Origin of the sequence: Pseudomonas sp. B10 (assembly GCF_900156235.1) — a bacterium.
GTDB lineage: Bacteria > Pseudomonadota > Gammaproteobacteria > Pseudomonadales > Pseudomonadaceae > Aquipseudomonas > Aquipseudomonas siliginis.
Genome location: NZ_LT707063.1, coordinates 1,798,594 through 2,259,966, shown reverse-complemented (window position 1 = coordinate 2,259,966; position 461,373 = coordinate 1,798,594). Strand labels below are relative to the sequence as shown.

The window sequence follows — 461,373 nt, the reverse complement described above, 5'->3', positions numbered from 1 at the left end:
GTGCAGAGCGGCGTCGAGCAGTGAGACCGTACGGGTCGTCGAGCCGTCGACCACGTCGATTGCATACCAGGGACTGCTGGCGGGAATGTACAGGCGCAGCCAGGTCTTCCTGACGTCCGGCTCGATGCCATGGCATTGCTTGATCCTTGCTTTGAGCAGCGGCTCGGCGAAGGCGTACAGGTCGGTTCTGGCCAGCAGATGATCGACCTTGTTCTGCGAGTCCCAGGCCTTGAGATTGGCGGCGGCGAGTCGGCTGGCAAACGTACCGGGTGCGCTGTACCAGGGTTCGCGCTTCAGTGGCGTGGCGGCGAGTGCCAGGCTGCGGCTGAGCGTCGCGGCTTTGAACGGCGCGCTGACAGCCGATTCGATGAACGCGTAATGCCGGCCTTTGTCGGCGGCTGCGGCAGGCTGAGGGGAGTCAGACATGGCCAATCATCCTTGATTGTTTGAGGAATGATCAGCGTACCGGCGGCAGGGCAAAACAAAAGTTCAAAGATCGGGAGCCAAACGTGTGATCGCCTCAGCGATGCGACAAGAATTCGAATCGGAACAATGCACCAATACCACCTTTCGCGCCGATGGCCTTCGGCGCGACGTGCAGACCACGTTCGGTCAGTGCAGCGCCGATGCCACCACGGGCGCCTGTGGCGGTTGGCACTGTGAGTCGCTGCCCGGTTGCAGATACGGCGTGAGAATCGGCGCCATGCCTTTGAGTACCTGCGTTGGCAGGGCCGAGGTGAACTTGAAGTTCTCCGCCGAGCGCCCCGGGACGAACGCGGTGAGGGTGCCGAAATGGTGGTCGCCGATGTAGAACACAAAGGTCGCCGTGCGGTTGATCGACTTCGAACTGATGATCCGCCCGCCGGAGCCGATCGCCGCAATGCGGTTGTCGCCGGTGCCGGTCTTGCCGCCCATGGCCAGCGGTGTACCGTCGGGCAGTTTGAAACTGCCGGACAGCCGTTTGGCGGTACCGGCGTCGACCACTTGCGACAGCGCCTCGCGCATGGCCCGGGCCACTTCCACCGGCATCACGCGTTTGCCTACGTGCGGGTCGTTGACCAGTCTGGTTTCGTAGGGCGTATCGGCGGCAAAGTGCAGGCTGTCGATGCGCAGCGTCGGCATGCGTACGCCGTCATTGAGGATGGTGCCGATCAGCTCGGCGAGCGCGGCGGGACGGTCACCGGAACTGCCAATGGCCGTGGCCAGTGACGGCACCAGGTGATCGAACGGGTAGCCGACCTTCTGCCAGCGCTGATGAATGTCGAGGAACGCTTCGATCTCGAGCATGGTGCGAATGCGGCTGTCGCGCGCGCCTTTGTGCCGGCTCTTGAACAGCCAGCTGTAGACTTCCTGGCGCTCGAAATGGCTGGCCTTGACGATCTCGCTGAAGGTCGCTTCCGGGTGATGCAGCAGATAACCCATCATCCACAGGTCCAGCGGATGCACCTTGGCGATGAAACCCTGATCAGGCAAATCGTAACTGCCGGGGCCATAGGAATCGTAGAGGCGGATCAGACGATCGTCGGTGAGTTTTTCGTTGAGTTTGGTGCCCTTGAGGTGCGAGCGCACGAAACGGTTGAAGTCTTCCTGACCGGCCTCCGGCAGCAGATAGCGATGCACCGCCGCCATGCGGATCGGCGTCGGGCGGATGCTGTCGAGGAAGGTTTCCAGGCGCGCCTGGGTGTCCTTGTTCTTGTACTTTTTCCAGAATTTGAGCAGGAACGAGGTGCCTTCGCGGTCTGCGAAACTGGCCAGGTATTCCTGACGGCGCGGATCGCGATCATCCTTGAGCAATTCGCCGTTGGGACCTGAGTAGGTGGTGTAGCGGACGATGTCGCGCATCAGGCGAATGAATGGCAGGTTGATCGACTCGCGCAGCGAATCGCGCAGGGTCGGCAGGCGACCGTTGTCCTCTTTGCGGAAGTTGTTGAATCTGTGCAGCCCACCGCCGGTGAAAAACGCCTCGCCCGGGCTCGCTGAATATTTGCGATCCAGCGCGGCGCCGAGCAGCTTCGACAGGTCGTGATCCTTGTTCTGGATCAGGTAGTCGATGACCCAGCGGCTGAGGCGATCCTGATCTGGCACTTCGACTTTTTTCAATTCTGGCCCGCTCATCGCGCCGTATTTGTCGTGCAGCTCCGCGACGATTTGCAGGTACGTGGTCAGCACACGCATTTTCGCCGTCGAGCCGAGTTCGAGCTTGCTGCCTTCGTTGATGTCGAACGGCTGATCGGTGCTGTCGGTCTGCACGCGCACCCGCGAGCCGTCCGGGGTCAGTTCGAACAGGGTGAAGCTGTAACGCACTTGCGTGGTGCTGGTCGGCGTCAGCAAGCGTTCGCCGAGAAGACCGATCTCTGCTGCGTAGGCCGGGTCGGCAAGTTTTTTCAGATAAGCCGTGGCCTGCGTTTGCAGATCGCCCTGCAGGGTGCTGGTGGCCGACAGGTCGAGGCGATCGAGGTCGTACAGCGGACGGTTGAGCATGCTCGCCAGACGACTGCGGGCGACGCTGATGCCCTTGTTGGTTTCAATCGGCTGCATCGTTGGCTGGGTCTGCCAGTCACGGTAGGACACGGTGCTTGCCAGCGCGGCGTCGGCCAGAGCGCTGTCGATCACACCGTTCTGCTTGAGCAGGCGCAGGTGGCTGTCGGTGAGGCTGGCCAATTCGTCGCGACCCTTGGTCAGGTAATGCGAAGGGCGGCGCTGGGCGATCATCAGCGAGAGCATTTCACGCAAGGCCAGGCCTTTGGCGGCCATGGTCTGCGGGTCGGTCTTCGGGCTGTTCAGTTGCTCGTTGGCCTTGTTGAAATCACTGCCGTACCAGACCCGCAAACCTTCGGCCATGCCGTGCACTTCACCGTGGCCGGGCACCGCCGAGAGCGGCACGCTGTTGAGGTAGTCGCGCACGATGTTCTGCCGCGAACCGAGGGTCTGCGGGCCATCCTGATAGGCGCGCACGCTGGCGGAAATCATCTGGCGGATCTTCTCCGCGCCCGACACGGTGAGGCCGTCGGGCGAGTGGCGATACTTTTCCAGTTGTGTTGCCAGGGTACTGCCGCCGGCCGATTGCCCGGGCAGGCGCAGCAGTTTCGCCACTTGCGACCACGCGGCCATGCCGAAACGCGGCCAGTCCACCGCCGGGTTGGCCAGCGGCTGTTTCGGGTCGAGCAGAAAGCGGTTTTCGATGAACAGCAGGCTGCTGACTACCACCGGCGGAATCGCCGCGAAGTCGGCATACAGTTGCTGCGGATAGTTGTATCGATACAGCGGCGCGCCTCGGCAGTCGGTGATCGACAATCCGGCCTGGATCTTTTCCGAATACGGCACGAACAGGCCTTTGTCGGTGTAACCGAGCAGGGCGGGGGAGAAGCGCGTCTGCTCGGTGATCACGTAATTGCGCTTGAGCAGGCGTGGCAGGAATTCGTCCAGAGAGCTGTAACCCAGGCGCAGATCGAAAGGGCCGTTGCCCGGATAACGAATCGCTTCGCTGGGACCGGGTTCCAGCTTGTAGGTCAGCGAAGCGGCGTACTGGCTCAGCTCCCGCGCCTGGAAACGCGAAGTGCGCATTTCCTTGGACGCGGCGAGTCCCACCACCACCGCAATGATCAAAAACAGCAACCAGAAAGCCTTCCACCCGTGCCGTTGACGACGGGGTTTTTCAGGGACAGGCGCTTCATTCACACGTTCAGTCTGAACCACGGTTTTACTCGAATCGGTTTGCCACAAAGCGCCCATAGTCGACTGATCCATTCACGCAGATTGATCGGACTTGTCTGAAGCTTAGACGGTGGTTGGAGCCGGTGAAGAAAATGTGCAGAGCGGTGGAGACGGCTTGTCTGAATAAAACTGAAACGAACACTGTGGCGAGGGGATTCATCCCCGTTGGGCTGCAAAGCAGCCCCAAAACCTGCCAGCACGGTTTACGCAGGCGCACCGCATGTGAGCAAGTTGCGACTGCTGCGCAGCCGAGCGGGGATAAATCCCCTCGCCACAAGGATGCTGTTCACATCCCCATGATGTGTCTGTGCGAGCGATGGACTCCCTGTGGCTAGCCGATCTGTCAGTCATGCGGGTACTACTTGTGGCGAGGGGATTTATCCCCGCTGGGCTGCAAAGCAGCCCCAAAACCTGCCACCACGGTTTCTACAGGCACAGCGCATGTGAGCCAGTTGCGACTGCTACGCAGCCGAGCGGGGATAAATCCCCTCGCCACAAAAATGCTGCTCACATCCCCATGATGTGTCTGTGCGAGCGATGGACTCCCTGTGGCTAGCAGATTTGTCAGTCTTGCAGGGACTCCCCGTGGCGAGGGGATTCATCCCCGTTGGGCTGCAAAGCAGCCCCAAAACCTGCCGCCACGGTTTCTACAGGCACACCGCATGTGAGCAAGTTGCGCCTGCTGCGCAGCCGAGCGGGGATAAATCCCCTCGCCACAAAAAGGCTGTTCACATGCCGGGATGTTGTCAGTGTGAGGGATTCAGGCGGCTAGCCGATTTATCAGTCATGCGGGGACTCCCTGTGGCGAGGGGATTTATCCCCGCTGGGCTGCAAAGCAGCCCCAAAACCTCCACCACGGTTTCTACAGGCCCACCGCGTCTGAGCAAGTTGCGCCTGCTACGCAGCCGAGCGGGGATAAATCCCCTCGCCACGATAGATGCACTTATTCCATAGAACTGTTGCGCTCAGAGCCAGCAGGTATCCCAAAGCGGGTAATCAGCGAGGTTATCGACCAGCCCGGCTCGCAAGGGATTATTGATGATATAGCGGGCGATGGGCTCCAGGTCCTCGCCGTCACGGATCGCTCGGTCATGGTAGCCGGTTTGCCACAGCGGTCCGTGACGTCCGGTTTGTCTGTTAACCGCATGCGTACAGCGAGCCTTTACACCGCCAATGACTTCCCCAAGTGAGCCGCTTTGCAATTGCATCAGCCAATGAAAGTGGTCAGGCATGACAACCCAGGCGATGGATTGCGCGACTCCTTGCTCATGAGCCCGGCGCAGTTCGGCGACCAGTAATCGGCCGGCCTGCCAATCTGCAAATACGGGCTGGCGTTCGTGGATGACAGAGGTGATGAAATAGGCACGACCGTTTTCCGAGAAACGACCTTGGCGCAGACGGTGGGAGTTGGGGCGGACTGGCATGTGAGCTTCCTTGCATGTGCTCCTGGCTTTTTCAAAGGTTAGTGGTTGGCCGCCCCGGTCGGCGCTGCAACTGTTGAGCGAAATTTCTGAATTCGTCGGGCGATTTATCCGTGATCAAGCGCGAGGGGAGGCATCGCGCAGTGAATCAAATACCCCAGGGCTGAAACATGACGCTGCACCATCGCTGTGCAATACTTCGCGGCTTTTTCAGTGGCGACTTTTCCTACGTAATGCAGGTAATGCCTCTCCGCGGAACCCACTATTGCCGAGAGTTGTCGCTGAATGTTGTGACTTTTAGAGTGAAAAATCCTGCCCTGAGCTTTTTATACTGCACGCCCCGCTGATCTTTCAGGCCTGCCCTGCAAGACGCGTCTGCCCACGAAGCCGACGCGGTTTCCTGCCCAGCCAAGGCCTATCGGCCGACGCTTCGAAACCCGGTGGTCATATCCAATAACAAGACGAGGTTGTACCCCTATGCCAGTTGGCAATCCTCTGCCGCACGGCGACACCGCTTCGGGCGGTCCGCTCAAACGTGAACTCGGCGAACGGCATATCCGCCTGATGGCGCTCGGTGCCTGTATCGGCGTCGGTCTGTTTCTCGGTTCGGCCAAAGCCATCCAGATGGCCGGTCCGGCGATCATGCTCTCTTACATCCTTGGCGGTCTGGCGATCCTGGTGATCATGCGCGCCCTCGGTGAAATGGCCGTGCATAACCCGGTGGCCGGTTCGTTCAGCCGCTACGCGCAGGATTATCTCGGTCCGCTGGCCGGCTTTCTCACCGGCTGGAACTACTGGTTTCTGTGGCTGGTGACCTGCGTCGCGGAAATCACCGCCGTGGCCGTGTACATGGGCATCTGGTTCCCCGATGTGCCGCGCTGGATCTGGGCTCTGGCGGCGTTGATCAGCATGGGCTCGATCAACCTGATCGCAGTAAAAGCCTTCGGCGAATTCGAATTCTGGTTCGCCCTGATCAAGATCGTCACCATCATTGCCATGGTCATCGGCGGCGTCGGCATCATCGCTTTCGGTTTCGGCAATGATGGCGTGGCGCTGGGCATTTCCAACCTGTGGGCGCACGGCGGTTTCATGCCCAACGGCGTGACCGGTGTGCTGATGTCACTGCAAATGGTCATGTTCGCCTACCTCGGTGTCGAGATGATCGGCCTGACTGCCGGTGAGGCGAAGAACCCACAGAAGACCATTCCTGACGCAATCGGCTCGGTGTTCTGGCGGATCTTGCTGTTCTACGTCGGCGCGCTGTTCGTCATCCTGTCGATCTACCCGTGGAATGAAATCGGCACCCAGGGCAGCCCGTTCGTGATGACCTTCGAGCGTCTGGGCATCAAGACCGCCGCCGGCATCATCAATTTCGTGGTGATTACTGCGGCGCTGTCGTCGTGCAACGGCGGCATCTTCAGTACCGGGCGCATGCTCTACAGCCTGGCGCAGAACGGCCAGGCCCCGGCGGGCTTCGCCAAGACCTCGAACAACGGTGTGCCACGCCGGGCACTGCTGCTGTCGATCGCGGTGTTGCTGCTGGGCGTAATGCTCAACTATCTGGTACCGGAAAAAGTCTTCGTCTGGGTCACCTCGATCGCCACCTTCGGTGCGATCTGGACCTGGGTGATGATCCTCCTCGCCCAGCTGAAATTCCGCAAAGGCCTGAGCGCCAGCGAACGTGCCGGGCTCAAGTACAAGATGTGGCTGTACCCGGTCAGCTCGTACTTCGCACTGGCGTTTCTGGTACTGGTGGTCGGCCTGATGGCGTACTTCCCGGATACCCGCGTGGCGCTGTATGTCGGGCCGGCTTTTCTGGTGTTGCTGACGGTGTTGTTCTACGTGTTCAAGTTGCAGCCGAACCAAGTTTCGCAAGACGCGGTGCGTTCGATTTCGTAAGTTCCAGCCGCTGAAAAAAACAAAGCCCCGGTCGCAAGATCGGGGCTTTTTTGGTTCGCGCGAGCTGATCGCCAGTCTTACGCCGCTACCACTTCCTGCGGCTCAAAGCTGTCCGCCCGTGCCATCTGCCACATCCGCGAATAGAACTCGCCATTCACTTCACCAGTGAGCAACTCCCCCGGTTTCAAAAACACGTGCAACTGCGAGAACAGTTTGATCTCGGTCGCCGACATGCGTCGTACCAAATGCTTGGCCGACAGTTGCGACGGATGTTCGAGGCCGGCGGCAGCAAGCATTTCCGCCAGTGCTTTGAGCGTGCTGCGATGGAAGTTGTAGACGCGCTGGGCTTTGTCTGGGACCACCAGAGCGCGCTGGCGCAGGGCGTCCTGGGTGGCGACGCCGGTCGGGCATTTGTTGGTGTGGCACGACTGCGACTGGATGCAGCCGATGGCGAACATGAAGCCGCGCGCCGAGTTGGCCCAGTCGGCGCCGATGGCCAGCACACTGGCGATGTCGAAGGCGCTGACGATCTTGCCGCTCGCACCGAGTTTGATCTTGTCGCGCAGGTTGAGGCCGACCAGCGTGTTGTGCACGAACAGCAGGCCTTCGCGCATCGGCACGCCGATGTGGTCGGTGAACTCGACAGGGGCTGCGCCAGTGCCGCCTTCCTTGCCATCGACGACGATGAAATCGGGAAGAATGCCGGTTTCCAGCATGGCCTTGGCAATGCCCATGAATTCCCACGGATGGCCGAGGCAGAATTTGAAGCCGACTGGTTTGCCACCGGACAGTTCGCGCAGTTGCTGGATGAACTGCATCATCTCGATCGGCGTGGAAAACGCACTGTGGCGCGACGGCGAAACGCAGTCCTCGCCCATCAGGATGCCGCGTGTTTCTGCAATCTCCCTGGTGACCTTATGCTTGGGCAAGATCCCGCCATGGCCGGGTTTGGCGCCCTGGCTCATCTTGATTTCGATCATGCGCACTTGCGGATTCTGCGCCTGCACGGCGAAGCGCTCAGGGTCGAAACGGCCGTCGCTGGTGCGGCAGCCGAAGTAGCCGCTGCCCAGTTCCCAGGTCAGATCACCACCGTGTTCGCGGTGATACGGGCTGATGCTGCCTTCGCCAGTGTCGTGGGCGAAGTTGCCGAGTTTGGCGCCCTGGTTCAAGGCGCGGATAGCGTTGGCACTGAGCGAGCCGAAGCTCATCGCCGAAATATTGAAGATCGACGCCGAGTACGGCTGCGTGCACTGCGGCCCGCCGACAGTGACGCGGAAACCGTTCGGGTCACTCAACGGTGCCGGGCGCATCGAGTGGCCGATGAATTCGAAGCCGGACTGGTAAACGTCGATCAGCGTGCCGAACGGTTTGTCGGCGGTTTCGTTTTTCGCTCGCGAGTACACCAGCGAACGCTGCGCGCGGGAGAAGGGCAGGGCATCGCTGTCGGACTCGAGCAGGTACTGGCGAATCTCCGGGCGGATGCCTTCGACCAGATAACGGATGTTGCCCAGAATCGGATAATTGCGGCGCACTGCATGGCGCGTCTGCAACAGGTCGAACACGCCGAGCAGGCTCAGCACAGCGGTGACGGCGCTGATCGGCCACAGCCAGTCATGTTCGAGAAAGGGCAGGCTGGCGAGGGTGAAAATCACACAGACGGCAAAGAAGGCGTAGCGGCTCAGCAGCGACAGGCTCATACGGTTTCCTTGGTTCGGATTGTTTGTGGCTGGCAGGCATATTGCGCCAACGACGGAACCGTGAACAGGCAGACGTCCCTCTCCTCGCCTACATCGGAGCCGTCTCGCTTACGATGCCAGTTGACTTGGCTGTTGAACGCGAGAAGCAGCCATGCAGCAATACTGGTGAGCAAACTTGTGGCATTGATGAACGCCTTCGCGAGCACGCTCGCCCAAGGAATTGCAGTGAAAGTTGGAAGCGAACTTGCACGCGAAATCGACGATTGCCTTTTTGTTTATGCCGCGACCGATTCCTGAGGCGTTTGCCGTTTCTGGTCATGTTTGTGCTTGGCCCTGGCCATATCGTTGATGCAGTAATTGATGTGATAGAAGGCGAACAGGACTGAATACAAGCGGTTCATTCGCGGTTCGAAGTTGTGCTTGGTCAGCGTGTAGGCGCGCAAGGCTCTGCGAACTCGAAAGCACCAAGCAATGGCGATGAGCTGGGCAATGACCGTCATCGCATACCCCGTGGCTATGAACCGCGGATCAGATACGGTGAAAAAGATCCCTCCGATACCACAGAGCGCCAGATAAACGACCAGACCGGTCTGGCTCAGTGTCTTGATTTGAGTGACCTCCTCAACCACGGTTGTTGTTTTGTGCAGCCATACAACCGAGTAGAGACCCATGGTGACTACGGTCAGGAGAATGAAATGGAGCGTCTTGAGATTGTTCTTTTCCTTGAGCGTCGAAATGTCAGACATGCAGCGTTTTCCCTCTTAGGCGATGTAGCGAATGGCTGCCGGGCAGCGATGAATAACGCTACCAAATTCGCGAGTGGGAAATTTCCGAGCCTTTTGGCGGACTTGTCGTCAGAGTCAGGCTGATCACGGATGCTTCTTGTAGGGATCTTCTGATGACGCAGGCGCGTCGGGCGTGGGATCCTGCGATCTTTTCGCACAAGGCATTTTTCGACTCATGACGCCGACATCCGCCGTTTCGCCCTGCATCATCCATATCGCCGCCGCGCTGTTGCTCAACGCTAAGGGCCACACCCTGCTGGTGCGCAAGCGCGGCACCACGGCCTTCATGCAACCGGGTGGCAAGATTGAAGCCTACGAGTTGCCAGTACACGCATTGGCCCGTGAACTGGAAGAAGAACTCGGGCTGCAGATCGACCCGGCGCAGGCGATTTTCCTCAACAGTTTTTCCGCCCCCGCCGCCAACGAGCCGGGCTTCATCGTGCATGCGGAGATCTTTCAACTGACCATCGATAGCGACGTCTGCCCGGCGGCGGAAATCGAAGAGGTGATCTGGGTCGATCCGGCCACTGATCCGGCGCTCGAGCTGGCGCCATTGACACGCGAGCACATCCTGCCGTTCTATCGCCGTTCACTGACTGCATTCGCCTGATCATTCCCGCAAAGGACTTTGCCATGATCCCGTTGCAAGACCTGCTGATCTTCGCCGCCGCCGCATTGCTGATGGTGCTGACGCCGGGGCCGAACATGATCTACCTGATCTCGCGTTCGATCTGTCAGGGGCGCCGCGCCGGAGTGACTTCGTTGCTTGGCGTGGTCGGCGGGTTCTTCGTGCATATGTTCGCCGCGGCGGCGGGTTTGACGGCGGTGTTTCTCGCCGTGCCGATGGCTTATGAAGTGTTGAAATGGGCCGGCGCGTTGTACCTGCTGTGGCTGGCCTGGCAAGCGCTGAAACCCGGCGCGCGTTCGCCGTTCGAAGCGCAGCAATTGCCGCCGGACTCGTCGCGCAAATTGATCACCATGGGCTTTCTCACCAGCGCACTGAACCCGAAAATCGCCGTGTTCTATCTCTCGGTGTTCCCGCAATTCATCAGCCCTGAGCACGGCTCGGTGTTCACCCAAAGCATCGTCCTCGGCCTCACGCAGATCAGCGTCAGCTTCAGCGTCAATCTGTTGATCGCGCTGTTCGCCGCAGGCATCGCCTCATGGTTTGTGCGCAACCCGACGTGGCTGGTGATGCAGCGTTATTTCATGGGCATGGTCCTCGGTGGCCTCGCCGTACGGCTGATGCTCGAACAACGTCGGACCGCCTGACATGTGGATCGAGCGGCTGGACGCCAGCCATGCCCTGGCTTACCGCGAACTGATGCTGCAAGCCTACGACCGGCATCCGCAGGCGTTCACCTCCAGCGTGCGCGAACGCGCGGTGATGCCATTGAGTTGGTGGGAAGGGCGCCTGACCAGCAAGCTCGATGTGGTATTGGGTGCATTCGATGCCGGGACGTTGGCCGGGATTGTCGGCCTGGCCTTTGAACCGCGCGAGAAGGCACGACACAAGGCCACGCTGTTCGGCATGTATGTTTCGGCGGATTTTCGTCGCAAGGGTCTAGGGTTTGATCTGGTCCAAGCGGCTTTGCTCGAGGCGCAAAAGCATCCGGCGCTGAAACTGCTGCAGCTCACTGTCACCGCCGGCAATGAAGCGGCTTTTCAGTTGTACCAGCGTTGCGGCTTCATTCAGTACGGCCTCGAACCACTCGCCGTGCGGGTGGGCGAAGACTACTTCGACAAGATCCACATGTGGCGCCAGCTCTGACCCAGCGATAATTTCCGCCTACTGATCGTTCCCACGCTCTGCGTGGGAATGCAGCCCGGGACGCTCTGCGTCCCATCCAAAGCCGAACGCAGAGCGTCCGTTGAGGCATTCCCACGCAGAGCGTGGGAACGATCATCTCCTGCACAGCAGATCAGCGTACGGCGCTGACACCATCGAGGGTCGAGAACGAGGTGTCCTTGGCGGTCAGCAGGAAATCGCGCATGTACGGCGCGTCGAGCATGTCCGTGCGAATCGCCGCGTACAGCGTCGCGAACAAGCCCTTCTCACCCAACCGTTTGCCCTTCACATAGCCGCGCGAGCTGTATTCATGCAGCGCCCAGTGCGGCATGCCGCAGACGCCACGGCCGCTGGCGACCAGTTGCATCATCATCACCGTCAGTTCTGAAGTGCGCACCTGCGCAGGTTCGATGTCGGCCGGTTCGAGGAAGCGTGTGAAGATGTCCAGGCGATCACGCTCGACCGGGTAGGTGATCAGCGTTTCCGCCAACAAATCTTCGGGAACGATGTACGGCTTGCTCGCCAGCGCATGCTGATTGGCCACCGCGAGCATGGCTTCGTAGGTGAACAGCGGCACGTAAGTGATGCCGGCAATTTCCAGCGGATCGGAGGTCACCACCAGATCCAGATCGCCGCGCGCCAGCGCCGGCAGCGGGGCGAAAGCGAAACCCGAAGCCAGGTCCAGCTCGACTTCCGGCCAGGCATCGCGGAACTGGTCGATGGTCGGCATCAGCCACTGGAAGCAGCTGTGGCATTCGATCGCCATGTGCAGACGCCCGGCGGTGCCACCGGCCAGCCGACCAATGTCCCGTTCCGCAGCGCGCAACAGCGGCAGGGTGGCGTCGGCCAGTTGCAGCAGGCGCAAACCGGCGCTGGTGAAGCGCACCGGTTTGGTCTTGCGCACGAACAACTGCATGCCCATGCGCTCTTCCAGCTCTTTGAATTGGTGCGACAGTGCTGACTGTGTCAGATGCAAACGGTCGGCGGCGTCGACCAGGCTGTCGGCCTCGCGCAGGGCATGCAGGGTTTTCAGATGTCGGATTTCAAGCACCGGCGGGGCTCCATGAAGAAAACTTGTGACGAATGCGTGGAAGGTGAGTTTGTCTCATGAGGCACGCTTTGTCGATCTGCCGGCCAGGATCCGGCGGGCAATCGACAGCCGACCGCTCGGCACTCTTCATCAAACTGTCATGCAACTGTGGCAGCGCGCTTGAACGAACTTCATCAGACTCGCGCTCTACTGGGGTGCTGCGTTTTGGTGTTTTTCATGTTCAAGAGATTGTTTTCAGTCGCGGCCGCGTTGGCCGCGCTTTTGTTCGGGGCCGGCTCGTTTGCAGCCGGGCGCTGTGATGTCAACGTGCCGACCGAGCACGCCGAGCTGGCGCAGGTCAGTCTTGCCTATCAAAGTATCGGCCGCGCATCGGACCCGGCGCTGTTGCTGGTCATGGGCCTGGGAGGGCAGTTGATTCACTGGCCGGACGAAGTCGTGGTCGCGCTGTGTCAGCAAGGGTTTCGGGTGATTCGTTATGACAACCGCGACGTCGGCCTGTCGACCTGGCGGCAAGCGCCGATCGAGGCCAATCTGACCTTCGAAGTGCTGCGCTACAAACTCGGTTTGCCGGTTTCGGCGCCGTACAGCCTGACCGACATGGCCGACGATGCGCTGGGTTTGATGACGGCGCTGAAGGTTGAGCAATTCCACGTGCTGGGCGCGAGCATGGGCGGGATGATCGCTCAGCACATGGCGGCGATGGCGCCGCAGCGGGTGGAAAGCCTGACGCTGATCATGACCACTTCCGGCGCTGAAGGCCTGCCGGCGCCGAGTGCGGCGCTGGTGCAGTTGCTCTCGCGGCGGGGCGCGCCGAACCGCGAAGTGGCGCTGGAGCAACAGGCCGATCTGCTCGCGGCACTCGGTAGCCCGGCGGTGACGGATGATCGACAGGCCTTGCTGCAACAGGCGGCGGCGTCCTACGACCGCGCGTTCAACCCCGAAGGCGTCAAACGCCAGATCATGGCGATCCTTGCCGAACCGAGCCGGGTGGCATTGCTCAATCAGCTGCGCGTGCCGACCCTGGTGGTGCATGGCACTGCCGATCCGCTGCTGCCGGTGATGCACGGCGTGCATCTGGCGGCGCACATCCAGGGCAGTCAGTTGAAACTGATTCCGGGACTCGCGCATCGCTTTCAGGAGGCGTTCAAGGAACCGTTGCTGGCGGCGGTGCTGCCGTATCTGCAGGCGCATCGCGAGGATACTTCGCATTGGGCGCAGGTCGATCCGGCGGCGCCGAACAATCTGCTGTAACAGTGCCAGCATCCTGTCGCCAAAAAAATATCAATGTGCCACTATTGTTTGCCGCGTTGTTGCCGATAAGGCGCAGGAACGTTTTCAGACATAGGGACTTGATCCATGATTTTTCGCGCTACACGTAAATGGGCCGCACTGGCTCTGCTCGCCGTACTGACTCTCACCGGCTGCGCCCATGTGCAACCGCCCGTGGCCCTGGACAAACAGTTCTGGGACGCCAAAGAGCCGACCATCGGTGTGGCCATTACCGTCGTACCGTCGCCGGTGCTGGCGCTGACCGGCAATCAGGGCATCCTCGATTACGCCATCAACGCCGGCGTCAACAGCAAGCTCAGCGCCAATGTCGAGACCTGGCAGGTGCGCGATCTGGAAACCCTGCCCGACGCCATCGTCGCCAAGCTGCAAGCCAAGGGCTACAAGGCCAAGCGCATTGATGAAAAGGTCGATCTGAAGACCTTCAAGGAAGTCGATTTCCGCGAGGGCTACATGACCAAGGACCTGTCGCCGATGAAAGCTGCCCACGGCATCGACCGTCTGTTGCTGGTGTCGATTTATGCCACCGGTGCCACCCGTAGCTACTACAGCATCGTGCCTACCAGCGTGCCGATGGCCCAGGTCGGCGGCCAGGGCATGGTGATCGATCTGTCGGACAACAAACTCTTGTGGTACCAGCCATTCGCCGCTGTGCAAGCCGCGCAAGGCGAGTGGGACGAGCCGTCCTACACCAACCTGTCCAACGCGTTTTATCAGGCGATGGATAACAGCCGTCAGCAAATGATCGCCCCGTTCGCGCAATGAAACGTCTGGCGCTGACCATCGCGGTGATCTCGCTGCTGGCGTTGCCTGGCTGTGCGCAGAAACCGGCACCCGAGGCCGGTTTCAAGGATCAGGCCGCCATGAGCTATGTGCAGGCACACGGACTGAAGGTCGACGTGCAACTGCCGGCGGAGTTTGTCGGCGCCAGCACGGTGATCGACAGCAAAGCGGCGGTGAACGCGGCGAATTCCAGTTACACGCTGGTGTCGAGCTCCGGCGCGGGCGCCGGGCTGGCGGGGATTCTGGTGGCCAGTCTGATCAACACGCAAATGGGTTCCGGTACGTTACAGCGCGATGCCGAAAAAGCCGCGCTGAACGAATCGCGGCCGCTGGCCGACCTGCTCGCCGGCGTGCCGTTGCAGGAGCGCTTGCAACAGCGTTTTCAGGCGGCGTCGCAAGTCTCTGGATTCAAGCAGGGGGCAGGTGCGGTCACGGCACGGTTGCTGATCGAACCGAAGCTGATGCTGACGCCCGATCGCGGCAGTTTCGTGCTGGTCAATCAGGTGCAATTGCAGGATATCGCCGGCTCGCCGCTGTACCGCATGCGCATCGAAGTGGCCAGTCAGCCGATCCGTCGTTGCGGCAAGCAATGCATCGATGACGGCGCCCTTGACCTGGCCAAGGTCACCGCCGTGCTGGATGAATGTATTGATGAATCCATGCGCGTGTTGAGCGCCGACCTGATGCAACCGACGCCACCGCCCGCCGCGCAGGAAACCCTGCGTTACGTGCTCGACGGCCAGCGCGTGGTCGAGCGCGGTTATCAACTGGCGCAGAACGGCAGCTACTGGCGCTACCGCAATCTCTACGGTGCGGTGAAGTCAGTGCCGGTGCCGTTTGAGGATGCCTTGTCGTCCGCGCAACTGGCCCGAGTCTACGGTCGCTAAAGGCTGATGCGCGTGGGTTCAGGCATGCAGCCGGACCCACACGCTCACCAATACCGTCGCCGCTATTAACCAGGCTACCGCCGCCACCGCCAGTGACGCTTCCAGGCGCATGCGGTCGACCATCACATACAACGTCGCCAGGTACACGAAGTAGGGAATGATCGACCACATCCCAAACACGATCGTGGTCTTCAGGTCGTCGACCGAGCGGCCCTTGCCGACGATGTAATGCGCGATCAGGGCAAAGGTCGGAAACAGCGGCACCAGGCCGGCGATGTAATAGTTCCTGGTCTTGGACAGTGCCGCGAGGATCAGCACCACTGCGGCGCCGATGGCGGCTTTCAGAATCAGATCCATCAGTGGCTCAGCCCGTACTTTTTGACTTTGTCGAACAGCGTGGTCTTGGCCATGCCCAATTCCTGGCTGGCCTGGGTCAGGTTGCCGCCGCTGCGTTGCAAGGCGTCGACCAGCAGATTGCGCTCGAAGGCTTCCACCGCTTCGGAAAACGCCAGACCCTGGCCGGCGCTGGCCCCGGATTTCTTGAAGGCCGGCAGACCGAGGGCGAAGCGTTCGGCGACATTGCGCAGTTCGCGCACGTTGCCCGGCCAGTCGTGGCTCATCAGGTTCGACAGGGTCTGGTTGTCCAGCTCCGGCAGCGCGCGGTCGAAGCGCAGCGCCGACTGCTGGGTGAAGTGTTCGAACAGTTGCAGGATGTCTTCGCGACGCTCGCGCAACGGTGGCAATTCCAGGGTCACGACGTTGAGGCGGTAGTACAAGTCGCTGCGAAACTCGCCGGCCTTGCTCGACTCATCAAGGTCGGATTTGGTCGCCGCAATCACCCGGCAATCCACGGCCACGCTCTGGTTCGAGCCGAGACGTTCGAGGGTGCGTTCCTGCAATACGCGCAGCAACTTGATCTGCAACGGCAGCGGCATGCTTTCCACTTCATCGAGGAACAGCGTGCCGCCGTCGGCGTGTTCGATCTTGCCGATGCGGCGTTTGCCGGCGCCGGTGAAGGCGTTGGCTTCGTGGCCGAAGATCTCGCTTTCAAAGAGGTTTTCCGGCAGGCCGCCGCAGTTCAGCGCGACGAACTGTTTGCTGTGGCGCCGACTGAAATCGTGCAGGCAACGAGCGACCAGTTCCTTGCCGGTGCCGGTCTCGCCTTCGATCAAGACGTTGGCCGAAGTGTCGGCGACGTTGGCGATCAGTTCGCGCAGGTTCTGCATCGCTGGTGAACGGCCGATGATCCGCCCTTCAAGGGAGTCGCGTTCAGCCAGTTGCCGACGCAACGAGGAAACCTCGCGGGCGAGGCTGCGTTGCTCCAGCGCCCGCCGCGCGACATCGACCAAGCGTTCCGGCGAGAACGGTTTTTCCATGAAATCGTAGGCGCCTTTCTGCATCGCGCCGACGGCCATGGAAATGTCGCCGTGGCCGGTAATCAGCACCACCGGCAGGCTGCGGTCACGCTGCTTGAGGCGGGTGAGCAATTCCAGGCCATCGATGCCCGGCAGGCGGATGTCGCTGATGACGATGCCGGCAAAGTTGTCGCCGACCTGCGCCAGCGCCTCTTCGGCACTGCCGACGCCGATGCACGGAATGTCCTCGAGGGTCAGCGCCTGTTGGCAGCCGAGCAGCACATGGGGGTCATCTTCGACAATCAACACACTGAGTTCGTGGTTCATATTGGCTCGGCAGGAGTAGGGCTTACCAACGGTAAACTGAGGACGAAAGTGGTGCCACCGCCGGCCGGGTGTTCGACACCCAGGTGCCCACCGGTGGCGGCGGCGAGGCTGGCGGACAGGGTCAGGCCCAGTCCCAGGCCTTGCTCGCCGGGTTTGGTGGTGAAGAACGGTTCGAACAGATGCTTGCGCGCTTCGGCGTCGATGCCGTGGCCGTTGTCACGCACCCGCAAGCGATACTTGCCGTTGAATTCTTCACCCTCCAGCCACAGCTGCGGCTGCGGTTGCGCGTGCATGGCGTCGAGGGCGTTGCCGATCAGGTTGACGAGGATCTGTTCGAGACGGGTCTGATCGATCAGCAACTGCACATCGGCAAACTGCCGGTGAATCTGCAGTGCGGTGTTTTCCACACGCGCGCCGAGCACTTGCAAGGCGGCGTCGACGGCTTTGCCGAGACTGGCCTGACCCTTGTTGTCGCCGCGCCGGGCAAACGAACGCAGGCTGGCGGTGATCCGGCCCATGCGGTCGATCAGGTCGTTGATGGTCTTGAGGTTGGTGCTGGCGACGTCGAGCTGGCCGCGCTCGAGAAAGCGCACGGTGTTGCCCGACAGCGTGCGCATGGCCGCCAGCGGCTGGTTCAATTCATGGGCGATGCTGGTCGACATCTGGCCGATGGCGGCGAGTTTGCCGGCCTGCACCAGTTCATCCTGAGCGCGGCGCAACGTCTCCTCGGCCTGACGGCGCTCGCGGATCTGACTCTTCAGGCGTTCGTTGCTGGCGCGCAGATCGGCGGTGCGTTCGGTAATCCGACGCTCCAATTGGCTGTTGGCTTCCTGCAACGCTTCGCGGGCGGCGAGGCGGGTGGCGAGGACCTTGCGCCGCTCGTTCCAGGCAATCAGCAGGAAGGCGAACAGGGCAAACGCTACCGCCACCAGAATGCCTTGGTTGATGGCTTCGCGGCGCAGGTCCTGCAATGGCGTGAGCAGGGTGAAATTCCACGGCGTGTCGCTCAGCAGTCGGGTTTGCGCCAGATAGCTGATGTCGTCTTCATCGGGCTGTAATTCGCTGTTGGCCGGGAAGGTCAGTTTCTCCACGCCTTCGGCCAGCGTCTCGCGGGCCAGCGGTTGCAGTTCGTTGAGCGGGAACCAGTAGTACTGCAGGCTGCGGGCGAGTTTTTCCTTGACCTCATCGCTGAGCGGGATCACTGATTTCAGCCGCCTGGCAGGATCGCTGGACAGAATGATGATGCCGTTCTCGTCGCTGACGAACGCTTCCAGACGCGCGCGCTGCCAGCGTTCTTCCATGGCTTCCAGACGCACCTTGACCACCGCGACACCGATGATCTTGCCGTGCTCTTCGAGGCCGTGGGCGAGGTAGTAACCGGGTTCGCCGTTGGTGCTGCCGATGCCGTAGAAGCGTCCGGGCTGGCCGCGCACGGCGTCTTTGAAATAGGCGCGGAAGGACAGGTCCTCACCCAGGTAACTGTCGACATCGCGCCAGTTGCTGGTGGCCATGACCCGGCCGGTGGTGTCCATGACGTAGATGGCCCGGCTGCGGCTACGGCGGTTCAGGCCTTCGAGGTAATCGTTGACCGTCTGCCGGTGCTCCGGGGTCGGATCGGCCAGCAACTGCGGCACACTCGTTTCGAGTTCCAGCAGGCTGGGCAGGTAGGTGTATTTGCTGATCTCGCTTTCGACCGCTCGGGCGTGCAGCTCCAGCTGACGCTGGCCGTTCTCGCCGAGGCTGCGGATGCCGAAGTGTTCACTGGTCCAGAAGCCGATGAAACCCAGCCCGACCATCAGGGCGATGATCAGTGGCGGCAGGAACAGATGACGGATCAGACGGGGCTTCACGGCAAGTGATGGCTCTGCAGCGCGATAAAGAGTGGGGTCGCATTTCATCACAGATGCCTTGGGTCAACCACAACACTTGTTTGTGCCTGTGGCGAGGGGATTTATCCCCGTTGGGCCGCGAAGCGGCCCCAAAACCATCACTGCGATTTAACTGAAAGACCGCATGCACAGGTTTTACGACTGCTGCGCAGCCGGACGGGGATAAATCCCCTCGCCACAGGGGATGTCATTGTCAGGCTGCCCGCACCCCACAGACAGGGTGCGGGTGTGTTGCTTTTAGTGCTGCAGAATTTTCTCGAGGAAGTGCTGCGCGCGTTCGGAGCGGGCGCTGATGTCGCCGAAGAATTCCTCTTTCGGGCAGTCTTCGATGATCTTGCCTTGGTCCATGAAGATCACCCGGTCCGCCACTTTACGGGCGAAGCCCATTTCGTGGGTCACGCACATCATGGTCATGCCTTCGTGAGCCAGTTGCACCATCACGTCGAGCACTTCGTTGACCATTTCCGGGTCGAGCGCCGAGGTCGGTTCGTCGAACAGCATGACGATCGGGTCCATCGCCAGCGCACGGGCAATCGCCACACGCTGTTGCTGACCACCGGACAGTTGCCCCGGATGCTTGTGGGCGTGGGCCGACAAACCTACGCGCTCGAGCAGTTGCAGGCCTTTTTTGGTCGCCTCTTCCTTGCTGCGGCCGAGCACCTTGATCTGCGCGATGGTCAGGTTTTCGGTGATGGTCAGGTGCGGGAACAGCTCGAAATGCTGGAACACCATGCCCACGCGCGAGCGCAGTTTCGGCAGGTTGGTTTTCGGGTCGGCGATCGACGTACCGTCAACCACCACGTCACCTTTCTGGAACGGTTCCAGGGCGTTGACGCATTTGATCAGCGTCGACTTGCCGGAACCCGACGGGCCGCAGACCACGATCACTTCGCCTTTCTTGACCTCGGTGCTGCAATCAGTCAGCACCTGGAAGTCCCCATACCACTTGTTGATGTTTTTGATAGAGATCATACGGCGAACCTTTTTTGCAGACGCTTGACCAACCGCGAGGCGGCGAAGCTGATGATGAAGTACACGAGACCGGCGAAAATCAGGAACTCATTGGAGCGGCCGATGATGTCGCCGCTGGCACGCGAGGCGTTGAGGAAATCCACCAGGCCCACGGTGTAGACCAGCGAGGTGTCCTGGAACAGGATGATGCTCTGCTGCAGCAGCAGCGGGGTCATCTTGCGGAACGCCTGCGGCAGGATGATCAGGCGCATCATCTGCCCGTAGTTCATGCCCAGCGCTTGTGCGGCACCCATCTGGCCCTTGGAAATCGACTGCACACCGGCCCGGACGATTTCGCAGAAGTACGCCGCTTCGAACATCATGAACGCCACGACGCAGGAGGTGAACGCGCCGATCGGCGTGTCTTCGCCGGTGATCCAGCGCAGCACGAACGGCACCGCCAGGTAGAACCAGGTGATCACCAGCAGCAGCGGAATCGAGCGGAAATAGTTGACGTAGGCGCCGGCTATGCTCGACAGCAGCTTGTTGTGCGACAGACGGCACAGCGCGAGGATCGTGCCGAGAATCATCCCGCCGATCACGCCCATGGCCATCAGCTTGAGGGTCATCACCATGCCGTTCCACAAACCGGGAATGGCCGGGACGATGCCACTGAAATCGAATTCCATTATTTACCCCCCACGGAGATCAGGCCGGGCACCGCGACTTTCTTCTCGACCAGGCGCATCAGCAGCATCAGGCTCATGTTGAGGGTGAAATAGATCAGCGTTGCAAGGGTGAACGCTTCGAACAGGTTGGCCGAGAACTCGGCGGTCTGTTTGGTCTGCGCCAGCAATTCCATCAAACCGATCAGGGACGCCACGGAGGAGTTCTTGAATACGTTGAGGAATTCCGAGGTGAGCGGTGGAATGATGATCCGGTAGGCCTGGGGCAGCAGCACGTTCCAGTAGATCTGCGGCAGCTTGAAACCCATCGCGCGGGCGGCGGATTCCTGACCCCGAGGCAGTGCCTGGATACCGGTGCGCACCTGCTCGCAGACACGGGCGGCGGTGAACAGACCGAGGCAGACGACAACGCTCAGGTAGGCCGAGGTGGTCGGGTTGAGGTCCTGCTTGTACCACTCCTGCAGATCCGGCGGCAGCAGATCGGGCACCAGGAAGTACCAGATGAACAGCTGCACCAGCAGCGGCACGTTACGGAACAGCTCGACGTAGCAGGTCGCAATGCCCGATACGATGCGGTTCGGCACGGTGCGCATGATGCCCAGCAGCGAGCCGAGCAGCAGGGCGATGATCCACGCCACGATGGCGATGGCGATGGTCCAGCCCAGACCGGAGATGAACCAGTCGAGATAGGTCTCGCTGCCCACGCCGGTGGACTTGAAGAACACGCCCCAGTCCCAGTTGTAATTCATTAGGGTCTCCCCTCGATTCGATCGATGTACAAGTGCCCGCCTGGGGAACTCCGTTCCCTCCCCAGTCTTTTTTCAAAGACCGGGCACACGCGATCGGCTCGACAGCCACCGGTTCGAGTGTTTCCAGAAAAATGCCAGCAGGGAGTGACCATCCCCTGAAAAGGCAGGCGCCTCCTCAGGGGATAAGGTTAGTCAGAAAATCAGGACTTCTTGTCGTCAGCCGCTTTGTCGGTCGGATTGGCGATCAGCGCCTTGAGCTCGTCGCTCATCGGGAAGTTCAGGTTCAGGCCTTTTGGCGGAATCGGCTGCATGAACCACTTCTCGTAGATCTTGTTGATGTCGCCCGAAGCGTAAGTGGCCTTGATCGCGTCATCCACAGCCTTTTTGAACGGCTCGTCGCCTTTGCGCATCATGCAGCCGTAGATTTCGTACGACTGTGGCGTGCCGGTCACTTCCCAATCGGCGGCTTTCTTGGCCTTGGCGGCTTCGCCGGCCAGCAGTGCGTCATCCATCATGAAGGCAACGGCACGGCCCGATTCCAGCATCTGGAAGGACTCGCCGTGGTCTTTGGCGGAGATGACGTTCATGCCCATCTGCTTGTCGGCGTTCATCGCCTTGAGGATGCGCTCGGAAGTAGTACCGGCGGTGGTCACGACGTTCTTGCCTTTCAGATCGTCGAAATCCTTGTACTTGGAGTCTTTCTTGGACAGCAGACGAGTACCGATTTCGAAGATGCCGACGGAGAAGTCGACCTGCTGCTGACGCTCGACGTTGTTGGTGGTCGAACCGCACTCGACGTCCACGGTGCCGTTCTGCACCAGCGGGATACGGGTCTGCGAGGTGACGAGGTTGTATTTGACTTGCAGGTCCGGCAAATCGAGGTCTTTCTTGATCGCGTCGACGATCTTCATCTGGATATCGTGCGAGTAGCCGACCGGTTTGCCGGACGCATCAGCGATGTAGGAGAACGGAATGGAGGCGTCACGGTGGCCCAAGGTGATGACACCGGACTCTTTGATCTTCTTCAGGGTGCCGGTGAGTTCGGCGGCGAAAACTGGCGTGCTGATCAGAGCGGCAGCAATGGCTGCGCCCAGGATATGGGGAACGATGCGCATCAAATTTTCCTCGACATTGTTTTTTTTATGGAGCCAGTTTGTCGGCCCTTTTTGTGCTTCGAATGCCTGACGGCTCCTGAAGGTGTTGGCACAGCAGGCATTCGTCGAGAGAGTGTAGAGCATGACTCGTGCCAGAGCAGTCTAAGTCAGTTAAGTGATTGTTTTATAACGGTATTAAAGTTTTATGGCGGTAATTTTATGCAGGCATGATCCGGTTAACCGAATCGACTGCGGAGTCGCGTTCGGAAAACCGAATGAATTCCTTGCAGGCTCACCTCCACAAGGAACAGGCGAATGCCGCAGTTACGAAAAAGCCCCTGAATCTCTCGATTCAGGGGCTTTCGTTTGAACGGTGAGATCAAGCCGCCTCGATCTTCCGGTTCTGCTCAACCTTGCCCAGATACGTCGACAGCTTCTGCTGTTCCTCCGCAGTGGTGAACAAGCCTAGCTTGGTGCGGCGCCACAGGATGTCGTGCGCCGTAGTGGCCCACTCTTCGCTGCACAGGTAATCGACTTCGCGGGTGTAGAGCCCGCCGCCGATGTGCTCACCCATGTCGGCCAGGCTTTCCACGCCTTCAAGCATGCGCCAGGTGCGGCTGCCGTAGGTGACGGCCCAGCGCCGGGCGATTTCGGTCGGGACGAAGTCGAACTTGTCGCGAATCCGCGCGCTCAGGGCCTCTGGCGTGGTCATGTCTTCGCCGCCGGGCAGGGTGGCGGTCGCGGTCCAGCTCGGGCGCATCTGGGTGAAGAACGGCATCAACTGCGCCATCGCCGACTCGGCCAGCTTGCGGTAAGTGGTCAGCTTGCCGCCGAACACCGACAGCAGCGGTGCTTCTTCGGCGTTGCCCGACAGCGCCAGGGTGTAATCGCGGGTGACCGCAGACGGGTTGTCGGATTCGTCGTTGCACAGCGGCCGAACGCCCGAGTAGCTGTGCAGGATGTCTTCGCGGCTGAGCTGCTTCTTGAAGTGCGCGTTGACCACTTTCAGCACGTAATCGGTTTCGCCTTCGGTGATCGCTACTTTCGCCGGGTCGCCGGTGTACTCGCGGTCGGTAGTGCCGATCAGGGTGAAGTGGTTCAGGTACGGAATAGTGAAAACGATGCGCTGATCTTCGTTTTGCAGAATATGCGCATGTTCGCCTTCGTACAGTTTCGGCACGATGATGTGGCTGCCCTGGATCAAACGGATGCCGTAAGGCGATTCCATCTTCAGGTCGTCACGGATGAACTTGGCCACCCATGGGCCGGCGGCGTTGACCAGTGCCTTGGCGGTAATCGAAAACAAACTGCCGTCGGCGCGCTCCAGATGCAGATGCCACAGACCTTTAGTGCGGCGGGCACTGACACAGCGGGTCTGGGTATGCACATGCGCACCTTTTTCCCGGGCGGCCATGGCGTTCAGGACCACGAGGCGGGCATCGTCGACCCAGCAGTCGGAGTATTCGAAGCCTTTCTTGATTTCGCTTTTCAGCGCGCTGTCGGCGCCGAACTTCAGGCTTTTCGAACCTGGCAGCTTCTCGCGCTTGCCGAGGTTGTCATAAAGGAACAGGCCGGCACGAATCATCCACGCTGGACGCAGGTGCGGGCGGTGCGGCAGTACGAAACGCATCGGTTTGACGATGTGCGGCGCCTTGGCCAGCAACACTTCACGCTCGGCGAGCGCTTCACGCACCAGACGGAATTCGTAATGTTCCAGGTAGCGCAGGCCGCCGTGGATCAGCTTGCTGCTGGCCGACGAGGTATGGCTGGCCAAGTCGTCTTTTTCGCAAAGGAACACCGAAAGACCGCGACCGGCGGCATCCGCTGCGATCCCCACGCCGTTGATCCCGCCGCCAATCACGGCAACGTCATAGATCTCGGAGAGAGGGGGCGTACGCAAGGTAGAGGTGGACATCGGCTGGCCTCGGTTCTTTTGATTTTGTCTTGGAAATCGAACATAAATGTTCATTTGCGAAAATGGTAGCCCATAAACACGCGCGCAGCCAGTCGCGTTCGATTGAAAAAACTCATCGAAGGGCGATTAAAAGAAAATTTTCGAACATGAACGCGCGCAAGGGCGCAGAAGATGTGTTGTTTATGGATTGTTTTCGCGAGCAGGCTCGCTCCCACATTTTGCAATGCATTCCAAGAGTGGGAGCGAGCCTGCTCGCGAAAGCGTCGGTTCGGTCAGCGAGGGAGAGGAATCAGACGACTTCCAGACGAATCTTGTGCTGACTCAGCAACTGCGCCAGCGCCGGCACCGGCTGCTGATCGGTGACCAGACAATCGATCAGGCTGATCGGCCCCAGTCGAATCATCGCATTACGCCCGAACTTGCTTGAGTCCGCCGCGAGAATCACCTGTCGCGCGTTGGCGATGATCGCCTGGCTGACCCGGACTTCCTGATAGTCGAAATCGAGCAGGCTGCCGTCCTCATCGATCCCGCTGATGCCGACCAAGGCGAAATCGACCTTGAACTGATTGATGAAGTCCACGCTCGCCTGACCGACCACACCGCCGTCCCGCCGCACGTTGCCGCCGGTCAGCAGCACATCGAAATCATCCTTGGCGCTGAGCATCGAGGCGACGTGCAGGTTGTTGGTGATGATCTTCAGGTGACTGTGATTGAGCAGGGCGCGAGCAATCGATTCGGTGGTCGTACCGATATTGATGAACAGCGAGGCGTGATCGGGAATCTGCGCGGCAATGGCTTCACCGATGCGTTGCTTTTCGTCGCGCATCTGATCGGCACGCATGGCATACGCGGTGTTTTCAACACTGGAATCGTACGCGGCGCCACCGTGGTAGCGACGCAGCAGATTGGCTTCCGCGAGCTGATTGATGTCGCGGCGGATGGTTTGCGGGGTGACAACGAACAGCGTGGCCATTTCCTCGATGCTCACATAGCCGCGTTCGCGGACCAGTTCGAGGATTTGCTGCTGACGGGGAGGCAGATTCATGGGGCTTCCTTTGGGCTGCCAAGCAAAATTTGCCCATGATGCCGCAGGAATCCGCTCCCGACCAGTTAGATGCCTATGTGTAACTCAAGGCTGGCTTATTCAGCGTCCTCACGTGCCCAGTCGCGGGTGCGGCTGACGGCTTTTTTCCAGCCTTTGTAGAGTTTCTCTTTCTCGGTTTCGTCAAGGCTCGGTTCGAACTCGCGCTCGATCACTGCCTTGCCGCGCAGTTCTTCCAGGCTGCCCCAGAAACCGCAGGCCAGACCAGCCAGGTAAGCCGCGCCGAGTGCGGTGGTTTCGCGCATTTGCGGGCGTTCGACCTGGGTGCCGAGGATGTCGGCCTGGAACTGCATGAGGAAGTTGTTCGCCACCGCACCGCCGTCCACCCGCAGAGCTTTGAGGCGTTCGCCGGAATCCTGTTGCATGGCGTCGAGTACGTCGCGGGTCTGGTAGGCGATCGACTCCAGCGCGGCGCGGATGATGTGATCCACACGTACGCCACGCGTCAGGCCGAACAGTGCGCCACGGGCATACGGGTCCCAGTACGGCGCGCCGAGACCGGTAAACGCCGGCACCAGATACACGCCGTTGCTGTCCTTGACCTTGTTGGCAAAGTATTCGGTGTCGTGGGCGTCGTTGACGATTTTCAGTTCATCGCGCAGCCACTGCACGGTCGAGCCGCCGTTGAACACGGCACCTTCGAGTGCGTAGGCAACTTCGCCGCGAGGGCCGCAGGCGATGGTGGTGAGCATGCCGTGCTGGGATTTCACCGCTTTGTCGCCGGTGTTCATCAGCAGGAAGCAACCGGTGCCGTAGGTGTTTTTCGCCTGGCCCGGCTCGACGCACATCTGGCCGAACAGTGCTGCCTGCTGGTCGCCAGCGATACCGCCGATAGCGATGCCGCTCTTGGTGCGACCGTAGATTTCCGAGGAAGCTTTGACTTCCGGGAGCATCTCGCGCGGGATATCGAGGATCTCCAGCATCTTCGAATCCCACTCCAGCGAGTGAATGTTGAAGAGCATGGTGCGCGAGGCGTTGGTGTAGTCGGTGACGTGCACTTTGCCACCGGTGAATTTCCAGATCAGCCAGCTATCGACGGTGCCGAACAGCAGCTCGCCGTTGCGCGCACGCTCGCGGCTGCCTTCGACGTTGTCGAGGATCCACTTCAGTTTGGTGCCGGAGAAGTACGGGTCGGTGACCAGACCGGTGGTGTCGCGGATGTAGTCTTCGTGGCCGTCGCGCTTGAGTTGCTGGCAGATCTCGGTGCTGCGGCGGCACTGCCAGACGATCGCGTTGTATACCGGCCGGCCGGTGGTCTTGTCCCAGACCACGGTGGTTTCACGCTGGTTGGTGATACCGATGGCGGCGACCTGGTCGTGATGCAGGCCGGCTTGCGCCAGCGCTTCAACCATCACCGCGCTCTGGGTGGCGAAGATTTCCATCGGATCGTGCTCGACCCAACCGGCTTGCGGGTAATGCTGAACGAATTCGCGCTGCGCGGTGCAGACTACGTTCGCGTCGCGGTCGAAGATGATCGCGCGCGAACTGGTCGTACCCTGATCAAGGGCAATGATGTAGTTCTTGTTCTGAATGTCGGTCATGTCGATTGCCTTGGACGAAAAAAACGAGAGTGGGCCGTGGCGCCGGCTCGGATGGGCAGGAGCCGGCGCCGACTGTTTCAAGAAGTTCTTGGTTTGCCGTCAATGGCCGGTTCTGCATCCTTTGTAGCAGGTGTGGCACCGGTCAGGTGACGGGCGATGAGCCCGCGATACCCGGCAGCGCCGAGGCAGGCACCGACAATCGGTGCAAAAATCGGAATCAGGAAATACGGAATATCACGACCACCGGTGAAGGAAATTTCACCCCAACCGGTAAAGAAAGTCATCAGTTTCGGACCGAAGTCACGCGCAGGGTTCATCGCGAAACCGGTCAACGGACCCATCGCACTGCCGATCACGGCGATCAGCAGACCGATCAGCAGCGGCGCCATCGGGCCGCGTGGCAGGCCGTTGTTGTCATCGGTCAGGGCCATGATCACGCCCATCAGGATCGCGGTGATGATCATCTCGACCAGAAACGCCTGGGCCGTCGACAGCACCGGGTTCGGGTAGGTCGAGAACACCGACGCCAATTCCAGGCTGGCAGCCGAGCCACGAACCATCTGGTGGGTTTGTTCGTAATCGAAGAACAGATTGCTGTAGAGCGTGTAGACCAGCAACGCGCCGCAGAAGGCGCCGGCAATTTGCGAAAGGATGTAGAACGGCAGTTTGCGCTTTTCGAAGTCAGCGAAGATTGCCAGAGCGATGCTCACGGCCGGGTTCAGGTGCGCGCCGGAAACCCCGGCGGTGAGGTAGATCGCCATGCTCACGCCGACGCCCCAGATGATGCTGATCTCCCACAGGCCGAAGCTGGCGCCCGCGACTTTGAGCGCGGCGACACAACCAGTGCCGAAGAAGATCAGAAGGGCGGTGCCCAGGAATTCGGCCATGCATTGGCCGGAAAGCGATGGTTGCGGTAAAGCAGCTGTCATTGAAAACCTCGGTTCTTTTTCTTGTGTGGCGCCTTGCCAACGGAGCAGGGCGCGATCTTCACCGGGTCGGAATCCCCATTCGGTTCCCGGGTTACTGCTGGGTACTGCGCGAAGCACGATTCTTACATTATTCAGATTCGAAAAAATATAGACAAGAAACAAACCTGTCAAAGGTCGAAAGTGAACCGCCGGTCACAATAAAACTATTCGCCCCATGAATGATCAGCACGACGATCACGGTAAATAGAGCGCGAGGCCACGGGAATCGCGGCTTGGAATAGAGCCTTTTGCCCAACGATGACCTAGAATCCGCCGCAGGTTTTTTCAAAGATTGCCGAACCCGGAGCTGCCATGACCCCAGCGTTGGACTTGTTGAAAAAAGTTCGTGCCGAACATCGCGTGCACAGTTACGAACATGATCCGAAGGCCGCGTCCTATGGGCTGGAGGCGGCGGAGAAGCTCGGGCTCGAACCGGCGCAAGTGTTCAAAACCCTGCTGGCCGCCAGTGAAAAAGGCGAACTGCTGGTGGCTGTGGTGCCGGTCGTCGGAACGCTCGACCTCAAGGGCCTGGCCCATGCCGCTGGAGTGAAGAAAGCCGAAATGGCTGACCCGGCTGCCGCGCAACGTTCAACCGGCTACCTGTTGGGTGGCATCAGCCCGCTCGGGCAGAAGAAACGCCTGCGCACCTTCATCGACAATTCCGCTCAGGGGTTCGCGACTATCTATGTGAGTGCCGGGCGGCGAGGACTGGAAGTGGAACTGGCGCCGGCAGTATTGGCTGAGCACACCCAGGCGCAGTTTGCCGATATCGGCCGCGCGTAATAGTCGCGCCGGCTGTATGAAGAAAAAATCGCGTTTCTGTCACTGGCACTGATCCGGCTCGCCGTTGCATGCTCGGCCGACCAATTCAGGGAGAAAATCATGCAGCTTGCGTTTCATCAGGTCGACGCGTTCAGTGATCGGCCGTTCAGTGGTAACCCGGCGATGGTCTATCGGCTCGACAGCTGGCTGGCCGATGACTTGATGCAGAAGATCGCCGCCGAACACAACTTGGCGGAGACTGCGTTTCTGGTGCGCGAAGGTCAGGCCTGGCATATCCGCTGGTTCACCCCGACCACCGAAGTGCCGCTGTGCGGGCATGCGACGTTGGCCAGCGCGTTCGTACTGTTCGAAATCTATAAGGAAAGCGCCGAGAGCATCGACTTCACCTGCAAGTCCGGGCCGCTGAGTGTCAGCCGCGAAGGCGACCGGCTGTGGCTGGATTTCCCGACCATCGTGCCTTCGGAAATCGGCGTGACGCTGGATGTCGAGCGGGCGCTGGGTGTCGAGGCTGTTGATGTGCTCGGCTCCAACGAACTGTTCGTCGTGCTGGACTCGGAACAGGCGGTGCTCGACTGCCAACCGGACATGGCGGCGCTGGCGAAACTGCCATGGCTGGGCGCAATCGTCACCGCGCGTGGCAACCAGCACGACTTCGTCTCGCGCTATTTCGCCCCGGCGATCGGTATCAATGAAGACCCGGTGACCGGTTCGACGCATTGCAGCCTGATTCCGTACTGGTCCACGCGTCTGGGCAAAACGAATCTGACCGCGTGCCAGCGCTCGGCGCGGGGCGGCGAGTTGTTCTGTCGGCTGGAAGGTGAGCGGGTGAAGATTGGCGGCAATGCGACGCTGGTGGCCAGCGGTACCCTGTTTTTAGGCTGACGCAAAACCAACTGTGGAAGCGAGCCTGCTCGCGAAACCGGTCTTTCAGTCAACATCTTCGGCGACTGAAACACCGCATTCGCGAGCAGGTTCGCTCCCACAATTTTTATCCAGTGCGGATCAGAGGCTGGTGCTGAATCGACGGACGCCGTTTTCCACCGCCGGAATCTGTGCCGCAGTGCTCCCCGAAGCCTGGAACAGCACCAGGTGATCCGCCGCTACGCGAATCCCGACCTGCGCGCCAACCAGATGATCGGCATGGCTCGGAAAGATCGATTCCAGCTGCGCGCCGGTTGGCAGTTGCAGGCGATACAAGGTCGCTGCGCCGAGGAATGTCTTGCCGACAATCTGCGCCTGCAATGGGCTGTCCGGTGCATAAACAATATCATCCGGACGCAACAGCACATCCACCGCACCGCCAATCGGCCAAGTGTAAGCACGGTTGCCGCGCAGTTCACCGAGCTCGGTCTGCACTGATTCCGGGGTGACGAGCTGGCCGCGAATGAAGTAACCCTGACCGATGAAACTGGCGACATACGGCGTCGCCGGTTCGTGATAGAGGTTGTAGGGCGTATCCCACTGTTCCAGCCGACCTTCCTTGAACACGCCAACGTGATCGCTGACGGCGAAGGCTTCTTCCTGATCGTGGGTGACCAGAATCGCACTGGTACCACGGGCCTTGAGAATGTCGCGCACCTCATGGCTGAGCTTGCGACGCAGTTCGCCATCGAGGTTGGAGAACGGCTCGTCGAGCAGCAGCAACTGCGGCTCCGGCGCCAGGGCGCGGGCGAGGGCGACGCGCTGTTGCTGGCCGCCGGACAATTCGTGGGGGAAGCGCTTGCCGAGGTTTTTCAGGTTGACCAGTTCCAGCAGCTCTTCGACCACGCGCGCCTTGTTCGGGTGCTTGCGAATGCCGAAAGCGATGTTGTCGGCCACGCTCAGGTGCGGAAACAGCGCGTAGTCCTGAAACACCATGCCGATCCGGCGTTTCTCCGGCGCCAGGGTGAAACCGGCGCTGGAGAGGGTTTCGCCACCGAGGGTGATTTCGCCTTCATGCACCGGTTCGAAACCGGCGATGGCGCGCAGGGTCGTGGTCTTGCCGCAGCCGGACGAGCCGAGCAGGCAGCCGATGTCGCCGGCGTTGAGGTGCAGATTGAGGTTCTGCACCACGCGTTGATCTTGATAGCCGCAAGCGAGGTTGCGCAGGTTCAGCAGTAATTCATGGCTCATGCGTGGTGATATGCCGGTTCGACGAGGAACTCGAGCAGGGCCTTCTGTGCGTGGAGACGGTTTTCTGCCTGATCCCAGGCGACGGAGCGCGGGTCATCGAGCAGGTCGAGACTGATTTCTTCGCCACGGTGCGCCGGCAGGCAGTGCATGAACAGCACGTCCTCGGCAGCGAGGTCGAGCAAGGCACGGTTGACCTGAAACGGCGCGAACAGCTTGAGGCGCTTGGCAGTTTCCTCTTCCTGGCCCATCGAAGTCCAGACGTCGGTGCTGACCAGATGCGCGCCACGTACGGCGTCCTGCGGATCGCGGACAATCGTCACGCGATCGCCAGCCTGAGCGACGAATTCCGGGTTCGGCTCGTAACCTTCCGGGCAGGCAACGCGCAGCTGGAAGTCGAACTGGATCGCCGCTTCTATATAGCTGTTGCACATGTTGTTGCCGTCACCGATCCAGGCCACGGTCTTGCCCTGGATCGAGCCACGGTGCTCAAGGAAGGTCTGCATGTCAGCGAGCAACTGGCACGGGTGCAGATCATCGGACAGGCCGTTGATTACCGGCACGCGCGAGTTGGCGGCGAATTCGGTGAGGGTGCTGTGGGCGAAGGTGCGGATCATCACCGCATCGAGCATGCTCGACATGACGATGGCGCAATCGCTGATGGGCTCGCCACGGCCCAGTTGGGTGTCGCGCGGGGACAGGAAGATTGCCTGGCCGCCGAGCTGGATCATGCCGGCCTCGAAGGAGATCCGGGTACGGGTCGAGGATTTTTCGAAGATCATCCCCAACACGCGGTTTTTCAGAGGCTCGAACAGTACGCCGCGGTTACGCAGGTCCTTGAGCTCAACGCCTCGACGGATCACGCTGACCAGCTCTTCGGGCGTGCAATCCATCAGGGAGAGAAAGTGCCTTGCGCTCATCATTGACTACCTTTTTGCTACAGACCGCAGATGCTCAAAGCCTTGTTTAACGGAACAACGGGCGAGACCTGCGGCGTAAGCCGCACGGGGCGACGAAATAGGGGAAGGCGCGATATTGACACTAAATGTCGCGTTTTTCCAATAGGGTACTTTTTCAGCGGGATTCGGAGCGCGGACCGAGCATTTCGATCACGCATGTTGAAGCCGGATTCAGTACAGCGGTGAGCCTCTTTGTACACTGGCGCCGCCGCGCTTGGCAATGCGCCGCGACGGCAACGCAGCGGTCCTGGTCGGTTTGCGAACGCTGCGCCACCGATTCGCTTGGTCGGATGTTCAGACTGAAACATTTGCTAAAGCAAAGTGCTGGGTTATAAATAAGTTTCGAGCGACGCAGGGAGCCTCCGCATGGAATCGAAAGAACAACTGTTAATGGAGCTGCTGGGCCACACGGCTCGCTCTCTGACCCATCTCACCGCGTCAGTCACCTCGATGTCTTTCGAGTTGCTGCGCAGTGACGACGAAGTGGTCAAATCCGCCGGCCGACACATGATCGATCGCATGGCCACCATCAGCGCCGGGCTCGATGAGCACTGGCGTTTGATCGGCGAGCTCACCGGCGTGCACGTAGCCCATGAGCAGATCGAAACCATCCAGGAAATCCAGCTGGCTGCACCGCCGCAGTTGCCGCCGAACTGACGGCGGCGATTTATCGGCTGCCCTGATAACCGTCGATTCACAAGACGAACGTCGCTGGCGCCGTCTCTGCGCACGGGCCATAGTTTTGTTCCCGCGGGCGTGATTGCCTGCTCCCGAACAAGACAGAGACTGGCCATGACCAAGACTCTTCACCACCGTGCGTGCCACCTGTGCGAAGCCATTTGCGGGCTGACCATCGAAACTACGGAAACCGATGGCGATGTCGCGATCACCTCGATCAAGGGCGATGCCCTCGACACCTTCAGCCGCGGCCATATCTGCCCGAAAGCCGTGGCTCTGCAAGATATTCAGAACGATCCCGACCGGCTGCGTCAGCCAATGCGCCGCGTCGGCAGCGAATGGCTGCCGATCGAATGGGACGAGGCGTTTGCGCTGGTGGCCGAGAAACTCGCGGCGATTCAGGAACGTCACGGCCAGAACGCCGTTGCGGTGTATCAGGGCAATCCGAGCGTGCACAACTACGGCCTGATGACCCACAGTAACTACTTCCTGGGTTTGCTGAAAACGCGTAATCGCTACTCGGCCACTTCAGTCGATCAATTGCCGCATCACCTCAGCAGCTATCTGATGTACGGCCACGGTCTGCTGTTGCCGATCCCGGACATCGACCACACCGATTTCATGCTGATCCTCGGCGGCAATCCGCTGGCGTCCAACGGCAGCATCATGACCGTGCCGGATGTCGAGAAGCGCCTGAAGGCGATTCAGGCGCGCGGCGGCAAAGTGGTGGTGGTCGATCCGCGGCGCAGCGAAACCGCAGCGATGGCCGATCAGCACGTGTTCGTCCGCCCGGGCGGCGATGCGGCGCTGTTGTTCGGCATGCTCAATACGCTGTTTAGCGAAGGCCTGACCCGCGACAGCCATTTGCCGGTCGATGGCCTCGACGAGGTGCGCAGCGCCGTGGCTGCGTTTAGTGCCGAAGCGATGAGCCCGCTCTGCGCGGTGCCTGCCGAACAGATTCGGCAACTGGCGCGCGACTTCGCTGCCGCACCGAGTGCGGTCTGCTATGGGCGCATGGGCGTCTCGACCCAGGCCTTCGGCACCTTGTGTCATTGGGTGGTGCAGTTGATCAACCTGGTCACCGGCAATCTCGACCGCGTTGGCGGTGCTCTTTGCACCGAGCCGGCGGTGGATCTGGTGGCGTCGACCTCGGGTGGGCATTTCAACAAATGGCAGAGCCGCGTTTCCGGGCGTCCTGAATACGGCGGCGAGTTGCCGGTCTCGGCGCTGGCCGAAGAAATGCTCACCGAGGGCGAGGGGCAGATCCGCGCGCTGATCACCGTGGCCGGCAACCCGGTGTTGTCGACACCCAACGGCCGGCAACTGGAGCAGGCGCTGGACGGCCTCGACTTCATGCTCAGCATCGACCTGTACATCAACGAAACCACGCGCTATGCCGATCTGATCCTGCCGTCGACCTCGGCGCTGGAAAACGATCACTACGACACCACTTTCAACCTGTTTGCGGTGCGTAACGTGACCCGCTTCAATCGCGCGATCCTCGCCAAGCCCGAGGGTGCGCTGCACGACTGGGAGATCTTCGTCGGTTTGGCCAAGGCCTTCGCCGAGAAAACCGGCAAGGAGCTGAAACCAACGATGCCGCCGGCGAAGATGATCGATATGGGCCTGCGCATGGGCCGCTATGGCGATGCGTCCGAGCACAAGCTGTCGCTGGCGACGCTGTTCGATCATCCGCACGGCATTGATCTGGGGGCGCTGAAGCCGAATCTGGCGTCACGTCTGAAAACGCCGGATCAACGTATTCAGGCTGCACCCCCGGAGATCCTCGCCGACCTCGCTCGCTTTGCCGCGTTGCAGGCGCCGGCTGCCGATGAGTTGTTGATGATCGGCCGCCGCCATGTGCGCAGCAACAATTCGTGGATGCACAACTTCCATCGACTGGTGAAGGGCAAGCCGCGGCACCAGTTGCTGATGCACCCGGATGATCTGGCCAGCCGTGGCCTGGCTGATGGGCAACGGGTTCGGGTGAGTTCGCGGGTCGGGCAGATCGAGGTGGAAGTGCTCGCCAGTCTCGACATGATGAAAGGCGTGGTCAGCCTGCCCCACGGTTGGGGCCACGCGCGCCCGGGCGTGCAGATGGCGATCGCCAGCGGCCAGCCGGGGTCGAGCGCCAACGACCTGACCGACGAGTGCCAGCTCGACGAACTGTCGGGCAACGCGGCGTTGAACGGTGTGCCGGTGACCGTGGCGGCGGCCTGAGCGGGTCTGTCGGGGAGACCGAGCATGGCGCTCGGGATTCCGTTACAATGCGCCACCGTGCCGACCTCTGAGTCGGAAAGTTCAGCCGAGGTGCTCCATGGATATCATCGAAACGATTAAAGAGCAGATTGCCAACAACACCATTCTGCTTTACATGAAAGGCTCGCCGAATGCCCCGCAGTGCGGCTTCTCCGCAAAAGCTGCGCAAGCCGTGATGGCCTGTGGTGAAAAGTTCGCGTACGTGGACATCCTGCAGAACCCGGAAATCCGCGCCAACCTGCCAAAATACGCCAACTGGCCGACTTTCCCGCAACTGTGGGTCGGCGGTGAACTGGTCGGCGGCAGCGACATCATGACCGAGATGGCTGCAGACGGTTCGCTGCAAAGCACCATCAAGGCAGCTGTCGAAGCGGCAGCGGCGAACAAGTCCGAAGCCTGATTCGCTCCTGCAGGGATTTCGCAACCTCTGAAATCCCGGCGATAAAAAAGCCCCGCACCTCGAAAGAGGGCGGGGCTTTTTAGTATCTTGCGAGGGTCAGATCACTCTTCGCCCATCTGCGACTGCAGATAGTTTTCCAGACCGATCTTGTCGATCAGGCCGAGCTGGGTTTCCAGCCAGTCGATGTGTTCTTCTTCCGACTCGAGAATGTCTTCGAGCAGTTCACGGCTGCCGAAGTCGCCAACGGTTTCGCAATGGGCGATGGCGGCTTTCAGGTCAGCGTGGCCGGTCTTTTCGATGCGCAGGTCGCATTCGAGCATTTCGCGGGTGTGTTCGCCGATGTGCAGCTTGCCCAGGTCCTGGACGTTCGGCAGGCCTTCAAGGAACAGGATGCGCTTGATCAGCTTGTCCGCGTGTTTCATCTCGTCGATGGATTCGTGGTATTCGTGCTTGCCGAGCTTGTTCAGACCCCAATCTTCATACATGCGTGCATGCAGGAAGTACTGATTGATCGCGACCAGCTCATTGGCAAGGATCTTGTTGAGATGCTGGATGACTGTAATGTCGCCTTTCATGATCGGAGTCCTGCCCTGTATTAACCGTATATAAGGCGGAGTTTGAGCTTGGCAGTTATAAGTGTCAAACCTAAGTTATTGAATAATAAATGAAAATTAATCGGAATAAGAATGTTTGTGTTCCGCGTCTGGGCGCTAAGCAATTGATTTTCAGGCATAAAAAAACCGGACATCTAGTCCGGTTCTTTGAAATGGGGGCATTTACGCAGCAGTAAATTCTACCGGGTAAGGGATCGCGGCCTGGGCGGTTTGCAGCTTGGTCAGGGTTTCGCGGACCACTTCCTTGGCAAGGCAGGCGCATTTGCCGCACTGGCTGGCGACGCCGGTGGCCTGGCGAACTTCTTTGTAGCTGCAGCAACCTTCATAGATCGCTTCGCGGATCTGTCCGTCGGTGACGCCAGTGCAGAGGCAAACATACATAAGTAAGAACCGTCGCTGGTTGTGGCTCAATTGCGATGGATCTTAATGTTAACGAGAATGATTGTCAAAGTGCTTTCGGAACGCTTCGCAGCCAATTTCCCAGCGACTGACGAACGGTATTTTCCAAATGCTCGTCTGACCCCATGAATACGCAGTGGATAACCGAACAGGGAAAATCCGTTACGGACAGGCCAAACACGCAGTGTATGATGGTCGTCCCTTGCGAAGAGGGTTCGTGTCACAGGGCTGTCGCCTGAGGGTGACAGGCTGGCCCGGACCCTGAACTTCAAGTTTCTACACCAGGAGATATCAATGAGCGTACTCGTAGGCAAACAAGCCCCAGACTTCACCGTCCCGGCCGTACTCGGCAATGGCGAGATCGTTGACAGCTTCACCCTGTCCTCGGCCATCAAAGGCAAATACGGCCTGGTGTTCTTCTACCCGCTGGACTTCACCTTCGTCTGCCCGTCCGAGCTGATCGCTCTGGACAACCGCATGGCTGACTTCAAGGCACGCAACGTTGAAGTGATCGCTGTGTCGATCGACTCGCACTTCACCCACAACGCCTGGCGCAACACTCCAGTGAACAATGGCGGCATCGGCCAGGTGAAATACACCATGGCTGCCGACATGAAGCACGACATCGCCAAGGCATACGACGTTGAATCCGAAGGCGGCGTGGCTTTCCGCGGCGCGTTCCTGATCGACGACAAAGGCGTGGTTCGCTCGCAGATCATCAACGACCTGCCGCTGGGCCGTAACATGGAAGAGCTGATCCGTCTGGTCGACGCGCTGCAATTCCACGAAGAGCACGGCGAAGTCTGCCCGGCCAACTGGAAGAAAGGCGACAAAGGCATGAACGCTTCGCCGGAAGGCGTTGCGGCTTACCTGACCGAGAACGCTGCTGCCCTGTAAGGCGCAACGTCGAGGTACAAAAAAACCGGCCCATGTGGCCGGTTTTTTTATGCGCGGGATTTGTTCGTCGAGGATCAGTCGTCGAAGTCTTCCCAGCCGCCCATCTGCTTCCAGCGATTGACGATGCCGCAGAACAGCTCAGCGGTCTTTTCGGTGTCGTAGCGCGCCGAGTGCGCCTCACGACCGTCGAAATCGATGCCGGCGGCCTGACAGGCTTTCGCCAGCACGGTCTGACCGTACGCCAGACCCGCCAAGGTCGCGGTGTCGAAACTGGAGAACGGGTGGAACGGGTTGCGCTTCATGTCCAGGCGCGCAACTGCTGCGTTGAGGAAGCCCAGGTCGAAACTGCTGTTGTGCCCGACCAGAATCGCCCGTTTGCAGCCGTTGGCTTTCAGGGCCTTGCGGATGCCACGGAAAATGTCGGTCAGTGCGGTTTCTTCGCTGACGGCCATGCGCAGCGGATGATCAAGCTTGATCCCGGTGAACTCCAGCGCTGCCGCTTCAACGTTCGCACCTTCAAACGGCTCGACGCGGAAGAAGTAGGTGTGATCCGGGTAGACGAAACCCTTTTCATCCATGGCGATGGTGGTCGCGGCAATCTCCAGCAAGGCATCGGTGGCTGCGTTGAAGCCACCGGTTTCTACGTCGACGACAACCGGCAGGTAGCCGCGAAAACGCGCTGCCATCGGATGACGGGAACCGCCGCCGCCACCTTGACCGTCCAGCTCATCGTCGAAATTGTCTTCACTCACGCGTGTTCCTCCAGCAGGCGCCAGCGCAGTTTTTCACCGGCGCGCAGCGGGATAACGGTCAGCTCGCCAAATGGCAGACTGGTCGGGGCGGTCCATTCTTCGCGAACCAGGGTGATGCGATCGGTGTTTGCCGGCAGGCCGTAGAAACGCGGGCCGTTGAGGCTGGCGAAGGCTTCGAGCTTGTCCAGCGCATTACGCTGTTCAAACGCTTCGGCATACATCTCGATGGCGGCGTAGGCGGTGTAGCAACCGGCGCAACCGCAGGCGGCTTCCTTGGCGTGCTGGGCGTGGGGCGCCGAGTCGGTGCCGAGGAAGAACTTGGCGCTGCCACTGGTGGCGGCGTCGAGCAAGGCTTCCTGATGGGTGTTGCGCTTGAGAATCGGCAAGCAGTAGAAGTGCGGCCGAATCCCACCGACCAGCATGTGGTTGCGGTTGTACAGCAGGTGATGCGCGGTGATGGTCGCGCCGACGTTGGCCGAAGCCTCGTTGACGAACTGCACGGCGTCGCCAGTGGTGATGTGTTCGAACACCACTTTCAGTGTCGGGAAACGCTCGACCACGCGGCGCATGTGCTCGTCGATGAAAATCTTTTCGCGGTCGAACACATCGACGTCGCCACGGGTGACCTCACCGTGGATCAACAGCGGCATGCCGACTTCGGCCATGGCTTCCAGCGCCGGGAAGATCTTGTCGATGCTGGTCACGCCGGAATCGGAGTTGGTGGTCGCGCCGGCCGGATAGAGCTTGGCGGCGTAGACGAAACCGCTGGCCTTGGCCTGACGAATTTCTTCCGGTTGGGTGCGGTCGGTGAGGTACAGCACCATCAACGGCTCGAACTGACTGCCGGCCGGGCGGGCAGCGAGAATGCGCTGACGATAGCCGTCGGCTTCAGCGGCGTTGCGCACCGGCGGTACCAGGTTCGGCATGATGATCGCGCGCCCGAAGGTGCGGGCCACATCGGCAACGGTATTGGTCAACACGGCACCATCGCGAAGATGAATGTGCCAGTCGTCGGGACGCAGCAGGGTCAGGCGGTCGGTCATGAGGGGATTCCAGGCGGGTCAAACTGAGGCGAATGCTACCGGAAAAGACTCTTGCAGGCACCCGCTATCAAGTTTTGCCACAAGCGTCCGATATCCCGAAGGTATGCCGTAAACATTGTGTGAATCGGTGTTTGTGTTTCACAAGCCAATGGAGCCTCCCGTGCGCCAGCGTTATTTAGCCCTGCTCAGTGTGTTTGCCAGCCTTCCCGCGATGGCGCTGACTTACCAGACCCGTCTGGAGAACATTGAGTGGACGGTCGCCGGCGACCAGTTCGAATGCCGCCTGACGCAACCGATCACCGATTTCGGCTCGGGCGAGTTCGTGCGCAAGGCCGGTGAGCAGGCGATCTTTCGCCTGAATGCCTACAACGCCATGCTTGGCGGTGGTTCGGCGACGCTGCTCGCTGCCGCTGCACCGTGGCAGCCGGGGCGTGGCGACATCAATCTGGGCTCGGTACGGCTGGGCAGCGGCAATGTGTTGTTCAACAGCTCGCAATCCCAGGCCGGTGGGCTGATCAGCGGTCTGCTGGATGGCCGCAGCCCGGTAGTTCGCCGTGCGTCTGGCGATGGCCGGGTGTCGGAAGTGCGTTTGTTGCCGGTGAAATTCAGCAAGGCGTTCAACGACTATCAAGGCTGTGTGGCGAAATTGCTGCCGCAGAATTTCGACCAGATCAAGCAGTCGCAGATCGGCTTCCCCGGCGAAGGCGTTGAGCTGGACCCGGCTGCCAAGGCCAAGCTGCAAGTGATGCTCGAATACATGAAGGCCGACCCGACGGTGAACCACATCGACCTCGACGGTCATTCCGACAACAGCGGCAATCGTCTGACCAACCGCGAATTGTCGCGCCGCCGCGCGCTGGCGGTGGTGGATTTCTTCAAGGCCAACGGCATTCAGGAATCGCAGATCACCGTGCGTTTCCACGGCGAGCAGTATCCGATCGTGCCGAATACCAGCAAGGCCAATCGTGCGAAGAATCGTCGGGTCAACGTGAAATTGTCGCGTGTGGCGCCGACCACAGCCCCTGCGCCGGCACCGCAAGCGGGTACGCCAGCCACCGCCGCAGCGACTTCCTGACTCGCCGGTCATCGTCGCGCTCTCGACAGATTCTGTCGCTTTGTCGTCTTAAGCTGTCGCGCCTCTGTAAATTATCGCGTTTGAGCGGTAGACTCCCCGGCTTTCCGTAGAACCCCGTGGAGTGATGGCATGGCGGACGTAAACAAGGTCGTTCTGGCGTATTCCGGCGGCCTGGACACTTCGGTGATCCTTAAGTGGCTGCAGGATACTTATAACTGTGAAGTGGTGACTTTCACCGCCGATCTCGGTCAAGGCGAAGAGGTCGAGCCGGCCCGCGCCAAGGCTCAGGCCATGGGCGTCAAAGAAATCTACATCGACGATCTGCGCGAAGAGTTCGTGCGTGATTTCGTGTTCCCGATGTTCCGCGCCAACACCGTTTACGAAGGCGAGTACCTGCTGGGTACTTCCATCGCCCGTCCGCTGATCGCCAAGCGCCTGATCGAAATCGCCAATGAAACCGGCGCCGACGCCATTTCCCATGGCGCCACCGGCAAGGGCAACGACCAGGTGCGCTTCGAACTGGGCGCCTACGCGCTCAAGCCAGGCGTGAAAGTGATCGCCCCTTGGCGCGAGTGGGACCTGCTGTCCCGCGAGAAGCTGATGGACTACGCCGAGAAGCACGCGATCCCGATCGAACGCCACGGCAAGAAGAAATCCCCGTACTCGATGGACGCCAACCTGCTGCACATCTCCTATGAAGGCGGCGTGCTGGAAGACACCTGGACCGAGCACGAGGAAGACATGTGGCGCTGGACCGTCTCCCCGGAGAAGGCTCCCGACACCCCGCAGTACCTGGAACTGACTTACCGCAACGGCGACATCGTCGCACTGGACGGCGTCGAAATGACCCCGGCCACCGTACTGGCGACGCTGAACAAGATCGGCGGCGAGCACGGCATCGGTCGTCTCGACATCGTCGAAAACCGTTACGTCGGCATGAAGTCCCGTGGCTGCTACGAGACCCCGGGTGGCACCATCATGCTGCGCGCTCACCGGGCGATCGAATCGATCACCCTGGACCGCGAAGTCGCTCACCTCAAAGACGAGCTGATGCCCAAGTACGCCAGCCTGATCTACACCGGCTACTGGTGGAGCCCTGAGCGTCTGATGCTGCAACAGATGATCGATGCTTCGCAGGTCAACGTGAACGGCGTAGTGCGCCTGAAGCTGTACAAGGGCAACGTCATCGTGACCGGCCGCAAGTCCGACGATTCGCTGTTCGACGCCAACATCGCCACCTTCGAAGAAGACGGCGGTGCTTACAATCAGGCGGATGCGGCGGGCTTCATCAAGCTCAACGCGCTGCGCATGCGCATTGCTGCCAACAAGGGCCGCAAGTTGTTCTGAGTAGCTCAGACCGACGCGCAATAAAAAAGGCGGCCTGTGCAGGGCCGCCTTTTTTTTAACATTTTTTTCTGGTTCATCAGGCTCCCTCGTGTGTCTGCGCGCAGTCTTGACCCGGTTCAGCTGGTTCGTCCCAGTAATGTCACCGTCTGCGAACACAGGTTATATACGATGCACAGTGTGGCTCCTGAGCCTTTCTTGGCCTGCCTGATCTGTTGCAATGCGGAGTGGGCAATCGCGTCCGACGCATGATTACAAAGAAATACGAGAACCCGCGCGTGCTTTTTATCGACGCCTTTTAGCGTTTCGAAGATGGCATCGAATTCCTTCGCTGCATCAATGCCTCTTGCGTCAATGATGTTCAGTTCACTTACCCAGGGTGACAGCTTGATATTCTGCACAACCGGATGGGTTCGGTCGCGTGGACCGAGCGGTGGGTCCGGCGCGTTGTGAACCCTGCAGGGAATCGGGAATCGGCCTGGTCCGGTTTTACCCGACACGATGCAACTGGTCAGCTCAAAAGCGCAACGCTCGCCTGCTTCGCGAAAGGATTCGTCCCTCTGGTTATTTTGAGTGGTTTTCAAAAAGCTTTTGTCTTTGCCGAAGTCTGAAGGCGAGTAAAGCGAGCGATGATTGAAGTTGAGAGTGATAAAGAACAGGAATAACAAGTAAAAGGGAAAGCTGATCAAAAACCAGACATAAATTTCTCGGTCCTTATTGTCAAGAAACGGTAACGATACCGCCGCCGAAGTTTCCGAAAGAATTGCAAATATGGCGATGACTGTCATGGGGTTGGTGATTTTGTTTTTTATCTTTAGCATTGTTTTGCTTCTACGTAGTTTGTCGAATTTAAGTTGGTTATTTCAGCGATAGCAAAGGCGCTTGTGTAAGTGCGCGGCTGTTAACTAAAGTTTTATAGAATCAACGATGTTGTGTCGAACAGGTGGTTGTGTCGGTTCGTTACGTCATATGTCCCAGTGCTTGCCCAAGGCCAATTTGACAGGTAAATCATCGTGTATGAAGTTTCGTAATTGCACCTGTTGAAGTTTTCCAACGACCCACCACGGCGTAGGACTCGGCTGCATGAAGATCAAACTCCACCGTCGTATGAAAGATCGGAAGGCGGTTGCAATGGGGCAAGGGCAGCGAATTTGTGGGAATTATCCTCAATGCCTGTAGGGAATGTCTCTGGATGCAAATGCGTGTAAAAGTTGCCATGCCGTGAAGCAAGTGACTGGGATATCGTGCGTGTTCTAAAAATTCGAACAGCGAAAACTGGACTTGCCCATGAATAAAGTGCTGATCGTGGATGACCACCCCGTCATTCGACTTGCGGTACGTATGCTGATGGAACGGCATGGCTACGAAGTCATTGCAGAAACGGATAATGGCGTTGATGCACTACAAATTGCTCGTGAACAAATACCGGATCTTGTCATTCTGGATATTGGAATACCCAAACTCGACGGACTGGAAGTTATTGCGCGCCTGACCTCCACTGCCATGCCGGTGAAAGTGCTGGTGCTGACTTCCCAGGCTCCCGGGCATTTTTCAATGCGTTGCATGCAATCGGGCGCAGCGGGTTACGTGTGCAAACAGCAGGATCTGACCGAATTGCTCAGTGCGATCAAGGCAGTTCTGTCCGGCTACAGCTATTTCCCCAATCAGGCCCTGCACACCGTGCGTACCAGTCTGGGCAATGCGAGCGAAGCGGACATGGTGGATCGTCTGTCCGGCCGGGAAATGATGGTGTTGCAGCAGTTGGCGCGCGGCAAGACCAACAAGGAAATCGCCGACGGCATGTTCTTGAGCAACAAGACTGTGAGCACATACAAGACTCGTCTGTTGCTGAAACTCAATGCGCGTTCTCTGGTTGATCTGATCGAGCTGGCGCAGCGTAACGGCCTGGTTTGAACTATTCGACAGCTGAGAACGTCATGGGCCGATCAAGCTCGGTTGTCGCAGAAAATGAAAAGCCTCCGTCTCGGGAGGCCTTCAGATATCACAGATCATAATCGTAGTCGGCCAATTGCCTTTGCAGTCGGCGCTCCTCAAGCAGGTTGTCGATTGTGCGACGCTTGCTAAGGTTGGTCTTGGCCACTTCAACCACCGGTTCGACCTCATCGGCGTCGGTGGCAATAAGATCTTCTTCTACATCCAGTTGCTCTGTGTCGGTACTCATGAAGTCAACTCCCGGCTAAGACTGCCTTTGGCGCTCCTTATATCGACATTACTGCGGCGGGTAAAAAAGATTTTTTCAATCGATGGATACGAAAAACCGATGACGGCTCAATCGTCAGAAGTTTTATGTTTGTATTCGCACAGATCTTCGATGCGGCAGCTGCCACAGCGCGGTTTACGCGCCAGGCACACATAACGACCGTGCAAAATCAGCCAGTGATGGGAGTCGAGCAGGAATTCTTTCGGTACAAACTTCATCAACTTCATTTCAACTTCCACCACATTTTTTCCCGGCGCGATGCCGGTGCGATTGCTGACGCGGAAAATGTGCGTGTCGACCGCCATGGTCAATTGACGGAAAGCGGTGTTGAGCACCACGTTGGCGGTCTTGCGTCCGACGCCCGGCAGGGCTTCCAGTTCTTCCCGGGTTTGCGGGACTTCACCGCCATGACGCTCAACCAGCAGACGGCAGGTTTCGATGACGTTTTTCGCCTTGCTGTTGTAGAGGCCGATGGTCTTGATGTACTCGGACAGCCCCTCGACACCCAGCGCATGAATAGCGGCGGGTGTATTGGCGACGGGAAAGAGTTTGGCAGTCGCCTTGTTGACGCCGACATCGGTGGACTGCGCCGAAAGAATCACCGCAATCAGCAGCTCGAACGGCGAAGAGTAGGCCAGTTCGGTTTTCGGCTCGGGATTGTCTTCGTGCAGTCGGCGAAATATCTCAAGACGTTTTGCAGCATTCATGGGCGATGCGTTTCCTTGATGACAGAGTTGCGGCGTGTCCACGCCTGACGGGCGGCGAGAAGCAGGCCCAGTAAAACGAAAGCGCCGGGAACCAGCGTAATCAGACGCAGCCCTTCGGGGAACAAAACCAGACCTGGCCAATGCTCCGAAAGGCCTCGGCCAAGGCTGCCATAACCGATAATCTCGCGCAGCCCGCCGACTACCAGCATGAGCGCGCCGAACATGGCGCAGCGTTTGAAGCTGACAGCGACGGGGTCGCGGAAGGCACCGTGGTATTCAAGCACGACGCAGTGCAAGGCGATCAGCCCTATGTAGAGCTCAGACGTCTGCTGCCATGGCAAAAACCAGCGTTGCGCCACAATATCTGCGCAACTGGTCAACGTCGCAGCAAGTATCAGGCTCGCGAGCAAGGCACGGGTGCCCGTCAGGCGCTCGCGCAGCGGCGACATGCAGACGGCAAATACACCGAGTACCGCGCTGAGCATCAAGGTTATCCCCAGTGCAGCGCTGAATGTTGGTGTGGCGCCCAGTAGCGGCACCAGCATCAATAAATTCACCGTGCGCTTCATGGGCCAGTCCCCAACAGCAGCGCCCGATGCTCGTCGAAATAACGCAGTGCGTCATGAATTGCGTCAATGGCGGCACGGGAGGTAATGGTCGCGCCAGCGATCTGATCGAACTGCCCCTGATCCTTTTTCAGCGCCCAACCGGCGTCTGTCGGCTCAGTACGGGATTTGCCGACGAAGGCCTGAAGCCAGGCATTCGGCCATTCACCGATGTAACCACCCAATCCTGGCGTTTCGCGCTGCTCAAGGGTTTTCACGCCTAAAAGTTTGCCATTAGCATCAATGGCAATCAGCAGTTCCAGAGTACCTGCGTAACCTTCACTGCGACTGCGCAACAGCACTGCGACTGTCTGTCCGGAGCGGGTCGCTCGATAGCCGCCCGACAGCGTGCTATGGCGCAAAGCAGGCTCGGCGAGCGTCAGCGGTTGCTCCAGCGGCTGATTGTCGTAGAGCGCGGCAGGCATGACATCAAGCAATTTGCGGCTGTCGAGCAAGCGCTGCTCGCTGGCAATCTGCGGTGCACTGCTGCGCTGCAACACGTATGTCGCACTCACGCCAACGAGTGCCAGCAGCACCACCGTCGCGACACTCGCTGAGCGGTTCACGCGTTCACCTTCGATTGGCGGCTGAGGGCGAAGCGTTCGAGTGCCGGCACCAGAAGATTCATCAGCAACACCGCAAACGCGACGCCGTCCGGGTAACCACCCCACGTGCGAATCAGGTAAGTCAGCAGGCCGACGCCAACACCGAACAGCAGGCGGGCAAGGGCGCTTTTCGCGCCGGACACCGGCTCGGTCACAATAAAAAATGCACCGAGCATGGTCGCGCCGCTGAACAGGTGAAACAGCGGCGAACCATGGGAATCCGACCCCGAGCCGTTCCAGCACAACAGGCTGATGACGAACAGACTGGCGAGCATGCCCACCGGTGCGTGCCAGGAAAAGATCCGCCGCTGCAACAGCCACAGGCCGCCGAGCAGAAACGCCAGATTCACCCATTCCACACCGCGCCCGCCGAAGCGGCCGAAGGCCGGGTTGCTGGCGAACAGCTCCTGCATGGTCAGGCTTTTATTGATGCGCAGACTGTCCAGTGCCGTGGCTTGCACCCAAGCGTCCGGCGCCTGCGCTGGACTGAAAACCTGTTGCAGCGCCGCAAGAAAGTCCAGGCCATGAGCGGGCCAATGGGTCATCGCTTGCGGGAACAGCACCATGCTCAGGACAAAGCCAAGCATCGCCGGGTTGAACGGGTTTTTGCCGACGCCGCCATACAGATGTTTGCCGAACAACAGACCTGAAGCGGTCGCAATGACCGTCAGCCACCAAGGGCAATAAGCCGGCAGCGCGGCGGCCAGCAACATCGCACTGACCAGCGCGCTGCCATCACGCATTGCCGCTTGCACCGTTTGCCGACGCAGACAGGCGACGCCCGCTTCGACGAGCAAAGCACTGACAACCGCCAGGGAAAGGTTGATCAACACGCCCCAGCCATACAGCCAGAACAAAGCGAGCAGCCCCGGCAGCGCTGCGAGCAGCACGGTATTCATCGCCTGTTGCAGGCGATCGTCCGCTGCCTCAAGGGGTGGCATGGTCTTGCACCTGGCGCTCGGCGTCAGTCACGGCTTGCTCCAGGGCTGCGATCTGCTCCGGCGCAGACTCCGCTGCCTGAGCCTTTTTCAACTCGGCGCGGCGCATGGCCAGTTGAATTTTCGCCCGTTTCAACTCCGCGTCGTTGCTCGGAGCAGAAACGGCGGGAATCACCGGTTGGCTGCTTTCCAGCTTCGCCAGCGCTTGCTCGGCGGCTTCGAATTGTTGCTGCAGGACGATCAATTGCGACTGCTGCTCGAACGTCGGCGGGTGACCGAAGGCTTTCAGCGATTTGTGCAGTTGCGCTCGACTCATCGCCACATCGACCTTGGCCTTCTTCAGCGCCGCATCGGCGTTAGCGGCTTTTTGTGCGCGCACCCGCTCAAGTGCAGCCTGCACCGGATCGGCGGTCGAGACTTGCGATTGTGCCGCACGGGCGGCTCGCGCTTCACGTTCAGCCTGCTTTTGCTGTTCTTCATGCAGCAAGCGCTGGTTGCGTCGCTCGAAACGCTGGCGCGCATGGTCACGCTTTTCAGCGCGTGCGCGCTGTTCTTCGAGATCGAAGGCGAGACCGCCAACCACTGGGATCGTGTTCGCAGGCAAAGGATGCATTTCTATGCAGTCGACCGGGCATGGCGCAACGCACAGATCACAACCGGTGCACTCGTCGATCAGCACCGTGTGCATGAGTTTTGCCGCGCCGACGATGGCGTCGACCGGGCAGGCCTGAATGCATTTGGTGCAGCCGATGCATTCGGCCTCGCGGATGAAGGCGATTTGCGGCGGTGCCGGGCCACGGCTGATGTCCAGTTCCAGGACCGGTATTTTCAACAGATCGGCCAGGGCGGCGATAGTCTCCTCGCCGCCCGGCGGGCACTTGTTGATCGGCTCGCCATCAACAATGCCTTGCGCATAGGGTTTGCATCCGGGATGGCCGCACTTGCCACATTGGGTCTGCGGCAGCAGGGCATCGATGCGTTGAATCAGACTCATGTTTTGATCAATCCACTGAATCCGAGAAAAATCACTGCGACCAGTCCAGCGCTGATCAGATCGATCGGCAGGCCGCGAAAGGGCAGGGGAATATCGTTGTCGACCGTGCGCTCGCGCAGGTCGCAGAACACACTCAATACCAGCCAGAAACCCAGCCCTGCACCCAAACTCAAAGCTGTCGCGTGCAGCAGGCCATGATCGTTTTGCGCATTGATCAACGCCAGCCCGAGTACGCCGGCATTGCCGAGCAGCAGCGGCCACAATCCAGCGAACGGCCAAACCGGCAGACTGCGCGCCAGCAGCTTCAGCAGCGGCGCGATCAACAACACACTCAACGGCAGAAACACGAACAGGCGCAGCGCTTCAAGCTGCAACGGCAGCAGTATCCACTGCCAGATCGCCTGACCGATAACGCCGACCACCACCATCAGGCACAACGTCGCCAATCCCAGCGCATGGACCTGGCGTCGGCTGCCCGCCAACAGCGGAGCGACGCCCAGCGGCCAGTGCAACACCAAGTTGTTGAGCAGCGCAGCACTGATCAGCGTTAACACGAGTTCGGTCATGGTTCTGCCAGCGAAACGGGCGGGTGTCTCTTAAGGGTAGGCACTATCGGGCCAGATATGAAAAATCCCACCGGCATGCAGAGCACGTCGGTGGGATCGTTTTACGGCAACCTCTTACTTGATGCGCTGACCCGGCTTGGCGCCGCTGTCCGGGCTCAGCAGGTAGATCTCTTCACCACCAGGGCCCGCCGCCATCACCATGCCTTCGGAAATACCGAACTTCATTTTCCGTGGCTTGAGGTTGGCGATCATCATGGTCAGGCGACCGTCGAGCTTGGACGGGTCCGGGTAGGCGCTCTTGATCCCGGAGAACACGTTGCGTTGCTCGTCACCGATGTCCAGGGTCAGGCGCAGCAGCTTGTCCGCGCCTTCGACGTGTTCGGCCTTGACGATCAAAGCGACGCGCAAATCGATGGCGGCAAAGGCGTCGAAATCGATTTCCGGCGACAGCGGATCCTTGGCCAGTTCGCCGTTGCCCGCAGGCTTGGCTTCGCCGGTGTCGGTCTGGCTGGCGGTCAGGTCTTCTTTCGATGCGTCGGTCATGGCTTGCACTTTTACCGGGTCGATGCGGGTCATCAACGGTTTGAATTCGTTGAGCTGGTGATTAGCCAGCAGGGTGGTGTGGTCATTCCAGGTCAGCGGCGCGACGTTGAGGAACGCCTCGGCATCAGCGGCCAGCAGCGGCAGTACCGGTTTGAGGAAGATCACCAACTGGCGGAACAGGTTGATGCCGGTGGCGCAGATCGCCTGGACTTCATCCTGCTTGCCTTCCTGCTTGTTCAGCGACCACGGGGCCTTGTCGGCGATCCACGCGTTGGCGCGGTCAGCCAGGGCCATGATTTCACGCATCGCGCGGGCAAAATCGCGGGCTTCGTAAGCGTCGGCAATGCTCGGTGCGGCAGCGAGGAAGGCCTCGGTCAGCTCCGGCGCGGCATTGTTGTCGACCAGCAGGCCGCCGTTGCCTTTGTGGATAAACCCGGCGCAACGGCTGGCGATGTTGACCACTTTGCCGACCAGGTCGGAGTTGACCTTCTGCACGAAGTCTTCGAGGTTCAGGTCGAGGTCGTCGACGCCACGGCCAAGCTTGGCCGCGTAGTAATAGCGCAGGTATTCCGGCGACAGATGATCGAGATAAGTGCGGGCCTTGATGAAGGTGCCGCGCGACTTGGACATTTTCTGGCCGTTGACGGTCAGGTAGCCGTGCACGTTGATGCCGGTCGGCTTGCGGTAGCCGGCGCCTTCAAGCATCGCTGGCCAGAACAGCGCGTGGAAATTGACGATGTCCTTGCCGATGAAGTGATATAGCTCGGCAGTCGAGTCCTTGCCCCAGAACGCGTCGAAGTCCAGCTCCGGCGTACGGTTGCAGAGGTTCTTGAAGCTGGCCATGTAACCGATCGGCGCATCCAGCCACACATAGAAATACTTGCCCGGCTCGCCCGGAATCTCGAAGCCGAAGTACGGCGCATCGCGCGAGATGTCCCACTGCTGCAGGCCGGCATCCAGCCATTCGGCGATCTTGTTGGCCACGGCGTCCTGCAGGGTGCCGCTGCGGGTCCAGGCCTGAAGCATTTCCTGGAAGTCCGGCAGCTTGAAGAAGAAGTGCTGGGAATCCTTGAGCACCGGTGTGGCGCCGGAGATCGCCGACTTCGGATCCTTCAGGTCGGTCGGTGCGTAGGTCGCGCCGCATTTTTCGCAGTTGTCGCCGTACTGGTCTTCGGTGCCGCATTTCGGGCAGGTGCCCTTGATGAAGCGGTCGGCCAGGAACATTTTCTTTTCCGGGTCGAAATACTGCGTGATCGAGCGCTGGGCGATGTGCCCGGTGTCACGCAGCTTGAGGTAGATCTGGCTCGACAGCTCACGGTTTTCTTCGGCGTGAGTGGAGTGGAAATTGTCGAAATCGACAAGAAAGTCGGCAAAGTCGGCGCTGTGTTCAGCCTGTACGTTGGCGATCAGTTGTTCCGGGGTGATGCCTTCCTTTTCCGCGCGCAGCATGATCGCCGAACCGTGGGCGTCGTCGGCGCAGACATAAATGCATTGGTTGCCGCGATGCTTCTGGAAGCGCACCCACATATCGGTCTGGATGTATTCCAGCATGTGGCCAAGGTGGATCGAACCGTTGGCGTAGGGCAGGGCGCTGGTGACGAGGATCTTGCGTGGCTCGGACATGGGGCTTCGCTACTTGATGAAACGGAGGTCGGCCACTATAAAGCGCCGGCGCATATTTTTCACCCCTGCGCCACTGGGTACTTTGAGAGCTCGTGTGGTGAGGGGATTTATCCCCGCTGGGTGGCGAAGCCGCCCCAAAAACGCAAATTTCGATGCATCAGACAGTCGGAGTGCAATGGCTTTACGACTGCTGCGCAGCCGAACGGGATAAATCCCCTCACCACAGTGGCTTTTCAGCGCAAGTAATCTGTTCGCCTCAAATCGGTGTCCAGCGTACGATAGCCGCCATCTTTTCCAGTCTTGTTATCGGAGTTGCCCATGAGCGCCGTCACTCGCGCAGCGGTGGAAGCCGTCCTCAGCCAATACACCGACCCTTACCTGAACCAGGACCCGGTCAGCGCCGGGTGCGTGAAAAACATCGAGATCATCGGTGACCGCGTCAATGTGCAGCTGGAAATCGGCTACGCCGCCGGCCTGTTCAAGAGCGGCTGGGCGCAATTGCTGCAACTGGCCATCGAAAACCTCGACGGCGTGGTCATCGCTCGCGTCGAGGTCACCAGCGTGATCGCCGCGCACAAGGCCCAGGCACAGATTCCCGGGCTGGCCAACGTCAAGAACGTCGTCGCCGTCGCTTCCGGCAAGGGCGGAGTGGGCAAATCCACTACGGCTGCCAACCTCGCGCTGGCGCTGGCCCGGGAAGGTGCCAAGGTCGGCATCCTCGACGCCGATATCTACGGCCCGAGCCAGGGCATCATGTTCGGCATTCCCGAGCGCACCCGGCCCGAGGTCAAGGATCAGAAGTGGTTCGTGCCGCTCAAGGCTCACGGCGTGGAAGTCATGTCGATGGCCTTCCTGACCGACGACAACACGCCGATGGTCTGGCGCGGGCCGATGGTTTCCGGGGCGCTGCTGCAACTGGTCACGCAAACCGCGTGGGGCGATCTGGATTATCTGGTCATCGACATGCCGCCAGGCACCGGCGACATTCAACTCACTCTGGCGCAGAAAGTCCCTGTGGCGGGTGCGGTGATCGTCACCACGCCGCAGGATCTGGCACTGCTCGACGCACGCAAAGGCGTGGAAATGTTCCGCAAGGTCAACATTCCGGTGCTCGGCGTGGTGGAAAACATGGCGGTGCACATCTGCTCTAACTGCGGGCATGCCGAGCATCTGTTCGGTGAAGGTGGTGGCGAGAAACTGGCCACCCAGTACGGCGTCGAATTGCTGGCCTCGCTGCCGCTGTCGATGCTGATCCGCGAACAGGCCGATGGCGGCAAGCCAACCGTGATCGCCGAGCCGGACAGCCAGATCGCCATGGTCTATCAGGAACTGGCCCGCCACGTCGGCGCGCGCATTGTCTTGCAGGAAGCGGCCACGCCGGCGATGCCGAATATCACCATCAGCGACGATTGATCCATTAGCGGCGCTGAAAAACCTGTGGGAGCGAGCCTGCTCGCGAAAGCGGTAGATCAGACAACCAATGGGTTGAATGACACACCGCATTCGCGAGCAGGCTCGCTCCCACTTTGGGTTTTGTAATGCTACTTAGATTCGCAAGCCGCCATCCATCTCCAGAATCCGCCCGGTGTAGTAGTCGTTCTCGAAGATATACGCCGCCGAATGGGCGATCTCTTCGGGCTTGCCCATGCGCTTGAGCGGAATGCCCGACGTCATCTTCTCCAGCGCTTCCGGTTTCATGCCCAAAGTCATTTCGGTTTCGATGAAGCCCGGCGCAATGCCCGCGACGCGAATGCCGTAACGCGCCAGCTCCTTCGCCCAGGTCACGGTCGCCGCTGCGACGCCGGCCTTGGCTGCGGAATAGTTGGTCTGGCCGACGTTGCCCGCACGGGAGATCGAGGAAATGTTGATGATCGCACCGCTGTTTTTCAGCTCGACCATCTTCGCCGCCACCTCACGGGTGCAGAGGAACACGCCGGTCAGGTTGACATCGATCACCGCCTGCCACTGGGCCAGGCTCATCTTGGTCATCTCGCCGTCCTTGACCTTCAACAGCAGACCATCGCGCAGGATCCCGGCGTTGTTGATCAGGCCGTGGATGGCGCCGAAGTCTTCGGCCACTTGCGCGACCATGTGCTCGACCTGTTCTTCATTGGCGACGTTGCACAGGTAGCTGCGCGCTTCGACACCCTTGGCTTTGCAGGCGGCCACGGCGGCGTCGAGTTTTTCCTGATTCAGATCGACCAGGGCCAGTTTCGCGCCCTTGCCGGCGAAATACTCGGCCATGGAACGGCCCAAACCCTGGCAACCGCCGGTGATAATGATTACTTTGTCGTTGAGTTGCATTCGCATGTCCCGCTGGCAGGTCTGAGTTGTTTTTGTTGTCGGCAACGCTCGATCGGCACCGGTCCGGCCTGGTAGCACACGAACATTTGCCCGATGCGCGCCGGTTACTTTTCGCTGCGCGCCTGTCCGTTTTCTAGACGGAACCCATTTAAGGAGTCACAAATTGAGCGCTGAAGTGGCGAAGAATGCCCGAGAATTGCTTCTCAAGGAATACCGTGGAGTGCTGTCGACCCACTCCAAATCGATGCCGGGTTTTCCCTTTGGCTCGGTTGTGCCGTATTGCCTGGATGAGCAGGGCCGGCCGCTGATCCTGATCAGCCGCATCGCCCAGCACACGCATAACCTGCAGAAAGATCCGAAGTGCTCGATGCTGGTGGGCGAGCGCGAGGCCGACGATGTGCAGGCGGTCGGGCGTCTGACCTATCTGGCCGAAGCGCAGAAGCTCGCAGAACCGGCAGCCATCGAGGCTGCCGCCGAACGCTATTACCGCTATTTCCCCGACTCGCAGAATTATCACCAGGCCCACGATTTCGATTTCTGGGTGCTCAATCCGGTGCGCCATCGCTACATCGGCGGCTTTGGTGCGATCCACTGGATCGACGATCTGACCTTGGCCAACCCGTTCGCCGGCAAGGCTGAAATCAGCATGGTCGAGCACATGAACAGCGATCACGCCAAGGCCATCGCCCATTACGTCGAGCTGGCCGGGCTGCCCAACAGCACGCCGGCGCAACTGGCCGGCATCGACAGCGAAGGCATGCACCTGCGCATCGGTCAGGCCGTCTACTGGTTGCCCTTCGCGGCGCCATGTAATACGCCGACACAAGTGCGCGAGGCCTTGGTTTCTCTGGCTCACGCCCAGTCCTGGCCGAAAAAAGCGCAAAGTTAAGCTTGAATTCACGCAAGGGCGACGTCATCTAAGGCTTACTGCAAGGCATTTCTTGCGTTGAGGAAACTTTGATGCGCCCTTTTCTGTTGCTCTTTCTGCTGTTTCCAGTGCTGGAGCTGTTCGTATTCGTCAAAGTGGCAGGCTCTATCGGGTTCTTCCCGGCCCTGCTGCTGATCATTCTCGGCTCGATGTTCGGTGTGTTCGTGCTGCGCGTCGCCGGTCTGGCCACCGCATTGCGTGCCCGGGAAAGCCTGAATCGCGGCGAGTTGCCCGCGCAGACCATGCTCGAAGGCCTGATGCTGGCACTGGCCGGCGGCCTGTTGATCATTCCCGGCTTCATCAGTGACGTGGTCGGTCTGGTGATGCTGTTGCCGGTCACCCGTCGTCTGCTGGCGAACAAAATGCGCCAGCGTGCTGAAGACCAGGCCATGCGCCAGCGTGCCTTCGCCGACGACCTGCAACCCCGTGGCGGCCCGGCCCCGCGCGAGCCGCTCGGTCGGGAGCCGAATGTGATCGAAGGCGAGTTCGAACATCGCGACAACAAGTGACATCAGCATCGACACGGCACCTGCGGGTGCCGTGCTCGTTTATGGCTGTTATTTACCGTGTCTGGATGAAAAATTTTTTCCGCCAGCCCTTGTAATCGGCTTGTACGCCCCTATGTATCGGTCACCGAAAGGTTTCCGGTATTCAAACCGGACAGACTTGCGCGGTTCGCTCGACGGACCGCAACCGGCGCAGGCCGGATTCGTTAAACCCGCCGGGACTACACCGGCCGATGAAAACCACAATTAGGAGAGATCGACAATGAAGCTTCGTCCTCTGCATGACCGCGTCGTCATCCGTCGCAGCGAAGAAGAAAAGAAAACCGCTGGCGGTATCGTCCTGCCAGGTTCGGCTGCTGAAAAAGCCAACCACGGTGTGATTCTCGCTGTAGGCCCGGGCAAAGCTCTGGAAAACGGTGAAGTGCGTGCACTGTCCGTGAAGGAAGGCGACAAGGTTGTGTTCGGTCCTTACTCCGGCAGCAACACTGTGAAAGTCGATGGCGAAGACCTGCTGGTAATGAGCGAGAACGAAATCCTCGCGGTTATCGAAGGCTGATATCCCCGTTCATTTTCCCGCTACTACAAAGTATTTAAGGAATATCGATCATGGCTGCTAAAGAAGTTAAGTTCGGCGATGCCGCCCGCACCAAGATGCTCAAAGGCGTCAACGTTCTGGCTGACGCGGTAAAAGCGACCCTGGGCCCGAAAGGCCGTAACGTGGTTATCGAGAAGAGCTTCGGCGCTCCGACCATCACCAAGGACGGCGTTTCCGTCGCGAAAGAAATCGAACTGGATGACCGCTTCGAAAACATGGGCGCGCAGCTGGTCAAAGACGTTGCCTCCCGTGCCAACGATGACGCTGGTGACGGTACTACCACCGCTACCGTTCTGGCTCAGTCGATCGTCAACGAAGGCCTGAAAGCCGTCGCTGCCGGCATGAACCCGATGGACCTCAAGCGCGGCATCGACAAGGCGACCATCGCCATTGTCAAAGAACTCAAAGCCCTGTCCAAGCCATGCGCTGACTTCAAAGCCATCGCTCAGGTAGGCACCATCTCGGCCAACTCCGACAACTCCATCGGCGACATCATTGCCGAAGCCATGGAAAAAGTCGGTAAAGAAGGCGTGATCACCGTTGAAGAAGGCTCGGGCCTGGAAAACGAACTGTCGGTTGTAGAAGGCATGCAGTTCGACCGTGGCTACCTGTCGCCATACTTCGTCAACAAGCCGGACACCATGGTTGCCGAGCTCGACGGCCCGCTGATCCTGCTGGTCGACAAGAAGATCTCGAACATCCGCGAAATGCTGCCAGTGCTGGAAGCCGTTGCCAAAGCCGGCCGCCCACTGCTGATCGTGGCCGAAGACGTTGAAGGCGAAGCCCTAGCGACTCTGGTTGTGAACAACATGCGTGGCATCGTCAAAGTCGCTGCCGTCAAGGCACCGGGCTTCGGCGACCGTCGCAAGGCCATGCTGCAGGACATCGCCGTTCTGACCGGCGGTACCGTTATCTCCGAAGAGATCGGTCTGAGCCTGGAAAGCACCACCCTGGAACACCTGGGTAACGCCAAGCGCGTCACCCTGTCCAAGGAAAACACCATCATCGTTGACGGTGCTGGCGTGCAGGCAGACATCGAAGGCCGTATCGCTCAGATCCGTGCCCAGGTTGCCGAAACTTCCTCGGACTACGACCGTGAAAAACTGCAAGAGCGTCTGGCCAAGCTGTCCGGCGGCGTTGCAGTGATCAAGGTTGGCGCTGGTTCCGAAGTTGAAATGAAAGAGAAGAAAGCCCGCGTTGAAGACGCCCTGCACGCAACCCGCGCAGCCGTTGAAGAAGGCGTGGTACCTGGCGGTGGCGTGGCGCTGATCCGTGCTCTGGAAGCACTGACCGAGCTGACCGGCGACAACGCTGACCAGAACGTTGGTATCGCTGTGCTGCGTCGCGCTGTTGAAGCGCCGCTGCGTCAGATCGCTGCCAACTCCGGTGACGAGCCAAGCGTAGTCGTCAACGAAGTGAAGAACGGCAAAGGTAACTTCGGTTACAACGCAGCTTCCGGCGAATACGGCGACATGATCGAAATGGGCATCCTGGACCCAACCAAGGTAACCCGTTCGGCTCTGCAAGCTGCAGCCTCGATCGGCGGTCTGATCCTGACCACCGAAGCAGCGGTTGCCGACGCACCGAAGAAAGAAGGTGCAGCTGGCGGCGGTATGCCAGACATGGGCGGCATGGGTGGCATGGGCGGCATGATGTAAGCCAGCCCTGGCCCTGTAACGCAAAACCCCGCTGGCGAAAGTCAGCGGGGTTTTTTTATTGCCCCAATTCCGGGGTGGGCTACAGACGGAGGTGTGGCCATCGCTGGCAAGCCAGCTCCCACAGGAATCCAAGGTCAGGCACATAGTGTGTGAACACCCTCAGTCCCTGTGGGAGCTGGCTTGCCAGCGATGGCGTCCGATCAAGCGCTGACGGGGAGTGCTTTGACAACCGTCGAAGTCTTGCCAGGCGGGCGATACAGCACCCAGTAATAAGCCCCCAGGCAAATCAGCCAGCAGAAAATCGCCGTCCACACGTTGTGCGAAAAGAAGTGCGCGCCTTGCATCATGCGACTGATCGAGAACACCGAACCCAGCGCAAAGGCGAACACAAACGCCTGCCGCGCCAGTCGTGGACGGCGGTCGCGCAGCACGAAGAACAGTGCAAACAGGGTGAACCCGGTCGCCGCGTGGCCGCCGGGCCAGCAACGTCCCGGCTTGTCCGTGGCGGGGCGATGTTCCATGAGTTTGCTGTAGGTCTCGTGACCGCCGAATTGCTCCAGGCTCCATGGGCACTGCACAGCGGTGACGGCTTTGACCGGAGTGACAAATGAAGTCGCCAGCCCCAGCGACAGCACCAGGCAGCCGAGTTCGCGCTTGAACGGTTTCAGCCGTTCGATGAAAAACGCGCCGATAAAACCCAGAATGGCAAACACCGAGAAGCCGATCACCAGCTGTTTCGCCCGGTCATGCAGGATGTCTTCAAGAAAAAAGCTGTGCCGTCCGACGAAATCCCCGGCGACCGGGTCGTAGAACATTTGCGCCAGAACCATGTCCAGATCGGTCAGTTCGAGCAACAGCAGAATGATCGCCGCCGCTGCGGGAATGCCCAGACACAACCACCAGTTCAGCGGTCTTGAAGCGGGAAGGGCAGAGGTCGACACCATGGCAGGTTCCTTGGTCGATGAACGGAGGAGAGAGCGTAACCGCGCGGAGTCTGCGCGCGCTGGCGTCGGCGATTTGTTAACCGAAAGTGAAAAAAACGTCGCAGCGCGCGCAGTGCAGGTTTATCGAAAAACGCCCCTAGCCCTGAGCCATACTTGGCCGTAAGCTGCGCGGGCCAAGACGGCCGTTACCCCGTTCGGAGGAGATGTCCATGCGAATTCTGCTGGTCGAAGACAACCGCGACATCCTGGCCAATCTGGCCGATTACCTGGGCCTCAAGGGCTATACCGTCGATTGCGCCCAGGATGGTCTGTCCGGTCTGCATCTGGCGGCGACCGAGCATTACGACCTGATCGTGCTCGACATCATGCTGCCCGGCATCGACGGCTACACCTTGTGCAAGCGTCTGCGTGAAGACGCCCGGCGTGACACGCCGGTGATCATGCTGACCGCCCGCGACCAACTCGACGACCGTCTGCAGGGCTTCAAGTCCGGCGCCGACGATTATCTGATCAAACCGTTTGCGCTGTCCGAGCTGGCCGCCCGCGTCGAAGCGGTCATGCGCCGTGCTCAGGGCGGCGGTCGCCGCGCATTGCAGGTCGGTGACCTGAGCTACGACCTCGACACCCTGGAAGTGACCCGCGAAGGCAAGCTGCTCAAGCTCAACCCGGTGGGTCTCAAGCTGCTCGCGGTGTTGATGCAGAAGAGCCCGCACGTGCTGCGTCGGGAGATTCTCGAGGAAGCGCTGTGGGGCGATGACTGCCCGGACAGCGACAGCCTGCGCAGCCATGTTCACCAATTGCGCCAGGTGATCGACAAGCCATTCGCCAAGCCACTGCTGCACACCGTGCACGGTGTCGGTTATCGCTTGGCCGAGGGCCGAGATGGAGTTTAAGCAGAGTCTTTCCCAGCGGATCATCATCGCCTTTGCGTTGATGAGCGCACTGGTCGCCGGCGCTTTCGCCATGGGCATCGTTGCGACGGTGCACCTGGTGGAAGAGAAACTGATTTCCGCAGGGCTGGGCGGCGACCTGCAACGTTTGCTGCTGATGGACAATGTCTCCGACTGGAGCCATCGGCCCGAGCCGGATCAGTTGTTCTACTTCAGCGGCGGGCCGGGTGATTTCGACCTGCCCAAGGATCTGCGTCACCTCGATGCCGGTTTCCATGAGGTCTTTCGCGAGCAGCTGTCCTATCACGCCATGGTCGAAGTGGTGGATGGTCGGCGTTATGTCTTGCTGCAGGACCAAAGCGATTTCGAAGAGCGCGAGCGCGTGCTGTTTGCGGTGGTGCTGGTGGGCTTCGTGCTCAGTCTGGCGCTGGCGGTGTTTCTTGGCTGGGTGCTCGCGCGCAAGGTGATGGCGCCGGTGGTGCGCCTGGCGCGGCAGGTGCGGCATCGCGACCAGCTGCTGGGGCTGGCGCCGCCCCTGGCGCCGGATTATGCAGCGGATGAAGTCGGTGAACTGGCGGTGGCGTTCGATGCCACGCTGGGGCGCTTGCGTCAGGCGCTGAACCGCGAGCGTTTGTTCACCAGCGACGTCAGCCATGAATTGCGCACGCCGCTGATGGTCCTGGCCAGTTCCTGCGAACTGCTGCTGGAAAACCCCGGTATCGATCAGCGCGGTCGCGCTCAGGTCGAGCGTATTGCTCGGGCCAGCGAGGAGATGCGCGAGCTGGTGCAGACCTTCCTGATGCTGGCACGCGCACAGAACGAAGAGGCCGGCGCCGCGCCGCAGCAAAACCTCACTCAAGTAGCCGAAAGCCTGCTGTGCCTGTGGCGCGAGCCGATCGAGCGCAAGGGCCTGACGCTGATGTTCGAGCCGGGCGATCCACCGGACACACGTTACAACGCGACTTTGCTCAATGCGGTGATGGGCAACTTGCTGCGTAACGCACTGCATTACACTGAAGAGGGCTTCATTCGCCTTACCCTTACCGCCAGCGGCTTCATCGTCGAGGACTCAGGGGTAGGTATTCCTGAGGAAAAACGCGAGGCGATGTTCGAGCCGTTTGTGCGCGGTAGCGAGAAACGTGGAGAGGGTCTCGGCTTGGGCCTGTCGCTGGTCCAGCGCATCTGCGAAAACCAGGGCTGGACAGTCAGCCTGAGCACGATGGACCCCAATGGCTGCCGATTCGAGGTAGATCTTGGCGGGAATACCGGCAAATAGTGGCTCGAGGCTACTCCCGCCCACCTGTCTAAATCCTGTATAACGTTGTAATACTTCTCAGATTTACCTGACAGAATTTTCACAATTGGATGACCTGACGCTGACACGCCGCTGTTTAAGGTGGTTTCATCAGAACAGGAGTCCAGATGATGGCCGACCCGATCAAGCTCGATTTTTCCGAAAAGTACGACGACCAACACGCACAACGTTACCTGCGCAAGCACAAGGAAAGCGTTGGCCGCCGCCTGTCGCACTGGCGCGACGAGCAATTGGGTCGCAAGGCTCTGGCGCTGGCGGGGGATCCCGGCCTGGTGCTGGATCTGCCCTGCGGTGCCGGACGCTTCTGGCCAATGCTCGCGGAGAAACCCAACCGGGTAATCATCGGTGCGGACAATTCCGAGTCGATGATCAACACCGCGCTGCAAGGGCAACCAGCCGATGTGGTCAAGCGTGTACAACCGCTGCACACCTCGGCGTTCGATATTGCCCTGCCGGATAATGCGGTCGACAGCATCTTCTGCATGCGCCTTCTTCACCATATCGGTGAAGCCGAGCACCGCAAGGTGATCCTGCGTGAATTCGAGCGGGTAACCCGTGACAGCGTGATTGTTTCATTGTGGGTCGATGGCAACTTCAAGGCTTGGAAGCGCAAGCGCGCCGAGCTCGACCGGCCGAATCGTGATTACCAGAATCGCTTTCTGATTCCGGCGGCGACGATCGAAAAAGAATTTGAACAGGCGGGTTTCCGCATTCAGGAACAACTGGACTTTATACCGCTCTATGCGATGTGGCGGGTTTACGTATTACGCAAGAGGTAGAGGATGGCAGTGCAAGCAGCAGTTGAAGCGAATGTCGCTCCACAGGACGGTTTCGATTATTACTGGGCCCAGCGTGGCGAATGGGTGGAAGAGCCCAACGTGCGCCGTGGTGGCGAAAGTGGTGTGCAGCGCATCATCGGCCGTGACGGCCAGTTGCTTTACGCCAAGCGCCAGACCGGGCACATCTATCGCAGCTGGTTGCACCCCTTCGGTCGCCCGACCGTATTGCGTGAACTCGATGCGCTGACCGGCGTGAGCAAACTCGGCGTGCGCGTACCGCAAATCGTCTTTTGCGGCGCTCAGCCTGATCCGCAACACAAGTGGCGCGCGCTGCTTGTCACCAAATCCCTCGACGGTTTCCAGGAGTTGGAGCAGTGGCTGGCCGCTGCCGGTGGTCGCGATCAATGTGGCGACGTGGTCTACGAGAAAGTCCTCAAGGACCTCGCCGAGAACCTGGCGCGCATGCACAAGGGCCGCTGGCAGCACAGCTGCATTTACATCAAGCACGTTTTCGTTCGCGTCACCGGTGAAGGCGAAGCGGCGAAGGTTGAAGTGGCGCTGATCGATCTGGAAAAGTGCCGTCAGCGTCTGACCCCCTATCGCGCCGCGCAGCATGACATGAAGCAACTGCGTCGCCATTCGTCGTTCCGCGATGCCGACTGGAAAAAACTCGTCTACTTTTATGAGACGGCGTTTGGCAGCGCTATCAAAGGTTTATAGCGATGAAACTCGAAATTGCACGAGGTTTGTTCCTGGTCGGGGCCTTGGCAGTTGCTTCACTGGCGGTGGCTGCCTGGGAGCAGCCGCGCATGCAGGTCATAGGGGCGTCCGGGAACGACGCTCATTGTTCGGTTCCACGGGTGGCGAAGGCCTCCGTGGCGACCCAGCCCGATCATGATTTGCTGTTGTTCATGTTCGGACTGTCTCAAGGGATGAGGCCAGCCAGTTGACACGCTTCAAGCCCAAATAAAAGGCCTCGCAATTGCGAGGCCTTTTTTATTCCACAACTTTCAAGATACATATCGTCCTCTGTGGGAGCGAGCCTGCTCGCGAAGGTGTGTCAGTCGACATCAATGCAACTGAAATACCGCATTCGCGAGCAGGCTCGCTCCCACAGGGAAATGTGCTTATCTGGCATCTGGCTTAGCAAGGAAGGTATAAACACACGGCAGCACGAACAGCGTAAACAACGTGCCAATCGACATCCCCGTGGCAATCACCATGCCGATATCAAAACGGCTCACGGCTCCCGCCCCGGTGGCCAGAATCAGCGGCACCATGCCGAACACCATTGCCGCCGTTGTCATCAGCACCGGGCGCAAGCGAATTGCCGCTGCTTCCTCCACCGCTTCACGGGCGCTCAGGCCCTTGTCCTTGCGCAACTGGTTGGCGAATTCGACGATCAGGATGCCGTGCTTGCTGATCAGGCCGATCAGCGTCACCAACCCGACCTGGGTGTAGATGTTCATGCTCGACCAGCCAAGGAACAACGGGATCAGCGCGCCGCAGATCGACAGCGGTACGGTCACCAGAATCACCAACGGATCGCGGAAGCTTTCAAACTGTGCGGCCAGCACCAGAAAGATGATCGCCAGCGCCAGGGCGAACGTGACCCACAATGCGCTGCCTTCCTGCACGTACTGGCGCGAGGCACCACCGTAATCGAAGGCAAACCCGGCCGGTGCTTCTTCGCGGGCAATCTGTAGCACGGTGTCGATGGCTTCGCCCATGCTCACCAGCGGGAAACCGGAAATCTTCGCCGCGTTGAGCTGCTGGAACTGATTGAGCTGGCGCGGCCGTGCGCGGTCGCTGACCTTGATCAAGGTCGACAGCGGCAGCAATTCGCCCTGAGTGTTTTTCACGTAGTAATTGTTCAGCCAGTCCGGGTTGTCGCGGTAGGCCCGTTCAACCTGGGCGATGACCTTGTAGCTGCGCCCGTCGATGGTGAAGCGGTTGATCTCCGCCTCGCCGAGCAAGGTCGCCAGCGTGCTGCCGAGGTCAAGCATCGACACGCCCATCTGCGCGGCCTTGTCGCGGTCGATATCGACCACTACTTCCGGCTTGTCGAATGCCAGATCGAGGTCGACGAAGGCGAACTTGCCCGACTCCATGGCGCGTTTCTCGATGCGCTCGGCGACTTGCAGCAGCAGCTCGTAGTCATTGGCGGTGTTGATCACGAATTCGAAGGGCAGGCCTTCACCGGTGCCGGGCAGGGAGGGCAGGTTGAAACCGAAGATCTGCAGGCCGGGAATGCTCTCCAGTTTGCTCTGCACCTCGGGGAGGATTTCCATCTGCGTGCGGCTGCGCTCATTCCACGGCTTGAGCAGGAAACCGCCGATACCGGCCTGCACGCCGCTGTAGCCGTTAATCTGGAACGAGGAGTAGTACTCGGGAAACTCCTTGAAGATGGTGATGAACTCGTCGGTGTAGGTGCTCAGGTAGTCGAGGTTGGTCGGCTGCGGCGCGCTGGCCATCATGAAAATGATGCCCTGGTCCTCGTCCGGGGCCAGTTCCGACTTGGTGAACTTGAGAAACACCGGAATCAGGCACAGCACGATCACTGCAAACACCAGCACGACCGGCCGAGTATTCAGCGTGCCATGCAGCATGCTTTGATAACGGCGCTTGAGGCCTTCAAAGACTCGGTCGAGACGATGGGCCAGGCCGCTGGGATTCTCTTCGTGGCGCAGCAGAAACGCGCACATCATCGGCGACAGTGTCAGGGCGACGACACCGGAGATCACCACCGCGCCGGCCAGGGTCAGGGCGAACTCCTTGAACAACGCCCCGGTCAGCCCGGTGAGGAAACCGATCGGCGCATACACCGCCGCCAGGGTGATGGTCATCGACACCACCGGCATGGCGATTTCCCGGGCGCCTTCCAGGGCTGCGTCGAACGGCGTCTTGCCTTCCTCGATGTGCCGGTGGATGTTTTCCACCACGACAATCGCATCGTCCACCACCAGACCGATGGCCAGAACCATGGCCAGCAGCGTCAGCAGGTTCATCGAGTAACCCATCATCTGCATGAAGAACATCACGCCGATCATCGACAGCGGAATGGTCACCACCGGGATCACCACCGAGCGCAACGCGCCGAGGAACAGGAACACCACGACGATGACGATCAGTACCGCTTCGAACAAGGTCTTCACCACCTCATCGATCGAGGCCTGAATGAACAGCGTGGCGTCGTAGGCGATCTCGCTTTTCAGATTCGGCGGCAGCTGCGCTTCCAGCTCGGGCATCAGCTTGCGCACTTCCTTGATCACGTCCAGCGGGTTGGCGCCGGGGGTGGCCTTGATGCCGATGTACACCGACGGCGTGCCGCCGAACGAGCTGATCGAGTCGTAGTTTTCCGCGCCCATTTCCACCCGCGCGACATCACGCAGCAGCACGCGGCTGTCACCATCGACCTTGAGCGGAATCGCCGCGAAGGCCTCGGCGGATTTCAGTTCGGTGTTGGCGTTGATGCTGGTGACGGTGTACTCGCCTTTCACTTCGCCCGCCGCCGAGAGGAAGTTGTACTGGCGCACCGCCGCAGTCACGTCGGCGGCACTGAGGCCAAAGCCGGCGAGTTTCACCGGGTCGAGCCACAGGCGCATGGCAAACACCTGGTTGCCGAGAATCTCCGCTTCGGCCATGCCCGGCAGCGTCGCCAGTTTTGGCTGGATGACCCGCGACAGGTAGTCGGTGATCTGCGGGTTGCTCAGGTCCTTGCTGAAGAAACTGATGTACATCAGCGCCGAAGCGTCGGCGGACTCCTTGCTCAGCACCGGGTCTTCGGCGTCCTGCGGCAGCTTGTTCTTCACCTCGTTGGCCTTGGCCAGCAGTTCGGTGAACAAGCGGTCGGTGTTGGCACCGATGCGCGCGTAGATCGAAATCACCGAGAAGTTCTGCCGGCTGACCGAGGTCATGTAATCGATGCCTTCGGCGCTGGCCAGGCTCTGTTGCATCGGCTGGGTGATGTAGCCCTGAATGGTTTCGGCGTTGGCCCCGGGATAAGCCGTGGTCACCGTGATCAGGGCGTTTTCCATCTGCGGGTACTGGCGCAGGGGCAGCTTGCTCCAGGCCTGGAAGCCCAGCAGCACAATCAGCAGGCTGACCACGGTGGCGAGCACCGGGCGGCGGATGAACGGATCGGTAAAAGCCATGGGGATTCCTTGATCAGTCGGCGCGAGGCGGACTGTTCTGCTCGCCGAGGGTCTTGTCGTCGCTGATGGCGATGTGGGCACCGTTGTCCAGTTTGATCTGGCCCGCCGTTACCACTTGTTCGCCGCTCTGCACGCCCTTGTTGATCATCACCAGGCCATCGCGGCGTTCACCGGTCTCGACGAAGCGCCGCTCGGCAATCAGCAGCGGTTGGCCGTTGTCATCCTTGGCAACGCTGCCGTCCTCGGCCTTCTTCTGCCCGACCACGTACACCGAGTTGCCGTACAGGGTGTAGGTGATCGCGCTCTCCGGCACCACGATGTGCTTTTGCGGATCAGGCAGCAGCACTTCCAGGCTGGCGAACATGCCCGGCAACAGTTTGCCGTCGGGGTTGGCGAGGGTGGCGCGGACGAGGATGTTGCGCGTGGTGCTTTCGACGATCGGGTTGATCGCGCTGATCTTGCCGACAAAGTTCTGCCCCGGATACGCGGCGACGGTGAACTGCACGGGCTGGCCGATAGCGAGTTTCGGCACCGCTTGTTCCGGCACGTAGAAGTCAGCGTAGAGGCTGCTCAAATCCTGCAACGTGGCGATTTTGGTACCGCTGGCGAGGTAGTCGCCGACGTCGACCTGGCGGATGCCGATGGTGCCGCTGAATGGCGCGAGGATACGCTTTTTCGCCAGCGACGCGTTGAGCTGATTGACCGTCGCCTTGTTCTTTTGGAGAACGGCGGAGAGGCGGTCGTACTCGCCTTTGGAGATCGCGCGGCTGTCGACCAGTTGCGCGCCACGGCCGAAGTCCAGTTGTGCCAGGCCTAAATCGGCGCGGGCAGTTTCCAGCAGGGCAGTCTCCACGGCGCTGTCGAGTTGCAGCAGCGGTTGCCCGGCCTTGACCTTCTGCCCGGATTCGAATTTGAGTTCAGTGACGGTGCCGGCGACTTCCAGACTCAAGTCGACACCTTGCAGTGCCTTGAGCGTGCCGACGGTGGGCAGGCGCATCTGCCACGGCTGTTCGCCGGCAGTGGCCACGGCGACGCTGATCGGCGGCTTGGGCTTGGAAAAGCCCTGGATCATCGTGTAGATCGAAAAGGCTTTGTATCCGCCCAGTACCAGAACGATCAGCAAAACAACACCCAACATGATCAGCATGCGGCGACGCAGCATATGTCCAGTTCCTTGGATAAATCATGAGACAGGCGGGCACATTACTCCGAGTCAGGTGGGGATTCCAACTGGCAGTTATTACGTGAAGGCCGGATATGAATCCTGTGGCGAGGGGATTTATCCCCGTTGGGCTGCGAAGCGGCCCCCTGAATCCTTCAGTCATACCGCAATTGCAGTTTTAAGGGCGGCTGCGCCACCCAACGGGGATAAATCCCCTCGCCACAGGATGGGGGGCCATCTCAAAAATGGGGGGTATCAGGCCATCAAGTGCAGATGGTTGTCCCAGAGCCCCGCCGGCAATTCCAGCGGCTTGGCCAGCAGTTGTTCCTGGCGGCAATCGTAGTAACGGCAACGGCCCTGACCCGAGGTCACGACAAAGCCATCCTTTACCGCACCGACGCCGGCGCAATCCGGCAGCGGCGCATCGAGGCGCAGTTCGCCGCTGTCCAGATCCCAGATAAAGAAGCGATTGCCGCGCGGCGCCGTCAACGCGACCAGACGCAGATCGCTGTGCACGGCGACGCTGGCGGTGTAGTGACCCATCGCCTGCAACTGATCATCCGCTACCGGGAACGCCACGAACGCTTGTCCCGGTCGCTTGATCGCCAACAGCTCCGAGCGCTCGTGGGACGGCCCCATGAATTGCTGACCGGCAACGATGGTGCCGTCACTGGCGATGCCCAGGTGGCGCACGCTGTTCATCTGCTGGGCGAGGGTTTCCTTGCTCAGCAACGTGCCGTCGCGCTGCATCAACACCAGACTCGGTTCCATGGCGTTAAGGTTCATGTCGACGCGGCTTTCCGCCTCGGTGCGAATCCCGCCGTTGGCCACCACCAGCGTCTCGCCGTCGGGCATCCACGACACCTGATGCGGGCCGAGGCCATGGGTGGAAATCTCGCCCGTGTGCACCAGCCGCTCGCCTTCGAACTTATACACACCGAGCAAACCGCGACCAGGATCGGTCGTATCGTTTTCGGTGGCGTACAGGTATTCGCCGTCCTTGTGCACCACGGCGTGGCCGTAGAAGTGCCGGTTCGGCTGCGACGTCACGGTCTGCAGCAACGTGCCGTCGCGCAGGTCGATCAGGTAACTCTCGGTACCCGGACGCCGCGCGACGAACAGCGCCAGCGGCTGTGTTGGGTGGTTGATGATGTCGTGGCAACGCTGACCGACGTGGGTGGCGAACACCCGCGTACCGTCGAGCCGATAACCGACGGCGTAATGCTTGCCGTCGCTGTCATCGCGCGCCGACAGCAACAGCGGGCTCTGATCCTTGCGTTTGAACAGCGTCCAGCCGCCCAGCGTCACTGCTCCCAGCAGTGCACTACCTAAAGTCAGAACCTGACGTCGCAGCATGGCACTCGCCCTCATCAGTCACCGTCGTTGGCGTTGAAGCCCAGTTGGATGCCCAACGCCTTGGCCAGCTCGCCTTCATGCAGGCGATGGACGACGTTGAGGCTGTCGTAGATATCGTTGAGTTGCTGGCGCCCGGCGTCGTCTTCGAGCATTTCGCCCAGCGAGCGCTGGGTGCTGTCGAACAGCTTCAGCGAAGCGGCATAGGCGGCATCGATCTTGTCCGCCAACGGTTTCTGCTCCGCCGGCAGCAGACCGCGCAGGCCTTTGTTGTCGACGCCTTCCCAGACGGTTTTGGCGGCGGCAAGGCTGGCTTCCAGTGCGGTCAGCGACGACTGGCTGCGCCACGCATCCGCCTGGAATGGCTGCGGCACGCCTTTGCTCTGGCGGCCCATTGGCGTGCCGAGTTTTTTCTTCAGGGTATCCAGTGCCGTCACTTGGACGCGCAGCAGATCGGCGATCGCTTCGTGAGAGTCGGCGTAGCGCTGGTTGGGGAACTTGCTCATCTGCGCGAGCATGCCGTCGGTGTTGTTCCAGCCCTGCAGGATTTCTTCGGCCAGTTGCTTCTGGCGTTCGCCGATGGCGATCAGCAGCGGGCAGTATTTGGCCTTTTGCGCGTCGTTGGCGACGTCAGGCTTGGCGTCGAAGAGGATGTATTCGTAAGCCGACAGGCCTTGCACCACGACGCTGGATTTGGCCAGTGCGGCGGCATCGATCTGCGGCTGGGCGACGACCAGTTGCTCGACCTGACGGCCGACGAGGTTTTTCTTGTCCGGCCAGAACTGCACTTGCCACGAACGATTGCCCTCGGCCAGCGGACCGATCAGCAGCGGTTGCAACTCGGCCCAGGCTTTCTGCGCGTGAAGGAAGTCGGCACGGGCGGTTTCCAGGGTCTCTTTGCCCTGGCAGTAGGCGAGGGCGCTGACCGCCAGTTGCCGGTCGGCTTCGACCCAGCGAGTGTAGGTCGGCAGGATCACCGATTTGGCGATCGCCGCCGAAGTGACCGCTTGCGGGTCCTGCGGCGAGCAGGCGCCGAGGGCGAGCGCGGCAAGGCTGGTGAACAGTAACTTGGGACGGAACATGTCGGGCTCCCGATGCTTTTACAGTATTTAAAGTGAGTTCAGAAACGCCAGCAACGCAGCGCGCTGCTCGGCATTGAAAGACAAAACCTGTTGCTGCGCCGCCGACGCTTCGCCGCCATGCCAGAGCACCGCTTCGAGCAGGTTACGTGCGCGACCGTCATGCAAAAACTGGGTGTGACCGCTGACCGCTTGCGTCAGACCAATCCCCCACAACGGCGGCGTGCGCCAGTCGCGGCCGGAGGCCTGAAATTCGGTGCGGTTGTCCGCCAGGCCTTCGCCCATGTCATGCAGCAGCAAGTCGCTGTACGGACGAATCACCTGATTGGCCAATTCCGGTTCGGCGGCATCGGCGGCGGTGGTGTATTTAGGCGTGTGGCACGACTGGCAACCGGCCTGGAAAAACAGATTCTTGCCGGCCAGCACCTGTGGATCGTTGACGCCACGGCGCGCCGGCACTGCCAGGTTGCGGCTGTAGAACAGCACCAGCCGCAGAATGTTGTCGCTGACTTCCGGTTCGCCGTCGGGACCATTGCCGTTCGGCGCCTGTTTGCAGGCAGTCTGCGCCTCGGTGCAATCGTCGAACGGCCGCAGGCTGGTGGTCAGGCCCATGTCACCGGAGAACGCGTGAACGTTCTGCTGATTGAGATTCGGTTGCCCGGCTTTCCAGCCGAACCGGCCGATGACGGTTTTCTGCAACTGGTCATCCCAGACACGGTTGGGCCGGCCGTTGATGCCATTGTTCTCTTTCGCCTGGGCGGCGGCGTTGGCGAGGATCGCCTCCTCGGGGATGGCTTCGAGCAGGCCCAGACCAATCATCGGCGGCGCCACCCGCGCGGAAAAACGCGTGTCCGGGTGCATCGGGCCGTAACCGAGTTGGGTGATCTGCAGGGTCGGTTTGCGCAACTCGATCTCGGTGCCGTCCTTGAAGCGTACGGGCACCGGTGTGTAGTCGACCCGCACCTTCCCTTCCGGGGCAACGCCGGGCACGGCCATGTCCTGGAATTGCCCGCCATATACCGGCTCCGGCACCACGCCGAGCTGTTGGATGACTTTGGCGTAGGGCGGCGCGTCGGGAATCGACAGGCGCACCAGCATTGACACCGCATTGCTTGCATCAGGTGCCGGCGGATGACCGCGACCGTCCTTGATGTGGCAGTTCTGGCAGGCGTTGGTATTGAACAACGGGCCGAGGCCGTCGCGGGCCGTGGTGGTCGACGGCGCGATCACCCACGGGCTGCGAAAGAAGCTGTTGCCGACACTGAAGTCCACCCGCCGCGAGGGCGGCAGGTTGGCCGATGGCAGGGAGAAGGCGTTCTGATCGCTCTTGCGCACAGTCGCCGCACCGCCCGAACGCGCTTCACCCGGCTCGGCCTTGGTGAAACGCGGGGCGTCATCGCAGGCACTCAGGCCCAGGGCCAGCAACAGTGCGGACAAGCGAAGCGGCAACGACAGCATCAGACATCCTGCAAACGGGCGAAAACAAAGGCGCAAAGTCTAACAGGGCGGGGGAGTTTGAATAAGAGGAATTATCGTTTGCTTGATATCGCGCAAGCTTTGAAGCGCATGCCAACACTGTGGGAGCGAGCCTGCTCGCGAAAGCGATGCCCGACGCGCTGAAAATGCTGCGCCGGATAAAGCCTTCGCGAGCAGGCTCGCTCCCACAGGGATAGTGGTGTGCCAATAATGAAAAAGGCGACCCGAAGGTCGCCTCTTTTTGACGCGGACGCTGTGATCAGAATTCGTGATCGGCGCTGTCCGGGTTCAGGTCGCTGATGCCCAGTTTGCCGGCAGCGGCTTCGATCGAGCCGGTCTGCTTGACCAGCGCGGCGATGGCGTCGCGAACGACCTGGTTGCCAGCGGTGTTGCCGGCAGCGATCAACTGGTCGTAGTGCTCACCCTTGTTGGCGTGATCGACCATGACCTGGATCTTCGCTTCGGTCGCGGCCAGATCGGCTTTCAGCGCGGTGTCGGCAGCCGGATCGGCCTTGGCCACCAGCGACGACAGGCTGGCGCCGGTCATCTTGGTGCCGTCAACACGGGTGTACTCGCCCAGGTAAACATTACGAATGCCTTTGGCGTCGTAGAAGTGCGAGTAGTGGGTGTTGTCGCTGAAGCAATCCTGCTCGTCTTCAGGGGAGTTGGCTTCCAGGGAAACCTTCATGCGCTCGCCCGCCAGTTCACCCAGGGACAGGCTGCCCATGCCGAAGAGCATTTTGCGCAGGCCGGTTTCGCCTGGCTCGGCTTCCAGCGTGGCGCGGTAGTTGTCGGCCACGTTCGGCTTCCAGTTGGCGACCATTTCTTCCAGATCACTGACCAGCAGTTGGGTCACGGCTTTCAGATAGGCACGACGACGCTCGTTGTGACCACCGGTGGCGCCGGCGCCTTCCAGGTAGTCCGAGGCCGGACGGTTGCCAGCGCCAGGGCCGGTGCCGTTCAGATCCTGGCCCCAGAGCAGGAATTCGATCGCGTGGTACCCGGTGGCAACGTTCGCCTCGGAACCGCCCAGCTCGTTGAGGCTGGCGAGTTTTTCCGGGGTGATCTCTTTCACGTCGACTTTGTCTTCGCCGACCTGAACTTCGGTGTTGGCGATGATGTTGGCGCTGGCGCCCGGGTTACCCAGTGCGTGCTCGTAGGATTTGTCGACGTAGTCGATCAAGCCCTCGTCCAATGGCCAGGCGTTAACCTGACCTTCCCAGTCGTCGATGATGGTGTTGCCGAAGCGGAATACTTCGCTCTGCAGATACGGCACGCGGGCGGCGACCCAGGCAGCCTTGGCGGCTTTCAGGGTGTCGGCGTTCGGCTTGGCGAGGAACGCGTCGACCGCAGTTTGCAGGGTTTTCGCGGTGGATTCGGCATCGCTGTAAACGGCGAAGACCATATCGGCGTAGTGCGCGACCACAGCCTTGGCGGCGGCATCGTCAACTTTACCGGCGGCAGGAGCAGGCGCAGCGGCAGGGGCTGGAGCAGCGCTGCTGGAAGCCGGAGTCATTTCGGAGGCTTTTTCTTTGTCCTTGCCTTCGCCGCAACCGGCGAGGGAAATAGCGATGGCCAGCAGACTGGCGGTAGCCAGAGGCATACGAATCATGGCGAACATCCTGCTTCGGTAGTTGAGTGGACTGGCGCCGGTGGCGCGCAAAACTGCGACATAATGCAAATCTTTCGCATTATGTGTAAAGGCGTGCTTGGAAATATTTCTTATTTAGGCAGGTGTGATGGCGCGATCTGTCGCTTTCAGAGAATCGCCGCGTTGCTGCGTTGCGCCTGCTTGAGGTAAATGCCCAGCTCCCGCGCTGGCAGCGGTTTGCTGTAGTGGTAGCCCTGACCTTCGTGGCAACCCTCGGAAATGATGTAGGTTTCCTGCTCGGCGGTTTCCACGCCCTCGGCAATCACCTGCATGCCAAGGCTCTTGCCCAGTTGGATGATCGCGCGAACGATGGTCGCGTCATCGTCGTCATCGAGCAGGTCCTGGACGAAGCTCTTGTCGATCTTGATCTTGTCCAGCGGCAGGCTTTTCAGATAACTGAGGGACGAGTAGCCGGTGCCGAAGTCGTCGATCGCGATCAGTGCACCGGAGCGGCGCAGGCTGAGCAAGTGCTGGGCGGCGGTGGTGATGTCTTCCATCAGGCCGGTTTCGGTGACCTCCAGTTCCAGACTGCGCGGCGGCAGACGGTACATCTGCAACAGGTTATTGACCACCCGTGGCAGCTCGGCGTGGTGCAGTTGCACGGTGGACAGATTGACCGCCATGCGCAGATCGACAAAACCCTGATCGTGCCACTCGCGCAATTGCTTGCAGGCCTGATCGAGCACCCACTCGCCGATGGCGATGATCGTGCCGTTCTGTTCGGCCAGCGGAATGAACAGGTCCGGTGGCACCAGCCCGTGTTCCGGATGTTGCCAGCGAATCAGTGCTTCGACGCCAACCACGCGGTGATCGCGATAGCTGATCTGCGGTTGGTAGACGAGGTAGAACTGGTCGCGGATCAGCGCATCGCGCAAATCTTTTTCCAGCTCGCGACGACGGCGCATCTCGCTGTCGACGCTGGCGATGTAGAACTGATAGCGATTGCGCGAGCGGGTCTTGGCCAGGGTCATGGTCTGCTCGGCTTTCTGCAACAGCTTCTCGGTGCTGTCGCCGTCCTCGGGGAACAGGGTGATGCCGATGGTCGCGCGCAGGCGGATTTCCTGATCGTCGAGGGCGAACGGTGCCTCGAGGTCATCGAGAATGCTCTGGGCCAGTTCTGCTGCTTCGTAAGGCTGTTCAATGTCGGCCTGCACCAGCGCGAACTGATCGCCGCCGAGGCGGGCGAGGGCGCCGAGACGACCGCTGTGGGCACGTAAACGATCGGCCAGGGCCAGCAGCAATTGGTCGCCGGTCTGATAGCTGAATTGCTCGTTGATGCCTTTGAAGTCATCCAGGCCGACGCACAACACCGCGACCCGGCGCTGCAACTTGCCGGCATCGACGAGAATCTTGTCCAGTTGCTGCTGCAATTGCTGGCGATTCGGCAGACCGGTGAGGAAGTCGTACTGGGCCATGCGCAGCAGGCTGTTTTCCGCTTCGTGGCGCAGGTGGGTGTTGCGTTCGATGGACTCGAGCAACTGGTTGGCGGTGTTGATCCACAGGCCCAACTCGTTTTTTTCGTGGCCCTTGATCTGCGGAATCTTGTGCTCGCTGGGGCGATCCGGATTGATCTCGGTGAGGTGCTCGATGATTCGTGACAGCGGTTTGGTCAGCAGCCAGTGATAGACCAGATAGAGCACCAGGCCCAATGCGAGTGCGCGCAGCACGCCGGAAATGAAAATGATCACTGAGCTGACGATAAACCCTTCGCCATAGGTGGCGGTGTCGAGGGTGATGCTCAGGTCGCCGTAGTATTCGCTGTAGGGGCCACGGCCGACCAATTGCGTGGTGAAGGTGCGTTCCTGGCCGAGAATCAGGTCGGTCAGCCAACGACTGTTGGAATGCTGCAGCTCGCGGGATTTCTGCGCGAGCATGGCTTCGTTGGGGTGGCCGATGGAGGCCTGACGCACGGCGTCGTCCTGGAACAGCCCCTCGATCACCTGCATGCCCATTTCCCGGTCCAGGCTGTACACGGCCTGGGTCGATGGATCGCGGAACATGTCGAGGATGCGCTCGGCGTCGCCGGCGACCGCCTGACGGGTCTTGTAGGCATCGAAGACAATCTGCGCGCAGCTCAAGACTACGCCTACGATCAATGCCGACAGGAGCACGACCCGGAGCAACTTCACCGACAAGCTGTTCTTGAGTTCCAGCTTCAAAGGGTTATTCCTTGTTCCGTGCGGGTAGCGTCAAGTTGCCATGAGTATTGGCAATCCCGGGTTGGCAGTCAAAGGGACAATCGGGCACGGGAAAAGTCGCCGTGATCCTGGCCGCAATGTCGTCATTTGAGTAATAGCTCTGAATTAACTGTGTCGGTTGCAATTGCCTTCAACTTGAGCACCGGGCCAAAGATTTTTTCCTGCCTGTGATGGTAGACGGCTGGGGGCTGGCGGCAAACGGCGCGAAGCTGCTTTTAACGTGCGAGAAACGCCATGCGCCGGGCATAAAAAAACCCGGCCGAAGCCGGGTTTTTCATCTGGCGCGCAGCTTAAGCGGTGAAGGTTTTGCCTTCGAACTGCTCGGCCACGAACTTCCAGTTGACCAGGTTCCAGAACGCTTCAACGTACTTCGGACGCAGGTTGCGGTAGTCGATGTAGTAAGCGTGTTCCCAGACGTCGCAGGTCAGCAGCGGGGTGTCGCCGCTGGTCAGCGGGTTGCCGGCGCCGATGGTGCTGGCCAGGGCCAGGGAACCGTCAGCCTTTTTCACCAGCCAGCCCCAGCCGGAACCGAAGGTGCCGATCGAGGTTTTGCTGAATTCTTCCTTGAACTTGTCGAACGAACCGAACGCTGCGTTGATGGCATCTGCCAGGGCGCCGGTTGGTTGACCGCCGGCGTTTGGCGCCAGGCAGTTCCAGTAGAAAGTGTGGTTCCAGACCTGAGCGGCGTTGTTGAAGATGCCGCCCGAAGAAGTCTTGACGATTTCTTCCAGGGTCTTGCCTTCAAACTCGGTGCCTGGCACCAGGTTGTTCAGGTTCACGACGTAGGTGTTGTGGTGCTTGTCGTGGTGGAACTCCAGGGTTTCCTTGGAGATGTGCGGCTGCAGGGCATCGTGTGCGTAAGGCAGCGGCGGCAATTCGAAAGCCATGATGATTCTCCTAATCAGGTCTGTTGCGGTGAGCGCAAGGCCGATCACGGGCGGCCGGAAATGCACCGGCGAGTTTTTACTCTTTGCGGCGCAGGGTTCGGATCATAGCACCGGGGTCGCGCCTTAACCACGCAACAACTGTGTGGGATAGAGGTTCCAGAGCCTTTGCGAATAAATCATCCGGCGATGATCAACTGCGCGGCGACGGCGAACATCATCAACGCCACCACCAGATCGAGAATGCGCCAGGTGCTCGGGCGGGCCAGCCACGGTGCCAGCCACGCCGCGCCAAGGGCCAGGGTGAAAAACCACAGCAACGATGCACTCGCCGCGCCGACCACATAAGCGCCCGGCACCGATTGCTGCGCGCCCAGCGAGCCGATCAGCAGTACCGTATCGAGATAAACATGAGGGTTGAGCAAGGTCACCGCCAGCGCGCTGAGCATCACTGCGCGCAGCGAGCGCACGGTCTGGTTTTCGCCTTGCTCAAGGCTCTGCTTCGAGCAGGCCCGGCGCAGTGCCTGGCTGCCGTACCAGATCAGAAACGTCGCACCGCCCCAACGGGCGATCGCAAGCAGGGTCGGGTTCTGCGCCAAAATCGTCGCCAGGCCGAACACCCCGGCCGCGACCAGAATTGCGTCACACACCACGCACAATGCCGCCACCGGCAAATGGTGTTCACGGCGCAGGCTTTGCGCCAAGACAAAAGCGTTCTGCGTGCCGATCGCCATGATCAGGCCGAACGCCACCAACAGGCCGTTTACGTAGCTTTGCCACATGGGAGAGATCCTTGAAAGAGAGTGCTTGCTGGCTATTCTCCGGTGTGACGCTGTATAAGAAAAACCAATAGTGCTGATCGCCCATTAGGAAAACTGATGTTCGACTATAAATTGCTTTCCGCGCTCGCCGCTGTGGTCGAGCAGGCCGGATTCGATCGCGCCGCACAGGTGCTCGGCCTGTCGCAGTCGGCGATCTCCCAGCGCATCAAATTGCTTGAAGCGCGGGTCGGCCAGCCAGTGCTGGTGCGCGAAACACCGCCATCGCCGACCGAGATCGGCCGACGCTTGCTCAACCATGTGCAGCAGGTGCGTCTGCTCGAGCGCGACTTGCAATCAGTGGTGCCGGCGCTCGACGAAGAAGGCTTGCCCGATCGCCTGCGCATCGCCCTCAATGCCGACAGCCTCGCCACATGGTGGGCCGAGGCCGTCGGCGATTTCTGCGCCGAGCAGCATTTGTTGCTCGACCTGATCGTCGAAGACCAGACCGTTGGCCTCAAGCGCATGCGTGCCGGTGAAGTGGCCGCATGCCTGTGTGCCAGCGAGCGGCCGGTGGCGGGAGCCCGCAGCGTGTTGCTCGGCGCCATGCGCTATCGCGCCCTGGCCAGTCCGGCCTTCATCGCTCGGCATTTTCCCGATGGCGTGCGCGCCGAACAGCTGCCGCGCACCCCGGCGCTGGTGTTCGGCCCGGACGATTTTCTCCAGCATCGCTATCTGGCGTTGTTGGGCGTCGACGGCGCGTTCGAGCACCATTTATGCCCGTCCTCCGAAGGCTTCATTCGTCTGACCGAAGCCGGTCTGGGTTGGGGGCTGGTGCCGGAACTGCAAGTGCGCGAACAGTTGCAACGCGGGGTGCTGCGCGAATTGCTGCCAGATAAACCGATCGACGTGCCGCTGTACTGGCATCATTGGCGCAATGGCGGCCAGTTGCTGAACCTGCTTACCGAACAACTGCTGCGCTCCTCAAAGCAATGGCTAGTGGCTTGAACGCAGCTGCAAGCGTCAAGCTGCAAGAACACGCACCGTTTCAACTTGCAGCTGAAAGCTCGAAGCTTGCAGCTGCTTCCCTGGAGTTTTTGATGAAGATTTTGGTTACCGGCGCCAGCGGCTTTATTGGCGGGCGCTTTGCGCGTTTCGCCCTGGAGCAGGGCCTTGAAGTGCGGGTCAACGGTCGCCGGGCCGAGAGCGTCGAGCATCTGGTGCGCCGGGGCGCGGAGTTCGTGCCGGGCGATCTGACCGACGCCGATCTGGTGCACGACCTGTGCAACGATGTCGAAGCCGTGGTGCATTGCGCCGGTGCTGTCGGTGTGTGGGGGCGTTATCAGGACTTTCATCAGGGCAACGTCGAAGTCACCGAAAACGTCGTCGAAGCGTGCCTCAAGCAGAGGGTGCGGCGGCTGGTGCATCTGTCGTCGCCGTCGATCTATTTCGATGGCCGCGACCATCTCGGCCTGACGGAAGAGCAAGTGCCCAAACGCTTCAAGCATTCCTACGCCGCGACCAAATATCTGGCCGAGCAGAAGGTCTTCGGCGCGCAGGAATTCGGTCTGGAAACCATCGCCCTGCGCCCGCGTTTCGTCACCGGTGCCGGTGACATGAGCATCTTCCCGCGCCTGCTGAAGATGCAATGCAAGGGCCGGCTGGCGATCATCGGCAACGGCTTGAACAAGGTCGATTTCACCAGCGTGCAAAACCTCAACGAAGCCATGCTCAGCAGCCTGTTGGCGCAAGGTTCGGCGCTGGGCAAGGCCTACAACATCAGCAACGGCACGCCGGTGCCGCTGTGGGATGTGGTCAATTACGTGATGCGGCGGATGGACGTCGATCAGGTGCGCAAATATCGCTCCTACGGTCTCGCGTACAGCGTCGCGGCGCTCAACGAAGGCGCGTGCATGCTCTGGCCGGGACGCCCGGAGCCGACCCTGTCGCGTCTGGGCATGCAGGTCATGAAGAAAAATTTCACCCTCGACATCAGCCGCGCCCGGCATTATCTCGACTACGATCCGAAAGTCAGCCTGTGGGCGGCCCTCGATGAGTTCTGTGCGTGGTGGAAAGCCCAGGACATCCGTTGAAACGATTCGGCCGGGCGGCAATGAACCGCCTTGCGGGTTGAGGGTCAATGCCTGCGGCTGCGGCGGTTATACTTCGCAGCATTTAGCCATCACCGCGTTTGCCAAAGGTTGCCTCAATGTCCATGCGAAACGATGCCCACGACGACGATTTCGACAACGTGCCAAGCCTGCGCGCCGACCCGTTCGATGACGATGACATCGCGCCCGGCCCTCGTACTTCCGTGCATTCGCGCAGCGCGCCAGTGGTCAAGGTCAAGGCCGCCAGCACCGGGCCGCTGTGGGCGCTGGTCGGCGCGTTGTTTTTTGCCTTCATCGGTCTGGCCTGGTGGAGCTTCCAGCAGATCTCGCTGATGGAACAGCAACTGGTCGCCACCCAGGAAAGCTTCGCCCGCATCAGCGAAGAAGCGGCGGGGCGCCTGCAGGATATTTCCGGCAAGGTCGTCGCCAGCCAGAGCAACGTCAGCAGTGACAGCGAAGCGCTGAAGCTGCAGATCAAGCAACTCGAAGGCAAGCTGCTCGACCAGAGCAAGCAGCAGCAAGGCGTGGCCGGGCAGGCCAGTGAACTGGACAAGCGTCTGGCGCAGATGACCGCGCAGACCACCGAACAACAGAACGCCAATACGCAGTTGCAGGCTCAGGTCAAAGCCTTGAGCGCCGAGTTGGCGACCATCAAAAGCACCCCGGCCGATACCAGCAAGGTCGATGCGCAGTTGAAAGCCTTCGACGCCCAGTTCAAAAGTCTCGGTGCCGATATCGCCGCGCTGAAGAAACAGGGCAACCCGAGCGCGGCGATCGATCGTCTGGAGCAGGACATCGTGGTGCTGAAAAGTCAGCAGGACAACCGCCCGGCAGCGCCGCAGGGTGGCGGCAATACCGCCGAGTTCGATGCGTTCCGCGCGCAGATGACCCGCAACCTCAATACCTTGCAGGCGCAGATCCAAAACCTGCAACAGCAGATCAATTCCCGCCCGTAGCGACTGATCTGTTGCCTGGAGGGCTTTGTCCCTCACCACAGGGGCCTGTAATCCCCTGCATCATTCTGAATACTCGTACATCAGCCCAAGCCGTCTACGCTCTTGAAACACCAAAAAGAACGAGGGATGCGCTATGGGGTTTTTGCATAAAGTGGCCTGGCTCGGCCTGATGTTGTTGGCCGGCTTCGGCCAGGCCAGCGCCGCCACCGCCACCAAGGATGACAGTCAGGCCGCCATCGCCTTGCTGGAAAAAGCCTTGGCCTACTACCACGACAATGGCGACAAGGCGTTCGCCGCGTTCAGCCGCCAGGGTGAGTTCGTCGACAAGGATCGCTACGTGTTCGTCCTCGACACCAAAGGCGTCATGCTTGCCAGTGGCGGGCCGTCATCGGCGCTGATCGGCCGTGATGTCAGCGAAGTTCTCGGGCCGGATCTGCAGAAGGCGTTCAAGGATGCGCTGAAAGTGCCGGAAGGCAATGGCATCCAGCAGGCCGAATACCGCTGGCAGAACTGGGCCGACGGCAAGGTCGAGCGCAAGCATGTGTTCTATCAGCGCGTCGGGCAGCGGATTCTCGCGGTGGGTTACTACCTGCCACGGGCCTCGGCTGAGCAGGCCAAGGCCCTGCTGGACAAGGCCGCGACGGATCTGAGCAAGGACGAGAAGGGCACGCTGGTTGCGATCAACTCGCTCAAGGGCGGATATCTGCAGGATGACCTGTATGTCTTCGTGGTCGATCTGAACAACCAGCGGTATGTCGCCCACGGTACCAATCTGCGCTTGATCAACACTGATTTCGGCAAGGTCAAGGACCCGGAAGGCAAACCGGTGGGTGAGCCGATTCTGGCGCTGATCGGCAAGCAGGATGAAGGCGAATACGAATACCGCTGGAAAAACCCGGTAACCGGCAAGATCGAGGACAAGCATGCGTACCTGAAAAAGGTCGGGCATTTCCTCGTCGCGGTGGGTTACTACAGCCCTTGAGCGCGCGATGATCGTTCCCACGCTCCGCGTGGGAATGCAGCCCGGGACGCTCTGCGTCCCATTCAAGGCCGAACGCAGAGCGTCCGTTGAGGCATTCCCACGCAGAGCGTGGGAACGATCAGCGCAAAAGGCTCATTTCGCGCCGTGCTCCCGTCCGCGCAGCAGGTTGTTCGGCATGGCAATCGCCGCTGCCAGCCCCAGCAACGACACTGCCGTGCTGACCCAGAGCAAGTGGCGGAAGGTCACCAGCAGCTCCGCGCGCAAAGCGTTCTGCGCTTCGCCGGGTGCTGCGTTCAGGCCATCGAGCAGGACGTTGCCCGAATGCCCCTCGCTGATCAGCGAACTGTTCGCCAGATGGGCGAAACTGGAATCGTGCAGCAACGCCAGCAGCAGCGCCGACATCAACGCCACGCCCACCGCGCCGCCCAGTGAGCGGAACAGGTTGGTGGTGCTGGTGGCGACGCCGATGTCGCGTTGTTCCACCGAGTTTTGCGTGCCGACCAGCGAGGTCGGGAACTGCATGCCGCCGGCGATGCCGCTGAGCAGCATGAACAGACCGCTGAGCAGCGTTGCTTGTGGCGGACTGAACGCCATGCCGAGAATCGAGATCGGCATGAGGATCGCCCCGGTGAGAATCTGCGGTTTGTAGCGTCCGGTGATCGAGGTGCGGCGGCCGGCGAAATAGGCACCGATCGGCAAGCCCATCGCCATTGGCAGCAAGTGCAACGCCGCGCTGTCAGCGCCAGCGCCGGTGACGCTTTGAAAGCGCAGCGGCATCAGCACGATCAGCGAGATGGCCTGGAAACTGGTGAAGAAGATCGTGCACCAGCACAACAGGGCATTGCGGTTGGCGAACAGGTGCATCGGCAGCAACGGCTCGCGCGCCCGGCGTTCACGCCAGACGAACAGCGCCAATACCACCACGGCACAAGCGAACAGGCCGAGCACTTCGCTGCTGCGCCATGAATGGCCCTGGCCGACTTCAGTGATGCCGAGCAGCAACGCCGTGAGACCAATGATCATCAGCACCGTGCCGAGGTAATCGATCACCGGTTTGCGCTGCGGAATCGGCAAGCCGCGCAGGTTGCGCCGTGCCACCCACCACGCGCCAAGCCCCAGTGGCAGGTTGATCAGAAACACCCAGCGCCACGACAGGTATTCGGTCATGTAGCCGCCAAGCACCGGGCCGGCGACGCTGGCCACGGCGTACATGCTGCTGAAGTAACCCTGATAGCGCCCGCGTTCACGTGGCGGGACGATGTCGCCGATGATCGCCTGACTCACCGAGATCATGCCGCCGGCGCCGATGCCCTGAAGGATCCGCGCCAGCACCAGTTGTTCCATGCTCTGCGCCATGCCGCAGAACAGCGAGGCGAGGGTGAACAGGCCCATGCCGAACAGCATCAGTTTGCGCCGCCCGTACAGGTCGCCGAGCTTGCCGTAGATCGGCACCGCCACGGTCATCGCCACCATGTAGCCGGAAATCACCCAGGCCAGCAGGCTGACGTCCTTGAATTGCGCAGAGATCGCCGGCATCGACACGGCGACGATGGTCTGGTCCAGCGCTCCGAGGAAGATCGCCATCATCAAGGCGACCAGCACGCTGCGAATGGCCGGTTTGGGCGTTTCAGGCTGATTGAGAGTGGTCACGGAAAACCTGCGGGCAGTGATTGACCCGCATGGACAAGGCGAGCGGGTAAGTGCTCGCCAGTGTAAGTCGATAGCAGGCTATTCGATAGCCTCGTACGGAAGCCCGACGTAATTTTCTGCAATGGTTTTTTGCCCGGCTTGCGAGCTGACAAAATAGTCCAGTTCCGAAGCGCTGATGCGCTGGCTGAACTCATCGTGATCGTCGAAGCGATGCAGCATCGACGTCATCCACCAGGAAAACCGTTCGGCTTTCCATACTCGGCGCAGGCAGATCTCCGAGTATTTTTCCAGCAGATCAGTGCGATTTTCGCGATAGACCTTCAGCAGAATATTGAACAACGTGCTGACATCGCTGGCGGCCAGGTTCAAGCCCTTGGCGCCAGTGGGCGGGACGATATGGGCAGCGTCGCCAACGAGAAACATGCGCCCATACTGCATTGGCTCGACGACAAAACTGCGCAGCGGCGCGATGCTTTTTTCGATCGAAGGACCGGTCACCAGTTTTTCCGCGAGAGCATCCGGCAGGCGTTTTTTCAGTTCATCCCAGAAACGCTGATCGCTCCAGTCATCGACGTTTTCATCCGCCGGCACTTGCAGGTAATAGCGGGTGCGGGTGGCCGAACGCATGCTGCACAAAGCGAAGCCGCGCTCATGGCGGGCGTAGACCAATTCGTCGTGGACCGGCGGTGTGTCGGCGAGAATGCCCAGCCAGCCGAACGGGTAGACTCGCTCGAAAATCTTCAGGCAATCGGCCGGAATCGACTGCCGCGCGACGCCATGGAAACCATCGCAACCGGCGATGTAATCGCAATCGACGCGCCAGCTTTCACCGTCCTTTTCGAAGGTGACGAAAGCTTCGTCGCTTTTCATGCCGTGGGGAACGACATTGCTCGCCTGATAAATTGTCGGCGCCCCCGCGTCCCGACGAGCGGCCATCAGGTCGCGGGTGACCTCGGTCTGACCGTAGACCATTACTGTTTTACCGCCGGTCAGAGCGTGCAGATCGATGTGCACCTGACGCCCGTCCAGCGCCAGATCGAAGCCGCCATGAACCAGACCTTCGGCATCCATTCGCTGACCGACGCCGGCCTCACGCAGCAGCTCTACCATGCCTTGTTCAAGCACACCGGCACGGATGCGCCCAAGAATGTAATCAGGCGTCTGGCGTTCGAGGATCAGGGTTTCGATGCCAGCGTTGTGCAGCAACTGGCCAAGGAGCAGTCCGGAAGGACCGGCGCCGATAATGGCGACTTGGGTTTTCAGGGTTTTCATTGTTTTTATGACTCGCAAGCTTCACGCAGCAACAGCCGGTGAATGATTTTATGGATCGAGTGCTTGCATTTTTCCCTTGCGGGTCTGTCAATTGAAGGTGAAAACTGAGCCGATACCTGTACATTCTGCCAATCGGTGCGATTATCGCCCAAAAACCAGAGGCCTGGATTGAAGTATGAACAAGCCTGCCCTGCCTTCTATTCCGGTGTTCAAGCTCTACGGTGAAAGCCTGGACTGGCCGACCCCGGACTTGCTGCACTGTGAAACCATTTCCTCGCGCAGTCGCGAACATCAATGGGAAATCAAACCTCACCGCCACGCGGATCTGTGCCAGCTGCTGTTCGTTTTCAAAGGTCAGGCAGAGCTCGAAATCGAAGGCCAGCGCACGCAACTCGAGACGCCAGCGATTCAGGTGCTGCCACCGTTATCGGTGCACGGCTTTCGTTTTTCCGAGGATGTTGAAGGCTTCATCGTCACCTTGGCCACGCCGCTGATCAACCATTTGCAGGCGCAACTGGGCGATTCGGTACACGCGCTGGCCCGGGCGGAAAACTACCCGGCCGGCAAGGATGGCGATTATCTCAACAGCCTGTTTTCAGCGTTGCAGGCCGAGTACAACGGCCATCAACCGGCGCGGGAAATGCTCATGCATTCGCTGGTCAGCGTGATCATGGTCTGGGTCAGCCGCCAGGCGATCGTTCGGCACAAGGCCAGCCAACGGCCGCAACGCCAGCGCGAATACCTCAACGGTTTCATTCAGTTGGTGGAAGAGACTTACCGCCAGCACGTCAAGGTCGAAGACCTCGCCCATCGCCTGGGCATCTCCGTGTCGCACCTCAACGGCACCTGCCGTGAACTGGCCGGGCAACCGGCGTTGCAGATCATGCACGAGCGTCAGTTGCTGGAAGCCAAGCGCCTGCTGACCTACACCAGCATGACAATTTATGAGATGTCGGAGTTGTTGGGTTTTTCCGATCCGACCAACTTCACCCGGCTGTTCCGCCGCCGCGTGGGAATTTCGCCAAAGGCGTTCCGCGACCGCTTGAAGGCCGAGCAACAATCCTGATGCGCTGATGAGCCCTGTGGGAGCGAGCCTGCTCGCGAATACGCTCTTTCATTCAGCAACGATGCTGGCTGACACAGCGCATTCGCGAGCAGGCTTGCTCCCACAGCAGTTGCAGTCCAGCGCAGGTCTATCAGCGCAATGCGTTCAGCGTGGCATTGTGCGGAATACACCGCTCATAGTTGCAGCTCGCATACTCACGCGGCAGCTGGCGCAACTGCTCGACCCGCCAGGCAGCGGTGCCGTACAGCGCCAGCGTGGCGGCGCAGGTGATGAAGATGGCGGCGTATCTTTTTGTTTTGATGTTCATGGTGTTCTACCTCTGAACGTCTACCTTGCGGTATTACTTTGAGCATAGGTCAGGCAGGCGCAGCTGCAAGCTTTAAGCGGCAAGCGGCAAGCTGTCACGACGCGGTCAGCTTGGCGCTTGTGGCTTGAGGCTCGCAGCTTCATCCCACGCGGGATTTTCGGGAAAACGCTGAACCAGAAAGTCGAGCATGCTGCGCAGTGCCGCCGGCATGTGTTTGCGGGAGGCGTACACCGCGTAGATATTCATCTGGCGCGGTTCTGCGTGTGGCAGCAAACGCAGCAGTTCGCCGTTGTGAATATGCACCCCAGCCTGGTAGGTCGGCAGCATCGCCACGCCCGCGCCGGCGAGGGTTGCGCGCAGAAGGGTGCTGGCCTCGTTGGCGCTGATATTGCCCTGCACCGGTACCGAAACCGGTTCGCCATCCTCCTCGAAATGCCACAGGCTTTTGCCGAAATAGGAATGGGTCAGGCAGTTATGTCGGCTCAAATCCTCAACCGTCTGCGGCGCCGGATGCTCAAGCAGATAAGCCGGCGCTGCGCAGACCACCGAGCGGCACACGGTCAGGCGCCGGGCGATCAGGTTCGGATCGAGATCGTTGCTGGTGCGAATCGCCAGATCGATGCGCTCATCGACCAGATTCACCGTACGGTCGAGCATCTGCAGATCGATGCTCACGCCTGGGTAAAGCTTGACGTATGCCGCCATCGCATCGGCCAGTTGCGCCTGGCCAAACGAGGTGCTGACGCTGATCCGCAGCAATCCGCGCGGCTCGTCATGGGGTTCGCTGACGGCGGCCTGCATGTCGTGCGACAGGTCGATCATCTGCCGGCAGCGCGGGAGGATTTCGCTGCCGGCGGCGGTCAGGCTCAATTTGCGCGTGGTGCGGTGCATCAGCCGCGCGCCGACCCAGTCTTCCAGCTCCGCCAGATAGCGCGACACCACCGGCCGCGACAGGTCGAGGTGGTCAGCCGCCGCCGACTGACTGCCGAGGTCCACTACCGTGACGAATACCCGCATTGCTTGAAGCCGATCCATGATTTGCCCGCTTTCAGAAACAAACTATGTCCAAGCATCGCATTTTTTGTACTGAGTCTGGCAACTAAGCTCTGTTGCATCGCCAGACTGGCATTCGTAATCCGGAGCAACAAATGATCGGCTTCACCCCCTTCAAACGCGTTCTGCTCGCCGCAGCATTTTTCGGCTTTGCCGCCCATGCATCCGCTGCCGAGCTGAGCCTCGATGTCTACAACCCGGGCACCCAGGCGATTTTCCCGGTCAGCTCGGTGCTGGTCAGCGGTGAGAAAGAAGCGATTCTGGTCGACGCGCAGTTCGGCAAATCCCAGGCTGAGCAGGTCGTGGAAAAGATCCGCGCCAGCGGCAAGCAATTGACCACCATCTACATCAGCCACGGTGACCCGGATTACTACTTTGGCCTCGACACCCTGACCAAGGCATTCCCGCAGGCGAAAGTGCTGGCTTCGCAGCCGACTGTCGATCACATCAAGCACACCGTCGACGGCAAACTGGCGTATTGGGGGCCGAAAATGGGCGCCGATGTGCCGGCGAAAACCATCGTCCCGGACGTGCTCAAGGGCGACAGCCTGACCCTCGAAGGCAAGCAATTGCAGGTGATCGGCCTCGACGGCAAGCAACCGGATCGCAGCTTCGTATGGATCCCGTCGCTCAAAGCAGTGGTCGGTGGCGTAGTGGTCGCCGAGAACATTCATGTGTGGATGGCCGACACCCAGACCGCGCAATCCCACGCCGACTGGCTGCACACCCTGCACACCATCGAAAGCCTGAAACCGCAAACCGTGGTGCCCGGCCATTACCTGGGTGACAGCAGCCGCTCGCTGGCCAGCGTGAAATTCACCGCCGATTACATCAAGGCCTTCGATGCCGAAACCGCCAAGGCCAAAGACTCCGCTGCACTGATCGCAGCGATGAAAAAGCGCTACCCGCAACTCGGCGAGGAAAGCTCACTGGAACTCAGCGCAAAAGTCGCCAAGGGCGAGATGCAGTGGTAAGCCGAACCTGAACACGCAGCATTTTCAAGCCAACTGGAGAATGTCATGAGCAAGATCGCAATCATTGGCGCCACCGGCCGTGCCGGTAGCCAACTGCTGGAAGAAGCCCTGCGTCGCGGCCACAGCGTCACCGCCATTGCCCGCGATACCTCGAAGATCGGCAGCCGTGCCGGTGTCGTCAGCAAGAGCCTCGACGTACTGGATTCGGCGGCGCTGCAAGCGGCGGTGGCCTGTCACGACGCAGTGATCAGCGCAGCGCATTTCGCCACCGTCCCGGCCTCGGCGATTGTCGGACCGGTGAAGCAGGCGGGCGTGAAGCGCTTGCTGGTGGTCGGCGGCGCCGGTTCGCTGTTGCTGCCGGATGACACGCGGGTGATCGACAGTGCCGGTTTCCCGGCCGAATACAAAGCCGAGGCGAGCGCAGGTGCTGAGTTTCTTGATGCGCTGCGTCAGGAGCAGGAACTGGACTGGACCTTTTTGTCGCCGTCGGCGGAGTTTGTCGAGGGTGAACGCAGCGGCCAGTATCGCGTCGGCAAGGATCATCTGTTGGTCAGTGCCGAAGGACGCAGCTGGATCACCTTTGCCGATTACGCGATTGCACTGATCGACGAAGTGGAAACGCCGAAGCATTTGCGCCAGCGCTATACCGTCGGTTACTAAGGCCGGGCAAAGTTTCAATGTGGGAGCGAGCCTGCTCGCGAAGGCGGCATATCAGTCAATATTCATGCTCAAGAACGACCGCATTCGCGAGCAGGCTCGCTCCCACAGGTGAGTGCAGATTTTCAGCGAGACCAGGCCTGTTCGACTAACCAGTCCATCAATTGCTGAAGAGGCGCGCAAGGTTCCGCGCCCTGCGGCACCACCACGTAATACGCCAACCCCGTCTTCACCTTCAACGCAAACGGCATCACCAGCCGCCCGGCGTCCAGATCATCACCAATCAGCGACCAGTCCCCGATCGCCACCCCCGTGCCGTGCGAGGCCATCGACATAGCCTGATCCAGCGTTTCGAAATGCTGCCCGCTGCCAAGGTTGCCCAATCGCAATCCCGCTGCATCGAGCCATACCGACCAGTCCTGAATGTCGTGGGTCGGGTGCAATAACAGATGCTCTTGCAAATCCTGCGGTGAATTCAGCGCGGGCGAGCCCTTGAGCAGTTGCGGCGAGCAGACCGGTGTCAGTTGCTCGTCGAACAGATGCAGCGCGCCTGGCGAATTGTCCGGCGGCGGGCCGTAGATCACGGCGGCGTCGAATTGCTCGCGCTGGAAATCCACACCGTGTTGCAGCGACGCCGTCAATTTGACCGGCACGTCCGGGCGTTCCTTCTGCCATTGCAGCAGACGCGGCAGCAGCCAGCGCATCACGCAGCTCGGTGCCTTGAGTTGCAAGGTTTGCCGCGTCTGACCTATCTGCTCGGTCGCTTCACTGATCAGCCCGAAGATTTTTTCCACTTTCGGCAGCCATTCGCGGCCTTCGGCCGTCAGCGCCAGACCTCGGGCCAGACGAATGAACAACGGATAACCGAGCTGTTCTTCGAGCCCGGCGATCTGCCGGCTCACCGCGCCCTGAGTGATGTGCAACTGCTCGGCGGCGCGAGTGAAATTGCAGCATTGCGCGGTGATCCAGAACGTATGCAGAGCGGGCAGGGGTGGCAGGCGTTTCATGGCGATCCGAGGTATGACGTGGGGACATGGCTAGTATGACTTTTAATCGATTGTTGCTGCCAGTTGCGCACCGTTCCAATGGGCACTCCACGGACCCTGTGGGAGCGAGCCTGCTCGCGAAGATGGTTCAAGGTTCGACACGGATGTTGGCTGGACCGCTTATTCGCGAGCAGGCTCGCTCCCACAGGGAGTGTTCAGTGAATGAAAGGGCAATCAACATGGCAACGTGCGGCGAAGTACTGGTCAAGCTATTGGAGAATTACGGGGTCGAGCAGGTGTTCGGCATTCCCGGTGTGCATACCGTTGAGCTGTACCGAGGCCTTGCCCGCTCAAGCATCAACCACGTCACGCCTCGTCATGAACAGGGCGCCGGGTTCATGGCTGACGGCTATGCGCGTACCAGCGGCAAACCCGGTGTGTGTTTCATCATCACCGGCCCGGGCATGACCAATATCACCACGGCCATGGGCCAGGCTTACGCCGATTCGATTCCAATGCTGGTGATCTCCAGCGTGCAGTCGCGCAGTCAGTTGGGCGGTGGGCGCGGCAAGTTGCATGAACTGCCGAACCAGAGCGCACTGGTCGGCGGCGTCGCAGCGTTCTCGCACACGCTGATGTCCGCTGCCGAACTGCCGGTGGTGCTTGCTCGCGCTTTCGCGCTGTTCCAGGCCGGGCGACCGCGTCCGGTGCACATCGAAATTCCGTTGGACGTGCTGGTGGAAGGGGCCGATGAATTGCTCGCCAGCCTGCCGGTGAATATCGATCGCGCCGGCGCCGCACCGGCAGCCGTGGCCCGCATGAGCGAACTGCTCGCCACCGCGCAACGTCCACTGATTCTCGCCGGCGGCGGTGCTATCGACGCGGCGCCGGAGCTGACCCGACTCGCCGAACTGCTCGACGCTCCAGTGGCGCTGACCATCAACGCCAAAGGCATGCTGCCGACCAGCCATCCGTTGTTGATCGGTTCGACGCAAAGTCTGGTCGCCACCCGCGCACTGGTCGCTGAAGCTGACGTGGTGCTGGCGATCGGCACGGAGCTGGCCGAGACCGATTACGACGTCACTTTCGCCGGCGGCTTCGAGATTCCCGGCAAGCTGCTGCGCATCGACATCGATGCCGATCAGACCGTGCGCAACTACCCGCCGCACATCGCACTGGTCGCTGATTCGCGCAACGCCGCGCAAGCATTGCTCAGCGCCTTGTCGCACCAACCGCTGACCGAGCGCCGCAATGATTGGGGCCAGGTCCGCGCCGCGCGTCTGCGTGATGAATTGGCGGCGAGCTGGGATGCGCCGACGCTGGCGCAGACGCGTTTGCTCGAAACCGTGCTGCACGAATTGCCCGAAGCGGTGTTCGTCGGCGATTCCACGCAACCGGTATACACCGGCAACCTCACGTTCAACCCCGAGCGTCCACGCCGCTGGTTCAACGCATCCACCGGTTACGGCACGCTTGGCTATGCGTTGCCGGCGGCGATTGGTGCGTGGCTGGGCGGCCAACTCGATAACGGCGCGCGACCGCCAGTGGTGTGCCTGATCGGCGACGGCGGCTTGCAATTCACCCTGCCGGAACTGGCCAGCGCCGTCGAAGCACGGGTGCCGGTGATCGTGCTGCTGTGGAATAACCAGGGTTACGAGGAGATCAAAAAGTACATGGTCAACCGCGCCATCGAACCGGTTGGCGTGGACATCTACACCCCGGACTTCGTCGCCGTGGCCAAGGGCCTCGGTTGCGCCGCGCAAGCCATCAGCAATATCGACGAATTGCGCGCAGCGCTGCGCGAGGCGACGGACCGGCAAGGCCCGACGCTGATTGAAATCGACCAGAACCAGTGGATGCAGGCGGTGGCCCAATGATGAGTTTTCCAACCACACTCGACGGCCTCTACATCAATGGCCAATGGTCGTCAGGCCGCGAACATCTGCGGGTGATCAACCCCGCTACCGAAGCGCTGCTGACCACCGTCAATGGCGGTGACGAACACGCCGTGGATCAAGCAGTCAGCGCGGCGACCGAGGCGTTCAAACACTGGTCGACAACCACCGGTGCCGAACGCGCTGCGATCCTGCGCAACATTGCCAACGGCGTGCGCAACGGTCGCGATCACTTGATGAACCTGCAGTCGAGTAATAACGGTAAACCGCAGTTCGAAGCGGCCATCGATGTCGATGACGTGATCGCCACTTTTGACTATTACGCCGAACTCGCCGAAGGCCTCGACGCCGGTCAGGACAGCAACGTGCCGTTGCCCAGCGATGATTTCAGTGCGCGCCAGCGGCGCGAGCCGTGCGGAGTGGTCGGGCTGATCGTGCCGTGGAATTTTCCCATGGTCACCACCGCGTGGAAACTGGCGCCAGCGCTCGCCGCCGGTTGCTGCGTGGTGCTGAAACCTTCTGAAGTGACGCCGTTGCCGGAGCTGGAACTGGCCGCGATCATCGCTGCATCCGGGTTGCCCGACGGCGTGTTCAATCTGGTCTGCGGCACCGGGCTAGCGGTAGGCGCGCCGTTGTCGGCGGATCCTCGCATCGCCAAGATCTCCTTTACCGGCAGCAACGCTGTGGGTGTGCAGGTGATGCAACGCGCTGCTGAAACCGTGAAGGGTGTGAGCCTGGAGCTGGGTGGCAAATCTTCCTTGCTGGTGCTGGCGGATGCCGATTTGGATCTGGCGGTGGAACTGGCGTGTGGTGGGGCGTTCTTCAACGCTGGGCAAATGTGCTCGGCCACCAGTCGGGTGCTGGTTGCCGAGGAATTGATGGATGAATTTCTTCAGCGTCTGCAAAAGCGCGCAGAGGCGATTCGAGTGGCCGATCCGTTCGATCCGGACGTGGAGATGGGCGCGCTGGTCAATCAGGCGCAGTACCAGCGGGTGCTTGGGCATATTGATCGCGGTTTGAGCGCCGGGGCGAGGTTGGTGTGCGGCGGCAATCGTCCGGCGCATTTGCCGCGCGGTTATTTCCTGCAACCGACGGTGTTCACCGATGTGTCGCTGGACAGCGCCTTATGGCGTGAAGAGATTTTCGGGCCGGTGGTGTGTGTGCGCAGTTTCGGCAGCGAGGCTGAAGCAATTGCCTTGGCCAACGACAGCCAGTTCGGCCTGGTCGCGAGCGTAGTGACACGCGATGCCACCGCAGCAGATCGCGTGGCCAATGCCTTGCAGGCGGGGCTGGTGTGGATCAATGCACCGCAGGTGATCTTCCCGCAGGCGGCTTGGGGCGGTTACAAGCAGAGCAGCGTCGGTCGAGAGCTGGGGCCTTGGGGGTTGGCGGCGTTTCAGGAAATCAAGCATGTGATCCGCGCGCTCTGATCACAGAGATGTATCGCCTGGACTGACCCCTTCGCGAGCAGGCTCGCTCCCACATTGGAATGCATTTCCCCGTGGGAGCGAGCCTGCTCGCGAAAGCGCCATAAGCCCCGCTTCAGATTCCGGATCAGACAGAAAGCCGCAACCGCGCCAGGTCCCGCAACGGCGGCGCGCCAAACAGGCGGCTGTACTCGCGGCTGAACTGCGACGGACTTTCATAGCCCACCCGATACCCCGCCGCCGAGGCTTCCAGCCCTTCGGTCAACATCAGCCGCCGCGCCTCTTGCAGGCGCAGTTGCTTCTGATATTGCAACGGACTCATCGCGGTCATCGCCTTGAAACGGTGATGCAAGGTCGACACGCTGAGGTTCACTTCCCGCGCCAGATCATCGATGCGCAGTGGTTGCTCGAAATTGCCGTTGAGCCATTTGATGGCCTGGCTGATGCGATGGCTCTGGCTGTTGGCAATCGCAATCTCATACAAACGATGACCCTGTGGACTACGCAGCAGGCGATAGAGAATCTCCCGGCGAATCAGCGGCGCGAGCATGGCGATGTCTTTCGGCGCGTCGAGCAGCCGCGCCAGACGCAGCACCGCGTCGAGCATGGCGCTGTCGATTTTCTCCACGTACAGACCACGTCCGGTCGGCCGCGTCGGCACGCCCATCGGGCCGGCGTCGGCGATCAGCGCGGTGATTTCGGTCGGGTCAATGTCGAGGCGCACGGCGAGGATCGGTTCCTCTGGCGAGACGTTGACCACGCGGCCGCTGAGCGGCATCGAAACCGACACCACCAGATAATTCAGCGGGTCGTAGTTGAAGAACTCATCGGCCAGGCGGACCTCTTTGCGCCCCTGCGCCATGATGCACAGCGCCGGCTGCGCGAGTACCGGGGCAAAGTCATGGGACTGGGTGTGGCGCGACATCACCAGCGAACCGATCGCGGTCTGGTAGCTGCCATCGTCGCTGGTGTTGCGGCGGATGATCGCCGCCAGCTCCGCGCGCTGTTTTTCCATGTCGGCGCTGGGTTCGGCTTGAAAACGATCGAATGACGTCATGCACGGCATCCTCGGCAAGTGAGGGGGAATGCAGCAGAGCATATGTTTGTGCAAGCAGCAGCGGTAGACACATTCTGCCAAATGCTTGCCTGATTCTGCCCGCAGGTGCGCACATGCCTCCCGCCATACGATTCTGTAGAAGCTGCCGAAGGCTGCGATCCGTTGATCTTCAAGGCAAAAGCCAAAGATCGCAGCCTTCGGCAGCTCCTACACAAAACCCGTATGACAGACGTGTTGCGCGGGTTTACAGGTTGTTACAGGTCGTCTGCGCAGTCTCGCAGGATTGTGCAACGCGAAGGCAGGAATCGACTAACGGCGCGGCGGCCCCGGCCCTTAATCTTTGCTTCAGTCGCAGCCCGTCCCCCGGCTGCCACGCGATTTCATGGAGGGTTGATCATGTCCAAGCAAATGCCTGTCAGTCATATGGCCTTCGTTCGTGCCCAGGCCGGGCGTTCGGCGGAACTCGGTGTGCGCCTGAGCGCGTTGATCGAGGTCTCGCGCGCGGCGCCCGGCTGCCTGAGTTTTTCCCTGCAACAATCGCAGTGCGACGCCGACCTGTGGCTGGTCAACGGCTACTGGAGCAGTCAGCAAATGATGACGGCGTATTTCAACAGTCCGTCAATGGAAGTCTTCGCCGAGCTGGTGCAGGACCTGGTGGTCAACAGCCTCGACTTCCACACGTTCAGGGACGTTTCCGCCGCGCAGGCCCTCGGTCAATGCGCGGCGCCGATACACAAACTCGCCGGTTGAGGGTTTAATGTCCGGCTTATTTGATTGAGCCAGGATCCGCGACATGGCACGTAAAGAGTTTGAACGCTTCGAAGCAGTCTCCGCAGTCGTCCCCGTCGAGCTGGGCGGCAACAAGGGTTATTACGCGGCCATCGCGGTCAAGGCCCTGGTCGATGGCGGCGCCCCACGCTTTCACAAATTGCTCAATGAGCAGGTGTTTCCTGGCGCCATTGCTGCCGATGATGCAGCCATCAACGAACTGGACAAGCTCAAGGGCGTCACCGATGACGCCGAGCTGATCTGGTAATTACTTCTGTGCGCCCGGGCGCCACATCTTGAACAGCGCCTCCGGCCCCAGCTGGAAATAATCCGCCGGCCCGCCGCCACGCAGAATCGGTTGTGCGGCGGCAGTGTCGTAGATGCCGTCTTTCAGCAGCCATTTGGCGATGTGCACCGCGACCACCTCGCCGAGGATCAGCCAGCTCGGCACGGTTTCGCCATCGGCGCGTTGCAGCTGGATGATCTGCGTGACCTTGCACTCGAAGGACACTGGACTCTCGGCGACCCGTGGGACCGAAATGACCTTTGACGCCACGGTGGTCAGCCCCGCCAGTTCAAACTCGTTGACCTCGGGCGCAACCATCGCGCAGCTCTGGTTCATCTGCTCGGCCAACGGGCGCGTGGCGAGGTTCCAGACGAACTCCCCGGTCTGCTCGATGTTGTTCAGACTGTCTTTGCGCCCGACACTGGAAAAACCAATGATCGGCGGCACGTAGTTGAAGGCGTTAAAGAAACTGTACGGCGCGAGATTGAGCCGGCCTTCGGCATCCTGCGAGGAAATCCAGCCGATGGGGCGCGGGCCGACGATGGCGTTGAACGGATCGTGAGGCAGGCCGTGGCCGTTGGCGGGTTCGTAGAAGTGGATGTCATCGGGCATGGGGAGCGGATTCCTGAGCTGCATTCGGATGCAGCCATAGTGCAAGGACCCAGCGCATATTTCCAGCCGGACGCGAGACCCCGTAGGGTTCGTGGCAGGACACAGATTTTGTGGCCTGCCAGCGATGCGGTGCGATCAGTCAGTGACGATCCGCGAGTGCTTCTGGGTATCTTTCATGGTGATGTACACCAGCAGCGACACGGCAATGCACGCGGTGACGTACCAGTAGTAACCGGTTTCCATGCCGATGCTCTTGAACCACAGCGCGATGTATTCGGCGGTGCCGCCGAAGATCGACACGGTCAGCGCGTACGGCAGGCCAACGCCCAGGGCGCGGATTTCGGTCGGGAACAATTCGGCTTTCACCACCGCATTGATCGAGGTGTAGCCGCTGACGATGATCAACGCCGCCATGATCAGGAAGAACGCGCCCCACCAGGTCTGGATGGTGTGCAGGGTCATCAGGATCGGCACGGTGAAGATCGTACCGAGCACACCGAAGGCGATCAGGATCGGACGACGACCGATCTTGTCCGACAGGCCACCGATGATCGGTTGCAGGCACATGAACAGGAACAGCGTGGCGGCGGAAATGGTGGTCGAGTCGGAGATGCTCATGCCGACCGTGTTCACCAGGTATTTCTGCATGTAGGTGGTGTAGGTGTAGAACGCCAGGGTGCCGCCCATGGTCAGTCCGACCACGGTCAACAACTCTTTCGGGTGGCGCATCAAGGTGCGCATCGCGCTTTCCTTGGATTTTTCTTTCTTGGTGAACGACTCGGTTTCTTCCATGCCGCGACGCAGGTACAGCGCCACCACTGCACACAGCGCGCCGATGGCGAACGGAATGCGCCAGCCCCATGCGTACAGCTGTTCGGTGGTCAGCGTGTTCTGCAGCACGATCAACACACCGAGGGCGATGAGCTGCCCGGAGATCAGGGTCACGTACTGGAAGCTGGAGAAGAAGCCGCGACGTTCCTTGGTCGCCATCTCGGACAGATAAGTCGCCGAGGTGCCGTACTCGCCGCCGACCGACAGGCCTTGCAGCAGGCGGGCGAACACCAGCAGGATCGGCGCGCCGATGCCGATGGTTTCATAGTTCGGGCTCAGGGCGATCAGCAGCGAGCCGAAGCACATCAGGTACACCGAGGCCATCAGCGCTTTCTTGCGCCCGACCTTGTCGGCGTACATGCCCATCAGCCAGCCACCGATCGGACGCATCAGGAAGCCCACGGCGAAGATCGCAGCGGTGTTCATCAGTTGCGCAGTGGTGGAACCGGCGGGGAAAAAGGTTTTCGCGAAGTACAGGGAGAAGGCGGCGTACACGTACCAGTCGTACCACTCGACCATGTTGCCGACAGAGCCGCTGAAGATCGATTTGATCCGGCTGGCGGTGGTTCTCGGTTTGGCCGGCACGGCAGCCGACCCAAGGGGCAGGGCGTTGGAGTTATCCATTGAAGGATCCTTCGTTTAATTGTTTTTGTGGAGCGCGTCGGAACGCAGCCTGCCAGGGCTATAGCAGGAGGTGTGCCAAGGGAAGGAGGGCCGGTTTAGAGGGGGTGGCGGGAAAGGGTGAGCGGAAATCCGCTTATGCATGGGTTGTGGTGAGCGGAAAATTGCTCATCAGAGTGGGCATTTGCTGGGGCTCAACAGGCCTCTTCGCGAGCAGGCTCGCTCCCACAGAGTGGACTGACTCCATGTGGGAGCGAGCCTGCTCGCGAAGGGGCCATCAGAGACGCCGAATAAGTCAGCTGTGTGATCGTTCCCACGCTCTGCGTGGGAATGCCTCAACGGACGCTCCGCGTTCGGCTTCGAAGGGGACGCAGAGCGTCCCGGGCTGCATTCCTTTGCTGCGCGTGGGAACGATCATCAGCTGTCGGAAACAAACATCTCCCGACTCAATCCATGCCGCTGCATCTTTTCATTGAACGTGCGGCGCGGCAGTTGCAGTTCTTCGAGCACGGCTTTGACATCACCTTTGTGCCGGGTCAACGCCGCGCGCAGACATTGCGCTTCGAACGCTTCCTGCTGCGCCGCCAGCGATTGCCCCGGATCGATTCCGGCGACCGGTTCATCGAGCCCCAATACCTGACGTTCCGCGACGTTGGCCAGTTCGCGCACATTGCCCGGCCAGTCATGGCTGAGCAGGTGACTGAGCTGCGCACCGGTCAACGGCGGAAAGGTCCGGCCCAGACGCTGAGCGGCATTCTGCGCGAAGGTCTCGAACAGCAACGGAATGTCTTCACGGCGATCGCGCAGCGGCGGCAGGCGCAGTTCGGCGACGTTGAGGCGATACGCCAGGTCCTCACGAAAACGTCCGGCGCGGGCTTCGTCGAGCAGGTCCGGTTTGGTCGCCGCGACGATACGCAAATCGACGCGAATGCTCTGGTTCGACCCCAGCCGCTCAAGCTTTTGCTCCTGCAAGACCCGCAGCAATTTCACCTGCTGGGCCAGCGGCATGCTTTCGATCTCGTCGAGAAACAGCGTGCCGCCATCGGCATATTCCAGTTTGCCGATGCGCTTGCCCGAGGCGCCGGTAAACGCGCCGCTCTCATGGCCGAACAGTTCGGCCTCGAACAGTTGCTCCGGGATCGCCGCGCAGTTCAGCGCCACGAAAGGTTTGCCGGCGCGCGGGCCGAAATCATGCAGGCAACGTGCGACCAGTTCCTTGCCGCTGCCGGTTTCACCACGGATCAGCACGTTGACCGGCAACGTCGCCAGATCCAGCACCTGCCGACGCAATGTCTGCAAGCCGCGGGACACGCCGAGCAGCGTCGCATCGAGCTTTGCGCGGTTGTCGGCCAGTTCGTGCAGGGCACGGTTTTCCAGGACCAGGCGGCGTTTGTCCAGCGCCCGGCGCAGGCTGCCGAGCAGGGTTTCCGGGCTGAACGGTTTTTCCAGAAAGTCGTAGGCGCCATCGCGCATGGCTTCGACCGCCATCGGCACGTCGCCATGGCCGGTGAGCAGAATCACCGGTAGATCGGCGTCGCGCTTTTGCACTTCGGCGAGCAGTTGCAAACCGTCCATGCCGGGCATGCGCACGTCGCTGAGGATCACCCCGGAAAAATGTTCGGGGAGCGCGGCGAGGCATTCTTCGGCGCGGCTGAACAATTGCACCTGAAACCCGGACAGGCTCAGCCACTGTTCAACGGCGTTGCGAATGCTGCTTTCATCGTCGACCACCATCACCGAGTCGAGCATCAGATATGTGCCTCCAGATCGATTGGCAGGGTCAGGCTGAACACCGCGCCAGTGTCGCCGTTCTCGGCGCTCAGGCGCCCGCCGGATTCATGCACGATGGCGAAGGATACTGCCAGCCCCAGGCCCAGACCGTCACCCACCGGTTTGGTGGTAAAGAACGGATCGAACACCTGGCCGAGATGTTCCTCGGCAATGCCGCCGCCGTTGTCGCTGACGCTCAGCCGCCACAATTGTTCATCAGCCTCCAGACGGATTTCCAGACGCTTGCAGGCTTTACCCTGCATCGCATCCAGCGCGTTGCGCAGCAAATTGATCAACACCTGTTCCAGACGAATCGCATCACCGCGCACCCACGCCGGACGGGTCAGATGCAGCACCAGGCTGACTTGTTCGTCACGCAGCCGCGCATCGAGCAGTTGCAGCGACTGATCGACAACCGTCGCCAGATCCAGACGTTCGCGCAAACCGCTCGGACTCTTGCGGGCGAAGGTCTTGAGGTGGCCGGTGAGGGCGGCCATGCGCGTGAGCATGTCGTCCACCGGTTTCAGCGCCTTGTAGGCGTCATCGACGCGGCCATGTTCGAGCAGCAGGCGCAGGGTTGCCAGTTGCATGCGCTGGGCGGTCAGCGGTTGATTGATTTCGTGGGCCAGCGCGGCGGACATCTGCCCCAGCGCGGCGAGTTTGGCCGACTGCACCAGGCCTTCCTGAGCGGTGCGCAGATCGCGGGTGCGCTCCTCGACCAGGCGCTCGAGTTCTTCACGATTGCGCTGACGGACCTTGGCCAGCCGCCAGCGCTGATTGAGAAACAGCAACAGGAACACCAGCGCCAGCCACACACCGGCGGCGGCCAGCGCGGCGTTGCGCAAATCCTCGAAGGCCACTTGCGGACGGCGCAGCAGGTGCAGGGTCCAGCCCTCGGTCGTCAGCGGCAGCGATTCCCACAGATAATCCGCCGTGCCCTGCGGACCTTCGACCCGGCGCAGATCACTGTTGTCATCGAAGCGGCGCAACGGCAAATGGGTCAGCGGCAGCAGCGATTGCTTGTCGTACTGTCGCGTGGATTTGATCTCGGCCAGATCATCAGCGCTCAACGGCCGCAAGGCGCGATAACGCCAGCCCGGCTGATTGGCGATAAAGATGATCCCGCGTGCATCGCTGACCAGCAGCGTGTCGCTGCCCTGGCTCCATTCGCGCTCCAGTTCGGGAAACTCCAGCTTGACCACCATCGCGCCGAGAAACTCGTCGTTGTCGCCAAGTACGGCGCTGGAAAGGAAATACCCGGGAATGCCGCTGGTCACGCCTACCGCGTAAAACCGCCCGGTGCCTTGGGTGCGGGTCTGGCTGAAATAGGGGCGGAAGCCGTAATTGTGGCCAACGTAACTGCTGGGCAAGCGCCAGTTGCTGGCGGCCACGGCCAGGCCGGTGCGATCGAGCAGTTCAAGGGTCGAGGATTGCGCGGCGCCGTTGATCTTTTCCAGCTTCACATTCAATGCCGCTTGCTGCGCAGCACCGACCGGGCCGGCCAGGGCCGAACGCAATTGCGGATCCAGCGCCAGTACGGCGGGCAGGGCGCGATAGCGGTCGATCAGGGTGTGCAAGGAGTTGGCGTACAACCCCAGTTGCTGATTGGCGCGGGCGGCATCTTCTTCCAGCGCCTGACGTTCCGCGTGGCGCATCGCGAGCGTCGCGGCAATGACCGTGCCGGCGATGATCAGCAGGGAATACAACGACAGACGCAGGGTACGGGAAGTCGGCAGCATGCTGGATGAAAGGTCGGCAGGACGGGCGGGCACGATAGCATGGGCCGAGGTGGCCGGGCGCGCTGTTCGCGCCGGCCGTGTCTGCTAGACAGCTGTCTCCTGTACCTGACGTCGATGCACAAGATTCAACCTCGGCTTCGGCACCGGTCTGCCGCGAGGTTCGGCAGCGAGCGAGCGCTCCAGTTGCTGCAGGCGTTCAGTCACGCCTTGCGCCTCGCTCGGGGCTGCGATGATTGCCTGTGCGGTTTGCAGGACCTCGTCGATAGCTTCGAACGGGTCTACGCCAGTCCTCGCCAGCTTCATGAACTGACGCTGTTTTTCTGCATCCAGGGCTTCCAGTTGGGCGTAGAACATCTTCTGGATGGGTTCGGAGTAGCTGTCGACGTTATCAGTGAAGGTCTTGATGCTGTCGATAACCGCAGCACCTCTATCGAGAAGAACTCCCGCGCCGTCGACGGCTTTTGCGGCGCCGTCGCTCAGCGTCTTCAGCCCATCCTTGAGTTCTTGGGTGTGCAGCGTCTGCGCTGCTTTCAAACCCTTCTTGAAAAAGTGGTAACGCAATACCGGGAACACAATCGCCCCCGCGATTGCCCCTGCCCCGGAACCGATGGCGTTGCCGATTCCGGGTACCACGGTGCCGATGACACTGCCGATGGCGATGCCTTTGCCGATACCGTAAAAGACCGATTTGATGCCGGCGCGGGAGGTAATGAATTTGCCGAACGTCATGTTTTTACGCACTTCTTCGATGTTTTGGCCTTCAGCAATCAGGCCATCGAACTCGGTGGTCAGGTTGTGCAATTGCTCCGCCGCAGTTTGCGCTTGATCAAAGATACCCACCGCTTTTCTGATCAGGTCAAACACCACTTTGAAGGCACCGGTCTGGTCGACATGGACGATCGGGTTGTTACCGACAAAACCATACAGATTCAACCCATCCACATCCCCCGCCGGATCAGCACTGACCCAACGCTGCAACCACGGCGCGTAATAACGGGCGCCGTAGTAGTACAAACCGCTGACATCCATTTCCTTACCGGAATAACGGATAAAGCGGTATTCGATTTCCGATTCCGGCGCCATCCACGCGGTTTCGCCGAACGGGTAATAGCCTTCTGCGCTGGTGACCACAGCGTCTTCATTGAGCTCCATCACGCAAGAGCCGAGGTGGTCTTCGAGGGTGTAACGCATCTGGTCGTCTATCGGCGCTGAACGTTGCGCCCAATGCAGGCAGCGCGCGTTACCGAGGCTGATGATGTGCAGCTCTTCGCCGTTTTCTTTGCTGCGAATTTCCAGCCCTGGCAGGTAACGCACCTGGTGGAAGTGGCGGACCTTGTCGGTGAACCATTCATGACATTTGAGGACCCGCTGGCCTGCGCTGTACTGGTAATACTCGGCATCGTTATCACTGTCCTGACGGATAACCAGGTCCACGCGCTCCAGTTCGTCACGGCTGTTCCAGTGCAATGACGGACCGTGGTGCAGCTTGCGTTGATTGCCGTGCGGGTCGAACCAGATGTCGAAGTCCGGCGGCTCGTCACCTGTTTGCCAGCGCACCCCGCGATTGCTTTTGTCGTCGATGCGCATGGTGCGGGTACGACTGTTGCCGTCGCGCTGATGACGCAATTCGGTCAGATTGCCGCCATCGTCGTAGCTATACGTCTGGGTGTAGTTCAGGCGGTTTCGTTCGTCGGGCGGTCGCGGCAGGCCGGGAATGTCCGGAGGCAGGGCGTCGTCATGACCGGTCGCACGAATCAGACGGTACAGGGAGTCGTAGCTGAATTCACGGTGGCCGTCGACCCGTTGATTGGCGAACCAGGTGGGCTCGAAGGCGTGGTCTTCGATGCGGATGATATTGCCGACGCGATCGTAGGAATATTGCAGATCCTGCAATGCGGGTTGGCCGGGCTTATGGCTGATCCGGGTGCGCAAGCGTCCGTCGGCTGGGTCGTAGGTCCATTCGTTGAGCACTCCGTTGCCGTCCTGTTGCTCGATGAGCTGGCCATTGGCGTTGTAGTGCGCATCCTGCAGGGCTTGCGTGATGTTTGCCTTCACTTGCAAGTGCATCTGCCTGAGCTGCCCGGCAAGACCATAGCGCGAGGTTCTGCGATGGCCGCCGGCGTCGGTCTGTTCAAGCACGGCGCCAAGCGGACTGAACACCTGATGGCTGGTGAACGCTTGGTGATCATCAAATGTGCGCTTTTCCACCAGTGCCTGTCCGGTGAGGGCATAGCTGGTGATATCCAGCGAGCCTGACGGATCTGTCTGCCGGATCAACCGGCCGCGCAGGTTGGAGTCTGCTCCGGCAGAACCGTCGGCATAGGTGAAGGTATCGAGCTGATTTTCGCCGTTTCCCGAGACTTCGAGCTGCACCACGCGCAATTGCTCGTCAAAGGTCGATTGCCAGACATGGCCGCGCGCGTCCCAACGGTGTCCGGGCTCCCCGGCCCTGCCCGGCAGCTGCAGGCGCCAGCCGCTATCCCGGCTGTCGGTAAACACGGCGATATCGTTCAGCGAAAACACGGTGGTTGTGTTCGCGATCGGCAGGCGCGGATCCTGTTGCGCGACCAGGCGCCCGGCGACATCGTGGTGCTGGCGGGTCACGAGTGCGCTAGGCGTATCGCCCACCACGGTACGCAGATAAGCGACCTGACGGACTGGCAGGCCACGTCCGTCGCTGACGATCAGCGAAGGCGTGCGCCAATGTGTGGAGGCGCTCATGCGCCTGACCCACGCGTAGACATCACCTCTTCAGCGGTGTCGTTGAAGTCTTCGCTGGTGTGATACCAGGGATGATACGTCTCGCGGGAAAAATCGCCCTTGGCGTTGATCAGCTTGATCGGACGTCCCGTTGCGTCATAGAACAGCTGATCGAAGAGCCCGAGTTGGCGCAGCGATTGATCCTTGACGTAGCGGTGCGTGTTAGCGAAAAACGGCCGGTATTGGCGCTGCGCGAGACCTTTGTTGTTGTATTCGACGCGTTCGCTGATACGCCAGCGTGTCTGCGTCGGTTGCTCACCTTCTTCGATCAGCAATTGACCATCCTCACCCACCACATAAGCCAGCCCCGGATCGACCTTCTGTTGGGTTTGCAGGACCCGACCAAAGCCGTCGACGCAGGTTTTGACGATCTGGATCTGCGCCTTTATGGCGTCGTAGGGATAGCGGTCGGCACTGAGCACTACGGTGTGAACCGGTTCTCGGTAAGCCAGTTCGATGGCCATGAGCAACTGCTGGTCTTCAGTCGTCAGACCGGGATTTCGCGCAAGCCGGCGACGTGCGCTGGCGCGGATCTGCCCGCCGGGCAACAGGTCGCCTTGCTTGATCGCGCGGTTTCGAAGTGTGGAGGCGGGTATCAGGCCCATCCAGCTGAAAAGGTTTTTGTGCAGAGTGCTCGCTGCGTGTCCTACGGTATCTTCCGGAAACTGAATGGCGTATTCCGGACTGGGATCCGGCAAGGTCCAGTCATCGGTCAGCTTGTCGAATCCGGCAGGTTTGCCATTCTCGGTACCGTGAAAGCTGATGATCAGTGGCTGACCGGAAGGCTCGTAGATGACTTCTTCAGTGTTGTCATTGGCGTCGGTGATTCGCTTGGGTTTCAGGGCGTGATAGTCGAACTCCGCGACCTGGACGGCACAACCGTCGGGCAATTCCATGCGCATGACTGTCAGATAGTGTTGATCGTATTCGGCTTTGGTCACGCCATGGCTTGGCGTTTCATTGAAATCGAGCACGTTGTAGAACGCTTGCAAGCCGCCGTACCGGGCCAGATTGAACCGCGACGACCAAAGGTTTGGTTCCTCGCTGGGCGGTGCTTCGAACAGCAGCGCCATGGGTGAGTAACCAATTGCCGCGAGGGCCTCGCGGATATTCAGGTCCGGCACAATGCTGTAAGCGTCCAGCGCGGTTTTATCCAGCAGGGCAAGCTCCAGAGAATGTGACAGGGCTGCGAATCCGGCGACGCCGTCATCCAGTTCAGTACCTTCTACGTCCACATAGCGCTGTATGGATTGCGAAGTCAGTACCCTTTCCATGGCCCATTCTTGCGTATCCTGCAGCTCTCTCAGTGATTCGAAAGACACCCGTGCCGGGTTCAACTCGCCGGGGAGCGTACCTTTGGCCAATTTCAGCGCATCGCCACGTTCCAGATACGGCAAGCCCAATCGCCATTGCTGTGGCTCTGGCAGATTGATCAGACGCGCACGGGTTTCACTGATGTAAAAGTATTGCTGCGCCTCGTCGTGAGCGTCGGACCACCATTGATTCAGGTGGTCCTCGGTGAAGGGGGGCGGGCTCTGGGCGGTCAACCTGCGCGCATAGCTCACCGTCAGTGCATGGGTCGCGGCGCCATAAGCGTCCCAGCGCAGGGTGACATCGTGGCGGCACAGCGGGTCGTTGATAAAACCGTCGTACTGATAGCTGATTGCTTCGACCTGAAAGGGCAGCAGAATGGCTGCGGCATATGGCCCCTGCGGCCGCACCTCGCGCACCAGATAGCGCTTTTCCTCTACCGAGTACAGCGGGGCTGCACCAGGCGCCTGCATATCCGCCTGATAGGCAAGCGTCTCCGTTCGGGCGACCGAGCCGACCAGTGCCTGCGCAATCCGATAGCGACTGTCGGAATCTTCCGGCGTGACAGGCTCATCGATTTCACCCTTGGGGTGATAACGACTGAACAGGGTTTCGCCCAACGGGCAGGCGTCCACGTCCGCGTTGAGATAATCCTCGCGGGAACGATTCATTTCCTGCCCGTTGTGAAACCAGGTGCATGTTTGCACCGGCTCGTTGAAGCCAGGCTCTGAAGGATCGGCTCCAATCTCGCAGTCAAGTTGCTGCAAATAGCCGAACCCGCGAAACTCCCGTTCCCTGCCGTCGTAGAACCCTTCGCGCCAGGTGAATGACTGGGTCAGCCGGTTGTCGGTGATCTCGTCGTGTTGCTCCTGCTTCTTCACCACGGCCAGCGGAAACGGCAGATGACATATCGGTGCACGCGCAAGTGCCAGCAGCCGCTCCTTTTCATCCAGCCATTCCTGAGCCGAACTGCGATAAGTCACGCTGCTCGAGTAACCCATGTTGTTGTTGCTGTTGAGCAGCAGATAGGGCTTGGCTGCAACAAAATCGTAGCGCCAATGCCGAGGCTGGATATGCGGCACCGTCAGAATCAGGCTGGCGCAACCGAGGCCTTGCAGGTCGGCGAAACTGACCTGGCACAAACGGTCATAACGCACTTCTTCAGGCCACGGCACGCTGACGGGAATCTGCTCCAGGCCGTTGCCGCCCCGGTTCAGGTAGATGTCGAACCCTTCGGATCGCAGATAGATCAGCGCGGGCGCGCCGGAGCCATCGAGGTCGGCCAGACGCACTCGTGCGGCGTCGAATTCGTCGTAGGTGAAGGGCAGGGCACTGATCTTGCGACCTTGACCGAATTTGCCATGACCAAGATTCGGCCAACAGCGGACTTCGTCATGGCGGATGCGACACAGCTCGGGCATGTCGCTGCCGAGCAGATTGCCCAGAAGCACCAGTTCGGTTCGCGAGTTGCTGAATACCGGCAGACGGTCGTCTTCGTATGCATGGGGTATTTCCTGTGCAGCGGCGAAGCCTTTTTCGCGCAGGCTGGCATAGAGCCGCACACGGTCGTGGCTGATGCTCGCCGCTGACATCAGGCCGTCGCCGCTGAAATCCCCCATGGTCAAAGTCAGATCCTGGTGTTCCCGGGGAAACGTGTCGAACGCGCTGAACAGTTCGAATTGGCGCTGCGCATTCAGCGCATGGAAACCGCAGTAACCCAAGCGGGCGATTATCAGGTCCAGGCGCCCATCACCGGTCAGATCCAGCAGTTGCGCCACGGCGCGGTTACGATCTGCCACCGGGATCTTGTCCAGCAGAGCCCATGGGCCGTAACCGATCAATTCAGTGCCAGGCGCCGCGCGCAGCGGCTCGCGGTAGTACCAGGCGTTGTCATAGCGGCAGAGAAAACCCGGCACGCCCTCGCCATACAGATCGACGCATTGGTAGAACCCGCCGTCTTCGATGCCCGGTTGAGTCTCGTTTTCCAACAGGCGTGCAGGTGTCTTGTTGATCTCGAAGGGCGAGTATTCGAACTCTAGCGGCGGTGAATGCTCGACATTGCCTTGCGCATCGAAGGCCTGATAGTGCGCCGCCGTGATCTGGCTGTACGCCCACGGCGCAGTGTTCTGGATAGGTCGATATTCCAGCAGCAGGCGACGTACAAGCTTCGCATCTGTCGCCAGCCCTTCGGGGAAGTGATGAAACATCAACACTTGCTGGCAGAGCCTGCGGGTGCTCAGTTCAAAACCCTGGCCATAGGTGGAAAACGGATCCGGTCGCAGCCGCCAGCGGTTCACTTCTTCGTAGCTCGGGGTCTCCGTCAGCGAACTGCTGCGTTCGCCGTAATCGAACACCAGTTGAAAATGCCATGGCAGATCCGTCGGCCGGTCAGTGTCCCAGCTGTAAAGGCGATCGCTCGCCGTGGCATTGCCGTAACACACCCGTCGCAGATAGCGCTGGGCGCGGTAGTCGTGAATCGGGTCTGGCTCGTCAGGCTGATCGTCGGGCTTGTACTCGTAGCAGATGTGTTCGCCATGGGCGTTCATGCTTTCACACAGCAGCCAGCTACTGATGCGCGATTCGTCGTCGGGGTCGGCACGGCGTGAGGCGCTGGTTTTGCCGTAGACATGCAACGTACCGTCGGCGCCGTGGACCAGCCAGAACGGGGCTCCACCGTCAGCCGGATGCCAGCATTCGCGCAGGGAAAAATCACTTTCGATCCGCGCCCGGTAGATCACGACGTTGTGCTCAGGAATGGGGCGAGCTCTGTAGCTGTGTTCCGTGCGCGACTTCAGGTTTCCGGCATCATCGAGCTCCGGCATCCACACCTCGCCGTCATGCCCGATGATTTCATCGTGCTCGGTATAACGTGGAACACCTTTGTTGGTGCGGCGGCTGATCTGGCTCAGGCCCAGGTGGCAACCAAGGCCAAACGGGCCGTTACCGCTCTGGCTGTTGATTGACAGGGGTATTTGCGGATCGTAACCACGACCGCTTGAGAGCGGGATCGGCAATTCGCATCCAGCCGAGGCGGTCGGCCCGACGGCGCTCCAGCTTTTGCCGATGGTGGCGATCGATGAGCTCTTGGCGATGGAGGGAGCTGTGATGCTGAGGTCTTGATCGGCCATGGTCGAGTCCATTCGCGCTACATAGGGCGTATGGATAGACGCTAACAGGAGTGGGCCAGAGATGGACCTGTCAGATCTGACAGGTGCGCAAGATCGTTTTCTGTGCTTGGGCGATTCTTTTATCGCAATTGGTTTGAACAAGCAAAAACGGCCGGGGCATCTTTGCGGATGCACCGGCCGTCTTCATGACGCCAGAAGCTTACTGCACTTCTACCGCCAGGCTCTCGCTGATCTTCTGTTGCCAGATCGCCGGGCCAGTGATGTGTACCGACTCACCTTTGCTGTCCACCGCTACGGTGACCGGCATGTCCTTGACCTCGAACTCGTAGATCGCTTCCATGCCCAGCTCGGCAAACGCCAGCACCTTGGACTTCTTGATCGCTTGCGCAACCAGGTACGCAGCGCCGCCGACAGCCATCAGGTACACAGCCTTGTTGTCCTTGATCGCGTCGATCGCGGTCGGGCCGCGCTCGGACTTGCCGATCATGCCCAGCAGGCCGGTCTGCTCGAGGATCTGGCGGGTGAACTTGTCCATCCGCGTTGCGGTGGTCGGGCCGGCCGGGCCAACCACTTCGTCACCGACCGGATCAACCGGGCCGACGTAATAGATGAAACGACCCTTGAGGTCGACCGGCAGGGTTTCACCCTTGTTGAGCATTTCGACCATGCGCTTGTGCGCCGCGTCGCGACCGGTGAGCATCTTGCCGTTGAGCAGCACGGTTTCGCCCGGCTTCCAGCTCTGCACGTCTTCCGGGGTCAGGGTGTCGAGGTTGACACGACGCGCCGACGGGCCGGCTTCCCAGACGATTTCCGGGTAGGCGTCCAGCGGTGGCGCTTCCAGCGAGGCCGGGCCGGAACCGTCGAGCACGAAGTGTGCGTGACGGGTGGCGGCGCAGTTGGGGATCATGCACACCGGCAAGGATGCGGCGTGGGTCGGGTAGTCCATGATCTTCACGTCGAGCACGGTGGTCAGGCCACCGAGGCCTTGGGCACCGATACCCAACTGGTTGACCTTCTCGAACAGCTCCAGACGCATTTCTTCGATGCGATTCTGCGGGCCACGGGCCTTGAGCTCGTGAATGTCGATGGATTCCATCAACACTTCCTTGGCCATCACCGCGGCTTTCTCGGCGGTGCCGCCGATGCCGATGCCGAGCATGCCCGGCGGACACCAGCCGGCGCCCATGGTCGGCACGGTTTTCAAGACCCAGTCGACGATCGAGTCGGACGGGTTGAGCATGGCCATTTTCGACTTGTTCTCGGAACCGCCGCCCTTGGCCGCCACGTCCACTTCCACGGTGTTACCCGGGACGATGGAGTAGTGGATCACCGCCGGGGTGTTGTCCTTGGTGTTCTTGCGAGCGCCTGCCGGGTCGGCAAGGATCGAGGCGCGCAGGACGTTTTCCGGCAGGTTGTAGGCGCGACGCACGCCTTCGTTGATCATGTCGTCCAGGCCCATGGTGGCGCCATCCCAGCGCACGTCCATGCCGACACGGACGAACACGGTGACGATACCGGTGTCCTGGCAGATCGGGCGATGGCCGGTGGCGCACATGCGCGAGTTGATCAGGATCTGCGCCATCGAATCACGGGCCGCTGGCGATTCTTCGCGCAGGTAGGCTTCGTGCATCGCCTGGATGAAATCCACGGGGTGGTAATAGGAAATGAACTGCAGGGCGTCGGCAACGCTCTGAATCAGGTCATCTTGCTTGATCACGGTCATGAGTCGCGCTCCTCTAAAACACGATGGGGCAGCTACAAGCTTCTAGCTTCGAGCGGCAAGTTAAAGCATTACGCGGACAGCTTGAGCTTGCCGCTTCAGGCTTGCGGCTTGTAGCTGTCCCTTTGTGGCGCGACGCTAAAAAGGCGCGGCAGTATACCGCGCCTCGGTGGTGGGGGCACATTGGCTTTTGGTCGGATGACCCTGTGGCGAGGGGATTTATCCCCGCTCGGCTGCGCAGCAGTCGTAAAACCTGTGAGCTCAGTGTGATTGACAGGTTGCAAGGGGCCACTTCGCAGCCCATCGAAGATAAATCCCCTCACCACAGGGACCTGGTGCGGGCATCAATGCAGCTCAATCAGGTCATGCATTTGACGTCAATTTTCGAGCCCGAAAATCGGTGGTCATTTAGCGACCGGCCCTCTAAAGTGGCATCCGGTCTGTAGAGTAGGACACTCGGTCAGCCTCCTATCGCACGGTGAGTCAACGATTGACCCATAACGCCATTCAACGCCTTTTGCTCAAACGCTTCGCCCTCGCTGCGGCCACCTACGGATTGGCTTTGCTGCTGCTGTGGCTGGCGTTTTTCACCGGGCATTACCAGCAATCGCTCAGTGGCGTGGCCATCGGCAGCGCCCTGGTGGTGATCAGTCAGGCGAGCCTTTTCGCCATGTTCTGGAGCGGGCGCAACCAGCGCTTCGCCGACCCTAGCCTGACCGAAGCGCAAGTGCTGATGGGCCTCGGCTGGCAGACGTGGCTGATCGCCCATGTCGACGAAGCGCGCGGCGCGTTTCTGGTGTTTTATGTGCTGATCCTGCTGTTCGGCCTGTTCCATCTCACCCGACGGGTATTCATCCGCTGCGCGCTGTTGGTGTTCTTCAGTTTTTCCGCGATTACCCTGTGGGACGCCTACCACTTCCGCTTGGCCGAGCCTGCGCTCGCGGCGTTGCAGGTGTGCATTCTGGCGATGGTCTTGGCGTGGCTGGTGCTTTACGCACGCTTTGTCCAGGTCTCGCGGCAACGTCAGCGCCAGCGTCGGTTTGCCTTGCAGGCGCATCAGGACACCCTGCGCGGGATGATGCGCCAGCTTGAAGATCTGGTCGCCACCGACGAACTGACCGGGCTGTTCAATCGCCGGCATTTCCTGCGCATCGCTTCCCGCGAGCTGAACGCGCTGGACAGCGACGTGATGCACGGGCTGGCGCTGATCGATCTGGACCACTTCAAACGCATCAACGACCTGCATGGCCACGCCGCCGGCGATCAGGTATTGCAGGCGTTTGCCGGGGTGGCGCAAGCCTGTCTGCGCGACGGTGACGTGCTGGCGCGTTATGGTGGCGAGGAATTCGTCGTGCTGGTGCCCGACTGCGATGCCGAACGCCTGACCGCGTGTTGCGAGCGTTTGCGCATCGCCTTCAGTGAGGTGGAATTGATGGGCCTGCAAGTGCGCAACCTGAGCCTGTCGGCGGGCATGACCCTGCTGTCCGTTGGCGATGATCTGGATGAGGCGTTGCAGCGTGCCGATCAGGCGCTGTACCGGGCCAAGCGTGACGGGCGCAATCGTTGTGCCGCCGCGTGGGAGAACATTGATGCCTGAATTGCGCGTCGGTGATCGGCAGTGGACGGTTGAAGCGGGCAGCAACCTGCTCGACAGTCTCAATCAGAACGGTGTCGCCGTGCCATACAGCTGCCGCGCCGGCAGTTGCCATGCCTGTCTGGTGCAATGCATCCGAGGTGTGCCCAGCGACAACCGCCCGGATGCCTTGAGTGCCGAGCAACGTCAGGACGGTTGGCGCCTGGCCTGCCAATGCCAAGTGGTCGAAGACTTGCAGGTGCATACCTTCGACCCGATCAGCGACGGCCGCCCGGCCGTGGTCGAAGCGCTGGACTGGCTCAGTGACAGCGTTCTGCGCCTGCGCCTGACCCCGCAGCGGCCATTGCGCTACAGCGCCGGCCAGCATCTGGTGTTGTGGATCGGCCACATCGCCCGCCCGTACTCGCTGGCGAGCCTGCCGCAAGAAGACCGCTTTCTCGAGTTTCACCTCGATTGCCGCCAGCCCGGCGAATTCATCGATGCCGCACGCAAGCTGCAGATCGGCGACTCGATCCGCCTTGGCGAACTGCGCGGCGGTGCCTTGCATTACGATCCGGACTGGCACGCCCGGCCGCTGTGGCTGCTGGCCGCCGGTACCGGTTTAGGTCCGTTGTTCGGTGTGCTGCGCGAAGCCTTGCGTCAGGATCACCAAGGCGCCATCCGCGTCATTCACCTGGCCCATGACGAACGCGAGCACTATCTGGCCAAACCCCTTGCTGCACTGGCTGCGCAGCGGGAAAACCTCAGTGTTGAGCTGTGGACCGCGGCCGAGTCGACCGCCGCTTTGGCGCAACTGCGCCTTGTTTCCCGGCAGACCCTGGCCTTAGTCTGCGGCTCGACGACCAGTGTCGACGCATTCGCCAAGCGTCTGTACCTGGCCGGATTGCCGCGCAATCAACTGCTGGCCGACGTGTTTGTGAGCCGTGGTTGAGCGCTGATTTTCAGACGCGAGACACGCCATGACCGAAGCCATCCTGCTGGAACGCGAACGCGGTTTGCTGACCCTGCGCCTCAACCGCCCGGACAAGAAAAACGCCCTGACCCGCACCATGTACAGCCGCCTCGCCGAAGCACTGAAACAGGCCGACAGCGATCCCGAAATCAATGCCGTACTGATCAGCGGCAGCGCCGAGTGCTTCACGGCTGGCAACGACATCGCCGACTTCCTCGAACAACCGCCGAGCGACCTCGACAGCCCGGTGTTTCACTTCATGCTCAATCTGCTCGAATGCCGCAAACCGGTGATCGCCGCCGTGGCCGGTGCTGCGGTGGGTATCGGCACGACCCTGCTGCTGCATTGCGATCTGGTCTATGTCAGCCACGACGCCCGGCTGCGCATGCCGTTCGTCAACCTCGGGTTGTGCCCCGAATTCGGTTCAAGCCTGATCCTGCCGCGTTTGCTCGGGCAAGCGAAAGCGGCTGAGTTGTTATTGCTCGGTGAAGGCTTTAGCGGCGAGCAGGCTGCGCAATGGGGGATTGCCACACAAGCGCTGGACAGTGGCGCGGCTGCGTTGAGCAAAGCCCGGGAAATGGCGCTGCGGTTTAATGAATTGCCGGCCCAGGCCGTGCAAATCAGCAAGCAGCTGATGCGAGCGCCCGATCGCGAGCTGCTGCGCAAAGTGATCGAGGAGGAGGGCGCATTGTTTACCCAGCGGCTGCGTTCGCCGGAGGCGGTGGCAGCGTTGAGCGGGTTTTTTCGCTGAGTGTTAAGACGCCTTCGCGAGCAGGCTCGCTCCCACAGGAGATTGCATTTCAAATGTGGGAGCGAGCCTGCTCGCGAAAGGGCCTTACCAGACAAAATATCTGTTGAATCTTAAGCAAAAAAGCCCCGCCATTCACATGGCGGGGCTTTTGCGTTTCAGCGGCCGGTCAATCAGACCTGCGGATCACCGACATGCAGGATCTTCATGCCATTGGTGCCGCCAGTGGTGTGGTAGCTGTCGCCCTTGGTCAGGATGACCCAGTCGCCTTTTTCCACGACGCCGCGCTTGGTCAGTTCGTCGATGGCTTTCTGGCTGACTTCGTGCGGTTCCAGCGAGGCCGGGTCGAACGGGATGGTGTAGACGCCACGGAACATTGCTGCGCGGGCCTGGGCTTCGCGGTGCGGGGTGAACGCGTAGATCGGCACCGAGGAGCGGATACGCGACATGATCAGCGGGGTGAAGCCGCTTTCAGTCAGCGCGATGATCGCTTTGACGCCCGGGAAGTGATTGGCGGTGTACATGGTCGCCAGCGCGATGCTCTCGTCGCAGCGGCTGAATTCCTTGCCGATGCGGTGGCTGGAGGTCTTGCCGGTCGGGTGTTTCTCGGCGCCGACGCAGATGCGCGCCATCGCCTGCACGGCTTCCAGTGGGTAGAGACCAGCGGCGGATTCGGCCGAGAGCATCACGGCGTCGGTGTAGTCGAGCACGGCGTTGGCCACGTCGGACACCTCGGCGCGGGTCGGCATCGGGTTCTGGATCATCGACTCCATCATCTGCGTCGCGACGATCACGGCCTTGTTGTGGCGACGTGCGTGCAGAATGATTTTCTTCTGAATGCCCACCAGTTCGGCATCGCCGATTTCCACACCGAGGTCGCCACGGGCAACCATCACCGCGTCGGAGGCCTTGATCAGGCCGTCGAGGGTTTCGTCGTCGGCCACGGCTTCGGCGCGTTCGATCTTCGCCACCAGCCAGGCAGTGCCGCCGGCCTCGTCACGCAGTTGACGGGCGTATTCCATGTCGGCGGCGTCGCGCGGGAAGGATACGGCGAGGTAGTCGACTTCCATTTCGGCGGCGAGCTTGATGTCGGCCTTGTCTTTTTCAGTCAGGGCCGGAGCGGTCAGGCCGCCACCGCGACGGTTGATGCCTTTGTGGTCGGACAGCGGGCCGCCGATGGTCACCACGCAATGCAGTTCAGTGGCGGTGGCGGTTTCAACGCGCATCACCACGCGGCCGTCGTCGAGCAGCAGCTCGTCGCCCACGCCGCAGTCCTTGACCAGATCCGGGTAATCGATGCCGACCACCTGCTGGTTGCCTTCGGTCAACGGATGGCTGGTGGAGAAGGTGAACTTGTCACCGATCTTCAGCTCGATCTTCTTGTTGGCGAATTTGGCGATACGGATTTTCGGGCCTTGCAGGTCACCGAGCAGGGCGACAAAGCGGCCGTGCTTGGCAGCGAGGTCACGCACCAGCTTCGCGCGAGCCTTGTGCTCGTCGGGGGTGCCGTGGGAGAAGTTCAGACGGGCGACGTCCAGACCAGCCAGAATCAGCTGTTCGAGAACTTCCGGCGAGTTACTGGCCGGGCCAAGGGTAGCGACGATTTTGGTACGACGGACGGACATGCAAAGACTCCTGAGTTCAAGCGCAGGCAGAGGCTACTATGCTCGAAGGGTGTAGTCATTGTTCGAATGCACTACTTATCGTTTTCTTTATTGAACGCGGCAACTTTGCGACCAGCGCGTCTGAAGTTTTCCGACCTGGGGTCGATACAGAGCACAAGACAGGAGAACCCCCATGCGATTGTTGCCCATTGCCGCCCTTGCCCTCAGCGTCCTCGCCGCGACGGGCTGCACCCGTTGGTCGATGAACCACCATTTGAACAACGCCTATAGCGCCTATGAACGCGGCAACTGCGAGCAGGTCATGCTCGAACTGTCCAAGGTCGAACGCGCGAGCCGCGCTCGCCCGTACGTGTGGCCGGAAGTGTCGATGATGCGCGGTCAGTGCCTGGAACGGCAGAAGCTCTACATCGACGCGGTGCAGACCTACCAGTTCATCATCGCTTCGTACCCCAACAGCGAATACGCCTACCGCGCCCGCGCGCGTCTGGAAACCCTGCAGAGCCTGGGCCATTATCCGACACGCAGCGCCGCTGCGGTGGTACGGCCGACGCGCTTCTGACGCGCTTTTCGTACAAAATCTGGCCGTCTGTACAAGCTCCGCTATAGTCAAGGAAACCGTTTCGAGCCTTGTCTCGATAACGGCGCAACACCTGCGACTGGCAGTTACAAGGTGACGGCGATTGTCGCGACCGTCACACCGGAAGCGGGGAGAGCGGGCCTGTCGCACAGGTTCGTTCCGAAGCACAGGTGCGGCTCCGTGACGGAGCCCTGCATGGCGAACAGCACATCATGTCTACCGACCGCCGGATCGAACGGCATCAACTGCCGTATTACCTCAGAGTGTTCAACAGCGTCACCGACAAACCCGTCGGCTTTCTAGGCAATGTGTCTGCGGACGGGCTGATGCTGATCAGCCAGTTGCCGATGATGATCGGGGTGGATTTTCAGTTACGCCTCAAGGTCCCCGCCCGCGATGGCAGCCAGCAAGTCATCGATTTCAGCGCCTGTTGCGTGTGGTGCCATGAAGACGCCACGCCGCTGCATTACGACGCCGGTTTCATCCTGCGCCGCGCTCCGCCGGAGTTCGGCCAACTGGTGCTGGCGCTGAAGCAGTATTTCAGTTTTCAGCCGCTGCCCGCTTCTGCCTGATTCGTTAGCAGCAAGCTTCGCGAGCAGGCTCGCTCCCACTTTGAATGACGTTCCAACTGAAGGAATGAGGACAAAATGTGGGAGCGAGCCTGCTCGCGAAGGGGCCGGTCCATGCACCCTCTCTCTGCAGAATCAGCCCACCGCGATCGCCCGCTCCTGATCCAGCGCCTTCTCCGCCAGCAATAAGCCCATCTCGCTCAACTGATAGATCGCCATCGCCAGATGTCGCGGCTTGTCCTCGAGGCTGTCCGCCAGGTCGAGCAGCAGAATGCTGACCGAAGAAAAGGTCTCGTAGGTTTGAATGGCCATCGCTTCGGGGTTGATGTCGGGCGCAACCATGAACATCTGCATGCCGCGATCGACGGAATTGCACGACGGCGCAGATGCGGGTTTTTTCAGGTAGTGATCGAGGGCTTTTTCAGCGGCCTCGTGGAGTCTGGTGGAATCGGGGGAGGCGTAGGGGGAGGTCGAGTCTTCGGGTTCCGGGGGATTGGGTGTTGGTTTGATCATGGTGATAACCCTTGGTTGGGGCCTTCACCCCTCGCGACTAAACGAAAGGGTGGCGGCTGGACGCAGGTTAGTCGACCGGGGGTATCACCAAAAACCGGCGCGCCGAAGCGCCCTGCGTACAGCCACCATCGAGTGCGGGGATAGGGATTACCCGACTGGATGATGCTTATACACCTTGATGACAAACCCCCGGGCGACTAAACCCGACCACTGATTGGCAGCGGCACGGATCACGTTACGGGGCAGCTTCAAAGCGCACAAGCCGGCGGATTCTGAGTGATGTGTAGGCAACGGCGCAACCCGATGTAGCCGCGTGCTAATCGCTGAAGGACGTCTGCATGTTGCGGCGTGGGAATAGTTACCGCTGATCGGGACTGTCAGGTTTTACAGGTGCCTGCGCATTGGCGTGTTCTGTAAAACAAGACTGGCTGCCAAATTTAGCGAGAGGAAAACAATCATGTCAGAGGGTACTTTTATTCCTGAGGAAGGTGAGCGTGCTCCGAACGAAGATGACGGGAGTTCAGATGTTCACGCTTTGCTGCCTCTCCAGTTTCTCGATGCAAACAGTACGATTCTACTCGCCCCCGATACGCCGCTTACATTCAGTATTCCATCGTACGTCGGAGAATATAATCAGGCGTGGATGGACTTTCATTCTGGAAACACCAGCAGGACTATTCTTGATGGATCTTGGTTTCAGGCGGTTCATTGGAACACTATCCAGATCAATGGACTCGTGGAAGGGAGGGCCAAGTTTGATGGGGTGTGGAGGAGAAATACCACGTGGGCACCATGGACCTCTCAGTATGTTGAAGTGAGGGCGCCTGCCACGTTCCACCCCAAAGCGGTTGTTACAGTCGGCGGGACGGTGTCAGGTACTGCCCGCTCAGGCAGTGTGATAAAGCTTGTGCGTCCTGCCGACAAAGCCGTAATGAGTACGACGCACACTACTCCAAGTCATGGAACGTGGACTGTCACATTATCGACCGGCCTTCTTCAAGGCGCGCACGAGCTACTGATCCGTGAAGACGTTGACGGAACGCGGGGTCGATATACCGAAACGCGGAAGTTCACCGTTCTGAACAAAATCCAAATCACGTCCCCGAATATCAGTCTGCCCGTCGAGAGTGTTCAACCCGTAATCAGGGGGCGCGGGGCGTACAAAGACGCCACAATCAGGGTATACATAAAAGGTTCAACGTTGCCTGCCGTCTCTTTTACTGCGGTTTCCGACGGCGACTGGGCCGCAACCAGTACCTATACTTTTGCGCGAGGGGCTCGCTACACCCTCGTTGCCCAACAGAGTCTGGAAGGAATCTTTGCCGACCTTGGGGATCCTCAAGAGTTTTATGTTATCGGGCCTCCAGTATTTACAGCGCCAAAGCCCAACCCCGCTTCGCCGCCAATCGTGGAAGCCAAAACGATGTTCGAGGGGACCGGCGCCACTGGTTTCTATCAGAACAGGGTCGATGTGTATTCAGAGCAAATGGGGAGCAACGCCGTGACCGTGGGCTGGCCTGATCCCGTCACTGGAGAATGGCGCCGAGAAGGCACCCTTTCACCCGGCCCGCATTCGATTTTCGGCACGCACACAGTCAATGGGATTACTTCAATAACAAGTGAACCCTTCGGCATACGAGTACGCACGGGCAAGCCGACGGTCACATATACGCAAGCCAATGAAACGATCACATTTTCCGGCACCGGACATTTCGACGAGAAGCTCAGAACCGAAATCGAGTTCACTATCCTCGAAAGTCCAGCCGACCCAATGCCGGTCGCGCCTCCAAATGCACAAGTACAGCGCAACGGCACTTGGAGCACCACCGTAACGGGCTGGAAATTTGGCACCTATAAAATCAACGCCGTCCAGAAGATCAGAGACAACGCCAGCGGCTGGATCGACTCGCTGCCGCTGACCTTCGAAGTAAAAAATATCCTCCCCGATGTCAGTGATGTGCAATTCACTAACGACTACCAACCGACCTTCAGCGGCAAAGGCTTCAACGGCGCCACGGTGAATCCACGCAGGCCCAATAGCGGGGATCTCGAAGCGCCAGCAGTGGAGGTTGCTGGCGGGCGGTGGTCTACCAAGGCTTCAACGGTCTGGGGACCCTCGTTTGAGCGTCAGGTTCACATCAAGCAATATCTCGACGGTCACCAGTCGCCAAACTGGTTTGTCCTCAAAGTCACCATCCCGCCGCAGGCCCCTGGCTTGAACGAGCCTGAAGATGACGGACTTTCGCCCAGGTTCAGCGGCACGTGCTGGCCGGGTGCAACCGTGAACATTGAGTACAGCGACGAAACCGGCATTGTGCACAAGGGCATTGTCAGTGCAGACACGTGGCAGTTCAGGCGCGACAAAGAGTTTGCCCTGGATATCACACATACCGTCACAGTGACCCAAGTCGCCGCTCAGCAAACTTCGCAGCCGACGTCCACGACCTTCGTTGTCAGGAGAGCGATGGTCACGCCAGTGATTACCCAGCCGCCGGACGGCTCGGAAGTCGGTCGTGCTGTAACGGTCGAGGGCACGATGGGTATGGTGGGCGCCACTTTGCAACTGCGCGACAAACAGTTTGATCGTCCCTTGGGCGATCCGAAAATATTGAGCCAGGATGGCGACTGGTCGATTGACCTGAGCCTCGAGCAATTCAGGCTCTACACCTTTGACGCCCAGCAGACAATGGACGGTCGACCGTCGCTACACAGTGACGAGCATGAATTGACGGTGGTGCTGCTGCCGCCAGAATTTCTCCAGCCGATACAACACGGCAAGTTGCCACGAACCGCGTTGCTCAAGGGTACGGGCATGAGGGGCGGGGTTGTTGACGTCTGTCTGCAAGGGCTTGCCGAACCTCTGCTCAGTGATGTCATTGTGGATTGGGCGGGCAATTGGCAAGCCGAAGTGACGTTGCCGGTGGGCAGCAAAACGATCTGGGCCCGGCAAAGTTTCATGGATGAAAGCGGCAAACTGCAGGAGTCGAAAGACAGCGAGCCGCTGCACTTTGACGTTGTGCCGGCTGCACCCTTCCTTGAAACCCCGATCGAGGGCGATGCCATCGGGCAGCAGGTGGTGGTGTGCGGTTTTGGCGTGCCGGGCGATACGGTCACGGTGACGCTGGTCGGAGCCACGCGCTCAGAACCGGCAAGCGCCATCGTGCAGGAAAATCGCACCTGGTCAGTGATGCTTGATACAAGTCCACCCGACGGCGGGCTTTACCGGCTGGAGGCAATCGCATCACTGGACGGGTTCGAATCATTTGAAACCCTGCGCTCGGTCATTTTGGGTACTTTTGTGCCAGCCCTCGACGAGCCGGCGCCGGGACGCTGGGTCAGTCATCCAGTGCAGTTCAGCGGCAAGGGCCGTCCGGGCGTGGGCGCCGTCGTGAGTTGGTACAACCCGGATATTCAGTGGCTGGCTCAGGTACCCGTGGTCGATGAGCACTGGCGCGGGGCGGCGACAAGGGCACTGCCTCTGGCGGGCAACTGGTACCGATTCCGGCAGACGCTGACTGACGCGGCGGATGGCGCAACGATGTCCGATTGGGCCGACAGTGCGCGTTTTGAAGTCGAAGCCGCACGCTTGCGCAACGACAATTCCTGAAACGCGGTTTCCGACGAACGGCTATAAAACCTGTCATAAATGACAGTGGACTTGACGCCATTCGAAGCGCTCAATCGTACTCATTGAATGTGCAGCCTGACGAAGGACGTCAGGTTGCGCGGGCCAGTTGTCGCCTTAAGGAAATCTGATCATGGTTGATTCGCGCCGTCCCCCCCTGCAGCTGTTCGATCAGTTGTTCAGCAAGGAACAACGAGCACAGAACGTCGGACTGCAGAACCTCGAGACATACCTGCAAAACGGTGGATCAATTTATCCACTGGTTGAAAAGGGGGTTCAATGCATGGTCCAAGAGCATCAGCTCAGCGTTGAGCAAGCGCAACAATATTGGCGCGGCGCCAATAGCCTGGCCACGTCTCAGCGGCGCCAATTTATCGAGCAGACGCTGAGGGGCACCAGGCCCGCGCCAAAGCGCAGCTCCAGCGGTTTGTTATCGATCGTAGACGGTCCCAATTATCACGCTCTGATCGGTACCGATTTTTCCGCGTTGTGCCCGCCAGATGCACTGGAGTCCATCTGGTCGCCAGTGGCGTATCTGATCGACTTGTTGCGCTGGGTTCGTGACCGTCTGGAGGGTATTAGAAAGGAAGACGATTTCTCGCTGCATAACCGGCGCACAGATCTCTTGGCACTGAACGTCGACTTCAATGCGGTTTATCAATCGATCTCTTCTGTGGACATCATCGTTGAGGTGCTGGAGAAATTCATCGCGGCGCAAACGGATATCAAATCCATCGAAGACGCGCTGATCGCAGCCCGCTACCCCAATGGTCTGCCTTACTACCAGCATTGGGTCACGATTGATGGTATCGCGCAGTTTCATGACCTGTCGGTGGGCGACTTCGAGCACCGGGTCGACCTGGCTTATCCCTATTTTCTCCAAGCCAATGCTCGAGGTGCCAATACTGCAAAGGGTTTCGCCCATGCTTCGCGGCTTGGCCCTTATCAGCGCCTGTTGCTGACAGAACCGCGTGCGGATTTCGCCCTTCGCGAAGCTTTTTTTGCGCACAACTTTGGTACCTATACCGAGATGTATTCGAATCTCAATCAGGTGGAGTTTTTCGGTCAGCGCACCAAGCTCGACAGCCGACAGATCGAGGCGCTTCTGTCGATCGGCGACTTTGCTCCTGTGCGCTCGGCCAATGTGACCTACCCGGATGAAACGCCCGAGCATCCTGAAAGCGAGCGCTCGGGTTCGGTTTACATAAATAACGGTACTGCGCCAGCGGTGGGTTTCGATCCTGAAACCAAGCCTCGCATTCGAATGACGGCAATCCCCGACGAACTCATCGGGTTCAACCGCTATACCCGGATGAATCAGATGGTGCGTCTGGCCAACTGGACAGGATTGCCGTTCGAACAGCTGGACGCAGTGTTGACATCGGTCATCCGGGCAACAGGGCGCGGCAATTCAACGAAAGGTCACAGCAACGAGATGGACATCTCCAGTGGCGCGGTTCATGCGCTTGGGTTGTTCCAGACGTTGCGCGAGCGCTACGAATGCACCGCTGCAGACTTTGCGGTCTTTGTCGGTGAGCTGTCGGTTTATGGTCGCGGCGAAGCGCTCTCGCAGTTCGATCAGGTGTTCAATTTTCAAACCGGTTATCGCGAGCCTTTCAAGCTCGACGACGGTGAGTTTGCGGTGGCGCCGATACCGGGCGAGGTGGATCTGACGATCAGCCAGCTTTGCAGTGGTCTGGCGATTGATCCGCAGACTTATTACGTGCTGGCGAACGCAGTGGCCAAGGCTCATGGCTTTACCGACAAATTGAAGCGCAACGCAGCGATTATCTCGAGCTTCTACCGTTTGGTGAGGCTGGCCCGGCTGTTGAACATCACTCCGGTTGAAGGCGTGCTGATGCTATCGATCCTGGGCGGCGATGACTGGGTCAATGGCTTGGCCGACACGCCTGTCATTCACGATGTACCGGACGGTTCACCGGATGCGCTGGAACTGATCGAGGCTATGCAAAGTTGCGTGCAGTGGTGCGCGCAAAACAATCTGCCGGTGTTGTGGGTGTTGCAGCATGCGGTCGCTGCGCCAGCGGCTCAGGATCCATCCGAACAGGATGAGCAGTTTTTCGAGCAGCTTCGCAATTTGCTGCCGACTGCACAGCTGTCCAACAGTACGTTTCTCATGGCAGGCGTTCCGGCAGCCGGGGCCGCGGACTGGATCGAATTTCTCGCGACATCCGCCGACAACCTGGGGCCGATTACCGACGCGCATGGTTTGATCCTGCCTCCGGAGGGAAGCGCTGAGATGTATCTGGCCTCCGTCCATAAAAAAATCGCCTGGGCGGTCGACAGCGCCTTGGGTGAGATCGAGCCAGCGTTGCGGCAGAGCATCATCGACAGCATGGTCAGCGCGTTTTTACAGATGCGCGATGCGCAGACTTCGCTGGTCAAGGAGACGCTGGCGGCATACGCCGGCGTTGGCGTGGATCAGGCATTGCCGGTCCTGAACTGGGCAGACGTCACGGTGCATCAGTTACTGCTGCATGTGCTGGAGCAAGCGGATGCGGGAAGCGAAGGGGCCGGCCGAACTCGCCCCCGAGTTGCCGACACATCATTCGATCTACTGGCTGAAGTTCGCCGGCGCAGTGAGGTGGTGTCGACACTGGGGTTAAGCGCGGCGCTGTTGCAGGATTATCTGGATAGCGGCTACAAGGACTGGCTGGTTCAGGACGACAAGCATGCGTTGACGGTTCGCACGCTTTATTACCTGACCATGCTCACTCGCGCTTTTGCCCTCGCCTCAGCCTCGAGCGGCCAACCGCCACAGAAGCTGTTGGACTACCTGCGCCAGGTCAACGCATTGCCGGATGTCACCGGAGATGCGAGATGGCTGGCACAACAGGCGGCGGCGATCAAACTGGCCGATTTTTTTGGCTGGAGCGTTCAGGAAGTGCGCGAATGTGTGAGCCGCATCGATCCCGACCTGAAGGTGTTGAAAAACCTTCCCCAGCTCGATTTGTTGATGCGCGTGCTGGCGCTGTCCACCGAGACCGGCATGGATGCGTTAACGATTTTTCTCATTGGTAATCTGCCCGAAACCGTCGACAAAAAATCCTATGCCGATGCCGCCGAACATGCCCTGCTCGGCGAGTCCGATACTCGTGCCCCGATCGTGCATGTTCCAGGCGACGTCAAAGGGCTGGTCACAATCACGTGCGAAGTGGTGGATGACAGCACCGTCGTGGCTAACAAGCCAGACGAAAAAGTCACTTATAAAGTGACCCTCAAAGACGCCAATGGAAAGTCGCTGAGTGGCGTCAATGTTTATTGGCGCGCCACGTTGGGCACCATTGAATACAAGGCGACGGGAACGGACGGGACACTTTCGGCCGAGTTTATCCCCGGCAAGGTCATGGGCCGCGACACGCCAATGCTTTGGTTGGACTTGTTCGAGCCGCAATACGCCCCTCCCATAGAAATAACTGCCGACTTCACTACGTTGTCGTTCCCGATTGCGGAACTTTCACCTACGCCTTTGGAAACAGTGAAACACGGTCATGAAGTAGAACTGTATGCGGTGCTGGAGGACGACTACGGAAACCGCGGACAAAACTCGCTCGTGGAGTGGTTTGGCAAGAGCGTTCCGCCCGCGGAGATGGATGCCGTCACTATTCGGCCTGCGCAGGGGTTCACTGATCAGCAGGGGCTTACCCGGGTTTTTGTCTCAAGCAAGACGGGCGGCACATTCGTGTTCAGCGTTCGCTCTCAGTCTGGGGAACGCGAAAGAATATTCCCCAATGCCATTACCTTCGCCAGGGAGTAGCGGCAGGGCGTTGCGTACTGCCTGGCGAGCGTTTGTCTCCGGGCCATATTTCAAGGAGCAAGATCATGGCACTGAGTAATATTGGCGGGCTGCTGGAAAAACGTCGCTCGGCACTTCTTGAGTACTGCATCGGTCAAGTGGCCAATGATAAATACCCTTTTCTGAAAACACCTGAAGACTTGTTTGAATTGCTGCGCATGGATCCTCTGGATACTTATCAGGTCAAGAGTTCCAGAGTTGCCGAAGCGATAAGTTGTGTGCAGCAGTACATCCATGCGGTGTATCGAAAGCTGGAACCAGGGTTCCAGGATCACGAGTTCGACAAGCGTCATCTGCGCGAATGGGAGATTTTCAGCAATTATCCCGACTGGACCGTGCCCCAACGGGTTTCATGCTATGCGGAAAACTTCATCGTTCCATCGGTGCGACTGCGCAAAACCAGTCTGTTCAAGAATCTGGAAAACAACTTGAACCAGGCCCGTCTGGACAGAGATACCGTGCAGGCTGCGCTGCAGGATTATTTGCAGGCATTCGAACAAATCTGCGATCTCGATGTGACCAGCTGCTTCATGGACGGCGTGACACCGGCCAAAGCCGATTACTACTTTCTGGGGCGGCAGAGGGTGCAGCCGTTTCAGTATTTCTGGCGCAAGGCCGAGATCGAACTGGGCGCAACCAGCGTAGCGGTCAATCCGGCGGTCTGGAGTGAATGGCAAGCCGTGGAAATCCCGACCGCCGATCAGGTGGTGGATATCCGCCCGCTGTTCTGGAATGGCCGGTTGTGTGTGGTCTGGGCCGAATGGCGCGACGCGGTAGTCGCGAGCGCTGCGGAGTCGCTCAGCCCGAGCAAACTGGTGATCAATCTGGCATTCATGAAGCAGAACGGGCAGTGGTCTGCGCCGTTGTGTGTGCACAGTTCAGAACACAAGGACGAGGGTTTGGCGAGCTCCAGACTGATTGCGACGGTGCAGGTCGATTATCTGAATCCGAAGGGCAAGTTGGGGATTTTACTGACGGGCAACCTATCTTCGCCATCCGGCAGTCTGCGGGTGCATGGTGTCTACGACGTTCTGATGCGCCCCCTTCTGGACGGTGGCGCATGGCTGGATCTGGCCCTTGAGGAGCGATTCGTCAGCAACGATACGGTTCAGCACCCACTGAACAGTCAGGTGACTGTTGTCACTCGCATAAAGCCCCATGGTTCCCTGACGCCCTATCTCGACCTGCACGTTATGGCAACGCGCGCGGATGACAAAGATGTGCTGACGGTGCAGGGTTTTTGCAGCCCCACGGGCCTGGACAGCGCTCGGTTGAAAATGGAGCTGCAAATTGCAGGTCAGCCTTCTGATAGTGACCCGCCGCCGATCCTCGAAGAACAGGATGCAGGCGGGGGCTGGGTAACTCAGTCGTGGACTTCCTCGCGGACGAAAGGCACCTGGCCCACGCCAGTCACTTTTTCATTCGCCTCTCCCACTTCCCCGACAGGACAGAAAGAGTTCGACCTGACGATTGTCGATCTCATGGATTTCGTCCCGCCAGCTCTGCACAAGAACAGTACCGACGGGGCACAGTTTCTTTCATTCAATCAAACTGGACTGGCGTTGAAATTCATTCGGCTCAATTCCTTGTTTGGCTCGGAACTGGTGAGATGCTCGAATATTTCCGTGGACGCCGTGCTGGACTGGTCCAACCAGTTCATTCGCGAGCCGTCGCCGATCGGCGCAGAGTTCGTTGAACCACCCAATGGTGCCTTCGACGGTGCCAATGGTCTGAACTTCTGGGAGCTGTTTTTCCACCTGCCGCATTTGATCGCCACCCGGTTGCGCGACGAAGAACGCTTTCAGGAAGCGCAGAGCTGGCTGCATTACGTATTCGATCCACAGGCCACCGCAGATCCGGCCAATCCGCCGGTTCCGATCGCGAACCCGAAACCGGCGTATTGGCGTTGCCGGCCTCTGGATATCGCAACAGCGCCGGGCAATCCAGGGTGGGAAATTCAGAATCCCCTCGATCCGGATGCCATTGGCTATGCCGCACCCGCGCATTTTCAGATCCTGATGTTCACCGACTACGTAGAAAACCTGATGGCGTGGGGCGATTGGTATTACCGACAATTGACCCGTGACAGTCTGGTGGCCGCCAAGCTTTGCTATGTCCAGGCCGGGTTTCTGATGGGCAAGGCGCCCACCGCCGACACAGCGACTCGTTGGCAGACCGACACCGTGGAAAACCTCTTGGACAAGTGCGAATCGCGACCCCTGCTTGAAGCGCTTGAACAAACGCTGGATTTCAACCTGGCAGATTACCCGATCGCTTCCGACACCCCGCCGATCTTGGGTTTGTTGGCCTGCGAACCTTTTAGAATTCCGATCAATCAATCGCTGCTCGACCTGTTTGCAAAGCCGCAGCAACGCCTTGATAACCTGCGCAACAATCTCACGATCGATGGCAAACCGCTGGACGTGTTGCTATTCAGCCCGATGACGGATCCCAGGGAATTGCTCCGCGATCTGGCCGCTGGTAGCGCGGCCGGGCCCAGACCGATGGGCGGGCGCCTGGTGGTCAATGCGTATCGCTGGCGGGTCACGTTCGAAGTCGCGTTGCGCGGGGTACAGAGCCTGCGGGATTTCGGCAGTCTGGTGCTGCGTCTGCTCGAGCAACGCGACCGTGCCGAGCAGGAAGAATCGCAGCAGAACCATTTCCTCGAGCTGGGTCGCTATGCCGAAACGGTACAGGAACAATCCATCGCCCAACTGGAGGCGAATGTCACAGCGCTGAAGCAGAGTCGGGCAATGGCGCAGGACCGGGCCGACGCCTATGCAATGCGTTACAGCGAAAACGTTTCGCCGATCGAGTATCAGGTCATGGCCAGTCTGCAGCAGTCGAAGACATCAGCACTGCAGGCCAAAGTTGTCAGGGTGGCAGGGGGCGTCATCGCGGCGTTGCCAAAAATCTATGGTACTTCCAACGGTGGCTTCAAACCCGAACACACTTTCGATGCGGTGGCTTTCGGCCTGGAGGTTTCTTCGTCATTGCTGCAAATCGACGCCGACCGACAGGCCACCACTGAAGGTTATCGCCGTCGCCGCAGTGAGTGGGCGCTGCAACGCGATCAGGCGCTGGCGGAGGTGGGCGCAATCGATGCGCAGATCGAAGCGCAAAGCCATGCGATCAACGCGGCGAGATCCAGCCTTGAACAGACGCTCAGGGCCAACAGCCAAGCGTTGACCATGTACAACTTCCTTAAAAAACGCGCGAGCAATGCCGAGCTGTTCGGCTGGATGCTTGGCCAGCTCAAGGCACTGCACTATCAGGCCTACGACGCAGTCGTCAGCCTGTGCCTTAGTGCTCAGGCTTCACTGGCTGCCGAAACCGGGGATTATGATGCCCCCGTCCCTTTGCCTCAGGCCTGGCTCGATCACCGTTACGGTCTGGGCTCGGGTGAACAACTGCATATGTACCTGCTGGACCAGGAGCGCAGGCGCTTGCAAAGCTACGAGCGGCGGCCGGAACTGATCAAAACCATTTCCTTGCGGCAGTTGTTCGACGACAGAATCGAGCCTCAAGAGGGCATAACCAGCTGGGCAGATGCACACGCGCAATTGATGGCAACAGGTGTGTTGGAGTTCAGACTGACCCAGTTGTTGTTCGACCGTGATCATCCTGGCCATTTCTGCCGGCAGATCAGTTCGGTGGAAGTCGATCTGCCTGTGCTGGCCGGTCCCTACGAGGATGTGCGGGCAACGTTGCTGCAGATCAGTAGCGTGACCGCGACCCGGCCGACCACACAGTCTGTGCAGTATTTGCATAAGCCCACCGCAATCGCACCTGGCGATCTGCTGTTCAACCTGCGCAGCGGTCAGCAGATCGTTTTGTCGGTCGGGCTTGGCGATAATGGCCAGACCCACCAGAAACCCGACGAAGGATTGCTCAACCCGTTTGAATACACGGGTGCCGTTTCCCATTGGCGGCTGAGTTTTCCTCGCCCGCTTAATCAGCCGCAAGCTGCAATGCTCAAATCCTTGACCAATATCATTCTTCGCGTTCGGTACTCCATCAAGGCCGGCGAGCCGACGTACGTCCAAAAGGTCACAGACCTGGTGACCGAGGCTGAAAACACCTACCTGGCGCGCCAACGCAACGGAGCCAGCGATCATGAATGAGCCCGTCGTGCAAAAAAATGAAAGCCTGCTGCTCAATGGTGACTTCAATGATCGGCTCAAAGAGTGGCGTACCAGCGGTAGGGTTGGCCTGGCGAGCGAGTTTTATGATGGCGAGTTAGTCAATTTCATGGAGGTCGGTGTCGGGGCTTCGGCTACACAGGAAGTCAAAGCTCCCAAAACCCCCGGTGCACAAGCCGGTTACGAACTGACGTTTTTATGTGAACTGCGGCCCGGCGTTTCATGGTCGGGCGAATCGGGCTGGTTGCGCATCCGCAAGCGCGGTGAAGTGTTGATGAGCATCGAACTCACGGCGCAAGAAGGTCGGAATCCGGAGCTCGAAAACGCCCGACGGCTGGCGGGACAGCCGCTTGAATTCAAGCCGCGCGCGTATCAACGGTCGCTGGATCAATTGGAATTCGTCAGCGATGACGCATTGAGCTTTGAGGTCAGCGGTGTCCCTGACAACGCAGGCGACAATCGTTCGGCAATCTGCATCACTCGAATCGACCTGCAACTGAAGCTTGAACCGCTGCAACTGCAGACGGTGCGACTGGATAGCGAAGATCTGCCACCAGGCCAGACGTTATACCTTTGCCTGGGCGCTTCCCTTGGCGATGACCCGGACGACTCTCTGTTCATTCCCCACGGCCTGTCTTTTATTCCGGCAGACGGCAGCGCCTGGCTGGATACGAATATCGCATTGATCATTCACGGCAACCCGATGGAATCAGTCAAGGCGACCCCCGACTGGGGAGCCGATCAGCCGCTACCGTCGCAGTGGTTGCTCGATTGCCCGGATATGGGGGAGGAAAAGGCTCATGACTTCACGATAAGTCTGGTGAACCAATACAACGCCGAGCCATACACGATTGACGTGTCGTTGGGGCATCATCGATTAGCGCTTCGCGAAGTACAGAGCGCGGCTTATTACCCTGTCCTGGATTGTGCGCAAAGCGTCCGTTTGGGTGTGCAGGTTCTCTCGTACTACACCGGCCAGGCGATTGATGGCAGGGAAGTCAGGTGGACGACTGCCGGGCAAGGTGTGCTGGGCACCGGCACTACCGATGAACAAGGCTTGGTCTACTTCGATTTCGTTCCTGAGCAAGCAGGCGATTTCGTTCTCACAGCTTCGGTCGACAGTCCTTATTACCCAAGTGGCGAGGTGACTCTCGAGTTTTCGGTCACGGTGCTGGCGACCGATCCCTGGATGGACTTGCGTTGCGTTGTCGAAGGGCAGGTGACCCAGTGGAGCGCGACCGGTTATCCCAATCGCGGCACTGATTACCCCTTCATTGTGCGCTTGCCCGCCGACAGCCCTTTGCTGGCGACTGATCTATCGCTGCACTGGAGTGGCGTCGGGCATGAAGAGCTGAAGGTCACGGTCAACCCGCCACTCCAGCAACCGGTCGCTTTTGAGGGGGACGATACTCTCTGGACGCTGGCCTGCGAGGACTGGCTGGACGGTCGCTTCGAACTGTCATTGGTCTGCTCGAAGTTGTTACTGCCATCGCCGCGTAAACCCATGTCGCTGGCGCGCAACAAGGTCAGGATCGCTGACACGCGCGGCCCGAATATTTCACCGGTTGTCGAGAACTCCGAAAAGACGTTGATGCGGGTGCAGGTGGTGCATGTCACTGACAAAGGTGCCGGTGAGCCAGTGATTGATGCGATCGTCGACTGGCAAACCCCCGAGGGCATTGTCGAGTCTCGTACCGGCAGTGGGGGCTGGGCCAGCCTCTATTACCGACCTTTGACGGCGTTGAGCAACGAGACGATTACCGCCAGTGTGAGTGCCTACGAAGGCGGGCCGGCAGATGAACACTCATTTTCGGTCACGGCGTTTGCACGAGACGAATGGAAGGACAAGGTCAGCATCACGTTTGATTTCGTTCCGATTGCCAATGACGGAATCGCATGCAAGCGCGGCCAGAGGCACATCCTGACGGTCCGGGCATTAGCGGGCAGCCCGTTGATTGGCGAGGCAATTACGCTCGGATGGCGGAACGAAAATCCAGAGAACGGTCTGGCGGTGAGCGACCTTGACGTACCGAGAATATTGCGCGAAGGGGAAGATCTGAGTTGGTTGTTCAGCTCTGATCGTATCGAAAGTACCAGCAGTATTTTCGAGGTGAGTTTGCGCACCGACACTCTCACGAACAAGGATTTTTCTTGCCGACTGTTTTCTCCTGACCTCCATGAAGAAATGACCGTGGTCCTGGATCAGATGACCGATCTCAGGGGCCAGCCACTCTTTCCGTGTATCGGTGCTGTACATCGCTATATCTTCCGCACCAATGCGCTAAGCCCTTTAGTGGGTATTGCCATGGATCTGGTATGGAATGGAAGCCCGGCGGCAGAGCTCGGAATCGAATTGAGTCCACCCCGCGGAAGCGAAAATGTTGTGGATGACAGCGGGTTTATCTGGACGCTGGACTGTTCAAAAAGTACCAGACCCGGTGTCTTCGCACTTCGATTCGTTATCAATACCCATGGTTTGAGCGACATCAATACGATGACCCTGGGCCACAATAAAATCACTATCGAAGACGCCCGTGCATCTGCGGTGGATCCGGTCATTGGGCAGGATCCTGCATGGATGTGGCTGAAGGTACGCTCCCCTTATCGTCCCGACCTCGCTCTGGATCAAGTGCCTGTTCAATGGACAGGCGATGGCAGCACCGAAGAGCACAGGACGGCTGCCGATGGCTGGAGTGGTTTTCCCTTTGCGCCATCCACCGCAGGTGAACATGTGGTGACAGCGGCGGTTATCAGCCCTTATGACCGTTTTGAAGAGCGCCGCTCCATGAAGGTCCTATCGCTGGAAGGGGACCCCTGGGCCGGATTTGAATACAGTTTCGACTCCCAACCGTTTCAGCCACTGGGTCAAAGCGCTGAATTCCCTCGGCGCAAGGGGCAGCACCAATTGCGCGTGAGTGCCCCGGCGGGCAGTGCGTTGTTTGACCAGCACCTGACGCTGGGCATGACCGGCACCGGGCCGACGGAATTGGGCATGCGCTTCGAGGAGCCACGTCTGGGTGACCCCAGGCTTTTCTCGAGCGCTGGAATGACCTATCGGTTCAACGCGGGCGACCTCAAGGACGGGCGTTTCGGCCTGCGCTTTTCCTCGGCGCGGTTGGCTAGGCTTTCTCCGGTTATTGCAATGTCGCTGGGGCAAGGCGCGCAGGTGGTAAAAATTGCGGATCGTTCGCGCAGCAGTCAGACGCTGTTTTGGGGCGAGGCTGTATCTGAGCAGATCACCATTGTGTCGGGCATCAGTGGCAGACCGATGGTGGGGATGAAGGTTGTCTGGAGCAGTCCGGACCTGGGTGAGGTGACCACCACTACCAACTTCTACGGTGAAGCGCGGATACGGTTCGTGCCGACGACACCGGGTACGGCGCAGTTGACCGCCACGGTGGGCGATGCGCTGTATTCGGAGTCGATTTCTTTACCGTTTTTGCTGCACGAGCCCCGGGAGATCAAGGAACTGGTCAGCGATGACCCGAGCGGGTATCCGGGGCAACAGATGACCGCGCAAGTCCTGGTCGTTTCAGCCAGTACCGCGCAACCCTTGGCCAATGTCGAAGTGATGTGGGAGTACGACCGCACCTCGCTGCCGACAACCCTGACGGATGCCGAAGGCAAGGCAACGGCGCGCATTGTCCTGGGAGGAGCAGGCGAGGCTGCATTGCGGGCGTCGGTAAAGGGTGGTTTGGCTGGCTGGGTGGTAAAAACGCTCTGGTTGACCGTCACTGAGTGTCCAGCAGCGGTGGAATCCGTTGTTGCGTCGCCTAATCCGGTTCCCTTGCAGACCTACGTCTCCATGACCGCGCTGATTGTGGCCAAGGAGGGGCGAGAGCCCATGCCCAGACGGAAAATCCTTGTTTCCACTAATGGAGCACCGTTCACTGAGTCGTTTACCGATCACAGCGGGCGATACCAGGCTCACTGGCGGCCGATGAACCTTACGGATCAGATTTCGCTGGTCGTCAAAGTAGAAAACAGCGACGGCACTTCGGACAGCGGCGCTGTGTATGTTGCAGTCACCAACTGATCGAATCTGTCAGATCGCAGCGGTCTTTTTCCAGCTCATGTAACTTGTCACCAGTCCGGCCCCCAGCTCGGCGGGCCGAACATCCATCACTGCAACGCCATGAGCAGTCAGCCGCTCATGAAGTTGCGAGCGGGCATTGAGAAAATCGATGGTGCCGCAGTAGGCGAGTGCCTCGGGCAACGTTTGCACCGTGGTCTGGCGCAATGTATCCAACGCCTGTTCACGCAGGCTCGCCACCAGCACCCGATGTTGTGCGCTCAGGCGTTTGACTGCGGCCAGCAGTTGCTCGTCTTCATCGCGCAAATTGGTTACCAGCACTACCAGCGCCCGGCGCTTCTGGCGGGCCAATAGCTGGTTGGCGGCAGCCTGATAATCGGCGGGGCGCTGCGTGCTCTCGAGGTCATAAACAGCGTTGAGCAAAATGTTCAGTTGGCCGCCGCCTTTGACCGGCGCGACATGGCGCGGCTTATCACCGGCAAAGGTACTCATGCCCACCGCATCACCTTGACGCAAAGCCACATAACTGAGCAGCAGGCAGGCATTGAGCGCGTGATCGAAGTGCGATAGTTCATCGTCCTGACTGCGCATCTGCCGGCCGCAATCGAGCATGAAAATGATCTGCTGATCTCTTTCGTCTTCGTACTCGCGGGCAATCGGTGTGCGCTGGCGGGCGGTGGCTTTCCAGTCGATCTGGCGCAGGCTGTCGCCCTCGCGAAATTCGCGCAACTGATGGAATTCCTGACCCTGCCCGCGACGTTGTCGCTGACGTATGCCGAGCTGGCTGAGCCAGTTGTCGACGGCGCGCAACTCACCGCCGTAAAGCCGGGCGAAGTCCGGGTAGACACGGGTCTCGTCGCGGACGCTGAGCAGGCGTTTGCCGGACCATAATCCCAAAGGGCTGGGCAGGTTGACTTCGCACTGTTCGAAGCTGAAATGCCCGCGTTCGAGAGGGCGCAGACGGTAGCTGATCTGGCTGACATGGCCGTGTTGAAGCTCGACAAGTATCGGCAGATGTTCAAACGCCAGGCCGTCGGGAACGTGGTCGAAGAGTCCAATGGCCAGTGGCTCGGCAAATTCATGGGCCACCTCCAGCTTCACCTCCGCCCAGCGCCCCAATGCCAGGCTGCCGGGCATCTGTCGCTTGATGCGCGGCGAGGGCAGGCGTCTGAGGCGCACAGCGTCGATCACCGCCAAGGCCAGCAGCGCCAGGAGCAATCCCCAGTTGATCGAAATCAGGCTGGACGGGAGGTCGATCTGCAACGCCTGCAAGGCGCCGAGCACGATACTGATAACTACCAGCAGGGCCAGCCAGATCAGCAGCAGCCGAGACGGTTTCACAGGCGCGGCGCCGGCACTTGATCGAGCAATTGCGTGAGCACCTGATCGACCTGCAGGCCTTCGATATCCAGCTCCGGCGCGATGCGCACGCGATGGCGCAACACCGCCAGCGCGCAGCCTTTGATGTCATCCGGGATTACAAACTCGCCGCCGCGCAACAACGCCCGGGCACGGGCACAGCGAACCAATGCAATCGAGGCGCGTGGCCCGGCGCCGAGGGTCAGCCCCGGCCAGGTGCGCGTGCTGCGCGCCAGGCGCACGGCGTAATCGAGGACCTGATCGTCCAGCGGCAAGTCGCTGGCGATACGTTGCAGGGCCTGGACATCCTTGGCCTGCAACACCGTGCGCAGCGGTTGCACATCGAGCATGTCGGCGCGGGTCGAACGACAGACCTGACGGACCATGTTCAGCTCCTGATCGGCGTCGGGGTAATCCATGCGCACCTTGAGCATGAAGCGGTCAAGCTCGGCTTCCGGCAGTGGATAGGTGCCTTCCTGTTCGATCGGATTCTGCGTTGCCAACACCATGAACGGTTGCGCAATCGGCAGCGCGCGGCCTTCGAGCGTCACCTGACGTTCCTGCATGGCTTCGAGCAATGCCGCCTGGGTTTTTGCCGGGGCGCGGTTGATCTCGTCGGCCAGCAGCAGGTTGGTGAACAGCGGGCCTTTGCGCAGCTTGAACTGCTCGGTCTGCAAGTCATACACGGCGTGACCGGTAACGTCGCTGGGCATCAGATCCGGGGTGAACTGGATGCGCGCGAACTCGCCGCCGAAGCAACGTGCCAAGGCCCTCACCAGCAAGGTCTTGCCCAGGCCGGGCACGCCTTCGAGCAGCACATGGCCGCCGGCAATCAGCGCGGTCAGGACAGCGTCGACCACCGCATCCTGGCCGATCAGCGCCTTGTTCAATTCGTTGCGCACCGCCTGCGCCAACTGGCTGGCGCGCTGGCGCTGCTGGGCGGCGTGCGTCGCGGTGCCGGGCTCGATCTGTTCAGTCATAACGCGTTCCTCAAGGTTTGCAGATGAGCGACCTGACGGCTGAATTCGGCGCTGGACAAACGCTGCTTCGGACGTGGGCTCAGGGCCTGGCTGATGGCGCGGGTGGGTTGCCGGGTCAGGCGCGATAACGCCAGCCATTGTTCGGCCACATTCAATTGATCGAAACCGGGATGGCGGCGGCGCGCGCGGCGCAGTATGTCTTGTTGCAAGGCTTGCAGCAGCGCCTGCTGGCCGTTGTGGCGCAGCAGGAAATCGGCACTGGCACGCAGATGCTCCAGCAGTTGGCGGCGACCCGCTGGCGCCGGCATTTGCACCGGGCCGTGACGCACGCCGGCCTGCCACAAACACAGGCCGATCAAGGCGAGCAGGGCGACGATGGCCTGCGGGAAGTAGCGCCAGAGCAACGTCCACAGACCATCGTGTGCAGTGTTGTAAACCAGTGTGACGTCAGTGTCGGCGCTCAAATACCAGAGCAGCCAGGCGTTGTCATATTTGCCGATAACCGGGGTTTTCCACAGCTCGGCATCGGTGACAACGGTGATTGTGCCGAGGCCGTACACCCGTTGCATCATGTGCGTGGCTTTGGCGCTGTTGGCCCAGGCTTGCGCGACATTGTTCGGGTCGTCGAGGTGGAAGTCGGTGTCGAAACCGGCGTAGGCCGGCGCGTCTTCGTCTTCCAGGTACAGTTTGGTCAGTTTCGGGAAGCGGTCCTTTTCCACGTCCACTGGAGGATCTTTCAAGTCCTTGCTCAGCGATTGGTGCAGTTGCACCTTATCGAGCAGCAGATCATTGCTTTGCCCGGTTTGCGCATCCCACAGCGATTCAGCGACAAATACCAAGCGTCCGCCGGCGCGAGTCCAGTTCAACACTTGATCGACTTCACGCGGCGTCATCCGGGCGCGCTCGCCAAACAAAAGCAAAGTGTGGCTGTGCGGATCAATCTGCGGCAGCACCGTCAAGGTCTCGGCGTGACTGACCGCGAGGCCGCGCTCGCGCAGGAACATTTCTGCCGCCAGATAAGGATTGGCTTGCGCGGCAGGCGAGGGGCCGTGATCGACGGTTTCCTGATAGGGCCGGGCCTTGAGGTAGAGGAACAGGCTCAAGCCGCCAAGCAGCAGAAGCGCCAGCGCAGCCAAAGTCCAACCGATGCGCCGGTTCAATGCCCGGATCCTTTGCTGAACAATTCACGCCAGCCGTTACACAGCTCTGCTTGCAGGTGCGCGGCCGGAAGTCGGTGCCCGTAGGCCATGTTCTGCCAGTGAACAGTGAGGTTGCGGCTGTAGGCGAGCAGGTCCGGGCGTTGCAATTGCTCGATGCGGTTGAGGATCTGGCTCTCGGTGTCGGCGGCTTTCAGCGCCAGGTCGAAATCATGTAGCAGATGACTGAGCAGGCCGCGATAGAGCAGGCCCAGCGCGGCGCGAGGTTCGCTCAGCCACAATTGTTCGGCACTGGCGGCGATGTCATCGGGAAGGGTTTCACGGTTCAGATCCAGCCCGAAGACGTGTGGCGGCGCCGGTGGTTTGCTGCGCGAGGGCAGGTTCGGGCGACGACTGACGAAGGCCCGGAGAAATTCGCGATAACGCCAGACCAGCCAGCCCAGCGCGGCAATCAGCGCGCCCCACAACAGCACCTCAATCACGTTCGCCAAGGCATCAAGGTGTCGACCGTCGAGCCAACCGAGAAGGGTTTTCAGCCACTGCGGAGCCTCACCCGGTTGCGCGTCCTTGGCCGGGCTTGCCGGGTCGTCTGCGAAGCGATAGCGGGTGACGCTTTCCTTGTTCTTGAACGGCGGTTGTTCGAGCAGCGACTGGATGCTGTCGCGTGCGGCCTGACTGGTCAGCGGCTGATTGAGCAACCTAGGAGCATCCGGCGCATCGCTGGCCCATACCGGTTGCAGGTTCGGCAGCAGCAGACACGCCGCCAGCAACACACCTAGCACGCTGCTGTTCAAACGCTGGCGCAAACGGCGGAAAACCAGCTCGATGTCCCAGGCTTCCAGTTGCGTGCGACGGTTCAGGTACAGGCTGAAGCCGCAGGCGACATAAACCGGTCCCCAGGCCACCAGGATCAGCGCATAAAAAACGTTGGTCAGGTGTTCCAGCCAACGCCAGTCCTGATCGGCGGCAAGCAGCAGCGATTGCCAGTCCCAGTCGGTTTCGATCTGCTGCGGCAAGAGCATGTAGAACAGCAGCATCAAGCCGATCCACAGTGCGGTTTCCAGATGCACGCCAATAATCGTCAACCATTGCGCGGCGCCGCCGTTGCGTTGCAGCAGCACCCGCAGACGTTGTTGTCTGGCCTCGCCGTCGAGCCCTTCGAGTTGGGTCACTGGCAGCACAAAGCTGCGACTCAGGCTCAGCCGGCGCCAGGTCAGACTGGCCAGCAGTTGCGGCTTGAGCAGGCGCGGCCACTCGCGCAAGGCTTGTCTGAGGGGTGGCGTTTCACCGAACAGCGCTTTGGAGAGGATGTACAGCGGCAGGCGTTCGTAGGCCGGTTTCAGCCACCAGAAAATGAACACCGCCAGCGATGGCGAATCCCACAGCAACAGGCTGAGCAGGGCGAACAGCGGCAGGGTGACGATCGCCCAACTGGTCATCAACAACCGCCGATGCTGCTGGCTCATCAACACGCCCAGGTCCATGGCTTCCCAGGTCGTGCGCGGGCGGATCACTACGCTGGCGTCACTCAGGCGCATGATGAATCCTTCCGGCAAACGACAGATAAACCACGACGGCCAGCCACAGCGCGGCGCCGACGGCGTATTTGGTCAGCGGCGTGACACTGGTTTTCGACGACCAATAAGCCTCGATAAAGGCTGCGATCAACAGGAACAGCATGGCCCCACACACCAGCAACACGCTTTTGCGCGCGGCCAGACGCAGCGCCTCGCCCCATGTCAGACGTCCGGGGGCGATCAGCGCCCAGCCCAGCTTCAGGCCCGCCGCTCCGGCGAGGGCGATGGCGCTCAGTTCGAACGCGCCGTGACCGATCACGAACGACCAGAAGGTCTGGCCGAAACCGATCTCGCTGAGATGCCCGGCCACCGCGCCGATGATCATGCCGTTGTAAAGCAGGAAAAAACCGCTGCCCACACCCATCAGCAAACCGCTGGCGAATGTCTGAAAGGCGATGCCCGTGTTGTGCATCACGTAATAGCCGAACATTACCCAGTCTTCGCTGGCCGCCCGTTCCGCCGAGCGGCCGAGGTGGCCGGCAACGGGGTCGTACATGCCTTGCATCTCGCGCACCTGTTCGGCCGGGATCAGGTTGTAGATCAGTTCCGGGAACAGATAAACCAGCACGCCGAAACCGATCAGGCTGCCGAAAAACAACAGGCTGGCGGCCGCAACGAAGCGCCATTGTTCGCGCACCAGTCGCGGGAAGTCGGCGAGGATAAAGCTGATGATTTGCGCCCCGAGCCGACTGCGATGCCGATAGAGCTGTTGATGGCCGCGCAGTACTTGCTGTTGCAATGAATCGATCAGAAAACTGCTGTAGCCGCGCGCCTGGGCCAGAGCCAGATGTTGGCAGAGACGCCGATAGGCCTTGGGAAAATCGCTGACTTGCGCTGTCTCCTTGCCTTGTTCGAGGCGTTCGAGCGCCACGGCGAAGCGCTCCCATTCGGCCTTGTGGCGACTTTCGAACAGGCTCTGCTTCATGGGGTCGGCCCCAACAGGCCGCGCGCGATGCCGTTGAGTTCAGACACGGCTTTGGGCGCAGAGATGTGCAGCGGCTGCGCCAGCAATGCCGCCAGCTCGTTAACCCGTGCGGGAGAGAGCTCGGCCTGACGCTCGGCGAAACCGAGTACCGCGCGTTGTTCGCTCAAGGTCAGTGGAACGGGGCTGCGGCGAGGTTCAGCGTCAGGCAGTTGCGGGCGGCTCAGCGGGCGTTCGCTGTAAACCACCAACGTGCCGGCGGCAATGTCGCCGAGGCGTTTGAAGGTCGGGTGTTGCAGGCAACTGAGCGCACCGAGGAAATAGCCGAAGGGCAGTAGATCGACAAAGCGCAGCAGGTTGCGCAATAGCGAGGCCGACCAGCCGATCGGCGTGCCGTCATCGTGCACCACGCGCAAACCCAGCCATTGCTTACCCGGCGAGCGGCCCTGACGCAGCACCTCGAACAACACCATGTACCACCAACTGATGGCAAACAGCAGCAAGGAACCGAGGCCCATGCCGAGCTTGCCGAGAAACGCCAGTGCGATAAACAGCACACCGAGGATCAAGCCGCGAATGCCCAGATCGATGGCAAACGCCACGGCGCGCACCATCAACCCGGCGGGACGCAACGGCAGGTCGATGCCTTCCGGCGTTTCGACCTGATGGCGCGTATCCAGCGGTGCTTTCCTTCGCGGTGCTGTGGGCTCGAGCATGGGCTACCTGATGTTCGCCTGTTCGGGATGCAAGTGCGCCTGATGCTAGCAGCCTCTCGGGTGTGGGAGCGAGCCTGCTCGCGAATGTGGTGGATCAGTCAGCCTATGTGCAACTGACGGAAAGCCTTCGCGAGCAGGCTCGCTCCCACAAGGGCAATGCATTCCAGTTGTAGGAATCTGGAGAAATTGCTGTTCGAGGGCGACCAGGCTGGCCGTGGCAACCCTGAAACGCCTAGACTTCGCCGATCTTCTGTTCAGGATTCGCCCGTGACTTCAATCTTCTGGTACGACTACGAAACCACTGGCATCAATCCGCGCAACGACCGACCGCTGCAGGTGGCCGGGATTCGCACCGACCATGCGCTCAACGAGATCGACGAGCCGGTCAACCTCTATTGCCAACCCAGCGAGGACATCCTGCCGCACCCGGCGGCGTGCGCGATCACCGGCATCACCCCGGGCCAGCTCGCTGAAAAAGGCCTGAGCGAAGCCGATTTCATGACCCGCGTGCATGCGCAACTGGCCGCACCGGGCACCTGTGGCGCCGGTTACAACACCTTGCGTTTCGACGACGAAATGACCCGCTACAGCCTGTATCGCAATTTCTTCGACCCCTATGCCCGTGAATGGCAGGGCGGCAACAGTCGCTGGGATCTGATTGATGTGGTGCGCGCCGCTTACGCATTGCGCCCGGATGGTCTGGTCTGGCCGACCGATGATGAAGGCCGCGTGACCCTCAAGCTCGAACGCCTCACGGCGGCCAACAATATCGATCACGGGCACGCTCACGAGGCGCTATCGGATGTGCGCGCCACCATTGCACTGGCGCGGCTGATTCGCGAGAAACAACCCAAGCTCTACGAGTGGCTGTTCCAGTTGCGCAGCAAACAGAAGGTGATGGATCAGATCCGCCTGTTGCAGCCACTGGTGCATGTGTCCGGGCGATTCTCGGCGGCACGCAGTTATGTCGGCGTGGTGTTGCCGCTGGCCTGGCACCCGAAGAATCGCAACGCCCTGATCGTCTGTGATCTGCATCTTGATCCGCAGGGGTTGCTGGACCTCGATGCGCAAGCATTGCGTCAGCGTCTTTATACCCGTCGCGATGAGTTGGCCGAAGGTGAGTTGCCGGTGCCGCTCAAGCTGATTCATATCAATCGCTGCCCGGTTGTAGCGCCGCTGGCGGTATTGCGCGCGCAAGACCAGCAGCGCCTTGGGCTGGACATGGCGCTTTATCATGAGCGGACAGTGCGACTAACTGACGCACAACAAGTCTGGAAAGATAAAGTCGCGGCGATTTATGCCAGCGAAGACTTCGTCCCCAGCGAAGATCCCGAGCAGCAGTTGTACGATGGATTTATCGGTGATCGTGATCGTCGTTTATGCGAACAAGTTCGAACGGCCGACCCTGCGCAATTGGCGCAAGAGCAGTGGCCTTTCGATGATGAACGTTTGCCTGAATTACTTTTTCGATATCGAGCACGCAACTTTCCGGACACCCTGGATGTGGCCGAGCAAGAGCGCTGGAAATTATTTTGTCAGCAACGCCTGACGCAACCCGAGGCAGGTGCGCCGAATACCGTGCAGTCATTTATCGAGGCGGCAGAGCAATGGTCGCTTAGTGCGTCACCGATGCAGCGAGAGGTGCTCAATGACTGGCAGAATTATGTCCAGGCATTACGCAAACGTTTGAATCTGTGAAATCGAACATGCCCGGACAATAAATTACGGGCATAAAAAAACGCCAGCGCTAGCTGGCGTTCTTTTGTTCGCGGATCGCTCTGCGAAGGCGTTGCGGCTTAGCCCAGCAGGGTAGCCCAGCCTTCAACCACGTCGCCGCCCCACTTGGCTTTCCACTCTTTCAGAGTCTTGTGGTTGCCACCTTTGGTTTCGATGACTTCACCGTTGTGCGGGTTTTTGTATTGCTTAACTTTGCGTGCACGCTTGGTGCCGGTAGTTTTTACTGCGCCGCCACGTGGAGCCTTGGATTTTGCTTCTGGATCCAGCAGCGCGATGATGTCACGCAGGGACTTGGAGTATTCACCCATCAGCGTGCGCAGTTTGCCTTCGAATTCCAGTTCGGCTTGCAGTTTGTCGTCTTCGGACAGGTTCTTCAGACGGGCTTGCAGCTCTTTGATGGCTTCTTCGGTGGCGCGATATTCGTTGATCAAGGACATGAGTACTACCTTTCGTAGAATGCTGAATGACAGGGGACAGTGCCGCAATAATAGTCAGGCTGTTTCATCAAGTAAACATTTAGATCGGCTTTTTATTTAAATGAGTTACAGGAATTAGCCGCGCTTTGAATGTTCCGTTAAATAATGTGATGCAGTCAGCACAGATATTTACAGTTGTCTGACAAAAGCCCCGCTAAAGCGTCACGGTCTTGACGTAAGACCTGCGTCAGAAAGCCGTTTGACCATGCTTTGTCCCACCCGGCGCGTATGCGTACTGCAGTTTTCCTGCGCAGTCGCTAGAATGGCGGCCTTTGTGAAGTTCTGGAGTTTCCCCCTCATGCGCACTTTTCGGCTGGTGATCTCTTGCCCGGACCGCGTTGGCATCGTTGCCAAAGTCAGTAATTTTCTGGCCTCTCATAATGGCTGGATCACCGAAGCGAGCCACCACTCTGACAATCAAGTGGGCTGGTTCTTCATGCGTCACGAAATCCGTGCCGATTCCCTGCCGTTCGGTATTGAAGAATTGCGCGAGAAGTTCGCGCCGATCGCCGAAGAGTTCTCGATGGACTGGCGCATCACCGACACCGAGCAGAAAAAACGCGTGGTGCTGATGGCCAGCCGCGAATCCCACTGCCTGGCCGACCTGCTGCACCGCTGGCACAGCGATGAACTGGATTGCGAAATCGCCTGCGTGATTTCCAACCACGACGACCTGCGCAGTATGGTCGAGTGGCACGGCATCCCTTACTACCACGTGCCGGTCAACCCGCAGGAAAAGCAGCCGGCATTCGACGAAGTATCGCGGCTGGTCAAACAGCACGACGCCGAAGTGGTGGTGCTGGCGCGCTACATGCAGATCCTGCCGCCGGACATGTGCCGCGAATACGCGCACAAAGTCATCAACATTCACCACAGCTTCCTGCCATCGTTCGTCGGCGCCAAGCCGTATCACCAGGCGTCCCTGCGTGGTGTGAAACTGATCGGCGCGACCTGCCACTATGTTACTGAAGAGCTGGACGCCGGCCCGATCATCGAGCAGGACGTGGTGCGTGTCAGCCACAGCGACAGCATCGAAGACATGGTGCGCTTCGGTCGTGACGTCGAGAAGATGGTGCTGGCCCGTGGTCTGCGTTATCACCTGGAAGACCGCGTGCTGGTGCATGGCAACAAGACAGTCGTGTTCTGATCGAGCACGCCACGCTTGAAAAACCAGGGGCCTGGGCGTTGAATCGCTCAGGCCCTTGTCATTTGAGCCCGAGGAAAAGTCATGAGCGATCCGCTGGACAAAGCCACTTCCAAAGCCCCCGCCACTCTTGGTGAAGGTTGCCTCAGCCGCTACGATCCGGATGACATGAGCCCGGACGACGGCACCGAATTCCCCGGTGCCGCCGAGCTTTGGGAGCAGCTCCAACAAGAGCAGGACGAACCTAAGAAGCCTGCCTGACGTTCATCAACTTCTTCAGCAACGGCTTGCCCAGCATCAACACGAACACCGGGCCGCCAACCAGCAGATAGAAGTAATACGTCACCACGCGCCAGATCAGGATCGCCGCCGCTGCGGTGGATTTGCCCACCATCGGCGCGAGCAGCGCAGCCGAGGTCAGCTCTGCCGCCCCTGCGCCGCCAGGTAACAGGCTGAACTGGCCGGCGCCCAGCGAGAGCATCTGCACCAGAAAGCTCCACGCCCACTGCAAATCCGCGCCGAGCCCGCGCAGGGCCAGATACAGCACGCTGTAGCGCAGCAGCCAGTGCACGCAGGTCAGAGCAAAAACCTGAACCAGCGTTTGCCAGGGCAGTTTCAAGGTATCGGTAAATGCCGCGAGAAAGTGCAGTAACTTGCGCGCCCAGCGACGGCGAGTACTTGTCGTGATGTTCATCCCCGCCAACAGCCGCCCGCTCAGGCGAATCAACGCTCGGTGATAACGGGCGATCAACACGCAACTGAACAACCCCCCAAACAGCGAAACGGCGCTGACGGTCAGCAGCCACTCAAGGCGATCGCTCAGGTGCTGGAATAGCGCATAGATCAGAATCCCGCTGAGGGCGCAGAGAAAGAACAGCAGATCGCTGAGCTGATCCATGGCAAACACCGCGCTGCCCCGCGCCGGACGCACGCCGCACCGGGCGAGCAATGCCATGATCGTCAGCGGTCCGCCACTACCGCCGGGCGTGGCGCAGTACGCGAACTCGGCCGCCATCACCACGCCGAGGCTTTTCAAGGGCGCGACTTTTTCTCGCTGGTCGCCGAGCAACAAACGCAGGCGCAACGTATTGATGCCCCAGCAGAGCAGAATCATGCCGAACATGATCAACAGCCAGTTCAGCGGAAAACTGCGCAGGCGCGACCACGTCTCGCCGCCGCCGAGCAGTACCGGAATCAGTACCGCCGCGAGCAGGCCGATCAGCAACAACAGGCTGCGCTTCATGCTGCGCGTTCCAGCTGACCGCGCTGTCGGGTCAGCCAGTCGATTTTGGTCAGCGGCACGCGTCCCTCCGCTAGCAGGCGTTGCAGCGTGTGCAACCAATAATCGCGAGAAAACCGGTGACGCATGTCCACCGGATGCAGCCCCAGACGAATCACCGATGCCTCGCGCCAGCGCTGTTCACGCTGGTCGCTGACGATTTTCGACAAGCCACGACGCCAGGCACTGCGCGCACTCCACACCAGCCCCGGTGCATCGATGGCGCTGAAGTCGGGCAAGCGATAAAGGTGCTGCGGATCGCTGGTGTAGCTGAGCGGCAATTCACGCAAAGCGTGGCGGGTGCCGTCGCTCATCAGCCAGGCCGGGGCGACGAAACCGTGCACCGGCCAGTCGCAGCGCTGAAACATGTCCAGACCTGCGTGCAGGCGGTCAAGGGCTGCTTCGCGGGACAGGCGATAGAACTCGCCTTCGTGGGTGTAGACCCGGCGCATGAACCAGTCGCGCGGGTTGTTCGGCATGGGTTCCTGATCGTCGTGGTAGTAGCCGTGCAGCGCCAGTTCATCGCCTCGGGCGACCCTGGCATCGAGCACTCGGCGAAACGCCGGATTGGCGTCAAGCGCATCGTGGCGATGGAAATCCGGCACCACCAGCCACGTCATCGGCACATCACCCAAGGCATCGACGGCCTCGACGAAGGGCTGGTAATCCGCCCAGGTCGAGGGCGCGACATCATGCAATACCAGGCAAACAGCTTTCATTTCTTCAACCATTGGCCACCCGTGGCAGCGTATGGCCGAGCACCGCGTGATAGTGGCTGAGCAGACTGTCGACCACGGTGTCCCAGGCGTAATGCCGTTCGACGTGCTGGCGCGCCTGTTGACCGAGGCGGGCGCAGCCGCGACTGAACAGCTCGCGCACGGCATTGGCCATGGCCTGCGGATTATTCGGTGCACAGAGCAGGCCGCAGGAATCGTTGACGATTTCTTCAAACGCCCCGGCCGCCACCGCCACCACGGGAATGCCGCAGGCCATGGCCTCAAGGATGACCAGGCCGAAGGTTTCCTGGTCGCCGGCATGCAGCAGCGCATCGGCGCTGGCCATCAGCCGCGCGACTTTCGGCGCCGGGCAGAATTCGTCGATAACGCTGACGTTGTCCGGCACCGCCGCAGGCATCGACGAGCCGACCAGCAGCAAGTGGTAACGCGGACCAAGGCGTTGCATGCACTTGAGCAGCACCGGCAGGTTTTTCTCCTTGGAACCGCGCCCGGCAAAGATCAGCAGGCGCGTGTCTTCGGCAATGCCCAGCTCAGCCCGCAGGCCAGGATCGCGGGCGTCGGGATGGAAGGTGTGCAGATCCACGCCCAGCGGTTGCACATGGACATTGCGTACACCAAGCCCGATGAGCTTGTCGGCCATGACCTGGCTCGGGGCGAGGACACGATCGAAATTGCCGTACAGGCGAGTCACGTAAGCCTCGACATTCGGCGTGACCCAATGGCCCATGCGATTGCCCGCCAGCAGCGGCAGATCCGAGTGATAAAAGCCGATCACCGGAACGTCCAGCTGCCGCCGCGCATCCAGCGCCGCCCATGCGGTGAGGTAGGGATCGCCGACTTCGATCAGATCCGGCTGCAAATCCTGCAGGACGTTTCGCCAAGGCGCCAGGCGCAGGGGGAAGCGATAACCTTTGCCGAAGGGCAGGGCGGGCGCTGGAACCGTATAAATGCCGTCATGTTCACCCAGTCGCGCGCCGGGGATCAGCAAGCTGTGGCGAATGGCGTTGCGCTCGCCAAGGCGACGGTGTTTGGCATCTAGGTAAGTCCGCACGCCTCCGCTGGCCGGGGCGTAGAACATGGTGATGTCGGCGATATGCACGGTGAGCAACCCTCCGCTGTGTCGTTCTCCCTTGATTGACCTTTATCCAGAATAGATGTTCGGTCGGGATTGCGCGGTGGGGTGTCACTCGGGTTTTGTTGAAAGGTAGATATTCGCGAGCAGGCTCGCTCCCACAATGGAATGCATTTTCCCTGTGGGAGATTCTATGGTTATCCTCAAGCGATAACTGCCCCTTTCGATTGATATTCGCTCTGGTTTTTCATCAGGGCGAACGCTATGCGGGCGAGTTTACGGCTGAGCATCACCAGTACCTGTGTAGTCGCTTTTCCACAGCTGAGATGGTGGTTGTAGAACGCCTTCCAGGCATTTGATCGGCAGGCTGACATGGCGGCGTTATGCAATAACCGTCGCACCTCCGAGCATCCGCGCTTGGTTAAATATCTACGGCCATTTTTTTGGCCCGAGTCGCTCACTCTCAGATCCATGCCTAAAAACGCGACATAAGAGTCGCCGCTGGTAAAGTCGCCTCGGTTGTATGCCATGACCAAAGCAGTTGCAGTTAGAAAACCTATACCTTCGATGGCTTGGCATCTGGCAACTTCTTCCAGCAAACCAGCTTCACGCAAGATTTCCTTGAGCTTTTTCTGAACTAGCAAATCCAGCCTTTCCATGGACTTTACGAAAGTTGCGAACACGGCTTTCAAGCTGGCGTCATTTGCCCAGCTCTGGGTCAGGCTGGTTTTGGCCTGTATCAGCGAAGCTCTACGTCGTAGAAGGCTTTGCAGCTTGCCGTAGACCGCCGGAGGTGGGGTCCAGGGGCGTAAATCTTCGCCTTCATTTTTTAGAAAACGGGCGAGAAGACGGGCGTCAGATGCGTCCGTTTTACTACGACCACCGACACCTTTACGATAATTACTGAGTTGAAAACCGTCGATGATGAAAACGTCGTGGCCTGACTCATGAGCCAACTCAACCAAGTCGACGTGATAAACATTTGTCGCCTCAACAGCTATGGCGGTGGGCCCCGGCAACGTTTTAAGCCAGCGCTTTATGACGGGCTTTTCATTGGTTATCGAGGTGAGCAGATCTGGATCTGCTAAATAAATAACAAGTTCAGCTTTGGCGACGTCCACACCCACAATTGACTTCGACACGCGCATTGCCACTGACACTTCTCCACGCTAAGGTTTTACGACTTGTAGGGGTTTCACCCAGAGGCGCAGGCTTGTTTCTATCGTCGCTTGAACGAAGCATTCTCTATCGGCGCTTTTGGTGGAAGGGGTGGGGCGAGGTCTCCCACGGTCTGTACTGTTACAGCAGTCAGATGCGAACTGTTCGTCCCACCACCCCTTCAAGTCTAACCATACAAGCGAGCCTGCTCGCGAAGTGGCCAGTCGCCGCAGCTTAAATCCTGAAGCTGCCCACCAGTTGCTTGAGACGCGAAGCCTGCTGCTCCAGATCCGAGCACGCGCGCAAGGTCGCTTGCAGGTTTTCCACGCCTTCCTGGTTCAGCGTGTTGATCTCGGTGATATCGACGTTGATCGACTCAACCACCGCAGTCTGCTCCTCGGTCGCGGTTGCCACCGACTGGTTCATCCCATCAATCTCGCCAATGCGCAGGGTCACGCTGTTCAGGCGTTCGCCGGCGAGGTTGGCGATCTCGACGCTGTCCTGGCTGTGGCGCTGGCTGTCGCTCATGGTGCTAACCGATTCCCGGGCGCCGACTTGCAGCTCCTCGATCATGGTCTGCACCTGCTGTGCCGATTCCTGAGTGCGGTGCGCGAGGTTGCGCACTTCGTCGGCCACCACGGCGAAACCACGACCGGCCTCACCGGCGCGCGCCGCTTCGATCGCTGCGTTCAGCGCCAACAGGTTGGTCTGCTGGGAAATACTGGTGATCACCTCGAGAATCTGGCCGATGTTGACGGTCTTGCTGTTCAGCGACTCGATGTTGGTGCTGGACGCGCTGAGCATGCTCGACAACTGGTTCATCGCCTTGATGCTGCGCTCGACCACCTGCTGACCATCTTCGGCCAGACCCCTGGCATCGCTGGCCTGATTCGACGCTTGCGCGGCGTTGCGGGCAATTTCCTGGGCGGCGGCGCCGAGTTGATTGATCGCGGCGGCAACACTGCTGGTGCGCGAAGCTTGCTGGTCGGAGTTGTACATCGACGAATTCGACGCAGCGACCACGCGCAGCGCGACTTCGTTGACCTGACCGGTGGCGGAGGACACTTCGCGGATCGAGCCGTGAATGCGCTCGACGAAGCGGTTGAACGCGGTGCCGAGGATGCCGAATTCATCGTTATTGACGATGTTCAGGCGTTTGGTCAGGTCGCCTTCGCCGTCGGCGATGTCTTCCATGGCGCGGGTCATCACGTGCAGCGGCTGGATCAGCAGGCGGATCAGCATGCCGAGCAGGGCAATGATGATTACCACGGCAATGATGGTTGCGATTACCGCTGAGGTGCGGAATTCGCTGAGCATCGCGTAGGCCTGGTCTTTATCGATCGACAGACCGATGTACCAGTTCACCGACGGCAGGCCTTTGATCGGAGCGAAGGTGACGATGCGGGTTTTGCCATCAACTGTCACTTCGCTGAAATCGCTGCTGATGCGCGGCGTGTCCTGCGGGTAGGCTTCTTTGAGCGACTTCATCACCAGGGCCTTGTCCGGGTGGACGAGGATCTTGCCGTCGGCGCTGATCAGAAACGCATAGCCCATGCCGTCGAAATCCCGCGCGGCGAGGGTGTCGATCAGCGATTGCAGGCTGAGGTCGCCGCCGACCACGCCGACGCTCTGCCCGGCCTTTTTCGAAGCGGTGGCGATGGAGATGATCAACTGGCCGGTGGCCGCATCGATGTAGGGTTCGGTCAGGGTCGAGGTGCTGCTGCTTTCGGCACCTTTATACCAAGGGCGCACACGCGGATCGAAACCGTCCGGCATCTTCACGTCCGGGCGGATGGTGAAATGCCCGGTGGCATCGCCCAGGTAGGTGGCCATGAACGTCGAGGTCAGGCTTTTCTGTTCCAGCAGGCTGGCGACCGTGGCAGGTTCCGGGTTGATGGCGATGTTCTGCGCGGCGTTCTCGATCAGCAGAATGCGCCCGCTGAGCCAAGTCTGGATGTTGCCGGCGGTGACCTCGCCCATTTCATTGAGGTAGTTGTTCAGATCATCGCGGATCGCATTGCGCTGCTGCCAGTCGTTGTACAACGTGAACGAGGCAAAAGCGGCAATGACGATGAGAGCGGCGGCAAGCAAAATCTTATGGCTGAAGCGCAGGTTTTTGTTCATGGCTTGGGGTTCCGCTAAGGTCTTAATGTCCTGGGCGTGCTTTGATAGAGACGCGCACTATGGGCAAGGTTGAAAAATTGATATTTCCGGCTCTCCTTAGGGAAATGTCCGACCCGATTTTCTGATGGGTCTATCCAATTTATGTATCGGCCATGTGTCATCAAAGATTAACCATTGGGTGAGAAAATGCCTGACTCCTCGCAACTCGTTATCGGCGCTGATCCGGCCGCGCAACCCATCGCTCAGGCCATGCGCCTGGCCAACCGCCACGGCCTGATCGCCGGCGCCACCGGCACCGGTAAAACCGTGACGTTGCAGCGCCTGGCCGAAGCGTTCAGCGACGCCGGTGTGGCAGTGTTCGCTGCCGACATCAAGGGCGACCTGTGCGGCCTCGGTGCTGCCGGCAACCCGCAGGGCAAAGTGGCCGAGCGCATCGCCGGCATGCCCTGGCTCGGTCACACGCCGCAGGCTTATCCCGTCACGCTTTGGGACATCCACGGTGAATCCGGACATCCGCTGCGCACCACGTTGAGCGAAATGGGTCCGCTACTGATCGGCAGCCTGCTCGAGCTGACCGACAGTCAGCAGTCGGCGCTGTACGCGGCCTTCAAGGTGGCGGATCGCGAAGGGCTGTTGCTGCTGGATCTCAAGGATCTGAAAGCGCTGCTCAATCACCTCAAGGACAATCCACAGTTGCTCGGCGAAGATGCCGCGCTGATGACCACCGGTTCCAGCCAGGCGCTGCTGCGCCGCTTGGCGACGCTGGAACAGCAGGGCGCCGAAGCCCTGTTCGGCGAGCCGGCGCTGCAACTCGAAGACATTCTGCAACCGGGCGCCGATGGCCGTGGACGTATCCATCTGCTCGATGCCAGTCGGCTGGTGCACGAGGCGCCGAAGGTTTACGCAACGTTCCTGCTGTGGCTGCTGGCCGAGTTGTTCGAGCAACTGCCCGAGCGCGGCGACGCCGACAAGCCGCTGCTGGCGCTGTTTTTCGACGAGGCGCACTTGCTGTTCGGCGACACGCCCAAGGCCTTGCAGGAGCGGCTTGAGCAAGTGGTGCGCTTGATTCGTTCCAAAGGCGTTGGCGTGTATTTCGTCACCCAGTCGCCAGCGGATCTGCCGGATGACGTGCTGGCGCAGTTGGGCTTGCGTATTCAACACGGTCTGCGTGCGTTCACCGCCAAAGAGCAGAAATCTCTGCGCGCCGTGGCGGATGGCTTTCGGCCGAATCCGGCGTTCGACAGTCTGTCGGTACTGACTGAACTGGGAATCGGCGAGGCGCTGGTGGGAACGCTGACCGAGAAGGGCACGCCGGAAATGGTCCAGCGTGTGTTGGTGGCGCCGCCGCAATCGCGGATCGGCCCGCTGACTGAAACCGAGCGCACCGTGCTGATCGCCGGCTCACCGTTCAAGGGCCGTTATGACAAGCCGATCGACCGCGAGTCGGCCTATGAAATCCTGATGGGACGCAAAGGGCTGGCGCCCGAGGCTGAAACACCAGCGGGCAAAGCGGCGGCCGAAGAGCCGAGCCTGGCTGACCGCGCGGGAGAATTCCTCGGCACGGCGGCAGGCCAAGCGCTGAAATCGGCGATGCGCCAGGCGGCCAATAACCTTGGCAAGCAGTTGGTGCGGGGGTTGATGGGCTCTTTATTGGGCGGCAGCAAGCGCCGCTGAATTGAGGAGAGTCGGAGATCGAGACAGTGGGAGCGAGCCTGCTGGCGAAAGCGCTGTGTCATTCAACATCAATGTCGTCTGACATGGCCTCTTCGCGAGCAGGCTCGCTCCCACATGGCAATGGTGTGCACGGTCAGTTTTTGCTTTTGGCATGCGCCGCCAACCGCTCCAGCGCCGCGCGCAATCCCGGATCGCTGATCCCGTCGGCCGTCGACTGAATCGTCTCTGCCGCACTGCTGGACAGATCCATCGAGTGCCCAACTACCCGATGCTGCACGATCGGCGGGCGCACACTGAATTTGATCCGCGTCAGGTTGGCGAACTCTTCGAACAATTGCAGTTGTCGTTGCAGGCGTTTCTGCTGATAGCGCAGTCGCGTCGCCCAATGGCCGTCAGTGACCACCAGCGACAGCTCGCCTTCGCGCCATTTGGCCACGCGGCAATGCTCGCGGGCGGCAGGCTGCAGCTGGCTTTCGAGCAGGCGCTGCAAATGCTCCAGGCGCTGGGCATGGCCGAGGAGGGCTTTGAGCGGTTTGGCTTCACGTAACAGAGCGGCGGGTGCTCTGGCCGTGAGAGGGCGAAACGCCATGATCGAACACCTGAAAGTCACAGAGGCGCCATGGTAGCAGAAAGCTGCGGAACCTCTGGCCCATTGCTTTTGTCCCTGATTTGCTCATTAAATCAACGCCTGACTTCTTTCCCTCGACGGGTTGAAGTTGAGCAAAACGCCCCTATTTTAAGTGAGCCCCGTCAAAGCGCAGTGCCAGCATCGTGGAACATCGCCACTTTCCTCACCACCGTTTCCGGGTAGAATGCTCGTTCGCATGCGGCCATGAGGGCTGCACGGGCGACTCACGGGGCCGCCCTCCATCCCTTTAGTGTGGAAGATCCTGCCGATATGTTTGCGCCTTTGTTAAAGAAACTTTTTGGAAGCAAGAACGAGCGTGAAGTCAAACGCATGCTCAAGACGGTGCAGCTCGTCAATGCCTTCGAAGAGCAAATGGTGGCCCTTTCGGACGATCAATTGCGCGCCAAGACCGCCGAGTTCAAGGCCCGTATCGCCAAAGGGGAGACCCTCGACAAGCTGTTGCCGGAAGCCTTCGCCGTCGCCCGCGAGGCCGGCAAGCGTGTGATGGGCATGCGCCACTTCGACGTGCAACTCGTCGGCGGCATGACTCTGCACGAAGGCAAGATTGCCGAAATGCGCACCGGTGAGGGCAAGACCCTCGTGGCCACCCTGGGTGTTTACCTCAACGCACTGTCCGGCAAGGGCGTGCACGTGGTGACCGTGAACGACTACCTGGCCCGCCGTGACGCCAACTGGATGCGCCCGCTGTATGAATTCCTCGGCCTGACCGTCGGCGTCGTGACGCCGTTCCAGCCGCCGGAAGAAAAGCGTGCCGCCTACGCCGCCGACATCACCTACGGCACCAACAACGAATTCGGTTTCGACTACCTGCGCGACAACATGGCGTTCAGCATGGATGAAAAATTCCAGCGCGAACTCAACTTTGCCGTGATCGACGAAGTCGACTCCATCCTCATCGACGAAGCGCGTACCCCGCTGATCATTTCCGGTCAGGCCGAGGACAGCTCCAAGCTGTACATGGAGATCAACAAGCTGATCCCGCAGCTGGAACTGCACGTCGAGGAAGTCGAAGGCCAGGTCACCAAGGCCGGCCACTACACCGTTGACGAAAAGACCCGTCAGGTCGAACTCAACGAAGCCGGTCACCAGTTCATCGAAGAAATGCTCACCCGCGTCGGCCTGCTGGCCGAAGGCGAGAGCCTGTACTCGGCGCACAACCTTGGCCTGCTGACCCACGTCTATGCCGGTCTGCGTGCGCACAAACTGTTCAACCGCAATATCGAATACATCGTCCAGGACGGTCAGGTCGTACTGGTCGACGAACACACCGGTCGTACTATGCCGGGTCGTCGTCTGTCCGAAGGCCTGCACCAGGCTATCGAAGCCAAGGAAGGTCTGAACATCCAGGCCGAGAGCCAGACCCTGGCCTCGACCACTTTCCAGAACTACTTCCGTTTGTACACCAAGCTGTCCGGCATGACCGGTACCGCCGACACCGAAGCGTTCGAATTCCACCAGATCTACGGTCTGGAAGTCATGGTCATTCCGCCGAACAAACCGTTGGCGCGTAAGGACTACAACGACCTGGTGTTCCTCACCGCCGAAGAGAAATACGCTGCGATCGTCGCGGACATCAAGGAAAGCATGGCCGCCGGTCGTCCGGTGCTGGTGGGTACCGCGACCATCGAGACGTCCGAGCACATGTCCGAATTGCTCGTCAAAGAAGGCATCGAACACAAGGTTCTGAACGCCAAGTTCCACGAAAAAGAAGCTGAAATCATCGCTCAGGCCGGTCGTCCGGGTGCGCTGACCATCGCCACCAACATGGCCGGTCGTGGTACCGACATCCTGTTGGGCGGTAACTGGGAAGTGGAAGTCGCTTCGCTGGAGAACCCGACTCCTGAGCAGATCGCCCAGATCAAGGCCGACTGGCAGAAGCGTCACCAGCAAGTATTGGAATCCGGCGGCTTGCAGGTGATCGCTTCCGAGCGTCACGAATCGCGCCGTATCGACAACCAGCTGCGTGGCCGTGCCGGCCGTCAGGGCGATGCCGGTTCGAGCCGCTTCTACCTGTCGCTGGAAGACAGCCTGATGCGCATCTTCGCCTCCGACCGCGTGAAGAACTTCATGAAAGCCCTGGGCATGCAGCCGGGCGAAGCGATCGAGCACCGTATGGTGACCAACGCGATCGAGAAGGCGCAGCGCAAGGTTGAAGGCCGCAACTTCGACATCCGCAAGCAACTGCTCGAGTTCGACGACGTCAACAACGAACAGCGTAAAGTGATCTATCACATGCGTAACACGTTGCTGGCCGCCGACAACATCGGTGAAACCATCGCCGACTTCCGTCAGGACGTGCTCAACGCTACCGTCAGCGCCCACATTCCGCCGCAATCGCTGCCAGAGCAGTGGGACGTGGCCGGCCTGGAAGCGTCGATCGAAAGCGATTTCGGCGTGAAACTGCCGATCCAGCAATGGCTCGACGAAGACGATCACCTGTACGAAGAAACCCTGCGCGAGAAGCTCATGACCGAGCTGATGGCGGCGTACAACGAGAAGGAAGATCAGGCCGGTGCCGAGGCGCTGCGCTCGTTCGAGAAGCAGATCGTCCTGCGCGTACTCGACGACCTGTGGAAAGATCACCTGTCGACCATGGATCACCTGCGTCACGGCATTCACCTGCGCGGCTATGCGCAGAAGAACCCGAAGCAGGAATACAAGCGCGAATCTTTCACGCTGTTCTCCGAGCTGCTCGATTCGATCAAGCGCGACTCGATCCGCGTGCTTTCGCATGTTCAGGTTCGTCGCGAAGATCCGGAAGCCGAAGAGCAACGTCTGCGTCAGGAGGCCGAAGCACTGGCGGCGCGCATGCAGTTCGAACACGCCGAAGCGCCTGGGCTGGATCAGCCGGAAGCGTTGGGTGAAGAGGTCGATGTGGCACTGGCCACCGCCGCTGCCCCGGTTCGCAACGAGCAGAAGCTGGGCCGCAACGAACTGTGCTACTGCGGTTCGGGCAAGAAATACAAGCATTGCCACGGGCAGATCCAGTAAAACCCGTTTCAATCGCTGAACACCCCGCGCCGCGACCGGCTCCTGCCGTCGCGGCGTTTTGCCATTTATCCCACCGTCCTTTCCCGTGGCGGTGCTGACATCATTGAGTAAGGAGCGCATTCATGGCTGTTGGTCTTGGTCCTTTGCCAACGTTGCACCCGGTTGCCGGTTTTGAACTCGGTATCGCCTCGGCCGGCATCAAGCGCCCGGGGCGCAAGGATGTGGTAGTGATGCGCTGTGCTGAAGGTTCGACCGTGGCTGGCGTGTTCACCCTGAACGCGTTCTGCGCCGCGCCGGTGATCCTGGCGAAAAAGCGCGTGCACAATGACGTGCGTTACTTGCTGACCAACACCGGCAATGCCAACGCCGGCACCGGCGAACCGGGCCTGGCCGCCGCCGAGCGCACCACCGCTAAACTGGCTGAGCTGACCGGCGTCGATGCCAGCCAGATTCTGCCGTACTCCACCGGTGTGATCGGCGAGCCGCTGCCGGTCGAAAAAATCGAAGGCGCACTGCAAGCCGCGCTGGATGATCTGTCGGAGAACAACTGGGAAGCCGCCGCCACCGGGATCATGACCACCGATACCCTGCCGAAGGGCGCCAGCCGCCAGTTCGAGCATGACGGCGTGACCATCACCGTCACCGGCATCAGCAAAGGCGCCGGCATGATTCGCCCGAACATGGCGACCATGCTCGGTTACATTGCTACCGACGCCAAGGTCTCCCGCGAGGTGCTGCACAACCTGATGCTCGACGGCGCCAACAAGTCGTTCAACCGCATCACCATCGACGGCGACACTTCGACCAACGATTGCTGCATGCTGATCGCCACTGGCAAGGCCGCGCTGCCGGAAATCACCCGCGCTGAAGGCGAGCTGTTCGCCAAGCTGAAACAAGCCGTGTTCGAAGTGTGCATGGATGTCGCCCAGGCCATCGTGCGTGACGGCGAAGGCGCGACCAAATTCGTTACCGTTGAAGTGAATGGCGGCGGCAACCATCAGGAATGCCTGGACGTTGGTTACACCGTGGCCCACTCGCCGTTGATCAAGACCGCGCTGTTCGCCTCTGACCCGAACTGGGGCCGTATCCTCGCTGCCGTGGGCCGTGCCGGCGTGCCGGACCTGGACGTGAGCAAGATCGATGTGTTCCTCGGCGACGTGTGCATCGCTAGCCGTGGCGCCCGCGCCGCGACCTACACTGAAGCCCAGGGCTCGGCAGTGATGCAGCAGGAAGAAATCACCATCCGCATCGAACTGGGCCGTGGTGATTGCAGCGAAACCATCTGGACCACCGACCTGTCGCATGAGTACGTGAAGATCAACGCTGAATACCGTACTTGACCTGATCCGGGACCGAGCCGCTCCATTCGCGAGCAGGCTCGCTCCCACAGGGTATTCTCGCTGCAGTTCGGTTTTCTGTGGGAGCGAGCCTGCTCGCGAAAACGGCGATCCGGACACAACCCATTCAGAAGCATTCCTCTGACGAAAAGGCGCCACACCATGTCCCTGCACCTGATCATCGGCGACAAACTGCTTTCCTCCTGGTCCCTGCGTGCGGCACTGGCGCTGGACCTGACCGGCGCACCCTACAGCGAAGAGCTGATCAAGCTCGGCAAGCCCGACACCCGCGAGCGCCTGCTCAAGCATTCGCCGACCGGCAAGGTGCCGCTGCTGCAAACCACCCGTGGCACCATCGCCGATTCGCTGGCCATTGCTGAGTACCTCGCCGAACAGTTTCCGTCCGAGCAACTCTGGCCGAGCGATACCTTCGCCCGCGCCCAGGCACGCTCGGCCTGCGCACAAATGCACAGCGGCTTCTTCGCCATGCGTAACCACATGCCGTTCAACCTGAGCCAGGACGCACCGCTGAACCCGGTGCCGCCAGAAGTGAAGGTCGATATCGAACGCATGCTCGCGCTGTGGGCCGAATGCCGCGCGGCAGCGACGGAAGAGGGGCCGTACCTGTTCGGTCGTGTCAGCCTTGCCGATGCCTTTTTCGCGCCGATCGCCGTGCGCTTGCGCACCTATCAGGTGAAGCTGCCGGCGGTCGACGAAGCCTATGTTGAAACCGTCTACCAATGGCCCGCCTTCAAAGCGTGGCAAAAGGCTGGACTGGAGGAATTGAACCCGTGAAACGCGTCCACGTCGCCGCTGCCGTCATTCGTGACGGCGCCGGCAAAATCCTTATCGCCCGCCGTGCCGACACCCAGCATCAGGGCGGCTTGTGGGAGTTTCCCGGTGGCAAGGTCGAGGCTGACGAGTCTGTCGAATCGGCACTGGCTCGCGAGCTGCACGAAGAGCTGGGCATCGTCGTTGATGCTGCCCGGCCGCTGATCAAGGTTTGCCACGATTACCCGGACAAACAGGTCTTGCTGGATGTCTGGGAAGTATCAGCGTTCAGCGGCGAACCCCACGGTGCGGAAGGCCAGCCACTGGCTTGGGTCACTGCCAGGGAATTGATTGACTATGAGTTCCCGGCGGCCAATCAGCCGATCGTCGCGGCGGCGCGCTTGCCTGCCGAATACTTGATCACTCCCGAAGATCTGGAAGGCCCGGCCTTGTTGCGCGGCATCCAGAAAGCGATTGCCGGCGGAATCAAATTGATCCAGCTGCGCGCACCCAACGGCTACGACCCGAAATACCGTGATCTGGCGGTCGACGCGGTGGGCCTGTGCGCCGGCAAGGCGCAGTTGATGATCAAAGGGCCGTTCGAATGGCTCGGCGATTTCCCGTCTGCCGGCTGGCACATCACCGCAGCCCAACTGCGTAAATACGCGGCGGCAGGACGTCCGTTGCCGGCTGAGCGCTGGCTCGCGGCGTCGTGCCATAACGCTGAAGAGCTGGCGCTGGCCGAGCAGATGGGCGTCGACTTTGTCACCCTGTCGCCGGTACAGCCTACGCTGACGCACCCGGATGCACAGCCGTTGGGGTGGGAGCAGGCGGGGGCGTTGATTGACGGTTTCAGTAAACCGGTGTTTCTGCTCGGTGGAGTAGGGCCGGCGGAGCGCGAGAAAGCCTGGGGTGTTGGGGCTCAGGGAGTGGCGGGGATTCGGGCGTTCTGGCCTGATCCAGTGTAAGGACTGCTTGCCCCATCGCTGGCAAGCCAGCTCCCACAGGTTATGGGTGTACACAACGTTTGTGAACGATCTGGATCCCTGTGGGAGCTGGCTTGCCAGCGATGGCGGTATATCAGGCGCTACTTCCCTTCAGGTTTCACAGCCGGCTGCCACAAAATCTCCGCCACCCCTTGCCGCCGCGCAATCAACCGCGCCACAACAAACAGCAAATCCGACAACCGATTGATATACGCCAGGCCAACCCCGGCCAACGGCTCCAGCGCATTCAAATGCTGACAGCGGCGTTCGGCACTGCGCGCCAGACTGCGGCAGACATGTGCCTGCGCAATCAGCATCGAACCACCCGGCAAGATGAAATTCTCCAGCGGCCCCAGCTCTTCATTCCATACATCGATGGCCGCTTCCAGCCGCTCGATTTCGGCCTCGTTCAACGCCTGATATTCCGGCATCGCCAGTTCGCCACCGAGGTCGAACAGGCGATGCTGACAAGGCGCCAACACTTCGATGATTTCATTCAGCCCCGGATGCACTTCGCGCTCGGCGAGCAAACCGGCCAGCAGCACGCCGACCTGACTGTTCAGCGTATCGACCTCGCCGATCGCGTCGATGCGCGGGTGATCCTTGGGGACGCGACGGCCGTCACCGAGGCCTGTTTCGCCTTTGTCGCCGGTGCGGGTGTAGATCTTCGACAAGCGAAAGCCCATGGGTTACCTCGGTAGTGAATTGGTTTCGGTGGTCAATGGCGCAGGCTGCACCAGCGGCAGACGCAGGGTGAAGCAAGTGCCCTGGCCGGGCGCCGACTGCACTTCCATCTGGCCTTTGTGATTGTTGGTGATGATGAAGTACGACACCGACAGGCCAAGGCCGGTGCCCTGGCCGATTTCCTTGGTGGTAAAGAACGGCTCGAAAGTGCGCTTGCGCACGTTCTCGCTCATGCCGATGCCGTTGTCTTCGACTTGAATCTCGGCCCACGGCGGATTGAGCCTGGTGCGCAAAATGATCCGGCCCGGCTCGCTGTCGTCTTCGCGCTGATGAATCGCCTGCGCGGCGTTTTTCAGCAGGTTGAGCAACACCTGTTCCAACTCGTTGGCGGTGCCCGGCACTGGACCCAGTGCCGGGTCGAACTGGCGGATGATCGCCTGGCCCTTGAAGTCGAAACCGATGGCCAGATCGAAGTCGTTACCGGCGATTTCCACGGCTTGATCGATCAGCGCCGGCAGATCGCACGGCGCCATTTGCCGGGTGCTGCGGCGGCTGAAGCTGAGCATGTGCGTGACGATTTTCGCCGCGCGGGCGCCGGCCTGTTGAATGCCGTCGAGCAGTTGCGGGACTTCGCGGCCTTGCAGGTAGCGGTTCACAGTGTCCAGTTCGATGCCCAGTTGTTCGGCAGTCTCGATGTTCTTCGGCAGATCCGCCGACAGACGCCGGCGAATGTTCTGCACGTTGTGCAGGATCGCGCCGAGCGGGTTGTTGATTTCATGGGCCATGCCGGCCGCGAGGCCACCGACCGAGAGCATCTTCTCCGACTGCACCATCATTTCTTCCAGCGACAGACGCTGAGTGATGTCATCGATACGGATCACCACGCCACGCCCGGCACCGCCCATCAGTGGGTAAAACGTCAGCGCGTAATGCTTGGGTTCATCGTCCTTGAACCAGGTCACCCGATCGACTTTAGCCACGGTGTGCTGTTCGACGGTGGCCTTGAGCTGCGGCAAAAACGGCTTGAGCGGTTCGAAGGCGAGGAAGATCGGCTGATTCAGCGCCTCGTCCAGGCGCGTGCCGGAGAGCGCGCTGGCCTCTTGGTTCCACTGGGTGACGTAGAGCTGCTCGTCGAGGGCGATCAGCGCCGACGGCATCGAGTCGATGATGCTGTTGAGGTAATTCTGGAAGCCGGTGAGCTTCTTCTCGATCTTGCTGCGCACCTGGACTTCGAGTTCCAGTTTGCGGTTGGTGTGGCGGGTTTCCTCGGCCAGCCCCTGCGCCTGATCGTAGGCGGCCTGCGAGTCGTCGCGGGCGCGTTTCAATTGCTGCTCGCGGGCTTCGATGCGCGAAAGCATGGTGTTGAACGCCTCGGCCAGACTGCCGATTTCGTCGTGGTTGCCGCGCGCGGCGCGCAGGGCGTAGTTCTCTTCGCGGGTGACCTGCCGGGACAATTCCTCCAACTGGTGAATCGGCCGGGTAATCAGGCGCTTGATCTGCCGGGCGATGACCAGCCACAGCAAGACGCTGAAGATCAGGATGCCGAGGCTTGCGGTCAGAGTGCCGGTGTAGAACGCCATCGGCAGTTCGCTGCTGGCGACCAGCAACAGATGCCCCGGCGCGGCGCCGGGGCGGGGCAGGGTGATCAGTTGGTTGCTGCGGAACTCGGTGAGTTGCCAGGCTTCGACGTGGCGGTAGCGCTCGGGGAGGCTGAGTTTTTCGCCGCGCTGCACTTGCGCCAGGCGTTCACCCTTGCCGTCATACAGGGCGGCGGCGCGCAGCGGTGAATAACTGTCGAGCTCCTTGAGCAGGCGCTCGGCGCTGCGCGGCGACTCCAGCGCATCGCTGACCAGACTCGGATTGGCAATCAACCGGCCGATGGTCTGCAAGGCCTGTGGCGCCATGCTTTCCTGGGAAATGTAATAGGCGGCGCTGATAAAGGTCAGGTTGGCGACGAGCAGAACCGTGGTCAACAACACCAGCAGGGCCGCCAGCAGTTTCTGGCCGACCGGCAGGTTTTCAAGGCGCTGGCGCAATGGCATCAGGTTTATCGCAGCAGGGGAACAAGTCGTCAGCCTAGCGGCTGCTCAGTCGCTGGGCAATCCACGCTTGCGCAGATGCGCCACCAAACGTTGCTGCAACTGGTGCAGATGCGGCAGATGCAACTGATGGCGCTCGGCAACTTTGCAGGCGTGGCCCAACAGATAGCTGATCTCGGTGCGGCGCTGGTTGGCGACGTCCTGATACATCGAAGAGTAATTGGCGGCGGTGGCGTGGATCACTCGTTCGACTTCCGCTTGCACGTTTTCCGCCGCAGCCGGCTGGCCGCAGCTCTCCAGCAGTTCAGCCAGTTCGGCGCAGAGCGTGGCGACTTCGCAGTGATGCTCGCTCAGCCCGCCGTTACAGCAATCGTGGAGCACGGTCAGCGGGTTGATCGCGCAGTTCAGCGCCAGTTTGCGCCACAGTCGAGTGAGGATGTCAGCGCTCCATTCATGGGGAATGTTCGCCGCTTGCAGATCATCCAGCCAGACCGGCGCCAGCGGATTTGCCGCATCGCCCAGCCAGTTGAACCCGTGGCCGGCAAACACCACGCGCCAATCGCCATCACGAAACGCGCCCTCGGTGCTGGAGGCGCTGATGCAACGCGCCTGCGGCACCCGCGCGGCGACGGCGTCCTGACTGCCGAGGCCGTTCTGCAGCAGGATCAGTTCGGCGTCCGGAGCGAGGCGGGAAGCGAGGCGGGCGACGGCCTCTTCGGCGTCATAGGCCTTGCACGCAACCAGCAATCGGCGAATCGGTTCGGGGCTGTCCGGGGTTTCGCCGGGAACTGCGTAGGTATGAGCTTGTCCGTTTTCTACCAGGGTCAAGCCGCCCACTGTCTCGTAGCTGTGCAAGCGCGCCGCATCGCGCAGGATCAGCCGCACTGGCAAGCCGGCGCGAGCCAGACGGGTTGCCCAGAGTGTGCCGAGGCTGCCGGCGCCGAGTACGTGCCAGGTGGTCGACATCAGTTTTTTGCTCGATTGCTTGCTGGCATGTGCGGCTCGCCGTATCGGTAGGAAAAGACCCGTTATAATGAGCCCGATTTTAACCGCAAGCCAAGCGCGCTCCATCCACATCGAGCGCGCCTTTTTATTGGAGAGATTACATGCCGTCGTTCGACGTGGTATCCGAACTGGACAAACACGAACTCACCAACGCGGTCGAGAACGCCGTGAAGGAACTCGATCGTCGTTATGACCTGAAAGGCAAGGGCAGCTTCGAGTTCAAGGAAAAGGACCTGACCGTAAGCCTTACCGCCGAAGCCGCTTTCCAGCTCGAAGCGATGATCGAAATCCTCAAGCTGGCGCTGACCAAGCGCAAGATCGACGTGCAGTGCCTTGAGGTCAAGGATGCTTACGCTTCCGGCAAACTGATGAAGCAGGACGCCATCCTCAAGGAAGGCATCGACAAGGAGCTGGCAAAGAAAATCGTCGGCCACATCAAGGAAGCCAAGCTCAAGGTTCAGGCCGCCATTCAGGGCGAGCAGGTGCGTGTCACCGGCAAGAAGCGCGACGATTTGCAGGAAGCCATCGCGGCCCTGCGTGCCAAGGAATTCGGCATGCCGCTGCAGTTCAACAACTTCCGCGACTAAGCTTGGTCTGAAGGCTATGTGGGAGCGAGCCTGCTCGCGAATGCGGTGTTTCATTCAGCGAAAAGTTGACTGACACGCCGCATTCGCGAGCAGGCTCGCTCCCACAGTTGTTTTGAATACACCCGGGAAGCCGGAAATCAGGAGATAGAACATGGATTTGAATGCGGAAGTGGACCACCTGGTCAAGGCGTCCCAGGCGTGGATCCCGATGATCATGGAATACGGCAGCCGCGTACTGCTGGCAGTGATTACCTTGGCCATCGGCTGGTGGCTGATCAACAAGGTCACGCAAAAACTCGGCGGTCTGCTGGCTCTGCGCAATGCCGACCTCGCGCTGCAAGGCTTTATCAGCAGCCTGGCCAATATCATTCTCAAGGTGCTGCTGATTGTCAGCGTCGCGTCGATGATCGGCGTCGAAACCACCTCGTTCGTCGCGGCCATCGGTGCTGCCGGACTGGCGATTGGCTTGGCCTTGCAAGGCAGCCTGGCCAACTTCGCTGGCGGCGTGCTGATTCTGCTGTTCCGCCCGTTTCGCATCGGTGACTGGATCGAAGCCCAAGGTGTAGCGGGTACCGTCGACAGCATTCAGATTTTCCACACCGTGCTGCGTACCGGCGACAACAAGACCATCATCCTGCCCAACGGCAACCTGTCGAACGGCATCATCACTAACACTAACCGTCAGCCAACGCGCAAAGTCGTGTTTGATGTCGGCGTGGATTACGAAGCGGATCTGCAGAAGGCCCGTCAAGTACTGCTGGATCTGGCCAAGGATCCCCGCGTCATGCAGGACCCGGAGCCACAGGCGGTGATTTCGACATTGGGTGATAGCTCGATCACTGTTTCCCTGCGTGTCTGGGTAAAAACTGCGGATTATTGGGATGTGATGTTCATGTTCAATGAACAGGCGCGTGATCGTTTGAAGAGTGCTGGTATTGATATTCCATTTCCGCAGCGGGTTATACGCGTAGTGCAGGAATCGGCAACACAATGATAGGTTGCTAGCTAACTACTTGCTTTGCTAGTCAGTCTTTAAAACAAGTGAAGATAAAAAAAGGCCCATCGAAGATGGGCCTTTTTTTATGCTGTGAAACTAACCACTGATCATTACAAGATGTTCAGCGGGTACTCGGTGATCAGGCGGAACTCTTTGACATCGCCTTCACCTTCGTCAGCGTTGGCAACGTGCCATGCTTGACGAATGCGGAAGGACAAGTCTTTGGCCGGGCCGCTCTGAACAACGTACTTGGCTTCAAAGTTGGTTTCGTGGTGTTTGCCATCTTCGCCATACAGACCGGCGTAAGCGCTGCCTGCTGGAGTGTTGGTACCGTCGATATCCCAACCTTTGACGTAACGAACCATGAAGCTCAGGCCAGGAACGCCGTACTCGGCCATTTTCAGGTCGTAACGGGCTTGCACGGACTTCTCGCCAGCGCCGTTGAAGTCAGAGTACTGGATGGAGTTGGCAAGGAAGATCGAGTCGCCACCACGGTTGTTCTTGCCCACACCGATATAGTCGAACGGGGTATCACCGTTGACCTTCTGGAAGGCCAGGGTGAAGGTGTGTGCTTTGAGGAACGACAAAGCGGTTGCCAGCGAGAACGTGGTGTTGCTGATGTCGCCCGCTTCGGCGCTACCGGTGTCGGTGGTGCGGTAGATGTTGAAGTCGGTGTTCAGCGAAGTATCACCACCGAACGGGGTGGTGAGGTTCACGTTGGCGTAGTACTGGTTCCAGATGTCTTCCAGCTTGGCGCCGTACAGCGATGCAGTGAGGTTGTCAGTGATCGAGTACTTGCCGCCGAAGTAGTCGATGTTGTTCGCTTCAACACCGGCGTAGGTAGCGTAGAGGCCGCCATCGCGTGCGTTCTTGTCCTGGCTGGAGCCGGAGTAAAAGTGGCCGGCTTCCAGGTCCAGATCTTTCACTTCGCTGCTCTGCAACTGGAAGCCAGTGGCAGTTTGCGGAAGGATGCGGGAACCGCCGACAGCGAACACTGGAGAAGTGCTTGGCTGCATGTCGCCGAATTTCAGTTCGGTCTTGGAGACGCGGAACTTGATGGAAGCGCCTGCCTTGCCCTGACTGTCGTTGACGTCACGGGCATAGCCGTTGGCCTTGACGGTATCGCTGCGGCTCATGTTGCCAGTACCGGAAGTACCGTCACCGCCATCCAGTTTCAAGGCCAGATAGCCGTAGGCATCAATACCTACACCCACGGTGCCCTGGGTATAACCGGAGGTGAAGTTGCCGAGGAAACCCTGAGTCCAGTCTTTCTGGTCACGGCCACCGTTCTTGTTGTCGCGGTTGAAGTAGTAGTTCTTCAACGTCTCGGTGAGTGTCGCATCTTCAACGAAACCTTTGGCTTCTGCCTGGTCACTTACAAACGGGGCGGCCGTAGCCAACTGCGAACTGGCTGCTGCTGCAACTGCCAGTGCGATCATGCTCCACTTCATCACGCGCATCGTGATTTGCTCCTTTGGTTTTAGAAGAGTACTGCCGTCCCACCTGTTTTATTATCTGGGCGGCTCTTTCTTTTTGTGTCGGCGCAAACTTATATCACGCCGACAATGTTGGCGATACTTGCGAAACCAACCTTTCAGCTTCTTTACGGCGTTGTCGCAAAGGAAGCGCTGGATGTCGCAAATTCACAGTACCGATGCAGCCGGACTGACAACTTTATCGCTGTTTCCGGGCCTTTTGCATCGCTAAAAAAGAGTCCCTGGCAAAACACTTGAATCTCCATCGGGCAACCCTGCCACTGTTTTTATTGGCTTCAGGCGACCACTTCCAATGGTGCGCTTATAGTCCATACCGTTACGAATGCAACAAACGTGCACAAACCGCAAAAACGCTGCGGTTATTTTTCTGTGTGCAGCTCGCAGATGTGAAAACCTTGTGAAAACGGGGCCTCGGGGCTGTTTTGTTGCGGGCTTGACGACGATCCCCCAATGATGTTGCAACGCACTAAAGCCGCGCAGGACAACCAAAAATGTTACCGGTTCACCCCGCATTGAGTATTTGGCGGATGCCCGACCCACTGAGCGTAGACGTGTTGTGCAGTTTTGGTGCAAAAAAATCACAATCGGGCCCGACTAAAACTGGCGCCGCCCGATTCGAGGGTCGACAGATCAGCGGTTTTCATGCGCATCTTCACGTCAAGGCTCATGTCCGGGGCTGTATTGGTGCGTCGGCGAGATAAATGTCTTATGTCGGCGCGCTTACTGAATTGCTGTCGGAGGGAAGCGTGAAGCCCGCTGCATTCGCAGGTATGCTGCCGTTCTGTCGCTTGGCGCGCTGCTTTCACGGCGCCGCCGCTAAGCTGAGTCATAGATCAGCGGGAGTACTCACAGTGTTTGCTTTGGATTCACGACTTCAACAGGACGCCCTGGTCATCGGCGACTTTCCGTTGTGCCGGCTGTTGCTGTCCAACGACAGCAATTACCCGTGGTTCATCCTGGTGCCTCGTCGCGAGGATATAAGCGAGTTGTTTCAGTTGGATGTCGCCGACCAGCAGCAGCTCTGGCGGGAAACCACCACCCTTGCCGAGTTGCTCAAGGATTCGTTCGACGCCGACAAGCTGAACGTGGCAACCCTGGGCAACGTTGTCAGTCAGTTACACATGCATGTGATCGTGCGTAAGCGTGACGATGCCGCTTGGCCGGCGCCGGTCTGGGGCAGGCACCCGGCCAAGCCGTACAGCGCGGAACAGGTAGCAGCCATTCGCGAGCGCTTGCGTATGGTGCTGACCGAAGAATTCACCTTTGTGGAGGGCTGAGTCATGAGCCTTAAAGAGCGCGTAACCGATCTGGAAAGCCGTCTAGCCTTTCAGGATGACACCATTCAGGCTTTGAACGATGTGCTGGTGGCCCAGCAGAAAGTCATCGAGCGCTTGCAATTGCAGATGGAAGCGCTGATCAAGCGTCACGAAGAAATGGTCGGGCAGTTCGGTGCTTTTGAAGAAGATGCGCCACCGCCGCATTATTGAGTCATTCGGCAGGCATAAAAAAACCGCGAACAGCCAGGCTGTTCGCGGTTTTTTTTTGCTTTGGATCAGCGACGCGGCAGAGCGGCGATCACGTCCTCGGCTTGCAGGCCCTTGTCGCGGTTCATCACCGAGAACTCGACGCGCTGGCCTTCGACCAGAACACGGTGGCCTTCGCCACGAATGGCGCGAAAGTGCACGAAAATATCATCGCCGGAATCCCGGGAGATAAACCCGAAACCCTTGGAAGTGTTGAACCACTTCACGGTGCCGGTATCGCGATTGCTCATGTCATAGGTAGTCGGCGCAGCGGCCGGTGACGATTTGTAGAAGCTCACGGCCAGATGCAGCAACACGGCAACCAGGGCGATCACCAGGCTGAACAACACCGCCGGTTGGCCAGCGATGACCGGCATTGGTGCGATCAGGGTCAAAGTTTGCAGGACGACGGTCAGGACCAGAAGGGCGCTGACCAGATTTTGCAGATGCTGGCGCGGGCCTTTGTTCCAGTAGGGAATCACTGGAGCGATGACCAGGTTCAGCAGGCCGAAAAAGGCCAGGTAAAGTGCATCGGGCTGTTGCAGGTAAGGAACGGCTTCGGCTTTCAGGCTGGGTATGAACGACAGCAGCAAGGCTGCTGCGCCCATTAGCAGGTGGACGATTTTCAACATTTTGATTGGCTCACGTTATGACGGCTCACAAGGAAGAGCTGAAGGCGCACGGTTCGCTTCAGGACAAAATAAGAGGCGGTGGACACGTACACGGCATCAGCCTATGCGCAACACCCCGGAAAATAGGGCATGGCGACACACTGCCTATTTAACAGCAAAGCCTGCGGCTACTCAAATCAGCCCGGCCAGCGGCAGAGAAGCGGTCGATTTGTCGCAGTCAGATCACGGATTGATAGCTGCGAGCCGGCGCTTGCCTTGCTAAAGTGGAGCTGAACCTGCTGGATGAATTCAATCACTGTTAGGGGGTAAGCATGGCAATTGATATCGGTATCAGTGAAGAAGACCGCAAATCCATCGTCGAAGGGCTGTCGCGACTGCTGTCGGACACCTATGTGCTGTATCTGAAAACCCATAACTTTCACTGGAACGTCACCGGCCCGATGTTTCGCACGTTGCACCTGATGTTCGAAGAGCAATACAACGAGCTGGCGCTGGCCGTCGATTCGATCGCCGAGCGTATCCGTGCGTTGGGCTTCCCGGCGCCGGGTGCCTACGCGACCTACGCGCGTCTTTCTTCTATTAAAGAAGAAGTCGGTGTGCCGAGCGCCGAAGACATGATCAAGCAATTGGTCGAAGGCCAGGAAGCGGTGACCCGTACCGCGCGCGGTATCTTCCCGCTGCTGGACAAGGTCAGCGATGAGCCGACCGCTGACCTGCTGACCCAGCGCATGCAAGTGCACGAGAAAACTGCGTGGATGCTGCGCGCACTGCTCGAGGAATGATCCAGGCGCTGCGGACGGCGTGAGGTCGTCCGCATGCTCTCCAGACTCTTACCGTTGTCGTTGGCTTATCCTACGAGGCTGGTCAACAAGTCGTATGGCGCTAATTTTGTCACTGGGTTTTTATGAAGGCGCAGGATGTTGCCTTATAAATCAGCAGTCATGGCAAAGGAGTGTCAACGCTATGGTAGAAGGAGACAGGCGAAGCGACAGGATGTCGGCTTCGCGGCACGTAATTAAAGTCGACCCGTTTGTCAGCGAGTTCGACATGAATCTGATCCGGCCGCTGTCGCGGTCGATTCGCCTCAATGGTTTTGCGACCTGCCTGCGCCTGGAGCAGGTCTACTGGAATATTCTCGGCGGCATGGCCGAGGACAATCATTGTTCGGTCAGCACACTGTTATCCCACGTCGATCGTGAGGTGCATCTGCGTTACGGCGGGGTGAAGAATTTCAGTGCGCTGGTACGGGTCGTTTGTGTCATGAACGGGATCAAATATCTCGCACCCGCAGTTTCGCGCTGAAACGGAGGTTGCAACGAGGTTGCGGGCTGTGCAGCGTTACGGCTGCACAGCCCGCATTTAATCGATATAATCCCGCGCTTTCGCCGCAAAGCCCTGCGCGCGGCAGCAATCTGATCGCCGAGACACCTCCATGCCAATGTACGATTACCAATGTGCTTCCTGTGGTCATCAGTTGGAAGCCATTCAGAAGATCAGCGACGCACCGTTGGTCGATTGCCCTGCCTGCCAGGCGCCCGAACTGAAGAAGCAGCTGTCCATGCCGGGTTTTCGCCTCAGCGGCAACGGTTGGTACGAGACCGACTTCAAGACCGGAGCCAAGAAGAATCTGGCCGGTGGCGACAAAGCTGACTAGGGTTCAAACCCTGAACGAACGACACGCGTGAGTTTCCGCCCTGCATGATGGCGGCGGGATCTCCACCGAATTTCGAATTACGAGAAGCGAACCACACCATGATGCGCAGCCACTATTGCGGCCAACTGAACGAAAGCCTGGAAGGCCAGGAAATTACCCTTTGCGGATGGGTTCACCGTCGCCGCGACCACGGCGGGGTGATTTTCCTCGACATCCGTGATCGTGATGGTCTGGCTCAGGTGGTGTTCGATCCGGATCGCGCCGAGAGCTTCGCCGCCGCCGACCGCGTGCGCAGCGAATACGTCGTGAAGATCACCGGCAAGGTGCGTCTGCGTCCGGCCGGCGCGACCAACGCCAACATGGCTTCGGGCATGATCGAAGTGCTCGGTTATGAACTGGAAGTGCTGAACGAGTCGGAAACCCCGCCGTTCCCGCTCAACGAGTTCTCCGACGTTGGCGAAGAAACCCGCCTGCGCTATCGCTTCCTCGACTTGCGTCGTCCGGAAATGGCCGAGAAGCTGCGTCTGCGTTCGCGCATGACCACCAGCATCCGTCGCTTCCTCGACGAGAACGGCTTCCTCGACGTCGAAACGCCGATCCTGACCCGGGCCACTCCGGAAGGTGCGCGTGACTATCTGGTGCCGAGCCGTACCCACGCCGGTTCGTTCTTCGCCCTGCCGCAATCGCCGCAGCTGTTCAAGCAACTGCTGATGGTGGCCGGCTTCGACCGTTACTACCAGATCGCCAAGTGCTTCCGCGACGAAGACCTGCGTGCCGACCGTCAGCCGGAATTCACCCAGATCGACATCGAGACCAGCTTCCTCGATGAAAAAGAGATCATGGGCCTGACCGAGCAGATGATCCGTAACCTGTTCAAGGAAGTGCTGGATCTGGAATTCGGCGAATTCCCGCACATGACCTTCGAAGAAGCCATGCGCCGCTACGGTTCGGACAAGCCGGACCTGCGTATTCCACTGGAACTGGTCGACGTTGCCGACCAGCTCAAAGAAGTCGATTTCAAGGTGTTCAGCGGCCCGGCCAACGATCCGAAGTGCCGCATCGCCGCACTGCGCGTTCCAGGCGGGGCGAGCATGCCGCGCAAGCAGATCGACGACTACACCAAGTTCGTCGGCATCTACGGTGCCAAGGGCCTGGCGTATATCAAGGTCAACGAGCGTGCTGCCGGTGTTGAAGGTCTGCAATCGCCGATCGTGAAAAACATCCCGGAAGACAAGCTCAACGTGATCCTTGATCGCGTTGGCGCGGTCGATGGCGACATCGTGTTCTTCGGTGCCGACAAGGCCAAGATCGTCAGCGAAGCCCTGGGCGCGCTGCGGATCAAGCTCGGTCACGACCTGAAGCTGCTGACCTGCGAGTGGGCGCCAATGTGGGTCGTCGACTTCCCGATGTTCGAAGAGAACGACGACGGCAGCTTCTCGGCGCTGCACCACCCGTTCACTGCACCGAAGTGCACCCCGCAGGAACTCGAAGCCAACCCGGCCGGCGCACTGTCCCGTGCGTACGACATGGTGTTGAACGGCACCGAACTGGGCGGCGGTTCGATCCGTATCCACCGCAAGGAAATGCAGCAAGCGGTATTCCGTCTGTTGGGCATCAACGAAGCTGAACAGGAAGAGAAATTCGGCTTCCTGCTCGACGCGCTGAAGTACGGTGCACCGCCGCACGGTGGTCTGGCCTTCGGTCTGGACCGTCTGGTGATGCTGATGACCGGCGCCCAGTCGATCCGTGAAGTGATCGCCTTCCCGAAAACCCAGAGTGCTGCCGACGTGATGACGCAGGCTCCGGGCGTAGTGGATGCCAAGGCATTGCGCGAGCTGCACATTCGCCTGCGCGAAACGCCAAAGGCTGAGTAAGACGGGCCTGAAGGCGCATCTTCGGATGCGCCTTTTTTCTTTCTCAGGTCGAATTTTTTTATTGCCGGCCGCTGCACCAGCAGGGCGGGCAAGGTTTCAAAGAGCATTCGGAGCAAGTTATGGCAGGTCATTCCAAGTGGGCAAACATCAAGCACCGCAAAGAACGTCAGGATGCCAAGAGGGGCAAGATCTTCACCAAGTGGATCCGTGAACTGACTGTTGCGGCCCGTCAGGGTGGCGGTGATCCGGGTTCCAATCCACGTTTGCGCCTGGCCCTGGACAAGGCGTTGAGCGCCAACATGAGCCGCGACATCATCGACCGTGCCGTCGCGCGCGGTGCCGGCGCCACTGAAGCGGACAACGTTGAAGAACTGACCTACGAAGGTTACGGCCCGGGCGGCGTGGCGGTGATGGTCGAGTGCATGACCGACAACCGCAACCGTACCGCCGCAGCGGTGCGTCACGCGTTCAGCAAGTGTGGCGGCAACCTCGGCACCGACGGTTCGGTGGCCTATCTGTTCGAGCGCAAGGGCCAGATCAGTTTCGCCCCGGGTGTCGATGAAGACGCACTGACCGAAGCGGCGCTGGAAGCCGATGCCGATGACGTGGTCACCCACGACGACGGTTCGATCGATGTGTTCACCTCGTTCACCGGTTTCTATGCGGTGCGCAACGCGCTGGAAGCGGCCGGGTTCAAGGGCGACGACGCGGAAATCGTCATGCAGCCGACCACCAGCGCCGAGCTGGATCTGGAAGGTGCGGAGAAGGTGCTCAAGTTGATCGACATGCTTGAGGACCTGGATGACGTGCAGAACGTCTACTCCAACGCGGACATCCCGGAAGACGTCGCCGCTCAGCTTGGCTGATAAGCGACTAGTCTTCATTGTGGGAGCGAGCCTGCTCGCGAAAGCGGTGTGTCATTCAGCACCTGTATCTGCTGACATACCGCCTTCGCGAGCAGGCTCGCTCCCACATTTGCTATTGGCTGTCAGGTAAATCGTTTTATGAATCTGCAGGCGTTATGACTTTAATCCTTGGTATCGACCCCGGTTCGCGCATCACCGGTTACGGGATCGTTCGCGATACCGGGCGGGGTGGCTGTATCTATGTGGCCTCTGGCTGCATTCGCACCGGTTCCGGCGAGCTGCATGAGCGTCTGCAGATCGTCTATCGCGGCGTGCGCGAAATCATCAAGACCTACGGCCCGGTGACCATGGGCATCGAAAAAGTGTTCATGGCGAAAAACGCCGACTCGGCGCTGAAGCTCGGTCAGGCACGCGGTGCTGCGATTGTCGCCGGCGCCGAAGAGTGTCTGGAAATCGCCGAGTACACCGCCACGCAAGTCAAACAGGCGGTGGTCGGCACCGGTGCGGCCAATAAGGAGCAGGTGCAGATGATGGTCATGCACATGCTCAAATTGACCAGCAAACCGCAGATCGACGCGTCTGACGCCCTGGCCATCGCCATTTGCCATGCGCACACTCGCTCCAGCCTGCTGCCGCACGGTCTGGGAACCGCACGCAGTCGTGGCGGGCGCCTGCGTCTCTGATAGCATCAGCATCAATTTTCCTGAAAGTGGCTTTGCGGTGCCTGTGTTGCCGGCGCGCAAGCCACCTTCAATCGTCGCCAGCCCACGGCTGGCCAGCGCTCAAGGATTCAAAACGTGATTGGACGCTTGCGCGGCACCCTGGCTGAGAAACAGCCGCCGCACCTGATTCTCGATGTGAACGGCCTCGGCTATGAGGTGGAAGTGCCGATGACCACGCTTTATCGGTTGCCGTCGGTCGGTGAACCGCTGACCCTGCACACCCATTTGGTCGTACGCGAAGATGCGCAATTGCTCTATGGTTTTGCCGGCAAGCGTGAGCGAGACTTCTTTCGCGAGCTGATCCGTCTCAACGGGGTCGGACCGAAACTGGCGCTGGCGTTGATGTCGAGCCTGGAAGTCGATGAGTTGGTGCGCTGCGTGCAGTCTCAGGACACTTCGGCGCTGACCAAGGTCCCGGGGGTTGGCAAGAAAACCGCCGAGCGTTTGCTGGTGGAATTGAAAGATCGCTTCAAGGCCTGGGAAACTTCGCCGGCGATGTTCGCGCTGGTGCCGAATCAGCCGGACGGCCCGGCGCCGGTCAACAGCGCCGAGACCGATGCGGTCAGTGCGCTGATTTCCCTGGGCTACAAGCCGCAGGAAGCGAGCAAAGCGATTTCCGCGATCAAAGACAAGAACCTGAGCAGTGAAGACCTGATCCGCCGCGCTCTGAAGGGAATGATTTAAGTGATTGAAGCTGATCGTCTGATCGCCGCCGCGCACAGCCCGCGCGAGCGCGAAGAAGTCCAGGATCGGGCCATCCGCCCGGTCAGCCTGGCCGACTACATTGGCCAGCCGACCGTGCGCGAGCAGATGGAGCTGTTTATCCAGGCCGCCCGTGGCCGCAGCGAATCCCTCGATCACACCTTGATTTTCGGCCCGCCGGGGTTGGGCAAGACCACGCTGGCGAACATCATTGCCCAGGAAATGGGCGTGTCGATCAAAAGCACCTCGGGGCCAGTGCTGGAACGCCCGGGTGATCTGGCCGCGTTGCTGACCAATCTTGAGCCGCACGACGTGTTGTTCATCGACGAAATCCATCGTCTGTCGCCGATCGTTGAAGAAGTGCTGTACCCGGCGATGGAAGATTTCCAGCTCGACATCATGATTGGCGAGGGGCCGGCGGCGCGTTCGATCAAACTCGATCTGCCGCCTTTCACTCTGGTCGGCGCCACCACTCGCGCGGGCATGCTGACCAATCCGTTGCGTGATCGCTTCGGTATCGTCCAGCGGCTGGAGTTCTACAGCACGGCGGATCTGGCAACGATCGTCAGTCGTTCGGCGGCGATTCTCGGCCTGCCGCTGGACCCGGAAGGTTCGTTCGAGATCGCTCGTCGCGCCCGTGGCACACCGCGAATTGCCAACCGTCTGCTGCGGCGGGTGCGCGATTTCGCCGAAGTACGCGCCAAGGGTCACATCACCAAAGCGGTGGCGGATCTGGCGCTGAACCTGCTGGACGTCGACGAACACGGTTTCGATCATCAGGACCGACGTCTGCTGCTGACCATGATCGAGAAGTTCGACGGCGGCCCGGTCGGTATCGACAGTCTGGCGGCGGCGATCAGTGAAGAACGCCACACCATTGAAGACGTGCTTGAGCCGTATCTGATCCAGCAGGGCTACATCATGCGCACGCCACGGGGCAGGGTGGTGACGCGGCATGCCTATCTGCATTTCGGTTTGAATGTTCCGTCACGCATGGGCGAGATGCCCGTGGCAGACGAGTTTCTCGACGCCGTCGACGATTGATACACATTTGTTGGTGATTTATTCAGGGTTTGTACTGTCAGACGACGGTACTTTTGCGTTAAAGCTTTGAAACCACGAAAAACAGTTGTCTGGCCGGATTGGCAACCTGAGGAGTAAGCACTAGAGTATGCGCGCGCAAAACGGGCTTGAGCCGTTCGCACATCGTTGTCGCGTTTATTACGAGGACACCGATGCGGGCGGCATCGTGTATTACGTTAATTACCTCAAGTTTATGGAACGGGCTCGAACCGAGCGGCTACGGGAGCTGGGCTTTGCCCAATCTGTGCTTGCCGGAGAGGACCTGTTGTTCGTCGTGCATTCCAGCGAAGCGCGCTACCACGCGCCGGCGCGACTGGACGACGAATTGCTGGTAAGCGCTGATGTAATCGAATTGAACCGTGCCAGCCTGCGCTTCCGACAGCAGGTCAGGCGGGCCACGGATAATGTGCTGCTCTGCGAAGGGCAGTTTTTGGTGGCCTGCGTGCGCACCGACAGTTTGAAACCCCGGGCCCTTCCCGAAGACCTGCGTGCGGCCTTCGCCGACGCGGTCGGCCCGGGTACACACTCAAAGCAGGAGATAAAGCGTGGAAGCTAACGTCGTCGACCATTCCTCCATGTGGAGCCTGGTCAGCAATGCCAGCATCGTGGTGCAGTTGGTAATGTTGACCCTGGTGGCCGCATCGGTGACCTCATGGATCATGATCTTTCAGCGCAGCAATTTGCTGCGTGCCGGTCGACGCGCCCTGGAGAGCTTCGAAGAGCGCTTCTGGTCGGGTATCGACCTGTCGAAACTGTACCGTCAGGCCGGCAGCAACCCTGATCCGGATTCGGGCGTAGAGCAGATCTTCCGTGCCGGCTTCAAGGAATTCTCCCGTCTGCGTCAGCAGCCAGGTGTCGATCCTGAAGCCGTGATGGAAGGTGTCGCCCGTGCCATGCGCGTAGCAATCTCCCGTGAAGAAGAGAAACTCGAGCAGAGCCTGCCGTTCCTCGCCACCGTCGGTTCGGTCAGCCCGTACATCGGTCTGTTCGGTACCGTTTGGGGGATCATGAACTCCTTCCGCGGTCTGGCCAGCGCCCAGCAAGCGACCCTGGCCACCGTTGCCCCGGGCATCGCCGAAGCCCTGATCGCCACCGCGATCGGCCTGTTCGCTGCGATCCCGGCGGTCATCGCTTACAACCGTTTTGCTGCGCGCAGCGAAACCTTGCTGGGCCGCTACTACACCTTCGCCGATGAATTCCAGGCGATCCTGCACCGCAAAGTGCACACCAGCGAAGAATAAGCAGGTATTTCCCGATGGCTTTAATCGCTCGAGCTCGCAAAAAGCGCAAGCCGGTCGCCGAGATGAACGTGGTGCCCTACATCGACGTGATGTTGGTGCTGCTGGTCATCTTCATGGTGACCGCGCCGATGCTCAATCAGGGCGTGAAAGTTGATCTGCCCAAGGTTTCCAGCGAAGCCTTGCCGCAGGACAACAACACCCAGGTCCTGACCATTTCGATCAAGGCTGACAAGACCTACTACTGGAACCTTGGCAGCGAAGTCGACACCGAGAAGCAACAGGACAGGGCGATGACCCTGCCACAGATGACCGACGCGGTGACCAAGATCATCCGCGCCGGCACCGAGGGCGGCAAACGCACCCAGGTGTTCATTCGTGGCGACAAGACTGTCGACTACGGCGCCGTCATGGGTGCCATGGGCGGGTTGCAGAAAGCCGGGGTCGGTAACGTTGGTCTGATTACCGAGGCCCCCTGATGCAGCAACAGCGAGAGCCGTCCGCCTCGGAAAGCTACTTCTGGCCTAGTGTTCTGGCAATCGTCCTGCACGTGCTGGTGTTCGGCATGCTGTTCGTCAGTTTTGCCTTCACGCCCGAACTGCCGCCGGCCAAGCCGATCGTCCAGGCGACTCTGTACCAGCTGAAATCGAAAAGTCCGGCGACCACCCAGACCAATCAGAAGATTGCGGGTGAGGCGAAGAAAACTGCCGCGCGCCAGACTGAAGTAGAACAGCTCGAACAGAAAAAGATCGAGCAGGAAGCGGTGAAGGCGGCGGAACAAAAGAAAGAGGAAGCGGCTCAAAAGGCCGAGGAAGCCAAGAAGGCCGATGAGGCGAAAAAAGCGGACGAAGCGAAAAAGGCTGATGAAGCCAAGAAAGCCGACGACGCGAAGAAAGCCGAAGCGAAAAAGGCCGAAGAGAAACAATTGGCTGATATAGCCAAGAAGAAGGCTGAAGACGAGGCGAAAAAGGCTGCTGAAGAAGAGGCCAAGAAAGCCGCTGCTGAAGAAGCCAAGAAGAAGATCGTCGAAGACGCGAAGAAGAAAGCCGCCGAAGACGCCAAGAAGAAAGCTGAAGCTGAAGAGGCGAAGAAGAAAGTCGCCGAAGATGCGAAGAAAAAGGCTGCTGCCGACGCTGCCAAGAAAAAGGCCCAGGACGCAGCTCGTAAATCGGCTGAGGATAAAAAGGCCCAGGCATTGGCCGAGTTGCTTTCGGACAAGACGGATCGTGCAGCGACCAAGGCTGATGAACTCGGCGACAGCGTCGCGGGTGATTTCGATGATCTGATCAGGCTGCGTGTTTCGGAGGGTTGGAATCTTCCGCCTTCGGCACGTAAAGGCATGAAAGTAGAGCTGCGGATCAGTATGTTGCCGGATGGCACCGTAACCGGTGCGACGGTCACAAAGTCCAGCGGCGATGCTCCTTTTGACGCTTCGGCAGTAGCCGCAGTCAAGAACATCGGGCGATTGACGGAAATGCAGGGCTTGAGCCCTAGTGATTTTGCTCCGTATCGTTCATTCAAGATGACATTCAATCCTGAGGATTTAGGCTTGTGAGAAATATTCTTCGATCAATGCTGGTCGTTATCTGCTGCCTTGCAGGGATAGCGGTAGCAGACGAAAAAAACATCCTGATCAGCAGTGGCACTGACCGGGCTACTCCGATCGCCGTCGTACCGTTTGGTATGCAGGGCGGCGCCGTGCTGCCGGATGACATGGCGGAAATCATCGGTAACGATTTGCGCAACTCGGGCTACTACGCGCCGATCCCCAAGCAAAACATGATCAGCCAGCCAAGCCAGCCGAGCGAAATCATCTTCCGTGACTGGAAGGCATTGGGTGCTCAATACGTGATGGTCGGCAACATTGCTCCAGCGGGCGGTCGCCTGCAGGTGCAGTGGGCGCTGTTCAACGTCGCCACCGAGCAGAAAGTGGCGGACGGCAGTGTTTCCGGCACGACCGACCAGATCCGTGACATGGCGCACTTCATCTCCGATCAGTCGTTCCAGAAGCTGACCGGTATTGATGGTGCTTTCTCGACGCGTCTGCTGTACGTAACGGCCGAGCGTTTCTCCGAGAAGAACACCCGTTACACCCTGCAACGCTCCGACTATGACGGCGCCCGCGCAGTGACTCTGCTGCAATCGCGCGAGCCGATCCTGTCGCCGCGTTTCGCACCGGATGGCAAGCGTATTGCCTACGTGTCGTTCGAGCAGAAGCGTCCGCGCATCTTCATGCAGAACATCGACACCGGTCGCCGTGAGCAGATCACCAACTTCGAAGGCCTCAACGGCGCGCCAGCCTGGTCGCCGGATGGCAATCGCCTGGCGTTCGTGCTGTCGAAAGACGGTAACCCGGACATCTACGTAATGAACCTCGGTTCGCGTCAGATCAGCCGCGTAACCAACGGCCAGGGCATCAATACCGAACCGTTCTGGGGCAAGGATGGCTCGACCATCTATTTCACCTCGGACCGTGGCGGCAAGCCGCAAATCTATAAAACCAGCGTCGGTGGCGGTGGTGCCGAGCGTGTGACGTTCGTGGGCAACTACAACGCCAACCCGAAACTTTCGGCTGATGAAAAGACTTTGGTGATGATTCATCGTCAGGATGGCTTCACCAATTTCAAGGTGGCAGCTCAGGATCTGCAGCGGGGTAGTGTAAAGATCCTCACTGATAGCACTCTGGACGAGTCACCTACTGTTGCGCCCAACGGCACCATGGTAATCTACGCCACCCGCCAACAGGGCCGGGGAGTCTTGATGCTCGTGTCCATTAATGGACGCGTGAGGCTCCCGCTTCCTACCGCTCAAGGCGAAGTCAGAGAACCGTCCTGGTCCCCTTACCTGAAGTGAGCGGGCGCTACACGTTTTACTTAACACACTGGGGTTCATTAGGAGTTTCACGATGGAAATGCTGAAGTTTGGTAAATTTGCTGCGCTGGCTCTGGCCATGGCTGTAGCTGTAGGTTGCTCGTCCAAAGGCGGCGACAACGCCGGTGAAGGCGCTGTTGATCCAAACGCTGGTTACGGCGCAAACACTGGTGCCGTTGACGGTTCCCTGAGCGAAGAAGCTGCTCTGCGCGCAATCACCACCTTCTACTTCGAATACGACAGCTCGGACCTGAAGCCAGAAGCCATGCGCGCTCTGGACGTTCACGCCAAAGACCTGAAAGCAAACGGCGCTCGCGTTGTTCTGGAAGGCAACACCGACGAACGTGGTACTCGTGAGTACAACATGGCACTGGGCGAGCGTCGTGCGAAAGCCGTTCAGCGCTACCTGGTACTGCAAGGTGTTTCCCCAGCTCAGCTGGAACTGGTTTCCTACGGCGAAGAGCGTCCAGTCGCTACCGGCAACGACGAGCAGTCCTGGGCCCAGAACCGTCGCGTCGAACTGCGTAAGTAATTCGATATGCGAACGTGCCGTCGTGCTGTAACTGTTCTGGCTCTCAGCCTCGCGCCGCTTGCGGCGTGGGCTGCGGTTCCTGTGGTCGATGACAACTCCGGTTATAACAATAGCGGGAGCAGTTATCCGCCTGCGGGTTACGGTACGAACGGCGCCTATGCCGGGGGAGCGGCTTCGGCCCCTGCCTCGGCACAAGGCATGCTGTTCAACCAATTGCAACAGATGCAGGATCAGATCTCGCGCCAACAGGGCGTGATCGAAGAACTGCAGAATCAGGTTTCGCGCATGAAGCAGGAATCCCTGGAGCGATACCAGGATCTTGATCGGCGCATAGGATCCGGCGTTGCACCAGCCGCGACTCCCGAGAATTCTTCTGCCGGTGGCGATGCAAGTGCTGCTGCCGGTGCTGCCGCAGGCGCGGGTGCTGCTGCGGCAGCTCAGGCCCCTGCTGCGGGTAGCGAACCGGCTGATCCGGCCAAGGAAAAGCTGTATTACGATGCCGCTTTCGACCTGATCAAAGCCAAGGATTTCGACAAGGCCAGCCAGGCCTTCGCCGCTTTCCTGCGCAAATACCCCAACAGCCAGTACGCGGGCAACGCCCAGTACTGGTTGGGCGAGGTGAACCTGGCCAAGGGTGATCTGCAAGGTGCAGGTCAGGCCTTTGCCAAGGTTTCGCAGCTGTATCCCAAGCACAACAAAGTGCCGGACTCGCTATACAAGCTGGCTGACGTAGAGCGCCGCCTCGGTCACACCGACAAGGTCAAAGGCATTCTGCAGCAGGTGGTGTCCCAATATCCGGGCACGTCCGCCGCGCAGCTGGCTCAGCGTGATCTGCAGCGCATGTAAGCCTGTTCATCCGTGTTTTGAAGAAACCCGCGCTTGTCGCGGGTTTTTTCGTTAGAATTCACGCCCTTTTTCTGAAACACGCTTCTTGTAGTCTACGCGTTGGCGGGATTGCCTGAAGTGCCTGACGGAGGCGGACAGCCTGTTTAGCTGTTACGCCCGTGGCGACTATGCAAGACACATTGAGAATCACCGAAGTTTTCTACTCGTTGCAGGGGGAAACTCGGACTGCCGGGCTGCCCACGGTTTTCGTGCGCCTGACCGGTTGCCCGTTGCGTTGCCAATACTGCGACAGCGCTTATGCGTTCAGCGGCGGCACCGTCCGCACCCTCGACGACATCCTTGAGCAAGTGGCCGGTTATCGTCCGCGCTACGTTTGTGTCACCGGCGGTGAGCCGTTGGCTCAGCCGAACGCCATTCCTTTGCTTGAACGGTTGTGTGACGCCGGCTACGAGGTCTCGCTGGAAACCAGCGGCGCCCTTGACGTATCCGCTGTCGATCCGCGTGTCAGTCGCGTTGTCGATCTGAAAACGCCGGGCTCGAAAGAAGCCCACCGCAACCGTTACGAGAACATCGAACTGCTGACCCGCAACGATCAGGTGAAGTTTGTCATCTGCTCGCGGGAAGACTATGACTGGGCGGTATCGAAACTGATCCAGTACGGGCTTGATCGACGTGCGGGTGAAGTGCTTTTCTCCCCAAGTCATCATGACCTCAATGCCAGGGATCTGGCGGATTGGGTGGTGGCAGATAACCTGCCAGTGCGGCTGCAACTGCAGTTGCATAAATATCTATGGAATGATGAGCCGGGGCGCTGAGATGATTGAACAACCGAATACTACCGAAAAACGTGCCGTTATCCTGCTTTCGGGCGGCCTCGACTCGGCCACCGTGGTGGCGATGGCACGCGCCGAAGGCTACGCCTGCTATACCATGAGCTTCGATTACGGCCAGCGCTCCCATGCTGAATTGCATGCCGCCGCCCGCGTTGCTCGCGATCTGGGTGTAGTCGAGCACAAGGTCATCGGGCTGAACCTCAATGGCATGGGCGGCTCGGCGCTGACCGACACCAGCATCGACATTCCGGAAGAGCTGGGCGAAGGCATTCCGGTGACTTATGTGCCGGCGCGCAACACCGTGTTTCTGTCATTGGCGCTGGGTTGGGCCGAAGTGCTCGGCGCGCGCGACATCTTCATCGGCGTCAATGCAGTGGATTATTCCGGCTACCCGGACTGCCGTCCCGAGTTCATCGAGTCGTTCGAGCGCATGGCCAATCTGGCGACCAAGGCTGGCGTGGAAGGCAATGGCTTCCGCATTCAGGCGCCACTGCAAAACCTGAGCAAGGCGCAGATCGTCCAGGCTGGCGTGAAGCTGGGCGTGGATTATGGCCTGACGGTTTCCTGCTATCAGGCAGACGATGACGGCCGCGCCTGCGGCAAATGCGACAGCTGCCGCCTGCGTGCTGAAGGCTTCGCGGCGGCGGGTGTGAGCGATCCAACCCCTTATTTTTGATATTTTTCAAAAAAGGTGTTGAATAGTCCTTAGAAATCAGTATTATACGCGCCACCACACAGCGGGTCGTTAGCTCAGTTGGTAGAGCAGTTGGCTTTTAACCAATTGGTCGTAGGTTCGAATCCCACACGACCCACCATATTTGGCGGTTTAGAAAATCCGGAAGGCCCACGAAAGTGAGGATTTCCGGGTTTTTTTTTGCCTGCAATTCGGGCGTTCAATGTTCAAGTGCGGCCCGACCTGATACAGGTCAGAATCATCTTTTGTCTCAACGGGATATTCTGTAGCCTTGCGCAGCTTCAACGCTGTCCCGTGCCTGATGATACTCACTCTCCCGGCGGTACCCTCTAGTGGTCCGGAGCCGGGTGTATACTCGACTTTCGCGCGAATGCGCCTGCAGGTCTTGCGAACATGACGCAGATTTCCGAACGCCTTCTGGTTCAAGCTCACCTCGACGCCAAGCAGCCTAAACCGCTGACTGCAGAAGAGGAGGCTTATTACCGTTCCGCCATCGCCGCCGAGCTCAAGGCTCAGGACGCGGTGCTCGTGGCCCACTTCTATTGTGATCCGGTGATTCAGGCCCTGGCCGAAGAAACCGGCGGCTGTGTTTCCGACTCCCTGGAAATGGCTCGCTTCGGCAACGCCCATCCGGCCAAGACCGTGGTGGTCGCCGGGGTGAAGTTCATGGGCGAGACTGCAAAGATTCTCAACCCGGAAAAACGCGTGCTGATGCCGACCCTGGAGGCGACCTGCTCGCTGGACCTGGGATGCCCGGTCGATGAGTTCTCGGCGTTCTGCGACCAGCACCCGGAACGTACCGTGGTGGTGTATGCCAATACTTCCGCCGCCGTGAAGGCTCGGGCTGACTGGGTGGTGACTTCGAGCTGCGCACTGGAGATCGTCGAAAGCCTGATGGACAACGGCGAGACGATCATCTGGGGCCCGGACAAGCATCTTGGCACTTACATTCAGCGCAAGACCGGCGCCGACATGCTGCTGTGGGACGGTGCCTGCATCGTTCACGAAGAGTTCAAGTCCAAGCAGCTCGAAGACATGAAGGCGCTGTACCCGGACGCGGCGATTCTGGTGCATCCCGAGTCGCCGACTTCGGTGATCGAACTGGCGGACGCCGTCGGTTCTACCAGTCAGTTGATCGCCGCCGCGCAAAGCCTGCCAAACAAGACCCTGATCGTCGCCACCGACCGTGGCATCTTCTACAAGATGCAGCAGCTGTGCCCGGACAAGGTCTTTATCGAAGCGCCTACCGCCGGTAACGGCGCGGCTTGCCGCAGTTGCGCGCATTGCCCGTGGATGGCCATGAACACACTTGAGCGCACGCTCAAGAGCCTGAAAGAAGGCACCAACGAGATCTTTGTCGATCCGGCGCTGATTCCCCAGGCGATTCGCCCGTTGAAGCGCATGCTCGACTTCACCCAGGCAGCGCGGATGAAACTTGCCGGTAACGCCTGAGTACCCTTTGTAAAAGTGAGCCCTGTGGTGAGGGGATTTATCCCCGTTGGGTGGCGAAGCCGCCCTAAATCAAACACCGCGGCATATCAGGGATACCGCTTGTGCTTCTTTACGACTGCTACGCAGCCGGACGGGGATAAATCCCCTCACCACAGGCCGACTCTTGAGCATGGAAATTATTTGCTCTTCTTCGGGATTCGCACCACGCACGTATCCGAATAGATGTCGTGCCAGGTGCGTTTCTGCTTGTCGAACAGCGACCAGAAGAACCCCAGCCCGATACACAACCACGACGCGATCGACACCATAAAGCGCAGCAGCGACTGCCACAGGCTGATGGCCGTGCCGTCGTTGTTCTGCACGCGAATGCCCCACACCTGCATGCCGAGTGTCTGCCCGCCATGGGTCCAGAACTTGGCGAAGAAGCCGAACAACACCAACAGCAGCACCGTGGAGTAGAGCGGATCGCCATCGAGCTGGCCGGCATCGGTCATTGCCCGCAGACGTTCTTCGCCGACAATGGCGGCCTGGATCAGCTTGTAGATGAATCCGGTGACGATCAGCAGGGCGGTGCACAGCAGGAAGTCGTAGAACATCGCCGCCAGACGACGACCAAGAGCAACGGGAGGAAAGTCCCCTTGCGGCGTGAGCAGGTGTTTCGACATGGCAGCCTCAAGGCGTGAATGGAAGCGCCATTTTACGGATTAGCGCGCACAAAAAAGCCCCTGATATCAATATCAGGGGCTTTTTCGTATCAGAAGATCAGGCTTCTGCTTGTACTTCGTCAGCCTGCATGCCTTTCTGGCCTTGCACAGCAACGAAAGTCACTTTCTGGCCTTCTTTCAGGCTCTTGAAGCCGTTGCCCTGAATGGCGCGGAAATGTACGAACAGATCCGGACCGCTTTCTGGAGTGATAAAACCAAAACCTTTCTCGTCGTTAAACCACTTGACGGTACCGCTCTGACGTGTGGACATTTCTTATTTCCTTTGACGCATAAATTGATGACAGCCCCTTTCACATGAAAGAGTACTGGAGCTGGTTGCAAGGAGTAAGAAGACGTCGAGCGGGATGTAGCTAACTTGTAGGCTACTGCCCAGGTCACGATTCCAAGCTGACCCATGCAAACACAGTGGACAAACTCTACGCCAACTACGGGAGAAAAAACAAGCCCTGCGAAGGCCCCGGTTTTACTGCTCTTCGCGGAAATTAGACAGTTCACTAGTGCAGTCTTAGACGATTGTCTGGTTCAGTTTTTTGCAGTCGTTATAAGCAACGTTCATATTCGAAACAGATGTTAAAAAACGCACTGTTTTATGGCGATTGCGTTACACATTAGTGCACGCATAACGCAATCGCGTTACTTATAGAAACAGTCGATCAACCGCGATAGTAGCGTTGTGGAACAAATGGCATTTTGCTTACAAGCATTTGCACCTTTTTCCCACGGACGATGGCCCACACAGGTGTATCGAGCGCGACGTAAGCGGTGTCAAGGTAACCCATCGCCAATGGCCCGCCCAAAGTCGGACCAAAGCCGCCACTGCAGACGCTGCCGATGGTCTCGCCGGCCTCGTTGACGATTTCTGCGCCTTCACGCACCGGGGTGCGCTCCTGCGGCAGCAGGCCGACGCGTTTGCGTGCGACACCGTTCTGTTGCTGGGCAAAAACAGTCTCCGCCCCCGGGAAACCGCCGGCCCGCGCGCCATCCGCGCGGCGCGGCTTGGAAATCGCCCACAACAGGCTGGCCTCGATCGGCGTGGTCTCGGTGTTCATGTCATGGCCGTACAGGCACAGGCCGGCTTCCAGACGCAGCGAGTCGCGGGCGCCAAGACCGATGGCCTGGACCTCTGGCTCGGCTAGCAGGGCGCGGGCTAGTTTCTCCCCTTCAGCGGCCGGTACCGAGATTTCAAAACCGTCTTCACCGGTGTAGCCCGAACGGCTGACAAAGCAATCGACGCCGAGCAACGACACACGGTTGAACTGCATGAACGTCATCTTCGCCACGTCCGGCGCAAGACGCGCCAGCACCGTGACGGCTGCCGGACCTTGCAGGGCGAGCAGGGCGCGCTCTTCGAACAGCGCCGTAATGGTGCACTGATCGCCGATGTATTTTTGCAGATGCGCGAGATCCTGATCCTTGCACGCGGCGTTGACCACCAGGAACAACTCGTCATTGCCCAGATTGGCAACCATCAGGTCGTCGAGGATGCCGCCGCTTTCGTTGGTGAACATCGCATAACGCTGCATGCCCACCGGCAGGTCGACGATGTCCACCGGCACCAGGGTTTCCAGGGCTTTGGCCGCATTGGCACCGGTCAGACGAATCTGGCCCATGTGCGAGACGTCGAACAACCCGGTTTGCTCACGGGTGTGCTGGTGTTCTTTCATCACGCCGAGCGGGTATTGCACGGGCATGTCGTAGCCGGCGAACGGCACCATGCGCGCGCCGAGTTCGAGGTGCAATGCGTGCAGCGGGGTTTTCGACAGGTGTTCGGTGGTCATGCGGGACTCCTTGATTCATACCAATCCTCTCCCACAGGGAGAGGGGGCTAATTAGCATTCGATAATGTTGACCGCCAGGCCGCCGCGGGCGGTTTCCTTGTATTTGCTTTTCATGTCGGCGCCGGTCTGGCGCATGGTGCGGATGACTTTGTCGAGGGAGACGAAATGCTGGCCGTCGCCACGCATGGCCATGCGCACGGCGTTGATCGCTTTCACCGAGCCCATCGCGTTGCGCTCGATGCACGGGACTTGTACCAGGCCGCCGATCGGGTCGCAGGTCAGGCCGAGGTTGTGTTCCATGCCGATTTCCGCGGCGTTCTCGACTTGCTGCACGCTGCCGCCGAGCACTTCGCACAAGGCGCCGGCCGCCATTGAACAGGCCACACCGACTTCACCCTGACAACCGACTTCGGCGCCGGAGATCGAAGCGTTTTCCTTGTAGAGAATGCCGATTGCGGCAGCGGTCAGCAGAAAGCGCACGACGCCGTCGTCATTCGCCCCGGGAATAAAACGCATGTAGTAATGCAGCACCGCCGGAATGATCCCCGCCGCGCCATTGGTGGGCGCAGTGACCACGCGTCCGCCGTTGGCGTTTTCTTCGTTGACCGCCAGTGCATAAAGATTGACCCAGTCGAGCACCGACAGCGGATCGCGCAGGGCCGATTCCGGGTTCTTGCACAATTGCCGATGCAGCGCCGCCGCCCGGCGTTTGACCTTCAAACCACCGGGCAAAATGCCTTCGTTGCGACAGCCAGCAGCGACGCAGTCCTGCATCACTTGCCAGATTTTCAGCAGGCCGGCGCGGGTTTCGGCTTCCGGGCGCCAGGCGCTTTCGTTGGTCAGCATCACCTGACTGATCGACAGGCCATAGGTGGCGCAATGACCGAGCAAATCCTTGGCACTTTTGAACGGAAAGGTCAGCGGCGTGGCGTCTTCGACGATGCGATCGGCACCGGCCGCATCTTCATCGACAACGAAACCACCGCCGACCGAGTAGTACTCGCGACTGCGGATCTGAATCCCCGCCGCATCGAAGGCGCGAAAGATCATGCCGTTGGGGTGATAGGCCAGCGGCTTGCGGATCATCGCCAGATGTTCTTTCTCGTTGAACGCAATGCTGTGTTCGCCGAGCAGGTTCAGTCGTCCATTGCCGCGAATTTCTTGCAGGCGCGTGGCGACGGTTTCGGTGTCGACTGTGTCCGGGTGCTCGCCTTCAAGGCCGAGCAGCACGGCTTTATCGCTGCCGTGACCTTTGCCGGTAGCACCGAGCGAACCGTACAGCTCGACACGCACGCTGGCGGTGCTGGTCAGCAGGTTTTCACGGCGCAAGCCCTCGGCGAAGCGCGCAGCCGCGCGCATCGGGCCGACGGTGTGGGAACTGGAGGGACCGATGCCAATCTTGAACAGGTCGAACACGCTTAACGACATAGGGGCTCCTGCGGAGCAGTTGTGAGCTTCAAGCTGCAAGCTGCAAGTAAAAGCGGATCGGGTTTTCCTTGCGGCCTCTATAAGGCCTCAGTGCATGCAGCAAGACACAAGCCGCAAGTTAAAAGCAGATCAGCCCTTACTTGCAGCTTGCAGCTAGAAACTTGCAGCTGCCGCTCTTAAGCGTAGCTTTCGATCGACGGGCAGGCGCAGACCAGATTGCGATCGCCGAAGACGTTGTCGACGCGGCCGACCGGCGGCCAGTATTTGCCTTCGATCAGCGACGCGACTGGGTATACGGCTTGCTCGCGGCTGTACGGGTGGGTCCATTCGCCGACCAGTTCCGCTGCGGTGTGCGGGGCGTTTTTCAGTGGGTTGTCTTCCTTGTCCAGGGTGCCGTTTTCCACTGCGCGGATTTCTTCGCGGATGCGGATCATCGCGTCGCAGAAGCGGTCCAGTTCTTCCTTGGATTCGCTTTCGGTCGGCTCGATCATCAGCGTGCCAGCGACCGGGAACGACATGGTCGGCGCGTGGAAACCGAAGTCGATCAGGCGTTTGGCGACGTCATCGACGCTGATGCCGCTGCTGTCTTTCAATGGACGCAGATCGAGGATGCACTCGTGTGCGACCAGGCCGTTGCTGCCGGTGTACAGCACTGGGTAATGCTCTTCGAGGCGACGGGAAATGTAGTTGGCATTGAGGATCGCCAATTGCGAAGCGCGCTTCAGACCAGCGCCGCCCATCATGCGGATGTACATCCAGGTGATCGGCAGAATGCTTGCGCTGCCGAACGGTGCCGCGCAGACCGCGCCTTCCTTGCGTTCCATCTGGCCGTGGCCCGGCAGGAACGGGGTCAGGTGCGATTTGACGCCGATCGGGCCAACGCCCGGGCCGCCACCGCCGTGCGGGATGCAGAAGGTTTTGTGCAGGTTCAGGTGCGAGACGTCGCCGCCGAACTTGCCCGGTGCGCAGAGGCCGACCATGGCGTTCATGTTGGCGCCGTCGATATACACCTGGCCGCCGTTGTCGTGAATGATCGCGCAGATCTCGCGGATGCCTTCTTCGAACACGCCGTGGGTCGACGGGTAGGTGATCATCAGCGCAGCGAGGTGCTCGCGGTGCTCGATGGCTTTGGCGCGCAGGTCTTCGATGTCGACGTTGCCGCGGGCATCGCACGCGGTGACGACCACGCGCATACCGGCCATTTGCGCGGTGGCCGGGTTGGTGCCGTGGGCCGACGACGGGATCAGGCAGATGTCGCGGCGCTCGTCGCCACGGCTCTGGTGGTAGGCGCGGATCGCCAGGAGACCTGCGTATTCGCCTTGCGAACCAGCGTTCGGTTGCAGCGAGATCGAGTCGTAACCGGTGGCGGCGCAGAGCATCGCTTCCAGCTCATCGGTCAATTGCTGATAACCGGCGCTCTGTGCGGCCGGAGCGAACGGATGCAGCGCACCGAATTCAGCCCAGGTGACCGGGATCATTTCGCTGGCGGCGTTGAGTTTCATGGTGCACGAGCCCAGCGGGATCATGGTGCGATCGAGTGCCAGGTCCTTGTCGGCCAGTTTGCGCAGGTAGCGCATCAGCTCGGTTTCCGAGTGATAACGGTTGAACACCGGGTGGCTGAGGATCGGCGACTGACGAACCAGTGCAGCTGGGATGGTGCTTTGCACCGAGGCGGCGAGGGTGGCGAAGTCCGGCAGGGTCTTGCCGTCGGCGAACAGGCTCCACAGGGTTTCGATATCAGCCTGAGTGGTGGTTTCGTCGACCGACAGGCCCAGACGCTGAGCGTCGATCACACGCAGGTTGATCTGCTGAGCGTGCGCCTTGGCGTGCAGCGCGGCGGTGTGTGCGCCGGTAGCAACGGTCAGGGTGTCGAAGAAGTTTGCCTGCTCGACTTGAGCGCCCAGCGCGGTCAGGCCCTTGGCCAGAATCGCGGTCAGGTGATGCACGCGGTTGGCGATCTGGGTCAGGCCTTTTGGACCGTGGTAGACGGCGTACATGCTGGCGATGTTGGCCAGCAGCACTTGGGCGGTACAGATGTTCGAGGTGGCCTTCTCGCGGCGGATGTGTTGCTCGCGGGTCTGCATCGCCAGACGCAGGGCCGGCTTGCCGAAACGGTCAACCGAGACACCGACCAGACGGCCCGGCATGTCACGCTTGAACGCATCTTTGGTGGAGAAGTAAGCAGCGTGCGGGCCACCGAAGCCCAGCGGCACGCCGAAGCGTTGCGCCGAACCGATGGCAACGTCGGCACCGAATTCGCCCGGTGCGGTCAGCAGCGTCAGGGCCAGCAAATCAGCGGCCACCGCCACCAGAGCGTTGGCGGCGTGGAAGCGCTCGGTCAGCTCGCGGTAGTCAAACACATCACCGTTGCTCGCCGGGTATTGCAGCAGCGCGCCGAAGAACGGCGTGACGTCAGTCAGTTCGCGCTCATCGCCCACGACCACGTCAATACCGAGCGGCTCGGCACGGGTGCGCAGCACGTCGAGGGTCTGCGGATGGCTGTGGATCGAGGCGAAGAACTGGTGGCTGCCCTTGTTCTTGCTCAGGCGTTTGCAGAAGGTCATGGCTTCGGCAGCGGCGGTGGCTTCGTCGAGCAGGGAGGCGTTGGCGATCGGCAGGCCGGTAAGGTCGCTGATCATGGTCTGGAAGTTCAGCAGCGCTTCGAGACGGCCCTGGGAAATTTCTGGCTGGTATGGGGTGTAAGCGGTGTACCAGGCCGGGTTTTCCAGCAGGTTGCGCAGGATCGGCGACGGCGTGTGACAGTTGTAGTAGCCCTGGCCGATGTAGGTCTTGAACAGCTGATTCTTGCCGGCGATGGATTTGATCATCGCCAGGGCGTCGGCCTCGCTGAGGCCGTCGTCCATGCCGAGCACGCTGGTGCCCTTGATGCTTTCCGGGATGACGCTGGCGCTCAGCGCTTCGAGGGAATCGTAGCCCAGGCTGTTGAGCATGGCTTGCTCGTCACCGGCGCGCGGGCCGATGTGACGGGCGATGAATTCGTTGGCGGTGCCGAGATTGATGGCGGTCATGGGGTAATTCCTCAGGCTTCGGCTTGGGCTTTGATCAGGCGGTCATAGGCGTCCTGATCGAGCAGTTTGCCGACAGCGGCGGCATCGCTTGGCTGAAAGCGGAAGAACCAGCCTTCGCCCAGCGGATCTTCGTTGACCAGTTCCGGGGCATCTTGCAGCGCCGGGTTGACTTCCAGCACGTCGCCATCGAGCGGCATGTACACGCCGCTGGCGGCTTTCACCGATTCCACGGTGGCGGCTTCAGCGCCTTTTTCGTAAGCCTGCAGCTCAGGCAGTTGCACGAACACCACGTCGCCCAAGGCGTTCTGCGCGAAAGCGGTGATGCCGACAGTGACACTGCCGTCGGCTTCGGTGCGCAGCCATTCGTGATCTTCAGTAAAACGCAACTCGCTCATGGAAACTCCTCAGGGGCCAGACTCGTCTGGTGGACGCGGTGGAAAGCTTGGGGCGGGGAAGCCCTTTATAGATGGAGAGTCAGGTAGCAAGAATGCGGCCAAGGTTGATTTACCCATACAAATCAATGGGTTGCTTGGTTTTGGCGTTTATTGGGATGCTGGAGTTGTAGCGAAATCGCTACAGCGTGGGGCGAGGAGAAAAGCTGAACGGGATCAAAGCGTTGCGCAGCGCTGGTCATAGACGGGTGTAGCGATATCGTTCCGCTGTAGCGCTTTCGGTACAGGTGGAGGTCGTTTTTAACGCAGATCGAAGGACTTGTGGCAAAACCTGTGGGAGCTGGCTCGCCAGCGATAGCGGTGGGTCAGCCAACACTGATGTCGAATGTGCTGCCGTCATCGCTGGCAAGCCAGCTCCCACAGGGTATGAGGTGATCTCAGGGTTTGTTAGGAATGCCGTACTTGCGCAATCGGTGGGCGATGGCGGTGTGCGAGGTCTGCAAGCGGCTCGCCAGTTGCCGGGTCGAGGGATAGCTGACGTAGAGCTTTTCCAGCAGCTCTCTCTCGAATGCTTCGACCGCTTGCTCGAGGCTGTCGACATCGGTATCGGCCTGGCGCGCCACCGAAGTGCCGGCGATGTCGAGGTCACCGATATCGACCAGGCTGCTCTCGCAGATCGCCGCTGCGCGAAAAATCACGTTCTGCAATTGCCGCACGTTGCCCGGCCAGCGATTGCCGAGCAGCGCCGGATAAGTGCCGGGCGCCAGGCGGCAGACCGGGCGCTGGATCTGCGCACAGGCCTGCTGCATGAAGTAGCGCGCCAGCAGCAAAATGTCCTGACCGCGTTCACGCAGCGGCGGCACTTCGACGTTGAGCACATTGAGGCGATAGAACAGGTCTTCGCGGAACAGGCCTTCGCTGACCATTTTTTCCAGATCGCGGTGCGTCGCGCTGAGGATGCGCACGTTGACCTTCACTTCACGATCACCACCGACGCGGCGGAAGCTGCCGTCGTTGAGAAAACGCAGGAGTTTGGCCTGCAAGTACGGCGACATCTCGCCGATCTCATCGAGGAACACCGTGCCCTGGTTGGCCAGCTCCATCAGTCCCGGTTTACCGCCACGTGCAGCGCCAGTGAAGGCGCCGGGGGCGTAGCCGAACAGTTCGCTCTCGGCGAGGTTTTCCGGCAGCGCTGCGCAGTTCAACGCCAGAAAAGGAGCACTGTGCCGCGCACTGATCGCGTGACAGGCACGGGCCACCAATTCTTTACCGGTGCCGGTTTCGCCCTGAATCAACAGCGGTGCATCAAGGGCGGCGACCCGTTGCGCGCGGGCCTTGAGCGTGCGGATCGCCGGAGACTCGCCGAGCAGGGCGTCGAAGCCTTCGGCATGGTCGTGGTGCAGTGCCGAGAGTTGTTCGCCAATGCGGTTCGGTTGATACAGGGTCAGCAGGGCGCCGGCGTCGGTGATCGGCGTGGCGTCGAGCAGCAGGGTCTGGCCGTTGACGGTGATTTCGCGCAGCGGCAGGCGAAAGCCGTTTTCCAGCAGGGTGTCGAGCAGACCGGGATCGTTGAACAGCGCCGAGACGCTTTCGCCGGCCGGTTCGCGACCGTACAGGGCAATCAACGCCGGGTTGGCCAGCAGCACCTTGCCGGCGCTGTCGAGGGCCAGCACCGGGTCGGTCATCGCTGCGAGCAGGGCATCTAGCTGCAGATGCCGACGCTGACCGGGGAGGATATCGACCACCGTCACCGCTTCCACGCCGAGCACGCGAAACAGCGCATCTTTCAGTTCTTCGAGCACTTGCGGGCTGAGGGTCGGCGCGTCGATGTAGACGTTCGGCGGGATCATCTCCACCGCATCCAGATTGAGATTGCGCCCACCGAGGATAGCCAGGACTTCCTGGGTGATGCCGACGCGGTCGATGAAGCTGACGTGGATACGCATGGGGGCGGTTCAGTGATCTGCAGAGCGGAGGGGGGCAAGTATGCCTTGGGGCGGGCTAATGGTGAAATCTGTGTCCCTGCGCTGATCGTTCCCACGCTCTGCGTGGGAGTGCCGCCACGGACGCTCCGCGTCCGCTGTGACGCGGAGCGTCACGGGATGCATTCCCACGCGGAGCGTGGGAACGATCAGTGTGGTGGATTCGGATTATTCGAAATGCTCGAGGTTCACCGGATCCCCCGACTGCATATTCAACTTCTGCCGAATGTCTTCAAACATCAGATCGTAATGCTTGTGCACCGAGCCGATCTGGCTGTGGGTCTTGGGTATGCCGTACTTCTCGGCGATCCGCGTGACATCGCGGGCGAAGTTGTAGGCCTCTTCCTTGGGCAGGAAAAATGCCTCCTTCATGTCCTTGCCCTGCATGCTGCCGTGCAGGGTGAACTGAATCCCCTTGCCTTTCTGCGGGTCGGTGAACACTTCATAGTCCAGATGCACGTTGTAATTGACGTCATCGTCGGTCAACGCGTGCCGCTCGATATGCAGATGACCGGGTTCGAACTGGGCCATTGAGCTACTCCTTTCAAGGCATGGAAGCGGAGCAGGCCTTGAGCCTGCCCCGGCGTTTATTGTTATCGGTAGCTGATCCCCGGCTTCGCCGTGCTGACCCGCGTACCGGCGGTGCCCTGGACGATGGCTTCGATATCGGCCAGCGAACCGATCACCGCGACCTTGCCAGTATGGCGCGCGAATTCGCAGGCTGCCTCCACCTTCGGTCCCATGGAGCCGGCGGCGAAACCAAGGCGCTCAAGTTCGTCCGGGTGGGCTTCGGCGATGGCTTTCTGCGTCGGCTTGCCGTAGTCGATGAACGCTGCGTTGACGTCGGTGGCGATCACCAGCAGGTCGGCTTCCAATTGCTCGGCAAGCAACGACGAACACAGATCCTTGTCGATCACCGCCTCGATACCCTTGAGGTTACAGTTTTCGTCATACATGGTCGGAATGCCGCCGCCACCAGCGCAAATGACGATGCTGCCCTTGTCCAGCAGCCACTTGATCGGACGGATTTCGAAGATGCGCTTCGGCCGTGGACTGGCCACCACGCGGCGGAATTTGTCGCCATCCGGGGCAATCGCCCAGCCTTTTTCGGCGGCGAGTTTTTCCGCTTCGGCTTTCTCGTAGACCGGGCCGATCGGCTTGCTCGGCTTCTTGAAAGCCGGGTCGTTGGCATCGACTTCAACCTGGGTCAGCAGGGTGGCGAACGGCACTTCGAAGTCGAGCAGGTTGCCCAGTTCCTGTTCGATGATGTAGCCGATCATGCCTTCGGTTTCGGCACCGAGCACGTCCAGCGGGTAGGGGGTGACGGAGGTGTAGGCCGCCGCTTGCAGCGACAGCAGGCCGACTTGCGGGCCATTGCCGTGGGCGATGACCAGTTGGTTGCCGGGATGGATCTTGGCGATTTGCTCGGTGGCGATGCGGATGTTGGCGCGCTGGTTGTCAGCGGTCATCGGCTCACCACGGCGGAGCAGGGCGTTACCGCCCAGGGCTACGACGATACGCATGGTGCATGTCCTTCTAGAAAACAGTGAGTTCGTGCAGGACGAATGCGATCCCTGTGGGAGCCGGGCTTGCCCGCGATGACGGTGTATCAGTCAGTGTTTATGTCGGCTGACACACCGCCATCGCTGGCAAGCCAGCTCCCACAGGGACCGGGCCGATCAGTTAGAGATCAGCCAGTGTCGAGACCAAAATCGCCTTGATCGTGTGCATGCGGTTTTCCGCCTGCTCGAAGGCGATGCAGGCCGGCGACTCGAACACGTCGTCGGTCACTTCGATGCCGTTTTTCAGGTGCGGATACTGCTCGGCGATCTGTTTGCCGACCTTGGTGTCGCTGTTGTGGAACGCCGGCAGGCAGTGCATGAATTTGGTACGCGGGTTGCCGGTGGCCTTCATCAGGTCGGCGTTGACCTGATACGGCAGCAGTTGCTGGATACGCTCGGCCCAGGCTTCCACCGGTTCGCCCATCGATACCCAGACATCGGTGTGAATGAAGTCGACGCCTTTGACCGCTTCTTTCGGATCTTCGGTGAGGGTGATGCGTGCGCCGCTTTCCTCACCGTATTTTTTGCAGCGCGCCACCAGATCGTCCAGCGGCCACAGGGCTTTTGGCGCGCAGATGCGCACGTCCATGCCGAGCTTGGCGCCGATCAGCAGCAGCGAGTTGCCCATGTTGTTGCGCGCGTCACCCAAGTAGGCGTAGCTGATTTCGTGGATCGGCTTGTCGGCGTGCTCACGCATGGTCAGCACGTCGGCGATCATCTGGGTCGGGTGATATTCATCGGTCAGGCCGTTGAACACCGGCACGCCGGCGAACTTGGCCAACTCTTCGACGATTTCCTGTTTGAAGCCACGGTACTCGATGGCGTCGTACATGCGCCCGAGCACGCGGGCGGTGTCCTTCATGCTTTCCTTGTGGCCGATTTGCGAGGAGTTCGGGTCGATGTAAGTGACGTTGGCGCCTTGGTCATAGGCCGCCACTTCGAAGGCGCAACGGGTGCGGGTCGAAGTTTTTTCGAAGATCAGGGCGATGTTGTTGCCCTTCAGATGCTGTTGCTCGGTGCCGGTGTATTTCGCGCGTTTCAGATCGCGGGACAGGTCGAGCAGGTAACGCAGCTCACGTGGGGTGTGGTGTTCCAGGCTGAGCAGGTTACGGTTGTGGATGTTAAACGCCATGATGATTCTCCTTGGATTCGGTAATCGGCCCGGCCGCTACGGGATGGGTGCGGCCGGGGGACGGTCGTTTAGTAATCGATCGGGTCACGGATGATCGGGCAGGTCATGCAGTGGCCGCCGCCACGGCCGCGACCAAGTTCGCCAGCGCTGATGGTGATGACCTCCACGCCAGCCTTGCGCAGCAGGGTGTTGGTGTAGGTGTTGCGGTCGTAGCCGATGACCACGCCGGGCTCCATCGCCACCACGTTGTTGCCGTCGTCCCATTGCTCGCGTTCGGCGGCGAAGCTGTTGCCGCCGGTTTCCACCACGCGCAGTTTCGGCAGATTCAGCGCCGCAGCGACGGTGTCGAGGAAGCTGCCTTCTTCGCGGCGGATGTCGATGCCGCCCTGTTTGCTTTCGTCAGGGCGCAGGGTGAAGGCGACGATCTGGTTGACCACTTCCGGGAAGATCGTCACCAGGTCGCGGTCGCAGAAGCTGAACACGGTGTCCAGGTGCATTGCCGCTCGGGACTTCGGCAGGCCGGCGACGATGACTTTTTCCACCGCTTTGTTGTTGAACAGGTTCAGCGCCAGTTGGCCGATGGCCTGACGCGATGAGCGCTCGCCCATGCCGATCAGTACCACACCGTTGCCGATCGGCATGACGTCGCCGCCCTCAAGGGTGGAGTTGCCGTGATCCTTGTCCGGGTCGCCGTACCAGATCTCGAATTCGGCGTTGGTGAACTGCGGATGGAATTTGTAGATGGCGGTGGTCAGCAGGGTTTCCTGACGGCGCGCCGGCCAGTACATCGGGTTCAGCGTCACGCCACCGTAGATCCAGCAGGTAGTATCGCGGGTGAACTGGGTGTTGGGCAGCGGCGGCAGGATGAAGCTGGAGTGGCCGAGGAAATCGCGGAACATCTGGATGGTCTTGCCACCGAAGCTGTCCGGCAGATCATCGGCCGAGACGCCGCCAATCAGGAATTCGGCGATGTGGCGTGGCTCGAGGCTTTTCAGCCAGGATTTCACTTCGCTGATCAGGCCCAGGCCCACCGAGTCGGCGGTCACCTTGCGCTCAAGAATCCAGTCCAGCGCTTCGGGGATGGCGACGATGTCGGTCAGCAGGTTGTGCATTTCCACCACGTCGATGCCGCGTTCGCGCATTTTGGTGACGAAGTCGAAGTGATCGCGCTTGGCCTGCGCCACCCACAGCACGTCATCGAACAGCAGTTCATCGCAGTTGTTCGGGGTCAGCCGCTGATGGGCCAGACCTGGGGAGCAAACCATGACTTTACGCAGTTTCCCGGCTTCGGAGTGGACGCCGTACTTCACTTTTTCCGTGGTCATTTCTGTGTTCCTCCAGATGACAATTCAATCAGGGGTTACAGCGTCAGGAAGCCATCGTAGAGACCGTAGGCCGCCACCACGGCGCCCACGACCACTGCGGCGAAAATCAGCTTCTCGACGTTGGTGAAAACCGGTTGTTTGAGTTCCAGCTTGGCCTTGGCGAACAGGATCGCGCCGGGCGCGTAGAGCAGGGCCGACAGCAGCAGGTACTTGACCCCGCCGGCGTACAACAACCACACCGCATAGATCAGGGCGATACCGCCGATGATCAGATCCTTGCGCCGCTCGGCGGCAAAGCCTTCGTAGCTCTCGCCGCGCACCGCCAGCAGCAGGGCATAGGCCGCCGACCACAGGTACGGCACCAGAATCATCGAGGTGGCGAGGTAGATCAGCGACAGGTAAGTGCTGGCCGAGAACAGGGTGATGATCAGGAACACCTGCACCATCGCGTTGGTCAGCCACAGGGCGTTGACCGGCACATGGTTGGCGTTTTCCTTGCGCAGAAACTCCGGCATGGTGTGGTCTTTGGCGGCGGCGAACATGATCTCGGCACACAGCAGCACCCACGACAGCAGCGCGCCGAGCAGCGAGATGATCAGGCCGACGCTGATCAGCACCGCACCCCAGTGACCGACCACATGCTCAAGCACGGCGGCCATTGACGGGTTCTGCAGTTTCGCCAGTTCCGGCTGGGTCATGATGCCCAGCGACAGCACGTTCACCAGCACCAGAAACAGCAGCACGGTGATGAAGCCGATCACCGTAGCCTTGCCGACGTCCGAGCGTTTCTCGGCACGGGCGGAGAAGATGCTTGCGCCTTCGATGCCGATGAACACCCAGACGGTGACCAGCATCATGTTGCGCACCTGGTTCATCACACTGCCCAGGTCGGGGTTTTTCACGCCCCAGATGTCGGCGGTGAAGATGTCCAGTCTGAACGCGAAGACTGCGATCAACACGAACAGCAGCAGCGGCACGACCTTGGCGACCGTGGTCACCAGGTTGATGAACGCCGCTTCCTTGATCCCGCGCAACACCAGGAAATGCACGCCCCACAGCAGCAAGGACGCGCCGATCACCGCCGCCGGGGTATTGCCTTCGCCGAAGATCGGAAAGAAATAGCCGAGGGTGCTGAACAGCAGAACGAAGTAACCGACGTTGCCCAGCCAGGCGCTGATCCAGTAGCCCCAGGCGGATGAGAAACCCATGTAGTCGCCGAATCCGGCCTTGGCGTAGGCGTAGACACCGCCGTCCAGGTCAGGCTTGCGATTGGCGAGGGTCTGAAAGACGAAAGCGAGGGTGAGCATGCCGACTGCGGTGATGGCCCAGCCGATCAGCACTGCACCGACGTCGGCGCTGGCGGCCATGTTTTGTGGCAACGAAAATATCCCGCCACCGATCATTGAACCGACTACCAGTGCAACCAGTGCACCGAGTCTTAGTTTTCCGGGCGCTTCAGACATTTGCATGACTCCATTGCAGGAAAGGAGAGCTCACAGCCTAGTACTGTTGTCTGTTCGAACAGCTGACATGGATCAGTGCATGGTCACATTCCATTGTTAATGAATGACTTGTCCGCCCGTTGCGGGCATAACGCTGTGGACTGAAAGGCCCGTTCCAGAGGCATTTAGCTGATGCAATCGGGAATAACTGTTAATGCTTTCGAACTATGACGCTAGTTGCTTTTCAGCGTTTGGCAAATGGCGGTCATCTTTTCGCAGTACAGAATTGATTAATCAGGATCAGCGCACAAAACTGTCTTAAACGTGATAAGCGTTATCGTGGTCGGCTATATATAACGGGTGCGAGATTCGGCATTACCTGATAAACGTCATCTACCCTTAGGCTTTTAGTCAGGTGTTGTTACAAATAAACAACAACGGCTCTTTCAAGGAGATCTGCATGTCGCAACCGACGCAAAAGCTGCGCCTTGGTGCGTTGATCGCGCTGGTGGTCGGGTCGATGATCGGCGGGGGGATTTTCTCGTTGCCGCAAAACATGGCGGCGCGCGCCGATGCCGGGGCGATCCTGATCGGCTGGGGCATCACCGCAATCGGCATGCTGACGCTGGCCTTCGTCTTTCAGACCCTGGCCAATCGCAAACCAGAGCTGGACTCGGGCGTCTACGCCTACGCCAAGGCCGGGTTTGGCGATTACATGGGTTTTTCGTCGGCGTGGGGTTACTGGATCAGCGCCTGGCTGGGCAACGTCGGCTATTTCGTCTTGCTGTTCAGCACCCTTGGCTATTTCTTCCCGGTGTTCGGTCAGGGCAATACGCCGATCGCCATCGGCTGCGCTTCGGTGCTGTTGTGGGCGGTGCATTTTCTGGTGATGCGCGGGATCAAGGAGGCGGCGCTGATCAACCAGTTGACCACCGTGGCCAAGGTTGTGCCGCTGATCATGTTCATCGTCATCGCTGCCGTCGCGTTCAAGGCTGACATCTTCACCCGCGACATCTGGGGCCGCAGCAACCCGAACTTCGGCGGGGTGATGGACCAAGTGCGCAACATGATGCTGGTCACCGTTTTCGTCTTCATCGGCATCGAAGGCGCCAGCGTCTATTCGGCTCGCGCAGAAAAACGCAGCGACGTCGGCCGCGCCACGGTGATCGGGTTTCTCGGCGTGCTGGCGCTGCTAGTGCTGGTCAACGTGCTGTCGCTGGGGATCATGAGCCAGCCGGAACTGGCCAATCTGCAAAACCCATCACTGGCAGCGGTGCTCGAGCACATCGTCGGGCCGTGGGGTGCGTTGCTGATCAGCATCGGGCTGGCGATTTCGCTGCTCGGTGCATTGTTGTCCTGGGCCTTGCTCTGCGCGGAAATCCTTTTCGCAACGGCCAAGGACAAGACCATGCCGGCGTTCCTGAAGAAGGAAAACAAGAACCACGTGCCGGTCAACGCGCTGTGGCTGACCAATGTGATGATCCAGATTTTCCTGCTGATCACGCTTTTTTCGGCGGGCACTTACACCAGTCTGATTTACCTGGCCTCGTCGATGATTCTGGTGCCGTACCTCTGGTCGGCGGCCTACGCGGTGCTGCTCAGCGGGCGCGGCGAAACTTACGAACACGCCTCGGCGGAACGTACCAAGGATCTGCTGATCGGCGGCATCGCCCTGGTTTACGCGGTGTGGCTGTTGTATGCCGGGGGAGTGAAATATCTGCTGCTGTCGGCGCTGCTGTATGCGCCGGGGGTGATCCTGTTTGCCAAGGCCAAGCGTGAACAGGGCCAGCCGGTTTTCACCACGGTGGAGAAAGGGATTTTTGCCTGCGTGGTGATCGGTGCGGGGCTGGCGGCGTATGGGTTGTATAGCGGGGTGTTGAGTTTGTAGGCGGGTTTGCTTTGGCCGGGCAGGCCCCTTCGCGAGCAGGCTCGCTCCCACAGGACTACGCGAATCCATGTGGGAGCGAGCCTGCTCGCGAAGGCGGCCTCAAAATCACCACTGCGCCCGATGTGACCCCAATTCGGCGGCGGGCCAATCCCACCGCACCGCCGTCCCGCTGATCTGCAGCGGCACGCGCAACCTCCGCGCCGGCCCCCACGCGGTGTGTTCAATCGCCGGATCCTGATCCAGTGCATCTTCGGCCCGCAGCAGGTCATGCGTCCCCGGCCCATGCTCGAGCAACAGCTTCGCCGTACGCGCCAGCGACAACCGCGCCGAACCCCCGCGACCGCTGGCCAGTCGTTCAGTCAGCAGCCTTATTGCACTCGCCGCCAGCAGATACCCGGTCGCATGATCCAGTGCCTGCACCGGCAGTGGCGTCGGTTTATCGCTGTGCTTCCAATGCTGTCCGGCCTCTGCAATGCCGCTGCTCATCTGCACCAGGCTGTCGAAGCCCCGGCGGTTCTGCCAGGGGCCGCTCCAGCCGTAGGCGTTGAGGCAGACATCGATCAGCCCCGGTGCCAGTTGCCTTCGGCGTTCAATACCAAACCCCAGATGTTCCAGCGCATCGGCGCGATAGCCGTGGAGCAAGATGTCGGCGTCTTGCAATAAACCTTCGAACACTGCGCGATCCGCTGGCACTTGCAGATCCAGCCGCGCGCAGCGTTTGCCGAGGGTCATTTCCGGAACGACGCCGGGTTCGTTCCAGCTCGGTGGATCGATGCGCAGCACGTTTGCGCCCAGCCCAGCGAGGAAGCGGCTGGCGGTGGGACCGGCGAGGACGCGGGTCAGGTCGAGCACCTTGATCCCGGTCAGAGGTCGTGCGAGCGAACCTTGCCATGGGCTGCGGTTCTCGTCTGTCTGCTCGATGAATTGCACCAGCGCTTCGGCATTCACCGCCAGCCCCTGCGGGTGTTGCTGCCACTGCGCCCAACTGCGCATCTCGGCGGCGCAGCCGTTGGCGTCGACCACTGCTTGTTCCAGATCCGCACTGTCCCATTGCGCGACTTTTGCCGCCATTGCGGCACGATCGGCGCAGGCACCGAGCACGCGTTCAGCGGCGGCGCGGTGATGCGGGGCGTTGGTGTGCAGACGGATCCAGCCGTCCCGGGTCGCATAGTCGCCGGCGATCGCATCCCATAAGGGCGGCACCTGCCAGCCGATCGGGCGCAGCGAGGTGGAGAACCACAACGAGGCCAGACGGCGGTCGACTGCAACCGCTGGCAAGTGCCCGATTTGCGGGTGGAGCAATTCGCTGAGCGCTTGCCCGGCAGCGGCGATGCTGGCGCAGGCCAGTTCAGTGACTGCGAACGCCGAGGGCAACGCGCCGTCACCGTTGAAGGGGATCGGCGTGTGGGGCAGGCCGAGTGCGGTTTGGATGGACGTGAGCAGATCAGTCATCGAAGGCCCTCCGGAACGAGAGGGCGATGATAGTGCAAAAGAATCGCGGTTTAGATGAAACCGCAGGGTGAACACTTACCCCTGTGGGAGCTGGCTTGCCAGCGATAGCGGTGTGTCAGCCACAGAATGGTCAACTGACCTGCCGCCATCGCTGGCAAGCCAGCTCCCACAGGGATTTTTGTTGTTCCCGCTCTGGCGGCTAGACGCGGAACTGATCCATCAATTTCATCTGCTGGCTCGCCAGACTGTTGAGCTGGCTGCTGATCGCTGCCGATTCGGTAGCCTGCTCGGTCAGGGTTTCGGTGACGGTGCGGATCGCCGAGACGTTGCGGTTGACCTCTTCGGCCACTGCGCTTTGCTCTTCGGCGGCACTGGCGATCTGCAGGTTCATGTCGCTGATCACCGTCACCGCGTCGCTGATCTTGCCCAGCGCATCAACGGCCTGACGAATCTGCCCGGCGTTGTTGTGCGCCTGGGTCTGGCTCGAGTGCATGGTCGCGACCACGCCACGGGTGCCGGTCTGGATGCGCTCGATGACGATGCGGATTTCTTCCACCGAATCCTGCGTGCGCTTGGCCAGGTTGCGCACCTCGTCGGCGACCACGGCAAAACCGCGACCGCTTTCGCCGGCGCGGGCGGCTTCGATGGCAGCGTTGAGGGCCAGCAGGTTGGTCTGTTCGGCGATGCTGCGAATCACTTCCAGCACCGAGCCGATCTGCTCGCTGTTGACCGCCAGCGCTTCGACCTCGGTCACCGCTTTGCTGACTTCATCGGCGAGTTGATTGATGTCGCGGGTGCTGCGCTCGATGATCGCCATGCCGTCCTTCGCCGACTGATCGGCACCCTTGGCCGCGTTGGCTGCGTTCGAGGCACTGTTGGCGACGTCGTGGGCAGTGGCGCTCATTTCGTTGGAGGCGGTGGCGACCTGATCGATTTCGCGGAACTGCACCTGCATGCCTTCACTGGTCTGGCGGGCAATTTCCGACGACTGATCGGCCGTGCCGCGCGCTTCGGTGATGCTCTGTTTGATCTGCGCGATGGTCGGCTGAAGCTTGTCGAGGAAGCGGTTGAACCAGTTCACCAGTTCGCCCAGTTCATCTGTCTTGCTGTAGTTCAGGCGCTGGGTCAGATCGCCTTCGCCGCTGGCGATGTTCTTCAGCATCTCGGCGACGCTGTTGATCGGACGGGTGACGCCGGAGGCGGTGAGCCAGATCAGCAGCAGGCCGACCAGACCGGCCACGCCCGCTACCAGCAGGGCAGTGATCACGCCGGTTTGTTGTGCGTCATCGAGTACCGCTTGCAGCTTCACCGAGTCGGCCAGCAGCACGTGCTCGGGCAGGTCGATGACCACGCCCCAGGCGCGCGAATTGCCGATCGGGTCGACCGGGTAAACCGCGCGAATCAGCTCGCCCTGTTGGAGAATTTTTACCGTGCCGCTGCCGACCAGTTGCAATACATCCTTGCCATCGGCGCCGAGGGTGTCGCTGATTTTTTTGCCGACCCGCGTCGCGTCAGCACTGTCGGCCGCCAGCACACCGCTGCCGGAGACGATCAGCATGTGCCCGGCGTTGTTGAACAGGCTGCGCTGCGAGTCGACGGCGGCGGCTTGCAGGGCGTCGAGCGCGATGTCGACACCGACCACACCGATCGCTTTGCCGTCGACCATCACTGGCACGGAAATGGTCGTCATGAGCATTTCCTTGCCACCGACGGTGTCGGCATACGGGTCGAGCAGGCAGGTGCGTTTGTTGTCGCGAGGGCAGGTGTACCAACTGTTGTACGGCGTGCCGCTGACGCTGAGGGTGGTCTTGGTCAAGTCGTCCTCGACCATGATCGTATTCAGTGCGGCGCCGGCGGCACGACTCCAGTACGAGGCGAATCGCCCGGCTTCGTTGGACTGCCGCGCGGCATCGTTGGCGAATTCGCTGTCCTTGCCGTCGAGGCCGTTGGGTTCGAAGGCCAGCCAGATGCCAAGGACTTTATCGTTGCGCTCGAAAGCGGTTTTCAGACTTTGGTTCAGCTCTTCCCGAACGGCGCCGGCTTCGAGTGAACGCTTGGCGGCCATCGTCCGCAGATCCTTGATCTGGTCGGCGAGGGCGGTGACCACCAGCAGGCTTTCGCCAAAGGTTTTCTGCACCCGCACCGCTTGTTCGGCGGCCTTGGCCTGCAGCAGGTTCTGCACGCTGGCGGTGAGCAACTGGTTGCTGGATTGACTGACCAGCGCGTCGTTCTGGTTGGTCTGGTAGATGTTCATGCTGACAATCAGCACCACCACTCCGAGCAGGCACAGGCCGGAGAGCAGGACGATTTTCAGGCGAATGGAAAGAGAGTCGAACATGGGGCGATCTCGCGAATGGAATAAACAGGTGGCTGGGCCGGGAGCCCGGTTTGCCAAATCCATTCAGCGCCATTCAATCCTCATCGGCGTCGAGCGAAACGGCATGAGGCGCTTGCCGACGGACGGTCGCTGCTAAACGTTTGCGCAGGGGAAAGTGCTGAAAAGGCTTTAATTACAGGGATGTTTCACTACCGCGACGGGTGTTTCCGGGCGCGACCAGATCCACAGGTTGCCCATGGCCATGCCGGCAATCGCCAGATAGATCGGCCAGCCGTGGTCGAGCATCACCAGCATCAACGTCGCACACAGCAGCATGCTGACGGTGGCACTGAGCTTGGCCTTGCGCGCGATGATCCTGCCGTTGCGCCAGTTACTGAGGATCGGCCCGAACAGGCGATGATTTTCCAGCCAGGCGCTCAAGCGCGGCGAACTGCGGGTCGCGGCCCACGCGGCAAGGAGAATGAACTCGGTGGTCGGCAGACCGGGCACGACGATGGCGATCAGGCCAATGCCGAGGCTGACATAGGCCAGCAGGCCGAACAGCAGACGGGCGAGTTTCGAGGTGGCGGGTGTGGGCATGGGCTCGAAGTGGCAATGAAGCGAGTCGGGGATTCTACAGACTTACTGAGTCCTCTGTGGGAGCTGGCTTGCCAGCGATAGCGGTCGATCAGTGACTACAAAGTTGACTGACATAACGCCATCGCTGGCAAGCCAGCTCCCACAGGATTCTCTGCTGTGTCGAGGATCAGGCAGGTTCGGCTTCTGCCGCATAAGCCCGTTCCAGCAGCACGGTAAAGCGGTTGAACGCATCCAGCGCACCTTGCTCAACTTCCGCTTCTTCCTCTGCCGTGAGCGGCAACGCATCGAGGGTGCGCACAAAGCTTTTCCAGCCCTCGGCGCGGCCACCTTGCGGTTCTGCCAAATGCCGGGCGCCAAAGGTTTCGCTCAGATCGAGCGCCACCGCGCGCTTGATCAGGAACGCCGCGCCGAGCTTGGAACCCTCCGACACGAAGATCCAGCCCAGCGCCCGCGCCTTGCTCGGGTTTTTCAGCGCGCCGGCCACCGGCGCCGGGACTTCGGTGTCGAGGTCGGCGAGGTCAGCCCTGGCCGCTTCGGCGCGGCAACGGGCTGGCAGATCCGGGACGATCGCGGTCAGTTCGGCATCGTTGTACAGCTCGACCAGTTCCGCCTGGAACAGGTATTGCGCGACGACGAAACGGGCGAAGCTGGCGCGGGTTTCGAATGGTGCGTGGGCTTTGACCAGCGCATCGAGTTTGCTGTGCGGCTCATGGGTGATCTGGTTCAGGCGTTGCGAACGCAGGGCTTTTTCCGGGGCAGTCATGGAATGTCCTTGATAAATGAGGCGCTTGATAACAAGACGTACGGGCGGGCGGCGGACAGTAAAAAAACCTCATTGCGCAGCGATAACACGCGCAGTGAGGCCGGGCGGATCAGATGTCCCAGATCAGGTTGATCGCGAAGTTGCGTCCCGGTTGGGTCAGGCGATCGAGGTTGGCCGGTTGCGTCACCGAGGCTTCGCCAACGCTGTCGTAACCGCGCACGTCATCCCACAGCCAATACTTCTTGTCGGTCAGGTTGTAGACGCCGCCGCTGACGGTGACATCGTTGGTCACCTTGTAATAGCCGGCCAGATCGAGAATGCCGAAGCCCGGGGTCTTGAACTGACTGCTGACGCCGTCCGGCGATTTGAAATTGCTGTCGTCGACGCGGTCCTTTTTCTTCACCACGGTCCAGCTCAGCAGGCCGCCATAGTTGTCCTGGTCGTAACCGAGGCCGAACACGCCGGTGAGCGGGTTGACGCTGTTGATCGGCTCGCCGCTGTCGTTGTTGCGACCGTAGGCGTAGGCGATCGAGCCTTGGGTATACAGGCCTTGCGGCGCGCCGAACGCGTCCAGATTCAAGCGACCTTTGACTTCTGCGCCCTTGATGGTGGCGCGCTTGATGTTATTGCTCTGGAAGGTCAACTCATCGTCGCCCGGCTTGACCGCGTCCTCGTTGATGAAGTCGCGGTACTTGTTATAAAACACCGCGACGTCGAACGAGCCCTGCTCGAAATTCCCGCGCAGGCCGGTTTCGAAACCTTTGCTTTTTTCCGGCTCAAGGTCGGAGTTGGGCGCCACGGTGTAGCCGGTGGTGTTGTTCTCGAAACGCCCGTACAGCGATTTTGCCGTGGGCGTGCGGAAGCCTTCGGCGTACTGGCCGTACCAGGTGTAGTTGTCCGTCAGTGCATAGGTCAGGCCGAATTTTGGCGAGACTTTGTGCCAGGTCTTGTTCTTGTCGCTGACCGTGCCCTGGCCGTCGGCATTCACGGTGTTGAGGAATTCCTCGGTGATGTGCGGCTTGAGCTGGGTGTAGTCGTAGCGCAGGCCCGGCAGGAAGGTCCAGTCGTTCCAGCTGATCTGATCCTGAGCGAACAGGCTGTAGGTGTTGATGGTCGGATCGGGGAAATCAGAGGCCTTGGCCAGCACGTCCGCCGCACTGGTCGCGCCAATCGCCGTGCAGCCACGACCGACCGCCAGGCATGTGCCGTCGCCGCTGCGTGAACCGGTGACTTTCTGTTGCTTGATCGTGGTGCCGTAGGTCAGCAGGTGATCGGTGTCACCGATGGCGAAGGCCTTGTCCAGTTGCGCGTCGAACACCCACTGTTTTTCCTCGTAGATCGTGTCGCGGGTGCGCAGTACCCGACGCGTCATCGGGTAGTAATACTCTGCGGTACTCTGGTCGGTCTTGGCGATCTGGTGGTTGAGGCTCCACTTGGCGTTATCGGCGAGCAGGCTGTCGAGGGCGAACGAGTGCTCGATGCCGAAACGCTCGCGGGTGATGGTGTCGTTACCGGTACGCCACTGGTACATGCCGCCGGGCAGGATGCTGCTCGGGATGGTCGGCGCGCCGTTGAAGTACGGGCCGCCGTAGGCACTTTTCTGATCGGTGTCGCGATCGTCCTTGTACTTTTCGTAGGTCAGGCCCAGGCGCGAATCGTCGTTGTAGTTCCAGCCGAGCTTGGCCAGGACGTTGGTCGCGCGCACGTCTTCCGGGTTGGCGGCGGTGCGCTCAAGGCCGGTGCCATTGTTGCCGCCGAACGATTCGCTTTCGTGACCGTCGCGCTGGCTGTAATGCAGCAGACCGTCGAACTCACCGCTGCGCCCGGCGACGGTGGCCGATTTCAGCCAGCTGTCATCGGCGGAGCTGTAACCGCTTTTCAGACGCGCGCCGACGTCCTTGCCCGGTTTGATGATGTCGTCGGCGTCCAGCGTGTAGTAACTGACCGCGCCGCCGATGGCGTTGCTGCCGTACAGCACCGAGGCAGGGCCGCGCAGGATTTCCACACGCTTGACGATTTCCGGGTCGACGTAGTTGCGCTGGCTCTTGGCATACGGGCCGTTGAAGAAGCCGTTGGGGATTTCCACGCCATCGACTTGAGTCAGGATGCGGTCGCCGTCGATACCGCGAATGTTGTAGCCGCTGATGCCGCCACGCTGACCGGCACCGCCAACGGAAACGCCTGGCTCGTAGCGCACCAGATCCTTGATGGTGTTGACGTTGTTGCGGTCAAGCGCTTGGCGATCCTGCACGCTGACCGTCGAGGGCACGCTGTTGACCGACTGTTCCTGGCGAGTGGCGCTGATGGTCACCTGATCGAGATTGAGCGTGCCGCTGCTGTTGCGTTTTTCCAGCACGACATTGTTGTTGCTCAGCTTGCGAAAGCTCAGGTTGGTCCCCACCAACAGGCGCTCGAGGGCTTTCTCCGGCTGTAGCGAACCGCGCACGCCCGGCGACGAGACGTTCTGCCCCAACTCGGCCGGCAAGCCGACCTGCCAACCCGTCACGGCGGTAAAGGCATTCAATGCCGAAACCAGTGGTTGCTGGCCGATGGCGAAGGCGTAATCGCCCATGTTGCGTGTCGGTTGCTCGGCGGCCGCCAGCAGCGGTGCGGTGCCAGCCATAAGGATGGCCGCAGTCAGCAGCGACAGTACGCGGGAAGGGGAAGCAGTCTGGCGGGTAAGGCGTGAGGACATCGATAGCGCTCCGTGTCGCACGAATCTTTATAGGTGCTGATCGGCATGGTTAGATGCGAATCAATTGCATTGGCTATAACGAGACGTACTGCCATTGGCTATCGAGTAAAAATAATTCTCATTCAGTTCAGAATCACCAGCGCGGGGAATTCCTGCAGGCGTGCCGAGGTGATGTGGGCGAGGGAGCGGACCACGTCGAGCGGCTGGTCGAGACGGTAATTGCCGGTGACGGCGACGTCGGCCAGTTGCTCGTTGTTGTTGATGATCCAGCCCGGATAGTAGCGGCGCAGCTCGGCCAGCACCTGATTCAGCGGGCAGTTCTCGAACACCAGACGGCCTTCAACCCAGGCCAGATCGGCATTGGCGTCGAGCTTGGCCGGGCGATCAAATCCGTTGGGGCCGATGCGAATGCTTTCCCCGGCGCGCAGGCGCACCCGGGCATCGTTGTGGGTGGCGCGCAGATCGACATCGCCACGCTGCACGTTCACTTGTGCGACCCCGTCGAGGTAGCGCACGGCGAATGCGGTGTCGTGGACGCTGGCCGTAACCGGACCTGCGTCGATCTCCAGCGGCTGATTGCGCCCGCTGGCAATCTCGAAAAACGCCTCGCCCTGAAACAGCCGGGCCACGCGCTGTTGATCGTTGATGGTGCTGGAAAACGCCGAATTGGTATTGAGCAGAACCTTCGAGCCGTCCTCCAGTTGCAGCCGCTGACGCTCGCCGACCACGGTCAGATGATCGGCCTGCAGGCGCATCGGCAGGTTGCTGAAACTGAACAGCCCGAGGATCAACACCGCAGCGGTGGCCAGCGGTTTCCAGTGCGGGCGCAAGCGCTTGAGAAAAGTGATTTTTACCGGTTTTGCCGCCAGGGCTTCGGCGCACAGTGCGACTTGCGGGCCATCCCAGATGGCCTGAGCCTTGGCGAACGCCTCGGCATTCAACGGATCAGCCGCCAGCCAGGCATGAAATTGCCGGGTCTGTTCCTCATCCGGGCTGCCGAGCACGATGAGCCAGTCCAGCGCCTGGTCCATTGCAGCTGCAGCGTCCCGCGCCGAATCGGGCGAAGGCGGGCGGTGGGTATCCGTCACGGTGGTTCCTCAGGGCTTCTGGCGAAGCAGTTTCTAGCTTCGAGCTGCAAGCTGCAAGCCGGATGCGTTACTGCTTTTTGTTTTTACTTGTAGCTTGCAGCTCAAAGCTTGCCGCTGCCGTTATGTCGTTCGGCGACGCCGATGCAGATCGACATGATCAGTTTCAGTTCCTTCTGCACGGTGCTCAGCGAAACATCAAGTTCATCAGCGATTTCCTGATAGCTGTGCCCGTGCAGGCGGCTGAGGATGAAGATCTGCTGCTGGCGCGGGCTGAGTTGGCTGAGGCTCACGTTCAAACGCTCCAGCAATTGTTCGGCATGGGCGGCGTCTTCAGCGCTGCTGGCGGGCGCGGCGATGCTCTGCACCACGTCCTGTGGTACATCGTCGACCATGGTCCGCGCATGAATCTTGCGCGCACGCAAATGGTCCAGCGCCAGATTGCGCGCGGTCTGGAAGACAAAGGGTTCAAGGTGATCGATGGCCCGTTCGCTCAACGCCCGGGTCACGCGCAGGTAGGTCTCCTGCAACAGGTCTTCAGCGGTGCTGTGATTGTTGACCATCCGTTCCAGCGTGCGCAGCAGGGAAGTGCGCTGGGCGAGGAAGACGTGGTTGAAGCGCGATTGACTCACGGGAGGACCTGATCCATTTCGAGCGAATGATAATGCTTATCATCCAGCCGAATGGTCAAGTGCTGATTTCGAATTGAAATCGGATCTCCTGTGGGAGCGAGCCTGCTCGCGAAGGCGTCGTGTAAGTCAGCTCCATATTGACTGACAGAAAGCTTTCGCGAGCAGGCTCGCTCCCACAGGGATTGGGCTAGCCGCAATTATTCGGCGTTACACAACGCCAGGCAGTTATCCAGAATGCGGTTGGAGAAGCCCCATTCGTTGTCGTACCAGGCCAGCACTTTCAGCAACTTGCCACTGACTTTGGTGTGGTTGGCGTCGAAGATCGACGACAGCGGGTTGTGGTTGAAGTCGCTGGAAACCAGCGGCAAGGTGTTGTAACCGAGAATCTTCGAGTGCTGGCTGGCCGCTTTCAGCAGGGCGTTTACTTCGTCGGCACTGGCTTCTTTCTTCAGTTGCACGGTGAGGTCGACCAGCGACACATTGATCACCGGTACGCGCACAGCCATGCCGGTCAGCTTGCCCGCCAGTTCCGGCAGCACCAGGCCTACCGCTTCGGCTGCGCCGGTCTTGCTCGGGATCATGTTCTGCGTGGCCGAGCGGGCACGGTACGGGTCGCTGTGATAGACGTCGGTGAGGTTCTGGTCATTGGTGTAGGCGTGGATGGTGGTCATCAGGCCGCTCTCGATGCCCAACTCGCGATGCAGCACCTGCGCCACTGGCGCGAGGCAGTTGGTGGTGCACGAAGCGTTGGAAATGATCTGGTGCGACTGACGCAGAATGTCGTGGTTGACGCCATAAACCACAGTGGCGTCGGCGCCTTTGGCCGGGGCCGAGATGATCACCTTGCGGGCGCCGGCGCTGATGTGCGCGGCGGCTTTGGCACGGTCGGTGAACAGGCCGGTGCATTCGAACACCACGTCGATTTTTTCTGCGGCCCACGGCAGGTCGGCCGGGTTGCGAATGGCGCTGACGGCGATGCGGTCGCCATTGACCGTCAGGCTTTCGTTATCGTGCGCCACTTCGGCGTCGAAAGTGCCGTGGACGGTGTCGTATTTGAGCAGATGGGCATTGATCGAACTGTCACCCAGATCGTTGATCGCGACGATCTGCAGGTCTTGACGATAGCCTTGGGTATACAGTGCGCGCAGGACATTACGGCCGATGCGGCCAAAACCATTGATTGCGATTCGAAGAGTCATGGAACAGCGCCGCCGTCGTTTTGTTGTTGGAATTACAAGATTATTCGCATAAAAATAGAAAACAAGCCTTTTTAGTGGCAATATTTTGTTTTATCTACAACGAGTGACCTGAATCAACTGGTCCGAATGGTCAAAAAAGCCGTCTGTCATTCCAATAACAACGGCGTTTGATCAGCATAGACAATCAGGTCGCCACATCCGTTAGCCTGGAGTTCTACACATGCATCCCCGCGTTCTTGAGGTCACCGAACGGCTTATCGCCCGCAGCCGCGCCACGCGTCAGGCTTACCTTGCACTGATTCGCGGCGCCGCCACTGACGGCCCGATGCGCGGCAAGCTGCAATGCGCCAACTTCGCCCACGGCGTGGCCGGTTGCGGCAGCGAAGACAAGCACAGCCTGCGGATGATGAACTCGGCGAATATCGCCATTGTGTCTTCGTATAACGACATGCTCTCGGCGCATCAGCCGTACGAAGTTTTCCCCCAACAAATCAAGAACGCCCTGCGCGAAATCGGCTCGGTCGGCCAGTTCGCCGGCGGCACTCCGGCCATGTGCGATGGCGTGACCCAGGGTGAGCCGGGCATGGAACTGAGCCTGCCGAGCCGCGAAGTGATCGCCATGTCGACCGCCGTGGCGCTGTCGCACAACATGTTCGACGGCGCGCTGATGCTCGGCATCTGCGACAAGATCGTTCCGGGCCTGATGATGGGTTCGCTGCGCTTCGGCCATCTGCCAACGATCTTCGTCCCGGGCGGGCCGATGGTTTCGGGGATTTCCAACAAGGAAAAAGCCGACGTCCGCCAGAAGTACGCCGAAGGCAAGGCGACCCGCGAAGAGCTGCTGGAATCGGAGATGAAGTCTTACCACAGCCCGGGCACCTGCACCTTCTACGGCACCGCCAACACCAATCAGTTGCTGATGGAAGTCATGGGCCTGCACCTGCCGGGCGCCTCTTTCGTCAACCCGAACACACCACTGCGCGACGCGCTCACCCGCGAAGCCGCGCATCAGGTCACGCGCCTGACCAAGCAGAACGGCAACTTCATGCCGATCGGCGAAATCGTCGACGAGAAGGCGCTGGTCAACTCCATCGTTGCCTTGCACGCCACCGGCGGCTCGACCAACCACACCTTGCACATGCCGGCCATCGCCATGGCCGCTGGCATTCAGCTGACCTGGCAGGACATGGCCGACCTCTCCGAAGTCGTCCCGACCCTGAGCCACGTCTACCCGAACGGGAAAGCCGACATCAACCACTTCCAGGCAGCGGGCGGCATGTCGTTCCTGATTCGCGAACTGCTCGGCGCCGGCCTGCTGCATGAAGACGTCAACACGGTGCTCGGCCATGGCCTGAGCCAGTACACCAAGGAGCCGTTCCTCGATAACGGCGAGCTGGTCTGGCGCGAAGGCCCGACCGACAGTCTCGACGAAAACATCCTCCGTCCGGTGTCCCGTGCGTTCTCGCAGGAGGGCGGCTTGCGGGTGATGGAAGGCAACCTCGGTCGCGGGGTGATGAAGGTTTCTGCCGTTGCGCTGGAAAACCAGATCGTCGAAGCACCGGCAATGGTGTTCCAGGATCAGCAGGACCTGGCGGACGCATTCAAGGCCGGTCTGCTAGAGAAGGATTTTGTCGCCGTGATGCGCTTCCAGGGCCCGCGTTCCAACGGCATGCCCGAGCTGCACAAGATGACGCCGTTCCTCGGCGTATTGCAGGATCGCGGCTTCAAAGTGGCATTGGTGACTGACGGGCGCATGTCCGGCGCGTCGGGGAAAATCCCCGCAGCGATTCACGTCAGCCCGGAAGCTTATGTCGGTGGCGCTTTGGCACGCGTGCAAGAGGGCGATATCATCCGCGTCGATGGCGTCAAAGGCACCTTGGAACTGAAGGTCGACGCCGCCGAATTTGCAGCGCGCGAACCTGCCAAGGGCCTGTTGGGCAACAACATCGGCAGCGGACGCGAGCTGTTTGGCTTCATGCGCATGGCCTTCAGCTCGGCGGAGCAGGGCGCCAGCGCCTTCACTTCTGCCCTGGAGACGCTTAATTGAAACTGGCTTTGGTCGGTGACATCGGAGGCACCAACGCGCGGTTCGCGTTGTGGCAAAACCAGCAACTGCAATCGGTTCAGGTGCTGGCCACGGCCGACTTTGCCAGCCCGGAAGAGGCAATCGCTCTGTACCTGAGTGGGCTCGGCCTGGCGCCGGGTTCGATCGGCTCAGTGTGCCTGTCGGTGGCAGGTCCGGTGAGTGGCGATGAATTCAAGTTCACCAACAATCATTGGCGGCTCAGCCGCAGCGCGTTCTGCAAGACCTTGCAGGTCGAGCAGTTGTTGCTGACCAACGACTTCTCGGCGATGGCGCTGGGCATGACCCGCTTGCAGCCGGGCGAATTCCGCGTGGTTTGCGAAGGCACGCCGGAGCCTTTGCGCCCGGCGGTGGTGATCGGCCCGGGCACTGGTCTGGGTGTCGGCACCTTGCTCGATCTCGGCGAAGGGCGCTTTGCCGCGTTGCCGGGCGAGGGCGGCCACGTCGATCTGCCGCTGAGCAGCCCGCGTGAAACGCAACTGTGGCAGCACATCTACAACGAGATCGGCCATGTCAGCGCGGAAACCGCGTTGAGCGGCGGCGGCCTGCCTCGACTCTACCGGGCGATCTGCGCGGTGGATGGCCATGAGCCGATACTCGAAACGCCGGAAGCGATCACCGCCGCTGGCCTGGCCGGTGATCCGATTGCTTTGGAAGTGCTCGAGCAGTTCTGCTGCTGGCTCGGTCGCGTCGCCGGCAACAACGTGCTCACCACCGGCGCGCGCGGCGGGGTGTTTATCGTTGGCGGAGTGATTCCACGCTTCGCCGATTTCTTCCTCGCCAGCGGTTTTGCCCGCTGCTTCGCCGACAAAGGCTGCATGAGCGATTACTTCAAAGGCATCCCGGTCTGGCTGGTGACCGCGCCGTATTCCGGCCTCGTTGGTGCCGGTGTGGCGCTGGATCAAGCAACACCTGTATAGAGATCGTTCCCACGCTCCGCGTGGGAATGCCTCAAGGGACGCTCCGCGTCCAGTGACGCGGAGCGTCACGGGCTGCATTCCCACGCAGAGCATGGGAACGATCAACAGGCGACAAATTTTCCAGGTTCATCAGGCATAATCCGCCCCAACTCCAACAACAAGGATGCCTTCGAAGTGAGCTCAGTCAACAAGTCGATATTGTTGGTCGATGACGACCAGGAAATACGCGAGTTGCTGGAAACCTACCTGACCCGCGCAGGGTTCCAGGTGCGGGCCACCGCCGATGGTGCCGGTTTTCGTCAGGCGCTCAACGAGGCGCCGAGCGATCTGGTGATCCTCGATGTCATGCTGCCCGACGAAGACGGCTTCAGCCTGTGCCGTTGGGTACGCCAGCACCCGCGTCAGGCACAGGTGCCAATCATCATGCTGACTGCCAGTTCCGACGAAGCCGACCGCGTGATCGGTCTGGAGCTCGGCGCCGACGATTACCTCGGCAAACCGTTCAGCCCGCGCGAACTGCAAGCGCGGATCAAGGCCCTGCTGCGCCGCGCACAGTTCGCCCACGAACGCAGCGGCAGCGAAGTGCTGGTCTTCGACGACTGGCGCCTGGACACGGTCAGTCATCGGCTGTTCCACACCGACGGCGAGGAAGTGATCCTTTCCGGCGCCGATTTCGCTCTGCTGAAACTGTTCCTTGATCATCCGCAGCAAATCCTCGACCGCGACACCATCGGCAACGCCACCCGTGGCCGCGATCTGATGCCGCTCGATCGCATTGTCGACATGGCCGTCAGCCGTTTGCGCCAACGCTTGCGCGACACCGAAAAACCGCCACGGTTGATCCGCACCGTGCGCGGCAGCGGCTATCAGTTGGCAGCCAATGTGGTTGCCGGCAATGCTCACTGAGTCGCTGGGCAAATTCGTCGGTCGCATACCGGTGCCGCGCTCGCTGCTCGGGCGGATGCTGCTGCTGACTCTGCTGGCGGTGCTGTTCGCGCAGACGCTGTCGAGCGTGATCTGGGTGTCGCAACTGCGCGCCACCCAGCTCGAAGGCCTGGTCACCAGTGCCCGCAGTCTGGCCCATTCGATGACCGCCAGCGTCAGCTATTTCCGTTCGTTGCCAGTGGCCTATCGGCCGCTGGTGCTTGATCAATTGCGCAGCATGGGCGGCACCCGGTTTGTCGTGACGCTGAACGACAAACCGCTGGGCATGGACGTGCTGCCGGTGACGCCGCGCAAGGCTGCGGTGATGCAAGCGGTGGACGAAGTGCTGCGCCAGTCTCTGGGCCATGACACGGATATTTCGGTGACCTTCGTCAGCCCCGAAGACCTGCGGATTTTTAACGCCGGACTGAAACTTGATGAATTGCCGCGCTCCTGGGCGCACTACGCGTTGACGCTTGAACCGGTGAATCCGCCGGTGCTGGTCACGCAGATTCAAATGGCCCCGGGCGAATGGCTGTACATCGCCTCGTTGCTGCCCGAGCCATACACCAGTCTCGAAGAACAAGGCCTGCCGGCGCAGCAGGTGTGGTTTATAGTCCTCACCAGCGGCTTTCTGTTGTTGTTCATCGGCCTGCTGGTGCACTGGCAGAGCCGGCCGCTCAAGCGTCTGGCGCGGGCGGCGCGGGATCTGTCGCTGGGCGCCGACGTCGAGCCGGTGGCGGAGGGCGGTGGCAGTGAAGTGGTCGAAGTCGGCCGCGCGTTCAACACCATGCGCGAACGCATCAGCCGCTACCTGACCGAACGCAGCCAGTTGTTCAGCGCGATTTCCCACGACTTGCGCACGCCGATCACCCGCCTGCGCTTGCGCGTCGAACTACTCGAAGACGAACAGCTGCAAGCCAAGTTCGGCCGCGATCTGGATGAGCTGGAGCTGCTGGTCAAAGGCGCGCTGCAATGCGTGAAAGACACCGACATCCACGAGAACATCGAGCCCGTGGATCTCAATCATGTCCTCGATTGCCTGGTCGAGCCGTATCTGGCGCCGAACGGCAATGGCCGCGTCACCCAGCATGGCCGCGCGCTGTCGGCGTATCCGGGCAAACCGCTGGCGCTCAAGCGCTGCATCGGCAACCTGATCGACAACGCCTTGAAGTACGGGCAGAACGCGCATCTGCACATCGATGACGATGACAGCGCCTTTGTCTTGCACGTCGACGACGAAGGCCCGGGCGTACCACAGCAACGGCTGGAGCAGGTGTTCGAGCCGCACTTCCGCCTGGCGGGGCAGCAGCAGGGCTACGGACTTGGTCTGGGCATTGCGCGCAACATTGCCCATAGCCATGGCGGCGAGGTGACGTTGCAGAACCTGCGTGAGGGTGGATTGCGAGTGACGTTGCAGTTGCCGCGCAGTGTTGATTAGCCAGACCGCGTTATCGTTCTTCGCGAGCAGGTCGAATCGTCGCACCGTCGCTCCCACAGTGATTGCATTCCACCTCCAGAAACACAGTTGAATGTGGGAGCGAGCCTGCTCGCGAAGACGTCAGGCGCATCAATCCAAATGTCACAGGTCAGTGACAAACCCCGTCCCCTTCGTTACAAGCCCGCCCCGGCCCGTTGTTTAGACTGCCCGCAGTCCTAACAACAAAAAAGGGTCACGCCATGGACACCTTTCACCCAGACTTCAGCAGTTGGCTGAACGCCCCTGCCCACCAGCAATGGCTCGCCGCCGAAGGCCTGCGTCTGCTGGATTTCGCCAAGGCTGCGAAGCTGCCCGAAGGTTTCGGCAACCTCGATGAGCGCGGCCGTTTGCCGGCGCACGCGCAAGCCGAAACCATGAACACCGCACGCATGACCCACAGCTTCGCCATGGCCCACATTCAGGGCCTGCCGGGGTTTGCCGAGCTGGTCGACCACGGTATCGCCGCGTTGCGCGGGCCACTGCGTGATGCGTTGCACGGCGGCTGGTTTGCGGTTGCCGGACACCGCGACGACAACACTGGCAAGAACGCCTACCTGCACGCCTTTGTCGCGCTCGCCGCCAGCTCCGCCGTGGTCGCACAACGGCCCGGCGCTCAGGCCTTGCTCGATGACGCAATCGACATCATCGACACTTATTTCTGGAGCGAAGAAGAGGGCGCCATGCGCGAATTCTTCAATCGCGACTGGAGCGAAGAAGAAGCCTATCGCGGCGCCAACAGCAACATGCACGCGACCGAAGCATTCCTCGCGCTGGCCGATGTCACCGAAGATCCGCGCTGGCTGGTGCGCGCCCAGCGCATCGTCGAGCGGGTGATCCATGGCCACGCTGCGGCCAACGATTACATGGTCATCGAACACTTTGATCGCGACTGGCAACCGCTGCGCGAATACAACCACGACAATCCTGCTGACGGTTTCCGTCCTTACGGCACCACGCCGGGCCACGGTTTCGAATGGGCGCGCTTGCTCCTGCACCTTGAAGCCGCACGGGTACAGGCCGGCATGCTTACGCCGGGCTGGCTGGCGACTGATGCGCAAAAACTCTTCGAAAACAATTGCCGGCACGGCTGGAATATCGATGGCGCGGCGGGCATCGTCTACACCCTCGACTGGCACAACAAAGCCGTCGTTCGCCATCGCCTGCACTGGACGCATGCCGAAGCCAGCGCCGCCGCCAGCGCCTTGCTCAAACGCACCGGCGACGCGCAATACGAAGCCTGGTACAGACTGTTCTGGGAATTCTGCGAGACGAATTTCATCGACCGCTGCCACGGCAGCTGGCACCACGAACTCAATCCGCAGAATGTGCCAAGTGCCGATATATGGCCGGGCAAGCCCGATCTGTATCACGCCTGGCAGGCTGTGCTGATTCCACGATTGCCGCTGGCGCCAAGCATGGCCACGGCTTTGGCGCGGTTGTCCCGGCCTGTTCCTGTGTAACCATGTCGTGACATTTACGCGTCCCTTCGTTACCTGCGAAGCGAAACGCTCTGTTTAAACTCCGTGCAGCGCAAGCACCAGACTTGCAATGCATAACAACAAGAAAGGTACATCTCGAATGAATGCGATTTCTCGCCTCGCTACTGTCATTTCTGTCGCCTCCCTGTTCCCGCTCGCAATCCTGCCGCTCAGTGTCTCCGCCGCCGATTCCAAAGGTTCGGTCGAAGTCGTGCACTGGTGGACTTCCGGTGGCGAAAAAGCCGCTGTCGATGTGCTCAAGGCCCAAGTCGAAAAAGACGGTTTCACCTGGAAGGACGGCGCTGTTGCCGGTGGTGGCGGTGCGACTGCCATGACCGTGCTGAAAAGCCGTGCCGTTGCCGGCAACCCGCCAGGCGTTGCCCAGATCAAAGGCCCGGACATCCAGGAATGGGCGTCGACCGGCCTGCTCGACACCGACGTTCTGAAAGACGTCGCCAAGTCGGAAAAGTGGGACAGCCTGCTCGACAAGAAAGTCTCCGATACCGTGAAGTACGACGGTGATTACGTGGCCGTGCCGGTGAACATTCACCGCGTGAACTGGCTGTGGATCAACCCGGAAGTCTTCAAGAAAGCCGGCATCACCAAGAATCCAACCACCCTCGAAGAGTTCTACGCAGCCGGCGACAAGCTGAAAGCGGCGGGCTTCATTCCGCTCGCCCACGGCGGTCAGCCATGGCAGGACAGCACCGTGTTCGAAGCCGTGGTGCTCTCGGTCATGGGCGTGGATGGCTACAAGAAAGCCCTGGTTGATCTCGACAACAAAGCGCTGACCGGCCCGGAAATGGTCAAGGCGCTCACTGAGCTGAAGAAAGTCGCGACCTACATGGACGCGGACGGCAAAGGCCAGGACTGGAACCTCGAAGCGGCCAAGGTCATCAACGGCAAGGCCGGCATGCAGATCATGGGTGACTGGGCCAAGTCCGAATGGACCGCCGCCAAGAAAGTCGCCGGCAAGGACTACGAGTGCGTAGCGTTCCCGGGCACCGACAAGGCGTTCACCTACAACATCGACTCGCTGGCCGTGTTCAAGCAGAAGGACGCAGGCACTGCGGCCGGTCAGCAGGACATCGCCAAAGTCGTGCTGGGTGAGAACTTCCAGAAAGTCTTCAGCATCAACAAAGGTTCGATCCCGGTACGCAATGACATGTTGAACAACATGGACAAGCTCGGCTTCGATTCCTGCGCACAGACCGCAGCCAAGGACTTCCTCGCGGACGCCAAGTCCGGCGGCCTGCAACCAAGCATGGCGCACAACATGGCGACCACGCTGGCCGTGCAGGGCGCGTTCTTTGACGTAGTCACCAACTACATCAACGACCCGAAAGCCGACCCGGCCGATGCTGCGAAGAAACTCGGCGCGGCGGTTCAGTCGGCCAAATAGGCGCCTTGACGGCGAGCTGCAAGCTTCAAGCTGCAAGTTAAAGGCTTGCGCGCTGCTGGTCTTGTAGCTTGCAGCTTGCAGCTGTTCTTCTCTTTCTTTTCTGGATTTGCTCATGAGTTCTGTTGCTGTGTTCAGCAAGGCCTCGCCGTTCGATGCATTGCAGCGCTGGCTACCGAAACTGGTGCTGGCGCCGAGCATGTTCATCGTGCTGGTGGGCTTCTATGGCTACATCCTGTGGACGTTCATTCTGTCGTTCACCACCTCGACTTTCCTGCCCAACTACAAGTGGGCCGGTCTGGCGCAATACGCGCGGTTGTTCGACAACGATCGCTGGTGGGTGGCGAGCAAGAACCTCGCCGTGTTCGGCGGCATGTTCATCGGCATTACCCTGGTGATCGGCGTGTTGCTGGCGGTGTTCCTCGACCAGCGCATCCGTCGCGAAGGCTTTATCCGCACCATTTACCTGTACCCGATGGCGCTCTCGATGATCGTCACCGGTACCGCATGGAAATGGCTGCTCAACCCGGGCATGGGCCTGGACAAATTGTTGCGTGACTGGGGCTGGGTAGGCTTCCGTCTGGACTGGTTGATCGACCCCGATCGCGTGGTCTACTGCCTGGTGATCGCCGCTGTGTGGCAAGCCTCTGGCTTCATCATGGCGATGTTCCTCGCCGGCCTGCGTGGCGTCGATCAATCGATCATCCGTGCTGCGCAGATCGACGGCGCGAGCATGCCGCGCATTTACTGGAAAGTCGTGCTGCCAAGCCTGCGTCCGGTGTTCTTCAGTGCGGTGATGATCCTCGCGCACATCGCGATCAAGAGCTTCGACCTGGTTGCGGCAATGACCGCCGGCGGTCCGGGTTATTCCTCCGATCTGCCAGCGATGTTCATGTATTCCTTCACCTTCAGTCGCGGCCAGATGGGCATGGGCTCGGCCAGTGCGATTCTGATGCTCGGTGCGATCCTCGCGATCATCGTGCCTTACCTGTATTCCGAGCTGAGGACCAAGCGTCATGACTAGTCTCGCTGCCAAACCTGCGATCAGCTTCAGTCGCATCGCGATCTATGCGGTGCTGATCCTCGCGGTGTTCCTCTATCTGGTGCCGCTGGTAGTCATGTTGCTGACCAGCTTCAAGACCCCGGAAGACATCAGCACCGGCAACCTGCTGAGCTGGCCGACCGTGGTCAGCGGCATTGGCTGGGTCAAGGCCTGGGCCACGGTTGACGGCTACTTCTGGAACTCGATCAAGATCACCGTACCGGCCGTAATCATCTCCACCGCGATCGGTGCGTTGAACGGTTACGTGCTGTCGATGTGGCGCTTCCGTGGTTCGCAGTTGTTCTTCGGTCTGCTGCTGTTCGGCTGCTTCCTGCCGTTCCAGACCGTGCTGCTGCCGGCCTCGTTCACCCTCGGCAAGATGGGCCTGGCGAGCACCACCACCGGTCTGGTGTTCGTGCACGTGGTTTACGGTCTGGCGTTCACCACACTGTTCTTCCGCAACTACTACGTGAGCATTCCCGATGCGCTGGTCAAGGCTGCGCGTTTGGATGGCGCGGGTTTCTTCACGATTTTCCGCCGCATCATTCTGCCGATGTCGACGCCGATCATCATGGTCTGCCTGATCTGGCAGTTCACCCAGATCTGGAACGATTTCCTGTTCGGTGTGGTGTTCTCCAGCGGTGATTCGCAACCGATCACCGTGGCGCTCAATAACCTGGTCAACACCAGCACCGGCGCCAAGGAATACAACGTGGATATGGCAGCGGCGATGATCGCCGGCCTGCCGACCCTGCTGGTCTATGTGGTCGCAGGCAAGTATTTCGTGCGCGGGCTGACGGCCGGCGCGGTCAAGGGGTAATCATGGCTACGCTTGAACTTCGCAACGTAAACAAGACCTACGGGGCCGGCCTGCCGGACACCCTGAAGAACATCGAACTGTCGATCAAGGACGGTGAATTCCTGATCCTCGTCGGCCCGTCGGGCTGCGGCAAATCGACCTTGATGAACTGCATCGCCGGTCTGGAAACCATCACTGGCGGTGCGATCATGATCGGTGATCAGGACGTCAGCGGCATGAGCCCCAAGGATCGCGACATCGCCATGGTGTTCCAGTCCTACGCGCTGTACCCGACCATGAGCGTGCGCGAGAACATCGAGTTCGGCCTGAAGATCCGCAAGATGCCGCAGGCAGCGATCGACGAAGAAGTCGCCCGTGTGGCCAAGCTGTTGCAGATCGAACACCTGCTCAATCGCAAGCCGGGCCAGCTCTCCGGTGGTCAGCAACAGCGCGTGGCGATGGGCCGTGCTCTGGCGCGGCGGCCGAAGATCTACCTGTTCGACGAACCGCTGTCGAACCTCGATGCGAAGTTGCGCGTCGAGATGCGCACCGAAATGAAACTGATGCACCAGCGCCTGAAAACCACCACGGTCTACGTGACCCACGACCAGATCGAAGCGATGACTCTGGGCGACAAAGTCGCGGTGATGAAGGACGGCATCATTCAGCAATTCGGTACGCCGAAAGACATCTACAACAACCCGGCCAACCTGTTCGTGGCGAGTTTCATCGGTTCGCCGCCGATGAACTTCATTCCGCTGCGTTTGCAGCGCAAGGACGGTCGCCTGCTGGCGCTGCTCGACAGCGGCCAGGCGCGCTGCGAATTGCCGATGAGCATGCAGGACGCCGGCCTTGAAGACCGCGAAGTGATCCTTGGCCTGCGCCCGGAGCAGATTGTTCTGGCCAGCGGCGAGGGCAATGGTCTGCCGAGCATCCGTGCCGAAGTGCAGGTCACTGAACCGACCGGTCCGGACACCCTGGTGTTCGTCAACTTGAACGACACCAAGGTCTGCTGCCGACTGGCGCCGGACGTGGCACCGCAGGTGGGCGAAAGCCTGACGCTGCAGTTCGATCCATCGAAAGTGTTGTTGTTCGATGCCAATACCGGTGAGCGTCTGGGCGTTGCGGGCCAGGTGCAGACAGAAACCCGGTCGGCGAATGTGGCGCAGTTCAAAGGCCGCTGAAAAACAATGCTGGAATGCGGTCCTGTGGGAGCTGGCTTGCCAGCGATGGCATCAAACCGGTTTGGCGACAGACCGAGTCGCTCGCATCGCTGGCAAGCCAGCTCCCACAAGGGCCGGTTCCACAAAAAGGAGCACGCGGTGAATGGCCTGTCATTCGTCGCACTTTATGTAAACCGCGTTAGATAAAAACAGTTAATAACAATAAAGACGAGGATGTAGGGATGAAAAAGAAACACGTCAATGCCCGGTTGATCTGCCAGGTTTCAGCGGCAGCTGCACTGGTGCTGGCCGGTAATGCGATGGCGGCGGATGCGTTCAGCTCCGACTCCAAGTGGATGACCGGCGACTGGGGCGGTGAGCGCACCAAGCTGATCGAGCAGGGTATCGACATCAAGGCCGACTACGTTGGCGAGATGGGCGCCAACCTGAACGGCGGCTACAACGACGACAAGACCGCGCGTTACGCCGACCAGTTCGGTCTGGGCGTGGCCCTCGACCTGCAGAAACTGTGGGGCTGGGACAACACCCAAGCGAAGATCCAACTGACCAATCGTAACGGCTACAACATCTCCAACGACCGCGTTGGCGATCCGCGTGCCGGCACCCTCAGCTCCTCGCAGGAAGTCTACGGCCGTGGCCACATGGTGCGTCTGACCCAGTTGTGGATTCAGCACCAGTTCTTCGACAACAAACTCGACGTCAAGGCCGGTTACTTCGGTGAAGGCGAAGACTTCAACACCTTCCCGTGCGACTTCCAGAACCTGGCGTTCTGCGGTTCGCAAGTGGGTAACTGGGCGACCAACATCTGGTACAACTGGCCCGTCAGCCAGGCCGCGATCCGTGTGAAGTACAACATCAACGACGAGCTCTACGCGCAAATCGGTGCGTACAACCAGAACCCGTCGCAACTGGAACACGGCAACGGCTTCAAGCTCAGCGGCAGCGGCACCAAAGGTACCGTGCTGCCGGTTGAATTGGTCTGGTCGCCGAAGGTCAACAGCCTGCCGGGCGAATACCGCGTCGGTTACTACAAGAGCACGGCCGATGCCGACGACGTTCGCGAAGACGTCAACGGTTTCGACGCGGCGACCACCGGTGATGACTACAAGTCGCACAACAGCAAAAGCGGTTACTGGTTCGTTGCGCAACAGCAACTCACCAGCCACAACGGTGATGCCACTCGCGGTCTGAACATCGCCGCCAACGCGACCTTCCATGACAAGGACACCAACTTCATCGACAACTACCAGTCGGTGATGTTTGTCTACAAAGGCCCGTTCGATGCGCGTCCGAAGGATGACATCGGTATCGGCGCGGCGCGTATCCACGTCAACAAGGACGTCAAGCGCAATGCTGAACTGCTGAACGCTGCGAACGGTGTGTCCGACTACGACAACGCCGCGTTCTCGCCGATTCGTGAAACCGAATACAACTACGAACTCAACTACGGCATCCATGTCACCAACTGGCTGACCGTGCGTCCCAACCTGCAATACATCACCCATCCGGGCGGTGTGGATGAAGTCGATAACGCTTTGGTCGCTGGCCTGAAAATTCAGTCAACGTTCTGACGCGTCTGCGATAAGCTCCTCTCTATGTGCGCATTTTGCGGACAGCCCAGGCTGTCCGCTTTTTTTTGTGACACAGGTCAGATGTGTTGCTTGATGATTTTTTGTGGCTGGAGAGCTTTTTGTGGCGAGGGGATTCATCCCCGCTGGGCTGCGAAGCGGCCCCAAATCCGATAAGCACAATCTGGCTGATACACCTCGGTGAATGGTATTCAGGGCCGCTTCGCGACCCAGCGGGGATAAATCCCCTCGCCACAAAGTGCTATGCAAGGCTTTTGGATTGATAAGTACCCCATGATTTTCAGGACCGTAGCCAATGCATGAGCATCCGCTGCAACGTTTCTTCAAATCCCTGCGCGAGCGACCGGTGTTCGCCTGGGAGCGCTATCAGATGCGCGACGTGTTGGTGATCGATCATCCCCTGTGTCAGGCGGTGTTCAGTCGGCAGGGCGCGCAGTTGCTGCACTTTCAGCCGCGCGGGCAGAAGCCGTGGTTGTGGTGCGCGGCTAAGTGGCCGCATGTCGGCGCGATTCGTGGTGGCGTGCCGGTGTGCTGGCCGTGGTATGGCCGTCATCCGAGCGAAAACGCGTGGCCGTCCCATGGTTGGGCGCGACTGCTCGACTGGAAACTGCTCGACAGCAGCAGCGCCGAAGACGGCGTGCGCCTGCACTGGCAATTGCAGCTGTGCGATTGGCAGGTCGACCTGCACGCGCACCTGGGCGAGCGCATGGAATTACACCTGAGCACCGAGCATCAGGACGACATGCCGTGCCAGTTGAGCCAGGCTTTGCACGCTTACTGGCGTATAGGCGATGTTGGTGAGATAGCGCTGTCTGGGCTCGAAGGCGCGCAGGGTTATGACCAGTTGAATCGCCAGGTTTGCCAGCAGGAAGGTGAATTGCGGGTCGATGGCGGCTGTCAGCGGGTGTTTCAGCATGATGGCGAATTGCAGCTCAAGGATCACGCCTGGCAGCGCGAGTTGTGCATCGATACCGGTGACAGCGGCGACACCGTCGTCTGGCATCCCGGCGCGCGGCCGTTGCTGGGGGTGAGTTGGGACGAGATTTCCGAATTCGTCTGCGTGGAAGCAGCGGCGGGCGGCACGGACAGTCTGCACCTGGCGCCGGGGGAGAAGGCGCATTTGAGTTTGCAGGCGTGGGCAGCGGCCTGATTGAAAGCCCAGCGGCGAGTCGACTGGCCCTTTCGCGAGCAGGCTCGCTCCCACAGGGGAATGCATTCCAAAATGTGGGAGCGAGCCTGCTCGCGAAGAGGGCGGATCAGTCAGCCGAGATTCCGGATCAATTGAATTCGTCACCCACCGGATACCGGCTGGCATTCAAACTCTCTTTGATCTTGCGCAAATGCGGCTGGAAATCCACGCCACGGCGCAGGGTCATCCCCGTCGCCAGCACATCCAGCACCGTCAACTGAATGATCCGCGAGGTCATCGGCATATAGATGTCGGTGTCTTCCGGCAACGGAATGTTCAGGCTCAAAGTACTGGCCTTGGCCAGCGGCGAATTCTCCGCCGTCAAACCCAACACCGAAGCACCGTTCTCCCGGGCGATCCGCGCCACTTCCACCAGCTCACGGGTACGCCCGGTGTAGGAAATGATCACGAACAGCTCACCGGTGTGCGCCACCGAAGCAATCATCCGCTGCATCAGCACATCGGCGTGCGCGGTAACCGCTAGGTTGAAGCGGAAGAACTTGTGCTGCGCATCCAGCGCCACCGGGGCAGAGGCGCCGAGGCCGAAGAAATGGATCTGCCGGGCCTGGATCAACAGGTCGACGGCGCGGCTGATCAGGTTCGGGTCGAGCGCCTGGCAAGCACTGTCCAGGGAAGCGATGGCGCTGCCGAAAATCTTCTGCGTGTACGCCTCGGGATTGTCATCGGCCTCGACCGCGCGGCTGACATATGCCGCACCACTGGCCAGGCTCTGCGCCAATTGCAGCTTGAGTTCGGGGTAGCCGCTGACACCGAACGAACGGCAGAAACGGTTGACCGTCGGTTCGCTCACCGAGGCGGCTTGGGCGAGGGCGGCGATGCTGAAGCGGGTGGCCTGCTGCGGATTGAGCAGAATCACCTCGGCGACCTTACGTTCGGCCTTGTTCAGCTCTTCAAGGCGACTCTGGATCTGTTCCAGTAAATTTCGCACGCGGTCCATATGGAATTCCTGATTCACCGACGCAGAGTTGCGTCGGGCTATGCAAATTGGGCCTTTGATATGGCCCGTGACGGTGGCCTATCCTACTGATGCGTCCGGGCGACCACCACTCGGATTGAGTATTCTGCGAAAATGTTGTGGTTATTACTACATTTTCCCTTGAGTGATGCCTTGAAAAAAGGTATTTGTAGCTTAACTTGATAAAAGAACAAACATCATGCCTTCCATTACGGTTGAACCGTGCACCTTTGCCTTGTTCGGCGCGCTTGGCGATCTGGCCCTGCGCAAGCTGTTTCCTGCCCTGTATCACCTTGACGGTGCCGACCTGCTGCACGAGGACACGCGCATCATCGCGCTGGCCCGTGAGCCCGGCAGCGAGCAGCAGCACATGGCGTTCATCGCCGCCGAATTGCGCCGTTACGTCGGCAAAGAGCTGAACGAAACCGTAGCCGAGCGCTTTCTCGCGCGCCTGACCTACCTGCACGTCGACTTCCTCAAGGCTGAGGATTACGTGGCGCTGGCGGAACTGGCCGGCAGCAGCCAGCGCATGATTGCCTACTTCGCCACCCCGGCGGCGGTGTACGGCGCGATCTGCGAGAACCTCGAGAAAGTCGGTCTGGCCGAAAACACCCGTGTAGTGCTGGAAAAACCGATCGGCTCTGACCTGGAGTCCTCGCGCAAGGTCAACGACGCAGTAGCGCAGTTTTTCCCGGAAGACCGCACCTACCGCATCGACCACTACCTGGGCAAAGAAACCGTTCAGAACCTGATCGCCCTGCGTTTCGCCAACAGCCTGTTCGAAACCCAGTGGAACCAGAATTACATCTCCCACGTGGAAATCACCGTGGCCGAGAAGGTCGGCATCGAAGGCCGTTGGGGCTATTTCGACAAGGCCGGCCAACTGCGCGACATGATCCAGAATCACCTGTTGCAGCTGCTCTGCCTGATTGCCATGGACCCGCCGGCCGACCTGTCCGCCGACAGCATCCGTGACGAGAAAGTGAAAGTGCTCAAGGCGCTCGCGCCGATCAGTCCGGAAGGCCTGACCACACAAGTGGTGCGCGGCCAGTACATCGCCGGCCACAGCGAGGGGAAATCCGTTCCGGGTTACCTCGAAGAACCGAATTCCAACACCCAGAGCGACACCGAAACCTTCGTCGCCCTGCGTGCCGACATCCGCAACTGGCGCTGGGCCGGCGTGCCGTTCTACCTGCGTACCGGCAAGCGCATGCCGCAGAAGCTGTCGCAGATCGTCATCCACTTCAAGGAACCCTCGCACTACATCTTCGCCCCGGAGCAGCGCCTGCAGATCAGCAACAAACTGATCATCCGCCTGCAACCGGACGAAGGCATTTCCTTGCGCGTGATGACCAAAGAGCAGGGCCTGGACAAGGGCATGCAACTGCGCAGCGGCCCGCTGCAACTGAATTTCTCCGACACCTGGCGTAGCGCGCGGATCCCCGATGCCTACGAGCGGTTGTTGCTGGAAGTGATGAACGGCAATCAGAACCTGTTTGTCCGTAAAGATGAAATCGAAGCCGCGTGGAAGTGGTGTGACCAGCTGATCGCCGGGTGGAAGAAATCCGGTGACGCGCCCAAGCCGTATGCGGCCGGGTCGTGGGGGCCGATGAGCTCCATTGCTTTGATCACGCGGGACGGGAGGTCGTGGTATGGCGATATCTGATGTGCAACTGCCGACGGGCGTGACTGCCCGCGAATTCAACAGCCCGGTGCTGCTCGCCGAAGGCCTGGCGCTGAACGTTGCCAAGCAACTGAGCGACGCCATTGTCGCGCGCGGCAACGCGGTGCTGGTGGTGTCCGGCGGGCGCAGCCCGGTCGCGTTTTTCCAGCACCTGGCCAAGCAGGAGCTGGACTGGTCGAAGGTCGTTGTGACCCTGGCCGACGAGCGTTGGGTGCCGGTCGAACACGCCGACAGCAATGCCGGCCTGCTCAAGCAGTATCTGCTCAAAGGCCCGGCAGCCAAGGCGCAGTTCCTCAGCCTCTACAGCGCGGCGGCCAACGTCGAGCAGGCTGCTGAACAGGCTGATCGCTTGCTCGCGGAATTGCCGCCGATTGACGTGCTGGTGCTGGGCATGGGCGATGACGGTCACACCGCGTCGCTGTTCCCCGACAGCCCGAACCTCGCCGAAGCCCTGCAAGCCGATGGCACGCGCCGTTGCTGGCCGATGCTGGCGCCCAGCGTGCCGCGTCAGCGCCTGACCATGAGCCGCGCGCTGCTGGCCTCGGCCCGGCACAAGATTCTGTCGATTTCCGGTCAATCGAAACTGACCACCCTGAATGCCGCGCTGGCATCCGATGACGTCGCGGCCATGCCGGTGCGCGCGTTTCTGCAACCTACGTTAGAGATTTACTGGTGCCCATGAGCCAAGGAACAGCCGCTATGACAACCCCATCCCCGACCGTTTCCATGGCGGACAAAGTTGCCCTGATCGACAGTCTCTGCGCCAAGGCGCGGATCCTGCCAGTGATCACCATCGCCCGCGAACAGGACGTGCTGCCGCTGGCCGACGCCCTCGCCGCCGGTGGCCTGACTGCGCTGGAAGTGACCCTGCGTTCGCAGTTCGGCCTCAAGGCCATTCAGATCCTGCGCGAACAGCGCCCGGAACTGATGACCGGTGCCGGCACCGTGCTCGACCGCAACATGCTCGCAGCGGCGGAAGCGGCCGGCTCGCAGTTCATTGTTACCCCGGGCATCACCCGTGACCTGCTCGAAGCCAGCGTCGACAGCCCGATTCCGCTGTTGCCGGGCATCAGCAACGCCTCGGGGATCATGGAAGGCTACGGTCTGGGCTATCGCCGCTTCAAGCTGTTCCCGGCGGAAGTCAGCGGTGGCGTGGCGGCAATCAAGGCGCTCGGCGGCCCGTTCGGCGAAGTGAAATTCTGCCCGACTGGCGGCGTCGGCCCGGCCAATATCAAGAGCTACATGGCGCTGAAAAACGTCATGTGCGTGGGCGGTAGCTGGATGCTTGATCCGGAGTGGATCAAGAACGGCGACTGGGCCCGCATTCAGGAATGCACCGCCGAGGCCCTGGCGCTGCTGGACTGATTGTTACCCGACACTTCGTTGTGTGCTTTACGGCTTTATGGTGCGCTTGGTCGGCGCACCTTTTTTTTGCGCTGAAAAAACTGCCGATACATGCGGCGATACATAGTTACTGCACGCTGTCTTTTTCACGGGGTTAATCTGCGTCCATCTTATGGAAGAGAGAACGCCTCATGGACGACCGTCAGTCTCTGACCCTTACACCACAATCCCGTTATCAACCGAAGCAACTTCCCCTCGGCCGCCCCGCAGCCGATTCCCAAGTGCGCAATATCAGCCAGGGCGTCCAAGGCTTGCCGCTGATCCTGCGTCTGTCGCTGGTCGATGCGATGACCAGCGAGCCGGTCATCGGCGCGCTGGTGCGCATTCAACAGCGTGTCGATGGCGACACCAGCCTGGGCGGCAGTCAATCGACTGACAGCCATGGCATCGTCCGTTTCACCAGTGTCTACCCGGATCGACCTGCGCACGGCGCTGCTTGCCTGAGGCTGAACGTATTCATTCCCGGCGACGAAGCAGGAGCGCAAGCTCACCACGAGGCCTGGGCCGGCACTTTGCACCTCCCAGGCCGCTGCGGCTGTGAAGCTGCCGCCGAGGACGCCTTGCAGTTGGTATTGCAGCCGATCGCCGGCGCCGATCTTGAAGACGGCGCCTTCGCCAGCCAGACCCTCGGCATCGACACCTTCGCCGTGTCGTCGCAACTTGGCCTGGAAGGCTACGAAAAAAACTCCGGAGCGCCGTTCTAGCGCAGTCGATCCAGCGCCCGAACCAGCTGCTCCATCTCGCCAGCCGTGGTGGTCAGCCCCGGGGTAATGCGAATGCACGGCCCGCACGCGGCGCCGGTGCGCACCACGGTGAACAGGTTGAATTCGCTGAGCAGACGCTCGGCCATGGCCTGCTGATCGGCATGCCGGGTGAAGCGCAGCGCGGTGATCCCGCAATACAGTTGCGGGTCGTCCGGCGTCAGCACCTCGATGCCCGGCAGGTGCCGCACCCGGCTGACCCACAGGTTGCGCAGGTAACTCAGGCGTGGGCTTTTGGCAGCGGCGCCGCCGAGGGCGTCGTGCTCTTCGAACACCAGCGGCAAAGTCATCAGCGCCGGGATGTTCGGCGTGCTGTAAGAGGTGCGCGCGCGGATATCGGTAACCGGGTAATGCATCTCGCCCATGTCCGGATCGATATCAGCCAGACGCTGCGGGGCGATATAGATGAAGCCGAGGGTCAGCGGTGCGCCGATCCATTTGTGCAGGTTGTAACCGGCGAAAGCGATGCCCAAGGCTTGCAGGTCGAATTCAATCTGGCCGAGGGCGTGGGCACCGTCGAGGATGATGTCGACGCCATGCTCTTTGGCCAGCGCGGCGATGGCTTGCACCGGCATGACCAGGCCGGTGCGGTGGGTGACGTGGGTCAGGGCCATCAGTTTGAGTTTTGGATGGCGGACGAAAGCCTCGCGGTAGGTTTCGAGCAGGCTGTCGAAACTGGCCGGATGGTGGTGGGCAATTTCGATGACCTCAACGCCACGCTGCTTCGCCAGCCAGCGCATGGCGCCTTTGACCGTGTCGTACTCGAGGTCGCAGATCAGTACCTGATCACCCGGTTGCAGACGATTGTAATTGCGGATCAGCGATTGCAGGCCTTCGGTAGCATTGCGCGTCAGCGCCACGCTTTGCGCGCGCACGCCAATCAGTTCGGCCAGTTGCGCGCGGATTTCGAGGTTGTCGTGCTGTTCAAAGCGCTGGCGTGCATAAATCGAGTTGCTGGTGTTGATCAGCTCGATATTGCGCTGGTATTCCTCGATCACTGTGCGCGACATGCGCCCGAAGTAACCGTTTTCCAGATTGACCGGGCCGGGCTGCACATCGTATCGGTCGGCAAAGGTTTGCCAGAAGGCTTCGTCACGGGCGCGGCGGGTGTTGTCAGGCATGGTCGGCAAGGCTCAAGAGGGAAGGGCGCGTCAGTGGCGCGGTGCGGGTTTGCCGTGTTTGGCGCGCAGCGGTTCGAGCAGGTCGGACAGGCCGTTGTGGTCGATCTCCTGCATCAACGCCAACAGGCCACCGAGTTCACCGTGGGGAAAGCCTTCACGAGCGAACCAGTTCAGATAGGGGCCAGGCAAGTCGGCAATGATCCGCCCTTTGTACTTGCCGAAGGGCATCTCGCGGGTGATCAGCAGTTCGAGTTTTTCCGGATTCATCAGCACGCTTCATCGATTCACATGACAGCCTGGAAAATACAGGCATTCTGCATGCAGGCCAAATGACAGATCATGCAAAAAACCAGCATACAGATGGTTCAATCTTTCTTAACTCACTGAAAACAAAGGTATTTTTACCTGAAGCGAAGCTGGCACGCACACTGCAATATCCCTTGTATCTTCAACCCATCGCAAGGAATTGAAAAATGACCGACATGAATAAAGAAGCCATTTCTGTACTCAACGACCTGATTGAAACCTGCAAGGACGGTCAGGAAGGGTTCAAGACTTGCGCCGAAGACATCAAGCACCCAGAACTGAAAACCCTGTTCGTGCAGCGCTCCGCCGATTGCGCCACCGCAGCAGCCGAGCTGCAGGCTCAGGTACGTTCGCTGGGCGGTGATCCGGAAACTTCGACCAGCGTTGCCGGTGATCTGCACCGTCGCTGGGTCGACGTCAAATCCATGTTCACCGGCAAAGACGAAGAGGCTGTGCTGAACGAAGCCGAGCGCGGTGAAGACCATGCGCTGAAGGCTTATCGTGAAGCGATCGAGAAGATCAACAAGCACAATCTGGTGGGCATCAAGGATCTGGTTGAGCGTCAGTACCACGGCGTACAACGCAACCACGACCAGGTGAAAGCCCTGCGTAACCAGGCTCGTGCCAACTCTTAAGCTGCACTGAAACAACTGTGGGAGCGAGCCTGCTCGCGAATTCGGTGTGTCATGCAATGTTGCTTTTGCTGACACGACCATTTCGCGAGCAGGCTCGCTCCCACTTTTATTTTGTGCGACTGATCAACCGATACTGATCGCCGGCAAAGTCGGCAGCGTGACCGTCTGCTGTTTGCGCGGCGCGAGAATCTCCGCCTCGCCATCCACCACCAATTCATCACGCTGGTTGAATACGCGAGTGGCAATGCGCACGCGGAATTTCGGCAGCTTCTCCAGAATCTCCAGGCGCACCGTCAACGTGTCGCCGATCTTCACCGGCTTCTGAAAGCTCATCTGCTGACCGATATAAATGGTGCCTGGTCCAGGCAATTCACAGGCCACCGCTGCGCTGATCAGCGCACCGCTGAACATGCCGTGGGCGATGCGCTCCTTGAACATGCTGGCGGCGGCAAACTCGGCGTCCAGGTGCACCGGGTTGTGGTCGCCTGACATCGCGGCGAACAGCTGAATGTCGCGCTCTTCGACAGTCTTGCTGTAGCTGGCGGTCTGGCCGACTTCAAGGGCTTCGTAAGGGATGTTGGTTACCTGGGTCATCGGTTTCGATTCCTGTGACGGATTTCAGTCAATCCACAAAAAATTATTCGCTGCGCTGCGGGCGCCGGTGGCTCAGGGCCTGGTCGATCCAGGCGAGCACATCGGCGGTCACTTCGTCGCGATTGCTTTCATTGAACAATTCGTGCCGGGCCTGCGGGTAGATCTTCAGTTGCAGGTGCTGGCTGCCGGCCCTGCGCAAGGCATTGGCCAGATCTGTCAGACGCTTGCCCTCGCTCACCGGATCACATTCGCCGCCAATCACCAGCAGCGGCAGGCCCGGATCGATCTGCGCGAGATTGGACGCTTTGCTGATTTGCTGCAAGCCGCCGAGCAGGTCGACCCACAGCTGATTGGTGCAGCGAAAGCCGCACAACGGGTCGGCGGCGTACTTGTCGACCTCGGCCGGATCGCGGCTCAGCCAGTCGAAACGGGTGCGCACCGGTTTGAATTTATTGTTGAACGAGCCGAACGACAGCCACTCGATCAACGCACTGCGGCCCTTGCCGCCCTGACGCAGTTTTTCCAGCCGGGCAATCTGCCGGGCGGCGCGATACAGCGCCACTGGCTGGTAATTCGAGCCACTGAGAATCGCCCCGTGCAGACTGGCACTGTGGTGCAACAAATAGCCTTGGGCGATGTAGCTGCCCATGCTGTGGCCGAGCAGGATGATCGGCACGCCGGGATGTTGCTGGCCGATATGCTGGTTGAGGCTGGCCAGATCGCCAACCACCTTGCACCAGCCATCGTCATCGGCGAAATGGCCAAGGGTGCCGTTGTCAGCGGTGCGACCATGGCCGCGCAGATCCGGTGCGTAAACACCATAGTCTTTGTCGCAAAACGTGTCAGCGAGCCGCGCATAGCGAGCGCTGTGTTCGGCCATGCCATGGGCGACGAGAATCACCGCTTTCAATGGCGTCGCTGGTAGCCAGCGGTTGACGTACAGGCGGCTGCGGTCACTCGCGTCCAGCCAGAAGGTGTCGTGGGTCATGGCGATTCCTTTGCTCAGCATCGCCACAGTGTATAGCGCGTCTGATCAGCTCATGCCACGGCAGGAAGATTCACGGGATCAATGAGGGCTTGCGTCATATTTGCCTCAATGGCCATAGCTGCTAGTGTCCGTGAAGCTCCGCTTTGTGCTTTTCGCCTTCCATGGACGAAGCAGAAACGACAGAAAGCGGCTCCCGGATCGGCTCAGGTAAAGAGGACAAGAACAATGCAACCTGATTTCTGGAATGACAAACGCCCGGCCGGCGTACCGCTGGACATCGACATGGGCGAGTTCAAGTCGGTCATCGAAGTGTTTGAGCGTTCCTGCAAGAAGTTCGCTGACCGCCCGGCGTTCAGCAGCATGGGCATCACCCTGACCTACGCCGAACTCGAACGCCAGAGCGCGGCGTTCGCCGGTTACCTGCAGGCCCATACCGATCTGGTGCCGGGGGATCGCATTGCGGTGCAGATGCCCAACGTCCTGCATTATCCGATTGCCGTGTTCGGCGCGCTGCGCGCCGGGCTGATCGTGGTCAACACCAACCCGCTGTACACGCCACGGGAAATGCGCCACCAGTTCAAGGATTCCGGCGCACGTGCGCTGGTCTACCTGAATCTGTTCGGGCAAAAAGTCCAGGAAGTGCTGCCCGACACCGACATCCAATATTTGATCGAAGCGAAGATGGGCGACCTGATGCCCACCGCCAAAGGCTGGCTGGTCAATACAGTGGTCAGCAAAGTGAAGAAACTGGTGCCCGAGTATTCGCTGCCGCAAGCGACCTCGTTCAAAAGCGCGCTGCGCATGGGCCGCGGCCTGGGCATCAAACCGCTGAGCGTCGGCCTCGATGACATCGCCGTGCTGCAATACACCGGCGGCACCACCGGCCTGGCCAAGGGCGCGATGCTCACCCACGGCAATCTGGTGGCGAACATGCAGCAGGTGCGCGCCTGTCTGGCTCAGCTCGGCCCGGACGGTCAGCCGCTGTTGCGCGAGGGCCAGGAAGTGATGATCGCGCCGCTGCCGCTGTACCACATCTATGCCTTCACCGCGAATTGCATGTGCATGATGGTCTCGGGCAACCACAACGTGCTGATCTCCAATCCGCGCGACATCGCCGGCTTCATCAAGGAACTGAAAAACTGGCGCTTCTCGGCGCTGCTGGGTTTGAACACCTTGTTCGTTGCGCTGATGGACCATCCCGATTTCAAAACCCTGGATTTCTCCAGCCTCAAGCTGACCAACTCCGGCGGCACTGCGCTGGTCAAGGCCACCGCCGAGCGCTGGGAGCAGATGACCGGTTGCCGCATCACCGAAGGCTACGGCCTGACCGAAACCTCGCCAGTGGCGTGCACCAACCCGTACGGCGATCAGTCGCGGCTGGGCACTGTCGGCCTGCCGGTGCCGGGCACGCTGGTGAAAATCATCAACGATGACGGCGTCGAACAGCCGCTGGGCGAGCGCGGCGAGCTGTGCATCAAAGGCCCGCAGATCATGAAGGGCTACTGGAACAAACCCGAAGCCACCGCCGAAGTGCTCGATGCCGAAGGCTGGTTCAAGTCCGGCGACATCGCCGTGATCGACCCGGACGGTTTTGTGCGCATCGTCGATCGCAAGAAGGACATGATCATTGTCTCCGGCTTCAACGTGTACCCCAACGAAATCGAAGACGTAGTCATGGCCCACCCGAAAGTCGCCAACTGCGCGGTCATCGGCGTGCCGGACGAGCGTTCGGGAGAGGCGGTGAAGCTGTTTGTGGTGGCGCGGGAGAGCGGGGTCAGCCTGGAAGAGCTGAAGGCTTACTGCAAAGAGAATTTCACGGCCTACAAGGTGCCGAAGCACATCGTGTTGCGTGAGTCGTTGCCGATGACGCCTGTAGGGAAAATTCTGCGGCGCGAGTTGCGGGATATCGCCTAGGCCTGAACCGCAGCGCTTGTGACATTCGCGAGCAGGCTCGCTCCCACAGGTATCGATGCTTTCTGTGGGAGCGAGCCTGCTCGCGAATCTTTTGTGCCCGCTGAATTCGGGGGTTCTAGGTAGTTATAGGATTTTTGCTCTAAAATGACCGTTGGCAAGTCTTGAGTCATCAATATGACTGTAGGGGCCTCTTTTGGCTCTGGTCGACCCTTGGCAAAGCTGCTACTCTCGGCGCGCTTTGTGACTTCTCGGCCTGTAAAACGCCGGATTCACCAATACAAAACACACACCAATAATAATCGCATCAAATGCGGTGAAGAATTCGCGTTGCTGAGGAGTGGGCTTCCATGATCGAAGACTTTTGGAAGGATAAGTACCCGGCTGGAATCGCAGCCGAGATCAATCCAGACGAGTATCCGAACATTCAGGCAGTGTTGAAGCAATCCTGCCAACGCTTCGCCAACAAACCGGCTTTCAGCAACCTCGGCAAGACAATCACCTACGGTGAGCTGTACGAGCTGTCCGGTGCCTTTGCCGCGTATCTGCAACAGCATACCGACTTGCAGCCCGGCGATCGAATCGCCGTGCAACTGCCCAACGTCCTGCAGTACCCGGTCGCGGTCTTCGGTGCCATTCGCGCCGGGCTGATCGTGGTTAACACCAACCCGCTGTACACCGCGCGGGAAATGGAACACCAATTCAACGACTCCGGCGCCAAAGCCCTGGTGTGCCTGGCGAACATGGCGCACCTGGCCGAAGCCGTGGTGCCGAAAACCGGTGTCAAGCACGTCATCGTCACCGAAGTCGCCGACCTGCTGCCGCCGATCAAGCGCCTGCTGATCAACAGCGTCATCAAGTACGTGAAGAAAATGGTCCCGGCCTATCACTTGCCCAAAGCCATCAAATTCAACGACGTCCTGAGCAAGGGCCACGGCCAGCCAGTGGCCGAAGCCAACCCGGACAGCGGCGATGTCGCAGTGCTGCAATACACCGGCGGCACCACCGGCGTGGCCAAGGGCGCGATGCTCACGCACCGCAACCTGGTCGCCAACATGCTGCAATGCAAGGCGCTGATGGGCTCCAACCTCAACGAAGGCTGCGAGATCCTGATCACGCCGCTGCCGCTGTATCACATCTACGCATTCACCTTTCACTGCATGGCGATGATGCTGATCGGCAACCACAACATCCTGATCAGCAACCCGCGCGACCTGCCGGCGATGGTCAAGGAACTGTCGAAGTGGAAGTTCAGCGGTTTCGTCGGTCTGAACACGCTCTTCGTGGCGCTGTGCAACAACGAAGGTTTCCGCAAACTGGATTTCTCCGCGCTGAAAGTCACCCTGTCCGGCGGCATGGCCCTGCAACTGGCCGCAGCCGAGCGCTGGAAAGCCGTGACCGGTTGCGCCATCTGCGAAGGCTACGGCATGACCGAAACCAGCCCGGTGGCCACGGTCAACCCGATCCAGCACATCCAGATCGGCACCATCGGCATTCCGGTGCCGTCGACCCTGTGCAAAGTCATCGACGATGCCGGTGTCGAACAGCCGCTGGGCGAGATCGGTGAGCTGTGCGTCAAAGGCCCGCAAGTGATGAAGGGTTACTGGCAGCGTCAGGAAGCCACCGATGAAATGCTCGACAGCGACGGCTGGCTGAAAACCGGTGACATCGCGCTGATCCAGCCGGACGGCTACATGCGCATCGTCGATCGCAAGAAAGACATGATTCTGGTGTCTGGCTTCAACGTCTATCCGAACGAACTGGAAGACGTGCTGGCGACTTTGCCCGGCGTGTTGCAGTGCGCGGCGATCGGTGTGCCGGACGAGAAATCGGGTGAGGCGATCAAGATTTTCATCGTTGCCAAACCGGGCGTGACCCTGACCAAAGAGCAGGTCATGGACCACATGCGCGCCAACGTCACCGGCTACAAGGTGCCGCGTTCGGTGGAATTCCGCGACGCACTGCCGACCACCAACGTCGGCAAGATCCTGCGCCGCGAGTTGCGGGATGAAGAGCTGAAGAAGATCAAGGCCAAGTCTGCCGCGTAAATAAAAAGCCCCGCAGATGCGGGGCTTTTTGTTGGTGAACTGATCGTTCCCACGCTCTGCGTGGGAATGCCGCCCCGGACGCTCCGCGTCCAGCACTGCAGGGACGCAGAGCGTCCCGAGATGCATTCCCACGCAGAGCGTGGGAACGATCAAGTGCAAATCCTACTGACGAAACGGTGCAAAGTTAACGTTGGTCCCGGCCGGTCGCATGTCCTGCAGGTACGAATCCTTGTCCGCACTCAATTCCAGGCTCAGCGCCGCCTTGCGTTTGCCTTCGTTGCGAATCACCAGGCCTTCGAGCTTTTCGCGCAGGAACACCGTGGGCACTTTCAGGTGCAGCAACTCATCGGTGGCCGGGGTGTGCAGCAGCAAGTGAATCCACTCGTACTGACCGATGGCCAAGCGCGACACCGGCAGGTCGAACCACCAGATATTGCGGTTACGGTTCAGTTCGGCGAAGTGGCAGTTGTTGGTGCCGAGCACGGCGCCGCCCAGTTCCTGGTTGCGACGGGCGATGGCCTGGGTTTTATTGAGCTTCATGACATTCCTGCGAATCGGTGTGCCGGGCTCAGCGCCCGTAGGCTGAGCATTCTCGGGGCAACGCCGGCAAACATAAAGCGCAACCTGCATGCCACGACGAAATGCCGGCAAAATAAATGAAACTCGGCGCAAAGCGCACCGGTCAATCGTTACGTAATGACTTTTCTTCCCTTTATGCTTCACGGAGAAACACCATGAGTAGCACAGGCGATAAAGTAAAAGGCATGGCCAACGAAGCCGTCGGCAATATCAAGCAAGGCGTCGGCAAAGCTACTGACAACGACAAGATGCGCGCCGAAGGCAAGGTTCAAGAGAAAAAGGGCGAAGCCCAGCAAGCGGTCGGCAACGCCAAGGACGCGGTGAAAAAAGGCGTCGACAAGGCGTAAGCGAGCCTTGAACGAATCACACGAGCGGCCATCCAAGGATGGCCGTTTTTGTATCAGAACCCTGCGGTCATCCGCCAGAGGCTCGTCAACTAGGCTACCTTGAGGTAAAAAACGGCCCCTGAGTCGCCACGACTTCAACCTTTTGCGGCGCAAGGAGACGCGAATGATATTTCCGGACATGAAAGGTCTGCCCCTGCACCGGGTGATGGTGCGCACGGTCACTGAGTTCGTCGATGACGAAATGTCGACCTACGCCTCGGCACTGGCCTACCAGATGCTGTTCTCGCTGTTTCCGTTCATTCTTTTCCTGATTGCCTTGATTGGTTTCCTGCACCTGCCGGACTTCTTTTCCTGGCTGCGTCTGCAATCCGAACTGGTGCTGCCGCCGCAGGCACTGGAGCAGGTCAACCCGGTGATCGACCAGTTGCAGCAATCCAAAGGTGGCCTGCTGTCCATCGGTATCGTGATTGCCCTGTACACCGCATCGGCCGGCGTACGCCTGATGATGAGCGCGATGAACGCCGCTTACGACGTGGTCGAAGGCCGGCCGATCTGGAAGCGTTTCCCTTTGTCGATCGTCTACACCGTAGGCATCGCCGGGATGCTGCTGATCGCCGCCGCGCTGATGGTGCTCGGCCCGCAGGTGATGGGCTGGATTGCCGCACAAGTGGGCCTGGAATACTTCATCGTCACAGTGTGGACGATCGCCCGCTGGCCGGTGATCGTGATTCTGATGATGGTCGCGGTGGCGCTGATCTATTACGTGATGCCCGACGTCAAACAGGAATTCCGTTTCATCACCCCAGGCTCGGTGCTGGCCGTGGTGGTGTGGATCCTTGCCTCGTTGGGGTTTGCCTTCTACGTGAAAACCTTCGCCAACTACAACGCGATGTATGGCAGCATCGGGGCGATCATCGTGCTCTTGCTGTATTTCTACATTTCCTCCGCAGTCCTGTTGCTCGGCGCGGAGATGAACGCGGTGATTGAGCACATGTCCGCCGAAGGCAAGGAAAAGGGCGAAAAAGCCCCTGGCGAGCCTGACGAATCCCCCAAACAACACGTCTCGGGCCTGGGCCGCGATCATTCGCTCAAGCCGGACACTGATGAAGCGCGACCATGATTCGTGAAATTCTCAAAATGGGCGACGAACGCCTGCTGCGCATCGCCGCGCCGGTTCCGCCGGAAATGTTCAACAGCGCCGAGCTCTGGCAATTGATCGATGACATGTTCCAGACCATGGAAAGCGTCGGCGGCGTTGGCCTGGCGGCGCCGCAGATCGGCGTCGACCTGCAACTGGTGATCTTCGGCTTCGAACACAGCGAGCGTTATCCGGACGCTGAAGCAGTGCCGCAGACGATCCTGATCAATCCGCTGATCACACCGTTGAATCCGTTGATGGAAGAGGGCTTCGAAGGTTGTCTGTCGGTGCCAGGCCTGCGCGGCGCGGTGGAGCGTTATCAGCAGATTCGCTACGAAGGCTTTGATCCGAAGGGCGAGCCGATTGTGCGAGTGGCCTCGGGGTTTCATGCGCGAGTGGTGCAGCATGAATGCGATCACCTGATCGGTCGGCTGTATCCGTCGCGGATTACCGATTTCAGCAAATTCGGCTTTACCGAAGTGCTGTTCCCGGACCTTGATCCGAACGCTGACGACTGATTGTCAGAACACCATCAACCCCTGTGGGAGCGAGCCTGCTCACGGACGCGGAGTATCAGAACCCAATTCGGCGCTGACACCGCATTCGCGAGCAGGCTCGCTCCCACAGGGTTTCAGCGTAAATCTGCGGGATTGAGCCCCATCGCAATCATCGGCTTGCTCCGCGCGTACCGGCTCAACCGCTCGGCCATCGCCTGCGGCAGCGGCGGATCGAAGCTGAACCCACGCCGCTCATAAAACCCGCGCAGATCCGGATGGCAGAACAACCACACCGGCTCGTCCACCTGGGCAACCGCCGCTGCGATCAACTGCGCAGCGACACCTTGTTCCCGACACTGCGGATCGACAAACAACCCCGTCAGCCAGTGTCCGCCCGAGACTGGCCGCAGGCACAGCGCCGCAACGATCTCGCCGCGCCTTGCAACCCACAGTTGCGCCTCGCGCACGGCTTTCATCGACGACTGGTGGCTGCGGTAGAACTTGTTCATCAGCGGCCACAACGATTCGTCGAGCTGGCTGTAGTGGATGTCGGGCATGAGGTCGGCTGTTGTGCGAAAAGCGCCGATTATAAAAGAACGCGCGCTTCGGGATAGGTGTATACCTGAACTCACACCCCTGTGAGTGGAGTACCGATCATGTCCAAAGGTATGGATTCAAAGAAAGCCGCGAAGAAGAAGCCGGTCAAGACCGCGATTGAAAAACGCGCGGAGAAGAAAGCCAAGAAGGTCGATATTTTCGGCCACTGATCAAACCATGCGGAAGCCCGGTTCACGGGCTCCCGCCTCGCTGGCGAAAACGTCCGTTTTCACCACACTGTTTCCCCGCGCTGAACCGTTTCTTGTGCAAAAAATGCCAGATACTGGCCGACTAGTGGCCTTGCGCCCGGCGTCGGGATGGCTATGCTTTGCAGGTAACTAACCATGTCGACCGTCATGCCAACCGGCCGGCGGTACAGGGTTGGTCCGTGATTCATGCTGCCAGAGTGCGCAAATAGAGGCACCGACACTGAACCAACAAGGAGCGTCACCAACATGGAAGTTCTTCACGTTAGGGCTGGCCCGAGTGCGGGCTATCAAGAAAAGGATGTCTTGATCAGAGCGTCGCTGCAGGGACCCTCCGATTGATCATCATTTATTACCTGACAACTTCCTCCTGTGGAGGAAGGCGTGTGCCTGTTCTGTGGAACGTAGTGGTGGATCTTGAAAGACCTGAACTTTCATCAAATCAAAAGAACGCGCGGAAGGTGATACAACCATGTTCAACCTACATCACAAGGCTGACCTGCGGGAAATCGAGCGTTTCAGCTGTGCGCTGACCGAGGCCAATGCGAAAATCGAAGCGATCAGCCGCTCGATGGCGATGATCGAGTTCACTCCGGACGGCATCGTTCTCGACGCCAACGAGAACTTCTGCAAGACCATGGGCTACAGCGCCGAAGAAGTGCGCGGCAAACACCATCGGATTTTCTGTGAAGAAAGCTTTTATCGCAGCGAGGACTACGCGAAGTTGTGGCGCGACCTGGCTCGTGGTGAACCGCTCAGCGGCACTTTTCTGCGCCTGAACAAGAGCGGCCGCGAGATCTGGCTCGAAGCCAGTTACATGCCGGTGTTCGGGCCAGACAAACAGGTCAGAAGTGTGATCAAGGTTGCGGCGGACATCACCGCACGCATCAACAAAGAACATGAAGAAGAAGCCATGCTCGCGGCGATCGGCCGTTCCATGGCGGTGATCGAGTTCACCCCCGAAGGCAATGTCATCCGCGCCAACGACAACTTCCTGCAAACCATGCAGTACGCGCACCCTGAAATTGTCGGCCAGCACCACAGCCTGTTCTGTCACCGTGCCGAAGCCGAATCTGCGCAGTACAAGGCGTTCTGGGCTTCGCTCAATCGCGGCGAATATCACTCGCACCGTTTCGAACGCAAGAACAAGTCCGGGCAGATGGTTTATCTCGAGGCTTCGTATAACCCGCTGTTCGACGCCAAGGGCCGCTTGTACAAAGTGGTCAAGTTCGCCAGCGACATCACCCGGCAGATGACCACCCTGCAAAACGCTGCGGAATCGGCCCACAGTACCTCGGTGCAAAACGACGCCTGCGCGCAGAAAGGCTCACAGGTGGTGCAGCAGACCGTGCAGATCATTCAGGACATTTCCCGCGATCTGAACGAAGCGGCGGTGAGCATCGATGCGGTCAGCAAACAGTCGGACATCATCGGCACCATCGTCCAGACCATTCGCGGCATTGCCGATCAGACCAACCTGCTGGCACTCAATGCCGCGATCGAAGCGGCGCGCGCCGGTGAGCATGGACGCGGTTTCGCGGTTGTCGCCGATGAGGTACGCAGCCTCGCCGCGCGGACCAGTCAAGCCACTCTGGAAATTGTCGACGTGGTGCGCAAGAACCACGACCTGTCGCTGAGCGCAGTGTCGAGCATGCAGTCGAGCCTGAGCCGAACCGGGTTGGGCGTGGAGCTGGCGAACGAGGCGGGCGAGGTGATCCTCGAGATTCAGCAAGGCTCGCGGCATGTGGTGGATGCGATCAGTCAGTTCAATGAAACCCTGCAATTGAACTGAGCTGTTTCAACATCACCAATCACCAATGTGGGAGCGAGCCTGCTCGCGAAAGCGTTGTGTCAGTCAAGCCCATAGCCACTGACACGACGCCTTCGCGAGCAGACTCGCTCCCACAGGTGAGTCCTGTGTTGGCCGTCAACGATGGGCAATATTTTCCAGTGCCAGATTACGCGTACGCGGGCCGAACCAGCCGATGGTCAGCATCACGATCAGCATGCTGCTGACGATAAACGCCAGTACCCCCGGCGTGCCGAAATTATCCAGGAACATGCCGATCAGCAGACTGCTGAACACCGTCGACAAGCGACTGAACGAATAGCAGAACCCGACCGCGCGGGCGCGGATGTTGGTCGGGAACAGTTCGCTTTGATAGGAGTGATAACTGAAGCTCAGCCAGGCGTTGCAGAAGGTGATCATTACGCCGCAGAAAATCAGCCCGAACGCGCTGCTCTGCAGGGCGAACAGGGTGCCGAAGGTCATCGCGCCGAGGGCCGACCCGACGATCTGCCATTTGTTTTCGAAGCGGTTGGCGAACTTCACGAACAGCAACGGCCCGAGCGGGTAGGCGAGGGTGATGATGAAGGCGTACATCAGACTGTGGGTGACGCTCACGCCTTGCCCCGAAAGCAGCGCCGGCAACCAGTTGCCGAAACCGAAGAAACCGATCGCCTGAAAGATATGAAAAACGATCAACATCAATGCGCGGCGGCGGTAGGGCGGCTGCCATATATCGGCGAAACGGCCCTTGCCTTCGACATCGACTGACACCGGTTCCGGCGCATCCAGCGCTTTGCCGGAATCCTTGGCGCAGCGCGCTTCGAGATGGTCGAGGATCCGGTTGGCCTCATCGAACCGACCGTGTTGCGCCAGCCAGCGCGGCGATTCCGGCAGACGCTTGCGCAGCCACCAGATAAACAGCGCAAACACCGCGCTGGCCAGCACCACCCAACGCCAGCCGGACACCCCGAACGGCGCTTGCGGCACCAGCCACCACGACATCAAGGCCACCGCTGGCACCGAGAGGAACTGCACGAAAAACGCAAAGGCGAACGCCGAGCTGCGCATGCGTTTAGGGACCAGTTCCGAGAGGTAGGCATCGATCGTCACCAATTCGATACCCAAGCCGATGCCGACCAGAAAACGCATGCCGATGATGCCCAGCGCTGAGGTCTGAATCCCCATCAGCACTGTCGCCACCGTGTACCAGATCAGCGCGAAGGTGAAGATTGCCCGGCGACCGAAACGATCCGCCAACGGACTGAGCAGGCTGGCGCCGAGGAACAGGCCGAGGAACGTCGCCGAGGCAAACGCCGCCTGATCGGAGAAACCGAACACGCCTTGCTTGCCCGTGGCGAACAAGCCGTCGCGAATCAGCCCGGGACTGATGTAGGCGGTCTGGAACAGATCGTAGAGTTCGAAAAATCCACCGATCGACAGCAGCGCCACCAGACGCCAGATGGTGGCGACGGCGGGCAGACGGTCGATGCGGGCGGAAATCTCGGCGGCGCGTACCGGGTCGATGCCGTCACTGTGCGCGGTGGCGGAAGCGTGAGCAGTCATAAGCTGATCCATTTTTTATTGATGGAAAAGCTTAGCCTGCTATCGGTGTTGGCGGATTGTGATTATCAGCGGTTTACCCGGTCAAACCGCTGATTTCTTGCAATATCTGCTTACGATTTGACGATTTATGCCGCAGCGGCAGAATCCGGTAGCGCCGAGTTCGGCAAACCGAAGATCCGGTCAAACAGCCAGTTGAACACGAATGTGTAGCACGGGATGAAAATGATCAGTGCCAGATCCAGCAGGAACGCCTGCACCAGACTGATGTTCATCCACCACGCGATCAACGGAATCAGAAACACGATCAGCGTCAGTTGAAAGCCGACGGCGTGGGCGATGCGCCGTTTGACCGTACGGGTGCGCGAGACCTGGCGACTTTCCCAGCGCTCGAACAACGAGGTGTAAATGAAGTTCCAGGTCACGGCGATGCTGGTGATGATCACCGCCAGCGGCCCGGTGCTGCCCGGAGATGTGCCCGACAGCAATGCCAAACCAAGGGCCGAGAAGGTCATGCCGATCACTTCGTAGAGCGACACGTAGACCAGTTTGCGTTTCACGCCTTGCATGCAGATTTGCCTCTTTCTTGCCGAATGTTGGCCAGCGGGGCTGGCGAAGGCGAGCAAAGATAGCTTCAATAGACCTGACAGAAAAAGTCGGTAGCTTTCAGTTTTATTGATAGGTGAGGCGTTTGAATTTCAACAGCGACAGCATCGAATTATTTCTCGCGGTGATTGAGCGCGGCTCGTTTTCCGCTGCCGCACGGCAGTTGGGCAAGGTGCCGTCGGCTGTGAGCATGGGCATTGCCAATCTTGAAGCGGAACTCGGTTACCCGTTGTTCGACCGCAGCCACCGCGAGCCGCAACCCACGGCGATGGCGCAGTCGTTGGTGCCGCACGCGCGACTGATCGCCGAGCAGCTCAAGCAGTTGCAGGTGCACGCGGTGGAGCTGTCGCTGGGGCTGGAAAGCAGGTTGTCGATCGGCGTGGTCGCGGACATCGATCGGCGGCGCTTGCTGGCAGCGATCAAGGTGATTGCCGAGCGGCATCCGTTGCTCGATATCGAAGTGCTGACTGCGCCACAGGATGATGTGCTGGCGATGTTGCACAGTGGCCGGGTCAGCGTGTGTCTGGCGTTCGCCGGTTTGAGCGTGAATGCGCTGGAGCGGTTTCAGTTTGTCGGCAGCGAACGCATGATCGCCACGCTGGCGGCGGACAGTCCGTTGTTGCAGGGACGGGATGTGTATCTGGAAGATCTGGTGCAGGTGCGGCAGATCATCGTCGCCAGCCGTGACTTGCCGATCAGCGAAACGCGGCCGTTGGTGGCTGAGTCTTACTGGCGTACGGACAATCTTGAGACGGCAATGGAGATGGTCGAAGCGGGATTGGGCTGGGGTAATTTCCCGCTGTCGGTGGTACAGCCGTGGCTGGACGCGGGACGCTTGAAACGGCTGAATTTTCGCAACATCGAAAATGGCCTGGTGCTGCCGGTGCACGCGGTGTGGCTCAAGAGCCAGCCCTTGCAGAAGGGCGCGCAGGCTCTGGTTGACCTGCTCAGCCATTGAATTTGGTAGAGAACCCCTGTGGGAGCGAGCCTGCTCGCGAAGGCGTCGTGTCAGCTGCATCAATGCTGACTGACCCGCCGCTTTCGCGAGCAGGCTCGCTCCCACAAGGGTTGTGTTGCAACTCAGCATTTGTGAAGGGTCAGGTACTCTCGCGCACCTTCAGCTCAAACCCCATATCCTCCATCGGCCGCGCCACTTTGTTGCCCGCCATCAACGTCAGCATCTGCTCCGCCGCGCGCCGGCCGATCGCCTCGCGCGGGGTGTTGATGCTGCTCAGGCGCGGCACCATGTGTTCGGACATCGGCAAATCATTGAAACCGAGGATCGCCACCTGCTCGGGAATCTTGATGCCGTTACGCAACGCTTCCAGCAGCGCGCCTTGGGCCAGGTCATCGTTGCCAAAGAAGATCGCATCGACGTCCGGATGCGCCGCCAGCAATTGCAGGAACAGCTCGCCGCCCAAGCCCACCGACGAAGCACGCGGTGTCAGCACTTCCAGATCCGGGTCGTAACGGCCTGCCTTCTGCAATGCTTTGCGGAAACCCTCACCGCGCAGCAAGGTGCGCTGATCCAGCTGCGCACCAATGTAGGCCAAGCGCTTGCGTCCCCGAGACAGAAGGTGTTCGGCGGCAGTTTCTCCCGCGCTCAACTGCGAGAAACCCACGCAATTGACTCCGGCAGCACTGTCGAGCTCCATCATGTACACGCAGGGAATATTGCTGGCCTCGATCATCCGCCGCGAACTTTCCGTGCGATCGAAACCGGTCAGCAGAAACCCGCGCGGCTGATAGGCCATGTAATTGCGCAGCAGGTTTTCTTCTTCATCGCGCGAATAGTGGAAGTTGCCGATCAGCACTTCGAAGCCCTTGGGCGTCAGCACCCGATGAATGGCTTCCAGCGTGTCGATGAACAGCAGGTTGGACAGCGACGGCACCAGCACCACCACCGAATGGCTCTGCGCCGAGGCCAGTGCGCGGGCGGCGGGGTTGACCACATAGTTGAGTTCGAGCGCGGCTTTCTGCACTTTTTCCACCAGTTCGGTGGCCACCGTGCTAACCCCGCGCAAGGCGCGCGAGGCAGTGATCGGGCTGACGCCGGCCAGGCGGGCTACTTCGTTGAGGGTCGGACGGCCGGTGGTGCGGGTATTTTTATCGTTCTTGGGGGAGGTCATCGGGCGGCTTGCCAAACAAAAATCAAGGCACTAAGGTAGCGCTGTCCTGATGCAGCTGCAAATGCGTGAGCGCGGTCCTGCCTGATCAGTGCTCTTTGGCGTTAGGAACAAACCTGCTGCAACCCAAAAAAACGACAAGAAGGCGTCGGCAACTTCTGCCTGTGCACTAGAGTCATAGCTAGCAAAGGTAGCGCTGTCTGCGCGCTGAGGTGTTATATGAGTCATCCCATCACCGCCCTGGTCATCATGGGCGTTGCCGGTTGCGGCAAGACGTGCGTCAGCCAGGCCCTGTGCCAATTGAGCGGCGCCACTGCCATTGAAGGCGATACTTTTCATCCGGCCGCGAACATCGAAAAGATGAGCGCGGGGATCCCCCTGAACGACGAAGACCGCGCCGGCTGGCTCGACAGCCTGTGCGATGAACTGCGTCGCGTCGATGCCCAAGGCCAACGCCCGGTGTTGACCTGCTCGGCCCTTAAACACAGCTATCGCGAACGCCTGCGCAGCGCCTTGCCGGGCCTGGGTTTCGTGTTTCTTGAACTGACTCCGGAAGTCGCCGCCGAGCGTGTATCGCACCGCCCGGGCCACTTCATGCCGGCGACGTTGATCGAAAGCCAGTTCGCCACCCTCGAATCGCCCAAGGGCGAGCCGCTGACCCTGCCGCTCAATGCCTCGATTCACAGCGTTGAAGAGCTGGCCCTGCAGGCTCACGTCTGGTGGCAGGCCAACGGCCTGAAACAGGCGATATGAGCATGTTGAAAAAGACAGCGCTGTCCTCCCGACTTCTGTTCAACCCGCTTTAATAACAACAACAATCCAGGAGACACCCCCCATGTTTGGCATGTCCCACGAGACGTTCCTGCTGCTCGATGCAGTGGTCACGGTAATCGGCCTGATTATCCTGATCACCAAATTCAAGATTCACCCTTTTATCGCCCTGACCATCGCCGCCGCCTTCCTCGGCCTGACTTCCGGCATGCCGATCAACACCATCATCAAGGCGTTCCAGGACGGCTTCGGTGGCGTGCTCGGTTTCGTCGGCATCATCCTCGCCCTGGGCACCATGCTCGGCAAGATGATGGCCGAATCCGGCGGCGCCGATCAGATCGCCCAGACCCTGATCCGCGCCTTCGGCAAGGACAAGGTGCAGTGGGCGATGATGTTCGCTGCGTTCCTGGTGGGTATCCCGCTGTTCTTCGAAATCGGCTTCGTGCTGCTGATTCCGCTGGTGTTCATCGTCGCCCGTCGAACTGGCGTATCGATCATCAAGATCGGTATCCCGCTGCTCGCCGGCCTCTCTGCGGTGCACGGTCTGGTACCGCCGCACCCGGGCCCGCTGCTGGCCATCGGCGTGTTCGGCGCTGACATCGGCAAGACCATTCTTTACGGTCTGATCGTCGCGCTGCCGACCGCCATCATTGCCGGTCCGATCTTCGGTACCTTCATTGCCAAGCACATCCCGGGTCACCCGAATCAGGAACTGGTCGATCAACTGGCCCGCGAAAACGATTCGGCCAACCTGCCGAGCTTCAGCATCACTCTGGTCACCGTGCTGTTGCCGGTGTTCCTGATGCTGCTGAAAACCTTCGCTGACGTAGCGCTGCCGGACGGCAACTTCTTCCGCATCTGGATGGACATGATCGGCCACCCGATCTCCGCATTGCTGCTGGCGTTGCTGCTGTCGCTGTACACCTTTGGCTACAAGCAGGGCATCGGTTCCAACCAGATGCTCAAGTGGCTCGACGCGAGTCTGGCGCCAACCGCCGCGATCATTCTGATCATTGGTGCGGGCGGTGGCTTCAAGCAGATGCTGGTGACCAGCGGCGTGGGTGATGTGATCGGCCACATGGCGGTCAGCGCGCAGATCTCGCCGATCCTGCTGGCCTGGCTGGTAGCGGCGGTGATCCGTATCGCAACCGGTTCGGCCACTGTGGCGACCATCACTGGCGCAGGCATTGTGGTGCCGGTTGTCGGCATGATTCCGGGCGTCAACCGTGAGCTGCTGGTGCTGGCCACCGGCGCCGGTTCGCTGATTCTGTCCCACGTCAACGACGCCGGTTTCTGGCTGGTCAAGCAGTACTTCAACATGACCGTGGCCGAAACCTTCAAGACCTGGACCGCGATGGAAACCATTCTGTCGGTGGTGGGCCTGGGCTTTATCCTGCTGTTGTCGCTGTTCGTTTAAGCGGCAGTTTGCAGGCACAAAAAAACCGCAGTGATGCGGTTTTTTTGTGGGCGTGGACTTCCTGCTTGATCGTTCCCACGCTCCGCGTGGGAATGCCTCAATGGACGCTCTGCGTCCGCTTTGAGACGCAGAGCGTCTCGGGCTGCATTCCCACGCAGAGCGTGGGAACGATCAGAGATGTGCCACTTATTTCGAGGCCAGGCCATCCGCGCGGAACATCCCGCGAATCCCGCGTACAGCCTGACGAATGCGGTCCTGGTTTTCGATCAGCGCGAAGCGCACGTGATCATCGCCGTACTCACCAAAGCCAACCCCCGGCGAGACGCAGACCTTGGCCTCGGCCAGGAGTTTCTTGGCGAACTCCAGCGAACCCAGATGCGCATATGCCTCGGGAATCTTCGCCCACACATACATCGACGCCTTTGGATTCTCGACCATCCAGCCCAGCTCATGCAGGCCCTTGACCAGTACGTTGCGACGCTGGCGATACTGCTCGGCGATGTCGCGCACGCATTGCTGATCACCTTCCAGCGCGGCAATCGCCGCCACTTGCAGCGGGGTGAAGGTGCCGTAGTCGTGGTAGCTCTTGATCCGCGCCAGGGCGTTGACCAGTTCCGGGTTGCCGACCATGAACCCGATGCGCCAGCCGGCCATGTTGTAGCTCTTGGACAGGGTGAAAAACTCCACCGCAATGTCCTTGGCCCCCGGCACTTGCATGATCGACGGGGCTTTCCAGCCGTCGTAAACGATATCGGCATAAGCCAGGTCGTGGATGACCAAAACGTCGTACTGCTTGGCGAGGGCGATCACCCGTTCGAAGAAATCCAGCTCCACGCACTGCGCGGTCGGGTTCGACGGGAAACCGAGGATCATCATTTTCGGCTTGGGGATCGAGCCGCGAATGGCCCGTTCCAGTTCATCGAAGAAATCCACCCCCGGCACCAACGGCACCGAACGCACCTGGGCGCCGGCAATAACCGCACCGTAGATGTGAATCGGATAACTTGGGTTCGGCACCAGCACGGTGTCGCCCTGGTCCAGTGTCGCGAGCATCAAATGCGCCAGGCCTTCCTTGGAACCGATGGTGACGATGGCTTCGCTTTCCGGGTCGATATCGACTTCGTAGCGCTGCTTGTACCAGTTGGAAATCGCCCGGCGCAGGCGTGGAATGCCTTTGGACGTCGAGTAACCGTGGGTGTCCTCACGTTGGGCGACCTGCACCAGTTTTTCGACAATGTGCGGCGGCGTGGCGCCGTCGGGATTGCCCATGCTCAGGTCGATGATGTCTTCACCACGGCGGCGAGCGGCCATTTTCAGCTCGGCGGTGATGTTGAACACGTAAGGGGGGAGTCGATCTATGCGCGCAAAGCGGCGCGGCGAACCTTGTTCGGCCATTGTTGCCTCGGATAACGTAAGCGCCCGGAACCGTCCGAGCGACGCTGGTCACTGCGGTGACCTGTGGCGGAAGATAAGGGCAGTGATGGCATACTGTCCAGCGCGCTTGTAAACATTTTTTTCAAGGAAAATCGGTCAATGGAATTCACCAGCGGCTTCTTGCTGAGCCTTTCGCTGTGCCTGGATATCGGCGTAGCCAACATCGCGATGATCACCCTGGCCATGCAGCGCGGCTACTTTCAGGGCTTTGCCCTCGGCCTGGGCACCTGCGTCGGCGACCTGATTTATGCGGTGCTGGCCTTGGCCGGTATGACCGTTTTGCTGCAATACGAAACCGTGCGCTGGGTCCTGTGGATTGGCGGTTCGGCGCTGCTGATCTACTTCGCGGCGAAGATGATTTATTCGGCGATCCACCACGAAGCGCTGCTGGCGGAAACGGCGGAAGTGGGGCAGAACTCCCAACGCAAGGAATTCTTTCGCGGCATCTTTCTCGCTATGTCTTCGCCGAGTGCGATTCTCTGGTTTGCTGCGGTCGGCGGCACGTTGATTGCGCGATCCGGTGGCGGTGGTCCGTTGAGTTCGGCGCTGTTTTTGGGCGGCTTTCTCTGCGCCGGGCTGCTGTGGTCGGCCGGTCTGTGCTTCGCCGCAAGCCACGGCGGCAAGCTGCTGGGCGACAAGCTTCTGCGCTACTCCTATCTGGCATCGGCGGCGATCTTCTGCTATTTCGCGGTGTACGTGATCGTTTCCGGCTACAACGAGTTTGTCGGCTCGGGCGCCGTCGAGCAGTTGCACTCGCTGTAAACGTGCGAAACGGGTCGGGCTTTCTATACTCCCAGCCGAATCCACTATTCCGTTCTGAGGAGTCGCGTCATGGATGAACAACAACGCGTCGAGATAGCCGAGCCTCGCTTCGAACACGGGCAATTTCTGCTGATTGCCGGTTTCGGCGGGCGATTCACTCAGGAGACCACCGAAGACATTCCCGCGTTGTGGGAAAAACTGATCCCGCACTTGGGAAAAATCCCCGCGCAAGTCAATGAAGTAACCTATGGCGTTTGCTGCAATGCGGACGGCGAGGGCGGTTTCGAATACATCGCCGGGGTGCAGATCGACAAGCTCGACGACCTGCCGGAAAAGTACCGCTGGGTTGAAATCCAGCCGCAGAAATATGCGGTGTTCGAGCACAAGGGGTCACTGGCGCAACTCCCTGCCACTTTCCAGTACATCTGGAACACCTGGCTGCCGCAGTCCGGCCACGAAGCGGCGGATGCCCCGGAATTCGAGCGCTATAGCGAGGATTTCAACCCGAAGCTCAATACCGGCACGCTGGAAATCTGGCTGCCGATCGAGGCCTGAGCGGCGTACTAATCGAGGCGGAGCATGTCCGCCCCGGTGGTTCTGCTTTATGCTGGCGGGCCTTGTTTCCACAGATTCTCGAGTTGCCATGAACACCGTGATCCGCAACGTCAGCGCCGCCGACCTCGACCGCTGCTACGCCATCGAAACCATCGCCTACGAAGGCGACGAAGCCGCCACCCGCGAGAAGATCGCCACGCGCATTGCTACTTGGCCGGACGGCTTCATCGTCGCCGAGGTGGACGGCGTGGTCGCCGGTTTCATCAATTCCGGCGCGGCGTTCGACGTGCAGATGTCCGACGAGGCTTTCAAGGAGCTGATCGGCCACGACCCGAAAGGGCCGAACGTGGTGATCATGTCGGTGGTGGTGCACCCGAATTACCAAGGGCAGGGCCTGGCCAAGCACCTGCTCGGCGAATTCATCGAGCGCATGCGTGGGATGGACAAAGCGACAATTCATCTGATGTGCAAAGAGCAACACATTGCGTTGTACGCCGGATTTGGCTTTGCCTACATCAAGCCGTCCGAGTCCGACCACGGCGGCATGGCGTGGCACGAGATGATCCTGACCCTCTGAAGCCAACACCTATCGAAACTGCCTGATCGTTCCCACGCTCCGCGTGGTAATGCAGCCGGGGACGCTCCGCGTCCGAAAACCGTGACGCAGAGCGTCACAAAGAGGCGTTTCCACGCGGAGCGTGGGAACGATCAGGGGATACTCAGAAGAACAGCCCCATCCGCCGCTCGTACCCAATCCGGCCCTTGTACGCTTCACCGCTGTCGACGTAGCCATGCCTGGCATACAGCGCAATCGCCGCCTCGTTATCAGCGTCCACCGACAATTCCAGCCCCTTGATCTCCGGCCAGGCCTGGCGGGCGACAGCGGGCAGCGCTTGCAGGCAAGCCTTGCCGTAGCCCTTGCCTTGCGCGCGCCGATCCACCTGCAGCGCATGCAACGTGGCGCTGTGTTCGTCGGCCCAGTCGGGCAATACCGGCGGGCGCTTGAGCAGCAGAAACGCCACCGGTACGTCGTCCGCCAGCAGGGCAAAACCCTTTACGCCGGGGCCGGGCTTCGACAGCAGGGTGTGCAAGGCACCGTGGATGTCGCCGGAGAATCTGATCTGCTCGGGGTGGATTTCAATGGCCTCGACTTGCTGACGCTGTAAAGGGCTGAGGCTGTCGTAAGGCACGAGTTGGGCTGACACGGGAATTTCCTTTTTCCTACAAAGAGTGAGCCTCGGATTCTAGCGAGATTGTCGTCGGCGAAATTTTTTTGTTTGCCCTGTCGATCCGCGCATTGGGCAAACGACTAGGGGTGTCTTCACAACAAAAACCACGGAGAACACCATGAGCGCACAGACTGATATCCAGACTCTGATCAACACCTATCGCGAAGCGGTAATGGCCAAGGACGTCGAGAAAGTCATGGCCCTGTACGCCGACGACATCGTCTCGTTCGATGCGATCAAGGCGCTGCAATTCAAAGGCAAAGCGGCCTACCGCGCGCACTGGGTCGAGTGCATGGAAATGTGCCCCGGCCCGCACATCTTCGAGTTTCACGAAATCGCCATCGAAAGCGCCGACAACATCGCTTTCGCCCACTGGGTGGCCAATTGCGGCGGCACCAACGACAAGGGCGAAACCCAGAGCTGCTGGATGCGTGTCACCGCCTGTTACCGGCAAATCGGCGGGGCGTGGAAGATTGTCCACGAGCACTGGTCGGCACCGTTCGATCCGATGAGCGGCGCGACGCTGTTCGATGTGCAGCCCTGATCTTCAGCCATAGTTGATCCGTTCGATTCAGGAGATCGCCATGAAATACCTATGCCTGGTCTACAGCGATGAACGCCTGCTGCACACCTCGCCTGACAGCCCGGAGGACGCCGAATGCTGGGCCTACGCCGAGTCGATTCAGGGCAGCGGGCGGATGATCGCCGCCGAAGCGCTGGAGTCGGTAGAGACCGCCACCACGGTACGCATGCGTAACGGCAAGGTGTCGATCACCGATGGGCCTTTCGCTGAAACCAAGGAGCAACTGGCCGGTTTCTACCTGATCGATGCCAAGGATCTCAACGAAGCGATCCAGGTCGCCGGCAATATTCCGGCAGCGCGGGTCGGCAGCGTTGAGGTACGTCCGGTGCGGCAGTTGAATGTCTGACGTCAGGGCGCGGGTCGAGCAGGTCTACCGCGAGGATTCGCGGCGGATTCTGGCGACGCTGATCCGCCTGCTTGGTGATTTCGACCTCGCCGAAGAAGCCTTGCACGAGGCGTTCTTCGTCGCGGTCGAGCGCTGGCAGCGCGACGGCGTGCCGGACAACCCGCGCACCTGGCTGGTCTCGACCGGACGCTTCAAAGCCATCGATGTGCTGCGCCGACGCGCGCGGTTCAAGGCGTCGCAACCGTTGCTGCTGGCACAGCTCGATGAGCTGGAACAGGCTGACTGGAGTGGCGAAGACGTGGAAGACGATCGCTTGCGGCTGATCTTCACCTGCTGCCACCCGGCCCTGGCGGCAGATGCGCAAGTGCCGCTGACCTTGCGTGAAGTCTGCGACCTCACCACCGAGGAAATCGCCCGTGCTTTTCTCTCGGCGCCGGCGGCGATTGCCCAGCGCATCGTCCGCGCGAAAGCCAAGATCCGCGACGCGAAGATCCCTTATCAAGTACCCACGCTGAGCGAATTGCCCGAGCGCCTCGACAGCGTGTTGCGGGTGATTTATCTGGTGTTCAACGAAGGCTATTCGGCCTCGGTCGGCACTGAGCTGACCCGCGAGGATCTGACTCGCGAAGCGATTCGGCTGGGGCGCTTGTTGATGGAGTTGCTGCCGGAGCCGGAAGTCATGGGTCTGCTGGCGCTGATGCTGCTGCACGAATCACGTCGACCGGCGCGCACTTCGCCGAGCGGTGAACTGGTGTTGCTCGACGATCAGGATCGCTCGTTGTGGGATGCCCGGTTGATGGCTGAAGGCTGCGCGCTGGTCGAGCGCGCGCTGAGTACGCGACGCTTCGGGCCATATTGCCTGCAAGCGGCGATTGCAGCGGTGCATGCGGAAGCGCCGTCAGCGGCGGAAACGGACTGGCAGCAGATTGTCGGTCTGTATGACGTGTTGCTGCGCGCGGTGCCGTCGCCGGTGATCGAGCTGAACCGGGCGGTGGCGGTGGCCAAGCGGGATGGAGCGTTGGCCGGGTTGTTGTTGGTTGAAGGGATTCTGGCGCGGGGCGAGTTGCAGGATTACCACTTGGCGCATTCGGCGCGGGCGGAGTTTTGCCGGCAGTTGGGCCGGGTGGAGCAGGCGCGGGCAGCGTATCAGCGGGCGCTGGAGTTGACGCGGCAGGAGCCGGAGCGGCGGTTTATCGAGGGGCGACTGAGGGACCTGGGTTGATCTGGAAGCTGCGTCGGTGCGGCTGGCCCTTTCGCGAGCAGGCTCGCTCCCACAGGTGATTGCATTTCACTTTTGGAAGGCTCGCTCCCACAGGTGAGCGCATTTCAAGTGTGGGAGCGAGCCTGCTCGCGAATGGCAGCACCGCTTATTCGAGCATCTTGCTGAGCAACCAGCTCCCCGCCGGCCCCGGCGGATACAAGCGCGACCACAACGCATCGACAAACACCGGTTTCGGCCAGCCGCGCACGTCGAGCTCTATCAGCAAATCATTGGCATAACGCTGCACCAGCCACCTCGGCAACGGTGCCCAGCCAAAGCCTTTTTCCGCCATTTCCAGCAGCATCAGGTAACTCGGCGCCGACCACACCCGGCCTTTGCCGCGACTGTCGTAGGGATTGACGATGGTCGCCAGCCGCAATTCGCGATGTTGCTCGAGGATCTGCTGATCGACATGCTCCAGTTTCGCCAATGGATGCTCGCGGCTGACGAACAGGGCTATCTCCGTGCGCTCGGCCACAGTGGAGGTCACAAGATCCGGCGGGTAGTTGTCCTGCATTTCCGCGAAGGCCAGATGCGCCCGGCCGCGCTGGACCAGTTCGATCAGGTCTTCGCATTCGGCAATCAGGCATTCCAGCTCAAGCTCCGGATAACGCTGCTCGAAATCCACCAGCGCCGCCTCGAAACGATACGACTGATAAGTGTCGGAAATCGCCACGGTCAGTTTCGGTTCCACACCTTGGGCCAATTGCCGCGCGCTCATCTCCAAGCGACTGGTGGCGGCCAGAATCGCCTCGGCTTTCTGCAGCATGACGTGGCCGGCGGGGGTGAGCGTGGGCTTGCGGCTGCTGCGGTCGAACAGCTGCAAATCCAGATCAATCTCCAGACTGGCGACCGCCGCGCTGATGGTCGACTGACTGCGCCCCAGTTTGCGCGCTGCTGCGGAAAATGAGCCCTGCGTCGCTGCCTGGACAAATGCCAACAGCACTTCCTGCGAAGCCATGAGCTATCGCCCTGATCGATGGTTATTGATTATGAAGTATCGGTATTCAGTTGGATCATGGCAACCATCGTCAAACAAGGAGTCAGGCCATGACTGCCCACAAGTCCATCACCGAACGTGTTTTCCAGGCGGTTGGTTTCGAGTTTCTTGCCATCCTCATCTGCACACCGCTGCTCGCCTGGATCATGCAAAAGCCGTTGCTCGACATGGGTGCGGTGACCGTGTTGATCGCGCTGTTGGCGCTGGCGTGGAACGTGGTGTTCAACCGTTTCTTCGACCGTGCATTGGCGCGGATGAATCTGGCGCACAACGCCTGGGTGCGGCTGGTGCATGCGTTGCTGTTCGAAGGTGGACTGATCGTGATGGGCGTGCCGCTGATAGCCTGGTGGCTGTCGGTCAGCCTGTGGCAGGCGTTGTTGCTCGACATTGGCGTGCTGCTGTTCTTCCTGCCGTACACCTATGTCTATCACTGGGGTTACGACGTCCTGCGCGAGCGCTTCATGGCTCGCCGCACATGTGAAAGCTGAGGTAAACCTGTGGTGAGGGGATAAATTCCCTCACCACAAAGGTGAGTCATCGTGCACAAAGTCAGAGAAACATGCCGCCGGATGCCTCGACCCGCTGACCGTTGATCCACTGTCCACCCTCTGACAGCAGCAGCGCCAGTGCACCGCCAATATCATCCGGCAGCCCCACACGACCCAGCGCGGTGTTGCTGGCAACCATCGCGTTGACCGCGCTGTTATCGCGCACCGTGCCACCGCCAAAATCGGTTTCAATCGCACCGGGCGCCAGAACGTTCACGCCAATCTGACGCGCACCCAGCTCTTTCGCCTGATAACGCGTCAGCACTTCCATCGCACCTTTCATTGCCGCATAAGCGCCATAACCGGGCAGGCTGAAGCGGGTCAGGCCGCTGGAGATATTGACGATGCGCCCACCGTCATTGATCAGCGGCAACAGTTGCTGAGTCAGGAAGAACGGTCCTTTCAACTGCACGTTCATCAGCAGATCGAACTGCTCCGGGGTGGTTTCGCTGAACAGCGCATGCACGCCGACCCCGGCATTGTTGATCAGGAAATCAAAGCGCTGACGCTCAAAGGTTTGCCCCAATACCTGTTCAACCTGCGCGGCAAACGCGGCGAAGTTTTCGCTGTGGCCGACGTCCAGCTGCAGCATCGCCGCTTTCGCGCCGAGTGCCTGCAATTCAGTGACCAGCGCCTGGGCCTCGTCGGCGCGGCTGTTGTAGGTGCCGATGATGTCGATGCCTTGCGCGGCGAGGTGCAGGGCGGCACTGCGGCCCAGGCCGCGACTTGCGCCAGTGATCAGTGCGATTTTGCGATTCATGCGGACTTCCTCGATTGCGTTGAGTGGGGATGGAAGAAGTTTATTTATCCGCCCTGAGGTGATAAACACGGCAAAAGCGGAATCACTGATCGGCTCAGCCGAACAATCACCGGGGCTCGCCATGAACAAACTGGAACTGCTGCGCACCTTCGTCCGGGTCAGCGAACTGTCGAGTTTCACTCTCGCCGGTGAAAGCCTCGGCCTGCCGCGCTCCACGGTGTCCGAACAGGTGCAGGCGCTCGAAGCCTTGCTCGGCACGCGGCTGTTGCAGCGCACCACGCGCAAGGTGCAGGCCACTCAGGATGGACTGGTGCTGTATGAGCGCAGCAAGGACTTGCTTTCGCACATGGATGAGATCGAAGGGTTGTTCCGTCAGGACGAGGCTTCGCTGACCGGGCGCATCCGCGTCGATATGCCGAACATCCTCGCGCGACGCTTGATCATGCCGCGCCTGCCGGAATTCATGGATCGCCACCCGAATCTGCAGATGGAAATCAGCAGCACTGATCGCCGTGTCGATCTGCTCAGCGAGGGTTTCGACTGCGTGTTGCGCATCGGCGCGCAGCCGGATCAGTCAGTGGTCGCCCGGCATCTTGGCGACTTCCCGATGGTCAACTGCGCCAGCCCGGCTTACCTTCAACGTTACGGCGTGCCGCAGACCATCGAGGATCTGGCGCAGCATCGACTGGTGCATTACGTCGGCGTACTGGGCTCGCGTTCGGAGGGGTTCGTCTATGAGGAAAACGGCGAGGTGCGGCGTGTGGCGATGGCCGGCAGTGTCACGGTCAACAGCACCGACGCCTATGAAGCGGCGTGCCTGGGCGGCTTCGGCCTGACGCAGGTACCGCGCACCGGCATGCAGCCGCATTTGGAAAATGGCGAACTGGTGACCGTACTGCCGCAACACACCGCACCGCCGATGGCGATTTCGTTGTTGTATGCGCGGCAACGGCATTTGCCGCTGCGGGTGCGGGTGTTTATGGATTGGCTCGGCGAGGTCGTTCGTTCAACGCTCTGACATTGAGCACATTGCCCCTGTGGGAGCGAGCCTGCTCGCGATAGCGCCATGTCATTCAACATTGATTTATCTGACACACCGACTTCGCGAGCAGGCTCGCTCCCACAGAGACGATTGTCTTGTGTGTGGGATTTGCGCTCAATAATCCCCACGCTTGCGAAACGCCCAGCGCCCGGCAATCACTGTGAACGTCGCCACCAACGCGACCAGCACCCAAAATCCGTGCGGGTCCTGGGACAGCGGCACGCCGCCGACATTCATGCCGAAAAAACCGGCAATGATGTTGATCGGCAAGGCCAGCACCGTCACCACCGTCAGGGTGAACAGCGTACGGTTGCTCTGTTCGTTGAGGTTGGCGGCGATTTCTTCCTGCAACAGTTTGATCCGTTCGCCGAGGGCGGTGAGGTCGTTGATGATCAGCGCAAACTCCTCGGTGGATTTGCGTAACTCCTTGACGTCCTCCTTCTGCAACCACGGCGGCGGACGATTGAGCAGGCGCAGCAGCGAACCCGGCTCCAGCGCCAACAGCCGTTGCAGGCGCACCAGCACGCGACGGTTGGCGCCAAGTTCGGCGCGGTTGGTCGACAGGCGCGAGGAGAGCAGTTCGTCTTCGACCTGATCGACACTCAGGCTAGTCTTGCGCACGATCTGCGTCAGCACTTCGCCCTGATCGCGCAGCAAATGCACGAGCAGTTCCGAGGGCGAGCGAAAGCACTCGCCGGCCTTCACCGACGAGCGCAACTTGTCCACCGAGTGCAGCGGTTGCAGGCGCGCGCTGACGATCAGTTTGCTGCGCACGCAGACCCACAGCGTCGACACGTCGGAGGAGACCATGCTGCTGAGGTTGAACACCACATCGTTGACCACCGCCAGCAGCGCCGAATCGACATGCTCGATGCGCGTCGAACGCGAACCTTCGTGCAGCGCTTCGAAAAACTCCTCGGGCAATTGCAGATGACTTTTCATCCAGCGCTCGCACGCGGCGTGGGCCAGGTTCAGGTGCAGCCAGAGAAACTCTTCGCTGTCGCCGTCGTCCTGCAAGCAGCGCAAAGCCGTTGCCGAATCGATCTCGCGCCCGCGCTCACCGGGCATAAAACGAAAGCCGTAGAGCAAGCCAAACAGGTCCGGGGCACGATGGCTGATATCGAGGCTGTGGTTCATGGCGGCTCACTGCGAGGAGGGTGTCTGGTGGGGGATTTTCAGGTTCACCTGAGCGGCATCATCGCAAGCCAACATGACCGTTTTGTGACAGTAAAGTGACTGCAAATCAACGCGTTACCGACTGTCGGAAGATTCTCAAGAAGCCCTCTGGCGCGCCGATCTCAGGTGAGTTAGGTTGCGCGCCATCGGCCCTTGGCCATGGTACGTCGACAGGGAAGTCCGGCCATTTTTCACGTCCGCTCGGGCGTGCCTCATCCCTGCTTCGAGTACCTTGCAATGCTGCAAAAATCCCTGAGAACGCAAATTCTCGCCCTGCTGAGCGGCAGTCTGCTGGCGATATTGTTGATCGCGCTGGCCTGCTTTCATTTCCTCTCCAACGGCGTGCAAAGCTATAGCCAGTTGATCGCCGGCCCGTTGCACACGTCGCAACTGATCGATGAAGCCAACCTGCAATTCAAAGTGCAGGTGCAGGAATGGAAAAACGTTCTGCTGCGCGGCAAGCAACCGGCGGATCTGGCGAAATACTGGAGCCAGTTCGAAGAGCGTCAGCGCGACGTGCAGAACATTCTCGGCGAACTGGCCGGCCAGAAAGGCATTGAGGCCAATCTCAAGTCACGCATCGAACGTTTGCGCGAGGAGCATCGCCAGTTGGGCGCGGCCTACCAGAAAGGCCGCGATGCCTACGTGGCTGCCGGTGGTGATCCGAGCGCCGGCGACGCAGCGGTCAAAGGCGTTGATCGCGCCACCAGCGAGCAGATGAGTGCATTGGTTGCCGAGCTGCGCGAGCAGGGCTCCGCGCAATCGGCGTTGATCAGTGCCAGCGCTGAGCGCACCGTGTGGCTGGGCCTGTTGGTGATGCTCGCGTCAGGCTTGTTGATCGGTCTGCTGAGCCTGTGGCTGGTCAGCCGCAACCTGATCGAGCCGATCCGCAACCTCATCGATTACGTCACCCGCTTGAGCCGTGGCCAGTTGGCTGAACGTGTTGTCAGCGAGCGTCGCGATGAACTGGGCAACCTCGCTGCCGCAGCAAACACCCTGCGCGATTTTCTGGCGGACACCTTCACTCGCTTGCAACGCAGCGCTGGTGATCTGGACAGCGCCAGCGGCGAGTTGAACGCCATTGCCACGACCATGGCCGGCGGCACCAGCGAGCAATTCAACCGCACGGATCAAGTGGCCACGGCGATGAATGAAATGTCCGCCACCGCCCAGGAAGTCGCCCGTCACGCCGCCGATGCCGCGCGTGCTGCGGATGATGCCGATCAGTCGGCGCAGCAGGGTGAAAAGGTCATGCAGACCACCATTCACTCGATCACGCAGATGCGCGGCGAAATCGCCAACACCGCCACGGTGATTCGTCGCCTGGAAACCGACAGCGGTCGTATTGGCAAGGTGCTGGAAGTGATTCGTGGCATCGCCGAACAGACTAATCTGCTGGCGCTCAACGCAGCCATCGAAGCTGCGCGGGCGGGTGAGGCCGGGCGCGGGTTTGCCGTCGTTGCCGATGAAGTGCGCAACCTCGCTCAGCGCACGGCGGAGTCGATCATCGAGATCAACCAGATTATTCAGAACGTGCAGACCGGCGCTGTCGATGCCGCGCAGGCTATCGAGAGCGGCCAGGCGCGCAGTGATGAAAGTGTCGAGCAAGTTACCCAGGCCGGCGCGATGCTGGAGCGCATCACCTTGGCGGTGGAGGCGATTCGCGACATGAACCGGCAGATCGCCACGGCGGCAGAAGAGCAGACGTCGGTGGCGGAGGATATCTCGCGCAACCTGACTGAAATCACTGCGATTGCCAGCACCAACCTCGACAACGTGCAGCGCACCGAAAGTGCCAGTCAGAACCTGCATGGGTTGTCGGGGCAGTTGAATGAGGTGACGGCGCGGTTGAGTGCTTGATTGCGAGTTCAAGCGTCCGGCAACTTTCGTAGGTCCTCGCCTGCTCGCGATAACGGTGGAACAGTCAACATTGATGTCGCTGACACTCCGCTTTCGCGAGCAGGCTCGCTCCCACATGATTTACGGCAGGCATGAAAAAGCCGCACGATTTTTCAATCGTGCGGCTCTTTAACAGCGGTCTATCAAGTGTCTTGCTTGTTGCTCAGCACTTTACCGGTGGTGGCATCAAAGTCCACGTCGAACTCTTTGCCGTCAGCGGTTTTAAGTTCAACTTCGTATTCATAACCATTGAAGTGGTTATCCAGGTCGGTGTCGGTAATCGTTGCGCCCGGGTGCAGTTTCAGTGCTTCGGCGTTCATCGATTCCAGCGACTTGATCTTGCCGTCCTTGACCAGTTGCGGGATCTGGTCGATGCGAACATCAGCCTGAGCCAGACCAGCGGTGAGGGTCAGGGCAGCGGCGGTAAACAGGGCAGTCAAAGTTTTCATCGGTTCATTCCTTGGCAGTGCGTTGAAGTGGTTGATCTGTGTAAGTGGGTTCAGATTAACCAGCGCAACTTAACTCACCCTTAAATCTCTGCTTCGCGATAAAACTGCTCTTTGTGGGAGCGAGCCTGCTCGCGAAGCAGGCGACTCGATAACAACTTAGAAACCGTTCTTCTTCAGAACCTCATCAACACTGCCAACAGCCGGACGCTTATAAAACTTCAACAGTTCACTGGCGCGGTTGGTAAAGATGCCGTCGACACCCGCTGCCATGACTTTCTCGTAGTCCACCGCCTCGTCGACCGTATAAACATGCACCAGCATGCCCTGATCGTGGGTGTACTGATTCATCCACGGTTGCACCAGGTCGGAATAGCTCTGATCACCACCCTGAGTCAGCTTCGCCGAAGGGCCGGTGCCGATCGCGCCCTGGGCCTTGGCGTAATCGACCCATTGCTTGAATTCCGCTTCCGACTTCGGTTCCTGTTTGCCGTAGAACACGTTTTTGTCTTTCTCGCCGGACGCGGCAAACGTCACCGCAGATTTAGGCTCGATGCTGCCTTCGCCGACCCACAACAGCAGAATCTTCGGCACTTGCGGCATTTCCTTTTCCAGCAATTGCAGGCTGTTTTTATCGAAGGTCTGCAGGATCACCTTGCCTTTGCCCTGACCGACGCCGAGCGCACTTTTCGCCAGTTTCGAACCGGCCGGACTGAGCCAGCCGCGATCCTGCAGTTTTTCCTTGAGGTCATGTTCGATGCCGGGAAACAGCTGCGGCTCTTTGGTTTCGATGTACAGGCCCGGCTTGTGCTGCGGGTTGGCGCGGGCGATGTCGATGATTTCATCGAGGGTAAGAATCTTCAGCCCGGCGTAGGAGGGGCGTGCGCGGTCAGGATATTTGCTGTTGAACCAGCTGCCGGCATCGAGGGTTTTCAGTTCGGCCATGGTGAACGCGGTGGCCGGGCTGTCCTTGCGCTCGGGGAATTTGCTGGCGACGTCGGTGGTGCGTTGCAGGTTGTCGTCGTGCAGGGCGAAGAGCACGCCGTCCTTGCTGCGCTGCAAATCCATTTCCAGGTAATCGGCGCCCAGGTCACGGGCCAGTTTGTAGGCCGCAGCGGTGGATTCCGGGGCATCGAACGACGCGCCACGGTGGGCAATCACCGCTGGATGCGGAATGCCATGGGCGGCAGCGATTGCCTTGGGCTCCGGGTGGCTGGCGGCATGCGCCTGACCGAGGCCGAACAACAGACTCAGCACCAGAGCGCTTCGGGTAAAAGTGGCAGGCATGGTCGAGTTCCTTTCGCAGGTTTTTTTCGAGACGTACCTTTTAACAATTGAAGCGCCGCAGGGCTATCGCCAGACCGACATAAAGCGAGCAAAACGGAAATTTCCTGCACTTTTGTGGCGCTGTTTGCAGTACGCTTGCCCACGGCATATGCCCCGGCAGAGGGCGCGCCGCTGCGTTGCCCTGCGTGTAAACCATCGATCATCTTTCGTGAGGTTTACCATGCGCATCACCTCCCAACTCATCTGCCAGGCCGCCGACGATCTCAAAGGCTTCGTCGGCCTCAACCGCAAGACCGGCCAGTACATCGTGCGCTTCAGCGAAGATTCGTTCGGCATGGACGTCGCCGACGACGGCATCATCCCGGCCAGTGAATTCGTCTGGGCGACGGCGTCGGAAACCACCATGACGCTCAAGCGCGAGTTGATTCAGTTGCTGCTCGATCAACACATCGACGACCGGATTAACATCACCGAGCCGTTGCGGGTTTACATGAGCAAAGTTGAAGTGCCGGAGATTGTTGCGGTGCGGAGTCTGGTGCGCGGTTGAGGTATTGCAGTGTGGTTGCGGGCCTCTTCGCGAGCAGGCTCGCTCCCACAGGGATTTTGTGAACGCCACAGATCCAATGTGGGAGCGAGCCTGCTCGCGAAGGCGGCGTTGTGGACGCCGCCAACCTCAATGGCCGGATACATACTCGCGCTCAACACGGCATACTCGGGTGTGAAACGCCGAATACCATTCAGAGCGCCCGCGTGCCTGAATCAACCGGTGCTCGGGATTATCTCTCCATGCGAGAATCGCCGCCTCGCTCTGCCAATACGACACGGTAATCCCGACACCGTCCGCGCCCCGAACTGATTCCACGTCAAGAAAGCCAGGCTGCTGACTTGCCAGCTCGGCCATGCGCTGCGCCGCGGCGGCGTAACCGTTGTCACCCTCGGTGCGGGTCGATGTGAAAATCACTGCGTAGCAAGTTGTCATCAGCTTGGCTCCACGCAGGCTTCGATAAACGCGTGAACCAGCGGTGGCATTTTTCCTTTTAGTGCGGCGCGTTCCGGCTGGAACAGCGTGGCGACGAAAAACGGATGTTTTTTCAGTTCGATAGCGCGCAGATCCCCCGCTGAATCACGGCCTACCGCTTGTAGCTGATCGCTCATCAAATGCTGTTCGAACTGCGGATTCACGCCGTAGCGGCAGCGATAGCCTTCTTCAATTTCATACTTTTCGTACGCCTTGGCGATCAACGAGCCGGGCTGGAGGTGAATGACGTCGATGGCTTCAACCAGCGAGCAGCTCAGCGGCGTGAGCACAGCGCGTTCGGATTCTGGCGAGGTTTCCCCATGCTCGGCGTCGGCCCAGCCCAGCACATTGCGCGAATATTCCAGAACCGCGTGCTGAAAACCGCCACAGGTGCCGAGGAAAGGTCGCCCTTGCTCGCGGGCAAAGCGGATGGCGCGTAGCGCACCGTCTTCACTTTTATAAGGGCTGGCGGGTACACACCAGAATCCATCGAATTGAGTCAGCGCAGTGTCGGTGCCGATCTCTTCAGTGGCCAACCACTCGAACTGCACGGTGCGTTGCAGGTGTTCGGCGACCAGGCCGAGTGCAACCGGGATTGCTTGGTGGGCGGTGACTTGAGGGTCGTAGTCGCCAATCAGGGCGATGCGAATGGCGCGATTTTCCATGGGATTTCCCTACGCTTGCTGATGGATGGCAGCCACTATAGATTGGCGCTCACGCATTCAATATTGGCGTTTCCCCAAGTGATCAATGCAGCGGCGCACTATCGACTCGACTATCCCGATCTGACGCTGATCCTGGCCTTGGTGCGCAGCGGCTCGCTGGCACGGGCGGCGCAGTTGCTTCAGGTCGACGTTTCGACGGTGTTTCGCGCTGTTCGCCGACTGGAGTCAGCGCTCGGTCAGCAGTTGTTTGAAAAAAGCCGCGCCGGTTACCTGCCAACCTCGTTAGCGCAGACCCTGGCTGAGCAAGCCGAACGCGCCGAACAGGCGCTGGAAGCCGCCCGGATCGGTGTGGAGCAGGGTAGGGAAGTGATCAGCGGCACGGTGCGGCTGACCTGTACCGACTCTGTTCTGCAAGGCTTGTTGTTGCCGGCGCTGGCGCAGTTCATGCCCAACTATCCGGCATTGACGATCGAACTGAGCACCTCCAACGATTTCGCCAACCTCAGCCGCCGCGATGCCGACATTGCCTTGCGCATGACACTTACACCACCGGAGCACTTGGTGGGACGGCGACTGGCGAAGGTTTCCTATCGCGTTTGCGCCAGTGAGCGATATCTAGAAAATAGGAATGCGTCGAATCTGGCTGCGCTGACCTGGATTGCCCCGGACGAATTCCTCCCGGATCACCCTACCGTGGCCTGGCGCCGCCAACAGTTACCCGGTGTAATCCCTGCTTATCGTTGCAACAGCATGCTTTCAGTCACGGAACTGGTGCGTGCCGGCCTCGGCGTGGCGGCTTTACCCGACTTTCTGATCAGCGATGGTTTGCAGATGTTGAGCGATGCGTTGCCGGGCTACGACACGGCGCTGTGGCTGCTGACCCGGCCCGATTGCCGGGCCTTGCGCTCGGTGGTGACGTTGTTCGATGAGCTCGGGCGAGCGTTGCGCCTCCCCACACCTTGAATCTGCGCCGTTCACAAACTCCTCGTGGGAGCGAGCCTGCTCGCGAAGGCCGCACCTCGGTACACCGCCAGAGTAAGTGTTAAGCCCGCCGACTCATTCAAACCAACCCCATCACCCCGACACCCGCTCATTGGCAAACATGCTCACCGCATCCACCGCCTCACTGGCGCCATCGCGAATCTGCAGAATCACCGTGCCGGCCTGATTGGCCAGTTCCACGCCTTCTGCGGCGCGGTCGCGGGTGCCTTGCATGCTTTTGATCGCCTGCCGTGTTTCGCTCTGGATCAGACTGATCATGGTGGAGATCTCGGCGGTGGAGCCGCTGGTGCGCGCCGCCAGCTGCCGGACTTCATCGGCCACCACGGCAAACCCGCGACCCTGTTCACCGGCGCGTGCCGCCTCGATGGCCGCGTTGAGGGCGAGCAGGTTGGTCTGATCGGCGATCGCGCGGATGGTGTTGACGATGGCGGTGATCTGCTCGGAGCGGTCGCCCAGTTGTGCGATCAGCGTTGAGGACTGGCTGATGTCCTCGGCGATTTCGCGCATTTCGCTGGCAGCCTGTTGAATCACCTGCGTACCTTGCTCGGCGACTTTTCGCGTCGCTACCGAGATGTGATAAGCGGTGCTGGCACTGCGTGCGTCCTGCTCGTGTTGCTCGACACGGGCGGTAACGTCAGACGCGAACTTCACGACTTTGTACAAACGCCCCGAAGCGTCGTAGACCGGGTTGTAGTTGGCCTCCAGCCAGACGATCTGACCGCGTTTATCCACGCGCTCGAACTGCCCGTGGAAGAACTCGCCCTGATTCAGGCGGCGCCAGAAATCCTGATAGGCGCCGCTGTTGACCAGCGCCGGGGTGCAGAACAAGCGGTGATGCTGGCCCTTGAGCTCTGCGAGGCTGTAACCCATGCGCGTGAGAAAATTCTGGTTGGCGGTAAGAATGTTGCCGTCGAGATCGAATTCGATCACCGCCATCGCGCGATCAATCGCCTGCAGTTTGGCGTTGGCCTCGTTCTCCTGCTGCACCTTGGCGGTGACATCCATCGCGTACTTGACCACTTTGATCACCCGTCCCGACGCATCCTTGATCGGGTTGTAACTGGCCTCCAGCCAGATCGGCTGGCCTTTGCTGTCGACCCGTTCAAAAGTGCCGGACTGGAACTGACCGTTTTTCAGGCGCGACCACAGCTCGGTGTATTGGGCACTGCGACCGAACTCCGGTGTGCAGAAATGCCGGTGCGGCTGGCCGATCGCCTGGGCAGCCGTGTAACCCATGGTCTTGAGGAAATTGTCATTGGCACGCAACACCACGCCATCAAGATCGAACTCGATCACCGCCATCGAACGGTTGATCGCTTCGAGCATCGCAGCTTGGTCAAAAACGGTGTGTTGCAGTTCAGCGAGGGCGGCTTTCTGGCGATTGAAAAACATGCTTGCGATACTCGGGAAGTGGGGAAAATCAAAAGGATTCAGTCCCTATTCCTGCGCCGGCAGACCGAAATGCACGGACGGCATTCGGTGGTGACTGCTCAATGCCAGCGTTCCGTTACTGGCAGATGGCTACTTATACAAAACTTAATAAAGTTGTACAAGAAAGGAATTTTTCACAAGTTTGTATAACTTTTTACGAGATTAGTTGTACACGGCTCGACGAGCCGGTGATTCACCGCTGATACAGTGCCAGGAACATCTCCAGCGCCGACTCGGCAACTGCATTCTGCGCGTCTGGATCAAGGGCCGCGCGACCCAGCGAGATCTGCGGCCAGAACGCGAATGCCTTGAGCAAACCTTGTACTTGATGCGCGGCAAATTCTGGATCGACCGGTTTGAGCCGTCCGTCGGCTTGCGCCGCGCGTATCCAGACGGTCAGGCCTTCCTCGCGCTCGCCCATGCGCTCGATCATGTTCTGCGCACGTTCGGGGGAATGAATGGTCGCGGCAATCGCCACCCGGGCGAGGGTGAGAAAATTCTCGTCAGCCATCATCTGCACTTTTTCTCGCAGCATCAGGCGCAGCTGCTCATGCAGCGGTTGCTCGCGGTCGTAGCTCACCGATGGCTCGGCAATGATCCGCGCCCACAACTGATTAAGGATCTCGGCGAACAGTTCTTCCTTGCTCGGGAAGTGGTTGTACACCGTTCGCTTCGACACGCCGGCCGTGGCGGCGATCTTGTCCATGCTGGTGATTTCGAACCCGTGGGCACGGAATTCGGCGATCGCCGCTTGGATGATGGCTTCGCGTTTGCGGTCGGTGAGGCGTTGTGGAGCGGTCATGAGCGGACTTCGGCAGAGAAGGGAGGAAATTACACTCGGCAGTTTACTTGGCGCCGGCTTTGATGCAACCTAGAAACTACACCGCTCAGTGTAATGTTGCGTTAATCCTCGCACCTTACAAACCAGAGCGTTTGGCCTTTGCGTGCAGCTTGGCCATTTTCATTTCCCGTGGAACACCGTGCAGCACACGGTTTTTCGGAGTCGTTCAGTCATGGCCAATCCAGTCTCTCTCCCGGACAACACACCCACGCCTGAAGCCTCGCGCCAGGATCAAGGGCTGTTTCGCAATCATGCGCCGGTGCAGCGCGAAGGGGTACGCAAAATGCTGCGGATCATGTGGAACATGATTTTCCACAAACCGCGCAACACCCGTCCGAGCGCCGCCATTCCTGTGCAGCCGCTGACCCGTGAAGATCTGCTCGCAGCGCCCAATCACAGCGTTTACCGCTTGGGGCACTCGACGCTGTTGTTGAAGATGCGCGACAAATTCTGGATCACCGACCCGGTCTTCGCCGAGCGCGCCTCGCCGGTGCAATGGGCGGGTCCGAAACGTTTTCATCAGCCACCGATCAGCATCGACGAACTGCCGCCGATCGAAGCGGTGATCCTCTCCCACAACCATTACGACCATCTCGACTACGAAGCGGTACTCAAACTCGCCGCCAAAACCACTTACTTCCTGACTCCGCTGGGCGTGGGCGACACCCTGATCAAATGGGGCATCGACGCCAGCAAGGTGCGCCAGTACGACTGGTGGCAGGGCACCGAAATCGCCGGTATCCGCTTCATCGCCACCCCATCGCAGCACTTCTCCGGCCGTGGCCTGTTCGACGGCAACAGCACACTGTGGGCGTCATGGGTGATGATCGACGCCGACACACGAATCTTTTTCAGCGGCGACAGCGGTTACTTCGACGGCTTCAAACGCATCGGCGAACAATACGGCCCGTTCGACCTGACCCTGATGGAAACCGGCGCCTACAACGTCGAATGGCCCCACGTGCACATGCAACCGGAAGAAACCCTGCAAGCCCACATCGACCTCAAGGGCCGCTGGCTCTTCCCGATCCACAACGGCACCTTCGACCTGGCCATGCACGCCTGGCATGAACCTTTTGACCGCATCCTTGCGCTTGCATGGGAACGCAGTATTGCGATTACCACACCGCGGATGGGGGAGGCGTTCAGCCTTGCGCATCCACAACGGGGGAGTGCGTGGTGGATGGCGGTTGAAGAGGAGGGGGAGGCGCTAGTGCAGAACGCCTGACGATTTCATCCGGTTCGCCTTGGTGCGAACCGGATGAATCAGATTCCTATTTCCTTCATTCGCCGGTGGTAATCCTCCATCGTAGCGACTGACAAATCCCTGAATTTTCCACGAAGTATCTGACTTAGTGTTTCCAAGGTGATGCCAGTAATTTGCGCCGCTTCAGATTCGTTCAGGTTGGCAGTCTTGATCAACGCGGCCATTTTTGTCGCATATCCCGATTTGATCAGCATTTCATCTGCACCCTGCAGTCCCAAATCTGCGTAGACGTTGCCCGTGCTTCTTTCGATGTCCATCCTTAGCGCTCCTTATTCGGCCATCGCAAAATCCCCACGCCCCACCGATTCCCCCGACATCCCCTGTGCCCTGACACTGCGCCCCGGTGCAAACCCCGGGAAGAACACCAACCCCTGCGCTTCAAACCGATAAGCCAGTGCCAGTCTCGCGGCGTCCGCCACGTCCTGCTGCGCTTCGAACCGCTGGATATCTGCCACCGCAACCTCGGCCTCGCGCGACAGTTGTTCAATGCTCCAGCCCAGCATGGCGCGGGCCTGGACGCAGTGGGTCGGGGTGAACTGGAAAAGGGCAATGCGTTCGAGGACGTGGTTCATCGCAAGAGAGGCCATGGTGTGCTCCGGGCTCAAAAGTGCTGATTGAAAATGTACTGTGTTTTTGTACAGTTGTTTTCGACCGGGATCAAATGCATTTTTCGAATTTGCCTAGTTCGTCGGCTCCAACCAGACGGACGGTGCCTGTCCCAGCACACGCCGAAACATCGTCGAAAACGCCGCCGGGCTCTCGTACCCGAAGTCCAGGGCAATCCGCGTCACCGCTTCCCCCGCCGCCAACCGTGCCAACGCCTGCACGACGCACGCCTGCTGGCGCCACTGACGAAAGCTGAGCCCGGTCTGCTGCCGAAACAATCTGTTAAAGGTACGCAAGCTTATGTGTAACTGATCGGCCCAATCCTGCGGGGATTGATGGGTGTTGGGCATGTTCAGAAAGGTCTGACACAGACTGAGGAGCTTTCCTTCGGCGGGCATGGGAATGTGTAGGGCAAGGGGCGCGCTGCGTGCCAGTTCATGCAACAGCAAGTTGATCAGCACACCGTCGCGTCCGGCCTGGTCGTACATCAGTGGCACGTCCACCGCTTCCATCAGTAGATGCCGCAGCAGCGGCGACACGTTGAGCACTTGGCAGTCCGGCCCCAATTCCACGTTTCCCGGCTCGATATACACGCTGCGCGTGCTCACCCCGAGCATCAATACCTCGTGGGCCACGCCCGGCGGAATCCACACCGCGCGTTGCGGCGGCACCACCCAATTACCGTTCTGAGTGCTGACTTGCATCACGCCTGTTGCGCCGTAGAGCAATTGCCCACGGCGATGCGTATGAAACGGGAGTAGGTGGCCGTGGGAGTAATCGGTACCGATGGCCACGACCGGGCGAGGCGTGTCATCAAGCTGATTGATCGAAATATTGCGCATCAGGCGTGTTCCAGCGATTGGCGTAAACGCGAACATTATTGGCCCAACTACTGAAGCCGGCCAGTGCATCACGCTCTAATGTCCTGGGCTCCCCCGATCCTGGACGCCCACCATGTTCTACCTCCTGCTTACACTCTTCGGTTGCCTCACCGGCATCAGCGCCGTGTTCTTCGGTTTCGGCGGCGGCTTCGTCATTGTGCCGCTGCTCTATCGCATGCTCACCGCCAGCCACGCAGCCGACGACCCCATCGCCCAGTCGGCCATGCACATCGCCGTGGCCACCTCGACCTGCGTGATGATCGTCAACGCCTTGATCGCCACACGCAAACACCAACGCGCCGGCAATCTGCTCCGGGACTACCTCTGGCCATTGGGCGGGTTTATCGGCGGGGGCGCGGTCGTCGGCGCCATCGCTGCGATGTGGGTCAGCGGTCAAGTGATCCGCTACGCCTTCATCGCCTACCTGGGCGTGACCATCGTCGATTGCCTGCTGCGCCGCGGATTTCTCGCCCAGTCCCAAACGACAATCCCACGGCGACTGACCACGACGGAAACATCGGCCGGCGGCGTAGGCATCGGCGCCATCGCGACCTTCCTAGGTGTAGGAGGAAGCGTCATGACCGTTCCGCTGCTGCGCCGCTGCGGGCTGAGCATGTCGCAAGCGACGTCCATGGCCAATCCGCTCAGCGTCCCGGTAGCGCTGGCCGGGACGTTGACGTACATGGCGCTGGCCGGTTTCACTGAGTCTGATTTGGGCGTTTGGTATATCGGGTATGTCGATGTGCTGGCGTTTGCGCTGCTGACGGTTGGTTCGTTGCTGGGGATCAGATTGGCTGCGCGGTGGATAGGGCGGATACCGGATCGGCTGCATGCGCGCGTGTACATCGGTTTACTTATGGTGGTGATGATCAGCATGTGCTTGAGCTGAGCGCGACGGCGCTCGATTCCAGCGCGCAAGCTCGCCATAATCCGCAGCTACTTTCGCGGGCAGTTGCTCGCTTATTCAAGGATGAAGTGATGTACCGAGGACTGTTACGTCTTTTTGCTGTTTTTCTTCTAACGGGTTCTTTTGTCTCGACGGCAACTTGGGCCGAGACCGGCGCGCAGTTGTTCACCGGCATGTTGGGTAAATCGTCTATCGTCCTCGAAATAAATCCTCGTACCGGAGAGGGACGTTACTTTTACAAGAAGTACCGCAAGGATCTACCACTCGACGGTGCTCTGGACGGGGAAACGCTTGTGCTGGAAGAAGGCTCGCGGATGGACGACTCACGCCCGAGCTTGCGTCTGCAGCCGACAACTGATGGTTGGTATGGCGAGTGGACGAGCACCGCTGGGAAAAGCCTGAAGATCAAGTTACAGCCAGCCGTCATCCCCGATGTAGCGGATGATGCCTTGCCCTTTTTCACCACACTTCACGACAAGTACCCTTATGAATACCTGCGGCTGCAGGGCGTCACACTCAAAAAAGGCAACATCGACACCTTCATGGGCTACACGCTGCAGTGGTGGAGCGAGCCGAAGACAGGCACTTCTCTGTTTGAAGTGGTCTCGGGTTATTCCCTTGAAGAGCGTCGACGCATCAACCAACAATTGATGGCGCGTTTGTGGAGCGAGGTATTGTCGTCTTATGGATGTTCAGGCAGTTACGCGCAGTCGAGCCAACCACTGTGGATGTCGTCAACAGTGATGAGTGTTCTGATTTCATCAGATTATTTCTGCGGCGGTGCCTATCCGGATCAAAGCCAGGATGCGCTCAACTTCGACACTAAAACAGGCAGACTCCTGACCCTTGATGATGTTTTGTGGGTGGGGCAGGGCAAGCCATTGCATTTCCAACGAGAGGGCGACTTCGGCGGGGAGGCGTCCGGCTCGTCTGATTCCTGGTCTAACTACCGCAGTGAGGAACTGGCACCCTGGCTGGTCGCGCAGTTGCTGAAACTCTACTCCAGTGAAATGACCGTTACCCCCGAAGGTGAAAACGACTGCAACTACGACGAGAGTTATCCTTGGCAATTTCCCGGTTGGCACTTCACGGAACTGGGCATCAAGCTCGAGCCATCATTTCCCCACGTCGCGGCGGTCTGCGGATTCGTCGACTGGAGCGTTCTGCCGTACACAATCGTCAAACAACATCCGGGCGGGGTTGCACTGCAACTGCCTTGATGTCGCGTTTACTTTCATGCGCAGCCCCTCGATTCCCGACCACAACCCCGCCATAATCGCCGCGAATTTATCCGCGCCGGCCCTCAAATGCCGGCGCGACCTCTGACTCTTTCAAGGAACGATCAATGCTCAAGGAACTGATGCGCCTGGCGCCATGCGCTGCTGTGCTGTTCTCGCTGATTCCAAGTGTCCACGCCGATGATGGCCGACGCGTGTTCACCGGCACGTTGGGCAAAATGCCGATCGTCGTAGAGCTCGATATCACGCAGCAGGACGAAGTAACCGGTCGGTACTTCTACGAAAAATACCATCGTGATTTGCCGCTCAGTGGCGCGTTGCAGAACAGCACGCTGACCTTGACCGAGGGCAATAATCGCTATGGTGACGACAAGCCGCTGTCAACGTTGGAACTGGAAGAAACCGGCAGCGGCTGGCAGGGCGAATGGAAAAGTCCGCAGGGCAAGAAGCTGCCAGTGAAACTCATCGAGGCCAGACTTACCGCCCCCACCTCATCAACCTTGCCGTTCATTGCCGCTTTGCCCTACAGCGAGCCTTACGAGTATTTGCGCCTGCAGGGACTCAAACTGAAACCGGCGAAGAAAGAAAACTTCATGGGCTACGACCTGCAATGGTGGACAGAGCCTGAGACAAAGATTTCCCTGTTCAGCGTGGAGTCCGGATTGTCGAAAGATGATCAGCAACGGGTTAACCAGCAGTTGCTTGGACGCCTCTGGAATGAAGTCATCAGTTACCACGGCTGCCAGCTGCAGGGCGGCGAAAACGTCGAATTTATGCAACAGGTGCAACCGAAAATGATCTCGCCAGCCGTGGTCAGCCTGAACATCTCGACCAGCTATTACTGCGGCGGCGCGCATCCAGACTTCGGCGATTCACCGCTCAACATTGACGTCAAAACCGGCCACCCGCTGTCCCTCGAAGATGTGCTGTGGGTCGGTGAGGGCAAACCACTTTTACATGCCGAACGCGACAGCTTGGGCGACGAACCTCTGAGCAAGGACGAAAGTAACGCGCGCTATCAGTACGTAAGCAAAGAGTTGGTGCCGTGGGTGATCAAACAATTCACGGCCCTGTACCCCACAGAAATGAAGACACCGACGGGAGATGACGACTGCAACTTCCAGGACGAAAGCATCTGGGGGACTTCACCTTGGTACTTCACCGAGAAGGGCTTGTACCTCGGCGCGTACTTCGCTCGCGTGCAACGCTCTTGCGATAGACCTGACTGGTCGATCCTGCCGTACTCCCTAGTCAAACAACACCCTGGCGCCGTAAAACTGCAACTGCCCCAAGGCTAGCCATCACTCCAACCCCGGCGCTTCACGAATAATGAAGTGATCCAGGTTCTCGATATTGGCATTGAAGACCTCGAAAGGCTTTTCGGGGTTCTTCTTGCCGGGCACCTGCTTCAACTCCGGCGTCACCCCATAGAAGAAACAGAACAACGCCTTGTCGCTATCCACCGCGTGCTTGATCTCCTCCAGAAAGGCCTTGCGCTTGCGGTAGTTGTCGATCAGCTTCTTGTTCAGATAAACGCTGACCGGATACGGCTTCTTCTTACTGTCCTCGGGCTTCTTGAACCAGACCTTGTCCTCGAAGTCGATCCGAAAACTGGCACTGTGGAAGTCCTCGATCTTCTTGATCCGCCCCCAGTAAATCAGCCCTTTGTTGTCCGTCAGATATTCGATCTTCTTGAAGAACGAACTGTACGGCGCCGTATGCTCGCCAATCTTCAACGGCATCCGCTTGAGCAAATCCTTGTCGGCGAAGTTGGAAACAAAACACTCCACCGGATGCGCAAACACACTGGTCTTGTCCGGCGCCGACTCACGACTCGCCGACTCTTCATCATTGCCCGCCGCCACCCGCACCGGATCATCCCGCAACATATCCGCCGCCCCCGCTGGCGTGACAGGCTTGCGCACATACTCACGCCGGGTCAGCAACAACTCTGACGGGAAGTGTTCCTCACGCCCGTCATCCACCTCGCCATCCGCCGTCTCAACGCCAGACGCCGACGCCTTCAAACTCACATACGGACAACCCGCCACATGCTGCGTCGTGGGCAGATTCTTGAAGTGCGGCGTGCGCACGTAATTCACGTTCTTGGCGTTGAACGTACCCAACTCGTTGGACGCCTCGAACGCCGAACGACAAGCATCGCTGGGGCACTGGAAGTGTTCCTTCGCCGAGTCAAACGCCACCGTCTCATCGAAATTGAGATCGCGAACGTCATAGATCGACAACTTGTCGTCGAGGCTGAGGCAGTAGGCGAGATCGAATTTCATGGTGGGGCTCGGATCCTTGAGTGGGGGATGGGTATTAATAGCGGGAGGCGGCGCGGGTTGCACTGATTGTTTTCAGGGTGATGCGGGATTTGTGGGAGCCAGCCTGCTGGCGATTGGTGGCATCAACCTAATCTCGAATCCAGACACCTACCCAGCAGCAACACATTGAATTGTGGTGAGGGGATTTATCCCCGTTGGGCAGCGAAGCTGCCCCAAGGACTTTTAGCCATAAAAAATCCGCTGCTTGAAAATCAAACAGCGGACTCTGAAATCATCAGCCTCCGCGCAACAATCGCGAAGCCTTACGCCACCAAGACTCATGGCGATTGGACGAATTATCTGCCAACAAACAAGGCATATCCCGCAACCGAATCCACGGCTCGTCCTGCCAGTGCAACGTACTCAGCGACATCTGCGGCCAACTCAAAATACTCATCGTCGGGCGCTCAACTGAGCGAGCCGGACGAGCATCACGCAGAGCAGGCACGACTTGATGCGTTAGCCACTCACGAAGCTGCCGATACTCAGGACAGTAGTGATAGATCAGCAGCGCATACACACCCGACTCACTGACCATCATGTGATCCTCAGCTTCGCCATAGGTCTCCAGGCGCATCGTCTGCCGCTGATCAGCGTCGAGTTTGCGCAACTGACGTTCATCAAGATGTTTGCCCATCAACCGGCCCAGTTCATGGACGCAGAACCATGCTTGGTTCTCGACTAGAAGGGCGTGCAGATGGGTTTTGTTGCGACTAAAGCGAGTCGGTAAAAGTGGCTCAGACATGGCGGGCCTCCGAAGTCGGAAGCGATGAGGGTGTTCTACAGGTACAGCGATTCACCTTCATCATGAAGGCTGAATGGTCAGGCATTTCCATTTACCTCTGGCTGCTTTCTTAGGGCATTCGTTAGGGTGTCGGGAGCTAAGAAACCCACCAGAGACGGGCCGGACATATTCCCCTTTCGGGTCTTGTATTCGCCCACTCCCGACATAACGGGATTTTTCGCAGACGTAGAGAAACCGCAGGCGAAAAAAAGCCGCATGACTGTCGGGTGCGGAGAACCGCTCTGGTTTGTAGAGTTTCTTAGGCTCGGAGCTGAGGGTAGGGGCATCAGGGATGGTCGTCAACCAGCGACTTTTCCTACTGGTAATGAGGCGGAAGGAAACCTGGACAAAGATGCAGAGTAAATTATGCTGTGTTTATATCCAGTGCTTGGTTGCCATTGAATCCCGCAGCTGCCATATCCGTGTCGCCACCACTCACCTCACGGAATCCAGGAAATTTCATTTACTTTGGAGTTTTGCGGGATAGAATGGTGACCATTCGTCACAGCTTTGACCCAGAGGATCTTCGGGCTCATGAATCTTTTTGAAACACCGTCTTTTGAATCCTTGAGCGAAACAACCTCGGGTTCGTACGAGCCTGATACACATCCCGTTACTGATCTGGCGCTGCTGCACAAGCTGCTGGAGATCTACGATCAAGGGCAGTTGGCTGAAATTCTCAACGACGTTAGCCCTAGCCACTGGTGCCGTGAAACCATCAATCGCTGGATCAAGGGAAAGGCCTCGCCGAAGCTCTCTCACATTGAGTTCACTCGTCTGAAGGATCTGCTGCCCAAGCGCTTGAACCACAAACCTTCATTCACTTTTATCGATCTCTTTGCCGGCATTGGCGGTATCAGGAAAGGGTTTGAAGCCATCGGTGGCGAGTGCTTGTTCACATCCGAATGGAACAAATACGCCGTTAAAACGTACAAGGCGAACCACTACTGCGATCCTGCTCGTCATCGCTTCAATCTCGATATCCGCTCGGTCACGCTTTCAGACAGGCCCGAAATCAGTGACGAGGAAGCCTACAAGAATATTGATCGTGAAATTCCTGATCACGATGTTCTGTTGGCTGGCTTTCCATGCCAGCCGTTTTCGCTTGCAGGTGTTTCCAAGAAGAATTCTTTGGGGCGCAAGCACGGTTTCGAGTGCGAGACCCAAGGCACTCTATTTTTCGACGTTGCGCGGATTATTGCCGCGAAACGCCCGGCTGCATTCTTGCTTGAGAACGTGAAAAACCTGAAAAGCCACGACAAGGGCAATACCTTCCGGATCATCTGCGAAGCGTTGGATGAACTGGGCTACGAGGTTGCAGATGTCAACGCGCCAAAAGGCTCAGACCCCAAGGTCATCGATGCCAGACACTTCGTTCCGCAGCATCGTGAGCGAATAGTGCTGGTCGGCTTCCGGCGCGACTTGAATGTTCACCAAGGATTTACACTGAGCGACATCAGTAAGCTCATGCCGAAGCAGCGACCTAGCTTTGGTGATCTGCTTGATAAGGAAGTGGACGAGAAATACATCCTTACTCCGAAGCTTTGGGATTACCTATACCGCTACGCCGCTAAGCATCGTGAGAAGGGCAATGGCTTTGGCTTTGGCTTGACTCGTCCAAACGATGTGGCTCGTACGCTTTCCGCGAGATATCACAAAGACGGTTCGGAAATCCTAGTCGACCGTGGGTTTGTGGAAACCTTGGACTTCAATGGCGAGCTAAATCAGCTTCATCGTCCGCGCAGACTGACTCCCCATGAGTGCTCGCGCCTCATGGGATTCGACAAGCCAGGCGAAAGCAAATTTGTGATTCCTGTCTCTGATACCCAAGCGTATCGTCAGTTCGGAAATTCGGTTGCGGTGCCAGTTTTTGAAGCTGTGGCTCGTTTGATGAAAGATCGGATTTTGGCCGCGAAAGAAAAAACTGCCGACACGGAACAGCCTCAACTGGAGTTTGCTCTTCCTGAGTGAGTTTTTGCGCCAAGCGTTGAAGCGCGCATGCTCTAGAGGTTGAATTGAATCCCTCTTTTAATGCATCCGATAGCTCATCCGAACCTTGAATATGTTGAGGCCAAGGGTATACAAGACGGTTGAGCTATCGATTGCGCCGGAGGTGAGCCTTGGTGGATATCGTGGATGCCGCAACACGCTCCCGAATGATGTCTGGGATTAAAGGCAAAAATACCAAGCCAGAAGTTTCGATCCGCAAAGCATTGCATGCGCGTGGCTTTCGTTACCGTATTCACGTCAATGATCTCCCCGGTAAGCCAGATCTGGTGTTACCAAAATACAGCGCGGTGGTTTTTGTGCACGGCTGTTTCTGGCATGGACATTCCTGCCGATATTTCAAAATACCCCAGACACGGCCGGATTTTTGGCGCGAGAAAATCCGGAAAAATCAGCTGAGAGATAAAATTCAAGAATCTTCCCTGTTGGCAGGGGGGTGGAGGGTTTTGATCGTTTGGGAGTGCGCGGTCAGGTCAAGGAATAAAGAAAAATTTGCGCTAGTGATTGACCTCATAGCGGAGTGGCTGATAAACGGTAATAAAAATTCACAAATAGATGAAAACAAATGTTCAATGATCGTATCAGCGACTATTTTGAAGGAGTCGCAGCCAAATATCTGAAGCCTGTTGATGCCGATCCCGATAGCTCCAATCAGCATGAGATTGGAGGGCTAGTTAAGGCCGGCTTTAAGAAATACTTGGGGGCTCCTGATAAAAATCAAGAATTTAGATATAAGGCTAAGCAAGTGTATTTTACAGATGAGGCTTTGGCGCCAGACATCTGTGAAAGTACGGTTACTTGGTACGACTGTCGTCGTAAGAAGCCTTTGCGTAAACCTGAATTTCGACTTTACTATAATTCTAACTCCGTAACGGATTTGTTTACTGCCGGTGATTTTTTTCTAGTTGCAAAGATGCGAGACGATACGCTTTTAATGGTGTGTGCTCCGGCGGGAAGCACTATAGAGAGCCAGCTAAAAATTTTATTTGGTTTGCATAACATAAAAAACACATTCATTCGTGGGGAAATGGATGCAGTGGAGTTGCTTCTGCCATTACGCTTGATGTTAGAAAGCTTGGGTGTTGAGGTAACAAAAGTAGAAGTAGGTGATGATGTCTGGTTGCAACGCTTGATAACTTCATTTGGCGGCGAAAGCTTTCCAAAGACGTCAGATTTCTCCCTATATGCTAGGAACTCCTTAGAGTCACCTGTTGATCATATAGTTTTTCCAGACCAGGCAATTGTTGAGTGGATGGACCATGAGGAAAAGCTATTTCGAATATACGAGCGTCATCTGGTGCGGCAAAAGCTTCGCGTAGGATTTGGGGAGGATGGAGAAGATGTTGACGATTTTGTAAATTACTCCTTGAGTGTTCAGAATCGTCGTAAGTCAAGAGTCGGTCATGCATTTGAAAGGCACCTGTCTTATATATTTGAGAGTCATGGAATTAGATTTGAACGGGGAGGAGCGAAGGGCTTTTCCACGGAAAATAGTAAGAAGCCAGATTTCTTGTTTCCAGGATTTTCGGAGTATCGAGACTCAAAGTATCCCGAGAATAAACTTTTTATGTTAGGAGCTAAAACGACGTGTAAGGATCGTTGGCGTCAGGTCCTTAGTGAAGCCAAGAGAATAAGTGAAAAACACTTGGTGACTCTCGAGGCAGCCATTAGTGAAGGCCAGACAAGTGAAATGGCCTCAAGTGGATTGCGACTGGTCGTTCCCAAGTCTATGCATTCTACGTATTCGAAGTCCCAAGCAAAGTGGTTGATTGCATTATCAGAGTTTATAGAACTCATAAAGCAGGCAGAGGGCACAGAAACTGCCTAGTTTTCAAGCGGCTGGTGTTGCAAAAAAAAACGTTGTTGTATAAAAGAGTTGTTGAGCCTGATAACAGGGAGTAGACGCAATGAGTAATGAGGCATTCGTTCTTGAGTTCGCAGGTAATGATAGTAAAGAAGATGAAGGGCTGGGGCATGCTGGTATTGAGACCTATCGTCAGCAACCGTATGCGAGTGCGGCTAGAGAACTGGGTCAAAATAGTCGAGATGCATATTCTTCACTTCCAGTGAAAATAAAGTTCGATCTGATTGAAATACCTAAAAAGAATGTTCCAGCTATAGCGAAGTTGGATAAGGTTGTGGCGTTATGCTTGGATGCTTCTCTGGCGGAGAAAAAGGAGAAAGAGAAAGCTTTTTTCTCTGAAGCAAAAAAAATACTTGCTCTTGAGTATGTAAAAGTGTTGCGTGTTTCTGACGAGAATACGACTGGTGCTAAGGGGGCTCAGCGGGGGAGTCCATTTTATTCTTTGCTTAGAGCTGCAGGTGTTAGCGTAAAGCCAGAGGAAAATTCGGGAGGCTCTTATGGTATTGGAAAAAATGCGGCATTCGCTATTTCCGATCTGCGGACAGTGTTTTACTCAACAGTTTTTTTGGATGATGCAACGGGATCCAAGAGGTTCCTGACGCAAGGGAAATCTATCCTTATTTCCCATGTTGACGAGGGCCTTCCTAAGCGTCAAATAGGTTATTGGGGAGGTGCGGATTTTGAGCCGGTCAGTGATCCTATCTTAGCTCCGGAATGGCTCAGAAGAGAAAGTATCGGCACATCGGTATTTGTAGTTGGGTTTCGAGATCCAGCGGAATGGCAAAGTCATTTTACTCGTTCTCTCATTCAAAATTTTTTCCCAGCTGTTCACGATGATGAAATGGAGTTTTCTATCGATGGCGGCAATAGCGAAATAAATAAAGATACTCTTGGGCCGTTATTTGATGCTGAGGTGGTGCGGAAAGGATTGAGCAATGAAAGGGATCAAGGCTTTTCTGTCTCTTTTGATTTTTATCGTTGCTATAGCTCAGCTAAAACCAAGTCCAACGTCTTTTCCATACCTGAGTTAGGTCGTGTTCAAGTTAAAGTTCTCGTTGAAGATAAGCTGCCAAAAAAAATATGTATTATTCGAAATGGTATGGTTATTACGGATAATCTCAGTTCATTCAATGAGCCATTTTTACGCTTTCCGATGTATAAGGACTTCGTTGCGGTAGTCACATTTCTCGATGTCAGGGGGAGCTCTTTTATAAAAAGGCTTGAGGATCCAAAGCATAAAGAGTTGTCTGCTGATGGTTTGCTGAATCAAGATGATCGTGACGTAGCAAAGCGAGTGATGAAGAAGTTAGCGGGTAAGATTCGGGCGGCAATTAAGGAGCACACATTTACCGAGTATGAGAATGAGGTGCTTGCTGACGAAATGCGTGATTATTTTCCTGCTGGCTCGGCGCCCGAGTTAGAACAGCGGAATTCTGATAATGATGATCCTGAATCTATCAAGTATAAGATTGAACCTCGGAAAAAAAGACCTTCCACTGAAGCATATACTGATGTTGAGGGCGACGGTGAAGCAGAGGGCGGCTTTGGTGATGGTAGAGGCGGTAAAGTAGGGGAGGGGCGTAGAAAATATCCAGGGGATGTTGAACGTGCTCGATCGAAGCAATCTATTCCTCTATTGGATGTCCGGAATATAATTACCACTGGGGGCGCCTCGAATAGCAGAACTGTTTTTTTCACACCAACCATCTCCGCTCATGCACTTCTCTCAATTGACGCTGTAGGAATCAATAAGAATGAGCGACTAACTGTTTCGTCGGCTTTTGGCGCTAATGTTAAAAACGGGGTGGTTTTAGTAGAATTTCTAGCGGGGAAGCGAATTAAAATCGATCTCGAGTTTTCCGAGATGTATAGAGGGCCGATTGAGATTCGCGCAGCAGTGGATGTTTTAGAGGTGTCCTCTAATGAAAATTAATGAAAGAACACGATTTCCACATCCTGTTCTAAGCTCGGAAAGTAACGATTACTTGACAGGTGAGTTTGATATTCAAGTTTTGACAGTGGAAGAAAAGCTGACCACAGATCAGGTGACCGTAGATGTGGTAGTGTCGCTTGCGGAGCAGTCGTTGCGAGAGCTGATTGTTGATGGTCATGCTGGCGTCGGCTTTTTTGTTACATGCTTGGATACTTACTATAGTCGGCTCGTACCTATTGGTATTGAGGATCGACGGTTTTCGTTTGAACCAGGGGCTCTTGTTGGAAGCGTAAGTTTTTTGCCGATGGTTTGGGCCAAGAAAAATGTAGGAGAATTTGATCTGGCTAATTGTCATGCCGAGTTTGGTGGTGGGGCAATGTCTTTAGAGATCGGTTCGGTTCTTGCAGTTGGTGAGGCGCAACGATTAACAATTGGACGGGAAAAATTAGCAGAAATTGAAAGTATTTTTTCTGTCGTTCAAGCTCCCGACCTAAAAGATGATGAACTACTGGTAAATCCAGACTCTGATAAAATTCAATTGCTTGTGGCATCTAACATTTATCAAGATTTTAATAGGTTTAGGGGGCTGCCACATGGGAGGCCCATAGTTCTGAATAGTGCTTTTGTTCCTGCCGTCATGGAGGTTCTAGATCTTCTTCGGCAAGCTAGGTCCGAATATGAGGGGCGGCGTTGGTTCAGAATATTTAAGGCTAAGTGTGATTATTTAGGAGTTGATCTCGAGTCTCCCAGCTTGTGGCGAGACGCACAGCGGCTGTTAAACTCTCCTTTTGGTAATATCAGAATGAACTCGCAGCTATGGGAGGGAGAGTGATGAGATTAAGTTATTTTTCTGCAAAGGCTATTGAGACTCTGAGAGCTAGTATTCAAGCTAACTTGAAAAATTATACGTCTGAAGGATTTGACGAGTTTGTTGATGAGCCGGACTGGACTGTTTCTTTAAGTTTGGAAGTTGATCTAGGGCCTCTATGTGACCTTGATCCATCAGGTACTCCCCAAGCAGAAATAGAAAACTCTATATTAGTATGGCGCGCTCTTTCGGCCGTAAAGCCGAGCCTTGCATATGAAGAAGGAATATGGACTAGATTAACCCACGTAGAATGTCTGGGTTATTCAAGGCAGCGCTGGTTGGAAGGGCTTGGAAGTCAAGAAAAAATAGAAAGTGCGATAGGGAAACATTTTTTTGCACCAAATTTAGGAGGGCGTCGAGACGATAATGCCCTCGCCAGATTGTGGTTTAACGGTTATATCGCTAATCAAATAGGCCGTGATGACTTTGATTCACTTAAAACGATATTAAGGCGGGCTGACAGTCGGCTGAGTTTTCTAGAGCGTTCACTTACTGTTAGTCGCCCCGCGATCGCGGCAGGTGTTATAAGGGCTTCTGAAAAATATGATTGGATCAATTCGACGCAGTCTACTTTTCGGGACTTTATGAAAGTTTTAAATAAGCTTGGAGGGGGCAGGGTCTTTGAGGTTATGACCGAAGCAGAGGTAGATGAATTTATGACTGATTGTGCGTTGCGTGCTGGGATGCCATCTAGTTAGGTTGTATTCAATTTTTTGGTAGTTTTGATGGCTCAGCTGTAAAAAAGGTTCTTCACGGATTACCGGGAAAGACGCTCTTGATTTTCATGAAAAAGAACTCGCTATCCCGGTAACCGTACGCCATCCGCTTGATCACCTTTATTCGATTGTTTATTCCTTCCAGTTGGCCGGTATGCATCGGCCAGCGAACTCGGCTCACAATGCCCCGCCAGTAAAGCTTTAGCCGTTTGGCGAACTGGATCAGAGCAGGTATTTCGCTTTCATGTGCGTGGCGCAGCCATTGTTTCCAGGCTGATCTCCAGTCCCAAGCGGTGCTCGGCGTCCAGAGCGTTTTGAGTTCAGCCTTCATCAAATAGACCGTCATCAGCGATTGGTTGGCCGCCAACAGGTCTTGTAAATGGAGCTGTTGCTCCGGCGTTTTCAGGTTCTGCGGATTGCGCAGTAACAGCCATCGCGCTTGCTTGATAACCTTGCGAGCCGGCCTGTCATGACGTAGCCGATTGGCTTCGTCAACGCGAACCCGATCGATCACTTCTCGGCCATATTTGGCCACGACATGGAAGAGGTCATAGACCACTCGAGCTTTTGGGCAGTGCTGGCGAACCTCCAGGTCAAAAGCAGTATTCATGTCCATCGCGACCGCTTCGATTCGGGCGCAACCCTCTGCCCCCAGCTCTTCGAAGAATGGCCTGACCGCCGCACGGCTGCGGCCTTCACCAATCCACAGCACGCGCCGGGTATCGGCATCCAGCACCACGCTGGCATAACGATGCCCTTTGAACAACGCAAACTCATCCATCACCAAACGTCGCGGTTGCGCCTTTGGCAGCGCGCTCAACGTCGCTTGCAAGGCTCGACGCTCCAGCAACCTAACAGTATCCCAATGTAGGCCGAACATCTGAGCCACGTGCAGGGTTGGAAGGCGTTCGCAGGCCTGAATGACCGCCTCGGCCAAGCGGCGCGTCATGCGAGCGTAGCGGTCTAGCCAACTGACAGCCTCCATGCGTTTGCCACAGTCACGACAGCCAACCCGCCTGAGCAAAACGTTGAGACGTACAGCGCGGCCAAGGATGGGCAAATCACGAACGACGCGCTCGCAATACTCATGCGTAGTTGAACAGGGCCTTAGGCAGCCGCCACAGGAAGGAAATCGGGTGGCATGGGGGATCAGATCGATCTGTAGTGCGTCGCCATCAGGCTTGATCGTGACGACAGAAAAGCCCTCCCAAAAAGGAAGGAAAGTATTAATATCACGCATAAGAACGCCGGTTTGTTAGATGTGTTTGCTCGCACGAACATCATCAACCAAATCGGCGTTCTTGTTTCTGTGTTTCCCGGAATTCCGTGAAGAACCGTAAAAAAGCCCCAGTAAATTGGGGCTTCTCTGGCTGGGCTAGAATAGGACTGATAACAGTCTTTTTAGAGCCGGAGCTTAATCCCAGCTCAGAGCCCCACCAGTCTGATACTCAATAACCCGCGTCTCAAAGAAATTCTTCTCTTTCTTCAAGTCCATAATCTCGCTCATCCAAGGGAACGGATTAGTAGTCCCTGGATACTCTTCCTTCAAACCAATCTGCGACAAACGACGGTTAGCGATGAACTTCAGGTAGTCCTCCATCATCGCTGCGTTCATGCCCAGTACGCCGCGAGGCATGGTGTCACGGGCGTATTCGATCTCCAGCTGCGTACCCTGCAGGATCATCTGGGTCGCTTCTTCTTTCATCTCAGCATCCCACAAATGTGGGTTTTCGATTTTGATCTGGTTGATCACGTCGATGCCGAAGTTCAGGTGCATGGATTCGTCGCGCAGGATGTATTGGAACTGCTCGGCGACGCCGGTCATTTTGTTGCGGCGGCCCATGGAGAGGATCTGGGTGAAGCCGCAGTAGAAGAAGATGCCTTCCAGAACGCAGTAGTAGGCGATCAGGTTGCGCAGCAACTCTTTGTCGGTTTCCGGGGTGCCGGTTTCGAACTTTGGATCGGAGATCGAGCGGGTGTACTTCAGGCCCCAGGCTGCTTTTTTCGCGACCGATGGGATCTCGTGGTACATGTTGAAGATTTCGCCTTCATCCATGGCCAGCGATTCGATGCAGTACTGGTAGGCGTGGGTGTGGATCGCTTCTTCGAAAGCCTGGCGCAGGATGTACTGGCGGCATTCCGGGTTGGTGATCAGGCGGTACACGGCCAGGACGAGGTTGTTGGCAACCAGGGAGTCGGCGGTGGAGAAGAAGCCGAGGTTGCGCATGACGATGCGGCGCTCGTCGTCGGTCAGGCCTTCCGGGTTTTTCCAGAGGGCGATGTCGGCGGTCATGTTGACTTCTTGCGGCATCCAGTGGTTTGCGCAACCGTCCAGGTACTTCTGCCAGGCCCAGTCGTACTTGAATGGCACGAGTTGGTTGAGGTCGGCGCGGCAGTTGATCATGCGCTTTTCGTCAACGGCGACACGGGCGGAGGCGCCTTCGAGTTCGGCGAGGCCTTCGGCGACGTCGAGGGAGTTCAGTGCAGCCTTGGCACGGGCCACGGCGGCCGAGTCGTCGGCGGTGACGGCGCGGGCTTCCAGCGCTGCGGCGCCGCCGGCGTTGTCCAGGCGGTCCATGTTGGCTTCGCTTGCGTGGCCGGCGTTGGCGCCTTTCACGGTTGCGACTTCACTGTCTTCTTTATCGAATTCGTCCCAGCTCAGCATGACGTGTCGTCTCCTGCGTGAGGGCTTGTGCCCGTGTGAAACCTGAAGGGTTGGTTTTTCACACGGCCAAACAAGCCGCGTTGGATGTCGTTTTTTGCAGCGATGCACGCAGGCAAATAAACAGAAATTTTGACGGGTTCCGAGAGCCTCTGATGGGCGCAATCAGCGTCTGGCACTGTTGCGGGGCTTCAGAATGGCTTTTGCTCCCTGTAAGGGAATATTGCTGACCCGTATGGGGCGGCATTATAGGGAAATTTTTACCGGCGTGGTGCGGCGAATCGGCTCATGGCGAGGCCGAGGAGGGGGTGGATTTCGGTCCGACCGAGGGATTACAGGGCTTTGCGCGGAATCGGCCCCGGCAGATTTTTTTTCGTTAATTTTTTGGCAGGTGGTTTTTTGTTTAAAAAATAGCCAGAAAAGCGGGTTTTTCACTATATCTAGTGTTTTGCAAGCGATTTTCACGACTCCAGACACAACTGAGCCCGACCGAAGTCGGGCTGGAATCGACCCTCAATGTAGCGTTGAGCGATCCGATTCGGTGCAGTCTGATTCAGTTCGTGCAGCCGTTGCCCATGATGCTGTAGCGCAGGATGTGGCGTTGGCCTTTGGAGTCGTCGTATTCCATTTTTGCCGGTACTACTTCGCAGACATTCGGAACATCGCTCATCGATACAACTTTGGCGATGTCCAGATGCGTGGAGTAAGTGTATTCCTCGATGACCGGTTGTTGCTGTGCGACATCAGTCGGGACCTCATCTGCCATGGCGGTTGCGCACAGACTGCTGAGGGCCAGAACCAATAAAGCTTTCATTTCTAATTCACCTTTTTGAGGTCGAGTGGGGTCACGCAACCTTTTTAGGGTTGCGTGTGGAGCTTGAGTATTTGATGCGTTACTTGGAGAGCTGGATTAACGGCCTTCGTGGGGGCTGTAACGTTGTTAATCGCGGTTGCCTTGTTGGCGAGGTGAATTTTAGGGCGGTGGGATGCAGGTAAACAGGGGCGGTTTTGATAAACACTTTTGATAGATTTGGTAACAATCGATTGAGGTCTTGGTGTCTGGCCGGATGGGGTTTGCCTGAAGGACTGCGTTGACTGCATCGCTGGCAAGCCAGCTCCCACATGGAATGCGGACATTTTGTAGGGGCTTGTTACTACCATCGTCGAATGGTTCTATGGCCCCCACCCGGCTACAACGGGGTCATACAAAAACAACTATTACACCGAGGTAGGAAAGATGAGTGCGGCTTCTCTGTATCCCGTTCGTCCCGAGGTTCTGGCAAACACGCTGACTGACGAGGCGACCTACAAAGCCATGTACCAGCAGTCGGTCGTCAACCCTGACGGCTTCTGGCGCGAGCAAGCCAAGCGTCTGGACTGGATCAAGCCCTTCACCACGGTGAAACAGACCTCGTTCGACGATCACCATGTCGACATCAAGTGGTTTGCTGACGGCACCCTGAACGTTTCCTACAACTGCCTCGACCGCCATCTGGCCGAGCGCGGCGACCAAGTCGCGATCATCTGGGAAGGCGACGATCCTTCCGAAAGCCGCAACATCACCTACCGCGAACTGCACGAGCAAGTGTGCAAACTGGCCAACGCCCTGCGTGGTCAGGACGTGCACCGTGGCGACGTGGTGACCATTTACATGCCGATGATCCCCGAAGCCGTGGTCGCCATGTTGGCCTGCACCCGGATCGGCGCGATTCACTCGGTGGTGTTCGGCGGTTTCTCGCCGGAAGCCCTGGCCGGTCGCATCATCGATTGCCGTTCGAAAGTGGTGATCACCGCTGACGAAGGCATCCGTGCCGGCAAGAAGATTTCCCTCAAGGCCAACGTCGACGACGCGCTGACCAACCCGGAAACCAGCAGCATCCAGAAAGTCATCGTGTGCAAGCGCACCGGTGGCGACATCAAGTGGAACCAGCATCGCGACATCTGGTACGAAGACCTGATGAAGGTCGCAGGCACCGTTTGCGCACCGAAAGAGATGGGCGCCGAAGAAGCGTTGTTCATCCTTTATACCTCCGGCTCCACCGGCAAGCCGAAGGGCGTGCAGCACACCACTGGCGGTTATCTGCTGTATGCGGCGATGACCCACGAGCGTGTGTTTGACTACCGTCCGGGCGAAATCTACTGGTGCACCGCCGACGTCGGCTGGGTTACCGGCCACAGTTACATCGTCTACGGCCCGCTGGCCAACGGCGCGACCACCGTGCTGTTCGAAGGTGTGCCGAACTACCCGGACATCACCCGGGTGGCGAAGATCATCGACAAGCACAAGGTCAACATCCTCTACACCGCGCCGACCGCGATCCGCGCGATGATGGCCTCGGGTCAGGCCGCCGTGGAAGGCGCCGATGGCAGCAGCCTGCGTCTGCTCGGTTCGGTGGGCGAGCCGATCAACCCGGAAGCTTGGGACTGGTACTACAAGAATGTCGGCAAGTCGCGTTGCCCGATCGTCGATACCTGGTGGCAGACCGAAACCGGCGGCAACATGATGAGCCCGCTGCCGGGTGCCCATGCGCTGAAGCCGGGTTCGGCGGCGCGTCCGTTCTTCGGTGTGGTGCCGGCGCTGGTCGACAACCTCGGCAACATCATTGAGGGCGAGGCTGAAGGCAATCTGGTGATTCTCGATTCGTGGCCAGGCCAGGCGCGTACGCTGTACGGCGATCATGATCGTTTCGTCGATACCTACTTCAAGACCTTCCGTGGCATGTACTTCACCGGTGACGGCGCGCGTCGCGATGCCGACGGTTACTACTGGATCACCGGGCGCGTGGACGATGTGCTCAACGTCTCCGGCCACCGCATGGGCACCGCCGAGATCGAGAGCGCGATGGTCGCGCATCCGAAGGTGGCCGAAGCTGCGGTGGTGGGCGTGCCGCATGACATCAAGGGGCAGGGCATCTATGTCTATGTGACCTTGAAGAATGGCGAGGAGCCGACCGAGCAACTGCGTCTGGAGCTGAAGAACTGGGTGCGCAAAGAGATCGGCCCGATCGCTTCGCCGGACGTGATCCAGTGGGCGCCGGGGCTGCCGAAGACCCGTTCGGGCAAGATCATGCGCCGCATCCTGCGCAAGATCGCCACGGCGGAATACGACGGGCTGGGCGATATCTCGACCCTGGCGGATCCGGGTGTGGTGCAGCATTTGATTGATACGCACAAGACCATGAATGTTGCTTAAGTAGCAGGTTGATGTGCTGAAAAGCCCTGTTCGGTGTTCGCCGGACAGGGCTTTTTTGTGTCTGCAGATTTTGTGCTGGTAGGGCTGGCCTTATCGCTGGCAAGCCAGCTCCCACAGGTTTTTGATCGTTCCCACGCTCTGCGTGGGAATGCAGCAAGGGACGCTCTGCGTCCCATAAGCCGACGCAGAGCGTCGAGGGAGGCGTTCCCACGCGGAGCGTGGGAACGATCAGCGACTCAACCAATAATTATCGATCTGCACCGTCAGACCTTTCCCGCTGTTACCCGCCACAACCCAATGTGTAACCGCCCGCGCCAAACCGGGGCAAAGGGAAACGCATCGCCCCGTTTTAGAGCCTCGAAACCCCCGGTGAAAAATAAGACATAACGCTGCGCTTGCCGGATTAGAAGGGTTTACGAATAATAGGCCCGCAACTTGCAATATGTATCGGTTCACTGTCTTTCGCTCTTGCATGAATTTGCAGGGCTGTCAATGAGCTCAAACCGCTTTCTCGGTGCATCTGTAATTAGTTGTCGCATTGAAGAAATATCGGCTTCGGGCCTGTCGTTAGAATGCCGATCACTCGCTCATCGTGGCTGACGTTGAAATCGCCTGCGGTTTCAACGGGAAATTTCCGCCGATGCGCAACCGATTTCCGATTCACCCATTCGCATATTGGGCTGTCGCTCACTCTGCCGTTTTTGCCCTTTACCGATGGAGTCCCAAGATGAAGAAACTTGTGCTGCTTGGCGCCCTGGCACTGTCCGTGCTGTCGCTGAATGCCGTCGCTGACGAAAAACCTGTGAAGATCGGCATCGAAGCGGCTTACCCTCCATTCGCTTCGAAAGCACCGGACGGCAGCATCGTCGGTTTCGACTACGACATCGGCAACGCGCTGTGCGAAGAGATGAAGGTCAAGTGCGTGTGGGTCGAGCAAGAGTTCGACGGTCTGATCCCGGCTCTCAAAGTGCGCAAGATCGACGCCATCCTGTCGTCGATGTCGATCACCGAAGATCGCAAGAAGTCGGTCGACTTCACCAACAAGTACTACAACACCCCGGCGCGTCTGGTCATGAAGGCCGGTACTCAGGTCAGCGAAGGTCTGGCTGAGCTGAAAGGCAAGAACATCGGCGTACAGCGTGGTTCGATCCACGAGCGTTTCGCCCGCGAAGTTCTCGCTCCATTGGGCGCCGAGATCAAGCCGTACGGCTCGCAGAACGAAATCTACCTCGACGTGGCTGCCGGTCGTCTCGACGGTACCGTGGCTGACGCCACCCTGCTCGACGACGGTTTCCTGAAAACCGACGCCGGCAAAGGCTTCGCATTCGTTGGCCCGGCCTTCACCGACGTCAAATACTTCGGCGACGGCGTAGGTATCGCAGTGCGCAAGGGCGACGCCCTGAAAGACAAGATCAACACTGCCATCGCGGCCATCCGCGAAAACGGCAAATACAAAGCAATCCAGGACAAGTACTTCGCCTTCGACATCTACGGCAAGTAAGACGTCTCTGCGACAAGTCCGAAATGGCGCAAGCAACAGAATCTCTGCGGTTTGCGCCATTTTTTCATCCCAACTTTCGAGGACCTGAATCATGTTGAAAGGCTACGGGGCTGTCATCCTCGATGGCGCATGGCTGACTCTTCAGCTCGCCTTGTCGTCCATGGCTCTGGCCATCGTTCTCGGGCTGATCGGTGTCGCGTTGCGCCTGTCGCCGGTGCGCTGGCTGGCGTGGCTGGGCGACCTGTATTCGACGGTGATCCGCGGCATTCCCGATCTGGTGCTGATCCTGCTGATCTTCTACGGCGGTCAGGACTTGCTCAACCGCGTCGCGCCTATGCTCGGCTATGACGACTACATCGACCTGAACCCGCTGGCCGCCGGTATCGGCACCCTCGGTTTCATCTTCGGTGCGTACCTCTCGGAAACCTTCCGTGGTGCGTTCATGGCGATCCCCAAGGGCCAGGCCGAAGCGGGCATGGCGTACGGCATGAGCAGTTTTCAGGTGTTCTTCCGGGTGATGGTGCCGCAGATGATTCGCTTGGCGATTCCCGGCTTCACCAACAACTGGCTGGTACTGACCAAGGCCACCGCGCTGATTTCCGTGGTCGGTCTGCAAGACATGATGTTCAAGGCCAAGCAGGCGGCGGATGCCACGCGCGAGCCTTTCACCTTCTTCCTCGCAGTGGCGGCGATGTACCTGGTGATCACCAGTGTTTCGTTGCTGGCATTGCGTCACCTTGAGAAGCGCTACTCGGTAGGCGTAAGGGCGGCTGATCTATGATCTTCGACTACAACGTCATCTGGGAGGCACTGCCGCTGTACTTCAGCGGCCTGCTGACCACCCTCAAACTGCTCGCGCTGTCGCTGTTCTTCGGCTTGCTCGCGGCGTTGCCGCTGGGGCTGATGCGCGTCTCGAAAAATCCGTTCGTCAACGGCGCCGCATGGCTGTACACCTACGTGATTCGCGGCACGCCGATGCTGGTGCAGCTGTTCCTGATCTACTACGGTCTGGCCCAGTTCGAAGCGGTACGCGAAAGCTTCCTGTGGCCGTGGCTGTCCAGTGCAACGTTCTGCGCCTGCCTGGCTTTTGCCGTGAACACCAGCGCCTACACCGCGGAAATCATTGCCGGCAGCCTCAAGGCCACGCCGAACGGTGAGATCGAAGCGGCCAAGGCCATGGGCATGTCGCGCTTCAAGCTGTACAAGCGCATCCTGCTGCCGTCGGCCCTGCGCCGCGCGCTGCCGCAGTACAGCAACGAAGTGATCATGATGCTGCAGACCACCAGTCTGGCGTCGATCGTGACCCTGATCGACATCACTGGCGCGGCACGTACCGTCAATGCGCAGTTCTACCTGCCGTTCGAGGCGTACATCACCGCTGGCGTGTTCTACCTGTGCCTGACCTTCATTCTGGTCAAGCTGTTCAAACTGGCCGAGCGTCGCTGGTTGAGCTACCTCGCGCCACGGAAGCACTGATATGCAACGCATTGATCACGTATTGCCGTGGAGCCACCTGGGCAGCGAGCGCAAGGTTTCGGTTTTCCGTTTCGGTGAGGGCGAGCGCAAGGCCTACATTCAGGCCAGCCTGCACGCCGATGAACTGCCGGGCATGCGCACCGCCTGGGAGCTGAAAAAGCGCCTCGGCGAACTCGAAGCGCAAGGCTTGCTCAACGGCGTGATCGAGCTGGTGCCGGTGGCCAATCCGATCGGTCTCGGGCAATTGCTGCAAGGCAATTTCCAGGGCCGTTTCGAGGCGGGCAGCGGCAAGAATTTCAATCGTGATTTCGTCGAGCTCAGCGCGCCGGTGGCGGCGGCACTGGGCGAAAAACTCGGTGATGATCCCCATGCCAACGTGCGCCTGATCCGTCAGGCAATGGCCGACCACTTGGCTGGCTTGCCTGAAGCGAGCAGCCAGTTGCAGGGCATGCAGCGTGTGCTGCTCAGCCACGCCTGCACCGCCGATGTGGTGCTGGATCTGCACTGCGATGCCGAAGCCGCGCTGCACATGTACGCGCTGCCGCAGCACTGGCCGCAGTGGCGTTCGCTGTCGGCGCACCTGAACGTCAAGGTTGGTTTGCTCGCGGAAGATTCCGGCGGCAGCTCGTTTGACGAAGCCTGCTCGCTGCCGTGGCTGCGCCTGTCGCGGCACTTCCCCGATGCGCAGATTCCGCTGGCGTGTCTGGCGACGACGATCGAGCTGGGCGGGCAGGCCGACACCGGCCGCGTCGAAGCCGAGGCTTATGCTGAAGGCATTCTGGCGTTCCTTGCCGAGCAAGGTCTAATCACCGGCGAGTGGCCGGACCCGGCCTTCGAACCGTGCGAAGGCATGCCGTTCGAAGGCACCGAATTGTTGTTCGCGCCGCACCCCGGTGTGGTGAGTTTTTCCCGCAAGCCCGGCGAATGGGTCGAGGCGGGCGACGAGATTTTTCAAGTGATCGACCCTGTGTCCGATCGGGTCAGCACGGTATGTGCTGGTACGTCCGGGGTGCTGTTTGCCATTGAACGGCTGCGCTATGCCCAACCCGGTTTCTGGCTGGCCAAGGTGGCGGGGCGCGAAGCGCTGCGTCACGGGCGCTTGCTCAACGACTGACTGACTGTTTTTGTGAGAACCGACCGCATGTACAAACTTGAAGTCCAAGACCTGCATAAACGCTATGGCAGTCACGAAGTGCTCAAGGGCGTGTCCCTGAAAGCCGCCGCCGGCGATGTGATCAGCATCATCGGCTCCAGTGGCTCCGGCAAAAGTACTTTCCTGCGCTGCATCAACCTGCTCGAGCAGCCGCACGCCGGCAAGATCCTGCTCAACAACGAAGAGCTGAAACTGGTGGCGAACAAGGACGGCGCGCTGAAAGCCGCTGATCCGAAACAGCTGCAACGCATGCGTTCGCGCCTGTCGATGGTGTTCCAGCATTTCAACCTGTGGTCGCACATGACCGCGATTGAAAACATCATGGAAGCGCCGGTGCACGTGCTCGGCGTACCCAAGTACGAAGCCCGGGAAAAAGCCGAGTACTACCTGAACAAGGTTGGCGTGGCCCATCGCAAAGACGCGTTCCCGGGGCACATGTCCGGTGGCGAGCAGCAGCGTGTGGCGATTGCCCGGGCGCTGGCGATGGAGCCGGAAGTGATGCTGTTCGACGAACCGACCTCGGCCCTCGACCCGGAACTGGTTGGCGACGTGCTGAAAGTCATGCAGGCGCTGGCGCAGGAAGGCCGCACCATGGTCGTGGTGACCCACGAAATGGGCTTCGCCCGTGAAGTGTCGAACCAGTTGGTGTTCCTGCACAAAGGCGTCGTCGAAGAAAGCGGCAACCCGCGCGAAGTGCTGGTCAACCCGCAGTCGGAGCGCTTGCAGCAGTTCCTGTCGGGCAGCCTGAAATAAATCAGGGCTGCCGTTGTGCACCAGATTAGGTCATGCTTCGCGATCTTCTGGCTGGCTCAGATCCCCTGTGGGAGCGAGCCTGCTCGCGAAAGCGGTAGAACAGCCAGCAATTATGTTGACTGGTACACCGCCTTCGCGAGCAGGCTCGCTCCCACATTCTGATCTTCACCGGTTTCAGGATTTGTGTTCATTTCCGGGCTAGCATTGGCCCATGCCTTCATCACCGTTGTTCGTTTCGGATTGCCCGCCCATGACTGCCCATCGAATTGGTTTCCTGATTTGGCCCAGCACTAAAGCGTTGACGCTGGCGCTGGCGGAGGAGGCCTTGCGTGTTGCGCAGCGGGTGCACCCGGACGTGGTTTACGAACTGTCGTTCTTGCAGGCCGAGCCGCAGAGCGAAGGTGCGTGGCAATTGCCCGGCGAACCCTGGGCCGGCAAGCTCGAGAATTTCCAGAAACTGTTCCTGCTCGCTGACGAGCCACCGACCACGCTCGCGCCGGCGCTGAGCAGTGCGCTCAAGCAACTGGTGCGTGCCGGTTGCGTGATCGGTGGTCTGTCGGCCGGTGTCTATCCACTGGCCCAGCTCGGTTTGCTCGACGGTTATCGCGCCGCCGTGCACTGGCGCTGGCAGGACGATTTCGCTGAGCGCTTCCCGAAAGTCATCGCCACCAGTCATCTGTTCGACTGGGATCGCGATCGTCTGACCGCTTGTGGTGGCATGTCGGTGCTCGACCTGTTGCTGGCGGTGCTGGCCCGCGATCACGGTGCGGAACTGGCCGGTGCGGTGTCGGAAGAACTGGTCGTTGAGCGCATCCGCGAGGGCGGTGAGCGTCAGCGCATCCCGTTGCAGAATCGCCTCGGCTCCAGCCATCCGAAGCTCACCCAAGCGGTGTTGCTGATGGAAGCCAACATCGAAGAGCCGCTGACCACCGACGAAATCGCCCAGCACGTGTGCGTATCCCGTCGGCAGTTGGAGCGGATCTTCAAGCAATACCTCAACCGCGTGCCGAGCCAGTACTACCTGGAATTGCGCCTGAACAAGGCCCGGCAGATGTTGATGCAGACCAGCAAGTCGATCATCCAGATCGGCCTCTCGTGCGGCTTTTCCTCGGGGCCGCACTTCTCCAGCGCCTATCGCAATTTCTTCGGTGCCACGCCGCGCGAAGATCGCAACCAGCGGCGCAGCAGCAGCCCGTTCGAATTGTCGTCAGTGCCGCCGGAGCGTGGCTGAGCGCGGATCGACCCTCAATCGGTTTCCATGCCGCCGGAGAAGTCATGGAAGTCCTCAATCGTCTGATACGCGGTGTCGTTGCTCGACTGCTGCGCCAGCAGGCGCAATTGATACGCCGCCTCATACCGCTGCAGGCCCTGCAAACTTTCGGCAGTCAGCGGGTTGTCGCTGAAGTCGTATTCGGTCAGCACGTCGCCGGGCTGTGAAGGAAACTCGCCCGGCAACTCGGTGATCGCGTTCCCGGACAAGTCCGCGTACATCAATCGAGGCAGTTCGAGCAGGCCGTCAGGCACCTTGCTCAAGGCACAGTTGCCCAGGCGCACATCGGTCATCTGCGGGAAATGACTCAGATCCGGAGCGATGTTGAGCGGATTGTCGCTCAGGTCCACCGATCTCAGGTTTCTCAGCGTTGCGAATGCTTCTGCGGTCTGCGCAGTCAACGTGATCTCACAGCCCGGCAGATACAGGCTGCGCAGCCTTTCCATAGCGAAAATCGGGGCGGGAATCTCGCCCAGCGGATAATTGCGGATGTCGATGCCTTTGAGCTTCGGGAACAGCTCCAGCAGACGATCGATCCGAGGCGCAGCGGACGCTGTGGTGGTCAGTTTCAATTGTTCGATGTGGTCGAAACGCGCGGTCAGCGGCGGCAGCTCACCGGTAAACGACAACTCGCAGCTGACCCTTGGCCCTGTCAGGAACGAGGGCGCACGGCGCAGGTCGTCTTCGAGGTTTTGCCTGAAGTGCTGGCGGTTGAGTCTTTCCCTGGCTGCCGCGTCGTTCGTGAGCGGCATCTGCGTGCCAGAATCGTCGGGAAACTCGTTGGCCCAGCTATCCAGGCGTTCGAGCAGGCTGGTGAGCTCCGTTTTGCGGCGCATCAGCTCAACACGTCCTTCGGCCAGCGTGCCCGCAAGCTTGTAGACCAGATCGTTGGCATCGAAGCCGAACAGCGATGGATAAAGGCTTTGCGCCAGATCGATGTCTTGCTGTTGGACCCAGACACCGAAGTTGTCAGCCTTGGCCTGGAATGCGGCCTTGATCCGTTCTCTGGAAGCAACCGACAACGGGTTGCCGCCCAGTTCAATGCCGCGATCGGCATATTGCGTCAGTTGCGCCGGCAATTCGCTGATGTTGTTGTCGCTCAGCAACGCGACTTCCAGGTGCGGCAGCTGTTCCAGTCCGGCGGGAAGACTATCGATGCCGGTGTTGATCAGGTCGATGAACGTCAGGTTCTGCAGTGTCGATAGGTCGGGCGTGACCTGCAGTGGGTTGCTATACAGGTCCAGAGATTTCAATCGGGTCATCGTGGACAGGATCGCTTGTCCGGCAGGATCCAGAGTGATCTGGCACTTGCTCAGCATCAACCTCTCAAGCAACGGCAGGCTTGGCAGCGATTGGGGTATCCGGCCCAGGGCGAAATCCTGCAGTTCCAGTCCGCGCAGGCCGCTGAAGCTTCGGAAAAAACCATCCGGAATGTTCAAACCCGGATTGCCTTGAAGGTTGAGATGAGTGATGTGGCTGAAGTCAGCGGTCAGTTCCGGCAATTCGCCGGTGAATGTCGCATCGGCTTCGAAAGTATTGAACCGCAGGGCTGAGTTTTCGTTTTGCCGGCCGCGCCAGAGTTTCTCAAGGTCGCTGCTGAATCTTTGTCTGGCGGCGAGTTCTGCAAATCTTTCCGGCGCAGTCCAGGGCAGCTCTGTCGAAGGGTTGTTGACCGGCAAGCGCGCGCTCCATGTGTTGAGATCACTGATCAGGCGGGCGATTTCCGCCTCCCATCTGATCAGTTGCGCCGTGCCGGTCTGTAATGTCCCGGGCAGGCGATAAATCATGTTGATCGCAGCGTTTTCGCCCAGTCGCGGGAACAGTCTCTGCGCCATGGCAATGTCAGCCGATGGCGGCTTGATCCGGAAGTTGCGCCCTTGTGCGGCGTAGTAGCGCTTGACGCGCTCGCGGGCATTCATGGACAGAGGATTGTCGTTCAGATAGACGCTGTCGGCCCGCTCGGGATGCAAACTGAAGACAGCGTCGGGCAGCACGGTTATCTGGTTGTTATTGAGATGGAGCTCTCGCAGTAGCGGATGCTCGGCGATGCCCTTCGGCACGCTCGTCAGTTCGCTATGGCCGAGTGAGAAGTTCGTCACCTTGGGCAGGATTGTCAGGTCTGGCGCGTTTGTCAGTGGGTTATGGCTCAGATCGAGCAACCGCAACTCGGGCAGCGCGCCGAGTACCTGCTGCCCGGCAGGGGTAAGCGTCAGCGCGCAGTCATTGAGTTTGAGCTCTTTGAGATAGTGCAGACGGCTGACGAATGAAGGGATGTCATAGAGTGTGAAAGCTTTCAGTTCCAGTATCTGAAGATTCGGGAACAAGGCAGCGAACGGCTCCAGTCCCGCGATCGTCACGTTGCCCGCCAGCTTGAGGCTGGTAACGTGATCGAAGTTGACCGTCAGGCGCGGCATTTCGCCGAGGAACTGAAGGTCTGCCGCAAAAGAACGAGCGCGCTTGCCGGTGCCCATCGATCTTTCGCCCCAGAAGTCCTCTATCAATTGCTTGAAGTCCGAGCGAGCGGATCGTTGCGCCAGATGCTCGCTTGCGCTTAAGGCCTGACCGGTAACCGGGTGCGCAGACGGCGTTGCCAAGGCCCAGCGGGTCAGGTCATCGCGCATTTGTTGCTGTTCTGCTTGCCAGCGAAGGAGCTGTTGGCGACCGTCGGTCAGGTCGCCGGGCAAGTCGTAAATCATCTCGCTGGCCTCTTGCTTGTTCAGACCTGGAAACAACTGCCGGGCGAGGCTCACGTCCGGCTCGGCCGCCAATACGTCGAAGTCGTTGCGATGGAGGCGGTAGTAGTTTTTGATCTGGTCGCGGGTGGCGGCCGATAGCGGGTTGTCGGCAAGGTCAATGCCGTCACTGCGCTCGGCGGGGAGGTCGAACAGCGCCTCGGGCAGTTGCGTGATGCGGTTGCCTGCGAGCACTGCGGTTCGCAACCCCGGATGGCTGTCCAGTCCTTCGGGAACGACGGTCAGCCCGCAGTTGGACAGATCGAGATAGATCAATTCGGGCAACGAATTCAGGTCGGGGAACGTACCCAACGGATTGTCGCTCAGGTCCAGTGAGTCGAGGCTGCCAAGTGACAGCAGCGCAGCCTGGTTTTCCGGGGTCATGACCACGCCACAATTTTTCAGCTCCAGATCGCTCAGTTGAGGCAGTTTTGCTTCGCCCAGCGCAAGCGGTCCCAGTTCGAAGCCGTTCATTTTCAGCTTGGCAAGGTTGGGGAAGCACTCCACGAAGCGCAGGGCGTCGGTGATACTGGCGTTGCCGGTGAGGTTCAGCCGCGTCACGCGCTCGAGACCGGCGCTGAGTATCGGCATATCCCCACTGAACGTCGCCGTTGCCCTGAGTTCTTCAAGGCGCGGGTACAGGGGCGGGCTGCGCCAGAATTGCTCGATCTGTTGCGCAAAGGATCGCCGGGCCTCCAGTTCGCGGGCCTGTGCCTCGAGAGGCAGACGCTCCCCCGCCTCAGAGGCGGTCACGGTGGCCTGGTTGATCCATTGACTGAGTTCGAGATTCAGCACGCCGAGTTCATTTTCCCAGCGGGACAACTGTGCGCCGCACTCCGCCAATGGCCCGGGCAATCGGTACAGCACCTGTGTTGCGCCTTCCGTGTCGAGGGATGGAAACAAGGCGATGGTGCGTTGCAGATCCTCCTGCACGGGCCGGACGCCGAAGTGCCTTCCGGTGTGCTCGTAGAACACTTTTACCCGCTCGCGGGAGGCCGCCGTCAACGGGTTATCGGCGAAGGTATAACCATCGCTGAGGGAGCTGGCCAGGTTGAAAAAACTGTCCGGTATCCGCGTGATGCGGTTGCGATCGAATTGCGCCGAAATCAGGCGCGGATGATCCAGCAGATCGTCGGGCACCGTGTGAATGCCGGTATCCGACAGGTTCACGTAGCGCAACGAAGGCAGTGTATGCAGGTCCGGAGGCAGGCCCAGCGCGTTACCTTGCAGATCGAGCAGGGTGAGCTGCGGCATGGCCGCGAGCACTGACTCTGTGACCGTCGTCAGACTGATCCGGCAATTGCGTAAGCGCAATTCGCGCAGCGAGCGCATCGAAGTCAGTGCTTGCGGCAGGCTCGACAGATTGAGGTTGCGCGCATCGATATTCTGCAACTGGCTGAAGGACTGCAGAAAGCTGTCGACAGATGTGGTCATCGGGCTGCCATCAATGGCAAGCGAGGTGATATGGCTGAAGTCTGCTGACAACACGGGCAAGTCGCCCATCACCGCAGGTGTAAGGCGCAAGGCGTATCCGGCGGCAAAGCCCCGGTGATTGATACCCGTGACGTGCTCCCGTCTCCAGGCTTTGAGCAATTGCTCCCTGAGCAGCCTGCGATTCTGGATTTCGGCGCGCTTCTCCAGCGAGGTGAGCGCCGTGCCGGTTTCCGGGTGCACGGTGGGCGGATTGTTGGCCCAGACATGCAGTTCGTTCTGCAATTGCAGGTAGTCATTTTGCAAGCGAAGCATTTCGGCGCGCGGGCCTGCGGGACTTCTGCGCATGCTTTCGGCGAGGAAGCGCATTTCATGGTTCGACATGCGCGGATAGAGCACCCGGATGTCTTCTTCGAAGGTGTGCGGCTGGTAAGCGGGGCGTGGCGGACGCGGAGCATGGGCGTAACCATCGGTACCCAGCAGGCGCAGGGTGTCGACAGTCGGCGCTCGGGACGGCGTATCGGCAATCACCTGACGCCACTCGTTGCGCTCGAGCGTGCGTTCGCGAATGGCCGCCTTCAGCGCCTGACCCTGGCCGATCCGCATGTCGAGGCTCTGGCGCTCGCTGTCGGGCAATGCGTACAACAGGCTGGAATAGAAATCAGCGAACGAATGCAGCTGCTGCCCACGATCGTCATAAGGTTGGTATTGGCCATCGTCGCGGCGAACCAGCACCTTGTATTCGGGCGCATCGTCACGGCCGATCGTGTCCAGTAACCGGCCTTCGTAGCGGCCGTCACGGATTTCGATGCGCACATCGCCGCTCCAGCCCGGCAGCAGTTTGAGGCTGTGCAGCGCCAGAGAGTCAGAGTCGGAATTGCTCACCGAGGCCAGCTCAAGGCCTTCATACGCGCGGGTAAGGCGCACCTCGTCACTGGCCATCTGCATGAGCGCCTGCTGGCGCGGGGGCAATTGTCCTTCGCTGATCTGCAGCAGTTCGCTGCCGGTCGCGGTATCGAGCAGTTCGCGGGTAATGCTGGCCGGCAATTGCGGAGGGTGGGTCTTGAGTCGAGCGGCCAACGGGTCGTCGAGGTGCTGAAGGGCTTGATAGCGCGACTCGAACAGCGCGCTGGTGTTGCGTCTGGCGAGGTCGGCCACTTGCTTGCGCAGGTTCTGGCTGCGGACCTCGATGGACGGCGTCGGTCCGGCGAAGGGCTCGTCCAGCAAGTTTTTGATCTGCGTCTCGTCGAGGACGTGGAGCAGCGCTTTGAGCACGTCGCCACCGACCAGTTCGCCCTGGCGCAGTTCGGTCACGGGCAGGCTTGCGTCTGTGGACGATTGCCACAATGGCTCGCCTTGGCGATCGAGCAGGCGCAGGCACTGGTCGTCTGGCCAGCGGCCGTATTCGCTGAGCACCTGCAGCTGCGTGACCGGGTCGGCGCGCAAAAAAACTTCAGCGTCAGCGCTGTCGAGCTGGTCGATGAAGCGTTGCAACTGCTGATCAATCTTGAAGCGCTGGATGCTGTCGGCCAGCAGCGGCGGGACCTTTTCCTGCTCGACATGCATTTTGCGCAACGCGTCTTCGCTGGTTCCGCTGATCTGCAGGACGGTTTCGCGCTCGCTCGCGGACAAGCTCTCGACCGCAGGGCCGATACGGCGCAGCGCGGTTGCGCCATCCCATTCCAGCGGTTGCTCCAGTTCAGTGTGCCAGGCACCTTCGCCATTGTGGCGCAGCGCCGGTTGGTATGCGTCGGGGCGACTCGGATGTTCGATGCGGTACTGCCCCGGCACCTGGCTTTCGGTGACTGCAAAGTGCGCATCCTCCAGTGGCAACAGGCGCTTGTCTTCATGGGTATGCAGACCCAGTGCATCGGGTTGCGAATCGGCACTCGGGCGCTGCGGATGTTTGTAGCGTTCGAGATCCGGTTGCCAGTAGCGGGTGTCGCCATTGGCCAGTTGTACCGGTTTGAAGCGGTCGATGAACGCCACGATTTCCTTGGGCAATACCTTGCGAAACTCGGCCGCGCCAATCGCACCGCCGACGGCGAACATGCCCAACTGGATCATCGATTCCACGGTGCCCATCAGGTGTTCGACCGCTTCGGTCGTGCGCCCCTGCGCCCACTCGACAATGCCTTCGAATACTTCATCGAGCATCTGATAGGCCATGTACGCCATCATCGCTTCACCGAGCACCGGCACGAACGGCGCGACGATCATCGCCGCGGTCTGGGCGATGGAAGAGAGGATGTTGACCAGCGAATCCCAGAACGCCCAGCGCGCCCTTTGATCAACCAGCGCAGTCGGTACGGCAATGGTTCGGGCGTCATTGAAGATCTTGTTCAGTTTTGCCTGGTACAGGTGTTGCCAGACATCGTCGTAAAACGGCGTCAGCGCGGTCTGCAGATCGGGCCGCTCCACCGGGGCTTCTCGCCACGCCGGCAGCGGGTCGCCGGGTTCGTGCGGATGCCAGCGGATTTCACTGAGCCGGCTGTTGAGGGTGCTGAAGAAAAAGCCGCGCTGGTCGTGATTGACGAAGCGGCTGAAGAACTGCTGATAGTCCCTGGAGCGCAACTGGCGCGTCAGTTCCACAACCATTTCCAGTGGCGAGGCGTACTCCTTGAACGGATGTTCGGGGTCATCCGGGACGTAGGCGACGACGCGCGCTGCATTGCGTGTCATGTACAGGTCCTGGGCGAATACCACGATGCCGGTCAGCGGTGCGCAAAGCATCGTCATGTCATGACACAGCAGCGGGGCGCCGTGCACATGCAGGCCTTTCACACCGTCGAGCATGGCCTCGATCAGGCGTACCGCGTTTTCCGACACGTCGCGGTTCATCCGCGCCCATTGCAGGGCCGATTTCATCGCGGCCTTCTGGCTGGCGTCGAGCTTGCCGCGCAATACCGACGCGACCATTGGATCGGAGTAGCCCAGATTGTCTTCCAGACTGGCTTTGTATTTCGCACCGATATCCAGTCGACGGCACAGTTTTGTGAATGCGGGAATGCTCAGTCTGGCCTTGATGTCGGGCAGGGTTTCAAACTGTCCTGTAGCCGAAGGTGCGCTAGTGAATGTCGACTCGGCTTCGAAGGCGTCGTCTTCGGTTTCCCTGTCTTCGAAGTTATGCAGTGCCGCCTCGAGCAGTGACACGGACCAGGCGCGGGCGCCGGTGCGGATCGGAAACCACGGGGTGGTGGCGGGAATGTACAGGCGCACGTAGGTGTTTCTGACATCCAGTTCCAGATCGAAGCAGCTTTTCAGCTCGGCCTTGAGCAGGGGCTCGGCGAAGGCCGCAGCGTCCTGCAAGTGCTCCAGGCTTTTATCGACCCGGCTCTGGGCGCTGATATGCGCCGCCCCAAGGCTTTTCATCAGCGCGTGCTGTTCGGCTGGCGCGTTCTTGAGCGCGGCCGGTTGTTGCGGGACGCTGTTCTTCAGCGCTTCGCGCCGCGTGGCTGAGGTGTCGCCCAGCCAGGCCGGAATCGCGTTTTTCAGTAGTTGGTAATGTTCGTCCGCATGTTGCGCGTCATGTACGGCGTCCGGGGTTGCCGATGGGGGTGCTTCAGACAAATGCATGGCCATTCCTTGGCGTTGGGAAGAACCCTCAGCAAATCAGCAGCAAGCGACCACCGTGCGGTAGATATTTATGTCTCTGCCGTGGGGGCTGACTTGGTATCCTGCGCGGCCTGCCGCAAATCGGCCGCGCCCGGTAAACTGCGCCTTTGCGACGCTATATGTCGCATTGCCGTAAACCCGGGAAAATCCGGGGTTTGCGCTATAAGAAGTTGTCGCTTGGCGACAAGGCCGGGCACCCAACTGTCCTTACAATCCCCTCATCGCTCGCCAGTTCCAGGCGGGTGTTCCTCTTCAGGAGACTCCGATGTCCGTTGAGCACGCTGCGGTACAACGCGCCGATTTCGACCAGGTAATGGTTCCCAACTACGCGCCTGCCGCTTTCATTCCGGTGCGTGGCGCCGGTTCCCGGGTCTGGGATCAGGCCGGCCGCGAGCTGATCGACTTCGCCGGCGGGATTGCCGTCAACGTTTTGGGCCATGCGCATCCGGCGCTGGTCGGCGCGTTGACCGAACAGGCGAACAAGCTGTGGCACGTGTCCAACGTGTTCACCAACGAACCGGCCCTGCGTCTGGCGCACAAGCTGATCGACGCCACGTTTGCCGAGCGCGTGTTCTTCTGCAACTCCGGCGCCGAAGCCAACGAGGCCGCGTTCAAGCTGGCCCGTCGCGTCGCATTCGACCGTTTCGGCACCGAGAAATACGAAATCATCGCCGCGCTGAACAGCTTCCACGGCCGTACCCTGTTCACGGTCAACGTCGGTGGTCAGTCGAAATACTCCGACGGCTTCGGCCCGAAAATCACTGGCATCACCCACGTTCCCTACAACGATCTGGCCGCACTGAAAGCCGCAGTGTCCGAGAAGACCTGCGCGGTGGTGCTTGAGCCGATCCAGGGCGAGGGCGGCGTGCTGCCGGCCGAGCTGGCTTACCTGCAAGGTGCCCGCGAACTCTGCGACGCGAACAACGCGCTGCTGGTGTTCGACGAAGTGCAGACCGGCATGGGCCGCAGCGGCAAGCTGTTTGCCTACCAGCATTACGGCGTGACCCCGGACATCCTCACCAGCGCCAAGAGCCTGGGCGGCGGTTTCCCGATCGCGGCAATGATGACCACCGAAGCGCTGGCCAAACATCTGGTCGTCGGCACCCACGGCACCACTTACGGCGGCAACCCGCTGGCCTGCGCCGTCGCCGAAGCGGTGATCGACGTGGTCAACACCCCTGAAGTGCTGAACGGCGTGAACGCCAAGCACGACAAGTTCAAGACCCGCCTGCAACAGATCGGCGAGAAATACGGCTTGTTCACCCAAGTGCGTGGTCTCGGTCTGCTGATCGGTTGCGTGCTGAGCGAAGCGTGGAAAGGCAAGGCCAAGGACATCTTCAACGCCGCCGAACAGGAAGGCCTGATGATTCTTCAGGCTGGCCCGGACGTGATCCGTTTCGCCCCGAGCCTGGTGGTGGAAGACGCCGATATCGATGCCGGTCTCGACCGCTTCGAACGTGCTGCCGCGAAGTTGACGCAAGCCTGATGGACCTTTCGGCGCCTGGAGTTTTTCCGGCGCCGAACCAATTTTTGATACCGGGCACATTCACCTGTTGGATTGAACCTGTGGTGAGGGGATTTATCCCCGATGGGCTGCGCAGCGGCCCGAGATTTTTGGGGGTGCTTCGCCCCCCAGTGGGGATAAATCCCCTCGCCACAAGTCCCATTCCTGCATCGATCTTTATGTGGGCCCGGTTTTTTCTGTGAATATTGAAGAGAAAGGAGTGACACCATGCTGGTGATGCGCCCCGCGCAAATGGCTGATCTGGGCGAGGTACAGCGTCTGGCTGCGGACAGCCCGATTGGTGTCACTTCCTTGCCGGATGACGTGGAACGTCTGAGCGACAAGATTGCCGCGAGCGAAGCTTCGTTCGCCGCCGAAGTGAGCTTCAACGGTGAAGAGAGTTACTTCTTTGTCCTTGAAGACTCGAGCACCGGCAAACTGGTCGGTTGCTCGGCCATTGTCGCTTCGGCCGGTTACTCCGAGCCGTTCTACAGCTTCCGCAACGAGACTTTCGTCCACGCCTCCCGCGAGCTGAAGATCCACAACAAGATCCACGTGCTCTCGCAGTGCCACGACCTGACTGGCAACAGCCTGCTGACCAGTTTCTATGTGCAGCGCGAGCTGGTCGGATCGCCGTGGGCCGAGCTCAATTCCCGAGGTCGTCTGCTGTTCGTCGCCAGCCACCCGGAGCGTTTTGCCGATTCGGTGGTGACCGAGATCGTCGGTTACAGCGACGAAAATGGCGACTCGCCGTTCTGGGATGCGATCGGGCGTAATTTCTTCGACCTCAACTACGCCGAGGCCGAGCGCCTGTGCGGGCTGAAAAGCCGCACCTTCCTCGCCGAGCTGATGCCGCATTACCCGATCTATGTGCCGCTGCTGCCGGACTCCGCCCAAGAGGCGATGGGCCAGGTGCACCCGCGTGCGCAGATCACCTTCGACATCCTGATGCGCGAAGGCTTCGAAACCGATCACTACATCGACATCTTCGACGGCGGCCCGACCCTGCATGCGCGGGTTTCCGGGATCCGTTCGATCGCCCAGAGCCGCGTGGTGCCGGTGAAGATCGGCGAGCCAGTGAAAGGTGCCGGGCGTCAGTATCTGGTGGCCAATGCGCAGTTGCAGGATTACCGCGCGGTGTTGCTGGAGCTGGATTACGCGCCGGGCAAACCGGTGACGCTGGATATGGAAGCAGCCGAAGCCCTGGGCGTCGGTGAAGGTGCCAGCGTGCGCCTGGTGGCGGTTTAACGCCTTAGCGAGTTTCACGGGTGGCGCGAGCGGCCCGTTTGAGGAGATAGCATGATTGTTCGTCCCGTACGCAGCAGCGATTTATCCGCGCTGATCGACCTGGCCCGCAGCACCGGCACCGGCCTGACTACCTTGCCGGCCAACGAAGAGCGCCTGACCCACCGGGTCGGCTGGGCCGAGAAGACCTTTCGCGGCGAAGCCGGGCGTGGCGATGCCGACTATCTGTTCGTGCTCGAAGACGATGACGGCCGCGTGGTGGGGATTTCCGCCATCGCCGGTGCGGTCGGCCTGCGTGAGCCCTGGTACAACTTCCGCGTCGGTCTGACGGTCAGCGCTTCGCAAGAGCTGAACATTTACCGCGAAATCCCGACGCTGTTTCTGGCCAACGACCTGACCGGCAATTCCGAGCTGTGCTCGCTGTTCCTGCACGCCGATTACCGCAACGGTCTCAACGGCCGGATGCTGTCCAAGGCGCGCATGCTGTTCATCGCTGAGTTCCCGGAGCTGTTCGGCAACAAGATCATCGCCGAAATGCGTGGCGTGTCCGATGACGCCGGGCGCTCGCCGTTCTGGGAAAGCCTCGGCCGCCATTTCTTCAAGATGGAATTCAGCCAGGCCGATTACCTGACCGGCGTCGGCAACAAGGCGTTCATCGCCGAACTGATGCCGAAATTCCCGCTGTACACCTGCTTCCTTTCGCCGGACGCGCGCAACGTCATCGGCCAGGTGCACCCGGACACCGAGCCGGCACTGGCCATGCTCAAGAGCGAAGGCTTCAGCTATCAGGGTTACGTCGACATCTTCGACGCCGGGCCGGCCATCGAATGCGAAACCAGCAAGATCCGCGCGGTGCGTGACAGCGAAGCGCTGGTGCTGGCCGTCGGCACGCCGGGCGATGACGCCACGCCGTTCATCATCCACAACCGCAAGCGCGAGGATTGCCGCATCACGGCTGCACCAGCGCGACTGGCTGCGGGCACCCTGGTGGTCGATCCGCAGACCGCGAAACGTCTTCAACTCAGCGCCGGCGATCAGGTTCGCGCCGTGGCGTTGTCCGCTGCACGGGAGTCGAAATAATGAATTCGCTATACATCGCAGGTGAGTGGCTGGCCGGTCAGGGCGAAGCCTTTCAATCTTTGAACCCGGTGACCCAGCAAGTGCTGTGGGCGGGCGAGGGCGCCACTGCCGCGCAGGTCGAATCGGCGGTTCAGGCTGCTCGCCAGGCATTTCCTCAGTGGGCACGTCGCACCCTCGAGGAGCGCATCAGCGTCCTCGAAGCTTTCGCCGCTGCGTTGAAAAACCACGCTGACGAACTGGCTCGCACCATCGGCGAGGAAACCGGCAAACCGCTGTGGGAAGCTGCGACCGAAGTCACCAGCATGGTCAACAAGATCGCGATTTCAGTGCAGAGCTACCGCGAGCGCACCGGCGAGAAGAGCGGCCCATTGGGCGACGCCACCGCCGTGTTGCGCCACAAGCCCCACGGCGTGGTCGCGGTGTTTGGTCCTTACAACTTCCCCGGTCACCTGCCTAACGGTCATATCGTCCCGGCGCTGCTGGCCGGTAACAGCGTGCTGTTCAAGCCCAGCGAACTGACGCCGAAAGTCGCCGAGCTGACGGTCAAGTGCTGGATCGAAGCCGGTCTGCCGGCAGGCGTGTTGAACCTGCTGCAAGGCGCGCGGGAAACCGGTATCGCTCTGGCGGCGAACCCGGGTATCGACGGTCTGTTCTTCACCGGTTCAAGCCGCACCGGCAATCACCTGCACCAGCAATTCGCCGGGCGTCCGGACAAGATCCTCGCCCTGGAAATGGGCGGCAACAACCCACTGGTGGTCGATCAGGTCGCTGATCTGGACGCGGCGGTGTACACCATCATTCAGTCGGCGTTCATTTCCGCCGGCCAGCGCTGCACCTGCGCCCGGCGTCTGCTGGTGCCGCAAGGCGCGTGGGGCGACAGCCTGCTCAAGCGTCTGGTGGAAGTCAGTTCGACCATTGAAGTCGGTGCGTTCGATCAGCAACCGGCACCGTTCATGGGCTCGGTGATTTCCCTCGGCGCGGCGAAAGCGCTGATGGATGCGCAGGAACAACTGCTGGCCAACGGCGCGGTGGCGCTGTTGGAAATGACTCAGCCGCAAGCGCAATCGGCCTTGCTGACTCCGGGCATTGTCGATGTGACGGCCGTGGCCGAGCGTCCGGACGAAGAACTGTTCGGGCCGCTGCTGCAAGTGATCCGCTATGCCGATTTCGGCGCCGCGATCACTGAAGCCAACAACACCGCTTATGGACTGGCCGCCGGTTTGCTCTCCGATTCCGAAGCGCGTTACCAGCAGTTCTGGCTGGAAAGCCGCGCCGGCATCGTCAACTGGAACAAACAGCTGACTGGTGCCGCGAGCAGCGCGCCATTCGGCGGCGTCGGCGCCTCGGGCAACCACCGCGCCAGCGCCTATTACGCAGCGGACTACTGCGCATACCCGGTGGCGTCGCTGGAAACCCCGAGCCTGGTGTTGCCTGCCTCGCTGACACCCGGCGTGAAAATGGCGTAGCGCCACTTCGCTGGCAAGCCAGCTCCCACAGGGTCAGAGACGTCCACACATTTTGTGTACGACGCGGTCAATGTGGGAGCTGGCTTGCCAGCGATGGCCGCACTGCGGTCTTAAAGAATAGTTACTGAAGCCTATAACAACAGATTCTCGTGGAGCCTCGCTGATGAAATCCTATGAAGTCAATTTTGACGGTCTAGTGGGGCCGACCCATAACTACGGTGGTCTGTCCTACGGCAACGTCGCCTCGCAGAGCAACAGTCAGCAATCCTCGAATCCGAAGGAAGCAGCGCTGCAAGGTCTGGCAAAAATGAAAGCGCTGATGGACATGGGCTTTCAGCAAGGCGTGCTGGCTCCGCAGGAGCGTCCTGATGTGGCGGCGCTGCGTCGGCTGGGCTTCAGCGGCACTGACGCGCAGGTGATCGAGCGCGCCGCCAAGGAAGCGATGCCGCTGCTGGTCGCCAGTTGCTCGGCGTCGAGCATGTGGGTGGCCAACGCCGCCACGGTCAGCCCGAGTGCCGACACCGCTGACGGCCGCGTGCACTTCACCGCCGCCAACCTCAATTGCAAATATCACCGCAGCATCGAACACCCGACCACCAGCCGCGTGCTCGGCGCGATGTTCGCCAATCAACAGCACTTCGCCCATCACGCCGCATTGCCGGCGGTTGTGCAGTTCGGCGACGAAGGCGCGGCCAACCACACGCGTTTCTGCCGTGAGTACGGCGAGGCGGGCGTCGAGTTTTTCGTGTTCGGCCGCAGTGCGTTCGACAACCGCTTCCCGGCGCCGCAGAAATACCCTGCACGCCAGACCCTCGAAGCCTCGCAAGCCGTCGCGCGTCTGCACGGTCTGCGTGACGAAGGCGTGGTCTACGCGCAGCAGAATCCCAACGTCATCGATCAGGGTGTGTTCCACAACGACGTGATCGCCGTGGGCAACGGTGAAGTGCTGTTTTATCACGAGGACGCGTTCCTCGAGACCGACAAGATGCTCGCCGAACTGCAAGGCAAACTGGCCAAGGTCGGCGGTAACTTCCAGTCCGTTTGCGTGCCGCGTTCGGCAGTCACCGTGGATGACGCGGTGCGTTCCTACCTGTTCAACAGCCAATTGCTCTCGCGTCCTGATGGTTCGATGCTGTTGATCGTGCCGCAGGAATGCCAGGCCAACGAACGCGTCTGGGCTTATCTGCAAAGCCTGACCAGCTCCGGCGGGCTGATCCGCGAAGTGAAGGTCTTCGATCTCAAGCAAAGCATGCAGAACGGCGGTGGCCCAGCGTGCCTGCGTCTGCGCGTGGCACTGAATGAAACCGAACTGGCGGCGGTCAACCCAGGCGTTATCATGACGGCCCCGTTGTACGGTTCGTTGACCGCATGGGTTGAAAAGCACTACCGCGACCGCCTGAGCGAAACCGATCTGGCGGACCCGCAGTTGCTGCTTGAATGCCGGACGGCACTGGATGAACTGACGCAAATCCTTAAACTGGGCGCGGTTTATCCCTTCCAGATCAATTGATCGCCAGCGCGCTGCCTGAACGCGGCGCGCGGCGTGTCACCCCAAGAGAGTAAAAACATGAGCGATTCCCTGCAGCTGATCCTTGAAGACACCGACGGCACGCAATTGCAAACCTCGTGCACCCGCGTGGCGGTCATGTGGCAAGGCAAAGAGCTGTGGATCCAGCAGGACGGCCGTGGCCAGCTGCTGATCGGCGTGGACGTCGAGGAAGGTGACGAAGAGTACGCCAACCTGCTGCTGCGCCCATTGGCGACTAATCTGGTAAGTCTGCAACTGGAAATGGAACCGGCTGACCTCGGCGCTGACGAGGATCACGTACACGGCCCGGATTGCAACCACGACCACTAAGGAAACCGCTCTATGCTCGCCCTCGGCAAACTGCTTGAACTGACCCTCGCCGGCCGCGAACCGGCGGAGAAGACTCAACTGACTGTCGAAGGCGTGCGCATGCGCTGGTTGAGCGAAGGGGCGCTGGAAGTGCGGCCCCCGGAAGCGCGCGACAATGGCCTGGACCTGCTGCTGTCGGCAGGCATCCATGGCAACGAAACGGCACCGATCGAGTTGCTTGATCGGCTGCTGCACGACATCGCACGCGGCGATCTCAAGCCGCGCGCACGCATTCTGTTCCTGTTCGGCAACCCGGAAGCGATTCGCAAGGGCGAGCGTTTCGTCGAGCAGGATGTCAATCGGCTGTTCAACGGTCGCCACGAACAAAGCAGCGGCTCGGAAGCGTTGCGCGCCTGTGAGCTGGAACGGCTGGCGGCGAGTTTCTTCAGCAAACCCGAGCGCGAGCGTCTGCACTACGACCTGCACACCGCGATTCGCGGGTCGAAGATCGAACAGTTCGCCTTGTACCCGTGGAAGGAAGGGCGCCAGCATTCCCGTCGCGAACTGGCGCGCCTGCGCTCGGCCGGCATGGAGGCGGTGCTGCTGCAGAACAAACCATCCATCGTGTTCAGTTCGTACACCTACGACAAACTCGACGCCGAAGCTTTCACTCTGGAACTGGGCAAGGCGCGGCCGTTCGGGCAGAACGATGGCGTCAACGTCTCACTGCTGGAAACCCGCCTGAAGCAGATCATCGAAGGCGCTGAGCCGGAGACAGAAGAAGGGCTGGATGGCTTGCAGCTGTTCAGCGTGGCGCGGGAAATCATCAAGCACAGCGATGCGTTCCGCCTGAACCTGCCGGCGGACATCGAAAACTTTTCCGAGCTGGAGCCGGGTTATGTGCTGGCCGAGGATCTGGCCAGTACCCGCTGGGTGATCGAAGAGCAGGGCGCGCGGATCATCTTCCCCAACCCCAAGGTCAAGAACGGCCTGCGCGCCGGCATCCTGATCGTCCCGACCACCGACGAAAACCTCGCCTGACCCAGGTTGTGATCGTTCCCACGCTCCGCGTGGGAATGCAGCCCGGGACGCTCCGCGTCCCAACAGCGGACGCAGAGCGTCCATTGAGGCATTCCCACGCAGAGCGTGGGAACGATCATGTAAGAATCAGACCGCTACAGCGCGCGGCTCGGTTCGACGCAGCGCACGAACTTTCTGCAGCGTATCCGCGCAAGTCCGCGCTGCTTCCTGACCCTTGTGCACAAAGTGCTCGAAGAAGAACTTCTGATGCTCTTCGCCGGAATGGAAGTGATGCGGGGTCAGTGATACCGAGAACACCGGCACTTCGGTTTCCAGCTGCACCTGCATCAGGCCGCTGACCACCGATTGCGCAACGAACTCGTGACGGTAAATGCCGCCGTCCACCACCAGGGCGGCGGCGACGATGCCGGCGTAACGGCCGGACTTGGCCAGCAGCTTGGCGTGCAGCGGCATCTCAAAAGCGCCGCCGACTTCGAAGAAATCGATGTCCGATTCCTGATAACCCTGCACCAGCATTTCAGCGACGAAGCCTTTACGGCTCTGGTCGACGATTTCCTTGTGCCAGCAGGCCTGGATGAACGCGACGCGCTCGCCCTGTGGGTGTTTGCTTTTGCTGTCGATAGCGGTGGGTTGCATGTTCTGACTCCTGTTTGTGTGAAAAACAGGGCGTTATGAATCGAAAGGGATGCAAGGGTGCGAGCGCAGGCACGAGTGCACGCGGACGGCCCTTTGGCGTCGATCCCGTTCTCTCTTCATCCGGACTATGACCGTCGGCCCCGGGATCACACCGGGTCTGCTGACCTTGCCGACGCACCCGACTCAAGTCGTGTGCAACGCCAAGCGCTCGCGGGCTATGCGCGTTGCGCGCAATTACCGCCGGTGGGGAATTGCACCCCGCCCTGAGAACGTTTGTGCCGCCCATAGGCGGGCGGCGGCAAGTTTGTAACACATATTTCCCGGCCATGCACATGACACTGTGGGAGCGAGCCTGCTCGCGAAAGCGGCTTCACATTCAACGAATATGCTGCCTGTTACTTTGCTTTCGCGAGCAGGCTCGCTCCCACATGGGCTTTGTCTGCTCGAGGAAGAATGGGATTTTTCCTCGTTCAAGGGTTGATTAATCTGTGCGATGACCGCAGTAATCCCACTTCACAAAGGGATTTCCCCATCTGACCAGAGGCCAGGTTCATGAGCGTTATCGATCTTCGCAGCGACACCGTCACCCAACCGACTCCCGCCATGCTCGACGCGATGACCGCAGCGGACACCGGCGACGATGTGTACGGCGAAGATCCGACGGTCAATCGCCTCGAGGCCGAACTGGCCAAGCGCCTGGGCTTTGCCGCCGCGTTGTTCGTGCCGACCGGGACCATGAGCAACCTGCTCGGCCTGATGGCGCACTGCGAGCGTGGCGACGAATACATCGTCGGTCAGCAGGCGCACACCTATAAGTACGAAGGTGGCGGGGCGGCGGTGCTCGGCTCGATTCAGCCGCAGCCGCTGGAGGTGCAGGCCGACGGTTCACTGGATCTGGATCAGGTCGCCGCCGCGATCAAACCGGACGATTTCCATTTCGCCCGCACGCGTTTGCTGGCGCTGGAAAACACCATGCAGGGCAAAGTGCTGCCGCTGGAATATCTGGCGCGCGCGCGACGCTTTACTCAGGAACACGGCCTGCAATTGCACCTGGACGGCGCGCGGCTGTACAACGCGGCGGTCAAGCTTGGCGTCGACGCCCGCGAGATCACCCAGCATTTCGATTCGGTGTCGGTGTGCCTGTCCAAAGGCCTCGGCGCACCGGTCGGTTCGGTGCTGTGCGGTTCCGATCAACTGATCGGCAAAGCGCGGCGTTTGCGCAAAATGGTCGGTGGCGGCATGCGTCAGGCCGGGTTGCTCGCGGCGGCTGGCTTGTACGCGCTGGATCATCACGTCGAGCGGCTGGCGGATGACCACGCCAATGCACAGTTACTTGCCGATGGTCTGCGTGAGGCCGGTTTTGTCGTCGAACCTGTGCAAACCAACATGGTTTATGTGCAAATGGGTGACAAGGCCGCAGCACTCAAGGACTTTGCCGGCGAACGCGGGATCAGGCTCAGCGCCGCTGCGCGCTTGCGCATGGTCACGCACATGGACGTCAGCCGCGCGCAAATCGAGCAAGTGATCGCGACATTCGTCGAGTTTTCACGCAAGTGACAGCGTTAGCCGTCCAATTGACCGTTTCTATCGTATAAACACGCTGTACCCCGCGCGCAGGGCCGATATAATGCGGCCCTTTGCCGTCGCTTCGTCTCATGACGTTTCGAACAGGCCTTTGGCCGCAGCCTCCGTGGAAGAACCTAATGAAAAGCGCAGAAATCCGTGAAGCCTTCCTTCGCTTCTTCGAAGAGCAAGGCCACACCCGTGTAGCCTCCAGCTCTTTGATTCCGGGCAACGACCCAACCCTGCTGTTCACCAACGCGGGGATGAACCAGTTCAAGGACTGCTTCCTGGGCCAGGAAAAACGTGCGTATACCCGTGCCACCAGCAGCCAGAAATGCGTGCGCGCCGGCGGCAAGAACAGTGACTTGGAAAACGTCGGTTATACCGCGCGTCACCACACGTTCTTCGAAATGCTCGGCAACTTCAGCTTCGGCGACTACTTCAAGCACGACGCGATCACCTTTGCCTGGACCTTCCTCACTGGCGTGCTCAAGCTGCCGAAGGAAAAGCTCTGGGTCACCGTCTACGCCACCGACGACGAAGCGTATGACATCTGGACACAGAAAATCGGTGTGCCCGCCGAGCGCATGATCCGCATCGGCGACAACAAGGGCGCGCCGTACGCTTCCGACAACTTCTGGACCATGGGCGATACCGGCCCGTGCGGCCCGTGCACCGAAATTTTCTACGATCACGGCGAGCACATCTGGGGCGGCCCGCCGGGCTCGCCGGAAGAAGATGGCGACCGCTACATCGAAATCTGGAACAACGTGTTCATGCAGTTCAACCGCACCGCCGATGGCGTGTTGCATCCGTTGCCTGCGCCGTCGGTGGACACCGGCATGGGCCTGGAGCGGATCAGTGCGGTGATGCAGCACGTCAACTCCAACTACGACATCGACCTGTTCAAGAACCTGCTCAAGGCTTCGGCTGAAGCGATCGGCTGCGAAAACGGCGATCAGTCGTCGCTCAAAGTCGTCTCCGACCACATCCGTTCCTGCGGTTTCCTGATCGCCGACGGCGTGCTGCCGTCCAACGAAGGTCGCGGTTACGTGCTGCGCCGGATCATCCGTCGCGCCTGCCGTCACGGCAACAAGCTTGGCGCCAGCGGCAGCTTCTTCTACAAGATCGTCGCGGCGCTGGTCGCCGAGATGGGCGAAGCCTTCCCGGAACTGAAGAAGCAGCAAAGCAACATCGAGCGCGTGCTCAAGGCTGAAGAAGAGCAGTTCTCCAAGACCCTGGAGCACGGCTTGAAAATCCTCGAGCAGGATCTGGCCGAACTCAAAGGCACCGTGGTGCCAGGCGACGTGGTGTTCAAACTCTACGACACCTACGGTTTCCCGATGGACCTGACCGCCGACATCGCCCGCGAACGCGGCCTGACCGTCGACGAAGCCGGCTTCGAGCGCGAGATGGAAGCGCAGCGTGTTCGCGCGCGTTCGGCCAGCTCGTTCGGTCTGGACTACAACACCCTGGTCAAGGTCGACGTGGCCACCGAGTTCACCGGTTACGCCGCCACCAGCGGCTCGGCGAAAATCGTTGCCATCTATAAGGATGGCCAGTCGGTCGACGTGCTGAGCGAAGGTCAGGAAGGCGTGATCGTGCTCAACCAGACGCCGTTCTACGCCGAATCCGGTGGCCAGATCGGCGACTGCGGTTTCATTCAGGCCGGCAGCAGCCGCTTCGACGTGCGCGACACCACCAAGACCGGCGGCGCATTCCTGCACCACGGCGTGCTGGCCTCGGGCAGTCTGACCATTGGCGCACCGGTGGAAACCCACGTCGACGCCGAAGTGCGTCACGCCACCGCGCTGAACCACTCGGCTACGCACTTGCTGCACGCCGCGCTGCGTCAGGTGCTCGGTGAGCATGTGCAGCAGAAAGGTTCGTTGGTCGACAGTCAGCGTCTGCGTTTCGACTTCAGCCACTTCGAAGCGATCAAGCCAGAACAGATCAAGCAGCTGGAAGACATCGTCAACGCCGAGATTCGCAAGAACTCCGCCGTTGAAACCGAAGAAACCGACATCGAAACCGCGAAGAACAAAGGCGCCATGGCGCTGTTCGGCGAGAAGTACGGCGACAGCGTGCGCGTGCTGAGCATGGGCGACTTCTCGGTTGAACTGTGCGGCGGTATCCACGCCAACCGTACCGGCGACATCGGCCTGCTGAAAATCATCAGCGAAGGCGGTGTGGCATCGGGCGTGCGTCGTATCGAGGCAGTCACCGGTGCTGCGGCACTGGCCTACTTGAACGCGGCGGAAGAACAACTCAAGGAAGCGGCCAGCCTGGTCAAGGGCAGCCGCGACAACCTGATCGACAAGCTCTCGGCGGTACTGGAGCGCAACCGTCTGCTGGAGAAACAACTCGAGCAGTTGCAGGCCAAGGCAGCCAGCGCGGCGGGCGACGATCTGTCGGCCTCGGCGGTGGACGTCAAGGATGTGAAGGTTTTGGCCGCCCGTCTGGACGGTCAGGATGGCAAGGCGCTGCTGGCGCTGGTCGATCAGCTGAAAAACAAACTCGGCCGCGCAGTGATCCTGCTCGGCGGTGTCCATGAGGAAAAGGTCGTACTGGTTGCAGGCGTAACCAAGGACCTGACTGGCCAACTCAAAGCCGGTGATTTGATGAAACAGGCTGCTGCGGCAGTGGGCGGGAAGGGCGGTGGTCGTCCGGACATGGCGCAGGGCGGTGGTGTCGATGCCGCTGCGCTGGATGGCGCACTGGCGCTGACCGTTCCATTCGTCGAGCAGGCTTTATAAGACGGCTCGCCGGGCCCGCAGTCTAGTGGCGGGCCTGGCGACTGTTCGAAAGATTATTGGGCGCCCTTCATGGGCAGAGGCGGCTTTGAAATGGCTTTGATCGTACAGAAATTTGGAGGCACCTCGGTCGGCACTGTCGAGAGAATCGAGCAGGTCGCCGACAAGGTTAAGAAATTCCGCGATGCCGGCGATGACCTGGTGGTTGTGCTGTCTGCAATGAGCGGCGAAACCAACCGTCTGATCGATCTGGCCAAGCAAATCAGTGGCGAGGCGCAACCGGTTCCGCGCGAGCTGGACGTGATCGTGTCCACCGGTGAGCAGGTGACGATTGCCCTGTTGGCCATGGCGCTGATCAAGCGCGGTGTGCCGGCGGTGTCGTACACCGGCAATCAGGTGCGGATCCTGACTGACAGTGCGCACAATAAAGCGCGTATCTTGCAGATTGATGACCAGAAGATTCGCGGTGATCTGAAGGCTGGTCGCGTGGTGGTTGTCGCCGGTTTCCAAGGCGTCGACGAGCACGGCAACATCACCACCCTCGGTCGCGGCGGTTCCGATACCACGGGCGTGGCGCTGGCGGCGGCCTTGAAGGCGGATGAATGCCAGATCTACACCGACGTCGACGGTGTCTACACCACCGACCCGCGTGTGGTGCCGGTCGCTCAGCGTCTGGACAAGATCACCTTCGAAGAGATGCTGGAAATGGCCAGCCTCGGCTCCAAGGTGCTGCAGATCCGTGCGGTGGAATTCGCCGGCAAGTACAACGTTCCGCTGCGCGTACTGCACAGCTTCAAGGAGGGTCCGGGCACCCTCATTACTATTGATGAAGAGGAAACCATGGAACAGCCGATCATTTCCGGCATCGCTTTCAACCGCGATGAAGCCAAGCTGACCATCCGTGGCGTGCCAGACACCCCGGGCGTGGCGTTCAAGATTCTCGGCCCGATCAGTGCCGCGAACATCGAAGTCGACATGATCGTGCAGAACGTCGCGCACGATAACACCACCGACTTCACCTTCACCGTGCACCGCAACGATTACCAGGCTGCACAGACCGTGCTGGAAAACACCGCTCGCGAAATCGGTGCCCGTGAAGTAGTCGGCGACACCAAGATCGCCAAGGTCTCGATCGTCGGCGTCGGCATGCGTTCCCACGCAGGCGTGGCCAGCCGCATGTTCGAATCCCTGGCGAAAGAAAGCATCAACATCCAGATGATCTCGACTTCGGAAATCAAGGTTTCCGTGGTGATCGAAGAGAAGTACCTGGAACTGGCCGTGCGCGCGCTGCACACGGCTTTCGAACTGGATGCTCCGGCCCGTCAGGGCGAGTAATCCACTTCCGTGAAGGGCGCGGTCTGACCGCGCCCTTTATTTTTGAATGGCGCGAGCCCCGGAACTGTTCTTTTGCTCGCGCTGGTCAATACTCAGGCATGTAGGGCTACGATCGCTGCGGTTGTAGGTCGGGTGCCTTTTTTTTGCAGACTGTTGTCCCTGAAATGAATGGCGTAAGGAGAAAGGTATGCTGATTCTGACTCGTCGGTGCGCGGAAAGCCTGATTATCGGTGACGGCGAAATCACCGTGACCGTGCTCGGCGTCAAAGGAAACCAGGTGCGTATCGGCGTCAACGCTCCGAAAGAGGTTGCGGTGCACCGTGAGGAAATTTACCTGCGTATAAAGAAAGAGAAGGACGAAGAACCAAGCCATTAATTTTTATCGATTTTTATGTTTGCAAACGGGGAAGAAGCTGGTTAATATACGCCCCGTGTTGCGGAGAGCTGGCCGAGTGGCCGAAGGCGCTCCCCTGCTAAGGGAGTACACCTCAAAAGGGTGTCGGGGGTTCGAATCCCCCGTTCTCCGCCATTATTTGCTTAGTACGTCGTAATCTGGCTTCTTCTGTAAGTTGTTGAAATTACTAGAAAAAGTGTTTGACATAGAGATTAGACGGCCTATAATGCGCGGCAACAAATGCACTCGTAGCTCAGCTGGATAGAGTACTCGGCTACGAACCGAGCGGTCACAGGTTCGAATCCTGTCGAGTGCACCATATACCAAGAAGCCCGCGTTTAACGCGGGCTTTTTGCTGTCCGGGATTTGGCTTTTCCCTTCACACAGCCTCTTTCATCAAAATCAATTTGAGCACTGCGGCCTCGCTTGAGGTCGTAACGATAGCTCGTTGTCGATGTGCGCGTGTTGATCTTGTCCGGTTTGCCCAGCGCGCTTTCGACGTCTCGCTGACTCATGCCGGCAATCACTCGGCGGTTGATGATCGCTTCGCGCCGCTGTCTGTTGTCGATCAGGTTTCCACATTTATGTTCAGTGCCTCCGACGATGCCCGGTTCGCGTCCGCTGTCTTTCATGCCGGTCGCGGCTTCGTGATTGAACTCCGGCATGATTGCGACCCAGCCAGGGGAATACGGGTGGACCTCTTGAATTGAGAGTTGCTCGCCAGTTGCGCAGCTCATCGACGTAAACGTGACGGCGCCGTCAGCGGCCTGGCAACGATGAAGTGTGGTGGCGTTGGCAGGCGTGAAGTGGAGCAGGGCGGTCAGTAGAAAAAGCGCTGGTTTTACTGGCATTCGATGTCCTCCATGACGATCTAAGCTCAAGGGTAGTCGCTGCTTTTTGCATTGCCGGTGTGTTTTCTTTTCAAGATGAGTCGTCGCATTTGCACGGGTCAGGCAGGCGCTCAGGTTTGTTTCGCAAGCGCTTGTTTCAGCCGTGATTTTTTCAACGTTTTAAACCGTCAGGCGTGTATCATTGCGCCCGTCAGCCCCGCCGGGGCTTATGGAAAACCTCCATGGACTTACCCAGTAGTTGTTCAGTAAACCGTTTCACCAATCATGAATTGACTGATTGATCCTTCCGGCGTGCCCCGCTGCTGGGAGTGGAGTTCGCCTATGTCCGAAATCGAAGTAAAGAAAACACAGGAAAGCCTGCAGGACCGCCTGGCTCAGGTCGTCGAGTTGCTGCAGCGCCAACGTGTCGTTGAAGACCTGACTCATCGCCAGGAAGGTCCGCACCACGACCGCGTGGAAAACCTGGTTCACCGGCAAAACCTTGTCGAGCTGCAACGCAAGCTCGATGATCTGCACTCCGCCGACGTCGCCTACATTCTTGAAGCCTTGCCGCTGGACGATCGTCTGACGCTCTGGCAACTGGTCAAGGCCGACCGCGACGGCGACATTCTTCTCGAAGTATCCGATTCCGTCCGTGAAACGCTGATCGCCGACATGGATGATCACGAGCTCCTGGCTGCGGCCAAGGACATGGACGCCGACGAACTCGCTGACCTGGCCTCCGAGCTGCCGCGCGACGTTGTCCATGAGCTGATGGAGAGTCTGGATAACCAGCAGCGCGAACGCGTGCGCTCGGCCCTGTCCTATGACGAGGATCAGGTCGGTGCGCTGATGGACTTCGAGATGGTGACGATCCGTGAGGACGTCAGCCTTGAAGTGGTTCTGCGTTACCTGCGTCGCCTCAAAGAGCTGCCCGGTCACACCGACAAACTGTTCGTGGTCGATTACGACGGCGTGCTCAAGGGCGTGCTGCCGATCAAGCGCCTGCTGGTCAACGATCCGGAGAAGCAGGTCGCGGAAGTGATGGCCAGCGATCCGGTGAGCTTCCACCCGGACGAAGATGCCTACGACGCCGCTCAGGCGTTCGAGCGTTACGACTTGATCTCGGCGCCGGTGGTCGACAAGAACGGCAAGCTGATCGGCCGTCTGACCATCGATGAAATGGTCGACCTGATCCGTGAGGAAAGCGAAAGCGAAGTCCTCAACATGGCCGGTCTGCGCGAAGAGGAAGATATCTTCGCTTCGGTGTGGAAATCCCTGCGTAACCGTTGGGCGTGGCTGGCGGTGAACCTGATCACTGCATTTGTCGCATCGCGGGTGATCGGTCTGTTCGAAGGTTCGATCGAGAAGCTCGTGGCACTGGCGGCGCTGATGCCGATCGTGGCGGGTATCGGTGGCAACTCCGGTAACCAGACCATCACCATGATCGTGCGCGCCATGGCGCTGGATCAGGTCAGCACCGGCAACACTTCGCGCTTGATGCGCAAAGAGCTGGCGGTCGGTTTGATCAACGGTCTGGTCTGGGGCGGGGTGATCGGTGTGGTCGCGTACATGCTCTACGGCAGTTGGTCACTCGGCGTGGTCATGACGGCGGCGATGACACTCAACCTGTTGCTGGCGGCGTTGATGGGCGTGTTGATCCCGATGACGCTGGCCAAGATGGGCCGCGATCCGGCGATGGGTGCCAGTGTGATGATCACCGCTATGACCGACAGCGGTGGCTTCTTCATCTTCCTCGGCCTGGCGACAATCTTCCTGCTCTGATCTTGTGCAATGAAAAGCCCGTCAAATTGACGGGCTTTTTTGTGCCTGCCAAACAAATACGGGCGCAAGTACAAGAACGGTGGCGAGGGGATTTATCCCCGCTGGACTGCGCAGCAGTCCCATTTTTTTGGGGCTGCCATGCAGCCCAGCGGGGATAAATCCCCTCGCCACACTCAATTGCCAAGCGGCCATCTGTCATATTGCGGGCAAAAAAAAGCCAGCAATCATGCTGGCTTCAATATGTTCGGTATAACTCAGGACGCGTCTGCGGCCATTTCTGCGTCGTGTGCGATCAGCGACACCAGGGCGTTCTGCTGACGGTGCGACAGCTGACGGAAGCGTTGCAACAGCTCGCGCTCGTGCAGCGACAGCTCCGGGCTGTCCAGGCGCATGCTCAGCTCTTCGCCCAGTGCGCCTTCCTGAATAAGACTCTGCTCAAGGCGCGCAATGATCTCGGAGTTCATGCTGCGATGATGATTGCGAGCCACCTCGGCAATGCGTTCACGCATTCCGTCTGGCAGACGTACGACAAACTTGTCAGCCGTACGGCTGGAATAAATTGCCTGTTTCAATGGGCGCATATATTTAACCGGTTAGTTCAGGGGAGCGGTTCTCGGGATTGGCCGCAGGATGTGTGGTAGGACAAGCATCCGGACCAATTGGTTCAACCTGAATTGTTAAGAGGCCGGCATCATGCCTCAAAATTGCCAGATCATTGGCGTCAATTCTGTGACAAATATTGAGCCGGGTAAAGGCGTAATGCCAGCACCAGTTGTCAGAAATGCGGACTGGTTGGAAAACTTTCCATCCTCCCGTATCGCTGCCCGCTTTCGCATGCACATCTGTTGATGTCCGAAGACCTCAGAACGTGCATGCTATGCGGCTCGCTATTCTTGATCCCTATGTGTACAGGATAGTGGCAATTTGCCGATTTACTAGAGGCAGGACCCGTCGGAGGGCGTTTTCGGGATGGATGGCAAGCTTTTTTACCTGATGGGGCCGTCCGGTTCGGGCAAGGACAGCCTGATCGAAGCAGCGCGTGAGCCATTGCGTGAGTTGAACTGTGAAGTGATGCGCCGGGTGATTACCCGATCAGCGGAGTCAGTCGGCGAAGATGCAATCGGCGTGACGCCTGAAGAATTCGACCGGCGACAGCACGCTGGCGCTTTTTCCTTGGCCTGGCAAGCCAACGGTCTCTCTTACGGCATTCCAAGGGAAATGGATGAATGGTTGCAAGCGGGCCGGCACGTACTGGTTAACGGGTCGAGAGCGAACCTGCGTCAAGCAATGGAGAAATATCCAACGCTGGTGCCGGTTCTGCTGACGGTCAACGATGAGGTCCTGCGTAAGCGCTTGCTCAAGCGTGGCCGGGAAACCCCTGAGCAAATCGACGCCAGACTCGCGCGTAACGCACTGTTCAAAGACCGAAGATCCAGCGACAACCCCGTTCATCAGATCGACAATTCTGCTGACCTTGCTGTAGCTGTCTCTTCGTTATTGGAATTGATTCGGCTCAACGCAGAACCGGATCGAACTTGATCTTGCGCCCTGCAATCAGCGCCAGCACAAACAGCACCGCAAACACGCCACAGCCAACCAGAGGCAAGGTGACTTCCGTCTCCTCGAACAGCGCCAGATGGGTAACGCCACTCAGTAAAGCGAGGATCAGAAATCCTGTCGCTGATTTGGACATGTTGTACTCCTGAAGATATTTCAAAAAACCAGACGTTCGGTGGTTGGCGCCGAGGCTAGCTCAGGCTCGCTGACCATTTGCGTAGAGGCATCGCTGCGATCACTCAACACCGCCCACTGCGGCGCTTTCTGCACCTGCAGGTAATGCGGCATGCGCTGCGCCACTGGCTGCTCGATGTCCGCCTTGGGAAAAAAATGCGATCCGAGCAAGAAAGCCAATGCCGCTGCGTTTGCAAGCAAGAGGGTGCTGTTCATGGCACGACGCTCCAAGTTGTTCTTTTTGATAGAACAGGCATAGCAGCCGCCGTGCCAACAGTGTAACGGCTGATAAGTCCTTTAAAAACAAGGGTTTGGTATGTTTTTTCCGGCGACGCTGATTGCAATCTGCAATGACCGCATTTCCGCGCAGTGCAATTTGCCCGGTAAAAGTTCCCGCAATCTTCCAGGGCGCTTGCCTACACTTAAAAAGCCCTACGGACGACATGACAAAACAGAGGCTGGCCGTTAACATGCACGCCGTCTGTCGCACCGTGTACAGGCCGCGTCGATCAGTGTCTCAGTAGCTCAATTGGATAGAGCATCCCCCTCCTAAGGGGAAGGTTGCAGGTTCGAACCCCGCCTGGGACACCACCTCTTCAAAAAACAAAAAGCCCCGTCGCACTTACTCGTGCGGCGGGGCTTTTTGCGTTGGAGCGCTGGCGAGCTTTACAGCAACTCCGAGCGGCGCAACGCCTCGATGGTTTCAATCAGGTCGTCGTACGCCACCGGTTTACCCAGATGCTGATCGAACCCGGCTTCACGGGACTTCTGCATGTCGCTCTGAGTGCCATAACCGGTGAGGGCGATCGCCGGTACGTCTTTCGCCAGCGGCAGCTTGCGCAGGGCAGCCATCAGTTCATAGCCGGTCATGACCGGCATGCCGAGGTCGGAGATGATCAGATCGTAGCGCGTGGTCTCAGCGTCTTTCAGCGCTGCCACGGGATGGTCGAAGGCCGTCACTTCGGCATCTTCCATTTCCAGGAGCATTTTCAAGGTCTCCAGCACTTCCGGCGAGTCGTCGACCAGCAGGATGCTCAAGCCCGCCAGCTTGCCCGACTCCGGTTCTGCCGAGGGCTGCTCCGCGGTTTCTACGGTTTCGGTCGCCAGCGGCAGGCATACGGTGAACGTGCACCCGGCGCCCAGGCCCGGTGAGGCGACCCGTACTGTGCCGTGTTGCGCCTCGGTCAGTTGCCGTACCAGCGACAAGCCAATGCCCAGTCCTTCGCGTTGATGATTGGTGTGCTGCTTTTCCGCCTGGCCGAACAGGTCGAACACGTGTTCGAGATTTTCCGCTGCGATACCGACGCCATTGTCCCTGACGTTGAGTTGAGCCATTTGCCCGCTTCTGCTGGCAATCAATTCGATGCGTCCGGTCGGCGGGGTGAATTTCAGCGCGTTGTTCACCAGATTCCAGATGATCTGTTCGACGCGGGTCGGATCGGCATGGATGAACAGCGACTCTTCGGGCAGTTGCAGGTCGATGTGCGTTGCATGCTGTTCATTCAGCACGACCGTGTGGATGTCACGCAGCACAGCGCTCAGGTCGACGCGGGCCAGTTGCAGCTTGAGCTTGCCGGTGCGTACGCGAGCCACGTCGAGCAAGTCGTCGATGATCCGCGCCTGGCTGTTGACGGCATCGCAGATGGTATTGACCGCTTTGGTCGCCGGTCCGGCGGTGCGGATCATTGGCAAACGGCGCAACAGTTCGGCGTTGAGCTGGATCAGGTTGAGCGGGTGCTTGAGTTCGTGGGACATGACCGCGAAGAACTCATCACGCAGGGACACCGTATTGCGCGTCTGCGCCAGTTCCTTGCTCTGTTCATCCTGCTGGCGCTTGTGCCCGGTCAGGTCGCGGGCGATTTTCACATAGCCTTGCAAGCGATCGCCGCTGAGCAAGGTGACCTCGCCGCTGCAGAAGAAACGGCTGCCATCCTTGCGCACATGCCAGCGCTCATCCTCAGAGCGGCCGTGCTGGCGGGCGGTGGATAATTCACTTTCAGCCATGCCGGCAGCACGGTCTTCGGCTGTGAAGATGAAATCGTAGTACTGACCTTCGGCCTCGTTTTTGCTGTGGCCAAAGATCAGTTCAGCGCCTTTGTTCCAACTGGTGATCGCACCCATTTCATCGAGGATGATAATCGCGTAATCACGCGTACTCTCAGCGACCAGACGCATGCGTTCTTCGCCCAGGCGCAGCTCTTCCTCGGCTTCGCGGCGTTTGCTGATGTCGATGAAGGTCAACACGGTGCCGTCGATGTGGTCTTCGCTGGAGCGATAAGGCAGCAAGCGGGCGATGTACCAGCGGTTATCGGTACTGTTGACCTCGCGTTCGATCATGTTCAGCGATTCGAACACTTGCGCCGCGTCCTCGGTCATCGCCGGGTAATTCAGGCGATGGGTGATATCCAGCAGTGAACGGCCGGTGTCTACCGGCAACATGCTGAAGATGTCGGTGGCGCGCGGCGTGAACCATTTGATGCGCATGCTGCGATCGACGAACACCGTAGCAATGTCGGTAGACGCGATCAGATTGGTCAGATAATCGTTGATCTTGTCGGTTTCTTCGACTTTGGTCTTCAGCTCGTAGTTGACCGTCAACAGCTCTTCATTGATTGACTGCAACTCTTCCTTGCTGGTCTCGAGCTCTTCGGTGGCCGAGCGCAGTTCTTCGTTGATCGCCTGCATCTCCTCGTTGGAAGCCTTGAGCTCTTCGCTGGAGATTTCCGACTGTTCGATGGTGTCCTGCAAATGCAATTTGGTGCGTTGCAGCTCACGTTCGAGGTTGGAGAGCACTTGGCTTTCAGTCTGCAGCACCGTGGTCAACTCCTGCTCGTGCGCGTCGATCTCCGTTTCATCGAAGGTCACCAGCACGCACTCGCTGTCGAAGTCGTCGTCCTTGTACGGCTGCGCAATCAGCGTGATGCGGTATTGGCGCTCCTCGCGCTTGAGCAGCACTTCACGCGAGCGCACGGTGAGGTTGCTTTGCTGCACCTGGAATAGCGTCGTGCGAATTTCCAGGCGCAGTTCCGGCAGGATCAGCGTCAGCAGGTTGCGTGACAGCTCGCCGCCGACATGCCGCAGGAAGCGCCCGGCGGCTTCGCTCATGTGAAGGATATCGGCGTTGGTGTCGACGATAATGCTCGGCGGGGCGAAGCGTTCTATGGCGCGGCGGTGGATATCGGCAAACGACAGCTTGACGGGCTCGATGGCTTTCGATGGCGGTCGGGAAACGCTGGTGCGCATGTAACCGCCACGCGGCATGGTCGGGGTGCGGCGGCTGTTCGCGGTACCGGTCTTGGCGCGGAAGATGCGGTTGCGCTTGTCCACTGGCGCGAACAGTTCATGGCAGGCATCGGCGCTTTCCGAGGTGCCGAGAAACAGGAAACCGCCCGGTCGCAGGGCGAAGTGGAACATCTGCAGGATTTCCCGCTGCACCTCGCGATCCAGGTAAATCAGCAGATTGCGGCAAACGATCAGGTCGATCTGCGAGAACGGCGGATCGGACAACAGGCTGTGCTTGGCGAACAGCACTTTCTCGCGGATTTCCTTGCGGATCCGGTAGTGGTCATCGTCTTTGACGAAATAATGCCGAAGGCGTGTTGGCGGTACGTCGGTGACGATGGCTTGCGGATAGGTGCCGGCGCGGCCAGTGGTGATCGCGCGTTCGTCGATATCGGTGGCGAACACTTGCAGGTTGGCCTTGCTGCTTTGTACCTGCATCTGATCATCGAGCAGGATCGCCAGGCTGTAGGCTTCTTCGCCGGTCGAGCAGCCGGCAGACCAGACGCGCAATTCTTCTTTTTCCGACGAGTCGGCAACCGATTGCACCAGTTGCGGCAGCACATCGCGCTCAAGGGCTTCGAAGGCTTCGCGGTCACGGAAGAAGTTGGTCACGCCGATCAGCATGTCGCCGAGCAGGGCCTTGGATTCTTCCGGGGTATTTTGCAGGTAGTCGTAATAGGCGCCGAGGTCAGACTGGCTGGTGACCTGCATGCGGCGCTCGATGCGGCGCAGCACGGTGGCGCGCTTGTAGTGTTTGAAGTCATGGCCGGTGCTGCTGCGCAGGTACAACAGGATTTCATGCAGGCGTTGTTCGGCGATCGACGCTTCGTGTTCGTTTGCAGGCTTCAAGGCTTTCAGGTCGGGATCATTGGCGCTGGGTAATTTGATGTTCTGAGAGTTGCGCCACAGCTCCATCAGTTTCTGCGGCATCTCGACCACTGGCAGTATCAGATCGACCATGCGCGTCTCGATCGCGGCGCGCGGCATGCCGTCGAACTCGGCGTCTTCCGGCACTTGTACCAGCGTCACGCCACCCTGTTCCTTGATTCGCGACAAGCCCACCGCACCATCGGAACCGGTGCCTGAAAGCACCAGGCAAAAAGCCCGCTCGCGATGCACATCGGCCAGATCGCGGAAGAACAGGTCGATGGCAGTGTGGCGCGCTTGCGGTGAGCCAGCGGGGCTGACGCGCAGGTAGCCGTCATTCATCGTCAGCGAGTGCGCCGGAGAAATCACGTACACGCAGTTCTTTTCGATCGGCACCGGCTGCGTCACTTGCAGCACCGGCATGCGCGTCGATTCCTGAATGATCTGGTCGGCGATGCTCTGGTGATCGGGCGACAGGTGCAGAATGATCACGAACGCCATGCCACTGTCCTTCGGCATATGCTCGAAAAACAGCTTGATCGCTTGCAGGCCGCCCGCCGAGGCGCCGATGCCCACCACGGGGAAATTCAGGTGGCTGGGTGTCAGGTCCTTGCGTTCGGGCGCAGAGGGCGAGGCAGGGGTTTTCGAGGTCATCACTTCGGCCTTTTTTGTGGCGGTACAAGCGTATCGCGGACGTCCGGGGGCGCAGGTAATTGAGCAGAATAAACCTCATTTGCGGATCTGCCTGCACTTTTGAAGGACAAATGTGCTGCCTGTGTTTTTGACATCCGGTGATTGGCAACCGTGCCGATTAATATTCCGGCGTGATGATCGGTGGTCAGTCGTCGTTGATTTCGACTTTGCCAAGGCTCCCACTGACCTCGGTTACATGCCGACGGCCGAAGACTTCGTAAGTAGTCCCGCTCGCCTCGACGCCCGGCTTGCGCACGGCCAGTTGGGCGAATAACCCCGTCTTTTCGCTGTAACTGCCGAACCAGTCAATCAGCGCCCCGATGTAGCATTCGCCGCCGATCATTACCGGCAAATCGGCAATCTTTTCGATGGTGTAGTGCCCTGGACCGTAGCTGTAGTAATCGTCGCCTCCGGCACCCGTGGGAGGAATAGGGCAAAGGGGCGCGTTAGCGGTTGATTCCGATGCGACTTTCATTACCTGAGTGATGGCGTGTTCGAGTGCCCCTTGCAGATCCGCGTCAAGCTCATAGGTGCTGGTGCCATCCTCTTTATGTTGAGTCGTGGGCACCTGCAGGGCGTAAGCGTAACGCACGGACACCGTCGGTACCTGACGGTTGATCTTCAGCGGATTGAGCAGGTACAGATTGTCGACACCGTAGGCGCCGTTTCGGTAGGCGGCATAGATTCTGTCGTGAAGCTTGATCCAGCTGATTGCCTGATTAGCGCCACGGTCGTTGGTGTAGAACAGCGAGCTTTCCGGCTCGACCGATCTCTTGACGAACCGCTCGCCCTTGCGGCGCCAGGTTTCCACGTAGGTGAACAAGCCGGTGCCGCCTGCGTATGTGTCGACGATAAGGTCGCGCTGGCCATCATTGTCCAGATCCAGCAGTGCGTAGGAAGACCGTCCGGTCTCGGCGGCGCCGTCGATGCTTGACGCGTTCAATGCTTTCCATTCGTCCTCGCTCACGCCTTTGGGACGCGACTTGGGGAAGTTGGTTTGCTCGCCGTAGCTGTCGACTGGATCGCCCGCGAACGATGTCTGCGAAGACTCGAAAGCCCGTGCGGCCAAGGCATGTTCCAGCGCAAATTCCGGGTGGCTTTTGCTCTCGGCACGAATGCTTTGTTGCAGATCGTTCATCGCTTGAACATCCACGGTGTCCGGCTGCCACGCCACGGCTTGTGTCCACTGTGCCTTTAATATCTGCAGTCGCTGGCGGTAGCTGCCATCCAGGCAAGCGACATCGTCCGCGCAGGCGTTGCGGGTTTTCAGCCAGGCGCGCTGGGTGCGCTTGAGTTCAGGTTGCCCCGCTGTGGCAGTTGTCATCAGTTGGCGATACAGCGTGCCCATCTGCGCGTCGAGCTCATAAAGCGGTTTATTCGCGCAAATCATGTTTTCCACGTCGTTCGCCGCTTTTTTGCAATCCATCGCCGCCGCTGTCGCTTGCTGGATAAAGACAAGCAAACACGCTGACAGGATGTAGCGTCCCTTGATGTACACGATTCAGTCCTTATGCAAATCCTTGAGCAGGCGCGCAGAGTAATACTCCAGGCAACATTCTTGAAGCACCACCCTCAGGCCCGGGCATTTTTGGCCGATAACCCGAACGGTGAGTTCAGACTCCAGCGAAATCGCTTGATGGCGCATGGCCTCCGGCTATCATCTGCGCGCCTGAAATCGCCTCGGTTCGTTTTCTTCAATTGCCTGGAAATCTTCGATGTCGTCGTATCACCAAAAAAGCTTTCTGATCGTCGATGATTTTTCCGATTTCCGCAGTTCCGTGCGTTCGATGTTGCGTGAGCTCGGCGTCAAGGATGTCGATACTGCCGACACTGGCGAGCAGGCGCTGAAGATGTGCTCGCAGAAGTCCTACGATTTCATTCTTCAGGACTTCCATCTCGGCGACGGCAAGAAGAACGGCCAGCAGGTGCTCGAAGACCTGATGTCGGAAAAGCTCATCAGCCACGAAGCCGTTTTCGTCATGGTCACCGCCGAGACCAGTCAGGCGATGGTGCTCAGTGCGCTGGAGCATGAGCCGGATGCGTACCTGACCAAGCCGTTCAACCGTTCCGGGCTGGCCCAGCGCCTTGAGCGTCTGGAGCAACGCAAGACGTTGCTCAAACCGATTCTGCAGGCCCTTGATCGCGGTAAGCCGGTCGAGGTGCTCAATGCCTGTATTGCCCTGTGCAAACAGGACATCCGCTATTCGCCGCTGTGCCTGCGTTACCGCGCCGATGCGCTGCGCGACATGAATCAGAACGAAGCGCTGGAGCGACTCTACGACGGCATCATTGCCGACCGGCCGTTGCCGTGGGCCTTCGCCGGATTGGGCAAATTATTGTTCAAGCGCGGGCAGGTCTCGCAGGCCAAAGAAGTTTATGAAAAGGCCTTGAAAGTGTTCCCGATGATGCCGGCGCTGTATGACGGCATGGCCGATGTGCTGGTGGCCGAAGGCGACAGCAAAGGCGCGCAGCGGGTGCTCGAAGAAGCGATTCGACTGTCGCCATTGGCGGTGCGCCGTCAGGCTTTGCTCGGCAAACTGGCGATGGCCAACGAAGATTTCGAAACCGCCTCGCGGGCTTATCGTCAGGCCGTGGCGCAGGGCGCGCAGTCGCGTTTCAAGGACCCGGAAAGCAATCTCGGCCTGGCTCATGCGCTGATCAGCAAGGGCAGCGATCGCGGCCTCGACACGCGCACGCGGCTGGAGATCAATACCACCCTCAGCGCCGTGGCCAAAGAAAACCCGAGCGACCCCGGCCTGCAAATCCGTGCGCGACTGATGAAGGCCACCAGCCTGCTGCTCAACGACGCTGAAACCGCCGACAAGCTCACCGAACAAGCACTGATGCGCCTCGATGGCATGGAACAGTTCATGAGCCCCGAGGCGGCGTTGCTGGTGGCCAAGCAGTTGCAGATGCTCGGTCAGGCCGAGGCGGGCACTTCGATGCTCAAGAGCTGCGCGGAGATCTACGGTGACGACCCAGCGGTGATGAAAGACATCGCCAAGCTCACCGACGATCCGACCATTCTCAGTTCGAGCAACGCTGCGGCCGATCTCAACCGCCAGGGCGTGCGCGTGTACAAGACCGGCAATCTGGTCGAGGCCCGCGAGGTGTTCCGCAAGGCGCTCAAGTTGCAACCGAAAAACATCAGTATTGCGCTGAACCTGGCCCAGTCGCTGCTGCACGGAACCGACACCAGTGTGCCGTCGGCGGAGCTGGAAGAATGTCGGGCCTGCCTGAAACTGGTTGGCCTGATGCCCGACACCGACGCGCGTTTTGCGCGTTATCAGAAGCTGAAAAGCAAGGCGTTTGGCGAATGAACTCAATAGATCCGGCGCTGGATTTTTCCACGGTGATTGCCTCCACCGTTCACGACATGAAGAACTCCCTGGCCATGCTGATGCAGGCGCACAGCCAATGGCTGGCGCGTCTGCCGAAAGAGCTGCGCGACGGCTCGGAGCAGGGCGTGATCGACTTCGAGTTCGCCCACCTCAACGGCATGCTGGTGCAGTTGCTCGGGCTGTACAAACTCGGCGTCAACCAGTTGCCGCTACAGCCGGCCTATCACGAACTCGACGATTTCATCGAGGCGCAACTGGCCGCGCATCAGGAAGTGTTTGCCAGTCGCGGCATCATCGCCACCTATGAAGTCGATCCGTTGAGCCCGCTGGGTTTCTTCGATCGCGAGCTGATCGCCTCGGTGCTCGGCAACTGCATCAACAATGCGATCCGTTACGCCCGCGAGTCGCTGCTGATTACTGTCAGCGACGAAGCCGGGCAACTGGTGTTGAGCATCAACGACGACGGCGACGGCTATCCAGCAGAGATGCTCGAGCGTCAGGCCGATTATGTGCAGGGCATCAATCACAGCAGCGGCAGCACTGGCCTCGGTCTGTATTTCGCCAATCGCATCGCGGCGCTGCATCAGCGCAACGGCGTGGAAGGGCGCACCGAAATCAGCAATGGCGGGCCGTTGGGCGGTGGGGTGTTCAGCCTTTACCTGCCGTGACAGGCTTTTTGTTTGACGCTGCTTGATATTCCGAACAGCCGCAGCCTATTTTGTCCGGGTCGCCGTTCGCGGCTCGCACAACAACAAGGATTGCGTCATGACAACCGATGGCCAGGGTTCACTCGCGCAGCGATTGACCGGCATTGATGAGATTGAATGTGTCACCCCGGATCTGAACGGTGTGCCACGGGGCAAGGTGATGACCGCCGAGGGTTTCCTCGAGGGGCGGCGTTTGCAGTTGGCGCGGGGTGTGCTGCTGCAATGCATCATGGGCGGCTATCCGCCGGCGCGGTTCTACGGCAGCGATGACGGCGATCTGGCGCTGGTCGCCGATCCTGCGCAGATTCACCGTTTGCCCTGGAGCGACGAGCCGCGCGCCATGGCGATTTGCGACGCCGACGAACTGAGCGGGGGGAGCTCAAGTCTCTCGACCCGTGGTCAGCTCAAAGCGGTCATCGCCCGTTACGCCGCGCACGGTCTGGCGCCGGTGGTGGCGACCGAGCTGGAATTTTTTGTCTTCGCACCGAACACCGATCCGACTCAGCCGTTCCGTCCGCCGGTGGGCCTCGACGGCCGTCGCGAGGATGGTCAGTCGGCGTTCAGCGTCAGTTCCAACAACGGTCTGCGGCCGTTCTTCAGCGAAGTATATAAATGCATGGCCGCCCTGGGCCTGCCGCGCGACACCTTCATGCATGAAATGGGCGTCAGCCAGTTCGAGATCAATCTGCTGCACGGCGATCCGCTGCTGCTGGCCGATCAGACGTTCCTGTTCAAGCACCTGCTCAAGGAGGTCGCGCTCAAGCATGGCCTGAGCGTGGTGTGCATGGCCAAACCGCTGGCGCACACTCCGGGCAGTTCGATGCATATTCACCAGAGCATCGTTGAGATCGGCAGCGGCAAGAATGTCTTCACTGACTCGAACGGCGAGCCGACGTCGATGTTCCGCCACTTCATCGGCGGGCAACAGGCAGGCCTCGCCGATTTCACCGCACTGTTTGCGCCCAACGTGAATTCCTATCAGCGCCTGTGTCATCCGTACGCGTCGCCGAACAATGCCTGCTGGTCCCATGACAATCGCGCCGCCGGCTTGCGTATTCCCGCCAGCTCGCCGGTCGCACGTCGGGTCGAAAACCGCTTGCCGGGCGCCGACGCCAACCCTTATCTGGCCATCGCCGCCAGTCTGGCTGCGGGTTTGCATGGCATCGAACAGGAACTGGAGCCGAGCGCGGCAATCCAGGGTGAGTTCGCCGTGCCGGATAATCTGGCCTTGCCGTGTACCTTGCACGCCGCGCTGGAGCGTCTGAAACGTAGCCAGTTGGCGAGGGAACTGTTCGGGTCGGAGTTCATCGAAGGCTACATCGCTTCGAAGACCATGGAGTTGACCAGCTTCTTTGATGAAATCACTCCCTGGGAGCGCCGTGTGCTGGCCGCCCAGGCCTGACGTATCGCTGCTACCGGGGTGTCTTCTGACAGCCCGGTATTTACTGCAAGGAGCCGCTCGGAACGCCGATGCGCCAAATCTGGAAATCCTTTCGAGCGCTGTATTTTGCCTCGCTGATGATGTTGATCGGCTCAGGCCTTCTTTCTACTTATCTGGCTTTGCGTCTGGCCGCCGACAATGTCGACGGGCTGTGGGTCGGTGCGCTGATGGCGGCCAACTATTTCGGTCTGGTGCTGGGCGGCAAGATCGGCCATCGCCTGATCGCCCGGGTCGGGCATATCCGAGCCTACTCGGCGTGTGCGGGGATCGTCGGCGCGGCGGTGCTCGGCCATGGTCTGGTGGACTGGCTGCCGGCGTGGCTGGTGCTGCGGACGATCGTCGGTCTGGGCATGATGTGTCAGTACATGGTCATCGAGAGCTGGCTCAACGAGCAGGCCGATGCCAATCAACGCGGCCTGGTGTTCAGCGGTTACATGATCGCCTCGTACCTGGGCCTGGTGCTGGGCCAGCTGATTCTGGTCATGCACCCCGGCCTCGGTCTGGAACTGCTGATGCTGGTGGCGCTGTGCTTTGCCCTGTGCCTGGTGCCGGTGACGCTGACCCGACGGATTCACCCGGCGCCTCTGCACCCCGCGCCGATGGAGCCGCGCTTCTTTATCAAACGTGTGCCGCAATCGCTGAGCACGGTGCTCGGCGCCGGTCTGATCATCGGTTCGTTCTACGGTCTGGCGCCGCTGTACGCCTCGCAACAAGGGCTGACGACCGAGCAGGTCGGTCTGTTCATGGGTAGCTGCATTTTTGCCGGTCTGCTGGTGCAGTGGCCGTTGGGCTGGTTGTCCGACCGTTATGACCGCGCGCTGCTGATCCGCTGCTTTGCCGGGTTTCTGGCGGTGGCGGCGTTGCCGTTGGCGATCATGCCGCAGGTGCCGCTGGAGGTGCTGTTCGTTGTCGGTTTCTTCTGTTCGCTGGTGCAGTTCTGCCTGTATCCGCTGGCGGTGGCGTTCTCCAATGACCACGTCGAAGGCGATCGGCGGGTGTCGCTGACCGCGATGTTGCTGGTGACCTACGGCGTCGGCGCGAGCATCGGGCCGCTGCTGGCGGGTGTGCTGATGAAGTTTCTCGGCAGTCAGAGCCTGTATGCGTTCTTCAGTTTCTTCGCGTTGGTGCTGGTCTGGCGGATTCGTCCGAAAGCGGTCACCAACCTGCATCAGGTCGACGACGCACCGCTGCATCACGTGGCGATGCCGGACAGCATGTCGAGTTCGCCGCTGGTGGCGGCGCTTGACCCGCGTGTTGATGAGCAGGTGGTGCAGGAGCAGATGGTGCAGGATCCGGCGCCGGTCAATCCTGAGCCCGAACCGGAGCCCGTTGCGCAGCCGGAAGCAGTCGTTGCAGCCGAACAGGACAGCGGCGATGACGACAAGCCTGCGCCGGATATCAGCGGTGGCCGGCCTTGAGCCGAAGATAAACAACGGCGCATAAAAAAGGGCAGTCCTGTGCGGGACTGCCCTTTTTATTGGTCGCTGCGACTCAGAGATCGTCTTTGTCGAAACGCCGTGCTTCACGCTGCAACTGGTAAACAAACCGCTCGACGTTGCGCGCAGCCTGGCCACTGATGTTGTGGAAGCGCAGACCGGCGAAGGTGATGTTGAGTTTTTCTTCGAAATGCAGATAGCGCAGTTCGACCGATGTTGGCTGGTTGCCGAACAGCGGCGGGGCGATCAGGCGATCGTAGACCTGGCCCAGTTGCAGGCGATCAGTGATGTCGCCTTCGAAGCGGAATTTGCAACCGGTCGCAGAAATATCCAGCAGCTTGCCCTGAAGAGGAACCTTGAGCTTTTCGCCGCCCAGTTCAACGCTGACCAGATCGGTGAGCTTCAACGCAGCGCGGAAGGCGTTACGGCGCTGGTGATAGACCACTTCGCTCGGCAGGTCGCCGGTGTAGAAACGGTCACCGTCGGATTCTTCGATGTTCAGTGTGCCGTTGCATTCCCAGGCGATGCGTACGCCGTCATGAAAGCCTTCGACCTTGAACGGCTCGCCAGCCTGGAGGAAGCGCTCGCCGTCGCGTGGAATCATTTCATCCAGCGCGATCGTTGCGGTTTCGCGGTCGACCTTGATCAGGTAACTCTGAAAGCGCTGGCTGCGTTCATGGAAGGTGATGATCAGCGGATCGTGGCTGTCTTGCAGCTGGCGCAGGTTGCTGGAGATTTCCAGTGGCGTGGTGAGCACCTTCGGAGGCTGCGGAGCATCATCCGCGCTTAGGGTGTTGGACACGGTTCTTCAATCTCCAGACAAAATAAGACGACTGGCCAGTATTTTGCCAGCATGTTGCGCAGGTGGATAGTGCAGGGTCAGCGAATGGCTCATGCCTGGCTGAGCGTTCGCGGCTTGACCGGTTTGGCAAAGGTCCCGCTGGCGTCGTACAGCGCTGGCGGCTCACCGCCGGTGAGGATCTTCAGCTGGTTGGCCGTAGTCGCCTGCTGGATCTGGATCGACTGGCCGTTCTTGATGTTGGCTGCCTGGCATCGGGCGATCAGCGCGGTCAGGGCATCGCCCTGGGTCAGCAACTGGTCGCCAATGCTCGACTGGCTGGCCAGTTGCTCAAGACCTGTGCGATCGGTCGGCAGGTTGAGGCTGGCGAGGATTTCGCTGCGCTTGCGGCCATGCTGCTCGAGCAGAATGATCAACGCTTGCTTGGTCGCCAGAATTTCTTCCAGCAACGGCATGTCGCGACCATGCAAAGCGAGGGATTCGGTTTGCAATAACTCCAGCAATTGTTGCGCTGGAGCAAAGTCGTCGTTGATCAGTTGCAATAAGTTAGTGTCGTGCATGGCTGGCCTTGGGGTTTAAGCGTCCAAAAGCCTGGCGCCGGCAAAAGCCTAGCGCTGGGCTTCGAAGTTGAGCAGTTTGCTGGCTACACGGTTGCTGTCGACTTTATAGCTGCCATCGGCAATCGCGGCTTTCAACTCGGCCACACGGGCTTTGTCGACAGCAGGCTGATCGCGCAGCTTGTCAGTGACCTTCTGCAACTGTTGAGCCTCATTGCTGAGGTGTACCGACTCCCCGCTTTTGGCGACATTGGCCTGTTCGGCCTGGGTATTCAGCGGCGCGGAGGGGCTGTTTTCAGCGCTTTCCTTGGCGTTGCTGGTACGTGTGCTGCCGGTTAGTGACGAGGAACTGTTCAATCGGTTGAAATCGATAACCATGATAAAAAACCTCTGGGAATTTGGACGCTTGCCATGTTTTCGGCTATCCCCTGAAAAACTTTAGGCCCAATCAACCATAAGCTTGCATGCGCCGTTGCGAGACCTGCTGCGGCACAGTTTAGGGAAGCGACGGGATCGGCGCCAGTTTTCTCCACGAGGCTTTTACATGGCCACTTCGACCTGTCCCGGCGCAATCACCTGCGCCTTGATAACTCTTTGAGAATTAAGGTTTTTTACTCGAATCTGTTCTTTCATGCCGCCATTGGAGAGCGCTTCCCCCGGCATGCGTACGGCAAGGGTGCCGCTGCGCGCAGTGATCACCACCTGGTCACCCTTACGGACCACTTCGGCCTGTTCCAGATGCACCAGAGTTATGACCTGATCGGCGACCGTTGGTCGGGTAAGTTTCTGCCCGATCGCTTCGTCGACGGAGGTCAGGAAACCCTGGTTGATCGTGCTGACGTCGCGCTCGCGCAAGGTCACATCCTGCGGCTCGATAATGCCGGCGCGTTTCAGCGGACGAGTGGTCGTCACGATCTCGCGAAACAGGCGGACTTGAGCGGGTACGAACACCGTCCAGGGCGAACTGCCTTCGCAGCGAACCTTCACCGTGACGCGGCCCAGCGGGCGTGCCGGGCTCTCCAGCGTCGCTGTCAATTCCTTGTCGCACATGGGCATGCGCATGCGCGGGTCGAGCTGATTGACTTCGATTTCGTAGCGGCCTTCGGTTTGACTGGAAGCCAAATAGTCTTCTACGGTGAATTCAAGAAAGCCCTGAGTCACGCCGATAAGCATATCAGGCAAGGTAACCGCATCTGCATTGGCAGGACTGCCAGCAAGCGAGCAGCAAACGGCGACCACCGCGCAAAGCCCTTTGCGAAGGGTAGATGTCAGGCGTCGGGAAAATGTCGTTTGAGCGTTCATACGAGTTAAAAAGCAAGCGCCGTGCCGTTTAGCAATGAATGTGCGTCGCAACAACACTTGGCGTTGGTGTAGGAGTCTGGGCATGGCTGGTGTAATGGATTCGGTGAACCAGCGCACGCAACTGGTAGGGCAGAATCGCCTCGAGCTGCTGTTGTTCCGTCTCGACGGGCCGCAGCTCTACGGGATCAACGTGTTCAAGGTACGGGAAGTGTTGCAATGCCCGTCCCTGACGTTGATGCCCAAATCCAGTCCTGTCGTGTGCGGGGTAGCGAATATACGGGGAGCGACCATTCCGATCCTGGATCTGGCAATGGCAACGGGCTCCGGTGCGTTGAAAGACAAGAACAGTCCGTTCGTGATCATCACGGAGTACAACACCAAGACCCAGGGTTTCCTGGTCCGCTCGGTGGAGCGCATCGTCAACATGAATTGGGAAGAGATCCATCCGCCACCCAAGGGTACCGGTCGCGATCACTACCTGACCGCTGTGACTCGGGTCGACAACCAGTTGGTCGAAATCATCGACGTCGAGAAGGTGCTGGCCGAAGTGGCGCCGACGCCGGAAGCGATTTCGGTGGGCGTGGTCGATGTCGAGACGCAGACCAAGGCGTTGTCGCTGCGGGTGCTGACGGTCGATGACTCGTCGGTGGCGCGCAAGCAAGTCACCCGTTGTCTGCAGACCATCGGTGTCGAAGTGGTGGCGCTGAACGACGGCAAGCAGGCGCTGGATTACCTGCGCAAGCTGGTCGACGAGGGCAAGAAGCCGGAAGAAGAGTTCCTGATGATGATTTCCGACATCGAGATGCCGGAGATGGACGGGTACACCCTGACGGCGGAAATCCGTGGCGACGCGCGCATGCAAAAGCTCCATATCATCCTGCATACTTCGTTGTCGGGGGTATTCAATCAGGCGATGGTGAAGAAAGTCGGTGCTGATGACTTCCTGGCCAAATTCCGTCCTGATGACCTCGCATCCCGGGTAGTCGACCGGATCAAAGCAGCAGATATCAGCTAGGGGCCTTCTGCCCCTGGCGGTCAACACGATTTAAGAGGCGGCATCATTGTCTACGGGTAATTTGGATTTCGAACAGTTCCGGGTCTTCCTGGAAAAAGCCTGTGGCATTCTGCTCGGTGAAAACAAGCAGTATCTGGTCTCGAGCCGTCTCAACAAACTGATGGAGCAGCAAGGCATCAAGTCCCTGGGTGAGCTGGTACAGCGCATCCAGACCCAGCCGCGCAGCGGTTTGCGCGAGCAGGTGGTCGATGCCATGACGACCAACGAAACCCTGTGGTTTCGCGACACCTATCCGTTTGAAGTCTTGAAGAACAAGGTACTGCCGGAAGCGATCAAGGCCAGCCCCAACCAGCGTCTGCGGATCTGGTCGGCGGCCTGCTCGTCGGGACAGGAACCGTACTCGCTGTCGATGTCGATCGACGAGTTCGAGCGCAGCAACCTGGGTCAGTTGAAGATGGGCGTGCAGATCGTTGCCACCGATCTGTCGGGCCTGATGCTCAACAACTGCAAGACCGGCGAGTACGACAGCCTGGCGATCGGTCGCGGTCTGTCGCCGGAACGCCTGCAACGCTACTTCGACCCGAAAGGGCCGGGGCGCTGGGTGGTCAAGGCGCCGATCAAGAGCCGGGTGGAATTCCGCTCTTTCAACCTGCTCGACAGTTACGCAGCGCTGGGCAAGTTCGACATCGTGTTCTGCCGCAACGTGTTGATCTACTTCTCTGCCGAAGTGAAGAAGGACATTCTGTTGCGCATTCACAGCACGTTGAAGCCGGGTGGGTACCTGTTCCTTGGCGCTTCGGAAGCGCTGAACGGTTTGCCGGATCATTACCAGATGGTTCAGTGCAGCCCGGGGATTATTTACAAGGCGAAATAAGCGGTTTGCGCTGATACAAAAAACGGGAGGCCCGCAAAGGCCTGCCGTTTTTTTATGCCCGAATTATTTTCCACAAACCCCCTGTGGGAGCGAGCCTGCTCGCGATAGCGGTCTGTCCGTAAGACAGTTGGCGCCTCACACGCCCCCTTCGCGAGCAGGCTCGCTCCCACAGGGATCTGCGCTGACCTGGCAAGGACGGCAAGCGGCAGAAAAGCGGCATCCGGCGGTAACCGGTTGCCGCTTTTCTGGCATTGCCACTTTGCAAGTCCGGCGCAAAGCCCCGGAATACGGGGGTTGTTCCATTTGGCACGGCGCTTGCTAATGCTCAGATACGAAAAACCGGTCACCTGAAGGTTCCCGACATGAGCATCAGCTTCGACAAAGCGCTGGGCATTCACGAAAAGGCATTGGGCTTCCGCGCCCAGCGTGCCGAAGTGCTGGCCAACAACATCGCCAACGCCGACACCCCGAACTACAAGGCGCGGGATCTGGATTTCTCCAAAGTGCTCGAAGCACAGACCGAGAAGACCAAGACCGGCGGCCACTTTGCCATGAACATGACCAACAGCCGGCACATCGAGGCTGAAGGGCTGGGCAACGGCGACGAGTCGCTGATGTATCGCACGCCGATGCAGCCTTCGATCGATCAGAACACCGTCGACGCTCAACTGGAACAGTCGAACTACGCGGAAAACGCTGTCGGCTTCCAGGCCAGCTTCACCTTGCTCAACAGCAAATTCAAAGGGCTGGTGTCAGCCCTGCGCGGAGAATAATCCATGTCCCTGTCCAGCGTTTTCAACATTGCCGGCAGCGGCATGAGCGCGCAGACCACGCGTCTGAACACCGTGGCGTCGAACATCGCCAACGCCGAAACCGTTTCGTCGAGCATCGACCAGACCTACCGCGCCCGTCATCCGGTGTTCGCCACCATGTTCCAGGGCGGCCAGGCCGGCGGCAGCAATTCGCTGTTCCAGAACCAGGACGCTGCCGGGCAGGGCGTGCAGGTACTCGGCGTTGTCGAAGACCAGAGCAACCTCGAAGCGCGCTACGAGCCGAACCATCCGGCTGCCGACGCCAAGGGCTACGTCTACTACCCGAACGTCAACGTGGTGGAAGAAATGGCTGACATGATTTCCGCGAGCCGCTCGTTCCAGACCAACGCGGAAATGATGAACACCGCCAAAACCATGATGCAGAAGGTACTGACCCTCGGTCAGTAATAAGGGGCGACTGCCATGAGCGTTACGGATACCACCAGCAGCCTGAGCATGAACGACATCCTGGCCAACTCGTCGAAGAAGGCCAGCAGCACGACGTCGGGCGGCATCGCTTCGGCGACCAACAGTGCCACCGGCGGCCAGGCGCTGGGCAAGGATGCTTTCCTGCAATTGCTGGTCACCCAGCTGAAAAACCAGAACCCGCTCGACCCGCAGGACAACAGCGCTTTCGTCGCGCAGTTGGCGCAGTTCAGCAGCCTTGAAGGCATCACCACGCTGAACTCCACCGTCAGCGGACTTGCCGGCAACTACAACTCGTCGCAGGCGCTGCAAGCGTCGTCGCTGGTCGGTCGCAACGTGATCGTGCAGACCAACACCGCCCAGCTCGATGACCCGAGCAAAGGCCTGACCGGTTCGGTCACCGTGCCTTCGTCGATTGCCGGCGGCACCGTGACCATCACCGACAAGGACGGCAAAACCGTGCGCACCATCGACCTGGGCAGCCGCGCTGCCGGCGATGCCAGCTTCACTTGGGACGGCAAGGACACTGCCGGCACCGTGGTTCCGGTCGGCACTTACACGTTCAAGGCCAACGCACCGATCAACGGCACCGCGACCGACCTGGCGACCTACCTGCCAGCGACCGTCAACAGCGTGACGATCAGCCAGACCGGTGGCGAGCTGATGCTCAACCTGGCCGGCAAGGGCACCGTTGCCCTGTCCAAAGTACAAACCATTGGTATATAGAGCCGACTAACCCGGCACGAAGGAGTGGAACATGTCTTTTAACATCGGCCTTAGCGGTCTCTATGCCGCCAACAAACAACTCGACGTCACCGGCAACAACATCGCCAACGTCGCCACCGCCGGTTTCAAATCCTCGCGCGCAGAATTCGAAGACGTCTATTCTTCGACTCGTCTGGGCAGCGGCAGCAAAGTGATCGGCAACGGCGTGCGCCTGGCCAACGTTTCCCAGCAGTTCACCCAGGGTGACATCAACAACACTGGCAACGTGCTGGACATGGGCATCAACGGTTCCGGCTTCTTCACCATGAGCAACAACGGCTCGATCTCGTACACCCGTGCCGGTACGTTCAAGGTCGACAACGCCGGTTACATCACCAACACCGACTACACCTCGCGTCTGCAGGGTTACGGTGTGGATGCCAACGGCAAGATCATCAACGGTGTGTTGACCGATCTGAAGATCGACACCTCGAACCTGGCGCCGAAGTCGACTTCGGCGGTGACTTCGAGCATCAACCTGAACTCTTCGGCACCCGTGATTGTTGATACCGGCGCTACTGCCGTGAAGTTCGACCCGTCGAAGCCTGAGACTTACACCAAGTCGTTCAGCACGCCGATCTATGACACTCAGGGTAACTCCCACGTCATGGATCAGTACGTGGTCAAGACTGGCGAGAATACCTGGAAGGTTTACACCCTGGTTGATGGACGCAACCCGGATGCCACCGGTAGCGATCCAACCAACGCCGCCACGCCTCCGGTTGCTTCGACATTGACGTTCGACAGTTCCGGCAAATTACTTCAGGTAAGTACACCGAGTACTTTGCCGCCGCCGGCGCCAAACCCGCTCATCAGCAGCGACTTGACGTTGAGTAACTGGAAACCAGGCACCGTGACCAACGGTGTTTTTACGCCTAACGGCGCGGCAGCAAATCCGGCTGGCGTGACCATTTCGATGGCCAAGACCACCCAGTACAACGCTGATACTTCGCGCACGATCCCGACTCAGGATGGTTACGCCACTGGCCAGATCACCAACCTGACCATCGACGGCACCGGTACGCTGTTCGCCAACTTCAGCAACAACCAGAGCAAGGCGATCGGCCAGGTTGCGCTGGCCAGCTTCACCAACGAACAGGGCTTGCAGGCTGTCGGCGGCACCAGCTGGAAAGAGACGTTCGCTTCGGGTATCCCGGGCTACGACGCGCCGAAGACCGGTACGTTGGGTGAGGTGGTGTCCAACTCGCTGGAAGAGTCGAACGTTAACCTGACCAACGAGCTGGTTGATCTGATCAAGGGCCAGAGCAACTATCAGGCGAACGCCAAGACCATCTCCACTCAGAGCACCATCATGCAGACCATCATTCAGATGACTTGATGTGATCTGATTGCTGCACTGAAAACCGACGTCCTAGGGCGTCGGTTTTTTTTTGTGCGCTGTCAGGCTTTTCTCAAATACCTACCGTTCGTCGGCAGCTGTGGTGCAGTAATTGCAGTTGCCCCCAGCAGAAGAAGGGGCGCGTCAAACTTTCGCAAGTCATGGAGACCTCTGGTTGCAAGGCGGTTAAGCGTCTCATCAATGACCACGCTCAAAAGTACTCGGCCTTATCGAGGCGATTCTGAAGTATTGCGTTGACTATCGATTCATCAAAAAGGCAAGGAAGAGACAATGGCAGTTATAAACGGAACCTCGGGTACGGACACACTGGTAGGCACGTCAAGTGCGGATGAGTTGTATGGGGTTGCAGGAAATGACTCGCTGAGTGGCGGCGATGGCAATGACTTGCTGGATGGCGGAGCAGGTGCTGATGTCTTGAATGGCGGGAACGGTATCGATACCGCGTCTTATGCCAGCTCGACGGCAGGAGTAACCGTCAATCTGACCGCTGGAACAGGTGTTGGCGGAGATGCTCAGGGCGATACCTTAACGTCTATAGAGGCCGTGATTGGTTCTGCATTTAATGACATTCTCACCGCCCAAGCATCCGGCAACACTTTAAGCGGTGGCGCTGGTAACGACATCTACTACGTCAACGGCACTTCGGTAAACGTCGTTGAAGCGGTGGGCGGCGGTGATGACGAAGTACGGACCATCCTGCTCAATCACACCCTGGCAACCAACGTCGAACGCCTGACCTACGTCGGTACCGGCAACTTTGTCGGTTACGGCAACGCGTCGGACAACGTCATCACCGGCGGGATCGGTAACGACATTCTGATGGGCGGCGCAGGTGCTGACCAGTTCATCGGCGGTGCAGGCACTGATACCGTGAGTTATACCGACAGCCCTGCGGGTGTAACGATCAACACCAAAACCGGAGTGAACTCCGGGATTGCTGCCGGTGATACCTACGTCGGCATCGAGATGCTGGCGGGCTCCGGCAGCAACGACACCTTTATCAGTGGTGCAACTGCCGATCAGTTTGATGGTTCGGGCGGTACTGACACCATTGACTATTCTGGGTCTTCCAGCGGTGTGACAGTAAGTCTGGTCGGAGGTGTTCTGGGTGTCGGTGGTGATGCCCAGGGTGACAAGCTGTGGAACTTCGAAACCGTCATCGGCTCGTCTTTCAATGACGTGTTGACCGGGCAAACCACGGGCAATGTCCTGAACGGCGGCGCTGGCGATGACATCTACTACGTCAACGGCACTTCGGTGAACGTGGTTGAAGCGGTCGGCGGCGGTGATGATGAAGTGCGTACTGTTTTGCTGAATCACACCCTGGCAGCCAACGTTGAACGTCTTACTTACGTCGGCACCGGTAACTTCGTCGGTTACGGCAATGCCTCAGACAACATCATCACGGGCGGGGCCGGTGCCGATACGCTGTCGGGCGGAGCAGGTGCTGACCAATTCTTCGGTGGCGCCGGTAACGATATCGTGAGTTATGGCGACAGCCCTTCGGGTGTGACGATCAACACCAAAACCGGGGTGAACTCCGGGATCGCTTTCGGTGATACATACGTCGGTATCGAGTTCCTGCAAGGTTCTGGCAGCAATGACACCTTTATCAGCGGCGAAGCTGCGGATCAGTTTTTCGGTTCGGGCGGCACGGACACCATTGACTACTCCGGTTCGTCCAGCGGTGTGACGGTGAGTCTGGTCGGCGGTGTTGCAGGCGTGGGTGGCGATGCCCAGGGCGACAAGCTGTGGGAATTTGAAACGGTCATCGGCTCGTCTTTCAATGACGTCCTGACCGGGCAAACCACGGGCAATGTCCTGAACGGCGGCGCCGGCGATGACATCTACTACGTCAACGGCACTTCGGTGAACGTGGTTGAAGCAGTGAGCGGCGGTGATGATGAAGTACGCACTGTTTTGCTCAATCACACCCTGGCAGCCAACGTTGAACGTCTTACTTACGTCGGCACCGGTAATTTTACCGGTTACGGCAATGCCTCAGACAACATCATCACGGGCGGGGCCGGTGCCGATACGCTGTCGGGCGGAGCAGGTGCTGACCAATTCTTCGGTGGCGCCGGTAACGATATCGTGAGTTATGGCGACAGCCCTTCGGGTGTGACGATCAACACCAAAACCGGGGTGAACTCCGGGATCGCTTTCGGTGATACATACGTCGGTATCGAGTTCCTGCAAGGTTCTGGCAGCAATGACACCTTTATCAGCGGCGAAGCTGCGGATCAGTTTTTCGGTTCGGGCGGCACGGACACCATTGACTACTCCGGTTCGTCCAGCGGTGTGACGGTGAGTCTGGTCGGCGGTGTTGCAGGCGTGGGTGGCGATGCCCAAGGCGACAAGCTGTGGGAATTTGAAACGGTCATCGGCTCGTCTTTCAATGACGTCCTGACCGGGCAAACCACGGGCAATGTCCTGAACGGCGGCGCTGGCGATGACATCTACTACGTCAACGGCACTTCGGTGAACGTGGTTGAAGCGGTCGGCGGCGGTGATGATGAAGTGCGTACTGTTTTGCTGAATCACACCCTGGCAGCCAACGTTGAACGTCTTACTTACGTCGGCACCGGTAACTTCGTCGGTTACGGCAATGCCTCAGACAACATCATCACGGGCGGGGCCGGTGCCGATACGCTGTCGGGCGGAGCAGGTGCTGACCAGTTCATCGGTGGCGCCGGTAACGATATCGTGAGTTATGGCGACAGCCCTTCGGGTGTGACGATCAACACCAAAACCGGGGTGAACTCCGGGATCGCTTTCGGTGATACATACGTCGGTATCGAGTTCCTGCAAGGTTCTGGCAGCAATGACACCTTTATCAGCGGCGAAGCTGCGGATCAGTTTTTCGGTTCGGGCGGCACGGACACCATTGACTACTCCGGTTCGTCCAGCGGTGTGACGGTGAGTCTGGTCGGCGGTGTTGCAGGCGTGGGTGGCGATGCCCAGGGCGACAAGCTGTGGGAATTTGAAACGGTCATCGGCTCGTCTTTCAATGACGTCCTGACCGGGCAAACCACGGGCAATGTCCTGAACGGCGGCGCCGGCGATGACATCTACTACGTCAACGGCACTTCGGTGAACGTGGTTGAAGCAGTGAGCGGCGGTGATGATGAAGTACGCACTGTTTTGCTCAATCACACCCTGGCAGCCAACGTTGAACGTCTTACTTACGTCGGCACCGGTAATTTTACCGGTTACGGCAATGCCTCAGACAACATCATCACGGGCGGGGCCGGTGCCGATACGCTGTCGGGCGGAGCAGGTGCTGACCAATTCTTCGGTGGCGATGGTTTTGACACGGTCAGCTACGTTGACAGCCTCACGGGCGTGACAATCAACTCCAAAACCGGAGTCAGCACGGGTATCGCTGCCGGCGATTCCTACAACAGTATTGAACAGATCCGGGGCTCCAATTACGGCGATATCTTTGTCGGTAGCGCCGGCTTGGATCGTTTTGATGGTGGCAATGGCAACGACATTCTCAGCTTTGCGGGTGAGGATTCGGGCGTTACGCTGGATCTGAGTGCTGCGGTGCTTACGGGTATTGCGGCGGGGGATATCTATGCGTCGATCGAGGCATTCCAAGGTTCCGCCTATGCCGATACCTTCACGGGCTCCGCCGCCGTGAGAGAGACCTTTATTGGCGGCGCTGGTGCGGATAGTTTGATTGGTGTCGGGCGTGGAGACTCTGCCTGGTACGTCAATAGCTCCGATGCGGTACAGGTCAATTTGCTGACAGGTTTCGGCACTGGCGGTGATGCCCAAGGGGACGCACTCATAAATATCGATAACCTTGTGGGCTCAGCCTTCAGTGACACCTTGACCGGTAATGCCTACGCCAACATGTTAGAGGGCGGTGACGGTAACGACGTCCTGTATGGCGGTGATGGCAATGACACTCTTTATGGTCATAGCTTCACGGATACTGGCGCCCTGACTGTACCTTTCTCGACGGATAATCAGGCTGATACCATCTATGGTGGTAACGGCGATGATTACATCATTGGGTATGTGCGTGATGTCGGTTCAGTTTTCTATGGCGAAGCCGGCAATGACAACATTACGGTCATTTCGGGTATCGCCGACGGGGGCGATGGCAATGACACGTTAATGGGCTTGGGTCATGGCTATGAGCTGCGCGGTGGTGCCGGTGCCGACAAGCTGTATCTGAGCGCTTCCGGTGACGGTTATGGTGGAGAGGGCAGCGATGCGTATTTTGTATCTTCCAAAACCATGGTCGCGATTTTCGATGACGGCACCACAGGGATCGATCTGGTCACTCTCAGAAACATCCAGAGTGTCAGCGATGTCCGGATCATGCAAAACGATCAGGGCGCCTACATCTTCAACGCCGCCGACCTGCAAAGCGGCAATCTGGACTCTGGCGTGTTCCTGAAAGACTGGTACAAGGGAGCCAACACCATTGAAACCTTCTACACCAACAACGGCGATTCCTTCACTATTCCGGTAGTGGGGCAGGCAATGACCGAGTTCGTGATGGGCTGACGAAGGTTGCAATGTTGAAACGGCGAGTCCCGTAATAGGGCCTCGCCGTTTTTTATGCCTGTGGTTTTTTCCATGCAAAAGAAACCCCCGACACACCAGAGGTCTGTCGGGGGTTTCTTTTGCCCGGAGCGTATCAGGCGTCTCGCAACGCCTGAAAGTCAGCTCAGCTTATTGGCAAGCTTCGCAATCCGGCTCGTCAATCGCGCAGGCCTTTGGCACTGGCGCCGGACCTGCCGGAGCGGCCAGGACCGAATCGTCGCCGTGGTTGCCGCCGCTGGAAACAGCGTTCAGCTTACCGGTGTTGATGGTCGACTTCTCGGTGCTGGTCGCGGCCAGGGCACGGAGGTAGTAAGTGGTTTTCAGACCACGGTACCAGGCCATGCGGTAGGTCACGTCGAGCTTCTTGCCCGATGCGCCGGCGATGTACAGGTTCAGCGACTGGGCCTGGTCGATCCACTTCTGACGACGGCTGGCGGCGTCAACGATCCACTTGGTGTCCACTTCGAACGCGGTCGCGTAGAGCTCTTTGAGTTCTTGCGGGATGCGCTCGATCTGCTGCACCGAACCATCGTAGTACTTCAGGTCGTTGATCATCACCGAGTCCCACAGACCGCGAGCCTTCAGGTCGCGAACCAAGTACGGGTTGATCACGGTGAATTCGCCCGACAGGTTCGATTTCACGTACAGGTTCTGGTAGGTCGGTTCGATCGACTGCGAGACGCCAGTGATGTTGGCGATGGTCGCGGTCGGTGCGATGGCCATGATGTTCGAGTTACGGATGCCTTTCTGTACACGGGCGCGAACCGGTGCCCAGTCAAGGGTTTCCTTCAGGTCGACATCGATGTACTTCTCGCCACGCTGTTCGATCAGGATCTGTTGCGAATCCAGCGGCAGGATGCCCTTGGACCACAGCGAACCGTTGAACGTCTCGTAGGCGCCGCGCTCGTCGGCCAGGTCGCAGGAAGCCTGGATCGCGTAGTAGCTGACCGCTTCCATCGACTTGTCGGCGAACTCGACAGCAGCGTCGGAGCCGTAGGCGATGTGCTGCAGGTACAGAGCGTCCTGGAAGCCCATGATGCCCAGACCGACCGGACGGTGGCGGAAGTTGGAGTTCTTCGCTTGCGGCACCGAGTAGTAGTTGATGTCGATCACGTTATCGAGCATGCGCACGGCGGTGTTCACGGTGCGTTGCAGCTTGGCGGTATCGAGCTTGCCGTCGACGATGTGGTTCGGCAGGTTGATCGAGCCCAGGTTGCAAACGGCGATTTCGTCCTTGTTGGTGTTCAAGGTGATCTCGGTGCACAGGTTCGAGCTGTGGACCACGCCGACGTGCTGCTGCGGGCTGCGCAGGTTGCACGGGTCTTTGAAAGTCAGCCATGGGTGGCCGGTTTCGAACAGCATGGACAGCATCTTGCGCCACAGGTCTTTGGCCTGGATGGTCTTGAACAGCTTGACCTTGCCCGGGTACTCGGTCAGCGCTTCGTAGTACTCGTAGCGCTCTTCGAAGGCTTTACCGGTCAGGTCGTGCAGGTCCGGTACTTCGGATGGCGAGAACAGGGTCCACTTGCCGTCATCGAAGACGCGCTTCATGAACAGGTCAGGGATCCAGTTGGCAGTGTTCATGTCGTGGGTACGACGACGATCGTCACCGGTGTTCTTGCGCAGCTCGATGAACTCTTCGATGTCCATGTGCCAGGTTTCCAGGTAGGCACACACAGCGCCTTTGCGCTTGCCACCCTGGTTCACGGCCACAGCGGTGTCGTTCACTACTTTGAGGAACGGCACAACGCCTTGCGACTTGCCGTTGGTGCCCTTGATGTAAGAACCCAGCGCACGAACAGGCGTCCAGTCGTTGCCCAGGCCGCCAGCAAATTTCGACAGCATGGCGTTGTCGTGGATCGCGTGATAGATGCCCGACAGGTCATCCGGCACGGTGGTCAGGTAGCAGCTCGACAGCTGTGGACGCAGGGTACCGGCGTTGAACAGGGTCGGGGTCGAAGCCATGTAGTCGAACGAGGACAGCAGGTTGTAGAACTCGATCGCACGGTCTTCTTTCTGCTTCTCTTCGATCGCCAGGCCCATGGCCACGCGCATGAAGAAGATCTGCGGCAGTTCGAAACGCACGCCATCCTTGTGGATGAAGTAGCGGTCGTACAGCGTCTGCAGGCCCAGGTAGGTGAATTGCTGATCGCGCTCGTGGTTGATCGCCTTGCCCAGTTTTTCCAGGTCGAAGGTGGCCAGCACAGGGTTCAGCAGTTCGAACTCGATACCTTTGGCGATGTAGGCCGGCAGTGCCTTGGCGTACAGGTCGGCCATTTCGTGATGGGTGGCGCTTTCGGCGACTTCGAGGAAGTTCAGGCCTTCGGCACGCAGGGTGTCCATCAGCAGGCGGGCGGTAACGAACGAGTAGTTCGGCTCGCGCTCGACCAGGGTACGGGCGGTCATCACCAGTGCGGTGTTGACGTCGGTCAGGGCCACGCCGTCGTACAGGTTCTTCAGGGTTTCGCGCTGGATCAGGTCGCCGTCGACTTCTTCCAGACCTTCGCACGCTTCGGTGACGATGGTATTCAGGCGGCCCATGTCCAGCGGCGCGAGGCTGCCGTCGGCGCGGGTGATGCGGATCGACGGGTGCGCGTTGACTGCTGCTTCGGCAGGAGCGTGAGCTGCGCGCTCTTTCGAACGACCGTCACGGTAGATCACGTAGTCGCGTGCGACTTTCTGCTCGCCGGCACGCATCAGGGCCAGTTCGACCTGATCCTGGATTTCTTCGATGTGGATGGTGCCGCCCGATGGCATGCGACGCTTGAAGGTCGCGGTGACCTGTTCGGTCAGGCGCGCAACGGTGTCGTGGATTCGCGACGAGGCGGCAGCGGTGCCGCCTTCAACTGCGAGGAACGCTTTGGTGATAGCGACGGTGATCTTGTCATCGGTGTAAGGAACGACAGTGCCATTACGCTTGATCACGCGCAGCTGGCCAGGCGCGGTGGCTGCCAGATCCGAAGTCGAATCGGCGGCCTGCGGCAAGGTGCCCTGCGGGTTCTCGCGAGTTGTGTCGGTTTGCATGGGGGGTGGTCTCCACATTCTCTATGTTTGTTTGGCACCGTCATGGTGCTCACCGTTCTGTACCGAAGCACTGCAACCGACGGGCGTCGGCATTACAAACTTCGGAACAGTAGGAAAAAGGCTGCAACGCCGCATCCTTGCCGAAGTTTTGGTTACGAGCCGAAGCTCGCCACCGGATTCCTTCGCGGGTGGCAGTCATGACTGCAACACCCATACCGTTTTGTCCGTTTCGGACCAAATAAAACGGTGCCATCCGCCAGTGCGGTTTGGGCTTGAAAAAACTCGCTTGTTCTACCGGAAACTGGCCATAAAGCACTTGAGTTTCAGGTCTGAAATGTGGTTGGGCGTTTTAGGTGAAAACCCTATATGTAGGGTCTCTGTTTTCGCCGTGCTACAAGATAATGCGTTTTAGGGGGGGATTGCAACGTACTACCTGTGGATAAGCCTGTGCGTAATTTGTGTAAGAAACAGGGAAAACGCGTGTAGGCCGCGAACCTGCTGAGCCAGACCGTTTGTCACTGTTTTTTTGCCTGGAAAAACGCTTCAGCGGTTTTTTAAGGGCGCGAACCCTATCACAGAATTCGGCCTTGTCCGAACGCATTTACCGACTTGTTTTCCGGGTGGCCGGCGTTTATACAATCGCTGGGCGCATGGGCATTTTTATCCTCCTGAAACATGACAGATGATCGGGAGGTACACGCAGGATTGTGGGAGCGAGCCTGCTCGCGAATCGGTTGACCACTGAGCATTCAGGTTGGAGCAACAGACGCTTTCGCGAACAGGCTCGCTCCCACAGGTTTTGTCCGTGTCAGGCGATTGTCTTTCTTCTTTTAATAAAAACAGCAAGCAGAGGTCACCGGTGGAGCAACAAACCTGGCAGGTATTGATCGTCGAGGATGACCAGCGGCTGGCCGAGCTCACCCGCGATTACCTGCAAGCCAATGGCCTGCGCGTGGAGATCGAAGGCAACGGTGCGCTGGCGGCGGCGCGGATCATCAAGGAGCAGCCGGATCTGGTGATCCTCGACCTGATGCTGCCCGGCGAGGATGGCCTGAGCATTTGCCGCAAGGTGCGCAGCCAGTACGACGGGCCGATCCTGATGCTCACCGCGCGCACCGACGACGCTGATCAGATCCACGGCCTTGATCTCGGTGCCGACGACTACGTATGCAAACCGGTGCGTCCGCGCTTGTTGCTGGCGCGGATCCAGGCGTTGCTGCGCCGCAGTGACACACCGGAGCCGGTCGCGGAAAAATCCCGGCGGTTGCAATTCGGTCCACTGGTGGTCGACAACGCATTGCGCGAAGCCTGGCTGAGCGACAACGGCATCGAGCTGACCAGCGCCGAGTTCGACCTGCTGTGGCTGCTGGTGTCCAATGCCGGGCGGATTCTTTCCCGGGAAGAAATCTTCACTGCCCTGCGCGGCATCGGCTACGACGGCCAGGACCGCTCGATCGACGTGCGCATCTCGCGCATCCGCCCGAAAATCGGCGACGACCCCGATCATCCGCGCCTGATCAAGACCATTCGAAGCAAAGGCTATCTGTTCGTCCCTGAGGCCTGCGCAGACCTGGCGCTGTGAATTCGATCTTCCTGCGCATCTATGGCGGCATGTGCGCCGCGCTGATTCTGGTGGCGGTGCTCGGCGTACTGGCGCTGAACCTGCTCAATCAGGTGCGCAGCGAGCAATATCGCGAACGCCTGGCCCACGGCACCTTCTCGCTGATGGCCGACAACCTGCAACCGATGAACCAGACCGAACGCCATCGCGCGCTGCTGGTGTGGGAGCGGCTGCTCGGTATACCGCTGACGCTGAAGAAATTCTCTGAAACCGACCTTGATCTGGCCCAGCGCACCCGTGTGTTGCGCGGTCAGGCGCTGGTCGAGCAGACGGGGCCACATGCGGCCAAGGTCTATCGGCTGATCAGCGAAAAAGAGCAGCTTGTACTGGTAGGAGAGGTGCAGCAGATCAGCGAGCAACTGGCCCGGGCGACCATTTATCTGCTGGCCGATGAGCTGGTGCGGGTGCCGGTGGGTGAGCAGCCCAAACGTCTGGCGCAGATAAAACAGGAAAAGGGCTTTGGCTTCGATCTGCGTCTGGTCACGGTAAATGACGCCGACATGGACGAAGACCAGAGCCGCCGCGTGGCCGAGGGCGATACGGTGATGGCGCTGGGCAAGGGCGGCGATTCGATCCGCGTCTTCGCCGGTATGGTCGGCACGCCGTGGGTGCTGGAAATCGGCCCGCTGTACCAGATGAATCCGTACCCGCCGGAATGGCTGGTATTGATTGCCGCGCTGGGCCTGACGCTGATCGGTCTCATCGTTTATCTGTTGGTGCGTCAGCTTGAGCGGCGTTTGCGCGGTCTCGAAGCAGCGGCCACGCGCATCGCCAAGGGCAGCCTGGAAACCCGCGTGCCGGCGCGCGGTGCCGACTCGGTTGGACGGCTGGCGTCTGCGTTCAACGGCATGGCCGAGCACTTGCAACAGTTGCTGGCGATCCAGCGTGAACTGGTGCGCGCGGTTTCTCACGAACTGCGTACCCCAGTGGCGCGGCTGCGTTTCGGGCTGGAAATGATCGGCACGGCAACCACTCCGCAAGCGCTGGAAAAATACCGCGAAGGCATGGATCACGACATTGAAGACCTGGATAAGCTGGTCGACGAAATGCTCACCTACGCACGACTGGAGCAAGGCTCGCCGGCGCTGACCTTCCAGCGCATCGACCTGGATGCGCTGGTCAATCAGGTGATCGAAGAATTGGCGCCGCTGCGCGCCGAGGTCACGGTACAGCGCGGATTGTGTCTGTCATCGGCCGACAACGACGGCGCCTGGGTCGAGGCCGAGCCGCGTTATTTGCATCGGGCGCTGCAGAATCTGGTGGGCAACGCGATGCGCCATGCGCATTCGCAGGTGACGGTGAGTTATCAGGTCGGCCAGTTGCGCTGCCGGATCGACGTCGAGGACGACGGGCCGGGCGTGCCGGAAGTGGCTTGGGAGCGGATCTTCACGCCGTTTCTGCGCTTGGACGATAGCCGCACGCGGGCCTCGGGCGGGCATGGTCTGGGACTGTCGATTGTGCGGCGGATCATTCACTGGCACGACGGCCGCGCGATCATTGGCAAGAGCAAGAGCCTGGGTGGGGCGTGTTTCAGTCTGAGTTGGCCGAGGAATCAGGAGCGCCGGTAGGGTGTGTAGTGGCAGGGCTGGCCCCATCGCTGGCAAGCCAGCTCCCACAGGTTTTGCGGGTGTACATTGTCTCTGTGTACACCGCGAATACTGTGGGAGCTGGCTTGCCAGCGATGAGGACCATGCAGGCAATGCAAAACTTCAGGCAGGAATGCTGACCAGACTCAACAACTGCCCATCCTGCACTCCGAACTGCGCCTCCAGCTCCGATCCATTGCGCCATTCGCTGGACAAATCAGTCAGCAACCGCAGCCTGACCTGGCCCGCCTCAGTCCATTCCAGCACTTCGGCATGCTCGAAATAAAAGCGCTGCTGCACAATCGGGTAGAGCGCCTTGAACAAACTTTCTTTGACCGAAAACGTCAGGGTCACCCGCAGCGCCAGTTGCTCCTGAGAACCCGCCGCCATGCGCTGCATTTCCGCCGGCGTGAGAATTTCCCCGGCCAGGCGTTCAGCGCGCTCATGGCTCAACAGGTTTTCCAGATCCATGCCCAAGCCGCGCCAGTGCTGCTTGTTGGCAACAATCGCTGCTGCGCGGCCGGTGCTGTGGGTGATCGAACCGCAGATATGCGCCGGCCACACCGGGGCGCGATCGTCGCCGATCGGCGGGACGACGTTCAGGCCTTCGAGTTGTTGCAGCGCGGCACGGGCGCAGACGCGCCCGGCGAGGAATTCGGCCTGGCGTTTGGCTACCGAGCGCTGAATGCTCGGTGGCGCCGGCACAGCGCTGCGCTGGAAGTCATCGCCAAGCAGGCGTGCCGGGTCGAAGTGGGTACTGAGCAGTACGGTATCGGCCAGGACCGTCGGCAACGGCCAGTGGCTGTCGAGCGCAGTGCAGCAGGCGGGCAGGGCGGGGGTGAAGTTCATGGCGGGCATTTTGCCGGTTAGTCGGGGCGAGGTCGAGATCGGCGGTGAAGCCTTCGCGAGCAGGCTCTCTCCCACAAGGGATCTTCTGGGCGACAGATATCCGGTGTGGGAGCGAGCCTGCTCGCGAAAGCCGTGCCTCGGTCGTTACTGACTCAACCGAAAATCTTCTTGAAGAACGCCTGCATATCCGCCCACGACTTCTCGTCCGCCGCCTTGTTGTAACCAATGTCCGGCCCGCCATGCTCGCCATGGCTCAGGCGATCGGCATCCGGGTTGCTGAAACCATGCTTGGCGCCATCCAGGCTGACAAACTGGTAGTCAGCCCCGGCCTTGTCCATCTCCGACTTGAACGCGGTGACGTGGTCCTGAGTGACCATGCTGTCCAGCGCACCGTGCTCGACGAGGATTTTCGCCTTCACACTGCCCGGAGTCGCCGGGGTCTTGGTCGCCAGCGCGCCATGGAAACTCACCACACCGGCCAGCGGCACACCCTGACGCGCCGCATTCAGCACCACGGCGCCACCGAAGCAATAACCGATGGCGGCAATCCGGTTCGGGTCGGTCTGCTGTTGCTTCTTCAACAGATCGAGCCCGGCGGCGAAGCGCTTGCTCGCCGCATCGGCGTCCTTGGTCGCTGCCTGCATGAAGGCCATGGCGTCTTTCGGGTGCTCGGTGTTTTTGCCTTCGCCGTACATATCGATGGCCAGAGCGCTGTAGCCAAGTTCGGCAAGATCCCGCGCGCGGCGCTTGGCGTAATCGTTCAGCCCCCACCATTCGTGGACCACGACAACGCCGGGGCGTGGGCCTTTGATCGCGTCGTCATAGGCGTAGTAGCCGATCAGTTGGCTGCCGTCGGCGCTTTGATAAGGGATTTCTTCAGTCTTGATCGCAGCCTGGGTGAGGCTGCTGACCGCCAGCAAAGTGAGGGCGAGGAACAGGCGCATGGTCGGGTGTCCTTATTGAAAGTGGTCAGAACAGCCTAGTCGATCCGGTTCAGGTCAGGTTCAGAGACGGTTCAGGGGCCGTACAGGGGCGGCTCAGTAACCTTGCGCCATACCCAAACAGCACTGTGAAAGAGGAAATACCCATGACTCGTTTAAACAAATTGCTGCTGGCTTTTACCCTGTTAGGCTCCAGCATCGCGGCGAATGCCGACGACACCAGCAAATTCGCCGGCCTGACATTCGGCCAGACCAGCGACAAGATCGACAAGTCCCACGCGCTCAACAACAATCTCGGCAACCCCAACGTCACCGGGGCCATCGACGGCAACAACACCTACGGCATGCGCCTCGGTCAGCAAAACAGCCAGGGCCGCTACTACGCCACTTACGACAACGTTTCCGGCTCGCACAATGGCGTTAAACTGCGCCAGGAAAATCTGCTTGGCAGCTATGACCTGTTCTACCCGGTGGGCGGCAGCACCAAATTGTTCGGTGGCGCCACGGCCGGTCTGACCAAGCTGACGCAGGATTCGCCAGGTTTCAGCCGTGACAGCGACATCGGTTACGCCATCGGTGGCCAGGTCGGTGTGTTGCAGCAAGTTTCGCAGAACACCTCGGTGGAACTCGGTTACCGTTACCTGCGCAGCAACGCCAGCACCGAAATGAAAGAGAGCGGCGGCAGCAAACAGGGCTCACTGGACTTGACCAGCAGCGCGCAGACCTACCTGTCGGCCAACTACTATTTCTAAGCGGTTGTCGCAGTTTGAAGTGTGGGAGCGAGCCTGCTCGCGAAAGGTGTATCAGCCGCCAATTGCCTGGCTGATCCACCGTATTCGCGAGCAGGCTCGCTCCCACAGGTAGTTGCCTGGAGAGTTCAAGTGATAGGGAGAAAGGCATGAAACTGTTGGTCGTCGAAGACGAGGCGCTGTTGCGTCATCACCTGCAAACCCGCCTGACGGAAAGCGGTCATGTGGTCGAGTCCGTGGCCAATGCCGAGGAGGCGTTGTACCAGACCGGCCAGTACAACTTCGATCTGGCGGTGATCGATCTCGGCCTGCCGGGCATGGGCGGGCTCGACCTGATCCGCCAGTTGCGCTCGGGCGGCAAGACCTTCCCGATCCTGATCCTCACCGCGCGCGGCAACTGGCAGGACAAGGTCGAAGGCCTCGCCGCCGGTGCCGACGATTACGTGGTCAAGCCGTTTCAGTTCGAAGAACTCGACGCACGCCTGAACGCATTGCTGCGCCGCTCCAGCGGATTCACCCAGTCGACCATCGTTGCCGGGCCGTTGCTGCTCGACCTCAATCGCAAACAGGCCAGTCTCGACGAGCAACCGTTGGCGCTGACCGCTTACGAATACCGCATCCTCGAATACCTCATGCGCCATCATCAGCAGGTGGTGCCCAAGGATCGCTTGATGGAGCAGCTGTATCCGGATGACGACGAGCGCGATCCGAATGTCATCGAAGTGCTGGTCGGCCGTCTGCGCCGCAAGCTCGAAGGCCCGGCCGGGTTCAAACCGATCGACACCGTGCGCGGCCTCGGTTACCTGTTCAATGAGCGCTGCACTTGATCCGTTCCCTTCGCGTTCGCTTGATGCTCGCCGCCACCACCTTGGCGGTTTTGTTCATGCTCGCTTTGTTGCCGGCGATGCAAGGCGCCTTCAGCCTTGCCTTGCAGGACTCGATCGAGCAACGTCTGGCCTCCGACGTCACCACATTGATCTCCGCCGCCCGGGTGGAAAACGGTCGGCTGGTGATGCCGTCGCAATTGCCGGACGAGCGCTTTAACCTCACCGATTTCCGCTTGCTCGGCTATATCTACGACCGCGACGGCAAACTGGTGTGGCGCTCGAAAGCCACCCAGGAAGAACAGATCAACTACAAACCGCGCTACGACGGCCTCGGCAACGAGTTCGCGCGGATTCGTGAAGCCAGCGGTCAGGAGTTCTTCGTCTACGACGTCGAAGTCAAATTGCTCGGCGGCAAAAGCGCAGCGTTCAGCATCGTCGCTCTGCAACCGGTGCGTGAATACGAAACCACCCTCGAAGGCCTGCGGGAAAATCTCTATCTGGGCTTCGGCGCGGCATTGCTGGTTTTGCTCGCGCTGCTCTGGATCGGCCTGACCTGGGGCCTCAAGGCCTTGCGCCGCTTGAGCCAGGAACTCGACGAAATCGAAGGCGGTACCCGCGAAAGCCTGACGGAAAAACACCCGCGTGAACTGCTGCGCCTGACCGGCTCGCTCAACCGCTTGCTGCTCAGCGAACGTCAGCAACGCAGCCGCTACCGCGACTCCCTCGACGACCTCGCCCACAGCCTGAAAACCCCGTTGGCGGTGCTGCAAGGCGTCAGCGAAGACATGGCCCAGCGCCCCGCAGACCGCGATCAGGCCTGGGTGCTGCAAAGTCAGATCGAACGCATGAGCCAGCAGATCAGCTACCAACTGCAACGGGCCAGCCTGCGCAAAAGCGGTCTGGTGCGCCATCAGGTGCGCCTGCAACCGGTGCTCAAAAGCCTGTGCGATACGCTGGACAAGGTCTACCGCGACAAACACGTGCGCGTGACCTTTGATCTGCCCGAGCACTGCTACGTGCCGATTGAGCAGGGCGCCTTGCTGGAAATGCTCGGCAACCTGCTGGAAAACGCCTATCGCCTGTGCCTCGGCGAAGTGCGGGTCAGCGTGCGCGAGTCCTTGGCCGGGATCGAGTTGTGTGTCGAGGACGATGGCCCGGGTGTGCCACTCGATCAGCGTGCGCGAATTCTCGAACGCGGCGAACGCCTGGATGCCCAGCATCCCGGGCAGGGCATCGGGCTGGCGGTGGTCAAGGACATCATCGAAAGCTACAACGCGCGTTTGGCTTTGGGCGATTCACCGATGGGCGGGGCGGCGTTCAGGATTCATTTTCCTGCGGTGTGAAGGTTGGCAGTGCCAGCCTCTTCGCGAGCAGGCTCGCTCCCACCTTGAAACGCAATCCCCTGGGGGAGCGAGCCTGCTCGCGAAGGCGTCTGACTTCACAACTCCTGCGCCCGATAAGCCCCCGGTGTCAGCCCCGTCCATTTCTTGAATGCCCGGTGAAACGCCGAAGGCTCAGAGAACCCGAGCTGCTCGGCAATCTGCTGCAACGACAGCTCCGCCCGGCCCAGATGATAGATGGCGATATCCCGCCGCAGCTGATCCTTGAGCTCCTGAAAACTGCTGCCTTCCTCGCGCAAGTGCCGGCGCAAGGTTTGCGGGCTGATATGCAGATGCGCGGCGACGGCTTCCAGATCAGGCCAGTGCGCGGCATCGCGGCTGAGCAAGCGGCGCAGGCGGCTGCTCAGGCTGTCGCCGTCGTCCGGGCGCGAGAGCAGGTCGGCGGGGGAGCGTTCGAGAAAATGCTTGAGCGTGCGTTCGTCCTGCAACAGCGGCATGGCCAGATAGCGACTGTGAAACAGCAGGCTGCTCTGCTCGGCATCAAAGGTCAGCGGGCAGGGGAACAGCAGGTCGTATTCGCCGCCGTGCTCGGGGCGCGGATAGCTGAAGGTTGCCTGCTCAAGGCGAATGCGCTGGCCGATCAGCCAACTACCGAGGCGGTGCCAGATCACCAACAGGCTCTCGCTGAGAAAATGATCCGGGTCCCACAACTGCGCGTCGTCCAGGCTCAAACGCACCCATTCGTCTTCGCGACGCAGGGTCAGGCGTGGGGCGTCGGGGAACAGGCTGTAAAACAACAAACCGCGTTGCAGAGCCTTCTCCAGGTTACGGCAGTGAATCGAGGCGTGGCACATCATGGCGAAGCTGCCGGGCTTGCTCGGCGCATTGCCGAAACCCAGGTATTCGTCGTCCAGCGCCAGCCACAAGCCCTGAATCAGCCGGGTGAACTGCTCCGGGGCAATTCGCGCGCGGGGCTCGTCGAGCAACTCCGGGCTGATCCCCAGTTGCTGCAACAGCCCAGAATAATCCAAGCCGCGACGGCGGGCACCGCCAAGGGCGGCACGGGCGAAATGGCTGGCGATGGTGCGTTCGCGCATAAGCGGCAATCCTTGTTCAGGCAACGATCGTAACGGCGGGCCGGCAACGCAACAAGGCGGATTTCCGCCAAATTGCAGGACGCTGAACGCTGAGTTGGCGGAAATCCGCCATGCCTCAAGTCACTGATTGGTGACAGGAAAATCCCGCAGGCCCTGATATCAAAAGGCTTGCTGCCATTCGCACCAATCTGGCACGACGTTTGCGATACAAGCGACAGAAGCGTGCATTTCTCCGCCGAGTAAAATGCCGTTCCAACAACAAATCCCTCCAGTGCAGGAGGGTTCGCAATTAAGGTTCGGCGCTCGACAGATGGATGTTGCCGCTGGACGCTTGAGGAAACCTGCAATGACGACTCGTCAGCCACTGTACAAATCCCTGTATTTCCAGGTGATCGTTGCCATCGCCATCGGCATCCTGCTTGGTCACTTCTATCCGCAGACCGGTGTGGCCCTCAAGCCCCTGGGTGACGGCTTCATCAAGCTGATCAAAATGGTCATCGCCCCGATCATCTTCTGTACTGTTGTCAGCGGCATCGCCGGCATGCAGAACATGAAATCGGTAGGCAAGACCGGCGGCTACGCGCTGCTGTACTTCGAAATCGTTTCCACCATTGCCCTGCTGATCGGTCTGATCGTGGTCAACGTTGTGCAACCGGGCGCCGGCATGCACATCGACGTCACCACCCTCGACGCCTCGAAAATCGCCACCTACGTGACGGCCAGTAAAGACCAGAGCATTGTCGGTTTCCTCCTCAATGTGATCCCGAACACCATCGTCGGCGCGTTCGCCACCGGTGACATCCTGCAAGTGCTGATGTTCTCGGTGATCTTCGGCTACGCCCTGCATCGCCTCGGCTCGTACGGTCGTCCGCTGCTGGACATGATCGATCGCTTCGCCCACGTGATGTTCAACATCATCAACATGATCATGAAACTGGCGCCACTGGGTGCGTTCGGTGCCATGGCGTTCACCATCGGTGCCTACGGTGTCGGCTCGCTGGTGCAACTGGGCCAGTTGATGATCTGCTTCTACATCACCTGCGTTCTGTTCGTCGTGCTGGTGCTGGGTGCGATCTGCCGGGCTCACGGTTTCAGCGTGTTCAAGCTGGTGCGCTACATCCGTGAAGAACTGTTGATCGTACTGGGTACGTCCTCGTCGGAATCGGCACTGCCACGCATGCTGATCAAGATGGAGCGTCTGGGCGCGAAGAAATCCGTCGTGGGTCTGGTGATCCCGACCGGTTATTCGTTCAACCTCGACGGTACTTCGATCTACCTGACCATGGCGGCCGTGTTCATCGCTCAGGCGACCGACACGCACATGGATATCACCCACCAGATCACCCTGCTGCTGGTACTGCTGCTGTCCTCCAAAGGCGCGGCGGGTGTGACCGGTTCGGGCTTCATCGTCCTGGCCGCGACACTGTCGGCGGTAGGTCACCTGCCGGTTGCCGGTCTGGCGCTGATCCTTGGTATCGACCGTTTCATGTCCGAAGCCCGCGCACTGACCAACCTGGTCGGTAACGCTGTAGCGACCATCGTCGTCGCCAAGTGGGTCAAGGAACTGGACAACGATCAACTGCAGGCCGAGCTGGCTTCCGGCGGTCGCGGTATCTCCGACGAGCGTGAAGAAGACGACCTGGGTGTGGCTGAAGGCCCAACCCCGAGCAATGTGAAGTAAGCATCGCTTGCACAGAAAAACCCGCTTCGGCGGGTTTTTTCTTGCCCGGAATTTGAGCGCAACGGTCACACCTGCTGACATTTGCGGTGATTGCCGCATCGGCGATGGCTGCCTAGGCTGAGTACATCGCCCAAGGAGTTCGCTCATGTCTGCACCGCTGGCCTCACTGAAGATTCTCGATTTCTCCACCTTGCTGCCGGGGCCGTTCGCCTCGTTGCTGCTGGCGGACATGGGCGCCGAGGTGCTGCGCATCGAATCGCCGACGCGTATGGATCTGCTGCGGGTGCTGCCGCCGCATGATGGCGGGGTCTCGGCCAGCCACGCTTATCTGAACCGCAACAAGCGCAGTCTGGCGCTGGACCTGAAACAGCCCGAGGCGCTGCAGATCATCAAGCAACTGCTGGACGAGTACGACATCGTGCTCGAGCAGTTTCGCCCCGGGGTGATGGAGCGCCTGGGCCTGGGTTATGAAGCGTTGAAAGCGATCAATCCAAAGCTGATTTATGTGTCGATCAGCGGTTACGGCCAGACCGGGCCGTACAAGGAGCGCGCCGGGCATGACATCAACTATCTGGCGCTGGCGGGACTCGCCAGTTACACCGGACGCGCCGACAGCGGGCCGTTGCCGCTGGGCATGCAGGTGGCGGACGTGGCGGGCGGCTCGCTACACGGCGTGATCGGCTTGCTGGCAGCGGTGATTGCCCGTCAGCAAACCGGGCAGGGCACCCATCTGGATGTGAGCATGACCGACTGCGCGTTCAGCCTGAACGCCATGGCCGGCGCTGGCTATCTGGCCTGCGGCGCGGAACCCGGTCGGGAAGACCAGATGCTCAATGGCGGCAGCTTTTACGATTATTACCGCACCCGGGATGGGCGCTGGATGTCGGTGGGCAGTCTGGAGCCAGCGTTCATGCAGCAATTGTGCACGGCACTGGGCCGGCCGGAACTGGCCGCGCAGGGGTTGTCGCCCAGGCCTGAGCAACAACAAGCCTTGAAAGAGGCGTTGCGCATCGAATTCGAACGGCATGATTTTGCAGAACTGTGTGAGTTGTTCGCCGGGATCGATGCCTGTGTCGAGCCGGTACTGAGTCTGGGCGAGGCGCTGCGCCATCCGCAGTTGCAGGCGCGGGATCTGGTAACGCAGGTGCCACGCGGCGATGGCACGACGCAGGCGCAGATGGCGTGTCCGTTGAAATTCTCTGAGGCATTGCCGGCGCCAAGGCATGTTGGCGCGGGGTTGGGGCAGCATACGGAGGAGGTGTTGGGGGAGTTGGGACTTAGCCCTTCGAAAATTGAAGACCTGCGTCGCGCCAAAGTCATTCTTTAGCGCCTGTAACGGCCTCATCGCTGGCAAGCCAGCTCCCACAGGTTCCCAGGTGTTCACAAAACCTGTGGGAGCTGGCTTGCCAGCGAAAGGGCCAGTCAGGGCACCGCAGGAACCAACTATTCCACCCGCAGCTCACCACTGAACACCAGCGTACTGCGGCAGCGCCGGCACAGATACCGCCGCCCTTGCCGCACCAGACCATGGCGCTGGGCAGTAAACGGGAAGTCACTGTCGGGGCACGGGCATTTGTAGATGTAGCGGGTCACGCTGCGCCGCTTGATCTCATAGGTATGGCAACGGTCCGGCGGCAATTCGTAGACGCCGCGCATGATCAGTTGCCACTCCTCGCCATGGGGCTGGATGCGGTCGCCGAACAGTTGATGAGCGATCAGGTGGGCGACTTCGTGCGCCACGGTCTGCTTGAGGAAGTGTTCGGTGTTTTCCCGGTACAGCTGCGGGTTGAAGCGCAGCAGGTTCTCGTGCAGATGCGCGACACCGGCTTTCTGCCCGCGCAGCTTGAGACTGACGACGGGGCGTTTGAAGGAGCGTTTGAAAAAGGATTCAGCGAGTTGGTAACAATCTTCGACGCGGGTATTGAGTTGCTCGGGCATGCTTGATGGATCTCCAGAGACGCCGAGTATGCCGCAACCCCGGCGACTTGCGAATCGCCGACCTGCCGAATGGTCGTCGCCCCAACGAGAAGGCCGCCTTGCGGCGGCCTGTATTGGCAGATGTTGTTTTTCTCAGGGAGGAAACAGGTCAGTTGGTATAGACCGGCCCGACACCCAGGCCCCAGACAATCACGGTGAACGCCATGATCGCCACCAGCACCACCAGCCCAACCGCGAGCACCGAGCTGGAAAACAGAAAACCTTCATCCGAAGGGATGTTCATGAAGGTCGGCAAGCCGACATACAACAGATACACCGTGTAGCAGATGGCCGCCGTACCGACGATCATCCCCAGCCACATATGCGGATACAGCGCCGCCAGGCCGCCGACAAACAACGGTGTCGCCGTGTAAGTGGCAAACGCCACGCAACGGGCCAGGCTTGGATTGGCGTCATAGGTGCGCGCCATCCAGTGCACGAAAGCGCCCATCACCGCGACCCCGCCGAGCATCGCCAGGTAGGACATGATGGTCATCCACAAGGCGCTTTCAAACGTGAGCATTACCGGCGCGCGATTGCCGATCACCCAACCGACCTGGGTCGTGCCGATGAACGCCGATACAGCGGGGATCGCCGCCAGAATCAGCGTATGCGTCAGGTACATGTGGCTGATGCTTTCCTCTTGGTCGCCACGAATCTCCTTCCATTCCTGATCGGGGTGGGTAAACAGTCCCACTACGTGATGGATCATGCCATTCACTCCTCTTGTCATTGCCATCGCCCCCCAACGGAGCGCCTACGGGCCAAGATGGCCGAGCAAATACAGGTCTTCAGATGTGTGCGACCTTATGTCGCAGTATAGAAAGGACTCCAACGCACCGGTATGCCGGGCTTAGAGCAAATCGCGCTGTAAACATTGCAGGTAATCGCCTCGGGGTCTTGCGGGGAAGGCATTTTTGGGGTTGAAACACTTTTGTGGCGAGGGGATTTATCCCCGTTCGGCTGCGCAGCAGTCGCCAGGCCATTCACCGCGCAGTGTCAGGCAATACGAGTTCTCAGGTTTTGGGGGGCTGCTTCGCAACCCAGCGGGGATAACTCCCCTCGCCACAGATGCTTCGCGCTACTGGGGTTTTTGCGTAAAATGCCGGCCTTTCGTCACACCTCACGGATTTCGCGTCATGGGCACTCTTACGGTCAACCAGAACAAACTGCAAAAGCGCCTGCGCCGCCTGGCCGGCGAAGCGGTCGCCGATTTCAACATGATCGAAGACGGCGACAAGGTCATGGTCTGCCTGTCCGGGGGCAAGGACAGCTACACCATGCTCGACGTGCTGATGCACCTGCAAAAGGTTGCACCGATCAAGTTCGACATCGTCGCGGTGAACATGGACCAGAAACAGCCGGGCTTTCCCGAGCACGTGCTGCCGGCCTACCTGAAAGAACTGGGCATCGAGTATCACATCGTCGAGAAGGATACTTACTCGGTGGTCAAGGAACTGGTGCCGGAAGGCAAGACCACCTGTTCGCTGTGCTCGCGCCTGCGTCGCGGCACCCTGTACACCTTCGCTGACGAAATCGGCGCGACGAAAATGGCCCTCGGTCATCACCGCGACGACATCGTCGAAACGTTCTTCCTCAACATGTTCTTCAACGGCACCCTGAAAGCGATGCCGCCGAAGCTGCGCGCCGACGATGGCCGCAACGTGGTGATTCGCCCGCTGGCGTACTGCAACGAGAAGGACATTCAGGCCTACTCGGACCTCAAGCAATTCCCGATCATCCCGTGCAACCTCTGCGGCTCACAGGAAAACCTGCAGCGCCAGGTGGTCAAGGAAATGCTCCAAGACTGGGATCGCAAGACCCCGGGCCGCACCGAATCGATTTTCCGCAGCCTGCAGAACGTGGTGCCGTCGCAACTGGCCGACCGCAACCTGTTCGACTTCACCAGCCTGAAGATCGACGAGACCGCGGCTTCGCGTTTCGTCAATGTCGTCAATCTGTAAACACAACCTGTAGAAGCGAGCCCTGTGGCGAGGGGATTCATCCCCGCTGGGGCGCGAAGCGGCCCCAAAATCTCGGGGTCTGCTGCGCAGCCCAGCGGGGATGAATCCCCTCGCCACAGGGGCGTGCTTCTGCAGGTGTTATTCATTTCCAAACCTCAGGAGAGGGCATGCGCGATTACAAGTGGCTGCACGAATACTGTCTGAACCGCTTCGGTTCGGCGGCTGAACTGGAAGCCCATCTGCCCGTTCCCAAGACCCCCGCACAACTGCGCAAGATCCGCGACGACCGCTACCTCTCGACCATGGCCCTGCGGGTTTTTCGCGCCGGGCTCAAGCACAGCCTGGTCGACGCCAAGTGGCCGGCGTTCGAAGAAGTGTTCTTCAAGTTCGATCCGGAAAAAGTCGTGCTGATGAGCGCCGAACACCTTGAGCGCCTGATGCAGGACGCGCGGATCATCCGCCATCTGGGCAAGCTGAAAAGTGTGCCGCGCAATGCGCAGTTCATTCTCGATGTGGAAAAGGACAAGGGCAGCTTCGGCGCGTTGATCGCCGACTGGCCGGTGACCGATATCGTCGGCCTGTGGACGTACCTGAAAAAGCACGGCCACCAACTCGGCGGGCTGTCGGCGCCGCGCTTTTTGCGCATGGTCGGCAAGGACACGTTCGTGCCGAGCTACGACGTGGTCGCGGCGCTGAATGCGCAGAAGATCGTCGACAAAGTGCCGACCAGCCAGCGTGATCTGGCGACGGTGCAGAACGCGTTCAACCAGTGGCACGAACAGAGCGGCGGACGGCCGATGAGCCAGATTTCGATGATGCTCGCCTATACCGTCAACCATTGAGTCAATCCGATCGTTCCCATGCTCCGCGTGGGAATGCCGCCCGGGACGCTCCGCGTCCCTGAGACGCAGAGCGTCTCTGGATGCATTCCCACGCAGAGCGTGGGAACGATCGGTGTAGCAACTGATGGCGGTTGTTTAGGCGACGCTGATCTCGCCTTCGCCAGCCAATTTGCGATTCAACTGATAGCGCCAGCGCACATACAACAGCGCCGAGCAGAACACCGCCAGGCTCGCGGCCATTTCCAGCAGGCCGAACAACTGCCGGTTGGGGTCGTACGCCGCCAGGGCGCCTTTGATGAAATACAGGTTCACCACAAAACACATCCACGAATGGCCACGGGCGCTGCCCATGATCATCGCCGGGGCGAGCACCAGCCACGGGATCAACTCGACCAGCAGAATCACCCAAGGCCGCGCGCCATGCAGATCGGCGAACACCAGGTAATAAACAGCGAGCAAGCCGGCGAGGGCGAAAAAGCTCAGCAGGCTGAGCACGCGCATCGCCTTCACCCGTGGCTCAAGCCACTCTATCGAGGGCAGGACTTTCGGCTTCTTCGCCATCAGCCCACCAGTTTCTGCGCGGTTTTCGCCAGGCGCAGACCGAGTGCGCGACACAGCGCCACTTCGTGCTGGTCGAGACCGTTCTTGCCGTCGGCACCGGCGTGATGGCTGGCGCCATAAGGCGTGCCGCCACCTTCGGTTTCGAGCAGGGCCGATTCGCTGTAGGGCAGGCCGGTGATCAACATGCCGTGATGCAACAGCGGCAACATCATCGACAACAGCGTGGTTTCCTGACCGCCGTGCAGGCTGGCGGTGGAGGTGAACACACCGGCCGGTTTGCCGACCAGCGCGCCAGTCAGCCAGAGGTTGCTGGTGCCGTCGAGGAAGTACTTGAGCGGCGCGGCCATGTTGCCGAAACGCGTCGGACTGCCCAAGGCGAGGCCGGCGCAGTTCTTCAGATCATCGAGGCTGGCGTAGAGCGCGCCTTCAGCGGGAATGTCCGCCGCCACCGCTTCGCACTCGGTGGAAATCGCCGGCACCGTACGCAGACGCGCTTCCATTCCGGCCTGCTCGACGCCACGGGCGATTTGCCGGGCCATCTCGTTGGTCGAACCGTTGCGGCTGTAATAGAGAACCAGAATGTACGGCGTGCTCATGGCAACAACTCCAGCACGTTTTCCGGTGGGCGACCGATGACGGCTTTGTCGCCGACTTCCAGAATCGGCCGCTCCATGAGTTTCGGGTGCGCGGCGATGGCGTCGATCAGCTGCTGCTCGCTGAGACTGGCGTCGGCCAGGTTCAGGGTTTTGTATTCCTCTTCACCGCTGCGCAGCAGCTGCCGCGCGCTGATCCCGAGCTTGCCGAGCAGGGCCTTGATCTGCGTGGCGCTGAGCGGCGTTTCCAGGTAGCGCACGACAGTCGGAGTCAAGCCGCGGGCTTCGAGCAGTTCCAGCGCGCCGCGGGATTTCGAGCAGCGCGGATTGTGATAAAGCGTCAGATCGGTCATGGCGGGTCGCTTCTGGCGTAAAGTGGCGGCTATTCTAACTGTGCGGCGCGCAATCCAGAACCGTCAGAGGCGATGGGTCGCAGGCGCTTTCGAATTTTCACAAGGAACACGACATGACACGGCGATTGGCAGCGGCATTGACGATAATCGGGGCGTTGATGCTGGGGGGCTGCGGCAATGATTACGGCATCGACCAGAACGGCCAGAAGGTAGCGTCCGAACGTCTGGACAAGCAGTGGGTGGTGCTCAATTACTGGGCCGAATGGTGTGGCCCGTGCCGCACGGAAATTCCCGAGTTGAATCATTTGGCTGATGAGCTCAAGAGCAAGAATGTCGGGGTGTTCGGGGTCAATTTCGACAACGTGCAGGGCGCGGAGTTGAAAGAGGCGAGCGAAAAACTCGGCATCAAGTTCACCGTGCTGGCGCAGGATCCGGCCGAGCTGTTCGACCTGCCGCGCAGTGAGGCGCTGCCGGTGACGTTCATCATCGATGACAAGGGCAAGGTGCGCGAGCAGTTGCTGGGTGAGCAGACGGCGGCGGGCGTGATGGCGAAGCTGGAGGCGTTGCGGAACAAGTAACCTGTGGCGAGGGGATTCATCCCCGTTGGGCTGCGTAGCAGCCCTGAATTTGCAGTTCGCCTGGAACTGCGCACGCGACCGCTTCGCGACCCAACGGGGATGAATCCCCTCGCCACAGTCCCCTGTGGGCGTAGAAGGGGCTCAGCCCTCTTCCAGCCACCAGCGCAACGGTTTGCCTTGAGCCGGCCAGAAGCGCACCTGCTCAATGGGCGAAATGTCCCAGCGCTCGACTTTTTCCAGCGCCTGCAAAAAGCGTTGTTCCTGCTCCATCAACGCCGGGGCGCAGAGCTTGCGGGTCTTGCCGATCTTGCCGAAGCTCAGCTTGTCGCCGTCCTGCGTGTAAGGCGCGAACCAATGGTTGCAGCCGCCGTTGCCGTAGGCGCGGCCGTCATCGCCAAGGGTCACGGTCAGATGGCTGTAATCCATCAGTGGCCGCTCGCCGATCCATTCCAGAATGTAGCTGCGGTTGTGCTGCAGCTGCACCGGCTCTGCGGCGCAACCGACCAGGCCGACACCGAACAGTACGGTCAGGGCGAGCCGTTTCATCACGCAGGCTCCTGGCATTTCGGGCACAGGTGCTTGTCGCCGACGGCTTTCCAGCCCAGCTCGGCGATGCGCGCGGTGGCGGCGGGTTTCTCGGCGGACTTGCCGAGTTTGGCATCCACGGCGAATTCGAAGCTCAGCTCTTTCGCGCAGCTGTCGCAGTTGACCTGCCAGGTGTGAATGGCCAGTTCGCCGAACACCGGGCCTGTGGTCATCGCGGTCCATTGGCCTGGCGGATTGATCAGGTGGCGGACCGTGTCGACGGTCAGGCGCATGGACAAATCCTTGCTGCCTTTGAGCGTGACCAACAGGGCATCGCCGATGCGGATCGAGCCACCGTTGCCGGTCACCTGATAGCGGCCCGGAACCAGGGCGCGGCATTCGGTGAGGGTGTGTTGCGGGTTCATCAGGGTGTAGCGGAAATCGTGTTCGACCATGGGTCCTCCAAATATGCGCGACATGCTAGCACGGGCTCGATTGCAGAATGATGCACGCGTGCGACCTTCGATCCGGTTCAAATGCAGCGACAGTCATGGCAAACTGCCGGCCCCCGAATCTGAAGGAACGGAACATGGCGCTGATCGAATGTTATGAATGCAAGCGGAGCATCAGTTCCGAAGCGCTGGTGTGCATTCACTGCGGCGCGCCGATGGCCGAGCACGCCACCACGCAGGCGCAATCGACGGCGGCACCGGTGCAAGCCTCGACGATTTCCTTCGGCAGCCTGCCACGCAACAACGCAGTGCCCGAGGCGGTTGCGCCGCCAGTGTCCGAGCCTTTACCCAAAGTGATGCCGGCAGCAGCAGGGCGTCGCCGTCGTCAGCAGGCCGCAGAACAGGCCCGCGAGGAGCAGCAACCGCTCAATCCCGATGGCAGTCGCCCGGTGGAAGGCTGGCTGAAAATCATGGTGTTTCTGCTACCGGCGTTTTTCGTCTGGTTCCTGCTGCGCAACGGCCACTCCAGCAAGCAGCGCCTGCTCGGGTTCGGCTGGCTGGGCTTGCTGATCCTGGCGTCTTCGCTGTCCAAGTAAAACCGTTCAACCCTCGACCTGGTTCTGCGGCGCACCTGCCGCCCAGGTCGCGATGTTGTGCAGGGTGGTCGCGGCAATCGCGCCCAATGCTTCGCGGGTCAGAAACGCCTGATGCGCGGTGATGATCACGTTGGGAAACGTCAGCAGACGCGCCAGCACATCGTCCTGCAACGGCAGGTCGGAGCGATCCTCGAAAAACAGCTGCGCCTCTTCCTCGTACACATCCAGCCCCAGATAACCGAGTTGGCCGTCCTTCAGCGCGTCGATCAGTGCCGGCGTGTCCACCAGCCCGCCACGCCCGGTGTTGATCAGCATCGCCCCCGCCTGCATGTGCGCCAGTGAATCGCGATTGATCAGGTGCTTGCTCTGCTCGTTGAGCGGGCAATGCAGGCTGATGATCCGCGACTGCGCGAGCAACTCCGGCAGGCTCAGATAACGTGCGCCCAACGCCTGCACCTCGGGATTGGGATACGGATCGTAGGCCAGCAATTCACAGCCGAAGCCGTGCATGATTTTCGCGAAGGTCGCACCAATCTGCCCGGTGCCGACGATGCCGACGGTTTTGCCGACCAGATCGAAACCGGTCAGGCCATGCAGGCTGAAATCGCCTTCGCGGGTGCGGTTGTAGGCGCGATGCAAACGACGATTAAGGGCGAGGATCAGCGCCACCGCATGTTCGGCCACGGCGTGCGGCGAGTAGGCCGGGACACGCACGACGGCCAGGCCAAGGCGTTTCGCCGCTGGCAGGTCGACATGGTTGTAACCCGCCGAACGCAGGGCAATCAGCCGCGTGCCGCCAGCCGCGAGGCGTTCCAGCACCGGGGCGCTGAGATCGTCATTGATGAACGCGCAGACCACTTCGTGCTGCTCGGCCAGCGCCGCCGTATCGAGGCTCAGTCGCGCCGCTTGAAAATGCAATTCAAGCCCGGCCGGGCAGTCGGCGCCGAGGAAGCTGTCGTGGTCGTAGGTCTGGCTGCTGAAAATGATCGTGCGCATGAATCCTCCTGGAACATCGACGCGGGCCGCAATGGCCCGCGACAACTGTAGCGCTTTGCGCGTGCAGCGCCTTGCCGTGGATCAGGCGCTGATGCGCGCCTGCGCCGCGAGTCGATTGATCGAGCGCTCCAGCTCATCCAGCGCGGCAGCGGCTTTCGGATCGTCCTGCTTGAGCAGGGTTTCGCTGCGCTGGCAGGCGGCGCGCAGTTGTGGCACGCCGCAATAACGGGTCGCGCCATGCAAACGGTGCACGCGTTCGAGCAGAGCATTCTGGTCATGGCTGTCACGGGCGGCGCGAATCGCTTCGCGGTCGGCTTCCAGCGACGCCAGCAGCATGGCGAGCATGTCTGCCGCCAGATCCGCCTTGCCCGCCGCCAGACGCAAGCCTTCTTCGTGATCGAGCACTGGCAGTTCCTGCTGACTCGCCGCGCTGTCGCCGCTGCGCTCCGGCGCCTGATTGCGCAGGGCCAGCCCGGTCCATTTCAACACCACCTGAGCCAGTTGCCGCTCACTGATCGGTTTGGTCAGGTAGTCGTCCATGCCGCTTTGCAGCAGCGCGCGTTTTTCATTGGCCATGGCGTGGGCGGTGAGGGCGACGATCGGCAGCGGTGTGCAATGCCGCTCGCTTTCCCACTGGCGAATGGTTTCGGTGGTCTGGCGACCGTCCATGCCCGGCATCTGCACGTCCATCAACACCAGATCGAAAGATTCGCTCTGCACGGCTTTGACGGCCGCGTAACCGCTTTCGACCGCGAGCACGCGGGCGCCCATGTCTTCGAGCAGGGTCTGCACCAGCAACAGATTCGCCGGGTTGTCGTCGACACACAGCACGCGCGGCGCACGGCTGGACAGCGGCTCGCCCGGTTCGCTGCGGGGCTGGCGCGGATTGACCAGATCGGACAACGCCCGGCGCAGCTTGCGCGTACACGCCGGTTTGGCTTGCAGCTGGCTGTGCGGGTTGGGTACCGACAGGTGAAACAGCGTCTGTTCGGTGGTCGGGCACAGCACCAGCACTTTGCAGCCCAGATGTTCAAGGTCCCAGATGTGCTGGTTCAAGCGTTCCGGGAGCATATCGTTGCTGGTGATGCCGATCACCGCCAGATCGATCGCCTGATCGGTCTGATGCGCGCCGGTGACGCCATTGCTCAGGCTCTCCAGAGTATTGAACGGCGTAACTTGCAGTCCGCAGTCTTCCAGCTGATGTTGCAAGGCCTGACGCGCCAGTTCGTGATTTTCCAGCACCGCCACACGGCGCCCGAGCAATGGCGCGGCGGGCAGGTCTTCGGCGTCGTCGCGGGTCTTGGGCAGGCTCAGGCTGATCCAGAATTCCGAGCCCTCGCCCGGCGTGCTGTCGACGCCGATCTCGCCGCCCATCTGCTCGATCAGGCGCTTGGAAATCACCAGCCCCAGACCGGTGCCGCCGGGTTGGCGCGACAGCGAATTGTCGGCCTGACTGAAAGCCTGGAACAGCGCGCGCACATCCTGACTCGACAGACCGATGCCGGTGTCCTGAATGCTGATGCGCAGTTGCACGCTGTCTTCGTGTTCGTCTTCGAGCATCGCCCGGGCGACGATGGTGCCTTCGCGGGTGAACTTGATCGCGTTGCTGACCAGGTTGGTGAGGATCTGCTTCAGGCGCAGCGGATCGCCGACCAGCGACAGCGGTGTATCGCGATAGACCAGGCTGACCAGCTCAAGCTGCTTGGCGTGCGCCGCCGGGGCGAGGATGGTCAGGGTGTCCTGCAACAGATCACGCAGGTTGAACGGAATGTGGTCGAGAACCAGTTTGCCGGCCTCGATCTTCGAGAAGTCGAGAATCTCGTTGATGATCCCCAACAGGCTGTCGGCGGACTTTTCGATAGTGCCCAGATAGTCGAGCTGGCGCGGGGTCAGTTCGCTTTTCTGCAACAGGTGAGTGAAGCCGAGAATGCCGTTCAGCGGCGTGCGGATCTCGTGGCTCATGTTGGCGAGGAATTCGGATTTGATCCGGCTGGCTTCCAGCGCTTCTTTGCGCGCCAGGTCCAGTTCGATGTTCTGGATCTCGATGGTTTCCAGATTCTGCCGCACGTCTTCGGTGGCCTGATCGACGCTGTGCTGCAATTCTTCGCGAGCATTCTGCAAGGTGCCGGCCATGCGGTTGATACCCGAGGCCAGTTCGTCCAGCTCTTGGCTGCCAAGGGGCGGCAAACGGGTTTCCAGATGACCGTCCTTGAGTTGCGCGACCGCTTGTTTGATCTGGCTCAGCGGACGGTTGATGGTGCGGCCCATGCGCAACGCGAGAAGGGCGGCGCCGGCAAGTCCGGCGGCGATCAGCAGCAGGCTGGCGAACAGGCTGCGATAGCCGCGCAGCAACATGCCGTTGTGCGACAGCTCCAGCTCGACCCAGCCGAGCAGGCGTTCGGATTCTTCGGGAATGATTTCACCGGCGAGGTTGCGGTGCTTGCCGAACACCGGCATCAGGTAGCGCGTCGCGTCATTGCCGCTGCGTCGTTGCAGCAGCGCGCTGTCGCCGCTCGGGGCCTGATTGAGCATGGTCGGGCCGGCGTGGGCCAGTGGCGAGCGGTCCGCCGCGAGGAAGGTCACCGCGCGCACGTCGGGTTGTTCAAGGGACTGGGTGGCGATGCGTTCAAGCAGATCGGCGTCGCCGTGGCCCATCGCCGGCGCCACCAACGGCGCCAGTTGCTCGGCGATCATTTCGCCGCGCTGCATCAATTGGCTGTGCAGGTCGGTCTGCTGCGTCCAGGTGAAATAGCCACCCAGCACCAGCGCCATCAGGCTGGTCGGCAACAAGGTCAGCAACAGCACGCGACCTTTGATTCCCAGTTTCTTGAGCACGCCTATCTCCCGCATCCCGCTGATCTGTTGACACATGCGTGCATCCGGCACGCGACATGGGCGCAGTGTAGCGATTTGCAGGCGGGCAATCTTGCGGAAAATGCAGCGCCGCCGACGCACGCGCTCGTCCGACAGGCCAAGCTTGTGTTGCCCGCTGTCGGACAATCTTGAATAATCCGCCAACTGAGAATTAGTTGCAGATACTTATGACTCCCGTTTCCGTTGGCCAGCCACGCATCCTTTCCATTGAAGACGACCCGGTCCTCGGCGCGTATGTGCACGAGCATCTGGGCCGCAGCGGTTTTCAGGTGACCTGGTGCCAGAACGGCCAGGAAGGTCTGAACATCGCCCAGCGTCAGCCTTTCGACGTGGTGCTGATGGATATCCTGCTGCCGGGGCTCGATGGTCTGCAGTTGTTGACGCAATTGCGGCAGAGCCATTCGACGCCGGTGCTGCTGATGTCGGCGCTGGGTGCCGAGGCCGACCGCATCAGCGGTTTCCGCCTCGGCGCTGATGACTATCTGCCCAAGCCGTTCAGCATGGCCGAGTTGCATGTGCGCATCGAAGCGATCCTGCGTCGGGTGGCGCTGGATCGGCGCCCGCCTGCGGTTACCGCTGCGGTGGTCAGCGGCGCGCTGCGTTTCGATGACGAACAGTGCGACGTGTTTTTCCGCGAGCAAGCGGCCGGGTTGACCCGCAGCGAATTCCGTCTGCTGGAAACCCTGCATCGCAACAACGAGGAAGTACTGAGCAAGGCCTTCCTTTATCAGCACGTCCTGCAACGCGGCTTTGCGGCGCACGATCGCAGCCTCGACATGCACATCAGCCAGATCCGTCGCAAACTCAAAGCCATCGGTTACACCGAGCGTGAAGTGCGCACGGTGTGGGGCAAGGGCTATGTCTTGAGTGGCGCCGATGAAACTGTCTGAACTGCCGGGGCGGCATTCGCTGTTCTGGAAACTGGCGTGCCTGCTGGTGGCGTTCTGTCTGCTGATGATCTGGCTGAGCTGGTCGTGGGGCCGCTACATGGAGGAGCGCAATCAGTTCCTCTCCAGTGACGCCCGCAGCACCCTCAGCCGTTACGCCGCGCAAGCCGAAAAGGCGTGGCAGCGCGGCGGGCGCAATGGCGTCGATGACTGGTTGCAAAGCATGGAATTGCGCGAGGCCAGTTGGGTCGGGGTGATCGGCGCTGATTTGCAGTCGCTGAGCAGCCAGCCGTTGAACGCGGCAGAGGTGCAGCACCTGACCTTTTTGCGCGGCCTCGACTGGCCGATCCACAAGAAGGGCCGACCTTGGCTGCGGGTGCCGTTCCCGCAGGATCCGGCCGCCGGCATTCTGGTCATCGAGTTGCCTGAACGTTTTGTGCCAGGCAAGTACCGGGTGTTCTGGCGGGTAATCACCAACGGCGTGATTCCCGGGCTGTTCACTTTGTTGTTATGTGTCGGCCTGTATCGCCTACTGGTGGTGCCGCTGAACAACCTGCGCGAACAGGCCAACGCCTGGCGCGCCGACCAGTTGAATGTGCGCCTGTCGAGCGGCATCACCCAGCGCCCGGATGAACTCGGTGAACTGGCGCGGGCCTTCGATTCCATGTCCGAGCGTCTGCAAACCACGGTCGCCTTGCAGCAACAGTTATTGCGTGACTTGTCCCACGAACTGCGCACGCCGCTGAGCCGCCTGCGCGTGGCCAGTGAAAGCGAACAGGGCCTGGCGCAATTGCGCGAGCGCATCGGCCGCGAAGTCGACGGCATGCAGCGGCTGGTCGAAGACACCCTGCAACTGGCCTGGCTCGACACCGACCGCTCGCCGTTACCAAATGAAGCGATCCAGATTCAGGCACTGTGGGAAATGATCACCGACAACGCCTGTTATGAAAGCGGCTGGCCGAGCCTGCAATTGCAATGCTCGGTCGAAGCTTCGTGTTGGGTGCGCGGCAATCTCAATACCCTCGCGCAAGCGCTGGAAAACATCCTGCGCAATGCCATTCGTCACTCGCCCGAGGGCGGGATTGTGCGTCTCGATGCACGGCGTGATGGCGAGTATTGGCATTTGTGGCTGGAGGATCAGGGCGGCGGCGTGGCTGACGAAGATCTGCAGCGAATCTTTTCGCCGTTCATTCGATTGGACGGATCGAGACCCGGGGATGGTGGCTTTGGCTTGGGTTTGAGCATTGCGCGTAATGCGGTGCAGCGCCAGGGCGGGTTGCTCTGGGCGGAAAATACCGGGGCGGGGCTGCGGTTGAATTTGCGCTTGTTGGCAGATGATGGTGGCGCACCGACTGGCGCTATCGCTGGCAAGCCAGCTCCCACAGGGAGTTTCTGCCAAACACAAATCGTGTGAAGACTCGGTCTCTGTGGGAGCTGGCTTGCCAGCGATGAGGCCATCCGCATCGCTGCAGATGAAGTCTGGCGAACTTAAATGTCTCACCACTGGTTGGACTGTTGTCCCTTATTCCCATAAACCATAAGCACCGCACTTTGCGTGATATGGCCTGCGCGGGTTTGCCGGTATGATAGGCGCCCCCGCACGTCTGGATTGCGAATACGCCATGACCCTGCAGTACCCAACCATCGCCGATTGCGTCGGCAACACGCCGCTGGTGCGTTTGCAGCGCCTGCCCGGTGCTACCAGCAACACCCTTTTGCTCAAGCTCGAAGGGAACAACCCGGCGGGTTCGGTCAAGGACCGTCCGGCGTTGTCGATGATCACTCGCGCCGAGTTGCGCGGGCAGATCAATCCCGGCGATACGCTGATCGAGGCGACCTCCGGCAATACCGGCATCGCGCTGGCGATGGCCGCTGCGATCAAGGGTTACAAGATGATCCTGATCATGCCGGACAACTCCAGCGCCGAGCGTAAAGCGGCGATGACCGCTTATGGCGCCGAGCTGATCCTGGTGACTCAGGAAGAGGGCATGGAAGGCGCCCGCGATCTGGCCCAGCGTATGGAAGCCGAAGGCCGTGGCAAGGTGCTCGACCAGTTCGCCAATGGCGACAACCCGGAAGCGCACTACACCACCACCGGCCCGGAAATCTGGCGTCAGACCCAGGGCAGCATCACCCATTTCGTCAGTTCGATGGGCACCACCGGCACCATCATGGGCGTGTCGCGCTACCTCAAAGAACAGAGCGACAGCGTACAGATCGTCGGCCTGCAACCGATGGAAGGCTCGGCCATTCCCGGCATCCGCCGCTGGCCGCAGGAATACCTGCCGAAGATTTATCAGGCTGACCGCGTCGATCGCATCGTCGACATGGCGCAAAGCGAAGCCGAAGACGTTACCCGGCGTCTGGCCCGCGAAGAAGGCATCTTCTGCGGCGTGTCCTCGGGCGGCGCGGTTGCAGCGATGCTGCGCTTGTCCAAAGAAGTTGAAAACGCGGTGATCGTCGCGATCATCTGCGACCGTGGCGACCGTTACCTGTCGACCGGCATTTTCGACGCGCCGAACTGATGGCCAAACACGAGAGAGGCCTGCGCTTCCAGCCCACCGGCGGCAGCAAGGCGCCACAGATCCCGACCGGCAAAAAGCAGCGCTTGAACATCGAGCGCCTGGCCAATGACGGTCGCGGTATCGCGTTTTTCGAAGGCAAAACCTGGTTCGTCCTCGGCGCCCTTGCCGGTGAAGAGGTCGAAGCACGGGTGCTCGGCGCCCACGGCAAAGTGGTCGAGGCGCGCACCGAACGCGTGTTCAAGGCCAGCGAGTTGCGGCGCCCGGCAGCATGCCCACACTTCGGCCGCTGTGGCGGTTGCAGCGTTCAGCACTTGCCCCACGACGAACAGCTCGCCCTGAAACAGCGCATGCTCGCCGAGCAATTGTCGCGGGTGGCCGGTGTCGAACCTGAAGAGTGGGCGGCGCCGCTGACCGGCCCGGAATTCGGCTACCGTCGGCGCGCGCGCATCGCCGTGCGCTGGGACATGAAGGCAAAAAAACTCGAAGTGGGTTTCCGCGCTGCCGGCAGTCAGGACATCGTCGCGATCAGCGAATGCCCGGTGCTGGTACAGCCCTTGCAGCCGATCATGACTCGCTTGCCGGAGATGCTGCGGCGCTTGAGCAAACCGCAGGCGCTGGGCCATGTCGAGTTGTTCAGCGGCTCATCTCTGGCGCTATTGCTGCGGCACATGGCGCCGTTGTCCGAAGCGGATCTGAGCATTCTCAAGGATTTCTGCCAGTTCCATGAAGCGCAGTTGTGGCTGCATGGCGAAGGTGAACCGCAACCGGTCGAAGCCGGTCAGAGCCTCGGCTATCGCCTGGAACAGTGGGATCTCGAGCTGGCTTATCGGCCGGGTGACTTCGTTCAGGTCAACGCCGGGGTCAACGAAGCGATGATCGCTCAGGCGCTGGACTGGCTTAAACCGACGGCTGAAGAACGCGTGCTCGACCTGTTTTGCGGGTTGGGAAATTTTGCGCTACCGCTGGCCAAAAGCGTCCGTGAAGTGGTGGCGGTGGAGGGTGTGCAGACCATGGTCGAGCGAGCCGCTGCCAACGCTGTCAGTAACAATTTGCATAACACAAAGTTTTTTCAAGCCGATTTATCCCAGCCTTTGAGCGATGCCCAGTGGATCGGAAACGGCTTTTCTGCGGTACTCTTGGACCCACCGCGTGACGGTGCTTTCGAGGTGGTGCGCAAGCTCGCGACCCTGGGTGCCAAGCGGTTGGTATATGTGTCGTGCAATCCGGCCACGCTGGCGCGCGACACGCAGGAATTGATCAAGCAGGGCTACCGGTTAAAACGTGCCGGGATTCTCGATATGTTTCCTCAGACGGCACATGTCGAGGCCATGGCGTTATTTGAAGCGAGCCAGGACGGCTCGTCTGAATCCGTCTGATCTGTCCGCGCAGCGCTCGCCGGAGCCCCGCGAGCGCGAACGGACACTGAGGATCAGCGATTTGACGCATTGAATCTGCGTCGTAGGGAAGGTAAAGCAGCATGGTACAGGTGAGAGCACACCAGCCGATCAACACCGACGGCAGTATCAATCTCGAGGCCTGGCTCGATCACGCGGTCAGTGTCGATCTGGCACTGGATCGCGAGGCCTTGAAAGAGGCCTGCGAGTTCGCTCGCGAGGCCGAACAGCAGTCCAACGCGAAGAAGAATCTGTGGGCCGAAGGCTCCGGCAGTTTCAGCACTGGCCTCGAGATCGCCGAGATCCTCGCCGACCTCAAGCTCGATCAGGATTCACTGGTCGCCGCCGTGTTGTATCGCGGCGTGCGCGAAGGCCAGATCGAGCTGGCGGCCATCGGCCAGCGCTTCGGTCCGGTGGTGGCCAAGCTGATCGACGGCGTGCAGCGCATGGCGGCCATCAGCGCCAGTCTCAGCCCACGGCAATCGATGGTCATGGGCACCCAAGGGCAGGTCGAAAACCTGCGCAAGATGCTCGTGGCGATGGTCGATGACGTGCGCGTTGCGCTGATCAAACTGGCCGAACGCACCTGCGCCATCCGTGCGGTGAAAACCGCCGACGATGAAAAGCGCAACCGCGTCGCTCGCGAAGTCTTCGACATCTATGCGCCGCTGGCCCATCGCCTCGGCATCGGTCACATCAAATGGGAACTGGAGGACTTGTCCTTCCGCTATCTCGAACCCGATCAATACAAGCAGATCGCCAAGTTGCTCCACGAGCGGCGGCTGGACCGCGAGCGCTTCATCAGCGACGTGATGACCCAGCTCAAGGACGAACTGCAGGCCACCGGCGTCGACGCCGACATCAGCGGCCGGGCCAAACACATCTACTCGATCTGGCGCAAAATGCAGCGCAAGGGGCTGGAATTCAGCCAGATCTACGACGTTCGCGCCGTGCGCGTGCTGGTGCCGGAAATGCGCGACTGCTACACCGCGCTCGGTATCGTCCACACCCTGTGGCGGCACATCCCGAAAGAATTCGACGACTACATCGCCAACCCGAAAGAGAACGGCTACCGCTCGCTGCATACGGCGGTGATCGGCCCGGAAGGCAAGGTCCTCGAGGTGCAGATCCGCACCCACTCCATGCACGAAGAAGCCGAACTCGGCGTCTGCGCGCACTGGCGCTACAAGGGCACCGACGTCAAATCCGGCTCGAACCATTACGAAGAGAAGATTTCCTGGCTGCGTCAGGTGCTCGAATGGCATGAAGAGCTGGGTGACATCGGCGGTCTGGCCGAGCAGCTGCGCGTCGATATCGAGCCCGATCGGGTCTACATCTTCACTCCCGACGGTCACGCCATCGACTTGCCGAAAGGCGCAACGCCGCTGGATTTCGCCTATCGGGTACACACCGAAATCGGCCACAACTGCCGGGGCGCGAAGATCAACGGCCGTATCGTGCCGCTGAACTACAGCCTGCAGACCGGCGAGCAGGTCGAGATCATCACCAGCAAGCACGGCACGCCGAGCCGCGACTGGCTGAACCCGAACCTCGGTTACGTCACCACCTCGCGCGCGCGGGCGAAGATTGTTCACTGGTTCAAGCTGCAGGCTCGCGATCAGAACGTTGCGGCCGGTAAAACCCTGATCGAGCGCGAACTCAATCGCCTCGGCCTGCCGGCGGTGGATTTCGACAAGCTGGCCGAAAAAGCCAACATGAAAACCGCCGAAGACATGTTCGCCGCCCTCGGTGCCGGCGACCTGCGTCAGGCGCATCTGGTCAACCTTGCGCAGCAACTGGTCGAGCCGGAGCGCGGCAACGAACAGTTGGAATTGATCCCGCGCAAGGCTACCGGTTACAAACCGGGCAAGCGCGGCGATATCCAGATCCAGGGCGTCGGCAACCTGATGACGCAGATGGCCGGCTGCTGCCAGCCACTGCCGGGCGATGCAATTGTCGGTTACATCACCCAGGGCCGGGGCGTGAGCATTCACCGCCAGGACTGCGCCTCGGTGCTGCAACTGGGCGGGCGCGAGCCGGAGCGGATCATCCAGGTCAGCTGGGGGCCGGTGCCGGTGCTCACCTATCCGGTGGACATCATCATCCGCGCCTACGACCGTTCCGGACTGCTGCGTGACGTCTCGCAGGTGCTGCTCAACGAGCGCATCAACGTGCTGGCGGTCAACACCCGCTCGAACAAGGAAGACAACACTGCGCTGATGTCGCTGACCATCGAGATCCCCGGTCTGGATGCGCTCGGGCGGCTGCTGGGGCGGATTTCGCAATTGCCGAACATCATCGAAACCCGGCGTAACCGTACCCCGTGAAGATGACTCTGATCCCATGTGGGAGCTGGCTTGCCAGCGATGCAGACAACTCGGTCTCTCAGGAGAGTCGAGGTGATGCAATCGCTGGCAAGCCAGCTCCCACAGGATTTTGTGGTGAGCCTGATAAATGATGTATTCACTCGAAGACCTGCTCCACCTGATGTCCCGCCTGCGAGATCCGCAGTTCGGTTGTCCGTGGGACATCAAGCAAACCTACGCGACGATCGTCCCGCACACCCTCGAAGAAGCCTATGAAGTGGCCGATGCCATCGAGCGTGGCGATCTCGATCACTTGCAGGGCGAGTTGGGCGATCTGTTGTTTCAGGTGGTGTATTACAGCCAGTTGGCCAAGGAAGAAGGGCGGTTCGAATTCGCCGGGGTGATCGACAGCATCACGCGCAAACTGATCCGCCGTCATCCGCATGTGTTCCCGACGGGCGATCTCTACGCGCCGCTCGACGTGCCGCGCTTGAGCGAAGAACAGGTCAAGCAGCGCTGGGAAGAGATCAAGGCCGAAGAGCGCGCCGAGAAAGCCTCGGCGCCCGAGCAGTTGTCCTTGCTTGATGATGTGCCGGCCACGTTGCCGGCACTGTCGCGCTCAGCCAAGTTGCAAAAACGCGCCGGGCAGGTCGGTTTCGACTGGCCGGACGCTTTGCCGGTCCTCGACAAGGTTCGCGAAGAGCTCGATGAAGTGCTCGAAGCCATGTCCGAAAACGATCCGGAGGCGGTGGCCGACGAGATCGGCGACCTGCTGTTTTCCGTGGTCAATCTGGCCCGGCATCTGAAGGTCGATCCGGAAACCGCCTTGCGCGGCGCCAACGGCAAGTTTGAAAGACGTTTCCGTTTTATCGAACAGGCATTGCGCGACACCCACCGTCCCATGGAAGATTGCACCCTCGAAGAGTTGGACGCCCTGTGGGGCGAAGCCAAACGCCAGGAAAAGAATGAGCCCAGCTGCGGCTGAGCCGTTGCCCAAGTGAGTAAGCATTGATGAGCCTTTCCCTTCGCGACCAGTTGCTCAAAGCAGGCCTGGTCAACCAAAAGCAGGCCAAGCAGGTCAGCAAAGACAAGCAGAAGCAACAGCGCCTGGCCCACAAAGGCCAGGCCGAGCTGGACGATTCGCAGCAGCGCGCCGCCCAGGAAGCCATGGCCGAGAAGGTCAAGCGCGACCAGGAACTGAACCGTCAGCAGCAGGAGAAGGCCGAGGCCAAGGCCCGCGCCGCGCAGGTCAAGCAGTTGATCGAAGTCTCGCGTCTGCCCAAGCTGACCACCGAGGACTACTACAACTTCGTCGACGACAAGAAGGTCAAGCGCATCTCGGTCAACACGCTGATGCGCAACAAGCTCAGCAGCGGTTCGCTGGCGATCGTGCACCACAATGGCGGCTATGAAGTGATTCCCCGTGAAGCGGCGCTGAAGATCCAGGAGCGCGACCCGCAGCGCATCGTCCAGCTGAACGTGCAGACCGAAGAGGTCAACGCCGAGGACGATCCGTACGCGGCGTACCAGATCCCTGACGATCTGATGTGGTAAATCCACGGCTGTAACATCGACGAACCCCGCTCATGGCGGGGTTTGTCGTTTTCAAATGCTGTGTTGTTTCAGGCGGACTTCAGTTCTCGTTGCTGTTCCTGCACTTCCAGTTCGGCCTTGTAGTTATGCGCATCTATTTCGTTGTGGAACATGCCGACCAGCAAGTCTTGTTGATGCACATCCCAGATACGGATGCCGGCGGCCAGGCCTTCGTGGGACATGTGTGAATCGTCGCGTTCAGTTACTTTTACAGTCATCTGCTAGCTCCAGATCTCAAGTTACTGCACCAAGGCGTGTGCAGGACTCTGTTATAGGATTTGTTAGTCAGCTAAGTAAACTGCCAATTGGCGCAAGGTGTTGTTGCGGATTTCGCAACAAAGCTGCAGGCCGCGTAAACCGCGACATTCGGTCGCAGGGCATTAAGTTTCATGACAGAAGTTTCATCTCCAGAACACCCTGAAACCCTGTGGGAGCTGGCTTGCCAGCGATGACGTCGGCACAGCAAACATCTCCGTTGCCTGACACTACGCTATCGCTGGCAAGCCAGCTCCCACAGAGATCAGCGGTGTCCTAGCTAATTTTCAGGCAAAAAAACGCCCCGAACCAGTCGGGGCGTTTTCAGGTGCGGCTCAGCAGCGGGGAATTACTTGCCTTCCCAGCGCTTCAGTACCAGCGTGGCGTTGGTGCCGCCAAAGCCGAAGCTGTTGCTCATCACGGTGTTGATGGTGGCGTTCTCGCGGGTCTTGGTCAGCACCGGCAGATCGGCCACTTCCGGGTCGAGCTCGTCGATGTTGGCGGAGCCGGCGATGAAGTTGCCTTCCATCATCAGCATGCAGTAGATCGCTTCGTGCACGCCGGCGGCGCCCAGGGAGTGACCGGACAGGCTCTTGGTCGAGCTGATCGCTGGAGCCTTGTCGCCGAACACTTCACGCACACCTTTCATTTCCGCAACGTCGCCGACCGGAGTCGAAGTGCCGTGGGTGTTCAGGTAGTCGATCGGGGTGTCGACGGTGGACAGCGCCTGCTGCATGCAGCGGATCGCGCCTTCGCCGCTCGGGGCAACCATGTCGTAGCCATCGGACGTTGCGCCGTAGCCAACGATCTCGGCGTAGATCTTCGCGCCACGGGCCAGAGCGTGTTCCAGCTCTTCGACGACAACCATGCCGCCGCCGCCAGCGATGACGAAACCGTCGCGGTCCTTGTCGTAGGCGCGGGAAGCTTGTTCCGGGGTGTCGTTGCGCTTGCTGGACAGGGCGCCCATCGCGTCGAACAGGAACGACTGGCTCCAGTGCTCTTCTTCACCGCCACCGGCGAAGACGATGTCCTGCTTGCCCATCTGGATTTGTTCCATGGCGGTACCGATGCAGTGAGCACTGGTGGCGCAGGCAGAAGCGATGGAGTAGTTCAGGCCCTTGATCTTGAATGGCGTGGCCAGGCAAGCGGAAACGGTGCTGCTCATGGTCCGCGTTACACGGTACGGGCCAACGCGTTTCACGCCTTTCTCGCGCAGGATGTCCAGCGCTTCCATCTGGTTCAGCGTGGAAGCACCACCGGAACCAGCGATCAGGCCGGTACGCGGGTTGGACACTTGCTCTTCGGTCAGGCCGGAGTCAGTGATGGCGTCTTTCATGGCCAGGTAGGCGTAAGCCGCTGCATGACCGACGAAGCGATAGATCTTGCGATCGATCAGCTCTTCAAGGTTGAGGTCGATGGAGCCGGAAACCTGGCTACGCAGACCCATTTCAGCATATTCCGGGTTGAACCGGATGCCAGGGCGGCTTGCACGCAGGTTAGCGGAGACGGTCTCTTTGTCATTGCCCAGGCACGAAACGATGCCCAGACCAGTGATAACGACGCGGCGCATGCGAATAACCCTTAGAAGTTGTCAGTGGAGGTGAACACGCCGACGCGCAGGCCTTCGGCGGTGTAGATTTCGCGTCCGTCGACACTGACCGAACCATCGGCGATGGCCATGTTCAGCTTGCCCTTGAGGACGCGTTTGATATGAATGTTGTAAGTGACTTTCTTGGCGGTCGGCAGCACCTGACCGAAGAATTTCACCTCGCCCGAACCCAGCGCACGGCCGCGGCCCGGCAGGCCTTGCCAGCCCAGGAAGAAACCGACCAGTTGCCACATGGCATCCAGACCCAGGCAGCCCGGCATCACCGGATCGCCTTCGAAATGGCAGGCGAAGAACCACAGGTCAGGGTTGATATCCAGCTCGGCGACCAATTCACCTTTGCCGTACTTGCCGCCTTCTTCGCTGATATGGGTGATGCGATCCACCATCAGCATGTTCGGGGCGGGCAGTTGCGCGTTACCTGGGCCGAACAGCTCACCGCGACTGCAGCGCAGCAGGTCTTCCCGAGTAAAGGCGTTTTGTTTGGTCATGCGAGCTCCTCAATAATCCCATGCGGCAGGTGGGGCAGATCTTCCCGACCGTTCAAGGCATTCATGCCTCGAACCGGCAGCCTACTCATAGACTATTGCGTTGTGGTGAAAGTCACAGCACCAAGGACATGAATGTACACTTGTGCACTGAAATTTTTAATCAAGCCCCTTTTGGGGCTCGTTCGGGTGCCTAAGACTGCCGCACTTTCGCTTTTCACGCCAGTCGCAGATGGTCGAAAGGCCCACACTACGACACCCAGCGTTGCAAAATCTGCTGCAGGTCATTGCGTTTGAACGGCTTGGCCAGGTAATCGTTCATCCCCGCTGCCAGACAGGTTTCGCGATCGCCCTGCAAGGCGTTGGCGGTCAGCGCGATGATCGGCACATCGCGGCGTCCGGGGAGGTCGCGGATCTGTCGCGTGGCCTCGTAGCCGTCGATGATCGGCAGCCGGCAATCCATCAGAATCACTTCGAATTCGCCACCCTCGGCACTGCGCACCGCTTGCGCGCCATCGGTCGCCACGCTGACCGCAAACCCGAGGCTGCGCAGCATCGCTTCGATCACAGTCTGGTTGACCGGATTGTCTTCGACCAGCAACACATGGCGTCCTTCGCCCTGACCACTACCGTTCGGCGCTCGCGGCGCGGCCAGCGCTGGCATTGCCTGTTTATACAGTGCCAGCGGGATTTCCAGGGTGAACACCGAGCCACGACCTTCTTCGCTCTGCGCGCGCAACGTACCGCCCATGCGTTCAGCCAGGGTCCGCGCGATCGGCAGACCAAGCCCGGTGCCACCGTAACGACGGGAGATCGAACTGTCGGCCTGCTGGAAGGCATTGAACATCAGCTCCAGACTTTCCGAAGAAATGCCGATGCCGCTGTCACGCACCGAGCAGGTGAACCACAGCAGTTCATGGTCCAGCGACTGCCATTGCGCCTCGATGCTGACCCGGCCCTGCTCGGTGAACTTCAAGGCATTGCCGACCAGATTGACCAGAATCTGCCGGATCCGCGTCGGATCGCCCTGCACCTGCAAGCCGCGCATGTCGTCGGGAATGCGCAGATTCAGTGCCAAGCCTCGCTGCACCGCGCTGTGCTGGAACGACTGCGCGCAGGCGCCGATCAGCTCGGCGAGATTGAACGGGATGTGCTCCAGCTCCAGCTCCGAACGCTCGATTCGCGAGAAGTCGAGAATGTCATTGATGACCTTGAGCAAGTGCTCGGTCGACTCCGAAGCGAGTGCGGCGTATTCGACCTGCTCTTCGGTCATCTCGGTGGTTTCAAGCAACTGCAACATGCCCAGCACGCCGTTCATGGGCGTGCGCAGTTCGTGGCTCATCATCGCCAGAAAATCCGATTTGGCGTTGTTGGCCTTTTCCGCCTCTTCGCGGGTCTGGATCAACTGCGCCATCGCCTGCTGCTGCTCGCGGCTGGCCTGTTCCAGCGCCTGGGCGAGGTTATTGATGTGTTGCGACAGCGCGCCCAGTTCGGTGTCGTCGACAATCGGCAGCGGGGTTTTGTAATCGCCTTCCTGAATCGCCTTGACCGCATCGCCAATGTCACGGATCGGCTGCGACAGACTGCCGGCCAGACGACGGGCGACGACAAAGGTGAAGAGCAGGGCGAACAGCGCGAGAACCCCGGCTTTGAACAGGATCTCCTGCTGGCGCTGACTGAAAGCGTCATTGGACAGCCCGACGATCACTCGCCCGAGATAATCCTCGCCGGCGGTGCTGTTGCTGACCTTGCCGTCCTGGAAGAAGTCGTTGTGTAAGGCGATCCGCTGCAAACGCACCGGGGCCTGGAACACTTCGACCTGATGCGGGCGACTGTGGCTGTCGGCCGGTTGTTCGACATACACCAGAATCCGGTTGGCGCTGTCCTGCACTTCGAGAAAACGCACGTTGGGCGTGGCGAGCGTCGCCTTGAGCAGGCTTTCCAGCACTTCGTTGTTGCCGGAGATCACTCCGTATTCCGTGGCCGGGGCGAGTTGGTTGGCGATCAGCTGGCCGGTGTGATTCAGCTCCTGACGCAAATCCTGAATGCGGACGAAGGTAAAGAAGCTGATCAACAGCAACGTCAGCAGCAGCGCCGGGCCGAGGCTGATCAGCTGCGTGCGGGTGTTGATGTCCCAACGGCGACGAAAACTCATGGGCGGCGCTCTCCTTCGGCCAAGGCACTGGCGACAGATGCTTTATTCAGCGGTTCGATGCCTAAGGAACGAGCCACCTGCGCATTACTTGAGACTTTGAAACGAGCGGGGTAAAGCGTTCGAGGCCATGCGCTGGTGGGCTGATCGAGCAAATGGTCGAGGACCGCCAGCCAGTCGCTCTGGTCGCTGTAGGTACTGGCGAGGCTGCCAGCGCGAACGAATGCAATGTTGGGGCCGATCAGCGCAACCTGACGCGAGTAGCTGCTGAGCAGGAGGTTTTTCGCCGTTTGCGAGTTGTACAGATCGGGGTCATCCAGGCCGAGCAAGACGTCGCTGCTTTTCAGCACCGCTTGCAGCGGACGGCTGTCGTGGATGTTGTCCCAGCGCTGGCTGACAATCTCCAGGTTCAATGGCCGTGCAGCCGCGCGCAATTCGTCAATGAGGAATTCGCCGTGCTCATCGAACAGCACGCCGACCCGCCGCGCCTGCGGCAAGATCCGCCGGATCAGTTGCAATTGCCGGCTCAGCGGTGGGTCGCTCCAGAGCAGGCTCAGGCGCGCCGGTTGGGCATCGGCGAAACGCTGGCGCGCCTGCAAGCGGCTGATGCGCAACACCAGCGTCGACGGGCCTTGTGAGCCTTGCAGACGCCAGTCGAGGCTGGGCAGGTCGAGCAGAATCAAGCGCAGACTGGCCGGTAATTTGCCCGGTGCCGGCAAACTGGCCAGCGGCTGGAACCGCACATTGTCGGTCGGGCGCAGTTCACTCAGCGCTTGTACAAAAGCCTGCACGCCGGGGCTTTCCTCGGCGCCGGTCAACAGAATATCCGCCGCCTGCACCGCGACGCCGTGCAGCCACGCGGTCATGAACAGGCAGAGCCCCGCCAGCCAGTGGCCAAGGGTTGGCGTCTTCCGTGACGGGCCGTTGCGCATCCTAGAACTCCAGCTCGGCACTGAAATACATCACCCGGCGTTCATCGTAATTATTGTCGACGAAGGTGTTCGGCTGATGGTCGAGGCGCTGTTGCAGCACGCCGGCCAATTGCAGCTGAGCTTTGCCAATGGCGATGCGTTTGGCGATGCGCGTGTCAACGCGTTCGAAGCGATAGCCGTTGAGCGCGTTGTCACCGTAATAAAAGAGGGCGCTGTTCCAGCCATGCCCCCAGTTGCGCAGCCAACCGGCGGAACCACTGTTGCGCGAGGTCAACTGCTGATCCAGCGGATTGCTCGCCTCGGCGTCGACGAAGGCGTAGGTCAAACGCAAGCGGTCGGCGCTGCTGAGGCGCCAGTCGAGTTGCGTTTCGGTGCCGCGAAAGCGCGAGCTGTTGGCGTTGCTGGCGATGTACTGATTATTGCGCAGCGGCTCGCTGATCATCCCGGTGATTTCGTCGTAGAACAGCTTCACGTCCACGGCCAGCCCGAGCTCGGCGAAGTAACCGTTGTAGCCCAACTCGCGCGAGCGCATGTGTTCCTGATCGAGATCGCCGGGGCCACGGGTCTTGACGAAATACCGCGCCGACGACTGGCCGTAGGCCGAGGGGCGCAGGTTGCTGACCTGATAGCTCCAGTTGACGTTGTTCTCGAACATGTCCGGCGAACGGATCGCCTCCGAGTACACCGCGCGCAGGCCGTGACGCGGGTTGATCAGGTAGTTGACCGCGAAGCGCGGGGTCAGCGAACTGCCGATCAGTTGCGTGTCTTCGAACATCGCCCCGCCCTGCAGCAGCCAGTGCTCGGTAGCGCGCCATTCCAGTTGGCCGAAGGCGCGCCAGGTGGTGTCGTCGAGGGTGCCGTTGAAATAGGTCTCGGAATCGGCGCGGTCGTAGCGGTAGTTGAGGCCGCTGACCAGTCGCAGGCTGTCGGCCAGGCTGAGGGTGTCCTGCAGTTCGAGGTCGTAGCGCGATTCGCGGGCGCTCTGGTCGATATCGCCGCACAAGGTCTGGCTGGCGCCGTTGCGCCATTGCTCGAGCACTTGATTGGCCAGCGCCATTTCCTGCGGCGTGCCGGGTGCCGCGCCGGGGCCGGTGAACTGGTTGATGTTGCGCGCCAGCCGTTCGGTGTAATTCGGGTTGAGCTGCCACAGCTGCGTCAGTTCAGGGCTGAACGACACTTCGGCATCGCAGGCGCGCCAGACCTGCTGGCGATCCCAGTGCTGCGCCGAACCTTGCACATAGAGGCTGTGTTCAGGATTGATGTCGAGGTTCCAGCGCACCGAACCGGCGTAATCCTTGGCCACCACGTCGGAATTGTTCCCTGCGTCGGTAATCCCCGAGAACACCGGGCGGTAGGTATAAGGCCGCTGATTGCTGCCGTCTTTGGCGTTGAGCTGCCAGTCGAGACTTTGATCTTCATTGAGATCATGGCTGACCGCCAAGCTGAGACGATTCAAGCGCCGACTGTCGCGATAATCGGCGCCGATACGATCGCTGTCGAAACCGTCGTCTTCCTGGCCGGACAGCGACAGGCGCAGATCGCCGCCATCCCAACCGGTGCCCTGACTGGCATAAAAGTCGTCGATGCCACGCTGGCCACGGGTGATTTTCAGGCGCGTGCCATGGCTGTCGGCCGGGTGACGAGTGATGATGTTGATCACCGCCATCAACGCGTTGGCGCCATAGCTGACAGTGTTCGGACCGCGAAACACCTCGATCCGCTCGATATCTTCCATCGCGACCGGAATATCGCTCCAGTCCACCGTCGCCAGCCCGGCGCGATACACCGAGCGGCCATCGATCAACACCTGCATGCGCCGTGCTTCGCTGGCGTTGGTGCCGTGGTAATTCACCGCCGGCTGATTGCCGTTGATGCTGCCAACCATCATCCCCGGCACCAGTCGCAGTAGCTCGCTGATGTCGCGGGCACCGCTGGCGCTGATCAATTCGCTGTCGAGAACGGTCATGCTCCCCGGTACTTCGGCCGGGGTCTGCTTCAGCCGCGTGGCGGTAAGTACCGGCGGCAGCGTCTGGCTGTCGACGAACAGATCGTCCGCCAGCACCAGCGGGCTGAACATCAGCGCGAGTAACAGGGGCGAGCTCGGGGAAGGAGGGCCAGAAAACACGACACAGCCTGCAGAGAGAAGAATTGGCGCGCATGTTAACCGAGGGCGGCGACTTTTCCAGTGACGTTGCAGGCATTTTCCTAGGTTTTATTGGTCTTCTTCCTACAAATGTCGGTAATTGTTGCTGGGGCTGGCCGCCACCGGGTCGCCCCGTATAATGCCCGGCATCGCCACTGGTATGGATTAACGGATTGCATATGACTGAACAGCGCCCGATTGCGGTCCTGGGAGGCGGAAGTTTTGGTACCGCCGTGGCCAATCTGCTGGCCGAGAACGGCCATCAAGTCCTTCAGTGGATGCGTGACCCCGAGCAGGCCGAGGCCATCCGGGTCAATCGCGAAAACCCGCGTTACCTCAAAGGCATCAAGATTCTCCCGGGCGTGACTGCTGTCACCGACCTGCAGGCCACTCTCGATGCTTGTGATCTGTGCTTTGTCGCGCTGCCGTCCAGCGCCTTGCGCAGCGTACTCGCCGCCCACGCCGAGCGTTTGAGCGGCAAGATGCTGGTGAGCCTGACCAAAGGCATCGAAGCGCAGACCTTCAAGCTGATGAGCCAGATTCTCGAAGAGATCGCCCCGCAGGCGCGCATCGGCGTGTTGTCCGGGCCGAACCTGGCACGGGAAATCGCTGAGCACGCGTTGACCGCCACGGTGGTTGCCAGCGAAGACGAAGAACTGTGCAAGGCAGTACAAGCTGCGCTGCACGGTCGTACCTTCCGCGTTTACGCCAGCGCCGACCGTTTCGGTGTCGAGCTGGGCGGGGCGTTGAAAAACGTTTACGCGATCATCGCCGGCATGGCGGTGGCATTGGAAATGGGCGAGAACACCAAGAGCATGCTGATCACTCGCGCCTTGGCCGAGATGACCCGCTTTGCGGTGAATCAGGGCGCCAACCCGATGACCTTCCTCGGTCTGGCCGGGGTTGGCGATCTGATCGTCACCTGTTCGTCACCCAAGAGCCGCAACTACCAGGTCGGCTTCGCCCTCGGTCAGGGTTTGAGCCTCGACGAAGCGGTGTCGCGTCTCGGCGAGGTCGCCGAAGGGGTCAACACCCTCAAAGTGCTCAAGGCCAAGTCCCAGGAAGTCGGCGTGTACATGCCGCTGGTCGCCGGGCTGCACGCGATCCTGTTCGAAGGACGCACGCTGGAGCAGGTGATCGGTCTACTGATGCGTGCCGAGCCGAAAACCGACGTCGACTTTATTTCCACCAGCGGTTTCAACTGATTCAGCTGTTACACGGACAGGAAGCAAGCCATGAACGAACCGAAAAGCGAAACCCAGTACGAATCCATCCTCCTGCGGGTGTTGTGGATGATCGTTTATCTGCTGGTCTGGCAAGTCGCGCAGTTCATCCTCGGCGCGGTGGTATTGGTGCAACTGATCTACCGCCTGATCTACGGCGCACCGAGCGCCAGCCTGATGAATTTCGGCGACAGCCTCAGCCAGTTCCTCGCGCAGATCGGCCGCTTCGGCACGTTTCACAGTGACCAGAAGCCTTGGCCGTTCGCCGACTGGCCAGCGCCGCGCACCCCGGAAGGGGAAGCGCCGCACACCGTCGCCCCGACCGCGCACCCGGTGCGCGATGAGGAGCCCAAACTATGAAACTGTGGGTATTGCGTCATGGTGAGGCAGTGCCTCACGGCTCGAAAATCGATTCCGAGCGCGAGCTGACCGAGCACGGCCGTAACGAAGTCCTCAGCAGCGCTGCGCATCTGATGGGCCAGCCGCTGACGGCGATCTACGCCAGCCCTTATCTGCGCGCGCAGCAAACCGCGCAGATCGTGCGCGAGGCGCTGGGGTTCGAGCCGGAGATCCGTACGGTCGAGTGGCTGACGCCGGAGAGCGATCCGGACAAGGTCGCCGAGCAATTGGTCGCGGTGAGCAATGTGCTGCTGGTCAGCCACAACCCGTTGGTGGGCAATCTGCTCAGCTATCTACAGCACGGCGCCGGGCATCCGCCGGAGCGGGTGAGTACGGCGGGGCTGGCGGAGCTTGAGCACAGCGAGCTGCTGATTGGCTCGATGAAGCTCAACAGCCTCAAGCACCCTTAACGCTATATCCCTGTGGGAGCGAGCCTGCTCGCGAAGGCGGCGTGTCATTCACCCTTTTTGGGCTGACATACTGCATTCGCCAGCAGGCTCGCTCCCACATTGGTTTCTGTCACCCCAAGAAATTATTTGTTTGAAAATTCCAACCAAGCACTTGCTTGGTTGACTACGCTTGCTCCAGACCAAAAAAACAGGAGCGAGTCGCATGTCTGCCGCCTTCCGTTTGCCGCTGGACGTGTTCTACGAACGGGAAGCCCGGCACCCGCGCCAGCGCTTTCTTGTGCAGCCCATCGGCGGCGGTCAGGTCGAGACGCTGACGTGGGCCGATGTCGGCCATCAGGCCCGCTGCGCCGCGCACTGGCTACGCGCGCGGGAGTTGCCGCCCGGCAGCCATATCGCCCTGATCTCGAAAAACTGCGCGCACTGGATCATCGCCGACCTGGCGATCTGGATGGCCGGGCATGTGTCCGTGCCGCTGTACCCCAATCTCACCGCCGAGTCCGTGGCACAAGTGCTGACTCATTCGGAAAGTGCGCTGGCGTTCATCGGCAAACTGGATGACTGGGCGGGCATGGCGCAGGGCGTGCCGGCGGGCCTGCCGACCATCAGCCTGCCGCTGCATCCGTCGGGGGAGTTCGATTACAGCTGGGCGGATCTGCAGAGCTGTTCGCCAATCCAGGACGATCCACGTCCCGCCGCCGAGCAATTGGCGACGATCATTTACACCTCCGGCACCACCGGCCTGCCCAAAGGCGTGATGCACAGTTTCGCCAATCTCGGTTTCGCTACCAGTCGCGGCACGCAGTTGTTCGGGCTCAACGAGAACGATCGGCTGCTGTCGTATCTACCGCTGTGCCACGTTGCCGAGCGCATGTTTGTCGAATTGGCCTCGATCTATACCGGGCAGACCGTGTTCTTCGCCGAAAGCCTCGAGACTTTCATCACCGATCTGCAGCGCGCGCGGCCTACGGCAATGTTCGGCGTGCCGCGTATCTGGACCAAATTCCAGATGGGGGTGTACAGCAAGATCCCGGCGCAGCGTCTGGACTTCCTCCTCGGGTTGCCCTTCATCGGCAAGCGGGTCGGGCACAAAGTGCTGGCCGGGCTCGGCCTGGATGCCTTGCGCGTAGCGTTGTCCGGTGCCGCGCCGGTGCCGCAGACCTTGCTCGCCTGGTATCAGAAACTTGGCCTCGATGTGCTGGAGGTGTACGGCATGACCGAGGGCTGCGGCTATTCGCATATCTGCCTGCCGGGGCGATACAAACAGGGCTGGATCGGCCAGCCGTGCCCGGAAGTCGAGGTGCGCATCGATGAGTCCGGCGAAGTGCAGGTGCGCAGCCAGGCCAACATGCTCGGCTATTTCAAGGAACCGCAGAAAACCGCCGAGACGCTGACCGCAGACGGCTTTCTGCGCACCGGCGACAAGGGTGAGCAGGACAGCGAAGGGCGCCTGCGCCTGACCGGGCGACTCAAGGAAATCTTCAAGACCAGCAAGGGCAAATACGTCGCGCCGGCGCCGATCGAAAACCGTCTGGCCGTGCATTCACGCATCGAACAAGTGTGCGTGGTCGGCGATGGCCTGAGTGCACCGCTGGGGTTGTGCGTGCTGTCGACGGTCAATCAGCAAGAGCCTCGTGCCAGCCTGCACGCCAGCCTGGAAAAATTGCTGGAGGAGGTCAACGCCGCCCTCGACAAGCACGAACGCCTGCACCGACTGGTAGTGGTCAAGGACAGTTGGGCGGTGGACAACGGCTTCCTCACGCCGACTCTGAAAATCAAACGCAACGTCATCGAAGACCGCTACGGCGCACGCTTCGAAGAATGGAGCGCGCGCAGCGAGGCGGTGCTGTGGCAGGATTGAGCATCGATTACAACAACAAAGGAAGTCTGCGATGAGCTTGTGGCGTACTACTCCCGACATCGAACAGTTGAACGCAATCCAGAAGAACACCATCGGCGAAGTGCTGGATATTCGCTTCGAAGCCTTCGACGAACAGTCGCTGACCGCGAGCATGGTCATCGACCATCGCACCCACCAGCCTTACGGTCTGCTGCATGGCGGCGCATCGGTGGTACTGGCGGAAACCGTGGGTTCGATGGCCAGTTATCTGTGCATCGATGCCAGCAAGTTCTATTGCGTCGGCCTGGAGATCAACGCCAACCACTTGCGCGGCTTGCGTAGCGGAAGGGTGACGGCGGTGGCCACGCCAATTCATATCGGCCGCACCACGCACGTCTGGGACATCCGTTTGACCAGCGACGAGGGCAAGGCCAGTTGCGTATCGCGCCTGACCATGGCGGTGGTGCCGCTGGGGGAGCAGCCGCCGCTGCGTTGACAGGTTGTAGATCAAAAGATCGCAGCCTTCGGTGTTGTGGTCTTTTGCTTGCGAAGCGTCTCCACCACCATTTCTGGCAGTTATGGTCATTGCTGCGGCGCCGGCTCTTGCGGACAATCAACGCCACGATTCCCGCTCATGGATTTGCCCGCATGTCGCAACCGATCTTTTTCGCCCACGCCAACGGTTTCCCCTCGGGGACCTATGGCAAGTTGTTCGCGGCGCTGGCGCCGGAGTATCGGGTCGTGCATCTGGAGCAGCACGCCCATGACCCGCGTTTTCCGGCGGACGACAACTGGTACAACCTGGTCGATGAACTGATCCATCACCTGGAGCAGCAAGAGCAGCCGGTGTGGGGCGTCGGCCATTCCTTTGGCGGTCTGCTGCACCTGCATGCGGCGTTGCGTTGTCCCGAGCTGTATCGCGGCGTGGTCATGCTCGACTCGCCAGTACTGACCCGCACTGATCAGTGGGTGATTCGCGCGGCCAAGCGCTTTGGTTTCATCGACCGGCTGACACCCGCCGGGCGCACCCTCGGGCGGCGTGAAGAATTCGCCGATCTCGACAGTGCACGCATTTACTTTTCCGGCAAAACCCTGTTTCGCGGCTTCGATCCGGAATGCTTCGATGCCTACCTGCAACACGGTTTGCATCAGGTCGACGACAAGCTGCGTCTGCGTTTTGACCCGGCCACCGAAATCAGCATTTATCGCGGCGTGCCGCACACCAGTCCCGGGCGCACCCGCCAGTTGCAGGTGCCGCTGGCCATCGTGCGCGGGCACAAGAGCCGCGTGGTCATGCGCCATCACACACGTTTCGTCTCGCGTCTGCCCCAGGGCGAGGCGCTGAGCATGCCTGGCGGGCACATGTTCCCGCTGGAGCGTCCGCAGGACACAGCTCGGCTGCTCAAGAATCTGTTCATGCGCTGGGAACAGCGACAGAACAAGGATTGCGCATGAGCCCGACCTGCGAAGAAGTGCGCCTGAACCTGCCGCACATCGAGTTGGCCGCGCATATGTTCGGCCCCGAGGACGGCCTGCCGGTGATCGCGTTGCACGGCTGGCTCGACAACGCCAACAGCTTCGCGCGACTGGCGCCCAAGCTTGATGGCTTGCGCATCGTCGCGCTGGACATGGCCGGCCACGGTCATTCCGCTCATCGACCAAGCGGCGCCGGTTATGCCCTGTGGGACTACGCCCATGATGTGCTGCAAGTCGCTGAACAACTGGGCTGGAAGCGTTTCGGCCTGCTCGGGCATTCGATGGGCGCGATTGTCTCGATGGTGCTGGCCGGTTCGCTGCCCGAGCGCATCAGCCATCTGGCGCTGATCGACGGCGTGATTCCTCCGACAGACAAGGGCGAAAACGCTGCCGAGCGCATGGGCATGGCCCTGCAGGCGCAACTCGCTCTGCGGGACAAGCGCAAACCGGTCTATACCACCCTCGAGCGTGCCATCGAGGCGCGGATGAAAGGCCTGGTGGCGGTCAGTCGCGAGGCCGCCGAACTGTTGGCCCAGCGCGGTTTGATGCCGGTGCCCGGCGGTTACACCTGGCGCACCGACAATCGCCTGACCCTGCCATCACCGCTGCGCCTGACGGAAGAACAGGCAATGGCGTTTGCCTTGCGCGTCGGTTGCCCGGCGCATCTGGTGGTCGCGTCGGATGGCATGCTGGCCAGGCATCCTGAGTTGCTGCAGCGTCTACCCTTCAGTCACGAACAGTTGCCGGGCGGGCATCATCTGCACCTGAATGACGAGGCTGGCGCAGGTCTTGTAGCAGACTGTTTCAATCGCTTCTTCGCCATGCCTTGACTTGCTACCGGCAACTGCCGAGGCTGGGCGGGTTGAAACAGGAGACAAACTTGATGGATTTCTATACCGCTGCGACCCCGACCCGCCCAGCCATGACCGTCCGGTGAGCCTGACTATGCGGCCACTCAGTCTTTTCGCGCTGTGCTGCTTCAGCTCCTTGTCCTTCGCTGCCGATGTGCCGGGCAGCCAGGATCTGCAAATCGTGCCGCGTCTGGCCGATGCTCAGATTGTCGACTATCGCCCGGCGGCCGAGCTGGAGCGCATCTACCCGCTGGGCTCGATCCGCAAGATCAGCGGCCAGTTGCGCTTCGACGGCCAGGTCACCGCCCGCGGCCAGACCACCTCGGTAACCTACGAGTTGCCGCCGGAACATTCCGCCACCGAAGCCTTTACCGCCGCCCGCGAAGCCCTGCAACAGCAGGATGCCGAGTTGCTGTTCTGGTGCCAGGCCCGCGATTGCGGCGAAAGCAGCCTGTGGGCCAACGAAGTGTTCGGCAACGCCAAGCTGTATGGCTCTGACGAACAACAGGCCTATCTGTTGCTCAGGCTGGCGGCGCCAAAGGACAACACGCTGGTGGCGCTCTACAGCATCACTCGCGGCAATCGCAAAGCCTATCTGCATGTCGAGCAATTCGAGGCGGCTGCGCCGTTGGGCGAGTTGCTGCCGACCTCGGCGACTCTGCTGCGCCAGTTGAAAAGCACCGGCGAGCTGGATTTCCCGAAACTGGTCGATGAGCCGGATGCCACCTGGCTGCGCCTGATTTCCCGTGGCCTGAATCTCGACACGACCTTGCGGGTCACGGTTTCCGGGCCCAAGGCCGAAGCCTGGCGCCAGGCGTTGATCACTCAGGGGGTGCGGGCGGCCCGGATGGAAACCGGCAATCTCGAAGGCTCTGGCCTGCGCATCGACCTGTTGCGATAAGCTGTGCCGGGCGAGCATGCACACAGTGTTCGCCTACTCTTTCGCTGACTGACTTTGCCGGGACTTCCCATGCTCAATAACGATCGCCTGCTGGTGCAGATTCTGCTGCTGGTGTTGTTTGGTGCCAGCCTTTGGGTGATGGCGCCGTTCTGGTCGGCGCTGTTCTGGGGCGCGGTGCTGGCGTTCGCCAGTTGGCCGCTGATGCGTTTGCTGACCCGCGCGCTCAATGGCCGTGAATCGCTGGCCGCGTTGATCCTGACACTGGGCTGGATGTTGCTGGTGGCGGCGCCACTGGTGTGGCTGGGTTTCAACCTCGCCGATCATGTGCGCGATGCCACGGCATTCATCAAGGATGTGCAGGTCGACGGTTTGCCGGAAGCACCGACCTGGCTTGGCAGCGTGCCTTTGGTTGGTGAGCGGCTGGTGTCGATGTGGGACAGCATCGATCAACAGGGCGCGGCGTTGATGGTCTCGATCAAGCCGTATCTGGGGCAGGTCGGCAACTGGTTGCTGGCACGCAGCGCGCAGATCGGCGGGGGGATTCTCGAGCTGACGCTGAGCCTGGTGTTCGTGTTCTTTTTCTACCGTGACGGGCCACGACTGGCGGCGTTTGTGCACAGTCTGCTGCAGCGCTTGATTGGTGATCGTGCCGGCTATTACATCGAACTTGTCGCAGGAACGGTGCAGCGGGTGGTCAACGGTGTGATCGGTACGGCGGCGGCGCAGGCGGTGCTGGCGTTGATCGGCTTTTTGATTGCCGGGGTCCCTGGGGCGCTGGTGCTGGGGATCGTCACGTTTATGCTGAGTCTGATTCCGATGGGGCCACCGCTGGTGTGGGTGCCGGCCACGGCTTGGCTGGTGTGGAAGGGTGAGTACGGGATGGCGATCTTTCTCGGGATCTGGGGGACGTTCATCATCAGTGGTGTGGACAACGTGCTCAAGCCGTATCTGATCAGCCGTGGCGGCAATCTGCCGTTGGTGATTGTGTTGCTCGGGGTGTTTGGCGGGTTGATTGCGTTTGGCTTTATCGGGTTGTTTATTGGGCCTACGTTGTTGGCTGTGGCTTATAGTCTTTTGACGGATTGGAGTAAGAGTCAGGCTCGGGTCTAGGGGGGGGCTTGGCGGCCTTTGGGCCGACCAGGCTCTTGGGGTTTTGGGTGAATATCCATTTCTGCGGTAACGGCGACTTAGGGTTCCGCCCTTACGGCGGGTCACCTTTTTCAAACGCCAAAAAGGTAACCGAAAAGGCTTGCTCCTGCGTTCGGCCCTCGCAGGCTCGGGTTCCTTCGCTGCGGGACTGATCCGGGCGCAGCGGCTCCGGTTTGCTTCGCTGCACCTCCTTCCGCTGTGTCTGGCTGCGCCAGACGGTCGCTGCGCTCCCACGCCCGGATCAATCCCTCCGCTCAGCCTTCCGACGTCGCCGGTGGATCAAGATCAAGAGCACTCGAGCTTGCGCTCATTGTTGAGTGGTGCGGCTTCGCCGCGGGCAGCTGCGCTGCTTTGCTTTTATGTGGGAGCGAGCCTGCTCGCGAAGGCGGCCTGGCAGCCACCCATATCTCTCTGAAACCACTCGATCCCTGTGGGAGCTGGCTTGCCAGCGATAGCGCCCTCACATCCAACCAATATCTACCGAATACACTCAGTTTCATTGTGGGAGCGAGCCTGCTCGCGAAGAGGCCGGTACATTCAACAGATGTATTGAATCATCAGACGCTTTCGCGAGCAGCCTCGCTCCCTCTTCACGTCGGCTGAGCCTCAGCCCCGTGGCAACCGGACAACGGCGGTCAGGCCACCACCCGGTGTTTCTTCCAGATCCAACCGCCCACCCAGCCGCTGCGCGGCTTCGCGGGCGATGGTCATGCCCAGCCCTACGCCGCCGGAATTGCGGTTGCGCGAGCCTTCCAGTCGGTAAAACGGCTCGAACACCGCTTCCCGCTGGTCTTCAGCAATACCCGGTCCGTGATCAATCACCCGAATCAGCAGTTCTTCGCGCTGTTCCAGCAGTTCAATCCGTGCCTGTCCGGCGTAACGCAGGGCGTTGTCCAGCAGGTTGTTGATGCACGAGCGCAGCGCCATCGGTTGTACTGGCAAAGGCGCGCAGTGGCCGCTGACCTGTACATCGGCGCCCTGGTCCTGGGCGTTTTCGCTCAGCGATTCGACCAGCGCCTGCACGTCCAGCAACTGCAAGGCTTCGCTGGTGCGTTGTTCGTGCAGATAGGTGAGGGTGGCGTCGAGCATGCCGATCATGTCGTCCAGATCCTGGCGCATCTGGCTTTGCAGTTTGTCGTCGCTGATGTTTTCCAGGCGCAGTTTCAGGCGTGACAGTGGCGTGCGCAGGTCGTGGGAGACGGCGCCGAGCATGCGCGCGCGTTGCTGGACCTGTTCGCGGATGCGCCGTTGCATGAGGTTGAAAGTGTGCGCCGCTTGCCGGGCTTCGCGCGGGCCGGATTCGTCGAGGGGGTCGCTGTCGAGGTCTTCGCTCAGGCGCTCGGCGGCGTCGCTCAGGCGCTGGATCGGCCGGGTGAGCAGTTTGGCGCCGTACCAGGCGGCGATCATCAGCGTGATGAATTGAAAGGTCAGCGGCACCACCGGGCCACCGAACCAGGGGCGCGGTTGCCTCGGTGGATAAGCGGCGTCGCGCATGGGCGGTTGGCCGTCGATGTTCGCCGAGAACTCGGGCGGTGGTGGGGGCGGAGGAGGGCCGTAGAGCCTGAACCAGGCGAAGGCCAGCAGGTGCGCCAGGACAATCGCCGCGAACAGCACCCCGAACAGGCGACCGAACAGGGTGTCCAAGCGCGCCTTCATCAGCCGATGTCCCGCGCGTCGAACAGGTAACCCTCGCCGCGCACGGTCTTGATCAACTGCGGGGCTTTCGGGTCGTCACCGAGTTTTTGCCGCAGGCGCGAGACCAGCAGGTCGATGCTGCGGTCGAAGGCTTCGATCGAGCGACCGCGAGCGGCGTCGAGCAGTTGTTCGCGGCTGAGCACGCGGCGCGGGCGTTCGATGAAGACCCAGAGCAGGCGGAATTCGGCGTTGGACAAGGGCACTACCAGGCCGTTGTCGGCGACCACTTGGCGCAGGACGCTGTTGAGGCGCCAGTTGTCGAAGCGAATGTTGGCGCGCTGGTCAGTGCGGTCGTCGCGCACGCGGCGCAGGATGGTCTGGATGCGGGCGACCAGTTCGCGTGGTTCGAACGGCTTGGCCATGTAATCGTCTGCGCCCAGTTCCAGGCCGATGATGCGGTCGGTGGGTTCGCAGCGGGCGGTGAGCATCAGGATCGGGATGTCCGATTCGGCGCGCAGCCAGCGGCACAGCGACAGGCCGTCTTCGCCGGGCAGCATCAGGTCGAGGACGATGACGTCGAAATGTTCGCCCTGCAGCGCCTGGCGCATCGCCGCGCCGTCGGTGACGCCGCTGGCGTGAATGTTGAAACGGGCGAGGTAATCGATCATCAGCTCGCGGATCGGCACGTCATCATCAACGATCAGCGCGCGGATGCTCCAGCGCTTGTCGTCTTTGCTTTCATCCGTCACGGTTGTCGGGGCGTTGTGCATTGGGCTGTTCACTGCCAGTGGTGGTTTCAGCATAGGCGTCCGGCCGGGAGGCGGGAAGTGCTGTTGTAAGGACGTGTTGCGCCGGGCGAGGCTAACCCGAATGCGTGTTGCCGGCGTGTCGGTTGTGTATCGGAGTCGACACAATAGCCGCGCCGGCTAAGCTGATAACCGCCAGCGCGACGATTTACCGATCATCGGGTGCCGCGCCGCCGCCGGTTCCGCTACAATGCGCGCCGTTTTCGACCAGCCTGAGAGCCCATCCATGTCCGCCTGCCAGACTCCTATCATCGTCGCCCTGGATTTCCCCACCCGTGACGCCGCACTGAAGCTGGCCGACCAGTTGGACCCGAAGCTGTGCCGGGTCAAAGTGGGCAAGGAACTGTTCACCAGTTGCGCGGCGGAAATCGTCGGCACCCTGCGTGACAAGGGTTTTGAAGTGTTTCTGGATCTCAAATTCCACGACATCCCCAATACCACTGCGATGGCTGTGAAAGCCGCTGCCGAGATGGGTGTGTGGATGGTCAACGTGCACTGCTCGGGCGGTCTGCGCATGATGGCCGCCTGCCGTGAAGAGCTGGACAAGCGCAGTGGTCCGCAACCGTTGTTGATTGGTGTGACCGTGCTGACCAGCATGGAGCGCGAGGATCTGGCCGGTATTGGTCTGGATATCGAGCCGCAGGAACAAGTGCTGCGTCTGGCGGCACTGGCCGAGAAGGCCGGGATGGACGGTCTGGTGTGTTCGGCGCTGGAAGCGTCGGCGCTGAAAACCGCGCACCCGTCGCTGCAACTGGTGACCCCGGGGATTCGCCCGGCGGGCAGCGCGCAGGATGATCAACGGCGCATTCTGACCCCGCGTCAGGCGCTGGATGCCGGTTCCGATTATCTGGTGATCGGCCGTCCGATCAGCCAAGCGGCGAACCCGGCGCAGGCGCTGGCGGCGGTTGTAGCGGAAATCGCCTAAAGCTTATTGAAGATCCAACTGTGGGAGCGAGCCTGCTCGCGAAGAGGGAGTGTCAGTCGACATCATTACCGACTGATCCACCGCTTTCGCGAGCAGGCTCGCTCCCACATTGGTTTCAGGCTGGCCTTAAACCTTCAGAACCAACTTGCCAAAGTTCTCGCCGTTGAACAGTTTCATCAGCGTCTCGGGGAACGTCTCCAGCCCATCAACCACATCTTCCTTGCTCTTGAGCTGCCCGTTGGCCATCCAGCCGGCCATCTCCTGGGCGGCGCTGGCGAACTGCGCGGCGTAGTCCATCACCACAAAACCTTCCATGCGCGCGCGATTGACCAGCAGTGACAGGTAATTGGCCGGGCCTTTGACCGCTTCTTTATTGTTGTACTGGCTGATGGCGCCGCAGATCACCACCCGCGCTTTCATGCTCAAGCGGCTCAGCACCGCATCGAGAATGTCGCCACCGACGTTATCGAAGTACACGTCCACGCCTTTCGGACATTCGCGCTTCAGTCCGGCCACGACGTCTTCGGCCTTGTAATCGATGGCGCCGTCGAAGCCCAATTCGTCGATGAGGAATTTGCACTTGTCGGCCCCGCCGGCAATGCCAACGACGCGGCAGCCTTTGATTTTGGCGATCTGCCCGGCCACGCTGCCCACCGCACCGGCCGCGCCGGACAGCACCACGGTGTCACCGGCTTTCGGGGCGCCGACGTCGAGCAGGGCGAAGTAGGCGGTCATGCCGGTCATGCCCAGCGCCGACAGATAGCGGGGCAATGGCGCGAGTTTCGGGTCGACCTTATAGAAGCCGCGCGGCTCGCCAAGGAAATAATCCTGCACACCGAGGGCACCATTGACGTAATCGCCGACGGCGAAGCCGGGATTGTTCGAAGCGATGACTTTTCCCACGCCCAGTGCGCGCATGACCTCACCGAGACCGACCGGCGGGATGTAGGACTTGCCTTCGTTCATCCAGCCGCGCATGGCCGGGTCGAGGGACAGGTATTCGTTTTTCACCAGAATCTGTCCCGCCTGTGGCTCGCCGACCGGTACTTCCTGATAAGTGAAAGTCTCGCGGGTCGCGGCGCCCACCGGGCGTTTGGCGAGCAGGAACTGGCGATTGGTCTGGTTGGTCATGACAGGCACTCGAATGGAATGAAGCCTTGTTGATAGCTCTTCAACGCCGATGTCGCAAGGTTGGCTGATGCGGCGAATGCAGGTCGATCCAGTGCAGTGATGGTTACGGGGTGGGGTTTATCACTGCGGCGCATGCGCCGGTAAACAGCGATTGCATAGTGCTGACGCGCTTCCGCCGCCCTTGGCTATGCTGCGACGCAACATCTCCAAGTTTTTGCATTCGAGGACATCTCCATGAGCATGACGTTTTCCGGTCAGGTGGTTGTAATCACGGGGGCCGCCTATGGCATCGGCCGCGCGACAGCCCTGGCGTTTGCCGCCGAAGGCCTGAAAGTGGTGGTGGCTGACCTCGACGCGGCTGGAGGCGAAGGCACGGTGGCGCTGATTCGTACAGCCGGTGGCGAAGCGTCCTTCGTGCGCTGCGACGTGACGGTGGAAAGCGATGTAAAAAATCTGATGGATGAGGTGATCAATACCTACGGTCGTCTCGACTATGCCTTCAACAACGCCGGGATCGAAATCGAGAAAGGCAAACTCGCCGACGGTTCGCTGGACGAATTCGACGCGATCATGGGCGTCAACGTCAAAGGCGTCTGGCTGTGCATGAAGTATCAGTTGCCGTTGCTGTTGGCGCAGGGCGGTGGCGCGATCGTCAACACGGCGTCGGTAGCCGGGCTGGGCGCAGCGCCGAAAATGAGCATCTACGCGGCGTCGAAACATGCGGTGATCGGCCTGACCAAGTCGGCGGCGATCGAATACGCGAAAAAGAAAATCCGCGTCAACGCAGTGTGCCCGGCAGTGATTGATACGGACATGTTCCGCCGCGCCTACGAAGCCGACCCGAAGAAGGGCGAATTCGCCAATGCCATGCATCCGGTCGGACGCATCGGCAAGGTCGAGGAAATCGCCAGCGCGGTGCTGTATCTGTGCAGCGATGGCGCAGCGTTCACCACTGGGCATTCGCTGGCAGTGGATGGCGGCGTGACAGCGTTCTGAAGGTTGCCGTAATTTTAAGAACCCGCCTGCGTGCGGGTTTTTTGTACCTCGCGGTCGGTCCTTGTGAATACCGCTAAACAATGTGTATCAAACCGTTAGAACTGCCGCATTTGGCGGTGTTGTCGCACAGCCTCGGCGGCGCGGCTGTGATTTACTGCTGCCAGCAAAACTGACAGGAGTTTGCGAGCTCATGGAACTGAGAATTGACCGACAGGCAATGGTGCCGGTCGTGCAGCAGATCGTCGATGGAATGACTGACTGGATTGTGCAAAGCGGCATCCCGCCGGCCACCCGGTTACCCTCCGTACGGCAAATCGCCCGGGGGAATCTGCTCAGCCAGTCGTGCGTTGTCGAAGCCTGCGAGCGCCTGGTTTCGCAAGGCGTATTGACCACGCGTCAGGGCGCGGGATTCATCGTCGCGGCCTCGCCGGCATTGCGCGAAGCGGACTCGGAATGGGCAGCCTGCGAGGGCCGCCCCGCATGGCGTGATGAGGTGGACGCCGCAACGAGTCGCTTGATTTTGGGGCAAGGAGGCTTGCCACCGAGCTGGCGTGAGCCCGACGACCTCAGCTACGCGCTGCGCGAGGTGGCACGCACCGACATGGCCAGCCTGTTCAACTACAGCTCGCCACTGGGCCTGCCAGCGTTGCGCGAGCAAATTGCCAAGCGTCTGAAACTGCTGAATATCGACGCCTGCAATACCCGGCTGATGAGCACCAGCGGTGCCAGTCATGCGCTTGACCTGATCGTGCGCACCCTGTTCAAGGCTGGCGATTGCGTGGTGGTGGAAACGCCCGGTTATGCACCGTTGTTTGACCTGTTGCGTCTGCACGGCGTACAGATGCTCGAAGTTCGTCGTACGCCGAGCGGGCCGGACATCGACATGCTCGAGTCGGTGCTGCGTCAGTTTCGTCCCGGCGCTCTGTTCATCGGCAGTCATCACCACAATCCCACCGGCAGTTGCCTGACTCCCGCCGTTGCCCAGCGCATCGTGCAGTTGAGCAAGACCTACGACCTGCGCGTGATCGAAGATGACGTCTACGCTGATCTGCACACCGGCAACGGTACGCGGTTGGCGGCGCTGGACCATGGCGGCCGGGTCATTTATGTCGGCAGCTTCTCCAAGACACTGAGCAGTTCGTTGCGGGTCGGCTTTGTCCTGGCGGACAGCGAACTGCTCAAGCGCCTGGCGGAGGTCAAGATGATCAGCGGCCTGGGCTGTTCGAGGCTGGCCGAGGCGGTTCTGGCCAGGCTGATGGCGACCGGCGCCTATCGCAAACTGGTGCAGCGCCAGCGTCAGCGCTTGAATGCCGATCGCGCGGCGGCCTTGCAGGCCCTGGAAGATGCCGAGTGGGAAGTGTTCGGCAAGCCGGTTGGCGGGCTGTTTATCTGGGCGCGGGCACGCTTGCGCGACCAGGCGTCGGTGCGCAGGCAGGCCCAGCACTGCGGGCTGGAGTTGTCAGCAGCGGACGCTTTCAGTCCCAGCGGTGAGTGCGGTGACTGGCAGCGCATCAATGTGGCCTGTGCCTGCGACCCACGGGCGCGGCAGTTTTTTCGCAATACTTGCGCGGATCGACCTCCAGCATTCTGAAAACGACGCGGGCGTAGCTTTTTGCCATTATTCCGACGCCAGAGTCTTGTGCTGGTTCGAGCCCGTTGCGAATCTTCGGCAACAGACTTTGGCAGGGGACTACGCGCAATGATTTCGGCCGTGCAAGGACGTTTCGCCAACCTAGGTATGGCGAAAAAACTGGGTATCGGATTTGTGCTCGTCTTGCTGCTGACTGCGTTGGTGGCGGCGATCGGCGTCTGGTCCCTGCAAACCATCAGTCTGCGTTTCGACGGCTTGAAGCAGATGTCCGCGCTCAACAGCGGCCTGCTCAAAGTGCGCCTGCTCGAGCAGGAATACGCCCTGCGCGGCAATCCGAAGACCGCCGATGCCTTGCGCGAGGGCGTCGATGGGCTGATCGTCCTTGCCGGTGAGCTCAAGGCGCATTCCCCGGCCAACGTCCCGGTGATGAGCGATGTCGAGCAAGCGCTGGGCGCGTATCGCAAGGCCTTCGATGAATTTGTCTCGCTGAGCCAGGCCAAGGACCTTGCGCTGGAGATGGCCAGTTGGTCGGTGTCCAGCGTGGCCAATAACCTCGACGTGTTGCAGAGCGGGCTGGCCGATGATGGCGCTTATACGTTGAAAGACACCGAGGGCAAGGACGGCGCGCAGTTCATCGAACAGGCGAATCAGGTCAGTCAGGTCTCGCGACTGATGCTGCAAGCGATGAACGAAGCGCGCGTGCGGCTGGATCAAAGCCGCAAGGGCGATGCCGAGAATGCCGGGCAAGGCAATATCGAACAGGCCGCGCAAGCGCAGGAGCAGGCCGAGGCGTTGAAAAGCACGGTCAAGGACGAGGGCTATCTGACGGTGCTCAACGAAGTGTCGGGGCATATCGCCGGATTCAACGAGAAGCTGGCTGAATACACCGGTTTGCTGGCGCAAGAAAAAACTGTTTATGACCAGTTGCATCAGCGCGCGGCGCAAGTGGTGGATCGGGTCAATCAGGCCTATGTCGCCGAAGATGCTTCGATGCAGGCGGAGCTGAAAAAGAACACGGTATTGATCATTGGCTCTTCGGCGCTGGCCTTGTTGGTCGGATTACTCGCCGCGTGGGTAATAACGCGCCTGATCGTGGCGCCGCTGCGCAGTGTGATTCGTGTGGCGCAGCAGATTGCTGCGGGTGATCTGACGGCGAAGGTCGAGGTGACGCGCCGCGATGAAATGGGGCAATTGATGTTGGCGATGCAGCAGATGGCTGCCGGCCTCGGCACGATTGTCAGTGGCTTGCAGGCCGGCATCGAGCGCTTGGCCGGTTCCGCGCAATCGCTGTCGGCGGTGACGGAACAGACCAATCTGGAGGTCAACAGCCAGAAGGAGGAAACCGAGCAGGTCGCCACCGCCATGAACCAGATGACCGCCACGGTACATGACGTCGCGCGCAATGCCGAAGAGGCGGCGCTGGCGGCGCAGACGGCGGATGACAAGGTCGAGAGCGGCCAGCAGGTGGTGCGCCAAAGCATGGCGCGGATCGAGCAGTTGGCGGATTCAGCGACCTCGGCCAGTTCCAGCATCGAGAGCCTCAGCGCCGAGATCCAGAATATCGGCACGGTGCTGGAGGTGATCAAGAGCGTGGCCGAGCAGACCAATCTGTTGGCGCTGAACGCGGCGATCGAAGCGGCGCGGGCCGGGGAGCAGGGCAGGGGGTTTGCCGTGGTCGCCGATGAGGTGCGTGCGCTGGCACGGCGTACGCAGCAATCGACAGAGGAGATCGAGCGCTTGGTCAGTGCCCTGCGGGCAGCGGCGCAGTCGTCGGTGCAGCAGATTCGCAGCAGTGGCGAGTTGGTGAAGCTGGCGGTCAGTGATGCGTTGCAGACCGAGAGTGCGCTGGGGAGTATTGCCGCGGCGGTGTCGTTGATTCAGCAGATGAATCAGCAGATCGCGGCGGCGGCGGAGGAGCAGAGTTCGGTGGCGGAGGAGATCAATCGCAGTGTTACGCAGATTCGTGCGAGCGCGGATCACTCTTCCGTGGCGATGCGCGGGAATGCGGCTTCGAGTGTTGAGCTGGCGCAGTTGGGCGGCGAGTTGCGCTCGATGGTTGGGCATTTTCGGCTTTGAGCCTTGGCGGCCTTTGGGCCGACCAGGCTCTCGGCTTCGCCGCGTGGGGATGGCCCGGGTTTGCTTTTGCTGTTCTCTGGGAGCTGGCTTGCCAGCGAAGGCGGCCTGACAGCCGACCGATTTTTACCTGAGAACACTGCTTCCCAATGTGGGAGCGAGCCTGCTCGCGAATGCGGTCTTCAATTCACACCTCTTTCAAGTCGCCCACAAAAAAGCCACCCATGAAGGTGGCTTCTTTACCGGCATTCCCGACTCAGTCGTAAATCACTTTCTTCTTCCAGTCCGCATCGGCTTCGACATCCTTCAAACCGGCAGTCAGTTGGTTTTCTTCACCTTCCACCGGGGCAATCTTGTCCATGACCTGGGCATTCGCTCGGGCGAGGAGTTTTTCCAGGTATTGCAGTTGCTCCGCGTACATCTGCGGGTCCTGCTGTTTGCGCAGATATTGCACGCCGCGTTCGAAGGCGAGGCGGGCCTGGCCGGGTTGGTTTTGTTGCAGGGACTGTTGGCCGAGGTTGTTGAAGAATTCGATGTGCAGCAGCACGAGGATGTGGCGCACCTCGCGGATCCATTGTTTGGCTTCGTTCGGTGGCAGGAAGCCGTCGTGGGCCGCGCGGGTGATCTGGCCGTGCAGGGCTTCGAGGAGGAAGCGCACGTCTTTGGCTTTGGCTTCGGTCAGGATCGGCGCGGGCGGGTTGTTCACCGGGATCGATTCGCCTTGGGCAACGAGGGCGCTGAGTTCGGTGATGCGGGCCTTGGTGGTTGCGCTGGTCTTTTCCAGATTGAGCAGGCGCTGGCAGACGTTGAGTTCCAGGCGGGTCAGCAGCAGTTTCAGCGCCGGGGTCATGAACTGGCCGGGGAAGGTTTCGGTCAGTTCGCCGCAGCGGCGCAGGCGGTCGTTGAGTTCGACTTTGGTGCGGGCCTTCTCCAGTTTGTTGTTTTCCACCACATGGTTCATGTAGCCAATGGCGATCAGAATTGCGATCCCGGCTACGACTAGCAGGGTGATCATGAGTGGTGTCACCGGTAAGACCTCTTTATAGGGTTCGCATGCGAGTGTAGTGGCTGGGCATTTAGGCGCCTAGCGCCGCTCGACGGGTTTGATCGGCTGCTGCAATCTGTATCGGCCGCCAGCTGTATAGATGAATGCTGGCGCTTGATGTGCAGATTGCCATCACTGTGCGGTGACTATAACGTCTTGGCGAGTGGCGGAATATAGGCGTCAGGTTTCGGACGACGGAAAAGCCTTACGCGGCCCGTAATCCGGGTCGAAGTCATTGATTTAAATAAATTTATATCAGGGGGTTGACGACCCCTCAATCCATCCATAGAATGCGCGCCACTTGCAGCGTAAAGCACACAGCGAAACGCGGCAGGGAGTGAATGTTGTAGTGTGTCCCCTTCGTCTAGTGGCCTAGGACACCGCCCTTTCACGGCGGTAACAGGGGTTCGAGTCCCCTAGGGGACGCCAATGCGGGAATAGCTCAGTTGGTAGAGCACGACCTTGCCAAGGTCGGGGTCGCGAGTTCGAGTCTCGTTTCCCGCTCCAATTTTAAACAGCAGTGCTTTCGGGCGGTGCTGAGTGAAACCAGAACCAAGTCTTCGGATGCGGATCTGGACACCGAAACACACACCATGTGTTCCGGGTAGCGTGTCCCCTTCGTCTAGTGGCCTAGGACACCGCCCTTTCACGGCGGTAACAGGGGTTCGAGTCCCCTAGGGGACGCCATTTGCGGGAATAGCTCAGTTGGTAGAGCACGACCTTGCCAAGGTCGGGGTCGCGAGTTCGAGTCTCGTTTCCCGCTCCAATTTCACAAAAACGCCGATCAGTGATGATCGGCGTTTTTGTTTGTGCGCGTTTTGTGGCAGCAATAAAAAAGGACCTTTTCACAGGTCCTTTTTTATTTTGAGCCCGGTCATCGGTGACTGGGCTCAGGCAGGGCTTTACAGCTTCGGCAATTGCCCGACACGCCCCATCATTTCCGTGACGATCTGCAGATCCAGCAGGAACTGATCGACGGTCTTGAACTCGCCATCGGTGTGGCCGGTGTATTTGGCTTCAGGTCGCGCCAGGCCGAATTGCACGCCGTTCGGCAACTCGTGAACCGACGTCGCGCCAGCGGAAGTACCGAATTCCGATTTCATGCCGAGGTTTTCGCTGGCTACGGCAAGCAGCGCCTTGACCCATTCACCTTCGGGGTTGCGATACATCGGTTCGGCTACGGAATAGTCGAACGCTACAGCGACATGAGTCTTCTTGCTCCAGGCATCCAGTTTCTCAGCGATCTCAGCCTTGAGCTTTTCTGGAGACTTGCCCTTCGGTACGCGCAGATTCACCGCCAGCTTGAAGGCTTTGTCATCTTCGCCGACGTAGGTCAGCGAGGTGGTCAGTGGCCCCATGAACGAGTCGGAGAAACCGACGCCGAGTTTTTTGCCCAAGTAGTCCAGGCCCCAGTTGTCATCGGCATAACGCGCGGCATCGGTGAACTGGTTGTGCTTGAGCGCGACTTTGCCGTCTAGGCTGTTGATGAAACTCAGCATTCGCGCGACCGGGTTGACGCCGGACTCTGGTTCGGAGGAGTGCGCAGAAACTCCCGTCACGGTCAGTTTGACGTCTTTGCCATCAACCTTTGCCGCGACTTCGAAATTGCCGCCGTTGGCCTTGGCATAAGCATCGCCGGCCTTTTGCAGACTGGCGGCGAGCTCGGCAGGCTTGTCGGTTACCAGCGTGACCACCGAAGCGGACGGAATCTGGTTGGTCGCCTTGCCGCCGGTCATCGAAATGATTTCCGCGCCGTTGCCTTCGCCTTTGCGTTTGGCAAAGTTGGCCATGACGGTGCCGTAACCTTTTTCGGCGATCACTACCGGATAACCGCCGTCCAGCGCCATGTTGTAGTTCGGCGTCGGGTTGCGCTCGAAGTAATAGGGAATGGCGTCGCCGCTGGTTTCTTCGGTGGTGTCGACCAGCAGCTTGAAGTTACGCGCCAGTGGCAGTTTCTCGTCCTTGATCACTTTCATGGCGTACAGCGCCACGACAATGGCGTTCTTGTCATCCTCGGTACCACGACCGTACATGCGATCGCCAATCAGCGTGACTTTGAATGGGTCGAGTTTGGTGCCATCTTTCAGCACCCAGTTTTCCGGCGTCACCGGCACCACATCGGCGTGCGCGTGAATACCGACGACTTCGTCGCCTTTGCCGTCCAGAGAGATTTCGTAGACGCGGTTATCGATATTGCGGAATTTCAAACCGAAGGATTCGGCGAGTTTCTGGATCTCGCCGGCAATCTTGATGAATTCCGGGTTGTCGTGTTGCTCCACGCCGTCCTTGCGGAAGGTCGGGATCTCGACGAGTTGGCGCAGGGTTTCCAGCGCGGCCTTGCCATATTTCACGCGGGTATAAATGCCCAGCAGACGGTGAATTTCATTCTGCTGTTCGGCGTTCAGGGTCTTGTTGTCGAGGAAGGCGCTGATGGACGGGGTGAGATTATCCGTCTTGGCCGGATCGCTTTTCGCCAGGCTGCCAAGGAAGCTGCGGAAATCCGTCAAGCTCTTGCCGTCAAAGGATTTCAGGATCGCTGCACTTTGCTCGGCAGTGATGTTGGCTTGTGCGGCACTGGTAAATGCGGTGAGGCTGGCCATGACGAGCGTAGCGGCGGCCAGTTTTTTCAGGGAAAAGACCATTGAACAGGCATTCCTTTGCTAGAGATTGGGAAAATATGTCTGACGCTTGCGGCAGAAACATTTTGCAACCTACCACCATGAGCAGGTGGAGAGGGAGTCACAAACTTGATCTGTCGCACAGAAATGCAAAAGAGGCGCACAAATGAAAAAGTCCCGGCAGCTAATGCCGGGACTTTTTTCTGTGGGTTACATCGATAGCATCAGGCGTCCGGCAAACAGAATGAGGATGACGCCCATGCTGCGCTCGAACCAGTGTCCAAGGCGCATGAACAGCAGGCGCACTTTGTTGCTGGAGAAAAACAGCGCGACGATCACGAACCACAGCGCGTTGACGAAGCACATCCACAAGCCATAGAACGCCTGGATCTGCAGCGGTGTGCTGGCGCTGATGATCGTGGTGAAGATGGCCAGGAAAAACAGCGTGGCCTTGGGGTTGGTCGCGTTGGTCAGAAAACCGGTGCTGAATGCCTTGAACAGTGACTGTTCAACCAGCGGCTCATCGGCAGTTTTTTCGCCTTCGACGCTGCTCTTCGGTTTGCTGCGAATCAGGCTGACGCCCAGATAAAGGATGTACGCACCGCCGACCACTTTGGCGACGGTCAGCAGCCACGGCGTGGTGTGCATCAGGGCGCCGACGCCGAGCAGGGTATACAGCACATGCACGGAAATCCCCGCGCCGATGCCCAGCGCAGTGCAGATGCCGACAAGGCGGCCGAAGCGCACGCTCTGGCGGATGGTCACGGCGAAGTCCGGACCGGGCGCAACCACGGCGAGAAAGTGGATGGTGGCCAATGCGAGAAACTCGCCCAGGTAATTGGAAAGCATGTCAGCTCCAGAAAGTCAGAGGGGAAGCATTGCCGCGATAGCCGACAAAGAACGACAGGCTCAAACGCGGATCCGCGACGCCCGGAGTTACCGAGTGCATGCGCCGTGAATTGAACATGATGAAATCGCCGGGCTGCGGTCGCACTTCCAGCGCGGGCGGCCCCAGCAGCGACGGCTCGATGCCATAACTGTCGCCGCGCATTTCGTCGAATTGATCGGGGGTGATGTGGTCATTCCACATCTGCAAGGCGCCACCCTCGGTGGGCATGTTCAGGTAGACGTTGCAGGCAAATTGCGCCTCGAGGCTGCGCGCCTGAAAACTGTCCGGGGCGTCCTTGGCGAAGATGTCGTGATGAGCAAGAAAGCACACGCCGGGTTTGACCACGCGCGACAAGCCGACATACATCTTGCGCCCGTAGAGGTTTTCCAGATGTGCGCCGGCGGGCCAGGATTCGTCGAGCATGCAGCGCAGGGTGTCGATCGGCGAGGAGTAGGGCGCGCAGCGCTGGCGCAGTTCGGCGATGTTGCGGGTGGCGCGTTCGAAGTAATCCTCGATCAGCAGCGGCTGGTTTTCCGCCTCGTAGAAGGCCATGCCGATGCGGCCGATACTCGGCGCGTTGATGTAGCCTTCAAAGCCTGGGGCGAGGATCTTGTCACCGATCTCGATCGCCAGCGGCTCGGGCAGAAAGCGTTTGACGCGGATGGCGAGGACTTCTTCGTTGGCCAGTTTTTTTATGCACGTCTCATCGAGACGCTCGACGTCTAGCATCATTTGTTTTAGGTCCATCTATCGATAGTCAACGGAACCGGCGAGCGCGGTTCCCCGGCGTCGGACGCTGCGCTATGGCAACGTCCGAAATGCTCAATCCACGCTGTAGTGGACGGACAGCGTGCCTTTCTTCTGCGAAAGGGACGCGATCGTGACTGTGCCCAGATCCTTCAGGCTGCGTACGTGGGTGCCACCGCAGCCATAGGCTGGCAGTTCACCGAAACTGATTTCCCGCGCGCCCTCGCGCAGCGAGGTCAGGCGCGGCAGATCGTGTTCGATCCACTGCTCGATACCGGTTTGCACGGTTGGCGCATCGACTTCTTCAGCGCCATCGCCCGGCTTGAATTGCACCCGGCCCTCGTCCGGCCAGTGGTGCGCCTTGATCGGCATCCAGCCCATGGCCTGAATGAAATGACCGATCAGGTGCCCGGCCGAATGCATGCGTGTGTTGAAGCGGCGACGTTCTTCATCGATACGGATGACGGTCATGCCCAGGGGCACCGGGCGGTCGACAAAATGAACAATGCGCTCCGCTTCCTGCACCACTCGCGACACCTGACTCTCACCGATCCAGCCGGTGTCGCAAGGCTGACCGCCGCCCTGCGGGTGAAACAGGGTAGCGCGCAGCACTACGGCGAATTCGTTCTCGTGGGGTGTGCAGTCGAGGACTTCGACATTCGCCTTGAGGTCATCGCTGTGAAAAAACAGGCGAAGCGTCATATTCCATGCCCTGATCGAAGTTCTGTTTTTATTATATGAATCGTGCAATAACGTGATAATCCATTCGAACATCAAAGGACTTGTGCGTTGTGAGCATCAATCTTCCGCTGCCGCTGCTGGGTGAAATGGCGATTTTCGTCAAGGTTGTCGAGACCGGCAGCTTCTCTGAAGCGGCGCGGCAGATGGGTTCCTCTCCCTCGGCGGTCAGTCGCAGTATTTCCCGCTTGGAAAAGGCGTTGGCCACGCGCTTGCTGCAACGCACCACGCGCAAACTGCGCTTGAGCGATGGCGGTGAGGAGGTGTTCAAGCGTTGCCAGGAAATGGTCAGCGCGGCCAGGTCGGTGATGGAAATCAGCGGCCAGTTCACCCACGAAGCCGAAGGTCTGGTGCGGGTCAGCGTGCCAAAAGCGGTGGGGCGCTTTGTGGTTCATCCGCACATGCCGGAGTTTCTGCGCCGCTATCCCAAGGTTGATGTGGAGTTGTTGCTGGAAGATCGTCAGGTCGATCTGATCGATGATCATGTCGATCTGGCAATTCGCATCACTGATCGTCCACCGGCCGGTCTGGTCGGGCGGCAGTTGCTGACCATCGATCATTTGCTTTGCGCCACGCCGCAATACCTGGCCGAACACGGCACGCCGACGCATCCTCACGATTTGCTCAACCACAGTTGTATTTATCTGGGCGAAACGCCGAGCGATGCGCGCTGGAAATTCAAGAAGGGCAGCAAGGCGGTGACGGTCGGAGTGCGTGGGCGCTATGCCGCCAATCACACGGGTGTGCGGTTGGGGGCGGTGTTGCAGCACATCGGCATTGGCAGTCTTCCGTATTTCACGGCGCGTTACGCCTTGGAGCAGAAGTTGATTGTGCAGGTGTTGCCGGACTGGACGTTTCTTGCCTCTTATCATGGTGGGTTGTGGTTGCTGCATTCGCCGACGCGGTATCTGCCGCCGAAGTTGCGGGTGTTTATTGATTATCTGGTGGAGTGTTTGCAGAAGGAGCCGACGTTGGGTAGGCCCGGGAAGTCGGTGGGCGGGGGCAATTTGGCTGTGGCGTATGAGCTGCCGGAGAGTGAGGGGTTGCTTTGAGGTTTTTTTGGGGGGACTTGGCGGCCTTTGGGCCGACCATGCTCTTGGGGTTTTGGGTGAATATCCGTTTCTGCGGGTGTTGCGGATTACGGTTCCGCCCTTACGGCGGGTCACCTTTTTCAAACGCCAAAAAGGTAACCGAAAAGGCTTGCTCCTGCGTTCGGCCCTCGCAGGCTCGGGTTCCTTCGCTGCGGGATCGATCCGGGCGCAGCGGCTACGGTTTGCTTCGCTGCACCTCCTTCCGCTGTGTACGACTGCGTCGTACGGTCGCTGCGCTCCCACGCCCGGATCAATCCCTCCGCTCAGCCTTCCGACGTCGCCTGTGAATCAAGATCAAAAGCGGTACTCGAGCTTGCGCTCATTGTTTTGAGTGGTGAAAAGCGTGCAATTGGCTTGGGTTTTGTATTGGATTCGCCCCTCATCGGAACGCCGCCCGCCCAGCCCTATCCCGAGGGAGAGGGGGCCGGTTTGTAGGTTGTTCGTAATCTGCATTCGACTCGGTAATTCAGGTCGACGTACCTCATCCAAACAGCGCGGTCAGTCCGCTCTCCCTCCGGGAGAGGGCTAGGGTGAGGGGCTTTTGATCTTGAAAAAAAGGCCCGCACTGAATCACCAGTGCGGGCCTTTTGATTACCTGTCGAATATCAGTGCTTGCTGTCCTGCGCGGACATGGCCAGCAGTTGTTTTTCCTGGTTCCAGTCAAACGGTTCGTCGTTCTGTTCGGCTTCGTAGCGGCGTTCTTCGAGGGCCTGGTAGAGGTCGATTTCTTCGTCGGAGAGGTAGTGCAGGCAGTCGCCGGCGAAGAACCACAGCAGGTCGCGTGGGATCAGGTGGGCGATTTGCGGGTAGCGGCTGATGACTTGGGTGAGGATGTCCTGGCCCAGGTATTGGCTTTCGATAGGGTCGATCGGCAGGGAGGCCAGCAGTTCGTCGAAGCGCTCGAGGAACAGGGCATGGCTTTCTTCGGGCACTTGTTCGGCCTCACCTACGGCGACCAGGATACTGCGCAGGTGGTCGAGCAACACGAGATGATCGGCAACGACGTTGGACACGAGATAAGTCCTCAAGAGCAAAACGGGCGCGGGAGTATAAAGCCCTCGCGCCGTTTTTTCACATAAACCGGGATCAGCGGACTTTGCCCTCTGCCTGGGTCAGTTCTTCTTTGGCGAAATCGTCGACGTCGATCACCTTGCGGCGGGCCGCTTCGGCGTCGCGCAGGCTTTGTGCTTCGACGGCTTGCAGCACGCCGGCTTCCAGCGCGGCATCGATGGCGTGTTCGCCGGCTGCCGGTTTGACCTGGCCGCTCTTCAGTGCGGTGTGGAGTTTTTTGTGCAGCGGTTGCGCGGCGTTGAGCAGGTCGCTGGCGTGTTGCAGCGCGCCCACGGCATCGTCCGCCGATTGCGGGCGGTAGCAGCCGGCGAGCAGTTCTTCGAGGGCCGGATCGCCTTTGGCGCGACCGATGACCGCCGCGACTTCGGCGCCGAGTTTGTCCGATGGGCCTTTGTGACGGCGACCAAACGGGAAGACAATGACCCGCAGCAGGCAGCCGATGACTTTGTTCGGGAAGTTGCTCAGCAGTTCATCCAGCGCACGCTCCGACTGGCCGAGACTTTCTTCCATGGCCCAGCGGAACAGCGGCTCCATGTACGCCGGCGAATCCAGGTCGTGATAGCGCTTGAGCGCGGCGGAGGCCAGATACAGGTTGCTCAGTACATCGCCGAGGCGTGCCGACAGACGTTCGCGGCGTTTCAGTTCGCCGCCCAGGAGCATCATACTGAAGTCGGCGAGCATGGCGAATGCGGCGGCCTGACGGTTCAGCGCGCGGAAGTAGCCTTGGCTGATCCTGTCACCCGGCGCATGTTCGAAATGGCCAAGGCCGAGGTTCAGCACCAGTGTGCTGGCCGCATTGCTGACGGCGAAACCGATGTGCTTGAGCAGCAGGCCATCGAACTCCTTGAGCGCCTGGTCTTTATCCTGGCGACCGGCGAGGGCCATTTCCTTGAGTACGAATGGATGGCAGCGGATCGCGCCCTGACCGAAGATCATCAGGTTGCGCGACAGGATGTTCGCGCCTTCGACGGTGATGAAGATCGGCGCGCCGTTCCAGCTGCGGCCCAGGTAGTTGTTCGGCCCCATGATGATCGCTTTACCACCATGCACATCCATGGCGTGGCTGATGCATTCGCGGCCGCGTTCGGTGAGGTGGTATTTGAGGATCGCCGACAGCACCGATGGTTTTTCACCCAGGTCCACCGCGTTGGCGGTGAGCATGCGGGCGGCGTCCATCATCCAGGCGTTGCCGCCGATGCGCGCCATGGCTTCCTGAATGCCTTCGAACGCGGACAGCGGTACATTGAATTGCTCGCGAATCTGCGCGTACTGGCCGGTGACCAGACTGGTGAACTTGGCCGCACCGGTACCGACGGCTGGCAGCGAGATCGAACGCCCGACTGACAGGCAGTTCATCAGCATCATCCAGCCCTTGCCGAGCATTTCCTGACCACCGATGAGGTAGTCAAGCGGAATGAACACGTCCTTGCCGGAGTTCGGGCCGTTCATGAACGCGGCGCCCAGCGGCAGGTGCCGACGACCGATTTCCACTCCTGCGGTATCGGTCGGGATCAGCGCCAGACTGATGCCGAGGTCCTCTTCCTCACCGAGCAGGTGATCCGGGTCATAAGCCTTGAATGCCAGGCCAAGCAGGGTAGCGACCGGGCCGAGGGTGATGTAGCGCTTTTCCCAGTTCAGGCGCAGGCCGATAACTTCCTGTCCTTCCCACTGGCCTTTGCAGATGATCCCGGTGTCGGGCATCGCGCCGGCATCGGAACCGGCCAGCGGACCAGTAAGGGCGAAGCACGGAATATCGTCGCCACGGGCCAGTCGCGGCAGGTAGTGATTACGTTGTTCGTCGGTGCCGTAATGCAGCAGCAGCTCGGCCGGGCCGAGGGAGTTCGGGACCATCACGGTGGAGGCGAGGTCGCCACTGCGCGTCGCCAGTTTCATTGCCACTTGTGAGTGAGCGTAGGCCGAGAAGCCTTTGCCGCCGTATTCCTTGGGAATGATCAGGGCGAAAAAGCCATGTTCCTTGATGTGCGTCCAGGCCTCGGGCGGCAGGTCCATGGACTGGCCGATCTGCCAGTCGCTGACCATCGCGCAGAGTTCTTCGGTCGGGCCATCGATGAAAGCCTGTTCTTCTTCAGTCAGTTGCACCTTGGGATAGGACAGCAGTTTGTCCCAGTCCGGACGGCCGCTGAACAGCTCGCCGTCCCACCATACGGTGCCGGCATCGATTGCGTCGCGTTCGGTCTGCGACATGGGCGGCAGGGTTTTCTGGAACCAGTTGAACAGCGGCGCGGTGAAGTGCTTGCGGCGCAGGTCAGGCAGCAACAATGGCGCGGCGACTACCGCCAACAGGACCCAGAAGACAAACAGCAGCCAGCCCGGCGCGTGACTGAAAATCCCCATGGCGACCAGATAGGCCGCAACGATGCCCAACGCGGGCAGCGGGGCGATGCGTCGATGGGCGAGATACGCCACGCCGACGATCAAAACCAGTATCCACAACAACAGCATATTCAGTCCTCCGTGAACCAAAGCAAATCGACCCTCCAGAGCTTAGACGGCATCTGCAAACAAGGGTGGTCAGAGCATGGTGATTGAAATCGTGGGAAACCCCGGATGGTTTTCGTAGGTTCGGTGGGCAACACGTGTGGGAAATCGTTCGTTGCTGCGCAGCTTTGCTTTCAGGTTTGGCCGAAACGTCGTTATCTCTGTGCTCAGGCTGTCGCTAGACTCGTGGCTTACCCAGGAGATTGCCGTCATGCACGAGTATCTGAGCCCCGGCCGCTTCATCGATAGTGACCACCCGGCAGTGGCGGAGTTCGCCGAGCAGCATCGCGGCGCCAGCAACCATCCGCGTGAGCAGGCGATCAGTCTGTATTACGCCGTGCGTGAGGCGGTGCGCTACAACCCCTACACCTTCAGCCGTGATCCGCAAACCTTGCGTGGCAGTTACGCACTCGCAGCAGGAGAAAGTTACTGCGTGCCGAAAGCTACGCTGCTCGCCGGTTGTGCCCGGCATTGCGGGATCCCGGCGCGCATCGGTCTGGCCGATGTGCGCAATCATTTGTCGACGCCGCGTTTGCTCGAGCTGCTGAAAAGCGATGTATTCGCCATGCATGGCTACACCGAGCTGTTTCTCGACGGCCGCTGGGTCAAGGCGACGCCGGCGTTCAACCAGCAACTGTGCGAGCTGTTCAACGTCGCAGCGCTGGAGTTCGACGGCATCAATGACAGCGTTTTCCACCCGTTCAACCGTGACGGCGCGCAGTTGATGGAGTATCTGCTCGATCACGGCCAGTTCACCGATGTGCCGGAAACGTTCTTCTTCGAGCACCTGCAAAAGTGCTATCCGCATCTGTTCAGTGAGCAACTGCCGGTGCTGCTGGGCGATATGCAGAGCGATTTGAGTCGCACCTGATCCGGCGTATGCTGGCCGTCCACTCACTTGCAAAGAGGCGGTCATGCTGAAGATCTGGGGACGAAAAAATTCATCGAACGTCAGAAAGCCATTGTGGGCTGCCGAAGAGTTGGGCCTGGCTTACGAGGCCATCGATGCCGGCGGCGCGTTCGGTGTGGTCGATACGCCCGAGTACCGCGCGATGAACCCCAATGGCCGGGTGCCGGTGATCGAGGATGACGGTTTCGTGCTGTGGGAATCCAACGCCATCGTTCGCTATCTGCTGGCCAAACACGCCCCAGACAGCGCCTGGTATCCGGCGGATGCGCAAGCCCGCGCCACGGCGGACAAATGGATGGACTGGACCACGTCGAGTTTCGCCGGGCCGTTTCGCACGGTGTTCTGGGGTGTGCTGCGCACGCCTGCCGAGAAGCAGGACTGGAAGGCGATCAACGCCGCGATCAAGGAATGCGATGAACTGCTGAACATGGCCGACCACGCCTTGATCAGCCAGCCCTATCTTTCCGGCAATGACATCGGCATGGGCGACATTCCGCTGGGCAGCTTCATTTATGCCTGGTTCGAAATGCCCATCGAGCGCGCCCCGCAACCGCATCTGCAGGCGTGGTATGAACGCTTGAAACAGCGTCCGGCCTACCAGAAAGCGGTCATGACCGCGTTGACTTGATAATTACTATCGACACACTTGACTGTACTTGTGCGGCGGCGGCAAGCACCATTGCGAACTTGCGCCGCGGTTGTTTCCCTCGCCGTCCGCCCTTATTTACTTCTTTCCTTCCTTCTTGGTGCGTAAATCCGATATGAGTTCCGCTCTGTCCATCCGGCAGCTAACCAAAACCTACGGCAACGGGTTCCAGGCCTTGAGTGGTATCGATCTGGACGTCGCCGAAGGTGACTTTTTCGCCTTGCTCGGCCCCAACGGCGCCGGCAAATCCACAACCATCGGCATTCTCTCGACCCTGGTCAACAAGACCAGCGGCACCGTGAATATTTTTGGCCATGACCTGGACAAGAACCCGGCGGCGCTCAAGCGCTCGATCGGCGTGGTGCCGCAGGAATTCAACTTCAACCAGTTCGAAAAGACCTTCGACATCGTCGTGACCCAGGCCGGTTACTACGGCATTCCGGCGAAAGTCGCCAAGGAACGCGCCGAGCAGTACCTGACCCAGCTCGGCCTGTGGGACAAGCGCGATGTGCCGTCGCGTTCGCTGTCCGGCGGCATGAAACGTCGTTTGATGATCGCTCGTGCACTTGTGCACGAACCGCGTCTGCTTATTCTTGATGAACCGACTGCGGGCGTCGACATCGAGCTGCGCCGTTCGATGTGGACCTTCCTCACCGAGCTGAATCAGAAGGGCATCACCATCATCCTGACCACGCATTATCTGGAAGAGGCCGAGCAGCTGTGCCGCAACATCGGCATCATCGACCACGGCACCATCGTCGAAAACACCAGCATGAAACAGTTGCTGGGCCAGTTGCACGTGGAAACCTTTTTGCTCGACCTGAAACACGACTTGCACGTTGCGCCGCAATTGCTCGGCTACCCGGCCCGATTGCTCGACGGCCACACCCTGGAAGTGCAGGTCGACAAATCCATGGGCATCACGGCGCTGTTCACCCAGTTGGCGCAGCAGAACATCGAAGTGCTGAGCCTGCGCAACAAAACCAATCGCCTTGAGGAGTTGTTCGTGTCCCTGGTGGAGAAAAATCTGTCGAAGGTGGCGGTATGAGTTCCGAGTTCGGTCCCAACCTCGTCGCCCTGCAAACCATCGTCTACCGCGAGGTCAAACGCTTCATGCGGATCTGGCCGCAGACGTTGCTGCCGCCGGCGATCACCATGGTTCTGTACTTCGTGATTTTCGGCAACCTGATCGGCCGGCAGATCGGCGACATGGGTGGCTTCACCTACATGGAGTACATCGTGCCGGGGCTGATCATGATGTCGGTGATCACCAACTCCTACGGCAACGTGGTCTCGAGCTTCTTCGGCAGCAAGTTCCAGCGCTCGATCGAAGAGCTGATGGTTTCGCCGGTGTCACCGCACACGATCCTGATCGGCTTCACCATTGGTGGCGTATTGCGCGGTCTGGCGGTGGGGCTGATCGTGACGATTCTGTCGCTGTTCTTCACAGATTTGCAGGTGCATCACCTCGGCGTGACCATCCTGGTAGTGGTGCTGACCGCGACGATCTTCTCGCTGCTGGGCTTTATCAACGCGGTGTTTGCGCGCAACTTCGATGATATTTCGATCATTCCGACCTTTGTGCTGACCCCGCTGACTTACCTTGGCGGCGTGTTCTACTCGATCACTTTGCTGCCACCGTTCTGGCAGACCGTGTCGCTGGCCAACCCGGTGCTGCACATGGTCAACGCCTTCCGCTACGGCATCCTTGGTGTCTCGGATATCCGCATCGGCATCGCCATTACCTTCATGCTGGTGGCGACCGTGGTGCTGTATCTCGGCTGTGCGCGGTTGCTGGTGAGCGGGCGCGGAATGCGTACCTGATCCCGACCGCGTCGCTTTCTTCGCGAGCAGGCTCGCTCCCACATTGGAATGATGTTCTCTGTGGGAGCGAGCCTGCTCGCGAAGGGGCCAGCCCAGACACAACAAAAAACGGCCTCCCATCGCGGAGGCCGTTTTGCATTCATTTCTGCCGACTTTGCTTGCGCCGCCGCCATTGCCGCGCCACCCACCAGCGCCAGTACAGCATCACCAGAAAATAGGCGAGGACGCCCAGCACCAGGCCGACAACCACCGAGCCCAATAAAAACGGCTGCCACAATGTCGACAGCTCTCCGCTGATCCATTCCCAGGTCAGCTCGTCCGGCAGATGCCGCGCCGGCACATCCATCAGGAACGCCCCGGCTTGGTAGGTGCAGAAAAACACCGCCGGCATGGTGATCGGATTGGTCAGCCAGACCAGGCTCACCGCAATTGGCATATTGCCGCGCACCATCACCGCCAATGCCGCCGCCACCAGCATCTGTGCCGGGATCGGCAGGAACGCCGCAAACAGGCCGACCGCCATCGCCCGGGCGACCGAGTGGCGGTTGAGATGCCAGAGGTTAGGGTCATGCAGCAACGTGCCGAGAAAGCGTAAGGATTTGTGTTCCCTGATGCTCGTCGGGTCGGGCATGTAACGTTTGAATAAGCGCCGGGGCATAGGGCTTCTCGGTCGGTTAAGGCGGCAAGTATGTCTGGATTCTACGAACCGCCCATTCAGACTTTGTGACAATTGTTGACGACGGTGGTGCCGCAGACCGGCTATGCCTAGTGGGGGGACTCTCAAGGACGGGCATATGCGCACAGGGATGATGGCGCTGGCAGTCGGTCTGCTGGCCCCGGTTTTTTTACGGGCCTTGCCGCCGGTCGGTTTATTGGTGCTGCTGCCGGTGGTGGCGCTGATGTTGCTGCCGTTTCGCAGCTATCCATTGGCATTTTTGCTGTTTGGCTTTACCTGGGCCTGCGTTGGCGCGCAGTGGGCGCTAAATGACCGCTTGCCACCGAGCCTGGACGGCGAAACCCGTTGGCTTGAAGGGCGCGTGGTCGGCTTACCGCAACACAGCGATGGCGTGGTGCGTTTCGAACTGGCTGATGCGCGTTCGCGCCACGAAAAGCTGCCATCGCTGCTACGCCTGGCCTGGTACGCCGGGCCGCCGGTCAATGGTGGGGAGCGTTGGCGTCTGGCGGTGAAGTTGAAGCGCCCGGGTGGCCTGCTCAACCCGGATGCCTTCGATTACGAGGCCTGGCTGCTGGCGCAACGGATCGGTGCGACCGGCACGATCAAGGATGGCCAGCGCTTGGCTGAGGCCCGGCATGCATGGCGCGACGGCGTTCGCCAACGCCTGCTGGCGGTGGATGCGCAAGGACGCGAGGGCGCGCTGGCAGCGCTGGTGCTCGGCGACGGTTCAGGGCTCAGTCGCGAGGATTGGCAGGTACTTCAAGACACCGGCACCGTGCATTTGCTGGTGATCTCCGGCCAGCACATCGGTTTGCTGGCGGCGGTGATGTATCTGCTGGGCGCCGGGCTGGCGCGTTTCGCAATCTGGCCTGTGCGTTGGCCATGGTTGCCGTGGGCGTGTGGCCTGGCATTCGCGGCGGCGCTGGGTTACGGCTTGCTCGCCGGGTTCGATGTGCCGGTGCAGCGCGCCTGCGTGATGGTGGCGCTGGTGCTGCTGTGGCGCCTGCGTTTTCGTCATCTCGGCGCGTGGTGGCCGTTGCTGCTGGCATTCAATGGCGTGCTGCTGCTTGATCCGCTGGCCAGTTTGCGTCCGGGTTTCTGGCTGTCCTTCGCGGCGGTGGCAGTGTTGATCTTCACCTTCGGCGGTCGGCTGGGGGCCTGGCGGTGGTGGCAGACCTGGACCCGCGCGCAGTGGCTGATCGCGATAGGCTTGTGCCCGGTGTTGCTGGCGCTGAGCTTGCCCATCAGCGTCAGCGGGCCTGTAGCCAATCTGCTGGCGGTACCGTGGGTCAGCCTCGTGGTGCTGCCGCCGGCATTGCTCGGCACGCTATTGCTGCCCGTGCCTTATGTTGGCGAAGGACTGTTGTGGCTGGCCGGTGGTTTGATCGACTGGCTGTTTATCGGGCTGGCGCTGATTGCCGGGCAATGGCCGGCGTGGATACCGGCCGCCATTCCATTTTGGGCGTTGGTCCTGGGCAGCCTTGGCGCGATTTTATTGCTGTTGCCCCGTGGCGTGCCGCTGCGTCCGTTGGGCTGGCCGCTGCTGTTGCTTCTGGCATTGCCGCCTCGAGAGCAAACAGAAGAAGGGCGGGCCGATGTCTGGCAACTCGATGTTGGCCAGGGCCTGGCCATTCTCATCCGCACCCGCCATCACGCGCTTCTCTATGACGCCGGCCCGCGTTTCGGCGAGTTCGATCTCGGCGAGCGGGTGGTGTTGCCAGCGTTAAGCAAACTCAACGTGCAAGCGCTCGACTTGATGCTGCTCAGCCACGCTGACGCCGATCACGCTGGCGGCGCCCGGGCGGTCATGCGTGGATTGAAGGTGCACCGCGTGGTCAGCGGCGATCCGGCAAACCTGCCGCCGGAGCTGAACGCCGAAGCCTGCGCAAGTGGCGAACAATGGCAGTGGGACGGCGTGCGGTTCCAGCTCTGGCAATGGTCGGCGGCAGATGACAGCAACCAGCGTTCCTGTGTGTTGCAGATCGAGGCCAACGGTGAGCGCCTGCTGCTCACCGGCGACATCGATACTCATGCCGAGCGCGTCCTGCTCGACAGCCCGCTGGCCGTGCCGACGCAGTGGCTGCAATCGCCCCATCACGGCAGTCGCAGTTCATCGTCGATGGCGCTGCTCAAAACCTTGCAGCCCGAAGCGGTGCTGATCTCCCGCGGCCACGGCAACTCCTTCGGTCACCCGCATCCAACCGTGCTGGCGCGCTACCGCAAGCAAGGTCTGCGCATCTACGACAGCGCCGAGCACGGTGCCATTCATCTGCAACTGGGCAGCTTCAAGCCGCCGTGGACAATGCGGCAACAGCGGCGTTTCTGGCGCGATCCACCGGTGGCTGGCCGTTGATCGGTGCCAGCATGGGTGCCACCTCACGGTCGTCGGGGTGGCGGCTCTTAATCGCGGATCGGTATGGTAAAGTGGCGCACTTTTTCGAGGGGACTGTCACTGTGTGGGAATTGGTCAAATCCGGCGGCTGGATGATGTTGCCGATCATTCTGAGTTCCATCGCGGCCATGGCGATCGTCGCCGAGCGCCTGTGGACACTGCGCGCCAGTCGCGTCACCCCCGAGCATCTGCTGGGTCAGGTCTGGGTCTGGATCAAGGACAAGCAGCTCAACAAGGAAAAACTCAAGGAATTGCGCGCCAACTCGCCGCTGGGGGAAATCCTCGCCGCAGGCCTGGCCAACTCCAAGCATGGTCGCGAGATCATGAAAGAGTGCATCGAAGAGGCCGCCGCGCGGGTCATTCATGAACTCGAACGCTACATCAACGCCCTCGGCACCATCGCCGCCATGGCGCCGCTGCTCGGCCTGCTCGGTACCGTGTTGGGCATGATCGACATTTTCAGTGCCTTCACCGGGTCCGGCATGACCACCAATGCTTCGGTACTGGCCGGCGGTATTTCCAAAGCGCTGATCACGACCGCAGCGGGCCTGATGGTCGGTATTCCGGCGGTGTTCTTCCACCGCTTCCTGCAACGTCGTATCGACGAGCTGGTGGTCGGCATGGAGCAGGAAGCGATCAAACTGGTGGAAGTGGTGCAGGGCGACCGTGATGTCGATCTGGCCGAGGGCAAAGCGTGAAATTCCGTCGCAAGCCCCGGGAAACCGTGGACATCAACCTCGCGTCGCTGATCGACGTGGTGTTTATCCTGCTGCTGTTTTTCGTGGTCACTACCACCTTCACCCGCGAAACCCAGTTGCGCGTGGATCTGCCGGAAGCGGTCAGCGGTTCGCCTGCCGAAGATCAGCAGGTCAAACAGCTGGACGTTGCGATCAGTGCCGAAGGCGTGTTCTCGGTGAACAACAAGATTCTGCCGAAGAATGATCTGCCGACGCTGATGGAAGCCATGCAGAAAGAATCCAACGGCGACACCAATATGCCGCTGTCGATCAGTGCCGATGGCAAGGCCCAGCATCAATCGGTGATCACCGCCATGGACGCGGCCGGCAAGCTCGGTTTCAGCCATCTGCGCATGACCACGGTCGAGGCGGCGCCGAAATCCTGATGAGCCTGTCTGATCGCCTGCTCGCCGCGTGGTATCAGGGGCATCCGGCCCTGACGCTGCTGCGGCCGCTGGAAATGCTGTATCGCCGCGTGGTGATCAACAAGCGTCAGCGCTTTCTCGACGGTGATGGAGAGATCTACCAATCGCCCGTGCCGCTGATCGTGGTCGGCAATATCACCGTCGGTGGCACCGGCAAGACGCCGATGATTCTCTGGCTGATCGAACATTGCCGACGCCGTGGACTGCGCGTCGGCGTGGTCAGTCGCGGTTACGGCGCCAAACCGCCGCAACTGCCGTGGCGGGTTGAGGCCGAGCACAGCGCCGAGATTGCCGGTGACGAGCCGTTGCTGATCGTCCAGCGCACCGGCGTGCCGCTGATGATCGATCCTGATCGCAGCGCCGCCGTCAAAGCCTTGATCGCCAGCGAACCGCTGGATCTGATTCTGTCCGACGACGGCATGCAGCATTATCGCCTCGCGCGGGATCTGGAGCTGGTGCTGATCGACGCCGCACGGGGCCTGGGCAACCAGCGCTGTCTGCCGGCCGGGCCGTTGCGGGAGCCGGTCGAGCGCCTGCAAAGTGTCGATGGCGTGCTGTTCAACGGTGCCCTTGATGATCGCGACGATGGTTTCGCCTTCCGCCTGCAACCCACCGCGCTGGTCAACTTGCGCAGCGGCGAGCGTCAGTCGCTTGAGCATTTTCCGCCCGGGCAAGCGCTGCATGCGGTGGCCGGCATCGGCAATCCGCAACGTTTCTTCAATACCCTCGAAGCGCTAGACTGGCGGCCAGTCCCGCATGCGTTTGCCGACCACGCCGAGTACAGCGTGCAGGCGTTGAATTTCAACCCGTCATTGCCGTTGGTGATGACCGAAAAGGACGCGGTGAAGTGCCGTGCCTTCGCCGCTGCCGACTGGTGGTATCTGGCGGTCGATGCCGTGCCGTCGCCGGCCTTTGTGGCCTGGTTCGACACCCAGCTGATGCGCCTGTTGCCGGATCGTCTGCTGCCTTAACTCTTTTATTTCTGGGAATGTTCATGGACACCAAACTGCTCGACATCCTCGCTTGCCCCGTGTGCAAAGGCCCGCTCAAGCTCAGCGCCGACAAGACCGAACTGATCAGCAAGGGCGCCGGCCTGGCCTATCCGATCCGCGACGGCATCCCGGTGATGCTGGAAAGCGAAGCGCGCACCCTGACCACCGACGAGCGTCTGGATAAATGACCACAGCCTTCACCGTTGTCATCCCGTCGCGATTCGCCTCGACCCGTCTGCCGGGCAAGCCGTTGCTGGATATTGCCGGCAAGCCGATGATCCAGCATGTCTGGGAACAGGCGAGCAAAAGCAGCGCGACCCGCGTCGTGGTTGCCACCGATGACGCGCGCATCGTCGAGGCGTGCAAAAGCTTTGGCGCCGAAGTGGTGCTGACCCGTGAAGATCACAACTCCGGCACCGATCGTCTGGCCGAGGTCGCGGCTAAACTGGGCCTTGCGCCTGACGCGATCGTGGTCAACGTCCAAGGCGATGAGCCGCTGATTCCGCCAAGCGTGATTGATCAGGTCGCCGCTAACCTGGCCGCTCACACCGAAGCGCGCATGGCCACGCTGGCTGAGCCGATCGAAGACGTGGAAACCCTGTTCAACCCGAACGTTGTGAAGGTTTCCAGCGATATCAACGGTCTGGCCCTGACGTTCAGTCGTGCAACCTTGCCATGGGCTCGCGATGCATTTGCCAAGAGCCGCGAGCAGCTGCCGCAAGGCGTGCCCTATCGCCGCCACATCGGCATTTATGCCTATCGCGCCGGGTTCCTTCACGACTTCGTGAGCTGGGGACCGTGCTGGCTGGAAAACACCGAATCCCTCGAGCAACTGCGTGCCTTGTGGAACGGCGTGCGCATCCATGTTGCCGACGCGCTGATCGCGCCGCCGACCGGTGTCGACACCGTTGAAGACCTTGAGCGGGTTCGTCGCCTGCTGGGGGCCTGATGCGCGTTCTGTTTGTGTGCCTGGGCAACATCTGCCGTTCGCCCACCGCCGAAGGCGTGTTGCGCCACAAGTTGCGTGAAGCCGGGCTGGCAGATGTGGTCGAAGTGGCCTCCGCCGGCACCGGTGACTGGCACGTCGGCAACCCGCCGGACAAGCGCAGCCAGGCGGCGGCGAAACTGCGCGGTTATGACCTGTCGACGCAACGCGCGCAGCAGGTCAGCCGGGCCGATTTCGCCAGCTACGACCTGATTCTCGCCATGGACAACAGCAATCTGCGCAACCTCAAGGCTTTGCAGCCATCCACCGGCAGGGCCGAGCTGGATCTGTTCCTGCGTCGTTATGCCGGGCTGGTCGATGAAGTGCCGGACCCGTATTACGACGGCGATCAGGGTTTCGAGCAGGTGCTCGATCTGATCGAAGCGGCCTGCGACCAGTTGCTGATCGAAGTGAAGGGCCGTTTATGAGTTTGCAGGTGCAACCGCAAGTATCGTTGCTGGCCTTCAATACGTTCGGCGTCGATGTGCGCGCGCAGCTGTTTGCCGAAGCCCGCAGCGATGACGATGTCCGCGAAGCGCTGGCCTATGCCGCGGCCCATGACGTGCCGTTGCTGGTGATCGGCGGCGGCAGCAACTTGCTGCTCACGGCGGATATTCCGGCGTTGGTATTGCGCATGGCCACGCGCGGCATCCGCGTGCTCAGCGACGATGGCAGTCGCGTGGTGGTCGAGGCGGAAGCGGGCGAACCGTGGCACCCGTTCGTGCAGCACACGCTGGCCGAGGGTTTTGCCGGGCTGGAAAACCTCAGCCTGATTCCCGGCACCGTCGGCGCCGCGCCGATGCAGAACATCGGCGCCTATGGTGTCGAGATCAAGGACGTGTTTGCCGGCCTGACCGCGCTCGACCGCGAGAGCGGCGAACTGCGTGATTTCAGTCTGGAAGACTGCAACTTCGGCTACCGCGACAGCCTGTTCAAGCAGCAGCCGGGACGTTGGCTGATCCTGCGGGTGCGCTTCAAGCTTGATCGCGCAGCGCACCTGCATCTGGAATACGGCCCGGTCCGTCAGCGCCTGAGCGAGCAGGGCATCGAGCAGCCGACGCCCAGCGATGTCAGCCGCGCCATCTGCAGCATCCGCAGTGAAAAACTGCCGGACCCGGCGGTGCTCGGCAATGCCGGCAGCTTCTTCAAGAATCCGCTGGTGCCCGCCGCTGTCGTCACGCAGATCAAAGCGCAGCACCCGGATCTGGTGGCTTACCCGCAAGCCGATGGGCAGATGAAACTGGCCGCTGGCTGGCTGATCGAACGCGCCGGCTGGAAAGGCTTCCGCGATGGCGATGCCGGCGTGCACAAGTTGCAGGCGCTGGTGCTGGTCAACTACGGCACGGCCACCGGCCTGCAACTGCTCGACCTGGCGCAACGTATCCAGAAAGACATCGCCGAGCGCTTCCATGTCGAACTGGAAATGGAGCCCAATCGGTATTGAAGCAGCTGCAAGTTTCAAGCTTCGAGCGGCAAGCTGCACTGCGTCATAAGCTACCTGCCGCTCTTACTTGCAGCTTGTAGTTAGAAACTTGCAGCTAAAAAGCCCTGTATAAGCAGGGCTTTTTTGTTAATGCTGGGTTAACTTAGCCGCCTAACGATACCAATCATTTGCTCCACCCAAGGCGCGGTTGCGAGCTGCAATCTGCGAGCGAATCAGACGCGCCTTCACTTTGAGCTTGCAGCTTGCAGCTTGCCGCTAAGATGTAACCCATAACCACTAAAAAATATGCGGGCGTGCCCATGATTACCCTGAAACTCAACGGTCAAGACCACTCCCTCGATGTCACCGAAGACATGCCGCTGTTGTGGGCGATTCGTGACGTCGCCGGATACAACGGCACCAAATTCGGTTGCGGTATGGGCCTGTGCGGCGCCTGCACCATCCATATCGACGGCTTGCCGGCACGCAGTTGCATCACGCCGATCGGCTCGGTGATCGGCCAGAACGTCACCACCATCGATAATCTCCACGCCGACCCGGTGGGCAAGGTCGTGCAGCAGGCCTGGCTCGACAGTGCCGTGGCCCAATGTGGTTATTGCCAGGGCGGGCAGATCATGTCGGCCACCGCTCTGCTGAAAACCAATCCGAACCCCAGCGACGAGCAGATCGAAGAAGCCATGGTCGGCAACATCTGCCGCTGCGGCACCTACAACCGGATCAAAACCGCGATCCGCCAGGCCTCCACCCACCTGAAGGAGGTGAAGGCATGAGCCGTGTCCCGAATGATTTCGCCCTGAGCAACCTCAGCCGCCGTGGCTTTCTCAAAGGCGTCGGCGCCACCAGTGCGCTGGTCCTCGCCGCGAGCTGGGGCTGGCAGGATGCGCTGGCCGATGACGCTGCGAAGAAATTTGGCGCCGATGGCATGCCCAATGGCTGGATCGACGATCCCAAGGTCTACGTGAGCATTGCTGCCGATGGCAGCGTCACCGTGGTGTGCAACCGTTCGGAAATGGGCCAGGGCGTGCGCACCAGCCTGAGCATGGTAGTGGCCGATGAACTCGAGGCCGATTGGGCTCAGGTCAAAGTGCAGCAGGCGCCGGGTGACGAAGTGCGCTTCGGCAACCAGGACACCGATGGTTCGCGCAGCATGCGTCACTGGTACGAGCCGATGCGTCGTTGCGGCGCCGCCGCGCGGACCATGCTCGAACAGGCCGCCGCTGCGCAGTGGAAAGTGCCGGTTGGCGAATGCCATGCGCAGCTGCACAAAGTCATTCACAAACCGTCCGGCCGCGAACTGGGCTACGGCGAACTCGCCGCCGCCGCCAGTGCGCTGGCAGTACCGGCGCGTGACAGCCTGCGACTCAAGCAGCCGTCGGAATTTCGCTACATCGGTAAGGAAGGCACCAAGGCCATCGACGGTGCCGATATCGTCAATGGCCGCGCAGTGTACGGCGCCGACGTGCATTTTGACGGCATGCTCTACGCGACTATCGCTCGTCCGGCAGTGTATGGCGGCAAGGTCAAAAGCCTCGATGACAGCGCCGCGCTGAAAGTCCCCGGCGTGCTAAAAGTCATGCAGATCGAAGGCCGGCCGTTGCCGTCAGAGTTCCAGCCACTGGGCGGCGTCGCGGTTGTGGCCAGCAATACCTGGGCAGCGATCAAGGGCCGCGAGGCGCTGAAGATCGAGTGGGACGACGGCCCGAATGCCAGTTATGACTCGATTGCCTATCGCAAGGAGCTTGAAGCCGCGTCGCTGAAGGCCGGCAAAGTGGTGCGCAACACCGGTGATATCGACAAAGCCTTGAGCGGCGCCGCCAGCACCCTCGAAGCCTCGTACTATCTGCCGCATCTGGCGCAGGCGCCGATGGAACCGATGGTTGCCATTGCCCGTTACAAGGGCGGCGTGTGCGAGGCCTGGGCGCCGAGTCAGGCACCGCAGGTCACCCGCGAGCGCATCGCCGAGCGTCTGGGCGTGCCGTTCGAAAAGGTCACCGTCAACGTGACATTGCTGGGCGGTGGTTTCGGTCGCAAGTCGAAACCGGACTTCGTCGTCGAAGCGGCAATTCTCGCCAAGGAGTTTCCGGGCAAGGCTGTACGGGTGCAGTGGACGCGCGAAGACGACATCCACAACTCGTATTTCCACACCGTGTCGGCGGAGTATCTCAAGGCCGGAATCGACAAGAATGGCATGCCGTCCGGCTGGCTGCATCGCACCGTGGCGCCGAGCATCACCGCCTTGTTTGCGCCGGACATGAACCATGAGGCGGCGTTCGAGCTGGGCATGGGCTTTACCAACATGGCCTACGCAATTCCCAACGTGCGCCTGGAAAACCCCGAAGCCAAGGTACACACGCGGGTCGGCTGGTACCGCTCGGTGTCGAACATTCCCCACGGCTTTGCGATTCAGAGCTTCGTCGACGAACTGGCGCACAAGGCCGGTGAAGATCCGCTCAAGTACCAGATCAAATTGCTCGGCCCGGACCGGCAGATCGATCCACGCACCTTGAGCGAAGAGTGGAACTACGGCGAATCGCCCGAGCGTTATCCGATCGACACCGGGCGCATGCGCACCGTGCTGGAAACCGCCGCCAAGGCAGCCGGATGGGGACGCAAACTGCCCAAGGGTCGTGGCCTCGGTCTGGCAGTGCATTACAGCTTCGTCACCTATGTCGCGGCGGTGATCGAAGTCGAGGTCAAGGACGACGGTTCGCTGATCGTGCACAAGGCCGACATCGCCGTGGACTGCGGGCCGCAGATCAACCCTGAGCGCATCCGTTCGCAGTTCGAAGGTGCGTGCGTCATGGGCCTGGGCAACGCTGTGCTCGGTGAGATCAGCTTCAAGGACGGCAAAGTCCAGCAGGACAACTTCCATATGTACGAGGTCGCGCGCATGTCGCTGGCACCCAAGGAAGTCGCGGTGCATCTGGTGACGCCGCCGGGTGACGTGCCGTTGGGTGGCGTTGGTGAGCCGGGCGTGCCGCCGATTGCTCCGGCGCTGTGCAACGCGATCTTCGCCGCCACCGGCAAGCGTATCCGCAATCTGCCGGTGCGTTATCAGTTACAAGGCTGGCAGAAGGCGGAGGCGTAAATGGACAGCGTCGATCTCAACGTCCTGCGCAGCGTCCTCGAGTGGCGCCGCGCCGGACAGCGGGTGGTGCTGTTCAGCGTGGTGCAGACCTGGGGCACTGCGCCGCGTTCGCCCGGTGCCATGCTTGCCTTGCGCGAGGACGGCGTGGTGATCGGCTCGGTGTCGGGCGGCTGTGTCGAGGATGACTTGATCGCGCGGCTGCACGACGGCCGCATCGCCACCGATGGTCCGCCAGTGCAGATGATTACCTACGGCGTGACCCGCGAGGAGGCCGCGCGTTTCGGCCTGCCTTGCGGCGGCACTTTGCGCCTGACCGAAGAGCGCGTCGGTGACCCGGCGTGGGTGGCCGAGCTGCTGCAGCGTTGCGAAAACCATGAAATCGTTGCCCGGGAACTGAACATCGAAACCGGCGAGGTGCTGCTGGCTCCGGCGAGCAAGTCCGATTCGCTGGTGTTCGACGGCAAGGTTCTGCGGGCGATTTACGGTCCGCGCTGGCGCTTGTTGCTGATCGGTGCCGGGCAGTTGTCGCGCTACGTCGCCGACATGGCGCGGCTGCTGGATTTCGAAGTGCTGATCTGCGATCCGCGCACCGAGTTCGTTTACGGCTGGGAAGAGCAGCATGGCCGTTTCGTCCCCGGCATGCCGGACGAGGCGGTGCTGAACATCCAGACCGACGAGCGCACGGCAATTGTCGCTTTGACTCACGATCCACGCCTGGATGACATGGCTTTGCTCACCGCGCTCGACTCGCCGGCGTTCTATGTCGGCGCGCTCGGTTCGCGGGTCAACAGCCAGAAGCGCCGGGAAAACCTCGCTCAGCTAGGCTTGTCGCAAGCGTCGATTGATCGCTTGCACGGGCCGATCGGCCTGCACATCGGTAGTCATTCGCCGGCAGAGATCGCTTTGTCCTTGCTGGCGGAAATTGTTGCGATCAAGAACGGTGTGGAGTTGAAGCAGAAAAAACCGCTGGAGGGTTCATGAGCCATTCCATCGCAGTGGTCGTGCTGGCAGCAGGCGAGGGCAAACGCTTTCGCCAGATCGCCGGTCCCGACAAAGACAAATTGCTCGCTGATTGCACCGGGCGTGACGGCGCGGTGCGCTCGGTAATCGAGCAGGTGCTGGTGAACCTGCCGGCCAGTCTCGACAAGCGCGTACTGGTCACCACCGAAGCGCGACCACAGGCGATGCGCATGGCCCAGGCATATGGCTGCGACGTGGTGTCAATCGAGCCGACCGGCATGGGCGACAGCATCGCCGCAGGTGTTGCCGCTTGCCCTGACGCCGATGGCTGGTTGATTGTGCTCGGCGATATGCCGTTTATCTTGCCTTTGAGTATCGAGCGAGTGCTCGCGGCGATGGCTGATGACGCGGTGAGCGTGCCGGTGGTGAGTGGCGAGTTTGGCCATCCGGTGGGGTTTGGTCGTTCGTTTGCCGCGCAGTTGCAGGCGCTGACCGGCGATCGTGGCGCACGGCCGTTGTTTGCGCAGGGTAGGGTGGTGGAAGTAGCGGTGGAAGATCCTGGGGTGTTGTGGGATATCGATGTGCCTGAATCTCTGGTATTTCCTCAGCCCTGAGCCGTGTTGAAATTCCTTGTGGGAGCGAGCCTGCTCGCGAATGCGCTGGTTCAGTTACATGAATATTGTCTGACCCAGCGCTTTCGCGAGCAGGCTCGCTCCCACAAAGGTTGTGGATTATGCTGGTATTTCAGGCAATAAAAAGCCCCGCCAGGCTTTCACCGGGCGGGGCTTTTTAATGGCTTCAGGAATTACACGAGTGGTTTAGGCTCGTGCTCTTTTTCCTGGGCTTCTTCGCGCTGTTCAACCGCGTCCTGAACGGAGCGTGGTGCTTCAGCGATCACCGCTTCAACCGATGCTTCTTCCGCGACCGGGGCAGGGGCTGCCTCGATCACTTCAGCCGCAGCGGCTGGTTCGGCAGCCACTGGCGCTGCAGCGGCAGCCAGTTCGGCTTCCTTCTGCAGACGCTCGGCTTCACGCTTGCGACGACGCACTTCACGCGGGTCGTTTGGCGCACGGCCGTTTGGCGTCAGGGCGCTGACCGGAGCCGGCGCTTCAACCACTGGCGCTGGCGCTTCGACTGCGGCTGGCGCTTCTTCAACCTGAGCTTCGGCAACCGGAGTTTCAACCACTGGTGTCGGCGCCGGCTCCGCTGCTGCAACTACTGGCTCGGAAACCATGGCCTGCGGCACTTCGGCTTCAGCGACTGGCGCTGGAGCTTCGGTGACGGCTGGCTCGGCAACCCAGTTGAACGCAGTCTGCTCTTCGCGAACTTCACGCACGGTTCTGGTCACGTTTTCGCTGACGGTTTCTACAGCTGGCTCAGTGATGGCCGCTGGCGCTTCGACGACAGCTTCCGGTTCGGCAGCCGCTTCAACCTGAGGCTGAGCTTCGCGGACCGGAGCGACTTCGATTTCCGGCGCAGCAGTCACTTCCACTGGAGTGGTGGCTTCGACAACCGGCGCTTCGACTGGAGCAGTTTCCAGTGTGGCGGCAGTGGCGCGTTCAGCCTGCTCGTGAGCTTCGGCTTCTGCCGGAGCGCTGATGGTGCTGCTGGCAACGGCAGCGGTGACAGCCAGGCCAGCGGCCAGATCGGCAGTGCTTGGCTCGCCAGCGTTTTCAGCGGACTCGGATTCTTCCGAACCTTCGATCACGTTGCCGTTGGCATCACGTTGACGCTCGCGACGGTTGCTGCGACGGCGCTGACCACGGGAGCGACGACGTGGACGATCGTCTTCGGCGTTGTCCTGACCGTCTTCCGGCAGTTGCTCTTCGTTGTTGCTGTTCACTTCTTCTTCAGCAACGGCAGCAGCGGCCTGCTCGGCACGCGGTTGACGCTCTTCACGCGGCGGACGCGGAGCGCGTTCTTCGCGTGGCTGACGGGCCGGACGCTCTTCAGCGGTCACGGCAGCAACAGCTGCGGCTGGCGCGGCGTCCAGCGGCTCGCGCAGTTCACGCACGCGTTCTTCACGCTCACCACGCGGCTTGCGATCTTCACGCGGTGCACGCGGTGCACGTTCTTCACGCGGGGCACGTGGTGCGCGCTCTTCGCGGGCTACCGGCGCTTCGCTGCGGGTTTCACGCGGCTCACGGGCTTCACGTGGCTGACGCTCTTCGCGCGGCTCGCGTGGTGCGCGCTCTTCACGTGGAGCACGTTCTTCGCGCGGCTTGCGTTCTTCATCGCGGCGACCGTTACGGTTGCGGCTCTGCTGACGACCGTTGCGGCGCTCTTCGTTACGCGCTGGACGCTCGGTGGCAGCCGGTTTCGCAACAGCGACCGGTGCGGCTGGCTCTTCCTTGGTGGCGAACAGGCTGACCAGCGACTTCACCAGACCCTTGAACAGGCTTGGCTCTGGCGCGGCAGCTGGTGCTGGAGCAGGTGCGGCAGGTGCAACTTCAGTCGGCACCGGTGCGTTGGCACGGGCCGGCGCAGTTTTCACCGCAGCTTCCTGGCGAACCAGAGTGCGGGTCGCAGCGGCTGGCTGGACTTCTTCGACTTCGGCAGCGGCGGCAGCGATTTCGTAGCTGGACTGGTTGGTCGCGGCTTCCGGGCTGTCGTCACGCAGACGCTGAACTTCGAAGTGCGGCGTTTCGAGGTGATCGTTCGGCAGAATGACGATACGGGCACGGGTGCGCAGTTCGATCTTGGTGATCGAGTTGCGTTTTTCGTTGAGCAGGAACGCAGCGACCGGGATCGGCACTTGCGCGCGAACTTCGGCGGTGCGGTCCTTCAGGGCTTCTTCTTCGATCAGGCGCAGGATGGCCAGCGACAGCGATTCAACGTCACGGATGATGCCGGTGCCGTTGCAACGCGGGCAGACGATGCCGCTGCTTTCACCCAGCGATGGACGCAGGCGCTGACGGGACATTTCCAGCAGGCCGAAACGCGAGATGCGACCGATCTGCACGCGGGCACGGTCAGCTTCCAGGCATTCGCGGACTTTCTCTTCCACGGCGCGCTGGTTCTTGGCCGGGGTCATGTCGATGAAGTCGATGACGATCAGGCCGCCGATGTCGCGCAGGCGCAACTGACGGGCGATTTCTTCGGCGGCTTCAAGGTTGGTCTGCAGGGCGGTTTCTTCGATGTCGCTGCCTTTGGTGGCACGCGCCGAGTTGATGTCGATGGACACCAGGGCTTCGGTCGGATCGATGACGATGGAGCCGCCGGAAGGCAGTTCGACGACGCGCTGGAATGCGGTCTCGATCTGGCTTTCGATCTGGAAACGGTTGAACAGCGGCACGCTGTCTTCGTACAGCTTGATTTTGCTGGCGTACTGCGGCATCACCTGGCGGATGAAGGTCAGGGCTTCGTCCTGGGCTTCAACGCTGTCGATCAGCACTTCGCCGATGTCCTGGCGCAGGTAATCGCGGATGGCGCGGATGATCACGTTGCTTTCCTGGTAGATCAGGAATGGCGCGGAGCGATCCAGCGAGGCTTCTTTGATGGCGGTCCACAGTTGCAGCAGGTAGTCGAGGTCCCACTGCATTTCTTCGCTGCTGCGGCCCAGGCCGGCAGTGCGCACGATCAGACCCATGTCGGCCGGAGCGACCAGACCGTTCAGCGCTTCACGCAGTTCGTTGCGCTCTTCGCCTTCGATGCGACGGGAGATGCCGCCGGCACGCGGGTTGTTCGGCATCAGTACGAGGTAACGACCGGCCAGGCTGATGAAGGTGGTCAGGGCGGCGCCCTTGTTGCCACGTTCTTCTTTCTCGACCTGAACGATGACTTCCTGGCCTTCGCTCAGGACGTCCTTGATGTTGACGCGGCCTTCGGGGGCTTTCTTGAAGTATTCGCGGGAGATTTCTTTGAGGGGCAGGAAGCCGTGGCGCTCGGAGCCGAAATCGACAAAGGCAGCCTCAAGGCTTGGTTCGATGCGAGTGATACGGCCTTTATAGATGTTGGCCTTTTTCTGCTCGCGTGCACCGGATTCGATGTCCAGGTCGTAGAGGCGTTGGCCATCTACCAGTGCAACACGCAACTCTTCGGGTTGAGTTGCGTTAATCAGCATTCTTTTCATGTAGTACCGTCGGTTTCCGGGCTGCCGGAAACGGCGTTCGGCACACACGACTTCTCACGGTCGGTGTCAGGTGCGTCGGGAGTGGTTGGCCATTCCCGTGTCCAGCGATGTGCGGCCAATTGGGCCGATACCGCGACGTACGCGTCCTGCTTGCTGTGGCTACTTAAGCACTCAGTCAGGAGGAGGAATCAACCAGCGGCTGTGGACGAGATGAAGCGTCTTGATCAAAGCTTGTTGCTACACAGTCCGGCGGTTGTGCATCTCCACCCTACACGTATCCCTGATAATTCGGGTGCTGCCGCGCGCAGAATCCGCAGCGGGTTGGCATTTACCGTGAGCTCCGAAAGGGGAGGTCACGCATCATGGCTAATTCAGGCGATGTTTCCGAAGCAATCGCTCGGGGTCATTCGCAGTCGACTGCACTTTGTGAACTGGCCTTGAATGTTGCCTGCCGGGCGAGTCAGAACTCTGCTCGGCGGTGTAATTCAGGCCTCATGTCACCTGCGCTCGTTACAACCGCAAACTCCACCGTTACGTAGCGAAAGCCCCGTAGGACGGCCTCGCGCCCTGGTGAATTGCGTTGGTCAGGGCCGGTCTTTGACCGTGGTTCCGCTGTCCAGGCCGCTTTTGGCGGCGTTCGCGACTATAGCAGCAATGATTAAGTGCTTCAATTCCATAAAAATTGTTATCATCCGCGGCATGACAACTACTGCCCCTTCGACTCCAGGCGTTCAACTGCTTGAAGTCTCGCCGGAGTATGCCGGCCAACGAATCGACAACTTTCTCCTCGCCCGGCTCAAAGGCGTGCCCAAGACCTTGATTTACCGCATTTTGCGCAAAGGCGAAGTGCGCGTGAACAAAGGTCGGATCAAGCCCGAATACAAGCTGCAGGCCGGCGACATCGTGCGCGTGCCGCCGGTTCGCGTGCCTGAGCGCGACGAACCGGTGCCGCTGGCGCAAGGGCTGTTGCAGCGTCTGGAAGCCTCGATCGTCTTCGAAGACAAGGCCCTGATCGTGATCAACAAGCCCGCCGGCATTGCGGTGCATGGCGGCAGCGGGCTGAATTTCGGCGTGATCGAAGCCTTTCGTCAGCTGCGTCCCGACGCCAAGGAGCTGGAGCTGGTTCACCGTCTCGACCGTGACACCTCCGGCCTGCTGATGATCGCCAAAAAACGCAGCATGTTGCGCCACCTGCACGAGCAGTTGCGCGGCGACGGCGTCGACAAGCGCTACATGGCGCTGGTCCGTGGCAACTGGGCAACCTCGATCAAGCAGGTTCGCGCACCGTTGCTCAAGAGCAATCTGCGCTCCGGCGAGCGCATGGTCGAAGTTAACGATGAAGGCAAAGAAGCCCTGACGCTGTTCAAGGTGCTGCGCCGCTTCGGCGATTTTGCCACCATGGTCGAGGCGAAACCGGTTACCGGTCGTACCCACCAGATTCGCGTGCACACCTTGCATGCTGGCCATTGCATTGCCGGTGACAGCAAGTATGGCGACGAGGATTTCACCAAGGAAATCCGCGATTTGGGTGGTAAGCGCCTGTTCCTGCACGCTTACATGCTGACCGTGCCGCTGCCCGACGGCGGCAAGCTGAATCTGCAAGCGCCCGTCGATGAAATGTGGGCCAAAACCGTGGAGCGATTGAGTGCGCCCATCTGATTACAAGCTGTTGATTTTCGACTGGGACGGCACCCTTGCCGATTCCATTCATCGGATCGTCGAGGCGATGCACTCGGCGTCCGGGCGTTCCGGTTTCGAGCTGCGCGATGACTTCGCCGTCAAAGGCATCATCGGTCTCGGCTTGCCGGAAGCGATTCGTACGCTGTATCCCGAAATCAGCGACGCAGAAATGCTCGCGTTTCGCGAGTACTACGCCGATCACTACATCGCTGCCGAAGCCGTGCCTTCGCCGCTGTTCGAGGGCGTGGTCGAGTCGATGGCATCGTTTCGCGAGCAGGGTTATCACCTGGCGGTAGCGACCGGCAAGAACCGTCGCGGGCTGGATCGGGTGCTCAAGGCCAATGGCTGGGAAGATTATTTCGATATCACCCGGGCCGCCGATGAAACTGCCAGCAAGCCGCACCCTCTGATGCTTGAGCAGATTGTCAGCCACTGCGGCGTACGCCCGGAGCAGGCGTTGATGGTCGGTGATTCGTCGTTCGATCTGCTGATGGCACGCAACGCGGGGATGGATTCGGTGGCGGTCAGTTATGGCGCGCAATCGATCGAGTCCCTGCAGCAGTTCGAGCCACGCCTGTCGATCGACCGTTTTTCTGAATTGCACGCCTGGCTGGGTCAGCGGGCTTAATACGTTTTTGCTGGGGTAGATGGCATGACCGACGAATGGAAAGCACCGGCCAAGGCAAGTGCCGACGACGGTGACGCGAAAAGCTGGAAGCTGTTGGAAAAGACTTTGCTGGCCGGCGTGCAGGAACAACGCCGTTCGCGGCGCTGGGGGATTTTCTTCAAGCTGCTGACGTTTGTTTATCTTTTTGTTGCGCTGCTGCTGTTCACGCCGCTGATGGACATGGAAAAAAGCGCCACCCGCGGCCCGAACTACACGGCGTTGATCGAGATTGACGGTGTGATCGCCGACAAGGAGCCGGCCAGCGCCGACAATATCGTTGGCAGCCTGCGTGCGGCGTTCGAAGACAAAAAGGTCAAGGGCGTGGTCCTGCGCATCAACAGTCCGGGCGGCAGTCCGGTGCAGTCCGGTTATGTCTATGACGAGATCAAGCGTCTGCGAGCTTTGCACCCGGAGATCAAGCTCTACGCAGTGATTTCCGATCTTGGTGCTTCGGGCGCCTATTACATCGCCAGCGCGGCGGATCAGATCTACGCCGACAAGGCCAGTCTGGTCGGCTCGATCGGCGTGACGGCGGCGGGTTACGGTTTCGTCGGCACCATGGAGAAACTCGGCGTTGAGCGTCGCACCTACACCTCGGGCGAACACAAGGCATTTCTGGATCCGTTCCAGCCGCAAAAGCCTGAAGAAACCGCATTCTGGCAAAGCGTGCTCGACACCACGCACAAGCAGTTCATCAACAGCGTCAAGCAGGGTCGTGGTGATCGCCTGAAGGACAAAGAGCATCCGGAGCTGTTTTCCGGGCTGGTCTGGTCGGGTGAGCAGGCGCTGCCGCTGGGCCTGATCGATGGCTTGGGCAGTGCCAGTTCGGTGGCGCGCGATGTGATTGGCGAGAAGGAGCTGGTGGACTTCACCGTGCAGGAATCGCCGTTCGATCGCTTCTCGAAAAAGCTCGGCGCCAGCGTGGCCGAGCAGTTGGCGATGTGGATGGGTTTCCACGGGCCGTCGTTGCGTTAAGTGTTCGCAGCATGGAAAACACCGGCTTTCAAGGCCGGTTTTTTGATTCAGGGAATCTGCACGCCTTCGACCAGCAACATATCGATCAGGCGAATCAGCGGCAGGCCGATCAGGCTGGTGGCATCCGGGCCTTCGGTCGATTGAAACAGGCTCACGCCCAGTCCTTCGGCCTTGAAGCTGCCGGCGCAGTCGTACGGTTGCTCGATGCGCAGGTAGCGTTCGATGCGCGCCTGATCCAGCTGACGCATGTGCACGGTAAACGGCACGCAGTCGACCTGGCATTGCCCGGTCTGGCTGTTGAGCAGTGCCAGGCCGGTCAGGAAGGTCACGCTCGCGCCGCTGGCCGCCATCAATTGCTCGCGAGCCTTTTCGAAGGTGTGCGGCTTGCCGATGATCTGTTCGCCCAGGACGGCGACCTGATCCGAGCCAATGATCAGATGAGCAGGGTGGCTGTCCGCCAAGGCCCGGGCCTTTTCTTCGGCGAGGCGTTTGACCAGGTCGATTGCGGACTCGCCCGGGCGATGGCTTTCGTCGATGTCCGGCGAGCTGCAGACGAACGGCAAATGCAGGCGGGCGAGCAATTCGCGGCGATAAGTCGAGCTTGAAGCGAGTAATAAAGGCAGCATGGACGTCTCCTGAGGCAGGTGCGGATTCTAGCGGAGGCGCGCAAGTGACGGACAGGGCACAATTTCCTTTGACATGGGTGGGTGCATCCCTATAATGCTGCGCCTATGTTGAATGACCCGATTCCACCTCACGTTGACCCGCGCAAATTGGCTGACCGTGGCACCACCCTTCAAGGTGAACTGCTGCTGGCCGATTTGAAGAGACTCTGCGACCCGCTTTCCGACGATGTCGGTACGGTGCAGGCCAAATTCGTTTTTGAACGAGATGAACGTAAGTCTGTGGTCATCCACAGCTTTATCGACACCGAAGTCAAAATGGTTTGCCAGCGTTGTCTTGAGCTGGTCACCCTGCCGATCCACAGCGAATGCAGTTACGCGGTGGTGAAGGAGGGTGCGAATACCCAGTCGTTGCCGAAAGGTTATGACGTGCTGGAACTGGGCGAAGATCCATTGGATCTGCAGTCACTGATCGAGGAGGAGCTTCTGCTCGCCTTGCCCATTGTGCCTGCTCATCATCCGGAAGAATGCCAGCAGCCGGCGGGAGCAGATGAGCCCGAACCGAGCGAGGACGAGGTAACGCGGTCCAACCCGTTCAGTGTATTGGCGCAGTTAAAGCGTGACCCAAACGTTTAGGAGTTAATCAATTATGGCTGTTCAGCAGAACAAAAAATCCCGCTCTGCCCGTGACATGCGCCGTTCGCACGACGCTCTCGAGGCTAGCACCCTGTCTGTAGAAAAAACCACTGGTGAAGTTCACCTGCGTCACCACGTATCGCCAGAAGGCGTTTACCGTGGCCGTAAAGTGATCGACAAGGGCGCTGACGAGTAATCACTTGTCTGCTCAAGTCATCGCGATTGACGCAATGGGCGGGGACTTCGGTCCCCGCAGCATTGTTCAGGCCAGTCTCGCTTGCCTGTCTGCTACACCCTCGCTGCACCTGACCCTCGTCGGTCAACCCTCCCTTCTTGAAGAACTGATCCACGGCCAGTCTGCTGCCGATCGCGCGCGCCTGACGATTGTTGCGGCCAGCGAAGTCATCACCATGGACGAAAAACCTGCACAGGCCCTGCGTGGCAAGCCGGATTCATCGATGCGTGTCGCCCTCGAACTGCTGCGCGATGGCAAGGTGCAGGCCTGTGTCAGTGCCGGCAATACCGGTGCGTTGATGGCCTTGTCGCGTTTCGTGTTGAAGACATTGCCGGGCATTGATCGTCCGGCCATGGTCGCGGCGATTCCGACGCAGACCGGTTATTGCCAGCTGCTTGATCTGGGCGCCAACGTCGATTGCAGTGCCGAGCATCTGTTGCAGTTCGCGGTGATGGGTTCGGTGGCCGCGCAGACTTTGGGTATCGCCCGTCCGCGTGTGGCACTGCTGAACATCGGCACTGAAGACATCAAGGGCAATCAGCAGGTCAAACTGGCCGCCACGCTGTTGCAGGCTGCGCGCGGGATCAACTACATCGGCTTTGTCGAAGGCGATGGCTTGTACCGCGGTGAGGCCGACGTGGTGGTGTGTGACGGCTTCGTCGGCAACATCCTGCTCAAGTCCAGCGAAGGTCTGGCGACGATGATTGCCGCGCGCATCGAGGCCCTGTTCAAGAAAAACTTGGCCTCGCGCGCTGTCGGCGCTCTCGCGCTGCCGTTGATGAAGCGTCTGCAAGCTGATCTGGCCCCGGCGCGACATAATGGCGCAAGCTTTCTCGGCTTGCAGGGCATCGTTGTGAAAAGCCACGGATCGGCCGGGGTGCAGGGCTTTCAGAGTGCCATTCAACGGGCGCTGATCGAGATTCAGGAGAACCTGCCCGAGCGTCTCCACGGTCGTCTGGAGGAACTGTTGTCTTAGGCGTTTTCGTCGGACAATGCTTAAATGTGACCGCCCGGTTCAAAGGGCCATCCAAACTGTCAGTTTCTGGCGTCCCCAACGGGACGTTATTTTCCGACGACAAGATCATTAGGGGCTTGTTACATGTCTGCTTCCCTCGCATTCGTCTTTCCAGGACAGGGTTCGCAGTCCCTCGGCATGCTGGCCGAGCTGGGCGCGCAACATCCGCTGATCCTCGAAACCTTTCAAGAAGCCTCTGCTGCGCTGGGCTACGACCTGTGGGCACTGACCCAACAGGGTCCGGAAGAGCTGCTCAATCAAACCGACAAAACCCAACCGGCCATTCTGACCGCTTCGATCGCCCTGTGGCGTCTGTGGCTGGCCGAAGGCGGCGCGCGTCCGGCATTCGTCGCCGGTCATAGTCTGGGTGAATACAGCGCGCTGGTCGCTGCCGGCAGCCTGAGCCTGGCTGACGCGGTCAAGCTCGTCGAGCGCCGTGGCCAGTTGATGCAGGAAGCGGTGCCGGCCGGGCAGGGCGGCATGGCCGCGATCCTCGGCCTGGAAGATGCCGACGTGCTGGCTGCCTGCGCCGAAGCGGCGCAAGGCGAAGTCGTCAGCGCAGTGAATTTCAACTCGCCGGGCCAAGTGGTGATCGCCGGTGCCAAGGCTGCCGTCGAGCGCGCCATCGAGGGTTGCAAGGCCCGTGGTGCCAAGCGCGCCATGCCATTGCCGGTGAGCGTGCCGTCGCACTGCGAGCTGATGCGTCCGGCTGCCGAGCGCTTCGCTGAATCCATCGCCGCCATCGACTGGCAGGCGCCGCAGATCCCGGTGGTGCAGAACGTCAGCGCACAAGTGCCAGCTGATCTGGAAACCCTCAAGCGCGATCTGCTCGAACAGCTCTACAAGCCAGTGCGCTGGGTTGAATCGGTACAGACTTTGGCCGCCAAGGGCGCGACCAATCTGGTCGAATGCGGCCCGGGCAAAGTCCTTGCTGGCCTGAACAAACGTTGCGCCGAAGGCGTTTCGACTTCCAATCTCAATACCCCAGATGCCTTCGCTGCCGCTCGCGCAGCGCAGGCCTGAATCAGGAGAAACTTGCATGAGTCTGCAAGGTAAAGTTGCACTGGTCACCGGTGCAAGCCGCGGTATCGGCCAGGCCATCGCGCTGGAACTGGGTCGTCAGGGCGCCATCGTTGTCGGCACCGCGACCTCCGCGTCGGGCGCCGAGCGCATTGCCGCGACCCTGAAGGAAAACGGTATCCAGGGCGCCGGTTTCGAACTCAATGTCACCAGCGACGAATCGGTCAGCGCCGTGCTGGCAGGCATTCAGGAGCAGTTCGGTGCGCCGGTGGCGATTCTGGTCAATAATGCCGGTATCACCCGCGATAACCTGATGATGCGCATGAAAGACGACGAGTGGTACGACGTGATCGATACCAACCTGAACAGTCTGTATCGCCTGTCCAAGGGCGTTTTACGTGGCATGACCAAGGCGCGCTGGGGTCGAATTATCAGTATTGGCTCGGTAGTGGGTGCCATGGGCAACGCCGGCCAAGTAAACTATGCAGCCGCCAAGGCCGGTCTGGAAGGTTTCAGCCGGGCGATGGCGCGTGAAGTCGGTTCGCGTTCGATTACGGTCAACTCGGTAACCCCAGGGTTCATCGACACCGATATGACCCGCGAGCTGCCTGAAGCACAGCGTGAAGCCTTGCAGACGCAGATTCCGCTGGGTCGTCTGGGGCAAGCTCAAGAGATCGCGTCCGTGGTCGCTTTTCTTGCATCCGACGGTGCGGCATACGTTACCGGGGCTACAATCCCGGTGAACGGTGGGATGTACATGTAAGTAAAATGTGACGGATTGCTTCAAAAAAATGTCATACGAGCTGTCTAAAATCCGTTATAAAGCTGCAATCTATTTATAGGCAGAGGGCCGCAGGGTTTGAGGAGTGAAGCTTTCAGTTGAAAAACTGAAAAGGCTTTCTATACACTTACCCACTGGCCAGCTGCCTGAATTTGTCCATTAGGAGTGAAAACAAGGTATGAGCACCATCGAAGAGCGCGTCAAGAAAATCGTTGCCGAGCAACTGGGTGTTAAAGAAGAAGAAGTGGTCAACACCGCTTCCTTCGTAGAAGACCTGGGTGCCGACTCCCTTGACACCGTTGAGCTGGTGATGGCTCTGGAAGAGGAATTCGAGACCGAAATCCCTGACGAAGAAGCTGAAAAGATCACTACTGTACAAGCTGCAATCGACTACGTTACCAGCCACCAGGCGTAACAGTTTGTAATCGTTGCTTGCTGTCATGGAAAAACCGCACTGCCATCATGGCGTGCGGTTTTTTCTTTAGGCCTGATGCAAAGTCGTCATTTGAAAAAGGAGAGTGCTGTGTCGCGTAGACGCGTCGTAGTCACCGGTATGGGTATGTTGTCGCCACTGGGCACGGATGTGCCGAGCAGTTGGCAGGGCATTCTGGCTGGCCGCAGTGGCATTGGTCTGATCGAACACACCGACCTTTCTGCCTATTCGACCCGCTTCGGCGGTTCGGTCAAAGGCTTCAATGTCGAGGAATACCTGTCGGTCAAGGAAGCGCGCAAGCTCGACCTGTTCATTCAGTACGGCCTCGCCGCAGGCTTTCAAGCCGTGCGCAACGCCGGTCTGGAAGTCACCGATGCCAACCGTGAACGCATTGGCGTGGCCATGGGTTCGGGCATAGGCGGTCTGACCAACATCGAAGAGACCAGCCGCACCCTGCACGAGACCGGTCCGCGACGGATCTCGCCGTTCTTTGTGCCTGGCTCGATCATCAATATGATTTCCGGCTTCCTGTCGATCCATCTGGGCGCACAGGGACCCAACTACGCCATCGCCACCGCGTGCACCACCGGTACGCACTGCATCGGCATGGCGGCGCGCAACATCATGTACGACGAAGCTGACGTGATGATTGCCGGCGGCGCGGAAATGGCCGCTTGCGGTCTGGGCATGGGCGGCTTCGGCGCGTCCCGTGCGCTGTCGACCCGCAACGACGAGCCGACCCGCGCCAGCCGTCCATGGGACAAGGGTCGTGACGGCTTCGTTCTGTCCGACGGTGCCGGCGCTCTGGTTCTCGAAGAGCTCGAACACGCCAAGGCTCGTGGCGCTACGATCTACGCCGAACTGATCGGTTTCGGCACCAGTGGCGATGCGTTCCACATGACCTCGCCACCCGCCGATGGCGCCGGTGCCGCGCGCTGTATCACCAATGCCCTGCGCGACGCGAAGATCAATGTCGATCAAGTGCAGTACATCAACGCCCACGGCACCTCGACCCCGGCCGGCGACCTTGCCGAAGCCAATGCGATCAAGTCGGTGTTCGGCGATCACGCCTACAAGCTGGCCGTCAGCTCGACCAAGTCGATGACCGGCCACCTGTTGGGTGCGGCGGGCGCGGTCGAAGCGATTTTCAGCGTGCTGGCGATCAACAGCCAGGTGGCACCGCCGACCATCAACCTTGATGAACCGGACGAAGGCTGCGATCTCGATTTCGTTGCGCACACCGCGCGTAACATGGACATCGATGTCGTGCTGTCCAACTCCTTCGGTTTTGGCGGCACCAACGGCACTCTGGCGTTCCGCCGGTTCGCCGGCTGATGGACAGCTGGGTCGACGGTCAACCGGCTGACGTGCTGTCGCTGAAAGATCGCGGCCTGGCTTACGGCGATGGTCTGTTCGAGACCATCGCCGTGCGCAGTGCTCGGCCGATTCTGCTGGATCGGCACCTGACGCGTCTGGCTGATGGCTGCGCGCGTCTGGCCATCGCGACCGATCTCGAGCTGGTTCGCCATGAGCTGCTCAGCTATGCCGCTGCGATGGGTGAGGGCGTGCTCAAGCTTATCCTCACTCGGGGTGACGGCTTGCGTGGTTATGCGCCCGATCCTGCGGCGCAGGGCCGACGCATCCTGCAAGGCAATCCGCCGGCAGCGTATCCCGCTGCCCATGCCGAGCACGGCATCCGCCTGTTTCCCTGCAACACGCGTTTATCTACGCAGCCGTTGTTGGCCGGGCTCAAACATCTGAATCGACTGGAACAGGTGCTCGCCCGCGCCGAATGGCAGGACAGCGAGCATGCCGAAGGCTTGATGCTTGATCAGGCCGGGCGTGTTGTCGAAGGTGTGTACAGCAATATTTTCCTGGTGCGCGACGGTGGCTTGATCACGCCCGACTTGAAGCGCTGCGGCGTCGCTGGTGTGATGCGCGCGGAAATATTGTTTCAGGCCGAGTCGCTGGCCATCCCCACGCAAATCGCCGATATCAGCCCCGAGCAGCTGCAATGGGCTGATGAAGTATTTGTCTGCAACAGCGTTTATGGCGTCTGGCCGGTACGCGCCTGTGCTGCACTGAGCTGGCCGGTTGGCCCGCTCACCCGTAAACTGCAAAACATTGCCCGCGCGCTACTGGATGCTTGATTCGTGAGACGTAAACTTTTGCTGCTGCTGGAAACCGGACTGGTTCTGGCAGGGCTGCTGTTGGGCGCCAGCGCCTGGAAAATTCATTCGGCGCTGGAACAGCCCCTGAACATCCCGCAGGAACAACTGCTGGATGTGCCGAAAGGCTCTACACCGACCCGTACCTTCCTTGAACTCGAAACCGATGGCGTCATCAAGGACGCGTTCTGGCTGCGCGTCTACTGGCGCTTCAACCTCGCCGGCACGCCGATTCACAGCGGCGAATACCGCATGCAGCCGGGCATGACCGTCAACGGTCTGATCGATTCGTGGAAGCGCGGCGACGTGGTTCAGTACAGCCTGACCCTGGTCGAAGGCTGGACTTTCCATCAAGTGCGCGCCGCCCTGGCCAAGGACGACAAGCTCGAGCAGACCCTCAATGGCCTGAGCGACAGCGACGTGATGGCGAAGATCGGCCACAAAGGCTTGTTCCCGGAAGGTCGGTTTTTCCCGGATACCTATCGCTTCGTGCGCGGCATGTCCGATGCCGAGCTGCTGAAAAAGGCCTTTGATCGTCTCGATGAAGTGCTCGCCAAAGAGTGGGCGCAGCGTTCTGCCGATGTGCCTTACAGCGAACCTTATCAAGCGCTGATCATGGCCTCGCTGGTCGAGAAAGAGACTGGCGTTCCGCAGGAGCGCGGGCAGATTGCCGGCGTCTTTGTGCGGCGCATGGCGCTGGGCATGCAGTTGCAGACCGATCCCACGGTGATTTATGGCCTCGGTGATCGCTACACCGGCAAACTGACCCGCGCACATTTGAAAGAGCCGACGCCTTACAACACCTACGTGATTCCCGGCTTGCCGCCGACGCCGATTGCGATGGTCGGGCGCGAAGCGATTCATGCTGCGCTCAACCCGGTGGAAGGCAGCAGCCTGTATTTCGTCGCCCGTGGCGATGGCAGCCACGTGTTCTCCGATGATCTGGATGCGCACAACAACGCGGTGCGCGAATACCAGCTCAAGCGCCGTGCCGATTACCGTTCCAGCCCGGCACCAGTAACCGCGCCGGCCACCGATGAGGCGATTCCGGCGGCCTCGCCGAATACCGCGCCCGACGCGCAGCCGCAAGAACCTGCGCCAGCCCCGGAACCGGACGCCGCTGCACCGCAGAACGCGCAATGACTTTGATGAAGGACTGCCTGTGACTGGCTTGTTTATTACCCTGGAAGGCCCGGAAGGCGCGGGCAAGAGCACCAATCGCGAATACCTCGCCGAGCGCCTGCGCGCCGCCGGTATCGAAGTGCTGCTCACCCGTGAGCCTGGCGGTACACCGCTGGCCGAGCGGATTCGTGACGTGTTGCTGACCCCGGCCGACGAAGTGATGCACCCGGACGCCGAGCTGTTGCTGGTGTTCGCCGCGCGCGCCCAGCATCTGGCAGAGGTGATTCGCCCGGCGCTGGCCCGTGGCGCTGTGGTGCTGTGTGATCGTTTCACCGATTCAACATACGCCTATCAGGGCGGCGGTCGTGGTTTGTCACTCGAGCGCATCGCCACCCTGGAAACTTTCGTGCAGGGCGACTTGCGGCCCGATCTGACCTTGATTTTCGACCTGCCCGTTGAAATCGGCCTGGCCCGCGCCAGTGCCCGTGGTCGCCTGGACCGTTTCGAACTCGAAGGTCGGGCGTTTTTCGAGAACGTGCGCAATGCGTTCCTGAAACGCGCCGAAGCCGACCCGTCGCGCTACGTGCGCATCGATGCCGGTCAGCCATTGGCCAAGGTCCAGCAATCGCTGGACACCTTGCTACCGAATTTGCTGGAGCTGGCCCGTGGCTGAGGCCTATCCATGGCAGGACAGCCTCTGGCAGCAACTGGCCGGCCGCAGTCAGCATGCTCACGCTTATCTGCTGCACGGTCCGGCCGGGATCGGCAAGCGTGCGCTGGCTGAGCGCTTGATGGCCAGCCTGCTGTGTCAACGCCCTACGCCTGAGGCGTGCGGCGAGTGCAAATCCTGTCTGCTGCTCAAGGCCGGCAGTCATCCGGACAATTACATCCTGGAGCCGGAAGAGGCGGACAAGGCGATCAAGGTCGATCAGGTTCGTGATCTGGTGAGTTTCGTCGTGCAGACCGCGCAGCTCGGCGGGCGCAAGGTGGTGTTGATCGAGCCGGTCGAGTCGATGAACATCAACGCTGCCAACGCCTTGCTCAAAAGCCTTGAAGAGCCGTCCGGCGATACCGTGCTGCTATTGGTCAGCCACCAGCCGAGCCGTTTGTTGCCAACCATCAAGAGCCGTTGCGTGCAGCAGGCCTGCCCGCTGCCGGGCGAGGCGATGAGCCTGCAATGGCTGGCCCAGGCGCTGCCGGATTGCGCGGAGGAAGAGCGCGTCGAACTGCTGACGCTGGCCGCCGGGTCGCCGCTGATGGCGGTCAGCCTGCAATCGCAAGGTGTGCGTGAACAGCGCGCGCAAGTGGTCGAAGGCGTGAAGAAGTTGCTTAAGGGCCAGCAGTCGCCGACGCAGCTGGCGGAAGAGTGGAAAAGCATTCCGATGCTGCGTCTGTTCGACTGGTTCTGCGACTGGTCGAGCCTGATCCTGCGCTATCAACTGACTCAGGACGAAGCCGGCCTCGGCCTGGCCGATATGCGCAAGGTCGTGCAGTACCTGGCGCAGAAAAGCCCGCAGGGAAAAGTGCTGGATATTCAAGACTGGATTCTCGCCCAGCGGCAGAAAGTGTTGAGCAAGGCCAACCTCAATCCGGCCCTGTTGCTGGAAGCATTGTTGGTGCAATGGGTGGGATTGCCTGGTCAAAGATAAGAATGTGTACCTAGACTCTGAAGATCAGCAGTGGAGGTGAACATGATTGAACCTGTCAGCCCGGGGCCGCGTAACGGCATCTTGTCCCTGACCATCAAGGACAAGTCGGTGCTCTACGCCGCCTACATGCCGTTCATCAAGAACGGTGGTCTGTTCATCCCGACCAACAAAAGCTACCGGTTGGGCGACGAGGTGTTCATGCTGTTGCACCTGATGGATGAAGCGGAAAAAATTCCCGTCGCCGGCAAAGTCGCCTGGATCACTCCCAAAGGCGCACAAGGCAATCGCGCCGCCGGTGTCGGCGTGCAGTTCAACGACGGCGACGACACCGCGCGCAGTCGCATCGAAACTCATCTGGCCGGAGCGCTTAAATCCGACCGTCCCACTCATACGATGTAAGTTGCAGTCCTTTTTATGCTCGTAGATTCCCATTGTCACCTTGATCGTCTCGACCTCGCCGCCCATGACGGCTCGCTGGATGCCGCACTCGCTGCGGCCCGCGAGCGTGGGGTCGGACATTTTCTGTGCATCGGCGTCAGTGCTGACAACGCCGCCGACGTCAAAGCCCTCGCCGAGCGTTATGACGACGTCGATTGCTCGGTCGGCGTGCATCCGCTTGATGTGCAGCCGGGCGCGGCACCGGCGCTGGACTGGCTGCTGCACGAACTCGATCACCCGAAAGTGGTGGCGATCGGCGAAACCGGTCTCGACTATCACTACGAGCCCGAAGCTGCCGAGTTGCAGCAGGAGTCGTTTCGCCTGCACCTGCAAGCGGCGCAGCAGACCGGCAAACCGGTGATCATCCACACCCGTGGCGCCCGTGCCGACACCCTGGAACTGCTGCGCGAAGCGGCGTTGCCTCAGGCCGGTGTGTTGCATTGCTTCACCGAAGACTGGGACATGGCCAAAGCGGCGCTGGACATGGGCTATTACATTTCCCTGTCGGGCATCGTCACGTTCCGCAATGCCGATGCCTTGCGTGACGTGGCGAGCAAAGTGCCGGCCGATCGCCTGCTGGTGGAAACCGATTCGCCGTACCTGGCGCCGATCCCGTATCGCGGCAAGCCGAACCTGCCGCAGTACGTGCGCGAAGTGGCGGAGTTTCTGGCGATGCTGCGTGGTGAGAACTACGAGCGCTTTGCCGAGCAGACCACAGAGAACTTCAAGCGTCTGTTCCCGCTGGCGAGTGTTAAATCTGCCCTGTGACCGCTCGCCAAATCGCAGGCAAAAAAAACCCGGGTTCTGGGGGGTGAATCCGGGTTAAGACCATTAGGAGTAAAACAAAGGCACGCGGTCCGTTGGTACCTTTACCGGCACGACACTTGGGGGAGATGTCGCCCGACAGTTCAAGTATTGATCAGTCTGGCGTGCAGTCCAGTGAGCCGGTCGGGGTTTTTAAACAAATTTGGAATACGTTTGCTTCAGTTGAGTTCTCATTGCACCCGATTCGTTCTCGAAATGAACAAGAAACACAGATTTGGTCGATGAACCGTGCTTTTTTGCGCAAGTTAGGCATAATACGCGGCTTCGAATTTTGACCCTTCAGACCTTTTTCTTATGCATAAAGAACCTCGTAAGGTCCGTGAATTTCGTCGCCGCGAGCAGGAAATTCTCGATACCGCGCTCAAGCTGTTCCTCGACCAGGGTGAAGACAGTGTCACCGTCGAGATGATTGCTGATGCCGTGGGTATCGGCAAAGGCACGATCTACAAGCACTTCAAATCCAAGGCGGAGATCTACTTGCGCCTGATGCTCGACTACGAGCGCGATCTGAACGAGCTGCTGCATTCGGCGGATGTCGACAAGGACAAGGAAGCGCTGTCCCGCGCCTACTTCGAATTCCGCATGCGCGACCCGCAGCGCTATCGCCTGTTCGACCGACTCGAAGAGAAAGTGGTCAAGGGCAATCAGGTGCCGGAGATGGTCGAGGAGCTGCACAAGATCCGTGCCTCGAATTTCGAACGCCTGACCCTGCTGATCAAGGGTCGCATCAGCGAAGGCAAGCTCGAAGACGTGCCGCCGTACTTCCACTACTGCGCATCCTGGGCGTTGGTGCACGGCGCGGTGGCGCTGTATCACTCGCCGTTCTGGAGCAACGTGCTGGAAGATCAGGAAGGCTTCTTCCAGTTCCTGATGGACATCGGCGTGCGCATGGGCAACAAGCGCAAGCGCGACCCGGAAACGCCGAGCACATAAGTCATTCAGCGGGCTGATTGCGCCGTGTTTTCACAACATGGCGCAATAGCACAGGAATATACTCAGGCATAGGGCTTGCTAAAACCTGATTTCTCAGTCAAGTTTTGCTCGCTCGATTTCTTTCGCCGGAGTGTTTCATGATCGTTGACCGTCAAGGCAGGCGTTTTCGCAATCTGCGCATCAGCCTGACCTCTGCCTGCAATTACGCCTGTACCTACTGCGTGCCCAACGGCAAGCGGTTGGTCGCTGCGCAGGATGAGCTGTCGGCCGAAGCCATGGCGCGCGGCGTCGAATACCTGATCGAAGCGGCCGGCATCGAGCGCCTGCGCATCACTGGCGGCGAGCCACTGGTCAGCCCCAAACTCGAATCGTTCATGACTGCCGTCGGCCAGATGGGCCTCGACGACATCAGCCTGACCACCAATGGTCAACTCCTCGCGAAAAAACTGCCGCTGCTGGTCGATGCCGGCCTGCGTCGAATCAACGTTTCCCTCGATACTCTCGATGCCGCGGCTTTTCGTAGCATCGCCCGTGGCGGCGATCTGGCCAGCGTGCTCGATGGCATGGATCAGGCTGCCGCCGCCGGGATGAAGATCAAGGTCAACATGGTGCCGTTGCGCGGGCAGAACCTCGATCAGGTCATGCCGCTGCTCGACTACTGTCTGGAGCGCGGCTTCGAACTGCGTTTCATCGAGCTGATGCGCATGGGCCATCTGGCCAAGGATTCCAATGCCTTCCTGCAGCAGTTCGTCAGCCTTGAGCAGTTGCTCGGCCTGATCGGCGAACGTTATGAATACGCCCAGACCGACGCACCGGTGGACGCCACGGCAGTTCGCTACGCGATTCCCGGTCGCGGCAATTTCGGAGTGATCGCCAACGAAAGCGTGCCGTTCTGCCGCACGTGTTCGCGCTTGCGCCTGTCGTCGACCGGTTGGCTGCATGGCTGCCTGTCGTCGAGCAACCGCCACTATGTCGGCGATCTGCTCGACAAGCCGCGCCACCAAGCGTTGCCGGCGCTGCAACGTTTGCTGGTCAAGGCGTTGGGTGACAAACAGGAGGTGGCGTTCTCTGGCGGCGCTACTGTCATGAAGATTATTGGCGGTTGATTAATCGCCTTCGCTAGCAGGCTCTCTCCCACAAATGGAATGCATTTCCCTGTGGGAGCGAGCCTGCTCGCGAATGCCTCTATCACTGAATTTGCCGAGATGGCGCAAAAGCTGCATCCAACGGCCATTCGCCGGTTTTCCGACACCGGCTTCTGGAGGAATAGGATGCGTAGCCTGGTTTTGCTGCTGGCCGTTTTGGCGCTTGGCGGTTGCATGAATGTCAGCGATATGGCCGAAGGCACTCGCTATCACATGAGCGATGCGGGGCTTCTGGACCATAGCGACAGCCGCCGGGTGAACAATCTCCGCATTCAGCCGGACTCGTTCATCTTCATCGCCCAGGGCGCGTTCGCACCGCCGGGTGGTTCCTATCCACGGCCGAACGTGGTCGCCGAAGAAGCCTTCAAGGGCTTTGTCGAATATTTCCCAATGGTCCGCCGCGCCCGTGCGCCGGAAGGCCTCGACCAGGCCATGGGCGAAGCCCGCGATGCTGGTGCGCATTACCTGCTCTACACACGTTTCGCCAAGGCTGACGACCGCATCGGCAACTCCGACGAGTGGCTGGATCAGGAGGCGGTGGATCGCCTCGGTATCGACGGCGGCGTGATTCAGATCATGTTGATCGAGACCAGCACCCAGTATTTGATTGATACTGCACGGATCAAGAGTCGTGGCGGTTTACTGACGTTCCATGACTCCAAACCCGAAGACCTCATCGGTCCGCCGCTGGCGCAATACGCACGCAGCCTGCTGGGGATCGGCGACCAGTAATCAAGGAGTACGCCATGAGTGACCCGCAAACAGCCAATGACCTGCTGGGGCAGATCCCCAAGACCAAAGGCCTGCCACCGGTGCATTTGTGGAACCCGGATTTCTGCGGCGACATCGACATGCGCATTGCCCGTGACGGCACCTGGTACTACCTGGGTACGCCGATCGGGCGCAAGCCGATGGTCAAACTGTTCTCCACCATCATCCGCCGCGACGGCGATGATTACTTCCTGATCACCCCGGTCGAGAAGGTCGGGATCAAGGTCGATGATGCGCCGTTCGTGGCGGTTGCCGTGGAAGTGCAAGGCGAGGGCGAGGCGCAGGTTTTGCGCTTTACCAGCAACGTCGAGGAAACCATCGAGGCGGGGGCCGAGCATCCGATCCGTGTCGAGATTGATCCTGAGACCCAGGAGCCTGCGCCTTATGTGCATGTGCGCAGCAACCTTGAAGCGCTGATTCACCGCAATGTGTTTTACCAGTTGGTGGAACTGGCGGTGAGCCGCGAGATCGATGGTCAGCGCTGGTTGGGCGTGTGGAGCGGCGGCGAGTTCTTTCGCATCGGCCTGGAACCCTGACACAACATCAAAATGTGGGAGCGAGCCTGCTCGCGAACGCGGTGTATCAGTCGCCAGCAATGTTGACTGACACGACGCTTTCGCGAGCAGGCTCGCTCCCACAATGGTTTGCGCAAGCTAAAAAAAATCCGGTTGACTGTTATTCGTATGATGATTAGCGTAGGCACCCATCGCGATTCGCCTTGAGGTGTATATGTCCAGCAGCTTTCATGCGTCGACCGTTGACTGGCTGGGCAGTTGGATTGCTGCCGGTCAGGTCAAGCCGGGGCAGACCATCAAGGTCGAGGCGGATCTGGGCGAACAGCTGGGCGTCAGCCGCACGGTGATTCGCGAAGCCATCAAAACCCTCGTCGCCAAAGGCATGCTCGAAGTCGGGCCGAAAGTCGGCACGCGGGTATTGCCGGTCCGGCGCTGGAATCTGTTTGATCCGCAAGTGGTCGGTTGGCTATCGCGCAACGGCTTGCCGGAAAACTTCGTCGATGATCTGCTGGATTTGCGCCGCACCATCGAGCCGATGGCGGTGCGCTGGGCCTGTGAGCGGGCAACGCCGGAGCAGATCGAAGCGGTGCAATTGGCCTTCAACGCACTGGAACGTGCGGTCGACAGCGGCATCGACTACAACCGTGCCGACCAGGCCTTCCACGAATGCATCCTGGCCGCCAGCCATAATCAGTTCATCGAACAAATGGTCCCGGCCCTCGGCGCGTTGCTGGCGGTGTCGTTTGAAGTCTCCGCCGCCGACCCCGATGAACTGCGCCGCACCTTGCCGATCCATAAAGACATGGCCGACGCCATCGCCGCGCGCGATTCGACCCGTGGCGTGTGGGCGTGCATGACCTTGATCGACAACGCCGATCTGGCGATAAAACGCTTTTACCCGAAAGTCATGGCGGACCGCAAAGCCAGCTGAAACCCAGCCCCCTGTATGAAAACAACAAGAACATGAAGGATTCCAGATGACCTGCACCGCCCTGACCCAACACCGCGCGCAACTCGGCGAAGGCCCGTTCTGGGATGCGCCGACACAGGCGTTGTACTGGGTCGATATCGCCGGTAAACAAGCGTTGCGCCTGATTGGTCAGAACGTGCAGATCTGGCAGATGCCCGAGCACATCTCCGCCTTCATTCCCTGCGCCAGCGGCGATGCGCTGGTGACATTGAGCAGTGGTGTCTACCGCCTCGATCTCGATTCACCCGGCCTCGAGCCACGTTTGACGCTGTTCTGTGTCGCCGACCCGCAACCGGGCAACCGCCCCAACGAAGCCCGTTGCGATGCCTTGGGTCGGTTGTGGTTGGGCACCATGCAAAACAACATCGGCGAGCAGGGCGAGGATCTGCCGCTGGTGCGCCGTTCCGGTGGCCTGTTCCGTATCGATCCCGATCAACGCGTGACACCGCTGCTGCTCGGTCTGGGCATTCCCAATACTTTGTTGTGGAGTGACGACGGCACCACGCTGTTGTTTGGTGAAAGCCTCGACAGCACGCTCAATCGATATTTCATCCGCACCGACGGCAGTCTCGATGCTCCGCAGGTGTTCTACTCGTCCGATCAACACGGTGGTCCCGATGGCTCGGCGATGGACGCCGAAGGCTACGTGTGGAATGCACGCTGGGACGGCAGTTGCCTGCTGCGCCTGACGCCGGACGGGCAGGTCGAGCGCAAAATCGATCTGCCGGTCAGTCGCCCGACCAGTTGCGTGTTCGGTGGCGAAGACTTGAAAACCTTATTCATCACCAGCGCCAAGAGTCCACTGAATCATCCATTGGATGGCGCCGTGCTGAGCATGCGCGTCGACGTGGCAGGAAAACTCTGTACGCGTTTTGCTGGATAAATCCCAAAATATGGGATGCAAAATTATATATTGAGATTATTTGGCGGTCGGGTTTATAGTCGGCTCCAGCAGTAACACGCACTCACACTTAAAAAGAACAAAACAGGTGAAGTGATGCAGCGAATTCTTGTCGCCCGCGCAAGCGGGATCCGCCTTTCGCCACGGCTCAATGCCGCCGGCGACGCTTGCCTGTTTGTTTTCCCCAGCCGTCAGAACCGGACATCCACCGATGCCCGGTTTTTTTGCGCCTGCGTGCAGGAGGCCTGAGCCATGGCTGAAGCGCTGACATTGCCGGCAGTGCCGGCCCCGCCGAAAGGCGAGCGCCTGAAAAATAAGGTCGTGCTGCTGACCGGGGCCGCTCAGGGCATCGGCGAAGCCATCGTCGCCGCCTTCGCCTCGCAGCAAGCCAGATTACTCATCAGCGACATCCAGGCCGACAAGGTCGAGCAGGTCGCCGCTCACTGGCGCGATCAGGGCCATGACGTGCAGGCGCTCAAGGTCGACGTATCGAATCAGCAGGATCTGCACGCCCTGGCCCGACGCGCGGTGGAATTGCATGGCCGCATCGATGTGTTGGTCAACTGTGCCGGGGTCAATGTGTTCCGCGATCCTTTGCAGATGACGGAAGAAGACTGGCGCCGCTGCTTCGCCATCGATCTGGACGGCGCCTGGTATGGCTGCAAAGCGGTGCTGCCGCAGATGATCGAACAGGGCGTTGGCAGCATCATCAATATCGCCTCGACCCATTCCAGCCACATCATTCCCGGCTGCTTTCCGTACCCGGTAGCCAAACACGGCTTGCTCGGCCTGACCCGCGCGCTCGGCATCGAATACGCGGCCAAAGGCATTCGCGTCAACGCCATCGCGCCGGGCTACATCGAAACGCAACTAAACGTCGATTACTGGAATGGCTTTGCCGATCCGCATGCCGAACGGCAGCGCGCCTTTGACCTGCACCCGCCCAAGCGCATCGGCCAGCCGATCGAAGTGGCCATGACCGCGGTGTTTCTGGCCAGCGATGAGGCACCGTTTATCAACGCTTCGTGCATCACTATCGATGGTGGCCGCTCGGTGATGTACCACGACTGAATAAAACGGATCTCCAGCGCTGAACTACGCTTGAAATCCAATCATCATACGATATGACTATTTTCAACCAGCTTCACTGAGAACACGGCTTCAACGCTTTTCAAACCTTGCTCAAAAAAAATAACAAGGAGTCATCTGATGAAACGTCGTTTCGGGATTCGTACCCTGTGCAGCACTGCCCTGGCGGTCACTGCGTTCAGCCTGAGCAGTGCGCTGCTCGCCGCCGACGCGGTGAAGATCGGTTTTCTGGTCAAGCAGGCCGAAGAACCGTGGTTCCAGACCGAATGGGCTTTTGCCGAAAAAGCCGCCAAGGACAAAGGCTTTGAACTGATCAAGATCGCCGTGCCGGATGGCGAAAAGACCCTTTCGGCGATCGACAGCCTGGCCGCCAACGGCGCCAAGGGCTTCGTGATCTGCCCGCCGGACGTGTCTCTCGGCCCGGCCATCATGGCCAAAGCCAAGATCAACGACTTGAAAGTGATTGCCGTCGACGACCGTTTTGTCGATGCCAACGGCAAGTTCATGGAAGACGTGCCGTACCTGGGTATGGCCGCGTTCGAAGTCGGCCAGAAGCAGGGCGCCGCCATGGCTGCCGAAGCGAAGAAGCGTAACTGGGACTGGAAAGACACCTACGCGGTGGTCAACACCTACAACGAACTCGACACCGGCAAGAAGCGCACCGACGGTTCGGTCGATGCCCTGAAGAAGGCCGGCATGCCGGAGGATCACATCCTCTTCGCCGCACTGAAAACCCTCGACGTACCGGGCAGCATGGACGCCACCAACTCGGCGCTGGTGAAACTGCCGAGCGCGGCGAAAAACCTGATCATCGGCGGCATGAACGACAACACCGTGCTCGGCGGCGTGCGCGCCACCGAAGCGGCCGGTTTTGCCGCGAGCAACGTGATCGGCATCGGCATCAACGGCACCGACGCCATCGGCGAATTGAAAAAGCCTAACAGCGGCTTCTTCGGTTCGATGCTGCCAAGCCCGCACATCGAAGGCTACAAGACCGCCGAGATGATGTACGAGTGGATCACCGCCGGCAAAGAGCCGCCGAAGTACACCGCCATGGATGACGTCACCCTGATCACCCGCGAAAACTTCAAGCAAGAGCTGGAAAAAATCGGCTTGTGGAACTGAGGCAGCGACGGCCCGGGCAGCCGGGCCGTTTTTCGGTGTGAAGAGGTGGCTTTATGCACGCGCAAGTACAGACACGAGAACAACACGGCGCCAGCGGCAGCCTGCGCTTCAACGGGATCGGCAAGACCTTTCCCGGCGTGAAAGCGCTCGACGGCATCAGCTTCGTCGCCCACCCCGGTCAGGTTCATGCCTTGATGGGCGAGAACGGCGCGGGCAAATCGACCCTGCTGAAGATTCTCGGTGGTGCTTACATTCCGAGCAGCGGCGAGCTGCAGATCGGCGAGCAGGCGATGGCGTTCAAGTCCACCGCTGACAGCATCGGCAGTGGCGTCGCGGTGATTCACCAGGAACTGCATCTGGTCCCGGAAATGACCGTGGCCGAAAACCTGTTTCTCGGTCATCTGCCGGCCAGTTTCGGCCTGATCAATCGCAGTGAGCTGCGTCAGAAAGCCTTGAATTGCCTGAAAGGCCTGGCCGACGAAATCGATCCGCAAACCAAGGTCGGACGCTTGTCGCTGGGTCAGCGGCAGTTGGTGGAAATCGCCAAAGCGCTGTCGCGCGGCGCCCACGTTATCGCTTTCGACGAACCGACCAGTAGTCTCTCGGCACGCGAGATCGACCGCTTGATGGCGATCATCGGTCGTCTGCGCGACGAAGGCAAAGTGGTGCTCTACGTGTCCCATCGCATGGAAGAAGTCTTCCGTATCTGCGACGCCGTCACCGTGTTCAAGGACGGCCGCTACGTGCGTACCTTCGACGACATGAGCCAGTTGACCCACGATCAACTGGTGACCTGCATGGTCGGCCGCGACATTCAGGACATCTACGATTACCGCCATCGCCCGCGTGGCGCCGTGGCGTTGAAAGTCGACGGCCTGCTCGGCCCGGGCCTGCGCGAGCCGATCAGTTTCGAAGCGCACAAGGGCGAAATCCTTGGCCTGTTCGGGCTGGTCGGGGCAGGGCGCACCGAGCTGTTTCGCCTGCTCAGCGGCCTGGAGCGCAACACCGCTGGCCGTCTCGAATTGCGCGGCCATGAGCTGAAACTGCGCTCGCCCCGTGATGCGATTGCCGCCGGCATTCTGCTCTGCCCGGAAGATCGCAAGAAAGAAGGCATCATCCCGCTGGCCAGCGTCGCCGAGAACATCAATATCAGTGCCCGGGGTGCGCATTCCGGGCTCGGCTGCCTGATTCGCGGCTTGTGGGAAAAGGGCAACGCCGACAAGCAGATCAAGGCCCTGAAAGTAAAAACCCCGCACGCCGGCCAGCAAATCAAGTTCCTTTCTGGCGGCAATCAGCAGAAGGCCATTCTCGGCCGCTGGCTGTCGATGCCGATGAAAGTCCTGCTGCTCGACGAACCGACCCGTGGCATCGACATCGGCGCCAAGGCCGAGATCTACCAGATCATTCATAACCTCGCCGCCGACGGTATTTCGGTGATCGTGGTGTCCAGCGATCTGATGGAAGTGATGGGCATTTCCGACCGCATCCTGGTGCTGTGCGAAGGGGCCCTGCGCGGCGAAGTCAGCCGCGACCAGGCCAATGAATCCAACCTGCTGCAACTGGCTTTGCCACGCCACCGCGCTGACGGCGTGGCGAACTGAGAGGTGACTATGATGACTACGCAAAACGAAACCCTGCCGACCGAGCGCAAACCGCTGGACCTGCGGCGCTTCCTCGATGACTGGGTCATGCTGCTGGCGGCGATCGGCATCTTCGTCGCCTGCACCTTGCTGATCGACAACTTCCTCTCGCCGCTGAACATGCGTGGCCTTGGCCTGGCGATTTCCACCACCGGTATCGCCGCGTGCACCATGCTTTATTGCCTGGCATCCGGGCACTTCGACCTCTCGGTTGGCTCAGTGATCGCCTGTGCCGGCGTGGTCGCGGCGGTGGTGATGCGTGACACCAACAGCGTGTTTCTCGGCGTCAGCGCAGCACTGGTGATGGGCCTGATCGTCGGGCTGATCAACGGCATCGTGATTGCCAAGTTGCGCGTCAATGCCCTGATCACGACGCTGGCGACCATGCAGATCGTGCGCGGCCTGGCCTATATTTTTGCCAACGGCAAAGCGGTCGGTGTTTCGCAGGAATCGTTCTTCGTCTTCGGCAACGGCCAGCTGTTCGGTGTGCCGGTGCCGATCCTGATCACTATTGTCTGCTTCCTGTTCTTCGGCTGGCTGCTGAACTACACCACCTACGGGCGCAACACCATGGCCATCGGTGGCAACCAGGAAGCGGCGTTGCTGGCGGGCGTCAACGTCGACCGGACCAAGATCATCATTTTCGCCGTACATGGTTTGATCGGTGCGCTGGCGGGTGTGATTCTGGCCTCGCGGATGACTTCCGGGCAGCCGATGATTGGTCAGGGTTTTGAACTGACGGTGATCTCGGCTTGCGTGCTGGGCGGGGTTTCGCTGAGTGGCGGGATTGGCATGATCCGCCATGTGATTGCCGGGGTGTTGATTCTGGCGATCATCGAGAACGCGATGAACCTGAAGAACATCGATACGTTTTATCAGTATGTGATTCGGGGTTCGATTCTGCTTCTGGCTGTGGTCATTGACCGCTTGAAACAGCGCTGACACAAGCACTTCCCTGTGGGAGCGAGCAGGCTCGCTCCCACAGTTGATCGCGCCATTCCTGCCTTCTGTCATCTCCCTTAAATAATTCTTGCTCGTCAGCGATCGTTTCGGTTATCAATTTGTACATGATTAGACAGGTACGATTCGACAAGAAGCAAAGGGTGGTCGACGAGCTCGTCCGACGCATCGAAAGCGGCCTCATGGAGGACGGTTTTCTGTTGCCCGGCGAACATCAGTTGGCTCAAGAATTCCAGGTCAGCCGTGGCACCTTGCGTGAGGCGCTGGCCGAATTGAAGCGGCGTAATTACATCGCCACGCAGAGCGGTGTCGGCTCCATCGTCACTTTCGACGGTGTCGCGCTGGATCAGCGCAGCGGCTGGGCGCAGGCATTGGCCGACAGCGGGGCGCTGATCAATACCGAAGTGTTGCGCCTCGAAGCCGTGACTCGCCCGGATCTGCTGGTGCGTTTCGGCACCGATCAATTCATCACTCTCGACCGTCGCCGGCGCGCCACCGACGGTACGCTGGTGTCTCTGGAACGATCCTTGATGCCGGCCAACGGCGGCCTGGAAAGCCTGCCTCGCGTCGGTTTGATCGACAATTCCCTGACCATCACCCTGGCCGCCTACGGCTATATCGGCGAGCGCGGCGATCAGTGGATCGGCGCCGAGCCGCTGAATGCCGAAGACGCAAAGCTGCTCGGTCGCCCGGTCGGCACGGTGTTTCTCAAAGCCCTGCGCACCACCTACGACCGGCAGAACCGTTTCATGGAACAGGTCGAAAGCCTGCTCGACCCGGTGCATTTTCGTCTGCACCTGCAATTCGGAGAATCGAAATGACCGCGCTCAACCGTGCGCTTGGCGCTTTCTATGGTCTGGCCCTGGGTGACGCGCTGGGCATGCCGACGCAGTCGCTCGATCGTGAAACGATCAAGGCGCGCTTCGGCCAGATCACTGATTTGCAGGACGCTGGTCCCTTGCAACCGATCGCCGCGAACATGCCCAAAGGCTCGATCACCGATGACACCGAGCAGGCGATTCTGGTCGGCGAGTTATTGGTCGAAGGTCACGGCCGCATCGAGCCGGCGGTCCTCGCCCAACGCTTGATCGAATGGGAAACCGAGATGCAGGCCAAAGGCTCGCAGGACTTGCTCGGCCCCTCGACCAAACGCGCCATTGAAATGATCCTCGCCGGGCATTCCCCGGAAGAAGCCGGGCGCTACGGCACCACCAATGGCGCAGCGATGCGCATTACCCCAGTGGGGATCGCCGCGAATGTGGCCGACCCGCAGCGCTTCATCGCGGCGGTAGTGCAGGCTTGCCAAGTGACGCATAACACCACGCTGGGGATTTCCAGTGCGGCGGCGGTGGCGGCGGTGGTCTCCGCTGGCATCAATGACGTCGATCTCGGCGAGGCGCTGAACCTCGGCCAGCAGATCGCCCAGCAGGCCGAAGCCCACGGGCATTGGGTCGCTGGCGGGCGCATCGCCTCGCGCATCAGTTGGGCACGCAGTATCAGCGTCGACAGTGACAAAGCACTGCTCGCCGATCTGCTCTACGACGTAATCGGCACATCGGTGGCGTCGCAGGAGTCGGTGGTGGTTTCATTCGCCCTGGCCCAGCAAGTGGCCATCGGTGAAATGACGGCATTCGAAGCGCTGTGCATGGCCGCCAGCCTGGGCGGCGACACGGATACCATCGCGGCGATTCTCGGCGCCATGCTCGGGGCTTGCCTGGGGCTTGAGTGCTGGCCGCAGCCGATGATCGAGACGGTGAAAGCTGTTAATCATCTCGAGCTTGAGCCGTTGGTGCAGGGGCTGTTGGCCTTGCGTTGACTGGCTGGCCTCTTCGCGAGCAGGCTCGCTCCCACAATTGGAATGCATTTCCTTGTGGGAGCGAGCCTGCTCGCGAAAGGGGCGGCGCATTTTTAAAGAATTCACACAGCAATGGATCGCACAGACAGGCCTCGGAAGGCCGGTTGTCTTGTCGTTTTGCATCATTGCCACAACCACAAAAAAGGCAAACAGGAGCATCTTCATGAGTTCATCAACCGCCGGGCAAAGCGTCGGGCAATTGGAAACCCGGGGCATCGAGCCGGTGCCGGAAGCCGAGTGCAACGGTCATCCGCTGCAACTTTTCTGGGTCTGGTTCGCGGCCAATATTTCCATCCTCGGCCTGCCGCTGGGCGCCACGCTGGTGGCGTTTCGCGGGCTGGCGATCTGGCAAGCGATCATCGTCGCCATCCTCGGTGCCGCCGGCTCATTTGCCGTGGTCGGGATCATCTCGATTGCCGGGCGGCGTGGCCGCGCGCCGAGCCTGACGCTGTCCCGGGCAATCTTCGGCGTACGCGGCAACATTGGCCCGACGCTGGTTTCGCTGATGTCGCGTCTGGGTTGGGAAACCGTCAATACCACCACCGCTGCCTTCGTGCTGCTGTCGCTGTGTTCGATCCTGTTCGGCTCGCCGGTCGAGGCGAAAAGTGCGCCGATACTGACGCTGATCTTTATCGCCATCTTCGTCCTGCTGACCTTGTCAGTGTCCGGCCTCGGCCACGCGACCTTGCTGGTGATCCAGAAGTGGGCAACGTACGTGTTCGGTGCGCTGAACATTCTCGTCGGTGGTTTCCTCTGCGCGACCATCGACTGGAGTGCGGTGTTCAACGCCACGCCAGCACCGCTGAGCGCAATGATCATCGGCATCGGCACCATGGCCGCCGGCACTGGTATCGGTTGGGCCAACGCCGGTGCGGACATGTCGCGCTATCAGCACCGCAGCGTCAAGGCTGTGCGCCTGGTGGCGTCGGCGGCGTTCGGCGCAGGGATTCCGCTGGTGCTGCTGATCACCCTCGGCGGCTTGTTGTCGGTGGGCAACAATGACCTGGCGTCGGCGACTGACCCGATCGTGGCGATCCGCGACATGCTGCCGACGTGGATGGCCGTGCCGTACCTGATCACCGCGTTCGGCGGTCTGCTGCTGTCGAACAACCTGTCGGTGTACTCCGCCGGCCTGACCACGCTGACCCTGGGCCTGAAGGTCAAACGCGTCTACGCGGTGGTGGTCGACATCGTCGCGATCTTCGCCGGCTCGATCTACTTCATGCTGATCGCCGACAGTTTCTACGGCCCGTTCATCACCTTCATTTCCCTGTTGGCAGTGCCGATCACTGCCTGGGTCGGGATCTTCGTGGTCGACCTGATTCACCGTCACTACTACAGCCCCAAAGACCTGCTCGACGTCAGCCCGAGCAGCGCCTACTGGTATCGCGGCGGCATCGAGTGGCGCGCATTTGGCGCCTGGGCGATCGCCATCGTCCTCGGTTTCAGCTTCACCACCATCGGCACCACGGCGGAGAACATCTGGTTCAAGGGCTTTCTGTCCGACTCCTGGCTGGGCCACAACGGCCTCGGCTGGATCGTGACCTTTGTCGTCGCCGGTGGCATTTACCTGATACTTGGCGGTGCGAAAGATCGCCGCGCCGCGCAATCCGAGAATGCTCATGCCTAAGATGTTGCACACCGGCCAGGTCATCATCGACCTGGTCATGGCCGTGGAAAAACTGCCGCAGATTGGCGGCGACGTGCTGGCGCAGTCGGCGGGGTTCGAAGCTGGCGGCGGCTTCAACGTGATGGCCGCTGCGGTGCGTAACGGTCTGCCGGTGGTTTACCTCGGTCGCCATGGCACGGGGCGTTTCGGTGACCTGGCGCGCCAAGCGATGCAGGCGGAAGGTATCTGCATCGGCATCCGCGAACCGGCCGAGCGCGATACCGGTCTGTGCGTGGCGCTGACCGATGCCTCGGCTGAACGCAGTTTCATTTCCTACATCGGCGCCGAAGGCGAGGTGACCGAGGGCAATCTGAACAGCGTGGCTGCCGAGCCCGGCGATTACGTTTATCTCAGCGGTTACAGTCTGCTGCACGAGGGCAAGGCGCAGGTGTTGCTCGACTGGACGCTGGCGCTGCCGGCGTCGGTCAATGTGGTGTTCGATCCGGGGCCGTTGGTGGAGTCACCTGACGCGCCGATGATGCAGACGTTGCTGCCGCGCATCGATGTGTGGACCAGCAACAGTGTCGAGGCGCTGCGATTTACCGGAGCCGATGAGATTGGTGTCGCGATGGATCGCCTCGCGGAACTGCTGCCGGAAAGTGTGCTGATGGTGGTGCGCGACGGGCCGCAGGGTTGCTGGATTCAGCTGCGTGGCGAGCGTCGACAAGTGCCGGGGTTCGCTGTCAAAGCAGTGGACAGCAATGGCGCCGGTGATGCGCATGCCGGGGTGTTTGTTGCTGGATTGGCGCAGGGGCTCGATGCACTGGAAGCGGCGCAGCGGGCGAATGCTGCGGCGGCGCTGGCGGTGACTCGCTGGGGGCCGGCGACATCGCCGGGGGCGAGTGAGGTGGATGCGTTTATCCGCGAATCCTGCGGCGACTGATGCACCGCAATCGCTGGCAAGCCAGCTCCCACAGGGTCTTCGTGTGTAAGTGCAATAGTGCAACCACCCGAAAAATCTGTGGGAGCTGGCTTGCCAGCGATGAGGCCATCAGGCTTAGCCAGCCTTGCGCAACGCCTCAATCAACTCCTGCTTGCGCATTGAAGACCGCCCCGGAATATTCTTCGCCCGGGCTTCCTTCATCAGGCTATCGACAGTATGCGTGTCCTTCGAAGTTTCGCTGTTACGCGAATGACCCTTGCGACTGGCCACCGCACGGCGCGATGACTCTTTGCGATCTTCCGACTTGGCACTTGCAGGCTTCTTGCGCCCCGAGCCACCGGACTTCTCGCCACCGCCGGATTGTTTGTTCACCGTCGCCCAGGCACGCGCCTCAGCCTCATCTTTCGACACGCCCTTTTTCTCGTAGCTGTCTTCGATGTGCTCGGCTTTGCGCTTCTGTTCGCTGGTGTATTTGTCTTTGCTTCCACGAGGCATGGGATTTCTCCTCAAGTTGCGGATCCGGCCGCTCGCCGCTTCGACGGCGAGCGGCTTGGCACTACTGCATATCCAGTTTGCGCGCCGCTTCGACGCCGGCAGAACTGAGCTTGATCGGCAGGTTCAGCGAGTGTTCGCCCGCTTCGCTGCAGGTCACATGACCATGGTGAATCAGCCCGCGATCCTGCAGGGCGGCGAGGGCGCTGGCCACGACTTTCTCGCCCCGGTAATTGTCCAGCACCTCCTTGCCCAAGCCGTTGGGATGCGCGTGCAGCAGGCGGGTGAGAACTTCTTTTTCCAGGTCTTTGTCGACGTTCATGGTTACCTCTTCATGGGAGTGAATAGGGCGCTCGCGTCGGCGAACTACTGACCGGCACCTTCGGAACCGGAGCCACCGGTGGTGGTTTTCGAACCGACACCCGGGCCGGCGTTGTCAGGGGGAGTGGCAGGAGAATCAGGTGTGTTCATGCCACCCTGACGGCCCGGATCGCTGCCTTGTGTGCGCGGATCGGTGCCGGTGGCGGGTGGCTGATTGATCAACGGCACGCCGGAGCCATCGGTATTCATACCGGGGGCACTGTTAATGGCGGGCGCGCGTGGCGGGGTCGGATCGGTAGGGCCAGTGCCCGCTGCCGTGGACGAGGCGGCGAACACCGCAGGGCAGAGCAGGGCGCTGAAGACTAAAGCGGTCAACCTTGACGGGATCATAGGGCTTCTCCAGTGATTGGAATCCTTACACTGGGTTGGTCAGCCCTGATGACGGATTGGTGCCTGATGATCGACGAACGGTCTTCTCCGGGGTCACGTGGCTGCTGTTCAGACGATGCCAATCTTTAGTGTTTCCATCGGTGCAAAACAGTTAACGGTCATAAGCATCCTTTCAGAATGTGCGCTATCAACTGTGGGAGCGAGCCTGCTCGCGAAAGCGTCATTTCAGTCAGAAGTTGATTCAACTGACAGAATGCTTTCGCGAGCAGGCTCGCTCCCACAAGGGCAACGGTGTTCAGCAAATTGGGCAGGTCAGTATGTTTGCCATGTGACGAGCGCCGCTGCGCGCCTTAGTATGGCGCTTTAATTTGCAGACAAGGCCCGTCCATGACGATCGAAATCCGCCCGGCGACCCCCAGCGATGCGCCGCAAATCCTCGCCTTCATCACCGAACTGG

404 protein-coding genes, 8 tRNA genes, 6 pseudogenes and 1 riboswitch (2 of these 419 cut by a window edge) are annotated in these 461,373 nt (G+C 59.9%); of the genes and pseudogenes, 244 read left to right on the top strand and 174 right to left on the bottom strand.

Translation table 11 applies throughout. From position 1 onward, the window contains the following. From BXA01_RS10065 to BXA01_RS10055, 3 genes are all read right to left on the bottom strand, one after another. Positions 1-426: the beginning of a dermonecrotic toxin domain-containing protein gene (locus tag BXA01_RS10065; protein WP_076564022.1), read on the bottom strand. It extends 4,566 nt beyond the left edge of the window; 426 of the gene's 4,992 nt are visible here — the first part of the coding sequence; the start codon lies at positions 424-426; its stop codon lies beyond the left edge, outside the window. 186 nt (positions 427-612) lie between these two features. Further along, positions 613-3,732, bottom strand: coding sequence for a transglycosylase domain-containing protein (locus BXA01_RS10060; protein WP_076564021.1), 3,120 nt, complete (start codon positions 3,730-3,732; stop codon positions 613-615). A gap of 947 nt (positions 3,733-4,679) precedes the next feature. Beyond that, complete coding sequence (locus tag BXA01_RS10055) at positions 4,680-5,138, bottom strand: REP-associated tyrosine transposase (protein WP_076564020.1); 459 nt, start codon at positions 5,136-5,138, stop codon at positions 4,680-4,682. 474 nt (positions 5,139-5,612) lie between these two features. On the opposite strand from BXA01_RS10055, the gene BXA01_RS10050 reads away from it, so the two are divergent. Beyond that, entirely contained in the window at positions 5,613-7,034 is a 1,422-nt protein-coding gene (locus BXA01_RS10050; protein WP_076564019.1) for an amino acid permease, read from the top strand. Positions 7,035-7,111: 77 nt separating this feature from the next. On the opposite strand, the gene BXA01_RS10045 is transcribed toward BXA01_RS10050, so the two are convergent. Together BXA01_RS10045 and BXA01_RS10040 are read right to left on the bottom strand one after the other, a co-directional pair. Beyond that, positions 7,112-8,731 carry an FMN-binding glutamate synthase family protein gene (locus BXA01_RS10045; RefSeq protein ID WP_076564018.1) on the bottom strand — a complete coding sequence of 540 codons (1,620 nt, stop codon included), beginning with the start codon at positions 8,729-8,731 and terminating at the stop codon, positions 7,112-7,114. Positions 8,732-9,006: 275 nt separating this feature from the next. Continuing rightward, on the bottom strand, positions 9,007-9,477 hold the full coding sequence (locus tag BXA01_RS10040) for a DUF4234 domain-containing protein (protein ID WP_076564017.1): 471 nt from the start codon (positions 9,475-9,477) through the stop codon (positions 9,007-9,009). A gap of 214 nt (positions 9,478-9,691) precedes the next feature. Here BXA01_RS10040 and BXA01_RS10035 point away from each other — a divergent pair, with 214 nt between their 5' ends. From BXA01_RS10035 to BXA01_RS10025, 3 genes are read left to right on the top strand one after another with little or no spacing between them, the layout of a single operon-like run. After that, entirely contained in the window at positions 9,692-10,126 is a 435-nt protein-coding gene (locus BXA01_RS10035) for an NUDIX hydrolase (protein ID WP_076564016.1), read from the top strand. 23 nt (positions 10,127-10,149) lie between these two features. Continuing rightward, positions 10,150-10,788: a LysE family translocator gene (locus tag BXA01_RS10030; protein WP_056790063.1), complete on the top strand. Its 639-nt coding sequence runs from the start codon at positions 10,150-10,152 to the stop codon at positions 10,786-10,788. Between the two features lies 1 nt (position 10,789). Continuing rightward, on the top strand, positions 10,790-11,287 hold the full coding sequence (locus BXA01_RS10025) for a GNAT family N-acetyltransferase (protein ID WP_076564015.1): 498 nt from the start codon (positions 10,790-10,792) through the stop codon (positions 11,285-11,287). 151 nt (positions 11,288-11,438) lie between these two features. Here the strand turns inward: BXA01_RS10025 and metR are convergent, their stop codons facing one another. Then, positions 11,439-12,356, bottom strand: a complete 918-nt coding sequence (metR, locus tag BXA01_RS10020; RefSeq protein WP_076564014.1) for a transcriptional regulator MetR — start codon at positions 12,354-12,356, stop codon at positions 11,439-11,441. Between the two features lie 216 nt (positions 12,357-12,572). Between metR and BXA01_RS10015 the strand changes: the two genes are divergently transcribed. From BXA01_RS10015 to BXA01_RS10005, 3 genes are all read left to right on the top strand, one after another. Beyond that, positions 12,573-13,607: an alpha/beta fold hydrolase gene (locus tag BXA01_RS10015; protein WP_076564013.1), complete on the top strand. Its 1,035-nt coding sequence runs from the start codon at positions 12,573-12,575 to the stop codon at positions 13,605-13,607. A 105-nt stretch (positions 13,608-13,712) separates the two neighbouring features. Next, a complete protein-coding gene (locus BXA01_RS10010; protein ID WP_076564012.1) occupies positions 13,713-14,408 on the top strand; it encodes a hypothetical protein in 696 nt (231 codons plus the stop codon). Beyond that, positions 14,405-15,313, top strand: coding sequence for a hypothetical protein (locus tag BXA01_RS10005; RefSeq protein ID WP_076564011.1), 909 nt, complete (start codon positions 14,405-14,407; stop codon positions 15,311-15,313). Before BXA01_RS10010 ends, BXA01_RS10005 begins: the two co-directional genes overlap by 4 nt. Positions 15,314-15,331: 18 nt before the next feature. Here BXA01_RS10005 and BXA01_RS10000 read toward each other — a convergent pair whose 3' ends face one another. From BXA01_RS10000 to BXA01_RS09950, 11 genes are all read right to left on the bottom strand, one after another. Then, entirely contained in the window at positions 15,332-15,661 is a 330-nt protein-coding gene (locus BXA01_RS10000; RefSeq protein WP_172834034.1) for a GlpM family protein, read from the bottom strand. An 8-nt stretch (positions 15,662-15,669) separates the two neighbouring features. Then, positions 15,670-16,947 carry a sigma-54-dependent transcriptional regulator gene (locus tag BXA01_RS09995; protein ID WP_231991042.1) on the bottom strand — a complete coding sequence of 426 codons (1,278 nt, stop codon included), beginning with the start codon at positions 16,945-16,947 and terminating at the stop codon, positions 15,670-15,672. 44 nt (positions 16,948-16,991) lie between these two features. Then, a complete protein-coding gene (locus tag BXA01_RS09990; protein WP_073473185.1) occupies positions 16,992-18,893 on the bottom strand; it encodes a sensor histidine kinase in 1,902 nt (633 codons plus the stop codon). A 228-nt stretch (positions 18,894-19,121) separates the two neighbouring features. Then, positions 19,122-19,856 (bottom strand): amino acid ABC transporter ATP-binding protein, encoded by a 735-nt coding sequence (locus tag BXA01_RS09985; protein ID WP_016773390.1) that lies wholly within the window; start codon positions 19,854-19,856, stop codon positions 19,122-19,124. Then, positions 19,853-20,524 carry an amino acid ABC transporter permease gene (locus BXA01_RS09980; protein ID WP_016773391.1) on the bottom strand — a complete coding sequence of 224 codons (672 nt, stop codon included), beginning with the start codon at positions 20,522-20,524 and terminating at the stop codon, positions 19,853-19,855. Before BXA01_RS09980 ends, BXA01_RS09985 begins: the two co-directional genes overlap by 4 nt. Then, the gene (locus BXA01_RS09975) at positions 20,524-21,270 is read right to left on the bottom strand and encodes an amino acid ABC transporter permease (RefSeq protein WP_016773392.1); all 747 of its coding nucleotides are present in this window, start codon (positions 21,268-21,270) and stop codon (positions 20,524-20,526) included. The genes BXA01_RS09980 and BXA01_RS09975 overlap by 1 nt, the downstream gene beginning before the upstream one ends. Before the next feature lie 200 nt (positions 21,271-21,470). Beyond that, positions 21,471-22,385, bottom strand: coding sequence for a glutamate/aspartate ABC transporter substrate-binding protein (locus tag BXA01_RS09970; protein ID WP_076564009.1), 915 nt, complete (start codon positions 22,383-22,385; stop codon positions 21,471-21,473). Positions 22,386-22,743: 358 nt separating this feature from the next. Beyond that, positions 22,744-24,279, bottom strand: a complete 1,536-nt coding sequence (gene glpD / locus BXA01_RS09965; protein WP_076564008.1) for a glycerol-3-phosphate dehydrogenase — start codon at positions 24,277-24,279, stop codon at positions 22,744-22,746. 289 nt (positions 24,280-24,568) lie between these two features. Then, positions 24,569-25,324, bottom strand: coding sequence for a DeoR/GlpR family transcriptional regulator (locus BXA01_RS09960; RefSeq protein WP_007953179.1), 756 nt, complete (start codon positions 25,322-25,324; stop codon positions 24,569-24,571). Positions 25,325-25,419: 95 nt separating this feature from the next. Continuing rightward, the gene (gene glpK / locus BXA01_RS09955; protein ID WP_024014162.1) at positions 25,420-26,922 is read right to left on the bottom strand and encodes a glycerol kinase GlpK; all 1,503 of its coding nucleotides are present in this window, start codon (positions 26,920-26,922) and stop codon (positions 25,420-25,422) included. 77 nt (positions 26,923-26,999) lie between these two features. Further along, on the bottom strand, positions 27,000-27,851 hold the full coding sequence (locus tag BXA01_RS09950) for an MIP/aquaporin family protein (RefSeq protein ID WP_016773396.1): 852 nt from the start codon (positions 27,849-27,851) through the stop codon (positions 27,000-27,002). A 351-nt stretch (positions 27,852-28,202) separates the two neighbouring features. Between BXA01_RS09950 and ybaK the strand changes: the two genes are divergently transcribed. Beyond that, entirely contained in the window at positions 28,203-28,673 is a 471-nt protein-coding gene (ybaK, locus tag BXA01_RS09945; RefSeq protein ID WP_041479874.1) for a Cys-tRNA(Pro) deacylase, read from the top strand. A 99-nt stretch (positions 28,674-28,772) separates the two neighbouring features. Continuing rightward, complete coding sequence (locus BXA01_RS09940; protein ID WP_076564007.1) at positions 28,773-29,555, top strand: PhzF family phenazine biosynthesis protein; 783 nt, start codon at positions 28,773-28,775, stop codon at positions 29,553-29,555. Positions 29,556-29,675: 120 nt separating this feature from the next. Here the strand turns inward: BXA01_RS09940 and BXA01_RS09935 are convergent, their stop codons facing one another. Both BXA01_RS09935 and argF read right to left on the bottom strand, forming a co-directional pair. Further along, on the bottom strand, positions 29,676-30,785 hold the full coding sequence (locus BXA01_RS09935) for an ABC transporter ATP-binding protein (protein ID WP_071173438.1): 1,110 nt from the start codon (positions 30,783-30,785) through the stop codon (positions 29,676-29,678). Further along, positions 30,782-31,702 carry an ornithine carbamoyltransferase gene (gene argF, locus BXA01_RS09930; protein WP_024014160.1) on the bottom strand — a complete coding sequence of 307 codons (921 nt, stop codon included), beginning with the start codon at positions 31,700-31,702 and terminating at the stop codon, positions 30,782-30,784. The genes BXA01_RS09935 and argF overlap by 4 nt, the downstream gene beginning before the upstream one ends. 405 nt (positions 31,703-32,107) lie before the next feature. On the opposite strand from argF, the gene BXA01_RS09925 reads away from it, so the two are divergent. The 3 genes from BXA01_RS09925 to grxD all read left to right on the top strand — a co-directional run bounded on the left by BXA01_RS09925 (position 32,108) and on the right by grxD (position 35,078). Beyond that, positions 32,108-32,398, top strand: coding sequence for a hypothetical protein (locus tag BXA01_RS09925; RefSeq protein WP_016773401.1), 291 nt, complete (start codon positions 32,108-32,110; stop codon positions 32,396-32,398). A 135-nt stretch (positions 32,399-32,533) separates the two neighbouring features. After that, on the top strand, positions 32,534-34,639 hold the full coding sequence (locus BXA01_RS09920) for a molybdopterin oxidoreductase family protein (protein WP_076564006.1): 2,106 nt from the start codon (positions 32,534-32,536) through the stop codon (positions 34,637-34,639). A 97-nt stretch (positions 34,640-34,736) separates the two neighbouring features. Continuing rightward, positions 34,737-35,078 carry a Grx4 family monothiol glutaredoxin gene (gene grxD, locus BXA01_RS09915; RefSeq protein WP_016773402.1) on the top strand — a complete coding sequence of 114 codons (342 nt, stop codon included), beginning with the start codon at positions 34,737-34,739 and terminating at the stop codon, positions 35,076-35,078. 101 nt (positions 35,079-35,179) lie between these two features. Here the strand turns inward: grxD and bfr are convergent, their stop codons facing one another. Beyond that, entirely contained in the window at positions 35,180-35,653 is a 474-nt protein-coding gene (bfr, locus tag BXA01_RS09910) for a bacterioferritin (RefSeq protein WP_016773403.1), read from the bottom strand. 201 nt (positions 35,654-35,854) lie between these two features. Next, complete coding sequence (locus BXA01_RS09905; RefSeq protein WP_003227725.1) at positions 35,855-36,073, bottom strand: bacterioferritin-associated ferredoxin; 219 nt, start codon at positions 36,071-36,073, stop codon at positions 35,855-35,857. Positions 36,074-36,385: 312 nt separating this feature from the next. Between BXA01_RS09905 and BXA01_RS09900 the strand changes: the two genes are divergently transcribed. Further along, a complete protein-coding gene (locus BXA01_RS09900) occupies positions 36,386-36,988 on the top strand; it encodes a peroxiredoxin (protein WP_003227723.1) in 603 nt (200 codons plus the stop codon). 74 nt (positions 36,989-37,062) lie between these two features. Here BXA01_RS09900 and rnt read toward each other — a convergent pair whose 3' ends face one another. Both rnt and pyrC read right to left on the bottom strand, forming a co-directional pair. Next, the gene (rnt, locus tag BXA01_RS09895; RefSeq protein WP_016773404.1) at positions 37,063-37,740 is read right to left on the bottom strand and encodes a ribonuclease T; all 678 of its coding nucleotides are present in this window, start codon (positions 37,738-37,740) and stop codon (positions 37,063-37,065) included. After that, entirely contained in the window at positions 37,737-38,783 is a 1,047-nt protein-coding gene (pyrC, locus tag BXA01_RS09890; protein ID WP_076564005.1) for a dihydroorotase, read from the bottom strand. The genes rnt and pyrC overlap by 4 nt, the downstream gene beginning before the upstream one ends. Positions 38,784-38,943: 160 nt before the next feature. Here pyrC and BXA01_RS09885 point away from each other — a divergent pair, with 160 nt between their 5' ends. Both BXA01_RS09885 and BXA01_RS09880 read left to right on the top strand, forming a co-directional pair. Continuing rightward, positions 38,944-39,858 (top strand): flagellar protein MotY, encoded by a 915-nt coding sequence (locus BXA01_RS09885; RefSeq protein ID WP_076564004.1) that lies wholly within the window; start codon positions 38,944-38,946, stop codon positions 39,856-39,858. Positions 39,859-39,987: 129 nt separating this feature from the next. After that, the gene (locus BXA01_RS09880; RefSeq protein ID WP_007953201.1) at positions 39,988-41,205 is read left to right on the top strand and encodes an argininosuccinate synthase; all 1,218 of its coding nucleotides are present in this window, start codon (positions 39,988-39,990) and stop codon (positions 41,203-41,205) included. Between the two features lie 116 nt (positions 41,206-41,321). On the opposite strand, the gene BXA01_RS09875 is transcribed toward BXA01_RS09880, so the two are convergent. Further along, positions 41,322-42,023 carry a hypothetical protein gene (locus tag BXA01_RS09875; protein ID WP_076564003.1) on the bottom strand — a complete coding sequence of 234 codons (702 nt, stop codon included), beginning with the start codon at positions 42,021-42,023 and terminating at the stop codon, positions 41,322-41,324. A 466-nt stretch (positions 42,024-42,489) separates the two neighbouring features. Here BXA01_RS09875 and BXA01_RS09870 point away from each other — a divergent pair, with 466 nt between their 5' ends. Beyond that, the gene (locus BXA01_RS09870) at positions 42,490-43,116 is read left to right on the top strand and encodes a response regulator transcription factor (protein WP_016773408.1); all 627 of its coding nucleotides are present in this window, start codon (positions 42,490-42,492) and stop codon (positions 43,114-43,116) included. Between the two features lie 88 nt (positions 43,117-43,204). Here the strand turns inward: BXA01_RS09870 and BXA01_RS09865 are convergent, their stop codons facing one another. The 8 genes from BXA01_RS09865 to metG all read right to left on the bottom strand — a co-directional run bounded on the left by BXA01_RS09865 (position 43,205) and on the right by metG (position 50,004). After that, on the bottom strand, positions 43,205-43,384 hold the full coding sequence (locus BXA01_RS09865) for a PA3496 family putative envelope integrity protein (RefSeq protein ID WP_041479865.1): 180 nt from the start codon (positions 43,382-43,384) through the stop codon (positions 43,205-43,207). 107 nt (positions 43,385-43,491) lie between these two features. Further along, a complete protein-coding gene (gene nth, locus BXA01_RS09860) occupies positions 43,492-44,130 on the bottom strand; it encodes an endonuclease III (protein ID WP_016773410.1) in 639 nt (212 codons plus the stop codon). Continuing rightward, the gene (locus tag BXA01_RS09855; protein ID WP_056790011.1) at positions 44,127-44,699 is read right to left on the bottom strand and encodes an Rnf-Nqr domain containing protein; all 573 of its coding nucleotides are present in this window, start codon (positions 44,697-44,699) and stop codon (positions 44,127-44,129) included. The genes nth and BXA01_RS09855 overlap by 4 nt, the downstream gene beginning before the upstream one ends. Next, positions 44,696-45,301 carry an RnfABCDGE type electron transport complex subunit G gene (locus tag BXA01_RS09850; RefSeq protein ID WP_076564002.1) on the bottom strand — a complete coding sequence of 202 codons (606 nt, stop codon included), beginning with the start codon at positions 45,299-45,301 and terminating at the stop codon, positions 44,696-44,698. The genes BXA01_RS09855 and BXA01_RS09850 overlap by 4 nt, the downstream gene beginning before the upstream one ends. Continuing rightward, entirely contained in the window at positions 45,298-46,281 is a 984-nt protein-coding gene (locus BXA01_RS09845) for an RnfABCDGE type electron transport complex subunit D (RefSeq protein WP_076564001.1), read from the bottom strand. The genes BXA01_RS09850 and BXA01_RS09845 overlap by 4 nt, the downstream gene beginning before the upstream one ends. Further along, positions 46,268-47,272, bottom strand: coding sequence for an electron transport complex subunit RsxB (gene rsxB, locus BXA01_RS09840; protein ID WP_076564000.1), 1,005 nt, complete (start codon positions 47,270-47,272; stop codon positions 46,268-46,270). Before rsxB ends, BXA01_RS09845 begins: the two co-directional genes overlap by 14 nt. Beyond that, a complete protein-coding gene (locus BXA01_RS09835) occupies positions 47,269-47,838 on the bottom strand; it encodes an Rnf-Nqr domain containing protein (protein ID WP_076563999.1) in 570 nt (189 codons plus the stop codon). Before BXA01_RS09835 ends, rsxB begins: the two co-directional genes overlap by 4 nt. A 114-nt stretch (positions 47,839-47,952) precedes the next feature. Next, positions 47,953-50,004, bottom strand: a complete 2,052-nt coding sequence (gene metG / locus BXA01_RS09830; protein WP_076563998.1) for a methionine--tRNA ligase — start codon at positions 50,002-50,004, stop codon at positions 47,953-47,955. 318 nt (positions 50,005-50,322) lie between these two features. On the opposite strand from metG, the gene apbC reads away from it, so the two are divergent. Continuing rightward, complete coding sequence (apbC, locus tag BXA01_RS09825; RefSeq protein ID WP_024014150.1) at positions 50,323-51,417, top strand: iron-sulfur cluster carrier protein ApbC; 1,095 nt, start codon at positions 50,323-50,325, stop codon at positions 51,415-51,417. Positions 51,418-51,549: 132 nt separating this feature from the next. Here apbC and BXA01_RS09820 read toward each other — a convergent pair whose 3' ends face one another. After that, entirely contained in the window at positions 51,550-52,308 is a 759-nt protein-coding gene (locus BXA01_RS09820) for an SDR family oxidoreductase (RefSeq protein ID WP_041479858.1), read from the bottom strand. A gap of 163 nt (positions 52,309-52,471) precedes the next feature. Between BXA01_RS09820 and BXA01_RS09815 the strand changes: the two genes are divergently transcribed. The 4 genes from BXA01_RS09815 to groL all read left to right on the top strand — a co-directional run bounded on the left by BXA01_RS09815 (position 52,472) and on the right by groL (position 55,995). After that, positions 52,472-53,197: a HugZ family pyridoxamine 5'-phosphate oxidase gene (locus BXA01_RS09815; RefSeq protein WP_056789994.1), complete on the top strand. Its 726-nt coding sequence runs from the start codon at positions 52,472-52,474 to the stop codon at positions 53,195-53,197. A 71-nt stretch (positions 53,198-53,268) separates the two neighbouring features. Next, entirely contained in the window at positions 53,269-53,745 is a 477-nt protein-coding gene (locus BXA01_RS09810; RefSeq protein WP_016773418.1) for an FxsA family protein, read from the top strand. A gap of 259 nt (positions 53,746-54,004) precedes the next feature. Further along, positions 54,005-54,298 carry a co-chaperone GroES gene (locus BXA01_RS09805; RefSeq protein WP_007916610.1) on the top strand — a complete coding sequence of 98 codons (294 nt, stop codon included), beginning with the start codon at positions 54,005-54,007 and terminating at the stop codon, positions 54,296-54,298. Between the two features lie 50 nt (positions 54,299-54,348). Then, positions 54,349-55,995: a chaperonin GroEL gene (groL, locus tag BXA01_RS09800; RefSeq protein WP_016773419.1), complete on the top strand. Its 1,647-nt coding sequence runs from the start codon at positions 54,349-54,351 to the stop codon at positions 55,993-55,995. Positions 55,996-56,195: 200 nt separating this feature from the next. Here the strand turns inward: groL and BXA01_RS09795 are convergent, their stop codons facing one another. After that, on the bottom strand, positions 56,196-56,939 hold the full coding sequence (locus BXA01_RS09795; protein WP_076563997.1) for a phosphatase PAP2 family protein: 744 nt from the start codon (positions 56,937-56,939) through the stop codon (positions 56,196-56,198). A gap of 209 nt (positions 56,940-57,148) precedes the next feature. Between BXA01_RS09795 and colR the strand changes: the two genes are divergently transcribed. The 5 genes from colR to BXA01_RS09770 all read left to right on the top strand — a co-directional run bounded on the left by colR (position 57,149) and on the right by BXA01_RS09770 (position 60,873). Further along, positions 57,149-57,832, top strand: coding sequence for a two-component system response regulator ColR (colR, locus tag BXA01_RS09790; RefSeq protein ID WP_041479855.1), 684 nt, complete (start codon positions 57,149-57,151; stop codon positions 57,830-57,832). After that, positions 57,822-59,105, top strand: a complete 1,284-nt coding sequence (locus BXA01_RS09785; RefSeq protein WP_076563996.1) for a sensor histidine kinase — start codon at positions 57,822-57,824, stop codon at positions 59,103-59,105. Before colR ends, BXA01_RS09785 begins: the two co-directional genes overlap by 11 nt. A gap of 149 nt (positions 59,106-59,254) precedes the next feature. Beyond that, a complete protein-coding gene (locus tag BXA01_RS09780) occupies positions 59,255-59,923 on the top strand; it encodes a class I SAM-dependent methyltransferase (protein ID WP_076567698.1) in 669 nt (222 codons plus the stop codon). Positions 59,924-59,926: 3 nt separating this feature from the next. Then, on the top strand, positions 59,927-60,643 hold the full coding sequence (locus tag BXA01_RS09775; RefSeq protein ID WP_076563995.1) for a lipopolysaccharide kinase InaA family protein: 717 nt from the start codon (positions 59,927-59,929) through the stop codon (positions 60,641-60,643). 2 nt (positions 60,644-60,645) lie between these two features. Next, positions 60,646-60,873, top strand: a complete 228-nt coding sequence (locus tag BXA01_RS09770) for a hypothetical protein (protein WP_016773424.1) — start codon at positions 60,646-60,648, stop codon at positions 60,871-60,873. 177 nt (positions 60,874-61,050) lie between these two features. On the opposite strand, the gene BXA01_RS09765 is transcribed toward BXA01_RS09770, so the two are convergent. The 9 genes from BXA01_RS09765 to BXA01_RS09725 all read right to left on the bottom strand — a co-directional run bounded on the left by BXA01_RS09765 (position 61,051) and on the right by BXA01_RS09725 (position 74,662). Next, entirely contained in the window at positions 61,051-64,077 is a 3,027-nt protein-coding gene (locus BXA01_RS09765; protein ID WP_076563994.1) for a multidrug efflux RND transporter permease subunit, read from the bottom strand. Between the two features lie 13 nt (positions 64,078-64,090). Further along, complete coding sequence (locus BXA01_RS09760) at positions 64,091-65,239, bottom strand: efflux RND transporter periplasmic adaptor subunit (RefSeq protein WP_076563993.1); 1,149 nt, start codon at positions 65,237-65,239, stop codon at positions 64,091-64,093. Positions 65,240-65,494: 255 nt separating this feature from the next. After that, positions 65,495-66,595, bottom strand: a complete 1,101-nt coding sequence (locus BXA01_RS09755; RefSeq protein ID WP_076563992.1) for a DUF1513 domain-containing protein — start codon at positions 66,593-66,595, stop codon at positions 65,495-65,497. Between the two features lie 14 nt (positions 66,596-66,609). Then, positions 66,610-67,674: an imelysin family protein gene (locus tag BXA01_RS09750; RefSeq protein WP_056789978.1), complete on the bottom strand. Its 1,065-nt coding sequence runs from the start codon at positions 67,672-67,674 to the stop codon at positions 66,610-66,612. A 27-nt stretch (positions 67,675-67,701) separates the two neighbouring features. Further along, positions 67,702-69,126, bottom strand: a complete 1,425-nt coding sequence (locus BXA01_RS09745) for a di-heme oxidoreductase family protein (protein WP_442961916.1) — start codon at positions 69,124-69,126, stop codon at positions 67,702-67,704. 280 nt (positions 69,127-69,406) lie between these two features. Next, positions 69,407-70,759 carry an imelysin family protein gene (locus BXA01_RS09740; protein ID WP_076563990.1) on the bottom strand — a complete coding sequence of 451 codons (1,353 nt, stop codon included), beginning with the start codon at positions 70,757-70,759 and terminating at the stop codon, positions 69,407-69,409. Between the two features lie 146 nt (positions 70,760-70,905). After that, entirely contained in the window at positions 70,906-72,957 is a 2,052-nt protein-coding gene (locus tag BXA01_RS09735) for a putative bifunctional diguanylate cyclase/phosphodiesterase (RefSeq protein ID WP_016773430.1), read from the bottom strand. Positions 72,958-73,286: 329 nt separating this feature from the next. Continuing rightward, complete coding sequence (locus tag BXA01_RS09730) at positions 73,287-73,883, bottom strand: superoxide dismutase (RefSeq protein ID WP_016773431.1); 597 nt, start codon at positions 73,881-73,883, stop codon at positions 73,287-73,289. 176 nt (positions 73,884-74,059) lie between these two features. Continuing rightward, positions 74,060-74,662, bottom strand: coding sequence for a LysE/ArgO family amino acid transporter (locus BXA01_RS09725; RefSeq protein ID WP_016773432.1), 603 nt, complete (start codon positions 74,660-74,662; stop codon positions 74,060-74,062). Between the two features lie 96 nt (positions 74,663-74,758). On the opposite strand from BXA01_RS09725, the gene BXA01_RS09720 reads away from it, so the two are divergent. The 4 genes from BXA01_RS09720 to BXA01_RS09705 all read left to right on the top strand — a co-directional run bounded on the left by BXA01_RS09720 (position 74,759) and on the right by BXA01_RS09705 (position 78,687). Further along, complete coding sequence (locus BXA01_RS09720) at positions 74,759-75,646, top strand: LysR family transcriptional regulator ArgP (RefSeq protein WP_076563989.1); 888 nt, start codon at positions 74,759-74,761, stop codon at positions 75,644-75,646. 92 nt (positions 75,647-75,738) lie between these two features. After that, on the top strand, positions 75,739-76,731 hold the full coding sequence (locus BXA01_RS09715; RefSeq protein WP_076563988.1) for an NAD-dependent epimerase/dehydratase family protein: 993 nt from the start codon (positions 75,739-75,741) through the stop codon (positions 76,729-76,731). A 116-nt stretch (positions 76,732-76,847) separates the two neighbouring features. Then, on the top strand, positions 76,848-77,705 hold the full coding sequence (locus BXA01_RS09710; RefSeq protein WP_076563987.1) for an ATPase: 858 nt from the start codon (positions 76,848-76,850) through the stop codon (positions 77,703-77,705). Between the two features lie 133 nt (positions 77,706-77,838). After that, positions 77,839-78,687, top strand: coding sequence for a cache domain-containing protein (locus BXA01_RS09705; RefSeq protein WP_076563986.1), 849 nt, complete (start codon positions 77,839-77,841; stop codon positions 78,685-78,687). Between the two features lie 132 nt (positions 78,688-78,819). On the opposite strand, the gene BXA01_RS09700 is transcribed toward BXA01_RS09705, so the two are convergent. Then, positions 78,820-80,337, bottom strand: coding sequence for an MDR family MFS transporter (locus BXA01_RS09700; RefSeq protein WP_076563985.1), 1,518 nt, complete (start codon positions 80,335-80,337; stop codon positions 78,820-78,822). Between the two features lie 78 nt (positions 80,338-80,415). Beyond that, entirely contained in the window at positions 80,416-81,609 is a 1,194-nt protein-coding gene (gene pobA / locus BXA01_RS09695; protein WP_076563984.1) for a 4-hydroxybenzoate 3-monooxygenase, read from the bottom strand. Between the two features lie 175 nt (positions 81,610-81,784). On the opposite strand from pobA, the gene BXA01_RS09690 reads away from it, so the two are divergent. After that, entirely contained in the window at positions 81,785-82,675 is an 891-nt protein-coding gene (locus BXA01_RS09690; RefSeq protein WP_024014136.1) for a helix-turn-helix domain-containing protein, read from the top strand. Positions 82,676-82,805: 130 nt separating this feature from the next. On the opposite strand, the gene BXA01_RS27110 is transcribed toward BXA01_RS09690, so the two are convergent. Next, entirely contained in the window at positions 82,806-82,982 is a 177-nt protein-coding gene (locus tag BXA01_RS27110; RefSeq protein WP_016773438.1) for a hypothetical protein, read from the bottom strand. Between the two features lie 105 nt (positions 82,983-83,087). Beyond that, a complete protein-coding gene (locus BXA01_RS09685; RefSeq protein ID WP_231991022.1) occupies positions 83,088-84,017 on the bottom strand; it encodes a LysR family transcriptional regulator in 930 nt (309 codons plus the stop codon). A gap of 113 nt (positions 84,018-84,130) precedes the next feature. Between BXA01_RS09685 and BXA01_RS09680 the strand changes: the two genes are divergently transcribed. Beyond that, positions 84,131-85,009 (top strand): MBL fold metallo-hydrolase, encoded by an 879-nt coding sequence (locus BXA01_RS09680; protein WP_056789950.1) that lies wholly within the window; start codon positions 84,131-84,133, stop codon positions 85,007-85,009. A 45-nt stretch (positions 85,010-85,054) separates the two neighbouring features. Beyond that, positions 85,055-85,669: an NAD(P)-dependent oxidoreductase gene (locus BXA01_RS09675; RefSeq protein ID WP_076563982.1), complete on the top strand. Its 615-nt coding sequence runs from the start codon at positions 85,055-85,057 to the stop codon at positions 85,667-85,669. Positions 85,670-85,791: 122 nt separating this feature from the next. Here BXA01_RS09675 and BXA01_RS09670 read toward each other — a convergent pair whose 3' ends face one another. Further along, on the bottom strand, positions 85,792-86,673 hold the full coding sequence (locus tag BXA01_RS09670) for a LysR substrate-binding domain-containing protein (RefSeq protein ID WP_076563981.1): 882 nt from the start codon (positions 86,671-86,673) through the stop codon (positions 85,792-85,794). A gap of 218 nt (positions 86,674-86,891) precedes the next feature. Between BXA01_RS09670 and BXA01_RS09665 the strand changes: the two genes are divergently transcribed. Together BXA01_RS09665 and BXA01_RS09660 are read left to right on the top strand one after the other, a co-directional pair. Then, positions 86,892-88,529, top strand: coding sequence for a 5-guanidino-2-oxopentanoate decarboxylase (locus BXA01_RS09665; RefSeq protein WP_076563980.1), 1,638 nt, complete (start codon positions 86,892-86,894; stop codon positions 88,527-88,529). Further along, the gene (locus tag BXA01_RS09660; RefSeq protein ID WP_076567697.1) at positions 88,529-89,977 is read left to right on the top strand and encodes an aldehyde dehydrogenase family protein; all 1,449 of its coding nucleotides are present in this window, start codon (positions 88,529-88,531) and stop codon (positions 89,975-89,977) included. Before BXA01_RS09665 ends, BXA01_RS09660 begins: the two co-directional genes overlap by 1 nt. 124 nt (positions 89,978-90,101) lie before the next feature. Here the strand turns inward: BXA01_RS09660 and BXA01_RS09655 are convergent, their stop codons facing one another. Next, complete coding sequence (locus tag BXA01_RS09655) at positions 90,102-91,031, bottom strand: AraC family transcriptional regulator (protein ID WP_016773445.1); 930 nt, start codon at positions 91,029-91,031, stop codon at positions 90,102-90,104. A gap of 396 nt (positions 91,032-91,427) precedes the next feature. Between BXA01_RS09655 and BXA01_RS09650 the strand changes: the two genes are divergently transcribed. After that, positions 91,428-91,781 carry a putative quinol monooxygenase gene (locus BXA01_RS09650; RefSeq protein ID WP_076563979.1) on the top strand — a complete coding sequence of 118 codons (354 nt, stop codon included), beginning with the start codon at positions 91,428-91,430 and terminating at the stop codon, positions 91,779-91,781. 43 nt (positions 91,782-91,824) lie between these two features. After that, entirely contained in the window at positions 91,825-92,067 is a 243-nt protein-coding gene (locus BXA01_RS09645; RefSeq protein WP_041479831.1) for a hypothetical protein, read from the top strand. Here BXA01_RS09645 and BXA01_RS09640 read toward each other — a convergent pair whose 3' ends face one another. The 7 genes from BXA01_RS09640 to BXA01_RS09610 all read right to left on the bottom strand — a co-directional run bounded on the left by BXA01_RS09640 (position 92,068) and on the right by BXA01_RS09610 (position 106,580). Continuing rightward, positions 92,068-92,697 (bottom strand): flavin reductase family protein, encoded by a 630-nt coding sequence (locus tag BXA01_RS09640; RefSeq protein ID WP_071173402.1) that lies wholly within the window; start codon positions 92,695-92,697, stop codon positions 92,068-92,070. It lies immediately after the preceding gene. A 135-nt stretch (positions 92,698-92,832) separates the two neighbouring features. Continuing rightward, on the bottom strand, positions 92,833-94,152 hold the full coding sequence (locus BXA01_RS09635; protein WP_076563978.1) for an MFS transporter: 1,320 nt from the start codon (positions 94,150-94,152) through the stop codon (positions 92,833-92,835). A gap of 414 nt (positions 94,153-94,566) precedes the next feature. Continuing rightward, positions 94,567-95,898: a sigma-54-dependent transcriptional regulator gene (locus tag BXA01_RS09630; RefSeq protein WP_076563977.1), complete on the bottom strand. Its 1,332-nt coding sequence runs from the start codon at positions 95,896-95,898 to the stop codon at positions 94,567-94,569. Then, a complete protein-coding gene (locus BXA01_RS09625) occupies positions 95,898-97,658 on the bottom strand; it encodes an ATP-binding protein (RefSeq protein ID WP_076563976.1) in 1,761 nt (586 codons plus the stop codon). Before BXA01_RS09625 ends, BXA01_RS09630 begins: the two co-directional genes overlap by 1 nt. An 84-nt stretch (positions 97,659-97,742) precedes the next feature. Further along, complete coding sequence (locus BXA01_RS09620; RefSeq protein WP_076563975.1) at positions 97,743-100,379, bottom strand: RHS repeat domain-containing protein; 2,637 nt, start codon at positions 100,377-100,379, stop codon at positions 97,743-97,745. After that, on the bottom strand, positions 100,376-104,857 hold the full coding sequence (locus BXA01_RS09615; protein WP_076563974.1) for a SpvB/TcaC N-terminal domain-containing protein: 4,482 nt from the start codon (positions 104,855-104,857) through the stop codon (positions 100,376-100,378). Before BXA01_RS09615 ends, BXA01_RS09620 begins: the two co-directional genes overlap by 4 nt. Positions 104,858-105,056: 199 nt before the next feature. After that, on the bottom strand, positions 105,057-106,580 hold the full coding sequence (locus tag BXA01_RS09610; protein WP_016773454.1) for a fumarate hydratase: 1,524 nt from the start codon (positions 106,578-106,580) through the stop codon (positions 105,057-105,059). A 487-nt stretch (positions 106,581-107,067) separates the two neighbouring features. On the opposite strand from BXA01_RS09610, the gene BXA01_RS09600 reads away from it, so the two are divergent. From BXA01_RS09600 to BXA01_RS09590, 3 genes are read left to right on the top strand one after another with little or no spacing between them, the layout of a single operon-like run. Further along, positions 107,068-108,174, top strand: a complete 1,107-nt coding sequence (locus BXA01_RS09600; protein WP_041479822.1) for a GGDEF domain-containing protein — start codon at positions 107,068-107,070, stop codon at positions 108,172-108,174. Next, entirely contained in the window at positions 108,167-109,102 is a 936-nt protein-coding gene (locus tag BXA01_RS09595; RefSeq protein ID WP_076563972.1) for an iron-sulfur-binding ferredoxin reductase, read from the top strand. Before BXA01_RS09600 ends, BXA01_RS09595 begins: the two co-directional genes overlap by 8 nt. A gap of 28 nt (positions 109,103-109,130) precedes the next feature. Further along, complete coding sequence (locus BXA01_RS09590) at positions 109,131-109,874, top strand: enoyl-CoA hydratase-related protein (RefSeq protein WP_076563971.1); 744 nt, start codon at positions 109,131-109,133, stop codon at positions 109,872-109,874. A gap of 170 nt (positions 109,875-110,044) precedes the next feature. Here BXA01_RS09590 and pyk read toward each other — a convergent pair whose 3' ends face one another. Then, positions 110,045-111,496, bottom strand: a complete 1,452-nt coding sequence (gene pyk, locus BXA01_RS09585; RefSeq protein WP_024014116.1) for a pyruvate kinase — start codon at positions 111,494-111,496, stop codon at positions 110,045-110,047. Between the two features lie 172 nt (positions 111,497-111,668). On the opposite strand from pyk, the gene BXA01_RS09580 reads away from it, so the two are divergent. Then, a complete protein-coding gene (locus tag BXA01_RS09580; RefSeq protein WP_016773461.1) occupies positions 111,669-112,055 on the top strand; it encodes a tetratricopeptide repeat protein in 387 nt (128 codons plus the stop codon). Between the two features lie 230 nt (positions 112,056-112,285). Beyond that, positions 112,286-112,645, top strand: coding sequence for a PilZ domain-containing protein (locus BXA01_RS09575; protein ID WP_076563970.1), 360 nt, complete (start codon positions 112,286-112,288; stop codon positions 112,643-112,645). A 132-nt stretch (positions 112,646-112,777) separates the two neighbouring features. On the opposite strand, the gene BXA01_RS09570 is transcribed toward BXA01_RS09575, so the two are convergent. Beyond that, on the bottom strand, positions 112,778-113,155 hold the full coding sequence (locus BXA01_RS09570) for a DUF6124 family protein (protein WP_076563969.1): 378 nt from the start codon (positions 113,153-113,155) through the stop codon (positions 112,778-112,780). Positions 113,156-113,612: 457 nt separating this feature from the next. Between BXA01_RS09570 and BXA01_RS09565 the strand changes: the two genes are divergently transcribed. The 4 genes from BXA01_RS09565 (at position 113,613) to BXA01_RS09550 (ending at position 128,775) form a co-directional block, all read left to right on the top strand. Then, entirely contained in the window at positions 113,613-116,762 is a 3,150-nt protein-coding gene (locus BXA01_RS09565) for a hypothetical protein (RefSeq protein ID WP_076563968.1), read from the top strand. A 151-nt stretch (positions 116,763-116,913) separates the two neighbouring features. Next, positions 116,914-120,558: a Tc toxin subunit A gene (locus BXA01_RS09560; RefSeq protein ID WP_076563967.1), complete on the top strand. Its 3,645-nt coding sequence runs from the start codon at positions 116,914-116,916 to the stop codon at positions 120,556-120,558. Positions 120,559-120,623: 65 nt separating this feature from the next. Next, on the top strand, positions 120,624-124,721 hold the full coding sequence (locus BXA01_RS09555; protein ID WP_076563966.1) for a neuraminidase-like domain-containing protein: 4,098 nt from the start codon (positions 120,624-120,626) through the stop codon (positions 124,719-124,721). Beyond that, on the top strand, positions 124,714-128,775 hold the full coding sequence (locus BXA01_RS09550; RefSeq protein ID WP_076563965.1) for an Ig-like domain-containing protein: 4,062 nt from the start codon (positions 124,714-124,716) through the stop codon (positions 128,773-128,775). Before BXA01_RS09555 ends, BXA01_RS09550 begins: the two co-directional genes overlap by 8 nt. Before the next feature lie 9 nt (positions 128,776-128,784). Here BXA01_RS09550 and BXA01_RS09545 read toward each other — a convergent pair whose 3' ends face one another. Genes BXA01_RS09545 through BXA01_RS09520 form a run of 6 tightly spaced genes read right to left on the bottom strand, consistent with a single transcriptional unit; the run spans position 128,785 to position 135,483 of the window. Continuing rightward, positions 128,785-130,113 carry a DUF58 domain-containing protein gene (locus tag BXA01_RS09545; RefSeq protein WP_076563964.1) on the bottom strand — a complete coding sequence of 443 codons (1,329 nt, stop codon included), beginning with the start codon at positions 130,111-130,113 and terminating at the stop codon, positions 128,785-128,787. After that, on the bottom strand, positions 130,110-131,111 hold the full coding sequence (locus tag BXA01_RS09540) for an AAA family ATPase (RefSeq protein WP_076563963.1): 1,002 nt from the start codon (positions 131,109-131,111) through the stop codon (positions 130,110-130,112). The genes BXA01_RS09545 and BXA01_RS09540 overlap by 4 nt, the downstream gene beginning before the upstream one ends. Beyond that, on the bottom strand, positions 131,108-132,271 hold the full coding sequence (locus tag BXA01_RS09535) for a DUF4350 domain-containing protein (RefSeq protein ID WP_076563962.1): 1,164 nt from the start codon (positions 132,269-132,271) through the stop codon (positions 131,108-131,110). Before BXA01_RS09535 ends, BXA01_RS09540 begins: the two co-directional genes overlap by 4 nt. Further along, a complete protein-coding gene (locus BXA01_RS09530; protein ID WP_076563961.1) occupies positions 132,268-133,806 on the bottom strand; it encodes a DUF4129 domain-containing protein in 1,539 nt (512 codons plus the stop codon). Before BXA01_RS09530 ends, BXA01_RS09535 begins: the two co-directional genes overlap by 4 nt. Next, positions 133,793-134,770 carry a stage II sporulation protein M gene (locus BXA01_RS09525; protein ID WP_076567694.1) on the bottom strand — a complete coding sequence of 326 codons (978 nt, stop codon included), beginning with the start codon at positions 134,768-134,770 and terminating at the stop codon, positions 133,793-133,795. Before BXA01_RS09525 ends, BXA01_RS09530 begins: the two co-directional genes overlap by 14 nt. Further along, positions 134,767-135,483 carry an RDD family protein gene (locus tag BXA01_RS09520; RefSeq protein ID WP_076563960.1) on the bottom strand — a complete coding sequence of 239 codons (717 nt, stop codon included), beginning with the start codon at positions 135,481-135,483 and terminating at the stop codon, positions 134,767-134,769. The genes BXA01_RS09525 and BXA01_RS09520 overlap by 4 nt, the downstream gene beginning before the upstream one ends. 267 nt (positions 135,484-135,750) lie before the next feature. Between BXA01_RS09520 and sbcB the strand changes: the two genes are divergently transcribed. Further along, complete coding sequence (sbcB, locus tag BXA01_RS09515) at positions 135,751-137,181, top strand: exodeoxyribonuclease I (RefSeq protein WP_076563959.1); 1,431 nt, start codon at positions 135,751-135,753, stop codon at positions 137,179-137,181. 98 nt (positions 137,182-137,279) lie between these two features. Here sbcB and mvaT read toward each other — a convergent pair whose 3' ends face one another. Next, positions 137,280-137,657 carry a histone-like nucleoid-structuring protein MvaT gene (mvaT, locus tag BXA01_RS09510; protein ID WP_016773476.1) on the bottom strand — a complete coding sequence of 126 codons (378 nt, stop codon included), beginning with the start codon at positions 137,655-137,657 and terminating at the stop codon, positions 137,280-137,282. Between the two features lie 337 nt (positions 137,658-137,994). Between mvaT and purU the strand changes: the two genes are divergently transcribed. Together purU and BXA01_RS27105 are read left to right on the top strand one after the other, a co-directional pair. After that, a complete protein-coding gene (purU, locus tag BXA01_RS09505) occupies positions 137,995-138,843 on the top strand; it encodes a formyltetrahydrofolate deformylase (RefSeq protein WP_076563958.1) in 849 nt (282 codons plus the stop codon). Between the two features lie 81 nt (positions 138,844-138,924). Next, positions 138,925-139,101 (top strand): hypothetical protein, encoded by a 177-nt coding sequence (locus BXA01_RS27105; RefSeq protein WP_016773478.1) that lies wholly within the window; start codon positions 138,925-138,927, stop codon positions 139,099-139,101. On the opposite strand, the gene BXA01_RS09500 is transcribed toward BXA01_RS27105, so the two are convergent. From BXA01_RS09500 to BXA01_RS27670, 6 genes and pseudogenes are all read right to left on the bottom strand, one after another. Beyond that, on the bottom strand, positions 139,085-140,083 hold the full coding sequence (locus tag BXA01_RS09500; protein ID WP_076563957.1) for a lysylphosphatidylglycerol synthase transmembrane domain-containing protein: 999 nt from the start codon (positions 140,081-140,083) through the stop codon (positions 139,085-139,087). The genes BXA01_RS27105 and BXA01_RS09500 overlap by 17 nt on opposite strands. Continuing rightward, entirely contained in the window at positions 140,080-140,850 is a 771-nt protein-coding gene (locus BXA01_RS09495) for a DUF2334 domain-containing protein (RefSeq protein ID WP_076563956.1), read from the bottom strand. The genes BXA01_RS09500 and BXA01_RS09495 overlap by 4 nt, the downstream gene beginning before the upstream one ends. Further along, entirely contained in the window at positions 140,843-141,934 is a 1,092-nt protein-coding gene (locus tag BXA01_RS09490; protein ID WP_172834033.1) for a glycosyltransferase family 4 protein, read from the bottom strand. Before BXA01_RS09490 ends, BXA01_RS09495 begins: the two co-directional genes overlap by 8 nt. Before the next feature lie 197 nt (positions 141,935-142,131). After that, positions 142,132-143,082 (bottom strand): IS110 family transposase, encoded by a 951-nt coding sequence (locus tag BXA01_RS09485; RefSeq protein ID WP_076563955.1) that lies wholly within the window; start codon positions 143,080-143,082, stop codon positions 142,132-142,134. A 238-nt stretch (positions 143,083-143,320) separates the two neighbouring features. After that, positions 143,321-144,085: a methyl-accepting chemotaxis protein gene (locus tag BXA01_RS27675; RefSeq protein WP_425375757.1), complete on the bottom strand. Its 765-nt coding sequence runs from the start codon at positions 144,083-144,085 to the stop codon at positions 143,321-143,323. A 141-nt stretch (positions 144,086-144,226) separates the two neighbouring features. Beyond that, a pseudogene (locus BXA01_RS27670) lies at positions 144,227-145,066 on the bottom strand (HAMP domain-containing protein); the annotation flags it as partial. A gap of 330 nt (positions 145,067-145,396) precedes the next feature. On the opposite strand from BXA01_RS27670, the gene BXA01_RS09475 reads away from it, so the two are divergent. Further along, entirely contained in the window at positions 145,397-146,884 is a 1,488-nt protein-coding gene (locus BXA01_RS09475) for a helicase HerA-like domain-containing protein (protein WP_041480025.1), read from the top strand. 133 nt (positions 146,885-147,017) lie between these two features. On the opposite strand, the gene BXA01_RS09470 is transcribed toward BXA01_RS09475, so the two are convergent. Further along, on the bottom strand, positions 147,018-147,473 hold the full coding sequence (locus BXA01_RS09470) for a DUF721 domain-containing protein (protein WP_076563953.1): 456 nt from the start codon (positions 147,471-147,473) through the stop codon (positions 147,018-147,020). A 309-nt stretch (positions 147,474-147,782) separates the two neighbouring features. Here BXA01_RS09470 and secA point away from each other — a divergent pair, with 309 nt between their 5' ends. From secA to BXA01_RS09450, 4 genes are all read left to right on the top strand, one after another. Beyond that, entirely contained in the window at positions 147,783-150,524 is a 2,742-nt protein-coding gene (gene secA / locus BXA01_RS09465) for a preprotein translocase subunit SecA (protein ID WP_038861039.1), read from the top strand. A 122-nt stretch (positions 150,525-150,646) separates the two neighbouring features. Beyond that, a complete protein-coding gene (argJ, locus tag BXA01_RS09460) occupies positions 150,647-151,864 on the top strand; it encodes a bifunctional glutamate N-acetyltransferase/amino-acid acetyltransferase ArgJ (RefSeq protein WP_076563952.1) in 1,218 nt (405 codons plus the stop codon). A 159-nt stretch (positions 151,865-152,023) separates the two neighbouring features. Next, positions 152,024-152,656, top strand: a complete 633-nt coding sequence (locus BXA01_RS09455; RefSeq protein WP_016773486.1) for a glutathione S-transferase family protein — start codon at positions 152,024-152,026, stop codon at positions 152,654-152,656. Beyond that, complete coding sequence (locus BXA01_RS09450; RefSeq protein WP_076563951.1) at positions 152,653-153,600, top strand: Nudix family hydrolase; 948 nt, start codon at positions 152,653-152,655, stop codon at positions 153,598-153,600. The genes BXA01_RS09455 and BXA01_RS09450 overlap by 4 nt, the downstream gene beginning before the upstream one ends. A 119-nt stretch (positions 153,601-153,719) precedes the next feature. Here the strand turns inward: BXA01_RS09450 and BXA01_RS09445 are convergent, their stop codons facing one another. From BXA01_RS09445 to BXA01_RS09435, 3 genes are read right to left on the bottom strand one after another with little or no spacing between them, the layout of a single operon-like run. Further along, positions 153,720-154,304: a cob(I)yrinic acid a,c-diamide adenosyltransferase gene (locus tag BXA01_RS09445; protein WP_076563950.1), complete on the bottom strand. Its 585-nt coding sequence runs from the start codon at positions 154,302-154,304 to the stop codon at positions 153,720-153,722. A gap of 3 nt (positions 154,305-154,307) precedes the next feature. After that, a complete protein-coding gene (locus BXA01_RS09440) occupies positions 154,308-156,344 on the bottom strand; it encodes a sensor histidine kinase (RefSeq protein WP_076563949.1) in 2,037 nt (678 codons plus the stop codon). Between the two features lie 45 nt (positions 156,345-156,389). Further along, positions 156,390-157,307, bottom strand: a complete 918-nt coding sequence (locus BXA01_RS09435; protein WP_076563948.1) for a putative 2-dehydropantoate 2-reductase — start codon at positions 157,305-157,307, stop codon at positions 156,390-156,392. 140 nt (positions 157,308-157,447) lie between these two features. Here BXA01_RS09435 and BXA01_RS09430 point away from each other — a divergent pair, with 140 nt between their 5' ends. Next, positions 157,448-157,933 carry a YajQ family cyclic di-GMP-binding protein gene (locus BXA01_RS09430; protein ID WP_016773491.1) on the top strand — a complete coding sequence of 162 codons (486 nt, stop codon included), beginning with the start codon at positions 157,448-157,450 and terminating at the stop codon, positions 157,931-157,933. A gap of 151 nt (positions 157,934-158,084) precedes the next feature. Further along, complete coding sequence (locus BXA01_RS09425; RefSeq protein WP_076563947.1) at positions 158,085-158,927, top strand: mechanosensitive ion channel family protein; 843 nt, start codon at positions 158,085-158,087, stop codon at positions 158,925-158,927. Positions 158,928-159,040: 113 nt separating this feature from the next. Here BXA01_RS09425 and BXA01_RS09420 read toward each other — a convergent pair whose 3' ends face one another. Beyond that, positions 159,041-160,390 carry an OprD family porin gene (locus tag BXA01_RS09420; protein ID WP_076563946.1) on the bottom strand — a complete coding sequence of 450 codons (1,350 nt, stop codon included), beginning with the start codon at positions 160,388-160,390 and terminating at the stop codon, positions 159,041-159,043. A gap of 887 nt (positions 160,391-161,277) precedes the next feature. Here BXA01_RS09420 and BXA01_RS09415 point away from each other — a divergent pair. Beyond that, entirely contained in the window at positions 161,278-161,703 is a 426-nt protein-coding gene (locus tag BXA01_RS09415; RefSeq protein ID WP_076563945.1) for an HIT family protein, read from the top strand. A 3-nt stretch (positions 161,704-161,706) separates the two neighbouring features. Further along, positions 161,707-161,913 carry a SlyX family protein gene (locus BXA01_RS09410; RefSeq protein ID WP_076563944.1) on the top strand — a complete coding sequence of 69 codons (207 nt, stop codon included), beginning with the start codon at positions 161,707-161,709 and terminating at the stop codon, positions 161,911-161,913. A gap of 65 nt (positions 161,914-161,978) precedes the next feature. Here the strand turns inward: BXA01_RS09410 and BXA01_RS27415 are convergent, their stop codons facing one another. Next, on the bottom strand, positions 161,979-162,581 hold the full coding sequence (locus tag BXA01_RS27415) for a cold-shock protein (RefSeq protein ID WP_016773496.1): 603 nt from the start codon (positions 162,579-162,581) through the stop codon (positions 161,979-161,981). A 311-nt stretch (positions 162,582-162,892) separates the two neighbouring features. Between BXA01_RS27415 and BXA01_RS09400 the strand changes: the two genes are divergently transcribed. From BXA01_RS09400 to nadA, 19 genes are all read left to right on the top strand, one after another. Continuing rightward, a complete protein-coding gene (locus BXA01_RS09400) occupies positions 162,893-163,363 on the top strand; it encodes a Dps family protein (protein WP_016773497.1) in 471 nt (156 codons plus the stop codon). A gap of 181 nt (positions 163,364-163,544) precedes the next feature. Further along, positions 163,545-163,883, top strand: a complete 339-nt coding sequence (locus tag BXA01_RS09395) for a ribbon-helix-helix domain-containing protein (protein ID WP_076563943.1) — start codon at positions 163,545-163,547, stop codon at positions 163,881-163,883. Positions 163,884-164,013: 130 nt separating this feature from the next. Then, positions 164,014-164,235, top strand: coding sequence for an FmdB family zinc ribbon protein (locus BXA01_RS09390; protein WP_016773499.1), 222 nt, complete (start codon positions 164,014-164,016; stop codon positions 164,233-164,235). Positions 164,236-164,333: 98 nt separating this feature from the next. Continuing rightward, the gene (aspS, locus tag BXA01_RS09385; protein WP_064365013.1) at positions 164,334-166,109 is read left to right on the top strand and encodes an aspartate--tRNA ligase; all 1,776 of its coding nucleotides are present in this window, start codon (positions 164,334-164,336) and stop codon (positions 166,107-166,109) included. Between the two features lie 119 nt (positions 166,110-166,228). Next, positions 166,229-166,975 (top strand): YebC/PmpR family DNA-binding transcriptional regulator, encoded by a 747-nt coding sequence (locus BXA01_RS09380; RefSeq protein WP_076563942.1) that lies wholly within the window; start codon positions 166,229-166,231, stop codon positions 166,973-166,975. Between the two features lie 155 nt (positions 166,976-167,130). Then, a complete protein-coding gene (gene ruvC / locus BXA01_RS09375; protein WP_016773501.1) occupies positions 167,131-167,658 on the top strand; it encodes a crossover junction endodeoxyribonuclease RuvC in 528 nt (175 codons plus the stop codon). 114 nt (positions 167,659-167,772) lie between these two features. Beyond that, positions 167,773-168,381, top strand: coding sequence for a Holliday junction branch migration protein RuvA (ruvA, locus tag BXA01_RS09370; RefSeq protein ID WP_024014088.1), 609 nt, complete (start codon positions 167,773-167,775; stop codon positions 168,379-168,381). Beyond that, on the top strand, positions 168,382-169,443 hold the full coding sequence (gene ruvB / locus BXA01_RS09365; RefSeq protein ID WP_024014087.1) for a Holliday junction branch migration DNA helicase RuvB: 1,062 nt from the start codon (positions 168,382-168,384) through the stop codon (positions 169,441-169,443). A gap of 127 nt (positions 169,444-169,570) precedes the next feature. Then, the gene (gene ybgC / locus BXA01_RS09360; protein ID WP_024014086.1) at positions 169,571-170,038 is read left to right on the top strand and encodes a tol-pal system-associated acyl-CoA thioesterase; all 468 of its coding nucleotides are present in this window, start codon (positions 169,571-169,573) and stop codon (positions 170,036-170,038) included. Next, positions 170,028-170,723, top strand: coding sequence for a protein TolQ (gene tolQ, locus BXA01_RS09355; protein ID WP_008080223.1), 696 nt, complete (start codon positions 170,028-170,030; stop codon positions 170,721-170,723). Before ybgC ends, tolQ begins: the two co-directional genes overlap by 11 nt. A gap of 23 nt (positions 170,724-170,746) precedes the next feature. Next, on the top strand, positions 170,747-171,199 hold the full coding sequence (gene tolR, locus BXA01_RS09350; protein ID WP_160767866.1) for a protein TolR: 453 nt from the start codon (positions 170,747-170,749) through the stop codon (positions 171,197-171,199). Beyond that, positions 171,199-172,275 carry a cell envelope integrity protein TolA gene (gene tolA / locus BXA01_RS09345; protein ID WP_076563941.1) on the top strand — a complete coding sequence of 359 codons (1,077 nt, stop codon included), beginning with the start codon at positions 171,199-171,201 and terminating at the stop codon, positions 172,273-172,275. Before tolR ends, tolA begins: the two co-directional genes overlap by 1 nt. 17 nt (positions 172,276-172,292) lie before the next feature. Further along, positions 172,293-173,573 (top strand): Tol-Pal system beta propeller repeat protein TolB, encoded by a 1,281-nt coding sequence (gene tolB, locus BXA01_RS09340; RefSeq protein ID WP_172834032.1) that lies wholly within the window; start codon positions 172,293-172,295, stop codon positions 173,571-173,573. 52 nt (positions 173,574-173,625) lie between these two features. After that, positions 173,626-174,123: a peptidoglycan-associated lipoprotein Pal gene (pal, locus tag BXA01_RS09335; protein WP_003178634.1), complete on the top strand. Its 498-nt coding sequence runs from the start codon at positions 173,626-173,628 to the stop codon at positions 174,121-174,123. A 6-nt stretch (positions 174,124-174,129) separates the two neighbouring features. After that, positions 174,130-174,969, top strand: coding sequence for a tol-pal system protein YbgF (gene ybgF / locus BXA01_RS09330; RefSeq protein ID WP_024014085.1), 840 nt, complete (start codon positions 174,130-174,132; stop codon positions 174,967-174,969). 167 nt (positions 174,970-175,136) lie between these two features. Continuing rightward, positions 175,137-175,784 (top strand): 7-carboxy-7-deazaguanine synthase QueE, encoded by a 648-nt coding sequence (queE, locus tag BXA01_RS09325; protein ID WP_041479789.1) that lies wholly within the window; start codon positions 175,137-175,139, stop codon positions 175,782-175,784. 1 nt (position 175,785) lies between these two features. Next, complete coding sequence (gene queC / locus BXA01_RS09320; RefSeq protein ID WP_056787919.1) at positions 175,786-176,478, top strand: 7-cyano-7-deazaguanine synthase QueC; 693 nt, start codon at positions 175,786-175,788, stop codon at positions 176,476-176,478. A 63-nt stretch (positions 176,479-176,541) separates the two neighbouring features. After that, positions 176,542-176,617: transfer RNA gene (locus BXA01_RS09315), tRNA-Lys, on the top strand. 272 nt (positions 176,618-176,889) lie between these two features. Beyond that, positions 176,890-177,948 carry a quinolinate synthase NadA gene (gene nadA, locus BXA01_RS09310; RefSeq protein WP_016773509.1) on the top strand — a complete coding sequence of 353 codons (1,059 nt, stop codon included), beginning with the start codon at positions 176,890-176,892 and terminating at the stop codon, positions 177,946-177,948. 176 nt (positions 177,949-178,124) lie between these two features. Here nadA and BXA01_RS09305 read toward each other — a convergent pair whose 3' ends face one another. The 12 genes from BXA01_RS09305 to arcD (BXA01_RS09250) form a co-directional block, all read right to left on the bottom strand. Next, positions 178,125-178,613: an RDD family protein gene (locus BXA01_RS09305; protein ID WP_076563939.1), complete on the bottom strand. Its 489-nt coding sequence runs from the start codon at positions 178,611-178,613 to the stop codon at positions 178,125-178,127. A gap of 97 nt (positions 178,614-178,710) precedes the next feature. Next, a complete protein-coding gene (locus tag BXA01_RS09300) occupies positions 178,711-178,923 on the bottom strand; it encodes a cold-shock protein (protein ID WP_003227496.1) in 213 nt (70 codons plus the stop codon). A gap of 403 nt (positions 178,924-179,326) precedes the next feature. Further along, entirely contained in the window at positions 179,327-180,451 is a 1,125-nt protein-coding gene (gene gcvT, locus BXA01_RS09295; RefSeq protein ID WP_076563938.1) for a glycine cleavage system aminomethyltransferase GcvT, read from the bottom strand. Between the two features lie 51 nt (positions 180,452-180,502). Further along, positions 180,503-181,879 carry an L-serine ammonia-lyase gene (locus tag BXA01_RS09290; RefSeq protein WP_076563937.1) on the bottom strand — a complete coding sequence of 459 codons (1,377 nt, stop codon included), beginning with the start codon at positions 181,877-181,879 and terminating at the stop codon, positions 180,503-180,505. Between the two features lie 176 nt (positions 181,880-182,055). Then, positions 182,056-184,908 carry an aminomethyl-transferring glycine dehydrogenase gene (gcvP, locus tag BXA01_RS09285; RefSeq protein ID WP_076563936.1) on the bottom strand — a complete coding sequence of 951 codons (2,853 nt, stop codon included), beginning with the start codon at positions 184,906-184,908 and terminating at the stop codon, positions 182,056-182,058. 11 nt (positions 184,909-184,919) lie between these two features. Further along, on the bottom strand, positions 184,920-185,303 hold the full coding sequence (gene gcvH, locus BXA01_RS09280; protein ID WP_039758162.1) for a glycine cleavage system protein GcvH: 384 nt from the start codon (positions 185,301-185,303) through the stop codon (positions 184,920-184,922). 434 nt (positions 185,304-185,737) lie between these two features. Further along, positions 185,738-187,246 (bottom strand): sigma-54-dependent transcriptional regulator, encoded by a 1,509-nt coding sequence (locus BXA01_RS09275; RefSeq protein WP_024014077.1) that lies wholly within the window; start codon positions 187,244-187,246, stop codon positions 185,738-185,740. A gap of 204 nt (positions 187,247-187,450) precedes the next feature. Beyond that, complete coding sequence (locus BXA01_RS09270) at positions 187,451-187,813, bottom strand: DUF5064 family protein (RefSeq protein ID WP_041479784.1); 363 nt, start codon at positions 187,811-187,813, stop codon at positions 187,451-187,453. A 62-nt stretch (positions 187,814-187,875) separates the two neighbouring features. Beyond that, positions 187,876-188,805, bottom strand: a complete 930-nt coding sequence (gene arcC, locus BXA01_RS09265) for a carbamate kinase (RefSeq protein ID WP_076563935.1) — start codon at positions 188,803-188,805, stop codon at positions 187,876-187,878. 160 nt (positions 188,806-188,965) lie between these two features. Next, positions 188,966-189,976, bottom strand: a complete 1,011-nt coding sequence (locus BXA01_RS09260; protein ID WP_024014074.1) for an ornithine carbamoyltransferase — start codon at positions 189,974-189,976, stop codon at positions 188,966-188,968. Between the two features lie 68 nt (positions 189,977-190,044). Then, a complete protein-coding gene (gene arcA / locus BXA01_RS09255) occupies positions 190,045-191,301 on the bottom strand; it encodes an arginine deiminase (RefSeq protein WP_016773516.1) in 1,257 nt (418 codons plus the stop codon). A 35-nt stretch (positions 191,302-191,336) separates the two neighbouring features. Continuing rightward, positions 191,337-192,764 (bottom strand): arginine-ornithine antiporter, encoded by a 1,428-nt coding sequence (gene arcD / locus BXA01_RS09250; RefSeq protein ID WP_016773517.1) that lies wholly within the window; start codon positions 192,762-192,764, stop codon positions 191,337-191,339. Between the two features lie 439 nt (positions 192,765-193,203). On the opposite strand from arcD (BXA01_RS09250), the gene arcD (BXA01_RS09245) reads away from it, so the two are divergent. Then, the gene (arcD, locus tag BXA01_RS09245) at positions 193,204-194,631 is read left to right on the top strand and encodes an arginine-ornithine antiporter (protein WP_076563934.1); all 1,428 of its coding nucleotides are present in this window, start codon (positions 193,204-193,206) and stop codon (positions 194,629-194,631) included. A 105-nt stretch (positions 194,632-194,736) separates the two neighbouring features. On the opposite strand, the gene BXA01_RS09240 is transcribed toward arcD (BXA01_RS09245), so the two are convergent. The 9 genes and pseudogenes from BXA01_RS09240 to gap form a co-directional block, all read right to left on the bottom strand. Beyond that, positions 194,737-196,083 carry a CoA transferase gene (locus BXA01_RS09240; protein WP_076563933.1) on the bottom strand — a complete coding sequence of 449 codons (1,347 nt, stop codon included), beginning with the start codon at positions 196,081-196,083 and terminating at the stop codon, positions 194,737-194,739. A gap of 199 nt (positions 196,084-196,282) precedes the next feature. Beyond that, positions 196,283-196,810 (bottom strand): annotated as a pseudogene (locus BXA01_RS27665) (methyl-accepting chemotaxis protein); the annotation flags it as partial. A gap of 378 nt (positions 196,811-197,188) precedes the next feature. Then, a pseudogene (locus BXA01_RS27660) lies at positions 197,189-198,148 on the bottom strand (PDC sensor domain-containing protein); the annotation flags it as partial. Positions 198,149-198,589: 441 nt separating this feature from the next. Beyond that, positions 198,590-199,000 (bottom strand): YbaN family protein, encoded by a 411-nt coding sequence (locus tag BXA01_RS09230; RefSeq protein WP_076563931.1) that lies wholly within the window; start codon positions 198,998-199,000, stop codon positions 198,590-198,592. Between the two features lie 166 nt (positions 199,001-199,166). After that, on the bottom strand, positions 199,167-199,763 hold the full coding sequence (locus BXA01_RS09225) for a biliverdin-producing heme oxygenase (protein WP_076563930.1): 597 nt from the start codon (positions 199,761-199,763) through the stop codon (positions 199,167-199,169). 109 nt (positions 199,764-199,872) lie between these two features. Next, a complete protein-coding gene (locus tag BXA01_RS09220) occupies positions 199,873-202,458 on the bottom strand; it encodes a TonB-dependent receptor (RefSeq protein ID WP_076563929.1) in 2,586 nt (861 codons plus the stop codon). 122 nt (positions 202,459-202,580) lie between these two features. Next, positions 202,581-203,546, bottom strand: coding sequence for a FecR family protein (locus tag BXA01_RS09215; protein WP_076563928.1), 966 nt, complete (start codon positions 203,544-203,546; stop codon positions 202,581-202,583). A 101-nt stretch (positions 203,547-203,647) separates the two neighbouring features. Further along, positions 203,648-204,175: an RNA polymerase sigma factor gene (locus BXA01_RS09210; RefSeq protein ID WP_076563927.1), complete on the bottom strand. Its 528-nt coding sequence runs from the start codon at positions 204,173-204,175 to the stop codon at positions 203,648-203,650. 197 nt (positions 204,176-204,372) lie between these two features. Next, positions 204,373-205,374 (bottom strand): type I glyceraldehyde-3-phosphate dehydrogenase, encoded by a 1,002-nt coding sequence (gene gap, locus BXA01_RS09205; RefSeq protein ID WP_076563926.1) that lies wholly within the window; start codon positions 205,372-205,374, stop codon positions 204,373-204,375. 220 nt (positions 205,375-205,594) lie between these two features. Here gap and edd point away from each other — a divergent pair, with 220 nt between their 5' ends. The 11 genes from edd to BXA01_RS09150 all read left to right on the top strand — a co-directional run bounded on the left by edd (position 205,595) and on the right by BXA01_RS09150 (position 219,422). Then, positions 205,595-207,421: a phosphogluconate dehydratase gene (edd, locus tag BXA01_RS09200; RefSeq protein WP_071173347.1), complete on the top strand. Its 1,827-nt coding sequence runs from the start codon at positions 205,595-205,597 to the stop codon at positions 207,419-207,421. Beyond that, the gene (locus tag BXA01_RS09195) at positions 207,418-208,377 is read left to right on the top strand and encodes a glucokinase (protein WP_076563925.1); all 960 of its coding nucleotides are present in this window, start codon (positions 207,418-207,420) and stop codon (positions 208,375-208,377) included. The genes edd and BXA01_RS09195 overlap by 4 nt, the downstream gene beginning before the upstream one ends. A gap of 174 nt (positions 208,378-208,551) precedes the next feature. Then, positions 208,552-209,283: a response regulator gene (locus tag BXA01_RS09190; protein WP_016773529.1), complete on the top strand. Its 732-nt coding sequence runs from the start codon at positions 208,552-208,554 to the stop codon at positions 209,281-209,283. Then, positions 209,273-210,742 (top strand): ATP-binding protein, encoded by a 1,470-nt coding sequence (locus BXA01_RS09185; protein WP_076563924.1) that lies wholly within the window; start codon positions 209,273-209,275, stop codon positions 210,740-210,742. Before BXA01_RS09190 ends, BXA01_RS09185 begins: the two co-directional genes overlap by 11 nt. Before the next feature lie 239 nt (positions 210,743-210,981). Continuing rightward, positions 210,982-212,241, top strand: coding sequence for a D-mannose isomerase (locus BXA01_RS09180; RefSeq protein WP_076563923.1), 1,260 nt, complete (start codon positions 210,982-210,984; stop codon positions 212,239-212,241). Positions 212,242-212,359: 118 nt separating this feature from the next. Beyond that, complete coding sequence (locus tag BXA01_RS09175; protein WP_024014061.1) at positions 212,360-213,661, top strand: ABC transporter substrate-binding protein; 1,302 nt, start codon at positions 212,360-212,362, stop codon at positions 213,659-213,661. A gap of 112 nt (positions 213,662-213,773) precedes the next feature. Continuing rightward, entirely contained in the window at positions 213,774-214,682 is a 909-nt protein-coding gene (locus BXA01_RS09170) for a carbohydrate ABC transporter permease (RefSeq protein WP_076563922.1), read from the top strand. After that, positions 214,675-215,520 carry a carbohydrate ABC transporter permease gene (locus tag BXA01_RS09165; protein ID WP_016773534.1) on the top strand — a complete coding sequence of 282 codons (846 nt, stop codon included), beginning with the start codon at positions 214,675-214,677 and terminating at the stop codon, positions 215,518-215,520. Before BXA01_RS09170 ends, BXA01_RS09165 begins: the two co-directional genes overlap by 8 nt. 2 nt (positions 215,521-215,522) lie before the next feature. Beyond that, complete coding sequence (locus tag BXA01_RS09160) at positions 215,523-216,683, top strand: ABC transporter ATP-binding protein (RefSeq protein WP_076563921.1); 1,161 nt, start codon at positions 215,523-215,525, stop codon at positions 216,681-216,683. A 221-nt stretch (positions 216,684-216,904) separates the two neighbouring features. After that, the gene (locus BXA01_RS09155) at positions 216,905-218,254 is read left to right on the top strand and encodes a carbohydrate porin (RefSeq protein WP_076563920.1); all 1,350 of its coding nucleotides are present in this window, start codon (positions 216,905-216,907) and stop codon (positions 218,252-218,254) included. A 313-nt stretch (positions 218,255-218,567) separates the two neighbouring features. After that, positions 218,568-219,422 carry a D-hexose-6-phosphate mutarotase gene (locus BXA01_RS09150; protein ID WP_076563919.1) on the top strand — a complete coding sequence of 285 codons (855 nt, stop codon included), beginning with the start codon at positions 218,568-218,570 and terminating at the stop codon, positions 219,420-219,422. 127 nt (positions 219,423-219,549) lie between these two features. Here BXA01_RS09150 and BXA01_RS09145 read toward each other — a convergent pair whose 3' ends face one another. Next, positions 219,550-220,410, bottom strand: a complete 861-nt coding sequence (locus tag BXA01_RS09145) for a MurR/RpiR family transcriptional regulator (protein WP_169842436.1) — start codon at positions 220,408-220,410, stop codon at positions 219,550-219,552. A 226-nt stretch (positions 220,411-220,636) separates the two neighbouring features. Between BXA01_RS09145 and zwf the strand changes: the two genes are divergently transcribed. From zwf to BXA01_RS09125, 4 genes are all read left to right on the top strand, one after another. Beyond that, on the top strand, positions 220,637-222,103 hold the full coding sequence (gene zwf / locus BXA01_RS09140; protein ID WP_016773537.1) for a glucose-6-phosphate dehydrogenase: 1,467 nt from the start codon (positions 220,637-220,639) through the stop codon (positions 222,101-222,103). After that, positions 222,090-222,803, top strand: a complete 714-nt coding sequence (pgl, locus tag BXA01_RS09135) for a 6-phosphogluconolactonase (RefSeq protein WP_076563918.1) — start codon at positions 222,090-222,092, stop codon at positions 222,801-222,803. Before zwf ends, pgl begins: the two co-directional genes overlap by 14 nt. A 17-nt stretch (positions 222,804-222,820) precedes the next feature. Further along, the gene (locus BXA01_RS09130) at positions 222,821-223,486 is read left to right on the top strand and encodes a bifunctional 4-hydroxy-2-oxoglutarate aldolase/2-dehydro-3-deoxy-phosphogluconate aldolase (protein ID WP_016773539.1); all 666 of its coding nucleotides are present in this window, start codon (positions 222,821-222,823) and stop codon (positions 223,484-223,486) included. A 170-nt stretch (positions 223,487-223,656) separates the two neighbouring features. Next, positions 223,657-224,229, top strand: coding sequence for a hypothetical protein (locus BXA01_RS09125; protein ID WP_076563917.1), 573 nt, complete (start codon positions 223,657-223,659; stop codon positions 224,227-224,229). On the opposite strand, the gene BXA01_RS09120 is transcribed toward BXA01_RS09125, so the two are convergent. Together BXA01_RS09120 and BXA01_RS09115 are read right to left on the bottom strand one after the other, a co-directional pair. Then, positions 224,226-225,407 carry an aminotransferase class V-fold PLP-dependent enzyme gene (locus BXA01_RS09120; protein WP_076563916.1) on the bottom strand — a complete coding sequence of 394 codons (1,182 nt, stop codon included), beginning with the start codon at positions 225,405-225,407 and terminating at the stop codon, positions 224,226-224,228. The genes BXA01_RS09125 and BXA01_RS09120 overlap by 4 nt on opposite strands. A gap of 30 nt (positions 225,408-225,437) precedes the next feature. Continuing rightward, positions 225,438-225,674, bottom strand: coding sequence for a DUF3820 family protein (locus tag BXA01_RS09115; RefSeq protein WP_003227425.1), 237 nt, complete (start codon positions 225,672-225,674; stop codon positions 225,438-225,440). A gap of 206 nt (positions 225,675-225,880) precedes the next feature. Between BXA01_RS09115 and BXA01_RS09110 the strand changes: the two genes are divergently transcribed. Next, complete coding sequence (locus BXA01_RS09110; protein ID WP_016773542.1) at positions 225,881-226,348, top strand: ferritin-like domain-containing protein; 468 nt, start codon at positions 225,881-225,883, stop codon at positions 226,346-226,348. Between the two features lie 123 nt (positions 226,349-226,471). Here the strand turns inward: BXA01_RS09110 and BXA01_RS09105 are convergent, their stop codons facing one another. After that, on the bottom strand, positions 226,472-226,942 hold the full coding sequence (locus BXA01_RS09105; RefSeq protein ID WP_003227420.1) for a MaoC family dehydratase: 471 nt from the start codon (positions 226,940-226,942) through the stop codon (positions 226,472-226,474). Positions 226,943-226,985: 43 nt separating this feature from the next. After that, positions 226,986-227,930, bottom strand: a complete 945-nt coding sequence (locus BXA01_RS09100; protein ID WP_076563915.1) for an alpha/beta hydrolase — start codon at positions 227,928-227,930, stop codon at positions 226,986-226,988. 225 nt (positions 227,931-228,155) lie between these two features. On the opposite strand from BXA01_RS09100, the gene fadD2 reads away from it, so the two are divergent. Next, positions 228,156-229,844, top strand: a complete 1,689-nt coding sequence (gene fadD2, locus BXA01_RS09095; RefSeq protein ID WP_041479185.1) for a long-chain-fatty-acid--CoA ligase FadD2 — start codon at positions 228,156-228,158, stop codon at positions 229,842-229,844. A gap of 347 nt (positions 229,845-230,191) precedes the next feature. Continuing rightward, positions 230,192-231,889, top strand: a complete 1,698-nt coding sequence (gene fadD1 / locus BXA01_RS09090) for a long-chain-fatty-acid--CoA ligase FadD1 (protein ID WP_024014053.1) — start codon at positions 230,192-230,194, stop codon at positions 231,887-231,889. Between the two features lie 162 nt (positions 231,890-232,051). Here the strand turns inward: fadD1 and BXA01_RS09085 are convergent, their stop codons facing one another. Beyond that, positions 232,052-232,429: a hypothetical protein gene (locus BXA01_RS09085; protein ID WP_016775519.1), complete on the bottom strand. Its 378-nt coding sequence runs from the start codon at positions 232,427-232,429 to the stop codon at positions 232,052-232,054. 194 nt (positions 232,430-232,623) lie between these two features. On the opposite strand from BXA01_RS09085, the gene BXA01_RS09080 reads away from it, so the two are divergent. From BXA01_RS09080 to def, 3 genes are all read left to right on the top strand, one after another. Next, positions 232,624-232,815 (top strand): CsbD family protein, encoded by a 192-nt coding sequence (locus tag BXA01_RS09080; protein ID WP_016775518.1) that lies wholly within the window; start codon positions 232,624-232,626, stop codon positions 232,813-232,815. Positions 232,816-232,978: 163 nt separating this feature from the next. Further along, entirely contained in the window at positions 232,979-233,935 is a 957-nt protein-coding gene (locus BXA01_RS09075) for a YihY/virulence factor BrkB family protein (protein WP_041479188.1), read from the top strand. After that, positions 233,932-234,471, top strand: a complete 540-nt coding sequence (gene def, locus BXA01_RS09070; protein ID WP_076563914.1) for a peptide deformylase — start codon at positions 233,932-233,934, stop codon at positions 234,469-234,471. The genes BXA01_RS09075 and def overlap by 4 nt, the downstream gene beginning before the upstream one ends. 113 nt (positions 234,472-234,584) lie before the next feature. Here the strand turns inward: def and BXA01_RS09065 are convergent, their stop codons facing one another. After that, a complete protein-coding gene (locus BXA01_RS09065; protein ID WP_076563913.1) occupies positions 234,585-235,007 on the bottom strand; it encodes a GNAT family N-acetyltransferase in 423 nt (140 codons plus the stop codon). A 718-nt stretch (positions 235,008-235,725) separates the two neighbouring features. Between BXA01_RS09065 and BXA01_RS27655 the strand changes: the two are divergent. Beyond that, a pseudogene (locus tag BXA01_RS27655) lies at positions 235,726-236,451 on the top strand (PAS domain-containing protein); the annotation flags it as partial. 54 nt (positions 236,452-236,505) lie between these two features. Then, positions 236,506-237,045, top strand: coding sequence for a methyl-accepting chemotaxis protein (locus tag BXA01_RS27650; protein ID WP_223259141.1), 540 nt, complete (start codon positions 236,506-236,508; stop codon positions 237,043-237,045). 135 nt (positions 237,046-237,180) lie between these two features. On the opposite strand, the gene BXA01_RS09050 is transcribed toward BXA01_RS27650, so the two are convergent. Then, positions 237,181-238,605 carry an MFS transporter gene (locus BXA01_RS09050; RefSeq protein ID WP_076563911.1) on the bottom strand — a complete coding sequence of 475 codons (1,425 nt, stop codon included), beginning with the start codon at positions 238,603-238,605 and terminating at the stop codon, positions 237,181-237,183. Positions 238,606-238,730: 125 nt separating this feature from the next. Continuing rightward, the gene (locus tag BXA01_RS09045; protein ID WP_076563910.1) at positions 238,731-239,171 is read right to left on the bottom strand and encodes a PACE efflux transporter; all 441 of its coding nucleotides are present in this window, start codon (positions 239,169-239,171) and stop codon (positions 238,731-238,733) included. Between the two features lie 122 nt (positions 239,172-239,293). Between BXA01_RS09045 and BXA01_RS09040 the strand changes: the two genes are divergently transcribed. Continuing rightward, positions 239,294-240,166: a LysR family transcriptional regulator gene (locus tag BXA01_RS09040; RefSeq protein ID WP_076563909.1), complete on the top strand. Its 873-nt coding sequence runs from the start codon at positions 239,294-239,296 to the stop codon at positions 240,164-240,166. A gap of 139 nt (positions 240,167-240,305) precedes the next feature. Here BXA01_RS09040 and BXA01_RS09035 read toward each other — a convergent pair whose 3' ends face one another. After that, positions 240,306-241,337: a LacI family DNA-binding transcriptional regulator gene (locus tag BXA01_RS09035; RefSeq protein ID WP_056787988.1), complete on the bottom strand. Its 1,032-nt coding sequence runs from the start codon at positions 241,335-241,337 to the stop codon at positions 240,306-240,308. A gap of 216 nt (positions 241,338-241,553) precedes the next feature. Here BXA01_RS09035 and BXA01_RS09030 point away from each other — a divergent pair, with 216 nt between their 5' ends. Together BXA01_RS09030 and BXA01_RS09025 are read left to right on the top strand one after the other, a co-directional pair. After that, complete coding sequence (locus tag BXA01_RS09030; RefSeq protein ID WP_071173330.1) at positions 241,554-242,087, top strand: gluconokinase; 534 nt, start codon at positions 241,554-241,556, stop codon at positions 242,085-242,087. A gap of 82 nt (positions 242,088-242,169) precedes the next feature. Next, positions 242,170-243,522, top strand: coding sequence for a GntP family permease (locus BXA01_RS09025; RefSeq protein WP_016773551.1), 1,353 nt, complete (start codon positions 242,170-242,172; stop codon positions 243,520-243,522). 186 nt (positions 243,523-243,708) lie between these two features. Here the strand turns inward: BXA01_RS09025 and alaC are convergent, their stop codons facing one another. Continuing rightward, positions 243,709-244,917, bottom strand: coding sequence for an alanine transaminase (gene alaC / locus BXA01_RS09020; RefSeq protein WP_076563908.1), 1,209 nt, complete (start codon positions 244,915-244,917; stop codon positions 243,709-243,711). 138 nt (positions 244,918-245,055) lie between these two features. On the opposite strand from alaC, the gene BXA01_RS09015 reads away from it, so the two are divergent. The 3 genes from BXA01_RS09015 to BXA01_RS09005 all read left to right on the top strand — a co-directional run bounded on the left by BXA01_RS09015 (position 245,056) and on the right by BXA01_RS09005 (position 246,850). Further along, positions 245,056-245,718 carry a LysE family translocator gene (locus BXA01_RS09015; protein WP_076563907.1) on the top strand — a complete coding sequence of 221 codons (663 nt, stop codon included), beginning with the start codon at positions 245,056-245,058 and terminating at the stop codon, positions 245,716-245,718. A 69-nt stretch (positions 245,719-245,787) separates the two neighbouring features. Then, a complete protein-coding gene (locus BXA01_RS09010) occupies positions 245,788-246,273 on the top strand; it encodes a GyrI-like domain-containing protein (RefSeq protein WP_076563906.1) in 486 nt (161 codons plus the stop codon). Between the two features lie 88 nt (positions 246,274-246,361). Then, the gene (locus BXA01_RS09005) at positions 246,362-246,850 is read left to right on the top strand and encodes a GNAT family N-acetyltransferase (RefSeq protein ID WP_076563905.1); all 489 of its coding nucleotides are present in this window, start codon (positions 246,362-246,364) and stop codon (positions 246,848-246,850) included. Positions 246,851-246,992: 142 nt separating this feature from the next. On the opposite strand, the gene BXA01_RS09000 is transcribed toward BXA01_RS09005, so the two are convergent. Continuing rightward, on the bottom strand, positions 246,993-247,478 hold the full coding sequence (locus BXA01_RS09000; protein ID WP_076563904.1) for a GNAT family N-acetyltransferase: 486 nt from the start codon (positions 247,476-247,478) through the stop codon (positions 246,993-246,995). A gap of 142 nt (positions 247,479-247,620) precedes the next feature. On the opposite strand from BXA01_RS09000, the gene BXA01_RS08995 reads away from it, so the two are divergent. The 3 genes from BXA01_RS08995 to BXA01_RS08985 are packed head-to-tail and all read left to right on the top strand — an operon-like array spanning position 247,621 to position 249,653. Then, the gene (locus BXA01_RS08995; RefSeq protein ID WP_076563903.1) at positions 247,621-248,046 is read left to right on the top strand and encodes a YybH family protein; all 426 of its coding nucleotides are present in this window, start codon (positions 247,621-247,623) and stop codon (positions 248,044-248,046) included. 40 nt (positions 248,047-248,086) lie between these two features. After that, on the top strand, positions 248,087-248,431 hold the full coding sequence (locus tag BXA01_RS08990) for a YciI family protein (protein ID WP_039758054.1): 345 nt from the start codon (positions 248,087-248,089) through the stop codon (positions 248,429-248,431). Next, positions 248,424-249,653 carry an RNA polymerase sigma factor gene (locus BXA01_RS08985; protein WP_076563902.1) on the top strand — a complete coding sequence of 410 codons (1,230 nt, stop codon included), beginning with the start codon at positions 248,424-248,426 and terminating at the stop codon, positions 249,651-249,653. The genes BXA01_RS08990 and BXA01_RS08985 overlap by 8 nt, the downstream gene beginning before the upstream one ends. A 145-nt stretch (positions 249,654-249,798) precedes the next feature. Here BXA01_RS08985 and BXA01_RS08980 read toward each other — a convergent pair whose 3' ends face one another. Then, entirely contained in the window at positions 249,799-250,653 is an 855-nt protein-coding gene (locus BXA01_RS08980; RefSeq protein ID WP_076563901.1) for a LysR family transcriptional regulator, read from the bottom strand. 89 nt (positions 250,654-250,742) lie between these two features. On the opposite strand from BXA01_RS08980, the gene BXA01_RS08975 reads away from it, so the two are divergent. Beyond that, on the top strand, positions 250,743-251,180 hold the full coding sequence (locus BXA01_RS08975; protein ID WP_076563900.1) for a multidrug/biocide efflux PACE transporter: 438 nt from the start codon (positions 250,743-250,745) through the stop codon (positions 251,178-251,180). Positions 251,181-251,241: 61 nt separating this feature from the next. Here the strand turns inward: BXA01_RS08975 and BXA01_RS08970 are convergent, their stop codons facing one another. Then, entirely contained in the window at positions 251,242-252,000 is a 759-nt protein-coding gene (locus tag BXA01_RS08970) for an SDR family NAD(P)-dependent oxidoreductase (protein ID WP_076563899.1), read from the bottom strand. 121 nt (positions 252,001-252,121) lie between these two features. Between BXA01_RS08970 and BXA01_RS08965 the strand changes: the two genes are divergently transcribed. Next, a complete protein-coding gene (locus BXA01_RS08965) occupies positions 252,122-253,018 on the top strand; it encodes a LysR family transcriptional regulator (RefSeq protein ID WP_076563898.1) in 897 nt (298 codons plus the stop codon). A 138-nt stretch (positions 253,019-253,156) separates the two neighbouring features. On the opposite strand, the gene BXA01_RS08960 is transcribed toward BXA01_RS08965, so the two are convergent. Next, positions 253,157-254,179, bottom strand: a complete 1,023-nt coding sequence (locus tag BXA01_RS08960; RefSeq protein ID WP_076563897.1) for a transporter — start codon at positions 254,177-254,179, stop codon at positions 253,157-253,159. Positions 254,180-254,377: 198 nt separating this feature from the next. Here BXA01_RS08960 and BXA01_RS27645 point away from each other — a divergent pair. Both BXA01_RS27645 and BXA01_RS27640 read left to right on the top strand, forming a co-directional pair. After that, positions 254,378-255,145: pseudogene (locus BXA01_RS27645) on the top strand (methyl-accepting chemotaxis protein); the annotation flags it as partial. Positions 255,146-255,310: 165 nt separating this feature from the next. Next, positions 255,311-256,078 (top strand): methyl-accepting chemotaxis protein, encoded by a 768-nt coding sequence (locus BXA01_RS27640; RefSeq protein WP_408005036.1) that lies wholly within the window; start codon positions 255,311-255,313, stop codon positions 256,076-256,078. 182 nt (positions 256,079-256,260) lie between these two features. Here BXA01_RS27640 and BXA01_RS08950 read toward each other — a convergent pair whose 3' ends face one another. Continuing rightward, positions 256,261-256,566, bottom strand: coding sequence for a PepSY domain-containing protein (locus BXA01_RS08950; protein ID WP_030142484.1), 306 nt, complete (start codon positions 256,564-256,566; stop codon positions 256,261-256,263). 156 nt (positions 256,567-256,722) lie between these two features. Continuing rightward, a complete protein-coding gene (locus tag BXA01_RS08945; RefSeq protein WP_076563895.1) occupies positions 256,723-257,850 on the bottom strand; it encodes a glycerophosphodiester phosphodiesterase in 1,128 nt (375 codons plus the stop codon). Between the two features lie 220 nt (positions 257,851-258,070). On the opposite strand from BXA01_RS08945, the gene BXA01_RS08940 reads away from it, so the two are divergent. Next, on the top strand, positions 258,071-258,397 hold the full coding sequence (locus BXA01_RS08940; protein WP_076563894.1) for a DUF2025 family protein: 327 nt from the start codon (positions 258,071-258,073) through the stop codon (positions 258,395-258,397). A 126-nt stretch (positions 258,398-258,523) separates the two neighbouring features. On the opposite strand, the gene BXA01_RS08935 is transcribed toward BXA01_RS08940, so the two are convergent. Next, entirely contained in the window at positions 258,524-258,829 is a 306-nt protein-coding gene (locus BXA01_RS08935; RefSeq protein WP_076563893.1) for an antibiotic biosynthesis monooxygenase family protein, read from the bottom strand. Continuing rightward, on the bottom strand, positions 258,829-259,533 hold the full coding sequence (locus tag BXA01_RS08930) for a CTP synthase C-terminal region-related (seleno)protein (protein WP_076563892.1): 705 nt from the start codon (positions 259,531-259,533) through the stop codon (positions 258,829-258,831). Before BXA01_RS08930 ends, BXA01_RS08935 begins: the two co-directional genes overlap by 1 nt. A gap of 15 nt (positions 259,534-259,548) precedes the next feature. On the opposite strand from BXA01_RS08930, the gene BXA01_RS08925 reads away from it, so the two are divergent. Continuing rightward, the gene (locus tag BXA01_RS08925; protein ID WP_076563891.1) at positions 259,549-260,496 is read left to right on the top strand and encodes a LysR family transcriptional regulator; all 948 of its coding nucleotides are present in this window, start codon (positions 259,549-259,551) and stop codon (positions 260,494-260,496) included. A 111-nt stretch (positions 260,497-260,607) separates the two neighbouring features. On the opposite strand, the gene BXA01_RS08920 is transcribed toward BXA01_RS08925, so the two are convergent. Then, a complete protein-coding gene (locus BXA01_RS08920; protein ID WP_076563890.1) occupies positions 260,608-261,927 on the bottom strand; it encodes a methyl-accepting chemotaxis protein in 1,320 nt (439 codons plus the stop codon). Between the two features lie 232 nt (positions 261,928-262,159). Further along, positions 262,160-262,768 carry a TetR/AcrR family transcriptional regulator gene (locus BXA01_RS08915; protein ID WP_016773570.1) on the bottom strand — a complete coding sequence of 203 codons (609 nt, stop codon included), beginning with the start codon at positions 262,766-262,768 and terminating at the stop codon, positions 262,160-262,162. A gap of 211 nt (positions 262,769-262,979) precedes the next feature. Between BXA01_RS08915 and BXA01_RS08910 the strand changes: the two genes are divergently transcribed. Next, complete coding sequence (locus BXA01_RS08910) at positions 262,980-264,035, top strand: MBL fold metallo-hydrolase (RefSeq protein ID WP_076563889.1); 1,056 nt, start codon at positions 262,980-262,982, stop codon at positions 264,033-264,035. Positions 264,036-264,073: 38 nt separating this feature from the next. On the opposite strand, the gene BXA01_RS08905 is transcribed toward BXA01_RS08910, so the two are convergent. The 3 genes from BXA01_RS08905 to BXA01_RS08895 form a co-directional block, all read right to left on the bottom strand. After that, positions 264,074-264,331, bottom strand: coding sequence for a helix-turn-helix domain-containing protein (locus BXA01_RS08905; RefSeq protein WP_024014028.1), 258 nt, complete (start codon positions 264,329-264,331; stop codon positions 264,074-264,076). 12 nt (positions 264,332-264,343) lie between these two features. After that, positions 264,344-264,661, bottom strand: a complete 318-nt coding sequence (locus BXA01_RS08900; protein ID WP_065616763.1) for a hypothetical protein — start codon at positions 264,659-264,661, stop codon at positions 264,344-264,346. 93 nt (positions 264,662-264,754) lie between these two features. Further along, entirely contained in the window at positions 264,755-265,522 is a 768-nt protein-coding gene (locus tag BXA01_RS08895) for an AraC family transcriptional regulator (RefSeq protein ID WP_076563888.1), read from the bottom strand. A 112-nt stretch (positions 265,523-265,634) separates the two neighbouring features. On the opposite strand from BXA01_RS08895, the gene BXA01_RS08890 reads away from it, so the two are divergent. The 3 genes from BXA01_RS08890 (at position 265,635) to BXA01_RS08880 (ending at position 269,004) form a co-directional block, all read left to right on the top strand. Beyond that, the gene (locus BXA01_RS08890; RefSeq protein WP_076563887.1) at positions 265,635-266,450 is read left to right on the top strand and encodes a sulfite exporter TauE/SafE family protein; all 816 of its coding nucleotides are present in this window, start codon (positions 265,635-265,637) and stop codon (positions 266,448-266,450) included. Beyond that, positions 266,438-267,688, top strand: a complete 1,251-nt coding sequence (locus tag BXA01_RS08885) for a hypothetical protein (RefSeq protein WP_231991021.1) — start codon at positions 266,438-266,440, stop codon at positions 267,686-267,688. Before BXA01_RS08890 ends, BXA01_RS08885 begins: the two co-directional genes overlap by 13 nt. A gap of 125 nt (positions 267,689-267,813) precedes the next feature. Then, the gene (locus BXA01_RS08880; protein WP_076563885.1) at positions 267,814-269,004 is read left to right on the top strand and encodes a hypothetical protein; all 1,191 of its coding nucleotides are present in this window, start codon (positions 267,814-267,816) and stop codon (positions 269,002-269,004) included. 3 nt (positions 269,005-269,007) lie between these two features. Here the strand turns inward: BXA01_RS08880 and BXA01_RS08875 are convergent, their stop codons facing one another. Next, complete coding sequence (locus BXA01_RS08875) at positions 269,008-269,994, bottom strand: hypothetical protein (RefSeq protein ID WP_076563884.1); 987 nt, start codon at positions 269,992-269,994, stop codon at positions 269,008-269,010. A gap of 274 nt (positions 269,995-270,268) precedes the next feature. Continuing rightward, complete coding sequence (locus BXA01_RS08870) at positions 270,269-270,778, bottom strand: BRO-N domain-containing protein (RefSeq protein ID WP_076563883.1); 510 nt, start codon at positions 270,776-270,778, stop codon at positions 270,269-270,271. 573 nt (positions 270,779-271,351) lie between these two features. On the opposite strand from BXA01_RS08870, the gene dcm reads away from it, so the two are divergent. From dcm to BXA01_RS26945, 6 genes are all read left to right on the top strand, one after another. Next, on the top strand, positions 271,352-272,788 hold the full coding sequence (gene dcm, locus BXA01_RS08865) for a DNA (cytosine-5-)-methyltransferase (RefSeq protein ID WP_076563882.1): 1,437 nt from the start codon (positions 271,352-271,354) through the stop codon (positions 272,786-272,788). Positions 272,789-272,940: 152 nt separating this feature from the next. Continuing rightward, a complete protein-coding gene (locus tag BXA01_RS08860) occupies positions 272,941-273,444 on the top strand; it encodes a very short patch repair endonuclease (protein WP_331717088.1) in 504 nt (167 codons plus the stop codon). Further along, positions 273,390-274,652, top strand: coding sequence for a type II restriction endonuclease (locus BXA01_RS08855; RefSeq protein WP_076563880.1), 1,263 nt, complete (start codon positions 273,390-273,392; stop codon positions 274,650-274,652). The genes BXA01_RS08860 and BXA01_RS08855 overlap by 55 nt, the downstream gene beginning before the upstream one ends. 79 nt (positions 274,653-274,731) lie before the next feature. Further along, the gene (locus BXA01_RS08850; RefSeq protein WP_076563879.1) at positions 274,732-276,621 is read left to right on the top strand and encodes a hypothetical protein; all 1,890 of its coding nucleotides are present in this window, start codon (positions 274,732-274,734) and stop codon (positions 276,619-276,621) included. Then, the gene (locus tag BXA01_RS26950; protein ID WP_157115961.1) at positions 276,611-277,453 is read left to right on the top strand and encodes a hypothetical protein; all 843 of its coding nucleotides are present in this window, start codon (positions 276,611-276,613) and stop codon (positions 277,451-277,453) included. Before BXA01_RS08850 ends, BXA01_RS26950 begins: the two co-directional genes overlap by 11 nt. Continuing rightward, on the top strand, positions 277,453-278,187 hold the full coding sequence (locus tag BXA01_RS26945; RefSeq protein ID WP_157115960.1) for a DUF6339 family protein: 735 nt from the start codon (positions 277,453-277,455) through the stop codon (positions 278,185-278,187). Before BXA01_RS26950 ends, BXA01_RS26945 begins: the two co-directional genes overlap by 1 nt. 52 nt (positions 278,188-278,239) lie before the next feature. Here the strand turns inward: BXA01_RS26945 and BXA01_RS08840 are convergent, their stop codons facing one another. From BXA01_RS08840 to BXA01_RS08825, 3 genes are all read right to left on the bottom strand, one after another. Then, on the bottom strand, positions 278,240-279,445 hold the full coding sequence (locus BXA01_RS08840; protein WP_083957550.1) for an ISL3 family transposase: 1,206 nt from the start codon (positions 279,443-279,445) through the stop codon (positions 278,240-278,242). Positions 279,446-279,619: 174 nt separating this feature from the next. Further along, positions 279,620-280,870, bottom strand: coding sequence for a ribonucleotide-diphosphate reductase subunit beta (locus BXA01_RS08830; RefSeq protein WP_016773579.1), 1,251 nt, complete (start codon positions 280,868-280,870; stop codon positions 279,620-279,622). A 550-nt stretch (positions 280,871-281,420) separates the two neighbouring features. Next, a complete protein-coding gene (locus tag BXA01_RS08825; protein ID WP_024014021.1) occupies positions 281,421-281,681 on the bottom strand; it encodes a DUF2790 domain-containing protein in 261 nt (86 codons plus the stop codon). A 423-nt stretch (positions 281,682-282,104) separates the two neighbouring features. Between BXA01_RS08825 and acs the strand changes: the two genes are divergently transcribed. From acs to argR, 7 genes are all read left to right on the top strand, one after another. Further along, on the top strand, positions 282,105-284,060 hold the full coding sequence (gene acs / locus BXA01_RS08820) for an acetate--CoA ligase (RefSeq protein WP_016773581.1): 1,956 nt from the start codon (positions 282,105-282,107) through the stop codon (positions 284,058-284,060). Between the two features lie 727 nt (positions 284,061-284,787). Then, complete coding sequence (locus BXA01_RS08810) at positions 284,788-285,561, top strand: ABC transporter substrate-binding protein (protein WP_024014020.1); 774 nt, start codon at positions 284,788-284,790, stop codon at positions 285,559-285,561. 91 nt (positions 285,562-285,652) lie between these two features. After that, positions 285,653-286,342: an ABC transporter permease gene (locus tag BXA01_RS08805; protein WP_016773583.1), complete on the top strand. Its 690-nt coding sequence runs from the start codon at positions 285,653-285,655 to the stop codon at positions 286,340-286,342. Continuing rightward, positions 286,339-287,037, top strand: coding sequence for an ABC transporter permease (locus BXA01_RS08800; RefSeq protein WP_024014019.1), 699 nt, complete (start codon positions 286,339-286,341; stop codon positions 287,035-287,037). The genes BXA01_RS08805 and BXA01_RS08800 overlap by 4 nt, the downstream gene beginning before the upstream one ends. A gap of 1 nt (position 287,038) precedes the next feature. Continuing rightward, positions 287,039-288,151: a succinylglutamate desuccinylase/aspartoacylase family protein gene (locus BXA01_RS08795; RefSeq protein WP_076563875.1), complete on the top strand. Its 1,113-nt coding sequence runs from the start codon at positions 287,039-287,041 to the stop codon at positions 288,149-288,151. A gap of 27 nt (positions 288,152-288,178) precedes the next feature. Continuing rightward, positions 288,179-288,943, top strand: a complete 765-nt coding sequence (locus BXA01_RS08790) for an ABC transporter ATP-binding protein (RefSeq protein ID WP_007912705.1) — start codon at positions 288,179-288,181, stop codon at positions 288,941-288,943. A 250-nt stretch (positions 288,944-289,193) separates the two neighbouring features. Beyond that, on the top strand, positions 289,194-290,174 hold the full coding sequence (gene argR / locus BXA01_RS08785; RefSeq protein WP_024014018.1) for a transcriptional regulator ArgR: 981 nt from the start codon (positions 289,194-289,196) through the stop codon (positions 290,172-290,174). A gap of 14 nt (positions 290,175-290,188) precedes the next feature. Here the strand turns inward: argR and BXA01_RS08780 are convergent, their stop codons facing one another. Continuing rightward, positions 290,189-297,952, bottom strand: coding sequence for a dermonecrotic toxin domain-containing protein (locus tag BXA01_RS08780; RefSeq protein ID WP_076563874.1), 7,764 nt, complete (start codon positions 297,950-297,952; stop codon positions 290,189-290,191). Positions 297,953-298,256: 304 nt separating this feature from the next. Here BXA01_RS08780 and BXA01_RS08775 point away from each other — a divergent pair, with 304 nt between their 5' ends. The 7 genes from BXA01_RS08775 (at position 298,257) to astE (ending at position 306,164) form a co-directional block, all read left to right on the top strand. Further along, positions 298,257-299,477 (top strand): aspartate aminotransferase family protein, encoded by a 1,221-nt coding sequence (locus BXA01_RS08775; RefSeq protein ID WP_016773586.1) that lies wholly within the window; start codon positions 298,257-298,259, stop codon positions 299,475-299,477. A gap of 246 nt (positions 299,478-299,723) precedes the next feature. After that, positions 299,724-300,743 (top strand): arginine/ornithine succinyltransferase subunit alpha, encoded by a 1,020-nt coding sequence (gene aruF / locus BXA01_RS08770; RefSeq protein WP_024014015.1) that lies wholly within the window; start codon positions 299,724-299,726, stop codon positions 300,741-300,743. Between the two features lie 51 nt (positions 300,744-300,794). After that, the gene (astA, locus tag BXA01_RS08765) at positions 300,795-301,820 is read left to right on the top strand and encodes an arginine N-succinyltransferase (RefSeq protein ID WP_024014014.1); all 1,026 of its coding nucleotides are present in this window, start codon (positions 300,795-300,797) and stop codon (positions 301,818-301,820) included. After that, positions 301,817-303,286 carry a succinylglutamate-semialdehyde dehydrogenase gene (gene astD, locus BXA01_RS08760; protein ID WP_164558284.1) on the top strand — a complete coding sequence of 490 codons (1,470 nt, stop codon included), beginning with the start codon at positions 301,817-301,819 and terminating at the stop codon, positions 303,284-303,286. The genes astA and astD overlap by 4 nt, the downstream gene beginning before the upstream one ends. 163 nt (positions 303,287-303,449) lie before the next feature. Further along, positions 303,450-304,796: an N-succinylarginine dihydrolase gene (gene astB, locus BXA01_RS08755; protein WP_076563872.1), complete on the top strand. Its 1,347-nt coding sequence runs from the start codon at positions 303,450-303,452 to the stop codon at positions 304,794-304,796. Positions 304,797-304,853: 57 nt separating this feature from the next. Next, a complete protein-coding gene (locus tag BXA01_RS08750; protein ID WP_016773591.1) occupies positions 304,854-305,144 on the top strand; it encodes a hypothetical protein in 291 nt (96 codons plus the stop codon). Positions 305,145-305,156: 12 nt separating this feature from the next. Then, the gene (gene astE, locus BXA01_RS08745) at positions 305,157-306,164 is read left to right on the top strand and encodes a succinylglutamate desuccinylase (protein ID WP_076563871.1); all 1,008 of its coding nucleotides are present in this window, start codon (positions 305,157-305,159) and stop codon (positions 306,162-306,164) included. 126 nt (positions 306,165-306,290) lie between these two features. Here astE and BXA01_RS08740 read toward each other — a convergent pair whose 3' ends face one another. Next, on the bottom strand, positions 306,291-306,800 hold the full coding sequence (locus BXA01_RS08740) for a 6,7-dimethyl-8-ribityllumazine synthase (RefSeq protein ID WP_076563870.1): 510 nt from the start codon (positions 306,798-306,800) through the stop codon (positions 306,291-306,293). Positions 306,801-306,903: 103 nt separating this feature from the next. After that, positions 306,904-307,075, bottom strand: a riboswitch (FMN riboswitch). 277 nt (positions 307,076-307,352) lie between these two features. On the opposite strand from BXA01_RS08740, the gene ltaE reads away from it, so the two are divergent. The 6 genes from ltaE (at position 307,353) to BXA01_RS08710 (ending at position 313,164) form a co-directional block, all read left to right on the top strand. Continuing rightward, entirely contained in the window at positions 307,353-308,357 is a 1,005-nt protein-coding gene (gene ltaE / locus BXA01_RS08735) for a low-specificity L-threonine aldolase (RefSeq protein WP_076563869.1), read from the top strand. A 146-nt stretch (positions 308,358-308,503) separates the two neighbouring features. Beyond that, complete coding sequence (alaS, locus tag BXA01_RS08730; RefSeq protein WP_076563868.1) at positions 308,504-311,119, top strand: alanine--tRNA ligase; 2,616 nt, start codon at positions 308,504-308,506, stop codon at positions 311,117-311,119. Positions 311,120-311,209: 90 nt separating this feature from the next. Further along, a complete protein-coding gene (locus BXA01_RS08725; protein ID WP_016773595.1) occupies positions 311,210-312,451 on the top strand; it encodes an aspartate kinase in 1,242 nt (413 codons plus the stop codon). Between the two features lie 187 nt (positions 312,452-312,638). After that, positions 312,639-312,827, top strand: coding sequence for a carbon storage regulator CsrA (csrA, locus tag BXA01_RS08720; RefSeq protein WP_002554426.1), 189 nt, complete (start codon positions 312,639-312,641; stop codon positions 312,825-312,827). 62 nt (positions 312,828-312,889) lie between these two features. Next, positions 312,890-312,980: transfer RNA gene (locus tag BXA01_RS08715), tRNA-Ser, on the top strand. Between the two features lie 107 nt (positions 312,981-313,087). Continuing rightward, positions 313,088-313,164 (top strand) — tRNA-Arg (locus BXA01_RS08710). Between the two features lie 19 nt (positions 313,165-313,183). Here BXA01_RS08710 and BXA01_RS08705 read toward each other — a convergent pair. Then, positions 313,184-313,696 carry a cell envelope protein SmpA gene (locus tag BXA01_RS08705; protein ID WP_076563867.1) on the bottom strand — a complete coding sequence of 171 codons (513 nt, stop codon included), beginning with the start codon at positions 313,694-313,696 and terminating at the stop codon, positions 313,184-313,186. 321 nt (positions 313,697-314,017) lie between these two features. Here BXA01_RS08705 and mgtE point away from each other — a divergent pair, with 321 nt between their 5' ends. Beyond that, the gene (gene mgtE, locus BXA01_RS08700; RefSeq protein ID WP_016773597.1) at positions 314,018-315,460 is read left to right on the top strand and encodes a magnesium transporter; all 1,443 of its coding nucleotides are present in this window, start codon (positions 314,018-314,020) and stop codon (positions 315,458-315,460) included. A 254-nt stretch (positions 315,461-315,714) separates the two neighbouring features. On the opposite strand, the gene BXA01_RS08695 is transcribed toward mgtE, so the two are convergent. Next, positions 315,715-316,041: an Arc family DNA-binding protein gene (locus tag BXA01_RS08695; RefSeq protein ID WP_003178899.1), complete on the bottom strand. Its 327-nt coding sequence runs from the start codon at positions 316,039-316,041 to the stop codon at positions 315,715-315,717. Positions 316,042-316,429: 388 nt separating this feature from the next. Here BXA01_RS08695 and phnN point away from each other — a divergent pair, with 388 nt between their 5' ends. Continuing rightward, the gene (gene phnN, locus BXA01_RS08690) at positions 316,430-316,999 is read left to right on the top strand and encodes a phosphonate metabolism protein/1,5-bisphosphokinase (PRPP-forming) PhnN (protein ID WP_076563866.1); all 570 of its coding nucleotides are present in this window, start codon (positions 316,430-316,432) and stop codon (positions 316,997-316,999) included. Here the strand turns inward: phnN and BXA01_RS08685 are convergent. Together BXA01_RS08685 and BXA01_RS08680 are read right to left on the bottom strand one after the other, a co-directional pair. Beyond that, positions 316,974-317,153 carry a PA3371 family protein gene (locus BXA01_RS08685; RefSeq protein WP_016773599.1) on the bottom strand — a complete coding sequence of 60 codons (180 nt, stop codon included), beginning with the start codon at positions 317,151-317,153 and terminating at the stop codon, positions 316,974-316,976. The two genes, phnN and BXA01_RS08685, sit on opposite strands and share 26 nt — an antisense overlap. A gap of 20 nt (positions 317,154-317,173) precedes the next feature. After that, the gene (locus BXA01_RS08680) at positions 317,174-317,407 is read right to left on the bottom strand and encodes a hypothetical protein (RefSeq protein WP_056788077.1); all 234 of its coding nucleotides are present in this window, start codon (positions 317,405-317,407) and stop codon (positions 317,174-317,176) included. Positions 317,408-317,705: 298 nt separating this feature from the next. Between BXA01_RS08680 and BXA01_RS08675 the strand changes: the two genes are divergently transcribed. After that, positions 317,706-317,782: transfer RNA gene (locus BXA01_RS08675), tRNA-Arg, on the top strand. A gap of 75 nt (positions 317,783-317,857) precedes the next feature. Here BXA01_RS08675 and BXA01_RS08670 read toward each other — a convergent pair. Both BXA01_RS08670 and BXA01_RS08665 read right to left on the bottom strand, forming a co-directional pair. Next, a complete protein-coding gene (locus tag BXA01_RS08670; protein ID WP_076563865.1) occupies positions 317,858-321,994 on the bottom strand; it encodes a CheR family methyltransferase in 4,137 nt (1,378 codons plus the stop codon). Between the two features lie 184 nt (positions 321,995-322,178). Beyond that, positions 322,179-323,531, bottom strand: coding sequence for a lysozyme inhibitor LprI family protein (locus BXA01_RS08665; RefSeq protein ID WP_076563864.1), 1,353 nt, complete (start codon positions 323,529-323,531; stop codon positions 322,179-322,181). Positions 323,532-323,748: 217 nt separating this feature from the next. Here BXA01_RS08665 and BXA01_RS08660 point away from each other — a divergent pair, with 217 nt between their 5' ends. From BXA01_RS08660 to BXA01_RS08645, 4 genes are all read left to right on the top strand, one after another. Then, positions 323,749-325,353 (top strand): tetratricopeptide repeat-containing response regulator, encoded by a 1,605-nt coding sequence (locus tag BXA01_RS08660; RefSeq protein ID WP_016773603.1) that lies wholly within the window; start codon positions 323,749-323,751, stop codon positions 325,351-325,353. After that, positions 325,350-326,042 (top strand): sensor histidine kinase, encoded by a 693-nt coding sequence (locus BXA01_RS08655; RefSeq protein WP_076563863.1) that lies wholly within the window; start codon positions 325,350-325,352, stop codon positions 326,040-326,042. Before BXA01_RS08660 ends, BXA01_RS08655 begins: the two co-directional genes overlap by 4 nt. A 199-nt stretch (positions 326,043-326,241) precedes the next feature. Next, entirely contained in the window at positions 326,242-327,483 is a 1,242-nt protein-coding gene (locus BXA01_RS08650; RefSeq protein ID WP_172834031.1) for a glutamine synthetase family protein, read from the top strand. A 68-nt stretch (positions 327,484-327,551) separates the two neighbouring features. Next, entirely contained in the window at positions 327,552-328,940 is a 1,389-nt protein-coding gene (locus BXA01_RS08645) for an MFS transporter (RefSeq protein WP_076563862.1), read from the top strand. 73 nt (positions 328,941-329,013) lie between these two features. On the opposite strand, the gene BXA01_RS08640 is transcribed toward BXA01_RS08645, so the two are convergent. The 4 genes from BXA01_RS08640 to flgA form a co-directional block, all read right to left on the bottom strand. Continuing rightward, on the bottom strand, positions 329,014-329,760 hold the full coding sequence (locus BXA01_RS08640) for a flagellar brake protein (protein ID WP_016773607.1): 747 nt from the start codon (positions 329,758-329,760) through the stop codon (positions 329,014-329,016). Positions 329,761-329,849: 89 nt separating this feature from the next. Next, positions 329,850-330,317 carry a flagella synthesis protein FlgN gene (locus BXA01_RS08635; RefSeq protein ID WP_076563861.1) on the bottom strand — a complete coding sequence of 156 codons (468 nt, stop codon included), beginning with the start codon at positions 330,315-330,317 and terminating at the stop codon, positions 329,850-329,852. A 48-nt stretch (positions 330,318-330,365) separates the two neighbouring features. Further along, positions 330,366-330,692: a flagellar biosynthesis anti-sigma factor FlgM gene (gene flgM, locus BXA01_RS08630; RefSeq protein ID WP_016773609.1), complete on the bottom strand. Its 327-nt coding sequence runs from the start codon at positions 330,690-330,692 to the stop codon at positions 330,366-330,368. Between the two features lie 162 nt (positions 330,693-330,854). Continuing rightward, a complete protein-coding gene (flgA, locus tag BXA01_RS08625) occupies positions 330,855-331,616 on the bottom strand; it encodes a flagellar basal body P-ring formation chaperone FlgA (protein WP_076563860.1) in 762 nt (253 codons plus the stop codon). 82 nt (positions 331,617-331,698) lie between these two features. Here flgA and BXA01_RS08620 point away from each other — a divergent pair, with 82 nt between their 5' ends. The 7 genes from BXA01_RS08620 to BXA01_RS08590 all read left to right on the top strand — a co-directional run bounded on the left by BXA01_RS08620 (position 331,699) and on the right by BXA01_RS08590 (position 341,392). Beyond that, a complete protein-coding gene (locus BXA01_RS08620) occupies positions 331,699-332,631 on the top strand; it encodes a chemotaxis protein CheV (RefSeq protein ID WP_016773611.1) in 933 nt (310 codons plus the stop codon). Between the two features lie 46 nt (positions 332,632-332,677). After that, entirely contained in the window at positions 332,678-333,505 is an 828-nt protein-coding gene (gene cheR, locus BXA01_RS08615; protein ID WP_016773612.1) for a protein-glutamate O-methyltransferase CheR, read from the top strand. Between the two features lie 362 nt (positions 333,506-333,867). Beyond that, a complete protein-coding gene (flgB, locus tag BXA01_RS08610) occupies positions 333,868-334,278 on the top strand; it encodes a flagellar basal body rod protein FlgB (protein WP_076563859.1) in 411 nt (136 codons plus the stop codon). 3 nt (positions 334,279-334,281) lie between these two features. Next, positions 334,282-334,725 (top strand): flagellar basal body rod protein FlgC, encoded by a 444-nt coding sequence (gene flgC / locus BXA01_RS08605; protein ID WP_016773614.1) that lies wholly within the window; start codon positions 334,282-334,284, stop codon positions 334,723-334,725. Between the two features lie 15 nt (positions 334,726-334,740). Then, positions 334,741-335,469: a flagellar hook assembly protein FlgD gene (gene flgD, locus BXA01_RS08600; RefSeq protein ID WP_016773615.1), complete on the top strand. Its 729-nt coding sequence runs from the start codon at positions 334,741-334,743 to the stop codon at positions 335,467-335,469. A gap of 31 nt (positions 335,470-335,500) precedes the next feature. After that, positions 335,501-336,847 (top strand): flagellar hook protein FlgE, encoded by a 1,347-nt coding sequence (gene flgE, locus BXA01_RS08595; RefSeq protein ID WP_076563858.1) that lies wholly within the window; start codon positions 335,501-335,503, stop codon positions 336,845-336,847. A gap of 291 nt (positions 336,848-337,138) precedes the next feature. Further along, positions 337,139-341,392 (top strand): beta strand repeat-containing protein, encoded by a 4,254-nt coding sequence (locus tag BXA01_RS08590; RefSeq protein ID WP_157115959.1) that lies wholly within the window; start codon positions 337,139-337,141, stop codon positions 341,390-341,392. A 168-nt stretch (positions 341,393-341,560) separates the two neighbouring features. On the opposite strand, the gene BXA01_RS08585 is transcribed toward BXA01_RS08590, so the two are convergent. Further along, entirely contained in the window at positions 341,561-344,455 is a 2,895-nt protein-coding gene (locus BXA01_RS08585) for a ribonucleoside-diphosphate reductase subunit alpha (RefSeq protein WP_024013986.1), read from the bottom strand. Positions 344,456-345,314: 859 nt separating this feature from the next. On the opposite strand from BXA01_RS08585, the gene BXA01_RS08580 reads away from it, so the two are divergent. Then, positions 345,315-346,037, top strand: coding sequence for a response regulator (locus BXA01_RS08580; protein ID WP_056788095.1), 723 nt, complete (start codon positions 345,315-345,317; stop codon positions 346,035-346,037). Continuing rightward, positions 346,034-347,644: an ATP-binding protein gene (locus BXA01_RS08575; protein ID WP_076563857.1), complete on the top strand. Its 1,611-nt coding sequence runs from the start codon at positions 346,034-346,036 to the stop codon at positions 347,642-347,644. The genes BXA01_RS08580 and BXA01_RS08575 overlap by 4 nt, the downstream gene beginning before the upstream one ends. 141 nt (positions 347,645-347,785) lie before the next feature. Here the strand turns inward: BXA01_RS08575 and BXA01_RS08570 are convergent, their stop codons facing one another. Continuing rightward, entirely contained in the window at positions 347,786-348,511 is a 726-nt protein-coding gene (locus BXA01_RS08570; RefSeq protein WP_076563856.1) for a 4'-phosphopantetheinyl transferase family protein, read from the bottom strand. Positions 348,512-348,663: 152 nt separating this feature from the next. After that, positions 348,664-349,455, bottom strand: coding sequence for a dienelactone hydrolase family protein (locus tag BXA01_RS08565; protein WP_076563855.1), 792 nt, complete (start codon positions 349,453-349,455; stop codon positions 348,664-348,666). Positions 349,456-349,598: 143 nt separating this feature from the next. Here BXA01_RS08565 and BXA01_RS08560 point away from each other — a divergent pair, with 143 nt between their 5' ends. The 3 genes from BXA01_RS08560 (at position 349,599) to BXA01_RS08550 (ending at position 352,371) form a co-directional block, all read left to right on the top strand. Beyond that, positions 349,599-350,204: a hypothetical protein gene (locus BXA01_RS08560; protein ID WP_076563854.1), complete on the top strand. Its 606-nt coding sequence runs from the start codon at positions 349,599-349,601 to the stop codon at positions 350,202-350,204. A 146-nt stretch (positions 350,205-350,350) separates the two neighbouring features. Then, entirely contained in the window at positions 350,351-351,028 is a 678-nt protein-coding gene (locus tag BXA01_RS08555) for a response regulator transcription factor (RefSeq protein WP_016773623.1), read from the top strand. Further along, positions 351,025-352,371, top strand: coding sequence for an ATP-binding protein (locus BXA01_RS08550; RefSeq protein WP_073472181.1), 1,347 nt, complete (start codon positions 351,025-351,027; stop codon positions 352,369-352,371). The genes BXA01_RS08555 and BXA01_RS08550 overlap by 4 nt, the downstream gene beginning before the upstream one ends. A gap of 95 nt (positions 352,372-352,466) precedes the next feature. On the opposite strand, the gene BXA01_RS08545 is transcribed toward BXA01_RS08550, so the two are convergent. Then, on the bottom strand, positions 352,467-353,465 hold the full coding sequence (locus BXA01_RS08545; RefSeq protein ID WP_076563853.1) for an AraC family transcriptional regulator: 999 nt from the start codon (positions 353,463-353,465) through the stop codon (positions 352,467-352,469). 346 nt (positions 353,466-353,811) lie between these two features. On the opposite strand from BXA01_RS08545, the gene BXA01_RS08540 reads away from it, so the two are divergent. Continuing rightward, positions 353,812-355,146, top strand: coding sequence for a dicarboxylate/amino acid:cation symporter (locus tag BXA01_RS08540; RefSeq protein ID WP_076563852.1), 1,335 nt, complete (start codon positions 353,812-353,814; stop codon positions 355,144-355,146). Between the two features lie 145 nt (positions 355,147-355,291). Then, the gene (locus BXA01_RS08535) at positions 355,292-356,473 is read left to right on the top strand and encodes a CaiB/BaiF CoA transferase family protein (RefSeq protein ID WP_076563851.1); all 1,182 of its coding nucleotides are present in this window, start codon (positions 355,292-355,294) and stop codon (positions 356,471-356,473) included. A 116-nt stretch (positions 356,474-356,589) separates the two neighbouring features. On the opposite strand, the gene BXA01_RS08530 is transcribed toward BXA01_RS08535, so the two are convergent. Beyond that, positions 356,590-357,084: a SprT family zinc-dependent metalloprotease gene (locus BXA01_RS08530; RefSeq protein ID WP_076563850.1), complete on the bottom strand. Its 495-nt coding sequence runs from the start codon at positions 357,082-357,084 to the stop codon at positions 356,590-356,592. 148 nt (positions 357,085-357,232) lie between these two features. Continuing rightward, the gene (locus BXA01_RS08525; RefSeq protein WP_016773629.1) at positions 357,233-357,835 is read right to left on the bottom strand and encodes a Yip1 family protein; all 603 of its coding nucleotides are present in this window, start codon (positions 357,833-357,835) and stop codon (positions 357,233-357,235) included. Positions 357,836-358,262: 427 nt separating this feature from the next. Between BXA01_RS08525 and ttcA the strand changes: the two genes are divergently transcribed. Both ttcA and BXA01_RS08515 read left to right on the top strand, forming a co-directional pair. After that, on the top strand, positions 358,263-359,087 hold the full coding sequence (gene ttcA, locus BXA01_RS08520; RefSeq protein WP_024013975.1) for a tRNA 2-thiocytidine(32) synthetase TtcA: 825 nt from the start codon (positions 358,263-358,265) through the stop codon (positions 359,085-359,087). 167 nt (positions 359,088-359,254) lie between these two features. Next, positions 359,255-359,929, top strand: coding sequence for a DNA-3-methyladenine glycosylase I (locus BXA01_RS08515; RefSeq protein ID WP_016773632.1), 675 nt, complete (start codon positions 359,255-359,257; stop codon positions 359,927-359,929). 135 nt (positions 359,930-360,064) lie between these two features. Here the strand turns inward: BXA01_RS08515 and BXA01_RS08510 are convergent, their stop codons facing one another. Genes BXA01_RS08510 through arsC form a run of 3 tightly spaced genes read right to left on the bottom strand, consistent with a single transcriptional unit; the run spans position 360,065 to position 361,436 of the window. Then, positions 360,065-360,490: a DUF2069 domain-containing protein gene (locus BXA01_RS08510; RefSeq protein ID WP_076563849.1), complete on the bottom strand. Its 426-nt coding sequence runs from the start codon at positions 360,488-360,490 to the stop codon at positions 360,065-360,067. Further along, entirely contained in the window at positions 360,490-361,086 is a 597-nt protein-coding gene (gene wrbA, locus BXA01_RS08505; RefSeq protein WP_076563848.1) for an NAD(P)H:quinone oxidoreductase, read from the bottom strand. Before wrbA ends, BXA01_RS08510 begins: the two co-directional genes overlap by 1 nt. Continuing rightward, positions 361,083-361,436: an arsenate reductase (glutaredoxin) gene (arsC, locus tag BXA01_RS08500; RefSeq protein ID WP_016773635.1), complete on the bottom strand. Its 354-nt coding sequence runs from the start codon at positions 361,434-361,436 to the stop codon at positions 361,083-361,085. Before arsC ends, wrbA begins: the two co-directional genes overlap by 4 nt. Before the next feature lie 113 nt (positions 361,437-361,549). On the opposite strand from arsC, the gene BXA01_RS08495 reads away from it, so the two are divergent. Then, positions 361,550-362,014 carry a TlpA disulfide reductase family protein gene (locus BXA01_RS08495; protein WP_073472190.1) on the top strand — a complete coding sequence of 155 codons (465 nt, stop codon included), beginning with the start codon at positions 361,550-361,552 and terminating at the stop codon, positions 362,012-362,014. 141 nt (positions 362,015-362,155) lie between these two features. On the opposite strand, the gene BXA01_RS08490 is transcribed toward BXA01_RS08495, so the two are convergent. Both BXA01_RS08490 and BXA01_RS08485 read right to left on the bottom strand, forming a co-directional pair. After that, on the bottom strand, positions 362,156-362,560 hold the full coding sequence (locus tag BXA01_RS08490) for an META domain-containing protein (protein ID WP_076563847.1): 405 nt from the start codon (positions 362,558-362,560) through the stop codon (positions 362,156-362,158). Next, positions 362,560-362,994 carry a hypothetical protein gene (locus BXA01_RS08485; protein WP_016773638.1) on the bottom strand — a complete coding sequence of 145 codons (435 nt, stop codon included), beginning with the start codon at positions 362,992-362,994 and terminating at the stop codon, positions 362,560-362,562. Before BXA01_RS08485 ends, BXA01_RS08490 begins: the two co-directional genes overlap by 1 nt. Positions 362,995-363,128: 134 nt before the next feature. Between BXA01_RS08485 and BXA01_RS08480 the strand changes: the two genes are divergently transcribed. Continuing rightward, positions 363,129-363,587, top strand: coding sequence for a hypothetical protein (locus tag BXA01_RS08480; RefSeq protein ID WP_076563846.1), 459 nt, complete (start codon positions 363,129-363,131; stop codon positions 363,585-363,587). Between the two features lie 6 nt (positions 363,588-363,593). Here BXA01_RS08480 and BXA01_RS08475 read toward each other — a convergent pair whose 3' ends face one another. Both BXA01_RS08475 and BXA01_RS08470 read right to left on the bottom strand, forming a co-directional pair. Next, positions 363,594-364,583, bottom strand: coding sequence for a 2-hydroxyacid dehydrogenase (locus tag BXA01_RS08475; RefSeq protein WP_076563845.1), 990 nt, complete (start codon positions 364,581-364,583; stop codon positions 363,594-363,596). A gap of 81 nt (positions 364,584-364,664) precedes the next feature. Next, complete coding sequence (locus BXA01_RS08470; protein ID WP_051600774.1) at positions 364,665-367,418, bottom strand: response regulator; 2,754 nt, start codon at positions 367,416-367,418, stop codon at positions 364,665-364,667. A 206-nt stretch (positions 367,419-367,624) separates the two neighbouring features. Between BXA01_RS08470 and BXA01_RS08465 the strand changes: the two genes are divergently transcribed. The 7 genes from BXA01_RS08465 to BXA01_RS08435 all read left to right on the top strand — a co-directional run bounded on the left by BXA01_RS08465 (position 367,625) and on the right by BXA01_RS08435 (position 376,123). Continuing rightward, positions 367,625-368,347, top strand: a complete 723-nt coding sequence (locus BXA01_RS08465; RefSeq protein WP_076563844.1) for a response regulator transcription factor — start codon at positions 367,625-367,627, stop codon at positions 368,345-368,347. Continuing rightward, complete coding sequence (locus BXA01_RS08460; protein WP_076563843.1) at positions 368,334-369,758, top strand: sensor histidine kinase; 1,425 nt, start codon at positions 368,334-368,336, stop codon at positions 369,756-369,758. Before BXA01_RS08465 ends, BXA01_RS08460 begins: the two co-directional genes overlap by 14 nt. 208 nt (positions 369,759-369,966) lie before the next feature. Further along, entirely contained in the window at positions 369,967-370,869 is a 903-nt protein-coding gene (gene cysM, locus BXA01_RS08455; RefSeq protein ID WP_039757833.1) for a cysteine synthase CysM, read from the top strand. Further along, positions 370,869-372,245, top strand: a complete 1,377-nt coding sequence (gene rlmD / locus BXA01_RS08450; RefSeq protein WP_076563842.1) for a 23S rRNA (uracil(1939)-C(5))-methyltransferase RlmD — start codon at positions 370,869-370,871, stop codon at positions 372,243-372,245. The genes cysM and rlmD overlap by 1 nt, the downstream gene beginning before the upstream one ends. Positions 372,246-372,346: 101 nt before the next feature. Further along, complete coding sequence (gene relA / locus BXA01_RS08445) at positions 372,347-374,590, top strand: GTP diphosphokinase (protein ID WP_041479585.1); 2,244 nt, start codon at positions 372,347-372,349, stop codon at positions 374,588-374,590. A 130-nt stretch (positions 374,591-374,720) separates the two neighbouring features. After that, complete coding sequence (mazG, locus tag BXA01_RS08440) at positions 374,721-375,554, top strand: nucleoside triphosphate pyrophosphohydrolase (RefSeq protein ID WP_076567690.1); 834 nt, start codon at positions 374,721-374,723, stop codon at positions 375,552-375,554. Positions 375,555-375,580: 26 nt separating this feature from the next. Next, entirely contained in the window at positions 375,581-376,123 is a 543-nt protein-coding gene (locus BXA01_RS08435; protein ID WP_016773645.1) for a DUF2058 domain-containing protein, read from the top strand. 68 nt (positions 376,124-376,191) lie between these two features. On the opposite strand, the gene BXA01_RS08430 is transcribed toward BXA01_RS08435, so the two are convergent. From BXA01_RS08430 to BXA01_RS08405, 6 genes are all read right to left on the bottom strand, one after another. Beyond that, positions 376,192-376,380 (bottom strand): hypothetical protein, encoded by a 189-nt coding sequence (locus BXA01_RS08430; RefSeq protein ID WP_016773646.1) that lies wholly within the window; start codon positions 376,378-376,380, stop codon positions 376,192-376,194. A 386-nt stretch (positions 376,381-376,766) separates the two neighbouring features. Beyond that, positions 376,767-377,987, bottom strand: a complete 1,221-nt coding sequence (fabB, locus tag BXA01_RS08425) for a beta-ketoacyl-ACP synthase I (RefSeq protein ID WP_016773647.1) — start codon at positions 377,985-377,987, stop codon at positions 376,767-376,769. A gap of 11 nt (positions 377,988-377,998) precedes the next feature. Further along, positions 377,999-378,514: a 3-hydroxyacyl-[acyl-carrier-protein] dehydratase FabA gene (gene fabA / locus BXA01_RS08420; RefSeq protein ID WP_024013962.1), complete on the bottom strand. Its 516-nt coding sequence runs from the start codon at positions 378,512-378,514 to the stop codon at positions 377,999-378,001. A gap of 247 nt (positions 378,515-378,761) precedes the next feature. Next, complete coding sequence (locus BXA01_RS08415; RefSeq protein ID WP_076563841.1) at positions 378,762-380,666, bottom strand: ATP-binding protein; 1,905 nt, start codon at positions 380,664-380,666, stop codon at positions 378,762-378,764. Next, a complete protein-coding gene (locus BXA01_RS08410; protein ID WP_076563840.1) occupies positions 380,663-381,595 on the bottom strand; it encodes an ABC transporter substrate-binding protein in 933 nt (310 codons plus the stop codon). The genes BXA01_RS08415 and BXA01_RS08410 overlap by 4 nt, the downstream gene beginning before the upstream one ends. A 1-nt stretch (position 381,596) precedes the next feature. Beyond that, complete coding sequence (locus BXA01_RS08405) at positions 381,597-383,672, bottom strand: TonB-dependent receptor domain-containing protein (RefSeq protein WP_076563839.1); 2,076 nt, start codon at positions 383,670-383,672, stop codon at positions 381,597-381,599. Positions 383,673-383,917: 245 nt separating this feature from the next. Between BXA01_RS08405 and BXA01_RS08400 the strand changes: the two genes are divergently transcribed. The 9 genes from BXA01_RS08400 to BXA01_RS08360 all read left to right on the top strand — a co-directional run bounded on the left by BXA01_RS08400 (position 383,918) and on the right by BXA01_RS08360 (position 391,945). Continuing rightward, a complete protein-coding gene (locus BXA01_RS08400) occupies positions 383,918-384,943 on the top strand; it encodes an NAD(P)H-dependent glycerol-3-phosphate dehydrogenase (RefSeq protein WP_041479589.1) in 1,026 nt (341 codons plus the stop codon). A 30-nt stretch (positions 384,944-384,973) separates the two neighbouring features. Continuing rightward, positions 384,974-385,321, top strand: a complete 348-nt coding sequence (locus BXA01_RS08395) for a DUF4389 domain-containing protein (RefSeq protein ID WP_076563838.1) — start codon at positions 384,974-384,976, stop codon at positions 385,319-385,321. Continuing rightward, entirely contained in the window at positions 385,318-385,770 is a 453-nt protein-coding gene (sixA, locus tag BXA01_RS08390) for a phosphohistidine phosphatase SixA (protein ID WP_076563837.1), read from the top strand. Before BXA01_RS08395 ends, sixA begins: the two co-directional genes overlap by 4 nt. 202 nt (positions 385,771-385,972) lie before the next feature. Then, on the top strand, positions 385,973-387,628 hold the full coding sequence (locus tag BXA01_RS08385; protein ID WP_076563836.1) for an AMP-binding protein: 1,656 nt from the start codon (positions 385,973-385,975) through the stop codon (positions 387,626-387,628). Between the two features lie 31 nt (positions 387,629-387,659). Next, positions 387,660-388,103 carry a hotdog fold thioesterase gene (locus BXA01_RS08380; protein WP_016773655.1) on the top strand — a complete coding sequence of 148 codons (444 nt, stop codon included), beginning with the start codon at positions 387,660-387,662 and terminating at the stop codon, positions 388,101-388,103. Between the two features lie 152 nt (positions 388,104-388,255). After that, positions 388,256-389,062: an alpha/beta fold hydrolase gene (locus BXA01_RS08375; protein WP_076563835.1), complete on the top strand. Its 807-nt coding sequence runs from the start codon at positions 388,256-388,258 to the stop codon at positions 389,060-389,062. Beyond that, a complete protein-coding gene (locus BXA01_RS08370) occupies positions 389,059-389,913 on the top strand; it encodes an alpha/beta hydrolase (protein WP_076563834.1) in 855 nt (284 codons plus the stop codon). Before BXA01_RS08375 ends, BXA01_RS08370 begins: the two co-directional genes overlap by 4 nt. Positions 389,914-390,028: 115 nt before the next feature. Then, positions 390,029-390,835, top strand: a complete 807-nt coding sequence (locus BXA01_RS08365; protein ID WP_076563833.1) for a DUF4892 domain-containing protein — start codon at positions 390,029-390,031, stop codon at positions 390,833-390,835. Between the two features lie 69 nt (positions 390,836-390,904). After that, a complete protein-coding gene (locus BXA01_RS08360; protein WP_076563832.1) occupies positions 390,905-391,945 on the top strand; it encodes an AI-2E family transporter in 1,041 nt (346 codons plus the stop codon). Between the two features lie 645 nt (positions 391,946-392,590). Here BXA01_RS08360 and BXA01_RS08355 read toward each other — a convergent pair. Both BXA01_RS08355 and BXA01_RS08350 read right to left on the bottom strand, forming a co-directional pair. Continuing rightward, positions 392,591-393,640, bottom strand: a complete 1,050-nt coding sequence (locus tag BXA01_RS08355) for an ATP-binding protein (protein WP_076563831.1) — start codon at positions 393,638-393,640, stop codon at positions 392,591-392,593. Then, on the bottom strand, positions 393,640-394,389 hold the full coding sequence (locus BXA01_RS08350; protein ID WP_041479472.1) for a response regulator: 750 nt from the start codon (positions 394,387-394,389) through the stop codon (positions 393,640-393,642). The genes BXA01_RS08355 and BXA01_RS08350 overlap by 1 nt, the downstream gene beginning before the upstream one ends. A 262-nt stretch (positions 394,390-394,651) precedes the next feature. Between BXA01_RS08350 and pyrF the strand changes: the two genes are divergently transcribed. Further along, positions 394,652-395,350 carry an orotidine-5'-phosphate decarboxylase gene (gene pyrF / locus BXA01_RS08345; protein ID WP_041479471.1) on the top strand — a complete coding sequence of 233 codons (699 nt, stop codon included), beginning with the start codon at positions 394,652-394,654 and terminating at the stop codon, positions 395,348-395,350. 126 nt (positions 395,351-395,476) lie between these two features. On the opposite strand, the gene BXA01_RS08340 is transcribed toward pyrF, so the two are convergent. Further along, entirely contained in the window at positions 395,477-396,481 is a 1,005-nt protein-coding gene (locus tag BXA01_RS08340; RefSeq protein ID WP_076563830.1) for an NADP-dependent oxidoreductase, read from the bottom strand. A gap of 234 nt (positions 396,482-396,715) precedes the next feature. Here BXA01_RS08340 and BXA01_RS08335 point away from each other — a divergent pair, with 234 nt between their 5' ends. The 4 genes and pseudogenes from BXA01_RS08335 to BXA01_RS27630 all read left to right on the top strand — a co-directional run bounded on the left by BXA01_RS08335 (position 396,716) and on the right by BXA01_RS27630 (position 401,144). Further along, the gene (locus tag BXA01_RS08335) at positions 396,716-397,477 is read left to right on the top strand and encodes an SDR family oxidoreductase (protein WP_076563829.1); all 762 of its coding nucleotides are present in this window, start codon (positions 396,716-396,718) and stop codon (positions 397,475-397,477) included. A gap of 190 nt (positions 397,478-397,667) precedes the next feature. After that, the gene (locus tag BXA01_RS08330; RefSeq protein ID WP_076563828.1) at positions 397,668-399,068 is read left to right on the top strand and encodes an aminotransferase-like domain-containing protein; all 1,401 of its coding nucleotides are present in this window, start codon (positions 397,668-397,670) and stop codon (positions 399,066-399,068) included. A 108-nt stretch (positions 399,069-399,176) separates the two neighbouring features. Then, positions 399,177-400,235: pseudogene (locus tag BXA01_RS27635) on the top strand (HAMP domain-containing protein); the annotation flags it as partial. Positions 400,236-400,250: 15 nt separating this feature from the next. Further along, positions 400,251-401,144, top strand: a complete 894-nt coding sequence (locus BXA01_RS27630) for a methyl-accepting chemotaxis protein (RefSeq protein ID WP_370695148.1) — start codon at positions 400,251-400,253, stop codon at positions 401,142-401,144. Between the two features lie 253 nt (positions 401,145-401,397). Here BXA01_RS27630 and BXA01_RS08320 read toward each other — a convergent pair whose 3' ends face one another. Further along, complete coding sequence (locus BXA01_RS08320) at positions 401,398-402,156, bottom strand: hypothetical protein (protein ID WP_039764159.1); 759 nt, start codon at positions 402,154-402,156, stop codon at positions 401,398-401,400. 383 nt (positions 402,157-402,539) lie between these two features. Here BXA01_RS08320 and BXA01_RS08315 point away from each other — a divergent pair. From BXA01_RS08315 to BXA01_RS08300, 4 genes are all read left to right on the top strand, one after another. Continuing rightward, positions 402,540-402,615 (top strand) — tRNA-Glu (locus BXA01_RS08315). Positions 402,616-402,617: 2 nt separating this feature from the next. Continuing rightward, positions 402,618-402,693: transfer RNA gene (locus tag BXA01_RS08310), tRNA-Gly, on the top strand. Between the two features lie 104 nt (positions 402,694-402,797). Further along, positions 402,798-402,873 (top strand) — tRNA-Glu (locus BXA01_RS08305). 3 nt (positions 402,874-402,876) lie between these two features. After that, positions 402,877-402,952: transfer RNA gene (locus BXA01_RS08300), tRNA-Gly, on the top strand. 136 nt (positions 402,953-403,088) lie between these two features. Here the strand turns inward: BXA01_RS08300 and BXA01_RS08295 are convergent. The 4 genes from BXA01_RS08295 to BXA01_RS08280 all read right to left on the bottom strand — a co-directional run bounded on the left by BXA01_RS08295 (position 403,089) and on the right by BXA01_RS08280 (position 407,142). Continuing rightward, entirely contained in the window at positions 403,089-404,828 is a 1,740-nt protein-coding gene (locus BXA01_RS08295; RefSeq protein WP_076563825.1) for a dipeptidase, read from the bottom strand. A gap of 186 nt (positions 404,829-405,014) precedes the next feature. Beyond that, the gene (locus BXA01_RS08290) at positions 405,015-405,653 is read right to left on the bottom strand and encodes a LysE family translocator (RefSeq protein ID WP_016773667.1); all 639 of its coding nucleotides are present in this window, start codon (positions 405,651-405,653) and stop codon (positions 405,015-405,017) included. A gap of 1 nt (position 405,654) precedes the next feature. Next, positions 405,655-406,425, bottom strand: coding sequence for a 2OG-Fe(II) oxygenase (locus BXA01_RS08285; protein ID WP_076563824.1), 771 nt, complete (start codon positions 406,423-406,425; stop codon positions 405,655-405,657). A 90-nt stretch (positions 406,426-406,515) separates the two neighbouring features. Beyond that, positions 406,516-407,142, bottom strand: a complete 627-nt coding sequence (locus tag BXA01_RS08280; protein WP_076563823.1) for a hypothetical protein — start codon at positions 407,140-407,142, stop codon at positions 406,516-406,518. A gap of 89 nt (positions 407,143-407,231) precedes the next feature. On the opposite strand from BXA01_RS08280, the gene BXA01_RS08275 reads away from it, so the two are divergent. Further along, positions 407,232-408,230 carry a LysR family transcriptional regulator gene (locus tag BXA01_RS08275; protein WP_076563822.1) on the top strand — a complete coding sequence of 333 codons (999 nt, stop codon included), beginning with the start codon at positions 407,232-407,234 and terminating at the stop codon, positions 408,228-408,230. Positions 408,231-408,874: 644 nt separating this feature from the next. Here BXA01_RS08275 and BXA01_RS08270 read toward each other — a convergent pair. Both BXA01_RS08270 and BXA01_RS08265 read right to left on the bottom strand, forming a co-directional pair. Then, positions 408,875-409,282 (bottom strand): PA2817 family protein, encoded by a 408-nt coding sequence (locus tag BXA01_RS08270; protein ID WP_039760212.1) that lies wholly within the window; start codon positions 409,280-409,282, stop codon positions 408,875-408,877. Positions 409,283-409,355: 73 nt separating this feature from the next. Then, positions 409,356-411,803, bottom strand: coding sequence for an acyl-CoA dehydrogenase (locus BXA01_RS08265; RefSeq protein WP_076563821.1), 2,448 nt, complete (start codon positions 411,801-411,803; stop codon positions 409,356-409,358). Positions 411,804-412,050: 247 nt separating this feature from the next. Here BXA01_RS08265 and BXA01_RS08260 point away from each other — a divergent pair, with 247 nt between their 5' ends. From BXA01_RS08260 to BXA01_RS08245, 4 genes are all read left to right on the top strand, one after another. Further along, complete coding sequence (locus BXA01_RS08260; RefSeq protein ID WP_076563820.1) at positions 412,051-412,710, top strand: transglutaminase-like domain-containing protein; 660 nt, start codon at positions 412,051-412,053, stop codon at positions 412,708-412,710. A gap of 43 nt (positions 412,711-412,753) precedes the next feature. Next, positions 412,754-413,377 carry a glutathione S-transferase family protein gene (locus tag BXA01_RS08255; protein WP_076563819.1) on the top strand — a complete coding sequence of 208 codons (624 nt, stop codon included), beginning with the start codon at positions 412,754-412,756 and terminating at the stop codon, positions 413,375-413,377. Positions 413,378-413,510: 133 nt separating this feature from the next. Then, positions 413,511-414,443 (top strand): ABC transporter ATP-binding protein, encoded by a 933-nt coding sequence (locus BXA01_RS08250; protein WP_076563818.1) that lies wholly within the window; start codon positions 413,511-413,513, stop codon positions 414,441-414,443. Then, positions 414,440-415,219 (top strand): ABC transporter permease, encoded by a 780-nt coding sequence (locus tag BXA01_RS08245; RefSeq protein WP_039760202.1) that lies wholly within the window; start codon positions 414,440-414,442, stop codon positions 415,217-415,219. Before BXA01_RS08250 ends, BXA01_RS08245 begins: the two co-directional genes overlap by 4 nt. A 139-nt stretch (positions 415,220-415,358) precedes the next feature. Here the strand turns inward: BXA01_RS08245 and BXA01_RS08240 are convergent, their stop codons facing one another. After that, entirely contained in the window at positions 415,359-415,877 is a 519-nt protein-coding gene (locus tag BXA01_RS08240) for a DUF2062 domain-containing protein (RefSeq protein WP_039760200.1), read from the bottom strand. Positions 415,878-416,013: 136 nt separating this feature from the next. Between BXA01_RS08240 and BXA01_RS08235 the strand changes: the two genes are divergently transcribed. The 12 genes from BXA01_RS08235 (at position 416,014) to BXA01_RS08180 (ending at position 427,532) form a co-directional block, all read left to right on the top strand. Continuing rightward, positions 416,014-418,248, top strand: a complete 2,235-nt coding sequence (locus BXA01_RS08235) for a DNA internalization-related competence protein ComEC/Rec2 (protein ID WP_076563817.1) — start codon at positions 416,014-416,016, stop codon at positions 418,246-418,248. 101 nt (positions 418,249-418,349) lie between these two features. Continuing rightward, positions 418,350-418,985: a MotA/TolQ/ExbB proton channel family protein gene (locus tag BXA01_RS08230; RefSeq protein ID WP_016771007.1), complete on the top strand. Its 636-nt coding sequence runs from the start codon at positions 418,350-418,352 to the stop codon at positions 418,983-418,985. After that, positions 418,982-419,410, top strand: a complete 429-nt coding sequence (locus BXA01_RS08225; protein ID WP_041479458.1) for an ExbD/TolR family protein — start codon at positions 418,982-418,984, stop codon at positions 419,408-419,410. The genes BXA01_RS08230 and BXA01_RS08225 overlap by 4 nt, the downstream gene beginning before the upstream one ends. Then, a complete protein-coding gene (gene lpxK / locus BXA01_RS08220) occupies positions 419,410-420,420 on the top strand; it encodes a tetraacyldisaccharide 4'-kinase (protein ID WP_076563816.1) in 1,011 nt (336 codons plus the stop codon). The genes BXA01_RS08225 and lpxK overlap by 1 nt, the downstream gene beginning before the upstream one ends. Positions 420,421-420,443: 23 nt before the next feature. Beyond that, positions 420,444-420,629, top strand: coding sequence for a Trm112 family protein (locus BXA01_RS08215; protein ID WP_003179363.1), 186 nt, complete (start codon positions 420,444-420,446; stop codon positions 420,627-420,629). Next, the gene (gene kdsB, locus BXA01_RS08210) at positions 420,626-421,390 is read left to right on the top strand and encodes a 3-deoxy-manno-octulosonate cytidylyltransferase (protein WP_076563815.1); all 765 of its coding nucleotides are present in this window, start codon (positions 420,626-420,628) and stop codon (positions 421,388-421,390) included. The genes BXA01_RS08215 and kdsB overlap by 4 nt, the downstream gene beginning before the upstream one ends. Then, complete coding sequence (locus tag BXA01_RS08205) at positions 421,390-421,854, top strand: low molecular weight protein-tyrosine-phosphatase (RefSeq protein WP_076563814.1); 465 nt, start codon at positions 421,390-421,392, stop codon at positions 421,852-421,854. The genes kdsB and BXA01_RS08205 overlap by 1 nt, the downstream gene beginning before the upstream one ends. Continuing rightward, on the top strand, positions 421,851-422,870 hold the full coding sequence (gene murB / locus BXA01_RS08200) for a UDP-N-acetylmuramate dehydrogenase (RefSeq protein WP_076563813.1): 1,020 nt from the start codon (positions 421,851-421,853) through the stop codon (positions 422,868-422,870). Before BXA01_RS08205 ends, murB begins: the two co-directional genes overlap by 4 nt. 299 nt (positions 422,871-423,169) lie before the next feature. Further along, positions 423,170-423,640, top strand: coding sequence for a (2Fe-2S)-binding protein (locus BXA01_RS08195; RefSeq protein ID WP_016771000.1), 471 nt, complete (start codon positions 423,170-423,172; stop codon positions 423,638-423,640). Beyond that, the gene (locus tag BXA01_RS08190) at positions 423,637-425,958 is read left to right on the top strand and encodes a xanthine dehydrogenase family protein molybdopterin-binding subunit (protein ID WP_076563812.1); all 2,322 of its coding nucleotides are present in this window, start codon (positions 423,637-423,639) and stop codon (positions 425,956-425,958) included. The genes BXA01_RS08195 and BXA01_RS08190 overlap by 4 nt, the downstream gene beginning before the upstream one ends. Next, on the top strand, positions 425,959-426,939 hold the full coding sequence (locus BXA01_RS08185) for an XdhC family protein (RefSeq protein ID WP_076563811.1): 981 nt from the start codon (positions 425,959-425,961) through the stop codon (positions 426,937-426,939). Continuing rightward, positions 426,936-427,532, top strand: a complete 597-nt coding sequence (locus BXA01_RS08180; protein ID WP_076563810.1) for a nucleotidyltransferase family protein — start codon at positions 426,936-426,938, stop codon at positions 427,530-427,532. Before BXA01_RS08185 ends, BXA01_RS08180 begins: the two co-directional genes overlap by 4 nt. A gap of 191 nt (positions 427,533-427,723) precedes the next feature. Here BXA01_RS08180 and rne read toward each other — a convergent pair whose 3' ends face one another. After that, complete coding sequence (gene rne, locus BXA01_RS08175) at positions 427,724-430,990, bottom strand: ribonuclease E (RefSeq protein ID WP_076563809.1); 3,267 nt, start codon at positions 430,988-430,990, stop codon at positions 427,724-427,726. Between the two features lie 699 nt (positions 430,991-431,689). Here rne and rluC point away from each other — a divergent pair. Genes rluC through sppA form a run of 3 tightly spaced genes read left to right on the top strand, consistent with a single transcriptional unit; the run spans position 431,690 to position 434,312 of the window. Continuing rightward, positions 431,690-432,649, top strand: coding sequence for a 23S rRNA pseudouridine(955/2504/2580) synthase RluC (gene rluC, locus BXA01_RS08165; RefSeq protein WP_016770994.1), 960 nt, complete (start codon positions 431,690-431,692; stop codon positions 432,647-432,649). Beyond that, positions 432,636-433,298, top strand: coding sequence for an HAD-IA family hydrolase (locus BXA01_RS08160; protein WP_016770993.1), 663 nt, complete (start codon positions 432,636-432,638; stop codon positions 433,296-433,298). Before rluC ends, BXA01_RS08160 begins: the two co-directional genes overlap by 14 nt. 24 nt (positions 433,299-433,322) lie before the next feature. After that, positions 433,323-434,312 (top strand): signal peptide peptidase SppA, encoded by a 990-nt coding sequence (gene sppA, locus BXA01_RS08155; RefSeq protein WP_076563808.1) that lies wholly within the window; start codon positions 433,323-433,325, stop codon positions 434,310-434,312. A 47-nt stretch (positions 434,313-434,359) separates the two neighbouring features. On the opposite strand, the gene BXA01_RS08150 is transcribed toward sppA, so the two are convergent. Further along, complete coding sequence (locus tag BXA01_RS08150; RefSeq protein ID WP_071173215.1) at positions 434,360-434,938, bottom strand: Maf family protein; 579 nt, start codon at positions 434,936-434,938, stop codon at positions 434,360-434,362. Positions 434,939-435,043: 105 nt separating this feature from the next. Here BXA01_RS08150 and BXA01_RS08145 point away from each other — a divergent pair, with 105 nt between their 5' ends. The 27 genes from BXA01_RS08145 (at position 435,044) to BXA01_RS08015 (ending at position 459,713) form a co-directional block, all read left to right on the top strand. After that, a complete protein-coding gene (locus tag BXA01_RS08145; RefSeq protein ID WP_003204262.1) occupies positions 435,044-435,571 on the top strand; it encodes a YceD family protein in 528 nt (175 codons plus the stop codon). A gap of 13 nt (positions 435,572-435,584) precedes the next feature. Further along, positions 435,585-435,767 (top strand): 50S ribosomal protein L32, encoded by a 183-nt coding sequence (gene rpmF / locus BXA01_RS08140; RefSeq protein WP_003179396.1) that lies wholly within the window; start codon positions 435,585-435,587, stop codon positions 435,765-435,767. A 4-nt stretch (positions 435,768-435,771) separates the two neighbouring features. Next, positions 435,772-436,782, top strand: a complete 1,011-nt coding sequence (gene plsX, locus BXA01_RS08135; protein ID WP_076563807.1) for a phosphate acyltransferase PlsX — start codon at positions 435,772-435,774, stop codon at positions 436,780-436,782. 123 nt (positions 436,783-436,905) lie between these two features. Then, positions 436,906-437,844, top strand: coding sequence for an ACP S-malonyltransferase (gene fabD, locus BXA01_RS08130; RefSeq protein ID WP_024013921.1), 939 nt, complete (start codon positions 436,906-436,908; stop codon positions 437,842-437,844). Positions 437,845-437,860: 16 nt separating this feature from the next. Further along, positions 437,861-438,604 carry a 3-oxoacyl-ACP reductase FabG gene (fabG, locus tag BXA01_RS08125; RefSeq protein ID WP_016770989.1) on the top strand — a complete coding sequence of 248 codons (744 nt, stop codon included), beginning with the start codon at positions 437,861-437,863 and terminating at the stop codon, positions 438,602-438,604. Positions 438,605-438,800: 196 nt separating this feature from the next. Then, the gene (gene acpP / locus BXA01_RS08120) at positions 438,801-439,037 is read left to right on the top strand and encodes an acyl carrier protein (protein WP_003175607.1); all 237 of its coding nucleotides are present in this window, start codon (positions 438,801-438,803) and stop codon (positions 439,035-439,037) included. A gap of 108 nt (positions 439,038-439,145) precedes the next feature. Next, on the top strand, positions 439,146-440,390 hold the full coding sequence (gene fabF, locus BXA01_RS08115) for a beta-ketoacyl-ACP synthase II (protein ID WP_038860467.1): 1,245 nt from the start codon (positions 439,146-439,148) through the stop codon (positions 440,388-440,390). After that, positions 440,390-441,205, top strand: a complete 816-nt coding sequence (pabC, locus tag BXA01_RS08110; RefSeq protein ID WP_076563806.1) for an aminodeoxychorismate lyase — start codon at positions 440,390-440,392, stop codon at positions 441,203-441,205. The genes fabF and pabC overlap by 1 nt, the downstream gene beginning before the upstream one ends. Positions 441,206-441,208: 3 nt before the next feature. After that, positions 441,209-442,366, top strand: a complete 1,158-nt coding sequence (mltG, locus tag BXA01_RS08105; RefSeq protein ID WP_076563805.1) for an endolytic transglycosylase MltG — start codon at positions 441,209-441,211, stop codon at positions 442,364-442,366. Between the two features lie 19 nt (positions 442,367-442,385). Then, entirely contained in the window at positions 442,386-443,018 is a 633-nt protein-coding gene (tmk, locus tag BXA01_RS08100) for a dTMP kinase (RefSeq protein WP_016770985.1), read from the top strand. Beyond that, on the top strand, positions 443,011-443,994 hold the full coding sequence (locus tag BXA01_RS08095) for a DNA polymerase III subunit delta' (protein ID WP_076563804.1): 984 nt from the start codon (positions 443,011-443,013) through the stop codon (positions 443,992-443,994). Before tmk ends, BXA01_RS08095 begins: the two co-directional genes overlap by 8 nt. A gap of 42 nt (positions 443,995-444,036) precedes the next feature. Further along, positions 444,037-444,393, top strand: coding sequence for a PilZ domain-containing protein (locus tag BXA01_RS08090; protein WP_016770983.1), 357 nt, complete (start codon positions 444,037-444,039; stop codon positions 444,391-444,393). Between the two features lie 15 nt (positions 444,394-444,408). Continuing rightward, positions 444,409-445,200, top strand: a complete 792-nt coding sequence (locus tag BXA01_RS08085; protein WP_076563803.1) for a TatD family hydrolase — start codon at positions 444,409-444,411, stop codon at positions 445,198-445,200. A 351-nt stretch (positions 445,201-445,551) separates the two neighbouring features. After that, complete coding sequence (locus tag BXA01_RS08080; RefSeq protein WP_016770981.1) at positions 445,552-446,190, top strand: TetR/AcrR family transcriptional regulator; 639 nt, start codon at positions 445,552-445,554, stop codon at positions 446,188-446,190. A 137-nt stretch (positions 446,191-446,327) separates the two neighbouring features. Then, on the top strand, positions 446,328-447,296 hold the full coding sequence (locus BXA01_RS08075) for a GTP 3',8-cyclase MoaA (protein WP_076563802.1): 969 nt from the start codon (positions 446,328-446,330) through the stop codon (positions 447,294-447,296). Between the two features lie 165 nt (positions 447,297-447,461). After that, entirely contained in the window at positions 447,462-448,067 is a 606-nt protein-coding gene (locus BXA01_RS08070; RefSeq protein WP_016770979.1) for a DUF4823 domain-containing protein, read from the top strand. 14 nt (positions 448,068-448,081) lie between these two features. Then, entirely contained in the window at positions 448,082-448,642 is a 561-nt protein-coding gene (locus BXA01_RS08065; RefSeq protein ID WP_016770978.1) for a DUF1285 domain-containing protein, read from the top strand. Between the two features lie 193 nt (positions 448,643-448,835). After that, on the top strand, positions 448,836-449,552 hold the full coding sequence (locus tag BXA01_RS08060) for a FadR/GntR family transcriptional regulator (protein WP_039760144.1): 717 nt from the start codon (positions 448,836-448,838) through the stop codon (positions 449,550-449,552). 46 nt (positions 449,553-449,598) lie between these two features. Beyond that, positions 449,599-450,474, top strand: coding sequence for an SMP-30/gluconolactonase/LRE family protein (locus tag BXA01_RS08055; RefSeq protein ID WP_076563801.1), 876 nt, complete (start codon positions 449,599-449,601; stop codon positions 450,472-450,474). Positions 450,475-450,744: 270 nt separating this feature from the next. After that, positions 450,745-451,563, top strand: a complete 819-nt coding sequence (locus BXA01_RS08050; protein WP_076563800.1) for an SDR family oxidoreductase — start codon at positions 450,745-450,747, stop codon at positions 451,561-451,563. A gap of 138 nt (positions 451,564-451,701) precedes the next feature. Next, positions 451,702-452,706, top strand: coding sequence for a substrate-binding domain-containing protein (locus BXA01_RS08045; RefSeq protein WP_016770973.1), 1,005 nt, complete (start codon positions 451,702-451,704; stop codon positions 452,704-452,706). A 53-nt stretch (positions 452,707-452,759) separates the two neighbouring features. Continuing rightward, on the top strand, positions 452,760-454,307 hold the full coding sequence (gene araG, locus BXA01_RS08040) for an L-arabinose ABC transporter ATP-binding protein AraG (protein ID WP_076563799.1): 1,548 nt from the start codon (positions 452,760-452,762) through the stop codon (positions 454,305-454,307). A 12-nt stretch (positions 454,308-454,319) separates the two neighbouring features. After that, the gene (araH, locus tag BXA01_RS08035; protein WP_038861078.1) at positions 454,320-455,288 is read left to right on the top strand and encodes an L-arabinose ABC transporter permease AraH; all 969 of its coding nucleotides are present in this window, start codon (positions 454,320-454,322) and stop codon (positions 455,286-455,288) included. Between the two features lie 125 nt (positions 455,289-455,413). Next, complete coding sequence (locus BXA01_RS08030) at positions 455,414-456,127, top strand: GntR family transcriptional regulator (RefSeq protein ID WP_076563798.1); 714 nt, start codon at positions 455,414-455,416, stop codon at positions 456,125-456,127. Further along, entirely contained in the window at positions 456,124-457,122 is a 999-nt protein-coding gene (locus tag BXA01_RS08025) for an ADP-ribosylglycohydrolase family protein (RefSeq protein WP_076563797.1), read from the top strand. Before BXA01_RS08030 ends, BXA01_RS08025 begins: the two co-directional genes overlap by 4 nt. A 202-nt stretch (positions 457,123-457,324) precedes the next feature. Then, positions 457,325-458,791: a purine-cytosine permease family protein gene (locus BXA01_RS08020; protein WP_076563796.1), complete on the top strand. Its 1,467-nt coding sequence runs from the start codon at positions 457,325-457,327 to the stop codon at positions 458,789-458,791. Then, positions 458,784-459,713 (top strand): PfkB family carbohydrate kinase, encoded by a 930-nt coding sequence (locus tag BXA01_RS08015; protein ID WP_076567688.1) that lies wholly within the window; start codon positions 458,784-458,786, stop codon positions 459,711-459,713. The genes BXA01_RS08020 and BXA01_RS08015 overlap by 8 nt, the downstream gene beginning before the upstream one ends. Before the next feature lie 114 nt (positions 459,714-459,827). Here BXA01_RS08015 and BXA01_RS08010 read toward each other — a convergent pair whose 3' ends face one another. The 3 genes from BXA01_RS08010 to BXA01_RS08000 all read right to left on the bottom strand — a co-directional run bounded on the left by BXA01_RS08010 (position 459,828) and on the right by BXA01_RS08000 (position 460,916). Beyond that, positions 459,828-460,208 carry a Rho termination factor N-terminal domain-containing protein gene (locus tag BXA01_RS08010; RefSeq protein WP_076563795.1) on the bottom strand — a complete coding sequence of 127 codons (381 nt, stop codon included), beginning with the start codon at positions 460,206-460,208 and terminating at the stop codon, positions 459,828-459,830. 61 nt (positions 460,209-460,269) lie between these two features. Next, positions 460,270-460,527, bottom strand: a complete 258-nt coding sequence (locus BXA01_RS08005; RefSeq protein ID WP_076563794.1) for a hypothetical protein — start codon at positions 460,525-460,527, stop codon at positions 460,270-460,272. A gap of 44 nt (positions 460,528-460,571) precedes the next feature. Continuing rightward, entirely contained in the window at positions 460,572-460,916 is a 345-nt protein-coding gene (locus BXA01_RS08000; protein ID WP_076563793.1) for a hypothetical protein, read from the bottom strand. A 387-nt stretch (positions 460,917-461,303) separates the two neighbouring features. Between BXA01_RS08000 and BXA01_RS07995 the strand changes: the two genes are divergently transcribed. After that, positions 461,304-461,373, top strand: partial view of a GNAT family N-acetyltransferase gene (locus tag BXA01_RS07995; RefSeq protein WP_071173199.1) — the start only. Its footprint extends 410 nt past the window's final position; 70 of the gene's 480 nt are visible here — the first part of the coding sequence; its start codon is at positions 461,304-461,306; its stop codon lies off the right edge, out of view.

Coding starts and splice junctions, on each gene's coding strand:
- BXA01_RS08360 (WP_076563832.1), top strand. CDS start 390,905: ATGCTCAATAACGATCGCCTGCTGGTGCAGATTCTGCTGCTGGTGTTG.
- BXA01_RS08725 (WP_016773595.1), top strand. CDS start 311,210: ATGGCTTTGATCGTACAGAAATTTGGAGGCACCTCGGTCGGCACTGTC.
- BXA01_RS09775 (WP_076563995.1), top strand. CDS start 59,927: ATGGCAGTGCAAGCAGCAGTTGAAGCGAATGTCGCTCCACAGGACGGT.
- BXA01_RS08935 (WP_076563893.1), bottom strand. CDS start 258,829: ATGACAACTTGCTACGCAGTGATTTTCACATCGACCCGCACCGAGGGT.
- BXA01_RS09865 (WP_041479865.1), bottom strand. CDS start 43,384: ATGAGTACCGACACAGAGCAACTGGATGTAGAAGAAGATCTTATTGCC.
- queC (WP_056787919.1), top strand. CDS start 175,786: ATGATTGAACAACCGAATACTACCGAAAAACGTGCCGTTATCCTGCTT.
- BXA01_RS08330 (WP_076563828.1), top strand. CDS start 397,668: ATGGAACTGAGAATTGACCGACAGGCAATGGTGCCGGTCGTGCAGCAG.
- BXA01_RS08990 (WP_039758054.1), top strand. CDS start 248,087: ATGAAATACCTATGCCTGGTCTACAGCGATGAACGCCTGCTGCACACC.
- BXA01_RS09570 (WP_076563969.1), bottom strand. CDS start 113,155: ATGATCAAACCAACACCCAATCCCCCGGAACCCGAAGACTCGACCTCC.
- aruF (WP_024014015.1), top strand. CDS start 299,724: ATGCTGGTGATGCGCCCCGCGCAAATGGCTGATCTGGGCGAGGTACAG.
- BXA01_RS09185 (WP_076563924.1), top strand. CDS start 209,273: ATGCTCACTGAGTCGCTGGGCAAATTCGTCGGTCGCATACCGGTGCCG.
- BXA01_RS09690 (WP_024014136.1), top strand. CDS start 81,785: ATGAACAAGCCTGCCCTGCCTTCTATTCCGGTGTTCAAGCTCTACGGT.
- BXA01_RS09430 (WP_016773491.1), top strand. CDS start 157,448: ATGCCGTCGTTCGACGTGGTATCCGAACTGGACAAACACGAACTCACC.
- BXA01_RS08535 (WP_076563851.1), top strand. CDS start 355,292: ATGTCTGCACCGCTGGCCTCACTGAAGATTCTCGATTTCTCCACCTTG.
- BXA01_RS09575 (WP_076563970.1), top strand. CDS start 112,286: ATGTCTACCGACCGCCGGATCGAACGGCATCAACTGCCGTATTACCTC.
- BXA01_RS09620 (WP_076563975.1), bottom strand. CDS start 100,379: ATGAGCGCCTCCACACATTGGCGCACGCCTTCGCTGATCGTCAGCGAC.
- BXA01_RS08075 (WP_076563802.1), top strand. CDS start 446,328: ATGATCGTTGACCGTCAAGGCAGGCGTTTTCGCAATCTGCGCATCAGC.
- BXA01_RS09225 (WP_076563930.1), bottom strand. CDS start 199,763: ATGACTGCCCCGGAAAAAGCCCTGCGTTCGCAACGCCTGAACCAGATC.
- mvaT (WP_016773476.1), bottom strand. CDS start 137,657: ATGTCCTTGATCAACGAATATCGCGCCACCGAAGAAGCCATCAAAGAG.
- BXA01_RS08060 (WP_039760144.1), top strand. CDS start 448,836: ATGTCCAGCAGCTTTCATGCGTCGACCGTTGACTGGCTGGGCAGTTGG.
- pyk (WP_024014116.1), bottom strand. CDS start 111,496: ATGTCCGTCCGTCGTACCAAAATCGTCGCTACCCTTGGCCCGGCCAGT.
- BXA01_RS09975 (WP_016773392.1), bottom strand. CDS start 21,270: ATGAATTACAACTGGGACTGGGGCGTGTTCTTCAAGTCCACCGGCGTG.
- BXA01_RS08180 (WP_076563810.1), top strand. CDS start 426,936: ATGAGCCATTCCATCGCAGTGGTCGTGCTGGCAGCAGGCGAGGGCAAA.
- BXA01_RS09920 (WP_076564006.1), top strand. CDS start 32,534: ATGACCAAGACTCTTCACCACCGTGCGTGCCACCTGTGCGAAGCCATT.
- BXA01_RS08495 (WP_073472190.1), top strand. CDS start 361,550: ATGACACGGCGATTGGCAGCGGCATTGACGATAATCGGGGCGTTGATG.
- BXA01_RS08255 (WP_076563819.1), top strand. CDS start 412,754: ATGCTGAAGATCTGGGGACGAAAAAATTCATCGAACGTCAGAAAGCCA.
- BXA01_RS09165 (WP_016773534.1), top strand. CDS start 214,675: ATGACTAGTCTCGCTGCCAAACCTGCGATCAGCTTCAGTCGCATCGCG.
- BXA01_RS10035 (WP_076564016.1), top strand. CDS start 9,692: ATGACGCCGACATCCGCCGTTTCGCCCTGCATCATCCATATCGCCGCC.
- nadA (WP_016773509.1), top strand. CDS start 176,890: ATGACGCAGATTTCCGAACGCCTTCTGGTTCAAGCTCACCTCGACGCC.
- BXA01_RS08510 (WP_076563849.1), bottom strand. CDS start 360,490: ATGGCGAAGAAGCCGAAAGTCCTGCCCTCGATAGAGTGGCTTGAGCCA.
- BXA01_RS09740 (WP_076563990.1), bottom strand. CDS start 70,759: ATGATTCGTATGCCTCTGGCTACCGCCAGTCTGCTGGCCATCGCTATT.
- phnN (WP_076563866.1), top strand. CDS start 316,430: ATGGATGGCAAGCTTTTTTACCTGATGGGGCCGTCCGGTTCGGGCAAG.
- BXA01_RS27630 (WP_370695148.1), top strand. CDS start 400,251: ATGGGGCAATTGATGTTGGCGATGCAGCAGATGGCTGCCGGCCTCGGC.
- BXA01_RS08260 (WP_076563820.1), top strand. CDS start 412,051: ATGCACGAGTATCTGAGCCCCGGCCGCTTCATCGATAGTGACCACCCG.
- acpP (WP_003175607.1), top strand. CDS start 438,801: ATGAGCACCATCGAAGAGCGCGTCAAGAAAATCGTTGCCGAGCAACTG.
- BXA01_RS08875 (WP_076563884.1), bottom strand. CDS start 269,994: ATGAAATTCGATCTCGCCTACTGCCTCAGCCTCGACGACAAGTTGTCG.
- BXA01_RS09765 (WP_076563994.1), bottom strand. CDS start 64,077: ATGGCTTTTACCGATCCGTTCATCCGCCGCCCGGTGCTCGCCACCGTG.
- BXA01_RS08490 (WP_076563847.1), bottom strand. CDS start 362,560: ATGAAACGGCTCGCCCTGACCGTACTGTTCGGTGTCGGCCTGGTCGGT.
- BXA01_RS09635 (WP_076563978.1), bottom strand. CDS start 94,152: ATGGATAACTCCAACGCCCTGCCCCTTGGGTCGGCTGCCGTGCCGGCC.
- pyrC (WP_076564005.1), bottom strand. CDS start 38,783: ATGACCGACCGCCTGACCCTGCTGCGTCCCGACGACTGGCACATTCAT.
- BXA01_RS08565 (WP_076563855.1), bottom strand. CDS start 349,455: ATGCGCCTGTTCCTCGCCCTCACTTTGCTGGCGGTCAGCAGCCTCACC.
- BXA01_RS09810 (WP_016773418.1), top strand. CDS start 53,269: ATGCGCCCTTTTCTGTTGCTCTTTCTGCTGTTTCCAGTGCTGGAGCTG.
- rlmD (WP_076563842.1), top strand. CDS start 370,869: ATGGCCAAACACGAGAGAGGCCTGCGCTTCCAGCCCACCGGCGGCAGC.
- BXA01_RS08995 (WP_076563903.1), top strand. CDS start 247,621: ATGAGCGCACAGACTGATATCCAGACTCTGATCAACACCTATCGCGAA.
- BXA01_RS08355 (WP_076563831.1), bottom strand. CDS start 393,640: ATGAAGGCGCGCTTGGACACCCTGTTCGGTCGCCTGTTCGGGGTGCTG.
- sppA (WP_076563808.1), top strand. CDS start 433,323: ATGACCGACGAATGGAAAGCACCGGCCAAGGCAAGTGCCGACGACGGT.
- flgE (WP_076563858.1), top strand. CDS start 335,501: ATGTCTTTTAACATCGGCCTTAGCGGTCTCTATGCCGCCAACAAACAA.
- BXA01_RS09780 (WP_076567698.1), top strand. CDS start 59,255: ATGGCCGACCCGATCAAGCTCGATTTTTCCGAAAAGTACGACGACCAA.
- BXA01_RS09180 (WP_076563923.1), top strand. CDS start 210,982: ATGGACACCTTTCACCCAGACTTCAGCAGTTGGCTGAACGCCCCTGCC.
- BXA01_RS08235 (WP_076563817.1), top strand. CDS start 416,014: ATGCGCACAGGGATGATGGCGCTGGCAGTCGGTCTGCTGGCCCCGGTT.
- BXA01_RS09645 (WP_041479831.1), top strand. CDS start 91,825: ATGGCACGTAAAGAGTTTGAACGCTTCGAAGCAGTCTCCGCAGTCGTC.
- BXA01_RS09445 (WP_076563950.1), bottom strand. CDS start 154,304: ATGGGCTTTCGCTTGTCGAAGATCTACACCCGCACCGGCGACAAAGGC.
- BXA01_RS09845 (WP_076564001.1), bottom strand. CDS start 46,281: ATGCCACCCCTTGAGGCAGCGGACGATCGCCTGCAACAGGCGATGAAT.
- BXA01_RS08320 (WP_039764159.1), bottom strand. CDS start 402,156: ATGATCACCCTGCTAGTCGTAGCCGGGATCGCAATTCTGATCGCCATT.
- BXA01_RS08915 (WP_016773570.1), bottom strand. CDS start 262,768: ATGACCGCTCCACAACGCCTCACCGACCGCAAACGCGAAGCCATCATC.
- fabD (WP_024013921.1), top strand. CDS start 436,906: ATGTCTGCTTCCCTCGCATTCGTCTTTCCAGGACAGGGTTCGCAGTCC.
- BXA01_RS08380 (WP_016773655.1), top strand. CDS start 387,660: ATGAGCTTGTGGCGTACTACTCCCGACATCGAACAGTTGAACGCAATC.
- pal (WP_003178634.1), top strand. CDS start 173,626: ATGGAAATGCTGAAGTTTGGTAAATTTGCTGCGCTGGCTCTGGCCATG.
- BXA01_RS09855 (WP_056790011.1), bottom strand. CDS start 44,699: ATGAAGCGCACGGTGAATTTATTGATGCTGGTGCCGCTACTGGGCGCC.
- BXA01_RS10055 (WP_076564020.1), bottom strand. CDS start 5,138: ATGCCAGTCCGCCCCAACTCCCACCGTCTGCGCCAAGGTCGTTTCTCG.
- BXA01_RS08695 (WP_003178899.1), bottom strand. CDS start 316,041: ATGCGCCCATTGAAACAGGCAATTTATTCCAGCCGTACGGCTGACAAG.
- BXA01_RS10005 (WP_076564011.1), top strand. CDS start 14,405: ATGAAACGTCTGGCGCTGACCATCGCGGTGATCTCGCTGCTGGCGTTG.
- BXA01_RS08555 (WP_016773623.1), top strand. CDS start 350,351: ATGAAACTGTTGGTCGTCGAAGACGAGGCGCTGTTGCGTCATCACCTG.
- BXA01_RS08090 (WP_016770983.1), top strand. CDS start 444,037: ATGATTGAACCTGTCAGCCCGGGGCCGCGTAACGGCATCTTGTCCCTG.
- BXA01_RS08290 (WP_016773667.1), bottom strand. CDS start 405,653: ATGCTTTCCAATTACCTGGGCGAGTTTCTCGCATTGGCCACCATCCAC.
- BXA01_RS08395 (WP_076563838.1), top strand. CDS start 384,974: ATGAACGAACCGAAAAGCGAAACCCAGTACGAATCCATCCTCCTGCGG.
- BXA01_RS09715 (WP_076563988.1), top strand. CDS start 75,739: ATGAAGATTTTGGTTACCGGCGCCAGCGGCTTTATTGGCGGGCGCTTT.
- BXA01_RS09670 (WP_076563981.1), bottom strand. CDS start 86,673: ATGAAACGCCTGCCACCCCTGCCCGCTCTGCATACGTTCTGGATCACC.
- BXA01_RS08545 (WP_076563853.1), bottom strand. CDS start 353,465: ATGCGCGAACGCACCATCGCCAGCCATTTCGCCCGTGCCGCCCTTGGC.
- BXA01_RS08950 (WP_030142484.1), bottom strand. CDS start 256,566: ATGAAAACTTTGACTGCCCTGTTTACCGCCGCTGCCCTGACCCTCACC.
- BXA01_RS08920 (WP_076563890.1), bottom strand. CDS start 261,927: ATGTTTTTCAATCGCCAGAAAGCCGCCCTCGCTGAACTGCAACACACC.
- BXA01_RS08475 (WP_076563845.1), bottom strand. CDS start 364,583: ATGCGCACGATCATTTTCAGCAGCCAGACCTACGACCACGACAGCTTC.
- araH (WP_038861078.1), top strand. CDS start 454,320: ATGACTACGCAAAACGAAACCCTGCCGACCGAGCGCAAACCGCTGGAC.
- BXA01_RS09220 (WP_076563929.1), bottom strand. CDS start 202,458: ATGTCCTCACGCCTTACCCGCCAGACTGCTTCCCCTTCCCGCGTACTG.
- BXA01_RS08635 (WP_076563861.1), bottom strand. CDS start 330,317: ATGCACGACACTAACTTATTGCAACTGATCAACGACGACTTTGCTCCA.
- BXA01_RS09755 (WP_076563992.1), bottom strand. CDS start 66,595: ATGCTGCGACGTCAGGTTCTGACTTTAGGTAGTGCACTGCTGGGAGCA.
- argJ (WP_076563952.1), top strand. CDS start 150,647: ATGGCTGTTGGTCTTGGTCCTTTGCCAACGTTGCACCCGGTTGCCGGT.
- BXA01_RS09550 (WP_076563965.1), top strand. CDS start 124,714: ATGAATGAGCCCGTCGTGCAAAAAAATGAAAGCCTGCTGCTCAATGGT.
- BXA01_RS08670 (WP_076563865.1), bottom strand. CDS start 321,994: ATGACCTCGAAAACCCCTGCCTCGCCCTCTGCGCCCGAACGCAAGGAC.
- BXA01_RS08620 (WP_016773611.1), top strand. CDS start 331,699: ATGGCTGGTGTAATGGATTCGGTGAACCAGCGCACGCAACTGGTAGGG.
- BXA01_RS10050 (WP_076564019.1), top strand. CDS start 5,613: ATGCCAGTTGGCAATCCTCTGCCGCACGGCGACACCGCTTCGGGCGGT.
- BXA01_RS09410 (WP_076563944.1), top strand. CDS start 161,707: ATGAGCCTTAAAGAGCGCGTAACCGATCTGGAAAGCCGTCTAGCCTTT.
- BXA01_RS08930 (WP_076563892.1), bottom strand. CDS start 259,533: ATGGAAAATCGCGCCATTCGCATCGCCCTGATTGGCGACTACGACCCT.
- BXA01_RS09650 (WP_076563979.1), top strand. CDS start 91,428: ATGTCCAAGCAAATGCCTGTCAGTCATATGGCCTTCGTTCGTGCCCAG.
- BXA01_RS09590 (WP_076563971.1), top strand. CDS start 109,131: ATGACCGAAGCCATCCTGCTGGAACGCGAACGCGGTTTGCTGACCCTG.
- BXA01_RS09495 (WP_076563956.1), bottom strand. CDS start 140,850: ATGGTTGAAGAAATGAAAGCTGTTTGCCTGGTATTGCATGATGTCGCG.
- BXA01_RS09435 (WP_076563948.1), bottom strand. CDS start 157,307: ATGTCGACCACCTGGCACGTACTCGGCGCCGGCAGCCTCGGCACACTC.
- BXA01_RS09260 (WP_024014074.1), bottom strand. CDS start 189,976: ATGGCGTTTAACATCCACAACCGTAACCTGCTCAGCCTGGAACACCAC.
- BXA01_RS08370 (WP_076563834.1), top strand. CDS start 389,059: ATGAGCCCGACCTGCGAAGAAGTGCGCCTGAACCTGCCGCACATCGAG.
- BXA01_RS08750 (WP_016773591.1), top strand. CDS start 304,854: ATGAGCGATTCCCTGCAGCTGATCCTTGAAGACACCGACGGCACGCAA.
- BXA01_RS08880 (WP_076563885.1), top strand. CDS start 267,814: ATGCTCAAGGAACTGATGCGCCTGGCGCCATGCGCTGCTGTGCTGTTC.
- pabC (WP_076563806.1), top strand. CDS start 440,390: ATGGACAGCTGGGTCGACGGTCAACCGGCTGACGTGCTGTCGCTGAAA.
- BXA01_RS09875 (WP_076564003.1), bottom strand. CDS start 42,023: ATGCTAAAGATAAAAAACAAAATCACCAACCCCATGACAGTCATCGCC.
- flgC (WP_016773614.1), top strand. CDS start 334,282: ATGTCCCTGTCCAGCGTTTTCAACATTGCCGGCAGCGGCATGAGCGCG.
- BXA01_RS08055 (WP_076563801.1), top strand. CDS start 449,599: ATGACCTGCACCGCCCTGACCCAACACCGCGCGCAACTCGGCGAAGGC.
- BXA01_RS09530 (WP_076563961.1), bottom strand. CDS start 133,806: ATGCGCCTGAGTGACGCCAGCGTAGTGATCCGCCCGCGCACGACCTGG.
- BXA01_RS08780 (WP_076563874.1), bottom strand. CDS start 297,952: ATGCATTTGTCTGAAGCACCCCCATCGGCAACCCCGGACGCCGTACAT.
- BXA01_RS09035 (WP_056787988.1), bottom strand. CDS start 241,337: ATGACCTCCCCCAAGAACGATAAAAATACCCGCACCACCGGCCGTCCG.
- fabB (WP_016773647.1), bottom strand. CDS start 377,987: ATGCGCCGCGTCGTTATCACTGGTCTGGGCATCGTTTCGTGCCTGGGC.
- BXA01_RS09925 (WP_016773401.1), top strand. CDS start 32,108: ATGGAATCGAAAGAACAACTGTTAATGGAGCTGCTGGGCCACACGGCT.
- BXA01_RS09935 (WP_071173438.1), bottom strand. CDS start 30,785: ATGAGCCATGAATTACTGCTGAACCTGCGCAACCTCGCTTGCGGCTAT.
- BXA01_RS08365 (WP_076563833.1), top strand. CDS start 390,029: ATGCGGCCACTCAGTCTTTTCGCGCTGTGCTGCTTCAGCTCCTTGTCC.
- BXA01_RS09125 (WP_076563917.1), top strand. CDS start 223,657: ATGGACGACCGTCAGTCTCTGACCCTTACACCACAATCCCGTTATCAA.
- BXA01_RS09580 (WP_016773461.1), top strand. CDS start 111,669: ATGCGATTGTTGCCCATTGCCGCCCTTGCCCTCAGCGTCCTCGCCGCG.
- BXA01_RS09475 (WP_041480025.1), top strand. CDS start 145,397: ATGCCTGACTCCTCGCAACTCGTTATCGGCGCTGATCCGGCCGCGCAA.
- acs (WP_016773581.1), top strand. CDS start 282,105: ATGAGTGCGGCTTCTCTGTATCCCGTTCGTCCCGAGGTTCTGGCAAAC.
- BXA01_RS08335 (WP_076563829.1), top strand. CDS start 396,716: ATGAGCATGACGTTTTCCGGTCAGGTGGTTGTAATCACGGGGGCCGCC.
- flgB (WP_076563859.1), top strand. CDS start 333,868: ATGAGCATCAGCTTCGACAAAGCGCTGGGCATTCACGAAAAGGCATTG.
- BXA01_RS08980 (WP_076563901.1), bottom strand. CDS start 250,653: ATGGCTTCGCAGGAAGTGCTGTTGGCATTTGTCCAGGCAGCGACGCAG.
- BXA01_RS09680 (WP_056789950.1), top strand. CDS start 84,131: ATGATCGGCTTCACCCCCTTCAAACGCGTTCTGCTCGCCGCAGCATTT.
- BXA01_RS08085 (WP_076563803.1), top strand. CDS start 444,409: ATGCTCGTAGATTCCCATTGTCACCTTGATCGTCTCGACCTCGCCGCC.
- BXA01_RS08145 (WP_003204262.1), top strand. CDS start 435,044: ATGTTGAATGACCCGATTCCACCTCACGTTGACCCGCGCAAATTGGCT.
- BXA01_RS09300 (WP_003227496.1), bottom strand. CDS start 178,923: ATGTCCACACGTCAGAGCGGTACCGTCAAGTGGTTTAACGACGAGAAA.
- alaS (WP_076563868.1), top strand. CDS start 308,504: ATGAAAAGCGCAGAAATCCGTGAAGCCTTCCTTCGCTTCTTCGAAGAG.
- ybgF (WP_024014085.1), top strand. CDS start 174,130: ATGCGAACGTGCCGTCGTGCTGTAACTGTTCTGGCTCTCAGCCTCGCG.
- BXA01_RS08805 (WP_016773583.1), top strand. CDS start 285,653: ATGTTGAAAGGCTACGGGGCTGTCATCCTCGATGGCGCATGGCTGACT.
- arcC (WP_076563935.1), bottom strand. CDS start 188,805: ATGCGTATCGTCGTAGCCCTGGGCGGTAACGCCCTGCTCCGCCGTGGT.
- BXA01_RS08850 (WP_076563879.1), top strand. CDS start 274,732: ATGAGTAATGAGGCATTCGTTCTTGAGTTCGCAGGTAATGATAGTAAA.
- BXA01_RS08985 (WP_076563902.1), top strand. CDS start 248,424: ATGTCTGACGTCAGGGCGCGGGTCGAGCAGGTCTACCGCGAGGATTCG.
- argF (WP_024014160.1), bottom strand. CDS start 31,702: ATGAGCGCAAGGCACTTTCTCTCCCTGATGGATTGCACGCCCGAAGAG.
- BXA01_RS09675 (WP_076563982.1), top strand. CDS start 85,055: ATGAGCAAGATCGCAATCATTGGCGCCACCGGCCGTGCCGGTAGCCAA.
- BXA01_RS09950 (WP_016773396.1), bottom strand. CDS start 27,851: ATGACAGCTGCTTTACCGCAACCATCGCTTTCCGGCCAATGCATGGCC.
- BXA01_RS08025 (WP_076563797.1), top strand. CDS start 456,124: ATGACCGCGCTCAACCGTGCGCTTGGCGCTTTCTATGGTCTGGCCCTG.
- pgl (WP_076563918.1), top strand. CDS start 222,090: ATGGCGATATCTGATGTGCAACTGCCGACGGGCGTGACTGCCCGCGAA.
- BXA01_RS08540 (WP_076563852.1), top strand. CDS start 353,812: ATGACGACTCGTCAGCCACTGTACAAATCCCTGTATTTCCAGGTGATC.
- glpK (WP_024014162.1), bottom strand. CDS start 26,922: ATGACCGACATTCAGAACAAGAACTACATCATTGCCCTTGATCAGGGT.
- BXA01_RS10015 (WP_076564013.1), top strand. CDS start 12,573: ATGTTCAAGAGATTGTTTTCAGTCGCGGCCGCGTTGGCCGCGCTTTTG.
- BXA01_RS09120 (WP_076563916.1), bottom strand. CDS start 225,407: ATGCCTGACAACACCCGCCGCGCCCGTGACGAAGCCTTCTGGCAAACC.
- flgM (WP_016773609.1), bottom strand. CDS start 330,692: ATGGTTATCGATTTCAACCGATTGAACAGTTCCTCGTCACTAACCGGC.
- BXA01_RS09110 (WP_016773542.1), top strand. CDS start 225,881: ATGACCGACATGAATAAAGAAGCCATTTCTGTACTCAACGACCTGATT.
- BXA01_RS09500 (WP_076563957.1), bottom strand. CDS start 140,083: ATGAAGCGCAGCCTGTTGTTGCTGATCGGCCTGCTCGCGGCGGTACTG.
- metG (WP_076563998.1), bottom strand. CDS start 50,004: ATGTCCGAGCCACGCAAGATCCTCGTCACCAGCGCCCTGCCCTACGCC.
- tolB (WP_172834032.1), top strand. CDS start 172,293: ATGCTGGTCGTTATCTGCTGCCTTGCAGGGATAGCGGTAGCAGACGAA.
- BXA01_RS09390 (WP_016773499.1), top strand. CDS start 164,014: ATGCCAATGTACGATTACCAATGTGCTTCCTGTGGTCATCAGTTGGAA.
- BXA01_RS08525 (WP_016773629.1), bottom strand. CDS start 357,835: ATGATCCATCACGTAGTGGGACTGTTTACCCACCCCGATCAGGAATGG.
- fadD2 (WP_041479185.1), top strand. CDS start 228,156: ATGCAACCTGATTTCTGGAATGACAAACGCCCGGCCGGCGTACCGCTG.
- BXA01_RS09455 (WP_016773486.1), top strand. CDS start 152,024: ATGTCCCTGCACCTGATCATCGGCGACAAACTGCTTTCCTCCTGGTCC.
- tolA (WP_076563941.1), top strand. CDS start 171,199: ATGCAGCAACAGCGAGAGCCGTCCGCCTCGGAAAGCTACTTCTGGCCT.
- BXA01_RS09555 (WP_076563966.1), top strand. CDS start 120,624: ATGGCACTGAGTAATATTGGCGGGCTGCTGGAAAAACGTCGCTCGGCA.
- BXA01_RS08655 (WP_076563863.1), top strand. CDS start 325,350: ATGAACTCAATAGATCCGGCGCTGGATTTTTCCACGGTGATTGCCTCC.
- BXA01_RS09400 (WP_016773497.1), top strand. CDS start 162,893: ATGGCAATTGATATCGGTATCAGTGAAGAAGACCGCAAATCCATCGTC.
- BXA01_RS09160 (WP_076563921.1), top strand. CDS start 215,523: ATGGCTACGCTTGAACTTCGCAACGTAAACAAGACCTACGGGGCCGGC.
- BXA01_RS09420 (WP_076563946.1), bottom strand. CDS start 160,390: ATGCGCGTGATGAAGTGGAGCATGATCGCACTGGCAGTTGCAGCAGCA.
- purU (WP_076563958.1), top strand. CDS start 137,995: ATGCGCACTTTTCGGCTGGTGATCTCTTGCCCGGACCGCGTTGGCATC.
- BXA01_RS08705 (WP_076563867.1), bottom strand. CDS start 313,696: ATGCCAGTAAAACCAGCGCTTTTTCTACTGACCGCCCTGCTCCACTTC.
- BXA01_RS09490 (WP_172834033.1), bottom strand. CDS start 141,934: ATGTTCTACGCCCCGGCCAGCGGAGGCGTGCGGACTTACCTAGATGCC.
- BXA01_RS08405 (WP_076563839.1), bottom strand. CDS start 383,672: ATGTTCAGCCCGCTGGTGCTGGCGGACGATCTGTTCGTCGACAGCCAG.
- BXA01_RS09785 (WP_076563996.1), top strand. CDS start 57,822: ATGGAGTTTAAGCAGAGTCTTTCCCAGCGGATCATCATCGCCTTTGCG.
- BXA01_RS08810 (WP_024014020.1), top strand. CDS start 284,788: ATGAAGAAACTTGTGCTGCTTGGCGCCCTGGCACTGTCCGTGCTGTCG.
- BXA01_RS08215 (WP_003179363.1), top strand. CDS start 420,444: ATGGACACCAAACTGCTCGACATCCTCGCTTGCCCCGTGTGCAAAGGC.
- rluC (WP_016770994.1), top strand. CDS start 431,690: ATGACAACTACTGCCCCTTCGACTCCAGGCGTTCAACTGCTTGAAGTC.
- BXA01_RS09870 (WP_016773408.1), top strand. CDS start 42,490: ATGAATAAAGTGCTGATCGTGGATGACCACCCCGTCATTCGACTTGCG.
- BXA01_RS09625 (WP_076563976.1), bottom strand. CDS start 97,658: ATGCTGCCGACTTCCCGTACCCTGCGTCTGTCGTTGTATTCCCTGCTG.
- ttcA (WP_024013975.1), top strand. CDS start 358,263: ATGGGCACTCTTACGGTCAACCAGAACAAACTGCAAAAGCGCCTGCGC.
- BXA01_RS08410 (WP_076563840.1), bottom strand. CDS start 381,595: ATGCGCAACGGCCCGTCACGGAAGACGCCAACCCTTGGCCACTGGCTG.
- BXA01_RS08900 (WP_065616763.1), bottom strand. CDS start 264,661: ATGGCCTCTCTTGCGATGAACCACGTCCTCGAACGCATTGCCCTTTTC.
- BXA01_RS09595 (WP_076563972.1), top strand. CDS start 108,167: ATGCCTGAATTGCGCGTCGGTGATCGGCAGTGGACGGTTGAAGCGGGC.
- BXA01_RS09985 (WP_016773390.1), bottom strand. CDS start 19,856: ATGATCTCTATCAAAAACATCAACAAGTGGTATGGGGACTTCCAGGTG.
- BXA01_RS09005 (WP_076563905.1), top strand. CDS start 246,362: ATGAACACCGTGATCCGCAACGTCAGCGCCGCCGACCTCGACCGCTGC.
- BXA01_RS26945 (WP_157115960.1), top strand. CDS start 277,453: ATGAGATTAAGTTATTTTTCTGCAAAGGCTATTGAGACTCTGAGAGCT.
- kdsB (WP_076563815.1), top strand. CDS start 420,626: ATGACCACAGCCTTCACCGTTGTCATCCCGTCGCGATTCGCCTCGACC.
- murB (WP_076563813.1), top strand. CDS start 421,851: ATGAGTTTGCAGGTGCAACCGCAAGTATCGTTGCTGGCCTTCAATACG.
- BXA01_RS09990 (WP_073473185.1), bottom strand. CDS start 18,893: ATGAAATGCGACCCCACTCTTTATCGCGCTGCAGAGCCATCACTTGCC.
- BXA01_RS08250 (WP_076563818.1), top strand. CDS start 413,511: ATGAGTTCCGCTCTGTCCATCCGGCAGCTAACCAAAACCTACGGCAAC.
- BXA01_RS09065 (WP_076563913.1), bottom strand. CDS start 235,007: ATGCCCGACATCCACTACAGCCAGCTCGACGAATCGTTGTGGCCGCTG.
- BXA01_RS09905 (WP_003227725.1), bottom strand. CDS start 36,073: ATGTATGTTTGCCTCTGCACTGGCGTCACCGACGGACAGATCCGCGAA.
- zwf (WP_016773537.1), top strand. CDS start 220,637: ATGCCTTCCATTACGGTTGAACCGTGCACCTTTGCCTTGTTCGGCGCG.
- BXA01_RS08005 (WP_076563794.1), bottom strand. CDS start 460,527: ATGAACGTCGACAAAGACCTGGAAAAAGAAGTTCTCACCCGCCTGCTG.
- BXA01_RS09425 (WP_076563947.1), top strand. CDS start 158,085: ATGGATTTGAATGCGGAAGTGGACCACCTGGTCAAGGCGTCCCAGGCG.
- BXA01_RS08970 (WP_076563899.1), bottom strand. CDS start 252,000: ATGAATCGCAAAATCGCACTGATCACTGGCGCAAGTCGCGGCCTGGGC.
- BXA01_RS09770 (WP_016773424.1), top strand. CDS start 60,646: ATGAAACTCGAAATTGCACGAGGTTTGTTCCTGGTCGGGGCCTTGGCA.
- colR (WP_041479855.1), top strand. CDS start 57,149: ATGCGAATTCTGCTGGTCGAAGACAACCGCGACATCCTGGCCAATCTG.
- fadD1 (WP_024014053.1), top strand. CDS start 230,192: ATGATCGAAGACTTTTGGAAGGATAAGTACCCGGCTGGAATCGCAGCC.
- apbC (WP_024014150.1), top strand. CDS start 50,323: ATGAGCGCCGTCACTCGCGCAGCGGTGGAAGCCGTCCTCAGCCAATAC.
- BXA01_RS09540 (WP_076563963.1), bottom strand. CDS start 131,111: ATGACTGAACAGATCGAGCCCGGCACCGCGACGCACGCCGCCCAGCAG.
- csrA (WP_002554426.1), top strand. CDS start 312,639: ATGCTGATTCTGACTCGTCGGTGCGCGGAAAGCCTGATTATCGGTGAC.
- astE (WP_076563871.1), top strand. CDS start 305,157: ATGCTCGCCCTCGGCAAACTGCTTGAACTGACCCTCGCCGGCCGCGAA.
- queE (WP_041479789.1), top strand. CDS start 175,137: ATGCAAGACACATTGAGAATCACCGAAGTTTTCTACTCGTTGCAGGGG.
- BXA01_RS08245 (WP_039760202.1), top strand. CDS start 414,440: ATGAGTTCCGAGTTCGGTCCCAACCTCGTCGCCCTGCAAACCATCGTC.
- cysM (WP_039757833.1), top strand. CDS start 369,967: ATGACCCTGCAGTACCCAACCATCGCCGATTGCGTCGGCAACACGCCG.
- argR (WP_024014018.1), top strand. CDS start 289,194: ATGACTGCCCATCGAATTGGTTTCCTGATTTGGCCCAGCACTAAAGCG.
- BXA01_RS08945 (WP_076563895.1), bottom strand. CDS start 257,850: ATGCCTGCCACTTTTACCCGAAGCGCTCTGGTGCTGAGTCTGTTGTTC.
- BXA01_RS08080 (WP_016770981.1), top strand. CDS start 445,552: ATGCATAAAGAACCTCGTAAGGTCCGTGAATTTCGTCGCCGCGAGCAG.
- BXA01_RS09940 (WP_076564007.1), top strand. CDS start 28,773: ATGCAGCTTGCGTTTCATCAGGTCGACGCGTTCAGTGATCGGCCGTTC.
- BXA01_RS27110 (WP_016773438.1), bottom strand. CDS start 82,982: ATGAACATCAAAACAAAAAGATACGCCGCCATCTTCATCACCTGCGCC.
- BXA01_RS08480 (WP_076563846.1), top strand. CDS start 363,129: ATGGCGCTGATCGAATGTTATGAATGCAAGCGGAGCATCAGTTCCGAA.
- BXA01_RS08265 (WP_076563821.1), bottom strand. CDS start 411,803: ATGCTGTTGTTGTGGATACTGGTTTTGATCGTCGGCGTGGCGTATCTC.
- aspS (WP_064365013.1), top strand. CDS start 164,334: ATGATGCGCAGCCACTATTGCGGCCAACTGAACGAAAGCCTGGAAGGC.
- BXA01_RS09685 (WP_231991022.1), bottom strand. CDS start 84,017: ATGGATCGGCTTCAAGCAATGCGGGTATTCGTCACGGTAGTGGACCTC.
- BXA01_RS27675 (WP_425375757.1), bottom strand. CDS start 144,085: ATGTACAACTCCGACCAGCAAGCTTCGCGCACCAGCAGTGTTGCCGCC.
- rne (WP_076563809.1), bottom strand. CDS start 430,990: ATGAAAAGAATGCTGATTAACGCAACTCAACCCGAAGAGTTGCGTGTT.
- BXA01_RS08530 (WP_076563850.1), bottom strand. CDS start 357,084: ATGCCCGAGCAACTCAATACCCGCGTCGAAGATTGTTACCAACTCGCT.
- BXA01_RS09525 (WP_076567694.1), bottom strand. CDS start 134,770: ATGAAGCAGAGCCTGTTCGAAAGTCGCCACAAGGCCGAATGGGAGCGC.
- BXA01_RS08840 (WP_083957550.1), bottom strand. CDS start 279,445: ATGCGTGATATTAATACTTTCCTTCCTTTTTGGGAGGGCTTTTCTGTC.
- BXA01_RS09960 (WP_007953179.1), bottom strand. CDS start 25,324: ATGAATCTGCCTCCCCGTCAGCAGCAAATCCTCGAACTGGTCCGCGAA.
- BXA01_RS09750 (WP_056789978.1), bottom strand. CDS start 67,674: ATGTTCCGTCCCAAGTTACTGTTCACCAGCCTTGCCGCGCTCGCCCTC.
- alaC (WP_076563908.1), bottom strand. CDS start 244,917: ATGGCCGAACAAGGTTCGCCGCGCCGCTTTGCGCGCATAGATCGACTC.
- fabG (WP_016770989.1), top strand. CDS start 437,861: ATGAGTCTGCAAGGTAAAGTTGCACTGGTCACCGGTGCAAGCCGCGGT.
- wrbA (WP_076563848.1), bottom strand. CDS start 361,086: ATGAGCACGCCGTACATTCTGGTTCTCTATTACAGCCGCAACGGTTCG.
- BXA01_RS09720 (WP_076563989.1), top strand. CDS start 74,759: ATGTTCGACTATAAATTGCTTTCCGCGCTCGCCGCTGTGGTCGAGCAG.
- arcA (WP_016773516.1), bottom strand. CDS start 191,301: ATGACCACGGAAAAAGTGAAGTACGGCGTCCACTCCGAAGCCGGGAAA.
- BXA01_RS09805 (WP_007916610.1), top strand. CDS start 54,005: ATGAAGCTTCGTCCTCTGCATGACCGCGTCGTCATCCGTCGCAGCGAA.
- BXA01_RS08895 (WP_076563888.1), bottom strand. CDS start 265,522: ATGCGCAATATTTCGATCAATCAGCTTGATGACACGCCTCGCCCGGTC.
- dcm (WP_076563882.1), top strand. CDS start 271,352: ATGAATCTTTTTGAAACACCGTCTTTTGAATCCTTGAGCGAAACAACC.
- BXA01_RS09130 (WP_016773539.1), top strand. CDS start 222,821: ATGACAACCCCATCCCCGACCGTTTCCATGGCGGACAAAGTTGCCCTG.
- BXA01_RS08430 (WP_016773646.1), bottom strand. CDS start 376,380: ATGACTGTAAAAGTAACTGAACGCGACGATTCACACATGTCCCACGAA.
- BXA01_RS08800 (WP_024014019.1), top strand. CDS start 286,339: ATGATCTTCGACTACAACGTCATCTGGGAGGCACTGCCGCTGTACTTC.
- BXA01_RS08415 (WP_076563841.1), bottom strand. CDS start 380,666: ATGAGTTTTCGTCGCCGTTGGGACATCAACACCCGCACGCAGCTGATC.
- BXA01_RS10045 (WP_076564018.1), bottom strand. CDS start 8,731: ATGAGCCTGTCGCTGCTGAGCCGCTACGCCTTCTTTGCCGTCTGTGTG.
- BXA01_RS09705 (WP_076563986.1), top strand. CDS start 77,839: ATGGGGTTTTTGCATAAAGTGGCCTGGCTCGGCCTGATGTTGTTGGCC.
- edd (WP_071173347.1), top strand. CDS start 205,595: ATGCATCCCCGCGTTCTTGAGGTCACCGAACGGCTTATCGCCCGCAGC.
- BXA01_RS08590 (WP_157115959.1), top strand. CDS start 337,139: ATGGCAGTTATAAACGGAACCTCGGGTACGGACACACTGGTAGGCACG.
- BXA01_RS09050 (WP_076563911.1), bottom strand. CDS start 238,605: ATGACTGCTCACGCTTCCGCCACCGCGCACAGTGACGGCATCGACCCG.
- BXA01_RS09395 (WP_076563943.1), top strand. CDS start 163,545: ATGGTAGAAGGAGACAGGCGAAGCGACAGGATGTCGGCTTCGCGGCAC.
- BXA01_RS08460 (WP_076563843.1), top strand. CDS start 368,334: ATGAAACTGTCTGAACTGCCGGGGCGGCATTCGCTGTTCTGGAAACTG.
- BXA01_RS09240 (WP_076563933.1), bottom strand. CDS start 196,083: ATGACTGATCTGCTCACGTCCATCCAAACCGCACTCGGCCTGCCCCAC.
- BXA01_RS09440 (WP_076563949.1), bottom strand. CDS start 156,344: ATGCCATTGCGCCAGCGCCTTGAAAACCTGCCGGTCGGCCAGAAACTG.
- BXA01_RS09100 (WP_076563915.1), bottom strand. CDS start 227,930: ATGACCCACGACACCTTCTGGCTGGACGCGAGTGACCGCAGCCGCCTG.
- BXA01_RS08660 (WP_016773603.1), top strand. CDS start 323,749: ATGTCGTCGTATCACCAAAAAAGCTTTCTGATCGTCGATGATTTTTCC.
- BXA01_RS08030 (WP_076563798.1), top strand. CDS start 455,414: ATGATTAGACAGGTACGATTCGACAAGAAGCAAAGGGTGGTCGACGAG.
- flgD (WP_016773615.1), top strand. CDS start 334,741: ATGAGCGTTACGGATACCACCAGCAGCCTGAGCATGAACGACATCCTG.
- rsxB (WP_076564000.1), bottom strand. CDS start 47,272: ATGAGTCTGATTCAACGCATCGATGCCCTGCTGCCGCAGACCCAATGT.
- BXA01_RS08050 (WP_076563800.1), top strand. CDS start 450,745: ATGGCTGAAGCGCTGACATTGCCGGCAGTGCCGGCCCCGCCGAAAGGC.
- BXA01_RS08685 (WP_016773599.1), bottom strand. CDS start 317,153: ATGTCCAAATCAGCGACAGGATTTCTGATCCTCGCTTTACTGAGTGGC.
- BXA01_RS10010 (WP_076564012.1), top strand. CDS start 13,713: ATGATTTTTCGCGCTACACGTAAATGGGCCGCACTGGCTCTGCTCGCC.
- arsC (WP_016773635.1), bottom strand. CDS start 361,436: ATGACCGATCTGACGCTTTATCACAATCCGCGCTGCTCGAAATCCCGC.
- BXA01_RS08775 (WP_016773586.1), top strand. CDS start 298,257: ATGTCCGTTGAGCACGCTGCGGTACAACGCGCCGATTTCGACCAGGTA.
- BXA01_RS08400 (WP_041479589.1), top strand. CDS start 383,918: ATGACTGAACAGCGCCCGATTGCGGTCCTGGGAGGCGGAAGTTTTGGT.
- BXA01_RS08830 (WP_016773579.1), bottom strand. CDS start 280,870: ATGCTGAGCTGGGACGAATTCGATAAAGAAGACAGTGAAGTCGCAACC.
- BXA01_RS09630 (WP_076563977.1), bottom strand. CDS start 95,898: ATGCTCGACTCGGTGATGGTGGTCGACGATGAAAGCAGCATTCGCAAC.
- gcvP (WP_076563936.1), bottom strand. CDS start 184,908: ATGACCGCCATCAATCTCGGCACCGCCAACGAATTCATCGCCCGTCAC.
- BXA01_RS09615 (WP_076563974.1), bottom strand. CDS start 104,857: ATGGCCGATCAAGACCTCAGCATCACAGCTCCCTCCATCGCCAAGAGC.
- BXA01_RS08965 (WP_076563898.1), top strand. CDS start 252,122: ATGAACAAACTGGAACTGCTGCGCACCTTCGTCCGGGTCAGCGAACTG.
- BXA01_RS09725 (WP_016773432.1), bottom strand. CDS start 74,662: ATGTGGCAAAGCTACGTAAACGGCCTGTTGGTGGCGTTCGGCCTGATC.
- BXA01_RS09560 (WP_076563967.1), top strand. CDS start 116,914: ATGGTTGATTCGCGCCGTCCCCCCCTGCAGCTGTTCGATCAGTTGTTC.
- BXA01_RS09665 (WP_076563980.1), top strand. CDS start 86,892: ATGGCAACGTGCGGCGAAGTACTGGTCAAGCTATTGGAGAATTACGGG.
- ltaE (WP_076563869.1), top strand. CDS start 307,353: ATGAGCGTTATCGATCTTCGCAGCGACACCGTCACCCAACCGACTCCC.
- BXA01_RS08570 (WP_076563856.1), bottom strand. CDS start 348,511: ATGAACTTCACCCCCGCCCTGCCCGCCTGCTGCACTGCGCTCGACAGC.
- BXA01_RS09710 (WP_076563987.1), top strand. CDS start 76,848: ATGTCCATGCGAAACGATGCCCACGACGACGATTTCGACAACGTGCCA.
- BXA01_RS08960 (WP_076563897.1), bottom strand. CDS start 254,179: ATGAACCACAGCCTCGATATCAGCCATCGTGCCCCGGACCTGTTTGGC.
- BXA01_RS08010 (WP_076563795.1), bottom strand. CDS start 460,208: ATGCCTCGTGGAAGCAAAGACAAATACACCAGCGAACAGAAGCGCAAA.
- BXA01_RS09270 (WP_041479784.1), bottom strand. CDS start 187,813: ATGGCCCAGTTCGAACCCGGTCATCTGCATATCGAGCGGCACGCGTTG.
- relA (WP_041479585.1), top strand. CDS start 372,347: ATGGTACAGGTGAGAGCACACCAGCCGATCAACACCGACGGCAGTATC.
- BXA01_RS27640 (WP_408005036.1), top strand. CDS start 255,311: ATGGCCGGCGGCACCAGCGAGCAATTCAACCGCACGGATCAAGTGGCC.
- pyrF (WP_041479471.1), top strand. CDS start 394,652: ATGTCCGCCTGCCAGACTCCTATCATCGTCGCCCTGGATTTCCCCACC.
- BXA01_RS09820 (WP_041479858.1), bottom strand. CDS start 52,308: ATGCAACTCAACGACAAAGTAATCATTATCACCGGCGGTTGCCAGGGT.
- BXA01_RS09115 (WP_003227425.1), bottom strand. CDS start 225,674: ATGAATCCGGAAAAACTCGAACTGCTGATCACCCGCGAGATGCCCTTC.
- BXA01_RS08070 (WP_016770979.1), top strand. CDS start 447,462: ATGCGTAGCCTGGTTTTGCTGCTGGCCGTTTTGGCGCTTGGCGGTTGC.
- BXA01_RS08000 (WP_076563793.1), bottom strand. CDS start 460,916: ATGATCCCGTCAAGGTTGACCGCTTTAGTCTTCAGCGCCCTGCTCTGC.
- araG (WP_076563799.1), top strand. CDS start 452,760: ATGCACGCGCAAGTACAGACACGAGAACAACACGGCGCCAGCGGCAGC.
- BXA01_RS08890 (WP_076563887.1), top strand. CDS start 265,635: ATGTTCTACCTCCTGCTTACACTCTTCGGTTGCCTCACCGGCATCAGC.
- BXA01_RS09080 (WP_016775518.1), top strand. CDS start 232,624: ATGAGTAGCACAGGCGATAAAGTAAAAGGCATGGCCAACGAAGCCGTC.
- gcvT (WP_076563938.1), bottom strand. CDS start 180,451: ATGACCACCGAACACCTGTCGAAAACCCCGCTGCACGCATTGCACCTC.
- BXA01_RS27650 (WP_223259141.1), top strand. CDS start 236,506: ATGACCACCCTGCAAAACGCTGCGGAATCGGCCCACAGTACCTCGGTG.
- BXA01_RS08680 (WP_056788077.1), bottom strand. CDS start 317,407: ATGAACAGCACCCTCTTGCTTGCAAACGCAGCGGCATTGGCTTTCTTG.
- BXA01_RS10030 (WP_056790063.1), top strand. CDS start 10,150: ATGATCCCGTTGCAAGACCTGCTGATCTTCGCCGCCGCCGCATTGCTG.
- BXA01_RS09655 (WP_016773445.1), bottom strand. CDS start 91,031: ATGACGTCATTCGATCGTTTTCAAGCCGAACCCAGCGCCGACATGGAA.
- groL (WP_016773419.1), top strand. CDS start 54,349: ATGGCTGCTAAAGAAGTTAAGTTCGGCGATGCCGCCCGCACCAAGATG.
- BXA01_RS08015 (WP_076567688.1), top strand. CDS start 458,784: ATGCCTAAGATGTTGCACACCGGCCAGGTCATCATCGACCTGGTCATG.
- astA (WP_024014014.1), top strand. CDS start 300,795: ATGATTGTTCGTCCCGTACGCAGCAGCGATTTATCCGCGCTGATCGAC.
- BXA01_RS08195 (WP_016771000.1), top strand. CDS start 423,170: ATGATTACCCTGAAACTCAACGGTCAAGACCACTCCCTCGATGTCACC.
- BXA01_RS08940 (WP_076563894.1), top strand. CDS start 258,071: ATGCGCATCACCTCCCAACTCATCTGCCAGGCCGCCGACGATCTCAAA.
- BXA01_RS08435 (WP_016773645.1), top strand. CDS start 375,581: ATGAGCCTTTCCCTTCGCGACCAGTTGCTCAAAGCAGGCCTGGTCAAC.
- BXA01_RS08385 (WP_076563836.1), top strand. CDS start 385,973: ATGTCTGCCGCCTTCCGTTTGCCGCTGGACGTGTTCTACGAACGGGAA.
- BXA01_RS10025 (WP_076564015.1), top strand. CDS start 10,790: ATGTGGATCGAGCGGCTGGACGCCAGCCATGCCCTGGCTTACCGCGAA.
- BXA01_RS08905 (WP_024014028.1), bottom strand. CDS start 264,331: ATGGACATCGAAAGAAGCACGGGCAACGTCTACGCAGATTTGGGACTG.
- mazG (WP_076567690.1), top strand. CDS start 374,721: ATGTATTCACTCGAAGACCTGCTCCACCTGATGTCCCGCCTGCGAGAT.
- fabA (WP_024013962.1), bottom strand. CDS start 378,514: ATGACCAAACAAAACGCCTTTACTCGGGAAGACCTGCTGCGCTGCAGT.
- BXA01_RS08185 (WP_076563811.1), top strand. CDS start 425,959: ATGGACAGCGTCGATCTCAACGTCCTGCGCAGCGTCCTCGAGTGGCGC.
- BXA01_RS08285 (WP_076563824.1), bottom strand. CDS start 406,425: ATGATGCTAGACGTCGAGCGTCTCGATGAGACGTGCATAAAAAAACTG.
- BXA01_RS09105 (WP_003227420.1), bottom strand. CDS start 226,942: ATGACCCAGGTAACCAACATCCCTTACGAAGCCCTTGAAGTCGGCCAG.
- BXA01_RS08280 (WP_076563823.1), bottom strand. CDS start 407,142: ATGACGCTTCGCCTGTTTTTTCACAGCGATGACCTCAAGGCGAATGTC.
- BXA01_RS10040 (WP_076564017.1), bottom strand. CDS start 9,477: ATGTCTGACATTTCGACGCTCAAGGAAAAGAACAATCTCAAGACGCTC.
- BXA01_RS10060 (WP_076564021.1), bottom strand. CDS start 3,732: ATGGGCGCTTTGTGGCAAACCGATTCGAGTAAAACCGTGGTTCAGACT.
- BXA01_RS08150 (WP_071173215.1), bottom strand. CDS start 434,938: ATGCTGCCTTTATTACTCGCTTCAAGCTCGACTTATCGCCGCGAATTG.
- BXA01_RS08585 (WP_024013986.1), bottom strand. CDS start 344,455: ATGCAAACCGACACAACTCGCGAGAACCCGCAGGGCACCTTGCCGCAG.
- astB (WP_076563872.1), top strand. CDS start 303,450: ATGAAATCCTATGAAGTCAATTTTGACGGTCTAGTGGGGCCGACCCAT.
- BXA01_RS09980 (WP_016773391.1), bottom strand. CDS start 20,524: ATGGAATTCGATTTCAGTGGCATCGTCCCGGCCATTCCCGGTTTGTGG.
- BXA01_RS09760 (WP_076563993.1), bottom strand. CDS start 65,239: ATGCTGCGTCGCCGCATGCTGATCATGTTGGGTGTTGTTTTGCTGATC.
- BXA01_RS09470 (WP_076563953.1), bottom strand. CDS start 147,473: ATGGCGTTTCGCCCTCTCACGGCCAGAGCACCCGCCGCTCTGTTACGT.
- BXA01_RS08350 (WP_041479472.1), bottom strand. CDS start 394,389: ATGCACAACGCCCCGACAACCGTGACGGATGAAAGCAAAGACGACAAG.
- BXA01_RS09025 (WP_016773551.1), top strand. CDS start 242,170: ATGTTTGGCATGTCCCACGAGACGTTCCTGCTGCTCGATGCAGTGGTC.
- nth (WP_016773410.1), bottom strand. CDS start 44,130: ATGAATGCTGCAAAACGTCTTGAGATATTTCGCCGACTGCACGAAGAC.
- BXA01_RS09230 (WP_076563931.1), bottom strand. CDS start 199,000: ATGCCCACACCCGCCACCTCGAAACTCGCCCGTCTGCTGTTCGGCCTG.
- BXA01_RS09730 (WP_016773431.1), bottom strand. CDS start 73,883: ATGGCTTTCGAATTGCCGCCGCTGCCTTACGCACACGATGCCCTGCAG.
- def (WP_076563914.1), top strand. CDS start 233,932: ATGATTCGTGAAATTCTCAAAATGGGCGACGAACGCCTGCTGCGCATC.
- BXA01_RS08870 (WP_076563883.1), bottom strand. CDS start 270,778: ATGTCTGAGCCACTTTTACCGACTCGCTTTAGTCGCAACAAAACCCAT.
- BXA01_RS09520 (WP_076563960.1), bottom strand. CDS start 135,483: ATGCTCGAGCCCACAGCACCGCGAAGGAAAGCACCGCTGGATACGCGC.
- glpD (WP_076564008.1), bottom strand. CDS start 24,279: ATGTCCACCTCTACCTTGCGTACGCCCCCTCTCTCCGAGATCTATGAC.
- lpxK (WP_076563816.1), top strand. CDS start 419,410: ATGAGCCTGTCTGATCGCCTGCTCGCCGCGTGGTATCAGGGGCATCCG.
- BXA01_RS09305 (WP_076563939.1), bottom strand. CDS start 178,613: ATGTCGAAACACCTGCTCACGCCGCAAGGGGACTTTCCTCCCGTTGCT.
- BXA01_RS08340 (WP_076563830.1), bottom strand. CDS start 396,481: ATGACCAACCAGACCAATCGCCAGTTCCTGCTCGCCAAACGCCCGGTG.
- secA (WP_038861039.1), top strand. CDS start 147,783: ATGTTTGCGCCTTTGTTAAAGAAACTTTTTGGAAGCAAGAACGAGCGT.
- BXA01_RS09085 (WP_016775519.1), bottom strand. CDS start 232,429: ATGAAGCTCAATAAAACCCAGGCCATCGCCCGTCGCAACCAGGAACTG.
- BXA01_RS08825 (WP_024014021.1), bottom strand. CDS start 281,681: ATGAAAGCTTTATTGGTTCTGGCCCTCAGCAGTCTGTGCGCAACCGCC.
- BXA01_RS09610 (WP_016773454.1), bottom strand. CDS start 106,580: ATGACCGTGATCAAGCAAGATGACCTGATTCAGAGCGTTGCCGACGCC.
- BXA01_RS09175 (WP_024014061.1), top strand. CDS start 212,360: ATGAATGCGATTTCTCGCCTCGCTACTGTCATTTCTGTCGCCTCCCTG.
- arcD (WP_016773517.1), bottom strand. CDS start 192,764: ATGTCTGAAGCGCCCGGAAAACTAAGACTCGGTGCACTGGTTGCACTG.
- BXA01_RS08740 (WP_076563870.1), bottom strand. CDS start 306,800: ATGCAACCCACCGCTATCGACAGCAAAAGCAAACACCCACAGGGCGAG.
- BXA01_RS27105 (WP_016773478.1), top strand. CDS start 138,925: ATGAGCGATCCGCTGGACAAAGCCACTTCCAAAGCCCCCGCCACTCTT.
- BXA01_RS09880 (WP_007953201.1), top strand. CDS start 39,988: ATGGCGGACGTAAACAAGGTCGTTCTGGCGTATTCCGGCGGCCTGGAC.
- ybgC (WP_024014086.1), top strand. CDS start 169,571: ATGCGCGCGCAAAACGGGCTTGAGCCGTTCGCACATCGTTGTCGCGTT.
- BXA01_RS09290 (WP_076563937.1), bottom strand. CDS start 181,879: ATGTCGTTAAGCGTGTTCGACCTGTTCAAGATTGGCATCGGTCCCTCC.
- BXA01_RS08045 (WP_016770973.1), top strand. CDS start 451,702: ATGAAACGTCGTTTCGGGATTCGTACCCTGTGCAGCACTGCCCTGGCG.
- BXA01_RS08910 (WP_076563889.1), top strand. CDS start 262,980: ATGGCCAATCCAGTCTCTCTCCCGGACAACACACCCACGCCTGAAGCC.
- BXA01_RS09900 (WP_003227723.1), top strand. CDS start 36,386: ATGAGCGTACTCGTAGGCAAACAAGCCCCAGACTTCACCGTCCCGGCC.
- BXA01_RS09010 (WP_076563906.1), top strand. CDS start 245,788: ATGGATGAACAACAACGCGTCGAGATAGCCGAGCCTCGCTTCGAACAC.
- BXA01_RS08650 (WP_172834031.1), top strand. CDS start 326,242: ATGACCGCCGAGGGTTTCCTCGAGGGGCGGCGTTTGCAGTTGGCGCGG.
- BXA01_RS08485 (WP_016773638.1), bottom strand. CDS start 362,994: ATGGTCGAACACGATTTCCGCTACACCCTGATGAACCCGCAACACACC.
- BXA01_RS09170 (WP_076563922.1), top strand. CDS start 213,774: ATGAGTTCTGTTGCTGTGTTCAGCAAGGCCTCGCCGTTCGATGCATTG.
- BXA01_RS08790 (WP_007912705.1), top strand. CDS start 288,179: ATGTACAAACTTGAAGTCCAAGACCTGCATAAACGCTATGGCAGTCAC.
- BXA01_RS08465 (WP_076563844.1), top strand. CDS start 367,625: ATGACTCCCGTTTCCGTTGGCCAGCCACGCATCCTTTCCATTGAAGAC.
- BXA01_RS09045 (WP_076563910.1), bottom strand. CDS start 239,171: ATGCAAGGCGTGAAACGCAAACTGGTCTACGTGTCGCTCTACGAAGTG.
- flgA (WP_076563860.1), bottom strand. CDS start 331,616: ATGAACGCTCAAACGACATTTTCCCGACGCCTGACATCTACCCTTCGC.
- BXA01_RS08975 (WP_076563900.1), top strand. CDS start 250,743: ATGACTGCCCACAAGTCCATCACCGAACGTGTTTTCCAGGCGGTTGGT.
- BXA01_RS08515 (WP_016773632.1), top strand. CDS start 359,255: ATGCGCGATTACAAGTGGCTGCACGAATACTGTCTGAACCGCTTCGGT.
- BXA01_RS09150 (WP_076563919.1), top strand. CDS start 218,568: ATGCATGAGCATCCGCTGCAACGTTTCTTCAAATCCCTGCGCGAGCGA.
- BXA01_RS08855 (WP_076563880.1), top strand. CDS start 273,390: ATGTTCAATGATCGTATCAGCGACTATTTTGAAGGAGTCGCAGCCAAA.
- BXA01_RS09075 (WP_041479188.1), top strand. CDS start 232,979: ATGATATTTCCGGACATGAAAGGTCTGCCCCTGCACCGGGTGATGGTG.
- BXA01_RS09835 (WP_076563999.1), bottom strand. CDS start 47,838: ATGACCGAACTCGTGTTAACGCTGATCAGTGCTGCGCTGCTCAACAAC.
- BXA01_RS08240 (WP_039760200.1), bottom strand. CDS start 415,877: ATGCCCCGGCGCTTATTCAAACGTTACATGCCCGACCCGACGAGCATC.
- sixA (WP_076563837.1), top strand. CDS start 385,318: ATGAAACTGTGGGTATTGCGTCATGGTGAGGCAGTGCCTCACGGCTCG.
- BXA01_RS08560 (WP_076563854.1), top strand. CDS start 349,599: ATGACTCGTTTAAACAAATTGCTGCTGGCTTTTACCCTGTTAGGCTCC.
- mgtE (WP_016773597.1), top strand. CDS start 314,018: ATGTCCGAAATCGAAGTAAAGAAAACACAGGAAAGCCTGCAGGACCGC.
- gap (WP_076563926.1), bottom strand. CDS start 205,374: ATGACTCTTCGAATCGCAATCAATGGTTTTGGCCGCATCGGCCGTAAT.
- BXA01_RS08645 (WP_076563862.1), top strand. CDS start 327,552: ATGCGCCAAATCTGGAAATCCTTTCGAGCGCTGTATTTTGCCTCGCTG.
- pobA (WP_076563984.1), bottom strand. CDS start 81,609: ATGAAAACCCTGAAAACCCAAGTCGCCATTATCGGCGCCGGTCCTTCC.
- BXA01_RS09030 (WP_071173330.1), top strand. CDS start 241,554: ATGAGTCATCCCATCACCGCCCTGGTCATCATGGGCGTTGCCGGTTGC.
- BXA01_RS09565 (WP_076563968.1), top strand. CDS start 113,613: ATGTCAGAGGGTACTTTTATTCCTGAGGAAGGTGAGCGTGCTCCGAAC.
- BXA01_RS09275 (WP_024014077.1), bottom strand. CDS start 187,246: ATGCGTATCCACGTCAGCTTCATCGACCGCGTCGGCATCACCCAGGAA.
- BXA01_RS09795 (WP_076563997.1), bottom strand. CDS start 56,939: ATGGTGTCGACCTCTGCCCTTCCCGCTTCAAGACCGCTGAACTGGTGG.
- BXA01_RS08375 (WP_076563835.1), top strand. CDS start 388,256: ATGTCGCAACCGATCTTTTTCGCCCACGCCAACGGTTTCCCCTCGGGG.
- BXA01_RS08295 (WP_076563825.1), bottom strand. CDS start 404,828: ATGGTCTTTTCCCTGAAAAAACTGGCCGCCGCTACGCTCGTCATGGCC.
- BXA01_RS09015 (WP_076563907.1), top strand. CDS start 245,056: ATGGAATTCACCAGCGGCTTCTTGCTGAGCCTTTCGCTGTGCCTGGAT.
- arcD (WP_076563934.1), top strand. CDS start 193,204: ATGTCGCAACCGACGCAAAAGCTGCGCCTTGGTGCGTTGATCGCGCTG.
- BXA01_RS08205 (WP_076563814.1), top strand. CDS start 421,390: ATGCGCGTTCTGTTTGTGTGCCTGGGCAACATCTGCCGTTCGCCCACC.
- BXA01_RS09640 (WP_071173402.1), bottom strand. CDS start 92,697: ATGCCCGATGACATCCACTTCTACGAACCCGCCAACGGCCACGGCCTG.
- bfr (WP_016773403.1), bottom strand. CDS start 35,653: ATGAAAGGCGACATTACAGTCATCCAGCATCTCAACAAGATCCTTGCC.
- BXA01_RS08065 (WP_016770978.1), top strand. CDS start 448,082: ATGAGTGACCCGCAAACAGCCAATGACCTGCTGGGGCAGATCCCCAAG.
- BXA01_RS09970 (WP_076564009.1), bottom strand. CDS start 22,385: ATGCGCATCGTTCCCCATATCCTGGGCGCAGCCATTGCTGCCGCTCTG.
- grxD (WP_016773402.1), top strand. CDS start 34,737: ATGGATATCATCGAAACGATTAAAGAGCAGATTGCCAACAACACCATT.
- rpmF (WP_003179396.1), top strand. CDS start 435,585: ATGGCTGTTCAGCAGAACAAAAAATCCCGCTCTGCCCGTGACATGCGC.
- gcvH (WP_039758162.1), bottom strand. CDS start 185,303: ATGAGCGAGTTGCGTTTTACTGAAGATCACGAATGGCTGCGCACCGAA.
- ybaK (WP_041479874.1), top strand. CDS start 28,203: ATGACCCCAGCGTTGGACTTGTTGAAAAAAGTTCGTGCCGAACATCGC.
- BXA01_RS27415 (WP_016773496.1), bottom strand. CDS start 162,581: ATGTTGAAAATCGTCCACCTGCTAATGGGCGCAGCAGCCTTGCTGCTG.
- BXA01_RS09155 (WP_076563920.1), top strand. CDS start 216,905: ATGAAAAAGAAACACGTCAATGCCCGGTTGATCTGCCAGGTTTCAGCG.
- BXA01_RS26950 (WP_157115961.1), top strand. CDS start 276,611: ATGAAAATTAATGAAAGAACACGATTTCCACATCCTGTTCTAAGCTCG.
- BXA01_RS09380 (WP_076563942.1), top strand. CDS start 166,229: ATGGCAGGTCATTCCAAGTGGGCAAACATCAAGCACCGCAAAGAACGT.
- BXA01_RS08020 (WP_076563796.1), top strand. CDS start 457,325: ATGAGTTCATCAACCGCCGGGCAAAGCGTCGGGCAATTGGAAACCCGG.
- BXA01_RS08795 (WP_076563875.1), top strand. CDS start 287,039: ATGCAACGCATTGATCACGTATTGCCGTGGAGCCACCTGGGCAGCGAG.
- ruvC (WP_016773501.1), top strand. CDS start 167,131: ATGACTTTAATCCTTGGTATCGACCCCGGTTCGCGCATCACCGGTTAC.
- BXA01_RS08190 (WP_076563812.1), top strand. CDS start 423,637: ATGAGCCGTGTCCCGAATGATTTCGCCCTGAGCAACCTCAGCCGCCGT.
- BXA01_RS09660 (WP_076567697.1), top strand. CDS start 88,529: ATGAGTTTTCCAACCACACTCGACGGCCTCTACATCAATGGCCAATGG.